At 41.7% G+C, this 461,373-nt stretch carries 366 protein-coding genes, 4 tRNA genes and 1 riboswitch (1 of these 371 only partly in view); of the genes, 183 read left to right on the plus strand and 187 right to left on the minus strand.

The window, feature by feature from the left end:
- Window positions 1-448 precede the first annotated feature (448 nt).
- From DQW11_RS08890 to DQW11_RS08955, 12 genes are all read left to right on the plus strand, one after another.
- Window positions 449-1,615, plus strand: coding sequence for a DUF4221 family protein (locus tag DQW11_RS08890; RefSeq protein WP_113924198.1), 1,167 nt, complete (start codon window positions 449-451; stop codon window positions 1,613-1,615).
- Window positions 1,616-2,000: 385 nt separating this feature from the next.
- Window positions 2,001-3,572: a cysteine peptidase family C39 domain-containing protein gene (locus DQW11_RS08895; RefSeq protein ID WP_113923732.1), complete on the plus strand. Its 1,572-nt coding sequence runs from the start codon at window positions 2,001-2,003 to the stop codon at window positions 3,570-3,572.
- 294 nt (window positions 3,573-3,866) lie between these two features.
- Entirely contained in the window at window positions 3,867-5,108 is a 1,242-nt protein-coding gene (locus tag DQW11_RS08905) for a DUF4221 family protein (protein WP_232826710.1), read from the plus strand.
- 54 nt (window positions 5,109-5,162) lie between these two features.
- On the plus strand, window positions 5,163-7,370 hold the full coding sequence (locus DQW11_RS08910; protein WP_113923734.1) for a peptidase domain-containing ABC transporter: 2,208 nt from the start codon (window positions 5,163-5,165) through the stop codon (window positions 7,368-7,370).
- A gap of 2 nt (window positions 7,371-7,372) precedes the next feature.
- On the plus strand, window positions 7,373-8,677 hold the full coding sequence (locus DQW11_RS08915) for an HlyD family secretion protein (protein WP_113923735.1): 1,305 nt from the start codon (window positions 7,373-7,375) through the stop codon (window positions 8,675-8,677).
- A gap of 1 nt (window position 8,678) precedes the next feature.
- Window positions 8,679-10,322 carry a DUF6734 family protein gene (locus tag DQW11_RS08920; RefSeq protein WP_113923736.1) on the plus strand — a complete coding sequence of 548 codons (1,644 nt, stop codon included), beginning with the start codon at window positions 8,679-8,681 and terminating at the stop codon, window positions 10,320-10,322.
- A gap of 92 nt (window positions 10,323-10,414) precedes the next feature.
- Window positions 10,415-10,693, plus strand: coding sequence for an HTH domain-containing protein (locus DQW11_RS08925; RefSeq protein ID WP_113923737.1), 279 nt, complete (start codon window positions 10,415-10,417; stop codon window positions 10,691-10,693).
- Between the two features lie 562 nt (window positions 10,694-11,255).
- Window positions 11,256-12,392 carry a DUF4221 family protein gene (locus DQW11_RS08935; protein WP_113923739.1) on the plus strand — a complete coding sequence of 379 codons (1,137 nt, stop codon included), beginning with the start codon at window positions 11,256-11,258 and terminating at the stop codon, window positions 12,390-12,392.
- A gap of 55 nt (window positions 12,393-12,447) precedes the next feature.
- Entirely contained in the window at window positions 12,448-12,648 is a 201-nt protein-coding gene (locus tag DQW11_RS08940) for a cysteine peptidase family C39 domain-containing protein (protein WP_113923740.1), read from the plus strand.
- Between the two features lie 267 nt (window positions 12,649-12,915).
- Complete coding sequence (locus DQW11_RS08945; RefSeq protein ID WP_113923741.1) at window positions 12,916-13,155, plus strand: TIGR04149 family rSAM-modified RiPP; 240 nt, start codon at window positions 12,916-12,918, stop codon at window positions 13,153-13,155.
- Between the two features lie 295 nt (window positions 13,156-13,450).
- A complete protein-coding gene (locus tag DQW11_RS08950) occupies window positions 13,451-14,062 on the plus strand; it encodes a DUF4221 family protein (protein WP_113923742.1) in 612 nt (203 codons plus the stop codon).
- Window positions 14,063-14,154: 92 nt separating this feature from the next.
- Window positions 14,155-14,964, plus strand: coding sequence for an ion transporter (locus tag DQW11_RS08955; protein WP_113923743.1), 810 nt, complete (start codon window positions 14,155-14,157; stop codon window positions 14,962-14,964).
- Between the two features lie 4 nt (window positions 14,965-14,968).
- Here the strand turns inward: DQW11_RS08955 and DQW11_RS08960 are convergent, their stop codons facing one another.
- From DQW11_RS08960 to ileS, 5 genes are all read right to left on the minus strand, one after another.
- The gene (locus DQW11_RS08960; RefSeq protein ID WP_113923744.1) at window positions 14,969-15,655 is read right to left on the minus strand and encodes a potassium channel family protein; all 687 of its coding nucleotides are present in this window, start codon (window positions 15,653-15,655) and stop codon (window positions 14,969-14,971) included.
- A gap of 14 nt (window positions 15,656-15,669) precedes the next feature.
- Window positions 15,670-17,478: a TrkH family potassium uptake protein gene (locus DQW11_RS08965; protein ID WP_113923745.1), complete on the minus strand. Its 1,809-nt coding sequence runs from the start codon at window positions 17,476-17,478 to the stop codon at window positions 15,670-15,672.
- A gap of 117 nt (window positions 17,479-17,595) precedes the next feature.
- Window positions 17,596-18,201, minus strand: coding sequence for a lipocalin/fatty acid-binding family protein (locus DQW11_RS08970; protein ID WP_113923746.1), 606 nt, complete (start codon window positions 18,199-18,201; stop codon window positions 17,596-17,598).
- Between the two features lie 108 nt (window positions 18,202-18,309).
- A complete protein-coding gene (locus tag DQW11_RS08975) occupies window positions 18,310-18,957 on the minus strand; it encodes a lipoprotein signal peptidase (RefSeq protein WP_113923747.1) in 648 nt (215 codons plus the stop codon).
- Window positions 18,958-19,031: 74 nt separating this feature from the next.
- Window positions 19,032-22,418, minus strand: a complete 3,387-nt coding sequence (ileS, locus tag DQW11_RS08980) for an isoleucine--tRNA ligase (protein ID WP_113924200.1) — start codon at window positions 22,416-22,418, stop codon at window positions 19,032-19,034.
- A gap of 247 nt (window positions 22,419-22,665) precedes the next feature.
- Between ileS and DQW11_RS08985 the strand changes: the two genes are divergently transcribed.
- Genes DQW11_RS08985 through DQW11_RS08995 form a run of 3 tightly spaced genes read left to right on the plus strand, consistent with a single transcriptional unit; the run spans window position 22,666 to window position 23,700 of the window.
- Window positions 22,666-22,947: a type II toxin-antitoxin system RelE/ParE family toxin gene (locus tag DQW11_RS08985; protein WP_113923748.1), complete on the plus strand. Its 282-nt coding sequence runs from the start codon at window positions 22,666-22,668 to the stop codon at window positions 22,945-22,947.
- A 13-nt stretch (window positions 22,948-22,960) separates the two neighbouring features.
- Window positions 22,961-23,251, plus strand: a complete 291-nt coding sequence (locus DQW11_RS08990; RefSeq protein WP_113923749.1) for a HigA family addiction module antitoxin — start codon at window positions 22,961-22,963, stop codon at window positions 23,249-23,251.
- Window positions 23,248-23,700 carry a DUF1569 domain-containing protein gene (locus DQW11_RS08995; protein ID WP_113923750.1) on the plus strand — a complete coding sequence of 151 codons (453 nt, stop codon included), beginning with the start codon at window positions 23,248-23,250 and terminating at the stop codon, window positions 23,698-23,700. The genes DQW11_RS08990 and DQW11_RS08995 overlap by 4 nt, the downstream gene beginning before the upstream one ends.
- Window positions 23,701-23,722: 22 nt before the next feature.
- Here DQW11_RS08995 and DQW11_RS09000 read toward each other — a convergent pair whose 3' ends face one another.
- Window positions 23,723-25,075, minus strand: coding sequence for a deoxyguanosinetriphosphate triphosphohydrolase (locus tag DQW11_RS09000; RefSeq protein ID WP_113923751.1), 1,353 nt, complete (start codon window positions 25,073-25,075; stop codon window positions 23,723-23,725).
- 24 nt (window positions 25,076-25,099) lie between these two features.
- Here DQW11_RS09000 and DQW11_RS09005 point away from each other — a divergent pair, with 24 nt between their 5' ends.
- The 3 genes from DQW11_RS09005 (at window position 25,100) to DQW11_RS09015 (ending at window position 27,538) form a co-directional block, all read left to right on the plus strand.
- A complete protein-coding gene (locus tag DQW11_RS09005; protein WP_113923752.1) occupies window positions 25,100-25,900 on the plus strand; it encodes a DUF4382 domain-containing protein in 801 nt (266 codons plus the stop codon).
- A 5-nt stretch (window positions 25,901-25,905) separates the two neighbouring features.
- On the plus strand, window positions 25,906-26,931 hold the full coding sequence (ribD, locus tag DQW11_RS09010; RefSeq protein ID WP_113923753.1) for a bifunctional diaminohydroxyphosphoribosylaminopyrimidine deaminase/5-amino-6-(5-phosphoribosylamino)uracil reductase RibD: 1,026 nt from the start codon (window positions 25,906-25,908) through the stop codon (window positions 26,929-26,931).
- A 124-nt stretch (window positions 26,932-27,055) separates the two neighbouring features.
- Window positions 27,056-27,538, plus strand: a complete 483-nt coding sequence (locus DQW11_RS09015; protein ID WP_113923754.1) for a GAF domain-containing protein — start codon at window positions 27,056-27,058, stop codon at window positions 27,536-27,538.
- 7 nt (window positions 27,539-27,545) lie between these two features.
- Here DQW11_RS09015 and DQW11_RS09020 read toward each other — a convergent pair whose 3' ends face one another.
- Complete coding sequence (locus tag DQW11_RS09020) at window positions 27,546-28,118, minus strand: LOG family protein (protein WP_113923755.1); 573 nt, start codon at window positions 28,116-28,118, stop codon at window positions 27,546-27,548.
- 495 nt (window positions 28,119-28,613) lie between these two features.
- Here DQW11_RS09020 and DQW11_RS09025 point away from each other — a divergent pair, with 495 nt between their 5' ends.
- From DQW11_RS09025 to DQW11_RS09070, 10 genes are all read left to right on the plus strand, one after another.
- Window positions 28,614-29,183, plus strand: a complete 570-nt coding sequence (locus tag DQW11_RS09025; protein ID WP_113923756.1) for a non-canonical purine NTP diphosphatase — start codon at window positions 28,614-28,616, stop codon at window positions 29,181-29,183.
- Between the two features lie 19 nt (window positions 29,184-29,202).
- Window positions 29,203-29,820: a uridine kinase gene (udk, locus tag DQW11_RS09030; RefSeq protein ID WP_113923757.1), complete on the plus strand. Its 618-nt coding sequence runs from the start codon at window positions 29,203-29,205 to the stop codon at window positions 29,818-29,820.
- Between the two features lie 75 nt (window positions 29,821-29,895).
- Complete coding sequence (locus tag DQW11_RS09035; RefSeq protein WP_198669875.1) at window positions 29,896-30,261, plus strand: hypothetical protein; 366 nt, start codon at window positions 29,896-29,898, stop codon at window positions 30,259-30,261.
- A gap of 80 nt (window positions 30,262-30,341) precedes the next feature.
- Window positions 30,342-33,311: a protein translocase subunit SecDF gene (secDF, locus tag DQW11_RS09040; RefSeq protein ID WP_113923758.1), complete on the plus strand. Its 2,970-nt coding sequence runs from the start codon at window positions 30,342-30,344 to the stop codon at window positions 33,309-33,311.
- A gap of 138 nt (window positions 33,312-33,449) precedes the next feature.
- Window positions 33,450-34,139: a hypothetical protein gene (locus DQW11_RS09045; protein WP_113923759.1), complete on the plus strand. Its 690-nt coding sequence runs from the start codon at window positions 33,450-33,452 to the stop codon at window positions 34,137-34,139.
- Window positions 34,140-34,190: 51 nt separating this feature from the next.
- Window positions 34,191-34,601, plus strand: a complete 411-nt coding sequence (locus tag DQW11_RS09050; protein WP_113923760.1) for a hypothetical protein — start codon at window positions 34,191-34,193, stop codon at window positions 34,599-34,601.
- Window positions 34,602-34,606: 5 nt separating this feature from the next.
- A complete protein-coding gene (locus DQW11_RS09055) occupies window positions 34,607-35,272 on the plus strand; it encodes a hypothetical protein (protein WP_157966078.1) in 666 nt (221 codons plus the stop codon).
- A gap of 81 nt (window positions 35,273-35,353) precedes the next feature.
- Window positions 35,354-36,118: a sensor histidine kinase gene (locus tag DQW11_RS09060; RefSeq protein ID WP_113923762.1), complete on the plus strand. Its 765-nt coding sequence runs from the start codon at window positions 35,354-35,356 to the stop codon at window positions 36,116-36,118.
- A 28-nt stretch (window positions 36,119-36,146) separates the two neighbouring features.
- A complete protein-coding gene (locus DQW11_RS09065; protein WP_113923763.1) occupies window positions 36,147-36,773 on the plus strand; it encodes a response regulator in 627 nt (208 codons plus the stop codon).
- On the plus strand, window positions 36,770-37,810 hold the full coding sequence (locus DQW11_RS09070) for a Gfo/Idh/MocA family oxidoreductase (RefSeq protein ID WP_113923764.1): 1,041 nt from the start codon (window positions 36,770-36,772) through the stop codon (window positions 37,808-37,810). Before DQW11_RS09065 ends, DQW11_RS09070 begins: the two co-directional genes overlap by 4 nt.
- Before the next feature lie 108 nt (window positions 37,811-37,918).
- On the opposite strand, the gene DQW11_RS09075 is transcribed toward DQW11_RS09070, so the two are convergent.
- Both DQW11_RS09075 and DQW11_RS09080 read right to left on the minus strand, forming a co-directional pair.
- On the minus strand, window positions 37,919-38,536 hold the full coding sequence (locus DQW11_RS09075) for a hypothetical protein (RefSeq protein WP_157966079.1): 618 nt from the start codon (window positions 38,534-38,536) through the stop codon (window positions 37,919-37,921).
- Between the two features lie 62 nt (window positions 38,537-38,598).
- Entirely contained in the window at window positions 38,599-39,264 is a 666-nt protein-coding gene (locus DQW11_RS09080) for an outer membrane beta-barrel protein (protein ID WP_113923766.1), read from the minus strand.
- A 207-nt stretch (window positions 39,265-39,471) separates the two neighbouring features.
- Between DQW11_RS09080 and DQW11_RS09085 the strand changes: the two genes are divergently transcribed.
- Together DQW11_RS09085 and crtD are read left to right on the plus strand one after the other, a co-directional pair.
- A complete protein-coding gene (locus DQW11_RS09085) occupies window positions 39,472-40,938 on the plus strand; it encodes a glycine--tRNA ligase (RefSeq protein WP_113924202.1) in 1,467 nt (488 codons plus the stop codon).
- 230 nt (window positions 40,939-41,168) lie between these two features.
- A complete protein-coding gene (gene crtD, locus DQW11_RS09090) occupies window positions 41,169-42,635 on the plus strand; it encodes a 1-hydroxycarotenoid 3,4-desaturase CrtD (RefSeq protein WP_113923767.1) in 1,467 nt (488 codons plus the stop codon).
- 211 nt (window positions 42,636-42,846) lie between these two features.
- On the opposite strand, the gene DQW11_RS09095 is transcribed toward crtD, so the two are convergent.
- The gene (locus tag DQW11_RS09095; RefSeq protein WP_113923768.1) at window positions 42,847-45,405 is read right to left on the minus strand and encodes a M14 family metallopeptidase; all 2,559 of its coding nucleotides are present in this window, start codon (window positions 45,403-45,405) and stop codon (window positions 42,847-42,849) included.
- Window positions 45,406-45,502: 97 nt separating this feature from the next.
- On the opposite strand from DQW11_RS09095, the gene DQW11_RS09100 reads away from it, so the two are divergent.
- Both DQW11_RS09100 and DQW11_RS09105 read left to right on the plus strand, forming a co-directional pair.
- On the plus strand, window positions 45,503-45,733 hold the full coding sequence (locus DQW11_RS09100; RefSeq protein WP_232826711.1) for a PLDc N-terminal domain-containing protein: 231 nt from the start codon (window positions 45,503-45,505) through the stop codon (window positions 45,731-45,733).
- A gap of 3 nt (window positions 45,734-45,736) precedes the next feature.
- The gene (locus tag DQW11_RS09105; RefSeq protein WP_113923770.1) at window positions 45,737-45,913 is read left to right on the plus strand and encodes a PLDc N-terminal domain-containing protein; all 177 of its coding nucleotides are present in this window, start codon (window positions 45,737-45,739) and stop codon (window positions 45,911-45,913) included.
- A gap of 14 nt (window positions 45,914-45,927) precedes the next feature.
- Here the strand turns inward: DQW11_RS09105 and DQW11_RS09110 are convergent, their stop codons facing one another.
- Window positions 45,928-46,824 carry a TIGR01777 family oxidoreductase gene (locus DQW11_RS09110; RefSeq protein WP_113923771.1) on the minus strand — a complete coding sequence of 299 codons (897 nt, stop codon included), beginning with the start codon at window positions 46,822-46,824 and terminating at the stop codon, window positions 45,928-45,930.
- Window positions 46,825-47,032: 208 nt separating this feature from the next.
- A complete protein-coding gene (gene crcB / locus DQW11_RS09115) occupies window positions 47,033-47,398 on the minus strand; it encodes a fluoride efflux transporter CrcB (RefSeq protein WP_113923772.1) in 366 nt (121 codons plus the stop codon).
- Between the two features lie 179 nt (window positions 47,399-47,577).
- Between crcB and DQW11_RS09120 the strand changes: the two genes are divergently transcribed.
- The 6 genes from DQW11_RS09120 (at window position 47,578) to DQW11_RS09145 (ending at window position 56,280) form a co-directional block, all read left to right on the plus strand.
- Window positions 47,578-50,385 (plus strand): M16 family metallopeptidase, encoded by a 2,808-nt coding sequence (locus DQW11_RS09120; RefSeq protein ID WP_113923773.1) that lies wholly within the window; start codon window positions 47,578-47,580, stop codon window positions 50,383-50,385.
- Between the two features lie 48 nt (window positions 50,386-50,433).
- Window positions 50,434-51,057 carry a nicotinamide riboside transporter PnuC gene (pnuC, locus tag DQW11_RS09125; protein ID WP_113923774.1) on the plus strand — a complete coding sequence of 208 codons (624 nt, stop codon included), beginning with the start codon at window positions 50,434-50,436 and terminating at the stop codon, window positions 51,055-51,057.
- The gene (locus tag DQW11_RS09130; RefSeq protein ID WP_113923775.1) at window positions 51,050-51,571 is read left to right on the plus strand and encodes an AAA family ATPase; all 522 of its coding nucleotides are present in this window, start codon (window positions 51,050-51,052) and stop codon (window positions 51,569-51,571) included. The genes pnuC and DQW11_RS09130 overlap by 8 nt, the downstream gene beginning before the upstream one ends.
- A gap of 164 nt (window positions 51,572-51,735) precedes the next feature.
- A complete protein-coding gene (locus DQW11_RS09135; protein ID WP_113923776.1) occupies window positions 51,736-52,254 on the plus strand; it encodes a hypothetical protein in 519 nt (172 codons plus the stop codon).
- 141 nt (window positions 52,255-52,395) lie between these two features.
- Window positions 52,396-53,460, plus strand: coding sequence for a fatty acid desaturase family protein (locus DQW11_RS09140; RefSeq protein WP_113923777.1), 1,065 nt, complete (start codon window positions 52,396-52,398; stop codon window positions 53,458-53,460).
- Between the two features lie 151 nt (window positions 53,461-53,611).
- Window positions 53,612-53,708, plus strand: a riboswitch (TPP riboswitch).
- Window positions 53,709-53,886: 178 nt separating this feature from the next.
- Window positions 53,887-56,280, plus strand: a complete 2,394-nt coding sequence (locus DQW11_RS09145) for a TonB-dependent receptor (RefSeq protein ID WP_113923778.1) — start codon at window positions 53,887-53,889, stop codon at window positions 56,278-56,280.
- Here the strand turns inward: DQW11_RS09145 and DQW11_RS09150 are convergent.
- The 6 genes from DQW11_RS09150 to DQW11_RS09175 all read right to left on the minus strand — a co-directional run bounded on the left by DQW11_RS09150 (window position 56,277) and on the right by DQW11_RS09175 (window position 60,325).
- Window positions 56,277-57,101 carry a hypothetical protein gene (locus DQW11_RS09150; protein ID WP_113923779.1) on the minus strand — a complete coding sequence of 275 codons (825 nt, stop codon included), beginning with the start codon at window positions 57,099-57,101 and terminating at the stop codon, window positions 56,277-56,279. The genes DQW11_RS09145 and DQW11_RS09150 overlap by 4 nt on opposite strands.
- 230 nt (window positions 57,102-57,331) lie before the next feature.
- Window positions 57,332-57,934 (minus strand): hypothetical protein, encoded by a 603-nt coding sequence (locus DQW11_RS09155; protein WP_113923780.1) that lies wholly within the window; start codon window positions 57,932-57,934, stop codon window positions 57,332-57,334.
- 129 nt (window positions 57,935-58,063) lie between these two features.
- Window positions 58,064-58,822 carry an SDR family NAD(P)-dependent oxidoreductase gene (locus tag DQW11_RS09160; RefSeq protein WP_113923781.1) on the minus strand — a complete coding sequence of 253 codons (759 nt, stop codon included), beginning with the start codon at window positions 58,820-58,822 and terminating at the stop codon, window positions 58,064-58,066.
- A gap of 12 nt (window positions 58,823-58,834) precedes the next feature.
- Window positions 58,835-59,293: an RES family NAD+ phosphorylase gene (locus DQW11_RS09165; protein ID WP_113923782.1), complete on the minus strand. Its 459-nt coding sequence runs from the start codon at window positions 59,291-59,293 to the stop codon at window positions 58,835-58,837.
- Between the two features lie 8 nt (window positions 59,294-59,301).
- Window positions 59,302-59,772 (minus strand): antitoxin Xre/MbcA/ParS toxin-binding domain-containing protein, encoded by a 471-nt coding sequence (locus DQW11_RS09170; RefSeq protein WP_113923783.1) that lies wholly within the window; start codon window positions 59,770-59,772, stop codon window positions 59,302-59,304.
- A gap of 79 nt (window positions 59,773-59,851) precedes the next feature.
- On the minus strand, window positions 59,852-60,325 hold the full coding sequence (locus DQW11_RS09175; protein WP_113923784.1) for a GNAT family N-acetyltransferase: 474 nt from the start codon (window positions 60,323-60,325) through the stop codon (window positions 59,852-59,854).
- 112 nt (window positions 60,326-60,437) lie between these two features.
- On the opposite strand from DQW11_RS09175, the gene DQW11_RS09180 reads away from it, so the two are divergent.
- A complete protein-coding gene (locus DQW11_RS09180; protein WP_113924203.1) occupies window positions 60,438-61,208 on the plus strand; it encodes a type III pantothenate kinase in 771 nt (256 codons plus the stop codon).
- Here DQW11_RS09180 and DQW11_RS09185 read toward each other — a convergent pair.
- Window positions 61,202-61,876: a peptidoglycan DD-metalloendopeptidase family protein gene (locus tag DQW11_RS09185; RefSeq protein WP_232826712.1), complete on the minus strand. Its 675-nt coding sequence runs from the start codon at window positions 61,874-61,876 to the stop codon at window positions 61,202-61,204. The two genes, DQW11_RS09180 and DQW11_RS09185, sit on opposite strands and share 7 nt — an antisense overlap.
- Window positions 61,877-61,941: 65 nt before the next feature.
- Between DQW11_RS09185 and DQW11_RS09190 the strand changes: the two genes are divergently transcribed.
- The gene (locus tag DQW11_RS09190; protein WP_113923785.1) at window positions 61,942-62,898 is read left to right on the plus strand and encodes a threonine ammonia-lyase; all 957 of its coding nucleotides are present in this window, start codon (window positions 61,942-61,944) and stop codon (window positions 62,896-62,898) included.
- Between the two features lie 75 nt (window positions 62,899-62,973).
- Here DQW11_RS09190 and DQW11_RS09195 read toward each other — a convergent pair whose 3' ends face one another.
- Window positions 62,974-63,486, minus strand: a complete 513-nt coding sequence (locus DQW11_RS09195) for an FKBP-type peptidyl-prolyl cis-trans isomerase (protein WP_113923786.1) — start codon at window positions 63,484-63,486, stop codon at window positions 62,974-62,976.
- Between the two features lie 119 nt (window positions 63,487-63,605).
- Between DQW11_RS09195 and DQW11_RS09200 the strand changes: the two genes are divergently transcribed.
- Both DQW11_RS09200 and uvrA read left to right on the plus strand, forming a co-directional pair.
- A complete protein-coding gene (locus DQW11_RS09200) occupies window positions 63,606-64,190 on the plus strand; it encodes a YqaA family protein (protein ID WP_113923787.1) in 585 nt (194 codons plus the stop codon).
- A gap of 50 nt (window positions 64,191-64,240) precedes the next feature.
- Window positions 64,241-67,057 carry an excinuclease ABC subunit UvrA gene (uvrA, locus tag DQW11_RS09205; RefSeq protein WP_113923788.1) on the plus strand — a complete coding sequence of 939 codons (2,817 nt, stop codon included), beginning with the start codon at window positions 64,241-64,243 and terminating at the stop codon, window positions 67,055-67,057.
- A gap of 191 nt (window positions 67,058-67,248) precedes the next feature.
- Here uvrA and DQW11_RS09210 read toward each other — a convergent pair whose 3' ends face one another.
- A complete protein-coding gene (locus DQW11_RS09210; protein ID WP_113923789.1) occupies window positions 67,249-67,671 on the minus strand; it encodes a VOC family protein in 423 nt (140 codons plus the stop codon).
- A gap of 64 nt (window positions 67,672-67,735) precedes the next feature.
- Between DQW11_RS09210 and DQW11_RS09215 the strand changes: the two genes are divergently transcribed.
- From DQW11_RS09215 to DQW11_RS09245, 7 genes are all read left to right on the plus strand, one after another.
- Window positions 67,736-68,644, plus strand: coding sequence for a patatin-like phospholipase family protein (locus DQW11_RS09215; protein ID WP_113923790.1), 909 nt, complete (start codon window positions 67,736-67,738; stop codon window positions 68,642-68,644).
- Window positions 68,634-69,251: a class I SAM-dependent methyltransferase gene (locus tag DQW11_RS09220; protein WP_113923791.1), complete on the plus strand. Its 618-nt coding sequence runs from the start codon at window positions 68,634-68,636 to the stop codon at window positions 69,249-69,251. The genes DQW11_RS09215 and DQW11_RS09220 overlap by 11 nt, the downstream gene beginning before the upstream one ends.
- A 125-nt stretch (window positions 69,252-69,376) precedes the next feature.
- Window positions 69,377-69,844: a hypothetical protein gene (locus DQW11_RS09225; protein ID WP_113923792.1), complete on the plus strand. Its 468-nt coding sequence runs from the start codon at window positions 69,377-69,379 to the stop codon at window positions 69,842-69,844.
- Between the two features lie 10 nt (window positions 69,845-69,854).
- Complete coding sequence (locus DQW11_RS09230; protein WP_113923793.1) at window positions 69,855-70,181, plus strand: hypothetical protein; 327 nt, start codon at window positions 69,855-69,857, stop codon at window positions 70,179-70,181.
- 196 nt (window positions 70,182-70,377) lie between these two features.
- A tRNA-Val gene (locus tag DQW11_RS09235) sits at window positions 70,378-70,452 on the plus strand.
- Window positions 70,453-70,659: 207 nt separating this feature from the next.
- Complete coding sequence (locus DQW11_RS09240; RefSeq protein ID WP_113923794.1) at window positions 70,660-73,185, plus strand: M14 family metallopeptidase; 2,526 nt, start codon at window positions 70,660-70,662, stop codon at window positions 73,183-73,185.
- Between the two features lie 276 nt (window positions 73,186-73,461).
- Window positions 73,462-74,736, plus strand: coding sequence for an MFS transporter (locus DQW11_RS09245; RefSeq protein ID WP_232826713.1), 1,275 nt, complete (start codon window positions 73,462-73,464; stop codon window positions 74,734-74,736).
- Between the two features lie 18 nt (window positions 74,737-74,754).
- Here the strand turns inward: DQW11_RS09245 and DQW11_RS09250 are convergent, their stop codons facing one another.
- Entirely contained in the window at window positions 74,755-75,810 is a 1,056-nt protein-coding gene (locus tag DQW11_RS09250) for a hypothetical protein (RefSeq protein WP_113923795.1), read from the minus strand.
- Between the two features lie 442 nt (window positions 75,811-76,252).
- Between DQW11_RS09250 and DQW11_RS09255 the strand changes: the two genes are divergently transcribed.
- From DQW11_RS09255 to DQW11_RS09265, 3 genes are all read left to right on the plus strand, one after another.
- Window positions 76,253-77,026: a sulfite exporter TauE/SafE family protein gene (locus tag DQW11_RS09255; RefSeq protein WP_113923796.1), complete on the plus strand. Its 774-nt coding sequence runs from the start codon at window positions 76,253-76,255 to the stop codon at window positions 77,024-77,026.
- Between the two features lie 40 nt (window positions 77,027-77,066).
- Window positions 77,067-77,663 carry a Crp/Fnr family transcriptional regulator gene (locus DQW11_RS09260; RefSeq protein ID WP_113923797.1) on the plus strand — a complete coding sequence of 199 codons (597 nt, stop codon included), beginning with the start codon at window positions 77,067-77,069 and terminating at the stop codon, window positions 77,661-77,663.
- Window positions 77,664-77,731: 68 nt separating this feature from the next.
- Complete coding sequence (locus tag DQW11_RS09265; RefSeq protein ID WP_113924206.1) at window positions 77,732-78,928, plus strand: MFS transporter; 1,197 nt, start codon at window positions 77,732-77,734, stop codon at window positions 78,926-78,928.
- A 48-nt stretch (window positions 78,929-78,976) separates the two neighbouring features.
- On the opposite strand, the gene DQW11_RS09270 is transcribed toward DQW11_RS09265, so the two are convergent.
- Genes DQW11_RS09270 through DQW11_RS09280 form a run of 3 tightly spaced genes read right to left on the minus strand, consistent with a single transcriptional unit; the run spans window position 78,977 to window position 83,277 of the window.
- Window positions 78,977-81,445, minus strand: coding sequence for a bifunctional UDP-N-acetylmuramoyl-tripeptide:D-alanyl-D-alanine ligase/alanine racemase (locus tag DQW11_RS09270; protein WP_113923798.1), 2,469 nt, complete (start codon window positions 81,443-81,445; stop codon window positions 78,977-78,979).
- Between the two features lie 23 nt (window positions 81,446-81,468).
- A complete protein-coding gene (locus DQW11_RS09275) occupies window positions 81,469-82,524 on the minus strand; it encodes a lysylphosphatidylglycerol synthase transmembrane domain-containing protein (protein ID WP_113923799.1) in 1,056 nt (351 codons plus the stop codon).
- A gap of 3 nt (window positions 82,525-82,527) precedes the next feature.
- Entirely contained in the window at window positions 82,528-83,277 is a 750-nt protein-coding gene (locus DQW11_RS09280) for a segregation and condensation protein A (RefSeq protein ID WP_113923800.1), read from the minus strand.
- A 184-nt stretch (window positions 83,278-83,461) separates the two neighbouring features.
- Here DQW11_RS09280 and dxs point away from each other — a divergent pair, with 184 nt between their 5' ends.
- Window positions 83,462-85,378, plus strand: a complete 1,917-nt coding sequence (dxs, locus tag DQW11_RS09285; RefSeq protein WP_113923801.1) for a 1-deoxy-D-xylulose-5-phosphate synthase — start codon at window positions 83,462-83,464, stop codon at window positions 85,376-85,378.
- Window positions 85,379-85,442: 64 nt separating this feature from the next.
- On the plus strand, window positions 85,443-86,204 hold the full coding sequence (locus DQW11_RS09290) for an alpha/beta fold hydrolase (protein WP_113923802.1): 762 nt from the start codon (window positions 85,443-85,445) through the stop codon (window positions 86,202-86,204).
- Between the two features lie 2 nt (window positions 86,205-86,206).
- Here the strand turns inward: DQW11_RS09290 and DQW11_RS09295 are convergent, their stop codons facing one another.
- Window positions 86,207-87,655 (minus strand): DASH family cryptochrome, encoded by a 1,449-nt coding sequence (locus tag DQW11_RS09295; protein WP_113923803.1) that lies wholly within the window; start codon window positions 87,653-87,655, stop codon window positions 86,207-86,209.
- Between the two features lie 103 nt (window positions 87,656-87,758).
- On the opposite strand from DQW11_RS09295, the gene DQW11_RS09300 reads away from it, so the two are divergent.
- The 6 genes from DQW11_RS09300 (at window position 87,759) to DQW11_RS09325 (ending at window position 94,467) form a co-directional block, all read left to right on the plus strand.
- On the plus strand, window positions 87,759-88,328 hold the full coding sequence (locus tag DQW11_RS09300) for a hypothetical protein (RefSeq protein WP_113923804.1): 570 nt from the start codon (window positions 87,759-87,761) through the stop codon (window positions 88,326-88,328).
- A gap of 143 nt (window positions 88,329-88,471) precedes the next feature.
- Window positions 88,472-89,542, plus strand: a complete 1,071-nt coding sequence (locus DQW11_RS09305; RefSeq protein WP_113923805.1) for a hypothetical protein — start codon at window positions 88,472-88,474, stop codon at window positions 89,540-89,542.
- Between the two features lie 13 nt (window positions 89,543-89,555).
- A complete protein-coding gene (locus DQW11_RS09310) occupies window positions 89,556-90,485 on the plus strand; it encodes a polysaccharide deacetylase family protein (protein ID WP_113924207.1) in 930 nt (309 codons plus the stop codon).
- Window positions 90,486-90,588: 103 nt separating this feature from the next.
- Window positions 90,589-91,152 carry a DUF5034 domain-containing protein gene (locus DQW11_RS09315; RefSeq protein WP_113923806.1) on the plus strand — a complete coding sequence of 188 codons (564 nt, stop codon included), beginning with the start codon at window positions 90,589-90,591 and terminating at the stop codon, window positions 91,150-91,152.
- Between the two features lie 230 nt (window positions 91,153-91,382).
- The gene (locus tag DQW11_RS09320) at window positions 91,383-93,794 is read left to right on the plus strand and encodes a glucosidase family protein (RefSeq protein ID WP_113924208.1); all 2,412 of its coding nucleotides are present in this window, start codon (window positions 91,383-91,385) and stop codon (window positions 93,792-93,794) included.
- A 163-nt stretch (window positions 93,795-93,957) separates the two neighbouring features.
- Window positions 93,958-94,467 carry a hypothetical protein gene (locus tag DQW11_RS09325; protein ID WP_113923807.1) on the plus strand — a complete coding sequence of 170 codons (510 nt, stop codon included), beginning with the start codon at window positions 93,958-93,960 and terminating at the stop codon, window positions 94,465-94,467.
- A 497-nt stretch (window positions 94,468-94,964) separates the two neighbouring features.
- On the opposite strand, the gene DQW11_RS09330 is transcribed toward DQW11_RS09325, so the two are convergent.
- From DQW11_RS09330 to DQW11_RS09340, 3 genes are all read right to left on the minus strand, one after another.
- The gene (locus tag DQW11_RS09330) at window positions 94,965-97,181 is read right to left on the minus strand and encodes a DUF5916 domain-containing protein (RefSeq protein ID WP_113923808.1); all 2,217 of its coding nucleotides are present in this window, start codon (window positions 97,179-97,181) and stop codon (window positions 94,965-94,967) included.
- 122 nt (window positions 97,182-97,303) lie between these two features.
- On the minus strand, window positions 97,304-97,723 hold the full coding sequence (locus DQW11_RS09335) for a secondary thiamine-phosphate synthase enzyme YjbQ (RefSeq protein ID WP_113923809.1): 420 nt from the start codon (window positions 97,721-97,723) through the stop codon (window positions 97,304-97,306).
- A gap of 45 nt (window positions 97,724-97,768) precedes the next feature.
- Window positions 97,769-98,542, minus strand: coding sequence for a transposase (locus DQW11_RS09340; protein WP_157966080.1), 774 nt, complete (start codon window positions 98,540-98,542; stop codon window positions 97,769-97,771).
- Window positions 98,543-98,788: 246 nt separating this feature from the next.
- On the opposite strand from DQW11_RS09340, the gene DQW11_RS09345 reads away from it, so the two are divergent.
- The 4 genes from DQW11_RS09345 (at window position 98,789) to tnpA (ending at window position 101,783) form a co-directional block, all read left to right on the plus strand.
- Complete coding sequence (locus DQW11_RS09345; RefSeq protein WP_157966081.1) at window positions 98,789-99,451, plus strand: peptidase associated/transthyretin-like domain-containing protein; 663 nt, start codon at window positions 98,789-98,791, stop codon at window positions 99,449-99,451.
- 270 nt (window positions 99,452-99,721) lie between these two features.
- Window positions 99,722-100,285: an energy transducer TonB gene (locus DQW11_RS09350; RefSeq protein WP_157966082.1), complete on the plus strand. Its 564-nt coding sequence runs from the start codon at window positions 99,722-99,724 to the stop codon at window positions 100,283-100,285.
- A gap of 132 nt (window positions 100,286-100,417) precedes the next feature.
- Window positions 100,418-100,990: a porin family protein gene (locus tag DQW11_RS09355; RefSeq protein ID WP_113923813.1), complete on the plus strand. Its 573-nt coding sequence runs from the start codon at window positions 100,418-100,420 to the stop codon at window positions 100,988-100,990.
- Between the two features lie 358 nt (window positions 100,991-101,348).
- Window positions 101,349-101,783 (plus strand): IS200/IS605 family transposase, encoded by a 435-nt coding sequence (gene tnpA, locus DQW11_RS09365; RefSeq protein WP_113923815.1) that lies wholly within the window; start codon window positions 101,349-101,351, stop codon window positions 101,781-101,783.
- 591 nt (window positions 101,784-102,374) lie between these two features.
- Here tnpA and DQW11_RS09370 read toward each other — a convergent pair.
- Window positions 102,375-103,082: a GIN domain-containing protein gene (locus DQW11_RS09370; RefSeq protein WP_113923816.1), complete on the minus strand. Its 708-nt coding sequence runs from the start codon at window positions 103,080-103,082 to the stop codon at window positions 102,375-102,377.
- Between the two features lie 317 nt (window positions 103,083-103,399).
- Here DQW11_RS09370 and DQW11_RS09375 point away from each other — a divergent pair, with 317 nt between their 5' ends.
- Window positions 103,400-104,743: an amidohydrolase gene (locus DQW11_RS09375; RefSeq protein WP_113923817.1), complete on the plus strand. Its 1,344-nt coding sequence runs from the start codon at window positions 103,400-103,402 to the stop codon at window positions 104,741-104,743.
- A gap of 151 nt (window positions 104,744-104,894) precedes the next feature.
- Window positions 104,895-105,353 (plus strand): very short patch repair endonuclease, encoded by a 459-nt coding sequence (locus tag DQW11_RS09380; RefSeq protein ID WP_113923818.1) that lies wholly within the window; start codon window positions 104,895-104,897, stop codon window positions 105,351-105,353.
- Between the two features lie 15 nt (window positions 105,354-105,368).
- Here the strand turns inward: DQW11_RS09380 and DQW11_RS09385 are convergent, their stop codons facing one another.
- Entirely contained in the window at window positions 105,369-106,478 is a 1,110-nt protein-coding gene (locus DQW11_RS09385; RefSeq protein ID WP_113923819.1) for a Fic family protein, read from the minus strand.
- A 256-nt stretch (window positions 106,479-106,734) separates the two neighbouring features.
- On the opposite strand from DQW11_RS09385, the gene DQW11_RS09390 reads away from it, so the two are divergent.
- The gene (locus tag DQW11_RS09390; RefSeq protein ID WP_394337143.1) at window positions 106,735-106,887 is read left to right on the plus strand and encodes a DUF559 domain-containing protein; all 153 of its coding nucleotides are present in this window, start codon (window positions 106,735-106,737) and stop codon (window positions 106,885-106,887) included.
- Here DQW11_RS09390 and DQW11_RS09395 read toward each other — a convergent pair.
- The 4 genes from DQW11_RS09395 to DQW11_RS09410 all read right to left on the minus strand — a co-directional run bounded on the left by DQW11_RS09395 (window position 106,884) and on the right by DQW11_RS09410 (window position 112,015).
- Window positions 106,884-109,256 carry a DUF2357 domain-containing protein gene (locus DQW11_RS09395; RefSeq protein ID WP_113923820.1) on the minus strand — a complete coding sequence of 791 codons (2,373 nt, stop codon included), beginning with the start codon at window positions 109,254-109,256 and terminating at the stop codon, window positions 106,884-106,886. The two genes, DQW11_RS09390 and DQW11_RS09395, sit on opposite strands and share 4 nt — an antisense overlap.
- Entirely contained in the window at window positions 109,256-110,884 is a 1,629-nt protein-coding gene (locus DQW11_RS09400; protein ID WP_113923821.1) for an MrcB family domain-containing protein, read from the minus strand. Before DQW11_RS09400 ends, DQW11_RS09395 begins: the two co-directional genes overlap by 1 nt.
- Before the next feature lie 40 nt (window positions 110,885-110,924).
- Window positions 110,925-111,191 carry a hypothetical protein gene (locus tag DQW11_RS09405; protein ID WP_113923822.1) on the minus strand — a complete coding sequence of 89 codons (267 nt, stop codon included), beginning with the start codon at window positions 111,189-111,191 and terminating at the stop codon, window positions 110,925-110,927.
- Between the two features lie 83 nt (window positions 111,192-111,274).
- Window positions 111,275-112,015 carry a hypothetical protein gene (locus tag DQW11_RS09410; protein WP_157966083.1) on the minus strand — a complete coding sequence of 247 codons (741 nt, stop codon included), beginning with the start codon at window positions 112,013-112,015 and terminating at the stop codon, window positions 111,275-111,277.
- A 767-nt stretch (window positions 112,016-112,782) separates the two neighbouring features.
- Here DQW11_RS09410 and DQW11_RS09415 point away from each other — a divergent pair.
- A complete protein-coding gene (locus DQW11_RS09415; protein WP_113923824.1) occupies window positions 112,783-113,190 on the plus strand; it encodes a hypothetical protein in 408 nt (135 codons plus the stop codon).
- Between the two features lie 22 nt (window positions 113,191-113,212).
- On the opposite strand, the gene DQW11_RS09420 is transcribed toward DQW11_RS09415, so the two are convergent.
- The 7 genes from DQW11_RS09420 to polA all read right to left on the minus strand — a co-directional run bounded on the left by DQW11_RS09420 (window position 113,213) and on the right by polA (window position 127,572).
- Window positions 113,213-113,863 (minus strand): HAD family hydrolase, encoded by a 651-nt coding sequence (locus DQW11_RS09420; protein WP_113923825.1) that lies wholly within the window; start codon window positions 113,861-113,863, stop codon window positions 113,213-113,215.
- 574 nt (window positions 113,864-114,437) lie between these two features.
- Window positions 114,438-115,850 carry an alanine/glycine:cation symporter family protein gene (locus tag DQW11_RS09425; RefSeq protein WP_113923826.1) on the minus strand — a complete coding sequence of 471 codons (1,413 nt, stop codon included), beginning with the start codon at window positions 115,848-115,850 and terminating at the stop codon, window positions 114,438-114,440.
- Window positions 115,851-116,788: 938 nt separating this feature from the next.
- Window positions 116,789-119,926 (minus strand): WD40/YVTN/BNR-like repeat-containing protein, encoded by a 3,138-nt coding sequence (locus DQW11_RS09435; RefSeq protein ID WP_113923828.1) that lies wholly within the window; start codon window positions 119,924-119,926, stop codon window positions 116,789-116,791.
- A gap of 665 nt (window positions 119,927-120,591) precedes the next feature.
- On the minus strand, window positions 120,592-120,825 hold the full coding sequence (locus DQW11_RS09440; RefSeq protein ID WP_113923829.1) for a hypothetical protein: 234 nt from the start codon (window positions 120,823-120,825) through the stop codon (window positions 120,592-120,594).
- Between the two features lie 22 nt (window positions 120,826-120,847).
- The gene (locus DQW11_RS09445) at window positions 120,848-122,167 is read right to left on the minus strand and encodes a S8 family serine peptidase (RefSeq protein WP_113923830.1); all 1,320 of its coding nucleotides are present in this window, start codon (window positions 122,165-122,167) and stop codon (window positions 120,848-120,850) included.
- 964 nt (window positions 122,168-123,131) lie between these two features.
- On the minus strand, window positions 123,132-124,508 hold the full coding sequence (radA, locus tag DQW11_RS09455; protein WP_113923832.1) for a DNA repair protein RadA: 1,377 nt from the start codon (window positions 124,506-124,508) through the stop codon (window positions 123,132-123,134).
- Window positions 124,509-124,734: 226 nt separating this feature from the next.
- The gene (gene polA / locus DQW11_RS09460) at window positions 124,735-127,572 is read right to left on the minus strand and encodes a DNA polymerase I (protein ID WP_113923833.1); all 2,838 of its coding nucleotides are present in this window, start codon (window positions 127,570-127,572) and stop codon (window positions 124,735-124,737) included.
- 219 nt (window positions 127,573-127,791) lie between these two features.
- On the opposite strand from polA, the gene DQW11_RS09465 reads away from it, so the two are divergent.
- A complete protein-coding gene (locus DQW11_RS09465) occupies window positions 127,792-128,103 on the plus strand; it encodes a hypothetical protein (RefSeq protein ID WP_113923834.1) in 312 nt (103 codons plus the stop codon).
- Window positions 128,104-128,169: 66 nt separating this feature from the next.
- On the opposite strand, the gene DQW11_RS09470 is transcribed toward DQW11_RS09465, so the two are convergent.
- Window positions 128,170-128,763 carry a hypothetical protein gene (locus DQW11_RS09470; protein ID WP_113924210.1) on the minus strand — a complete coding sequence of 198 codons (594 nt, stop codon included), beginning with the start codon at window positions 128,761-128,763 and terminating at the stop codon, window positions 128,170-128,172.
- A 391-nt stretch (window positions 128,764-129,154) separates the two neighbouring features.
- Here DQW11_RS09470 and DQW11_RS09475 point away from each other — a divergent pair, with 391 nt between their 5' ends.
- The 3 genes from DQW11_RS09475 to DQW11_RS09485 all read left to right on the plus strand — a co-directional run bounded on the left by DQW11_RS09475 (window position 129,155) and on the right by DQW11_RS09485 (window position 133,563).
- Complete coding sequence (locus tag DQW11_RS09475) at window positions 129,155-132,724, plus strand: hypothetical protein (protein WP_157966084.1); 3,570 nt, start codon at window positions 129,155-129,157, stop codon at window positions 132,722-132,724.
- A gap of 103 nt (window positions 132,725-132,827) precedes the next feature.
- Window positions 132,828-133,205: a DUF2784 domain-containing protein gene (locus tag DQW11_RS09480; protein ID WP_113923836.1), complete on the plus strand. Its 378-nt coding sequence runs from the start codon at window positions 132,828-132,830 to the stop codon at window positions 133,203-133,205.
- 166 nt (window positions 133,206-133,371) lie between these two features.
- A complete protein-coding gene (locus tag DQW11_RS09485) occupies window positions 133,372-133,563 on the plus strand; it encodes a tetratricopeptide repeat protein (RefSeq protein WP_113923837.1) in 192 nt (63 codons plus the stop codon).
- 103 nt (window positions 133,564-133,666) lie between these two features.
- On the opposite strand, the gene DQW11_RS09490 is transcribed toward DQW11_RS09485, so the two are convergent.
- From DQW11_RS09490 to DQW11_RS09545, 12 genes are all read right to left on the minus strand, one after another.
- The gene (locus DQW11_RS09490; RefSeq protein ID WP_113923838.1) at window positions 133,667-139,429 is read right to left on the minus strand and encodes a LamG-like jellyroll fold domain-containing protein; all 5,763 of its coding nucleotides are present in this window, start codon (window positions 139,427-139,429) and stop codon (window positions 133,667-133,669) included.
- Between the two features lie 328 nt (window positions 139,430-139,757).
- Entirely contained in the window at window positions 139,758-140,066 is a 309-nt protein-coding gene (trxA, locus tag DQW11_RS09495) for a thioredoxin (RefSeq protein WP_113923839.1), read from the minus strand.
- Between the two features lie 142 nt (window positions 140,067-140,208).
- Window positions 140,209-140,763, minus strand: a complete 555-nt coding sequence (locus DQW11_RS09500; protein ID WP_113923840.1) for an OmpH family outer membrane protein — start codon at window positions 140,761-140,763, stop codon at window positions 140,209-140,211.
- Between the two features lie 18 nt (window positions 140,764-140,781).
- Window positions 140,782-141,318, minus strand: coding sequence for an OmpH family outer membrane protein (locus DQW11_RS09505; protein ID WP_113923841.1), 537 nt, complete (start codon window positions 141,316-141,318; stop codon window positions 140,782-140,784).
- On the minus strand, window positions 141,318-144,011 hold the full coding sequence (locus DQW11_RS09510; RefSeq protein WP_113923842.1) for a BamA/OMP85 family outer membrane protein: 2,694 nt from the start codon (window positions 144,009-144,011) through the stop codon (window positions 141,318-141,320). Before DQW11_RS09510 ends, DQW11_RS09505 begins: the two co-directional genes overlap by 1 nt.
- A 4-nt stretch (window positions 144,012-144,015) precedes the next feature.
- Window positions 144,016-144,753, minus strand: coding sequence for an isoprenyl transferase (locus DQW11_RS09515; protein WP_113923843.1), 738 nt, complete (start codon window positions 144,751-144,753; stop codon window positions 144,016-144,018).
- A gap of 81 nt (window positions 144,754-144,834) precedes the next feature.
- The gene (gene porG / locus DQW11_RS09520) at window positions 144,835-145,629 is read right to left on the minus strand and encodes a type IX secretion system protein PorG (protein ID WP_113923844.1); all 795 of its coding nucleotides are present in this window, start codon (window positions 145,627-145,629) and stop codon (window positions 144,835-144,837) included.
- A 115-nt stretch (window positions 145,630-145,744) separates the two neighbouring features.
- The gene (locus DQW11_RS09525) at window positions 145,745-146,620 is read right to left on the minus strand and encodes an NAD kinase (RefSeq protein ID WP_113923845.1); all 876 of its coding nucleotides are present in this window, start codon (window positions 146,618-146,620) and stop codon (window positions 145,745-145,747) included.
- A 13-nt stretch (window positions 146,621-146,633) separates the two neighbouring features.
- A complete protein-coding gene (locus DQW11_RS09530) occupies window positions 146,634-147,299 on the minus strand; it encodes a CBS domain-containing protein (RefSeq protein WP_113923846.1) in 666 nt (221 codons plus the stop codon).
- Between the two features lie 97 nt (window positions 147,300-147,396).
- Window positions 147,397-147,966: an anthranilate synthase component II gene (locus tag DQW11_RS09535; RefSeq protein ID WP_113923847.1), complete on the minus strand. Its 570-nt coding sequence runs from the start codon at window positions 147,964-147,966 to the stop codon at window positions 147,397-147,399.
- The gene (locus tag DQW11_RS09540; protein ID WP_317047877.1) at window positions 147,950-148,489 is read right to left on the minus strand and encodes a CvpA family protein; all 540 of its coding nucleotides are present in this window, start codon (window positions 148,487-148,489) and stop codon (window positions 147,950-147,952) included. The genes DQW11_RS09535 and DQW11_RS09540 overlap by 17 nt, the downstream gene beginning before the upstream one ends.
- Before the next feature lie 12 nt (window positions 148,490-148,501).
- On the minus strand, window positions 148,502-148,951 hold the full coding sequence (locus tag DQW11_RS09545) for a GatB/YqeY domain-containing protein (protein ID WP_113923849.1): 450 nt from the start codon (window positions 148,949-148,951) through the stop codon (window positions 148,502-148,504).
- Between the two features lie 61 nt (window positions 148,952-149,012).
- Between DQW11_RS09545 and DQW11_RS09550 the strand changes: the two genes are divergently transcribed.
- Window positions 149,013-149,729: a pyridoxine 5'-phosphate synthase gene (locus tag DQW11_RS09550; protein ID WP_113923850.1), complete on the plus strand. Its 717-nt coding sequence runs from the start codon at window positions 149,013-149,015 to the stop codon at window positions 149,727-149,729.
- A 2-nt stretch (window positions 149,730-149,731) separates the two neighbouring features.
- Here the strand turns inward: DQW11_RS09550 and DQW11_RS09555 are convergent, their stop codons facing one another.
- The 6 genes from DQW11_RS09555 to gltX all read right to left on the minus strand — a co-directional run bounded on the left by DQW11_RS09555 (window position 149,732) and on the right by gltX (window position 156,836).
- A complete protein-coding gene (locus DQW11_RS09555) occupies window positions 149,732-150,808 on the minus strand; it encodes a DUF3810 domain-containing protein (RefSeq protein WP_113923851.1) in 1,077 nt (358 codons plus the stop codon).
- 9 nt (window positions 150,809-150,817) lie between these two features.
- A complete protein-coding gene (locus tag DQW11_RS09560) occupies window positions 150,818-151,402 on the minus strand; it encodes a NifU family protein (RefSeq protein ID WP_113923852.1) in 585 nt (194 codons plus the stop codon).
- 59 nt (window positions 151,403-151,461) lie between these two features.
- Window positions 151,462-152,124 carry a porin family protein gene (locus DQW11_RS09565; protein ID WP_113923853.1) on the minus strand — a complete coding sequence of 221 codons (663 nt, stop codon included), beginning with the start codon at window positions 152,122-152,124 and terminating at the stop codon, window positions 151,462-151,464.
- A gap of 40 nt (window positions 152,125-152,164) precedes the next feature.
- Window positions 152,165-154,930, minus strand: a complete 2,766-nt coding sequence (locus tag DQW11_RS09570; protein WP_113923854.1) for a TonB-dependent receptor — start codon at window positions 154,928-154,930, stop codon at window positions 152,165-152,167.
- Between the two features lie 132 nt (window positions 154,931-155,062).
- Complete coding sequence (locus DQW11_RS09575) at window positions 155,063-155,275, minus strand: hypothetical protein (protein ID WP_113924211.1); 213 nt, start codon at window positions 155,273-155,275, stop codon at window positions 155,063-155,065.
- 25 nt (window positions 155,276-155,300) lie between these two features.
- A complete protein-coding gene (gltX, locus tag DQW11_RS09580; protein ID WP_113923855.1) occupies window positions 155,301-156,836 on the minus strand; it encodes a glutamate--tRNA ligase in 1,536 nt (511 codons plus the stop codon).
- 496 nt (window positions 156,837-157,332) lie between these two features.
- On the opposite strand from gltX, the gene DQW11_RS09585 reads away from it, so the two are divergent.
- Entirely contained in the window at window positions 157,333-157,830 is a 498-nt protein-coding gene (locus DQW11_RS09585; RefSeq protein WP_113923856.1) for a hypothetical protein, read from the plus strand.
- 133 nt (window positions 157,831-157,963) lie between these two features.
- Here the strand turns inward: DQW11_RS09585 and rplS are convergent, their stop codons facing one another.
- From rplS to DQW11_RS09605, 4 genes are all read right to left on the minus strand, one after another.
- The gene (gene rplS, locus DQW11_RS09590; protein ID WP_113923857.1) at window positions 157,964-158,335 is read right to left on the minus strand and encodes a 50S ribosomal protein L19; all 372 of its coding nucleotides are present in this window, start codon (window positions 158,333-158,335) and stop codon (window positions 157,964-157,966) included.
- A gap of 88 nt (window positions 158,336-158,423) precedes the next feature.
- Window positions 158,424-159,110: a tRNA (guanosine(37)-N1)-methyltransferase TrmD gene (gene trmD / locus DQW11_RS09595; RefSeq protein WP_113923858.1), complete on the minus strand. Its 687-nt coding sequence runs from the start codon at window positions 159,108-159,110 to the stop codon at window positions 158,424-158,426.
- Entirely contained in the window at window positions 159,110-159,640 is a 531-nt protein-coding gene (rimM, locus tag DQW11_RS09600) for a ribosome maturation factor RimM (protein WP_113923859.1), read from the minus strand. Before rimM ends, trmD begins: the two co-directional genes overlap by 1 nt.
- A 14-nt stretch (window positions 159,641-159,654) precedes the next feature.
- Entirely contained in the window at window positions 159,655-160,209 is a 555-nt protein-coding gene (locus DQW11_RS09605; RefSeq protein ID WP_157966085.1) for a 30S ribosomal protein S16, read from the minus strand.
- 205 nt (window positions 160,210-160,414) lie between these two features.
- Here DQW11_RS09605 and DQW11_RS09610 point away from each other — a divergent pair.
- The 4 genes from DQW11_RS09610 (at window position 160,415) to DQW11_RS09625 (ending at window position 166,798) form a co-directional block, all read left to right on the plus strand.
- Window positions 160,415-160,489: transfer RNA gene (locus DQW11_RS09610), tRNA-Arg, on the plus strand.
- 236 nt (window positions 160,490-160,725) lie between these two features.
- Complete coding sequence (locus DQW11_RS09615) at window positions 160,726-163,935, plus strand: DUF1553 domain-containing protein (RefSeq protein WP_113923861.1); 3,210 nt, start codon at window positions 160,726-160,728, stop codon at window positions 163,933-163,935.
- A gap of 1 nt (window position 163,936) precedes the next feature.
- Window positions 163,937-165,445 (plus strand): DUF1501 domain-containing protein, encoded by a 1,509-nt coding sequence (locus DQW11_RS09620; RefSeq protein ID WP_113923862.1) that lies wholly within the window; start codon window positions 163,937-163,939, stop codon window positions 165,443-165,445.
- Between the two features lie 12 nt (window positions 165,446-165,457).
- Window positions 165,458-166,798 (plus strand): DUF2231 domain-containing protein, encoded by a 1,341-nt coding sequence (locus DQW11_RS09625; protein WP_113923863.1) that lies wholly within the window; start codon window positions 165,458-165,460, stop codon window positions 166,796-166,798.
- Window positions 166,799-166,930: 132 nt separating this feature from the next.
- On the opposite strand, the gene DQW11_RS09630 is transcribed toward DQW11_RS09625, so the two are convergent.
- The 4 genes from DQW11_RS09630 to DQW11_RS09645 all read right to left on the minus strand — a co-directional run bounded on the left by DQW11_RS09630 (window position 166,931) and on the right by DQW11_RS09645 (window position 175,703).
- Complete coding sequence (locus DQW11_RS09630) at window positions 166,931-170,251, minus strand: VCBS repeat-containing protein (protein WP_113923864.1); 3,321 nt, start codon at window positions 170,249-170,251, stop codon at window positions 166,931-166,933.
- A gap of 36 nt (window positions 170,252-170,287) precedes the next feature.
- Window positions 170,288-170,890 carry a hypothetical protein gene (locus DQW11_RS09635; RefSeq protein ID WP_113923865.1) on the minus strand — a complete coding sequence of 201 codons (603 nt, stop codon included), beginning with the start codon at window positions 170,888-170,890 and terminating at the stop codon, window positions 170,288-170,290.
- Window positions 170,891-171,083: 193 nt separating this feature from the next.
- The gene (locus DQW11_RS09640) at window positions 171,084-172,718 is read right to left on the minus strand and encodes a RagB/SusD family nutrient uptake outer membrane protein (RefSeq protein WP_113923866.1); all 1,635 of its coding nucleotides are present in this window, start codon (window positions 172,716-172,718) and stop codon (window positions 171,084-171,086) included.
- An 18-nt stretch (window positions 172,719-172,736) separates the two neighbouring features.
- The gene (locus DQW11_RS09645; RefSeq protein WP_113923867.1) at window positions 172,737-175,703 is read right to left on the minus strand and encodes a SusC/RagA family TonB-linked outer membrane protein; all 2,967 of its coding nucleotides are present in this window, start codon (window positions 175,701-175,703) and stop codon (window positions 172,737-172,739) included.
- A gap of 517 nt (window positions 175,704-176,220) precedes the next feature.
- Here DQW11_RS09645 and DQW11_RS09650 point away from each other — a divergent pair.
- Window positions 176,221-176,601 (plus strand): PH domain-containing protein, encoded by a 381-nt coding sequence (locus DQW11_RS09650; protein WP_113923868.1) that lies wholly within the window; start codon window positions 176,221-176,223, stop codon window positions 176,599-176,601.
- A gap of 48 nt (window positions 176,602-176,649) precedes the next feature.
- On the opposite strand, the gene DQW11_RS09655 is transcribed toward DQW11_RS09650, so the two are convergent.
- The 4 genes from DQW11_RS09655 to DQW11_RS09670 all read right to left on the minus strand — a co-directional run bounded on the left by DQW11_RS09655 (window position 176,650) and on the right by DQW11_RS09670 (window position 182,557).
- Entirely contained in the window at window positions 176,650-177,723 is a 1,074-nt protein-coding gene (locus DQW11_RS09655) for a dipeptidase (protein WP_113923869.1), read from the minus strand.
- 307 nt (window positions 177,724-178,030) lie between these two features.
- The gene (locus tag DQW11_RS09660) at window positions 178,031-178,495 is read right to left on the minus strand and encodes a RidA family protein (protein WP_113923870.1); all 465 of its coding nucleotides are present in this window, start codon (window positions 178,493-178,495) and stop codon (window positions 178,031-178,033) included.
- A 324-nt stretch (window positions 178,496-178,819) separates the two neighbouring features.
- Window positions 178,820-180,133, minus strand: coding sequence for a gluconate:H+ symporter (locus DQW11_RS09665; RefSeq protein ID WP_113923871.1), 1,314 nt, complete (start codon window positions 180,131-180,133; stop codon window positions 178,820-178,822).
- Window positions 180,134-180,229: 96 nt separating this feature from the next.
- Window positions 180,230-182,557 (minus strand): T9SS type A sorting domain-containing protein, encoded by a 2,328-nt coding sequence (locus DQW11_RS09670; protein ID WP_113923872.1) that lies wholly within the window; start codon window positions 182,555-182,557, stop codon window positions 180,230-180,232.
- A gap of 23 nt (window positions 182,558-182,580) precedes the next feature.
- On the opposite strand from DQW11_RS09670, the gene DQW11_RS09675 reads away from it, so the two are divergent.
- The 3 genes from DQW11_RS09675 (at window position 182,581) to DQW11_RS09685 (ending at window position 186,742) form a co-directional block, all read left to right on the plus strand.
- Window positions 182,581-183,786 (plus strand): lipoprotein N-acyltransferase Lnb domain-containing protein, encoded by a 1,206-nt coding sequence (locus tag DQW11_RS09675; protein WP_394337142.1) that lies wholly within the window; start codon window positions 182,581-182,583, stop codon window positions 183,784-183,786.
- A 62-nt stretch (window positions 183,787-183,848) separates the two neighbouring features.
- Window positions 183,849-185,885: an excinuclease ABC subunit UvrB gene (uvrB, locus tag DQW11_RS09680; RefSeq protein ID WP_113923874.1), complete on the plus strand. Its 2,037-nt coding sequence runs from the start codon at window positions 183,849-183,851 to the stop codon at window positions 185,883-185,885.
- A 218-nt stretch (window positions 185,886-186,103) separates the two neighbouring features.
- Window positions 186,104-186,742, plus strand: coding sequence for an AlbA family DNA-binding domain-containing protein (locus DQW11_RS09685; RefSeq protein ID WP_113923875.1), 639 nt, complete (start codon window positions 186,104-186,106; stop codon window positions 186,740-186,742).
- On the opposite strand, the gene DQW11_RS09690 is transcribed toward DQW11_RS09685, so the two are convergent.
- Window positions 186,737-187,777 carry a 1-aminocyclopropane-1-carboxylate deaminase/D-cysteine desulfhydrase gene (locus tag DQW11_RS09690; protein ID WP_317047878.1) on the minus strand — a complete coding sequence of 347 codons (1,041 nt, stop codon included), beginning with the start codon at window positions 187,775-187,777 and terminating at the stop codon, window positions 186,737-186,739. The two genes, DQW11_RS09685 and DQW11_RS09690, sit on opposite strands and share 6 nt — an antisense overlap.
- On the opposite strand from DQW11_RS09690, the gene DQW11_RS09695 reads away from it, so the two are divergent.
- Both DQW11_RS09695 and DQW11_RS09700 read left to right on the plus strand, forming a co-directional pair.
- Complete coding sequence (locus tag DQW11_RS09695; RefSeq protein WP_113923877.1) at window positions 187,712-188,758, plus strand: RluA family pseudouridine synthase; 1,047 nt, start codon at window positions 187,712-187,714, stop codon at window positions 188,756-188,758. The two genes, DQW11_RS09690 and DQW11_RS09695, sit on opposite strands and share 66 nt — an antisense overlap.
- A 1,390-nt stretch (window positions 188,759-190,148) precedes the next feature.
- Complete coding sequence (locus DQW11_RS09700) at window positions 190,149-194,492, plus strand: AsmA family protein (RefSeq protein WP_232826715.1); 4,344 nt, start codon at window positions 190,149-190,151, stop codon at window positions 194,490-194,492.
- Window positions 194,493-194,687: 195 nt separating this feature from the next.
- Here the strand turns inward: DQW11_RS09700 and mnmD are convergent, their stop codons facing one another.
- The 5 genes from mnmD to DQW11_RS09725 form a co-directional block, all read right to left on the minus strand.
- Entirely contained in the window at window positions 194,688-195,371 is a 684-nt protein-coding gene (mnmD, locus tag DQW11_RS09705) for a tRNA (5-methylaminomethyl-2-thiouridine)(34)-methyltransferase MnmD (protein WP_113923879.1), read from the minus strand.
- A 3-nt stretch (window positions 195,372-195,374) separates the two neighbouring features.
- Complete coding sequence (gene ispF, locus DQW11_RS09710; RefSeq protein WP_113923880.1) at window positions 195,375-195,857, minus strand: 2-C-methyl-D-erythritol 2,4-cyclodiphosphate synthase; 483 nt, start codon at window positions 195,855-195,857, stop codon at window positions 195,375-195,377.
- Between the two features lie 54 nt (window positions 195,858-195,911).
- A complete protein-coding gene (locus tag DQW11_RS09715) occupies window positions 195,912-197,150 on the minus strand; it encodes a M16 family metallopeptidase (RefSeq protein WP_113923881.1) in 1,239 nt (412 codons plus the stop codon).
- A 52-nt stretch (window positions 197,151-197,202) separates the two neighbouring features.
- Window positions 197,203-197,406 (minus strand): heavy-metal-associated domain-containing protein, encoded by a 204-nt coding sequence (locus tag DQW11_RS09720; RefSeq protein WP_113923882.1) that lies wholly within the window; start codon window positions 197,404-197,406, stop codon window positions 197,203-197,205.
- A 341-nt stretch (window positions 197,407-197,747) separates the two neighbouring features.
- On the minus strand, window positions 197,748-199,937 hold the full coding sequence (locus tag DQW11_RS09725) for a heavy metal translocating P-type ATPase (RefSeq protein WP_113923883.1): 2,190 nt from the start codon (window positions 199,935-199,937) through the stop codon (window positions 197,748-197,750).
- 312 nt (window positions 199,938-200,249) lie between these two features.
- On the opposite strand from DQW11_RS09725, the gene bshC reads away from it, so the two are divergent.
- The 13 genes from bshC to DQW11_RS09790 all read left to right on the plus strand — a co-directional run bounded on the left by bshC (window position 200,250) and on the right by DQW11_RS09790 (window position 220,666).
- Window positions 200,250-201,821: a bacillithiol biosynthesis cysteine-adding enzyme BshC gene (bshC, locus tag DQW11_RS09730; protein ID WP_113923884.1), complete on the plus strand. Its 1,572-nt coding sequence runs from the start codon at window positions 200,250-200,252 to the stop codon at window positions 201,819-201,821.
- Window positions 201,814-202,389, plus strand: coding sequence for a 5-formyltetrahydrofolate cyclo-ligase (locus tag DQW11_RS09735; protein ID WP_113923885.1), 576 nt, complete (start codon window positions 201,814-201,816; stop codon window positions 202,387-202,389). The genes bshC and DQW11_RS09735 overlap by 8 nt, the downstream gene beginning before the upstream one ends.
- A 69-nt stretch (window positions 202,390-202,458) precedes the next feature.
- The gene (locus DQW11_RS09740) at window positions 202,459-202,938 is read left to right on the plus strand and encodes a hypothetical protein (RefSeq protein WP_113923886.1); all 480 of its coding nucleotides are present in this window, start codon (window positions 202,459-202,461) and stop codon (window positions 202,936-202,938) included.
- 836 nt (window positions 202,939-203,774) lie between these two features.
- Window positions 203,775-207,005: a SusC/RagA family TonB-linked outer membrane protein gene (locus tag DQW11_RS09745; RefSeq protein ID WP_113923887.1), complete on the plus strand. Its 3,231-nt coding sequence runs from the start codon at window positions 203,775-203,777 to the stop codon at window positions 207,003-207,005.
- 20 nt (window positions 207,006-207,025) lie between these two features.
- Complete coding sequence (locus DQW11_RS09750) at window positions 207,026-208,684, plus strand: SusD/RagB family nutrient-binding outer membrane lipoprotein (protein ID WP_113923888.1); 1,659 nt, start codon at window positions 207,026-207,028, stop codon at window positions 208,682-208,684.
- A 19-nt stretch (window positions 208,685-208,703) separates the two neighbouring features.
- Window positions 208,704-209,663 (plus strand): hypothetical protein, encoded by a 960-nt coding sequence (locus DQW11_RS09755; RefSeq protein WP_113923889.1) that lies wholly within the window; start codon window positions 208,704-208,706, stop codon window positions 209,661-209,663.
- A 242-nt stretch (window positions 209,664-209,905) separates the two neighbouring features.
- Entirely contained in the window at window positions 209,906-212,704 is a 2,799-nt protein-coding gene (locus DQW11_RS09760; RefSeq protein WP_113924212.1) for a 2-oxoglutarate dehydrogenase E1 component, read from the plus strand.
- A gap of 92 nt (window positions 212,705-212,796) precedes the next feature.
- Window positions 212,797-214,335, plus strand: coding sequence for a 2-oxoglutarate dehydrogenase complex dihydrolipoyllysine-residue succinyltransferase (gene odhB / locus DQW11_RS09765; RefSeq protein ID WP_113924213.1), 1,539 nt, complete (start codon window positions 212,797-212,799; stop codon window positions 214,333-214,335).
- 142 nt (window positions 214,336-214,477) lie between these two features.
- Window positions 214,478-215,875, plus strand: coding sequence for a dihydrolipoyl dehydrogenase (gene lpdA / locus DQW11_RS09770; protein ID WP_113923890.1), 1,398 nt, complete (start codon window positions 214,478-214,480; stop codon window positions 215,873-215,875).
- Between the two features lie 225 nt (window positions 215,876-216,100).
- A complete protein-coding gene (locus DQW11_RS09775) occupies window positions 216,101-216,547 on the plus strand; it encodes a hypothetical protein (RefSeq protein WP_157966086.1) in 447 nt (148 codons plus the stop codon).
- Window positions 216,548-216,559: 12 nt separating this feature from the next.
- Window positions 216,560-217,045: a peptide deformylase gene (locus DQW11_RS09780; protein WP_113923892.1), complete on the plus strand. Its 486-nt coding sequence runs from the start codon at window positions 216,560-216,562 to the stop codon at window positions 217,043-217,045.
- A 466-nt stretch (window positions 217,046-217,511) separates the two neighbouring features.
- The gene (gene carB, locus DQW11_RS09785; protein WP_113923893.1) at window positions 217,512-220,331 is read left to right on the plus strand and encodes a carbamoyl-phosphate synthase large subunit; all 2,820 of its coding nucleotides are present in this window, start codon (window positions 217,512-217,514) and stop codon (window positions 220,329-220,331) included.
- A 77-nt stretch (window positions 220,332-220,408) separates the two neighbouring features.
- Window positions 220,409-220,666: a DUF4834 family protein gene (locus tag DQW11_RS09790; protein WP_113923894.1), complete on the plus strand. Its 258-nt coding sequence runs from the start codon at window positions 220,409-220,411 to the stop codon at window positions 220,664-220,666.
- 32 nt (window positions 220,667-220,698) lie between these two features.
- On the opposite strand, the gene DQW11_RS09795 is transcribed toward DQW11_RS09790, so the two are convergent.
- On the minus strand, window positions 220,699-223,872 hold the full coding sequence (locus DQW11_RS09795; protein WP_113923895.1) for a histidine kinase N-terminal 7TM domain-containing protein: 3,174 nt from the start codon (window positions 223,870-223,872) through the stop codon (window positions 220,699-220,701).
- A 465-nt stretch (window positions 223,873-224,337) separates the two neighbouring features.
- On the opposite strand from DQW11_RS09795, the gene clpB reads away from it, so the two are divergent.
- The 8 genes from clpB (at window position 224,338) to DQW11_RS09835 (ending at window position 242,071) form a co-directional block, all read left to right on the plus strand.
- Window positions 224,338-226,953 carry an ATP-dependent chaperone ClpB gene (clpB, locus tag DQW11_RS09800; RefSeq protein WP_113923896.1) on the plus strand — a complete coding sequence of 872 codons (2,616 nt, stop codon included), beginning with the start codon at window positions 224,338-224,340 and terminating at the stop codon, window positions 226,951-226,953.
- A gap of 135 nt (window positions 226,954-227,088) precedes the next feature.
- Window positions 227,089-227,661, plus strand: a complete 573-nt coding sequence (locus DQW11_RS09805) for a pyridoxamine 5'-phosphate oxidase family protein (RefSeq protein WP_113923897.1) — start codon at window positions 227,089-227,091, stop codon at window positions 227,659-227,661.
- A gap of 76 nt (window positions 227,662-227,737) precedes the next feature.
- The gene (locus DQW11_RS09810) at window positions 227,738-228,313 is read left to right on the plus strand and encodes a Pycsar system effector family protein (RefSeq protein ID WP_113923898.1); all 576 of its coding nucleotides are present in this window, start codon (window positions 227,738-227,740) and stop codon (window positions 228,311-228,313) included.
- Between the two features lie 61 nt (window positions 228,314-228,374).
- Window positions 228,375-229,502: a hypothetical protein gene (locus tag DQW11_RS09815; protein WP_113923899.1), complete on the plus strand. Its 1,128-nt coding sequence runs from the start codon at window positions 228,375-228,377 to the stop codon at window positions 229,500-229,502.
- A 687-nt stretch (window positions 229,503-230,189) separates the two neighbouring features.
- Window positions 230,190-236,798 carry a polyketide synthase gene (locus DQW11_RS09820; protein WP_113923900.1) on the plus strand — a complete coding sequence of 2,203 codons (6,609 nt, stop codon included), beginning with the start codon at window positions 230,190-230,192 and terminating at the stop codon, window positions 236,796-236,798.
- Between the two features lie 9 nt (window positions 236,799-236,807).
- Window positions 236,808-240,833: a non-ribosomal peptide synthetase gene (locus DQW11_RS09825; RefSeq protein ID WP_113923901.1), complete on the plus strand. Its 4,026-nt coding sequence runs from the start codon at window positions 236,808-236,810 to the stop codon at window positions 240,831-240,833.
- 21 nt (window positions 240,834-240,854) lie between these two features.
- Entirely contained in the window at window positions 240,855-241,136 is a 282-nt protein-coding gene (locus tag DQW11_RS09830) for a hypothetical protein (protein ID WP_113923902.1), read from the plus strand.
- Window positions 241,137-241,684: 548 nt separating this feature from the next.
- Window positions 241,685-242,071 carry a DUF805 domain-containing protein gene (locus tag DQW11_RS09835; protein ID WP_113923903.1) on the plus strand — a complete coding sequence of 129 codons (387 nt, stop codon included), beginning with the start codon at window positions 241,685-241,687 and terminating at the stop codon, window positions 242,069-242,071.
- 118 nt (window positions 242,072-242,189) lie between these two features.
- Here DQW11_RS09835 and DQW11_RS09840 read toward each other — a convergent pair.
- The 3 genes from DQW11_RS09840 to DQW11_RS09850 form a co-directional block, all read right to left on the minus strand.
- A tRNA-Ala gene (locus DQW11_RS09840) sits at window positions 242,190-242,266 on the minus strand.
- A gap of 55 nt (window positions 242,267-242,321) precedes the next feature.
- A complete protein-coding gene (gene recR / locus DQW11_RS09845) occupies window positions 242,322-242,942 on the minus strand; it encodes a recombination mediator RecR (protein ID WP_113923904.1) in 621 nt (206 codons plus the stop codon).
- Between the two features lie 13 nt (window positions 242,943-242,955).
- Complete coding sequence (locus DQW11_RS09850) at window positions 242,956-243,249, minus strand: ATP-dependent Clp protease adaptor ClpS (RefSeq protein WP_113923905.1); 294 nt, start codon at window positions 243,247-243,249, stop codon at window positions 242,956-242,958.
- Window positions 243,250-243,302: 53 nt separating this feature from the next.
- Here DQW11_RS09850 and DQW11_RS09855 point away from each other — a divergent pair, with 53 nt between their 5' ends.
- Complete coding sequence (locus DQW11_RS09855) at window positions 243,303-244,745, plus strand: sodium:solute symporter (protein ID WP_113923906.1); 1,443 nt, start codon at window positions 243,303-243,305, stop codon at window positions 244,743-244,745.
- Here the strand turns inward: DQW11_RS09855 and DQW11_RS09860 are convergent, their stop codons facing one another.
- From DQW11_RS09860 to DQW11_RS09870, 3 genes are all read right to left on the minus strand, one after another.
- The gene (locus DQW11_RS09860) at window positions 244,746-245,111 is read right to left on the minus strand and encodes a helix-turn-helix domain-containing protein (RefSeq protein ID WP_113923907.1); all 366 of its coding nucleotides are present in this window, start codon (window positions 245,109-245,111) and stop codon (window positions 244,746-244,748) included.
- 111 nt (window positions 245,112-245,222) lie between these two features.
- Window positions 245,223-245,564: an MGMT family protein gene (locus tag DQW11_RS09865; RefSeq protein WP_113923908.1), complete on the minus strand. Its 342-nt coding sequence runs from the start codon at window positions 245,562-245,564 to the stop codon at window positions 245,223-245,225.
- Window positions 245,554-246,429: a mechanosensitive ion channel family protein gene (locus DQW11_RS09870; protein WP_113923909.1), complete on the minus strand. Its 876-nt coding sequence runs from the start codon at window positions 246,427-246,429 to the stop codon at window positions 245,554-245,556. The genes DQW11_RS09865 and DQW11_RS09870 overlap by 11 nt, the downstream gene beginning before the upstream one ends.
- Window positions 246,430-246,490: 61 nt before the next feature.
- Between DQW11_RS09870 and DQW11_RS09875 the strand changes: the two genes are divergently transcribed.
- From DQW11_RS09875 to DQW11_RS09885, 3 genes are read left to right on the plus strand one after another with little or no spacing between them, the layout of a single operon-like run.
- Window positions 246,491-247,168, plus strand: a complete 678-nt coding sequence (locus tag DQW11_RS09875) for an SDR family NAD(P)-dependent oxidoreductase (RefSeq protein WP_113923910.1) — start codon at window positions 246,491-246,493, stop codon at window positions 247,166-247,168.
- A gap of 14 nt (window positions 247,169-247,182) precedes the next feature.
- Window positions 247,183-247,869, plus strand: a complete 687-nt coding sequence (locus tag DQW11_RS09880) for a head GIN domain-containing protein (RefSeq protein WP_113923911.1) — start codon at window positions 247,183-247,185, stop codon at window positions 247,867-247,869.
- Window positions 247,866-248,321, plus strand: coding sequence for a nuclear transport factor 2 family protein (locus DQW11_RS09885; RefSeq protein ID WP_113923912.1), 456 nt, complete (start codon window positions 247,866-247,868; stop codon window positions 248,319-248,321). The genes DQW11_RS09880 and DQW11_RS09885 overlap by 4 nt, the downstream gene beginning before the upstream one ends.
- Window positions 248,322-248,441: 120 nt before the next feature.
- Here the strand turns inward: DQW11_RS09885 and DQW11_RS09890 are convergent, their stop codons facing one another.
- The 4 genes from DQW11_RS09890 to DQW11_RS09905 form a co-directional block, all read right to left on the minus strand.
- Window positions 248,442-250,367: an OmpA family protein gene (locus DQW11_RS09890; protein WP_113923913.1), complete on the minus strand. Its 1,926-nt coding sequence runs from the start codon at window positions 250,365-250,367 to the stop codon at window positions 248,442-248,444.
- A gap of 52 nt (window positions 250,368-250,419) precedes the next feature.
- Window positions 250,420-250,911 carry a hypothetical protein gene (locus DQW11_RS09895; protein ID WP_113923914.1) on the minus strand — a complete coding sequence of 164 codons (492 nt, stop codon included), beginning with the start codon at window positions 250,909-250,911 and terminating at the stop codon, window positions 250,420-250,422.
- Window positions 250,912-251,070: 159 nt separating this feature from the next.
- On the minus strand, window positions 251,071-251,862 hold the full coding sequence (locus tag DQW11_RS09900) for a (Fe-S)-binding protein (RefSeq protein WP_113923915.1): 792 nt from the start codon (window positions 251,860-251,862) through the stop codon (window positions 251,071-251,073).
- 240 nt (window positions 251,863-252,102) lie between these two features.
- The gene (locus DQW11_RS09905; RefSeq protein ID WP_113923916.1) at window positions 252,103-253,443 is read right to left on the minus strand and encodes a 4Fe-4S dicluster domain-containing protein; all 1,341 of its coding nucleotides are present in this window, start codon (window positions 253,441-253,443) and stop codon (window positions 252,103-252,105) included.
- A 105-nt stretch (window positions 253,444-253,548) separates the two neighbouring features.
- Here DQW11_RS09905 and DQW11_RS09910 point away from each other — a divergent pair.
- From DQW11_RS09910 to DQW11_RS09935, 6 genes are all read left to right on the plus strand, one after another.
- Window positions 253,549-253,621: transfer RNA gene (locus tag DQW11_RS09910), tRNA-Phe, on the plus strand.
- Between the two features lie 207 nt (window positions 253,622-253,828).
- A complete protein-coding gene (locus DQW11_RS09915) occupies window positions 253,829-254,317 on the plus strand; it encodes an RNA polymerase sigma factor (protein WP_113923917.1) in 489 nt (162 codons plus the stop codon).
- The gene (locus DQW11_RS09920; protein ID WP_113923918.1) at window positions 254,307-254,738 is read left to right on the plus strand and encodes a hypothetical protein; all 432 of its coding nucleotides are present in this window, start codon (window positions 254,307-254,309) and stop codon (window positions 254,736-254,738) included. The genes DQW11_RS09915 and DQW11_RS09920 overlap by 11 nt, the downstream gene beginning before the upstream one ends.
- Window positions 254,739-254,755: 17 nt before the next feature.
- Window positions 254,756-255,271, plus strand: coding sequence for a DUF4252 domain-containing protein (locus DQW11_RS09925; protein ID WP_232826716.1), 516 nt, complete (start codon window positions 254,756-254,758; stop codon window positions 255,269-255,271).
- Between the two features lie 15 nt (window positions 255,272-255,286).
- Entirely contained in the window at window positions 255,287-255,766 is a 480-nt protein-coding gene (locus tag DQW11_RS09930; protein ID WP_113923920.1) for a DUF4252 domain-containing protein, read from the plus strand.
- A gap of 427 nt (window positions 255,767-256,193) precedes the next feature.
- Window positions 256,194-256,790 carry a hypothetical protein gene (locus tag DQW11_RS09935; protein WP_113923921.1) on the plus strand — a complete coding sequence of 199 codons (597 nt, stop codon included), beginning with the start codon at window positions 256,194-256,196 and terminating at the stop codon, window positions 256,788-256,790.
- A gap of 72 nt (window positions 256,791-256,862) precedes the next feature.
- Here DQW11_RS09935 and DQW11_RS22570 read toward each other — a convergent pair whose 3' ends face one another.
- The 7 genes from DQW11_RS22570 to accD form a co-directional block, all read right to left on the minus strand.
- Window positions 256,863-258,863, minus strand: coding sequence for a pseudouridine synthase (locus tag DQW11_RS22570; protein ID WP_113923922.1), 2,001 nt, complete (start codon window positions 258,861-258,863; stop codon window positions 256,863-256,865).
- A gap of 103 nt (window positions 258,864-258,966) precedes the next feature.
- Window positions 258,967-259,788: an N-acetylmuramic acid 6-phosphate etherase gene (gene murQ / locus DQW11_RS09945; protein ID WP_113923923.1), complete on the minus strand. Its 822-nt coding sequence runs from the start codon at window positions 259,786-259,788 to the stop codon at window positions 258,967-258,969.
- Complete coding sequence (locus DQW11_RS09950; protein WP_113923924.1) at window positions 259,785-260,627, minus strand: N-acetylglucosamine kinase; 843 nt, start codon at window positions 260,625-260,627, stop codon at window positions 259,785-259,787. Before DQW11_RS09950 ends, murQ begins: the two co-directional genes overlap by 4 nt.
- 1 nt (window position 260,628) lies before the next feature.
- A complete protein-coding gene (locus DQW11_RS09955; protein ID WP_113923925.1) occupies window positions 260,629-260,859 on the minus strand; it encodes a cytochrome b5 domain-containing protein in 231 nt (76 codons plus the stop codon).
- Window positions 260,859-262,010: a formimidoylglutamase gene (locus tag DQW11_RS09960; RefSeq protein ID WP_113924214.1), complete on the minus strand. Its 1,152-nt coding sequence runs from the start codon at window positions 262,008-262,010 to the stop codon at window positions 260,859-260,861. Before DQW11_RS09960 ends, DQW11_RS09955 begins: the two co-directional genes overlap by 1 nt.
- Window positions 262,011-262,099: 89 nt before the next feature.
- Entirely contained in the window at window positions 262,100-263,404 is a 1,305-nt protein-coding gene (nqrF, locus tag DQW11_RS09965) for an NADH:ubiquinone reductase (Na(+)-transporting) subunit F (RefSeq protein WP_113923926.1), read from the minus strand.
- Between the two features lie 137 nt (window positions 263,405-263,541).
- The gene (accD, locus tag DQW11_RS09970; protein WP_113923927.1) at window positions 263,542-264,384 is read right to left on the minus strand and encodes an acetyl-CoA carboxylase, carboxyltransferase subunit beta; all 843 of its coding nucleotides are present in this window, start codon (window positions 264,382-264,384) and stop codon (window positions 263,542-263,544) included.
- A gap of 228 nt (window positions 264,385-264,612) precedes the next feature.
- On the opposite strand from accD, the gene DQW11_RS09975 reads away from it, so the two are divergent.
- Window positions 264,613-266,247 (plus strand): carbon starvation CstA family protein, encoded by a 1,635-nt coding sequence (locus DQW11_RS09975; protein WP_113924215.1) that lies wholly within the window; start codon window positions 264,613-264,615, stop codon window positions 266,245-266,247.
- Between the two features lie 98 nt (window positions 266,248-266,345).
- Here DQW11_RS09975 and DQW11_RS09980 read toward each other — a convergent pair whose 3' ends face one another.
- The 7 genes from DQW11_RS09980 to DQW11_RS10015 form a co-directional block, all read right to left on the minus strand.
- Window positions 266,346-267,512, minus strand: a complete 1,167-nt coding sequence (locus DQW11_RS09980; RefSeq protein ID WP_113923928.1) for a DUF3179 domain-containing (seleno)protein — start codon at window positions 267,510-267,512, stop codon at window positions 266,346-266,348.
- On the minus strand, window positions 267,513-269,054 hold the full coding sequence (locus tag DQW11_RS09985; protein WP_113923929.1) for a phosphatase PAP2 family protein: 1,542 nt from the start codon (window positions 269,052-269,054) through the stop codon (window positions 267,513-267,515).
- A 12-nt stretch (window positions 269,055-269,066) separates the two neighbouring features.
- Window positions 269,067-269,987: a transporter gene (locus DQW11_RS09990; RefSeq protein WP_113923930.1), complete on the minus strand. Its 921-nt coding sequence runs from the start codon at window positions 269,985-269,987 to the stop codon at window positions 269,067-269,069.
- Between the two features lie 198 nt (window positions 269,988-270,185).
- Window positions 270,186-270,629: a hypothetical protein gene (locus tag DQW11_RS09995; protein ID WP_232826717.1), complete on the minus strand. Its 444-nt coding sequence runs from the start codon at window positions 270,627-270,629 to the stop codon at window positions 270,186-270,188.
- Window positions 270,630-271,087: 458 nt separating this feature from the next.
- On the minus strand, window positions 271,088-274,042 hold the full coding sequence (gene infB / locus DQW11_RS10005) for a translation initiation factor IF-2 (RefSeq protein WP_113923933.1): 2,955 nt from the start codon (window positions 274,040-274,042) through the stop codon (window positions 271,088-271,090).
- A 66-nt stretch (window positions 274,043-274,108) separates the two neighbouring features.
- Entirely contained in the window at window positions 274,109-275,353 is a 1,245-nt protein-coding gene (gene nusA, locus DQW11_RS10010) for a transcription termination factor NusA (protein WP_113923934.1), read from the minus strand.
- A gap of 5 nt (window positions 275,354-275,358) precedes the next feature.
- Window positions 275,359-275,829 carry a ribosome maturation factor RimP gene (locus DQW11_RS10015; RefSeq protein WP_113923935.1) on the minus strand — a complete coding sequence of 157 codons (471 nt, stop codon included), beginning with the start codon at window positions 275,827-275,829 and terminating at the stop codon, window positions 275,359-275,361.
- Window positions 275,830-276,041: 212 nt separating this feature from the next.
- Between DQW11_RS10015 and DQW11_RS10020 the strand changes: the two genes are divergently transcribed.
- From DQW11_RS10020 to rodA, 5 genes are read left to right on the plus strand one after another with little or no spacing between them, the layout of a single operon-like run.
- Window positions 276,042-277,070: a rod shape-determining protein gene (locus DQW11_RS10020; protein WP_084118681.1), complete on the plus strand. Its 1,029-nt coding sequence runs from the start codon at window positions 276,042-276,044 to the stop codon at window positions 277,068-277,070.
- A 7-nt stretch (window positions 277,071-277,077) separates the two neighbouring features.
- Window positions 277,078-277,911 (plus strand): rod shape-determining protein MreC, encoded by an 834-nt coding sequence (gene mreC / locus DQW11_RS10025; protein ID WP_113923936.1) that lies wholly within the window; start codon window positions 277,078-277,080, stop codon window positions 277,909-277,911.
- On the plus strand, window positions 277,904-278,425 hold the full coding sequence (locus DQW11_RS10030; protein WP_113923937.1) for a rod shape-determining protein MreD: 522 nt from the start codon (window positions 277,904-277,906) through the stop codon (window positions 278,423-278,425). The genes mreC and DQW11_RS10030 overlap by 8 nt, the downstream gene beginning before the upstream one ends.
- Window positions 278,425-280,224, plus strand: coding sequence for a penicillin-binding protein 2 (gene mrdA, locus DQW11_RS10035; RefSeq protein WP_113923938.1), 1,800 nt, complete (start codon window positions 278,425-278,427; stop codon window positions 280,222-280,224). The genes DQW11_RS10030 and mrdA overlap by 1 nt, the downstream gene beginning before the upstream one ends.
- A 1-nt stretch (window position 280,225) precedes the next feature.
- The gene (gene rodA / locus DQW11_RS10040; protein ID WP_113923939.1) at window positions 280,226-281,500 is read left to right on the plus strand and encodes a rod shape-determining protein RodA; all 1,275 of its coding nucleotides are present in this window, start codon (window positions 280,226-280,228) and stop codon (window positions 281,498-281,500) included.
- On the opposite strand, the gene DQW11_RS10045 is transcribed toward rodA, so the two are convergent.
- Window positions 281,497-282,081 carry an HD domain-containing protein gene (locus DQW11_RS10045; protein WP_113923940.1) on the minus strand — a complete coding sequence of 195 codons (585 nt, stop codon included), beginning with the start codon at window positions 282,079-282,081 and terminating at the stop codon, window positions 281,497-281,499. The genes rodA and DQW11_RS10045 overlap by 4 nt on opposite strands.
- A 232-nt stretch (window positions 282,082-282,313) precedes the next feature.
- The gene (locus DQW11_RS10050; RefSeq protein ID WP_113923941.1) at window positions 282,314-283,459 is read right to left on the minus strand and encodes a hypothetical protein; all 1,146 of its coding nucleotides are present in this window, start codon (window positions 283,457-283,459) and stop codon (window positions 282,314-282,316) included.
- 38 nt (window positions 283,460-283,497) lie between these two features.
- Here DQW11_RS10050 and DQW11_RS10055 point away from each other — a divergent pair, with 38 nt between their 5' ends.
- The 8 genes from DQW11_RS10055 to DQW11_RS10095 all read left to right on the plus strand — a co-directional run bounded on the left by DQW11_RS10055 (window position 283,498) and on the right by DQW11_RS10095 (window position 297,150).
- A complete protein-coding gene (locus tag DQW11_RS10055; protein WP_113923942.1) occupies window positions 283,498-283,824 on the plus strand; it encodes a 2Fe-2S iron-sulfur cluster-binding protein in 327 nt (108 codons plus the stop codon).
- Window positions 283,825-283,830: 6 nt separating this feature from the next.
- Window positions 283,831-284,412, plus strand: coding sequence for a thymidine kinase (locus DQW11_RS10060; protein WP_113923943.1), 582 nt, complete (start codon window positions 283,831-283,833; stop codon window positions 284,410-284,412).
- Window positions 284,413-284,518: 106 nt separating this feature from the next.
- Entirely contained in the window at window positions 284,519-285,211 is a 693-nt protein-coding gene (gene recO / locus DQW11_RS10065; RefSeq protein WP_113923944.1) for a DNA repair protein RecO, read from the plus strand.
- Window positions 285,212-285,404: 193 nt separating this feature from the next.
- Complete coding sequence (gene rho, locus DQW11_RS10070) at window positions 285,405-287,258, plus strand: transcription termination factor Rho (RefSeq protein ID WP_113923945.1); 1,854 nt, start codon at window positions 285,405-285,407, stop codon at window positions 287,256-287,258.
- 286 nt (window positions 287,259-287,544) lie between these two features.
- Window positions 287,545-289,587, plus strand: a complete 2,043-nt coding sequence (locus tag DQW11_RS10075) for a T9SS type A sorting domain-containing protein (RefSeq protein ID WP_157966087.1) — start codon at window positions 287,545-287,547, stop codon at window positions 289,585-289,587.
- A 96-nt stretch (window positions 289,588-289,683) separates the two neighbouring features.
- Window positions 289,684-291,315 carry an LVIVD repeat-containing protein gene (locus DQW11_RS10080; protein ID WP_113923947.1) on the plus strand — a complete coding sequence of 544 codons (1,632 nt, stop codon included), beginning with the start codon at window positions 289,684-289,686 and terminating at the stop codon, window positions 291,313-291,315.
- Between the two features lie 748 nt (window positions 291,316-292,063).
- Window positions 292,064-294,055 carry a glycine-rich domain-containing protein gene (locus DQW11_RS10090; protein WP_198669876.1) on the plus strand — a complete coding sequence of 664 codons (1,992 nt, stop codon included), beginning with the start codon at window positions 292,064-292,066 and terminating at the stop codon, window positions 294,053-294,055.
- A gap of 503 nt (window positions 294,056-294,558) precedes the next feature.
- A complete protein-coding gene (locus tag DQW11_RS10095; RefSeq protein ID WP_113923950.1) occupies window positions 294,559-297,150 on the plus strand; it encodes a glycine-rich domain-containing protein in 2,592 nt (863 codons plus the stop codon).
- A gap of 175 nt (window positions 297,151-297,325) precedes the next feature.
- On the opposite strand, the gene DQW11_RS10100 is transcribed toward DQW11_RS10095, so the two are convergent.
- From DQW11_RS10100 to DQW11_RS10110, 3 genes are all read right to left on the minus strand, one after another.
- The gene (locus DQW11_RS10100; protein WP_113923951.1) at window positions 297,326-297,748 is read right to left on the minus strand and encodes a nuclear transport factor 2 family protein; all 423 of its coding nucleotides are present in this window, start codon (window positions 297,746-297,748) and stop codon (window positions 297,326-297,328) included.
- 70 nt (window positions 297,749-297,818) lie between these two features.
- On the minus strand, window positions 297,819-299,096 hold the full coding sequence (serS, locus tag DQW11_RS10105) for a serine--tRNA ligase (protein ID WP_113923952.1): 1,278 nt from the start codon (window positions 299,094-299,096) through the stop codon (window positions 297,819-297,821).
- 88 nt (window positions 299,097-299,184) lie between these two features.
- Window positions 299,185-299,952 carry a hypothetical protein gene (locus DQW11_RS10110; protein WP_113923953.1) on the minus strand — a complete coding sequence of 256 codons (768 nt, stop codon included), beginning with the start codon at window positions 299,950-299,952 and terminating at the stop codon, window positions 299,185-299,187.
- Window positions 299,953-300,027: 75 nt separating this feature from the next.
- On the opposite strand from DQW11_RS10110, the gene DQW11_RS10115 reads away from it, so the two are divergent.
- Together DQW11_RS10115 and chrA are read left to right on the plus strand one after the other, a co-directional pair.
- Window positions 300,028-301,008 (plus strand): isopenicillin N synthase family dioxygenase, encoded by a 981-nt coding sequence (locus tag DQW11_RS10115; RefSeq protein ID WP_113923954.1) that lies wholly within the window; start codon window positions 300,028-300,030, stop codon window positions 301,006-301,008.
- 3 nt (window positions 301,009-301,011) lie between these two features.
- Window positions 301,012-302,211 carry a chromate efflux transporter gene (chrA, locus tag DQW11_RS10120; RefSeq protein ID WP_113923955.1) on the plus strand — a complete coding sequence of 400 codons (1,200 nt, stop codon included), beginning with the start codon at window positions 301,012-301,014 and terminating at the stop codon, window positions 302,209-302,211.
- 81 nt (window positions 302,212-302,292) lie between these two features.
- Here the strand turns inward: chrA and hpf are convergent, their stop codons facing one another.
- From hpf to DQW11_RS10150, 6 genes are all read right to left on the minus strand, one after another.
- Window positions 302,293-302,598 (minus strand): ribosome hibernation-promoting factor, HPF/YfiA family, encoded by a 306-nt coding sequence (gene hpf, locus DQW11_RS10125; RefSeq protein ID WP_113923956.1) that lies wholly within the window; start codon window positions 302,596-302,598, stop codon window positions 302,293-302,295.
- A 29-nt stretch (window positions 302,599-302,627) separates the two neighbouring features.
- Window positions 302,628-303,512: a tyrosine-type recombinase/integrase gene (locus DQW11_RS10130; RefSeq protein ID WP_113923957.1), complete on the minus strand. Its 885-nt coding sequence runs from the start codon at window positions 303,510-303,512 to the stop codon at window positions 302,628-302,630.
- 234 nt (window positions 303,513-303,746) lie between these two features.
- Window positions 303,747-303,941 carry a 30S ribosomal protein S21 gene (gene rpsU, locus DQW11_RS10135; protein WP_113923958.1) on the minus strand — a complete coding sequence of 65 codons (195 nt, stop codon included), beginning with the start codon at window positions 303,939-303,941 and terminating at the stop codon, window positions 303,747-303,749.
- Between the two features lie 165 nt (window positions 303,942-304,106).
- Entirely contained in the window at window positions 304,107-304,355 is a 249-nt protein-coding gene (locus DQW11_RS10140) for a FoF1 ATP synthase subunit delta/epsilon (protein ID WP_113923959.1), read from the minus strand.
- 43 nt (window positions 304,356-304,398) lie between these two features.
- Complete coding sequence (gene atpD, locus DQW11_RS10145) at window positions 304,399-305,901, minus strand: F0F1 ATP synthase subunit beta (RefSeq protein ID WP_113923960.1); 1,503 nt, start codon at window positions 305,899-305,901, stop codon at window positions 304,399-304,401.
- Window positions 305,902-306,297: 396 nt separating this feature from the next.
- Entirely contained in the window at window positions 306,298-306,792 is a 495-nt protein-coding gene (locus tag DQW11_RS10150; RefSeq protein ID WP_113923961.1) for a C40 family peptidase, read from the minus strand.
- Between the two features lie 83 nt (window positions 306,793-306,875).
- Here DQW11_RS10150 and DQW11_RS10155 point away from each other — a divergent pair, with 83 nt between their 5' ends.
- Window positions 306,876-307,853, plus strand: coding sequence for a tetratricopeptide repeat protein (locus DQW11_RS10155; RefSeq protein WP_113923962.1), 978 nt, complete (start codon window positions 306,876-306,878; stop codon window positions 307,851-307,853).
- On the plus strand, window positions 307,846-308,088 hold the full coding sequence (locus DQW11_RS10160) for a hypothetical protein (RefSeq protein ID WP_113923963.1): 243 nt from the start codon (window positions 307,846-307,848) through the stop codon (window positions 308,086-308,088). Before DQW11_RS10155 ends, DQW11_RS10160 begins: the two co-directional genes overlap by 8 nt.
- Before the next feature lie 13 nt (window positions 308,089-308,101).
- Here the strand turns inward: DQW11_RS10160 and coaE are convergent, their stop codons facing one another.
- From coaE to DQW11_RS10195, 7 genes are all read right to left on the minus strand, one after another.
- Complete coding sequence (gene coaE, locus DQW11_RS10165) at window positions 308,102-308,704, minus strand: dephospho-CoA kinase (RefSeq protein ID WP_113923964.1); 603 nt, start codon at window positions 308,702-308,704, stop codon at window positions 308,102-308,104.
- The gene (locus DQW11_RS10170) at window positions 308,691-309,662 is read right to left on the minus strand and encodes a YbbR-like domain-containing protein (protein ID WP_113923965.1); all 972 of its coding nucleotides are present in this window, start codon (window positions 309,660-309,662) and stop codon (window positions 308,691-308,693) included. Before DQW11_RS10170 ends, coaE begins: the two co-directional genes overlap by 14 nt.
- A gap of 7 nt (window positions 309,663-309,669) precedes the next feature.
- Window positions 309,670-309,984: a preprotein translocase subunit YajC gene (yajC, locus tag DQW11_RS10175; protein WP_113923966.1), complete on the minus strand. Its 315-nt coding sequence runs from the start codon at window positions 309,982-309,984 to the stop codon at window positions 309,670-309,672.
- A 3-nt stretch (window positions 309,985-309,987) separates the two neighbouring features.
- Window positions 309,988-310,533, minus strand: a complete 546-nt coding sequence (locus DQW11_RS10180) for a DUF1573 domain-containing protein (protein WP_113923967.1) — start codon at window positions 310,531-310,533, stop codon at window positions 309,988-309,990.
- 12 nt (window positions 310,534-310,545) lie between these two features.
- The gene (locus DQW11_RS10185) at window positions 310,546-310,848 is read right to left on the minus strand and encodes a YtxH domain-containing protein (protein WP_113923968.1); all 303 of its coding nucleotides are present in this window, start codon (window positions 310,846-310,848) and stop codon (window positions 310,546-310,548) included.
- A 13-nt stretch (window positions 310,849-310,861) separates the two neighbouring features.
- Entirely contained in the window at window positions 310,862-312,046 is a 1,185-nt protein-coding gene (gene nusB / locus DQW11_RS10190; protein ID WP_113923969.1) for a transcription antitermination factor NusB, read from the minus strand.
- A gap of 141 nt (window positions 312,047-312,187) precedes the next feature.
- Complete coding sequence (locus DQW11_RS10195) at window positions 312,188-313,288, minus strand: Glu/Leu/Phe/Val family dehydrogenase (protein WP_113923970.1); 1,101 nt, start codon at window positions 313,286-313,288, stop codon at window positions 312,188-312,190.
- Between the two features lie 144 nt (window positions 313,289-313,432).
- Between DQW11_RS10195 and DQW11_RS10200 the strand changes: the two genes are divergently transcribed.
- Window positions 313,433-315,220 carry an ABC transporter ATP-binding protein gene (locus tag DQW11_RS10200; RefSeq protein WP_113923971.1) on the plus strand — a complete coding sequence of 596 codons (1,788 nt, stop codon included), beginning with the start codon at window positions 313,433-313,435 and terminating at the stop codon, window positions 315,218-315,220.
- A gap of 3 nt (window positions 315,221-315,223) precedes the next feature.
- Here DQW11_RS10200 and DQW11_RS10205 read toward each other — a convergent pair whose 3' ends face one another.
- Window positions 315,224-315,829, minus strand: a complete 606-nt coding sequence (locus DQW11_RS10205; protein WP_232826718.1) for a hypothetical protein — start codon at window positions 315,827-315,829, stop codon at window positions 315,224-315,226.
- 96 nt (window positions 315,830-315,925) lie between these two features.
- On the opposite strand from DQW11_RS10205, the gene DQW11_RS10210 reads away from it, so the two are divergent.
- A complete protein-coding gene (locus tag DQW11_RS10210; RefSeq protein WP_113923973.1) occupies window positions 315,926-316,243 on the plus strand; it encodes a hypothetical protein in 318 nt (105 codons plus the stop codon).
- A 110-nt stretch (window positions 316,244-316,353) separates the two neighbouring features.
- Here DQW11_RS10210 and DQW11_RS10215 read toward each other — a convergent pair whose 3' ends face one another.
- Together DQW11_RS10215 and DQW11_RS10220 are read right to left on the minus strand one after the other, a co-directional pair.
- Window positions 316,354-318,483 (minus strand): outer membrane protein assembly factor BamB family protein, encoded by a 2,130-nt coding sequence (locus DQW11_RS10215; RefSeq protein WP_113923974.1) that lies wholly within the window; start codon window positions 318,481-318,483, stop codon window positions 316,354-316,356.
- Between the two features lie 324 nt (window positions 318,484-318,807).
- Entirely contained in the window at window positions 318,808-320,295 is a 1,488-nt protein-coding gene (locus tag DQW11_RS10220) for a M28 family peptidase (RefSeq protein WP_113923975.1), read from the minus strand.
- Between the two features lie 200 nt (window positions 320,296-320,495).
- On the opposite strand from DQW11_RS10220, the gene gcvP reads away from it, so the two are divergent.
- The 8 genes from gcvP to DQW11_RS10255 all read left to right on the plus strand — a co-directional run bounded on the left by gcvP (window position 320,496) and on the right by DQW11_RS10255 (window position 331,077).
- On the plus strand, window positions 320,496-323,387 hold the full coding sequence (gene gcvP, locus DQW11_RS10225; RefSeq protein WP_113923976.1) for an aminomethyl-transferring glycine dehydrogenase: 2,892 nt from the start codon (window positions 320,496-320,498) through the stop codon (window positions 323,385-323,387).
- A 187-nt stretch (window positions 323,388-323,574) separates the two neighbouring features.
- Window positions 323,575-323,985 (plus strand): hypothetical protein, encoded by a 411-nt coding sequence (locus DQW11_RS10230; protein ID WP_113923977.1) that lies wholly within the window; start codon window positions 323,575-323,577, stop codon window positions 323,983-323,985.
- A 137-nt stretch (window positions 323,986-324,122) separates the two neighbouring features.
- The gene (locus DQW11_RS22245) at window positions 324,123-324,290 is read left to right on the plus strand and encodes a hypothetical protein (protein ID WP_157966089.1); all 168 of its coding nucleotides are present in this window, start codon (window positions 324,123-324,125) and stop codon (window positions 324,288-324,290) included.
- A complete protein-coding gene (locus tag DQW11_RS10235; protein ID WP_113923978.1) occupies window positions 324,277-324,648 on the plus strand; it encodes a type II toxin-antitoxin system VapC family toxin in 372 nt (123 codons plus the stop codon). Before DQW11_RS22245 ends, DQW11_RS10235 begins: the two co-directional genes overlap by 14 nt.
- 221 nt (window positions 324,649-324,869) lie before the next feature.
- On the plus strand, window positions 324,870-326,453 hold the full coding sequence (locus DQW11_RS10240) for a M1 family metallopeptidase (protein ID WP_113924216.1): 1,584 nt from the start codon (window positions 324,870-324,872) through the stop codon (window positions 326,451-326,453).
- A gap of 496 nt (window positions 326,454-326,949) precedes the next feature.
- A complete protein-coding gene (locus DQW11_RS10245; protein ID WP_113923979.1) occupies window positions 326,950-328,188 on the plus strand; it encodes an MFS transporter in 1,239 nt (412 codons plus the stop codon).
- Window positions 328,185-329,708: an alpha,alpha-trehalase TreF gene (gene treF / locus DQW11_RS10250; RefSeq protein WP_113923980.1), complete on the plus strand. Its 1,524-nt coding sequence runs from the start codon at window positions 328,185-328,187 to the stop codon at window positions 329,706-329,708. Before DQW11_RS10245 ends, treF begins: the two co-directional genes overlap by 4 nt.
- Before the next feature lie 130 nt (window positions 329,709-329,838).
- Entirely contained in the window at window positions 329,839-331,077 is a 1,239-nt protein-coding gene (locus tag DQW11_RS10255) for a purple acid phosphatase family protein (RefSeq protein WP_113923981.1), read from the plus strand.
- Between the two features lie 11 nt (window positions 331,078-331,088).
- On the opposite strand, the gene DQW11_RS10260 is transcribed toward DQW11_RS10255, so the two are convergent.
- The 3 genes from DQW11_RS10260 to DQW11_RS10270 all read right to left on the minus strand — a co-directional run bounded on the left by DQW11_RS10260 (window position 331,089) and on the right by DQW11_RS10270 (window position 336,441).
- The gene (locus DQW11_RS10260) at window positions 331,089-332,570 is read right to left on the minus strand and encodes a sodium:solute symporter (protein ID WP_113923982.1); all 1,482 of its coding nucleotides are present in this window, start codon (window positions 332,568-332,570) and stop codon (window positions 331,089-331,091) included.
- 199 nt (window positions 332,571-332,769) lie between these two features.
- A complete protein-coding gene (locus tag DQW11_RS10265) occupies window positions 332,770-333,702 on the minus strand; it encodes a dihydrodipicolinate synthase family protein (protein ID WP_113923983.1) in 933 nt (310 codons plus the stop codon).
- A 384-nt stretch (window positions 333,703-334,086) separates the two neighbouring features.
- A complete protein-coding gene (locus DQW11_RS10270) occupies window positions 334,087-336,441 on the minus strand; it encodes an outer membrane beta-barrel family protein (protein ID WP_113923984.1) in 2,355 nt (784 codons plus the stop codon).
- A 335-nt stretch (window positions 336,442-336,776) separates the two neighbouring features.
- Here DQW11_RS10270 and DQW11_RS10280 point away from each other — a divergent pair, with 335 nt between their 5' ends.
- The 8 genes from DQW11_RS10280 (at window position 336,777) to DQW11_RS10320 (ending at window position 346,606) form a co-directional block, all read left to right on the plus strand.
- Complete coding sequence (locus DQW11_RS10280; protein ID WP_198669877.1) at window positions 336,777-337,643, plus strand: LytR/AlgR family response regulator transcription factor; 867 nt, start codon at window positions 336,777-336,779, stop codon at window positions 337,641-337,643.
- 90 nt (window positions 337,644-337,733) lie between these two features.
- The gene (locus DQW11_RS10285; RefSeq protein WP_113923986.1) at window positions 337,734-338,888 is read left to right on the plus strand and encodes an acyltransferase family protein; all 1,155 of its coding nucleotides are present in this window, start codon (window positions 337,734-337,736) and stop codon (window positions 338,886-338,888) included.
- Window positions 338,889-338,951: 63 nt separating this feature from the next.
- Complete coding sequence (locus tag DQW11_RS10290) at window positions 338,952-339,188, plus strand: hypothetical protein (protein ID WP_113923987.1); 237 nt, start codon at window positions 338,952-338,954, stop codon at window positions 339,186-339,188.
- Window positions 339,170-339,469 carry a type II toxin-antitoxin system RelE/ParE family toxin gene (locus DQW11_RS10295; protein ID WP_113923988.1) on the plus strand — a complete coding sequence of 100 codons (300 nt, stop codon included), beginning with the start codon at window positions 339,170-339,172 and terminating at the stop codon, window positions 339,467-339,469. The genes DQW11_RS10290 and DQW11_RS10295 overlap by 19 nt, the downstream gene beginning before the upstream one ends.
- A 113-nt stretch (window positions 339,470-339,582) precedes the next feature.
- Window positions 339,583-341,097 carry a Gfo/Idh/MocA family protein gene (locus DQW11_RS10300; RefSeq protein WP_113923989.1) on the plus strand — a complete coding sequence of 505 codons (1,515 nt, stop codon included), beginning with the start codon at window positions 339,583-339,585 and terminating at the stop codon, window positions 341,095-341,097.
- 164 nt (window positions 341,098-341,261) lie between these two features.
- Complete coding sequence (locus DQW11_RS10305) at window positions 341,262-342,203, plus strand: sugar phosphate isomerase/epimerase family protein (protein WP_113923990.1); 942 nt, start codon at window positions 341,262-341,264, stop codon at window positions 342,201-342,203.
- A gap of 444 nt (window positions 342,204-342,647) precedes the next feature.
- The gene (gene rlmN, locus DQW11_RS10315) at window positions 342,648-343,712 is read left to right on the plus strand and encodes a 23S rRNA (adenine(2503)-C(2))-methyltransferase RlmN (RefSeq protein WP_113923992.1); all 1,065 of its coding nucleotides are present in this window, start codon (window positions 342,648-342,650) and stop codon (window positions 343,710-343,712) included.
- Between the two features lie 194 nt (window positions 343,713-343,906).
- Complete coding sequence (locus DQW11_RS10320; RefSeq protein ID WP_113923993.1) at window positions 343,907-346,606, plus strand: TonB-dependent receptor plug domain-containing protein; 2,700 nt, start codon at window positions 343,907-343,909, stop codon at window positions 346,604-346,606.
- A gap of 99 nt (window positions 346,607-346,705) precedes the next feature.
- Here the strand turns inward: DQW11_RS10320 and DQW11_RS10325 are convergent, their stop codons facing one another.
- From DQW11_RS10325 to DQW11_RS10340, 4 genes are read right to left on the minus strand one after another with little or no spacing between them, the layout of a single operon-like run.
- On the minus strand, window positions 346,706-347,638 hold the full coding sequence (locus DQW11_RS10325; protein ID WP_113923994.1) for a rhomboid family intramembrane serine protease: 933 nt from the start codon (window positions 347,636-347,638) through the stop codon (window positions 346,706-346,708).
- A gap of 9 nt (window positions 347,639-347,647) precedes the next feature.
- Window positions 347,648-348,439: a rhomboid family intramembrane serine protease gene (locus DQW11_RS10330; RefSeq protein ID WP_113923995.1), complete on the minus strand. Its 792-nt coding sequence runs from the start codon at window positions 348,437-348,439 to the stop codon at window positions 347,648-347,650.
- Between the two features lie 3 nt (window positions 348,440-348,442).
- A complete protein-coding gene (gene mutL / locus DQW11_RS10335) occupies window positions 348,443-350,314 on the minus strand; it encodes a DNA mismatch repair endonuclease MutL (RefSeq protein ID WP_113923996.1) in 1,872 nt (623 codons plus the stop codon).
- Window positions 350,311-350,721 (minus strand): hypothetical protein, encoded by a 411-nt coding sequence (locus DQW11_RS10340; RefSeq protein ID WP_113923997.1) that lies wholly within the window; start codon window positions 350,719-350,721, stop codon window positions 350,311-350,313. Before DQW11_RS10340 ends, mutL begins: the two co-directional genes overlap by 4 nt.
- A gap of 164 nt (window positions 350,722-350,885) precedes the next feature.
- On the opposite strand from DQW11_RS10340, the gene DQW11_RS10345 reads away from it, so the two are divergent.
- From DQW11_RS10345 to DQW11_RS10355, 3 genes are all read left to right on the plus strand, one after another.
- Window positions 350,886-353,897, plus strand: coding sequence for a glycoside hydrolase family 3 N-terminal domain-containing protein (locus DQW11_RS10345; RefSeq protein ID WP_113923998.1), 3,012 nt, complete (start codon window positions 350,886-350,888; stop codon window positions 353,895-353,897).
- Between the two features lie 206 nt (window positions 353,898-354,103).
- Window positions 354,104-355,261 (plus strand): N-acetyl-alpha-D-glucosaminyl L-malate synthase BshA, encoded by a 1,158-nt coding sequence (gene bshA, locus DQW11_RS10350; protein ID WP_113923999.1) that lies wholly within the window; start codon window positions 354,104-354,106, stop codon window positions 355,259-355,261.
- 134 nt (window positions 355,262-355,395) lie between these two features.
- Window positions 355,396-356,046 (plus strand): sterol desaturase family protein, encoded by a 651-nt coding sequence (locus DQW11_RS10355; RefSeq protein WP_113924000.1) that lies wholly within the window; start codon window positions 355,396-355,398, stop codon window positions 356,044-356,046.
- A gap of 39 nt (window positions 356,047-356,085) precedes the next feature.
- On the opposite strand, the gene DQW11_RS10360 is transcribed toward DQW11_RS10355, so the two are convergent.
- On the minus strand, window positions 356,086-356,541 hold the full coding sequence (locus DQW11_RS10360) for a hypothetical protein (protein WP_198669878.1): 456 nt from the start codon (window positions 356,539-356,541) through the stop codon (window positions 356,086-356,088).
- Between the two features lie 80 nt (window positions 356,542-356,621).
- Here DQW11_RS10360 and DQW11_RS10365 point away from each other — a divergent pair, with 80 nt between their 5' ends.
- On the plus strand, window positions 356,622-357,440 hold the full coding sequence (locus tag DQW11_RS10365) for an NAD(P)-binding domain-containing protein (RefSeq protein ID WP_113924002.1): 819 nt from the start codon (window positions 356,622-356,624) through the stop codon (window positions 357,438-357,440).
- A 9-nt stretch (window positions 357,441-357,449) separates the two neighbouring features.
- On the opposite strand, the gene DQW11_RS10370 is transcribed toward DQW11_RS10365, so the two are convergent.
- The 4 genes from DQW11_RS10370 to DQW11_RS10385 all read right to left on the minus strand — a co-directional run bounded on the left by DQW11_RS10370 (window position 357,450) and on the right by DQW11_RS10385 (window position 362,635).
- Window positions 357,450-359,339: an ABC-F family ATP-binding cassette domain-containing protein gene (locus DQW11_RS10370; RefSeq protein WP_113924003.1), complete on the minus strand. Its 1,890-nt coding sequence runs from the start codon at window positions 359,337-359,339 to the stop codon at window positions 357,450-357,452.
- Window positions 359,340-359,624: 285 nt separating this feature from the next.
- Window positions 359,625-360,590, minus strand: a complete 966-nt coding sequence (locus DQW11_RS10375) for a YpdA family putative bacillithiol disulfide reductase (protein WP_113924004.1) — start codon at window positions 360,588-360,590, stop codon at window positions 359,625-359,627.
- 105 nt (window positions 360,591-360,695) lie between these two features.
- Entirely contained in the window at window positions 360,696-361,481 is a 786-nt protein-coding gene (locus DQW11_RS10380) for an NRDE family protein (protein WP_113924005.1), read from the minus strand.
- A 47-nt stretch (window positions 361,482-361,528) separates the two neighbouring features.
- Complete coding sequence (locus tag DQW11_RS10385; RefSeq protein ID WP_113924006.1) at window positions 361,529-362,635, minus strand: alkene reductase; 1,107 nt, start codon at window positions 362,633-362,635, stop codon at window positions 361,529-361,531.
- 260 nt (window positions 362,636-362,895) lie between these two features.
- Between DQW11_RS10385 and DQW11_RS10390 the strand changes: the two genes are divergently transcribed.
- Both DQW11_RS10390 and DQW11_RS10395 read left to right on the plus strand, forming a co-directional pair.
- A complete protein-coding gene (locus DQW11_RS10390; protein ID WP_113924007.1) occupies window positions 362,896-363,270 on the plus strand; it encodes a BlaI/MecI/CopY family transcriptional regulator in 375 nt (124 codons plus the stop codon).
- Window positions 363,270-365,318: a M56 family metallopeptidase gene (locus DQW11_RS10395; protein ID WP_113924008.1), complete on the plus strand. Its 2,049-nt coding sequence runs from the start codon at window positions 363,270-363,272 to the stop codon at window positions 365,316-365,318. The genes DQW11_RS10390 and DQW11_RS10395 overlap by 1 nt, the downstream gene beginning before the upstream one ends.
- A 101-nt stretch (window positions 365,319-365,419) precedes the next feature.
- Here the strand turns inward: DQW11_RS10395 and DQW11_RS10400 are convergent, their stop codons facing one another.
- The 6 genes from DQW11_RS10400 to DQW11_RS10430 form a co-directional block, all read right to left on the minus strand.
- Window positions 365,420-365,995 carry a DUF1349 domain-containing protein gene (locus DQW11_RS10400; RefSeq protein WP_198669879.1) on the minus strand — a complete coding sequence of 192 codons (576 nt, stop codon included), beginning with the start codon at window positions 365,993-365,995 and terminating at the stop codon, window positions 365,420-365,422.
- 154 nt (window positions 365,996-366,149) lie between these two features.
- On the minus strand, window positions 366,150-367,289 hold the full coding sequence (gene ppk2 / locus DQW11_RS10405) for a polyphosphate kinase 2 (RefSeq protein WP_113924010.1): 1,140 nt from the start codon (window positions 367,287-367,289) through the stop codon (window positions 366,150-366,152).
- 642 nt (window positions 367,290-367,931) lie between these two features.
- Window positions 367,932-368,420, minus strand: coding sequence for a YybH family protein (locus DQW11_RS10410; RefSeq protein ID WP_157966090.1), 489 nt, complete (start codon window positions 368,418-368,420; stop codon window positions 367,932-367,934).
- A gap of 79 nt (window positions 368,421-368,499) precedes the next feature.
- Window positions 368,500-369,222 (minus strand): L,D-transpeptidase family protein, encoded by a 723-nt coding sequence (locus tag DQW11_RS10415; protein WP_113924012.1) that lies wholly within the window; start codon window positions 369,220-369,222, stop codon window positions 368,500-368,502.
- A 388-nt stretch (window positions 369,223-369,610) separates the two neighbouring features.
- Window positions 369,611-371,728 (minus strand): DNA/RNA non-specific endonuclease, encoded by a 2,118-nt coding sequence (locus tag DQW11_RS10420; protein ID WP_113924013.1) that lies wholly within the window; start codon window positions 371,726-371,728, stop codon window positions 369,611-369,613.
- A 450-nt stretch (window positions 371,729-372,178) separates the two neighbouring features.
- Window positions 372,179-372,706: a hypothetical protein gene (locus DQW11_RS10430; protein WP_113924015.1), complete on the minus strand. Its 528-nt coding sequence runs from the start codon at window positions 372,704-372,706 to the stop codon at window positions 372,179-372,181.
- 887 nt (window positions 372,707-373,593) lie between these two features.
- Here DQW11_RS10430 and DQW11_RS10440 point away from each other — a divergent pair.
- Together DQW11_RS10440 and DQW11_RS10445 are read left to right on the plus strand one after the other, a co-directional pair.
- Window positions 373,594-374,469, plus strand: coding sequence for a sugar phosphate isomerase/epimerase family protein (locus tag DQW11_RS10440; protein WP_317047879.1), 876 nt, complete (start codon window positions 373,594-373,596; stop codon window positions 374,467-374,469).
- Window positions 374,466-377,291, plus strand: coding sequence for a PVC-type heme-binding CxxCH protein (locus tag DQW11_RS10445; RefSeq protein WP_113924016.1), 2,826 nt, complete (start codon window positions 374,466-374,468; stop codon window positions 377,289-377,291). Before DQW11_RS10440 ends, DQW11_RS10445 begins: the two co-directional genes overlap by 4 nt.
- Window positions 377,292-377,501: 210 nt before the next feature.
- Here the strand turns inward: DQW11_RS10445 and DQW11_RS10450 are convergent, their stop codons facing one another.
- The 7 genes from DQW11_RS10450 to DQW11_RS10475 all read right to left on the minus strand — a co-directional run bounded on the left by DQW11_RS10450 (window position 377,502) and on the right by DQW11_RS10475 (window position 383,865).
- The gene (locus DQW11_RS10450) at window positions 377,502-377,936 is read right to left on the minus strand and encodes a DUF3788 family protein (RefSeq protein WP_113924017.1); all 435 of its coding nucleotides are present in this window, start codon (window positions 377,934-377,936) and stop codon (window positions 377,502-377,504) included.
- A 59-nt stretch (window positions 377,937-377,995) separates the two neighbouring features.
- Window positions 377,996-379,117 carry a hypothetical protein gene (locus DQW11_RS10455; RefSeq protein WP_113924018.1) on the minus strand — a complete coding sequence of 374 codons (1,122 nt, stop codon included), beginning with the start codon at window positions 379,115-379,117 and terminating at the stop codon, window positions 377,996-377,998.
- Window positions 379,118-379,203: 86 nt separating this feature from the next.
- On the minus strand, window positions 379,204-379,356 hold the full coding sequence (locus DQW11_RS22250) for a hypothetical protein (protein ID WP_157966091.1): 153 nt from the start codon (window positions 379,354-379,356) through the stop codon (window positions 379,204-379,206).
- 125 nt (window positions 379,357-379,481) lie between these two features.
- The gene (locus DQW11_RS10460) at window positions 379,482-380,558 is read right to left on the minus strand and encodes a hypothetical protein (protein WP_157966092.1); all 1,077 of its coding nucleotides are present in this window, start codon (window positions 380,556-380,558) and stop codon (window positions 379,482-379,484) included.
- A gap of 135 nt (window positions 380,559-380,693) precedes the next feature.
- Window positions 380,694-381,092, minus strand: a complete 399-nt coding sequence (locus tag DQW11_RS10465; RefSeq protein ID WP_113924020.1) for a hypothetical protein — start codon at window positions 381,090-381,092, stop codon at window positions 380,694-380,696.
- Between the two features lie 189 nt (window positions 381,093-381,281).
- A complete protein-coding gene (locus tag DQW11_RS10470) occupies window positions 381,282-381,977 on the minus strand; it encodes a hypothetical protein (RefSeq protein WP_113924021.1) in 696 nt (231 codons plus the stop codon).
- 346 nt (window positions 381,978-382,323) lie between these two features.
- On the minus strand, window positions 382,324-383,865 hold the full coding sequence (locus DQW11_RS10475) for a serine hydrolase (protein ID WP_113924219.1): 1,542 nt from the start codon (window positions 383,863-383,865) through the stop codon (window positions 382,324-382,326).
- Between the two features lie 340 nt (window positions 383,866-384,205).
- Between DQW11_RS10475 and DQW11_RS10485 the strand changes: the two genes are divergently transcribed.
- Complete coding sequence (locus DQW11_RS10485; RefSeq protein ID WP_113924023.1) at window positions 384,206-384,952, plus strand: hypothetical protein; 747 nt, start codon at window positions 384,206-384,208, stop codon at window positions 384,950-384,952.
- 381 nt (window positions 384,953-385,333) lie between these two features.
- Here the strand turns inward: DQW11_RS10485 and DQW11_RS10495 are convergent, their stop codons facing one another.
- The 9 genes from DQW11_RS10495 to DQW11_RS10535 all read right to left on the minus strand — a co-directional run bounded on the left by DQW11_RS10495 (window position 385,334) and on the right by DQW11_RS10535 (window position 394,391).
- Window positions 385,334-386,659: an ATP-binding protein gene (locus DQW11_RS10495; RefSeq protein ID WP_113924025.1), complete on the minus strand. Its 1,326-nt coding sequence runs from the start codon at window positions 386,657-386,659 to the stop codon at window positions 385,334-385,336.
- A 63-nt stretch (window positions 386,660-386,722) separates the two neighbouring features.
- Window positions 386,723-387,316, minus strand: coding sequence for a precorrin-2 dehydrogenase/sirohydrochlorin ferrochelatase family protein (locus DQW11_RS10500; RefSeq protein WP_113924026.1), 594 nt, complete (start codon window positions 387,314-387,316; stop codon window positions 386,723-386,725).
- A 218-nt stretch (window positions 387,317-387,534) separates the two neighbouring features.
- Window positions 387,535-388,308 carry a uroporphyrinogen-III C-methyltransferase gene (gene cobA / locus DQW11_RS10505; RefSeq protein ID WP_113924027.1) on the minus strand — a complete coding sequence of 258 codons (774 nt, stop codon included), beginning with the start codon at window positions 388,306-388,308 and terminating at the stop codon, window positions 387,535-387,537.
- Window positions 388,305-390,407, minus strand: a complete 2,103-nt coding sequence (locus DQW11_RS10510) for a HEPN domain-containing protein (RefSeq protein WP_113924028.1) — start codon at window positions 390,405-390,407, stop codon at window positions 388,305-388,307. Before DQW11_RS10510 ends, cobA begins: the two co-directional genes overlap by 4 nt.
- Before the next feature lie 206 nt (window positions 390,408-390,613).
- A complete protein-coding gene (locus tag DQW11_RS10515; RefSeq protein ID WP_113924029.1) occupies window positions 390,614-391,867 on the minus strand; it encodes a sulfate adenylyltransferase subunit 1 in 1,254 nt (417 codons plus the stop codon).
- 128 nt (window positions 391,868-391,995) lie between these two features.
- A complete protein-coding gene (cysD, locus tag DQW11_RS10520) occupies window positions 391,996-392,895 on the minus strand; it encodes a sulfate adenylyltransferase subunit CysD (protein ID WP_113924030.1) in 900 nt (299 codons plus the stop codon).
- A 53-nt stretch (window positions 392,896-392,948) separates the two neighbouring features.
- Entirely contained in the window at window positions 392,949-393,653 is a 705-nt protein-coding gene (locus DQW11_RS10525; RefSeq protein ID WP_232826719.1) for a phosphoadenylyl-sulfate reductase, read from the minus strand.
- Window positions 393,628-393,900 carry a DUF2061 domain-containing protein gene (locus DQW11_RS10530; protein ID WP_113924032.1) on the minus strand — a complete coding sequence of 91 codons (273 nt, stop codon included), beginning with the start codon at window positions 393,898-393,900 and terminating at the stop codon, window positions 393,628-393,630. The genes DQW11_RS10525 and DQW11_RS10530 overlap by 26 nt, the downstream gene beginning before the upstream one ends.
- Window positions 393,901-393,974: 74 nt before the next feature.
- On the minus strand, window positions 393,975-394,391 hold the full coding sequence (locus tag DQW11_RS10535; RefSeq protein ID WP_113924033.1) for an RrF2 family transcriptional regulator: 417 nt from the start codon (window positions 394,389-394,391) through the stop codon (window positions 393,975-393,977).
- A gap of 231 nt (window positions 394,392-394,622) precedes the next feature.
- On the opposite strand from DQW11_RS10535, the gene DQW11_RS10540 reads away from it, so the two are divergent.
- The 3 genes from DQW11_RS10540 (at window position 394,623) to DQW11_RS10545 (ending at window position 404,197) form a co-directional block, all read left to right on the plus strand.
- Complete coding sequence (locus tag DQW11_RS10540) at window positions 394,623-396,245, plus strand: tetratricopeptide repeat protein (protein WP_113924034.1); 1,623 nt, start codon at window positions 394,623-394,625, stop codon at window positions 396,243-396,245.
- A gap of 230 nt (window positions 396,246-396,475) precedes the next feature.
- Window positions 396,476-396,643, plus strand: a complete 168-nt coding sequence (locus tag DQW11_RS22255) for a hypothetical protein (RefSeq protein ID WP_157966093.1) — start codon at window positions 396,476-396,478, stop codon at window positions 396,641-396,643.
- A 93-nt stretch (window positions 396,644-396,736) separates the two neighbouring features.
- Window positions 396,737-404,197 (plus strand): S8 family serine peptidase, encoded by a 7,461-nt coding sequence (locus tag DQW11_RS10545; protein ID WP_113924035.1) that lies wholly within the window; start codon window positions 396,737-396,739, stop codon window positions 404,195-404,197.
- A gap of 326 nt (window positions 404,198-404,523) precedes the next feature.
- On the opposite strand, the gene DQW11_RS10555 is transcribed toward DQW11_RS10545, so the two are convergent.
- Genes DQW11_RS10555 through DQW11_RS10565 form a run of 3 tightly spaced genes read right to left on the minus strand, consistent with a single transcriptional unit; the run spans window position 404,524 to window position 407,046 of the window.
- Window positions 404,524-405,600 carry a TolB-like translocation protein gene (locus DQW11_RS10555; protein WP_157966094.1) on the minus strand — a complete coding sequence of 359 codons (1,077 nt, stop codon included), beginning with the start codon at window positions 405,598-405,600 and terminating at the stop codon, window positions 404,524-404,526.
- The gene (locus DQW11_RS10560; protein ID WP_157966095.1) at window positions 405,587-405,976 is read right to left on the minus strand and encodes a hypothetical protein; all 390 of its coding nucleotides are present in this window, start codon (window positions 405,974-405,976) and stop codon (window positions 405,587-405,589) included. The genes DQW11_RS10555 and DQW11_RS10560 overlap by 14 nt, the downstream gene beginning before the upstream one ends.
- Window positions 405,973-407,046: a DUF4221 family protein gene (locus DQW11_RS10565; protein WP_232826720.1), complete on the minus strand. Its 1,074-nt coding sequence runs from the start codon at window positions 407,044-407,046 to the stop codon at window positions 405,973-405,975. Before DQW11_RS10565 ends, DQW11_RS10560 begins: the two co-directional genes overlap by 4 nt.
- A gap of 86 nt (window positions 407,047-407,132) precedes the next feature.
- Here DQW11_RS10565 and DQW11_RS10570 point away from each other — a divergent pair, with 86 nt between their 5' ends.
- A complete protein-coding gene (locus tag DQW11_RS10570) occupies window positions 407,133-407,399 on the plus strand; it encodes a hypothetical protein (RefSeq protein ID WP_113924040.1) in 267 nt (88 codons plus the stop codon).
- Between the two features lie 214 nt (window positions 407,400-407,613).
- Here the strand turns inward: DQW11_RS10570 and DQW11_RS10575 are convergent, their stop codons facing one another.
- The 5 genes from DQW11_RS10575 to htpG all read right to left on the minus strand — a co-directional run bounded on the left by DQW11_RS10575 (window position 407,614) and on the right by htpG (window position 414,542).
- Complete coding sequence (locus DQW11_RS10575) at window positions 407,614-407,976, minus strand: DUF1573 domain-containing protein (protein ID WP_113924041.1); 363 nt, start codon at window positions 407,974-407,976, stop codon at window positions 407,614-407,616.
- Entirely contained in the window at window positions 407,960-409,141 is a 1,182-nt protein-coding gene (locus tag DQW11_RS10580) for a hypothetical protein (protein ID WP_198669880.1), read from the minus strand. Before DQW11_RS10580 ends, DQW11_RS10575 begins: the two co-directional genes overlap by 17 nt.
- A gap of 71 nt (window positions 409,142-409,212) precedes the next feature.
- Window positions 409,213-410,337, minus strand: a complete 1,125-nt coding sequence (locus tag DQW11_RS10585; RefSeq protein ID WP_232826721.1) for a hypothetical protein — start codon at window positions 410,335-410,337, stop codon at window positions 409,213-409,215.
- Between the two features lie 480 nt (window positions 410,338-410,817).
- Window positions 410,818-411,972: a 6-bladed beta-propeller gene (locus tag DQW11_RS10590; RefSeq protein ID WP_113924043.1), complete on the minus strand. Its 1,155-nt coding sequence runs from the start codon at window positions 411,970-411,972 to the stop codon at window positions 410,818-410,820.
- A 686-nt stretch (window positions 411,973-412,658) separates the two neighbouring features.
- Window positions 412,659-414,542: a molecular chaperone HtpG gene (gene htpG, locus DQW11_RS10600; protein ID WP_113924045.1), complete on the minus strand. Its 1,884-nt coding sequence runs from the start codon at window positions 414,540-414,542 to the stop codon at window positions 412,659-412,661.
- A 206-nt stretch (window positions 414,543-414,748) separates the two neighbouring features.
- Between htpG and DQW11_RS10605 the strand changes: the two genes are divergently transcribed.
- The 8 genes from DQW11_RS10605 to DQW11_RS10640 all read left to right on the plus strand — a co-directional run bounded on the left by DQW11_RS10605 (window position 414,749) and on the right by DQW11_RS10640 (window position 423,199).
- A complete protein-coding gene (locus DQW11_RS10605) occupies window positions 414,749-415,582 on the plus strand; it encodes a formyltransferase family protein (RefSeq protein WP_113924046.1) in 834 nt (277 codons plus the stop codon).
- A 34-nt stretch (window positions 415,583-415,616) separates the two neighbouring features.
- Window positions 415,617-416,282 carry a heme exporter protein CcmB gene (locus tag DQW11_RS10610; protein ID WP_113924047.1) on the plus strand — a complete coding sequence of 222 codons (666 nt, stop codon included), beginning with the start codon at window positions 415,617-415,619 and terminating at the stop codon, window positions 416,280-416,282.
- Window positions 416,283-417,394: 1,112 nt separating this feature from the next.
- Window positions 417,395-418,183, plus strand: a complete 789-nt coding sequence (locus DQW11_RS10615) for a hypothetical protein (protein ID WP_113924048.1) — start codon at window positions 417,395-417,397, stop codon at window positions 418,181-418,183.
- 170 nt (window positions 418,184-418,353) lie between these two features.
- Window positions 418,354-419,034, plus strand: coding sequence for a cytochrome c biogenesis protein CcsA (gene ccsA, locus DQW11_RS10620; protein WP_113924049.1), 681 nt, complete (start codon window positions 418,354-418,356; stop codon window positions 419,032-419,034).
- A complete protein-coding gene (locus DQW11_RS10625) occupies window positions 419,031-419,276 on the plus strand; it encodes a CcmD family protein (RefSeq protein WP_198669881.1) in 246 nt (81 codons plus the stop codon). The genes ccsA (DQW11_RS10620) and DQW11_RS10625 overlap by 4 nt, the downstream gene beginning before the upstream one ends.
- A gap of 73 nt (window positions 419,277-419,349) precedes the next feature.
- Window positions 419,350-419,766 carry a cytochrome c maturation protein CcmE domain-containing protein gene (locus tag DQW11_RS10630; RefSeq protein WP_113924050.1) on the plus strand — a complete coding sequence of 139 codons (417 nt, stop codon included), beginning with the start codon at window positions 419,350-419,352 and terminating at the stop codon, window positions 419,764-419,766.
- 28 nt (window positions 419,767-419,794) lie between these two features.
- Window positions 419,795-422,326: a cytochrome c biogenesis protein CcsA gene (gene ccsA / locus DQW11_RS10635; RefSeq protein WP_113924051.1), complete on the plus strand. Its 2,532-nt coding sequence runs from the start codon at window positions 419,795-419,797 to the stop codon at window positions 422,324-422,326.
- A 96-nt stretch (window positions 422,327-422,422) separates the two neighbouring features.
- A complete protein-coding gene (locus DQW11_RS10640; RefSeq protein ID WP_113924052.1) occupies window positions 422,423-423,199 on the plus strand; it encodes a Rossmann-like and DUF2520 domain-containing protein in 777 nt (258 codons plus the stop codon).
- A 163-nt stretch (window positions 423,200-423,362) separates the two neighbouring features.
- Here DQW11_RS10640 and DQW11_RS10645 read toward each other — a convergent pair whose 3' ends face one another.
- The 3 genes from DQW11_RS10645 to DQW11_RS10655 form a co-directional block, all read right to left on the minus strand.
- A complete protein-coding gene (locus DQW11_RS10645; RefSeq protein WP_113924222.1) occupies window positions 423,363-424,217 on the minus strand; it encodes a pirin family protein in 855 nt (284 codons plus the stop codon).
- Between the two features lie 230 nt (window positions 424,218-424,447).
- Window positions 424,448-425,449 (minus strand): acyl-ACP desaturase, encoded by a 1,002-nt coding sequence (locus DQW11_RS10650; RefSeq protein WP_113924053.1) that lies wholly within the window; start codon window positions 425,447-425,449, stop codon window positions 424,448-424,450.
- A gap of 171 nt (window positions 425,450-425,620) precedes the next feature.
- A complete protein-coding gene (locus tag DQW11_RS10655) occupies window positions 425,621-427,336 on the minus strand; it encodes a hypothetical protein (RefSeq protein WP_113924054.1) in 1,716 nt (571 codons plus the stop codon).
- A 282-nt stretch (window positions 427,337-427,618) separates the two neighbouring features.
- Here DQW11_RS10655 and DQW11_RS10660 point away from each other — a divergent pair, with 282 nt between their 5' ends.
- A complete protein-coding gene (locus DQW11_RS10660; RefSeq protein ID WP_113924055.1) occupies window positions 427,619-428,860 on the plus strand; it encodes a dipeptidase in 1,242 nt (413 codons plus the stop codon).
- A gap of 51 nt (window positions 428,861-428,911) precedes the next feature.
- Window positions 428,912-429,349, plus strand: coding sequence for a hypothetical protein (locus DQW11_RS10665; protein ID WP_113924056.1), 438 nt, complete (start codon window positions 428,912-428,914; stop codon window positions 429,347-429,349).
- A gap of 196 nt (window positions 429,350-429,545) precedes the next feature.
- Here DQW11_RS10665 and DQW11_RS10670 read toward each other — a convergent pair whose 3' ends face one another.
- On the minus strand, window positions 429,546-430,670 hold the full coding sequence (locus DQW11_RS10670) for a sugar phosphate isomerase/epimerase family protein (protein ID WP_113924223.1): 1,125 nt from the start codon (window positions 430,668-430,670) through the stop codon (window positions 429,546-429,548).
- 139 nt (window positions 430,671-430,809) lie between these two features.
- Between DQW11_RS10670 and DQW11_RS10675 the strand changes: the two genes are divergently transcribed.
- A complete protein-coding gene (locus tag DQW11_RS10675) occupies window positions 430,810-431,967 on the plus strand; it encodes a PQQ-dependent sugar dehydrogenase (protein ID WP_113924057.1) in 1,158 nt (385 codons plus the stop codon).
- 540 nt (window positions 431,968-432,507) lie between these two features.
- On the opposite strand, the gene DQW11_RS10680 is transcribed toward DQW11_RS10675, so the two are convergent.
- A complete protein-coding gene (locus DQW11_RS10680) occupies window positions 432,508-433,116 on the minus strand; it encodes a hypothetical protein (protein ID WP_157966096.1) in 609 nt (202 codons plus the stop codon).
- 330 nt (window positions 433,117-433,446) lie between these two features.
- Here DQW11_RS10680 and DQW11_RS10685 point away from each other — a divergent pair, with 330 nt between their 5' ends.
- The 4 genes from DQW11_RS10685 (at window position 433,447) to DQW11_RS10700 (ending at window position 438,497) form a co-directional block, all read left to right on the plus strand.
- Window positions 433,447-434,238, plus strand: coding sequence for a PepSY-like domain-containing protein (locus DQW11_RS10685; protein WP_113924059.1), 792 nt, complete (start codon window positions 433,447-433,449; stop codon window positions 434,236-434,238).
- A gap of 66 nt (window positions 434,239-434,304) precedes the next feature.
- Window positions 434,305-434,841 carry an RNA polymerase sigma factor gene (locus DQW11_RS10690; RefSeq protein ID WP_113924060.1) on the plus strand — a complete coding sequence of 179 codons (537 nt, stop codon included), beginning with the start codon at window positions 434,305-434,307 and terminating at the stop codon, window positions 434,839-434,841.
- Between the two features lie 6 nt (window positions 434,842-434,847).
- Complete coding sequence (locus tag DQW11_RS10695) at window positions 434,848-435,711, plus strand: FecR family protein (RefSeq protein ID WP_113924061.1); 864 nt, start codon at window positions 434,848-434,850, stop codon at window positions 435,709-435,711.
- Window positions 435,712-435,815: 104 nt separating this feature from the next.
- On the plus strand, window positions 435,816-438,497 hold the full coding sequence (locus DQW11_RS10700) for a carboxypeptidase-like regulatory domain-containing protein (RefSeq protein WP_113924062.1): 2,682 nt from the start codon (window positions 435,816-435,818) through the stop codon (window positions 438,495-438,497).
- 564 nt (window positions 438,498-439,061) lie between these two features.
- Here DQW11_RS10700 and DQW11_RS10705 read toward each other — a convergent pair.
- Window positions 439,062-439,637 carry a tetratricopeptide repeat protein gene (locus tag DQW11_RS10705; RefSeq protein ID WP_113924063.1) on the minus strand — a complete coding sequence of 192 codons (576 nt, stop codon included), beginning with the start codon at window positions 439,635-439,637 and terminating at the stop codon, window positions 439,062-439,064.
- Window positions 439,638-439,990: 353 nt separating this feature from the next.
- On the opposite strand from DQW11_RS10705, the gene DQW11_RS10710 reads away from it, so the two are divergent.
- Window positions 439,991-440,515: an NADPH-dependent FMN reductase gene (locus DQW11_RS10710; RefSeq protein ID WP_113924064.1), complete on the plus strand. Its 525-nt coding sequence runs from the start codon at window positions 439,991-439,993 to the stop codon at window positions 440,513-440,515.
- A gap of 2 nt (window positions 440,516-440,517) precedes the next feature.
- Here the strand turns inward: DQW11_RS10710 and ftsZ are convergent, their stop codons facing one another.
- The 13 genes from ftsZ to mraZ all read right to left on the minus strand — a co-directional run bounded on the left by ftsZ (window position 440,518) and on the right by mraZ (window position 455,892).
- The gene (gene ftsZ, locus DQW11_RS10715) at window positions 440,518-442,149 is read right to left on the minus strand and encodes a cell division protein FtsZ (protein ID WP_113924065.1); all 1,632 of its coding nucleotides are present in this window, start codon (window positions 442,147-442,149) and stop codon (window positions 440,518-440,520) included.
- A 111-nt stretch (window positions 442,150-442,260) separates the two neighbouring features.
- Window positions 442,261-443,583 carry a cell division protein FtsA gene (gene ftsA, locus DQW11_RS10720; RefSeq protein WP_113924066.1) on the minus strand — a complete coding sequence of 441 codons (1,323 nt, stop codon included), beginning with the start codon at window positions 443,581-443,583 and terminating at the stop codon, window positions 442,261-442,263.
- A gap of 11 nt (window positions 443,584-443,594) precedes the next feature.
- Complete coding sequence (locus DQW11_RS10725; RefSeq protein WP_113924067.1) at window positions 443,595-444,350, minus strand: cell division protein FtsQ/DivIB; 756 nt, start codon at window positions 444,348-444,350, stop codon at window positions 443,595-443,597.
- Window positions 444,347-445,738, minus strand: a complete 1,392-nt coding sequence (gene murC / locus DQW11_RS10730; protein WP_113924068.1) for a UDP-N-acetylmuramate--L-alanine ligase — start codon at window positions 445,736-445,738, stop codon at window positions 444,347-444,349. Before murC ends, DQW11_RS10725 begins: the two co-directional genes overlap by 4 nt.
- Entirely contained in the window at window positions 445,735-446,844 is a 1,110-nt protein-coding gene (murG, locus tag DQW11_RS10735; RefSeq protein ID WP_262511052.1) for an undecaprenyldiphospho-muramoylpentapeptide beta-N-acetylglucosaminyltransferase, read from the minus strand. The genes murC and murG overlap by 4 nt, the downstream gene beginning before the upstream one ends.
- Window positions 446,845-446,850: 6 nt before the next feature.
- On the minus strand, window positions 446,851-448,023 hold the full coding sequence (locus DQW11_RS10740; RefSeq protein ID WP_113924224.1) for an FtsW/RodA/SpoVE family cell cycle protein: 1,173 nt from the start codon (window positions 448,021-448,023) through the stop codon (window positions 446,851-446,853).
- Window positions 448,023-449,375: a UDP-N-acetylmuramoyl-L-alanine--D-glutamate ligase gene (gene murD / locus DQW11_RS10745; protein WP_113924070.1), complete on the minus strand. Its 1,353-nt coding sequence runs from the start codon at window positions 449,373-449,375 to the stop codon at window positions 448,023-448,025. The genes DQW11_RS10740 and murD overlap by 1 nt, the downstream gene beginning before the upstream one ends.
- Complete coding sequence (mraY, locus tag DQW11_RS10750; protein WP_113924071.1) at window positions 449,376-450,587, minus strand: phospho-N-acetylmuramoyl-pentapeptide-transferase; 1,212 nt, start codon at window positions 450,585-450,587, stop codon at window positions 449,376-449,378. It abuts the gene before it with no gap.
- 1 nt (window position 450,588) lies between these two features.
- Window positions 450,589-452,052, minus strand: a complete 1,464-nt coding sequence (locus tag DQW11_RS10755; RefSeq protein WP_113924072.1) for a UDP-N-acetylmuramoyl-L-alanyl-D-glutamate--2,6-diaminopimelate ligase — start codon at window positions 452,050-452,052, stop codon at window positions 450,589-450,591.
- Window positions 452,053-454,164, minus strand: coding sequence for a penicillin-binding protein (locus tag DQW11_RS10760; RefSeq protein WP_113924073.1), 2,112 nt, complete (start codon window positions 454,162-454,164; stop codon window positions 452,053-452,055).
- Window positions 454,165-454,542 carry an FtsL-like putative cell division protein gene (locus DQW11_RS10765; protein WP_113924074.1) on the minus strand — a complete coding sequence of 126 codons (378 nt, stop codon included), beginning with the start codon at window positions 454,540-454,542 and terminating at the stop codon, window positions 454,165-454,167.
- A 1-nt stretch (window position 454,543) separates the two neighbouring features.
- Window positions 454,544-455,449 (minus strand): 16S rRNA (cytosine(1402)-N(4))-methyltransferase RsmH, encoded by a 906-nt coding sequence (rsmH, locus tag DQW11_RS10770; protein ID WP_113924075.1) that lies wholly within the window; start codon window positions 455,447-455,449, stop codon window positions 454,544-454,546.
- Window positions 455,450-455,451: 2 nt separating this feature from the next.
- On the minus strand, window positions 455,452-455,892 hold the full coding sequence (gene mraZ / locus DQW11_RS10775; RefSeq protein WP_113924076.1) for a division/cell wall cluster transcriptional repressor MraZ: 441 nt from the start codon (window positions 455,890-455,892) through the stop codon (window positions 455,452-455,454).
- Window positions 455,893-456,341: 449 nt separating this feature from the next.
- Here mraZ and DQW11_RS10780 point away from each other — a divergent pair, with 449 nt between their 5' ends.
- Window positions 456,342-457,571, plus strand: coding sequence for a peroxiredoxin family protein (locus DQW11_RS10780; protein WP_113924077.1), 1,230 nt, complete (start codon window positions 456,342-456,344; stop codon window positions 457,569-457,571).
- Window positions 457,572-457,684: 113 nt separating this feature from the next.
- On the opposite strand, the gene DQW11_RS10785 is transcribed toward DQW11_RS10780, so the two are convergent.
- The gene (locus tag DQW11_RS10785) at window positions 457,685-458,659 is read right to left on the minus strand and encodes a polyprenyl synthetase family protein (RefSeq protein ID WP_113924078.1); all 975 of its coding nucleotides are present in this window, start codon (window positions 458,657-458,659) and stop codon (window positions 457,685-457,687) included.
- 212 nt (window positions 458,660-458,871) lie between these two features.
- Between DQW11_RS10785 and DQW11_RS10790 the strand changes: the two genes are divergently transcribed.
- Window positions 458,872-460,569: a 1-acyl-sn-glycerol-3-phosphate acyltransferase gene (locus tag DQW11_RS10790; RefSeq protein WP_113924079.1), complete on the plus strand. Its 1,698-nt coding sequence runs from the start codon at window positions 458,872-458,874 to the stop codon at window positions 460,567-460,569.
- Window positions 460,547-461,373 carry the 5' portion of an NAD(P)H-dependent glycerol-3-phosphate dehydrogenase gene (locus tag DQW11_RS10795; protein ID WP_113924080.1) on the plus strand. It continues 232 nt past the right edge of the window, so 827 of the gene's 1,059 nt are visible here — the first part of the coding sequence; the start codon lies at window positions 460,547-460,549; its stop codon lies beyond the right edge, outside the window. Before DQW11_RS10790 ends, DQW11_RS10795 begins: the two co-directional genes overlap by 23 nt.

Here is a 461,373-nt window from a genome sequence, read left to right on the forward strand (position 1 = left end):
CTTTTTGAAGGATGAGGTTTTTGTTTTTCAAGACTTCTCCTTCGTCGAAGTGACAAGGCAAAGCTTTCATGATTCTTGACATTATACCGAATAGGTCGGTTGTTGGAACTTGGATAAAAAGTGAAATAAACTTCTCCTTGTCATATCGACCAGAGGGAGATATCTTTTGAATTCTTCGGACCCAGAACGAGTTAAACCTATATAAAAGAATATTGAACTAGGTAAATTATCCGATAATTTAACTAGTCGACTAGTAAAAATATCAGATAATTTACCTAGTCGACTAGTAAAAATATCGGATTTGACATTTGATGGAAGTTTGATTTTTTGCTTAACTCTCTTTTTTCAATCGAGAGAATTTTAATTTTTTGAGTACCCAACAACTTTTAACGTTTTGATTTTTGGATTTCATTACGAATCCATTATTTTTAGTTTTATTCCAAAATTTATGAAAAACTACCTGATACTAATTTCGATGCTTTTTCTCTTTTCCTGTGAGAACACAGTCAAAGAAGATGCCAATGATTATTCCAAAATCACCCTGACAATGGACACGGTGATGGTGGATTCAGGAGATGAAATCATCAATCTGAGAGGCGGCTTGTGGTCTAGTACAATCAATTCTGATCAATCCAAGCTTTATCAATGGGACTTTCAGGCTTTTACTTTGGACATTATCAGTCTTGATGAATTATTATTGGAGAGAAAAGTCCCATTCGAAAAAGAAGGGCCAAATGGAGTCGGAACCAATGTCAATTGGATGAGTTTGCCGGATGATAATCAAATTCTACTAGCCAACTTTGAGGGAATGGGCATCTTTGACCTTAATGGCAAAAAGTTATCGGACCTGAAGCTTGAGAAGGATAAATTTGAAGGGGACAGTCTATTAGAAGGAGAAATTTTTCAAAGCAAATCTTTTCTTATAGGAGGTGGAAGTGTGGTTTACGGATTGCTGGTAAACCCTTGGAGGAGTGCAAAATCATCCATGTCCAAAGTAGATTTTGAATCCAAAACCATCAAAAAAATGAAATTGCCAGGTGAAGAGGAATTGCCGGAATATATCGTGGAGTTAAATTCCGACCAAATGATGACGACTATTACTTCTGAAAAAACCATTCAAAAATTTGGCAACAAGCTGGTTTTATCCAGCACAGGCTATACAGATTTATATATTTTGGATTTGGAAAATGACAGTGTTTACCATGTGGATTATTCTCCTCAGCTATCGGCAAAAGCTAAGAAAGGTGGCTATCCATCAGAAGTCAAGTCAGTGGAGCATCTGAAGGAAGTCATTCAGGGCATACATGCAGAAATCAACTTTCAGCCACTGATTTGGGATGAAATAAAAAAAATATTTTATAGGTTTTCCTTCGAAACATCCCCTATGGAAAACACTGATTGGCCCTTATTCCTATCAGCCGAGGAAAAACCATTATCCAAATTGTATCTAAGTATTTTGGATGAAGATTTCAATCTTCTCGGTGAATCCGATCTAAGCCATTTAGGAAGTGTGCCTACTTATGCTTTCGTCAAAGACGGTCAAATCTGGTCTTATGTCAATGTGGAGGATGAATTGGGTTTTGTGAGGATGACCATCAATTATGAATTACCATAACCCTCCAAGGGTTCTGAACCCTTGAAGGGTTTCACCATAGGATATCTAATAGCTTATTTCCATTTATTTCGCGAAGCATATTTCCACCATCTTTCACCAGAGGTATGTTTCTATTTTTTATTTTAATCAACTGCAAAAAAAGTTTTTTATTCTGGAATCTCATATTTCACTTCCTGTTTAGTTGTTGGTGGGGGGGGGGGGTACAACGAGGAGTTTAGAAGATTGTTTGGTTTTTAGAAATCTGAACGTCCATTTTTGACTGGTAAAAAGAGTCTGGTTAGAGTTCATCTTTTGGATATATTATAAATTATATTTAGGTTTAGTTACTTGTGGTTTAAACAAGTTCTATTACAAAATCATCTTCTTTTAAAGGCAATGTTATAGTATGAAAAATTCCTACTTAGTCACAAGAAAGTTGCTTGAGCTGCTTGAAATCCCTTTTACAAGCCATTTTTTAAATGATCTTATTGATTCACACCCGGAGCAAGAGAGCCTTCTTTCCATTTCAGATACACTTACCAAATATAAAGTTGACAGCCTCGCTATTCAGATCGGGGAAGATAAGCTGGATCAGATTCCCCTGCCAAGTGTGGTCCAAATGAATGGAAACTCCTATCCTATTTTCAGTTGCGTATCTAAAGTCTCTGAAGATAAGGTGACCTGTTTGGATAGTAAGGGCAAAACTTCCGAAATTTCCCGAAAGGAATTTGTGACAAAGTGGACAGGTGTAACCCTTCTTGTAGAAAAGAAAGAAAATGCTTCCGAGCCAGGTTATGAAAAAACGAGAAAAGAACAACTGACATATCGTTCTTTAATCTTCCTACTGGGAACAGTAGGGATTTTATGGCTTATTGGCTTATTGGGAAGTGTGGAAGGAAATATAAGCCACTTGATCGGTGTGTGGTCTTTATTTTTCTTAAAATCCGCCGGCCTTCTGATCTCAGCAGTATTACTCTGGACCGAAATTGATAAGGAAAATGCTGCGATAAAAGAATTCTGCTCTGGGGGGAAAAGTGTGGACTGCAATACTGTTTTGGATTCTTTTTCACTAGGAGGATCAATCAGTCTCAGCAGTATAGCATTCGCTTATTTTTTCTCAGGGGTTTCCTTATTGATGATAAACTCATTTTCCGGATCAGCCTTGCAATTATTGAAAATCCTAAGTTTTGCAAGCTTGGTGATTGTACCCATTTCGCTATACTATCAGGGAGTGAAAATCAAAAAATGGTGTATCCTCTGTCTTTGGATTTCCGGGGTACTGATCTTGGAGTTTGTCGCAAATCAGATGCTGTTCACCAACCTTGATCCTCCGGGACTGATGGAGATGAGCGTATTTGGGTTTCTTTTCTTGGCAAGTATCCTGAGCTGGTTGAAGTTAAAGCCTTACCTACTCTCAAAAGGCGAGAAAAATAGGTATAAAAGTAAATTGGCTAAGTTTATGTCAAATAGTGAAGTTTTTGATTTTTTGGCTTCCGGTTCAAGAAAAATCACAACAAATCCTGAAGGTTTGGGAATCTTCCTGAAGGGTGAATCATCAAAGTACCATGTACTCAAAGTATGCAATCCTTATTGCGGACCCTGTGCAAAAACCCATCCCTTGTTAGAAGAACTGTATGAAGCAGGCAATGTCGACCTTCAAATTTTATTTCTTGCCGGCGGCAATGATGAAGTCAAACTGAATACTGTCAGGCACCTAATGGGAGTAGCATCCAAAGGGGATGCAACTTATACAAGGCGGGCCTTGGATGATTGGTATATCACAAAGGAAAAGAACTATTCTGTATTTGCCTCAAAGTACCCATTGAATGGGGAACTGAAAAGACAGGAAGAAATAATAAAAAAGATGGAAGTTTGGTGTGAAGCAGAGCAGATTACCCATACTCCAACGATTTTTATCAATGGTCATGAGCTTCCTGAAAGCTATGCCGTGGAGGATCTGAAATATGTCTTGGTATAAAAGTTTAAAATAATTGTATTAAAAATATTCTATCGCGATGAATGGTCACAGCTCAGGGTGACCTAAATAACCGGAGCAAGATTAGCGTTGATTACCGATAAATTTTCATTTAACAATTTAAAAAAAAATCTATGAAAAAGTTAAGTTTAGAAATGCTGAGGCTTACTTCTGATGAAGTGCTTCAAAGAAGTCAGATGAAGAAGATTACGGGAGGGTATGGGGGTTCTGGATCACCATGTAGTGTAACACGATGTTCATCTACGGTTCGATGCTGTCCTGGAGATACTTGTAGTGATGCTTCCGAAAATGGGTGGTGTAGGAAAGCCTAAACTTAATCCAATTCTTAAATTAGAAAAAGAAGCCAGGTTTTTTTGGCTTCTTTTTCTAGCTGAAACAATCTTTATGAAATATTTAAAAATTTTTGCAATACTATGGATTTCGATCTCTTGTACAAAAGGTAAACTTGAAAATGAGTATCAATCACTTAATTATTCACTTGATACTGTGAGAATTAATTCAAATGGTAAAAATCTGGATTTGACTAGGTTCCTTGCTATTTCGGATTTGGATAATGAAAGAAACTCAATTTTCTCCTATAATGAATTTGATCATTCCGTAGATGAATTGGATTTGAATACACTGTCATTTGCAAAGAAATATTCATTTGAAAAAGAAGGGCCTAATGGAACAGGTGAATACTTCTACACCTTCAATGTTATGAAAGATTGTCGATTTTTTATAATGTCTTATGAAAAGTCTTCGATCTTTGATTGCAACGGAAGCTTAAAGCAAGGTTTGGATTGGATCAATTCCAAAGATTTGGGTGGGGCCATTTATGGTGAGATTCCACGTAATCAAGTTTTTGTGGAATCAAACGAATTGAAGGTTTTTGGTCTTGGGTACGATAATATTGAAAAAGAAGTTTACCTGGATATGTTGTCAATTGAAGATGACACATTTAAAAGATTTAACCTTAATTCGAAAAAATCATATGCTGATTTAATTTTGGCGATTGAAAATACATCTATTTTTATTGACCCCGAGGTATATTTAAAATACGAAAACAACACCATAATTGTGAGTTATGAATTTTCTAATGAAATCGTATTGTTCGATCCTAAAGAGGATTTTCTGAAATTTATAGATTATAATCCAAAAAAGACTCCTAAAATCGTAAAAAGCATGAATGGGATTAACATCGCCTCTAGGGAGCAAATGCAAAAAGAATTTCAATCTTTTTTAGAGCAAGTAAAATATTACCCACCTGTATGGGATTCATTAAATAAACAATATTTGCGCCTGTCATCTACTAGAGTTTTTCATGAGATTGATAATGATCTGGCTTTAGTTCCAAAGACAAAAGAAATAAAGAATTATTTGTCTGTGTTTGATGCGGAATTTAATCTTATAAACGAATTAGAAATACCTGATTTATCTTATACCCAAGGTTTGTATTTTGCGAAAAATGGGAGCTTATGGGTATTTATAAATTTAGATGACGAAATGGGTTTTGTTAGAATTAACTTAAGTAAATAAAATGACAGGGTAAATAGTTTCGGTTTTTTCTTAAACTTACTTAGCAAACACATTTTGAAACCCACCTTCCCATTCTACAAACAACCCGATTCCAAAGACTGTGGTCCAACATGCCTGAGAATAATTGCCAAGCACTATGGCAAGCTGATTTCACTGCAAGAGATAAGGGATATTTCTGAGACGACAAGGGAAGGCAGCAGTTTGCTTAAGCTGAGTGAAGCGGCAGAAGCGATGGGATTCAGGACCATCGGTGCCAAGTTGAATTTTGAGAAGCTGAAAAATGCACCCTTGCCTTTGATCGTCCACTATGATAAAAACCACTTTGTGGTGGTCTATAGGATAAGGAAAGATGTTGTTTATATTTCCGATCCGGCATACGGCTTGATCAGCCTGTCCAAGGAAGAATTTATTGCAAGGTGGATAGGAAACAATGCTGATGAGAATTCCAAGGAAGGTATCACCCTACTGTTGGAAATCACCCCCGACTTCAAAAAACTAAAATGGGAGGACAGTAGAAAGCGGTCATTGGGTTTCCTGTTCAGGTATCTGACCAATTATAAGAACCTAATTATTCAGCTTTGCATAGGATTATTGGTAGGTAGTCTCCTGCAGTTGATTTTCCCGTTCCTGACCCAGAGTATTGTGGATGTTGGGATTCAAAATCAGGATATAGGTTTTATCTATCTGGTGCTTTTTGCACAGATTATGTTGTTTGTAGGGAGGACCAGTGTGGAAGTTCTGAGGAGCTGGATATTGCTCCACCTTACCACGAGGATCAATATTTTCCTTGTGTCAGACTTTTTTATCAAACTGATGAATCTGCCCATATCCTACTTTGATACCAGGATGACCGGTGATATCATGCAGCGCATCGGTGACCACCGGAGGATAGAAAACCTGCTTACAGGAACCACTCTGAATACCCTTTTTTCTTTTTTCAACCTTGTCGTATTTGGGGCTGTCCTTATTTACTATAGCCTGACTATCTTCCTGATATTTCTGGGAGGAAGTATAGTATATATTGTGTGGATCCTGTTTTTTATGAAGCGGCGCAGGGAATTGGATTATAAGCGTTTTGCCCAGTTGAGTCAGGAGCAAAGCACAGTGATAGAACTGATCAACGGCATGCAGGAAATCAAAATGCACAATGCCGAAAAGCAAAAACGATGGAGCTGGGAATTTGTACAGGCAAGGTTGTTCAGTGTCTCTATCCAATCCCTGACTCTGGAACAGACACAGGAGGTCGGTTCCTCTGTTATCAACGAACTGAAGAATATCCTGATCACATTCACCTCTGCTATCCTGGTTATAGAAGGAAACCTCACCCTGGGGATGATGTTGGCGCTCCAATATATCATCGGGCAACTGAACAGTCCCATAGCCGAATTGGTCGGATTTATCAGGGCTTATCAGGATGCAAGCATCAGTCTGGAGAGACTCAACGAAATCCATGATACGGAAGAAGAGGATGAGGATCAAAAGAATAACCGTTTTATCAGAAATATCAATCCTGATGAGGATCTGTCGATAAAGAACCTTTCTTTCCGGTATAAAGGCGCGGATGAAAATGTGCTCAATGGAATAAACCTTACGGTACTACCGAGAAAAATAACAGCAGTAGTCGGTGCGAGTGGAAGCGGAAAGACCACTTTGATGAAACTCTTGTTGAAATTTTATGATCCTACCACCGGCGACATCTTATATGGAAGCCATGACCTGAAATCCATTGCAGCCAAAAGCTGGCGAAACCACTGCGGGGTTGTGATGCAGGAGGGTTATGTTTTCAATGATACGATTGCTGCGAATATCGCTGTGGGGCAGGACCGCATAGACCAGGAAAGGTTACTAAAAGCTTCCCGAATAGCCAATATCCTTCACTACATCCAATCATTGCCACTTGGCTTCAACACAAAAATAGGCAATGAAGGTGTTGGCATGAGCACAGGGCAAAAACAACGTCTATTTATAGCGAGGGCGGTATATAAAGATCCTGAAATTCTCTTTTTTGATGAAGCAACATCTGCTTTGGATGCCAAAAATGAACGGCAGGTTATGGAAAACCTGAATCAATTCATGCAGGGTAAAACAGTATTCATCATTGCCCACAGACTGAGTACAGTAAAAAACGCTGATCAAATAGTGGTCATCGACCAAGGGAAAATATCAGAACAGGGGACCCACGAGCAATTGGTTTTATCAAAAGGTGTCTACTTCGATCTGGTTAAAAACCAACTGGAACTTGAAAATATTAATGTAAACTGACCATGCCGGATATATCCAACCCCACCGATAACCTGCATCTAAGGTCAGAGGAAGTCCAAGAGATCATTGCTACACCTCCTGCCTGGCTGGTCCGCTGGGGAATTACCATTGTATTTATCCTTATCTGTCTTGTTCTTTTTTTGTCATTCCTGATCAAGTATCCCGATTATGTACAGGCAAAGGTATTGGTGACAACAATGGAACCAATTGAGCGGGTTGAAGCACGGGTATCAGGTCAGATTGAAAAGTTATTTGTAGGGAATAGGCAACAAATCCAAACCGGTCAGCCATTGGCCGGATTGAAAAGCACCGCAAAATTGGATGATTTGTTGATTCTTAAGAGAACTATAGAATCCACTCCTTTTGGGAAAGACAATGATTATTTTTTTCCGATAGATTCTCTTTCAGACCTTGTTTTTGGGGAAGTTGAAATTGCCTATCTGGAATTTGAAAGGGCATACATGGAATATTGGTTGCTTCAGGAGTTGCAGCCACACAAAGGACAATTGGAAGGGAATCGGATATCACTTCTAGAAATCAATAACAGGATCAAAAGTCAGATTTCCCAAAAGGAGTTATTGGAACGAAGGCTCAGGCTTGTAGAGATTGACTATGAGCGTAACAAAGGACTACACAGAGATGGGATTATTGCTGACAAAGATTTTGAATCCAAGGAGATAGAATACCTTCAGATGCAGGAGCAGGTCAATAACATGGTCATTGCGATATCCCAAATGCAGGAAGCCCTCAGTATGGCAAACCAAACCCGGCGAACCACCGCAATTGACAAGCAAGAAGAGGAAACACGTACACTTAAAAATATGGTACAATCCTACCATAGCCTTAAACGCGCCGTGAGAGACTGGGAATATGCCTACCTGATGACATCCTCCATAGATGGCATTGTTAGCTTTCAGAGAATCTGGGGAACCAACCAACAGGTCAATTCGGGTGAACTCGTCTTTACTGTTCTTCCGGAAAACAAAACCGAATTTTTGGCTTCGATGAAAATACCTGCCCAAAATGCGGGTAAGGTTCAAGTAGGGCAGCGAGTCTTGATAAAGCTGGACAATTATCCATTTCAGCAATTCGGGGCTTTGACGGGAAAAATTACAAACATCTCTATTTCCCCTGATGATGAATTCAATTATTTGGTTTATGCAAACCTGCCACAGGGTACGATGACTTCCTACAAAAGAGAAATCCCATTTGACCAGGAGCTATTGGGAAATGCGGAAATCATCACAGATGAATTGAGTGTTGCTGAAAGGCTTTTTTTCAAGTTTAGGTCATTGATCGTGTATTGATATGAAAATTGTACAGACTTTCTGGATTGACAGTGGGAAGAATCCTTTGGAATCACCATTTGGTTGGTGCAGTGCAAAATACCATCTCATGAGCTGGGCACTGAGTAGTCTTCAGTTGACTAAATTTTATACCGAAGTAGAATTGATAACGGATTCGGAAGGAAAAGAACTTTTGGTAGACAAGCCCAAATTGCCCTATAAGAATGTCAGGGTAGAATTGGATGACTTGGATTTTGATTGCAGCCCACAACTGTGGGTAATGAAAAAAATATATTCTTATACCCTCCATGATGAACCGTTTCTAAATGTTGACGGTGATGTTTTTATTTTTAAACCTTTTCCTAAACATGTTTTATCAGGTGATTTAATTGCCCAAAATATTGAACAGGATTTTGATTATTACAAAGAGCTCGTCAAATTGGTCAATGATTCTTTTGACTTTGTCCCGATTCCCATAAAAAGAGAGATTGAAAGCCTAATACCCATTCAGGCAAGTAATGCCGGAATTTTGGGAGGAAATGATTACCGTTTTTTTTCAGCTTATTACAAGTTTGTTCTTGACTTTGTTAAAGAAAACAAGGAAAAAATCAACCAATTGACCCCTTCCCAAATGGTCAATTTTAATGCTGTTGTAGAGCAGTATATCTTTCATTGCCTAAGCAGTGATAGGAATGTGGAGGTAAATTACCTGCTAGATACTGTTTACGATCCTTCTTTTTTCGAAGCCTTTGCCAATTTTCACTATTTGCCCAATGACATTTCATTTATGCATGCTTTGGGGGACTATAAGAAAAACGGATGGGTTTGTGACCAACTGGCAAATAGGCTGAGGATCGAGTATCCTGAATATTATTATAGAATCCTCAGACTTTTTGAATCCCAAGGGAGCGATGTTGTTGAAAGCGACAATTCTGGTCTTTCAGAAAAACCTCATACAGAAGGTGCAAGTTTAAAAGAGAAATATTTGGCAAAATCTGAGGGTGAAAGGTTTTATAGAACTGAGCAAATCATAATGTCTATTTGTGAAAAGGCAGCAACCTCTGTGGATAGGAGTGTGTTCACAATTTTTCAGTATAAGGAATTTTTAGATAGGGAATTGACTAATTCAAACTTTGTTGCTTGTCTTGATGATGTTTTTGGGTTTGAAAAAGAAAAAGAAAGGTTAATCCAATCGTTGCCCTCAGATGAGATTATTTGGGATAATGAAGCTCAGTGCATTGACGGGGCAAATCTGGTATTCCAAGAAAACAATTTCCTAGAAAGTGCAGAATTAAGATTATCTCCCTTCTGTAAGACCATAGAATCAGAATGGGATTGGGCTCAGAACCATGTGTTGTATACCCGTGTCAAGGGGAATAGTTTTGAAAATAACCTCCTGCTCCAACCACATTACTACCAAACTTTATTGCTGTTTGATAAGCATCATGGAGAAATAATCGAATACCTGCTAGGACCTATCGAAGCCTATCTTTTGTCGATTCTTTCTAAAGAGGATTTCCTTCCTATTTCTCAGGTTTTAAAAGAAATGAATTCATTTTTTGAAAATACCGGGGAACATCAAATCTTGGTTTATCTGGAAGAAGCGATCAGATTTCTGGGATATAGCGGTGTATTGGTTTTACGGTTGCCTGAAAAGAATACTTGAAATAGGCTGGAGAAAACCGGTTGGAAATCAGGCTTTTTCTTTGACGATTATTCATTTCAGGAGTAATTCAATTTATGGTTTCTTAAATCAGTTTGAAAGATTATGTACTTGACATGAGTTTACTCAAATATATCGAGCGATTGGAGCAAATGGATCAGTTGATTAGGATGAAAGCAACTGGAACGTCTAAGGAATTTGCGGATAAACTTGGGATAAGCCGGAGTTTGATGATGCAGGAGTTACATGTATTAAAGGAATTGGGAGCTGAAATTGAATATGACAAAAAAAGGCAAACATATTTTTACAAGAAGAGAATGAAGCTCTTTTTTGGATTTTTGTCCAAGAGTGATGACACTCCAAAAGATTTTTAAAAAAAGAACTTAGAGTCCTGTATTTCTGGACTCTGCCAAAGTACCTTAGTTGAATTAATCCATACTGATACATCAGGTCAAGAAAGGGTTCTGGATTACATTAAAATCTAAAGAGAAACATGCCATGATTAATTATTGATTGAATTCAATTTCATGGTTATCAAACATATTCTATCGCGATGAATGGTCGGAAGCTCTAGCTGACCTTAATGTCTGGAGTTCCAAATAACTTATAAATTTTAAAGATATGAAAAAGTTAAGTTTAGAAATGCTGAGGCTCACTTCAGATGAAGTGCTTCAAAGAAGTCAGATGAAGAAGATTACGGGTGGGTATGGTAATCATAATTACAAGTGTCTCTGTACAGGAGGGAGCGTAGGACAGTGGTCTGGTGCTTATACAGGCTGGGGTCATTTAAATTCCATTCTTACCCATTGTTCAAGTGGAACAGGAAGTTGTTATTCATGTTCGGGTTCTGGTTGTTGGTGGTAAAGGAACTAAGATGTTCCTCTATTTAGGCCATATCTAGAAAAGATATGGCCTTAAAAAATAAAAAAATGAACTATGCGATATTTTACCTTTCTTATTCTAGTTTTAACAATTTCATGTTCTGACCAATTAGATGATAAAGGCTGGGGTTATTTCTCAGATTTTCATGTTACCATTGATACCTTGATTATTGAATCTGGAGATGAAATCCTTTATTTGAACGATGATATCATAGGTGCTGATCTGAGCATAGACCATAAATATCTTTATAATTTTAATCCATACGACCATACGCTTGAGAAAATTAACTTGGATGAATTGAAGTTAGAAGTGAAACTCCTTTTTGAAAAAGAAGGTCCCAATGGAACAGGGCAAATTACCGGAGGGATAGAAGTTCATGATGAAACCAAATTAGTAATTCAACGCCATTTGTTTTCTTTTGATGGCAAAAAGTTGCTTACTATTCATCCTGAAAATTTTTCATTAGGTTGGGAAAACGGTGAGATCCCAAATTCCAAACCTGTATTTGATATGGAAGTCAAAAGATTATTTCTTTTGATTCAAAAAATCGAAGACAAAAGTAATGTTTTTGGAATCCTTGATTTGAACAATTATGAGATATTTAAATTACCATTACAATCGTTTGATGAATTTAAGGATTATACCTTTACATTGTGGAGGGGGAAGAGTAGTGTAAGTATAGGGCCAAAAGGAACTTTGGATCGGTTTGGTACTAAAGTTATTATTTCCAATCAATTAACAAGTTTACTTACAGTTTATGATATAGAGTTGGACTCGCTTTATTTTAAAACCAATAACAGTCAACTAACAGCAAATAAAAAATCTAAAATCTACAAGACTGAACATGAGGCAGAGCAAAGTATTGAGGCTGAATACACAAGATTCCACCAAGAAATAAATTTTTTACCACCTTTTTGGGATAATAAAAACCAAGTCTTTTACAGGTTTTCCTATCAACAATTACCTTCTGAATCCAAAGAAGAGCAATATATAAAATCAAAAATTTATCTAGCGGTTTTGGATAAGAACTTAAAATTGATAGGGGAGGTATATTTACCTTATTTGAAAAAACCTGCGGAGACTCCATTTTCAAAACCATTCCCTAAGCATTTTGCCAAGGATGGTAAAATCTGGATTTATGAGAATATCAATGATGAGATGGGATTTGTGGTCTTATCGTTTAATAACTGAAGTTTATTGCAATTCAAGCATTTCGATTTTCTTTTTAGGTTAAAACTCAAGTGTTTTGAAAATTCTTTTCCCTTTTAAACAACCCTATTCCAAGGACTGTGGGCCAACATGCCTTCGAATCGTTGCGAAGCATTATGGAAAACTAATATCCCTGCAGGAGACCAGAGAAATTTCCGAGACGACTAGGGAAAGCAACTTGCTTAAGTTGAGCGAAGTGTCAGAAGCGATGGGATTCAGGACTATAAATACCAAGTGAAATTTTGACAAGCTATTTTAAAAAAAGATCTTAGAGTTCTGTATTTATGGACTCTGTAAAAATATCTTAGTTGAATTAAGCCATACCGATATATCAGGTCAGGAAAGGGTTCGGGATTACATTAAAATCTAAGGAGAAACACTCCATGATCCATTATTGATTGATTCAATTTCATGGTTTTCAAAATATTCTGTCGCGATGAATGGTCACATTCTCTTGGTGACCTAAATGTCAGGAGAATCAAATAACATATAAATTTTAAATTTTATGAAAAAGTTAAGTTTAGAAATGCTGAAGCTCACTTCAGAAGAAGTACTTGAAAGAAGTCAAATGAAGAAGATTACCGGGGGGTATGGGTTTAATGCTTTCCATTGTCAATGTCATGACCGCTATGGGAATACCAGTATGCCCAGTTCAGGTTATTTTCCGGATTTGAATTATGCAATTAATTATACTTTAGGAAGATGTGTAAATTCTGGTTTAGCTGCTAGTTGTTTTAGGCTATAACACTTATATTGAACATTTGGCCATATCTAAGTCTATTCTAGGTATGGCCATCATTAAATTAAAAAAAAATTAACTTTCATTTTTTAATCGTTTTTCTTTTCTGTTCCGAAAAATTTTAAACATTGGAAAAGGTAATTTTCCCATTTTTCAATTATACCTAGGTACAATAGGTATTGATCCTAGGTATGACATTTTATTCTTGAAATACTGCATTTTTTGTATGAACAGAAGCCAATAGGATTGGAAGCTATTAAATTTTTAAATGACGAAAATACTTTAAAGAAAATTTACTTTAATATGTTATTTCTTAAAGAAAAACCCACAAAACAAAACTCTGAAGAAACATGAACTTCCGGGTTTTGAAAAATTGGTGGACTATTCCGTCAAGTTCAATTCTAATGGTATGATCATGGTATCTCCTCCTGACCAAGGTATCACAGAAGTCGAGGGCAAGCTCATAATATCCAATTCGGTTTTCAATACCCTTATTGTCTATGATATCGCGAAAGATTCCCTGTACCAGGTAAACTATGAAAACAAGCTTACCAAAAGCGGCAAAACAGGCCAATATGTCACTGAAGTGGATTCCGAGAAGGATTTTTATAGAGCGATGAGCGAAATCGGTCAGGAGATCAATTTCAGGAACCCGATTTGGGACAGTAAAAACCAGAGATACTATCGGTTTTCCTACGAAACCCTTCCAAAGGCAAACATTCAGGATGAAGAGGAAAAAGAAAAAAGCAATGTCTACCTGACGATTTTGGACAAGGACTTCAAAGTCTTGGGGGAAACACTCGTCAAGGAGCTACAAAGCAGCCCCACCATACATTTTGTCAAAGACGGCAAAATCTGGATGTATGAAAATGTCGATGATGAACTTGGATTCGTGAGGATGGGGATTGATTAACCAGCAAACCTCCAAGGTTTCAAAACCCTTGGAGAGTAATTATTTATTGGAATTCTTCCTCTATCAGGCTAAATTCGGATAAACCGATCCTTATGGCAATTTTTCCTACCAAAGCCCGCTTGGCGCATATTGTTTTTGAACATGATGACAGGGCTTCCCGCAATTTTGACGTATTTATTTTGATCTTGATTTTGTCAAGTGTGACGGTGGTCATATTGGATTCGGAGCCATCGATCAACAAGAAATACCATGATATCCTACATGTGTTGGAATGGATTTTTACAGCCTTATTCACTGTAGAATATATTCTGAGGCTTTGGTTGAGCAGCAGAAAGTGGGGATACGTCACCAGTTTTTATGGAGTTGTTGACCTTTTGGCCATTATCCCCAGTTACTTGAGTTTGTTTTTGTTGAATACCCAATTTTTGGTCGTGATCCGCGGGTTGAGATTGTTGCGGGTTGTCCGGATCCTAAAACTTGGCCGCTATGTCAAGGAGGCAGAAACTTTGAAAAGTGCTTTGAGAAGCAGCAGGGCCAAAATCCAGCTTTTTGTTGGATCTGTTTTGACAATAGTATTGATAGCCGGTACAGTGATGTTTATCGTGGAAGGGCCGACAAGTGGATTTACCAGCATTCCAATGGCGATGTATTGGGCCATCGTGACTTTGACTACGGTCGGTTATGGAGATATCACACCGGTGACTGCTTTGGGCAAATTCATCTCCGCCGTCATCATGCTGTTGGGTTATGCGATAATCGCTGTGCCGACGGGGATTGTGAGCTCCGAACTGACCCAAGTCAAAAGGGACCAAGCAGATGGGAAAAAGAAAAAATGTGAGACCTGCAGTAACTGGAATGAAGTGGATGCAAACTACTGCAAAGTATGCGGGGAAAAGATGTAAATCGTCAATCCAAACTCAATACTGACCTGAGGTCTTTGATATGACCAAAAAGCAAAAGAATATCACCTTCTTCGATTTTGGTTTCACCCGATAAGACACCCTGTACTTTTTTGACTTTTGTTTTATTTCCAAAAATATTGGCTTTCTCTTCCAATTTGATGATGGTCAGGATATTGATATTGTAGTTTTGTCTGATCTGTGTTTCAGCAATGGTCGATCCCACGTATTTGGCAGGAGCAGTCACTTCAATGATATTGTAATCCTCTGAGACGTCCAAAGAGTCCAATACCCCTTTCATCTGCAGTTTTTTTGCCATCCGTTCTGCTGAATCTTCCTCCGGATGAATGATTTCATCCACCCCGATGGCACTGATGACTGTTTCGTGTACTTTGTTGATGGATCTTCCAATCAGCCTTTTCACGTTCAGTTGCTTGAACAAGGCCGTAACCATAATCGAAGCACCAAAATCTTCTCCGATGGCGACAATGACGACATCGACATCCTTGTAAGGCAGGGTTTTGAGAGCCTGCGCATCGGTAGCGTCCATCATGATGACATGGGTGATGCTGTCTTTCAATAAGTCAATCTTGGCTTCCCGGGTATCAATTCCAATCACCTCATGCCCCAGATTGGTTAGCCTGGTCGCGAGATATGCCCCAAAATTTCCTAAACCAACTACGATGTATTTCATAACAAACGGATTTATCAACTTATATAAACACTTTCCTCAGGATACTTATAATTCTGGCTTCTGGCTTTTTTGATAAATGCTACCAAAACTGTCAGCGTCCCAACCCTTCCCAAAAACATGATCAAAGTTACCACAAGTTTGCTTGCAGTGGTGAGTTTGGCAGTAATCCCCAAGCTCAAACCTACCGTTGAAAATGCCGAGAATATTTCAAATGCCACATCAAGGATGTGCAACTCCGGATTGAAAAGCATGACAAGAAAAACTCCCAATCCGATGACAAGGAAGGAAAGCTGGATCACTGCAAAGGCTTTTCTGATCGTCTCACCACTGATCTCACGGCTGAAAACTTCCACTTTGGTCTTTCCTTTTGCCACACTCAAGGTATTGAGGACTGCTACGGCAAAGGTACTTGTTTTGAGCCCGCCACCGGTCGAACCCGGAGATGCTCCGATCCACATCAATATCAGGTAAATCAAGACCGTCGGAACTGCCATAGCTGTCATGTCCACGGTATTGAATCCTGCGGTCCGGGGGGTGACTGATCCAAAAAATGCGGTTACAAATTTCCCATATCCCGACAAGCCTTTGAGGGTATATTCAGACTCGAAATGGTAGTAGGAAAAAAATCCAACGACCAACAAAATAAAGGTTGTATAGACGATGAGCTTGATATTTATATTGACCACACGTGGCACATGTTTGTATTCCGCACCTTTGAAAATCATTTTTTTCGTTCCTATAAATACATGCCTGAGGTAATTAAAATACCCTACGACTACAGGAAAGCCTATCCCTCCGATGATGATCGTCATGGCGATGATGAGGTGCACATTGTATTCGAGCCTGAATCCGGATTCATACAGTCCATTTTGGAGCGTAGAAAACCCGGCATTACAGAATCCCGATATGGAATGAAAAACTGAAAAGAACAACCTGTCCCCCACCCCTTGAAACAAGCCTTTTTCTATCAAGGAATATATCAACATCGCGGCTATTCCTTCTACCACTAGGGTAAATACGATGATTTTGACGAGGGTGGAATTGATCCTGCCGATGTTATCTTCATTGATGAAGTCTTTGAGAAAAAGCTGGTTCTGAAGAGAATAGCCTCCCTTGAAGAAAAACCCAAAAAAGCTCGTAAATGTCATCATTCCCAATCCGCCCACCTGGAAGAGAATCATGATGATAAATTGCCCCATAAAGGTGAAATCCTTGGAAGTATCCAAAACAATCAGGCCTGTCACACATACCGCCGAAGTGGAGGTGAAAAGCGCATCTACAAGTGAAATCCCGTTTGTCGTTGCATTTGGAAGCATCAACATCCCGGTGCCAATCACAATAACCAATAAGAAACTCAGGATAAATACAACTGCCGGATGGATTTTAAGCTTATTGATAGCCAGACTCCACCTGCTCAGCTCGATCAGAAAAAGGATGAATATCAGCAAATTGACCAAAAATGACTTAATCTGTAGATTGGCGATTCTATAGTTTTGGTCTATCTGAAAACCTATCAGGTTGAAAACCGCTGCGACGAGAAGAAAGAGAATAATCAAGATCTCAATGACCAACCTTGAAGTCCGGTATTTTTCAGATTTCGAAAAAAGCCTTATGGTATAGCCTACAGAAAGTGCAATCAACAAGATATTATAAAAAACCGCCAGTTTCCCGCTTTGGACGACTTTGCTAAAACCGATATCGTAGACCAAAATCCCAAAAGCCAAGAAACTCAAAATCTGTAATATCCGGTCATTCCAATAAAATCCCTTTTTGGTAAGGTTGATTTTTTGGTCAGGACTTTGAAAAAAAGGCAATTCAGGCATAGGTTTGATAAGTCACGAAATGTAGAAAAAATTTGGGGAACACGTAGAGAAATCGCGGGATTTATGCAATCTGAGGTATTCATTGCACCGGAGAAGTATTGAATTGCTTTTTTCCCATCAATCCTCCAATGCCAAAAAGATCATTTTCTTATGGGTCCTGTCTGTATAGATATAGAGCTTATTCTTGTCAATTTCGTACCGGATGGCATTTTGCAAACCGGCAAAATATTCTTCATCAGCAGCCTCTTCTTCCAACGTAGTGAAGTCTAATTTGTCTACGTAGATTTTCTCAGTAATGCTAAAGGAAATCAGAGGTTCGTTTGATACATTATAGCAACCTGATATTTTGGTTTTGAAACCTGTGGTCTCAAATGTCGGGAAGTCATTACAAGCTGGATTTTCCCCGGAAAATTTAGAGGGTTTTATCTCAAGAATGATTTTATAGACATTTTCCTTGTCCTCTCCGTCAAAGAAGAACTTAGCCCAACGTGCCGTGCAGGTCAATCCATCCAAAGAATTGTATCGTGTGTCAAAAAACCCGGCAAATTCCCATTTTCCTTCTATTTCAAAAGTTCCTTGTTTGTCGCTTAGATCAAATTCGCAGACATTGAATCTTTCAGGTTTTGGGATTTCGGTGATGATTTCTTCTGGAATAACTGGATCATTGTCCCTGATACAGGAAAAAAGCAAAAATGATAGCAATAAAAGTGATAACCGACCCATAGCTTTATTACCAAATATAGAAACTAACGTAATCCTAAGTCAATTTATTACATTTTCATGAAAGCTCAAAAAAAATCCCTTCAGGTCTTAATCTGAAGGGATTTTGAATCAGGCGTTTTCTTCGCCTTCTATAAACTGTTTCTGGATTTCATCTACTTCTTCTTCCTTTTTTTGGACGAGTTCTTCTTTGAAAAACCTCCCTTGGAATATCAGAATGATAGTAACCCCCACAAATATCGAAGCGTCTGCAATATTGAAAATCGGCCAAAGTGCGGTATAACTTCCTCCCCAGACTGGTACCCACTCCGGAATAAAACCTTCCCAGATATCAATATAAAACATGTCAATCACCTGACCATGAAGCCAAGGGGTAGGGGCATTGTAAGGTGCGTTGTTCAGCCAAACACCATAAAACACACTGTCCACCAGGTTTCCTATCGCTCCTCCCAAAATCATGGAAATACAGATGATATAGGCAGGATGTAGATTTTTCTTGATGATGTAATAGAGGTAGTATCCTATCCCAAACATGGCGATCAACCGAAAAGATGTCAACAGCAGTTTGCCGTATTCTGATCCTATCTGCATGCCAAAGGCCATCCCGGGATTGGTGGTATAATGTAGCTTAAACCATTCTCCAATGACTTTAATCTGACCGGGTGTCCCAAAATCCATCTCGTTATGGACAATCATTTTGACAGCTTGGTCAATGATAATCACCAATAGGGCGATTGCAAAATATTTCAAATACTTCATCGATAGCATTATAAAGCCACAGATTTAAGGATTTTTTGTAGAATCTCCCCTATCTGTGGCGTGTTAATTTGATTTTATACTTTCTCTACCTTGACTGTCAATTCAAAATCATCCATGTCAAGTTGGGTTCCGTCACTCACAGAACCGTTCACTTCCAACGAGAGCGCCTGTGTTTCGGTTTGGATGTAAGTGGCAAAATTTTCCAAAGCGCTATTGACCATGTCATCATGTTTGGCCACTTTGATGGTGATTTTGTCCTGAACTTCCAGACCCATGTCCTTGCGGAGATTTTGGATCCTGTTGACCAAGTCTCTTGCTATTCCTTCCTGCTTCAGTTCTTCTGTCAAAGTCACATCCAAGGCCACTGTTACCCCATTGTCAGAAGCAACTGACCATCCCGGGATATCCTGAGAAGAGATCAACACATCTTCCAAAGTCAAGTTCACCGTTTCCCCATCCAGGGTCATATCAAATGAACCATTTTTTTCAATGGATGAAATTTCTTCTTTCCCCCATGCATTGATCGCAGCAGACACCTGCTTCAATTTCGGGCCAAATCTTTTTCCTAAAAGCGCAAAATTTGGCTTAACGGATTTTACCAAAATACCGGAAGTGTCATCTATGTATTCGATATCCTTGATATTTACCTCAGATTTGATCAGGTCATCTACATGTTGGATCTGTGCTTTGGTTTTTTCATTCAAAACCGGGATCAAGACTTTTTGCAAAGGCTGTCTTACTTTGAGTTTTTCTTTTTTCCTCAGAGAGTGTACTAAAGAAGAAATATCCTGCGCCAACTGCATGCTTGCTTCCAGGTCTTCTTTGATCAGTTTTGGATCAGCAGCATTCCAATCTCCCAAGTGGACGGATTCAGGCAAAACCTGTCCCGCTTCCCTGCTGCTTTCCGTGAGGTTTTGGTACAACCAATCAGCATAGAACGGCGCAAAAGAAGACATCAACTGCGCAAGGCTTGACAGACATTCATACAAAGTCTCGTAGGCGGCCTGTTTGTCTTTGTTGATTTCTCCTCTCCAGAATCTTTTCCTTGCCAATCTTACATACCAGTTGGAAAGCTGATCGACGGTGAAGTTCATGATCGCACGGGTTGCCTTGGTCGCATCGTAATTGTCCATGGCGGCCTCTGTTTCGGAGATCAGGGACTGAAGCTTGGAGATGATCCATTGGTCCAGTTCCGCTCTTTCGAATACAGGTACTTTTTTGGCAGGATCATAGACAAAATGATCCAGGTTGGCATAGAGCGCAAAGAAATTATAGGTGTTTTGCAGCGTTCCAAAGAACCTTCTCTGTACTTCTGCCACGCCCTCAAGGTTGAATTTGAGGTTGTCCCAAGGATTGGCATTGCTTAGCATGTACCACCTGAGCGCATCAGGACCATATTCATCCAGTGTTTTGAATGGATCCACAGCATTGCCCAATCGCTTGGACATTTTGTTGCCGTTCTTGTCCAAGACCAAACCGTTGGCAATGACATTTTTGAAAGCCACGGAATCGAAAAGCATCCCGGCTATGGCATGCAGTGTAAAGAACCAACCCCTTGTCTGATCCACGCCTTCGGCAATGTAATCTGCAGGATAATTGGCTTTAAAGATCTCCTCATTTTCAAAAGGATAATGCCATTGTGCATAAGGCATTGCCCCGGAATCAAACCAAACATCTATCAAATCCGGTTCACGGAACATTTTTTCTCCTTTGGCAGAAACCAATACCACATCATCCACATATGGACGGTGGAGGTCAACTTCTTTTCCTTCGAATGGAGAAGCTGCCATAAATCCTTTAGCAATGGACTTCGCCATTTCTTCATTCAATTCGGCAATCGAGCCGATACATTTCTCTTCCGTTCCGTCTGCTGTTCTCCAGATCGGAAGTGGCGTACCCCAAAATCTGGAGCGGCTTAGGTTCCAATCCACCAGATTTTCCAGCCAGTTGCCAAATCGGCCTGTACCCGTTGCTTCAGGTTTCCAGTTGATGGTTTTGTTCAGTTCTACCAATCTGTCCTTATAAGCTGTGGTTTTGATAAACCAGCTTTCCAAAGGATAATAAAGGATCGGCTTGTCTGTTCTCCAGCAATGCGGATAGGTGTGTTCGTATTTTTCTACTTTGAAAGCCTTGTTTTCATTCTTCAGAATGATGGAGATGATTACATCGGTGTTTTTGTACTCCTTGTTGCTCTCATCGTCTTCGAGGTAATTTTTGACATAGAAATCATTCGCTCCCAATTCCTTGTGGGCGCTGATGCCGTGTTCTTTCATTTTTGCAGCAAGGTATTCACCGACAACAGGCAGGAATTTTCCTTGTCTGTCCACTACCGGAATGTCATTTCCCAAGTCGTCTTTGACAAATATTCCGGGTATATTTTGTTGTACCAAAGTCCTGAAATCGTCCGCACCGAAGGCTTTTGCCAAGTGCACGATGCCGGTACCGTCTTCAGTGGTCACATAATCGCCTGCCACTACCGTAAATGCCGGATGCGGCAAAGCCAAACCTGCAATCGGGAAAAGCTGCTCATATTCCCAACCCAAAAGGTCTTTGCCTTTGTATTCCTCTATGATCTCATAAGGGATCAATTTGTCTCCGGCTTTGAAATCCGCCATGGCGATTTCCTGTGCTTTTGGATTGAGGTAAGCGCCCATTCTGGCTTTTGCCAATATGACATTTACCGGTTCGAAGGTGTAGGGATTGAAAGTCCGGACTTTGACATAGTCGAGTTTTTCCCCTATGGCCAAAGCCGAGTTGGAAGGCAAGGTCCAAGGTGTGGTTGTCCAGGCAAGGATGTAGGTATTGTCCTGTCCTTTGACTTTGAACTGTGCCGTGATGGAAGTGTCTTTGACATCCTTGTAGGTACCGGGCTGATTGAGTTCGTGCGAACTCAGACCTGTACCTGCCGCAGGAGAAAATGGCTGAATCGTATATCCTTTATAAAGCAAGCCTTTGTCATACAGCTTCCTCAAAAGGCTCCAAAGACTTTCAATATATTTTGGCTCGAAAGTGATATAAGGATCATCCAAATCTACCCAATAGCCGATTTTCTCGGTCAGGTCATCCCATTCATGTTTGAAACGCATGACCGTCTCGCGGCATTTTTGGTTGTATTCTTCGACGGAGATTTTCTTTCCGATATCCTCTTTGGTGATGCCGAGTTCTTTTTCAACCTGCAATTCCACCGGAAGTCCGTGTGTATCCCAACCCCCTTTTCTTTTTACCTGAAATCCTTTGAGCGTTTTGTACCGGCAGAAAATATCTTTCAGGGTCCTTGCCATCACATGGTGGATACCCGGCGTACCGTTGGCAGACGGTGGTCCTTCAAAAAAAGTGAAGGTTTCGAAACCCTCTCTGTTGTCCACGGATTTTTTAAAAATGTCATTCTCTTTCCAGAATTGGAGGATATCTACTCCTATTTTGGGATAATCAACTTGTTTGAACTCCTGGTATTTTTTCACGGTATTCCTTGGGGTTTTATTTTTTCCCACCCAAAACTCCAGATTTCTGAATTGATCCTTGGGCGGATATGTCTATATGAAAAGGGTCAAATAACTAACCCTTTCAAAAGCAGGCACAAAGTTAAGAGATTTTGGGGTTAAGAAGGAATACTTTAGGAAAATGATCATCAGGACATATTTTATTAAATGAAGGTTTGTGAAAATTAAACCAATTACTTATGTTTGACGTAAGTAAACTTATTTTTGAATGATCAACTCATTTGGCAGCAGGGAAACAGAAAAAATTTGGCAGGGAGAAGTTTCCAAAAAGCTTCCATTTGAAATCCAAAATACGGCAAGGCGAAAGTTGAGAATGATCAATAACGCAGCAAACATCAATGATTTGAGAATTCCGCCGGCAAATCATTTGGAAAAATTGAGTGGCAACCTTGTTGGATTTTATAGCATCAGGATAAATGATCAATGGAGAATTATATTTCAATGGGATGGTAGCCACGCCAATGAAGTGGAAATCATAGATTACCATTAAGCAAAATTTGAGTATGGAAAAATTGAATAATATACATCCGGGAGAAGTTTTGAAAGTGGAATTTCTCGAGCCAATGGGACTGACAGCTTACAAGCTGGCCAAGGCGATATTCATTCCCCAAAATAGGTTGAGTGAAATCATCCATGGAAAAAGGAGTATTACAGTAGACACAGCCATAAGGTTTTCCAAATTTTTTGGAACAAGTCCTAAATTTTGGCTTGGTCTTCAGATGGATTATGATTTGGAGGAAAAGAAACTGGAGGAATCCCCGGATATTCAGGAAATTAAAGCATTTCAAGAATGAGCAAAACGATCCTTTCCTCCCAAGCAGTCAATGAACTTCTTGTCAGAACAGAAAAATTGAATCCCGATATCAAAGCCAATTGGGGTCTGATGACCGCTACCGAGATGCTTGTCCACTGTAATTTGGCCCATCAGGGAATTCTCAAAGCTCCCAAATCTGACAAAAGTGCGACATTCAGACAGCTGATGTTCAAGTTTGTCTTCTTCAATATCAGAAGTGAATTCCCAAAGCTGGCCAAAGGTCCAAAGAGATTTCAAACTGCAGGAAATGCTCCGGACGCTTCCTTTGAAGAAGAAAAATCAAAATTTATTCACATCCTGAGTAAATACCCTAAAATAGATTATGCTTTGGAAGCGTCACATCCCGTTTTTGGTCCACTGACCCATCAGCAATGGGGAATATTTGTGTGGAGGCATGTGGACCACCACCTCAGGCAATTCGGAGTTTAAAGCGGTAATTTTTTTGTCAGAATCAGGTTCCAGGAAGGGAAATACCTTTTACTCTCCGGTAAAGGGATAGCGCGTACCTGTCCGTCATTCCTGAAATAAAATCCACCAAAGCGCGAAGCAACGGATAGGGATTGACTTTGATTTCCCATCCATCTAAAGGAAAATCTTCTGGCAGCAACCTCAGGATACTTTTGTCTTTGCCTGAATACAGTTCGGTCTGGTAGAATTTATGGTTCAGCGCTTTTGAAAAAACTTCCAATAAACCCTCCAAAACCTGAAAACCTGCAGCTTCTTTTTCTAAAACAGGTTTGGACCTGTAGATTTTTTTCACAGAAAGGTGAGAGATTTTTTCAAGCGGTTTGGCGGATGGAATAATGTCAGTGAGTGCCTTGTCAAAGTCACCGCTAAGAATCGCCTCTTCATTGGCACAAAAAGCTTCCACCGCTTCGCTGATCAAACTTCCGATCGTCATGGCCCGCAGAATGGCCAATTTTTGGGAGTCTGTTTTGTATTTCTCTAATTTTTCAGGTTTGAATTTGTCCCCCAATATCTCGGCAAGCAATTCAATGGTCTGCTCAATGCTTACCAAACCCATGGTGCAACCGTCTTCGAGGTCAATGATGCTATAGCAGATATCATCGGCTGCTTCCACCAAAAAAGCAAGTGGATGCCTCAACCAACATTCTGCATTTATTTTGGTCAGTCCCAATTCTGAGGCGAGTTGGGCGTAGTCTTTTTGCTGGTCGGTAAAGAACCCAAATTTCTTCTGACTTCTGCGGTTGTGGTCTCTTTTGAAAATGTGGGATGGCCTTGGATATTTTGTAAATGCAGCCAAGGTTGCATAAGAAAGTTTCAATCCGTTATCCTTGGAAACCAACATCCTAAAGCCTTGGGCATTTCCCTCAAAGTTTGTCAAATCATCCCATTCATGGGGTTTGACATGGGTGCGCCAAATGTAGCCATATGGGTGGTGCTTGAAAAAATCAGAGATGGCCTCCTCACCGGCATGTCCAAAGGGCGGATTTCCGATATCATGTGCCAATGCCGCAGCTGCCACGATGGCACCAAAATCAGAGGAATGGATTCCTTTTTCGGCGAGATTGGGATATTTACTGATGAGGTATTCACCGGCGGACTTTCCCAAAGACCTGCCTACGCTGGATACTTCCAGGCTATGGGTAAGTCTGGTATGGACAAAATCATTTTCAGGGAGCGGAAAAACCTGGGTTTTGTCCTGAAGATTTCTAAACGGAGCAGAAAAAATGATCCGGTCGTAATCTATTTCAAACTCACTTCTAAAAGATTCAGGAGAGGAATTTTCTTTTTTCGAAGAATCAAACCTGTCCGAACTTAATAATTTTTCCCATTGCATCATGTCCAAAAATACTAATTTTACCCTGTGATAAAATATATACAAAATCTAATTCTTTTTTCGGTATTCTTATGCTCCTGCGTCTCAGATGGAGAGAGAAGCACTGCGCTCGTCAATGTCTTTGTGATTGATGCTCCCGGCAATTTTGAGGAAGTATGGGTGGAGATTTTGGGTGTGGAGGTAAAGACCACAGGTACAAGAGGTCAGGACAATGCAGCTCCTGTTTTTTTGGAAAATATCCAAGGCAACAAGCAGGTCAACCTTTCCAATCTTATTTTGGATAAACAGTTTTTGGTAGGCCGAGGGGAATTATTGGTTGGAGCACTTATTGAATTGACTTTAAAACTCGGAACAGACAATTATGTGGTAGTAGACGGGACGAGATTTCCATTGGTATTTGAAAGCAATGAATCGCAAAATCCTTCCCTAACAGTCAATTACCCTTTAGATCCCGGAATTTCGTACGATATCTTTATTGATTTTGAGGTTTTCAGGTCTATTAAATCCCAGCCCGATCCCACCAACGGTTTTGTGCTGAAGCCCAAACTCCGTTCCTTCACCAGGGCGGATACAGGCGAAATAGCCGGATCAATCCTTCCTCTTCAGGAAAATGCAGCCGTGTATGCCATTCGAGGACAAGACACCCTCTCTTCCACCGCGGTTGAACTTTCCACAGGTAAATTCAAATTACGTGGACTTTTGGGAAGCCATACCATTTCGATTATTCCATTCAATACGAATTACCTACCTGAGACTATTAAGAATGTCAATGTTGAAAGCAGAAAGATCACCCAAATAAATGCCATTACACTCCGTCCAAAACCTTAATTCACATGACTCAGGATGAATTGTACATGCGGAGGGCCATCGAATTGGCGGAATGGGGAAGTGGCAAAGTAAGTCCCAATCCTATGGTCGGCTGTGTCATAGTGCATGAAAACACAATCATTGGCGAAGGATATCATCAGGTTTATGGAGGACCACATGCCGAACCCAATGCCATCAATTCGGTTGCTGATCAAGATTTATTACCAGAATCTACTGTATACGTATCCCTTGAGCCCTGCGCCCATTGGGGCAAAACTCCTCCCTGTGCCCATCTTTTGGTAGAAAAAAAAGTGAAAAAAGTTGTGGTTGGGGCGATTGATTCTAATCCTTTGGTGGGAGGAAAAGGAATTCAGATTTTAAAGGAAGCAGGAATTGAAGTTGTCACAGGAATTTTAGAAAAAGATGTAAGGGAGCAGAACAAGCGCTTTTTTACTTTTATCGAAAAGAAAAGACCTTATGTCATCCTCAAATGGGCCCAAACCCGGGATGGATTTGTGGCAAGAGAAAATTTTGATTCCAAGTGGATTTCCAATGCCTATTCGAGACAGCTTGTCCATAAGTGGAGGTCTGTGGAAGATGCCATCTTGGTCGGAACTTCCACTGCCAAATACGACAATCCACAGTTGAATGTCAGGGATTGGGAAGGAAAAGATCCCGTCAGGATTGTATTGGATAGAAATTTGACTTTGGATAGGAGTTTGCATTTGTTTGACAACGCCCAACCTACCATCTGTTACAATCAAGTCAAATCAGAAAAATTTGAGAACTTAGATTTGGTACAATTGATGTCAGGTTTTGGAGTTAAGGAGGTTTTGGAAGACCTGTATCAAAGGAAAATTCAGAGTCTGATCGTAGAAGGTGGAGCACAGGTTTTGAAAAGTTTTATTGAAAATGAACTTTGGGATGAGGCTCGGGTTTTTACAGGTCAGGTCCAATTTGGAAAAGGCATTTCGGCACCCCTGATCAAAGGTAAATTGCTCTCCGAATCAGAAATCATGGGGGATAGGTTGGCTGTGTGGAAAAGAAATTGAAAGATTCCTTCAGATTGTCATTTAAGAAATTCAAATAGAAACAAGTCCAAAGATTTGAAAGTTGGCTACATCGGTCATCCGTCATCGGTCAACATAAATCCATAACCACAAATTGTTTTAAACCATGTCCGAATCCCTCTACTTACCCGAAGCTGCCACCAAAACAGAAAAGTACCAAGCCATCCTTCCCCAGATTGAGGCTTTGATATCCTCAGAGTCTGATAGCTATGCGAATCTTGCCAATGTTGCGGCAGTATTGAGGGAAGCTTTTGGTTTTTTTTGGGTCGGATTTTACATTGTCAAAGCGGAACAGTTGGTATTGGGACCATTTCAAGGACCTTTGGCCTGTACGAGGATAGCTTTTGGAAAAGGTGTTTGCGGGACTGCTTGGAAAGAGGCTAAAACGCAACTTGTTCCTGATGTGGATGCGTTTCCGGGACATATTGCCTGCAGTTCTGCTTCACGGTCTGAGATCGTAGTTCCGGGTTTTAAAGAAGGGAAAGTTTGGATAGTCCTTGATGTCGACAGTGATCAATTTGACGATTTTGACCAAAGCGATGCTTTTTACCTCGAAAAATTGATGGCCTTGGTGGACAAATACTGTTAAGTGAAGTCTACTTCACCTCCCATTTTTCAATATACTTCGGTTCGAAAGAACTCATCTTATCCAATAATTCTACAGGATCGCTGCTTACTATCAATAAGTCCAACTGCGCTTGGTGCAAAAATCCTTCTTTTGCCGAATGCTGCAGAAAAGTAATCAACCCATCATAATACCCATGTACATTGTACAGTGCCAAAGGCTTGCTGATATAAGCCAATTGGTTGAGGGTCATGATCTCAAAAAGTTCCTCAAAAGTCCCGATTCCCCCCGGCATGGCGATAAATCCGTCGCCTTTTTCTGCCATCAGCCACTTACGGTCGCGCATGGTTTCGACGACAGTCAGTTCGGTCAATCCTCGGTGCGCTACCTCGATGTCCACGAGTTTTTGGGGAATGATCCCATAGACATCCATCCCTGCTTCCAACATCGCATCGGCGATGACGCCCATCAACCCGACATTTCCGGCACCATAGACCAAAGCCATGTTTCTTTTGACCATTTCATTTGCCAAAGCTTTTGCTCCTTCTTCGTAGATAGGATTTTTGCCTTTGTTGGAACCGCAGTAGATGGTGATTTTTTTCATGAGTTGATTTTTGGACAAAAGTAAGTGTATTTACCCTATTCTGCGAAGGTCTGCGAAATCCGCGGGAGTAATTTTTTGAATTCTGAGTATTTAAAGTCCCGCAGACATCGCAGATTTTTGCAGAAAAAAATATAAGGTGTCCCGCGAAGGCGCGAAGATGCAAAGAAAAAAATTTACCTCAGAGGACGCGGAGGCCACGGAGAAAAAAAGAGCAAAGCCTCTAAGAAATGCACCTTGCGGTCAAAGCTAAACCACTGGGGTCATTGCGGTAAAATTTTTCAGAATTACCAATCATCAACTGTGAAAATCTGTGTTCATCAGTGGTAAATATTTTTTCCCGCAGACAACGCAAATTGGCGCAGAACCTTTTCTCCTAAAGCCATACATCTGGATATTTGATTTTTTCTCTGCGAAGGTCTGCGAAATCTGCTGGAGAAATTTTCAGGACCTGGCTCATTTTACCCTTTTCCAATTATTCTCCCTAATTTTGACCCTATGAAAATCTGTTTTGCCACCAACAACAAAAATAAAATAGAAGAGGTCAAATCTGCCCTTGGAGAGGACTTTATAATTGTATCCTTGGAAGAAATCGGCTGTCGGGAAGAACTTCCCGAAACAGGTGACACCTTGGAACACAATGCCTTCCAAAAAGCCAGGTATGTCAAAGACAACTATGGTGTGGATTGCTTTGCAGACGATACCGGATTGGAAGTGGCGGCATTGGATGGAGCTCCGGGAGTTTATTCAGGAAGATTTGCCGGCGAACCGAGAAGTGATGACAGGAATTTAGACTTGCTTTTGAGCAAAATGGCAGGAAAGGAAAATAGGAAAGCGAGGTTCAGGACCGTCATTGCGCTTATTCTGAATGGGGAAGAGCATGCCTTTGATGGAGTCGCAGAAGGTGACATAATTCATGAAAGAATCGGAACCGGTGGCTTTGGCTATGATCCTGTATTTGTTCCAAATGGATTCAAAAAAACTTTTGCTGAATTGACCTTGGAAGAAAAAAATAGCATCAGCCACCGTGGTAAGGCTGTAAAAGCTTTGGTCAACTTTCTCAAATAAAGTTTTAAATTTGTTACCCATGAACAAACCATTTATTGTAGGTATAACCGGGGGAAGTGCATCGGGCAAGACTTTATTTTTAGATAGACTTTTGAATTCATTTGATCCCGGGGAAGTTTGTCTGATTTCTCAGGACAATTATTACAAACCGAGACACCTGCAACCGGTGGATGAAAAAGGGATCCACAATTTTGATACGCCCAACTCCATTGATTTTGCGCAATACGCTGAAGATATCAAGAAGATCCAAAATGGAGAGACTGTCTACAGACAGGAATACACTTTCAACAATCCCAACAAAAAACCCAAAACCCTTGAATTTGCACCGGCGCCTGTGGTCGTGGTAGAAGGGATATTCGTACTTTATTATCCAGAGTTGGCGGACTTATTGGACCTGAAAGTATTTATCGATGCCAAAGAATACATCAAGCTTAAGCGTAGGATCGTCAGGGACAAAGTAGAGCGGGGTTATGACTTGGATGATGTTTTATATCGGTACGAGATGCACGTCATGCCGACTTATGAAAAATACATTGAGCCTTTCAAGAACGATGCAGACCTGATCATTCCAAACAACAGGAATTTTGACCATGCCTTGGATGTGATCCGATCCTACCTAAGGATAAAAACAAAGTAACCCGAATTGCTTCAGATTCAGTTTTTTTTAGGTTAGGCCTTTTGTATTTACAAAACTTTATATATTTGCTCCCCCGTGAGAAAACAAACCCGAAATATTGCCTTATTAAGACAGAGAGCGACCATTTTGTTGGTGCTGTTCTTTTGCTTGGTGGTGAGCGGCGCTGAATATTTTCCCAAAGGAGCCGATCAATCCAAGAAAAACAACAAGGAACAATCCCAAGATGCGGATTCTTCCTCCGAACACCAGACTTTTTTAAATGTTGCAGTTGATGCCGTGGTTCCTTTCGTAACCGTGCTCTCCCAACAGGTATTTTATTTGATTTACGAAAACTACACTGTCGAGCCGCCCGTCACAAACGGCGTCAGCATTTCATTGCCTTTGAATTTTCCGTATTGGGAAATCCTCTTGGAGAGGATTATTTCTCCCAATGCACCCTGATATTTTTTTCTTTCTCGAATACCTGAGCCTATAATGGCTTTCCCAAAAATCTTGTAATCAAACAATCAAAAATCAATCATATGCGTAACCAAGGAGTCATTGTGTTTTTGACCGTGGTAGTCACAGCTTTGTGTCTGTATTACCTGTCATTCACATTCGTTTCAAACAACATCCAACAAAAGGCTGTAGCATTCGCTACTGACGGAACGGGAAATCTGGATTTTGCCAAAAAGCAGTCCTACCTCGATTCAATCTACCGAGAGCCTGTGTATAATTTTCTAGGTGCCAAATTCACCTACAAAGAAATCAAAGAAACCGAATTGGGACTCGGCCTTGACTTACAGGGCGGTATGCACGTTACTTTGGAAGTTTCTCCCATCGAAATCCTAAAGGGTCTTTCAGGTAACAGCAAAGATGTGGCTTTCAATGCCGCATTGGACGAGGCAAGCCTAGCCGCCAAAACGAGCAACAGCAAGTTTGTGGACTTGTTTTACAGCTCATGGCAAAAACAAGCTCCCGGACAGAAACTGAGCGCCATATTTGCGACCGCAGCCAACAGAGGTAGAATTTCATTGGAATCTTCCGATTCTGATATTCTTCAGATCATTGACACTGAAGTTGAAAATGCGATTGAGCGTTCATTCAATATCCTAAGAACAAGGGTAGACAGGTTCGGAACTTCCCAACCAAATATCCAGAGAATCCAAGGTTCGGGCCGAATCCAGATCGAACTTCCAGGTGTAGACAATGCAACCAGGGTGAGAAATCTCCTTCAGGGTGTTGCTAAGCTCCAATTTTGGGAAGTGGCAGAAGTTAACGAATACCTGTCTCAGTTGGAAGCCGCTAACAGTCTTTTGGTAGCTGAAGCACAAGCAAAAAAAGCTGCGGTTCAGCCTGAAATTGCCGAAACTGATTCGGCAAAAGCCGCCGCTGCATTATCAGAATTAGAACAACAATTGGCCGGAACTGCAGATTCTACGGATGTTTCTACTTCTGTTTCTCCGATTTTTTCCTTGACCAAATCACAACAAGGATTGGTGTATGAGATCAGGGATACTGTGGCCATCAACAGGATTTTTGCCAGAGAGGATATAAAGTCAGTTTTGCCAAGAGATGTAAAATTCCTTTGGGCCGTAAAGCCTGAAGTGGCTGAAAACCTTGAGTTGTTGGAACTGTATGCCATCAAAAAGAGCAGAACAGGTGACCAAGCTCCTTTGGAAGGTGATGTCATCACGGATGCACGTCAGACTTTGGATCAGACTTCCCGTCCTGCGGTAAGCATGCAGATGAATGCCGATGGTGCCAGAAGATGGAGAAAACTGACCGGTGATAACATCGGTAGAAGAATCGCTGTGGTCCTTGATGATTTTGTCTATACTGCGCCGATGGTGCAAGGTGAAATCCCTTCCGGACAGTCAGAAATCACCGGTAACTTCACCATTGAAGAAGCCAAAGATTTGGCAAATATCCTGAAGTCAGGTTCACTTCCTGCACCGACCAAAATTGTGGAAGAAGCCATCATCGGCCCAACTTTAGGTAAGGAAGCACAAAGCCAGGGTATCATTTCCATGGTTGCGGGCTTGTTGTTGGTTGTGGTATTCATGGTGGCCTATTATGCCAAAGGCGGTTTCATAGCTGTTGCAGCTTTGATATTCAACATCTTCTTCATTTTGGGGATTTTGGCACAGCTCGGCGCCGCATTGACCTTGCCGGGTATCGCGGGTATCGTGTTGACGATCGGTATGTCTATTGATGCCAACGTGTTGATATTTGAAAGGATCAAAGAAGAAATGGCCAACGGTGTCGGCATCATCGCCGCAATAAATGAAGGGTATAAAAAAGCGTTCTCCTCCATTTTGGATTCCAACGTGACCACTTTCCTTGTGGGTGTGATCCTTTATGCACTCGGTCAGGGACCTGTCAAAGGTTTTGCCATCGTCTTGATGATCGGTATCGCCTGTTCATTCTTTACTGCGGTATTTGTGACAAGGTTGATTTTGGCTTTTGCTACCAAAAAAGGAGACAACAGCAAAGTATCTTTCGATACACCTTTGGCAAAAGGATTACTGAACAACCTCAATTTCGATTTCATGGGTTCAAGAAAAGTGTCTTACATGTTTTCTACCGGATTCATAGTAATAGGTTTAGCTATCGCTTTGTTCAATGGATTGAAATTCGGTGTGGATTTTACCGGTGGAAGGTCTTATATCGTGACATTCTCTCAACCTGTTGTAGCTTCTGATCTGAAAGTCGGTTTGGACAATGAATTTGATGGGTCTGTAGAGGTTAAATCCTATGGAGGAAGCAATATCATGAAAATCACCACTTCTTACCTGATCAATGAAGATGACGATGCTTCCAACGTTGAAGTAGAAACCAAAGTAAGAGAGGGAATAGAAACAGTATTGGGCTTAACCTATTCCACAGATGCATCCAATATCCAGGACGGTCAGTTTGCCATTACCGGATCATCCAAAGTAGGGGCTACAGTGGCAGATGACATCAAAAAGTCCTCAGCAGAAGCGATGTTCTTCGCATTGGTGGCTATCTTCCTCTATATCCTTTTGAGGTTCCGTAAGTGGCAGTTCTCTTTGGGTGCTATTATTGCCTTGATTCACGATGTGCTTTTTGTGATTGCAGCCTTTGCAATAGGAAATTTGCTGGGAGCCAATTTTGAGATTGACCAGGTATTTATTGCAGCTGTTTTGACAGTTGTCGGTTATTCTATCAATGACACGGTAATTATCTTTGACCGTATCAGGGAAAACATCGAAATGCGTGGTACTTCCAAATTGGTGAAGATGTTCAATGACGCCATCAACCAAACCCTATCAAGAACCTTGATCACTTCGTTTACGACTTTGATTGTGGTACTTGTGTTGTTGTTGTTCGGTGGTGAAGTATTGAGAGGATTCTCGTTTGCATTGTTTGTAGGTATCATCATCGGTACTTATTCTTCCATATTTATCGCTTCGCCGATTGTGGTGGATTTGATGAAAAAGGAAATCGAAGCCGAAAGCTTACAGGAAGTAGCAAAGAAGGCGGTATAATTTCTGAATTTTGACCAATGTCAAAGGGAGTCAGCGCAATCTGACTCCCTTTTTTTGTGTTTTCATCAAAAAATACCCTAATCACGGGATTTTTCGAGATTTTGATTCCTGTTATTTTTGGGGAATAAAATAGTTGATATGTCAAGCAGCGTTTATCTTTTTGTGATTGTGTTGAGTGTGGTTCTTTCACTCGTTAATTTCGGCTTGAAAAAGAATAACCGGTTCCAGGGCCACGGGATTATTTTGGGAATTTTGCTTTTGGTAATGGTATTTGAATCCATAGGAAGCTATACCGCGAGCATGAAAATCAACAATTCCCTGCTCTACAATATCTGTTGGGTGTATGTGGAATCTTTGCTCTTGGTGCTGTATTTCTACAAATTTGAAAAAAGTACCTCCGCCAAAAAGAATATTCTCTTGGTCTCTTTCCTTTTACTCCTTTGGGGCATTGTCAATTCTGTATTTTTTCAGCCCATTTCTACTGTTTTTCAATTCTATTCTTTTTTACCCAATAGCCTTTTTATTCTTGTTTTATGTGTCCGGTTTCTTTCCAATATACTGAATCTCCGGATTTTTAAAGATTGGAATCTGATCGCCCTTCCCCATTTTTGGATTAGCACTGCGATTCTGTTTTTTTATGTCGAAGCTGTATTGGTTTTTGGGATGTACCAATTTTCTCCCCAATTCGTGGTAGACAATGTATCTATAATTTTTGGGTTCAACAGGATGATGGCAGGTATGATGTACCTGATCTTTGGGTTGTCATTTTTTTTTCCGACGATGTTCAAGAGAAACTTTGCTGAAGGAAATACCATGGCCATGCTATAAAAATTGGTTATTTTTTTCTTTCTTGGATACTGAAACACAAATTCAGGGATCATGACCAAAGAACAATTGGAAGCCTTTAGATTGGCTTATGGAAAATCAGTCAAAAAATGTATCAAGGGAAAAGACAAAAATGGCAAAGACATCGAAGAACAATCCGATTGGGTGTTTTTTGACCGGAAGCTGATTCAGGATTTGCTTGACATGACCGACCCAAAAACCGGTGGCCTCAAATTGTATTTTGGACAGTACGACAAAGAAAATCTCGATATCCTACCGATAGACCGAAAAGATAGGGACGACTATATAGGAAGGATTTCCATCGCCGTCGCTGCAGCAAATAAGACGGAAAGTGGGATCATCGACCTAGGGACCGAATCAAAAAATTCAACTGATTTAACCCTTGAATCAGGTTCTTCCATTAGAAATGGAGGAGACCTTTGTCCTCCTGGCTGTAACCCATAATCCTGATGAACTTGATCTATTGGTATAACTTTATGATTCTAATGGGGATGCTTTTAAGCATTCCCTGTTTTTTTTTGGACCTGAAAGGTTTCAAAAAAGGGCACCGAATAGTTTTTTCGATTTTGGTGTTGGTATCGATAGTAGAGTTTTATGGAGGATATTTGGCGAGGCAAGGGATTAGAAACCATTGGGTATATAATATCGGATTTGTTTATGGTGAGACGATTTTAATATTGACTTACCTTTCGGTGGTTTTGAATAGCCCAAAGAACAAAGTGGTATTGAAGGTAACAGCCTTCTTATTTGGTGCTTTTGCGGTTTTGAATACTCTTTTTTTTGACCCGATTGACCAATTTCATAATTACAGCCTCACCATTGGTAGTATCCTGATCATCTTAGGTTGTTTTTATTTCTTTTATGTTGTCATGACGCAGGACACTTATTTGGATGCAAAATTATGGCAGGTTCCTGATTTTTGGGTGGTTTCCTTTTTCCTTCTCTTTTACAGTGCTTCAATGATGTATTTTTCATTTTTGTACAACATCATTGAATTAGAAGATGTCATGCGGAAGCAGTTGAATTTTGTATTAAAAGTAATAGGGGGCACCATGTATCTGGTTTTTGGATTGGTTTATTATATTCCCGTTTTTGCTAAAAAAGAAAACAGGTGATAATTCACCTGATTTCCCTCCTTTAATTTTCCAAACATTTTCGCTTATCTTGGAAAGGACTAACCAATTTTAAAATCACCGATGCAAAATGAGGGTTCCGATCTTTTTATAATCGTGCTGTTGGGGTTTTTCCTGATGGTGTTGATGGTTTCTTTTATCGTGATCATGGTGATATACCACCGTCAGCGTCAGATCAAAAACCAACAGAAGGTCAGGGAAATCCAAGCCGAATACGAAAAAACAGTCCTCAATGTAGAAAAGGAACTCCGTGAGGACATCCTCGCCCATGTCGGTAGAGAACTCCATGACAATGTGGGACAACTGCTTTCCCTTGCCAAAATGAACCTTTCTAGCTCCAAGCCGGAGAAAGTCTCAGAAGGGAAAGTCATGGTCAATGAAATTATCCATGAAGTGCGCGCACTTTCCAAAACCCTGAATTTAGATTGGGTAGAAGCGATTACTTTGGAGGAATTTATCCAAAGGGAACTTAAAAAACTAGAATCCGCCGATTTCTGTAAGGTCGCTTTCCACCAATCAGGGAATGCCCTGCAACTCGATAAAGATAAAAAACTGGTTTTGATCCGGATCATCCAAGAAAGTATCAACAACGCGATCAAACATGCACAGCCAAAGCGGATTGAGATTTCCGTCGATTCGGACCAATCCCAATCTCTCATCAGGGTAAAGGATGACGGTAAGGGTTTTGACTACACAGTCCAATCCTCCGGTTCGGGAATCTACAATCTTAAAAACCGGATGGCGACGATCGGAGGAGAGATGGTCCTGCATTCTGTTTTGGGCAAAGGGACCGAAATAAAACTAATTTTGCCAAATCAAAAAGCTTGATTTAACTTCCGTCCTAAATGGAAAAAATATGATCCGTATCGCATTGGCTGATGACCATAAGATGTTTGCCAAAGGTATAGCAAGTCTATTGGAAGATGATGATGACCTGAGGATGGAGGGTATTTTTTCGAATGGACTCGCGCTGATGGAGTTTTTGGAATCCCATGAAGTGGATGTTGTCCTGACCGACATGAATATGCCTTTGCTGGATGGGGCAGGTGTGATAGAAGCTGTAAAGCGGCTGAATCCCGATTTAAAAGTTATCGTCCTGTCTATGTACGATGATGAGGCAATTTTCATCAAATGTCAAAAATTGGGAGCCGATGCCTATATTCTGAAAAATGCCGACTCTGATGAACTGATCTATACCATCAAAGAAGTGCATGAAGGAAGTCACATCATGAATTTTCAGAAAGTCCTCAGTCAGAATTTAGACGATGGGTATACGGATTATTACAAGCAAAAATTCAAGCTATCCAAGCGCGAACTGCAACTCGTCAGAATGATCAAACGGGGCATGACCAACAGGGAAGTAGCGGAAGAACTGCATCTCAGTATCCATACCGTGGAGGCGCACCGCAAAAAAATCCACGCCAAGTTGGGTGTCAGTTCTATAGCCGAACTCGTAAAGAAAGCTTTTGATCTCGGAATATGAACAAAATCAAAACAGCATTGGTCGGATTTGGGTCTGTAGCGGAAAATGTTCACGCTCCCCTGATTTCAGTTTGTGAAGGTTTGGAATTGACCGCGGTGGTCGAGAGAAACCAGGAGAAGTCTAAAGTCAAATATCCCCATGTCCGGGTTTTCAAAAGTCTGGAGGAATTATTGACAACGGATGCGGCAGATTTGATCGTGATAGTCACGCCAAATGAATACCATTTTTCCCAGGCAAAATTGGCCTTAGAAGCAGGCAAGCATGTAGTCGTCGACAAGCCCGTCACCATCCATTCCAAAGAAGCCGAGGAGTTGAAAGAGTTGGCAGAATCCAAAAATTTAATCCTGTCAGTATTCCAAAACCGCAGGTTGGATGGAGACATTCAAACCATTAAAAAAATACTCAAAGAAGATATTTTGGGCAGGATCGTCCATTTCGAATCTCACTTCGACAGGTTCCGACCGCATTTGGTGGACAATTGGAGAGAGAAGGAAGTCCCGGGAAATGGGATTACCTATGACCTCGGGACACATTTGATAGATCAGGCAGTAATGCTTTTTGGTAGGCCTGCATGGATTTATGCAGAGATCTTGAAGCAAAGAACCGGTGCCGTGGCGGACGATTTTTTTGACATTACGATGATGTATGAGGGCCTCAAAGTGAGGTTGACAGCAAGTGTTTTGGCCAATTCTCCGATTCCGAGATTCATGATTTTGGGAGAAAAAGGATCTTATGCCAAATACGGGTTGGATGTGCAGGAAAAAGCATTCAAGGCAGGACAAATCCCTGAAGGAATCAATTGGGGATTGGAAGATGCAGCAGCGTGGGGCAAACTCCACCTCGAAAACGGAACCATTTCCTATCCAACAGAAAGAGGTGATTACAGGATTTTTTACCAAAATATCGCTGATGTCATCCATGGCAAATCCCTTCCGGAGGTGAAAATGCAAGAAGCGATTGATGTACTGAAAATCATCGAAGCGGCTTTTTTGAGTAATAAAGAAGGGAGGAGAATATATCGAGATGAGATTTTTTGATTGATCTCTAAAAAACCACAAAATTATCGTTGGGTGAATTGCTGCAAAATCCTTTAGAAAAATGAAAATCCTCCAAACCTATAGAAAAAGGTTTAGAGGATTTTAAAACTAAAAGAAGAAATTCATAGCTAAATTAAAAATTTCACCTGCATTAAAGGAAAAATCCCTTGAATCAGCATTTTGCATCATGACATTTGGATTTTCGACAAACTCTTCAATTTTGATGTTGCTGTATCCGAATATTCCACTTTTCCCTTCAAGGGAAATTCTTTTTGAGACCAAATACTGGATCCCCAAACCTGCCTGTATGGTAGTGTTTTTGGCTTTGCCATAACCTGGTCTGCTACCATCAGACAAGATGTATTCAGATTCATACCAATATCTTCCAAGCTGTAATTCTGTGAAAAAAGAGAATTGGTTATCTATGGGAATAAGTTTCCTTACGAAAATCCCCAACCCATAGGCAGTAGAGATTTGTTTTGTGGGTTCTCCAGGTGAATAATCAGTAACTGCAATGCTATTTATTCTTTGTCTATTGTAGGATCCTTCGATTCCTATGGCCAAATTATCCTGAACAAAGAACCCGATACCCGGCGAAAACATCATTTTTGGGATTTCTAAGTTGGTTTTGTAGAAACCCGTGTTATCAGGATATACCAAATTAAAATCTTGTTTTGAGAAATTGAAACCGAGATTGCCCCGCGCCATCCAACTACCTTTTTCCATTTGTGCATTGCTTATTGTAGGCAGTAACAAGAAGCAGAAGATCACCATCAAATAATAATTTCTCATTGTCTATTGATAAAAAAGTTGATGCCTAGGAAAATACTTGATGTATTGATGCCAAAATTGAAATCGTGGGTTTTGTAGTTGGTATCCACATTAACTTGGTTATCTGTCCGGTTTGAATAGCTGTAACTTAGAGGTGAAATGGAGGTTTCTATAGAAATCCATTTTTTTGGAAAAAATGCCACTCCTAAGGAAAATTGGGTAGAAAAATTATTGTAATTAAATATCTGACTTGAAGGGTTATTATCTGGATTTTGGACTATGTCTAGACTAATCCAATCGATTCCTGTTTCTAATTCACCAAAAAATGCAAGCTTCTCATTGACAGGAATAAATTTTCTGGCAAATATTCCTGTTCCCCAAGAGCTCGATTTTTCGGTGCTAATGGCAAATGAGGGATTCGAATTCTTGAATTTTCTTGCTTTTTTTGAAAGAGAAACACCTAAAACCCAGCTTTCACTCAAGAAGTACCCAAATTGGGGAGAAATTCCAAACCCACTTTCTTCAACTGTTTGAAAGGGTTCTTGACTTGAATCGAAATAGGTAGTCCTTTTATCATAAATATTCAAAGAGCCCCCAAGTTGGAAATTACCTTTTTGAAGCTGCGCATGAGCAACGTGGGTGACGAACAGGCTGACTAATAATAGAAAATAGAGTCTTTTCATATAGTTATAATTTTCAAGTGAAATTAAGAATTAAGTGGTAACAACGTCTATTATTTTAATTTATTTGCTACCTGATTGATTGTTTTTTCTTGCAAAAAATTTGAATGATCAGACGGTTTAATTTTTTATTGATTGAAGAATAATTTTTTGATTTCAACCTATTTAATTTTTCCTTGCTATTCAGCCAATTTCTTTAATTTTGCGCCCATGGCAAAAAATGATACCACTGCGGAAAACACGCAATTGAAAGATATAATCGCGCACGCCAAGGAATATGGCTTTGTGTATCCTTCCTCTGAAATATACGATGGCCTCCAGGCCGTCTATGATTATGGGGCCTATGGGGTTGAACTGAAGAATAACCTGAAGCGTCTTTGGTGGGAGACCATGACAAGACTCAATGACAATATCGTCGGAATAGATGCAGCGATTTTTATGCATCCTACCACTTGGAAGGCTTCCGGACACGTCGACAGCTTCAACGATCCGATGATCGACAACAAAGACAGCAAAAAGCGCTACCGTGCTGATGTACTTGTCGAAGAACATGCTGCGGTTTTTGAAAGAGCAGGAGACATCGAAAAGGCAAATGGCTTGACGGGTGCTTTGGCTAGGTTGCTTGAAGCGGAGGATTTGGAAGGTGTGAGAGATCTGATCACGAATGAGGGCATCAAATGTCCGATAAGTGGCACTTCCAACTGGACTGACGTTCGCCAGTTTAACCTGATGTTTTCCACGCAAGTGGGTTCGGTAGCGGAAGATTCCACTACGATTTATTTAAGACCGGAGACAGCACAAGGGATTTTTGTCAATTTCCTGAATGTCCAAAAAACCGCCAGGATGAAGGTTCCTTTCGGGATTGCCCAGATCGGAAAGGCTTTCAGAAATGAAATCGTCGCCCGTCAGTTTATTTTCCGAATGAGGGAATTTGAACAGATGGAAATGCAGTTTTTTGTCCGTCCTGGTTCGGAACTGGAGTGGTACAAAGTATGGGCAGACACGCGGATGAGATGGCACAAGGCTTTGGGAATTCCTGAAGAAAAGTTGAGAAGACATGACCATGAGAAGTTGGCGCATTATGCCAATGCTGCCATGGATATCGAATATGAATTTCCATTTGGATTTAAAGAAGTGGAAGGGATCCATTCCAGAACGGATTTTGACCTGAAAAGCCATCAGGAGTATTCCAAAAAGAAGCAGCAGTACTTTGATCCTGAGATCAACCAAAATTACATTCCTTATGTCATCGAGACTTCGATCGGTGCAGACAGGCTGTTTTTGATGATTTTATGCAATGCTTTCGTAGACGAACAGTCAGAAGAAAAACAAAGAACTTATCTCAAGTTGCACCCTGCCATCGCTCCTGTAAAAGCAGCCATTCTTCCTTTGATCAAAAAGGACGGTTTGCCAGAAAAAGCCAAGGAGATCGTAGAATTGCTGAAGTTTGATTTCAACATCATCTATGAAGAAGCTGCTTCCATCGGCAAGCGGTATACAAGACAGGATTTGATCGGTACGCCATTTTGTATTGCTGTAGACCATCAGACATTGGAAGACAATATGGTAACCATAAGACACCGGGATACTACTGAACAGGAAAGGGTGTTGATCTCAGACCTGCATGCGAGATTGAGCGAGGCCTGTAGCTTCAGAAGGATTTTTGAGAAAATTTAGGAAGTCCATAGTCCACGGTCGACAGTCCATAGCTACGACAATGGATTATCAACCCGGATTTTATATAGTTATTGGCTAGAAAGCATACAACAAATAGGAATTTAATGGATAAAAACCCTTCAAAATCAATTTTGGAGGGTTTTTTATTTTTCCAGATTTCTATTTAACAATTATAAATATCCTTTTCAGTTATTTTTTGTTCTTTTACTTTATACATATTTCATTACAAAATGAATAAAACAGCGGTTGTCATTGGATCGGGAATAGCGGGTTTGGCAGCTGCCATCCGCCTTAAAAACAAAGGATTTGAAGTCAATGTCTTCGAAGCCAATTCCTATCCCGGTGGCAAACTTTCAGAAATTATAATCCAAGGTTACCGATTTGATGCGGGGCCGTCGCTGTTTACACTTCCCGATCAAGTGGAAGAACTGTTTCAAATTTCAGGAAAAGATCCGAAAGCCCACTTTGACTACATCCGCCTGCCTGTTGCCTGTCACTATTTTTGGGAAGACGGGACACAGATCAAAGCATTTGGAGATATTAAAAAATTTGCTTCCGAGGTCGAGTCCAAATTGGGCGAACCTGCCTCGCATGTATTTGAATCGCTTCAAAAATCGGCTTTTATTTATGACCACCTTGCCCCATTGTTCATGCATCAGTCTTTGCACCGGTTTGGTACTTGGGCAAATAAAGATGCGATTAAATGCTACTTCAAATTGGGGAAGTTGGGGATTTTTTCGACCATGAATAAAGCCAATGAAAAGCAGTATTCGAACCCGAAAATGGTACAGCTATTCAACAGGTACGCCACTTACAACGGTTCTAATCCCTATGAAACTCCTGCTACGCTGAATATCATCCCCCACCTTGAATTCAATATCGGAGCCTTTTTCCCGACAAAAGGCATGCATGACATTACCCTGAGTTTATACAAACTTGCATTGGACTTGGGTGTCAAGTTCCATTTCGATTCCAAAGTAGAGGAAGTCCTTGTCAGGGACAAAAAAGCCATCGGAGTCATTGTTTCCAGTAATTCCCATTTTGCAGATATCATCGTCAACAACATGGACATGGTCAATGCCTACAAGACCATCCTCAAGAAAGAAAAGCAGCCAACCCGATTGCTTGACCAACCAAAATCAAGTTCTGCGCTGATATTTTATTGGGGAATTAAAAAAGTATTCCCGGAACTCGACTTGCACAACATCCTGTTTTCGGAAAATTACAAAGAGGAATTTGACCATATTTTCAATAAAAAGTCCATCTACCAAGACCCAACAGTCTATATCAACATCACCTCTGTCAACAAGCCGGACGATGCACCCGAAGGATGCATGAATTGGTTTACGATGATCAACGTCCCCAATAACCAAGGGCAGGATTGGGATAGACTCATCAGAGAGGCAAGGAAAAGCATCATCCAAAAAGTCAACAGGATCCTAAAAACCGACATTGAGAACCTGCTCGAAGTGGAGGAAATCATGGAACCAAGGACCATTGAATCCAAAACATCAAGTGCTAACGGGGCGCTTTACGGTAACAGCTCCAACAACAAATATGCAGCCTTCCTGCGCCACGCCAATTTCTCTTCGGAGATCAAAAACCTATATTTTTGCGGTGGCAGCGTTCATCCCGGAGGAGGGATTCCCCTTTGTCTGCTTTCTGCCAAGATCATGACTGATATGATTAAGGGATAAAAAAAAAAATCCTCCAAGGGTTTTGCGCCCTTGGAGGATTACCAACTCCAAAACATGATTAAACGAAATCATACCAGCTGGGAAATTCACAAGACATTTAGGATTGTATCCGAATAAATATCTATCAATATCCAATATCAAAAAATATCCTTCTTTAGAAATGCGTCTGCTCTTTGGTTTTTGGCAAACATCCGATTTACATAAGTTCAAATTATCTCGCTGTACCTGACTGAATCGTCTGTCCAAAGAAGATGGCATTCATAAACAACTTATTGGTGCCAAACCAAAATCCTCTGAAATTGGGATTGTCCACAAATCCGATTACCCTGCCTCTTCCAACTCCTGATACCCTGATCGCACCGGAATTTTTGATATGTTCCAAGTTGCTTGGATGGATGTAACCACTTGCCAACGGGTTGGCTGTATACACCATCGGATTGGCATAGGCGTTTTCAGCCGGAACCATAAAGAGGTTATCTCCCCGGAAAGTATATAACTCCGGTTTTTCATATCCATATCCGATAGGGTGGGTAATGTCCAGGTTGACATGGAATATGGCACCTCCTGTGACTTTTGCCCCGGTGGCATTTCCATAGTCTGCATAACTTCTCTGTACCAAAGTATCCTTGGTTTCGTCCTCTTTGAATTTGAATGTTGCAATTTCATTTTGACCAAACCAGTTCAGAGCTCTTCCTGTCGCAATCACAGTTCCTCCGTCTCTCACCCAATTTTTGGTTTTCTCCGCACCGGATTTTCCCAATTGGTTATAACTGCCATCAGAGAAAACAATGACATTGTACCTGCTCAAATCCGCAGCATTGAACCGGTCGACCGGTAAAAGCGTGACTGGCATTTGGAACCTTTGGTCCAACAAATGCCAGACTTCGCCAGCATCGCTGCTGTTGACACCTCCATCCACCAAGATGGCTATTTCTGGTTTTTGGAGCACATCAATACTTGGGGAACCGATATTGACACCACCTGAATAGCCGGTAGTGACGGCATGGATTTCAATTCCTGCTTCTTCGGCTGCTTTCACCAAGTCATTGTATAATTCTTGGTCTGTGGCCTGCGATTGTCCTTTGCTGACGATGATGCTTCCACGTTTCATTTTGACATTCTCAGGTAAAGTTATTTCTTGATGTATAACCCTGACCAAATACCCTTTGTCCATCAGCGCATAGGCTGCTTTGGGAGCATAATATTCGCTCCATCCAAACATATAGCTGTAAGCACCAGGCTGTCCGATAACTTTCCCCTTTGCTTTTGTGAAATTTTTTGGAACCTCTTCTACATTGGCAAGATTCAGGATCTTGCTGCTCAATTCCATATAGTCCAAGTTGAAAGCCATCGGCATGGTCCATGCCGAAACATCATAGAAAAGGCTGTCAGTGAATGTGGTTCTTGTCTCAAACAAAGATTTGATCAACCGGTATTGGGGCTGGTTGAGGGGTACGATGTATGCCTTTTCTTTTTCAAATTCAACGCCATTGACAGAAATGTCCTCTTTCAGACTGAACAGATCGATGTCATGCTGCAAGATCATATCCGCCAGATGGTAGGTCCTTCCCGCATCTTCTTTGGATCCGAAGATTAAGGCTTTGTTGGTATCGGCATCGTATTCGGTCTTTGCTTCTTTGTAAAAATCTCTGAGGTAGGTATTCAATTCCACCCGCATTTCCCTTGCCGCTTCGAATGAGGACAAAGTGGTGGTAAACTGGTTTTTGATCGTGAAAGCAAAAGTCAGAGGACCGTAGATGGTTTCCTGCAGATGCCCTCTTGAGCTTGCCTGCTCAAAAAGGATTCCGATCGAACCCTGCACATCCGGGTAAGTGGATCCTTTGCCGTAATAAAAATCATCGAAATCTTCTTGGCTGTAATACAGGGAACCGATTTTGTCGAGATGCTTTGCATGGTATTGACCGATTTTCTCTGCCAGTTCAAAACTCTTTTTTGGGGTCAAAGGATGGTTTCTCGCGGGTACACCTGGCTGAAAGAAGAAGGTGCTGTTGGATCCCATTTCGTGAAAATCAAGGTGGATATTTGGCAGCCATTCTTGGACTTTCGCTACGCGGTTTCTTGATTCGGGATGCTGTGCAGGCAACCAATCCCTGTTTAAGTCAAACCAATAGTGGTTGGTACGGCCTCTTGGCCAAGCTTCATTGAGCTCGCGGTTGACAGGATCGCCGTTCATGACGTAGCTTTTGTGGGAGTTGACCCAAGAGGCAAACCTGTTGACACCATCGGGATTAAGTGCCGGGTCCAAGAGAATGACAATATTGTCGAGATCGGCAGCTATTTCGTTTGCTGCTGCAAAATGGTACGCCGCCAAAAGTGAAGCATTTACAGCACTTGGTTCATTGCCATGGACAGAATATCCGGCCCACATGACCAAAGGCATGTTTTCAATAGCCACATTTGAAGAAGGGTCCCGGAGTTTTTTTCTTTCGGATTTGATCTGATCCAACTTGCCGTGATTGGCCGGAGAGGTAATGGTCAGGACGATTTGCGGACGCATTTCATAAGTTCGTCCGATGACCTCAATGCTCACCCGATCCGATGCCGCCGCGACAGCCTGCATGTACATGACTACCTGGTCATGGGTGGCATGCCAATCCCCGACTTCAAATCCAAGAACCTGTTTTGGAGTAGGGATGGCAGGATTATAAGTGTATCCTTCTGGGAGGTAATAACTCAAACTATTTTGGGCTTTTACAGGTAAAATCAGCCAGGACAATAAGGCGATCAGAAAAATTTTGGTGGTTTTCATGATACAATAGTTTTTGATTGGGGGTCAATTTTAAGGTAATGTTTTCAGAAAAATGAGTAATTTCGTTTAAGAGGTAAAAAAATGAGGTACTATGGTGATGTTTATTTTTAATTTTCCGGCAGGTCTGATGTTGTTTGGGCTTTTGTTCTTCGCATTTTGGCTATATGCTTTGGTGGATGTGGTCAAGTCAGATTTCAAGGATCCAAATATGAAATTGATCTGGATCATTGTATTGCTTTTTGCCAATCCGATCGGGCCATTTGTTTATTTTGGCTTGGCAAAAAACCAAAAAGGAGGACGTACTCGCAGCAATTACTTTAACAGATAAAATATGTTTGGAATAGGGTTACTCGGATTGGCGATCTACATCTTCACGATTTATGATGTAGTGAGCAGTAAGTTTGGAGGCAATAACGACAAGCTTGTTTGGGTTTTGATCGTGATTTTTCTTCCATTGATTGGAACGATACTTTGGTTTTTGATGGGGAGAAAGACAGCGAGTAGGTAAGGATTCTAATTCTACTATTTTCCATATACCCCCTTCATCGCCTCATCCAATTCGGGATATTTGAATTCAAACCCTGCGGATTGGATTTTTTTGGAAGAGACTTTGTTGCCTCCCAAGACCATCAAAGCCATTTCTCCCAAGATCAACTTCAAACCAAAACCGGGAACACCAAAACCGATAAAGGGTTTGCCTGCATTCTTCGCAGCAGTTTTGGTAAGTTCCGCGTTGGTAGCGGGATTGGGTCCAACAGCGTTGTAAGTTCCTGAGACTTTTTCATTTTTGACAGCAAAAGAAAACATCCTCGCCAAGTCTTCGATTACGATCCAACTCATCCATTGCTTGCCGCTTCCGAGTGGCACGGCAACAGGAGGTTTCATCATTTCTTTGAGAGCGCCGCCGTCTTTGTCCAAGACAATGCCGATCCGTAGCAAGACTGTCCTTAAACCCAAATTTGCCATTTTCTTCACTTCATTTTCCCAAGCTACCACAACCTTTGCAAGGAAGTCAGTTCCGGGTTTTTCATTTTCAGCCACAGTTTTGTCTCCGGTATCAAAACCGTAATACCCCACCGCCGACGCAGAGATAAATGCTTCAGGTTTATTTTTCGCGTTTTTTACCGCTTCATAAAGTAGGGCAGAGGATTGGGTCCTACTTTCCAAAATGGCTTTTTTTCTTTCATCCGTCCATCTTTTTTCGGCAACGCCTTCTCCCGCAAGGTGGATAATCCCATCCGCCCATTCGATGGCAGCCTTGTCGATGGTTTTTTTATCTATGTCCCAAGCAAAAGATTTTTGGGTGTATTTCTTGGGATCCCTACTTAGCCAGGCGACAGAGAGACCTTCCGATTCCAATTGTTGGGTGATTTTTTTCCCAACCAAACCCGAACCACCTGTGATCAATATATTTTTCATGTTTCTTTTTCTCTAGGTTATAAACCAATTGGGGGGCTTTTGTTTTAATGAATATTCTATTCATTTGGAAACTTGTTGATGAGAAACCAGATTTAGATTCCGAATTTTTGGGACTAAACCAAACATCTGTCATCCGTCATCGGTCAATATTTGCACCCAATTAGATATAGACTCAGTTTTTCCTTATGAATCTTCCATCAATAAATGCTCATCTTGAAATTGCATATCCCAAAAACACAGCCAATATTCCAATAACCACACTTCCAAGAATATAAGTCAAAGCAATGAAGTAATTTCCTGCCTGAAGCAAATTCAGGTTTTCAGAAGAGAAAGTTGAAAATGTCGTAAATCCACCACAAAAACCGGTGATCAACAGCAAAGACCAATCATTTGGAATATGCTCATTTTTGGTAAAATAACCCATCAAAAGACCGATCAGAAGGCAACCAATGATGTTTGCAGAAAAAGTAGCGAGGGGAATTTCTTCAGAAAATCTCGCGGTCCATATTTTGATCAGGTAACGGAATATACTCCCGACACCGCCGCCGATGCCTACCAAAATGATTTGTTTCATGAACTCAAATTTGTGTGAATGTTGATTTTTAAGAATGTAAAAACCTGTATGGAATTAAAATTAGAGAAATTAAATTGAACAAAACCTAAAAATGGCACTGTCCTTCCTAGGTTCATGAAACATTTTCCCGAAATTTTGACTTGATTTATAGTCCAATATCCAAAAATCCAACATCAAAGATGAAGTTCAAAAAAATATGTCAGGTACTCTTATTCATTTTTTTACCCTTTTTCTCGCTTTTTGCTCAGAGCAACTTTGACCAAAAAGTACCGCTCGATCCAAGGGTGAAGGTGGGAAAACTAGAAAACGGCCTGACTTACTACATCCAACAAAACCCAAAGCCTGAAAACAAAGTGGAGCTTCGGCTTGCAATCAATGCAGGCTCTATCCTGGAAGATGATGACCAATTAGGCTTGGCGCATTTTACGGAGCATATGGCCTTCAATGGAACCAAGAACTTTGAGAAAAATGAATTGATCTCCTATCTCCAATCTATCGGGATATCTTTTGGGGGAGACCTGAATGCCTACACAGGATTTGATGAGACGGTATATATCCTGCCTATTCCTTCTGATGATGAAGAAAAGCTGAGGAATGGGTTTTTGGTTTTGAGTGATTGGGCAGGGGGAATTCTGATGAATGAGGAGGATATCGACAGCGAACGAAGCATCATCGTCGAGGAGTGGCGCACGGGTCAGGGGTATACCCAAAGGATGCGCGACCAATATTTTCCGGTCATTTTCCACAACAGCCGCTATGCGGAAAGACTACCGATCGGGAAAATGGATATCATCGAAAACTTCGAATATGAAACCATCAGAAGGTTTTACAGAGATTGGTATCGGCCGGACAACATGGCGGTGGTGGCAGTCGGAGATGTGGCACCGGAAAAATTGGAAGCTTTGATTCTGGAATATTTTGGAAAACTTGAAAACCCTGCCGATCCTAAAGAAAGAAAGCTTTTTGAAGTTCCCGAGCACAAGGAGACCTTCGTCAGTATCGTCACAGACAAGGAAGCTCCGGGAATCCAAATCCAACTTTTTTATAAGCATAAAGCTCTTCCAACCCAAACCAGAGCAGATTACCGCAACTTTTTGTTACGTACATTTTATGGAGGAATGCTGACCCAAAGATTGGATGAAATCAGGCAAAAGCCGGATGCGCCTTTCATTTTTGCCGGAACAGGTTATGGAAATTTTGTCCGTGACCTTGACTATTTCTCTGCTTCGGGCGTGGTCGCCACGGGAAAAATCGAAGCAGGCATCCAATCCCTGATTGTGGAAAATGAGAAGGTGGCACAGTTTGGATTTACCCAAGCCGAACTCGATCGGGTGAAGCGCGCTGTGCTCAACAATGCCGAGAGGACTTTCAAAGAAATGGACAAAGCAGAATCCAGATCCATCGTCAACCGCTATGTCAACCATTTTCTTGAGGGAGGTTTTGCAGATGGGGAAGCTTGGAAATATGAGTTTTATAAAGAGATTATCCCAAATATCACGCTGGAAGAAATCAATGCCCTCGCCAAGCAATTGGTCAGAGACGAAAACCGTGTAATCGTCATCACTGCACCGGATACAGAAAAGGAAAACCTGCCGTCAGAGGAAGCTGTTTTGGCACTTTTCGATGCCGTGGACCAAATGAAGATTGAACCCTACCAAGAGAAATTATTGGCTGATAAGCTTATCCAAAACCTGCCTCAGCCAGGGAAAATCATAGAAAGCAAACATGTAGCCTCCATCGACATCCATGAAATCCTGCTTTCCAATGGCGTAAAGGTTTTTGTCAAATCCACCGACTTTAAGAATGACGAAATCCTGTTTTCAGCTACAGGAAAAGGGGGCGTTTCCTTGTATGGAGAAGAAGACCACTACACGGCCAACTATGCCGGAGTATTGATCAATGTGATGGGAATCGGTGATTTTTCACCTTCGGATCTTAGAAAAGTTTTGGCAGGAAAAACCGTTTCCGTGACCCCAAATATTGGTTTGTATTCTCAGAATATAGCCGGTTCATTTTCGCCCAAAGAATTGGAAACGACTATGCAGTTGATCCACTTGAATTTTACCGCACCTCGAAAAGACCAAGAACTCTTTGATGTCTATATCGCCAACCAAAAGACCCAATTGGCAAGTGCGCAGGCCAATCCGGATTACCAGTTTTCAAAGCAGGTAAGCAAAATTTTGGCAAACGGACATCCTCGGGCAGCCGGGATTTTTGATCCGGAGGATTTGGATAAAATTGACTTGGACAGGGGTTTGGAAATGTATGCCGAGAGGTTTTCAAATGCTGCAAATTTTGAGTTTTTCTTCACTGGCAATATTGCCTTGGAGACTTTCAAACCAATGTTGGAACAATATATCGGCAGCCTTCCTTCCGACCCTGATTCCCTTGATACATTTAGGGATTTGGGTATCCGCACCCCAAAAGGCAGGTCTGAAAGCATTCATGTCGGCACTGATGATAAGTCTCAGGTCATCATGCTTTTCACCGGAGAGACAGAATATGACCGAAAGAAAGCTGCAGATATGATTTACCTGGGAGAAATCCTGACCATCAAGCTGATCGAATCCCTTCGGGAACAAATCGGCGGAGTATATGGGGTAGGTGCCAATGGAAGCATGGGAATCTTTCCGGTGGGGAATTTCTCTTTTTCGATCGGTTTTCCCTGCAGTCCTGATATGGTAGACAACCTCATCGAAGCAGCTTGGTCAGAAGTCAGAAAGATCCAGGAAAACGGTCCGACAGACGAAGACCTGAACAAAGTCAAGGAGAAAAGAAGGATATCTTTGGAAGAAAACCTCAAGCGAAATAATTATTGGCTTGGACAGCTTTCTGCGGTGAGGACGTACAATTTATCTTGGGAAGCCCTGTTGGACGGCCAAAAAGCCATCGAATCCATGACCAAAGAAAGAATCCAAAAAGCAGCACAGGAGTTTTTGACAAAAGAAAACCTGTTGGAGATCAAGAAATTTCCTGCAGTGAAATAAACTACTTGGTCTCATGGCTGATTATCTTTTTATACCTTAATTCGCTTTATGGATTTACAATGGATTTGGGAAGGAATGAAGGCGGGAGTCGCGCAGATGACCTGGCTGGAGGCATTTGCAGTGTTTTTTGGGATTGCGAGTGTCTATTATTCCATCAAAAAAAACATCCTTGTTTTCCCCACTGGGATGGTCAGCACCATCATCTACGTCTATATCTGTCTGAAGTATAAGCTATATGCAGATATGGGCATTAATGCCTACTACTTTGCCATGTCGATTTACGGCTGGTATCTCTGGAGCAGACCAACCGACGGAAAAGAACAATTACCGGTCACATGGCTGGACAGAAATGGCATCATCCACTCCGTATCGCTATTTTTTGGATCTTTTGCGGTATTGTATCTGGTATTGGAAAATCTCACGGATAGCGATGTGCCGGCATGGGATTCTTTTACGACTGCTTCAGCCTTTGTCGGTATGTGGCTGATGGCCAAAAAGAAAGTGGAAAACTGGATTGCTTGGATCGTTACAGATATTGTTTCAGTGCCTTTGTATTTTTACAAAGGACTGATGTTGACTTCTTTTCAGTTTTTGTTTTTCACAGTTTTAGCTGTCCTCGGTTTGATTGCCTGGATCAAAACTGCCAAAGTAGAAAAGGAGGCATATGCTTAAAAAAGTGGTCATCATCGGCCCGGAATCCACAGGAAAAAGCACCTTGGCAGAAAATCTTTCAGGTTATTTTGGCTGCCTTTGGGTTCCCGAATTTGCGAGGGAATACCTTGACAACCTGGACCGACCCTATTCCTATGATGACCTGACAGAAATTGCAAAAGGACAGATTGGTCTCGAAGATGAATTTGGCTTGAAATCCAAAGATCTCTTGGTATGTGATACCGACCTAAATGTGATCAAAGTTTGGAGTAATCATAAATACGGAAGAGTTCATCCATGGATTGAGGATCAGATCAAATCCCGCAAATACGATTTATACCTATTGACGGACATCGATATTCCTTGGAAGGATGACCCGCAACGGGAGCATCCTGATCCTACTATGAGAAAATATTTCTTTGACCTTTACCAAAAAATCCTTCTTGAATCCGGGGTTCCTTTTGCTTTCGTATCCGGAAATCAGGAAGAAAGGAAGCAACTTTCTATAGATTTTATCCACGAAAAATTGATTTGAGTCAGAATCAAAAATTGGGGATTAGTCAAAATTTTTTCAAAGGATGATTTTTGTCAGGATAATATTGTAATTTATGGAATAGTTTTGAAGACTCTAAGCATGATAAAGCCTATTGGAACCGGCCGTAACCGGGTTTTTCATTAATACCTTTAAATAAACCCAAAATGAAAAAAACCATCATTCTGATCTTTGCCTTGGGATTGATTTTTTCTACCCAGGCTTTTTCCCAAGACAAACCCAATCCTACCGAGCCTTCAAGATTGGCAGGGTACTTTAGTGTACTTAATCCCTTGGTCAAATTCAGTGGAGGGGAGACCACCAATAATTTCAGTGATGGCTATGTGATAGGATTTCCGTCAGGATTTGTACTGATGGGAAAAAGCAATAAAGCGGGATTTATCTTTGAATTGGTTCCTTTGATCCAGTTCAGTGAAGGATCAAGTAGAATGGCAAATCTGGTTTTCAATCCCGGTGTTCAGTTTCATTATCCAAATGGATGGAACTTCAACGCCTTATTGTCGTTTGAATCTTCAGGAAGGTATGGCTTTACACCCGTAATCAGCAAAACCATCAAAACAGGCCAGTTTAGCAGTTGGTTTGTAACAGTTCCGATGCCGGTGAGATTTGGCAATGATGATCCCAGTTCACTCGAATTTGCCCTACAATTGGGAGTTGCATTTTAAAAAATGTTAAAATTGCATTTCAACCGACCATTCGTCACTCTAATTGAAAAAGCTACATTAAATTAACCTACCTTTGCAAATAACTTGCAGATATTCACCCAGTTCGTTCCAAGAATCAATACAATACATCAATAAAATAACATGCGTCCCCCTCGATTTAGCACAGCAACTTCCTTTCATGCCGATCTGAAGACCAGAATCAAAAATTACTTTACAGAAAAAAATTTAGAACCAACCGGCAACGGTTCACTCTACTTCAAGGCCATCTTATTTGTGGTGTTGTTCGTCGCTGTTTATGTCCATCTTGTTTTCTTTACCCCATTTTGGGCCATAGCACTTCTTGAAGCAATCTTGCTTGGCGGTTTGGCCTCCGCCATAGGATTCAACGTGATGCATGATGGCGCACATGGAAGCTTCAGCAAAAAAGAATGGGTTAATGAACTCGCAGGAGTCACCATCAATTTTCTCGGAGCAAATGTTTTCATGTGGAAGACAAAACACAACGTCGCCCACCACTCCTTCACCAATGTGGCAGACCACGATGATGACATGAATGCTAGACCTTTCCTGAGGCTAAACCCATCCCAAAAACACTTCAAAATTCACAAATACCAGCATCATTACTTCTTGTTTGTATATGCATTGCTATACCTGTATTGGGTATTTGTTACAGATTATAAAAAATATGTCCAGAAAAGAGTCGGTTCCGTTCCAATCCAAAAAATGGGATGGAAAGACCATCTTTCCTTTTGGGGATTCAAAGTCACCAACCTGATTCTGTTCGTTGCTTTGCCGATATATACAGTAGGTTTTATGCCTTGGTTGGTTGGTTTCCTTGTTTTTGGTGTTTCGACCGGCGTTTTCCTAAGCGTAGTATTCCAATTGGCGCATTCCTTGGAAGAGACAGAATTTCCCTTGCCGACAGAGGCGAATAAACTTGAAGATGAGTGGGCTGTCCATCAGTTGAGGACTACTGCCAACTTTGCTACAAATAATAAAATCCTTTCTTGGCTTGTCGGTGGTTTAAATTTCCAGGTAGAACACCATCTTTTCCCAAACATCTCCCACGTGCATTATCCTGCCATCAGCAAAATCATCAAGGAGACTTGCCAGGAATACAATATTCCTTACCTAGAGCATCCAAAGATGAGATTGGCTTTCTCCTCACACGTGAATCATTTGAAACACTTAGGAAATAGCTATTAAGAATATCAAGTTTTTCTTTTGAGAAGTATAAATCAAGCCATGGAGCAAATCCATGGCTTTTTTCATTTCATGAAATTGTAAGGAAGTAAAAACCCAAGAGGTTCCTTTCGGATTTTTTTTGCATCTGATGCATTTCCGATTACATTTGCGTAAAGATCATTAGGGGTGCCTTAACAAATCGGGCTGAGATCATACCCACAATACCTGATCCGGGTAGTGCCGGCGAAGGGAAATGAGTAACTCAAATTAAATTATTGACCATAGGGGACCAAAGTCCGGAAAAGGTTAATTCCTTTCCAAGAATGCATGCAATACACTATGTCAATTTTTTTGTTTGGGTAAAAGGGTAAACACAAAACAGAAAATCTCCCCTGGTTTTCTGATGTTTAACCAAATGTTGCTCAGGCAATATGTATTAAATTATCCATGAAAAAATCAGTTTTTATGCTGGCCATTTGGCTGGTATCATTGTCTGCCTTTGCGCAGTCTAGCCTCCGGGGAGTAGTCAAAAGCACTTCCGGAGAAGGATTATTGGGGGCCAATGTGGTCCTCTTGGGAACAGGAAGAGGATCCAATTCCGACCTCAACGGAAATTTTGAAATCAGAAATATTCCTGATGGAAAATATACGCTGAGAATTTCCTACCTAGGTTTTGAATCATTTTCACAGGAAATCCAACTTCCAAATCCTACAGAACTCCAGGTAGTCCTTTCACCAAGTAGCTTGCTCACCGAGGAATTTATCGTGTATGCAACCCGTGCCTCCGAGAGGACTCCCACTACCTTCAAGATGGTGGATAGAAGCGACATAGCCAAACTCAATTTGGGTCAGGACATCCCTGTTTTGCTAAACTTCACTCCTTCGGTAGTCAGCTTTTCGGATGCAGGAGCTGGAGTAGGCTATACCGGATTGAGGATCAGAGGCTCGGACCAGACCAGGATCAACGTTACCATCAACGGTATCCCTTTGAATGACGCCGAATCCCATGGTGTATTTTGGGTCAACAAACCGGATTTTGCTTCATCTGTAGAGAATATCCAGATCCAACGCGGTGTCGGAACATCCACCAACGGAGCGGCTACTTTTGGAGCAAGTATGAATATCCAAACAGACAGTCATGAGAAAGAAGCTTACGGGGAGGTGGACAATTCTTTTGGTTCATTCAATACCCGGAGGCATATGGTCAAAGTCGGTAGTGGTTTGATCAATAACAGATGGGGATTTGATGCGAGGTTGTCTCAGATAAGCTCTGACGGATTTATCGACAGGGCTTTTTCTGATTTGAAATCCTATTTTCTTACAGGTGGGTATTATGGAGAAAACCATGTTGTCAAGCTGAATATCATTTCGGGCAAAGAGCAAACCTATCAAGCTTGGGAGGGCGTCCCGGAATCACTGTTACAAACCAACCGGACTTTCAATCCATATACTTACGACAACCAGACCGACAATTACCAACAGGATCATTACCAGCTGATTTATACCGGTACTTTGGGGAGAAATTGGAAAGCAAATGCCGGACTGCATTACACTTACGGCCGCGGTTTTTATGAGCAGTTCAGGGAAAATGACAGACTATCCAATTATGGTTTGGATCCAATTGTTATTGGGGACGAAACTATTTCAAGAACAGATATCATCCGAAGAAGGTGGTTGGACAATGACTTTTTTGGTGGGGTCTTTTCTTTCAATTATGTCACCGATGATGATAAATGGAATGTAATTTTCGGAGGTGGTGCCAACCGGTATGACGGAGACCATTTCGGGGAAATCATCTGGATGGGAACTGCGGGACCCACGCAGATTCGAGACAGATACTATGACAATACCGCTGTCAAAGACGATGTCAACCTCTATGCAAAAGCTACCCTGGAAGCCTCAAAGGGCCTGTTTCTTTTTGCAGACATGCAATTCCGGGGAATAGATTACTCTTTTGTCGGCGTCAATGATGACAGGAGAGATATTGAGGGAGACTATCAGTTCAGGTTCTTCAATCCCAAATTGGGATTGTCCTATGAAACCGGAAACGGTGAAACCTGGTATGCATCCTATGCTGTTGCCAACCGTGAGCCTGTCAGAAATGACTTTACCGACAGTCAGGAAGGTCGGGCTCCCAAACCTGAAAACCTCCAAAACATAGAAGCAGGGATCCGCACCCAAAAGGGAAACCTGAGCTATAATGCCAACTTCTTTTACATGAGATACAAAGACCAACTGGTCTTGACCGGGCAACTCAATGATGTCGGTGCTTATATCCGTGAAAATGTGGCAAATTCTTTCCGCACAGGAATTGAGTTGGATGCTGCCTATAGGTTATCGCCAAAGTGGACCATAGCCGGCAACCTGACTTTGAGCAGAAACAAAATCGAGGAGTTTACAGAATACATAGACGATTATTCAGTGGAGGATTTCAGACAGGAAGTGATTGTCCACACCAATACTGATATTGCTTTTTCTCCCAATATCATCAGTGCAGCCATCATAGATTTCAGGCCTTTCAAAAACTTTGAGGTAAGCTTGCTTAGCAAGTATGTCGGAAATCAATTTCTCGATAATACCCAAAATGAAGACAGGATGCTGAATGCATTTATGACCAATGACCTCAGATTCAATTATGCATTGAGACCAAGGTTTGTCAAAAACCTTGAATTTACGCTTTTGGTGAACAATATTTTTAACCGGATGTATGAACCAAACGGCTATACATTCAGCTATTTCCTACCACTTGAAGGAACGACAGGAAGGGAATTGGTTACTGAAAATTTCTTCTATCCCCAAGCCGGCACCAATTTTCTTGCAGGGGTTAAAGTGAGATTTTAATCAACAGTTTCCCCGTGGATATTTAATTGATATTCGTGCATTAATGCCGCAAAACTTGACCCTATGACAAAATTCGTTGTAGGGTCATTTTTTTTGGAAAACCAAGCCACAAACTTAAAGGGGCCAACTTGGACTGCGCCGACAGGACTCCCGTTTTCAATGAATTCAAAACCTTTTAGCCATATTTGCGACCCCACCATCAAATCGATAGCACTCTTTTTTCCAGGATTCTGATAATGATAAACAGGATAGATATCAATTTTCCTTTGTCCATCCGTCAGCCAACCTACAAGTGCGGTTTGGCCTCCATGCCGGCTTCCAAATTTCTCACTCACCGCAAAATTCCATGTAGAATCTGCCAAGTTTGTTTCGATGATTCCAAACAAGTTGTCAGAGTTTTCTAGTATTTCTTGATATCCACCTAAGTTCAAGGTGGAATTTTCCCCATATATGGTTAAACCTTTTTTATTTATACCCTCATAATTCGTGTTTCTGTTTAGATAAACAATAGCAGTATCTCCCTTATCAGAAACAAATTCAAAGGATAATTTCTTTTCTGAAGAGGCGGTTTCGTAAGCGCTGAACAGACCCGAACTGGATTTACCTTTTATCCATCCTCCTTTGGCGCTTGTTACGCGATAAGAATTGAAATGATATTTTACTATTCTACCTCCTCCCTTGGTAACTACATCAAATTTTTCACCGTTTTGATGAAGTTCTTCCGACACTGCCATCAATTTTTGGCCAGATGCTAGCGAGGATTCAAAAAACAAAAGAACAATAGTAAAACATGTCAGGAATAATTTGAATGATAATTTCATGGCTTGTGGGATTTGAGGAAAAGAACGTTTTAACTTCTGGTGCATCGTTAAAATAAAAATTTATAGCCGTTTAATCAGTCAATAAATTTAGCCAAAAGAGACTTTTTATATTCTTGATTTGGACCAAAATATTGGCATCTATTAAGATGATTGAAAATTATTTTTGGCAAAAAATACTAATGACTGGTTTTTCCCTCTGCAAAAATGTCATTTCAATGTTTTTAAGGCCTTTAGTCCTTGCTAGAAAAATTGATAAGCTTTTGATAATCTTCGATAGTCACCATCACCGCGTTTCTCTCCTTTTCATCCTCCCATAAAGGAATCCAGCTCTCTTTTACCAAAATTTCAAAAATGGCATTTTCTAGAAGTAAAGGAGTAATTTTTTGGGCAAATTCAAAATGCGCAAATTTATCTCCTCCTTCGAATGTAATTTCCCCTTCCTGATTTTTTTCCGGAATAGACCATTTCACATTGAATGGAAGTTCTTCGAAGTTTGGCTCCAAAAAAATGTAAGCTTCGTCGCTGAGTTGATTGAGGATGATTGAAAATACTAGCGTTGGCCTATTGGTATCTTTGGACCGCTTACCATGTCGGTAGACAGTCATTTTTGCATCTCTCCGAATTTCGATATCGTAATAAGCCGACCGTACATTCTTGAAATATATCCTTTCTGGATCGGTCATTCTCATTGGACTGGGTTCTTTCCCTGAGTTGTTGGCTTTTTTCTCATTGAAAAATGACATCACCAAAACAAAAACCAATGACCCTATTCCGAAGATTTTCAATAATCGAATCAGTTCCGGTGATAGGGTGTCTTTGTTATTTTTTGCCATAGCAAAGTAATTGAGGACCTAAATTTTCAGAGAAATCCGAAAACCATTAAGCCAATAATAAAATCCTTAAAAGAATTGGTAAAGAAGATTATATCTACTTTATATCAATTTATATCTACCATATATCATTTAATGCACATAGGAACCGGCATTGATATCAATCGTACACCCTGTGGCATGGTCCGCAAGACCTGAACATAATAAAGTCACCATCGGGGCAATATCCTTTGGTTCGGTAAGTTGATTTAGTGCAATGTCGTTCAATGCAAAGCCCTCACCATATTGAGATAGGATTTCATTTGCCATATCTGTTCTGGTAAATCCCGGAGCGATGAGGAAGGCTTTGATTCCTTCTTTTCCATAATACCTGGCGATCGATCTGGTATAACTCACGATAGCGGCCTTGGATGCAGCATAAGCCAGATAATCAGGCGTATCTCCTCTAAATGCCGCACGGGAAGAAATGTTTACAATCCTCCCGTTTTTATTTTGACGGGCATGCTCGATAAATTCCTTGCTGATAATGGCCAGGGCATGGATATTGACATCCATGGTTTTATGCCAGACATCCATCCATTCTGCGGTGGGAGCATTGTCTGGAATTCCAATGGCGATACCGGCATTGTTCACCACAGCATCGATTTTTCCAAATGTTTTGATGAGTCCTGGGATCCACCCTTTGACAGATTCTAGGTCAGATAAGTCACAGGTTACAAGGTGGGAAGGGTTTGGTAAAGAATCCTGAAGTTTTTTTGCTTCAGTGATATTCTTGTTGAAATGAAGCAAAACCTCGGCCCCCGATTTTGAAAGTTGGGAGGCAATGGCTGCGCCTATTCCACGGGAAGCTCCTGTGACAAGGATTCGATGGTTACTTAGGTCTATGTTCATAAGGATTTAATTCTAATTATTGATTTCAAAATTTACGGTTTCCTGGGATACCAATTTGACGGTTTGAGTAAAATCAGGATGCAAAGGATTGATCAAGAGGTTATGTTCATTGGGGAAAGAACTTGCAGGTATCCTTCCGGAAGGGATCTGTAAGGCAACCGAAGCCATCTGCCTCGCCCAGTAATTTCCCAATTGCTGTGTGCTGACCGGATGTGGACGCCTTCTCCAATCTGAAGGCCAGTCAGAAGGTTCCAAATAAGGGATTTCCCCTGAGATATCCATGGTAACCATGGACCATGATGCTCGGCTTACAGTGGGACCTTTGATGCTGAGCAATTCCAAAAAGTTAAGGGAAATTTGATTGCAGGCATAAATCATAGGCGTGCCATAAGGATTCCATCTACCTGCCCCCAAGCCAAAACCCAAGGGACTTCTTCCGGGCAGATTTTCTATAAGTCGGTAATATTTCAAAATGGAGATTACATAAAATTACCCCAAGACATAGCCTCCAATGCCTCCTCTACCAGTTCCAAACCATAAGGATCCCGCATCATATCAGCAGGAATCCGGTCTCCCAATGAAACATTGGAAGTGTGGAGCCATTCAGAAAACAATGCCTCAGATCCAAAAATCCGGATTCCATTAAATACTATCTTATCCATATCCATGATACTTTTGGTCAGCAATCGGGTCAGTATTTTGTCTTCTTTTTTCCAACGGGACAGTGTGCTTGGATCCACTTCCATCAGCTCTGACACATCATGCTGACTGTAACCCAAATAGTCAAACAATGGCTTGGTATCTGCAAAAGACATCGAGACCTCCATATAAGCACTTGGCTCTGCAACCTTATCACTTGGCGCTTTGAAAAAGTATTGGGAAGCAAATAAATCCGGCACATCGGATGTATCCCGATAACCTGAGAGTGTATAAGTGTAACTGATGGTCATAGCTGATCCATTGATATCCTCTTCAAAGATAATAAGATTTTCTTATTTGCAATAATATTATATTGCATTTGCAATAAATTTACAAAATCTTCTTAATATCTTCTGATTGTAAGTTACAATTGATCCAACCGCTGTCGAGCTCAGCCCCGTATTTTTGGTAGAAGTTGATCGCAGGGGTATTCCAATCCAAAACCTGCCACATCATGCCTGTACAATTGGCTTCGATGCATTTTAGCATTGTACGGTCAAATAACAATTTGCCTGCACCATGACCTCTTTCGGTCTCTGTGACCACGATATCTTCCAAGTATAGCCGCTTTCCTTTCCAAGTACTGTAGCGGTAATAAAATATAGAAATGCCAATGATTTCACCTGTGGGATTCTTTTCTGCAACAAAAAGTCCATATATGGGATTTGGTCCAAATCCGTCTACTTGCATCATTTCCAATGTGTTGGTTACTTGCTCAGGTGCTTTTTCGTAAAGCGCAAGTTCTTTGACCAGTTCCAAAACCCTTGGCAGGTCTTCTATTTTTCCTTCTCTGATGGTATACATGATGGAAAATTACCAAAAAACACAAAGGCAAAAAATCAATTTATATATTTGGATATATGGCGCTTTGGTAAGGTGCCATATACGAACCAGAATACCTAACCTTGATAGAAGCATGTTTTTAGCGATTGACGCCGGCAATACCAACATTACCTTTGGGTTTTTTGATGAAGATTTAAAAAAATGGATCCATGAGTACCGGATCAATACCCTGAAAGAACTTACCGTACTTCATATTGAAAGAGAGATTCACCTGTTTTTTTTAGAAAACGGTATCAAAACTGATAAAATCACGGCTATTGGGATTTCATCTGTTGTGCCTGAGATCAATCCCATTTTACAGAAGTTTTGTAAAGAATACCTTGAAAAAAAATGTTACCTCATTCAAGGAAAAAGCTACCAAAAACTAGCGGTCAGCACCTCGCGTCCAAATGAAATCGGTACCGACCTGATGTGTAACGTGACTGCAGCATTCAATAGATTCAAATCTGCAACAATTATTCTGGACTTTGGAACCGCCCTGACCTTTACTGTGGTCGGAAAAGAAGGAAAAGTTTTGGGAGTCAACATTGTCCCTGGACTGAAAACGGCGATCAAATCCTTATTTGCCAATACTTCGAAATTGCCGGAAGTGGAGTTGAAATTGCCCGAATCCGCTTTGGGTAAAAATACCATCCATTCCATTCAGGCAGGAATTCTTTATGGTTATTCCGGTCTTGTGAAGGGAATGCTTGAAACCATTCAAAATGAATTGGGCTATTCCTGTAACATCATTGCCACAGGAGGACTCTCTTCCATCATCTCCACTTTGGAAGGATCATTTGAAGTTATCGACCGCAACCTTACCTTAGAAGGGATCCGCCTCATCACTTTGGCAAATCAATGACCAATCATGATCGCAGGATCAGGACAGATTTTTTTATATTTATCAATATCCCTATGCGAACATACTCCCGGAAAATCACCATGATTTCCCATCAAGTCCCACATTAATTGAAAATGCAAGTGCGGGGGCCAATCACCGTTTTCGGGATAAGGGCCCAGATGGCAAAATTCTTCTCCTTTGGAAATGGCTTGACCAATTTTTAGATGTACCAAATCGCTTTTGGCTAAGTGACCATACAAACTGAAAAATACTGTCCCTTTGATTTTATGCTGTAAAATGATGGTCGGGCCATAGTTACCAAAACCTGCATTGTCATGGAAACTGTGGACCATGGCATCCAGTGGCGCAAATACCGGGGTTCCTGCCTCCGCCCAGATATCCACGCCCATATGGATATCCCGGAAATCCGACTCTTGGGTTGCAAAAACTGCACTCCTGCTGTAAATGACACGGTGTTCAAAATATCCACCATGGCCAAACCTTTTTCTGGCCTTTTCCAGCAATCCAAAAACATAGCGGTTAAAAGTTTCTGTATTGGAAATATCAACAGCTGGCAATTCTTTATTTGTAGGAGAAAAGTCCATTTTGATGGAATTGGAAGCATCCAACCATTTTCCCATTACCGGAGAAATAGCAACATCCAAAAGTAAGTTTTCTAAAGAAGGCATGGCTTTCATTTTGCTGCAAGATAAAAATTTTGTCAGTTTTAAGACCTTCGCTTATCTTTATTTCCATGAATGACATTACTGTATTTCCCACTATTGATGATATCATGGCTGCGCATCAAAGAATCCAGCCATTTATCCACCGTACACCTATCCTGACATCTGAAGCCATCAACCAAATCGCAGGTTGTGAGATTTATTTCAAATGTGAGAACTTCCAAAAAGTAGGCGCTTTCAAAGCCCGTGGTGCGGCCAATGCAGTAATGAAACTGACTGAGGAGCAAAAGGTAAATGGCGTTGCCACCCACTCCAGCGGTAATCATGCCGCAGCTTTGGCAAGGGCTGCGTCTGTGGCAGGGATCAAGTCCTACATTGTCATGCCTTCCAATGCACCCGAAATCAAGAAAAAAGCTGTAGCAGGCTATGGGGGTGAAATCATAGAATGTGAACCTACATTGATTGCAAGAGAAACCACCCTGAAGGAAGTAGAGGCAAGAACAGGAGCGGTTTTTATACCTCCTTATGACTATTTGGATGTGATAGAAGGACAAGCGACATGTGCACTAGAAATGTGGGAAGAAGGGATTCCTTTTGATTCAGTGATGGCACCGGTAGGCGGCGGGGGATTGCTCAGCGGAACCGCGCTGACTTCAAAGTATATTTCCCCAAAAACAAACGTCATTGCCGGAGAACCTGAAGGCGCCGATGATGCTTCCCGCTCATTCAAAGCAAAAGAACTGATTCCGATGATTGGTCCCAAAACCATTGCCGATGGCTTACTCACTTCCCTTGGAAAGATCAATTTTGAGATCATCATGGAATATGTCGACGACATCATTACGGTCAGTGAAGCAGAAATCATCGAGGCGATGCGCCTTGTCTATGAAAGGATGAAAATCATCATTGAGCCAAGCTGTGCTGTTCCCTTGGCTGCATTACTGAAAAACAAAGAAAGGTTCAAGGGTCAAAAAGTAGGGATTATCCTTTCGGGAGGAAATGTGGATTTGGGAAAATTACCATTTTAGATAGCCTAAAAGGCATAATTTTCAAACGCCCATTTTTCAAAGAAAGATGGGCGTTTGGTTTTTTTCTTACGATAATCAATGTTGATGTCCACCCTCACCATGCACATGACCATGGTCGATCTCCTCAGGGGAAGCGTCCCTGACGGATACGATTTCTCCCTCAAAGTATAGATCCAACCCCGCCAATGGCGAATTGAAATCCATGTGGACTCCTCTATAATCAATCTTGGTGATTTCTCCCCTTAGCTGATTTCCCTGATCATCCTGCATCGGAACAACCTGACCAACCCGTAGGGAATTCTTGGCTTTTTTACCGTCCTCCTTGAAGTTGGCCTTCGGAACGATCACTTTTTTGCTTTCATCATAATCACCATAGCCATGTTCGAAATCTATAAAAACCTCAAACTTATCCCCCGCTTCTTTGCCTTCAAAAGCAGCTTCCAAAGCCGGGAGTACGTGACCTGTGCCAAAAAGAAAATGAAAAGCCTGCTCTTTTTTTACACTTTCAAAATGCTCCTTCCCGTTTTCCCCGTCGTCGACATGCAGCTCATAGCTGATGCTCACAACCTTGTTTTTCTCTATTTTCATGATATTGTTGGTTGACAATTTTTTTCAAATTAAGCCAAAATTGAAGAAACGAGTTCAGCAAAAAGGGGAAATCATTGGATTTCATTTCTACCTTTATTGGGTTGTGAAAACTAGAGAATATGAAGTGGATAAGATTTTCAAATGAAAAAACCGATTTTCTAGTAAAGAACATCCTTAAAGGCTTTTTCTTTTTGGCAATTTTTGTTCTGATTTTTTATCTCCTGAGAAAAGGGACTACTGAAGAGGACCGTTTGCTTTGGTTTGGATCAATCTACAATAATCCATATTTGGTTTTGGCAGTTTATGTCGGATCAGAGATAATATTCGGTATCATCCCTCCCGAGATTTTTATGCTATGGTCGATGGAAACAGGTTATTTAGGGCCTTATTTTCTAAGTATAGGCACGCTTTCACTGATCTCTTATGCGGCTGGATTTCTGAATTTTACGATTGGAAAGTTCCTCAAAGGAAAAGTCTCCTGGCTAAATGGAGATAACAAATACCTGAAGAAATACCACAAGATGTTTGACCAATATGGCGGTTATCTGGTGATCGTGGCTTCCGTCACGCCGATACCATTTTCCGCCGTAGCATTGCTTGCTGGTGCAGGTGGACTTGACAAAACAAAATACCTCCTCAACAGCCTTTTTAGAATCCTGAGGTATTTTGTCTATGCCTATATACTTTGGCAGATTGAGGTCTAAACTTTCCAACAAATTACCTTTTGAGCTGTTGTTTGGGTAACTTTGCATTTATGAGTGTAAGCACCGAATTTCAATCTCCTTCCATAGAAAACCTTGATCCCAAGGAATTCATCATCATCAAAAACGCCAAGGTCAACAACCTCAAAAGTCTGAGCGTCGCCATTCCGAGAAATAAACTTGTGGTAATCACCGGACTTTCCGGTTCGGGAAAATCCTCCCTGGCATTTGACACACTCTTTGCCGAAGGCCAAAGAATGTATGTCGAAAGTCTGAGCTCTTATGCCCGTCAGTTTCTAGGAAGAATGGAAAAACCGGATGTCGAATACATCAAAGGTGTCTCCCCGGCCATCGCCATCCAACAGAAAGCAAGTACCAAAAATCCCCGGTCTACTGTAGGGACGACCACCGAAATATACGATTACCTCAAGCTTCTTTTTAGCAGAATAGGCAAGACCATCTCACCTGTAAGCGGGGATGAAGTCCGGCACCATACCGTCAGCGATGTGGTGGACTTTATCCACACTTTCGAAGAAGGGGAGAAAGTGATGATCTCCTGTCCCCTGCAGCAGATGAATGGCAGGACGATGCTCAAAGAAATGGAACTGCTTCTTCAGAAAGGATTCACCCGTGTACTCGTAGATGGGGATGCCTATTTTGTGGAGGATTTGGTAGGAGCACCTACCCTTCCAAAAGGAAACTATCAGATTTTGATCGACCGTATCTCCATCCAAAAGGAAGACGAGGACAATCAGTTCAGGATCGCGGATTCAGTACAGACGGCTTTTTATGAAGGCCATGGGGAATGTACTGTAACCATACCCGGAAAGGAAAAGAAAACGTTCACCGATCGTTTTGAGCTGGATGGGATGAGTTTTGAGCTCCCTTCAGTCAACTTTTTCAGCTTCAACAATCCCTATGGTGCATGCAAAAGATGTGAAGGCTTTGGTTCTGTCCTCGGACTTGATCCGGATCTGATCATCCCTGACAAAAGTCTTTCTGTCTATGAAGGAGCAATCGCTCCATGGAGAGGCGAGAGTTCAGGCAAATGGTTGGAACCCTTGGTAAAAAAAGGAATCTATTTTGATTTTCCGATCCACCGAGCCTATGAAGATTTGGATGAAGCGCAAAGAGAACTCATTTGGACAGGGAATTCCTACTTCCAAGGTCTCAATGACTTTTTTGCAGACTTGGAAACCAAAACACATAAAATCCAGTACCGCGTCATGCTTTCCAGGTTCAGAGGCAAAACCACCTGTCCGGATTGTAGGGGGACAAGATTGAGAAAAGATGCTTCCTATGTCAAAATCAATGGAAAGTCTATCACCGATATGGTGTTGCTGCCGATCGAGAAGGCCTTTGATTTTTTCAAGAATATTGAGTTTACGGAGGCAGAACATAAAGTTGCCAACCGCCTGCTCAAAGAAATCATCAACAGGTTGGAATACATTGACAAAGTAGGGTTGGGGTATCTGACATTAAACCGTCTCACTTCCTCACTTTCAGGTGGGGAATACCAAAGAATCAAATTGGCGACATCATTGGGTTCGGCATTGGTTGGCTCGATGTATATCCTTGACGAACCAAGTATCGGCCTCCACCCAAGGGATACCGACAGGTTGATTGAGGTGTTGAAGGCCCTGAGGGATATGGGCAATACCGTGATCGTGGTGGAGCACGAGGAGAAAGTCATGAAAGCAGCGGATCAAATCATCGATATCGGACCGGATGCAGGTGTTTTGGGTGGGGAGTTGGTTTTTCAGGGAGACCTGACAGAGCTGATGATCAAAGGAAATACCTATACCGCCCGCTATTTAAAAGGCGAAGAAAAAATCCAAAATAAGGCCCAGAACCGAAAATTCAGGGATACGATTATCGTCAAAGGTGCAAGAGAAAACAACCTCAAAAACCTGACTGTCAAATTCCCATTGAACACCCTGACCTGCGTCACTGGTGTCAGCGGATCAGGTAAATCCACCTTGATCAAAAAGGTTTTATATCCTGCTCTCGGAAAAACACTAGGCACCGTCATCGATGAAACAGGCAAGTTTGACAAATTGGATGGCAGTTATAAAAAGATTACCCAGATTGAATTTGTCGACCAAAATCCCATCGGGAAATCCTCAAGGTCCAATCCAGTCACTTATGTTAAAGCCTACGATGCGATCAGAACTTTGTATTCCGACCAGACTTTGGCCAAGCAAAGAGGATACAAACCGGCATTCTTTTCTTTCAATGTGGATGGTGGACGATGCGAAGCGTGTCAGGGCGAAGGAACTGTGACTGTCGAGATGCAGTTTATGGCGGACATTCATCTGACATGCGAATCCTGCAAAGGAAAACGCTTTAAAAATGAAATCCTCGATATCAAATACCATGACAAAGACATCGCCGATGTTTTAGACATGACCATCGATGAGGCTATGGAATTTTTCAAAGGAAAATCCCAAATCATCAACAAACTCCAACCGCTGCAGGAAGTTGGGTTGGGATATATAGGAATGGGACAATCTTCCAATACACTTTCCGGAGGTGAAGCCCAAAGGGTCAAACTCGCTTCTTTCCTTGGAAAAGGAGCCACCAAACCCGGAGACCATGTCTTGTTTATTTTTGATGAACCGACGACGGGACTGCATTTTCACGACATCCGAAAGCTCCTCCATTCGATCAATGCCCTGATAGACCAAGGTCACTCGGTTATTATCATTGAGCACAATACCGAAGTGATCAAAGCAGCCGATTGGGTGATCGATTTGGGACCTGAGGGTGGAGAAAAAGGGGGTTATGTGACTTTTGAGGGAACCCCGGAAGCCTTGATGGAAACAGAGGGAAATTACACAGGCAAATACCTGAGGGAGTCATTTATGTAAATTCTCAGATTTAATATAACAGTAATTTCTCCGTCATTCTGAATTGTTAAAATTCGTGTTTACAGAAAATGTAATGATGATTGGTGTCGTGTCATCCTGAAGGAGGTACGACAGAAGGATCTCATTTAATTTTGGTGAGACCCTTCGCTTCACTCAGGGTGACGTACAATCATGCCAGAGTGACGGAAATGCTATTTAGCAAAGATCTGACTTTCGTCCTGAAAGGATTTGAACTCCAAAGCATTACCGCAGGGATCCAAGAAAAACATGGTGGCCTGCTCGCCGACCTCTCCTTTGAACCTGATATAAGGTTCAATCACAAATTCGATCCCGTAGTCACGAAGCTTATCTGCCAATGAATGCCATTCTTCCCAAGGTAGGATTACCCCAAAATGTCTGACAGGCACATTTTTCCCATCTACTTCATTGGCTTTGGCCATTGAAAGCTCCTCAGGCTTGATATGGGCAGAAAGCTGATGCCCGAAGAAATTGAAATCTATCCACTTGTCGGTACTTCTGCCGATGTCACAGCCCAATAGATCTCCATAAAACTGACGCGTTTCCCCGATGTCTCTGATAGGAAATGCAAGGTGAAAAGGCTTGAATTGACCCATAATTGCTTAATTTCGTTTTTCGAAATAGAAAAGTAGCATTCATTTTTCATAATTAATTTAAACCATGAGCAAAAAAACAGTTTCATTGGTACTTTCAAGTGGTGGAGCAAGGGGAATGGCACATATCGGTGTCATAGAGGCGCTTGAAGAATCAGGATATGAGATTGTATCAATTGCGGGCTGCTCTGCCGGGGCCCTGATCGGAGGCATGTATGCAAGTGGCAACTTGCCCAAATTCAAGGATTGGATCTGTAATCTGGACAGGATCGATGTTTTTTCCCTGATGGACTTTACTATTTCAAGCAAGGGATTTATCAAAGGGGTAAAGGTTTTCGGAGCTTTACAAAAAATCATTGAAGACTATCAAATTGAGGATTTGAATATACCCTTTGTCTGTAATGCCGTGGAGATTCCCGCTGGCAAAGAACACATTTTCAGAAAAGGAAGTCTTTATTCCGCTATCCGAGCCTCTGCCTCGATTCCGACGGTATTTACTCCTTCCAAAATCCATGGCAAAGAATTCATTGACGGCAGTATCCTGAATCCTATTCCCTTGAACCTTATTCCCAAAGATAAAATTGCTGATCTGGTTTTTGCGGTTGACCTGAACGGACCCAAAACTGCTTTTGTAGAAAACTTGAAGGAAAAGGAGAAAAAAGAAAGTGATTCTACTAAAGTTAAGCTGCCCAATTGGCTTACAGAATACAGGCAGAAGTTTTCTGCCTATTTTTCCTCTAATGAGAAAGAGGAAAAACTAAAGGGAATGAGTTCCTTGGACCTGCTCAATTATTCCTTTGACATGCTTCAGGACAGGCTTTCCGAGTTGGTTCTCGAAAAATATCAAGTTGATATCATTGTGGAGATTTCAAGAATCCAGGCAGGAACTTTGGAATTTCATAGAGCTGCCGAATTGATTGAAATCGGCAGGCAAAAAGCCCTGGCTGCCATAAATAAATACGAAAATGGACATTAAATCCCTCAATCAATTATTAGGCAATATTGATATCTACCTCCTGGACCAGATTCTCAAAGGGAGATTTACCAAGGAAATGAAAATCCTTGATGCCGGTTGCGGAGAGGGGAGAAACACGGTCTATTTTCTGCATGAAGGCTACCAAATATTCGGGGCCGACAGCAATCCCATCGCCATTCAGATGGCGAGGATTTATGCACAGACCATCCAAAAAGAGTATGACGTTTACCGCTTTCAGACTTCATTGATTGAAAAACTACCCTTTCATCAGGGAGCTTTCGATGCGGTTATCAGCTCAGCCGTTTTACACTTTGCCACAAGTGAAACCCACTTTTTGAAAATGATGGAGGAGATGATGCGGGTCCTGAAACCCGGAGGAATCTTTTTCTTAAGAATGACGACTAGCCAAGGAGAAATGCAGGAAAAATCTCCACATCTTGGTGATGGCGTTTATTTGTTGCCTGATGGATCAGAGCGGTTTCTGTTGACTGATTCATTGGAAAAAGAGATTGTTTCGAAATACAGATTCAAATACCTCGAGCCGGCAAAAAGCGTCCTTGTGCATGGACAAAGAGCAATGGGGGTTTTTGTCTGGGAAAAAGGGTGATCAGGTTTTGTTTTTTTAATCTGCTGATTTTCATATATTTATTTATTTATTATTCTTTTTGGCTTTAGCCGATCAAATTGAATAGAGTTTGTGTAATAACAAAAGTCCCGACATTTTATAATTCTATGAAAACAGTACTTCTACACAGATCTTTAGCCTTACTTTCCCTAGGGCTATTTTTTGGAATTTCAGGTTGCAAAATCACACTTGTGCCAAGTTATGATGCACAGCTCAAAGAACAGATTGAAAGTACTTCCAAAGAGATTGACAGATTTTATTTGACCATGATGGACCTTCATGACAACAAGGATGGTGGACGGGCATATGAAAAGTTCCGGGAGGGATATATCAATATCGAGGTGGAGCTGATTTCTCTACTTAATAAAAATAAAGTCAAACCCCTCAATACCCATTCCACACGCATCTGTGAAATCACTTTACAGATCTGGCGAAAATACAAACAGGAACACAAGGAAGACGATGCCATCCCCGATGGCCTGATCAAATTAAACATGCTGGCTATGAATGACCTCATGTATGCCATGCTGATTGCCGAAAAAGGAAAAGCAATAGCTGATAATCCACCAAATTAACCCTATCAATATGAACTTTGATATCAATGAAGTCCTTTTTCTGATGACAGATGCCATCAAACAGAATGTTGCTGAAAATTGGGAAGAAGTAAAACAGCCAACAAATGCTTTTCTAGCCCGCCGCAAGGAGCGACTTGAATTATTGGCAGATCTATTGATCAAAAAGGAGATTTCCCAAGCTAGGTTTGAATCCAGAATGGAAGATGAGAAACTAATTGCGGAGGCCCAATTGCATGCAATAGCAGTAATTTCAAAAGCCATCGCTCAAAAAGCGGCCAATGCTGCCATAGACATTTTTCAAAAGGCGGTGATGGCGGCAGTCAATGTGGCGATTTAATAACCACAGCCACACAGAAACTTTTTCGTGACTTAATAACTGGGCCATTTCAAGATTTTCTCCGAAATGCCGAGAGATATCAAAACAGAACTTTGAAATCCCAAAATCATTCCTGATTTTAGCAGCCTCAAATCGGGATCTTAGCTCATCCCGATAGCCATCGGGAGGTTTGAAGCGCTGATTATATTTATTTTATGGGATCTTAGCTCAGTTGGTTTAGAGCGCTGCTTTGACAGAGCAGAGGTCATGGGTTCGAATCCCTTAGGTCCCACAATCTTTTTCTGAGGTCGTGGGTTCGTCCCGATAGCTATCGCGGACCCTTGGGTCCTACTTTTTAAAATTTAGATATTAGAGCCTAGAGCCAAGCTCTCCTTCATTTTCACCGACAATCCCCAATCTTAAATCCTTCAGTCCATTTCCTTTGCAGGGTTTTGTAATTCCCCTTATCTTACCGCCCATTTCATTCAAATATTCCTTTATGAGAAAAATTTACGCTTTGGTTTTGGCGCTCCTACTAGCCAACACAACCTTTGCCCAAAAAAGCCCGGAGGATTTCTTGGGCTATAAGTTGGGTGACAGATTTACACCCCACCACCGTGTTGTGGCCTATTTTGAGCATTTGGCTGCCACACTTCCTAATGTAAAATTGGTATATTACGGAGAGACTTATGAACACCGCCCTCTTTTTGTTGCCATAGTTTCTACACCTGAGAACATGGGAAAATTAGAGGACATCCGATTGGATAACCTCCGCAGAACAGGAATGGTGGAAGGAACTCCTTCAACCAAAGTTGCTCTCAATTGGATGCAATACAATGTCCACGGCAATGAGGCAGTGGCCACCGAAGCTGCCATGATGACTTTTTGGCAAATAGCCGATCCAAACAATTCCCAATCTAAAGATTGGTTGAAAAATCAGGTGCTGATCCTCGATCCATGTGCCAATCCTGACGGAAAAGACAGATATACAGTTTGGTATAACCAAAAACAAAACAACAGATTACAGCCCGATCCACAGTCTATGGAGCATTCCGAACCTTGGCCGGGTGGCCGTCCAAACCATTACCTGATGGACCTCAACAGAGACTGGGCATGGCAGACACAGCAAGAAACCCAACAAAGACTGAAGCTTTACCACGACTGGATGCCGCATCTTTTTGTGGATTACCATGAGCAAGGCATCAACGAACCGTTTTACTTTGCCCCGGCAGCACAGCCAATCCATGAACAGGTGTCTGCTTTTCAAAATGAATTTCAGATCATTTACGGAAAGAATACAGCCAAGAAATTTGATGAGCAAGGCTGGATGTATTTTACCAAAGAGCGCTTTGACTTGCTTTATCCATCTTATGGGGACACCTATCCCATGTATAGCGGAGCAATTGGGATGACCATCGAAAAGGGCGGTTCAGGTCGTGCTGGTTTGGGAATGCTCAATGCCCTCGGGGATACAGTGACATTGAGAGAAAGAATCGAGCACCAACATACCGCAGGAATATCTGCAGTGGAGGTGACTGCTCAAAATTCAGCAAGGTTGACAGATGAGTTCGCCAATTACTTCAAGACAAGCAGCAGCAATCCAAAAACCAAGTATAAAAGTTTTGTCATCAAGGGAGACCAAAAGCCGGACCGCGTCAAGGCCCTTTTGGCATTACTTGACAAAAACAAGATCCAATATGGCTATGCCAAAGCAGCATCAGGACTCAAAGGTTTGGATTACAATACCGGAAAAGCAGGAACTTTTGCCGCTACCGAAAAGGACATCGTCATCAATGCCTATCAGCCAAAGTCGGTATTGACGCAGGTACTGTTTGAGCCTGAGGCAAAATTGCAGGACAGCATCACTTATGACATCACTAGCTGGGCTTTGCCTTATGCTTATGGCGTGCAGGCTTATGCCATGGAGACAAGGTTGGATGCCGGAAAGAAATTTGAAAAAACCGCTTTTGAAGCCAATAAGGTGGAAGGATCGCCATTGGCATACCTCGCTCCTTGGAATGCTACCCAACATGCCAAGTTTTTGGCGGCTTTGATCAATAACAAAATCAGAGTAAGGTTTGCAGAAAAGGCCTTTGACATCAACGGGAAGTCCTATCCGATAGGAACTTTGATCATCCACCGAAACGGTAACCAATATGTCGCTGATTTTGACAAGAAAGTAACCGACATTGCTAATAAATTTGAAATCACTTTGGAGAGCAGCAATTCTGCTTATGTCGACAAAGGCCGTGATTTTGGCTCCTCAGAAGTAAAAGTGATCGTCGCTCCAAAAATTGCCATCATGAGCGGTGCAGGTACTTCTTCTTTGAACTTCGGGGAACTTTGGTACTTCTTTGAACAGGAACTTGATTATCCGGTGAGTATTCTGGATGCTGAAGGCTTGGGAAGGTTTGACTTGAGCAAATACAATGTAATCATCCTTCCTTCGAGTTGGGGCAGTTACCTGTCTGAAAACAACATGAAAAAAATGATGGATTGGGTAAGGGCAGGAGGTAAGTTGATCGCCATTGAAAATGCACTAAATGCTTTTGCAGATAAAAACGGTTTTGACCTTAGCCAATATGATACTGAGGACGAGAAAAAAGCTGCAGAAAAAGAGCAAAAAGAAATCTTAAATGTGGAAAGACTTGAACCATATCAGGAAAGGGAAAGAATGGGGATTTCTACCACAGCTGCCGGAGCAATCTATCAGGTGAAAATTGACCCTACCCACCCACTTGGATTTGGTATGGATGGCAAATTCTTTACGCTGAAAAATAACGGTTCTCGCTATGCCTATCTTGACAACGGTGTCAACGTTGGGATAATCCCGGATGCCGAGGCCTATAGATTTGGCTATATCGGAAACAAAATCAAACCAAAAATGCCAAAATCCATGGTTTATGGTGTCGAAAATCAAGGCCGTGGACAGATAGTCTATATGTCAGACAATCCGATGTTCCGTTCTTTCTGGGAATCAGGGAAATTGCTGGTTGCCAATGCGGTATTCTTGGTTGGACAATAAAAACCATTGAGGTCTTTTTTGGACCTCGATGGTTTCTGTTTTTCGAAATAAAATCTTCGAGGTTTCTAAAACCTCAAAGATTCAAAAACCCTGCTTTGTGAAGACAAAGCAGGGTTTTCTTTTAATGTCAATTTCGCCTTCTGACCTTAAAATTTTGACATTTTAAGGTCAGATTTTGCATTCAAGGAAGTAATGTTAAATACATGTAACTTTGGAAACGGTATCGTTGCAATCCTTTCATCGCTAACATCCATCCCAAACCACCTTCTTTGTAACTTGAACTATCTTCAGTTTGTCCGTAAAAACCGCGTGATGGTGATTTTTGGGATCATCATGACTGCCTTATCGAGTTTTGGGCAGACGTTTTTGCTGGCACTGTATGTTCCCTTTTTGATGGAGGAATTTAAGCTGTCAAACGGCCTGCTGAGTACCTTTTATGGTCTTGCCACCATTGGGGCGGCGATGGCTTTGCCCAAATTGGGAAAATTGATAGACACGGTTCCACTCCAAAAATTCACTTTGGCAACAACTGCCACTTTTGTCATCTCCTTGCTTTTCTTCAGTATCTCCCAATCTTGGTGGTACATCCCCATTGCATTTTTTGGGTTGAGGTTGGCCGGGCAGGGACTTTACAACCACATTGCAATCACCTCGATGTCCCGTTACTTTGATGTAAACAGGGGAAAAGCCATTAGCCTTGCTTCCTTGGGCCATCCTTTGGGCCAGGCGATATTGCCGGCAATAATTTTGGTGGTGATTTCAAAAATCGGTTGGAGAGAATCTCTTTGGCTCAATGCCGCATTAGTCAGTATCGTAGTGACGGTTTTTACCTTATTGGTGTTGAAATCCGAACACCTAGTCAATGAATCAGGTGGAGAAACCGATGCAGGTCATACCGAGAAAAAAGTGGACCGTATCCGCCAAAGGGACATCATGAAATCCAAGGCTTTTTGGCTCTTGGCTCCAAACATTTTTTTTATTCCATTTGCTGTGACAGGGCTCTTTTTCTATCAATTTGCCATCATCGAATTCAAAGAATGGAATATTGGGTTGGCTGCTGCCGGACTTACTTCTTATGCGATTGCGAGTTCTTCAAGTATCCTCTTATCCGGTCCGCTGATTGACAAATACCAGGCAAAGACATTTTTTCCATTCTATCTCTTCCCCTTTTTGGTGGCTTTGTTGGTTATTTGGTTGGTGCCCAATGTTTGGGGGATTTTTTTATACAATATCCTGATGGGATTCTCGGTTGGATTTGGAAGCGCGACCGTCGCTGCACTTCAGGTGGAGTTTTTTGGCCAAACCTACATCGGCACGGTCCGCAGTCTGTTTACCTCGATCATGGTTTTGAGTTCAGCGATCGGACCGGCATTGTTTGGTATTTTCCTTGATTTGGGTTGGGGATTTCAAACCATTTTTCCGGTGACTCTGGTGATCCTGATTTTGATCATGATCCAGTCTTTTAGGGCTGTTCCAAAATATTCAAGGGCCAAATGGAAATACAAGTACAAAAAAGTGACAGGCAAAAAAAACAAAATCCCCAAACCTTAAGCTTGGGGATTTTTTTGATCAGAGACCTCTGTTGAACATCTGGATTACGCGAAGGATTTCGGCATCCATTTCTTTGTTTCTCATGACATATTTTTCTTTGGAAATAAATCCACCTTTGATACTGATGTAATAGACCATTTTGGTTTTGGAAGGAGCAAAGGTTACCGAAAGGTTATTGGCGGATTCGATTTTCAGAATATTCTCTGTACTTCCGGCGAATGAGTTCAGTTTGTCTGTAAGAATATTGAACTTCACTCCTTTCTTGTAATCCGTCACACTGTTCAGCGGGAAAGTGGACTCAAGCGACTTTGGATTTTTTCTGAGGTTATCCATGATCGAAAGCAAATGGGAACGCTGTGCGTCAGTATTCAAATCTACAGTAATGGTTTTTTCCTTGTAGAAGCCAAATTCATGGTAAATTCCCATGAGGTAGTCAAAGAATGTCTGTCCTGAAGCTTTCAATTCATTTTCTTTTTGGGCGATTTCCAAAATGATTCCTGAAAAATCAAGCACCGAATGACAGACCTGTTGGTCAATATTGAAAGCACAAACAGGACTGTTGGGATATGCCTTTTGTATTTCCGTCAGGCTGTTCCTCAACTCTCCCGGTTCAATTATTTCACTTTGAAATTTCAATCCGGATTTGATGGCCATATATTCTACCAAATCGGAAGTATGTATGGATTTTAAGCATACCAAATCCTCGTATTTTCCGGATTCTTTCCAGATATTCAGAAGTATGGCTGCGAGTTGGTGGCTGTTGAGGATCACAAATCCGCTTTTTTCATCCTTTTTTACTGCTAGCGTAATTCTTTCATTTTTTGAATCAGTCCCAATGATCAGGCTAAAATCCGAAGCTGTGGCGTAGTCAAGAGCCGGCTTGAGGGTCATGAAATTGAATACAGGATTTGCGTTGTCTTTTCCTCCGTCCAACAAAATTTGATCATAGGCAAGCCCTGAATTGTCCAAGATGGTTGTGTCAAGATCATTTTTTTCAAATGATGCAAACAAGATATTGGCTGTATCTACCTCGATAAGCTCTTCGATTGATTCTTCAACAGGTGCTAAGTTCATGATGACTCTTTTTGTAACGATGGAAATGCTATTTTCAATTATGTCAATTACTGGGCATTCAGCATAGTTTTTGCAATAAAATCAGCAAATCCAATGGTGGCAATATGTGTTGAAGGAGTACCGGTAAGCTAAAAAAAATGATGAGCGATCGACGTTCCTACAAAGTCAAATTTGATTTTCAAGTGCTTACATTATGTAAATGTACCAAATCAGGCTTGTAGAAAAAAGGAATTAATTGATTATGAATTTTAAAACCGTGGGACACATGTTTGGTAATGAACCATTTTACCCTTTATAATCAAGGTAAAATCACCATTTGGGTAGCATCCTTTTGGATTTGTGATCATCGGAATAAACCACCAAGCGGCTCCGAAAATATCGTCACCTGACTACCTTTTGTCATTTTGAAGCTTCTCTTTACCTTGGGTTTCGAAACTTAGCCATGGACATCTTCCTCATTTCTCTCACTGCTTTTCTGACTGCTATCCTGACTTTCTTTTCAGGGTTTGGATTGGGGACGATTTTGACACCGGTCTTTATGGTTTTCTTTCCGGTGGACCTTGCCATCGCATTGACCGGAGTGGTACACTTTTTCAATAATATATTTAAGTTGTTTTTGGTCGGGAAAAATGCAGACAAGGAAGTTTTGATCCGCTTTGGTATTCCTGCAGTCATTGCTGCTTTTTTGGGTTCTTGGTTGTTGCTTCAGATCACTGACCTCCAACCCTTATTTTCATATTATCTTTTTGGAAAAACTTTTTTGGTCTATCCCGTCAAATTTCTTATTTCATTGTTGCTGATCGTTTTTGCCTCCATGGATTTGATACCTTATTTTCAAAAACTTCAATTTGGAAAGGAAAAACTCCCTTTAGGTGGATTTCTGAGTGGGTTTTTTGGAGGATTATCAGGAAATCAGGGCGCACTTAGGGCTGCTTTCCTCATCAGGGCAGGATTGTCCAAAGAAGCGTTTATAGGAACGGCAGTTGTGGTTTCCACATTTGTGGACTTAACGCGACTCGGGGTCTATGCCACACGGTTTGTAAGTGCAGATTTGACAGATAACCTCACAGTTGTGCTATTTGCTACACTTTCAGCCATTGCAGGGGCTTATTTGGGAAATAAATTATTGAAAAAAGTCACTTTAAAATTCCTACAAGTGACAGTGGCAATACTGTTGATCATGGTTTCAGTGGCGCTTGGTGCCGGATGGATATAATGTGTGTTAAAAGTTCAATGGATGTAAATTTAATTTCCCAATGACAGATCAAAGCTCCCACTTCCCGATAGATTATTCCCCACTGTTTGATTATTTTGATACTTTTCACAGGATTTCGAAGGAGTCCAAAGAAGCAATAGCAGCCATTTGTAGCCTTTCCAAAATCCCCAAAAACAAAGACCTTCAATCCATCGGTCATACCTGTCGGACCATTTATTTTGTCAAAAAAGGAATCGCAAGAATCTACTACTACAAAGACGGAACAGACATCACCGAATCTTTTGCCTTCGAAAACTCCCTGATTGCGAGGGTAGAAAGCCTTTTTACAGGGAAGCCGAGTAGAAAAGGCATTCAGGTTTTGGAAGATTCGGATTTTATCGGAATCAGTTCCCCCTTACTGTTTGACCTTTATGATCAATTTCCTGACATAGAACGCCTTTTCCGCAAAATCTTTGAATCTGCCTATGTCGAAACCGTCAACAGGATTGAGAGCCTACAGTTTCACAGTGCGGAAGAAAGGTATCATGCCCTGACCCAAGAATCCCCCGATTTTTTGAAAAGAATTCCCTTAAAGTACATCGCTTCTTACCTAGGCATCACGCAAGTCAGCCTCAGCCGGATCCGCGCCCAGCGTTGATTTTTTAACATTTGTAAAAGGAATCGACCCGAGCCTCCCCGAATTTTGTGTGGTCAAATGGAGGGGAAGTGCAAAAAATAGAACTCGGTCTCAGAGAAAACTGGAAGCAATTTACACTTTTGGTCATCATCAACGCCTTTGTAGGCGGAATGGTGGGCCTGGAGCGGAGCATTCTGCCACAGATTGCCGAACAGGAATTTCACATTGCAGCCAAGACGGCCATACTATCCTTTATCATTGTTTTTGGAATTGTAAAGGCCATCACCAATTACTTTGCAGGAGTTTTTGCCAATAAAGTAGGGAGAAAAAATCTGCTTACCATCGGTTGGCTGTTTGCAGTTCCGGTTCCCTTTATCCTGATATTTGCTCCAAGTTGGAACTGGATAGTCGCCGCAAACATCCTGCTTGGGATCAATCAGGGATTGGCTTGGAGCAGTACCGTGGTCATGAAAATTGACCTTGTTGGGGAAAAACAGCGGGGTTTTGCCATGGGTTTGAATGAATTTGCCGGATACCTTGCTGTGGCTTTGGTTGCTTTTTTGACAGGATATATTGCGGCAGAATATGGTTTGAGGCCATATCCCTTTTACCTTGGAATTGGACTGTCTCTATTGGGTTTGGCTGTCTCCATTTTCCTTGTCAAAGACACACGGAAGCATGTAGAAGCTGAGAATTCATTTTCTAATGTTCCAAAATTGAAAAATCCTTTTTGGGAAACTACCTGGAAACACCCAAACCTGGGCGCTGTCACACAGGCCGGTTTGGTCAATAACCTCAATGACGGGATGGCTTGGGGGATTTTTCCAATATTACTTGCAACCAAAGGATTCGATCTGGAACAAATAGGTGTCGTCACTGCTGTCTATCCTGCAGTTTGGGGATTCGGACAACTCTTTACCGGGAGAATGGCAGATATTTTCAATAAAAAGCACCTGCTCTTTACCGGAATGCTACTGCAAGGCATTGCATTGGGTTTATTCCTTTTTGCCGGAAGCATGACGCATTATGTGCTGTTGTCTGCAGTATTGGGTTTGGGAACCGCCATGGTCTATCCTACATTTCTCGCCACCGTTGCCGAAAATACACATCCTCAGGACAGGGCCAAAAGTATAGGGATATTTCGGTTGTGGAGGGATTTGGGTTATGCCATCGGGGCGATCATCACAGGCCTGATCGCAGATTCATACGGCATTGATATTTCGATTTTGGCCATTGGAGGGCTGACCGTGCTTTCCGCTGTGGTGATTGCGGTAAGGATGGGATAGTCTATAATTGCCTTTTCATTTTAAGAGACCAACTTTCCTCTATTCCCCTCAATCCAGATAATACACCCGCTTTACCCTGCTGCTGATATTGGTGAGTAACTCATAGGGGATGGTTCCTATTCTTTCAGAAAGTTCTTTCAGGGAGATTCCCGGCCCATAGATAATCACCTCATCTCCTTCATTGGCCTCAATACCGCTGATATTGACCATGGTCATGTCCATGCAGACATTCCCGATGACAGGTGCTTTTTTTCCATGGACGAGGACAAAACCTTTGCCGTTGCTGAACCTACGGTCATAGCCGTCTGCATATCCCAAAGCTATGGTGGCGATTTTACCATCTTCTTCCATGATTCCCTTCCTGCTGTACCCGATGCTTTGCCCTTTGGGGACGGATTTGATTTGGGAAATGGTGGTTTTCAGCGTACTGATGGATTTGAGATGGGATTCAAATTTTCCTGAGACTTCGACGCCGTAGAGTCCGATTCCCAATCGGACCATGTCCATTTGGTATTCGGGAAATTGGATGATCCCTGCCGAATTAAGGGCATGACGAAGTGGTATATAATCCAAGTTGGAACTGATGGCCTCGCACATACTGAGGAAAGAGCGAAGCTGTTCCAATGAAAAATCCCTGTGAATACTTTCATCAGCTCCCACCAAATGCGTATACATGCTCCTAATCTCCAATTGTGGATAACTTTGGATCAAGGAAAGCAACCGTGGAATATGCTCGGCTTCAAAACCAAGCCTGTGCATGCCGGTATCCATGTCCAAATGGATCTTCATGTGGATAGCCCTGTTTTGGCAGAATTTTCCCAACTGCTGAAAAAAATCAGGACTGTAAACCACTGGTTCTAGATCAAATTTTTCCAAGTGGATAAATGATTCCTGAACAGGATTGAGTACCATGATCGGCAATCGGATTCCCTCTTCCCGTAAGGCGACGCCTTCGTCAGTATAGGCCACAGCGAGGTAATCTGCACGTAACTGTTGGAGGTGATTGGCGATTTCCGCTGCACCACCGCCATAAGCAAATGCCTTCACCATAACCATGACTTTGGTTGATGGAAGAAGCTGGGTTTTATAAAAATTGTAATTATGGGTCAGCGCATTCAGGTTGATTTCTAAGGTAGTCCCGTGAATCCTTTGCTGCAGCCTGTTGACAATGACCTCAAATCCGAATTTCCGCGCCCCGGTCACCAATACCAAGTCATTCTCAAAATCTTCTTGCGAGACATGGAGAAGCAGGGTTTCAGTATCAGCAAAAAAGACTGCTTTGCCATGAAAGCTTTCCTTTACCGAGGCTATTTTTTCTCCTACTCCTATCAGAAAATCAATCTGATGATGTGTAAGGAGGCTTCCGACTTCCTGGTATACTTCAGTTACATTCCCCACCTGAAGCATATCTGATAAAATGATGACTTTTCTTCTTTTTGGCCTTTGCGCTGCCATAAAATCCAGAGCCAGCCTCAAGCCTGCCAAGTCATTGTTGTAGGTATCATCGATAATCAGGCAATCATTGATCCCCGGCTTCAGGGTAAGCCGCATCTCAACAGCCTTCAGGTGGTTGAGGCCTTCCTGGATCAGGGATTCTTCAAGGCCCAATGAAAGTGATGCAACAATCACATGGCTGATATTCTCCAAAGAAGCCTGGTCCGCAAAGGGAACCGAAAAAGTAAAAACGCTCAAATCCGGTTTCATTAACAGGATTTTGGAGCGTTCTGATTCCTTTTTGACTGAAAGTGTATAGTCCGCTCCTGCAAAATCTGACCATGAGATGAGTTTCTTTTCGGCAAATCTGGAGGAAAGATGCGCATGGATTTTTTGATGGTCTTTCCGGTAAATGATGAATTCGCTTTGGTCAAACAGCTTTGCTTTTTCTGCCAGTTTTTGTTCCATCGATTCAAAACCTTCTTCATGTGCAGTTCCGATATTGGTAAAAATCCCCATCTGAGGCCGAAGGATTGCTGCCAGTTTTTCCATTTCTCCAGGTTTGGAGATACCGGCCTCCATGATGGCTACCTGATGGTTTTGCTCGATTCCAAAAACAGAAAGCGGTACACCTACTTGACTGTTGTAGCTTTTGGGGCTTTTTGCTACCGCATATTTCTGTCCCAAGACTTGCCCCAGCCATTCTTTGACGATGGTTTTTCCATTGCTCCCTGTAATGCTTACCAATGGTCCGGCAAACAAAGAACGCTCGTAAGCTGCCAATTGCTGCAGGGCTTGGTGTGGGTTATTAACAGCGATAAAGGTGCTGTCCTTGGTCAGGGATTCAGGGATAGGATTTCCTTTCTGTACCAAAAAATTCCTCACACCCTCCTGATACACCGGATTGATAAATTCATGACCGTCAAATTTTGCGCCTTTGAGGGCAATAAAAAGTGTTTTTGAAGGTTCCAGGATATTTCGGGAATCAATAGAAATCCATCCCACAAGCCCCGAACCTGTCTGGGAAATCACTTCCCCATCCACCAATTCACTTGTCTGATGTGCAGTGAGAGATTGGATCATAGGATAAAGTTAAGAATTTGGGATTACTCTTCTTTCTTTTTGAAAAACACCTGTTTGATCCACCGCGGAAGGAAAATGGCTCCCAATATCAAGTATGGATAGTAGGACAGCATCCTCCAAAGGATACTGGTCACGAAAGTGTAGCCATTCAAGAATTGGGCAAAGAATTGCCCGAAGAAGAATTCTGCAGTACCACTGCTTCCGGGAGTCGGTGAAATCATCATCACAATCCACATAATCACCTGCCTTGCAAAAATCACGATGTGGTCACTAAATGATAAAGACTCATATGCTCCGATCAAAGCATTGAGCATGAGGTATCTCGAACTCCAGACAAATATTGTCGCACCGATGATGGTCAGCCAATATTTATAATTTTTCCCAATCAGCTCTTTAGAGGCATCTATGATTTGGTTGCCAAACTCATTTGCAGAATATTTCCATTTTCTAAGCCATCTGATTGAAAAAATCTTTAATAAAACCCACTTGAATACCCGCGGTTTATAAAACAGGGCCAAAGCCATAACCAAAGAATAGGATGCGTAAAGGCCATAACTGACCCAAAACAATACTTCAAGGCTTCTTCCAAGTCTCATTTCCATCAACCTGCTCGCCGGAAATATATTCCCCTGTGCAAAATAAAGGATAATAGGTGCACCGATGACAAAGAATAAATTGTCCAAAATGGCAGTAACCATGACATAGGCGATGGCCTTTCCGAGTTTGATTCCCTCTTTGTTCAGTATAAAAATCGCAACAGCAGAACCACCCACCACCGAAGGAGTCACCGCCGAAGAAAATTCCCATAGCACAATAACGTAAAATGCCCTTGTCCATGTAAGGTGGTGATCGGTCACAATCCGTATCCGATACATATAACCAATATCACGGCCCAAAATGACGACAATAGCCAATAAAATCCACCAGATGGATCCGTCAAAAACACCCTTCAGGGTTTGTGCATTGATACTCGGATCAAGATAAAACATCAGGAAAATGATACCCAGACCAATAAAAATCGGAAACCAGACCTTATTCGGGTTGAGCGTTGCAAAAATCTGCTTATTATCTAGTTTCATAAATTACACCGAAGGAACCGTTTCCTGCTTTTCTACCCAAAAATTGTTAAAACCTTCTCCTATTGTAATGGTAACCATAGATAATTGTAATAATTCCAAAATCGCTAAAAAAGTATAAATAACAAAGATTTTTTCCGGCTTGTAGCTGATAAATTCAGTAAAAGGTACGCGGTTTTTAAGCAACATTTTTTCGAGAACAAAGTCTTTTTGCTGTTCAATGGTATAAGGATACTGAATTACTGTATGTTTTGTTTCGTCGGTCCTTGAACTGTATTTAGTCATCACCTTTTGAAAAACCTTCAACAGCTTGTAAAGGTCGAGGTCCTGCATTTCGGCATCTACATCGTCTGCTTTTGCGAGCTGTTTGATTTCTGCCAAAATATTGCCTCTCTCTTCTTTTGCCAGCCTGATTTCCTCCAGCTTGGAGAGTTCAGTGATGACGGATTTGTATTTTTTATATTCCAATAAATGCCGTATCAGTTCCACCCTTGGATCTATCTCCTCCCCATTTTCGTCCAATTCGGGACGGGGAATCAGCATTTTTGATTTTATTTTCATCAATGTGGCTGCAAAAAGGATAAAATCACTCGCCACCTCAATTTCCATTTTTTCCAGCTGGTGGATATAATCAAGAAAATCCTTCGTGATTTTTGAAATCGGAATATCATATATGTCAAGTTCATCCCTTTCGATGAAAAAGAGCATCAAATCGAATGGACCTTCGAAAAGTGGTAATTTGATTTCAAAACTCACTGTAAACTATTTTATTTTCTTAATTTTGCACATTAATCTTGTTCAAAGATATTCAAATAATGGTAATTTATTCATTTGGCCCGTAAAAAGACCCTTTTCTGAACCTGTTGAACTTCGAAGAAATTTTCGGAAAACAATTGGGTTTGACAAATGTTAATTACCTTTAGTAAGAACCGCTTCACTGATGATCATAAAACCTGGCAAATTACTCTCAAAGATCGATTCACCCGCCGATCTCAAAAAGCTTTCTAAGGATCAACTAGTACAAATCTGCGATGAACTGAGACAGTTTATAGTCGATAATGTATCCGTTTATGGAGGGCATTTTGGTGCGAGTCTCGGTGTTGTGGAACTGACAGTAGCCTTACATTATGTACTTAATACTCCGGAAGACCAACTTGTTTGGGATGTAGGTCACCAAGCCTATGGCCACAAAATTTTAACAGGACGAAAAGAGCAATTTCATACCAATAGACTATATGGAGGACTTTCAGGTTTTCCAAAAAGAAAAGAAAGTGACTATGATACCTTCGGCGTAGGTCATTCCAGTACCTCTATATCCGCAGCATTGGGTATGGCTGTTGCTTCCAAATACAAAGGAGATTTCAAAAAACAACATGTCGCAGTCATTGGTGACGGTTCTATGACTGGCGGAATGGCATTCGAAGCAATGAACCATGCCGGCGTTTCAGACACCAACATGCTGATCATCCTGAATGACAACTGCATGTCGATTGATCCCAATGTCGGAGCGCTAAAGGATTACCTGACTGACATTACCACATCCCATACTTACAATAAAGTCAAAGACGAGGTTTGGAACCTGCTCGGCAAAATTTCGATGTTCGGCTCTTCAGCCCAGGATATCGTATCCAAGGTGGAAGGTGCGATCAAATCCGCGGTCTTGAAACAAAGCAATCTTTTTGAATCTTTGAATCTTAGGTATTTTGGACCCGTAGACGGGCATGATGTCCATCATTTGGTGGAGATTTTGGCTGATTTGAGGGACATTCCGGGTCCAAAAATTCTCCACTGTATCACAGTAAAAGGAAAGGGATACGCCCCGGCGGAGACTGGCAATAAAACCACATGGCATGCTCCGGGACTTTTTGACAAGGTGACCGGTGAGATTTATAAAAAAATACCCACCACACCCCAAGCTCCAAAATACCAGGATGTTTTTGGCAATACGATTGTCGAATTGGCCAAAGAAAACGACAAGATCATGGGTGTAACGCCTGCAATGCCTTCCGGTTCTTCCATGAATATCATGATGAAAGAAATGCCTGACAGGGCATTTGACGTGGGAATAGCAGAGCAACATGCGGTTACATTCTCAGCGGGATTGGCTACTCAGGGTTTGATTCCCTTTTGCAATATCTACAGTTCATTCATGCAAAGGGCATATGACCAGGTAATCCACGATGTATGCTTACAAAATCTTCAGGTGGTGTTCTGCCTCGACAGGGCCGGCTTCGCAGGTGCTGACGGACCTACCCACCATGGGGCTTACGATATTTCATTTTTTAGGTGTATCCCAAATCTCGTGGTTTCTTCTCCTATGGATGAGGAGGAGTTGAGAAACCTGATGTACACTGCGACCAAATTTGAAGGACCATTTTCTATCAGATACCCAAGGGGACAGGGTGTGATGGTAGATTGGCAAACTCCAATGAGGGAAATTCCGATAGGACAGGGTAGAATAATTAAAGAAGGAGAGGACATCGCCATTTTGACGATTGGCCATATTGGGAATTATGCCGTTACTGCCTGCGAAATGCTTGGAAAAGAGGGTTTCAATCCTGCACATTATGACATGAGATTTGTCAAACCACTTGACGAGGCCATGTTGCACGAGGTTTTTGGTAAATTCAAAAAAGTAGTGACTGTGGAAGACGGCTGTCTGATGGGCGGATTTGGTTCCGCAGTGCTGGAGTGGATGGTAGACAACGGCTACCAAGCACAAGTCAAAAGACTTGGAATCCCGGACAGGATTGTAGAGCATGGAGAGCAGATCGAACTCCACAGAGAATGCGGCTTTGACCCTGAAGGCATCGCAAATGCGGTAAAGCAGATGGCTGAATCAGTGGTGGAAAAGTAACATTTGAAAAGTTTCGTAATATTTTAATCCCAGCCATAAGTTGGGATTTTGTATTTTTAGGCATATGATCAACTTTGTTTCAATCGGCCAAGGCAAGCCCCTCATTTTTATCCACGGATTCTGTGAATCCAAAGAAATGTGGATAACTTTTTCAGATGAATTGGCCAAAACGCATACTGTTTATTGTATTGACCTGCCCGGTTTTGGGGAAAGTCCTTTGCAACAGGATAGCATGACATTAGAGGAAGTTGCTGTGATGCTTCATGATTGGATGGAAGAGAACAGGATCACCCACCCAACTGTCATAGGACATTCCTTGGGGGGGTATGTTACCTTGGCTTTGGCTGAGTTGATGGGGAATGAGTTGACCGCCATAGGTCTTTTCCATTCCACGGCTTTCCCGGATGATCTCGAAAAAAAGAAAACCCGCAACAAAACCATCACTTTTATCAAAAAACATGGTGTGGATAAGTTTATAGATTCATTTGTTCCCCCGCTTTTTAGCGAACAGCACCGCATTACCCATAAAAGCAAAATTGAAGAATTGACCGCATTGGGAAAGAAAAGCTCCAAGAAAGGAGTGCTTGCTTATTTATCGGCGATGCGGGACAGAAAAGACCGCACGGAAGTTTGGAAGAACTTCAAGGGGAAAAAGCTGATGATCGCAGGTGTTTTGGATGGGGCGGTCAAGATTGAAGGAAGCCGCATGCACAAACCCTATACCGATGATTACTTTGAACTTCAAGAGGTCGGCCATATGGGGATGTTTGAAGCAGAAAAGGAGACCTTAAAGATTCTCAAGGATTTTTTAAAGAAATTAGGATAGCTTCAATTTTTGACCAATACCCCTTTTTCTTTAGCAGAGAAAGCCACAATAGGGTGTGGATAATTTGCACCTAAATGAACACTATAAGCCTTCAGTTCATTTTTGGTCAGGGTATTCGGCTGATGGATATCAAAACCGGGAATTTTAGCCAATTCAGGTATCCAATACCTGACGAAATCCCCCTTCTTGTCATAATTGCTGGCTTGTTTCAGGATATTGAAATACCTGTTTCCCCTTGGGTCGTTACCGACTCCGGCAACATACATCCAATTTCCCCAATTGGAACAGACGTCATAGTCTATCAGCTGACTTTCAAAATACATAGCGCCCCATCGCCAATCAATCCCCAAGTCATTGACGAGAAAAGAAGCGACATTTTGACGGCCACGGTTGGACATAAATCCGGTAGCATTGAGTTCCCTCATATTGGCGTCCACAAAAGGGATACCTGTCTTTCCTTCAGTCCATTCCGCGAATAGCTTTTCATCTTTTCGCCAGTTATCCACATTTTCTTTGATGCCCTGAAGCTGAAAAATTTTGCGGCCATGTTTTTTACTGATAAACCTGAAGTAATCTCTCCAGATCAATTCAAATACCAGCCAATAAGTGGAGTCATTCTTTTTCCTTTCCTTTTCGTAGCGCTGAACTTCCTCGTAAATATACCGGGGTGACAGGCAGCCCAAAGCCAGCCATGCAGAAAATTTACTGCTATAATCAGGCCCCAACAATCCATTTCTGGTTTCTTTATAGGTCTTCAGACAGTCATTTTCCCAAAAATAAGTTTGAAGCCTTTGCATGCCCGCTGACTCACCTCCTGAAAATGGCAAAACTCCCTTTTTGGAATTAACCGGTTCTTGTAATCCCAATGTGGATAACTCAGGAATGTTACCCAAATCAAGGTCTGTTTTAGGAAAATTGACCTTTTCTGGTATTTTAAAAGTCTTTCTTACTATACTGAACTTTTCGCATTCTTTTCTGAATTGGGTAAAAACCTCTGGCGTTTGATTTACAGGAAAAGGTAAGTCTTCCATGTGGAATAGTGTACTCTGCCAATACGTCCTTGTTTCAATGCCCTTTTTCCATATTGCATTCTCAAGATTTTTTTCTATTGCTTTTTCTTCATAGGTCGCTTCCTCTGAGAAAAAAACGGCTTCCGCCTGGAATTCTACTGAAAGTTCAGGAATCAGTTCTTCAGGTTTTCCTATCCTGATGACAAGATTCGCACCGATTCCTATTAGGTTTGACCTGAGGTTATCCACAGCTTCTATCAGGAATTTTGCCCTAAATGCCCCCGTTTTTTGAATTCCCAATTCCACTTCGCCAAATTGTCTCGGATCAAAGCAATACACAGGGATAATTTCAGAGGACTCTTTGCATGCCGAGAATAAGGCTGCATGGTCAAGCAACCTTAAGTCATTTTTAAACCAAACTATTACTCTCTTGTATTTCATCTGTCTTTCGAACGCCCTGTGGAATGAAAGTGTTTGGCCAAAACCTGTATATTGTAGGCTTTATCGGTATTAAATTTTCTGCTATCCTATATTAATTTCCTTTATGAAACGGTATTTCCTTCTTATCCTGATGGCTGTAGTCAGCTTTCCCGTTTTCGGACAAAATAAACCTGCGAACCAAATCTTTTGGGAATCTCTTGCAGGACATTGTGGTAAATCCTATCAAGGAGTAGTCACTACTCCCATTGCAGATAATGACCCCTTTGCCGGGAAAAAGCTTGTCATGCACGTCGTGGATTGCGGTGAGGGATTTATCCACATTCCGTTTTTTGTGGGAGATGATAAATCCAGAACATGGGTGTTGACCATGCAAGACGGCCTTATCAAACTGAAGCATGACCACAGACATGAAGATGGTTCACCTGACAAAGTCACCCAATACGGAGGAATTGCATCTAATACAGGCTTGGCGGGCATCCAGTTTTTCCCTGCAGACCAAGAAACTGCAGACCTTATTCCCGCATCGGCTACCAATGTGTGGTGGATATCTTTAGATGAGACCTCCTTTACCTACAATTTGAGAAGGATGGGAACTGACCGCTTCTTTTCTGTAAAATTTGACCTGACCAAAGTAGTTGAAAGCCCCGGTCCGGCTTGGGGTTGGGAAAAGTAGCCAGTTGAAATCAGGCCATCAGGCCACTCAACCCCAATTTCCCAAAAGGAGGAGTATGGAAATGACAAAGAATTTACTTACCTTAAAAGTAGAATACATTTCTATTTTCTAAAAATGGGATTTGATTTCAACACAGAGGACAAATGAAAATACAGGTGAAAGTTCGTAAAGTTATCAGTATCGGGGTAATTCTTCTCCTGTTTTCCTTTTATGCCACCGCCCAAAGAGATCCACTTTTTGAATCTGAAGAAATCCTTGAAATCTCCATGAAAGGAGACTTTGACAAGCTTTTTAAGGACACACAAGGAGAACCTCAGTATTTTGATTTTTCATTGTCCTATGTGGATAACTCGCAAAATACTCCTGGATTCCCCCTAAAAGTAAGAACAAGGGGCCATTTTAGAAGGGAAATGAATATCTGTACCTTTCCGCCGCTTTTATTGAATTTCTCAAAGGAGAATGTACTCAACACCATTTTTCAAAATCAAGACAAACTCAAACTTGTCATGCCATGCAAAGGGGAAAAGTTCTTGTTGCGGGAATTTTATGTATATAAGCTCTATAACCTGATCACCGACCAAAGCTTCAAAGTTCGTTTGGTAAAATTGACCATCGAGGACCTTTCTCCAAAGCCCAAAGAATATGAACCCATATTCGCTTTTTTAATTGAGGACGAAGACCGGATGGCTGAACGGAATCAGATGGCTTCGGTAGACCAGTCACTCATCCGACCCGAAAGTATTCCTATTCCTGACTTTCTTAGGATGGCTGTATTTCAATATTTGATTGGAAATACGGATTGGTCCATCCAATACCGCCAAAACATCAAATTGATAAATGTGGATAAAGCTTCTTTGCCGGTGGCTGTTCCTTATGATTTTGACCATGCCGGCATAGTGGAGGCACCCTATGCCAAGCCGGCACCCGAACTTCAAATGCTATCTGTGACGGAGAGAAGGTACAGGGGATATTGTATGGAAGACATGCAGGTCTTTGATGAAACGATTGCATTGTATAATTCAAAAAAGGAGGCGATCTACAACTTGTATTCCGATAGCAAGATCTTGGATGAAAAATCCATCAAATCAGCCACTAAATATCTGGATGGTTTTTATGAATTAGTGAACAATCCCAAAAAACTAAAATCCGAATTTCAATATCCTTGTCTTGAGGAAGGAACCGGTAATGTGGTTATCAAAGGCCTCAAAAAATAAACCCCAAAGTCAAATGAAAAAGTTATCCACAGTATTCTTTTTATTTATTGCAACCCTGTCTTTTGCGCAAGAAAGAACTTTGGCCGAAAAACTTGGCTACACCAAAACCGATAAATTACTCATCATCCATGCTGACGATATAGGTTTGTCCCATTCTGAAAACATCGCTACCATTTCTTCCATTACCGACGGTTTTGTGAATTCCACCAGTATCATGATGCCCTGCGCTTGGTCTTCTGAAGTGGGAGAACTGATCAAAGACCACCCAAATCTTGATATCGGAGTGCATATTACGCTGACCAATGAGTGGTTCAATTACAAATGGGGGCCTATTGCAGACAATGTGCCAGGATTGCAAGGACCGGATGGCTACATGTACCCCGACTGCGCCTCAGTAGCCAAAAATGCAAGTCCCGCGGAGGTGGAAAAAGAAATCCGTGCTCAAATCGAAGCTGCCCTAAGACTCGGAATCAAACCTACCCACCTTGATTCCCACATGGGCTGCATCTTCTATGGCAGGCCTGAGTTTCTTCACTCTTACCTCAAATTGGCTAAAGAATATGGTTTCCCTGCGATGGTTGTTCCTGAAATGGTGGAATCCATCATCAAAACAAACCCAGAATTGTTCAAAGACATCGATGTGGATAACTTGCTCGTCATTGATCAGGTGGCTATTGCTTCCCCAACAATCTATGATGAAAAAGGAATGGATGGATTTTATACGGATTTGTTCAACAACCTGGAATCTGGCATCACTGCACTTCTCATCCACGTCGCCTATGATGATGAAGAAATGAAGGCGGTCACCGTTCGTCACCCTTATTGGAACGCTCCATGGAGACAGGCAGATTACGATTTCTTCACCAGTGAAAAAGGCCGGCAATTGATCAAAGACAACAACATCAAACTCATTACCTGGAGAGAAATTGCATCATTAAACTAGTTTTTCTGGAAATATTTTATTTGATTGGTACCGGATTAAGTTATAAAATCACCCCAACTTCATCCTGTAATTTCAATTTACTATCTCGCAAAATATTACGGTTATGTTTAAAAAATCACTAATCAACACTTTGGGTGTTGGATTGTTGCTGCTTTTGGCCTCCTCCTGCAAAACGACCTGTAAAGACACACTCTACGAACTGAAAGAATTATCCATGGTGCCAAGGACTAGCCAAGGATCGGGAAACAGTATTTGGTACAATGATGACGCGCTACCCATTGACAGGCTGATCGTCAATATCAAAATGGTGAAACCTGTTCAGGTTCTTTTTAACCCAAGTCCTGACTGCCCGGTGGTTTACAAAAATACCAATCCAGTTACAAGCTTCGAACTGATAAGCAACGAGGATTTTAATGACAATTATCCCGCTGGTTCAGATCTCTTTGAACTGACCGCATTTACAGATTTGACACAGTCGTATACCAAAGAAGAGTTTGTGGATAACTTTGTAAATGAATCCAACTTCGGGACATTTTATTTCACATTTACTGAAGGCCCGGAGATTGCCGAAATGCATTCTTTGAAAATCAGAGCAAGGTTTCAGGATGGTTCGACAATCCAGTCATCGATAATTCCTGTTTTGCTGACGCCTTTATTGCCTCAGTAAATTGAGGGGCTGCGGCCTAGGTAGGATAAATGCCAATCAATTTCCCTTGAGAGGCTTAGGGGCTCAATTATTCTGGTTTTCCTAGTTATCCACATAGGCACTTTACTTGAATTAACCTGTATCATTACAAGGGACGTCGAAAGGATTTTTTCAGGCGAGGAGGACAACATTGTATTGAGGGTTGAATGAAAAGGCTTAACTTTATTCAATCGCCATCAATTCAAACCTATATGAATCTTCGACCTGCTATGTTTTTTTTGGGATTTGGACTCCCGCTCTTTTTTTCATGTAAAAATCCCGCTACCCAAAACCCCTTGACTTCCCATTTGGCGGATACTGAAGGATTGATCGGAAATGCAGAATACTTATCCTCACCCTATGTGACCGCAGGAGACCGGGTGTATATGGTAGGGCATCAGGATGGCACCTTTCCGGATTTGGGATGGCATGTCAAAGGTGAAATGGGAGGGATATGGAACCATCCCATCAAACTTATGGACGGTTTTACCGCAGCTATCGTTGAAACATACAATTCCTATTGCCTTGATGCGGCCCATCAATTTGTTAATTATCCTTTTGCCAATAAACACCTTTTCCAAACACACATTCCCGGATTGGAAGTGGATAGGTTCCAATTTGTACCTGATGGAGTTCAGGGAATGGTCATAGAGTTTACTTTTAAGAATGTGGATAAGTCCGAAAAATCCTTTGATTTTGAGTTTTCGGGACATACTGACCTGATGCCGGTTTGGTTGGGAAATATGGCGGGTATGGAAGATTTTGAGGACAAGCTCTCTTTTGATGAGAGCAGGCAAGCTTGGCTTGGCAAAGACGATGGGAATGAATGGTATGTGTTGTTTGGAGCCAACCAAAAAGCAAAAACCTCGGAAGGTGCTTCCGCCACCTGCAATTATACGCCGCAAGGAAAAGGAAAAGCTGCCAAGTTGGGGTATGAAATCAAATTGAAACCTGAATCCTCACAAAGTATCCGTTTCTTCATTTCAGGCTCCTATACCTCCAAGGCAGATGCCGAGGAATCTTTTGACAAACTCAACCTGAATGCGGATACCTACCTCAAGGATAAAAAGATACATTATGCCCAAATCGCTTCCAAAGCCAAAATCACCATACCTGACAAAGAACTTGAAAAGGCATTCGAATGGATCAAATACAATACTGAATGGCTGGTGAGAGAAGTGCCCGAGGTTGGAAGAGGTCTTGGGGCAGGAATGCCGGACTATCCTTGGTGGTTTGGGGTGGACAATGAATATACCCTGAAAGGTGCGATTGCTACCGGAAGAAAGGATTTGGTTTATAGCACCATCGAACTTATCCACAAACTCTCAGAAGCCAATGGAAATGGTAAAATTGTCCATGAAGTAAGCTCCAACGGCGTGATTTTCAATCCCGGCAATATCAATGAAACACCGCAGTTTGCCTCTTTGATTTGGTGGGTATACCAATGGACAGGAGACAGAGACTTTTTGGCCAAGTATTACCCGACAGTAAAAATGGGACTTCAGTGGCTGATGGAAGAAAATGACAAAGATGGAAATCTCTTTCCTGATGGCTATGGCATGATGGAAATCCATGGCCTCCAATCGGAGATGATCGACGTGGCTTCTTATACCCAAAAGGCATTTGCAGATGCTGCCCAAATGGCCTCCCTGATGGGGGAAGATTCCGTTTCAGTAAGTTATCAACATACCTCAGACCTGATCAAAGAGAAAATCAATAAGGAATTTTGGGTGGTGGAATTCAATGGGTATGCGGATTTTATCGGCACGCCAAAAGAAGCCATCCATCTCGTGGATGCCGCCATCATCAGGGCAGATACGCTCAACAAACCTTGGGCTGTGGAGGAATTGAAAGCCACCAAAAAGAAGTTATCCACCTATCCACCCAACAAAAAACAAGGTTTTGTGATTTTTCACAATTGGGTGGTCAATACCCCCATGGAGATGGGAATAGCAGATCCTGAAAAAGCCATTGCGGCATTGGATAAAGGAAAAAGATTCACCAATCCCTTTGGCGTATTTGTGACCGGAATTGACAGGGATGAATCCGCAGATATGGCCGATGGGACTTTTGTGGGAAGCAAAGCCTTTTCCTACACCGGGGCTGTCATGACTTTGCCTACAGGTGTGTCTGCCATCGGCGAAAATAACTATGGGCGTCCTGATGAAGCCTTGGATTACCTGAAGCGCATGACCCGTTCTTTTGGATTTGCACTTCCGGGTTCTATCTATGAAGTATCACCTGATTATGGAATGATGGCGCAGGCTTGGAATCTGTATAGTTTTGGGGTTCCGATAGTCACGCAGTTCTTTGGGATTCAACCGGACGCAGGCAATAAAGTTATCCACATATCTCCCTCGTTTCCAAGTTCCTGGAAAGAAGCCAAAATTGAGAATGTCGAAATCGGAGACAATATCCTTTCTTTGGAATACAAAATAAATGAGGAAGGGGTCGTGGATGCAGTCATCAACCAATCCAACGGAGATTGGCAAATCGTATATTCCTGGCCTGAAGGCAGACAAGCCAATGCAGCTATAAATGGAAATAAAGTGGAGATTGAAAACCAATTGGGTAAAAACAGGATTACATTTAAAGGGAGCAAAAATAAAGTAACCCTGAATTGATCCATTTGGACCTTACTGATTTTGTTTTCCCTGAAAAACACAGGTCAACCTGAAAAAAATTTCCATAACCTCAAATTTCATGTCTTATGGGAATTGTAACTTCGGGCAATTAATTTTGTATTAGAGAATAAATAGAAAGTCGCCTGTTTTCGTGTTTAAAAAAATGAAAATAACTTTAAAAACTTTTGGGAATACCAATGTTTCAAGATTGGATATCCTAGTAGAAATTCTTAGCCTTTTGGTGCTGATTACCTTGTGGGTGCTGACTTATTATTTTCAGCACCAAAGTTTGGAAATTGTGCCTGAGGGGTATGATTTTTTCCGAAATCCGAATGAATATTGGGCAAGCAGGATGACCTATTCAGTACCTTTTGTTGCGACCATTTTATATGTGGGATTGACGCTGTACAACAGAAGCGTGCAATACGGTGATTTTGCGGTGGAAATCAATAAAGAAAAGGGCCCTGCTTTGAGTCAGATCAATAAAAGACTTTGGAGATGGCTCAAACTCAACATTCTTGTGATGTTTATTGTCATCGAATACTTCTCCTTCCATACCGGTTCCAATGCAGGTTCAGGAATTTCGGGTTGGTTTGTTTTTGTTTTCCCCCTCTTACTCTTCGGTCCGGTGATTTTTTTCTTCATCGAATTTTCCAAGAATCAATTGGAGTAAATTTGATACTATTTTAACGATTATTGCCTCTTTATCTTTTTGTCCAAGCCTTTCTGTTGTCGATATTCATTGATTTTCGATACTTATGGATATTGTATCTATTTGCATGGCTGTTGTGGAATTTTAAGGGCTAGTTCAGGATTTTTGATAATTTGATTTCCCCTCAAATATCCCATAACATCCCTAATCTACCAGAATAATGTCCATCAATATCCAGTATCAATCAATATCAAATATCTACGAGTAAAATATCCATCAATATCCAACACCTCACCACCTACAGGGACCTAAATCAAAAATCAACCCTTCGACACCCAAATAACCATTAACCAAATAACCAATTAACCCTTACTATCCAATCCCCATTTCCCCAGAGCATCCCCTATCTCCGACTACAATATCCACCAATATCCAGTATCCATGAATATCTATCTTCTACACCCAAATAACCAATTAACCAAATAACCAATTAACCAAATAACCCAATATCCCCCTTCCTAAATGTTAAACCAATAATTCAGCTTCATGACCAAGGCCCGCTGCTTGGATACAAAAGTGGAAGGAAAGTAATTGTCCGTGTACACGATAAAAAGATCCGAAACAGGCGCATACCGCCACTGAATACGTGTATTGATATTGATATTGTCAATCTGATTGTTGTACTGAAGGAAAGTAGTCCAAAAGAGCGTTTTGGTAAAAGTCAGGTCAATCCTAGGTCCAATAAGGAAAAGGTCAGCATCATTTTGGGGCTCGGGAAGCCTGATGTTATTGTAACTGAAATTCATCGAAATATTGGCGATATAGCCCATTCTCCAACTCATCGTGCCTTGGACTGTTCTGATATTGCCGGTGAAATATTCTCCAAAATCACCTCTCAGGGACACATAAACTTTTTTTCTGGGATTGCTGATATACCTAAATCCTATCAAAGTATTATTATAATCTGTCCCTGCAAGCAAAGGTTCACCGCCTGTCCTGGTGGGATCAAAGTCCGAAAAAAGGTAAGTATAGCGGTTGCCTGCTGTAACTGTCAAAGTCGAAAGGGACTGAAAACGGATCCTGTAGAAAAGAGCATGCAAACCATCTGTGATCCCCAGCTCTTCATTCCATAAGGTTTCTGTTTCCACTCCGGGACCATGCCTGTTGATCAAATTGGATCTTGGAAAAAATTCATATTCAAATGAAGCAAAGCCCCTTTTGTAATCATTTCTTGGTGTGAATCCCACTGCCGGATTGTAATTTTCTCCCACTTGGGAGAAAGCCACCGAAGCAGAAATCGACTGAGTGGCATAATTCAATGCAGCATGGGCAGTAGCAGTATTGTCCAGGTCCTCTTGTTCAAATGATTTGTGGTAAAAAAACTTTCCTGTCCACTTGTTGTCCTTGGAGGCAAGGTTGTAATCAATGCCGAGCAACCTGTTTGATAGACTGTCATTGAATAGGGGAATGTTTAATTCCCCATTCAAAGTCTCCCTGTTGACAAAGATGACTCCGATATTTGACCTGGTAAATACTTTCCTCTGTATGGCTGCAACAGTGAAGTTTTTGCCTTCGATTCCTCGGGATTCATCATTGGCAGTCTGCATGTTCATGGCTCCGATTCGCCAGTTATCGTCGAGTTTCCCGCTGAGCCTGCCTCCAAACAGAATTTGGTTTTGCACATTTTGGCCTGTGTTTTCATCCCTGTCTACACCGATCCTTCTTGAAAAAAACGGTCTTAGGTTGGTCGATCCAAAATCCGCAAACAAGTCAGCATTTTCAAGGAAAAACTGCCTTCGCTCCGGGAAAAAGATTTCAAAGCGGTCCAGATTGGTCACCTGCTCATCTACTTCTACCTGTGAAAAATCCGGATTGACAGTCAGGTCCATATTCATTGCAGGGCCGACGCCTATTTTGGCATCTCCACCAAAGGTGGGTGTCAAAGGATTTGAAGTGCCTTTCAAAAAATTTCTATCTGCAGCCATAGCAGCATAAGGAATTAAGGAGAGGTTGGTACTTTCTTTTTTGAGCGGCTCAGAGAAAATCAGTTTTCGGTTAAATGCCAGATTGATTACGTTGAAGTTTCTCGGTATCGGTGACCAAGTACTCCTTTCATTTGATTTGCTGTCGATTCTGTAAAAATTGACGTTCCAATTGCTTGCCCCATCATTGTACCTTAAGGTAGAAAATGGAATAGCCGCCTCGATGATCCAATGGTCCTCGTAGATTTTTGCCTCTGAATACCATTTGTTGTCCCAAGCCAAATTGAGATCTGTGGATTGCATTCCACCATTGGCGATAAGAGATTCCCGCTGTACCCCAAATGGGTTGATGCCAAATTGGAACCCACTGCTGTAGTCATTAAAAGTGTCAAAGACAAAACTTACCCCATCGTTCTGTTCACCACGGTAATCCCTTCTCAGCGAAGTGCTGACATATTCATCAGGCCGCCTCGGACCGAGGTTGGACATGACGGCGGCTATGTATAGGAATTTGTCGTCAAAAGCGACTTTTACCCTTGTCTGTGCTTTTGCGAGGGAAGTATCCGAGGGAAAAAACTGCTGAAAATCCTCTGCCCAACCTTCTTGTTGCCAGATCGGCTCGTCCAAGACACCGTCCAGCTTGATTTCCATTTTGATCTTGTCTGCGATGATGCCCGGCAAGTCTTTTTTCAGAGATTGGCCAAAGCTAAATCCAACAGGTATGACAAATAGAAAGTAAAGTAATCTCTTCATTTTTCGGGCAAATCGCCTGAAATTAGACCAATTAACTAAGTAGGATTTGGTGATTTATACCAATGGCAAAAAAAGCTTTAAAGTCGGTAAATCGGAGGATTCCCAATCTTTTAAGCCAATCATTATTCTCCCATTGCCGTCAGAACCAGAGACCTTGAACCCCCTTGATTTCTGAATTCACACAGGTAAATCCCCTGCCACGTTCCCAGATTGAGCCTTCCATCTGTGATGGGAATTTGAAGGCTGTTGCCAAAAAAGCTGCTTTTGATATGGGCAGGCATATCGTCGTCCCCTTCATAATTGTGGATAAACTTCGGGTAGCGTTCGGGAATCAGGTCGCTGATAAAGGTCTCGAAGTCTTTTCTCACGGTCGGATCCGCATTTTCATTGACCGTCAAACCGGCCGAGGTATGTTGGATAAATACATGGAGAATCCCCGCCCTGATCTGCCGCATTTCGGGAAAATGCATTTCTATGATAGAAGTGATGAGGTGAAATCCCCTTGGAAAGGGCTTGAGGCTTATGGTTTTTTGGATGGTCATTAGAAGAATTAATCTAAGGTTTTTTTATATCAATGCTTCAGAAAATTAAAAAAATCCATCTTCTTTCCATTTTGAAGGATTGTTTTCAATGTATTGGGCAATCCTCTGGTAGGCTGCTTCATCTCTGATGATATGGTCATGGTATTTCGATTGCCATCCAAATTCAAATCCCAATCTGTTGGCATGTTTGGTTACAGCAGATTTATAAGATCTTAATATGGATGGGAGAGAATCTTTCTTTGGTGAAATAGCAGCCATGTGCTGGGAGAATTCTGTGGAGTCGTTGCATGCAACGACTGTACAGGAATCTCCCTCCTTATCTAGATTTCTGGAATCCCCTTCCTTATCTAGATTTCTGGAATCCCCTTCCTTATCCTTATTTCTGGAATCCCCATCTTCCTCCCGATATATAGAATCCCCATCTTCCTCCCGATATAAAGAATCTTCATTTTCCTCCTGATATCTGGAATAATTATTCCCATTTTCCTCCTTTCTCTGATCCTCCTTTCCAAAATCATTTTTCTCTTCCTCCCTTTTTTCATTCGGCTTATTGATGATCAATATTCCATGGATATGATTGGGCATCACCACAAAGGCATCCAATTCCACATACTTATGGTGATTTTTGATTTCATGCCAAAATACATCTGCAAGCACGCCTGCACCGGAAAGTATCATTTTCCCATTGCTCACTTTTCCAAAATAATGCTGCCTGTTCAAAGTGCAGATGGTGACAAAATAGGCTGCATTCCAGGTGTAATCCCACCACTTTGCCCGGAAAGATTCAGTTCTGTATTTGTTTTTATATTTTTCAGCCATAAAAAAGATCTTTTGCTGTGAGGTATCTACTTCTAAAAATACCCCATCCCCATTCCTTCCCCAAATCAAAAGCAGATCTTAAACGTTTAAATTCAGTGGCTTTCCAAATCACATTCTAATCAAATGTTAAATACTTTGCTGTGGGACTACCCATTTCCTATTTTTTGTTAATGCACCGAGTTAAGGCCTGTTAAAATCAGGATTGCCTCCTCCAAAACCCGCAAATTGTCCCAAAACCAAAAGGACATGCAGGTAACCCTACTTTTAATTATGCTCTTCATCCTCCTGGATCCGGAAGAAAAAACCCTGTGGAAAGCCCAGATATTGGATGCCGAATCTGGAAAACCGCTCACCTCCGTCCATGTCAGAAGCCCAAGGGCCCAGACAATTTCTGATCGCAACGGCTACTTTGAAATAGGAGTGGAAGAATTGGCCAAGGTGACTATCTCCCATGTCGGGTACGAAACACTCGTATTTTACGATACGCCGGATGCCTTGCCCAAAACCATTTTTCTCAAACCCCTCGTCATCCAATTGGATCAAATCGAAGTGCGGCCATATCCAAGTGAAGGGGAATTCAAGAAGGAAGTATTGGACAATCCCTACATCCCGCCACTCATGGAGCAAAACCTAACCTCCAACCTCACCTACATGAAGGCCATCTACAAGTTGGCTTATGCCTATGACATGACGAGCTACAATGTATTTTTGGAAAGGGCAAGACCAAACGGGGGAGTGACCATCTTGACAAGTTCGGGGGGTGGATTGATTCAGGCATTCAAAGCACTGAGAAGACCCTCCAACCCTTCTTTTCCAAGTACTGTCAAATCTTCCCTCCGCCTCAATTCCGATCTTATCAAAAAGCTCAGCCTACCCGATTCTCTGAAAATGATAGAAAGATACTTCTGAGATCGTAGCATCCAATTTCCAAAAAATTTATTTCTGCGGCTTTAGTTAGATTTTGGATAAATGTATATTTTAGGGCTGATTAAAAGCCCTGTTATGAAAGTTGTCGTTTTTATTGGTGGGATATTTTTGCTTCCTCTATTTGTATTTGGTCAAGAGGCAATATTTCTAAATGCCCGATTTCTAGACTTTGATGAAAAAAGAGATTCAGTTCCTGTTTATTTTAAAACTCAAAAAAAGAGTGGAAATAAAACCAAATATAAAACATACACCATGGACAGTGTAGTAGTAAGTGAGGTCACTTTAGTAGAGGATGAAAATTGTAATGAATTGTACAGAACCACTTTAGAATTTAATGCCAATGGAATTTTGGAATCAAAAACTGATTTAAATTCTCAAACTCAGATTTCCGAAACAAAGTATTTTTATGATACAGGTCAAATCCGTACTGACCAAAAAACAAAATCATTTGAAGTAATTGAAAGCACTTCATTTGATGAAAACGGAAATATAGTGCCGGCAACGTTGGACAATATAGCGGTTGCTAGAGGCGGTATAAAAGGATGGTATGAATACCTCAGTAAAGAATTGGTCTATCCAACATCAGCAAGAAAATCAGGGGAGGAGGGCACCGTTTATATCATGTTTATTGTAAATGAAATTGGAAAAATAATTGAAGTATATTCTTTAAATTCGGAACCCATTTCACCTGATTTGGTGGAAGAGGCCTTGAGGGTCATGAAAGCCTATCCTTATTATTTTACACCGGCCACATTCAATGGCAAGACTGTAGAAGATTATTTTAGAATCCCTATCAGGTTTACGCTATCAGATTAGGGAAAATCTCCACCAAGCATTTATACAAGTCTTATTTTTATTGTGTAAGGATAGCGGGTTTGTTTTGGGTCACCTTTGTATCAGGTTAGGGAACTCCTGACTCTATGATTACCCCAAACAAAACAAAAACTTATGAAATTTTATCTTATTGGATTCATGATGGCCTTCATCCTGACAGGAACTGCAACGGCCCAACACGTCAATATCGGTGTCAAAGGTGGACTGAATATCTACAGTCTCTCAGACGGAAGTCAATACAGCTCCAAGTTGGGCCTCAACCTCGGTCTTCTCGGCCACGTCCACCTTACTGACCAGTTTGCCCTGCAACCCGAAATCTATTATTCCGGACAGGGTGCAAAAATCGAAAGCTCCAGTACCAACCTCAATCTGGACTATATCAATGTCCCGGTATTGCTGCAATACATGTTTGACAACGGATTCAGGATACAGGCAGGCCCACAACTCGGATTTTTGGTGGGTGCCAAAAGAAAAGCAGGCGACACAACGGTGAATGTCAAGGATGAATATGAAAGCCTCGATGTAGGATTGGGAATCGGCGCAAGCTATATCAATCCTGCCACAGGATTTGGCGTAGATGCCCGTTACAACCACGGCCTAAGCAACGTCCGTTCTTCAGGTGACTCCAATGCCAAAAACAGAGGCTTCCAATTGGGCGTATTCTATCTTTTTAACCACAAGAATTAATCTATTTTGCAAGAATACACGGGACAGCGAAAGCTGTCCCTTTTTTTGTGTTTAAGATTTTCGAACTGAATAAGACCCCAATTGAATTAACTATTAGGGCTCGAAAAGTAAAAAGAAACGTCCCCTTTAAAACAGTCAAAAAACACTCCCAAACCCTCTGCATCCCCATTCGGCATTTCTTCCAATAAGTACATTCTGTAATTTCGGCTAAACCACTGAAAACTGACCACTCCTTCCCAACTTCCCAAACATCAGATCTCAATACGGTTGGGTTTTAAATTAGTCGAATATTTAATCGGATAATCTCCTATATATTTTTCATTTGCCTTAATTTCAAGTAAACCTAAATTGTTTGCTTATGCCATTTATCAAAATTTACATTCATTTCGTTTGGACTACTAAAAACTTTTCACCGCTGCTAAATGGAAAAACCTTAAGAGAAAAAGTTAAATCCCATATTCTTGAAAATTGTATAAACAAAGGAATACACGTAGATCAACTCGCGGTCCAAAAGGAGCATTGCCATTGTTTGATTTCTTTGGGCAAAGAACAAACAACCAGTAAATTGATGCAGTTGATTAAGGGAGAATCGGCCTTTTGGATCAATAAAGAAAATTTGATTCCGACTCGGTTTGAATGGCAGGATGAGTATTTTGGGGTATCTGTTTCTGAAAACCATATTCTAAAAGTGAGGGCGTATATCCAAAATCAGGATGAGCACCATGGGAAGAAAACTTTTGGGGAAGAATATGAAAATTTCATTTTGAAATGTGGCTTCTCAAAAATGAAATAATAAAAATGCTTGTCTCCTACCCCAATTTCCGACCCTGTGGCCATCGATTTCCACTATCTTCAGATAGTGGTTCAGGAAATCCTGACAAGCCTTCATCCGACTTTAGTCGGTTTGGGATATCAAATTCTTTGGCTAAAGCCTTAGAAAATCACGAAATCTGCTCCAACCACCAGCTAAAGCAGGTGGAAATTAATAACGTACCCGGATAATGGTTTACTGTTTGATTTTTGGGATTATTTGAATATTCAAAGTTCAATGCCTTTTAATTCTCTTTCCCATTATTCAGTACTTACCCTAGCCATTTCCACTATCTTTAGATAGTGGAAAAGCCAAATTAAAAAAGAGCCTATCGACTTTAGTCGGTTTGGGTTTTCAAATTCTTTGGCTAAAGCCTTAGAAATTCACGAAATCTGCCCAAACCACCAGCTAAAGCAGCCAGGTAGTGGAATGTTGTTTGATTATTCACGGTAGTATGAATGTTTGGTCTGCTATCTCGATTTCCGACCCTGTGGCCATCAATTTCCACTATCTTTAGATAGTGGTTCAGCAAATCCTGACAAGCCCTCATCCGACTTTAGTCGGTTTAAACAACTAATTCCTATTCACCTTCCCTATTCCGGAGACTTTCTCACTGATGACAGTTGGATTACCGGTGTAGTTAACCAAGCCTATACCGTCCACTTTCAGCGTCAACTCACCTTCGCAATGAACCGAAACAGCTCCGATCCCTGAACTCGTCAGGTCCATATTTTGAACTATCAATTCTGAGGCATCAATATTCCCAATGCCATCATTGACAAGTTTCATTTCCGTGGATTTCCCTTTTAATGACATATTGCCTACAAAATTCAGCTTCACATCCAATTTTTGGGCATCAAGTTCCAAAGAAATGTTGCCTACTCCTTTTCCTCCGATCAGCAATTCACCCACCTCCAAAGATCCGGTGCTTTTGATATTTCCCACACCATCAAAGGTAACCTCACTTAAGTCTGTGATATCCAGTTCAATCAGAAGTTCATCCCTGTCAAAAAAAGCATCTGACTCATCACCATCCAATGTCAATTCCAAAAGATCCCCTGTCTGTACGACCTGCAGTTTTTTGACCAATTCTTCATTGCCGGAGAGGACCATGGTTTCTTTGCCTCCCTGCGAAATGTTTACATTAATTACGCCCTTGAGCTTGAGCTTGGTCACTCCAGCGATGGATTTGTCTTCACTGTAACTGTTGTTTTTGCTTTCGCAGGAGACCAAAAACATCCCCGCAAGGATAGAGAAAATTAGAATTGCTGTGGCTTTCATAAAACTGTAAATTTTAAAGTGTAAATCGATGCACTGAAAATACGGAATATCTTTGAAAATCAGCGAGGTTAAGAGATTGAAATAGAAGGGGACCAAATCTGATCGGACCCAGTGAAAAGCTTGGCCTTTTTCTTAAATTTAAAAAAAAGTAAATATGTATCCTCAGTCTTGCATGTAACCAAGCAAAAACCGGCTGGAAGATCAATTAAAGGATTAGTTGACAGTGGTCTGTCGTCCGTGGACGATTATCCGCATCCGATCCAATCTTTTATGTTCCAACGTGTAACATTGCGGATACTCATATAAAACTATCCTTCATGTCCAATAAAGCACTCAACAGAAGAAATTTCCTTTCCCAAACCATGACCCTGACCGGTGCCGGTATTCTTGCGCCCTCATTTTCATTTGGAAGTACTCCCTCCAGCACAAAACAAAAAGGCGAAAGTTCCAGAAAAGTTTTCAAAAACGTCAGGATGGAAACAGGCTTTGTCCGGGACGAGGTTGAAGTCATTGCGACCAAAACAGCACTTTTTTCCATGGTAGTCGAAAATGGGAAAATCACCGAAATTCTACCAAACAGTTCAGACCCTTCAGCCATCGATGCAAAAGGTTTTCTGATGCTGCCTGCCATGAAGGACATGCACATCCACTTGGATAAAACCTACTACGGCGGACCATGGAAAGCCCGTGAAAGCAAGTTCAGAACTGTCAAGGAACTCATTGAACATGAAAAAGTGGTGATTCCAACACTCCTGCCACATTCTACAGAAAGGGCTGAAAAGCTTATCCAACTCCTCCAATCCAAAGGGACAGATTATGCCCGTAGCCATGTCAATATAGAACCCACATCCAAACTCGATTCCCTGAAAAACCTTCAAAAAGCCCTGGAAAACAAAAAAGATTCATTCGGCGCCGAATTGGTCGCTTTTCCCCAGCATGGCATTTACTATTCAGGTTCTCAGGACCTGATGCGGGAAGCTGCCCAGATGGACATTGACTATATAGGTGGTGTGGATCCGTTTTCTCTGGATGGTCAGATCGAAAAAACCATGGATTTCACCGTCCAACTTGCTTTGGACTACAACAAAGGCTTGGACATTCACTTACACGAATCAGGAGAATCAGGTCTCAAAACCGTTCAGTACCTGATCGCCAAAGTAAACGAAAACCCTGTCCTTAAAGGCAAAACCTACCTGAGTCATTGCTTTGTGATGGGAAAATTGGATGAGACAACACTGAAAGCGACCTGTGAAGCCCTGGCCCAAGCGGATATCGGAATCACTACCACGGTGCCTATTGGTTACAATGTGATGCCCATTCCTACCATGTTGGACCATGGCATCCGGGTCATGTCAGGAACAGACTGTGTGACCGACCATTGGCAACCCTTTGGCACCGGAAGTATGCTGGACAAAGCCAAAAACATGGCGGAACTCTATCGCTACAACCACGAGTATGGATTGTCCAGAAGTCTCGGTATCGGTACCAAAGGCCTGACACCATTGGACAATCAAGGCAATCAGGTTTGGCCCAAAGTCGGTGATGAAGCAAGTTTCAACCTGGTAGATGCCTCTTGTTCCGCTGAGACGGTGGCTAGATTATCACCCGTCATGCAACTGTATCACTATGGAAAACTGGTTTTTGAAAATGAGACCTGTTAAAATGGATTTACGATTTGCGAACGAAGATTTACGAGGGACGATTTTCGACAAGGTCGTAATTCGTAAATCATTCTTCATAGCTCGTCCTTCGTAACTCATAACTCCTACCTCATAACTCGTAAATCATAAATCGTCCTTCGTAATTCCCCAGATGCCCTATCCCTTACCCAAAATCACCGTACCCAAATTCTGTGAGGAAAACGGCTTCTATACCACCAAGCAGCGGTCGTACAACATGTCCCAAATCAAGGGCAAGGATACCAAACCCGAAAAACTCCTCAAAAAAGCACTTTGGCATACAGGACTCAGGTACCGCAGCAACAAAATAAACCTACCCGGCAAGCCCGACATCTCCTTTATCAAGTACAGGTTGGTGATTTTTATTGACGGTTCTTTTTGGCATGGCCATGATTGGGAAAACAGAAAAGAAAGCATCAAATCCAACCGTGACTTTTGGATTCCCAAGATCGAAAGAAACATGCAGCGGGATGCCGAAATCAACGACTTCTACCGATCCGGCGGTTGGACCGTCCTCAGATTCTGGGATTTTGAGGTGGAAAAGGAATTGGGAGCTTGTGTGAAGAGGGTGGTGGATGTACTCAGCAGATGAGGCTTGGGATATGCATTATCCTTCCAAGATTTTAACAAGGTCCCTATTGATGTAATACACCTCTCTACCATCCTTTATCTGAACCAATATTCCGGCCTCTACCAGTTCAGTAAAGTATTTGTTCAATGTTGTTCTGGATGTTATTTGCAGGAGTTCGCCGACCAACCTTGGTTTTATATAAGGTTGGCTGAACAGCAATTCATTGACTTCCTTATTATACCATTTGATGGTTCCCTTTCCATGTTCAAGGGTTGATTCCATCTGGTTCAATATGCTTATTATCAATTGATTTGTGAGTTGGGCTGTTTGTTCCACTGCATCCAACATATAAAGAACCCATGGTTTCCATTTACCGGCCTGTGTAACCCCTGCTAGGTGCTGGTAATATTCGTCTTTATGGACAATGATGTATTTGGAAAGATAAAGAATCGGTTGATTGAGCAGCCCTTTTTTGACCAGATACAGTAAGTTCAGAATTCTCCCAGTACGCCCATTCCCGTCAGGAAAAGGGTGTATAGCTTCAAATTGGTAATGTGATATACACATTTTTAAGAGTGGGTCTGTATCCGGATCTAGAGTGTCATTTATATAATCCAAAAGATTAGACATCAAATTTTCAACAATACCAAGTCCTCTTGGTGGGGAATAAATTATTTCCCCGGACCTAAATTCACTTTGGCCTCTTCTGATTACTGTCAATGAATGAGGAGGGCGTATTCCTCCAGTGGTATTTTTGATTTGTCTAAAAATTGCAATTATTCCATCCAAATCAATAACTCCTTTTTCTTGCATTCGTCGATATCCTTCCCAGAGAGATTCCCTGTACCGCAATACCTCCTTGGTAGAAGGACTGGCTTGTCCTTCTTGTATCGTATCCGATACAGCTTTATAGAGTTCATCTTCTGTAGTAAAGATATTCTCTATCTCGGAGGATGACCTTGCTTCTTGGAGGGATATGGTGTTGATCAGCATATGTGGGTTTGGTAACCTTTGGACGTTGCCATCAACAGAAGCCAAAGCTCTTGAGGAACTGATTAGTTTTTTTAGGATATCCACATCTTCTCCTATACCTAATGGAGGTAAAAGCGGTAAGCTGTTAAAAGGTTGTGTCCTGTCGTAAACCATAGCTTGATATGTTCAGAAAAGATACTGTTTTTGAACATGTCTGCAATATAGGCTGATTTGGTGGACATATTTTGATCATATGTCCAATTTTTTTAATAAAATGGACATATCAGATTTTTATGTCCAATAAAATGAAAGGATGACATAGCAATAGACCGGTTGAATTTTTCGAAAGTGCATTCTGGCCGATTGGGAAAACAGAAAGCAAACCATCCATTCCAACCGGGACTTTTGGATTCCCAAGATCGAAAGAAACATTCAGCGGGATGTCGAGATCAACCATTTCTACCGCGCCGGCGGTTGGACCGTCCTTAGATTCTGGGATTTTGAGGTAAAAAAGGAATTGGGTACTTGTGTGAAGAGGGTGGTGGATGAGATATTTAGAAAAAGAAATTTTGTCGATTTTTAACCCTCTTTTTCCACCACCTGCATCAATTCTGATAAAGTCACGGTAAATGGTATTCCAACACGCTTCCTAATATTGCCAGCAGTCTCAATTACTTTTTGGTAAGCCTCTAGATCTTTAACCCTCCATTTGACTGCACCAAAATCCGCAGGCTCAACTCTTTCAATTTCGATAACAAGGTAATACTCCTTAAGTGATCCCATTGGGGGATAGTCCAATTTCTCAAGTTTCTCCTTTGAATAGACCTTTGGACCTTTACTCGTTATTTTAAAAAATTTGTCAGCTTTATCCGTTCCGTTTTCCCGTAAAAGCAAATATTTGGCATCTGCCACTTCTTTGCTCAAAACCAAAGAACCCGCATCATCATCCATTCTGAAATTATACAGGCCCTTGTTTTCATACCACTCCATCCTTTCTTTTGAGCGGCTATAGCCTACCAATACAAAGGTCTCGTCAGGAATGATTCTCTGAGATCCAGCACCGGTATGGTATTCCGGAAAAGGCTCATGCAAAATATTGTCGTCAGTCTTTGAGTTTTTATGAATCTCATAGACTTTGGATGAAAGTCTGTCCCTTTGTGAAATACGATCCAAAAGATGTTTCATCACTTGGTCGATGAAGTCAGATAGCTTGTCAATTCCGGATTTGTCTTCGGAAGGATTAATGGCAAATGCACCAAGCCCAGGGATGATTTCATGAAACCCACGAAATGCTTTTTGTTCTGTTCCCGGATAAAGGATATAGGCACCTCCTGTTCTTCTGATGGCATCTTTGTAAGCATGCATTTTCAACAGATCTGCATTCTTATAATTCCCTTTTCTTTCTTCTTCTTTTTCAAAGTCCAAATCTTTGGTTTCAACTCCGGTATTTACTAAAAATTGATTCACCTTGTATTTCGCATCAAAGTGGATATGGACTATTTGCTCAAGCTTTTCTGCATCCTTTTCCTTCATATGAGCAGGCCAAAAAGTCAAAGTATAATCAGGCCTAAGGGTGGAAGTCCAGCTACCACTATTGCCATCGGTATATATGTTTCCTCCTTGAAATGAGCGGTTAAATGAAAATTTGATTATGAATACTCTGGTCCCGAAATCACATTTTCCTTTTAAGGCTACATGTTTTCCGCGTTTTACGATGACCTGGATTTTATCCTTATCAAATTCAAACAGATGGTCATAGCCTTTGCCATCAACGCTATGTTGGTCAAGGTTGAATTTTCCTTTGAACAAATCATAAAGGGTAAAAAACAACCAGTATTCATAAAGAGCGGCAATATCCCGTTTTCCTGCCTGGTACACATCATCCCCGCCTTTCCAGATCAGTTTGGCGGCAAGGTCAAATTTTAACCATGAACTTAAAATTTCCCGGTAACCACTCTTCCTTTGGAGAACAGGACTATTGAGCTTTAATGAGGTTGGTCTTGATATTTCTTTGAAAAAATTATGGCTTAATATGTTTTCTAGGGTTTTTACTAAAATATCAGCTTCTTTTCTTTCCCGCGTAGTAGGCGAGAATTTATCCAGGCAATTTTCACAAAAAGAAAGGTAAACTTCCAAAGCGTGTTTGATAAACCGGTTCTCCGGATTATCCAAAACCTCCACTTTTTTGAGGCCTTCGATTTTGGAAGGGATAGAATTTAATCCATATCTCCTCAGCAAATGGCTTTCATCCAAAGCAGTTCGGTTGCTTCCCGAAACCAACTGCCTGATGGCAGACTGATTGAATCGCCTGATATTTCGGGTATCTTTAACTTCCAGGTTTTCTGACCAATTGGTTTTAGGATTACTGATGATTTTCTGGATAGCTTCTTCAAATTCCGGAGAATTGATGATCGACCTCACAAAGCAAAAGCGTTGGTAAATGGTTTTGGGATCCTGATCAAAATCCACCTCGTAGTTTTGGTGAACAGGTGAATTGATTTGCATCAAAAGCTCAGTGCACTTGTCAGTAATGCTTTCCAACATATACCTGTAATGTTCCCGGTAACTTTTATTGGGTTCATTGTCAAACTTTGAAGCCAACACCTCAAAAGAAACCACAATCTCTTTTTCTGGATTGTCTATGTGGTAAGCGTATGCGGTCAGAGTTCCTACATAAATATTGGGTACAATCCTTCCCCCTGCTAGATTTGTGGATCGGGATTGGGTAATGATGCCAATGTAATTTGTTCTCAGCCTATAATTCGGATCGGAAAAAAGGTACTCATAAGATTTGCCTTCCAAAAGCTGAACAGCTGCCTCACCCATTTCTTCCGCTTCCAGCAAAGGCAATTCCCTCAAAAAATTATCTCCTTCAGGAAAAATATCAAGAAACAACTCAAAGCCTGGCTTAAAATTGTCTAATGAAAGCCTTATTTTTTTTAGGGCATCCATCAGGCTTCAGCATAACTGGTAAATCCGTTGGCGATGACATTCTTGTGCATGCGGCAGATTTTTTCCAAAGATACTTTATACTTGACGGTCAATCCTAAGGCAAATCCATCCGTATCATAAACCTCAAAAAGCTTCTTTTTTACTTCATCTTCAGAAACAGTACCATCGATGCAAAGCTTTGCCAAGGATGTCAGTACAGAGACTAACTTACTTCTCGAACCATGCAATTTTGGAAGTAATTTCTGCATAATGGCTGCGTCAATGATTTCGTCAAGATCCCAATCCGGATCCAATTTCTTGGCAATACCAACAAACCGCTTGATCTCGGAAGCGGTACGATAGCCAAATTCAGCACCGGTTTTTTTCAGTTCTTTGAAAAAAAACAAAAGTGCTTTGTTAAGTTGGTCGGCATTTTCCAAAGGATAATTCCTTTCCAAAGCCAACCTTACGAAGTCCGATCCCATTCCCGATCCCTTACCCTCAAGCCCATCAAGGTTGAGCTCTCCTGCAGAAGCAAGGTAATCACTTAATTCGTCTTGAGTAATCCTGAACTCAATCACATTTGCCCTGTCAAGGACTTTGGGACTGAACATATACGTCGTCTCATCGATATTGACTGTCCCGATGATAAAGAGGTTTTTGGGCCAGGAGATTTCCTGAGGGATAGCTTTATCGTCAGAACTCTTTCGTGATGTTCCTGAGTAAAGCTTGATGGCATCACCGGATTCCATAACTGAGAGAAAATCCGCAAAATACCGCTCCACATGGCTGAGGTTCATCTCGTCCAAAATCAAAAAATGGGGTTTATTTTGGTTCTCTTTTTGGGAAGCCTCTAACAACAAATCCAATACCCCATTATCAGGCTTAACATAATTACTGGATTCCAAGGAATTGGGATAACCCAAAAGTGGTTCGCGATTAGTCCAATCTGCACCCACAGGCACAATCTTAAATTGCCTGTCCGATTGACAAATCCACAAGGCAAAGGCTTGTGCCAATTTTGTTTTTCCTGAACCGGAAAGACCTGTTAGGATGACAAAGGGTTTGGTAAGAAGTGCTGCGGTAAATCTCAAGGCCAATGATATACTTATATTCAATCTTGCCTTGGATAGTCCTAATGGAAAATCATTGAAATTAAATTCCAAATTTAATTCTTTAGATTCAGTATGCTTCTCAAATAATAATGATTTATATTCTTTTATGATATCATCAAGATCATTCTGAATATTTCCCCAATTCAATTCTAGATTAAGGTCGTAAATTTTAAATATGAATGAATCTCCATATCGATCTGGAGTTATTCCTAATTTTTGGAAATGATCTTCTATTCTCACCGGATGGGAATCAAAAACCCATTTGATCTTTGGGGGATTGGTTTCGCTTACTCCATATGCAAGGATTAATAATTTTTCTTTCTTAAATAGTAAGTAAACAGGGTAAATTCCATCAGCTGTTGTTTGTCCTTCAGCCAAAAAAGTAATCCATGGAATTCTTGCAATATTTCCTTGCCCAAAACTAACCTTCACCTTTAAATCTGAATACCTATTAATGTAATGCGCAGTTGTCAGATTTGATGTTTTAGATTGCTCCAAAAATTTTGTCAATAACGGTTTAATGTTTTCAGCCATTCTATAAAGGTTAATCTTTAATTGTAAACTTAATTATAATTTAACCCATCTCCACGTAATCAGATATCAAATCTGACAATTGATCGAACTCCTCATCATATTTCAAAACTATTCTGGAAGTCAATTTATCTACCCATTTTTTGATATCCTCTTCATTGGCTAGAGTTTTCAAAAAAGCCAAGTTAGAGTTCTCGGGTGTCAATTCACCAAGCCATATCATGATATCATATTTGTAACTATCTGCAAAAGTCTTCTCTATAAGAAGGTATTTGTGCAGTAGGTGGATTTTCTCATCAAATGATAGCATTGAGATTTATAGAAGTGTTAGAAGAATAAGCAGCTGTATCAAAAAAGAGAATATTTCTTCTTTTTCCCAAATTGGATCAGTTTTTACTTGAAACACCCCACCACCCCAATGGCCCCACCTTCCTTCAGGGTATAAGTTTGGCCATTGACCACATCTAAAAACTTGATGCCTACAATTCCCAAAATTACTTTTTGGATTTGGGGAGTAGCAAAGGACAATTCCATTTCACCCAAATCCGAAAGCGGTTGTCCGGCTTCCATCATGCCGCTTTCCTGCCACTCGACAGTGGCCTCGGAATCTTCTGACAAGGCCACCAAGCCGAGGATGACCTGATACGGTCGGGAACGCGCAGCTTCAGAGAATGGGGGAGTAAGCATCCCTCCAAAATCGAAGTGGAATGATTTGCCTTTCTCTTTTTCTGACAAGTGCGGCAATCGGCCAAGTGTAGAACGCAGGTTGGCTTTGGTAAAGTCGATTCCTACAAGTTTGCTGACATCACCGTAAAAGATTTTCCGTTCACCCCGGGGATGGATAGGGTCTTTCGCCAAGGCGGAGGTAAAAATACCGGTCAACTTGGAGTTTATGTGAGGGTTCAAAGCCGGGCCATACATATATATGATCGCATGTTTCATTTTTCCCGCCAGGCTACCCGCCATTCCAAAATCATTGGAGGCTTGCCTCGAACGTTCAAAAGCCTTGCTGTTTTTAAATTGTTTGGTGGTCGGCCCGGTTTTGTTCCTAACCATATCCACCCCCTCGCTTTGGTAAAAATCGAGGCCGCCTATCCGGCCATTTAAGCGAATGATTCCTGTCTGTCTAGCCATAGTTCCGTATACTTTCCGTTATAGTTCCCCTATAGTCCCGTTATAGTTCCCTTACCCATACTCCGTGTCTGAGTAGACGATACTCCGTGTCTGAGTGCAGGATACTCCGTGTCTGCGTTACCTCAGCCTTACCTTTGATACGATGTGGAACTGACCCAGAGTGCTTGTAGGGGTGATCAAGAATGCTCTGAATACTATAAACCTAGTAAAAAATATTGCTAAAACAAATTTGTTTACAATCTTTGTATTTGTCCACTTATCCTTATTTTCCCTATTCCCGATTATTTTGACTAATCTTATTTAGTAACGTAGGGGAGGAATGATCCCGAGCCGTCGGGAGGCCGGCGCTGGCCTTGTGGGTTGATAGGTTTCCGCCGTCTTGTCCCGTAAGCTTTCGGGATGAGCTACTTTTTTTGTCATAGCCTGCCCCGTATTTATCGGGGAAAAAGTAAAATCCCAGGTTTACTTCTAAAACTGAACCTCATATGTTAGAGGTGGGGAGGAATGACGGCGAACCGGGCCGGCCCAGGCCATGTGGGTTGATAGGATTTTGCCGTCTTGTCCCGATAGCTATCGGGATGGGCTACTTTTTTTGTCAAGCAAAAAAGTAGCTGTAGAAATGAGGTGGGTTAACCGAAAGCTAAAAGAACATTTTGAACCTGATGTTTAATACTAGTACACTTTAAGCCGCACTTTTTTATTTTTTAAAGAATTATACCTCAACATTTCTACTCCCATCCCCGTCATGGTTTCAAAATCGTGAACCTATGAAAAAATCCTTTCCTTTGCTCGCCATTTGCTTCCTGCTTTTTTCATGCCTAGAACAGGAAACCCTCAATTTAGAATCAGGGGAATTTCCCCTCGGTACCTGGACCAATATCCAATACGAAGAAACCGGTTTTACCATGGACCGCAGCAACAGACTTGAAGAAAATAGGTATGGATTTGTTTTTTCTGAAAACGGCAAACTCATCCAACGTGCCAATTCAAGTTTTTGTGGAACTCCGCCTATCCTCACGGCAGATTTTGCAGGAAAGTGGAATGTGAGAGGTGATGTTTTCGAAGTGGAGGTTAATTTTTGGGGCGGAAAATACAGGCAGGAATGGAAAGTAACCCAGCTTTCAGGCAAAACAGTAAAGGTCGAGCTGCTCAAGCAGGAATATTTTAACGATTAAATCCTGTCAGGTTCCATAGGAATCATCCAAACATCCCCCTCCCCAACTCCTCAAAATCCACAATCACCTGATCGCAGCCATAGGAAAGGAGTTCGTCGGGACTTTGGCTGGTACTGATCCCGATGACATGGAGTCCGGCACGCTTTGCCGCCAAGATCCCTCCCTGCGAATCTTCGATGACGAGGCATTCTTCCGGCTTCAAACCCGCCTTTTGCATACTGAGCAGGAAAATCTCCGGATCGGGTTTGCCCTTAGTGACTTCATGCCCGCCTGTGGTAAAGGAAAAATAAGAACGGATTCCGAGGCTATCCAAAGTAAAATCAATGTTGGGAGGATCACCCATCGTCGCCAAGAGGGCTTGGATGCCATTGGACTGTAGAGATTGGAGGAAAGGAGTCAGGCCATGGACTTCCCGGATATGGGGTCGATACCGTTCTCGGTAAGTGCTTTCTTTCTCTTGCCCGAGTTCATAGAGCAATTGGTTGTCCTGGATTTGGGGAAAAAACCGCCGAATCATCTCATCGATTGTCCCATGGTTTTGTGCATGGAATTCGGATTCGTTGAGGTGGATACCCTGCTTTTTCAAAAAAGCCAACCATGCATCCCGGTGGTAAGGGATATTATCCACCAAGGTTCCATCCATGTCAAAAATAATTGCTTTGGGTAGTTTCATGCTTGAGACAGGAGATATGAGACGTGAGACAAGAGACTGAATTCTGGTAAGGTTAAGAGAAATTGTAAAATAAAGGGTTTTAAGGTTAAAAAGTTGAAAGGTTCTAAAGCTGAGTCCAAAGGTCGTGTTTGTCGGGGCCGTCACTCTGATCCGCTGCGGTGGAGAGGAGTCTCACTTAAAGTATATGAGATCTTTCAGTTCCCGATGAAAACGGGACAAGCAGTACCTCCTTACCAATGACGTAAGTCTAAATTACCCCTCGGCAGGCTCGGGGAACGAGATATTGGGTTTTTGAGGGTGGGGAGGAAAAAGCGGCACAGCCGCTTTTTCCTCCCCACCCCTTAACCTAAAAAACCACGATGGCCGAGCTTGCCGAGGCCAAATTAGAAAACCCTCAACGTCATTTCATTTACTGAACATTTCTAAAAATGTTGAAGACTCAGGATGACGGGTAATTCTCTCCCACTCGGATACTTCGTACTTCGTACTTTTCCCACCTCTCACCACTTACCTTTCACTTCTTACCTCCTCATACTTCATACTTCCTACTTCATACTTCATACTTCATACTCCCTTACTTACTCCACTTCTTCTTCTCTCCCTCGAAATCATAAGTAGGATCCACGCCTGCGTCTTTTTGTTTTTTGAAATCCTTCAGTGCTGCCAAAGCAGGTTTGCGGAGCAGCAGAATAGCGATGACGTTGAGCCAAGCCATCAGGCCTACGCCGATGTCACCAAAGGTCCAGGCCAATTCGGCGGTACGGACAGAACCGTAAAAGGTAGCCACCAAGATCAATATCCTCAGGACATAAGTCGGCCATTTTTGCTTGCCGTCTTTTTGAAGGTAACTCAGGTTCGTCTCCGCGATGTAGTAATACGCCATGATGGTCGTAAAAGCAAAGAACATCAAGGCAACTGCCACAAATCCCGCTCCGATGGAAGGAAAATGGTGGCTGATGGCTTTTTGGGTATATTCTGCTCCGATGGATACGCCAGGGATATTCTCGACGATAAAGCCTCCCTCGGGATTGATGACGTTAAACTGACCCGTAAAAAGGATCATAAATGCGGTAGCGGTACATACAAAAAGCGTGTCGATATACACCGAAAATGCCTGCACTAAGCCTTGTTGGGCAGGGTGGGCAACCTCGGCGGCAGCGGCGGCGTGCGGTGCTGTACCTTGACCTGCTTCATTGGAATAAATTCCTCTTTTGATTCCCCAGGCGATGGCCATCCCAAACACACCGGAGTAAGTGGCTTCGAGGTTGAATGCAGAACCGACGATGAGTCGGATGACATTGGGTATTTCAGAGAAATTGAGAAAGATGATTATCTGTGCCATCAGGATATAGCCCAATGCCATAAAGGGGACGACGATCTCAGCTACTTTGCCGATCCTTTTGACCCCGCCAAAAATGATCAGGCCGAGCAGCAGACAGATGATTCCCCCTGTAACTTCCACAGGAATGGAGAAGGCTGTTTTGACACTCAGCGCAATGCTGTTGCTCTGTACTCCGGGAAGCAGGAGAGACATGCTCAAGATGGTCACAAAGGCAAACAGGACGGCATACCATTTGATCCCGAGACCTCTTTCGATGTAAAAGGCCGGACCGCCACGGTACTGCCCGTCTTTGACTTCTTTGAATATCTGTCCCAAGGTAGCTTCAATATACGCTGAGGCTGCGCCCAAAAACGCAATGGCCCACATCCAAAAAACGGCACCCGGGCCACCCATGGCAATGGCCGTGGCCACACCGGCGATGTTTCCGGTTCCGATCCTTCCGGACATGGCTATCGCAAAAGCCTGAAAAGAAGAGACGCCCTTGTCAGAAGATTTGCCTACAAAAAGCAGGCGGACCATTTCCTTTAAATACCGCACCTGCAAAAATCGGGTGGTGATGGAAAAGTAGATGCCTGCGCCCATGCAAAGAAGGATGAGGGCATTACTCCAAATGATGTCATTGATAAAGTATACTATTTGCTCCATAAAATGTATGCTGATTGGATTAGTAAATGGTTTTTTGGGGGTGGCAGGGACAGAGAATCATAAAAACCCTTTTGAGTTGCGGCCAAATATATAACCTTCTTTAAATTAATTTCCTCAAATTATTTCGAAAGGCCCAAATCGGTAATGTTTGTTCCTTGATCGGGGTTTAAAAAGCAAAGAAAAAGCGATTCCCCAACTTACTTAAATATACTTCAAAAGATATCTCCCTCTGGTCGATATGACAAGGAGAGGTTTATTCCACTTTCTATCCAAAATCCAAAAACCGTCCTATTTGGTTTAAGATTATTGCCTTTAGAGAGCTTTGCCTTGTCACTTCGACGAAGGAGAAGTCTTGAACAACAAAAACCCCCACCTTCAAAAGATATCTCCCTCTGGTCGATATGACAAGGAAAAGTCTCTTTCTCCTTTTACCTTTTACCTTTCAGATACCTTGTACCAAGTACATTCTCGCCTCTTACCTTCTACCTCTTACCCCTTTCAGAATACTTTGTACTTGGGACATTTTCACCTCCCACCTTTCACCCTACCAAACATCGTACTTCCCACTTCTCACTTCCCACTTCAAAAGATATCTCCCTCTGGTCGATATGACAAGGAGAGGTCTCTTTCACCATTTTCCTTTTTCCTTTCATATACTTGGTACTTGGTTCATCGTACTTCGTACTTTTCTCACCTCTTACCCCTTTCAGAATACTATGTACTTGGTACATTTTCACCTCCCACCTTTCACCCTACCAAACTTCGTACTTCCAACTTCTCACTTCATACTTCGAAAGATATCTCCCTCTGGTCGATATGACAAGGATAAGTCTCTTTCACCTTTTACCTTTTACTTTCCCACTTCGTACTTCCAACTTCCCACTTCGTACTTTTCCCACCTCTCACTTCCCAACTTCCCACTTCGGACTACCAATCTTTCAATTCCCATACAAAACCCCAATCCCCGCTTCCTGCAAGGATTTGTTATAGGCCGGTATTGACGTTTGCAAAAGTTTTTCTCCCCTGGCTTTCAGGATTTCCCATTCTTTGGAAAGTTCTTCAAGGCGGTCTTTGGATCCTTTGGTGACTCGAGGGATCGAGCTTTCGGTCTGATTGATCAGGTACAGGTAGTTGGCAGTGAATTTATTGGGGAAGTTTTCGACATCGTCATAGGCCGTGGACTTGCGCTGTATCATGTCTTCATCCCAAGCCTGCATTTCCTTCAGCAGGTTTGCTCCGGCTATATGCAGTTCTTTTTTGGAAGCATCGCTTTTGATTTTGGCCAAAAGTGGCTTCAGTTGCTGTTGGTAAGCCATGGCTTCATTGATCATGGTATGCATGGAAGTCAGTTCGGCTTCCATCCTGGACATAAAGGCGTGGTATTCCTGATAGTCAGCAAGGCTCAGTCCAAAATCCGGATTGTCCACAATCTTGGCCGTGTTGGTGCTTTCTCCCAAAGGTGATTTCAAAAGCAAAGTATAAATCCCGGGAATGGCCTTATGACCTGAGAAACTTGCCTCCAGGTAAGCAGAGGGCACACCCGGCATGGTTGGGTGCCGCATGTTCCAGACAAATCTGTTTACCCCTTTTTTGATAGTCAATAAAGGTTCTGCTGAAGGACCGCCATCGTATTTGATAAATGATGGGTCTTTTTTGCTTGAAAATGTCCTTACCAATTCTCCTTTCTCGTTCTTGATCTCCAAGGTCAGTGCTGTCGAGTCATTCACAGATTCCGGCAAATGGTAATAAATCACCACGCCATTGGCAGGATTCACTCCCTCAAAAGGATGAGTTCCCTTGAATTCTTCACTGTTGCCATTTAAGGGAGAATACCAATTCCCCAACATCGCGTCGTCAGGTTGGTAGAGGAGAGGTTTGTCCACAGAGGGTTGAATTCCACGGACAACGTTTAGATCATCCAAGATCCAATAAGAGCGGCCCGAAGTGGCGACAATCAGGTCGTTGTGGGCTACTTTCAGGTCAGTGATCGGCGTGACCGGCATGTTCAACTGGAAAGGTCCCCAGCTTGTGCCTCCATTTCGGGAGAGGTAGATGCCCGTTTCTGTACCTGCATAGAGCAGTCCTTTTACCATGTTGTCTTCCCGCACTACTCTGGTAAACGCACCGTAAGGGATTCCCTTACTGATATTCGTCCAGGTTTTTCCGTAGTCGGTGGTTTTGTACATAGCCGGAGTATAGTCATTGAACTTGTAGCGGGTGGTAGCAATGTAGGCTGTGGCCGGATCGTGAGGGGAAACTTCGATGGCGTTGATGAGACATTCCGTCAAGCCTTTTGGAGTCACGTTGGTCCATGTCTTTCCATTGTCGCGGGTCAGGTGAACAAGTCCGTCGTCGCTGCCTGTCCAGATATGTCCTTTTTCGTGGGGAGATTCCATGATGTAGCTGATGGTGCCATAATTTTCGGCGCCCACGGCCTCATTGGTATATGGACCACCGCCTTTTCCCTGTTTTTCCTTTTCATTTTTGGTCAGATCGGGAGATATTACTTCCCAACTTTGGCCCAAGTCTTTTGTCCTCAGGACATATTGCGATCCATGGTAATAGGTGTCGGGTTCATGCTGTGACCAAATGATCGGGGCGTTCCAGTTGAACCTGTACTTCATGTCACTCGCATCCCTGCCAAGGTAAAAGATCGGAGCGATCATGATATTGGTACTTCCTAGGGATTTGTGGTCGAGAACTTCGATGGTCCCGAGGTAGCTGCCTCCCAAAACGTACCTAGGATCATCAGGATTGAATGCCAAAAAGGCACTTTCACCCCCTGCGGAGTAATTCCAATGCTCCTGAGAAATGCCGCCCCGCCCCAAAGCCATGCTGTTGATGACCAAAGACGTATTGTCCTGCTGTCCGCCGTAGATGCGGTAGGGGATTTGGTTGTCGGTATTGATCCTGTACATTTGGGCAGTTGGCATGTTGGCTTGCGTGGACCAGGTTTTGGCCCCATTGAATGAAATAGCCGCACCACCATCGTCTGCCATGACCATGTTTTTGGAGTTTTTGGGATTGATCCAAAGGTCATGGTAATCACCATGCGCCCCGGGAAGTACTTCCCAGTTTTTGCCACCATCGATGGAGCGGAGTGAGGGCGCACTGAGGACATACACCGTATGCTCATCCTGAGGATCAGCAAAAACTTCTATATAATACCAAGCTCTTTGAACCAGTCTGTTATCTCCGCTGACCATAGACCAATCAATGCCTCCGTTTTCAGATACAAAAAGGCCGCCTTGGTCTTTGTCTGAATCACTTTCTATCAAGGCATACACCTTATTTGAATTGGCACGGGAAACAGCAATCGCCATTTTCCCTTTTTCTTTGGGAAGTCCGTTAGTGAGGGGCTTCCAGGTTTTGCCGGAGTCGGTAGACTTGTAAAGGCCGCTACCGGGACCCCCGCTGATGACTTTCCAGGGAAGACGTTGATGCTCCCACATGGCAGCATAAAGTACTTCGGGATAATTCATGTCCATGGACAGTTCCACGGCACCCGATTTATTATCAACAAAAAGTACCTTCTCCCAAGTCTCTCCGCCATTGGTGGACTTGTAGATGCCCCGGTCTTCGTTGGGTGCATGGAGTGCACCTTGTGCAGCTACATAGACTATATCGGGATTGGTAGGATGGATGACGATCCTCGAAATGTGTTGGGTTTTTTCCAAACCTATTTTCTTCCAGGTTTTGCCAGCATCGGTAGATTTGTAGACACCATCGCCATAGGAGGTCATCACACCGCGGGGTGCATGCTCGCCCATGCCGACATAGACGATGTTGGGGTTGGATTCGGAGACGGATACCGCACCGACCGAACCGGTAGTAAAAAATCCATCAGAAATGTTATTCCAATGCTGTCCTGCATCCTCTGTTTTCCAGACACCGCCGCCCGTGGTTCCCATATAGTAGGTAAGCGGATCGCTGACCACACCGGAAGAAGTCACTGACCTCCCTCCACGGAAGGGGCCTATGTTTCTATATTTGAGGGTGTTGTTGATTTCTTTGAAATCCTGTGCCGAGAGTTGGAAGGCGCCAAGAAAGAGGATGGCAAGAATGAGTTTTTTCATCAGAAGATAGGTGGGTATTGAAGGCAATCAAGATATATAAAAATGTCGGTTTTAGGATATGCTATTTGATGGATGACTTTTGGAGTAAAAAAAATACCTTCGCTTTCAGTCGTACTTCCAACCTCCAACTTCGTACTTCAAAAGATATCTCCCTCTGGTCGATATGACAAGGTGAAGTCTCTTCCACCTATCACGTCTTACTTGTCACCAAACTTTTTCCTAAAAGCATCCTGACTTCCCAACCTCCCAACCTCCCGACTTCCCAACCTCTAACCTCTTACCTTTCACCTCTCCCCACCTCATCCTTCCTCCTTCGAATCTCATCCTTTAAACCTCCTCTTTCAAAAAGATATCTCCCTCTGGTCGATATGACAAGGTGAAGTCTCTTCCACCTATCACCTCTTACTTGTCACCAAATTCTTTCCTAAAAACATCCTGACTTCCCAACCTCCCAACCTCCCAACCTCCCGACTTCCCAACCTCTAACCTCTTACCTTTCACCTCTCCCCACCTCATCCTTCCTCCTTCGAATCTCATCCTTTAAACCTCCTCTTTCAAAAAGATATCTCCCTCTGGTCGATATGACAAGGTGAAGTCTTTTCCACCTATCACCACTTACCTCTCCCCACCTCATCCTTCCTCCTTCGAATCTCATCCTTCAAACCTCATCCCCCAAAAGCCTCAACTTCACCGTCTTCCTCGATGTGTTTGATTCCTTTGACTTTCAATTCCTGAAGGCTGGATTCATCTCCGTCAGTTTCGCCGCAGATTACCCCGGTAAAAGAGAGGATATTGGTGATTTTGCAACCTTTTCCTTCAAGGGCTTGGGCGATATTCTGGATATTACCGATTTCATTTTCCTCTATAGAGGCAATGAATTTTGTGGGATGCTTTGCCATTTTTTTTGGTATCTAAATAATATTACTGTGGACTCTGTACGAGTCCTGCACCTACGTCACTTGCCGGCAAGCCGATTGGCCGGGCCGTATTGACCAACTTTTCCCAAATCTGGGAAGGAGTGGCATTTGGATTTTGTTCCCACAACTGGGCTGCCACACCTGACACAAAGGGTGTTGCCATGCTCGTGCCGTTGATCGAAATATAGTTTTGGGGAGATTTATAAGCGCTCATGACTGCTACCCCCGGACCGGCAATATTGACTTCGCCACCCTCGCCGTTGATGGTACCGCAGGAAAAATCCGCAACCTTCAGAAACCTGTCCACCGCAGCTACCGCCATGATGGAAGGGCAGTTGGCAGGATGGCCGACAGGCTTGATAACGTTAGAAGAACGGTTACTTTCATTCCCTGCAGCCGCGATGATCAAAGTGCCTTTTTCCCTTCCCTGCTTGGCGATGTCCTCATAAATCCTGGAATAGCTTTGGCCGGGTCTTGTCGCCGCCCCGAGAGACATGGAGATTACTTTGCAGCCATTGCTCATCGCCCAATCCATGCCTGCGATGATGCCGCTGTCCGAGCCTGAACCGGCGTTGGAAAGCACTTTTCCGATAAAAATGTTGGCATTTGATGACAGGCCATACCTGGTTTGGTTAGAACCCCGCAATCCTCCTCCTGCTACTCCGGTGCAGTGCGTGCCGTGTCCGTTGAGGTCATTGACATCTTCTCCCGGGATAAAGGATTTGCTTTGGATCACCCTTGTCTGAAAATCCGGATGTCCAAGCAAAAAACCTGTGTCCAAAATGGCAATAGGGATATTTTTACCGGTGTATTTGCTGGTCAATGCACGGACTGCCTGAACACCCCAATAGGCCATAGCATTGTCTGAATAGGAATTAGGTAGGGCTGGGTCCGGTTTGGGATTGCTTGGTGGGGAGGTGACTGGGGGTTTTGGACCGATACCCAAAAGTCTCATAAGCCATTGCCAAAAACCTCCGCCCCCCGAAGCACGCACCTCAGCCAAGGCATAGACAAATCTCTCCGGTTCATCATAAAGGAAAATGCTGCTGGTACGGGCCGAACTTGTAAGCACATTGATTTCAGATTCATGGTTTTCATTGATCACGGCAACGCCAAAATTTTCAAATACGATGCCGTCAGCCTGGTCAAAGGCTTTCATGTAATCTTCCTCATGGGATTTAAACTCGCTCGAGGGGGCAAGCCTCAGGGATGCTCCTCCTGCTTCTCCTTCTATATCTTTGAATTTGGCTTTTGGATCAAGCATGACTAGGCGTCTGCCGGTGAATTCTGGTTTTGAGTCGAGTTTTTCTGGTTGATCTGACATGGCTATTGGATTGAAAAGTGGACAGAATTAAAAACAAACCTAATTTACAAAAAAATATTATATTATTGATAATCAGAGGTATAATTGAATTATAAGGTGCTGGATTTGATTTTCGGCAAAGGAACCAAATATATCACAATGGGTGGCAAAGGGTGAATCGGTAAGAATAATTTACCACGGAGCTCACGGAGGGCACGGAGAAAAAATTACAATAATATAACACGCAGGAGACGCAAGGACGCAAAAAAAGAAGAAGAGAAGATGTCCCGCGAATGCGCAAAAACGCAAAGAAAAAGCCTCTAAGAAATTCACCTTGCGTTCTTAGCGAAACCATTGCGCACATTGCGGTTAAACATGTCCCGCGAAGGCGCTAAGGCGCAAAGAAAAAAACGAAAAAGCCTAAAGGTCTTAAGATGGCCACCTTGTGTTCCTACCGAAACCGTTGCGATCATTGCGGTAAAATTTTTTCAGAATCATCTCAAATCATCTGTGAAAATCTATGTTCATCTGTGGCTAAATCTGTTTTTTTCTACCACAAAGGACACGGGCACAGAGATCACAGCGTTTTTGTTTTTTCTTGGTTCAAGCCCTGAAAGGGCGAGATACCAAAGGGATGGGTGCAGCCCATCCTTAAATTCAGGTTAGATCCACATGAGCCCTGAAGGGGCGGAATAATCTCTCAGTCTTAGTCAAGTTTCGCCCTTTCAGGGCTAATTAGACCTTACCTACGCAAAGAAAAATCGGTGAAAATATTTACCACAGGGGTCATAAAGGGCTCAGAGAAAAACTACTTCCTTCCTAAATTATACTGCCTCGTTCCTTCTGCATGCAACATTTTTCATTCTAAATCCATCATCCTTCATCCCTTTTCCTTCATCCTTCAATCTAAATTCATCATTTGTTTTCTTTGCGGCTCCGCGTGAGATAATTTATTCTTTTATCGCAAAGGACCTGGATAATCAAATTACCCCACCAGCCTCTGATACATTTCTTCCAGTTTGCTGACTGCGATAACCTGGATTTTATACTTGTCTACATCCAATCCCTTGATGGCATATTTGGAAACCATGATTCTTTTGAATCCCAACTTTTCTGCCTCCGCAATCCTGTTTTCAATCCTGTTCACCGCCCTGATTTCTCCTCCCAATCCTACTTCTCCTGCAAAACAGATGTCCTCCGGAACGGGACTGTCTTCATAAGAAGATACCAAAGAGGCACAGACCGCAAGGTCCAATGCCGGGTCGTCCACACGCATCCCACCGGCAACATTGAGGAAAACATCCTGCTGACCCAAGCGCATTCCCCCTCTTTTTTCTAGGACTGCCAAAAGCATATTCAACCGCTTTGCATCAAAACCTGTACTGCTCCGCTGTGGCGTACCATAGGTGGCAGGGCTGACCAAAGATTGGATTTCTATCAAAAGGGGGCGGTTCCCTTCGAGCATGGCACCGATGGCGACACCGTTGAGGACTTCCTCCCTTTGCGTCAGCAAAATCTCTGAGGGATTGGCCACCTGTCGCAAGCCTTCGGCACGCATTTCATAGATGCCGAGCTCATTGGTAGAACCAAACCTGTTTTTGGAAGTCCGGAGAATCCGGTAGGAGAGGTGTCTGTCTCCTTCAAATTGGAGAACCGTATCCACCATATGTTCGAGGACCTTGGGGCCTGCGATGGAACCGTCTTTGGTGATGTGGCCGATCAGAAAGACTGGCACGCCTGTCTCCTTGGCAAATTTCATCAACTCAGCTGTGCATTCCCGGACTTGGGAAACTGAACCTGCAGCCGATTCCACATATTGGCTATGCAATGTCTGGATCGAATCGATGATCAATAAATCAGGCTGAAGGATTTCTATCTGTTGAAAAATCTGTTGGGTATTCGTCTCGGACAGCACGTAGCAATTGTCGGATTTGAAAGCCATTCGCTCTGCACGCATCTTGATCTGGGCCTCGCTTTCCTCTCCCGAGACGTAAAGTACTTTTACTTTTGGCAATGAAAGTGCAATCTGCAACATCAGCGTGGACTTCCCGATACCCGGTTCACCCCCGATCAACACCAACGAACCCGGCACGATTCCTCCGCCCAAGACCCTGTCCAATTCGGCATCATGGGTCACCGTCCTCGGCATCTCTTCAAAGTTGATTTCAGACAGGCGCTTGGGTGTGGAGGCCCTTTTTTCTCTTGTTCCTATAGCCTTCCAATTTCCCTTGCCTGCTTCTTCCTTTTGGATGACTTCCTCTACATAGGTATTCCATTCCCCACAAGCGGGACATTTCCCGATCCATTTGGGGCTTTGTGCGCCACAGTTTTGACAGAAGAAGGTGGTTTTTGTTTTAGCCATTTTTTAGAAGACGTGAGATATAAGACTCAAGACTTGAGACTCGAGACGTGAGACAAGAGACAGATTTCTTGTGAATTAATTATTAGTTTGTAAGAATTTAAAATGTTTGGTTTTGGTTTTTTTGTGAATTAAAGACATTGATCATCGATAAAGTTTTATTGGAAAAAGGATTTCAAACTTTTCGTAGAAACTATCTCAAATCTCACGTCTCACATCTTATGTCTTATTAATGTGCTTGCAGCCAATCTTTCCCCACGCCGGTTTCGACTTCGAGGGGGACATCGATTTTGACAGCGTTGCACATCAGTTTGGGGATTTCTCTTTGGAGCAATTCCACCTCGTCCTTGTGTGCGTCAAAGACCAATTCGTCATGAACCTGAAGGATCATCTTGGATTTGAGTTTTTCCTTTTTCATCCATCGGTACACATTGATCATGGCGACTTTGATCAGGTCGGCGGCTGAACCCTGCAGCGGGGCATTGATGGCATTCCGCTCTGCAAAGTTACGCATGGTCATGTTCCGTGAATTGATATCACGCAGGTAGCGGCGGCGGCCAAGAATAGTTTCTACGTACTCGTTTTTTCTGGCTTTTTCGATGGCACCGTCCATGTATTCCTTTACTGCCGGAAATTCTGCAAAATAGGCATCAATGATTTCCTTGGCTTCTGACCTTGGGATTGCCAAGCGCTGGGAGAGGCCAAACACCGATATTCCATAAATGATCCCGAAGTTGGCCGTCTTGGCCTTTCTTCTCATGTCTGAAGTCACCTCTTCCAAGGGCAACTTAAAAATCTTGGCCGCTGTCGTGGCGTGGATATCCCTGCCCTGTTTGAAGGCTTCGATCATTGAAGCATCTTGAGAAAAAGCCGCCATGATGCGCAGTTCGATCTGCGAGTAATCGGCGGAAAGGATTACATGGTTTTCATCTCTCGGCACAAAAGCCTTCCTGATTTCCCGGCCCCTTGCAGTCCGGATAGGGATATTTTGCAGGTTGGGATTGATGGAGGAAAGTCTGCCTGTGGCGGCCACAAACTGGTTGTAAGTCGTATGGACCCTTCCTGTTTTTGGATTGATCATGGTAGGCAAAGCATCCACATAGGTGGACTTCAGCTTCACCATCTGACGGTACTCGAGGATGGCTTCAGCGATTTCATGTTCGTTGGCAAGCTTGCTCAGAATCTCCTCTCCCGTGGCATATTGCCCGGTTTTGGTTTTTTTGGCTTTGGGATCAAGCTTAAGTTTTTCAAAAAGCACCTCCCCCAACTGTTTTGGAGAAGCAAGGTTGAACCGAACCCCGGCCAATTCATAGACCCTTTTTTCGATGACTTTACTCTCTTCATCCAAAAGAACCGAGAGTTCAGCCAAACTTGCAGTATCTATTTTTACTCCCTCAAATTCCATGTCAGTCAGGACTTCAATTAAGGGGTTTTCAACTTCATGGAGCAGCTTTTCAAGGCCATTCTCTTTGATGATAGGGTCAAATTTTTGCTTCAGCTTTAGCGTAATGTCAGCATCTTCTGCTGCATAAGCGACCACTTCGTCCACTTCCACATCCCTCATGTTTCCCTGGTTTTTCCCTTTTTTGCCAATAAGGGATTCGATGGATACCGGCTTGTAGCTCAGGTATTGCTGCGCCAGCCAATCCATGGAATGCTTTCCTTCAGGTTCGATCAGGTAATGGGCAAGCATCGTATCGTAGAGTTTGCCTTTGACTTCCATGCCGTAGTTTTTCAACACAAGCATGTCGTATTTGATGTTCTGACCTATTTTGGTAATGTTTTCATTTTCAAAAATGCCTCTGAAAAGCTCTAGTTGTTTCCTTGCTTTTTCCTGATCAGAGGGGAAAGGAATATAAAATGCCTCACCGGGAACATAGGCAAAGGAAAGTCCAACCAATTCGGCCTCATTGGGGTTGAGTGAAGTGGTTTCGCTGTCAAAACAAAATTCATCCTGAATCTCCAGATAAGAAAGCAATTCCTTGATGGCTGTTTCTCCTTCCACTTTATGGTAGTCATTTGCCGTAGTGAGGATGCTGTCATAGACTTGGGGGGCTTCCGCTGTAGGAATTTCTTCTTCCGTCAATTCCTCTTCTTCTATGGCTGGGGAAACAGTTTTTCCTGAATCCATAGGTCCGAATAATCCCAACTGCTCACTGGCTTTGGACGGAGCTTTTTTCATCTTTTCCCCAAAAACCCTCTGGGTCAATGTCCTGAATTCAAGTTCAGAAAAGATGGCTTTTAACTTTTCTTCATTTGGTCCATCATAGTGAAGGGCGACTTCGTCGAAAGCCACAGGAACATCGATTTTGATGGTGGCGAGTTCCTTGGAAAGCAATCCCTGTTGGGCAAAGTTCTCCACATTTTCCTTTTGCTTCCCTTTGAGTTTGTCCGTATTCTGAAGCAATCCCTCAACGGATCCAAATTCCTTTAAAAATTTTACCGCAGTCTTCTCCCCTATTCCGGGGATTCCCGGGATATTGTCTACGGCATCACCCATTAGCCCCAAAATATCCCTGACCTGATCCACATGCTCGATATCCCATTTGGCACAGACTTCTTTCGGCCCCATGATATCCACACCGTTGCCCATAAAGGCCGGTTTGTAAAGGAAAATATGGTCATCCACAATCTGCCCATAATCTTTGTCAGGGGTCATCATGTAAACGACAAAACTTGTTCTCTCTGCTTTTTTGGCAATGGTACCGATAATGTCGTCGGCTTCAAAACCATCCATTTCCAAAATGGGGATATTGAATCCTTCCACTATTTTTTTGACCCATGGAATACCCACTTCAATATCCTCAGGTTGCTCGAGCCGGTTGGCCTTGTAAGCCTCAAACTGTACATGCCTGAATGTAGGGGCTTTGGTGTCAAAGGCTACTGCGATGTGGGAAGGTTTCTCCTTTTCCAAAACTTCAAGGAGGGTATTGGTAAAGCCAAGCATAATGCCCGTATTGAGGCCTTTGGAATTGATTCGGGGATTTTTGCTGAATGCAAAATGGGCTCTGTAAATCAAGGCCATTGCATCTAGCAAGAAAAGTTTTTTATCTCCTTTTGGGGACATGAGGCAATTGGGTTGAGGTATGAAGAAGTTGCTCCCGAAAGTGGGATTTTCAAAGAATGGCTAAATTACAAATAATAATTTTACGGCCCGTGCAGATAACAAATCCATTTAGAAATTTCAAAGTTTCAAAATTTTTGATTTGGGTTTGATTATTGAAAAACCGAAAAAACAGGTTATCTTCATTAGTATATTAATCATCTCTTTTAAACTAATATCACTATGAAAAAAATAATTTATGCACTCTCTTTCTGCGCCTTATTTTTGACGATTTCGCCGGCTGCAGATGCCAAAGGCAATAAAGAGGGAAAAGAAGAATTGACTGCCGAACAAAAAGTTCGTCTTGCCGAAATCGAATCAAGAGTATCGGAAATCAAGGGTATGGACCTGGCTGATTTGAGTAATGAGGAAAGAAAAGAAGTCAAAAATGAATTGAAGGAAATGAAGGCCGAGGCCAGACAATTGGGTGGCGGTGTTTATCTATCGATCGGCGCAATCATCATCATTATCCTATTGTTGATTCTTTTGACTTAAGATTTTCCAGACACAAAAAATCCCGCAGAAATTACTTTCTGCGGGATTTTTTTTGGACTATCAGTATCAGTTGATTTTTCCGTTCATGGCATCCACCAATTCTCTCTTGAGCTTGCGTTCCCTTTCGAGGGTATTTTTACGGTGTTGGTCAAACTCTTCGATTGTATCAGAAAGGTCTTTTTGGGCCTTGGAAATGAGCTTATGACTTTGGCTAAATTTGAACAAGAAAAATAAGAATGCGGCCACCAAAACAGAAACGATGGTCCACATAAGGTTGTTATAGGCTGATTTGGAGATCGGCATACCAAAGAATTCGAAGTTATCCCGTGCAGCTTCTGCTGTGGCGAGAAGTGCTTTTGTATCGGCGATTTCTTTATCAAATCCGGCTATCTTGGCTTGCTGTTCGGCTAGGCTTTGGTTGACGGTTTGAAGTTGGTTTTTGAAGAGGTTCAAAGAATCCAAAACATTGGCTTTGAATTTTTCAAGGCTTGTTTTTTTGATGACTTTGTAGTCCTGGTAATTGTTGGATGATTTGATAAGAAAGTCAAATTGACTGCTTATCGTGCCTTTGTTGAGTGATCCCAAGGAATCTGCTTCCTGTCCAAATGCAGGAAATGACAAAAAAATAATGAGGATAAGATAGATTTGGTGTTTTTTCATTGAATTGGCCGTTATAACTTTCTTTATTCGATTTTTAACTTTTCCCAGTACAAAGATAAGCAATAAATATGCCTGTATATTTATAAAAATCCAAAAAACGGAGAATCGAAACTGATTTTTTGAAACTTGATGATTCTTATATTTCACCATTTCTAAGGAAAATGGAGTAAAAAATTCGTTTCTGAGGTTGCGAATGCAGGGGAATTAACCGGCAAATATTCTTTGAATGAAAACAATTTCCTTTTATTAACAGATTTGTAATTCAAAGAAATAATAAAATCAGCTGCCAAAATTTGTAGGTTTTATATTCTTTTTCGAAGAAAACATGTTCATATCTTTTTGATTATCAACAGTCTTTGTATATTCAATTTCATTTTTAAGCATAATTTTTATGGGGCTGAAGAACTTCAAGATATGGGGAGTCTTTTTGGTGGCAATTGTTGTCATCGCGTTCATGCTTTTTCAGCAATCCAGAAGAAACAGGCTAGAACTTGAAAACCAATCTATCCGAAACATGGCATTGGTTAAGGGGAATTTTGAGGTAGCCTATCAATCTCTCACAAACCAAATCCTTCTCAACGAAAGAAAAGGAATACTTGAGCAGAATCTGAAAGATATGGAGGCAGGGAGAAATGTAAAAAAAAAGTATACCAAGTTCTCTGATTTTGACTTTGTCAAGATTGAATCAACAAAATTAAATCTCAAAAATATCAAAGAGCCTTATTTTGAAGTAAGAGTAGCCGACTCTCTAATGCCCATTTCGCTTGAAAAACTTTTTGGCAAAATCAACCAGCAGGATTTTTTTGAAACCATATTTCTTACAGATACCGCTGGATCGATCCTTTATCCTTATTCTGAAATTGGAAAGAAATTCAGGTTTATTAAAACCCAGGAAAGTGAGATTAATGAATTGCCTATCAGTAAAGACCAGGCTGTCTACAACGATGAAAACTATCTGGTTTATTCTACTCCGGTCGTCATTGGCAACCTTGAATTTTTCCTTACAGCCGTAATCAAAAGCTCTTATTTTGAATCCATAGGGCGTCGGGTCGATTTTACCAATCTTACAATTTTGGTTTTTTTACTGGGATTGATGTTTTTTTCAACTCCCATTATTTCGTTTTTTGGTTTGACCAAGGGGGATAAACTGACAAGGTTTGGGGTTTTTTCGATTGGCCTTTCACTTGTTGGGATTATGGTGATGATCGGTTTTGGTTTTTCATTTTTTAAGAACCATCATCCTATCAGTGATTCAAATCATGAAAATGCGCTTGATTGGATTCGGGCTGACCTTAGCCAAAACATCAATAAAAAGGTAGAAATTCTTAAAAAATGGGATGTTGAATGGAATAATGGCAAGTATAATGAATTGATAAGCATTGACTCAATAGGGGCTGTAAAAGAAATAATCATCAATGGGAAGGAGGACAATAGTTTACCACAGCATTTTAGGTCTTTGAGCCATCGGGAATATTATCATTATTTTTTAGCTGAGCCAAAAGAAAACTCAACTTTTAATACTAAAAAAATTGATACACTTTATATAGGATCTCATTATTCAACCGCAAGTGCAATATTGGAATCAGTAATCAGTAGTTATCAACTGAACAACGATTGGGTAAGAGCGATTACATTTAATTGGAATGGGGCTAAAATCAATTACGGTGATACGAGAAAATTCTTTTTGGTCAAAGAAAATGGATTGGTCCTCCACAAAAGCCAAAGAATTAAGGTAGTCGCAGATAGCCTATCGCAATTGTTGTCCACTGAAAAATGGCATGAAGTAAAAGGGATCATTTCCAAAAACCGAAGTGCCCCCTTGGATTTTAAGTGGGAAATTCCTTTGTACCTGGACGGGCATGCTTTTTTGGCAACACTTTGTAGGGTCCAATCAAATCATGAATTTGATCAGACTCTTTGGTTATTGTATTTGAAAGATGAGCATCTGGAACATGTTTATTCTTCATTGATTACGTTTGAGACTACTGTATTTATTTTTTTCTATCTCTTTTTGCTTGGAATTATTTCAATCAGTAACAAAGTGAATAAATCAAAGTCAGCCAACCAACAATTAGAAAAATTTGCCTACAACTACATTTTTCCAAAACAATCCAAGCTAGAGAATTTCAAAATCCTGATTTCGTTGTCTGTGGCTTGCCTTTTCGTCATTCTTTATTATTACCATTTGACCTATGTGAGTTTTTTTGGGATGTTTTTGGTCTTGATCATCAATACATTTCATTACAGGATTCTCATGTTCATCTTGTTAGGACCTTTATGGATAAATTCTCCAAAAGCTTCCGAAAAAAATCAAAATGATGTTGGCTCTGTTTTTTTTAGAAATAAGCAGCTATTTGTATTTTTCTTGAGTATTGGCTTCATCCTTTTATTGGCATTTTTGAAGCTGTATTCTTTTGTCAGTTTATGGCATTTTGCCCTTCTCTTGGTTTGGGTAGTTACTTCTTCAATTATTTCATTCATCAAAAGACAAGAATTAGAACTTAGGCAAATTGAAAAAGCTAGACTCGGTCAATCAGATGGTGCCTCCTATAAAATTTGGTCTTCCAAGTTTCAAAAAAAGCTGACTATTGATTTCCATTTCTTATTTACTAACTTCTTTATCATGTGGATTTTCATGGTTGGCTTTGTTCCCGGATATGTACTTTATTCAAAAGTCCAGTGGTATGAATCCAATTTTTGGGAAGCTAAATTAGATAAAGAGCAGTTTTCGGAACCTGATGAATTCTGGCAAACCTATGATGAAATGCGAAGGCAGATTTTTGGCAGTCTCACCAGCCAAACTGACCCATTGGTAACTGAATTTATTTATCAAGACAGGTCCCATATTTCCCCAAAACTCAGCAACAAGGTTTATGACTTCAAATTTTGGGAAGATTACAATGAAAGAATACCAAATAATCCATGGTGGATCGGAAGTGTAACCTTGCTGTTTTTGATGATTGTAGGTGGATTGGTTTGGCTCGTTGTATCCTTAATATATAAGATCTATTTACTTGAATTTACTTTTTTCCAAGATGAGGATCCTAAAGTTGATCCCAAATTAAAAGAATCTAAACAAAGCTTATTTCTCGTGGGTATAGATTCAGACTTGATTGATAAATGGATGGAGAATAATTTTCCTGATTCTTTTGGGTCAATACTGAAGACCGACTGTTCATCCAATCCGGATTTGACTTGGGGGAAAAGACATTCTCCAAATCTCACAGATAAAAAATATTGGTTGATCAAAAATATCCATTTTTTGCCTGATCAGGGTTTGCTAGTTCAAAAATTGTCTTCAATTATCAATTTCGCTAATGAAAACGAAGTCAGATTGATCCTTTCTTCCGGAGTTTCTTGGAAAGAATTATACATGGCATTCAAGCAATCCCATGATCAAATCAATTATTCTCAATTGTTTTCTTCATTTCATTTCCAATATATCCCCATCAAATTACCGGATGACCTTGTAGCATACTCATTTGGTGAAGAGGAAACAAGTATCCTCATCCGCTCAAGAAAGGCATTTTTCTATAACATTTGGACCGAGTTGAGCTTTGACGAAAAAAAGGTCTGCTATTATTTCAGTCAAGAGGGATTTTTCAATTACTCCAATAAATCCACAATTTTAGAATTAATGCAAAAAGGTGTTTTAGTCAGGAGGAAAGATGAACTTCCCAAGTTCTTTGATAGAAATTTTAAACATTTCATTCTAAGCAATGTCACTGACGAAGAAAAATCAGCGTTTAAAACAGATGAGAAAAAGCATGGTAATGTCAGCTCTATTCAGGTGGCTGTATTTAGTTTTATTTTGTTGTCAGTGGCAATGATCAGCTATTTTGACAAAAACTTCTTGGATCAAGCTACCACTTTTGTAACAGGAATAGTAGGTGCTTTGGGCAGTATCTATTCCTTGTTCAGCAAAGGTTTATCAGGACTTAGAGGAAAGAGTGAATCTTGAAAGAATTTTATATGTTGGATTTGTCAATAATTTATATTCTTCATCTTGGGTAATTTTGAATTCCTTACTTATTTCATAAAAGTTAATCAATTCGAAACTTTCTATGTCAGATACCCTTTTGAGGATTTTAGATTATTTCTTTTTGGTATTCCATACCTTATTGATTTGCTTCAACCTTTTTGCATGGATTTGGAAGCCTCTTCGCAAATGGCATTTGGCGACCATTACTATGACATTGGCGTCTTGGGTGATTTTGGGTTTTTGGTATGGCTGGGGATACTGTCCTTTGACAGATTGGCATTGGCAAGTCCTTAGGAATTTGGGGGAAAATGAGCTGCCTAACTCCTACATCGGTTATATTTTTGAAAGGTTGGTGGGACTTCAATTCCGAGCAGGAACTGTGGATCTCTTCACTTTGGTTTTTGCTTTATTGGCTTTTTTTATTTCTATCAAAGTAAATTTCTTTGCGGAGCGGAATTGAATTTTCCTTTTCTGATCCTCGTTTTTAGATTCGGATTGGGTCATTTCTTTCAAATGAAATAATTGTAAAAAGATAAATTGGAAAAATATTCTTCATACTGCTTTCATTACTTCCTTTCCGGGCAATGGCCCAATAGGAGGATTTAGACATCAAAATAGAGGAAGCCATGAACCTCTCCGAATCCGGAGAACATCTCGATGCTTATGCCATTCTGTCTGATATCATCCAAAGGAAAACCCATTTTGCTGAAGCGTATTATTTCAGGGGAATTGTCAGTGATAGGGCAGGGGACAAAAGAGGAGCTTTGACGGATTATAACATCCTGCTAGAATTGAATCAGGGGTTAGCATCTAATTAAAAGCCAAAAAGTCAGAAGGGAAACCTTATGACTTTTTTGCTTTTAATTCCATTTTATGGTTGGATTTTCTTTGACGGATCCACCAAGCTAAATTCAGTTAAACCTATTTTTTAATGAATTTAAAAACTCTTTGGTATCCATCAGAATTTACAAAGAGAACATAACTTGCCTGTTTCAGCCCAATTCTTGAAATGTCTATTGTAAATTTCCCTTCATTGGTTTGAATTTCTTGGTCAAATAGCTTTAAACCCTTCATATCGAAGATATTTACCTGAATCAAATCATATTTGAAATCCGATAATTCTATATGTATGACATCGTCGACAGGATTGGGGTAAAGTTTGGTTCCCAGTGGAGAGTCACTTGTTGGTTCAACCGCATTGTCCAAAATAGCCGAAATTTCTACCTCGACCGTGTCTTGCGACACATCGCCTTCGTCCAACATCCTAAAGGCAATGGTTTGATTTGGTAATTTGGACACCTCAGTTGCGGTTAAAGCCCTGTTGTACAATCGGATTTCATCCAATGCACCGCTCCATGGATTAGCACCTTTTCTTGCTCCGATTTGTAGTTCGGAGGTATTTGTTTTGATGGTGGTGGCAGAATAGGTCTTTGAAATATCCTGAACTCCGTTAAAATATATGGTGGACTTGGTACCGTCAAATGTAGCGGTTACATGAAGCCAGGTTTTTCCATCACCCGGGTAACTTTTATTGGAGATCAGACTATAAGTCGAACCATTGCTTTCTCTATTGAACCTGAATTCAACTTTTCCTGATTTTAAGGTCAACAATTCATAACCGTCAGTTCCTCCCTTGGCAATAATCTGCCTTCCCAATTTGTCAGCTGGCCTAATCCAAGCACTGATTGTAACTTGTTTTGAAATATTGATGGTTGAGTTATGTAGAACTCCACCATATTGGACTATGGATTTGTTAAGTAATAGTGCTAAGCTGCTTTTCCCTGTAATCCAAGTCCAGTTTGAAGTAGAGGATTTCTGTGCATTATTTCCATTTCCGGAGTGGTCAATTAGTGTGCTTCCACTGCCCTCATCCATTTTCCAATAGCCTACCAAGCTGTTTGTTGTAAAGGACCTTACTTGAGACCAATCTGAAGTGCCTTTTTGGTTAACTGCGGCAACTCTCCAATAATATATGACGTTGTTCAATAGCTTTGGAGTTTTGAAGGATGTCGCAGTAATTCCTGATACATTTGACACAAAAGAAGAAAAAGCAGAGCTAGTAGATACTTGTATTTTGTAGGAACTGGCATGTTGTGTAATCTCCCAAGTTAAAGTCGGAGAAATGCTGATTTCCTTCGCTGAGTTTGCCGGAGCTGTAAGTATTGGCGCAGCCGGGATAGGGACTCCCCCCGTCACCAAAGTATTAATCTCTACATCTGAAAGCACTCTATTATAGAGTTTTACTTCATCCAAATCTCCTACCCATCTGTTTATAGATGACCTTGCCCCGATTTGCAGTTCTGTTGTATTTGTTTTTATCGTTGTTGGAGCATAGGTTGCGGAATTATCGAGAACACCATTAATGAAGATTTGGGATTTTGTGCCATTAAATGTAGCGGCCACATGCATCCACGTAGTCCCATCGGTAGGGTAGTTTTGAATGGAATATAATCGGTATGCACTACCGGAACTTTCTCTGTTGAGCCTAAACTCTATTTTTCCCGTATCCCAAACACCAAGCTCATACCCATCAGGTCCACCTTTGCAAAGGATTCTTTTACTTGATAATCCCGAGGTCCTTATCCATGCCGTAATGGTTATGGCATTTGTCATGTTCAGACTAGAGTTACTTGGAACGGTGGCAAACCTGTTAGAATATCCATTTAAGTTGAGCGCCAGACCATCTTTTCCCTGAACCCAGACTACACCTGAACTTGTATTCATAATAGTTGCATTGTTTCCGTTCCCAGAACTGTCAACCAGTTTTGATCCGCTCCCTTCATTCATTTTCCAATGTCCAACCAAGCCGTTTTCTGTAACATTTCCGGAAACTGTCCAATAGAACGTTCTAGACTCTTGATTGGGAACAGGGCTATTGGAGTCTTTTACAGTGACGGTAACCAGATATGGACTATTTGCCTGTGCCGCGGATTCAATTGTTCCATAAATCCTTCCGTTTACATCCTCAATTGTTACACCTAGGGGAAGATTAACGGCACTATAGAATAATTGTCCTACGCCTCCTGTTGCGGTAAAAAATAAATTTCCGTCGAGGACATCACCTGCTTTATTTAATTGATTTTGAATTGTACTAGTAACGACAATGGGAGCAGATATCTTGGTATCAATGATTTCAATGGCATTTACCAGAGGATTTTCTGTTTTTTTGACAAATTCAATATTCAAAATTCCATCCGAAACCTTAACCTGCATTTTTTCCATCCCTCCTTTTTGATGTCCAAATTTTGCTGCCAAATCGACATTGGTAAGTACAGTAGTTCCTTCCGCTTTTACATCAAACACCCTTGTTCCTGGGGTACTGGTTCCGGTGAATGAATTTCCCATATACAGATTGACCTGGTAGTCACCGTTTGCTATCGGGATAGAATAGGTCATAACAGAGGCTCCGTTATTATATCTTTCGTTTTTGAATATGGATTCAAATGTAGTTTTGTCGATGTAATCAGGAATAGAGGAATGCTTGTTGGCATACAATAAATTCCCACTATAGTTTGCTCCATTTGTAATGGTATACCCATCTCCTGTGTATGAGCCGTTGAGTTCATTAGATTTCCAATTTGGAGCTCCGTTCAATCCCGCCACCGCAATCCCACCTGCATTAATTCTGAAAAGTATTTGTTGGGCGGCTATAACATCTACTTTAAAAGTTTGCTCAACAAACAAGGAATATAAATCCGTTGCTCTGATTGTAATCGATCCGAAATTTGGCTGTGCGGGAAATGTTAAAGTCAAGATTTTCCCTACTATGGATGCTCCTATATTGGAGTTTGTATTGCTTGAGACTGTAAAATTCAGATTTTCAATGCCATCACCATCATTGAAATATTCTCCAAGATCAATTTGAATGGATTGTGATCCCACTTGTTTGGAAATATCAGGTAATGTTTTGACAACATATGGTTGACCTCCTACTACTCTAAAGAAATCATAAGTAGCCAAATATTCCACCCCCTGCGCACCAGAAGTCCCAATGATTCCAATAGCTAAAGGCTTGGTAATTTGCTGGACAGATTCCAAGACTTTACCTGTCAGGTTTTTTATGCCTAGGCTGATGATGTTCCGATTCCCAATTTTTACCATCGGTTCTACAGTTCCTTGAACAGGCCTGACTTTAAGAATGAAATCTATACTCTCTGAGCCTATTGGTCTATTGGCTGTGGATATAGCAAATGTCAAAGGAGCAGGATCGGGGACATTATTGATCTCTAAACCTGCCAAAATCTGTGTTTTTGTAAACACAAGTTTAAAAAAGTTACTTTGGGTACCTTCACCCATCTGAATCCCGATTTCCCCATTATGGGTGACATCGTAGAACAATTGAGGCCCCGCCAGACTTAAAAGCCTTCCTGTAATCAAAAACTCGCCGGTTTCATTGCCCACATTTACCCCAAACTGAAATCCTTTATCCTGGTTATTTGCCGTTCCGTTTGCAGTTCCGCCGGTGATTGCCAGTTGAACTGCGCCTGCTGCACCGCCAAGTATGTCATTTGGCAGAGGACCACCACCGGGTATATCTATCCAGTTCAGCCAATTTGGTTTGCCTGCACTGTTATTCATTAGTCCTGTAAACCCTAATCCCGAATATCCAAAAGGACGGTTTAATTCATCTGTCTTATCAGAAAACAATTCATTATCAATGGGAAGGTTGGTTGGGTTTCCCAATTGAAATGGATCTAATGCGTCCGATAGTCCATCGCCATCATCATCCAAATCGTTCGAGTCAGAGACAAAATCTCCGTCAAAGTCATTAGGTTTTGAAGCAGCGGAACAATAATCTGTTCCATTGTCAAATTCATCCTGATTTGAAAAACCATCACTATCATAATCTGCAATGGGGTCAAAATCCGGATTGGACTGAAGAATGCAATTTGTTGAACTCAAGGGTGTTAAAATATGAATCCTATTATCAAAAGTGGTGACCCAGATTGTGCCGGGGAAAATTTCAGTATCTCCATTTGAGGTAATTCCTAATGCATTTCCGGAATTTAGATTCCATTTATTTGACTCTAACTGCTTCAATGTGCCATCAGCATTTAAAGAAATCAGGTGAATTGTACCATTACTCTTTCCTGCGATTAATGCTCCTTTGAGTACCCCGTTAAAATTGGATGCTTTATATTCTGCAATTCCGTTTGTGTTTATTGGGAAAATTGTGACCAGCTGTTTTTGTGGCCCATTAGGATTTACAAGATCTGGAGACCGAAAATCAGATTCGTTAGGATTCGCCATTGATTTGGGTACCGGAGGCCAGTTAACGGGAAGGGAATTTGCTGCATAGGCATCAAAACCGGTTTGTCCGGGAGCCACCGGTGTGAGAATTGAATTACGAAAAACTTCGTTTGGCGTGTACAATGGTGTTAGACTCGTCCAATTGGCATCATCACCCAATGATCTTGTAAAAAGCCCTGACCCTCCGGGATTAAATGGAAATGTAGTGCCTGGAATATAGGGATTCCCAGGATTTGCCCTTAATGGATTGGGATGGCCTCCATAAAAAGAACCAAATGTATAATTACTGATGTCAGAAGTAATCATCATTAAATGGTCTTTGTTGGATACATACTCTCCACTAGCCGAAGGGTTTGTTGAGTTGTTTCCAGGTTCTGTGCTTAGATATTTATTAGTAACTGTAACTGCATTTCCTTCATTTTCAGGTAAACCACCCCAGTTGGTGTTGGGGCCATTTTCTGTTACATATACTTTTCCGCTTTGCGTAACGACAAGATCATAGGTGTTCCGATATCCACCCGAAAAAATCTGTACCGGACCACCGGACACGATCATTCCCATATTTAGGCCATCATTTCCCCCAAATGGATCTCCGACATCAATTCCATTATACCCTGATTGGTTTGGATTGTAGATTCCATTGGCATTTGGTCTTGAAGGATCATCTAAAGTTGGGATATCATATTTAAATTTCCTGCCAGACAGGGGATCATTTTTGAGAGTTAACGCTTCAATCGCATTAAGGTCTATACTCAATACCGCTGCGGATAGCGCGTATTCTCCCAAGTAAGCAAAATTCAGACTAGGAGATCCGGCATTGGTGTGTCCACCGCTTGTGACCAAAAGATATGGTTTCCCATTAATGACCGTATACTCAAGACCATTTGGAGAATGGTTTTCCTCTGATCGAGGTAATCCTCTGACAAGATCCACTATATCCCAAGTGCTTCCCGTCCATGTCAGCCTTGAAATTATTCCCGAATTGGTATCTAGTGCCTTATCCCCTGATGGTCCGCCCCATTTTGGATCACTTGAAGAAATGTATATAATCGGATTGCTCGTTGTACCTACTACAGTAATACCTGTTGATTGGCGATTGCTTCTACCATCTTTTGCCCTAGCACCAATGTCATCATGGTTAGGAATGTTTTGGATGTCTAGAAGGGTTTCGGCAGCAGTGACCTTATATTCGTTGGCAATGGTTTTTTGTATCGTATAGATTTTAATCTGGCCATTCAATTGAGCGAGATATAGCCTTCCGTCGGGGCCAAATTTCAGTGAGGTTCCTTTGGCAGGTTGTGTAAAGCCATTCAGCTGTAAGGTATCTAAACCAAAACTGATTGCTTGGCAGAAAATTTCTTGGCTGAATGCCATGAAAATGATAAGCGCGACAAAACTTTTCATTCTGAATAAGGAGAATCTAGAGGTACTCATATTTGGCCTGGTTTTTAAAGAATTAAAATAAAAAATTAAAAAAACTGTAGAGTTAAGTTGAGGCGCTTAGTTAGGTTTAATGAAGAGTCTGAATTTTTATAATTATACTAATGAATATATAAATAAATGCTTTGAATACAAAAAAAATGATCCTGTATAGAATAAAAATTATTTCAAACCAAAAAATTCATGATAGATGTCAGGAAAAAGTACGGGATAAAAAATAAGTTTCCAAAGAAATCTAAATTTTCAAAAATCGTGGACTGTAAATGGTTTTAAATGGGTATTTATTTTCTCTTTTGTTTAATGGGAAAGGTATTTAAAAACATCACCCTGTAAACCCCTTCATCGCCTGCAGCAATTCCCGTTTGGTCATGATTCCTCCCTTTCTCCAAAGTATTTTCCCACGCTTGAAAAGGATGTAATGGGGGATGGACCTTACTCCAAACTGTAAACTTGCCTGGGGGTTATTTTCTACATTCAGTTTATACAGTTTGATTTTTCCCGCAAGTTCCTGGATCACTTCCTCCAAAACAGGATTCATTGTCTGGCAGGGGCCACACCAATCAGCATAAAAATCAACCAATACGGCTTCTTCCGATTGTTGGATTACCTCCTTAAACTTCTTTTTTGCCATGACTCAGGTTGTTTTGGTGCAAATTTAGAGGGTTAATGGATGAACTTTTGTTACCAAAATCACCAAGCCCACCAATGAGATATCAAAGCAAAAAGCCTGTCTCTTTGGAAACAGGCCTTTGATTTTTAAATTTTTGGCGATATTATTTTATTGCCGGAGCGGCGGGTGTCTTAGGCAATTCAATTCCTAATTTGGCCAAAACCAATTCGGTGAATTTGTCTTCGTCTCTGGTGTAAAGCAAGATCGGTGACTGACCTGCAGACTCAGAGAATACGTGAGAATAGTTGTTCTCTGCTGCTACTGCATTGATCGCATTGAAGACTTTTTGCTGAACGGGCGCAAGAAGTTCCTGAAGTTTGTTTTGGTAGGAAACCTGTGCGTCTTGCTCATACTTCTGAACATCTTGTTGCAGTTTTTGCAATTCCTGCTCTTTTGCTGATCTGGCATCCTCAGTCATAGTGGGGGCTGCCTGTTGGTAAGCCTGCACTTTTTTCTGAAAATCCTGGGCTTTTGTCTGGATATTGGTTTGAAGCTGGGCCTGATAGTCTTGGACATCAGCAGCTATTTGTTCCATCTCCGGCATAAGGTCCATCAGTAATTCAACATTGGTATAGCCGATCTTTAATTCCTGGGCCTGGGCTACGAATCCTACGCAAAAGAGTGCTATTGCGGAAAGGACGACTTTAATTTTCATCATTTTCGTTATTGATTTAATTTATTTGTTTTCTATTCCTAATTCTTCTAATACAAATTCTGAGTAATCGTGCCTGGGATCTGTGTAAATCATCAGAGGACCTGCCGCTTTGTCAAACAGAATAACCAAACTGTTTCTCTTGCAAACCCTGTCTATGGCATCATAGATTTTAGATTGCAGAGGCTGTAGCAATTCAGACTGTTTTTGGTAGTACTGTCCGTTGATCCCAAAAACCCTGTTGTTGAAAGCTACCGCTTCCTTTTCTTTTTCTTTGATCGATACCAAACGTTCTTGGTACATTTCTTCTGTTAGTAGGACTTCCTCTGCTTTCAGGTTTGCATACATGGTTTTAATTCCCTGTTCCAAATCCTGTGCCTCTTTTTTCCACTGATTGCTAATAGATGTTAATTCATCCTGGACAAGTTTGTAATCTGGATGTTTGTTCAGGATATATTCTGAATCGATATATCCGAATTTTTGGGCATTCGCAGACGAGACAAATAGGGTCAGTCCAAATAGCGTGCACAAAATTAATAATATAATCGGTCTTTTCACCATTATCTAAATTGTTGTCCGATGGTAAAGTGGAATTGGGCGCCGCTAGGCCTGGTAGTACCCGGAGCCGGGTCAAATCCATATCCCCAATCCAAACCAAGTAATCCAAATGCAGGCATGAAAATCCTTGCACCGACACCCGCAGATTTTTTCAGGTTAAATGGATTGTACTCCGCATAAGATCCCCAGTTGTTTCCTGCTTCGGCAAATCCCAAAAGGAAGATGGTGGCGGATGGATTTGGAGAAACCAAGAATCTAAGTTCCATGACGTGCTTGTTGTACACAATACCCCCATATCCCTCTGTGGAGTTGGGATCATTTCTTGTCAAAGCTCCCGGGGTGATGACTTGGTTTTCATATCCTCTCAAACCGATGATCTCTTGTCCTAAGGCAAAATTGTTCATGTTCATTCCATCTCCGCCCATCACAAATCTTTCCAAAGGAATGATGCCGATCCTGTCGCCATAAGAGCCTAAGAAGCCCATGTGTGTCCTTGCACTGATGACCCATTTTTTAGTTCCAAAAAGAGGTGTGAAAAAGGAAGCATCAAACATCCATTTGTGGTATTCCAGCCATTTGTATTTTTCTTCGTCTGGAGATTCTCTGTCAATGTTTGGGTTGAGGGATGCGTAAGGAGGCGTCAGAGAAGTGACCAAAGATACATTGGTACCCATTCTCGGATAAATCGGGTTGTCTATGTTATTTCTGGCCACAGTGGTGACAAGCGCGATGCTATTCAAAGTGCCGGTAGGGAAAGACAAACCAAAACGAGTACCAAACTCAAAGAAATCGTAATTTTGATAAGAAATAGCTGTACTCAACATAAAGTAATCATCCGGCCAAGTTACTCTCTTGGAGAGGCCAAGGGTGACTCCAGTAATTTTGAAGGAACCAAGTTCTTGACCATTCGGATTTTGAAAATCAACCTGTCTTTGAACAGACCTGTTTAAGCTGAAGCTCAAGGCATTTGGCTTTTTGCCTCCAAACCAAGGTTCAGTCAAAGAAATGCTGTAGTTTTGGAATGAACGCCCATTGGCCTGCACCCTAAGCGAAAGCCGCTGTCCATCACCGACAGGAAGTGGTCGCCATTTTTCAAAGTTGCCAATGTTTTTTAGGGAGAAGTTATTGAAAACAAGACCCACAGTACCTACAAAACCGAAAGCACCACCCCAACCTCCGGATAATTCTATCTGGTCATTTGGTCTTTCCTCCAGTTTGAAAGTGATGTCAACTGTCGCATTTTCGTAGTTAGGACGCATGTCCGGTTCAATCTTCTCTGGGTCAAAATATCCCAACTGGGACAATTCCCTGATAGTCCTTACGAGCAAACTCCTGTTGAATTTTTGTCCTGGGAGAATCCTGATTTCCCTCATCACCACGTGGTCTGAGGTTCTCTCGTTACCTTGTACGGTGACAGAGTTTACTGTCACCTGTGGCCCCTCAAAGATTCTCATTTCAATGTCTATTGAATCTTCTTTGATTTTGACCTCGACGGGTTCGATAGAGAAGAACAGGTATCCGTTATCCTGGTACAATGAACTGACATCATCGCCTTTTTGAGGGTCATAGTTCAGCCTTTTGTCCAGTTTTTCTTTGTCATATACATCACCTTTGGCTATTCCAAGGCGGTTTTGCAGCACGACATTGGGGTGAAGATAATTCCCTACAAAAGTGATATTGCGGTAGTAGTATTTTTTCCCTTCTTCCAAGGAGATGTCCACATTGACTGTATTATCTGAAAATCTATAGACAGAGTCAATCACAATTTCCGCATCCCGATATCCTTTGGAATTATAATAGGCGATGACTTTGTCTTTGTCTTCCTTAAATTCTTTGGAGACGAATTTGGAAGCATTCAAGAAGTTGAGTTTAAAATTCTTATTGATGTATTCTTTCACCTTATCGTCCTCAACAGGACTCATGTGGAAAATCGCATCTGCAGCGGATTTTGGGGTAGTATTGGAAATTCTTGAAGCAATATCCCTACCCAGATACATACGGGGATGCTCTTTGGTTTTCTTTAATTTGGATTTGACTTTTTTCTCTTCAATCCCTTCAGCACCATAGATATTCACTTCGTTGATTTTCACCTTGGTTTTGGTATCAACTTCAAACCTTAGCTTTACACTATTGGGTAGGGTGGTGTCTCTTTCCTGAATTACTTTTACATCGGTATTGAGATAACCCTTGTCTACGAAGTATTGGCGGATATTTCTTTGGGAAGTATTCAACACATCGTCCCTGACAACCCGGCCCCTGATTTTAATTTTTTCCTTAAGTTCGCTTTCCTGGGTTTTATTTACCCCTACAAAATCAACCCTACTGAATCTTGGCCTTTCTGACAGTTCCATCAGAAGATAAATGTCATCCCCTTCAATTTTGGTAACAAGAATTTTGACATCACCGATGATTCCCTGTCCCCAGATCCTCTTGAGCGCAGTGGAAATGGCATCTCCCGGTACTGAAATGACGTCATCCACCCTGAGTCCGGACAAAGAAATAATGGCCACCTCATCCAGGGTGGTCAACCCGACGGCTTTGATTTCAGCAATCCTGTATTTTTCTGGTTTGGAATAATTCAATTCTAATATATCCACAGGCCTTGCTGGGGTATAGCGGCTTTGACCCAGACGTATCTGGGCCTGGGCGCTGAGGACCCACATGAAAAGGCAAAGGATAATAAAACTCTTTTTCATCAAGTTAAGGTTTAATCTGAGCCCCTGTTTTACCAAATCTTCTTTCTCTTTTCTGATAATCGAGAATGGCTTCCACAAGGTGCTCTTTTCTAAAATCCGGCCACAACACCTCTGTAAAATACAGCTCTGTATAGGCCAATTGCCAAAGGAGAAAATTACTGATCCTAATTTCTCCGCTTGTCCTGATCAGAAGTTCCGGATCAGGAATGTTTTTGGTATTCAAATGTGCAGCAATTGCTTCCTGCGTGATGTCTTCAATCTGAAGTTGATGATCTACTACTTTTTTGACAATGGATTTGATCGCATGCTGGATTTCCCATCTTCCGCTATAGCTAAGTGCCAATACCACAGTCAGTCCTGTATTCGCAGCCGTCATTGTAATGGCTTCATGTAGCTTTTCCCTGGCTTTTTTTGGAAGACTTTCAATATCTCCTATGGAAAGAAGTCTGATGCTGTTTTTCATCATGTTGGGAACTTCTCCCGAGATGGTATCCACCAATAGTTCCATCAATGCGGTGACCTCATCTTCCGGCCTTGACCAGTTTTCTGTGGAAAATGCATACAAGGTCAGGTACTTTACCCCAAGTTCAGCAGCGCCTTCGATGGATTCTCTGACGGCAGTAATGGCGTTTTTATGGCCAAATACTCGCATGGCCCCTTTTTGTTGGGCCCATCGTCCATTCCCATCCATGATAATAGCGATGTGCTGGGGGATTTTTTCTTTGTTCAATGATTCTTTCATTTCGTAGGATTACGAAAAGCCTTCGTTTTTTGGAGGTACAAAAATGCTATTTCTTTTTCAATATTCTATTTTTGGCAGAAATTAATAAGAATAACATTTTACCGTGCTGAAAGTGTAGCTGATGGTAACGCCTAAAAAGTAATACCAGTCCTTGTCACTGTAATTGCCATAGTTATATCCTTTCAAGGCATTAGGATTGTTTGGGTCCGGAAAGCGTGGGATGAAAAGCTCTTCTCCATAGAGTTTATCTATAGCATCGGTAAATGTAGCTCTTGCCCCAAACTCAGCTGCCAAGATCCATTTTTCTGATAGCTTGTATTTGATACCTATTCCAAAAGGAATCACAGGTGTTCCTACAGTATATCCAGTAGGATTTGGGTCATCTTCAAATTTCCTTCCATCTCCTATAAAACCGGAAAAACCCAATCCCAAAAATCCGTACGGGGAAAACCTATATTCGGCAAACCTGTTTGTGAAATCCAGGAAATGATATTCCATTACAACTGAAGCCTCAAATAAAGAACCGTTGAAGCCCGCGTTCCTGAAGGCCATCACCGGATCGATGGGATTGATGCTATCTGCTGCGTTGAGCCTTGCAAAAGACAATCCTCCACGGAGTGACCATACATTGTCAAAATTTCGTCTGCCAAACAACGTCCCCTGAAGTCCGATCTGATTTGGATCGAGTCGCCTGATGATATCACCCGAATAGGTGGCTATCCCGAGTCCTCCGCCTGCATCATATTTTTGTGCCATTGAGTTTTCAGGTTTTAACAAAACCAGAGAAGCCAAAAGAAATGATAAAGACAAAATCCAAAACTTATTCTTTTTCAAGACGATGCAATTTATGAACTGGACAACGATATAAAAACCCATATAAGTATTTACGGGGTTAATTTTTGTTAATGGTAGGGATGGCTTTTGACAAAGGAAAATGCTATAAATCCCTGTAAATTTGTGAGTTACTAAATTGAAGAGGGTAATCAATTCATTAATTTCTCATATCAAAGCCCCAATTGAGTTTTTGACGGAGTGTATCGAAATAACTGTAAGATGCGAATTTGACCAATTTTGCTGAAAATCCAGCCTTTTTCACTTTCAATTTTACTGAAGCATCAATAGGCGTTGATCTGGAATCCAACGATATGAGGAACTTCTCACTCCGTCCTTCTATCTTGAAGCTGATTTCATTGTCATCCGATACCACTATCGGGCGTACGTTCAGGTTGTGTGGGCTGACAGGCGTGATGACAAAATTCCTTGCACCCGGAGTGATCAAAGGACCGCCACAACTTAGTGAATATCCAGTCGAACCTGTCGGTGTGGCTATAATAAGTCCATCTGCCCAATAGCTGTTGAGGTACAGGTCATTGATATAGGTATGGACAGTGATCATGGAAGAAGTGTCCCTTTTGTGGATCGTGAACTCATTCAATCCAAAATTAAGCCCATTGAAAAGGGGAATATCGGATTCCAGCTGGAGCAGAGACCTTGATTCTATAGCGAAAGAACCTGAAATCAGCTCTTCGATACTGCTTTCAATATTTTCTTTTGCGACAGTCGCCAAAAATCCCAATCTGCCTGTGTTGACGCCAAGGATAGGGATTTCATTTTTTCCTACGAGGCAAACAGTGTCCAGCAAAGTGCCGTCACCGCCGATAGAAATGACAAAATCAGATTCTTTGATGGTATCTTTTTGAGTGATGGGTTTTAATCCTTTGGTGGGAAAAGCGTTTTTTTTGAGCGATTTCAGGAGAGAATCCGTGAGGTTGATGTCAATTTTCTTATTCTTCAGAATTTCGAAAAGAAGACCGATCTGAGGTAGAAACTCTTTTTGAACACCTATCCCGTGTAAAGTGATTTTCATTGGTGGATAGGGATTAAATCTGTAAAAATCTAAATAAGTTGTCTATTCGTTCCTGTTCTCCGTTGATACCTTCTTCTTCCTGAAAATGGTCAAGAATCCTGTAGCCAAACCGCTCTATGGTCGCTTTGACATGTCTCAGTTCTGTTTTGTCAAGCTTCAGTGTTAATTTGATTTTGGAATCATCCAATGGGTCACTGGACAAAAAACTGCTCAGAATTTTGGTGTTTTCTGATTCGATGATCCTGGCGATTTCGGACAGGCTATAATCCGTCATATTCATAGAAAGTACCAAAACTGCCCCGGCCGATTGGATGGAAAGCGAATCCGCAAATGCGCTGATGGCGTCTTCCATGGTCACCACACCCAGGTAATGGTTTTCCCTATCCACTACGGCGATCATATTTGAATGATACTCTGAGGCTACTTTGATGACGTCGTAGATGTGCTTGTCTTGGTATACAAAACAGGAAATGTTTTCCAGTTGAATCTTGGCAAAGGTAATCTCCGGATCGTTGAGCGAAAAAACCAGCTCCTCGGTTACAAAACCCATAAACCTGCTTTCGTCCACCACAGGCAGGATATCAGTCCTGATTTCCTCCATCCAGTTCAATGCCAATTTTACCTTGTCATTGAGTTTCAAGGGAGGTATAAGGTTATTGATAAATTCGTAGGCCTGCATGCACTAAATATATTAAAAGGATTCGAAATATAAAACGAAGCCTATATCTGACAAGTTCGAAAGTAACAGAGATAGATAAAGTTTGTTTGCTTTATAATTAAGCGATTTTGGAAAAACGAAGCCAATTCATGATTATTTCCTTACCGTATTGTGTCAGGAAAGCTTCAGGGTGGTATTGAATCCCGAGAATGGGCAATGTTTTGTGTGCCAATGCCATGATTTCACCGTTTTCGGTTTCCAAAATGACCTGAAGGCAATCCGTCGGATTTTTGATTTCGAGTGAATGGTATCTTGTCACCAAAAAGGTTTTCGGTAGGTCTTTTAATATATCATGGTCAATGGTCTGATAGACTGCGTGGACTTTGCCATGGACAGGTTTTCCCCCTTTTTCCAATTGCCCGCCAAAATATTCGCCTATTGCTTGATGACCCAGGCAAATTCCCAAAACAGGAAGTTTTCCTGCATACCAATCGAGGATTTTCATCAGGTTGCCTGCCTTCGCCGGTGATTCCGGACCTGGGGAAAGAATCAAAGCTTCCCAGTTTTTTTTGGTGATTTGGCTGAGGGGAATATCATTTCGGACAATTTCAAGGTCAATGCCTGTTTGCCTCAAATAATCTGCTAAGATGTGTGAAAAAGAATCAAAGTTATCAATCAATAAGATCATCGGCTGTTTTTTTCACTAATTCTTGGAAAGCGACAACCGTTTTTTTGATGATGGGTGTGTATCCGTCCAAAGCATCGATCGTCACAGGGGCAACCGGTTCGACGTAAGCATATATTTTGGAATTCCTGATCCAGTCTTTTGGGACAGAATATTCAAAAGAGCCTGCTATCCAGATAAAAAGACTGAGTAAAAAAAAGCTTTTGAAAAATCCCAGGATGCCTCCTGCAATATTGTCCATAGACCCAAGAATGGTAAAATCCAACGACTGTTTGACCAAGAAAGCCAATCCACGGATGATCAGGATTACTCCTAAGAATATCAGCATAAAAGCCACAAAGGGCAACATGAAGGTCATTTCATCCACCCTTTTGGAAAGAAATTCAGCACCCCAGTTCATCAGATGGAAGGCTAGTATCAAAGCAAAAACAAAAGCAACTATAGAAAGAAGACCTATGAAGAGCCCTTCTTTGTAGCCCTCATAGACTCCGATTGCCAAAATCACCACAATGATCAGGTCAAGCATAACAATATATGTTTAAGAAAGAAGTTCTTTGACTTTCATTGAGATTGCTTTGCCGTCTGCTTTTCCTGCAAGGGCTTTGGAAGCAAGTCCCATCACTTTTCCCATGTCTTTGGCGCCGGATGCACCTGATTCAGAAATGATGGCTTTCAATTCTGCAACAAGTTCCTCTTCGGTCAATTGTTTTGGCAAAAACTCTCCGATAATCTCCAATTCGGCCATTTCCACAGCATATAGGTCTTCTCGGTTTTGTTGTTTGTAGATGTCTGCCGAATCCTTCCTTTGCTTCGCTGCTTTGGTCAAAAGCTTCATTTCATCTTCTTTGGAAAGCTCAGCGCCTGCTCCTTCTTTGGTTTCTTCCAAGAGAATCAGCGATTTGATTGCTCTCAATGCCCTCAGCCGGTCTTTGTCTCTGGCGAGCATGGCATTTTTTATTTCACTTTCTACACTTGCCTTTAAACCCATTGTCTTGTTCTTTGTATTATAGGTGTAAATTTGTCACAAAAATATCTTTTAATCTAGGAAAATGACCAAACTGAGCGTAAATATTAACAAAATCGCCACCCTCAGGAATGCCCGTGGCGGTAATAATCCAAATGTAGTTCAAGTGGCGTTGGATGCGGAGAGATTTGGAGCTCAAGGGATTACCGTCCACCCGAGACCTGACGAAAGACACATCCGATACCAAGATGTCATTGACCTTGCCAAGGTAGTCACCACAGAATTTAACATTGAAGGTTATCCAGACCAAAGGTTTATGGACCTGATCCGGTCTGTGAAACCTGCACAGGCGACTTTGGTTCCGGATCCGCCACATGCCATCACTTCAAATAGCGGGTGGGACACGATTACCAACCAACTTTTTCTGAGAGACATAGTCGAAGAGCTTCATGAATATGGGACAAGGGTTTCCATTTTTATCAATCCCGAATCAAAATTCTTTGAACCTGCTAAAAATACAGGAACAGACCGGGTGGAATTATACACTGAACCCTATGCGACGTATTTCCCCACTGACAGGCATGCTGCAGTGAAACCTTACATAGAAGTCGCTTTGTTGGCAAAAGAGTTGGGGCTTGGATTGAATGCGGGTCACGATCTGGACCTGCATAACCTTAGGTTTTTAAAAGAAAGCATTCCCTTTTTGGACGAAGTTTCCATCGGGCATGCCCTGATATGCGATGCTTTGTATTATGGATTGGAAAATACCATTCAAATGTATAGAAGGCAGTTGGAGATCTGAGGTTAAAACCCATCCTTCAGACTGTTTCTCCAGGCATAAGCCAACATAGGTAATTGTTGGTAGCTGTTGATGCCGGCTTTTATCCCTTGGGTTTTCAAAAAAAGGTCATTGGATTTTCGGCTGATCTCCAAGTTCAATGGCTTTATTTTTTCATTTTCTGTCTGGATGGATACCAGATCATTTCGAATGCCGGTGGGAATGGTTTCATAAAACTCTTTAAACAAATCCTTTGACATCCTGTACATGTCATTCATCTGGTATTTCAATAATCTCAGTTGTCCTGAATACTGCAATAATGGATCATCGGAATTGGTACAAATCACCCAAGCAATAAAATTGGCCTCACCCTCGTCCGTCACGCCATAGCTGTGTGCCATTTCATGGGCGATGGTAAAGGGTTTTTCAAGATGATGCAAAGTCGGATCTATGTAACTTTCTCCTGTAAATGGAAAATATATTCCCAAAATCCCCATTCTTCTCATAAAGCCTGCAGGATAGAATTGCTTTGTCCTCGGATGCCCGGTAAAATTGAGTCCGAGTAAATACAGGTTTTCACGCATGTTTGCCCTGACCAATTTTTCCAGATCGGGGTACTCTATGGTTTTTTCTATGGCAATGGTATCCTCTTCGATATTGTATCGGAGTTGGCTGAGGATGTTTCTCGTCAGTTCGGTTTCTTTGATAAGCTGTTCTTCACTGAGGGGAATCGGATTGAGACCAACTTGTTGGAAAATCGGAATCCTTTGGTAATTGTAACCCCAAAGTATGAGGAAGAAGAAAACAATGGCACCCAAATAATTGAACAAAGACCTGATGGAATAACCGATTTTATTTTTCCATCCCTCGGTTTGGTTGAGCCTAAAAAAATAAAATCCTATGAAGAAAATTAGAGAAGCTAAAAAGACATAAACGGTAGCAAAGGGAAGCAGCGACAAGGAAAGGTCAATGACATTTCTGATTCCGGGGAAAAAGGCCCGGGAATATATCGATTCGGTTTTCTCAGGATATTTTATAGCAAAATGCCTGACCACCAAGCTGATCAGGCCCAATAACGTCCAGGTCCAATTTCCTCTCAGCATCAGAAATAATTAAATTCCCTCGGCCTGAACTTCTTTGACCTCAGGAAGCATCCTTGTCAATAAATTTTGAATTCCAGCTTTGAGGGTGATGGTACTTGAAGGACATCCTGAGCAGCTTCCCTGAAGCAATACTTTGACAATACCTTCATTGAAACTATGAAAAACGATAGCGCCACCGTCTTGCTCTACTGCCGGACGGATGTATTCATCTAAAATCCCTTTGATTTTTTTTACTGTTTCCGAATCATTTTCATCAAAAAGTGGATCCTTTTCAAATGATGTGATGATTATTGCTGATTTTCCTGCTTCCAAATATTTTTTGATATGGTCACGGACAATGTCCTGGATTTCTACCCAATCGATATCACCTTTTTTGGTAACTGTCACAAAATTGGAAGTGATAAAAACCCTGTCCACAGCGGCAAAATTAAACAATTCATTGGCCAAAGGAGAGGTGTCTGTGCTTGACTGATCAGGATAATCAAAGCTGACGCCTTCATCTGTCAACATAAAGTTGACTACAAATTTCAAAGAATTGGGATTTGGATTTGCCTCCATATAGATATGGACAGGTCTTTTTTGAGTTTGTAGCATATCTGTCTGATTTAATTATCTAACATACCATCAAAACCTAGAATAAGTTCCTTTGGTTTTCAATTTTGGGATTTAGATTTTAAAGCCTGGAATAAATAGGTCAAAGTAAGCTCAATATTGGTGGAAGTCATATCAAAAATCCGGTCTTGGGTTTCAGGTCTTCCAAATTCGTAGGAAAACCTTAAATCTCCTTCGAGGGTACTTTTTCCAAATAATGTCGAAAGGCCTGCACCACCGGTAAGACCGTACATAAATCTCCGGGGATCGTCCCCCGGTTGTCCATAGGTAGGAAGGAATAAGGGCCCTTCAAAATCCCTGCTCACATCTGTGGCTTTCAATAAATATCCAAAATGAGGTCCGATTTTGATATGAAACCTGCCTCCTTTACCGACATAAAAGTTGGAGAGGACGGGCATTTTCAGATAGTTTAACTCAGTCCTGTTGGTTCCTTCAAGTAAGGTGTCTGTTTGGGAAAAACCCAAGGTGAGGTACTGGACCTCAATCTGAATTCCTGCATTCTTGCTTGAAAAATGCTCCATGACAAAGGCGAAAGTAGGCGCACTGATTCCGCTTGTACTGATCTTAGGTCTTCCTGCACTTGTCTGGTAGCTCATAGAAGAAACAGAATATCCTCCCCTGATTCCAAAACTTGTCTGCCCATGGACCAAAACAGGTAAAACCAAGAGGGACAATACAGTGATGTAGAATATAGCTTTTCCCATGCTCAAAAATAGGCATTTGATTTTCAATTCATGCACAAAATCATTTTCCTGCCGGAATTACAAATGTAGCTCTCACCGGTGTTCCATCGATGGCAATACCTTCGACTATCACCAATTTAGGACTTGGGCTGTCATTCATAAAGAATTCTATGCTGAAAGAACCATTTTCACTGTCAGTGATGATGTAAGGATTCCAATATAAGGTTGCCCTTTGGTCTGATTCAATAGGGAATTCACTCCCACTTTCATGGCTCACCTGATAGAAATTGTTTGGGACCGAAAATCCTTCGACCACTATGGTGTTCATGTTTGCCGTGGCGGCATTCAATATCGGAGATGGCTGTCCCCCCTTTTTTAAAAATATGGCAATCACCCCGTTTCTACCCATATCACCCATGATGGAAGCCATTCTTGTCACGACTTCTATCCTTTCCACATCATTGGGATTGATGGAATTGATGTTGGAGGCGGCACTGTTGCCCGGAAGAATGGCACCATCCACCATCACCATAGGTTCGAGTGAATTAGTCCCTGATGTGGCTCCACCCCTTAACGTCACCTGCCCAAAAGTATTGACTGCCATACCCGGAACATAGGGCTTGAGGCTGAGCAGGAGATCAGTCGAGTTTCCCCCACGCATCAAAATGTCACCCTGTATGACATGGTCGGCTCTCCCATAGATGGCCATGGTTTTCGAACTGCCCTTTTCCTCATCTACTGTGACTTGTTCCAGATCAACTGTTTTGTTTTCTTCTTGGATCAAAGGAAATATAGGATTTTGGACTGTGGTTATGTTGGGCATTTTGACATAGCCAGGCACAAAAAACGGAGGATTCAAACGTGGCGTGATCTGGAATTTACCGAATGAATTTCCCTTTTTGTCCAGTGCCATAAAAGTAAAATCAAGAGGTCCATAGAAATCCATTTCTTCCAGATTGAATTTTCCCTCTTCATCCGACTCAAGGTCGAGAGAGGCCGCGAAATTATTGAAATAGGCCGTGAAGGGGATTGCCTCAGGCTTTCCTTTTTCGTTGAGAAATTGTCCCGATATCCGCATATCCTTTTCGATGGGATAAGTGAATTTGTCCGTAGTGATATGTCTGGGGATTTCTTTGATGGTCAATCCATTCAGAATCGTAGGAGTTAAGGTAATTGGAGTTACATAATGATTATCCGTCACCGTGACAGACAGATTGGCGGAAATGGGATTTCCGTTTTTATCCTTCAAAAAAACTTCGAGAAGTACTTTTTCTCTGGTTTTGTATTCGTTTTTGTCAGGCCGGAATGTACCCACAACATTTGAAATTGGCTCTTCTTCTGTTTTGGAATCTGCTATCCTATCATAAGGACTCAGGACTGCTACAGCTTTGACAAAGTAGGTGTCAGGACCATAATTCCTGTTCCAGGTGGTATATGACCTCAAATAATATTTTTTCAGGTTGAGGGTATCGGGTAAAAACATATCACCTACTGCCTGCCCATTTTCGATCTTGAATTTTTTCTGAATAAGTACGTCCCTGTTTTCAGAAATCAATTCCACATACAACACCTTGCTCAGTTCTTTCTTGAGGGTTGGATTGGCGTAATTGAGGTAGGCTTTAAAAAACAGCTGATCTCCCTGATAGTAAAATGGCCTATCAAGGTGGAGGTAAACCTTCTCTTGAAGCCCATTCGCATCTTTTGCCATTTGGGTATTGGATTCCAAAGAAAAGGGCGGATTATAGTCCATGGGAAGGAGAGTGGCGACTTTTCTCTTGTCCATGTCTCCTGAGAATGTCACATCCTTTTGGTTTAGAACGATACCGTTTGAGTTGATATTGACGTAATTGCCATTGACCTCAATCCAAGAAATGGGATAAGGAGCGTCCTTATAGGTGTTAACAGTGCTGTACCCTTTTTCGTAATGGATTTCGATTCTTCCTTTCAGATAAATTCTGTAATCCCCAGGCCTTTTCCCCGGAGTCACGAGGGTTTCAGGTTTGTATTCTATGACTGATTTTCCCAGTTCATTTGCGAAGATGTCCGAGCGCATGTTCAAGGTTTCTGCGCCTCCGGGCTTGTTGGCATAGAGCATGAATCCTTCTTGGTTGTGCTGGTTTTGAATCATGGCTCTGAACATGTTGGCAGGGGACTTCTTGTAAGTTTCCTCTCGGTTTTTCTGCCAGGATTGTTTTAGGATTTGGTCCGTGGTGTCCATTTCGACAAATCTCGTCGCACCGGCGATGATGTAATATTGGGGAGTAAAATAGAATTCCTTAAGGTCAAAAGTGAGGTTGTAGCCTAGTCCGTTGTTTTTTATTTCTATAGGTTGGATAGCGGTGGCCCGGAAGCTGTTTGTAGTATTGTCTTCGGGAAATTCAATGACCCATGGATTGAGGATTTCGCATTGTGAAGCGAGGTTGTCATTTCCCAAAAAAAGATTTTTGAACCTTCTCAACTCCCTTTCCCAAGCCTTGTCTCTTGTCGCTTTGATTTCGACATCGGAGAGTTCCTGTTCAAAAGAAACCATACTGACATTGAGTATAAATTGTCCTCCAGGTTTGATTGAAGCAGGTTTTTGGATTGCTTGGTATCCAATAAATGAAAAGGCAACTTCAATCTCTCCTTCGGGAACATTTGCCAGGGTAAAATTTCCATCCATGTCAGTGACAGTCGAAAGAGTGGTGTTATTGATAAAAACATTACAAAAAGGGAGGGCTTCACCGGTTTTACTATCAGTGACTTTTCCTGTAATTATACCTGTTGTTTGGGCAAATCCTGTAAATGAAATCAGAAACAATAAAAATGAAAATGTGAATGGTTTCATATCGAATTCTACTAATATTTAAGGCGAAATATAAAGGTTAATACGGTCAACGAAAAAGAATGGATCAAAAAAAAGCACAAAATCGTGAAGATTTTGTGCTTGTATATTTTCCTGAAAAGGAAGAGAAGTAATTTATTTTTTCTTTTTCCCTTTACCTTCCTTGATTTCTTCAATGTCTTCCCTGTCTTTGAGCTTTTTGTCATCGACATTCTTGTTTAGAAATTCATTGAGCTTATCGATGGAGAAAGTACTTGAAATTTCTCCAAAAGTATCGATGTTCATCTTGAAACCTTCCAAGTCTTTGTGGACTTTCGCGATTTCTTCTTTTTTAGGTTTCTTAGCCATAGGAGTTTTTTCTTTTTTGTATAAATCAGGATACTTGCAAAGTGCCCAAGGCAAACTTGATCCTCTTGGACAATTCCTCTTTTCCAATTATGCTGAATACTGCCATCAAATCCGGTCCTGCACCCACTCCGGTCACTGCCAAGCGTACTGCCTGCATGACTTTACCCAATTTGATGCCATTGGCTTCTGCGGATTCCTCAAGAACAGCTTTTGCATTGTCAGGAGTGAATTCGCCGGTATGGGAAGCTAGTTTTTCTATATAGGTTCCCAAAACGGTGACGACTTCGGCATTCCATTTTTTGCTTGCAATATCCTTATCAAAAGAAGTTGGTGCTATAAGCATAAACTTTCCTTCTTTCCAAAGGTCCGCGGGGAAAGTCGCCCTTTCCTTCATGACATGGGCTATTTTTGCTGCTTTTTCCTTGTCTATTGAAAGCCCCTCTTTTTCTATGTCAGCGATCAGGTAGGCCGACAATTCTTCATCGGATTTGGCCCTGAGGTATTGTTCATTGAACCATTTTGCCTTGTTGATGTCAAATTTGGTACCTGATTTACCGATTCTTTCAATCGAAAATGCGTCTACCAATTCTTCCAAACTGAAAATCTCCTTATGGTCACCCGGATTCCATCCCAGGAAAGCCAGGAAATTCAACATCGCTTCAGGGAGGTAGCCGGCTTCACGGAATCCCATGGCCGTTTCCCCAGAATTTGGATCTTTCCAATCCATCGGGAATACCGGAAAACCATGCTTGTCGGCATCTCTTTTCGATAGCTTTCCATTTCCGTCAGGCTTTAGCAACAGGGGCAAATGTGCAAATTCGGGCATGGTAGCTTCCCACCCAAAGTATTTGTATAGCAATACGTGTAAGGGTGCGGAAGGAAGCCATTCCTCACCGCGGATGACATGGGTGATTTTCATCAAATGATCATCTACAATATTGGCCAAATGGTAAGTAGGCATACCATCCGATTTCATCAGTACCTTGTCATCCAAGGTACTTGAATGAACCATCACCCAACCACGGATCAGGTCATGCAATCTCACTTCTTCTTTTCTTGGGATTTTCACACGGATGACATAGGCTTCACCGGAAGCCAATCTCGCCTTGACCTCATCTTCAGGAAGGGTAAGGGAGTTTTTCATCTGGGTTCTGGTGATAGAATTATACTGCGGGGATACAACCCTTGCGGCAGTCAGCCTTTCACGCATGGCTTCCAATTCTTCAGAAGTATCAAATGCATAATAGGCATGGCCTTTTTCGATCAGGTCAAGGGCATACTGCATGTACATCGGTTTCCTCTCGGACTGTCGGTAGGGAGAACTGTTGCCTGGATTCCAAGGGCTCTCATCCGGGGAAATTCCAAGCCAATCCAATGCGTCCTTGATATAGTCTTCTGCTCCGGGTACAAACCTGTTTTGGTCGGTATCCTCGATGCGCAGAAGGAATTTTCCTCCGGTTTTTCTTGCGTATAGGTAATTGTATAAAGCGGTTCTGACGCCACCGATATGTAAAGCTCCTGTTGGAGAAGGTGCAAATCTTACACGTACTTCTTTGTTCATGGTATTGGTTTATACTTTGTACAACCAGTCTGAATCCTTTTGGTTGTATTGTTCAGTCTTATTTGAGGCTGCAAAGATAGGAAAAGATAAGGATTGGTCTAAACAAAAAAGGGAACCCGTTTGGATTCCCTTTTTTTTGTGAAAAAGACAATTAAGCGTCTTTTCTGCGTCTGATTTTTTCTTTGATTTTGGCAGACTTTCCTTAACGAATACTCAGGTAAAAAGATTTTGCTCTTATTACTTGTATTTTCTTTTCAATTGGATTTTGGTGATTGTTGGCAATGATGGAAAATAGGAATTATACACTTACAACGTTTGGTCTTTTATTTTGAGATTGGAATATTTATGCTTTGACTATTATTTTACGAAAAATTAAACGGTTCGTTGTCGCGATTTTTCTTAAGTTTACGTCTTAAGAATACTCATTAAGTTTCGAAAAATTTTAATTCAAACTTTTAAATTCAGTTCTATTTTTTTCACACCTAAACAGATTTCTATGAAAACCAGAATACTTGTCAGCCTAGCCTTCCTCACTTTGATCTTTTCATGTCAGGAAAATGAAGAAATCAATCCTTACGCAAAAATGGAGGGAAGATGGGAACATAATTTTGATGTGAGGGGATTATATGAAAGTTACAATGTTTTAGAGTTTGATAAAAACGGTACCTATATAGGGGAATTTGCCGCCAGAAATCTTATAACAAAAGAGCTTATCGGATTCAGGGGGATTGAGGAAGGGAATTATTCCATTGAAGGAGGTAAACTTACCATGACCAAAACAAAGGGCTTCTCACGCGATGCCAATGATCCGTCTTTTGTAAATGACAACTCCCCTTTTCCAACTTTTGTACAAAAGGATGCTCTTATTCCTGACAATACTCCTCAGGAAATCTATTATTGGATATCAGATGATTTTTCGGAATTGCGATTTGTTTGTCCTGAAAATTCCCTAGGGTCATGCGTAGAGTTTACCACCTATGTCAAGGTCCCCTGAATATCATAAGTCTAAATGCAACAAGTCTATAACAACCTGTATTTTCTGTATTTCTGAAAATAAATTCTTTTAAAGTTTAAGAACAAAAAAAGGGAACCCGTCTGGATTCCCTTTTTTTTTGTGAAAAAGACAATTAAGCGTCTTTTCTGTGTCTGATTTTCTCCTTGATTTTGGCAGACTTTCCTTGACGGCCTCTTAGGTAGTACAATCTAGCTCTTCTCACTTTACCTTCTCTCATCAATTCGATTTTGTCGATTGCTGGGGAGATGATAGGGAAAATTCTTTCCACACCCACACCGTTTGATACTTTTCTTACAGTGAAAGTTTCTCCGTTTGTGTTTGGATTTTTTCTCTGGATGACGGTGCCTTGGAATTGCTGGATACGCTCTTTGTTACCTTCAGTGATTTTCACGTGTACGTTGATGGTATCTCCGGCTTTGAAAGAAGGGAATTTGGCTCTCGCCTCGCTGTATTCCGCTTCTACAATTTTAAGTAGTTCGCTCATAGCTATATATTTTATGTGCTTATAGCGACTGCGCCTCGGCGCAATCTTTTGTTAGACTCAATGATATTACTTTCTTACATATATCGCCTCAGATTTCTTTTCCTTCGAGAAGGTCCGGTCTTCTTTCTTTGGTTCGGCGAACCGATGCTTCAAATCTCCAGGTATCTATTTTGGCCTGATGTCCTGACATTAATATTTCCGGTACTTTCATTCCCTCATAGTCTGCGGGTCTGGTATATACCGGCGGGGCCAAAAGCCCGTCCTGGAAGGAATCTGTCAATGCCGAGCTTTCGTCATTGAGAACTCCGGGAATCAACCTGATAATGGCATCCGTCACCACCGCTGCGGCCAATTCGCCTCCTGAGAGGACATAATCACCGATGCTGATTTCTTTGGTTATCCATTTCATTCTGACCCTTTCGTCGACACCTTTATAGTGTCCGCACAGGATGATGAAGTTTTCCTCGAGAGAAAGTTCATTGGCCATTTGCTGGTCAAATTTCTTTCCGTCAGGTGTCATGTAAATGACTTCATCATACTCCCTTTCGCTTTTGAGTGCTTCGATGCACTTAGCGATGGGTTCTATCATCATGACCATCCCGGCACCGCCTCCAAATGCATAGTCATCGACCTGCTTCTGTTTGCCGCCGGCATAATCTCTCAGGTTGTGGACCCTAACTGTGGCCAAACCTTTTTCTTCCGCTCTTTTGAGAATCGAATGTGAAAAAGGTCCTTCCAACAATCCGGGAACAACTGAAATGATGTCAATGCGCATCAGTCTTCCAAATATATGTCAATCAATCCTGTGGGCAGGGAGCAGTAAACTTTCTTTTCTGCCTTGTCGACTTTCTGGATGATCTGGTCTTGAATGGGTATCAAAACCTCTTTTCCTTTATGTTCGACGCCCAATAAATCCTGGGTTTCCATGTCATAAATGACCTTAACCTCTCCGATAAGTCCGAGGGAATCATCGATTACCTCAAATCCTACCAATTCATGGTAATAGTATTGGTCTTCTCCAAGTTCGGGCAATTCGCTCATTGGAAGGAACAAAGCCGATCCTACGAGTTTACTTGCATCGTCTACCGTGTTGAAATCCTCAAATTTTGCAAGCATTTTGTTGTTCGGTTGGGAGACAAAATGCTCAATAAAGAATGGAACTAACCTGGTTTTTTGCTCGATGAAGACATGCTTCAGTTCTTCGTAATCTTCTGGATAATCAACATCCAAGACCACCAAAACTTCACCATGAAGCCCATGAACTTTGGACACGTAGCCCAATTGGAAACAATTGTCTTTGTTCATGGTGTAAAGGGGTATTAAGCTTGGGTTTCTTCTCCTTCAGCAGATGCCTCAGGTGCTTCAACCTCAGCCGCCGGAGCTTCTTCTACTTTTGGAGTAGCAGCAGCGATAGCGTCATCTTCTCTTTTCTTGATTGCGTCAAGACGGGCTTGGTTTTTAGCTGTTTCAGCCTCAAAAGCCTTGGTTTTTGCGTCTTCTTTTTCTTTGGTCAATCTGTCCACTTTACCGCCGATAGTAGCTTCTTTGGAAGATTTCCAGGTTTCGAATTTAGCATCCGCCTGATCTTGTGTGATCGCGCCTTTCAATACACCGATTTGAAGGTGTTTTTGCAACAATATACCTCTGTAAGAAAGCATAGCCTTTACTGTATCAGTCGGCTGCGCACCGTTCAACAACCATTTAAGAGCACGCTCATTGTTGATGTTGATGGATGCAGGGTCAGTGTTGGGGTTATAAGTCCCGATTTTCTCGATAAAGCGTCCATCACGTGGAGCTCTAGCATCAGCTACTACAACGTCATAGATGGCCATTTTTTTTCTGCCTCTACGCGATAATCTGATTTTTACTGCCATATTAATTTGATATTTAGTGAATTGATGGATCCCGTCCATCTTAAATTTTGGACTGCAAAGATAGCGTATTAAAAATGAAATGAACAAATGACCCTAATATTATTTGCGGAAATGGAGGGAATTGATTTAACTTGCGACCTGATTTAGAAGCAAGATTTGGATCTTCCCTTCGTACTTCCCACTTCTGACTTCGTACTTTCAGAATGGCCTCGTAGTTCAATGGATAGAATAGTTGTTTCCTAAACAATAGATATGGGTTCGATTCCCGTCGAGGCTACCAAGAAAAGTCCCTTCAAAAATGGAGGGACTTTTTGTTTCTTTTGATTTTTTAAAGAAGGAATTCCGACTATTAAACTGAAAACCTGCATTTGATAATTGGATTTGATTTTCCAATAGCCAATAAACGAATAACCATTAATTCATTTCATTAAAAGTACCACTGCCCCACAATACAGGATATAGCAGGTGGGATATTGTTTGAAATTCCGTTAATTTAATCCGGTGATTTGATTTCAAATGGTCTTAAGAATCCTGAGTTTCTTCTGCTTTATTTTCTCTTTAATTTCTTGTAGCCCCGAACTCCCGGAAGATGTTCAGGTAGCTTATAAGGAATTGCCTGAAGCATTGGATTTCAATATTCATGTCAAGCCGATTTTGTCGGATAAATGCTTCGCCTGTCATGGGCCTGATCTGGCAGCACAAAAAGCAGGGTTAAGCTTGCACGATCCCGAAATGGCTTTCGCATCTCTAAAAGACTCTCCCGGCAAGGTAGCAATCCACCCCGGAAGCCTCAGCAAAAGCGAACTTTATCACCGGATCATTTCAGAAGATCTGGAGTACCGGATGCCTTCCCAAGAATCAAACTTGACCTTGACTTCTAAAGAAAAGGCCATCTTGATCAAATGGATAGAAGATGGGGCTGAATACAAAAAGCATTGGGCTTTTATCCCTCCTCAAAAACATGACATTCCGAAAGTAAAGGATAAAACATGGGCCAAAAATCCAATTGACCAGTTTGTACTTAGCAAATTGGAACAGGAAGGAATCAAACCATCTCAGGAGGCCGATAAGGAAACGCTCTTGAGAAGATTGAGTCTGGATTTGATCGGCTTGCCACCGAGCTTGGCTGAAATAGATGCATTTCTTGCTGACCCTTCCGCCAATGCTTATGAAAAGCAGGTCAACAGATTGCTCAATTCTGCCCATTATGGGGAGAAAATGGCCATGCATTGGATGGATATTGCGAGGTTTGCCGATACACATGGCTACACTGTGGACCGGTATCGGGATGCATCTCCCTATCGGGATTGGGTAATCCAGGCTTTCAACCAAAACCTACCTTACGACCAGTTTATCACCCATCAGTTGGCGGGAGACCTTCTTCCCAATCCGACCAAAGAACAGCTGATAGCGACGGCATTCAATCGAATTCATCCCCAAAATATGGAAGGAGGCATTGTGGAGGAAGAGTTTCGGGTGGAATATGTGGTGGACCGGACGAGTACCATGGGTCAGGCTTTTATGGCTTTGACGCTGGGTTGTGCGCGATGTCATGACCACAAGTACGACCCCATTTCCCAGAAGAATTTCTTTGAGCTTAGCAGTTTTTTCAATCAGGTGGATGAGGCCGGTCAGATTTCGTGGGATGACGCCACGCCTGTTCCGACGATGCTTTTGACGGATTCAGAGAAAGACAACATGCTTTCTTATCTGCTTTCCCAAAAAAACAGGGAAGAAGAGGAACTGAAAATAGTAGCTGAGAATGAAGAAGAGGCATTTCAGGCTTGGCTGACATCCAAAGCCTTTCAAAATACTGCCAAACTGGATTTTCCGGCAAGTCGGGTCGGGTTTTATTCTTTTGACCAAAACTCCATACATAACAATCTCAATCCTTCCCAAAAAGGAACAATGGAAAGCAGCGAGGTGAAAAACCAGAAACCCGCCTATGTAGATGGTTTTAAAGGAAAAGCTGTCAAACTCAACGGAGATGCTTGGCTGGATTTGGGCGGTTCGGGTATTTTTTCACGCAGCGAACCTTTTTCTGTGAGTATCTGGATTTCTGTCCCCAAGTCTTTGACTGACGGTGCGATTTTTCACAAAGGTTCAGGCGCAGTGCTTTATAACTGGCGCGGGTATCACCTCAGTCTGAAAAACAACCGCCTGGAATTGCTGATGGCGCACACCGCTCCATACAATGCCATCACCAAAGTCACCGAACAGGATATTCCCCGGGACCAATGGATCAATCTAGTCATGTCTTATGACGGTTCTTCCAAAGCGAATGGACTCAGGGTATTCCTGAACGGACTTGAAATGGCTACCCAAACTACCCATGACAACCTGTACAAAGACATCCTTTTTCAGGGGGGACAGCCGGGATTGCAGGTAGGGGCGGTTTGGAGAGGCAAAGGACTCAAAGATGCTTTGGTGGATGAAGTAAGTGTATACGACAAAGAACTTTCAACCCTCGAAGTATTGCAGATTGCGAGTTTAGAAGAGTATAAATCAATCTTTGCCCAATCTGGGAACGAGTTTAATACCCAAGATAGAAAAGCCCTGAAAAAACTTTACCTCAATAACCATTCTTTGGCTTATCGAGAAAAGCTGCGAGCGGTGGTGGCTAAGAGAAAGGCCTATGCGGATTCTGTGGAAAGGATACCGGAGATGATGGTCATGCAGGACAAAACCAATAAGCGACCCACCTACATTTTGACCCGTGGGGAATATAATTCGCGCGGAGAAGAGGTTTTCCCCAATGCCCCAGAAAGTGTCTTGCCAATGAAGGAGGGCGTTCCAAAAAACCGTCTTGGACTGGCTCAATGGCTGACGGATTCCGAAAATCCCCTCACCGCTAGGGTGGCAGTCAACCGTTTTTGGCAAAATTTCTTTGGAAATGGGTTGGTCGCAACTTCCGAGGATTTTGGAAATCAGGGACAATTGCCTTCCCATCCGGAATTGCTGGATTGGCTGGCTTTGGAATTCCAAAATTTGGGTTGGGATGTCAAAGCCATGCAGCGTTTGATTGTCACCTCTGCCACTTACCGGCAAGGCTCGAAAAACAGACCTGAATTAGCCGAGAAAGATCCTGACAATTACCTCCTTGCCCGAGGGCCGTCGGTTCGTTTACCTGCGGAATTGATCCGGGATAATGCGCTTTTTGCAGCGGGATTGTTAAATCCTGCAATCGGCGGAAAAAGTGTGTTTCCTTATCAGCCTGAGGGTCTTTGGAAAGTCAACGGGGCTAACTATGTGCAGGATTCCGGTCAAAATCTCTATCGGAGAAGTATGTACACCATTTGGAAACGCTCGGTCCACCATCCGACATTGTCCATCTTCGATGCACCTGACCACAGTGTTTCAGTAAGCAAAAGGCAGGAAACCAATACTCCGCTTCAAGCTTTGGTCCTGATGAATGATCCGACATTTGTGGAGGCTTCCAAGGTTTTGGGAGAAAAGATGTTGGATAATCCAGAAATCTCCAAGTCCATAGAGGATACATTCCGCAGACTGACAGGAAGAAAACCCAATCCTAAGGAGCTTCAAATTCTTCTAGAATTGAGGGAAAATGAATACCGTAAATTCAAATCGGATCAAAATAAAACCAAAGGCTGGTTGGCTTCCGGGGAATACCAGATTCCTCCGGACTTAGATCCTTTCCATCTTGCGGCCAATGCGGTCACCGCCAGTGCAATTATCAATTCAGATGCTTTTCTAACCAAAAGATAACATGAGTCACCATCACGATGCCCCTCTAAGGTCTTCCAATAGAGATCTTCAGGAGATTGAAAAGAATATGGACAGAAGGAGGTTTTTGACAAAAACTTCTTTGGGGATTGGTTCCCTGGCTTTGGGCTCCTTGATGGGAATGGAGAAGATTTTTGCAGAAAATCCACAGACACAGCCTTTGCTTTCCGAGTCAGCCAACGGATTGGCAGGCTTGCCGAATTTTATGCCCAAGGCAAAGCGGGTGATTTACCTTTTTCAAAGTGGTGGGCCTTCCCAATTGGAATTATATGATTACAAACCAAAGCTCATGGACCTTCACGGGCAGGAGCTGCCTGATTCGGTGAGAGACGGACAGCGTCTTACCGGAATGAGTGCAGATCAAAGTTCATTTCCTATGACTGCTTCAGCTTTTAAATTCAGCCAATATGGCCAAAGCAGGGCTTGGGTAAGTGAACTGATGCCCGATACCGCTGAGATCGTGGACGAACTTTGTTTTATCAAAAGCATGCAGACCGGACAGATCAATCATGACCCTGCCATTACTTTTTTCCAGACAGGTCATCAGCTTCCGGGCCGTCCCTCGATGGGCGCTTGGTTGAGTTATGGATTGGGTTCGGACAACCAAAACCTGCCATCTTTTATCGTCTTGGTTTCCAAAAATGCCGTGCAGGACCAACCGCTTTATGCCAGACTTTGGGGAAATGGATTTCTTCCTTCCCAATACCAGGGCATCCAATTCCGGTCTGGGCAAGACCCTGTACTTTATCTTGGCAATCCTGAAAATTACGACGGAAAGGACAGGCGCGAAATGCTCGATTACCTCAAATCATTGAATGAGGTCCAATTTGATACTTATGGCGATCCTGAGATCAGCGCCCGCATCGCCCAATATGAGATGGCCTTCCGGATGCAGACCTCGGTGCCGGAAATTACCGACATGTCCAATGAGCCTGATTCGGTGTATGAAATGTATGGTGAAGAAAGCCGGGATCCCGGTACTTATGCCGCCAATTGCCTTTTGGCGAGAAAGCTCATCGAAAAAGATGTCAAATTTGTCCAGCTCTACCATCAGGGATGGGATCAGCACGGGAATTTGCCCGGCGGGATAAAAAACCAATGTCAAAAAACGGACCGGGCTACGGCTGCACTGATCAAAGACCTCAAGCAAAGAGGCTTGTTGGAAGATACGCTTGTCGTTTGGGGAGGTGAATTTGGAAGGACGGTGTACAGTCAAGGCACGCTTTCAACGGATAATTATGGCCGGGACCACCATCCACGCTGCTTTACCAAATGGATGTGTGGGGCAGGGGTAAAGCCGGGTTTTACTTATGGAGAAACAGACGATTTTGGATACAATGTGGTCAAAGATCCTGTTCAGGTTCATGACCTGCAGGCTACGATTCTTCATCTTTTTGGGATAGATCACGAAAAACTGACTTACAAGCATCAGGGCCGTAGGTTTAGGCTGACCGATGTAGAGGGCCATGTGGTAAAAGGAATTTTAACTTAGGGAATTCCTAATATGACGCAAGATCTGATCACTTTCTTCGGAAGATTTCATCCACTTTGGGTTCACTTACCTATCGGGTTTTTGATTATTGCAGTTTTTTTTAAAGCCTATGTCGCGTACTGGAAAAAGCCTGCGATGCAGGAAGCAGTGAATTTTTCTTTGCTTTTAGGTACCATCAGTGCCTTGGTCGCGGCGGTGTTGGGTTTTATGCTTTCGCAATCCGGGGGCTATGACGGGGACCTTTTGGATATTCATTTGGTGGCAGGATGGACGACGGTTATTATTTCCGCCATTGCATGGTGGGTGAATAAAAACGAACTCAGATTTAGCAAAAAGTTGAATTATACTGTATTGGGATTTATGATCCTGGCGCTTTCGGTCACCGGACATTTTGGAGGAAGCCTGACTCATGGGGAAGATTATCTGACTGCTTTTGCACCTTTTGGAGAAAAGCAGGAAGAGACCAAAGGTCGGCTATTGGCCAAGGTGGAGGATGCGGAGGTTTTTACAGATGTGATTCAGCCAATTCTTCGAAGCAAATGTCAAAGCTGTCACCGATCGGGAAAATCCAAAGGTGAATTGAATTTGGCTTCCTATGAGACAATGCTCCAAGGAGGAGAAAACGGCCCGGTATTTATTGCGGCAGATGCTGAAAAAAGTGAGCTGATCCGAAGAGTAACGCTTCCTTCTGATCATGATGATTTTATGCCTGCCGAAGGGAAAAAGCCCCTGACGGATGAGGAAATCCAAATTCTCATTTGGTGGATAACAAAAGGGAAAGCTGATCCCAAAGTATCCTTGATGGATGCGGATGAGGAAATTATCGCATGGGCAAAGCCCAGACTAAATATTCTTGGAGGAGAGAAAATGATGGCGGTGAGCATCGATACGGCTTATTTTAAAACCTTGGAGAAAATGGGTTTTCGGGTAAGAGTTCTCTCCCATGAAACAGGTGCGCTAGATGTCGTCTTGCCATCTGATGTGGCAAAGGAAAAAGCCACGGAACTATTGAAGGCGCTTTTATCCATCAAAGAACAGATTTATTGGCTCAGTTTGGCGGGCACCGGAATTCAGGATTCGGACCTGAATCAGGTCGCTCAGTTTTCCAATTTGCAAAGACTGAGGATCGAAAATAATCCCATCTCAGATTCGGGAATTTCATCTTTGAGGAGTCTTTCCAAACTCGAAAGTCTGAACCTGAACGGGACCAAGATCAGCGAATCAGGTTTGGAGACACTTTCTGAAATCCATTCTCTCAAATCACTTTACCTTTGGAATACTGCAATTGATCCTCAACATGTAAAGGTGGAAAAAATAAGCGCTGCCGGAGTGAGGGTTATTTTTGGAAGTTGAAATTGACTTGAACATCCACCAAAGGGACTTAGAAAATCGGTCTTCCGACTTCGTCCCGATAGCGGGATCCGTCCCGTTTCTGATGGAACCTTGGGTTACTGACAAAGAAGCGGATACCGTTAAAAAAAGGAATCACTTCAGTTTAAAAACTTCTAACTCCCCATCGTTTTTGACAAAGAGAATCCATGTTTCATTTTTGACTTTAATGGACCGGATATGTTTAATATCTCCTTGAATACCGAGTTTCCCATTTTCCATAATTGAAAATCCACCCTTTCCGTTTCCTTTTAAAGCCAATCCATGACTCCCCTGATAAGCACCAAAATAGGGCGAAACGGCTGTCATATTTCCCCCCAACAGCAAATCCAATATTCCATCACTATCCAGGTCTTCCATCAAAATTGCCTGTATCGGCGCAAATTGGGCTTCAATTGGAAGGGGTTGGGTAGTAAATCCTTTTGCACCATTGTTGAATAAAATCACGGATTCGAATTTTTTTGCTTCAAAAAGTTTGGCTTCCTCTAACTTGAAGTTCTTGAAAATCTCAGCCACTGTTTTTCCGGCAAAGTCTGAATGCCTGACAAAGTCTTTTTTGAGCAAAGGGATCTGCTTCACCAATTCATCCCGTGTGGCGATGGTATATTCTTTGCCGTCTTTATGGTAAGTCAGAATTTGCTCCAAACTGCCGTTTCCGTCAAAATCCTTGACATACATCCTGACGGGAGTTTCTTCGGAGCTTTTTAGCCGGCTGTTCAACCCAAGATTTCCCAGAACCAAGTCCGGGAAACCATCACCGTTCAAATCCCCAATTTCAACCGTATTCCACCAGGCTGAAGTATTGGCTAACCCGAATTTTTCAGTTTCGTTGACCAATTTCCCATTACGGTGCATCAAAATGCTGACCGGCATCCATTCACCCACGACGACCAAATCCATTTTTCCATCCTGATCCAAGTCTACCCACGATGCTGATTTGACCATTCTGATAGAGGTTAAGTCGGGCGCAATTTGGGGAGTGATATCTGCATACGTTCCATTTCCGCTGTTCTTAAGGATATAACTTCTAGGAAGCTGTCCATATTTCCCAATGACATTTCTTCCTCCTACAAACAAATCCTCCAAACCGTCGCCATCAAGATCATGTGGAAGCGCCACCGAATATTGGCTTTCAGGATCAATGGGAAGATCAAGGGATTCGGAATATGAACTTTGATTTTGGGGTAAGAGAATTTTATTTGAATGAGGACTTGAAGGGTTATTTCCTCCATTCAGCAGAAGTAAATCTGCGTTATCCTTTGATTCACTTTGCAAAAAGGCAGCATAGGTATGTTCCGATTCCAGGTCTTTTTCTAGAATCTTTTGTTCTGATTGGAGGAATTTTCCGTTTTTGGTTTGGATAAACAATCGGGAATCCTGACCCTTTGCTCCCCCAATAAAAATGTCTTCCAATCCATCCCCATTGGAATCGCCGATGGCAAATGCAGGCCCTTCTTGGGAAAGTTTGTGCGGCAGCAGCGGCTCTTTATTGAAATCATTGTAATCATCTTCTATGTGCAAAAATTCTAAGCCCGTTTCCTTGGAACTAAGTTTTTGAAGTAATGGAAGCGGTTGTTTTGGGTCAGGAATGGGGGCAAGCAAAGCATTTTCCTCTTTTAAAGTAATCAGTTTGTTTACTTCCAAATTCAGCAAAGTTTCTCTTTTTCCCGAAGGCCAAATAACTTTTAGCGAATCGATGCCAGTGGCTTTTCCCAATCCCAAATTGATCTCCGGTGCAACGGAGGATTGAAAACCCCTAGCAGTGAAGTTTTCCTGAATGATTTTTGATCCATTAATGTAGGCCTCCACCCGTGCCCCGATTCCAAATTTATTGTTTCCTGATCCCTCAAACCTGATTTTAAGAAAAGATGGTTTTTCACTGTTGGGAATCTGATATAACCTGTTTTCAAATATTTCAGAGGGTTGATTGATATGGTTCACGATCAGATCAAGATCTCCATCATTGTCCAAGTCAGCATAGACCGCACCATTGGAAATCGTAGCATCGGATATTCCCCATTTCTCACTCACATTTTCAAATCTCAGGTTGCCGGAATTTTTGAAAAAATAATTTGGGACTTCACCGGGAGGCATCTGACCGGAAATTTTCAAATCGCTGATATTCGGTCTTTGAACCAATCCATCTTTGATTTCCGGATTGGTGATGAAGTTGATATAATCCATGTCATTGGGCCGCCGTGCAATGCCATTGGAGATAAACAAATCCTTCCAACCGTCATTGTCAAAATCCGCAAACAAGGGAGACCAACTCCAATCTGTAGCATTGACTCCTGCAAGTTGGCCAATTTCGGAAAAAGTGCCGTTAGCATTATTGAGCTGCAGGCTGTTTCTAGTGGTCTGTCTGCCGTATCCGAAATTGAGTTTGAGTTGGTATATTTCATAACTGTCTTCACCGGCTGACATTTTTTGGACGATTTCATCCTCCGGCAACATATCAAGACTCATAATATCAATCCATCCATCATTGTTAAAATCCGCCAAATCGTTGCCCATCGAAAACCTGCTCATATACGTCAGGGCATCTTTGCTTGATTCTTTGAAGGTTCCATTTCCTTGGTTGATATAGAGGTAGTCATTTTCATTGAAATCATTGGATACATAGATGTCCGGCCATCCATCATTGTTGACATCTGCTATTCCGATTCCTAACCCGTATCCTATCTGGCTGGAAAAAATCCCTGCCTCATTGGTCACGGGAGTAAACCTCTGTTCTCCTTTTTCGGCGTTGTTTCTGAAGAGTCTGTCTCCTTCAGGGCCGCTATCCATAAATCGAAGAGTAGCCCTGCCATAACTATTCTCGGTATGTACAGCATGGTTGAGAAGGTACATATCCAAATCACCGTCCCTGTCATAATCAAAAAATGCGGCTTGTGTACTGAATCCCTGAAAATCCAATCCATATTGATTTGCACTTTCGGTGAAGGTCAGGTCTCCATTGTTGATATACAGCTCGTTTTCCCCTTTGACTCCTTTCCAATCCCCAAGTCTGCTGACATAAATATCCAAAAGCCCGTCACCATTGATGTCTACCATGCTGATGCCGGTTTTCCATGGACCAGAAGACCCAACTCCGGCTTGTACCGTGATGTCTTCAAAGCCCATATTTCCTTTGTTCAGGAAAAGTTTATTTGGAAGTTGGTTGGATGAGAAATAGATGTCCAACAGCCCATCGTTGTTGATATCACCGACAGCTACTCCGCCACCATTATAGAAATAGAGGTATTCAATGATATTAAATCCCTCTGTTTCGGTAAGTGTATTGGTAAAATCTATTCCTGTTTTTTGGGGACTTAAGCTTTCAAAAAGCGATTCTGTTTGGTTTACCTCAGTTTTTTGGGAACATGAAATCAGGATGAACAGCGGAAAAATCAAAAACGGCAAATGGGCATATTTCATCTGATGTGTTTTTCACAAATTCAATCCTTTTTCTGTTCAATTCGTAGGTGCTTGCTCTTGGGATTGGCTTTTTTCAAATTCTTCTTTGAGTCTCTTTTCTACTTTCAAATCAGAGAAAACAGCCTGAACATGCTGTTCGTCTTTGATAAATAAGTTGATCCTTCTTTTGCCGTCGATTTTATAGTAGACCTTTCCTTGGGTAGGATGGTTGATCAGTTTAAAATCATCGCCATAGACTTCTTTGTATTTCTCCAGTACTTTGGGTAGGAGGTTTTCTGCCCAATATTGTCTGTTCCAGGGAGCCCAGGCTATATAAGAATAAGTAACGGGCATCTCGAATATTTTTTCTTCAATAAAAGTCGGAAAAAACCGCATGCTGATTTCGCCGTCATACTCATCTACGATTCTATATTCCACATTGGTCGATCCCCCCGGTCCTTGGGTGATTATTTGTTGTTTGTTCAGTTCAGTACAAAGATCAAAAAAATCTTTTTGGGCCATTCCCAAATGAAATCCTAGGAACAAGCTGTCGGATTTGGATAAATCATCCTTGGAAGAGGAAAGGATAGACGAGTCACAACTCTGAAAGATGAGGATAAGAATGAATAAAGGGAACAATATTTTTATATAACTGCGCATAGTTTAACTGGGTATCAAGCAATGTTGAAAATTTTCTCCTTTGGTATTATTTGAAGGTGATGAGGGGTTAAATTAAATGAATTTGTATCTATACTTCAATCCTTTTAGATAAAAAATGGTTGAGAAAGAATTAAAAAAAAAGCAAGCTGAATTTATTCTTCAGCCTGCTTTTTAAATGTGTATCAAACCCTAATTAATTGTAACCCGGATTTTGCTTTAATCTTGGATTGGCAAGAAGCTGAGGTGCTGGAATAGGGAACAATTCCAAGAAGCTACCTGGGCTGTGTACCAGCTTAGGTCTGTTCATACCTGCAAATGGCCACCATGCATCTCCATACTTTTTGAATCGGATAAGATCCTGTCTTCTGGTCATCTCTACATACATTTCTCTTCCTCTTTCGGCCAAAAGGTTTTCTGCAGTCAAAGTTGTAAACGGATCAAGATTTCCTGCTCTTGATCGGATCTGATTGACCAAAGCCAAAGCCTCTGTAGTCTGACCCAACCTGAATCTGGCTTCTGCCAAAGAAAGGATGACGTCAGAAAGTCTGAATATCACAAAGTCATTGCTCATGTTATTCGTTCCACCTCTTTCAAATTCATATTTGGCAATTCTCGCACCAGCCTGACGAAGACCTCCCGGAGAAATTTCATTGAGGTAAGGCATGAAAGTAAGCGGAGGTCCATTTGGATCACCATTTCTTCCTGTCGGATCGGTAGGTTCCACCCCCGGATCAATCAAAGTAGTTCCATCAGCCCTAACCTGCGGTCCAACCAAGAAATTGCTTAACCTTCCATCAACAGTACCTGTAGATGGACTTAACGCTAAACCTCTCCAAACCGGTCCCTGAACACCTGGATTTTTGACAGGATCTATGTATGAATTGTAGAATTCTTCTACTGTCTGGTATCCATTCCATGGCTGTTGGGTAAGGTTGAAAGTTGATTGGCTGACAATGTGAAGTGTCATCATCACCCAGTTAAATCCTCCTGCAAAAACTTTGTCATAAGGATAGACAAAAATGTTTTCAGTAGATCTACTATTGTTGATAGCAAAATTGTCCTTGTAAGAAGGCATCAAACTGTAAGGACCTGTATTGATGATTTCAGAGGCATCAGCCGCAGCCAAAGCCCACTGGGCAGTACCTGTATACACTTCTGCATTCAGGTAAAGCTTCATCCTGATCATCAATGCACTCCATTTGGTCATCCTTCCATAAGTAGTACCATCTTTTGCAACCGGTAGCAATGGAATGATTTCATTGAGTTCCTTCAAAATGAAATCATAAACTTCTTTCCTTGATTTGGTAGCAGGCGCCTCTACGTCCGTAAAATCTGTTACAATAGGAACATTTCCAAAAGCATCCATTGCCCAATAATAATACAAGGCTCTCAATGCCCTTAACTCTGCGATAAATGCAGGAGAGTTGGGGTTGTCCAATGCCTCAAATGAATAGATCAATCTGTTGCAGGTATTTATTCCTCCAAACAGGAAGTTCCATGAATTTTGTAAGAACGGATTATCAGTTTTGAATTCATGCTGATGCAATTGCAAGAGAACCCCTCCATCAAACCAGTCACCACCTTTATGTGAGACTGTGATTTCATCTGAAGAAATTTCATTGATGGACCAAAGACCTGAGTGGTTACCCAATCCTCCTAAAGAAGTGTACGCTTGACCAAGTGCTGAAATAAATTCTTCATCCGTTTTGAAGAAGTTATCGGCTGTAACTTCGCTGAAAACCTCTTCCTCTAAATCCACGCATGATGAAGCGAAATAACTCATTCCAAGGCCAATCAAGAAGTATCTTATATTGATTAATTTTTTCATGATATCTTTTGTTTTAGCTTAGAAACTTAAATTAAGGCCTAGGGTAGTGATCGTAGTAGTGAAATAAGTAGCTCTACGCTCGATACCCGGAGCAAGTGGATCATTGCCCGACTCCGAATCGCCATACCTTACCTCAGGATCTACCCCGGTGTAGTTGGTAAACATAAATGGATTTTGTACAGAGATGAAAGTTCTGATTCTTCCGATTGCTTTGCCTGGTCCTACATTGAAATTGTAACCAAGGGTCGCATTATCCAAAACTACAAAATCAGCTTTTTCAACGTGTGTGCTGTTGTATTCTGCTTTAGTGATTTTAGGATCGAAATACTTGGTATTTACGATATTCCAGTTTTGAACAGTAGTACTTTCGGTGTTTTCATAGAAACCTCTGTAACTGTTGATCAGATAATGGCCGAATGATCCTCTAAAGAAGAAATTCAAATCCCAGTTCTTGTAATTGAAAGTGTTGTTGAAACCAAAATTCAAAGTAGGATAAGCTGTTCCCAATTGGGTTCTGTCATCATTACAGTTACAATATACAGGGTTTCCGTTTGCGTCTTTGGCAGTACCATTGATTACCTGCATTATTGGAGCACCGGTTTCACTTACACCTTGTTGAATTGGTCCCCAAATCTGTCCAAGTGGTCCGTTTTCCTGGATTCGGATCAATTGTGTCAGGTTTTGACCGGGAGATCCAAAGTTGGATCGGTAATTCACTTCTCCAAAGCTCAGGTTTCCTGCAGACAAGCTCCTTAGATTTGTTCTAAGGGTGGAGAAGTTAACTCCGGTAGTCCATCTGAAATCAGATTTTTGGATAGCCTTGTAATTCAACATTAATTCAAAACCTGAATTGGACATTTCGCCAATGTTCAATTGTGTGGTTGAGAAGAGGTTTGGCGGCACAGGAACGTTGATCGGTAGGATCATGCCTGTAGTAACCCTTGTGTAGTAATCTATGGTACCATCCAGTTTGTTGTTTAGAATTACAAAGTCCAAACCAACGTTGTATTCGTCTTTGGTTTCCCATGCTAGATCAGGGTTTGCATTGGATACAGGTCCATACGACGGAACGAATTGGTTGTTATAAAAGAAGTTGCCTTGACGGCCAAATCTCAACAATGACAAATAAGATTCACCCGGCTGTGTACCTGTTCTACCGTAACTAGCTCTGAATTTCATAGCACTTACGCCTGTCATGTCAATCAAATTGGCAATGTTAACACCGGCACTGATTGCAGGGAACAAACCCCACTTGTTGTTTTCTCCGAATCTTGAGGAACCTTCATATCTGGCACTTACTGACAAAAGGTAAGTATCTTCAAAATTGAAGTTCGCACGGCCAAAGAATGCGACCAGTCTGTTTGAGTTGGCATAACTTGAAACTGTTGCCAAACCGTTGGCGAAGTCAAGTGCTGCACCTATGTTGTTGTATGTAAATGCATCTGTCAGGAAATTTCCTGCTTGCGTATAGTTTCCCTGATTGAAAAATTCCTGGAAAGAATAACCTGCCAAGAAAGCCATTCCGACTCTTCCTGCAGTGGCATCATAATTCAAAGTAGTTTCAAAAAGGTCATTTAGCCTTACATCATTTTGGATTGTGGCCAAGCCGTTTCTTCCAAAACCTCCACCGAATTTAGCAGTCTTTGGTGAATAAGAACCTCTCCAATCTGTTTCTCTTTGACTGGCATAGAAAACCGCACCTCTAAACTTGCTGGTGAAATTGTATTCTCCACGGATACTGGCAAGAAGCCTGCTATCACGACCGTCTGCGATGTTTTGTTCCGCAATGGACACCGGGTTGAACCAATCAAAAATGTCCCTCTCATAATAGCCACCAAAGTTTGGACTCTGTGGGTTTGGATCGCGAACCGGAACGGTTGGGTTACTTATGATCGCATATCTGAAAGAGTTTTCGTTACCAAGCTGTCTATCAATAGACGTATTGGACACGTTCACTGTAAAGATTGCTTTGTCTTTCAGCGCTCTTTGAGTCAGGTTGATTCTGGCATTCAATTGGTCAAAACCTGAATTGATACCCACACCATTTACATTTCGTGAGTTGATTGATACCCTATAGCTTGTGCTTGCAGTACCGCCACCAAGTGAAAGGTTATTGATAAAGCTTAATCCTGTGTTGGTAACCTCATCCATCCAGTCGGTGTTTCCTCCAAGGTCTCTCGAATTGGCAACTTCCCTGTACTCATCAGCATTCATGACACTGATAGTTCTTGCAACATTTTCTACGGCTGCACTACTGTTGAATTCTACAACAGTTCTACCGGTTTTACCTGTTTTGGTGGTCACCAAGATTACCCCGGCAGAACCTCTGGTACCATAGATTGCAGCTGCAGATCCGTCCTTAAGTACATCCATAGACTCAATGTCGTTTGGATCTACTGTAGCTAAAGAACCTCCGATCACACCATCAATTACCACGAGTGGTTCAGCGTTTTCTCCGATTGATGAAATACCTCTGAGACGCATACTGAAATCTCCGTTAGGGTTACCTCCCGGTCTGGCGATGTTCAGACCTGCCACTTTACCCTGAAGCAATTGACGTGGGTCATTGACAGTTCCCTGGTTGAAATTCTCGGCCTTGACGCTTGTCACGGCACTTGTGATTTCTTTCCTTTCCTGGGTACCGTAGCCGACGACGATCACCTCATTGAGGGCTTGCACCGATACGGCCATTTCCACATTGATGGCAGACCTGTTTGCCACAGGTTGCTCAATGGTAACGTATCCGATAAATGAAAAGACCAAGATTTCAGCACCCGTTGCCGAAATACTGAAATTTCCATCCAAATCTGAAATGGCACCTCTTGTGGTGCCCTTTACCAAAACACTGACTCCCGGGATTCCTTCTTTGGAATCAGCGTCCGTTACTTTTCCTGTAATTTGGCTTTGCTGTGCAAAACTGAGATTGGGAATACTCAGGCACAAAAGGCAAAAAAACAGGAAATTTAAATTCCATTGTTTTTTCATGGGTTAAAAGGGTTTTGATTGAAAACTTTGACTTTTTTTGATCCTATCCACATCACCTAATTCTTTTAGAAATAGGGACAGGGTACAAAACGTTATTAATTTGATGTTAAAAAATATTAAAAACAACCATTTGCAATAATAGATTGCCTGATGGCAAAATTAATATCAGATAAATTTTCAAAATCGTGAACTGACAAAATTTAATTCTGTGTATAAATATAAAAATAATAGGATATACATATAATTAACTTAATTTAAAAAATATGTAATTGGTAAAAATATAAATAAATATAAAATAAATATGGTTATTATTATTTAATTGTCTAAATGACAATTTAATATATTTTCCCACCTTGATTTTTCCTTCATAGACGGGTTCAAAATCAACAATACATCCTCAGAGTTACTGTCTCTTTTTTTTAGCTGAAACCAATATTATGTCCCAAATTGAAATGATGAAGCGAAGATTTTTTCTTTTCTTGTAGGTGCATTGATTTAGAAAAAAAAAGAAAAAAACATGGGATTATTTTCCGCTATTTTAGGCAACGCAGGCCATGCCGACAAAGAAAATCTGATCAAAGATTATGGAAGACTCCTGATCGATGGGGAGGATATCGAAATGGGCTTCAAACTGATCAGGGATGTCTTTATTTTTACCAATAAGCGTCTGATCTTGGTAGAAAAACAGGGGGTGACCGGCAGCAAGGTAGAATACAAGTCTATTTCTTATAAAAGTATCTCCAGATTCAGTGTCGAAACGACAGGGACTTTTGATCTGGATGCAGAACTGAAAATATGGGTGTCAAGTGAACAGGATCCAAGTATCAAAAAACAATTTTCCAAATCAGTAAATGTTTATGAGGTCCAAAAGGTTTTGGCCACTTATGTGTTGAAATAAAGCGGGCTTTTATATTGGACCGAGGCGGACCCTCATAAATTAAGACTTTTATTTTGCCCAGGCGCTTTTCAAAAAACGGAGCCAATTTCCGAACATCACTTTTTCGGTGTCCTGAGCAGAATATCCTCTTTTTGAAAGTAAGCTAGGTAAGTTTTGTAAGTCAGCAATAGTTTCTAAGTCATAGGGACATTGTTCTTTGCCAAATGCCCCATCCAAATCAGATCCGATACCGATATGATTTGCATTTCCGGCAAGTTGACAGATATGGTCCATGTGGTCAATCATTTTTTCCAGATTGCAGCCCATTTCTTTTGGATTGGATTTTCCCCTTACCCAATTTGGTACCATCATCCAGGCATCTAAGGCACCGCCGATGACTGCACCTCTTTCAATAAGTGCTTTGATCTGTTCATCGGAAAATTGTCTGTTATGATTGACTAATGCGCGGCAATTGTTATGACTTGCCCAAACGTGTCCATTGAAATGGTCCAATGCCTCCCAAAAACTGTCATCACAAAGGTGTGTGGCATCAAGAATAATATTCAACCGCTCCATTTCTTTGAGCAGTTCCCTGCCGTTTTTTGCCAATCCACCGGTTGCATCCGTGCCATTTGCATATCTTCCCGGCCCATAATGTGCCGGACCCAAAGCCCGAAGGCCCGATTCATATGCTTTTTCTAGATAATTGACTTTTACGATGGAATCAGCACCTTCCAAAGAAAGAATGTAACCGATTGGTTTGGTATTCCAGGGAAGCTCGTGTAGCCATAACTGCATGTGTTTCTCGAGACTTTCAAGGTCTGTGATTTGGGTCATTTCTCCCGCGTCCTCCATGGCTTTGTACCATGCCAACTGCCCTTGGGTCTGTGCCCAAGCTTGTTCGGGAGAATGCCAACCAGGCAATGGATTGTCTTTTGCCACATACCTTGCAATCTGGGTAGCCACGACCAATCCGATATTTCCCTTTCGGAGTTCAGGAAGTGAAACCACTGCGTTTCCCCGATCGGGCTTATCTTTCAAACCTTTCTCCCGAGAATTGATCTCCGATAAAGATTTTGTCAGGTCCCTGTTCCATTCAAGGGCATTCATGCTGAGATCGAGGTGGGCGTCTATGGTGAACATTTTTTTTTTAAATAATAGAAATACTATGGAAATACAGTAGAAATAAGGTAGAAATTTTATTGAAATCAATGGAAATAAGGTAGAAATATGATGGAAATAAATTGAAATAGGTTTGTGTCTTGAGGTTTGATTACTACAAAATCATTTTTTCGAATCTAAAATAGTATTGAATTTCAATGAGCCAAAAACTTCAAATAGCAGTTGAATATGGACCTATATCCATTTATATCAACCTTATATCGCAAAGCCTATATCAACTTTTTATCAATTTATTTCGCGAAGCATATATCAATTTATATCCTTAAAATTACTCCAATTCAAAAAGTGCCTCAATTTCTACAGGAATATTATCCGGCAAAGAACCAAATCCTACAGCACTTCTTACGCCGATGCCATTCTCAGTTCCCCAGACAGACGCAAACAATTCGCTGCAGCCGTTGATGACATAGGGATGTCTTTCAAATTCAGGGGTACAGTTGACCATTCCCAATACTTTGATGACGCGTTTGACTTTATTGAGAGTACCAATGTTGGCTTTGATGGTGGCCAACATGGCAAGTCCGACTTGTCTTGCTGCCAATTTCCCTGCATCCATGTCCATGTCTTTTCCCACACGCCCGATGATAAGGGTTCCGTCCTCTTGGACTGTTCCGTGTCCGGAGAGATAGAGGTATTTTCCATCAACCAAGCAGGGTTTATAAACGCCAAGAGGTTTTGGTGGTGGAGGTAAAGTAAGTCCAAGTGAGGCAAAATTTTCTTCAGCAGTTTCCATGAATTAAGATTTGAGATTTGAGACAGGAGATTTGAGATTCGATTGAAGTATGATAGAAATAAGGTGGAAATATTATTGAAATAAAGTTGAAATAAGGTAGAAATAAATTGAAATAGGGTCCAGAATTGAGGTTTGATTACGAACAATCTTTTTTTCGAATCTAAAGTTTTATGAACTGAAATTTCCATAGCCAGAATCTTCAAATAGCATTTGATTCAGGACCTATATCAACTTTATTTCGCGAAGCATGTTTCCACCATATATCAATTAAATATCGCGCAGCCAATATCCATAAACATCATTTTTATATCCATTTATATCATTTCAAATAATAACATCCAAGATCAAAACACCTCCCAAACCCACTACTGCCACGATGGTTTCCATCAGTGACCAGGATTTGATGGTGTCTTTGACGCTGACATTAAAATATTCTTTGTACAGCCAAAATCCTGCATCATTAAAATGAGAGAACATCAAACTCCCTGCGCCAATTGCCAATACCAATAAATTTGGGTCAACATTTCCGCCACTGACCATGGGCGCGATGATACCTGCGGTAGTCAGTCCTGCGACTGTCGCCGAACCTACGCAAACCCGGATGATGGCAGTGATCGACCATGCCAAAATCAGCGGATGAACATCCCATCCCTGAAGTGAATCCGCAATAGTCTGACTGACCCCAGAGTCCATCAATACCTGCTTCAATGCCCCTGCCCCTGCAATGATCAACAATATCATGGCGACGTCTTTGGCAGCCACGACATAGAGGTCCATCAGCTGAGGGATTTTAAATTTCATTTTTACACCCAAAGTGAATGTTGCAATCAACAAGGAGAGTAACATGACCATTCCAGGATCGCCCACAAATTTGAAATAGGGAAACAGGACGTGGTCAGGTGACATCTGTAGGCTGACTACCGTAGTGCCTACCAATAAGAAAACAGGGAAAAGCGCCGAAAAGAAACTGTTGAAGGTGCCAGGCAAATCCGCTTCTTCTCTTTGTTTGGCTTGAAAGGTTTGTAAAGGTTTTGAATCAATTCCCTTCAAAAACTTAGCGAAGAGTGGGCCGGCGATGATGATCGTTGGAATAACCACGATCAATCCATAAGCCAAGGTGAGTCCCATATTGGCCCCAAACTGAGCAACCAATGCCGCAGGCGATGGATGTGGAGGCAAAAATCCGTGGGTAACTGAAAGCGCTGCCAGCATCGGAATGCCAACATAGACCGCGGGAAGTTTGTACCTGTAGGAAACTGAAAAGACCAAAGGAACGAGCAAAACAAAACCTACATTGTAGAATAAAGGAATTCCAACCACCAAGCCTGTGACCATCATGGCCCAAGTCACGTTTTTTACCCCAAAAATGGACATCAGCGTATCAGCGATTCTTTGGGCCGCACCACTTTCAGCTACCAATTTGCCCAACATGGCGCCCATCACGATGACGATGACCAAGTCTCCGAGCAATCCCCCAATTCCTTTTTGAATTGATCCTGCGATTTGCTCTGGGGGAATTCCCAATAAGAAACCTGCCAGAATAGAGGAAATCAAAAAAGCCAAAAACGGATTAAGCTTCAGCCAAGTGATCAATAAGATCAGAACCAAGATGCTGACGAAAACAAATAAAATGGTCATAGGTTGCGGTTGGGTTTGACCAACAAGTTAAAAAATTAATCGAAATAGGCGCTTTTGAAGCACTTCATAATTTTACAGAAGGCAAATAATCAGGATTTATTTCTTCAGGAGCTTCAATACATATTTCTTATCGTTAGTCATCAGCTCGATGAGGTACACTCCGGGACTGAGTTTTTCAAGCAATTCTTCCATCATGCCTTCGGAAAAATTACCAAGATAGAGTGATTGCCCTTTTAAATCAGAGATTCTAATTTGCACTTGATCTTGGTTGGTTCCTTTGGGAAATCCGAAATGGATTTGACCATTTTCATAAGGATTTGGCCAGACTCTTACCTTTTGGGTGTTGGCCTCTGGATTTCCCTCAGTTTTAAATACTTTGCTGAATGACTTCTTTCCATCAAAATCCCTCTGTTCGATTTGAAAGTAAGTTTGGGCATTGCTCATTTTTTCGAAATATGAAAACCGGTATTCCTGGATTTGATCACTATCTCCTTTAGAGTCAACCTCTCCTATGATTTCAAAATTGTCAATACCATCCATTGAGCGATGGACGATAAACCGTTCGTTATTTGACTCCTTGGAGGTGGTCCAATAAACCTCAATGTTATGTCTGTTCCATTTTGCCGATACCTCAAGCCAGGTTACAGGCAAAACTGAAAGTACCCGAAAACTACCGACAGTAAATGGATTTCCGTTGATTTGGCCATATTCCAATTCCCTTCTTGCCCAAAGCAATGTCGGATCCAATCCGGGCAAATGATTCCCACTAGATGCGTTTCCATTTCCTGTTATTCTCAGGTCGTCCACATCGTCTACTACGAGGCTTTCCGCAGAAATTCGCATTTCTATAGGACTTGTGCTTGGACTCATTCCGGAAAACTCAAAATAGCTGTTGAGCTGATAGAGAATCGGGGTTCCATCCAAATCATCATACATCGGGTCATCATTGCTTCCGGGAATTTCTATGAACCGGACGGAAATATTTCCACCCGGAGAATTGCCCAATAGCTGGATTTTTCTGATTCCGCCTTGGTACAAGTCTTCAAATGGAAAAGTGGCATTGCCTGCCGTCAGCATTGCCGGGATCTGGTTATAAAATAATTGATTCAGATTGAGCCATTTTCCACCTTGATAAGTTAAAGTTCCGCCTCCCACAGTATTCACATACAGGTCAAAGCCAGTGAAATCCACTTGCCCGTTTTTCATAATAAAGTTGGTTTTTGTCCTCACATCTGAAGAAAAAACCAAACTGCCGGAGGGTTTATTGACTTCCAATTGCTGTAAATCCAAATCAAAACCGATTACCTGTTGTATTCCTGTTCCTTGAAACCTCAGGAAAGTGGGTGCTTCTACTATATTTCCGCCTGTCAGCCTTGCAAAGTCCCCGTTCAAAAAGAGAGAATCAGTCAATAGCTTGTTGGAGGCATTCTCAAAAAGAATGTTGTTGTAGGTTTTGGGATTTCCTGAAGTTGCAAAAGTAGTCCTCACCAAACGTTGATTCCCGGAATTGGAGCGGTAATAGACATTTCCCTCAAACCTGAATACAGTCGCGTCCATGGTAGGATCGTTTCCAAAAAGCACCAAGTTTGATCCGGGTTTAAGATGGAAAAGTGCAGCGGTTATGGATGCAGATCTTCGGATGATTTGATCCAATGGAGCAGAACAGTTGGAAATGAAGGTTGCACCGGGTTCGATTACAAAGTCACCAAAAGGTCCTGCCCCATTAAATGCCATTTGGTTATTAAATGAAAAAGTCGAACAGGCAGGAACTCCCATCGTATTGACTGTCTGGACTACAGTCCCGCTTTGGACTATAAATGCATTGGCCTTGAAACCGGAATTCACAGTCAAAGTTTCTCCAGGATTTGGATTGAAAACCACCACATACCTGCTGTTTGAATTTTGGGCACTCCAAGATGCCCGATCCACAACTGTTCTGGAGGTACCTTTGAAGACTATTTTACCTGTTTCCGGATAAATCCAATCTGTCAATAAACTTGACCCATTATTTAATATAAAATCAGACCCTGATTTTTCCATCGCCCTCAATGCGCCATACACCTGCAATTCAAAAGTCTGAAGATTCAGTTTTCGCCCGGGCGAAGCTGCACTGAATAAATAAACATTTTTAGCTTCTTCATTGCCTGTCAGCCTGATTTCATGACCTTGCTCGATGAATATGTTGTTGTTGAGGTTGGGTTTTGAAGACGAAGCAATCCATGTTCCCCCATTCCAAATCTGCCAAACTGCAGGATTGTTGTAATTTCCGGAAGCTATACTTTTGTAATCATTGATTTCGTGGATGATTTGCCCCTGTGCGAGGATAGGATTTACAAATATGAAAAAACAGATTACAAGATTATTCCCATAAATTCGTGGTGAATTTAATAAGGCAAAGACGGAAAAACGTTTGCAAAAAGCCATATTGAAAAAATTTTGACTTATCCATGAAATTTAGTTTTATGCCTCCTCAATTGAAAAAATTCTTGCTCACTTATTCGTTTATTTATTCGACTATTTTTTTTGCCTCGGCACAGGATTACCAAATCAGCTTGTTGACCTGTGATCCGGGAGACCAGCTTTATTCGGCTTTTGGCCATAGTGCCATCCGGGTTTTGGAGAGACAAACCGGTCAGGATCTGGTATTCAACTATGGGACTTTTGATTTTAATACACCTTATTTTTATGTCAAATTCACCCAAAGGACGTTGGATTATATGCTGAGCGTGTCGACTTATGAGCGGTTTATTGCAGAATATAATTACCACCAAAGAGATGTCAGGGAGCAGGTTTTGGACCTCAGCCCCGAACAGATCGAAAGACTCGTCGATTTTCTCCAGATCAATTATCGGCCGCAAAACAGGTTTTATCGCTACGATTTTTTCTATGACAATTGTGCCACGAGGATTAGAGATGTAATGGACAGGGTTTTGGGAAAACAACTCGACTGGAATGAGGAACAAAACCCCGAACGCAAAACCTTCCGAAACCTGATCGATGAATATGTGTATCCTTTGCCTTGGGCGGATTTTGGAATTGACCTGGCCTTGGGGTCGGTGATCGATGTCAATGCTTCTGAAAGGGAAAAACAGTTCCTGCCGGATTATATGGAAGCGGCTTTTGGGAAAGCCTTGATTGTCGGTGACGGTCCAACAAGGTCTTTGGTCAAAGAAAACAAAGTGATCTTAGAGTTTCCCGAAAGGCAATCCCAAATGGACTTGTTCAACCCATACATTCTTTGGTGGGTTTTTGCAATTCTCGTGATGGCCTTGACCTATTTTGGCTTCAAAAAGAAGAGGCTTTTCATCGGATTTGATATCGGCTTCTTTACGGTTTTGGGTTTATTGGGATTCCTGATAACCATGCTTTGGTTCTTCACTTTCCATTCCCAGACCAAATACAACTGGAATATCCTTTGGGCTTTTCCGGGACATTTGATTTTGGCCATCATGCTTTTGAGAAAATCCATTCCGGCATGGGTGAAGAAATACCTGCTTTTTGCACTGATTTCAGCAAATATCGGGTTGGTGTTTTGGGTCTTTGGATGGCAGTCTTTTCATCCGAGCATTGTGCCTTTGCTGTTGGTTCTGATTCTCCGGACCAATTTCTTATATTATAATCTGGAAAAATTCAGACTGAATCCGAAAGGATAAAATTTCAGTAATCAAAACTATTTGCCACCTGAAACTTGTTATCCCCTTTCAATTGAGATCAAATGGAATTCAAATTAGTTTCGGAGTACAAACCAACCGGCGACCAGCCACAGGCGATCAAGTTGCTGACCGAAGGCGTCAATGCCGGTGAACAATCTCAGGTTTTGCTTGGGGTGACCGGTTCTGGGAAAACTTTTACCGTAGCCAATGTCATTCAACATGTTCAGAAACCAACTTTGGTCCTGAGTCATAATAAGACTTTGGCAGCCCAGCTTTATGGGGAATTCAAACAGTTTTTTCCTGAGAATGCAGTGGAATATTTCATTTCCTACTATGATTACTACCAGCCTGAGGCTTTTATTCCAACTAGTGGGACCTACATTGAAAAGGACCTTTCGATCAATGAAGAGATTGAAAAACTGAGGCTGAGTTCTACCTCGGCATTGTTGTCAGGTAGAAGAGATGTCATTGTAGTGGCGTCGGTTTCCTGTATCTACGGTATCGGAAACCCTGAAGAGTTTGGCAAAAACGTCATCCGACTGCAGGAAGGTGACAGGATTCCTAGGAATCAGTTGCTTTTCAAATTGGTCGATATCCTTTACAGCCGAGTCAATCAGGATCTCAGCCATGGTAACTTCAGGGTAAAAGGTGACACAGTGGATATTTTTGTAGCCTATGCGGATTTTGCTTACAGGATTTTCTTTTGGGGGGATGAGATCGAAGCCATCCAAAGAATTGATCCTGCCACCGGAAAGAAATTATCCGATGAAAAAATCATTTCCATATTTCCGGCCAATCTTTTTGTTACAGGAAGAGATGTGATCGACACTGCCATCCACGAAATTCAGGACGACATGATGGCCCAAGTGGCGTTTTTTGAGCGTGATATGAAGCTCATTGAAGCCAAGAGGCTCAAAGAAAGGACAGAATTTGATCTGGAAATGATCCGTGAATTGGGTTATTGCTCAGGAGTGGAGAATTACTCCAGGTACTTTGACCGGAGAAAACCGGGGACAAGGCCTTTCTGCCTCCTTGATTATTTCCCTGATGATTTCTTGTTGGTAGTGGATGAAAGCCACGTCACTTTGCCTCAGGTCAGGGGAATGTGGGGAGGAGACCGTTCCAGGAAAGTCAACCTCGTGGAGTATGGATTCAGATTGCCTTCAGCTTTGGACAACAGGCCTTTGAATTTCGATGAATTTGAAAGCCTCATCAACCAAGCGATATATGTCAGTGCCACGCCGGCGGATTATGAGTTGAACAAAACAGAAGGTATCGTGGTCGAGCAGATCATCCGTCCCACAGGTTTGTTGGATCCGATCATTGAAGTGAAGCCGAGTGCGAATCAGATCGATGATTTGTTGGAAGAAATAGATGAACGGATCAAAGCCGGCGACCGGGTTTTGGTTACGACCTTGACCAAACGAATGGCTGAAGAACTACAAAAATTCCTGGAAAGAGCTGGTGTAAACAGCCGCTATATCCACTCCGAAGTAAAACCTTTGGACCGGGTGGAAATATTGAGGGAACTCAGGCTTGGTGTTTTTGATGTGTTGGTCGGGGTGAACTTGCTGAGAGAAGGGTTGGATTTGCCTGAGGTGTCTTTGGTTGCGATTTTGGATGCGGACAAAGAGGGTTTTCTAAGGAATGAAAGGAGTTTGGTCCAGACTATCGGTAGGGCGGCAAGGAATGAAAACGGGAAAGTGATCATGTATGCGGACAAGGTGACTGCCTCCATGCAGCTTGCCATCGATGAGACCAAAAGAAGAAGAAACCTTCAGATCGCGTATAACCTTGAACATGGAATTATCCCAACGACGATCAAGAAGTCCAAAGAAAAAATCATGGGTCAAACCACAGTTGCGGACAACAAGCGAAACGCCAAACTGTACGAGGATTCCATCGATTCGCCATCATTGATTGCAGCCGATCCGCTAGTGCAATATCTCAGTAAGGACAAACTGGAAAAACTCATCATCCAAACCCAAAAGCAAATGGAAAAGGCTGCCAAAGAACTCAACTTTATGGAAGCTGCCCGGTTGAGAGACGAATGGCAGGGAATGAAAAACAGGCTGGAAGACCTGAAAAGAGGGGTTTGAGGGGAGGCCCGAGCCCTTCGACCAAGCTCAGGGAACGAGATGCGAGAATATTTCAGCCAAGTACCAAGATCGGAGTATCCCTATAACCTGACAACCCGACAACGCGAAGCTGACAACCTGACAACCCTGTAACACGAAGCCGACAACAATTTCAACCAATACAACAATTACAACTTATTCTCCTTCGTACTTCCAACCTCAAACCTCGTACTTCCAAAATGACTCTTCAAGAAATCCATAGAATCGCCCAACAAGGGGAAGGCTTGAAGGTTGAATTCAAGAAAAAAGCTTCTTTTCCTGATAAAATCGTCAGGGAGATCATCGCTTTGGCCAATACCGAAGGGGGATTTTTATTGATTGGCGTGGATGATGACGGGACAGTGAGTGGACAGCGGTTTATCGAGGAGGAGGTTTTTGTGATGCAAAAGGCCATCGGGCAACATATTCAACCCAAGTTGGAGTATCAAGTGGAAATCATCAAGCTCACCCCAAAAAAGGGAATAGCTGTTTTTTCAATTCCAAAATCGCCTGAGCGCCCCCATTTTTTGATGGAGGAAAATAGGAGAAAGGCCTTTGTCAGGGTCAAAGACCGCAGTATCCAGGCAAGCAAGGAAATGTGGGAGATACTTAAAAGAGGGAAAAACCCAAAAGATATGGTTTTCACTTATGGTGAAAAAGAGAATATTCTGATGAAATCCCTAGGGGAAAACGGGAAAATCACCCTCAAAGAATTTCAGTTTTTAGCCAAATTGCCAAAGTTTTTAGCCTCAAAAACGCTGATCAGACTTGTTTTGGCCAATGTCATCAAAATCGTCCCTCAAGAGAAAGAAGACATTTTTATACTCAAGGAATCATAGGGGCAAAGAAGTGCCCAGCCGTTGGTTAAATCCTGGGATCCCTTGCAAGCCACCTGAATGGATAGCCAAAATATGGGATCCTTTCTCAAAAAAATCCTTTCTGATCAGGTCAATAATCCCAAACATCATCTTTCCGGTATAGATCGGGTCCAAAGGAATTCGGGTTTGTGCATAAAACCATTGTATAAATTCAAGCAGTTCAGGTCCTGACTTTCCATATCCCCCAAAGTGGTATCTGTCAAAAATGCTGTATTTTCCTAAAGGATTGATGTGGTTTTTCTCTAATAAGTGATTTATTTCCGAATGGATAAAATCGCCCTTCAAAGAAGAAAATCCCAACAAATTTTGGTGGGGTTTAATACTTTCTGCCAAACCTGCAAAAGTTCCCCCCGTTCCGATAGAACAACCAATGTGGGTAAATTCTGCATCTTCCTTTCCCAGGATTTCCTTTGTTCCTTTTACCGCAAAGGCATTTGTTCCTCCCTCGGGGATTAAATAGAAGTCTCCAAATTTTTCTTTGAGCTTTCCAATAAATGAAGCGTCAGTCTTTTTTCTATAATCCTCCCGGCTTATAAAATCGAGTTGCATGCCCTGTGCCTTTGCAAATGAAAGCGTTGGATTGAGGGGAAAAGTTTCTTCGCCTCTAATGATTCCAATTGGCTTGAATCCTTCAATTCTTGCTGCTGCGGCTGTTGCATGGATGTGGTTGGAAAATGCCCCTCCAAAAGTCAACACGGTGGAAAATCCCGACTTTTGGGCTTCTTCAAGGTTGTATTTCAGTTTATAAAATTTATTTCCGGATACAAGGTCATGGACCTGATCCAATCTCTTGATTGAAAGCCTGATTCCATTTTCCTCAATGAGAGGTAGATGGATTTCTTGGGTTGATATGGGATTTGGGAGAAGCAATGTTTTTCCAATATTCCTGCAAATAACCAAATCTTTGGCAAATGCCCTTATTTTTGCAGAATGGCAGACATGATGGATCAGGATAATTTTGATGAGGAAGAGTTGGATGTAGAACTCTTTGAGCACTTTAGTTTTACGATTGACAAAGGACAAACCCCGACCAGGGTCGATAAATTTTTAACTGACAGGTTGCCAAATGCCACCCGAAACAGGGTTCAGAATGCGATAGACGCAGGTTTTGTTCAGATTAATGGCAAGCCTACCAAAGCAAATTATAAGGTCAAGCCTCTGGATGAAATCAAGGTTTTTCTCGAAAAACCGCCAAGGGACACTGAGGTCATTCCGGAGGATATTCCTTTGGACATTGTATTCGAAGATGAGTACCTGATGATTGTCAACAAACCTCCGGGGATGGTTGTCCATCCTGCCCATGGCAATTGGACAGGTACATTGGTCAATGCTTTGGTTTACCATTTCAACCAACTTCCTACCATGCCCGGAAATTCTGGTAGGCCAGGATTGGTCCATCGGATTGATAAAGACACTTCGGGATTGCTTGTTATTGCAAAATCTGAAACTACCATGACGGATCTTGCCAAGCAGTTTTTTAACCATGATATAGACAGGACCTACCTGGCTTTGGTATGGGGAGAACCTGAGGAAGACCAAGGGACGATCATCGCCAATGTAGGTAGGAGTGCCAAAGATCGAAAAGTAATGGATACTTTTCCTGACGGTTCTCAGGGCAAGCATGCCGTAACCCATTGGAAAGTGATCAAAAGGCTACGGTATGTAACCCTGGTACAATGTAACCTGGAAACAGGCCGTACCCATCAAATCCGTGCCCATATGAAGTACCTAGGCCATCCTTTGTTCAACGATGCCATGTATGGGGGGGATAAAATCCGAAAGGGGACCCAGTTTTCAAAATACAAAATGTTTATCCAAAATTGCTTCGATCTGATGCCAAGGCAGGCTTTGCATGCGATGTCCTTGGGATTTATCCACCCGATAACAAAAAACAGGATTTATTTCGAAACCCCTCTTCCTGGTGATTTTGCCGCTGTTCTTGAAAAATGGGAGAACTATGTCAAATATGAAGAATAATCAGAAGCCTGAAATTCCTTTTTTCGGTTAAGTGCTTGTAAATGATGGGGTTTTAAAGTGGTTCTTTTTGAAAAATCAACCCTATTTAGGCTGGAAAAGATCAAAACTCATTCTTTTTATTGAAATCTGTGAATACAATTTGCCTATTGATGCACAAAAAATTCACAGAAGTAGCCGTCATTTACTCGAAAAATTTGTAATTCTTATATTGGAAACCCAAAACCCATTGTCAAGTATTCAAAAAACTGGCTTTCGCAATCGATGTAGATTAATGAATGGATAAAAATTCTTTCTAAAAATAAATATACTGTAAATTTTTAGCTAAATATTTATATAATTATTAAAGAATCAGATAAGGTGTTAATTTTGTCGTGTAATCAACTGGTAAAAAGTCCGGTTGAATGGTAGGATTAAAAGTATGGTGGGGGTTTCCCCGGAGGTTCGAATCCTTCTCCTACATCTGGTTATTTTGGGTTTATTGTTAATTGACTAAAGCTGTGAGATCTTGTTTCACAGCTTTTTTGATTTTATCCCTATTGGTCTTCTCCGTTATTTCAGCAGTGACTTTGTAAGAAAATAAGGTGAGTATGAGTGGGAATTCTCTTTGCTTTCATCGTCTTTTTTATGCGGTTCGGTATTTTTTGGTTCTTTACCGCTTTCATTTGGCCAACCTACATAAAAAACAAATTATGATATATCCATTTTAAACATCCCCAAACAAAGTAATTTTTATGCATGGGCGTAAAATCAGCACGTTTGCCCATTTTCTTCATTAAAGATTTGTTAATAAAAGTGCACTATTTGTTATTCTATTTCTTTTTTTATAGAAAAAAGTCAATTATTTTAAATAAAATGTAAAAAAATATACTTTTCATTAAATTAATTTTAATAAATGGTACGGTTTATTAATTTTGACCCGCTACAAAGCAGAAGGCTTTGAAAAAACACACCTTGTAGGATGTTGAAACTGGCAGACATGCCCTCCTGTCTCGGGGGTGGAGTACCTGGTTCTTATCAGGAATGGACAAAGCACACAAAGAGCTCTTTTGTTGCCTAACTTCTCCGTGGAGGTTCGAATCCTTCTCCTACAGCTTTATTTATATTTGGGTTATTTTACTATTGAGACAATCGGAATTGGTCAGCCAAGATCGGATTGTCTCTTTTTTTTGAGAATAATGGATGTTTACTGATATTTTGATTGGTTGGAAAAAAGGTTTTTCTTCTTTTTGTGTACTCCCAAATTTATTTTTCGTCAAACATGCGATGTCAATTTGATTTCTTCTCCTTCAAAATCCTGAAATCAAAATTGGTGTCAGTTAATATTCCGATCCTTTTATATTACTTTTAGTATCGGATTAGGTCTATGCAAGAAAATCAACCACAAGAAGCTTTGCCAACCAAAAGAAGGAAAAAATACCTGCGCTTGGCAGGTATTACTCTTTTGGTTTTGTTTTCGCTTCAACTTGTTTTTTATTTTGGATCTGACCTTCTACTCCGGAATTTCCTGAAAGAGAAGGTAAACATAGCTTCCGGAAATAAGTATGAAATAGATTTTGAAGAGTTTCACATACTCTTTTTGCAAAGGGGGATATCCTTCAAAGGATTGAAGCTGAATCCTGTGGAAGGTCAGTTTAAGGATCTTGGAAACACCCCGTATTTCCGGATTTCAATTCCTGAAATTATCATCAAAGGCCTCAATTACCGTTTTTTTAGAAAAGAATTTGTCATTGGGACTATTGAACTTGTCAATCCTGAGGTGGATTTTAAGCTGGCCCCTAAAGATACCATGGAGGTATCCAAGCAGTCCACTTCTCCAATTTTAATTCTACAGGAAGAAATCAAAAAGTCGTTTTTGGGTTCTCAGATAAAAGAAATAAGGATAAAAGAACTCAAAATCGATGATGCCGATTTATTGATGAAAAATTTTATCTCCCAAAAAGCCATCAAAGCCGAAAACACAAGACTTCTTTTGGAAGATATTCAGCTTTTGCAGCTAAGAAATCCCGAGACGCCTTTCAATGCCAAGGGATTTTCGTTTGGGTTCGATAATTTCGAAGTTTTGTTGGCTGACAGTATCCATACCATCCAAGCCCAAACAGTCAATGTATCGTCGCTCGAGCAATTCATTGATGCAAAAGAGGTCAAAATAATCCCTGATTTCAGCAAATCTGCAAGCACCTATTTCCAACTTGATCTGGACGAACTCTTATTAAAAGATGCAGATATCAATAGGGTTTTCTATACCTCTGAAGTCGCTGTAGGTCAATTGAAAATCGAAAACCCTGAGTTTTACCTCTACACCAGAGAGATATTGAAAAAAGACCGGGGGTCTGAACCGTTTGATTTGTATGCTTTGGTGGAAGGCATTTTGAATTCCATCCAGATTCAGGATTTTGAAATATTGGAAGGGAAATTTGGAAAACGTCTTGCCGATTCCAGAGATACCTACATGATCAAAACAGACCGCATTGATTTCAGAATGGAAGACTTTTACATAGGTCCTGATGAATCCAAAAAGAAAGACCAGTTTTTCTATGCCGATAATGCCTCTGTGGAAATTCACATGGTTGAGTTTGCTTTAAATGACAGCATCCACAGAATGAAAGGAGATTTTGTCAGGCTTTCATCCTTTGACGACAAGATTGAGATTGACGGATTTAAGCTGTTTCCTGCGGAGGGACTTGAACTTGATGGCAAAAAAGCCCATCTCGATATTGATGTTTCCGGATTGGTCATCACAGAAGCCAACCTCAAAAAAGTCTATAATCTCGGGATTATAGACCTGAAGGAGGTAATTTTGGACGAACCCGAAATTCTCCTAAAGAATATACAGGGTGGGGAAAAAAAGGAATCCAAACTGAACTTAACCGACATTTACAGTGAGTATTTGAATGGGATATATGTCGAAAGATTTGAAATCCGAGAAGGCTCACTCACATTGGACAACAGGCTTAGAATCCGACAGGACAGTCTTTCCTTTGGGAAAATCAATCTGGTCCTTGAAAATTTCGAATTGGACGAGAAGACTGAAATTGGAGATAACAAAGGTGATTTTTTCGCAGAGAATCTTCAGCTTGAGTTGGAGGATTACGCACTCAAGCTTGCAGACAACCTCCATATCTTCAAAGCCGACAGGATTTTGCTTGACACCAAGGGACAGCTGATCAAAATTGACGGCTTTGCGATCCGACCTTTGTACCAGACCCAGATTCAGCAGATTCTGGACAGGTATGGTAAAAGTACGACTTTGGATATTTATGTACCCCAATTTATGGCCAAAGGGGTGGACATTCCCAAAGCATATTTTGAGGGAATTCTGAGGATCAATGAGATATTGGTACCTTCTCCCAACATCAGCCTTTATCGCTACAAACAAAAAATCCAGGACGGATCAGTAAATGAATTGAAAAGGGGAGAAATTTTGGAGTTGTTGACTAATTATTTTTCTGAAATCCAAGTGGATTCCATCAATGTGAAGAGTGCAAAACTGAATTACCAGAATTTTATAGCAAACAAAACCAGGAGCTTTAAAGAGGATAATGTAACTATCTCGGTCAAAAAATTCTTCATCGACGAAGCTACTGTTTCCAATAAGATCAATACATTTTTTTCAGAGGAACTTGACTTAAACCTGAGTAATTACATTTTCAATATCGGAAACGGGAAATATACCATACAGGCAGACGGCATCAATTTCAATACTTCAAGGGAGGAAATCATTACCCGAAATGTCAGACTCAGTCCCAGCAGTAGCTTTTCTGACAAAACAAAAGTCACAGCCAAAATTCCAACTCTTTCTTTCCGGGGGGTTGACTTGGAGGCTTTCCTTTTTGACAACACCCTAAGGCTGCAAAAAGTCGGACTTGCAGGCTCTTCGGTCGAATTGCTCATTGACAATGATTGGGAAGGGCAGGCCAAACAAACCGCGGACAAAAAAGTAAAGAGGGAAAGAAACCTTCCAAAAAGTATCAGCAAGGTTTCTATTGATACCATTGAGACGGTCGATGCCAAATTCAGTTTGGGATTCAAAGAACTGGGAACCCAAAGGGAATTGATCAATACAGAGATTAATTTCAGTGTTTTTGATTTCCTACTAGATTCGGCAAGTATCCATAAAGGAGAAATTGCAGGCTTTTTTGATGCGATTACTTTGGAATTGGATGAATTTTGGCTGACGCTCAATGACAGTGTGCATCAGGTGACTTTTTCCAAAGTGGAACTCGATACCAAATATGATGGTGTCCTCGTAAATAACTTTAGAGTGATTCCAAGAGATTTGGGTGGCAAACCCGGCTTTCCGGTATTATCGGGACATATTCCCACCATCCTGGTCAAAGTAAATTCCCTGTCTGAGATACAGGCAAGTAAAGATCTTTGGCTAAAGCAATTGAGATTGTACAGGCCTGATTTGGAGGTGTTTTTAGATGAAGTGAAGGCCCCAAAGAAAGATAAACTACAAAAAGAAGCAGGGAATGAACTCTTTGAATTTTTTCAAGTCGATGACTTTGAAATCGTGGAAGGGAATTTTTCAATTTTTGACAAAAATGGATCCAAGAAGCCCCAACATTTCAACGGTGTAAATTTTGGGCTTTTAGGGACTAAGATTGATTTGAAAAACCTTGACAAGCTGGATAGAAAAGCGCTGCTGAACCAGGAGTTTAAATTTTCTATCCCCAATTACGAAATCCTCATGAAGGACAGCCTGAACAAAGTAACCATAGGCTTGATCACTGTAGATAAAAATGAAGTGAGGGTCAGCGACTTGATTTTTTCACCCCGGGTAGGTAGGTACCAATATGGAAGGACCGTAGGAAATCAGACCGATGTGATGAATATCCATGTCCCTTTGTTGGTTTTGGATACACCTGATTACGATAGGTTCCTTGAACATGAAGTTTTGGCTGCCAAATCACTCAAAGTTTCTGACGTGAATGCCATGATGTTCAGGGACAAAAGATTTCCCCGCGTGACTGGTGTTTTCCGTCCGATGCCTCAAGAATTGATGAGAAATGCAGGAATCGAATTGAGGTTGGATACTTTCGTCATAGAAAATGCAACCATCCGATATGCGGAGTTTTTTGAAAAGGGAATGGTTCCTGGAGAATTGTTATTTACGGACATCAACGCCGGATTGTATCCATTCCATTTGTCTAAAGATGAAAATCCCTATCCTTTGGTTGAGTCTTTCTTGCTCGCCACCACCAAGTTGAACGGAGTTGCTGACTTGAATTTGCAGGGTCATTTATTCTTTCAGGAACCTTATCCCATGAGGATCAATGCCCAACTGGGAGAATTTGACATGAGGACTCTGAATTCTATTTTGGAGACCAATGCATTTGTCAATATCAAAAGGGGAACAGTCAAAGGTGCAGACTGGTCCTTTGTGGCAGATAACGATAAAGCAGTGGGACAAATGGCATTTCTATACTCAGATTTGCACGTGATTTTGTTAAATCACCGGACTCTCGAACATGCAAAAGGAAGGGATGCAATCCTGACTTTTGTTTTGAATTCCTTTGCGCTCAGGTCTAACAATCCAAGGCGGTACCTGAGAAATCCGATTGAAGGAAAGATTTACCAAGAAAGGGATAAAGAGAAATTTGTATTCAATTATTGGTGGAAAACAACGTTCAGCGGCTTGAAAGGAAGCCTGGGCCTTGGTCAGGCAAAACCTGAAAATCCAAAAAAAGCAGCAAAAAGCAAGAAGAAGGAAGGAATAAAGGAGGAGGAATGATCAGTTTGCAGTAGCAGTAGGCAGTCGCAGCGGTCAGTTTAAACAGTGGGCAGTGTTCAGGAACAGGAGGCAGTTTTCAAAATCAAGAGACAGTGGCAGTGAAGGACCTAACTTTTTAACTTTAAAACCTTTTAACCTTCTAACTTTCCAATCTCCCCGACCTCCTTACTTCCAACCCTCCCAACTTCTCACCTCCTAAACCTTAGTCGCTCTGACCATTTCATTTTTGCCCGGAGGGCCGGGAAGTGTTTCTACTGTCAAACCCAATTCCTGAAGGGTTCTTTTGAGTTTTCCTGTTGCACTGTAGGTAACAAATATTCCTCCCGGATTCATGGTGTCCGTAACTTTTTCCAGAATTTCCTTTGTCCACAGTTCAGGCTGTTTTTTGGGTGCAAAAGCATCATAGAAAACAATATCCGAAGGGTACAGGACGGCTTCTTCCAATGTGGTCTGATCCTTTTTCATATTGAAATACTCAGAATAGACCAGCCCCTGATCCCATGGAGATTGGTGGAGTTTCTTAAAAAAATGGGCATAGTGGTAGATTGAGGTATCTACCTCCGTATAGTTCAACTGATCATAGATTTCCTTTTCCAAAGGAAAAGGCTCAATGGTATGGTAAAGGACAGGGACTTTGTATTGCTCCGCCCAGACAAGCGTCAGCCAGGCATTCAGACCGGTACCGAATCCGACTTCAAAAATCCTGATTGGAAATCTGTTTGGATTGCGCATGAACCATGCCTCCAGCCCATAGAGCATAAAAACATGGATAGATTCCCGATATGCGCCGTGGAAAGAATGGTAGGATTCCTTCAGTTCGGGAAGATAAAGGGAATGTGACCCATCGTCAGTAGTGATGATTTTGACTTCTCTTCCCATACTTTAGACTTTATGGATCAACACTACACAATAGGCCGAGATGCCCTCCTGTCTTCCTACAAAACCCAGCTGTTCGGTGGTGGTGGCTTTGATAGAAATATTAGAAATTTCTGTTCCCATCACCTCAGCAAGGCAGGTTTTCATAGATGGAATATGTGGATTCAGCTTTGGAATCTGAAGACAAACTGTCGAATCGATATTGCCAACTTCATATCCTTCTTGTCTAACCAGCTGCATTACTTCCCGGAGGAGGATTTTGCTGTCGATCCCTTTGTATTTTGGGTCTTTGTCTGAAAAATGATAGCCGATATCCCGCAAATTGGCAGCACCCAAAAGCGCATCGCAGATCACATGGATCAATACATCTGCATCTGAATGTCCGACAGCACCCTTTTCATGTTCCAATTTGATGCCTCCGAGCCAAAATTCATAGCCTTCCTGGAGTTGGTGCACGTCATAGCCGAAGCCGATTCTGAAATTTGTCATATTTAACTAGATATGAGACGGGAGATATGAGACTTGAGACAAAGGAAAGGTCTGTCAATTTTTAGCTTTGTAATAGACGACGGAAGAGTTTTCTTCTACAAGGATTTTATTCGCCTGCTTTATTATTTCCTCCGAAGGGATTTTGATTTTCTTTTCGTATTCCAATTGTTGGTAATCAGGGTTGCCGAGGTGGGCATAATAAGCCAGACTCATGGCCCTGTTCAGCAGTTGGACGGATTCGTAGATTTTCATTGCCTCTGCCTGATTTTTGATTTTGGTCAGGGTGTTTTCAGAAACTGTCGAACTGAGAAAGGTCGCCACGACTTCATCCAAAGCCTTTTCGGCAAGTTCCGCAGGTTGGCCTTTTTCCATTTTGCCTGAAAAAACCAACAATCCCGGGTCCACTGTGCCGAAGATATAAGCACCGATGGAAGCAAACAAGTTACCGTTCTTGACCAATTGCTGCTCCAGAATTGAAGAGCGTCCAAACCCAAGGATGTCTGTAATCAAATCAGATTCAAGATAACCATCCTGCAATTTTCCAGGCATATGGTAGACCTTGTACAAGGCATCTGTCGGGACATCTGCCTCTACGACTTTTGTTTTCTTTTTACCTTGAGGCAATTCCTGTAAAACAGGATTTTTTGAAATTTTTCCTAACGGAATACTGCCAAACCATTTTTCGGACAAAATTTTCACCTGCTCCAAAGTCACATCACCTGCTACTACCATGACCGCGTTGTCAGGGCGGTAATGGGTAAAATAGAATTCTTCCACATCCGCTTTTTGGTAGTTGACGATGTCTTCCAGGTTTTTGCCGATGGTGGGCCATTGGTAAGGATGTCTTTCGTATGCCAATCCCCGGATATGATGGTGTACATCTCCATAAGGTTGATTGATGTACCGCTGCTTAAACTCCTCGATCACCACCTTGCGTTGGGCTTCTATGGTTTTTTCTGAGAGGTTGAGTTGGAGCATCCTGTCTGATTCGAGCCAAAAAGCCGTCTCAATATTGGTGGCAGGAAGGGTAATATAGAAATTGGTGATGTCCGTATTGGTAAAGGCATTGCATGAGCCCCCGACTTTTTCCAACTCGGTGTCAAAGACAGGTACATTTTTGGAGCTGCCAAACATCAGGTGCTCAAAATAATGAGCAAGGCCTGTTTTGCCGGTTACTTCATTCCTTGAACCTACTTTGTAAAGGATATTTAGCACAGCGATTTTTGTACTCCTGTCCTCATGGACGAGCACCTGAAGGCCATTATCCAGTACAAATTGTTGGTAATTGATCATTGGAAATTTTCGGCAAAGCTAAGAAATAAAAGCAATTTGGAAGGCAATTGTTTTAGGAGAGCAGTTCTCCTTTGTATCCTGCGCTTTCAAGAGCCTGGATGATTTCATTGGCATTTTTGTCGCTTTCCACAGTGAGAATCCTGTCAGGACTTGTCAGGTCCACCAGCCATGAACCGGCAGCGATTTTTTCCATTTCGGGAGTGATGGTGGCCACACAGGCGCCACATTTGACATTGGTTTTGAATTGCTTTTTCATATAAATAGATGTAAGATTTGAGACGTGAGACATGAGATTAAAATCAGGGAGCAAGGGTTAAATTTTTGAATTAATAATGAAGAATGAATAACGACGAAGAAGCAGAAGACGCAAGCTTGTGAAAAGACTTCACCCTTTCATTTCGAGTAAACATTAAATAAAATGTACCGACATGAAAAGGACACCGTTTTCTCCGTCATCCTGAAGGAGGTACGACTGAAGGATCTCATTTACTTTAGGAGAGACCCTTCGCTTCACTCAGGGTGACGCCTCCCAAAACAACAGCTGGTAATCAATGTGGTTAGCCTGTTCATTGGGTTATACTTCTTGAAATGAAATTTTTATTTTCTAAGCCGAAGGCTATTGGTGACTACCGAGACCGAACTTAGTGCCATGGCTGCCCCGGCGATCATAGGATTGAGAAGGAATCCAAACGTAGGGTATAAGATCCCTGCTGCAACCGGGATTCCGATGATGTTATAAATAAAGGCCCAAAATAGATTCTGACGAATAATTGATACGGTTTTTTTGGTCAGATGAAGGGTTTTTGGAATTTGGGATAAGTCCGAATGGACCAGGGTCACTTCGGCGACTTCCATCGCTATATCCGTTCCCTTCCCCATGGCAATACTCAAATCGGCCAAGCTAAGTGCCTCGCTGTCATTGATACCATCTCCGGCCATAGCCACATGTTTTCCTTGAGCTTGTAGATTCTTGAGGTAAGCTGCTTTGTCCTGAGGCAACATTTCGGCCTTGAAATGGTCGATGCCTGTTTCTTTGGCTACCCAAGCGGCGGTTTTGTTTTGGTCACCTGTCAGCATATGGATGGCAATGCCCATTTGCTTCAATTCGGTAATTGCTTTTATAGAAGTGGTTTTGATAGGATCCGCGATTTTGAAGATTGCAACCAATTCCGTGTTTTTGGCTACAAATACAACGATCGCTCCCTCCTCGAGGGCTTTGTTGGATTGTACCTGAAGCGGTCCAGTCAATTCTACTTTGAAGGAGGAGAGCCACTTCATGGTACCGATGCGGTAGAGGTCATTGCCTGATTTTGCACTCACCCCTTTTCCTGTTTCACTTTGGAAATCTGTGATATTGATTTTTGGATCCGATTTTTCAAAATATCCTGAAATGGCTTTTGCCAAAGGATGTTCACTTTTGGATTCGATGGCTTTGACTACAGAAGCGTCTGTTTCATTCCACGATTCACCAAAAATGGCGTCAATTACTTTAGGATTTCCCTCCGTAATCGTTCCTGTTTTGTCCAAAATCAAAGTGTCAATGGTTTTTCCTTTTTCCAGGCTTTCGGCATCTTTGATCAAAATCCCCATTTCTGCGCCTTTGCCCATGGCAGCCATGATTGCTGTTGGCGTAGCCAATCCCAATGCGCAGGGACAGGCAATTACCCACACGGTAATCAGCGCCAACATTCCTCTCAACCAAGAATCTTCGATTCCGCTAAATCCCCAAATAAAGAAAGTGATTATCCCGATAGCCAACACCACAGGCACAAAAATCCCGGCCACTTTATCCACCATTTTTTGGATGGGAGCCTTGGAACCTTGAGCTGCCTTGACCCTTTGGATGATCTGGGCTAGGAAAGTATCACTTCCAATCTGCTCCGCAATGAAGGTAAAACTTCCTGAACTGTTGATAGTACCAGCAAAAACCTGCGTGTCTTTTTCCTTTAATGCAGGAAGCGGTTCACCGGTCAGCATGCTTTCATTGACATAGGAAGAGCCTTCCAGGACTTTTCCATCCAAAGGGATTTTTTGGCCGGGTTTGATCAATATAACCTCGCCTTTTTTAACTTCGCTGGTCTTCATGGAGATTTCCTTTCCATCTTTCAGGACAATAAGGTCAGTCGGCTGAAGGTCCATTAATTTTTTGAGTGCTGCGCCGGTACCCGCTTTGGCGCCCGATTCAAGGGTTTTTCCCAATAGAATAAAGAATATGATCACCGAGGCTGCTTCGAAATACACATGGACTTCAAGGCCTTTTGAGGCAAGGTATTCGGGGAAAAAGGTATTGAAGGAGCTATATATATATGCAATACCTGTACTCAGAGCGACAAGCGTGTCCATATTTGCCTGTCGGTTTCCTGCTAATTTCCATGCCTGGATAAAAAATTGTCTTCCCAAAACAAGCAATACAGGTGTGGACAGGGCCCACATGATGTAATTGCCAAAGGGCATGTGCATCCAAAACATGCCGATCAGGAAAACCGGCAAGGCAAGAATTCCTGCATAGATTGTTTTTTTCTTGAGTTTTTGATACGCCTCAAGCTGCATTTTTTCAAGATCCTCTTGCAGGATATCTTCTATCATCAGGTCATAGCCCGTGGATTGGACATCTTCCTGGAGCTTTTCCAAGGACACGACATCTTCTTCCCATTCGAGTAGTGCAACATGGTTTGCATAATTAACTGATGCCGATTTGACTCCCGGACTGTTAGAAAGGGTTTTTTCCACAGAAAGGGCACATGCCGCACAACTCATTCCCGTCACAGGTATTTCTTTCTTTTTCATTTTCTTTAAATTTTACAAACAGTCCCAAACCCTCAACTTCCCACTTCGTAACTCGTACTTCCCACTTCATTACCTCGTACTTCGTACTTCGTAACTCTTACTTCATAATTCACTTCCTCCTTCACCCTTCATCCTTCATCCTTTATTCTCACAAATCTACACTATCACCTTCCGTCGCCTGTTATACAATTTTTGATAAAATTAAACTGTCCAATCGCCATTCTTGTAATAAGGAAAAAAATGCGAACTTTATCATTTGTTGCGAAGTTAGAATGACTTGTATCGCCTAAGTGAACGTTGAACACCAAATCCATGATAAAAAGCACAGTTGATCCGGATTGTACCGGACAATTTTCGGCCTTATTTTTAGACTATATCCACCAAAAGCCTGAGATTTTTCCTTTCTATAACCAATTTCCAAAAATTGAAAATTTCAAAAAACTGATTGAAGGGAAGAAATTCAAGGATGCCCACAGGAAAGTTTTGGTGGAAACACTTTCAAATCAATACCAAGGCCTCAAGGACAACGAAATCGCCACTCAGCAGATCCAGTCTTTGGCCGATTCCAACACTTTTACAGTGACCACCGGTCATCAGCTGAACCTGTTTACAGGACCACTTTATTTTATATATAAAATCGTTTCGACTGTCAACCTTGCGGACAGATTGAAAAAAGCTTATCCTGACAAGCATTTTGTACCCGTTTATTGGATGGCGACAGAAGACCATGATTTCGATGAAATCAGCTATTTCAAACTTGACGGCAAAAAGTACCAATGGAAAACGGATCAGGCAGGAGCTGTGGGAGATTTTGAATTGGATGAAAGTTTCAAATCATATTTTAAAGAAGTCTCCGGTTTTGTTCCCGATTTCTTTAAAGAAGCGTATCACAATTCCGGCAAATTATCGGAAGCAGTCAGAAAATATGTCCATCATTTGTTTGGAGAAAAGGGTCTTTTGATTGTGGATGCCAATGAGGCAGCCTTAAAAAGGATTTTCATCCCTGTTGTCCAAGAAGATTTGTTCCAGCATATTCCAAAGGTTCTTGCGGATTCCCAAACCAAAAAGCTGGAAGACCTTGGGTACAAAAGCCAGATATTCCCTCGAGAGATCAATCTTTTCTACATGGAAAAGGGGATAAGGGAAAGAATCGAAAAATCAGGAGATGTTTTTAAGGTATTGAATACAGAAATTTCATTTACAGAAAAGGAAATGATGGAGCTTATATCGGCTCATCCTGAGCGGTTCAGTCCTAATGTCGTGCTCCGTCCGCTGTATCAGGAAATGGTCCTTCCCAACCTTGCCTATTTGGGTGGTCCTGCGGAAGTGGTTTATTGGCTCCAGATGAAAGGGATTTTCGATCATTTTGAAGTGCCCTTTCCTGCTTTGATGCCGAGGAATTTTGCTGTGGTTTTGGATCAGGCAATTGACAGGAAAATCGAAAAACTCGGGCTTTCAGATGAATTGCTTTTCCAGTCTGTAAAGGAGTGGAAGAAAGATTTTATTTCCAAAAATGCCTCCATGGACATCAAATTGATCAAGGAGAAAGAAGCTTTGGGGTTGATATTTGAAAAGTCAGGAAAAACCGCCGAGGATCTTGAGAAAAGTCTCGGCAGTGCATTTGAAGCGGGAAAGGTACGGGCATTGAAGATTTTGGACCAGCTGGGTCAAAAGGTGAAGAAAGCTGAAGAGCGCAAATGGGATATCCAAATCAAACAACGAGAAGCAATCTTCCAATATATGAATCCGGGAGGAAGTCCTCAGGAAAGAGTAGAAAATTTTATGAGGTTTTACCTCCAAGACCATAATTTCGTTGCCCAAATCCAGGAAATTTTCGATCCTTTTGATTATTCATACATGATTTTGAGACTTGGTCATGGATAAGTCAGCTATCAGGAAGGAACACTTTGAGTTGAGAAAGGCTGTTTCCAATGAGTTGAGAGAGGAGTACTCTGAAAAGATTTCCAACCGCGTGATTGATTTTTTGAATTCGAATCCGGCTATCCGGCATGTGCATCTGTTTTTATCCATCAATAAGCTGAATGAGGTGAATACTTTTCCCTTATTGAAAAAATTACAAGACTTGGGATACATTATATATACCTCTCATCTGAATCCAAACACAAAGGTCTTGGATACTTTGGAAATCACCGATGCCAAAGAATTTGAAACAGGTGATTTTGGGATTCCAATTCCAAAGTATCCAAAAATAGTAGACAGCAATCAGATTCAGTTGGTATTGGTTCCTCTTTTGGCTTATGACAGGAAAGGAAACCGATTGGGCTATGGGAAAGGATATTATGACAAATTTTTTGCTTTTTTAAACCATAAAATAATGAAGGTGGGTTTATCGTTTTTTCTACCTACACAGGATATTCCTGCCGAACCGCACGATATTGGGCTTGATATTTGTATCACACCTGATGAGATGTATCATTTTAACCATCCTTGATGGGATTTATTCAAAGAATTAATTTATTTCGCCCATTATTTATTTAAACTTAAATCCATTTGAAATTTTATGAAAAAAACAATTCTAATTCTCGCAGTCCTGTTTTCATTTTTGTTTGTCAATGACTCTATGGCTCAGTACAACACCGGAATAGGGCTTAGGCTCGGTTCAGGAAACGGTATAACCGTCAAGCACTTTATCCAGAACGGTGCAGCTATTGAAGGTATCCTGTACACTAGATGGCAGGGTTTTATCATTGTAGGTCTATATGAAGTCCATAAAGACATCGATGGTGCCAAAGGCCTGCAGTGGTTCTATGGTGGTGGTGCCCACATCGGATCGTGGAATGCCGACAAAAGAAATACACCTTGGGGCGATAACGGCAGCAGTTCAACAGTAGTCGGATTAGATGGTATTATCGGTTTGGACTACAAATTCGACAATGCCCCCATTAACTTATCCCTCGATTGGAAGCCCTCTGTCAATATCAGTGATAATGGAGGCCTATGGTGGGATGAGGTAGCCTTATCGATAAGGTTTGCTTTCTGATCAGTGTACAGAACAAGGCCATTTTGAAATTCAAGGAATTTCAATCAAATCTTAAAGCAATCATGGATGCAGTATGGGCAATAATGCCTTTCTGCATCCTCTTTTTTTGTAAAGGGTGTTGACCGGGCTGGAAATCGGGGCTTTTTTTCAATCCAAATTAAATTCTGCGACAGTGAAGGCCTTTGGAAAGCCGATCCTTAAAATCCAGACCCAAAACAAAACCCAGATTTCAATGATTTTTGGAAAAAATCCTTTTTAGGTAAAAATATTGACCTGAAATTCATTTTTGTGCACCCAAATTCAAAATATGTCATTGAAAAGACCGTAAATCAGTAAAGGATGAAAAATTTTTTTCAATTAGAAATTTAAAGAATCATTCTTTTTCTTTCTGATACACTCTAATTTATCAATATTGGTATATATGGGCAATTAATTATCAATTAATTAAATAATTGCCATTTTTGATATCATTTATGCATTTAAAGTAATTTTTTTTTAAAAAAATCAAAAATTTTAATTTAGATCAAAACAGAATAATATTCCGCTTAATCTGGTTGAATCTATTTTTAAAAAACTGATTGTTCGAAATAAAAATGATTTCCAAATAATTCACTTTTTTTGACTCCTCCCTAAGTATTTTCACTTAGTTCCCAATTAATTCAAGTTTTTTTAACTTTAACAATAATTAACACGGATGATAATTACTTAAAATATGTTAAAATATGAAAAAACATATAAATAAATATATTAAAACGATATTTAATTCCCAAATTACCTTATTTTGAAATGTGACGGAAATAAATTTTATTTACAAATCAACTAAACTAAAATACCTTATGAGAAAAGCTTTACTCTTTGTTATTGCGCTTTTCACCATGACACTCAGTATCGAGGTGTCGGCGCAACAACGGGTAATTACCGGAAAGGTAATTTCCGATGAAGATGGGCAGGGCCTCCCAGGCGCTACCGTCCTCGTGAAGGGTACAACAGTAGGTACTACCACCGATTTGGATGGTAATTACTCTATTAATGTACCAGCCGGATCGAATGTACTGATCTATTCATTCGTGGGTTTGAAAACCCTTGAAGAAGCAATCGGTAACAGATCCGTCATCAATGTAACGCTCACTACTGATGCGTCACAACTATCCGAAGTGGTAGTAACGGCAATCGGTATTGAGAAAGAAAAGAAAGCCTTGGGCTACGCAGTAACCTCTGTTGGGGATGAACAAATCCAAAACAGACCGGAAGCTGACGTTGCGAGGGTTCTTCAAGGTAAAGTGGCAGGTGTAAACATCACCGCTACTAACGGTAACTCAGGTGCTGGTACAAACATCATCATCAGGGGTTATTCTTCAGCCACAGGGTCTAACCAGCCTTTGTTCGTTGTGGATGGTGTTCCTTTCAACACCAATACAAATGCTGTAACAGGATTTGGTTCAGGTGGTGCTACCACTTCTAGCCGTTTCTTGGATATTGATCCAAACAATATTGAGAACATCTCTGTGTTGAAGGGTCTTTCGGCTACTGTATTGTATGGTGATCAGGGTAGAAACGGTGTAATCTTGGTTACAACCAAATCAGGTTCTAGAAAAAGAAAGCAAGCAGAAGTGACTGTTAACCAGTCTATCTTCTCAAACAATGCAGCTTCGCTTCCAACTTTCGGACAGGTTTATGGTAACGGATTCCAGCAGCAGCCAGGATTATTCTTCTCTAACTTCGGTCCAAGAATGGACCTGGGTTTGCAGATCAATCACCCAATAGCGTCCTCATCCTTGGCAAGTATCAGAAACGCTTTCCCTGAATATTTTGAGAAAGATGCGAATGGAAATCCAACTACTACGCCTATAAAGTATGACTACAAGGCGTATGCTGATCCAAGCGAGACTTTCTTCCAGACAGGATTGGTAAGCAATACTTCAGTTCAGATCCAAGGTGGTGGAGAAAGCACAGGTTATAGTGCTTCATTCGGCTATACTTCTGACGAAGGTTTCCTACCGGGAAACAAATTGACCAAGTATAACTTCGGTTTGGGTATCAACTCAGCAGTAAGTGAAAAATTCACCATCAATTCTTCCTTTACTTTTGCTAGAACAGGTGTGGATTCTCCTCCTGTCAATGCTGCTTTCGGTTCAGGTCCTAACGGTGGTATTCCTTCAGCTTATGCCAATGTCTTGTATTCTCCGCGAACAATAGATTTGGGCGGGCTTCCTTTCGAAAATCCCGTCGATAAAAGTTCAGTGTATTTCAGATCAGGAAATGACCAGGTTAATCCACTATGGCTAGTGAAAAATTACAAAAATACTTCTGTTGTAAACCGTTTCTTCAACTCAACATCTTTGAACTATGACTTCACTGATAACTTCTCTGTAACCTACCGATTAGGTTTGGATACTTACACAGAAGTGCAGGAAGCTATGTATAACAAAGGTGGAGGTGCCGGAGTGACATTAGATGCAAGACAGGGGTATTACAGAACAATCAACATCAACAATACCATTTGGAACCAGGATTTGATTTTGAACTATAGAAAAACACTTTCTGAGAAGGTGGGGATTAGTGCACTTTTGGGTTTCAACTCAAGATATGACAAATACCAGCAAAACGGTATCGCTTCCACTGGTCAGTTGGCTTTTGACCTTTTCAGACACTCTAACTTCCTTGTTTCTGCACCCATTGACCCACTTGGCGCAGGCCGTATGGATTATATGGTTGAAGAAAGAAGAATGGGTATCTATGCACAGGCAACTGTTGATTATAACAACTATTTGTTCTTGAACGTAGTCGCAAGAAATGACTGGACTTCTACAGTAGAACCTGAAAACAGAAGGATCCTTTATCCGGGCGCTTCAGTTTCCTTTATCCCTTCAGATGCATTCGATTGGAATTCATCCACTGTCAATGACCTTAAATTGAGATTGGGTTATGGTACCTCTGCAGGTTTCCCTTCTCCTTACCAAACAAGAAACATCTTGGGACAGTCCTCAAGGGCATTCCAAAATGCAGGTGGAACTTTATTCCAATCACAATCTTTGAGCAATACTTTAGGTAATCCAAACTTGAAGCCTGAGTTGCATGAAGAACTTGAATTTGGTATTGAAACTGGCATGTTCAACAACAAAGTAAGATTTGACATCTCTTTGTATGAGAAAAACACCAACAATTTGATTACCTCTTCACCAATTGACCCTGCTACAGGTTTCACCAATACAACGATCAACATCGGTAAAATCAGAAACAGAGGTATTGAATTCCAAGGTACTGCCACTCCAATTACTACTGCAAGTGGATTCAGTTGGGAGACCATTGTAAACTGGACTGCCTACAGGACAGTTACCATGGAATTGGGTGAAGGTTTGGAAGAAGTCGTTTATGCAGGTTTTACTACCTTGGGTAACTTTGCCATTCCAGGTCAACCTTTCGGTATCATCAAAGGAACTGTTTTTGCCCGTGATGAGCAGACAGGTCAGCCAATAGTAGATACTAACGGAACTTACCTGGAAGACACTGAAATTGGAGTTTTAGGCGATCCAAATCCAAAGTGGACAGGTTCTTGGATCAACACCTTGAGATACAAAGGTTTCTTCATGAACTTCATGTTGGAATACAGAAGAGGTGGTATCATCTTCTCTAATACTGTGACTGCTACCCTTGCTAGAGGTGTGACCAAAGATCCGGTTGTTGACAGAGAGATGAGTTTCATTCTTCCAGGTGTAAAGAGAGACGGTACTCCTAACGATATCCAGATCACTGCTGCCAACTACTTCTTTGATGGCTATCACGTAGGTGCTGATGAATCAAACGTATTTGATGGCTCTGCTGTAAAATTGAGAGAATTGTCATTTGGTTATGACCTTCCTTCTTCTCTTCTTTCTAAGACTCCTTTCAAGCGTGCTTCTGTGGCACTTAGCGGAACAAACCTTTGGTTCAGAGCGCTTAACTTCCCTCCAAACATGAACTACGATGTGGACGTGTTGGGTGTAGGTGTTGGTAACGGTTTGGGCTTTGACTTTGTAACTGGTCCTAGCTCAAGAAGATTCGGTGGTACATTAACCTTAGCATTCTAAACCACTAAATTTTAACTAAAATGAAAAGAAAAATATATAGTCTGATAGTTGCTTTTGCCATGGTATTTGCAACATCATGTGGTGATCTTGATCTCCTTGATTCTCCAAATGAGGTTACAGCTTCAACAGCTGATCCAAGTTGGGTACTGAATAACGTTCAGTTGGCTTATGCTGGTATGTTTGAAGGTATCAGTAATACAGGTGCACAATTAACCAGGATATTGTCACAGCCTAACGTCAACTACCAAAATGCTTACAATGCGACTGCATTGAACGGTGTTTGGAGTACTTCCTATGCTACAATATTAAGCGATATTAAGTTTATAGAAACTGAGCTTAATACTCCGGAAAGACCTATCCCAAGACACGTTGCCATTGCCAAAGTAATCAAAGCCATGGTTTTGATGCACTTGGTAGATCACCTTGGGGATGTCCCTTATTCTAAAGCCCTCAATCCGGCCGACTTTTTTCCAACTGTAGACAGTGCAGCAGATGTGTATAAAGTTGCCTTGGACGAATTGGTCGCAGCAAGAGCAGCGTTTGCAATTCCAACAGCCGCACTTCCTACTGACTTGTATTTCAATAACAACCTAACAAGATGGCAGAGATTGGTGAATACTTTAGAATTGAAGTATTACCTCAATACCAAATTGGTCAACAGCGGTTCGGCAGCAAGAATTGCAGCCTTGGTTGCTGAAGATAATTTATTGAAAGAAGGCGATGATTTTGTGTTCAGATATGGAACAAGTCAGACCAATCCTGATTCAAGAGCTCCAAAATTCGGTCAGTATGGTGGTGGTGGTGGTGCTTACCAAAGCACATTCTATATGTTCCACTTAACGGAAGCAAAAGGTTTTGATGACCCAAGGGTAAGGTACTACTTGTATCGTCAAGTCACCAAAAACCCTACTGATCCTGATAAATTGAGATGCTTAGGCGAAATTGCTCCGGGGCATTATTTGGCAGGTGGATTCCCTTTCTGTTTGCCTGACTTCAGCCCTACAGGTAGAGGATATTGGGGAAGAGACCACTTGAACAACGAAGGTATTCCACCAGATGGTTTTGAAAGAACCATGTACGGTCTTTATCCTGCAGGTGGTAGATTTGATGACAACTCTGCTTCTCCTGTAAACTCCCCACTTTTGGGTGCAGGTGGTGCAGGTCTTCAGCCAATCATGCTTTCTGCATATGTTGACTTCATGGTAGCTGAAGCAATTCAGACCCTCGGCGTGCCTGGTGATGCAAAAGCAAGAGTTGCTAGCGGTATCCGTAAGCACATGAACTTCGTAAGAGCATTTTCTACTGCATCTTCTCAAGGCGCTATTGTAACTGCTTTCCAACCAAACAATATCTTTAATTCTCTGGTCGACTCTTACATCGCAGCAGTGAATACTGAATGGGATGCAGCTCCGGCAAATAGAAAAATGAACTTGATTGCAAGGGAATATTGGTTGTCTCTTTTCGGTAACGGAGTTGAGTCTTACAATCTTCACAGAAGAACTGGTCAGCCTGATAAAATGCAGCCTGGTTTGGCAGTTGATCCGGGATTATTCCCAAGATCTTTCTTGTATCCGACTGATTTTGTTGTCACCAATAAAAATGCTCCTCCACAGAAGGCAAATCTTGGTCAGAGAGTGTTCTGGGATACCAATCCTGAAGGTAACGGCTGGATAAACTAACCTCTAAAATTGCTAAAATATGAAATTGATAAAATATAGTTTTGGAATGTTGGTATCCATGTTGGTTTTTATAACCTCATGTACTGACTTCGTAGAGCCAAGGATTCCTTACGCAACCTTTGATACAGGTGCCTATCTTAGAACTGTTGCCCGTACAAGCGATACATTTAACTTCTTTGACTTGGCAAATGCCAAATTTGATATTACTATCGAAGGAGTAGATGCTGAGAATGGTGCTACTGTCGAATCAGTAGAAGTAAGGGTAAGACGTAGGAGATTGATTCCGGGTGTAGGATTGCAATATGTCCCTGTTGGTACAAGTACTACAGTGAATGATGTTCTTGTAAAAACACTTTCATCAGCTGATTTTGCTCCAAATGACCAAAGTAAATTCCTTAGGGCTAAAATTTTGGTGACTTCAGCAGAAACATTTGCTGCACTTGGACTTACGGCTTCTCAGGTCAATGGTGGAGACGTGTTTGAATTCCGTCTGAAAATGACTGACAAATCTGGACGTGTGTTCAACGATGTAAATGCAAGTGCAGATATCAAAGGTGGTGCATTCTATGCTTCTCCTTTCCTGTACAACGTTTCTGTGATTTGTCCTTCAAACTTAGCAGGAACCTATGAATTCACTTCTTCTGAAATGAGTTCACCATTCGGTTCATGTCCAGGGTCTATTACAGGTACAGTAACCTTTACTGCTGTAGCAGGTACCACTGCATATGGAGTTTCTGATGCTACTTTCGGCTTCTGGAATTGTTATGGAGATACCTTTGGTGGCAATGTGAGGTTGAATGATGCCTGTGGTTCCCTGTCTTTCTCCGGTTCGGATAAATATGGTGACACTTACACCTTTAACTTCATCAGTGTTTCACCTGCTGAGTTGGTATTCACTTGGGTCAATACTTCTGCTGAAACCGGTAGGGTAGTGTTGAAATCCAATGCGGGTAAACCATGGCCTCCAGGATTGAGATAAAAAAATGATTTAATTTTAACAGTGTTAAAAGCAGCATCTTCGGATGCTGCTTTTTTTTATGGTCTTTAATTCAGGCAATATTTAACTTAATTATACTGAGCAAAGTCTTATTTCTTTGTTTGGCTGATTGGCTTGTTTGGTCTTTCTTTTTTTGAAACCGATATTTCCATTTGTATAACCGTGTTAACGGTTTTTAATTGTCTTTTTTTGAATTTACATTTGTCTTGTTGACAATAAAACCGATGGATAAATTCTCCTATATCTCCAATGCGCATGTAGCCTATATCGATGAGCTATATGCTGATTATAAGAACAACCCCGAATCAATTGATCCGAGTTGGAAAGTTTTTTTTGATGGCTTTGATTTCGCTGTAACCAAATTCGGTGAGGAACCTGCTTCTGTATCTTCTCCAAAAACTCCTGAGCCTTCTAAAGAGCCTGTCAATGGCTCTTTATTGACGCCCGGGACAATCATGGATATGGAACAGTTGCCTAAAGAAATCAAGGTTAGGGCACTGATCCATGCTTACAGGTCCCGCGCCCACCTTAAATCAAAAACCAACCCTGTAAGAGAAAGAAGGGATAGGAAACCTTTATTGGAAATTGAGGACTTTGGTTTGGATCAAAATGACCTGAACACCGAATTCCAAGCCGGAAAGGAAATAGGCATCGGAACAGTGAAGCTCTCCAAATTGATTGAGTCTTTGAAAATCATATATGAAGGGGCAATCGGTTTTGAATATACCTATATCCGAGATCCTGAAATGCTGGATTGGTTGAAGACCAAATTCGAAAGAGAGGCCCTGTCTTTCAATCCAACTGTGGAGGCCAAAAAGAGGATCCTTTTTAAATTGAACCAGGCAGTTGTCTTTGAGAATTTTCTTCATACCAAATACCTGGGACAAAAAAGATTTTCCTTGGAAGGTGGGGAAAGCACCATACCATTTTTGGATGCAGTCATCAATACAGCTGCTAACTATGGCGTAGAGGAAGTCATGATCGGTATGGCGCACAGGGGCAGACTCAATGTGCTTTCCAATATCATGGGAAAAACCTACGAACAGATTTTTTCTGAGTTTGAGGGTACTGCAAAACCTGACCTTACGATGGGTGATGGCGATGTCAAATACCATATGGGTTATTCCAGTGACATCATTACCACAGGAGACAAAAAAGTCAACCTTAAGTTGGCACCTAACCCTTCTCACTTGGAGGCTGTCAACCCGGTGGTTGTTGGTTTTATGAGAGCAAAAATTGATTCCCAACATAAAAACGATTCAAATAAGGCACTTCCGATTCTCATCCATGGCGACGCAGCAGTTGCCGGTCAGGGGATCGTTTATGAAGTGACCCAAATGGCAGGACTGAAGGGATACAATACCGGAGGTACAATCCATTTTGTCATCAACAACCAGGTCGGTTTCACGACTGATTTTGATGATGCCAGGACCTCAATTTATTGTACAGATGTAGCCAAAATCATAGATGCGCCTGTCATCCACGTCAATGGTGACAATGCAGAAGCAGTTGTTTTTGCAGCCAATATTGCTGCGGAATTCAGACAAAAATTTAAGAAAGACATTTTTGTCGATATGGTTTGCTACAGAAGGCATGGTCATAATGAGTCAGATGAACCGAAATTTACCCAGCCTGAACTTTATAATATTATCTCCAAGCATCCTAACCCAAGAGAAATCTATGTCAAGAGATTGACAGAACGAGGGGATATAGACGCAGAGATAGCAAGGGTAATGGATGAAGAGTTCAGGCAGTTGCTTCAGGACAGACTGAATCTGGTCAAAGAAAAACCTTTGCCCTACCAATTCACCAAATTTGAAAGGGAATGGCAGTCTTTGAGAAGATCAACTCCTGAGGATTTTGACAAGTCTCCTGATACTTCAGTGTCCCTTGAAAGCATAGAAAAAGTAGCAGAGGCATTGACCACTATTCCAAAGGGATTCAAGCCTATCAAGCAAATTGAAGTACAGTTGAAGCAAAGGAAGGACATGTTCTTTACGGCCAAATCCCTCAATTGGGCAGCTGCCGAATTGTTGGCATATGGCACCTTGCTTTTGGAAGGGAAGACGGTCAGGATTACAGGCCAGGATTGTCAGAGAGGGACTTTTTCCCACAGGCATGCAGTCGTACATGACGCCAATACGAATATTCCTTATAACTTCCTGAAAGAACTCAAAGACAGCAATGGCCTCTTCAGCATTTACAATTCTTTGCTTTCCGAGTATGCTGTTTTAGGATTCGAATACGGGTATGGCATGGCCAGTCCACATTCACTTACGATTTGGGAAGCCCAATTTGGGGATTTTGCCAATGGTGCCCAGACAATGATAGACCAGTTTATTTCTTCAGGGGAATCCAAATGGGGAAAGATGAACGGTATCGTCATGCTATTGCCTCACGGATATGAAGGTCAGGGTCCTGAGCATTCCAATGCCAGACCTGAAAGATTCCTACAGCTTTCTGCAGAATATAACATGGTGGTAGCCAATATCACTGAGCCATCCAATTTCTTCCACCTTTTAAGAAGACAACAGGCTTGGGATTTTAGAAAGCCTTGCGTGGTCATGTCTCCAAAATCGTTGTTGAGACATCCAAAGGTGGTTTCTCCTTTAGAAGAATTTACCAAAGGTGGATTTAGGGAGATTTTGACTGACAATGTGGTAGATCCTAAAAATGTAAAAAGGGTATTGCTTTGCTCAGGAAAGATATTTTATGACCTTGATGAAGCGAGAGAGAAGGAAAAGGTATCCGACGTAGCTATTGTTAGAATAGAACAACTTCATCCTTTTCCTAAAAAACAGATAATGGAAGCCCTTCAGGCTTACAAAGGTGCCGAAATCGTTTGGGTTCAGGAAGAACCTGAAAATATGGGCTATTGGAATTATATTTTGAGAATGTTGTACAGGGAACTTCCTATGGACATTATTTCAAGAAAGCCTTCCGCTTCCCCTGCTACAGGTTACAATAAAGTCCATGTGGAAGAACAGGGCAAAATTGTCAGAAAGGCTTTGAAGCTTTCCTGATTATCCCGTGACATTGAGTAATCCCCTTGAGCAAGAGATTGATTGAGGATACCAAATACATTTGGCCGATTTTGGCCTTAAATAAAAGAACAATGAACCTAGAAATGAAAGTCCCGACTGTCGGGGAATCTATCACAGAAGTCACCATTGGTCAGTGGTTTAAAAAGGACGGTGACCAAGTCCAGATGGATGAGGTGATCTGTGAATTGGAATCCGACAAGGCCACTTTTGAACTGACGGCAGAAGCTGCCGGTACATTGAAAATCAAAGCCCAAGAAGGGGACACTTTAGAAATCGGGGCAGTTATTTGTGTGATTGATTCAGCATCAAATTCAGAAAGCAAAGAAGAAAAAACAATTGTTATGGAAGCAGCAAAATCAAGCCAAGGAGGCAAAACAGGAGAAATCAAAGATATGATTGTACCTACCGTCGGAGAATCAATCACTGAGGTGACATTGGCATCATGGTTGAAAGCGGATGGTGATTATGTGACTTTGGATGAAATCATCGCTGAAGTCGATTCCGATAAGGCTACTTTTGAATTGCCTGCCGAAGCCAATGGAATCCTTCGCCACGTTGCCAAAGAAGGAGACATTTTGGAAATTGGCGGCTTGATCTGCAAAATCGAAGTGGTCGAAGGTGGTGCTCCGGCCACTGCTACTTCTGCCCCGGCTGAAGCAGAACAGGTTAAAGCAGCAACTTCAGGAAACGAAACCTATGCCACCGGACATGCTTCTCCGGCTGCCGCCAAGATAATCGCCGAAAAAGGAATCAGTTCCGATGATGTCAAAGGAACAGGAAAGGATGGACGCATCACCAAAGAGGATGCCATCATTGCTGAAGCCAAACCAAAAGAAGCTCCAAAAGCTGCTGATGTAAAACCTGCCGCTCCGAAAGCGGAAGCACCTTCTGCTCCGAGAATAGCAGGTAGCAGAGAAAGTAGGAGAGAAAAAATGACTTCCCTGAGAAGGACCGTTTCCAGGAGATTGGTAGCGGTGAAGAATGAGACTGCCATGCTGACCACCTTCAATGAAGTCAACATGGGACCTATCATGGATATCCGTAAGAAATACAAAGACCAGTTCAAAGAAAAGCATGGTGTCAACCTTGGCTTCATGTCTTTCTTTACCAAAGCGGTTTGCGTGGCGCTTCAGGAATGGCCTGCTGTCAATGCCATGATCGATGGCAACGAAATCATCTACAATGACTTCTGCGACATTTCCATTGCTGTTTCCGCACCAAAAGGATTGGTGGTACCTGTAATCCGAAATGCAGAAGCCATGAGCTTCGACCAAATCGAAAAAGAAGTAGTAAGATTAGCTGGCAAGGCTAGAGACAACAAATTGTCGATAGAAGAGATGACCGGAGGGACCTTTACCATCACCAATGGCGGAGTTTTTGGTTCCATGATGTCCACCCCGATCATAAATGCGCCCCAGTCTGCAATCCTCGGCATGCACAATATTGTAGAGAGACCAATGGCTGTAAACGGGGAGGTCAAAATCTTACCAATGATGTATCTTGCCCTTTCTTATGACCACAGAATCATCGACGGCAGAGAGTCAGTCAGTTTCTTGGTACGTGTCAAGCAATTGCTCGAAGATCCGACAAGACTGCTTTTTGGAGTTTAAGGTAAGGAAGAAGTAGGAAGTAAGAGGTGGTTGAGTTCAAAGGTTAATTCATAATTTACTACCGCTTTTGCAAAACAGAATATTTAAAATTTGGGGTAAACAAGTCTCTTGTCTTGTGTCTCCCATCTAAAATCTAAAATAAATGTACGACGTCATAGTAATCGGTTCAGGCCCGGGAGGATATGTAGCAGCCATCAGGGCAGCACAATTGGGTATGAAAACCGCCATCATTGAGAAATACCCCACGCTCGGAGGAACATGCCTCAATGTAGGCTGTATTCCTTCCAAAGCACTTTTGGACTCTTCCGAGCATTACCACAATGCCGCCCATACTTTTAAAACCCACGGTATCAACCTTGACAACTTGGAGGTTAACCTGGAACAGATGATTGCCCGCAAAGCCGAGGTGGTCAAGCAAAATGTGGATGGCATCCAGTTTCTGATGAAGAAAAACAAAATCGACGTGCACCACGGTTTGGGTTCTTTTGTAGATGCCACAACCGTCAAAGTGACGAAGGACGATGGTTCATCTGAAGAGATCAAAGGAAAAAACATCATCATAGCCACTGGATCCAAGCCGGCTTCTTTGCCTTTTATCAAAATCGACAAGGACAGGGTTATCACCTCTACCGAAGCTTTGAAGCTGAAAGAAATTCCCAAGCACATGATCGTCATCGGCGGCGGAGTGATCGGTATGGAATTGGGTTCTGTCTATGGCAGGCTCGGAGCAAAAGTATCTGTGGTAGAATACCTCGATGCCATCATTCCTTCCATGGACCGCACCATGAGTAAGGAACTTCAGAAGTCATTGAAGAAATTGAATTTTGACTTTTACCTGAAACACAAAGTGACGGCTGTGGAAAACACCGGTAAAGAGGTCATCGTCAAAGCAGAAAACAGCAAAGGAGAAACCATCGAAATCGTAGGAGATTATGTCTTGGTTTCCATTGGCAGAAAAGCTTATACAGAAGGACTGAATGCCGAAGCGGCAGGAGTGAAGATCACCGAAAGGGGATTGGTTGAGGTGGATGCACATCTGAGAACAAATGTGCCAAATATCTACGCGATAGGTGACGTTGTCAAAGGCGCGATGTTGGCACATAAGGCAGAGGAAGAAGGTGTTTTCGTAGCAGAAACCATCGCCGGACAAAAGCCGCATATCAATTACCTGTTGATTCCCGGAGTAGTCTACACTTGGCCGGAAGTGGCTTCAGTGGGATATACTGAGGAGCAGCTCAAAGAGCAGGGAGTCAAATACAAAACCGGGAAATTCCCTTTCATGGCCTCAGGCCGCGCAAGGGCTTCCATGGATACGGATGGCGTAGTTAAAGTTTTGGCTGATGCCAATACAGATGAGATCCTTGGTGTACACATGATCGGACCAAGGACTGCCGACATGATTGCTGAAGCGGTCGTTGCGATGGAATTCCGTGCCTCTGCTGAGGACATTGCAAGAATGTCGCATGCTCACCCCACTTATACAGAAGCTTTCAAAGAAGCCTGCCTGGCCGCAACAGACAACAGGGCTTTGCATATTTAGAACCTGAACCTTTGAGGTCTTTTTTGACCTCGAAGGTTTTAAAAAGACAAAAGACCTCGGTCTAACTTAATTGAACCAAACCTGTCAGCATTAAATTCTGATAGGTTTTTTTGGATAAAGAATTTCTAATTCTTAAGTTTAATGATGCTTAAACAGATCTGTATCATTTTCTTTTTTTTCATTTATGTTCTTTGTATTGCCCAAGAGAATCTGAAAAATGATTTTTTGAATCAAATATTAAACACCATTTCACAGGAACCAATAAAGTGTTCCTCAGAAATTCCTGATTGGGCTTATCTGAAGTTAAAAGAAGTGTTGGAGATAGAGGGTTCTGGTTTTTCTCCTAAAGGCAAAATCGAAAAATGTGAAATCTCAGTAGATGAGCGAAAATTCCTTTTTGACTTAATTGAAAACAAAAAAATCAAGACTATATATGATTTTGGAACAAGATTGAGTTTGGCTTCCAACGAGGATAAAGAGAAGTTGGCTAATTGGGAGGGAAGTCAGATTTTCACTTTTTCCGAACCCATTTTTTTCAGGGACAATTCGATGCTTCTCTTTTTCCAATACCGATATTGCGGTTCCAGATGCGCTGAGGGTAAATGGTCTATCTTTCGAAAAGATTCAGGGGAATGGGTTGAGTGCTTGGTTCTTTTAAGTATGGTATCTTAATTTATTCTTTTGATGAAAAAAGTCGAAGACATCCTCAAACTCGGGGATCCACGTCTCTATGAAAATTGTGCGCCACTAACCCGTGACGAACTTCCTTTGGTAGAAAATTGGGTAAAAGACCTTCACGAAGCCATGGAAGATATCAGGAGGAGATATGGATTTGGGAGAGGTATTGCTGCGCCTCAGTTGGGGATTATGAAGCGCTTATTTTACCTCCATCTCGACAGACCCTACATCATTATCAATCCCGAAATCACCGATCAAAGCAAGGGCATGTTTGAGCTTTGGGATGATTGCATGAGTTTTCCCAATCTCCTTGTCAAAGTCAAAAGACACCAATCCTTGACCTTGGAATACTTGGATGAAAACTGGGAAAAGCAATCATGGAAAGTGGAGGGTGCCATCTCAGAACTTATCCAACATGAGTACGATCACCTAAACGGCGTTCTTTGCACCATGCGTGCCATTGATGATAAGTCGTTTAAATGGAAAGGATGAAGAAATCTCCAGATTTTGGCTCCTTTGACTTACAGCCCCGAAGCGGGCTGAATAATATTAACCCCGTGCAAGGTGCTTCCCCGGTTTTTATACTTCAACAAATCTCCCTGCACCGCCATTCGGGGTATTGAAAATGCGATTTCTGTTGTTTTTGGGAGAAAAAAGTTACATTGAGCAATTGGGTTTACACCAAAAACAGGAAAGGCTGATTGATCAATTCATTTTCAATTTCTCCCATTTATGCTTTCCAATTTGTAATTCGAATTAAATCGCATATCCCAACCAAAAGGTAACCTCCCCCCTCTTCCAACAAAAGATAGTTCCAAATAATCCGATTAACAAATCGTTCCCATTCACATAATCTTTCTTCCCTTTTTTTGGATATGGTCGGGCTACTTTAAATTATTTCCCTAATTTTGGACCAATTTAGCCGTAAGTATTTAAACCTCTTAAAACCTCTTTTGGAATGCCTAAGGAAACTAGCATCAAGCACACACTCATCATCGGTTCAGGACCCATTGTCATCGGTCAGGCTTGCGAATTTGATTATGCCGGTTCACAGGCTTCCAGGTCACTCAGGGAGGAAGGTATCAAAGTCACTTTGATCAATTCCAATCCTGCGACGATCATGACGGATCCCGTAACTGCCGACAATGTGTATTTGCTGCCCCTCGACAAAAAATCCATCATCAAAATCCTCCAAGAGCATCCGGATATCGATTCGGTTTTACCGACGATGGGCGGACAGACTGCGCTTAACCTAGCCATTGATTGCGATAAATCCGGCATTTGGAAAAAATACGGTGTCAGGATGATCGGCGTGGATATCGATGCCATCGATACTGCCGAGAACAGAGAAAAATTCAAAGCACTGATGGAAAAAATCGGTGTGGGTGTCTGTAAAGGAGATACTGCTACTTCTTTCCTTCAGGGAAAAGAAATCGCACAGGAGATTGGATTTCCCCTCATCATCAGAGCATCCTACACCCTAGGAGGTGCAGGAGGGGCTTTTGTAGAAAAAGAAGAGGATTTCGAAAAAGCCCTTGTTGCCGGACTTCAGGCTTCTCCTGTCCATGAGGTGCTGATTGAGCAAAGTATTACGGGTTGGAAAGAGTATGAACTCGAGGTCATGCGGGACAATATCGGCAACATGATTGTCATCTGTTCCATCGAAAACTTTGATCCGATGGGGGTACATACCGGTGATTCCATCACGGTGGCACCTGCGATGACTTTGCCGGATACGGTTTATCAAAGGATGCGGAATTACGCCATCACCATGATGAACAGCATCGGGAATTTTGCAGGTGGATGTAACGTACAGTTCTCAGTCAGTCCTGACAATACCCAGATTATCGGAATTGAAATCAACCCAAGAGTTTCGCGATCATCCGCTTTGGCTTCCAAAGCTACAGGTTATCCAATTGCGAAAGTTGCGGCTAAGTTGGCCGTCGGCTATAACCTCGATGAGCTGACCAATTCGATTACAGGAAATACCTCCGCGTTTTTTGAGCCTGCCATAGATTATGTGATTGTCAAAATCCCGAGATGGAACTTTGACAAATTCAAAGGTGCCGACAGAAGATTGGGATTGTCCATGAAAGCTGTGGGAGAGGTGATGGGTATCGGGCGCAATTTTCAGGAAGCGTTGCAAAAAGCCTGTCAATCACTCGAGATCAAAAGAAATGGATTAGGTGCCGATGGCAAAGAACTCCGTGACCAACAGAAGATTTTATACAGCCTTGCCAACCCAAGTTGGGACAGGCTTTTCCATATTTACGATGCCTTCAAATTGGGCATTTCCTTCAGGACCATCCATGATCTGACCAAAATTGACAAGTGGTTCCTCAGACAGATTGAAGAACTGATCCACGTCGAAGACCAGATCAGCAAATTCAACCTCAATACCATTCCAAGAGAATTGATGGATATGGCCAAGAAAAAAGGTTATGCAGACCGTCAGTTGGCTCATCTGTTGGGTTGTCTGGAGAGTGAAGTCTTCACAAAACGCTACGACGAAATGGGCATCAAGCGGGTTTTCAAACTCGTAGATACCTGCGCTGCGGAATTTGATGCCCAGACCCCATATTATTATTCTACTTTTGGTGATGAGAATGAAGCTCCGGTTTCCAACAGGAAAAAAGTGGTGGTGTTGGGTTCAGGTCCCAATAGGGTAGGACAGGGGATTGAGTTTGATTACTCCTGTGTCCATGGGGTTTTGGCCGCCAAAGAATGCGGCTACGAGACCATCATGATCAACTGTAACCCTGAAACAGTCTCTACGGATTTTGATATTTCAGACAAGCTTTATTTTGAGCCGGTCTTTTGGGAACATATCTATGAAATCATCCTGCACGAAAAACCCTTGGGTGTAATCGTTCAGTTGGGAGGGCAGACTGCTTTGAAGCTTGCCGAGAAGTTGGATAAATACGGTATCAAGATCATCGGGACAAGCTACGAGGCCTTGGATTTGGCAGAGGACAGGGGAAGGTTTTCGAATTTGCTAAAAGAAAATGATGTGCCTTATCCTGAATTTGGTACCATCCACAATACCGACGAGGCCTTGGAGTTGTGCAAGACGATTGGATTTCCGCTTTTGGTGAGACCATCCTATGTTTTGGGTGGTCAAGGGATGAAGATTGTCATCAATGAAAAAGAACTCGAAGAGCATGTGGTCAATGTGCTCCGGGATATTCCAAACAATGAAATCCTTTTGGACCATTTCTTGGAAAGGGCTATTGAAGCTGAGGCTGACGCCATCTGTGATGGAGAAAACGTCTACATCATCGGTATCATGCAGCATATCGAGCCGGCAGGGATCCATTCCGGAGATTCTTATGCGGTATTGCCTCCATACAATCTTGGAGATTATGTGATGCGTCAGATTGAAACCTATACCAAGAGAATTGCTTTGGCACTCAGAACAGTCGGTTTGATCAATATCCAATTTGCGATCAAAAATGACAAGGTCTACGTCATCGAAGCCAATCCAAGGGCGTCAAGGACGGTTCCTTTTATTTGTAAAGCCTATCAGGAACCTTATGTCAATTATGCCGTAAAGGTGATGTTGGGTGAGAAAAAAGTAACTGACTTTGAATTCAATCCTGTCAAAAAGGGTTATGCCATCAAGGAACCGATTTTCTCTTTCCACAAATTCCCCAATGTCAACAAAGAACTAGGCCCTGAAATGAAGTCAACAGGAGAAGCCATATACTTCATTGAGGATCTGATGGACGATTATTTCTTGAAGATTTATTCCGAGAGAAACCTTTACCTGAGTAGATAATAAACTTTAGACATGAGATGGAAGACCTGAGACACTAGATTGTCTCACGTCTTTTGTCTCACATCTCACATCTTAAAATGGGATTTATTTTCAAATTTCTTCTAATTGCAATTGTCCTTTCTTGGATATTCTCCAAGTTGCTTCAGTTTTTTGTAAAAAGTAAACTCAAGCAGTTTGTGGACCATGCCAATGACCTGAAACGGGAAGATGACAGGAGAAGAAAACCGCCGGGAGCAAATGTTAATGTTGACCACATTCCAAAAGAATACGAACAAAAGAGGTCAAAAGAAATCAAAGGCGGTGACTATATCGATTATGAAGAAGTGAAGGAATAATCCTTCACTTTTTTTTTGCTTTTGCTTTTTCTTTAACCTTTGATGGAATCCCACTCGGCTTTTAGACCGCTAAGGATTTTTGAAACCTCTTGGATAGTCTCATTGACCACAGATTTATTTAACTCATCCAGATCAGTCAACAATTCTGTCTTAGAAGAAGTAGATACAAGGTCTTTGAAATCAAGATTAAGGCCGACACCTTTGAGGGCATGACCGGTTTGCTTGACACCATGGAGGTTTCCCCCCTGCGTGTGGCTGATCAATGTCGACTGTAACTTTTCAATATTGGAGATACTCACTTCCAGCAATTCCTTGTAAAACTCAGGGTCTGACAGCCTGTATTCTTCAAATTTGGAAGAGGCAATGACTTGAGCAGTATTTGGAGAGGAATCGAGGTATTTTTCGATCATTCCTGAGATATCCGACACCAATACGGGTTTACTCAGGTAATCATCCATTCCGGCCTCCAGGCATCTTTGATACTCTCCTTTTACGGTACCGGCAGTCAGTGCAACTATAGGTGTATGGACATCCGTTTCTATTTTCCTAATTTCTTTTGTAGCCTCATAGCCGCTCATCTCGGGCATTTGGATATCCATAAAAATCAAGTCGGGTCTTTCCTTTTTGTATTCCTCCAATGCTTCAAGTCCATTGAATGCCTCAAAAACAACTGAGTTTGGCAAGAGTTTTTTCACAATAGCCTTGGCAAGAAGCATGTTGACGGGGTTGTCATCCACAAGCAAAATCTTAAAAACCGTGTTGGAACCTTTCTCCTTATTGGAATTGGAAGGAAGATTATTTCCATTCATTTTTTGTTCGGTTTTTGGGATAACCATCTCTTCAGATACAGGCAGGTCTAGTTTAAAGTAGAATTTGCTTCCTTTTCCCAAAGTTGTCTGAAGCTCCAGCCTGCTTTCCATCAGCTCCAATAATTTGCTGCATATAGTCAGACCAAGACCTGTTCCGCCATATTTCCTGGTAGTGGAATTGTCCTCCTGGGCAAAAGCCTCGAAAATGGTTCGTTCTTTTTCTTTTGAAATCCCTATACCGGTATCTTCAACCGAAAATACCAAAGGCATCAATCCATTTAGAGATACCGGCCCATCCACCGTGACAGCCAAGTCAATATGGCCCTGATGGGTAAACTTCCCGGCATTACTCAGGAGATTAATCAATATTTGCTTGATCCTGGTGGAGTCCACATAAACTGATTTCGGGAGTTTATCATCCAGTTTGAGATTGAGCTTCAGGTTTTTTTCGTTGGTGGTAGGCTGTATGATCTTTAATGTATCAGTCAGGAGGTCATTGATATTGACCCACTCAGGACTCATTTCAAGTTTGCCCGCCTCAATTTTTGAAAAATCCAGAATGTCATTGATCAAATCGAGGAGAAGGGTTCCTGACTGTAGGATGGATTGCAAAAATCCTTTTTGGTTTTCATCCAGGTTGGTTTTCATCAATAAATCCGAAAATCCTATGACACCATTTAATGGCGTTCTGATTTCATGGCTCATATTTGCCAGGAATTCAGATTTGGCGACGCTCGCTTCATTGGCAGCTTCCATGGATTTGACAAGGTTTTTCTCCATGTTTTTCCTTTCAATGGCATTGGAGATACTGTCTGCAAAGCTTATCAGCAGGGCTGTTTCGGCCTCACTCCATTTTCTTTCGTTGGTACAGTCATCAAATCCCACAAATCCCCAAAAATAATCTTCCACATATATAGGAATGAGAAGGACGGATTTGATGTCCTGACTCTGCAAAAGTTCTTTCAATTCGGGGTCATCTTCCATTTGATCCACGATGGCCTGATAAAGGTTGTTTTGGGCCATTACCCTCGATCCTTCTCCAAAAAGCCCAATAGGCAAACCCTGAAGATTTGGGTTGTCTATTTCGGCTGGTACACCCAATGCGCTCCACTCAAATCTCTGAGAACTTAGAATATTCCCGTTTTCATCCAGACTGTTTTCAAAAAGGTAAGCCCTATCCACGCCTGCACCATCTCCGAGAAGTGTAACGGCTTTTTGGGTGGCAGTAGCAAAATCGTGGTTGGAAAGTAATTCTTTGGTTGCAAAAGCAATTGAAGTCAGCATTTTTTCATTCCTGATCAGATTGCTGTTGACATTTTGCAGTTTCAGTTCATTTGACTTGATAAACTCCTCCGTGGATTTCTGTTCGGAGATATCCCTGAAAAATAAATATTGAAAATTTGGAGTTTCAAGGTCAAGAGAATCTTTGTCAATATTCTTAAGATAAATTTCAAAGATTCTTTTGTCTGAGGGGTTAACCAATTCAATTCTGGTATTTGGTGAATTGGATAGGAATAGGGTTTCAAATTCTTTTGAAATCCCTATCAACTGGTCTTTTTTATAGATTCTTTGAGGATTTAATTTTGAGAAAAATTTCCTAGCGGCATAATTCATTGCCACCACATCCCCCATCCTGTCCATGATTAGGATTCCATCAGATATGTTTTCAAAAATTGTTTTGAAGGCAATCGGATTGGCCCTGAACAATTGGTACTGGAAAAGTGCCCAAAATAAGGTAACACCACTTATAGCGAGGCAAAAGGGAACAGGGTCCAGGCCAAATGGATAGAAACCAAAAACCACAAACAAATAGGCAATCCAAGGGATCAAAGTCCCAAAAAGCATAATCAGAACTTGCCCACGGTAAATTTCGGGAATTGAAAAAAGCATTCTGAAAAGTAACAGATTGGAGAATATGATCAATATCGAATTGTAACTCGCATACATCCAATGCAGAATGCCCCTCTCGAGAGCGACAGACAAAAAATAGGAATTATTGGCTGCCGATATTTCTTTGTAAAAAAGATGGTGGAAATCATTGGTAAATACCATCAAGAGAAAAAATGCCGCAATCCCAAAGATCAACACCAGCCAGTTTTTGTTGATGAATTTGGCGCGGTCGGTGTATTTTAAGACGAACAGGAACAAAAAGGGTGTGACAAATGCACCTCCTATAAATTCCAGAATGTAAAACAGCTTTATCCCCTCAGCTGTGACCGCTAGCAGTTCAATGCCGTAGAAAAAAGAGTAAAAAAAACAACTCAAAAGAAAATACGAAAAATACCGTTCTCCGTGTTGGTTGTTTTTGTTAAATGAAAAAAATGCCAAAACAATAAACAACAAACTTGTCAGAAATATGGGAGTGGCAAATGGATTGAATGAAAATTGAAGGTTCATAAAATGCTTATTTTCAAAAGAGGGAGTGAATTAACTATTGGGTTTCAATCGATTAAACATAGTAAAAATAATTCTTTTACCATCTTAAAAAAACGATATACGGCGAAATTAAAATTTATAAAATTTTTGTGCCGTATAACTTAATTTTTGATAATAAAATTAAAGTAAAACGGGAAATTTAATGCGCTTAATTTTGATTGCCTTTTTTATTGTTTTAGTAAATCAGCAAGCAGCTTCGAGCCCGTAATCTTCCTTTCAAACACTTTTTATTTCATTCCTGCATAGAAGAATTTTTTGAGCAAGAATCAAAAATCCATGTCAAAAAGTCCATGATCCGGTTAATTTACAAAAAAATTAAGACATAATTTCCGATTTTCTGCTTTGGTTAAAGATTTGAGCAATCACCATTAAACCCAAATATCAGGGAAATAAAATAGAATTGAAACCAACCTAACCAACTATAAAATGGACTTTAAACAATTTACCATTAAATCTCAGGAAGCCATCCAAAAAGCGGCTGAGCTTGCTATGGCCGAACAGCAGCAAGCCATCGAGCCTGCCCATATCCTGAAAGGGATATTTTCGGAAGATGAGAACGTCACAGATTTTTTGTTCAAGAAGTTAAATGTCAACAAAGGACTTGTTGCACAAAAAACCGATGATATTATCAGGTCCTTTCCCAAGGTAAGCGGGCAACAGCCTTATCTTTCCAATTCCTCCAACCAGGTATTGGCCAAGGCGAAGGATTTTTTAAAGTCTTTTGGGGATGAGTTTGTTGCCATCGAGCACCTGCTTTTGGCAATTTTGGCCGGATCGGATAAAACTTCCCAGCTATTGAAGGACAACGGCCTATCAGAAAAACCGCTCATTGAATCAATCAAGGAACTAAGAAAAGGAAATAAAGTGACCGACCAAAACGCAGAATCCAAATACAGGGCTTTGGAGAAATACTCCAAAAACCTAAATGAACTTGCCAAGAAGGGGAAAATAGATCCCGTTATTGGCCGGGATGAAGAGATCAGGAGAGTCTTGCAGATTTTGGCAAGAAGAACTAAAAACAATCCTATTCTCCTCGGTGAACCTGGTGTGGGAAAGACCGCTATTGTGGAGGGCTTAGCCCAACGAATCGTCAGCGGCGACGTTCCCGAAAACCTCAAATCAAAAACTTTGATCTCCCTGGACATGGGCTTGCTTGTCGCAGGAGCCAAATACAAAGGGGAATTTGAGGAAAGACTGAAGGCAGTCATCAAAGAGGTTACTGATTCCGAGGGTGAAATTCTTCTTTTTATCGATGAGATTCATACCCTGATCGGAGCAGGTGGAGGCGGAGAAGGGGCGATGGATGCTGCCAATTTGTTGAAACCTGCCTTGGCGAGAGGAGAATTGCATGCCATCGGGGCCACCACTTTGAAGGAATATCAAAAATACATAGAGAAAGACAAGGCCCTGGAAAGAAGGTTTCAGGCAGTAATGGTGGACGAACCTGATGCTGCTGATGCAATCTCCATCCTGAGGGGTATCAAAGATAAGTATGAACTTCACCATGGTGTCAGGATCAAAGATGACGCGGTAATCGCTGCGGTAGAACTTTCCCAAAGGTATATCTCAGACAGGTTTCTTCCTGACAAAGCCATTGACTTGATGGATGAGGCTGCAGCAAAACTGAGAATGGAAATAGATTCCCTTCCACAGGAGCTCGACGAACTCAACCGGAGAATCATGCAGCTTGAAATCGAAAGAGAAGCTATCCGCAGGGAAAACAACAAAGACAAGGAAACGGTATTGAGCAAGGAAATCGCCGAACTGTCTGAAAAAAGACAAAATGTCAAAGCCAAATGGGAAAGTGAAAAGGCAGTAATCGTCGGTATCAGAAACGAAAAGGAAAATATTGACAAACTGAAACTCGAAGCCGAACAGGCGGAAAGAGCAGGGGATTTCGGGAAAGTTGCCGAAATCAGGTATGGCAAAATTGTAGAGGCAGAAAAGAAACTTGAAGGCTTCAAATTCCAGCTAGAGGAAATGCAGCAAGGTTCTCCTCTTTTGAAAGAAGAAGTTGACAATGAGGATATTGCTTCAGTGGTTTCCAAATGGACCGGGATTCCTTTGTCCAAAATGATCCAAAGTGAAAGAGAAAAACTGCTTCACCTAGAAGATGAGCTTGGGAAAAGAGTTGCAGGACAACATGAAGCCATCGTCGCTTTGTCTGACGCGGTCAGAAGAAGCAGGGCGGGTTTGCAGGATCCGAGAAGGCCGATAGGTTCCTTTATCTTTATGGGTACCACAGGTGTCGGAAAAACAGAATTGGCGAAGGCCTTGGCTGAGTACCTCTTCAATGATGACAATGCCATGGTGAGGATAGACATGTCTGAATACCAGGAAAGGCACTCCGTCAGCCGTTTGGTGGGAGCGCCTCCGGGATATGTGGGCTATGATGAAGGCGGTCAGTTGACCGAAGCAGTGAGAAGAAAGCCCTATTCTGTGGTGCTTTTGGATGAAATCGAAAAGGCGCATCCGGATGTTTTCAACATTCTCCTTCAGGTATTGGATGATGGGCGATTGACTGACAACAAAGGAAGGATTGCCAACTTTAAGAATACAATTATCATCCTGACTACCAATATCGGTTCACACCTGATTCAGGAGCGTTTTGCCGAAATGGAGGAATGGAACAAGGAAGAGATCATGGAAAAAACCAAATCAGAAGTGTATGATTTGCTCAAAAAATCCGTGAGACCCGAATTCCTCAACAGGATCGATGAGACGATCATGTTTGAACCACTCAATAAAAAGGTGATCCGAAAAATCGTCGATATCCAATGGAGAGAGATACAAAAGCGATTGGCCGAGTCCAACATTGAGATTGATGCCACCCAAGAGGTTTTGGATTATTTGGGAGAAGTTGGTTTTGATCCGAATTTTGGAGCAAGGCCTTTGAAGAGAACAATTCAAAAACTGATTCTGAATGAACTCTCCAAGCAGATTCTCTCCGGATATATCAAAAACGATTCCGCAGTATTGGTGGATTTGGATGCTGAAAACCAGGTCTATTTTAAAAATGTAGAGCATGCAGAAATGATCTAACAAACCGGATCATAAAAGATAAACAATCAAAAAACCTGTACGGAATCAGATTCTGTGCAGGTTTTTTGTTTGGTTACCAAACCAATACCTTTGACAGGAGTTAACCTGACTGAAGTACACCTATTTTAAAAACCTATGCTTTTTACCAAAGAGAATTCATTGGAAGAAATTTTTCAATCAGTCAAACATGAACTGCATAGGGGAGCGTTGGACGCCAAGCATCCTTTTCGGTTTGTCAACCTTGCGACCAAATCTGAAAAAGGTGTGGATGCCCGGTATGTTGTCCTAAGGTCAGTCGACGATGCTTTGAATTTCTATCTGTTTACTGACGCCCGAACTTCTAAGGTAAGTCAATTGAATTCCTTTCCGGACGTAGTGCTATTGTTTTACCATCCTGACAAAAGGATTCAGGTAAAGGTTATAGGCAAGGCTGAAATCAAAAGAAACGATGAGATGACAGCAACATTTTGGTCCAAAATCCAGGGAGATGCACAAAAAGCATATAATCAGGTCCTTGCCCCGGGTGCTGCCATTCAGGATCCCGGAGATGCTTTTTTGTGGAATGAACCCCTGACTGATTCCAATTTTGCCCTTATCCAAATCAGGCCTATAGAAATAGAAGCACTGCAGCTGAATGGGTTGGAGCATCTCCGTGTAGCTATGAAATCAAAAGATTTGAGTTGGGATGTTTCTTGGATTGCTCCCTGAAAAAAGGAAATTGAAGCAATTGCTGGATTTGTTGAAAAATAATTTTGTAAATTCAGGATTGACAAAACATTAAGTGATGGAAGACATAATACCTGCAAAGAAAGAGAAAGATAAAACCGAAAGAGAAAGACAGACTTTCTATAGAGTAACTTTCAAAAACAACTGTAACCTACTTCAAATCGCCGATAACAAGGCAAACATGATCATCAGCATCAACGCCCTCGTGATCTCCTCCATTATTGCCATCACAGGATATGGTACCATTTCCCATCAGTTGGACATACAGGGGCCGATGACACTCATCCCTATATTGTTGTTGCTTTCTACCTGCCTTTTATCCACCATACTCGCTGTACGTGCGGCAAAGCCAAAAATCATAGGCAAAAATCAAAAAACACAGGAAAAAGGAAAATCCAGCATGCTGTTTTTCGGAGAAAGCGCCACCTATAACCTTGAAGAATACCTTGTAGAAATCGACCGGATACTTCCTTCCAAAGAGGAAATAGACAAACAAATGTCCATAGCCCTTTTTTACCAGGGCAAGGTATTGAATAGAAAATATAACCTCCTTGGACATGCCTATAATGTTTTCATTATGGGATTGGGAATAGGTGTCCTGACGTTTTTGATTCATTTGATAGTGTCCGCCTGATTTGATTACGAGTTGAAAGTGCTTTCTGATTTTCACCCTATTTTATAAAAATTAAACACTTATGGAAAAATCATTTTCAGTACCTGCATTGTCTCTTGCCATTCAACCTACCTGCATTTCGGGCAAGAAGCCTTCAAAAAGTCAGGCCAATAGAATTTGGTTTTTCTTCACTTTTTTGATTTTCTTATTTCATGTTCCAATTTTTGATTCCTTTTCACAAGAGGAGAAGAAAGAAGATGTTTCCAAGCTTTTTAGAGAAGATGCCCCCTTGGATATCAAATTGGGTTTTTCATTCAAGGACGTTAAAAAATCCGACAAAGAAACGGCTGTGTCCCAGGAGTGGTTACATTTTAAAGACAAAACCGGCGAATGGGATTCCTTGAAAGTTGACTTATTTGCCAGGGGAAACTTCCGGAAAGACCATTGCTTCTTCACCCCACTCAAAATCAAGATTGACAAAAAAGAAAGGGAAGGGACGATTTTTAAGGGAAACAAAACCCTGAAACTGGTCATGCCTTGCCAAAACAACAAAACGGCGGATGACCTGACCATCAAAGAATACATGATTTACAAAATGTACGAAGAGGTCTCCCCCTATCATTTCCATACCAGATTGGTAAACCTCACTATTACTGACATAAGCGGAAAGCAGGAAAAGTCATTTGAAATCAAAGCCTTTCTCATCGAAGATGATTCCGAAATCGCCGATAGGTTTGCAGGGGAGATGAAAAAAGACATTCAGCTGAATCCCTACAGATTCAAGGATACGGTATCTATCAGGCAGGATTTTTTCCAGTTTATGATCGCAAATACGGATTGGTCCACTGTCGTCCAACATAACATCGCCGTCATGCAGCTAGCCAACAAAGATTACATTCCTTTATGCTACGACTTTGACATGTCGGGATTGGTAAATGCCCCCTATTCAGTGGTCAATCCCCTGATTCCGATCAATTCCGTCACCGAACGCTACTATTGGGGAGTATGCAGGGACGAAAGCTTGTTTCAAAATACAAGGGAATATTACCTGTCGATCGAAAACAATATTTGGGAGGCCTATGGCAAATTATCCCCAAGCCTGAGTCCCAATGAACAGGAAAACACCAAGAAATTCCTGACCGCCTACTTTGACATCCTCAAAGACGACAGGAAATTCAGGGACAATATTTTCTCTAATTGTAGGAAGTAGCTTTCGTAATATTGGTTTTTATGATTATCCGCAATCATGCCAGTAAGGATAATCCTAAAATCAAATTTCCGTTCATTACAATTTACGGATTTCTTGTTTTTTCATTAAGTGAAAATTTTGACAATTTTGCCAGATTTTAGATTGTAAAAAAGATAGATATTGAAAAAAAATTAATTCAAGCAATTTTATGCGATAATTTGATAAGCAAAATTATACTTTTGACAAATATTAATTTGTTTTATAGGATTTTTGGAAAAATATATTGCATGAAATTTAGTATGGTATTGTACTAATCTTTAACTTTCTCCCCAACTAAGGATAAAATACATACTTTCTTTTTCAAATACCCACGAAGAAGTCTGGGAAAAATGCCGATGGTTTTACTCAGGATTAGATCTCCTGAGAAAGCCCCGGAAAAAAGATGAAAAGTAAAATGAAGGGGAAGGAAACCTGCCGAAAGATTCAAGAAACTGCACCCCTAAGAATTGAAAAAGTTTTGATCTTTAAAGAGAATAAAATCAACGCAATGGAATATTTCCGGATTGGTTTTCTTCTTGATTAAGAAGGAATTAAAGCCATGAAGACTTTAAGCCCAAAAATAAGTGTTTTATTTTTAGTTGAAAGAGTTTCGCCCTAGCAATAGTTCACCACCCCATTTTCTTCAATTAATTGAATTATTCCTGTTTTATGGAAAAAAACCTTATTCATTCTGGAATCGAAAAGAGTGCGTATTCTTTTCCAAATAAGACTGCTGTAGTTTTTAGAAACCAACGAATCACTTATCAAGAATTAAATAAAAAGGCATCTGTCCTGGCAAATGCCTTATGGCTAAAGGCACCCGGGGAACAGATAATCGGTCTCAGTACCACAAGGTCAATAGAGATGGTAATTGGGATGTTGGCCATCTTAAAATCAGGAAAAGCCTATCTTCCCATTGACCCCGGTTATCCCGATGAAAGAAAAACACAGATCATCAATATCTCCAAAATCCAATTTATTTTGGCAGACCAAAGTGAAGAAAGAACCTGGAAAAGCCAAGGCCTGAAAAGAATGGATTTTGGGCAGGAGAACTCGGAAGTTTCGAATATTATGCAGACCAGTGATATGGCTGCGATTTTGTTTACCTCAGGTTCCACAGGTCAGCCAAAAGGGGTAGTTCTCGGGCACCGGGGCATCTGCGATTACTTGGATTTTCAGATGACCTATCCTCAGGTAAACCCCAGCTCTAAAACCCTCCAATTCGCGCATTTAGGATTCGATGCCGCCATATTCGAAATTTTTGGAACTTTATTTTCCGGAGGAGAACTCCATTTAATTGAGGAAATCCAAAGGTTAGATGCCTTCAAAACTTTGGAATACATCAATGATAACAAGATCAACCGACTTTTTCTACCCTATGTAGCCCTCCAATACCTGACTGAGGAGGCGGTTGCTTGTGACAGATTCCCGGTGTCACTTACTGAGATTACTACAGGAGGGGAATTATTGAAAATTACCGAAAACATCCGGAAATTCTTCAGCAATATACCAAATGCCATCCTCAAAAACATTTATGGCCCTACCGAATGTACTGTGGATGTGACGGAATTGGTCTTGAAAGGAGATCCCTACCAATGGGAGGATATCCCTTCTATTGGTAAAGAAATCGATGCCTGCAAACTCTGGATTTTAGACAAGGAATCACAACCGGTAGTTGAAGGGGATGTAGGAGAATTGCATGTTGAAGGAAGCTGTCTTGCCCATGGCTACCTGAACAGACCGGAATTGACAGCAGAAAAATTTATTGCCTGGACCTCCCCAGAAGGTAGGCAAACAAGAATCTACAAAACCGGTGACTTGGTAATGAAGGATAAGGATGGGTTTTATCGGTACAAAGGAAGGGAAGATGACCAGGTAAAAATCAGGGGAAATAGGGTTGAAATCGGAGAAATTGAAATCACATTATCAAAAATACCTTGGGTAAGACAGGCAGTGGTCAAAGTAGATATAGATGCCGCTGGGCAGAAATTCCTTTGTGCCTATTTACAATTAACACCTGAATCAGAATGGAATCTGACAGCAATTAAAAATATCCTCAAAAATTCCCTTCCCGATTTCATGATTCCTGATTTTTTTGTTTCGGTGGAGGAGTTTCCAAAAACGTCCACAGGCAAAGTGGACAAAAAATATTTGCCAAAGCCCATCAACCTAAGACCGGAATGGATGGGGCTTGTTTCTTCTCCCTCCAACCGTTCCGAAACAAATATCCACGCCGCGTTTTTGGAAGTTTTGAACTACAATGAAATAGGATTGGAAGACAATTTTTTTGAATTGGGAGGGAATTCCCTAAAAGCCCAATGGCTGATTTCAAGAATAAGACAACAGCATGGGTATGAAGTGCCGATTACAAAATTTTACCAGTTCCCTACTGTAAATGGCTTGGCCAAGTATTTATCCGGGGGAGAAAAATCTATAGCTTCACCAAAAAGGGAATTGAAAGTTTCCGACAGGAAAGCAGGTATTGCGGTAATCGGACATGATCTCCTCTTTCCCGGTGCTTCCAATCCGGATGAATTTCTGGAGGTGCTGCGGTCCGGGACGGAAACGATCCGTTTTTTTGACAGGGAGGAATTGGATCCTTCCATTTCTTCCTCTTTAAGAAATAATCCCAACTATGTGGCAGCAAGGGGGATAATAGAGGATTATGATAAATTTGATGCCGGTTTTTTTGGTTTCAATCCCAAATTGGCTTCCATTACTGATCCCCAACTCAGAAAATTTCTGGAGGTTTGCTATGGTGCTTTGGAACAGGCTGGATACATCAAAGGCAAAATATCGGACAGCATTGGAGTTTTTGCAGGATGCAGCAACAATACCTATTTCAAAAATAACTTACAATCCCATTTGGACTTTGTAGAATCCTTTGGGGATTTTCAGGTATCCTCCCTCAATGAAAAGGATTACATTGCTACTAGGATTGCCTATCACCTGGATCTGAAAGGTCCTGCGGTGAGTGTCCATGCTGCTTGTTCTACTTCCCTTTTGGCAGTGGCACAGGCAGTGGAAGCCATCAGATCAGGAAAATGTGAGCTGGCTTTGGCAGGAGGCTCGAGTATCAAATCCCCGGTTTTTAGCGGACATTTATTCGAAGAGGGAAGCATAAACAGCAAGGACGGCCATGTCAATTCCTTTGACATCAATGCCAACGGAACCGTTTTCAGTGACGGGGTAGGGGTGGTTTTACTTAAACGCCTTGATTTGGCCATCGAGGATGGAGATGAAATCTATGCAGTCATAAAAGGAACCGGAGTCAACAATGATGGGGCAGGCAAAGGCAGTTTTTCTGCACCAAGTGCTTCCGGTCAATCTGATGCCATCAAACAGGCCATCGGGGAAGCAGGGGTAAATCCAAAAGACATTACATTTCTCGAAGCTCATGCGACCGCTACGCCAATCGGTGATCCAATAGAAATTGAAGGACTTGTATCTGCTTTTGGGCCTATGGATGAAAAGCAGTACTGTGCCATCGGAACAGTCAAAGCAAACCTTGGACATCTTAATGCCGCTTCCGGAATTGCAGGATTAATCAAGGTCCTACTTTCAATAAAGCACAAGGAACTTTTTCCCCAAATCAATTACAACAAATCGAACCCATCCATAGATTTTAAAAACAGCCCATTTTATGTCAATACCGAATTGACCCCATGGGAGCAAAACAAAAAAAGGATTGCCGGAGTCAGTTCATTTGGAGTAGGCGGAACCAATGTGCACCTTATTTTGGAGGAACATATTAAAAATGTGGAAGCACCACAGAATTCTTTTGGATTAGAAAATCCTGAATATCTTCTTTGTTGGTCTGCCAAATCAGAGGAAAGCCTTGACCTTTATGCTCAGAAACTCAAAGGGTTTCTTTTCAAAAACAATAGCATTGAATTAAAGGATTTGGCCTATACCCTAAACAGGTATCGACCTGATTATCCATTCAGAAGATTTTTGGTGGCCAAAGACAGGTCGAATTTAATTTCCATACTGGATCAAAAGAAAACTGTTTCCAAAAAGTCAAAATCACTTCCTGACCTTGCATTCCTCTTTCCGGGCCAGGGTTCTCAATACCTTCAGATGGGAAGAGAGCTTTACAACTATAACGAGGTTTTCAAAAACTCTCTTGACAGCTGCGCCAATATATTAAATGAATATCTGGACAGGCCATTGTTGGAAATTCTATATCCCAAAGGAAATTCAGAGGATTCCATGGAGATTTTAATGAACACCATGTATACCCAGCCCTGTATTTTCGCTGTTTCTTACTCCCTATCCCAGGTTTGGATGGACATGGGTATCAAACCCATGTTGCTTTGTGGCCATAGCATAGGAGAATTTGTAGCAGCGCATCTAGCCGGGGTTTTCAGCTTGGAAGACGCACTTAAAACAGTAGCAAAAAGAGGTGCTTTGGTAGCCAACCTGCCACGCGGAAGTATGCTGTCCGTGAGGTGCAGCGAGGAGGAAATCCTAAAATGGATACCTGATTCCCTATCCTTGGCCGGAATAAATGGGCCAAATCAAATTGTGGTAGCAGGAGAAAACGAGCAAGTCGACTTGTTTTCCCAAAAACTCCAGTCTATGGAAATTCCCAACAGGCTGTTAAAAACAAGCCATGCCTTCCATTCCCATATGATGGACTCTGCGATTCATGAGTTTACCAAATTCATGGAAGGAATCCGATTGGAAAAGCCCAAAATCCCAATTGTATCTACTGTCACCGGTAACTTCCTTTCAGATAGCCAGGCCACTGATATTTCCTATTGGACAGGACATATGAGGAATCCTGTCCGGTTTTCTGCTGCTGTTGATACGCTTTTTGAAGAAGGAAAAATCTTTCTCGAAGTGGGTCCCGGCAATGTCCTGTCCTCGCTATGCAGACAAAACCCAAAATCAACCGGTAAGGTTTTTTTAAACGGACTTATCCATACCGAACCTCTTTCTGACTTTAACCAATTCCTGAATACAGTTGGATCTCTTTGGACAGAGGGAGCGAATTTGGATTGGAGAAAAATAAACAGTCCTCAAGGAAAAAAAATAAACTTACCTACCTACGCCTTCAAAAAGGAATTGACATGGCTTAATCCTATCCAAACAAAAATAGCCTTTTCTGGACCTCAAAACGGCATAGTCCAAGAACAGGCTCAAAATTTAGCAACACAAAATAGAATAGAAAACATGAACAGAATTGAAAAAATCAAAAATGAAGTCATTCAAGTCATCGAAGAAACCACAGGCATGGGGGTTCAGAATGATACTTCTTCATTTTTGGAGATGGGGTTTGATTCTCTTTTATTGACCCAATTGGCGACTAGCTTAAAAAAACAATTCAAAACATCCATTACTTTCAGACAGTTGAATGAATCCCTATCGGACCTCAATTCTCTAGCCGGATTTTTAGACAGTGAACTTCCCCCAAATGTCTACAGGGAGGAAATTGCAGTTCCCGATTCAGTTTCGCAAATCATTCCAAAAACTGAGGTTTTTTTTCCAAATCCGAATAATGTACAAAATCAGGTTAATCCGAGTTCCAATCACCTCGACTTGATTTCCTTGCAGTTGGACCTTCTTTCACAACAAATCAGGCTTCTCAATTCAGGTTATTCATTGCCATCCAACGGAAAATCCAACCAAATCCCCGAACTGGTCAAGCCTACGGAAATTAAGTTCAGCGATACAGAATCAAAGCCTGCCGAAGTCTCAAAAACCATTCCTGAGATCCCTAAAACTTTTGGGGCAATGGCCAAAATAGACAAAGTGAGTACTGAATTGACTCCTGCACAGAACAAATTCATCAAGGAATTTGTAATGAGGTTCAATGAAAAAACCAAAGGCAGTAAAAACTATACGCAACTCCATCGTTCCCATATGGCTGACCCAAGGGTTGTCTCAGGATTCAAACCCGCTACGAAGGAAATGACCTACTCTTTGGTCGTCAACAAATCAGAAGGCAACCTTCTATGGGACATTGATGGCAATGAATACCTCGACGTACTCAATGGATTTGGCTCAATATTACTTGGCCATAGACCTGACTTCATTCAGGAAGCCATTTCAAAACAAATGGAAAAAGGTTACGAGATCGGCCCACAACATGAATTATCAGGTGAGGTCAGTAAGTTGGTCAGTGACATTACGGGACATCAGCGTGTAGCCTTGTGTAATACAGGATCAGAAGCCGTCATGGGTGCGGTAAGAATGGCAAGAACAATCACCGGAAGATCCCTGATTGTATCATTTACAGGTTCTTATCACGGCATCTTTGACGAGGTTATTGTAAGAGGCATGCCAAACGGCAAAAGCTATCCGGCTGCAGCCGGTATTATGGCAGGGGCGGTACAAAATATCCTGGTGTTGGATTATGGAACTCCCGAATCAATGGAAATAATCAAATCCAAAAAGAATGAAATTGCGGCAGTCTTGGTCGAACCTGTTCAAAGCCGGAGACCTGAATTTCAACCTTTAGAATTTTTAAAGGAATTAAGAAATGTCTGTACAGAAAGCGGTGCAGCCCTGATTTTTGATGAGATCATTACTGGATTTAGAATGCACCTTAAAGGAGCCCAAGGCATATTCAACATCAAAGCGGACATCGCAACCTATGGTAAGGTCGCCGGAGGCGGACTGTCAATTGGCATTATTGCGGGAGAATCAAAGTTTATGGATGCCTTGGACGGAGGATACTGGAACTACGGAGATGAGTCCATTCCGGAAGTTGGGGTTACCTATTTTGCCGGGACTTTTGTTAGGCATCCGCTTGCCCTTGCTAGCACCAAAGCTTCTTTGGAGTTTCTAAAAAAAGACAATGGCAAACTTCAGGTGGCCTTGGCTGCCATGACCCAGAAAATTGCAGATGCACTTGATGGCCTTTTTGCAGCACATGGACTACCTTTTTACGTTGCCCATTTCGGTTCATTATGGAAAGTGAAATACCATCAGGAACTGCCTTATACGGAATTGATTTTTGCGATTTTGAGGGAAAAAGGGATCCATATCTATGATGGTTTTCCATGTTTTCTCACCACTTCCTATACCGAAAAGGATATCGACAGGATCGTCAATTCTTTCAAAGAAGCCATTGAAGAGCTCTTATCCTATGGTTTTTTCAAAAATGAATTTCAAAAAAAACCGGTTGCTGCTCTGACTTCATCATGGTCCAGCAAGAATCCCCCGGTCCCCGGCGCAAGATTGGGAAAGGATCTTAATGGAAATCCTGCCTGGTTTGTAAAGGATGCCAATGATCCCGAAAAATTCCAAAAACTGAGTATTGAAGCCTAATTGCAGCATATGTCTGATCAGATCAAATTTGAAAGTGTTGATTATAATCCCTTCAGGGAAGCCGAAATTCTTAAAGTATCCGGATTGGTGGATGCCCAAAAAGAAATTTGGCTGGCCTGTAAGATTGGGGGAAAGGAAGCCAATTTATCTTACAATGAGTCTATTTCGCTGATCCTGGAAGGTATTCTGAATGAAGAACACCTGAGTCAGGCCTGTCAAATCCTTTCTGAAAGGCACGAGGCTTTGAAGATGGTTTTTGCTCCAAACGGCAGACAGTATATGGTCACCGACCAAGCAAATGTTCCCTTTCTTTTTTTGGATTGGACAGAAGCAGACAGAATAGAAAGGGATTTCCGGCTGGCACATTTTCTCGAAAAGGAAGTTGACACTGAATTTGACCTTCAAAACGGCCCCTTGGCCCGGTTTACCCTTATCAAGCTGGAAGATAATATACACCATTTCACCATCACGGCCCACCATTTGGTATGTGATGGTTGGTCATTTGGCATCCTGTTTGAAGAATTGGCAAGTATTTACAATTCACTTTTCGAAGGAATACCGTTCAACTTACCGGAAGCAGTTCCATTTTCCAAATATGCTTTGGAAATGGAAAAGTTTTCCCTTTCGGCAGATTATACCAAAGTAGAAAATTATTGGAAAAAGAGGTTCTCACCTTTGCCAAATCCCATGGACCTCCCCACAGAGGTGCCTAGGCCAAAAGAAAGAACCTTTAAGTGCCGTCGTGATGATTTTAGCCTTCAAAAAAGTCAGGTGGTACAACTGCGGGATTTGGCCAAAAGAAACAACACCAGTTTAGTCAATACTCTGATGGCTGCTTTCGAAGTCTTCCTTCTTAAAATGACCGGACAGGAAGATATCGTATTGGGTCTGCCTGCAGCCGGACAAGCAGCAACTGATAACTTGGTGTTGGTGGGTCATTGCGTCAACCTCCTTCCGATCAGGGCCACCATCGATCCCGAAATTTCATTTGGGCAGTACCTTTCAATAAGAAAAGCCCAATTGCTAGATGATTATGAGCACCAATGCTATACCTTCGGCAATCTTCTCAAAGCCCTTCAGGTGAAAAGGGACAGTTCCAGGATTCCATTGGTGCCCGTGGTTTTCAACATTGATATGGGTATGGACAGTCAGGTCAGATTCAAAGACCTGCAGCATACCCTTATTTCCAATCCAAGAAAATACGAAAATTTTGAAATTTTCCTTAACCTGACTTCCAAATCGGACGAACTCATTTTTGAATGGTCCTGCAATGAAAATCTCTTTTCGGGAAAGACAATAGCAGATTGGATGGAGGGTTTCAATAGCCTCATCCAACAGGTGACAGCGGATGCTTCCCAGCCTATAAAAAAGTTGACGTTACATTCTGAAAATAACCTAAGTAAGCTTCAGGTGTGGAACAATACCCAAGTAAAGTTGCCGGTAGAAAATTCATTTTTGGAGATTTTTTGGCAACAGGCTGAGTTGTATCCTAAGGAAATTGCCTATACGGCCAATGGAAGGGATTTTAGCTATAGACAATTAAGAAAACTTGCCAATGGTTATGCCTATGACCTTCAAAAACTGCAAATAAGGGCGGGAGACGTCGTGGGAGTCATGTTGGACAGAAATGAAAAGTTACTTCCAATGCTCCTGGGGATTTTGGAACTTGGTGCCACCTACCTTCCCTTAGACCCCAATTTTCCTGAGGAGCGTATTTCTTACATGCTCCGTGATGCAAACACCGGATTATTGGTCACAGAACCCCATTACAAAACCAGATTTGAATACTTACTTCCTCAATGGATTTTGGAGGACCGGCAAGAGGACAGTCAGCAAGGGATATATAAAGGAGAGGTGCCTATGAGGGACCATTTGGCCTACATTCTTTACACCTCCGGTTCCACAGGCCAACCAAAAGGCGTAAAAATTTCACACCTTAACCTCCTCAACTTCCTGGTTTCTATGCAGAATTGCCCTGGTATCAAAAAAGGAGACAGGCTTTTGGCGATCACAACAGTTTCTTTTGACATAGTAGGTTTGGAATTGTTTTTACCTTTGATCTCAGGTGCTACTGTGGTGCTTGCTTCTCATGAGGAAAGCAAAGACGGGAGATTATTGCTCCAAGTCATGCACCGTGAAAACATTACAATGATGCAGGCTACTCCCGCAACCTGGAGAATGTTGCTGATTTCGGGTTGGAGCGATCCCAAGCACATGACCTTGATTTGTGGTGGAGAAGCACTCACACAAGACCTCAGCCAAAAACTTCTTCATTTGGTTGGACCTTTTTGGAATGTGTATGGGCCGACAGAGACAACTGTTTGGTCAACTTTGAAGTATATCCATGATCCCGATGACCTCAGTATCGGTAGACCCATCGCCAACACACAGGTGTATATCCTCGACCAAAACCAACAGCCATGTCTCCCCGGAGTAATCGGGGAAATCTGTATCGGTGGACTGGGAGTTGCCAAAGGTTATCATCATAGACCGGAATTGACAGAGGAAAAATTTATCCCCGATACCTTTTCCGAAGTGCATGATGCCAAAATCTACCGGACCGGAGATCTTGGAAAATTCCTTCCCAACGGAGAAATAGCCTGTTTGGGAAGAATGGATTTCCAGGTCAAAATCAGGGGATACCGAATAGAATTGGGTGAAATAGAGGCCCAACTTAATTTATTGGAGAAAATCCAACAAGCAGCAGTCCAAGCCATTGAAATACCGAAAGGCAATAAGATAATGGTTGCTTATTTGGTTCCCAAGGTACCCCAAAATACCTATGAGACTGAGTCTTTGATTCATGAAATCCGTGCTCAACTAAAAAAAAGCCTGCCCGATTACATGATTCCTACGGAATGGATGCTTTTGGAAAAATTGCCTTTGACCAATAATAACAAAGTCGATAGAATAAAGCTTCCTATTCCAGAACCTAAGGAAGTTTCACTTCCTGGTTTGGCAAAACCTCCCCAAAGTACTCATGAAGTTTTGGTTGCAGGTCTTTGGGAAAAAGTGCTTCAAAGGAAGATTGTTTCCGTTGAGGCTGACTTCTTTGAATTGGGAGGACATTCCTTAGCTGCATTGGAAGTGGTGGTATTGTTAGAAAGCGAAACAGGGATCAAACTTCCTGTCAACAGCATTTTTAAATATCCCGATCTCCAATCATTTGCCAGACTTTTGGATCCCATCCAAAATGACAATATCTCATGGAAGTCATTGGTCCACATCAAACCATCAGGCAAAAAAATACCATTGTTTCTGATTCATGGTGCAGGGGCTAACATCACCTCCTTCTATGGCTTGGCAACACACTTTTCTATTGACCAACCGGTATACGGAATCCAGTCAAAAGGTTTAGACGGCTTGGAAGAACCATTGACAACCATTGAAGAAATGGCAGCTTATTACCTAGAGGAAATCCGAAAAGTCTTTCCTTCAGGGCCTTTCCATGTGGGAGGCCAATCTTTTGGAGCCTATGTTGCCTTTGAAATGGCCAAACAGCTGAAGTCTAGGGGAGAAGGAGTTGGAAAAGTTTTTCTTTTTGATGTATCCGCCTATCAATCTGACGCGGTAATGACAAGTTGGGATAAGATGAAGTTTAAATTCAACAAGCAAATAGAAAAGAGGGTTATAGATGTCAAGCTTGCTGTATACCACCCGGATTCATTCAAAAGAATGAAGTCCAGATCCTATCTCAGGAAAAAAGTAATAATGCAAAAATGGTTGGGTCTGGATAAAGACAAGGCAGCATCAGGCTTGTTTGAGACCATTGAAAAGATCAGGAGTATCAACCATGAAGCCATGGACAACTACCTTCTTTCTCCCTATGAAGGAGAAATTGTTTTGGTTAAAGCACGAATAATGACATTCTTGGTGGAGGAAGTTCAGTTTTATGGATGGAAGCCATATGCTGATAAAGTTATTCCTTTGGAGGTGGAGGGTGACCATAATTCCATGATCGATGACCCCAAATTGGCGGTGGATTTTGCTCTCAAGATTCAGGCAATCATGGATGACTGGTCCAAGACTGTTTAAAATGATTGCTATGATTTTGACATGTCCGGTCTGGTCAATGCCCACGTCAATCCCCTGATTCCGATCAATTCCGTCACCGAACGCTACTATTGGGGAGTATGCAGGGACGAAAGCTTGTTTCAAAATACAAGGGAATATTACCTGTCGATCGAAAACAATATTTGGGAGGCCTATGGCAAATTATCCCCAAGCCTGAGTCCCAATGAACAGGAAAACACCAAGAAATTCCTGACCGCCTATTTTGATATCCTCAAGGACGACAGGAAATTCAGGGACAATATTTTCTCTAATTGTAGGAAGTAGCTCTGATAATTTTGGATCTTAATGAAAAACCATGTCAATGCTTGTTTAAATAGCATTTGCATGATTTTGTTATTTTGAAAGAATATTTTTTATGGTTACCCGCTTTTATACCATTGGCCAAATATCATTTTTCTTTCCTTTGGCAAGCTCTGTGAACAGATAACTTTAGGCTTGAGGGGGAGGGAGAAATGAGGCAAAGCCTCATTTCTCCCTCCCCCTTTTTACATCTATAAATCCTGATGGTCGAGCCTGCCGAGACTATTCTGTAAGAAATCACATCCTGTTAAGAAGGCGGATATACATATTACTTCTTTATTAATGAATGTATGTTCGAAAAATAGTTTTTATTTAAGTTTAATTAACTATTGTTTGATTAATGAATACTTCCTATTTTAGGAATAAGAAATCTGTTTTTTTAGATTTCCTGACGCCAACATTACCCGCTGCCCCTTTTAACATATCAACAATGGAGTCCAGAGACCATAACAAACGGGGCGAAACCGAAAAGCCAGACGAGTAGGAAAAAAATATTTCCCCAAACTAGTGTTATGGATTATTTCATCAGTGCATTGAAGAATTATGCGACTTTTTCCGGAAGAGCAAGGAGAAGTGAATATTGGTTTTTTAGCTTGTTTTACATGATTTTTGCTGTGGTGGCTATCACGCTTGATAATTTGTTTGGAATCACAATTGAGGGTCTTTTTTATGGCCCACTTTATTTTATTTTAATATTTGCCATGATTGTTCCAAGTTTGGCTGTAGCTGTGAGAAGACTGCATGATGTGGGAAAAAGCGGTTGGTTTTATTTCATAATTTTGATCCCATTTATTGGGGCTGTTTGGTTTTTGGTTTTGGCTTCAACTGACAGTCAGCCTGGCAGAAATAAATACGGACAAAACCCTAAAGGAATTGGCAATGAAGTGATCCTTTCCTAAAATTTCCACAAAAAATCAAGGAAGTCTGATACCTGATAGGTGTCAGACTTTTTTTAGCATTTCAAGTTGTGCTTTTCTGAAGCGGTAGAAAAAAAAGACCCACTTTTCAGTGAGTCTTTGGTGGAGGATAACGGATTCGAACCGATGACCCCTACACTGCCAGCGTAGTGCTCTAGCCAGCTGAGCTAATCCCCCTTTTTTATTGGTCTGCAAATATAGAAATGCTTTTGGATCAGACAAAAGAAAATCGCTATTCGGCAGAATAATTTACACGTGTCAGGATACTCCTTCCCAAGGTCACTTCATCGGTATATTCCAATTCTCCGCCGATGGGAATGCCACGGGCGATGGTACTGACTTTGATGCCAAATTCCTTGAGCCTTCTGGTAATGAAAAATGAGGTGGTATCGCCTTCCATAGTTGCAGGCAAGGCAAGGATAACTTCCTTTACTTTTTCAGTTTCAGGAGTATGGGCAATCCTTTGGATCAGGGATTCGATATTCAGGTCATCAGGACCGATGCCCTGAATAGGAGAAATTACTCCTCCCAAGACATGGTAAAGACCGTTATATTGTGAGGTGTTTTCGATGGCAAGGACGTCAGGAATGTCTTCTACCACACAGATGATACTCCTTTCCCTTCTTCTTCCCGCACAGATGCTGCATACTTCTGCATCGGATATGTTGTGACAAAGGCTGCAATACTTGATGTCTTTTCTGAGGGAAAGCAAAGACCGCGTCAGCTCTTCGGTGACGTTTTCTTTTTGCTTGAGGAGGTGGAGGGCAAGTCTGAGCGCCGTCTTTTTGCCGATTCCCGGCAGGCGGCTGATTTCATTGACTGCTTCTTCAATCAGTTTGGAGGGGAAATTCACTTTTCCGGATGGGTTAGACGATGGCAGCTTGGATACCTGCGTCCAAAATCGCCTCGCACATGGGTTTCAATTTGGTACGGCTGCCTTTTTTGACAGAACATTTTCCTTTGTAGTGAATGATCAGCGTGCACTGTTCAGCTTGTTCAGGGGTATGCTGACATACTTTGATGAGGATCTTGGCTACGTGTTCAAAAGTATTGATATCATCATTAAACACCACCAATTCGCATTCGTCTATGTCGATCAGTTCCTCCAAAAGGACTTCGACCTCTTCCAACATGGGATATGCCTGTGTATGGTAATTCATTTTGCAAATTTAATAATTATGGGCAATTTAGCGAATTCTACCCTTAAGCCACTATGGACCCAAAGTTAGTATTAATTGTCTTAACAATATATTTTGCGCTCTTGTTCTTGATATCTTGGTTTACTTCAAGAAATGTATCCAAAGACACTTTTTTTACAGGAGACAGACAATCGCCGTGGTTTTTGGTAGCTTTTGGGATGATCGGGGCCTCTCTATCGGGAGTGACTTTTATTTCTGTTCCGGGGGAAGTGGGCAATACAAGCTTTCACTATTTTCAGGTTGTCTTGGGGTATACTTTGGGATATTTTGTCATTGCCAAAGTCTTGCTTCCGCTCTATTACAGGCTAAACCTTGTCTCCATATATGCCTATCTGGAAACACGGTTTGGCTTTTGGTCTTATAAAACAGGAGCTTTTTTCTTCATCCTGTCACGGACTTTAGGTTCCTCCATCCGGGTTTTCCTTGTCGCAGGGGTACTGCAATTGGCCCTGTTTGACAGTTTGGGAATTCCGTTTTGGGTTTCGGTATTGATTACAGTTTCATTGATATGGCTGTATACTTTCCAAGGTGGGATCAAAACTGTTGTTTGGACAGATACCCTCCAGACATTTTTTTTGCTGGCGGCTGTAGTATTGAGCATATATCTGATCGGTAAAGACTTGGGAATTTTGAGTATCAAGCAATTTGTCGGTACTATTGCCGATGACCCCAGGTCTGAGATATTCAATTGGGATTGGAAATCGGGCACTAATTTTTTCAAGCAATTTGCATCCGGTGCGTTTATCACCATCGTGATGACGGGATTGGACCAGGACATGATGCAGAAAAACCTGACTTGCCGTAACCTCAAGGATGCACAGAAAAACATGTTTTGGTTTACCATCACATTGGTTGTTGTCAACCTGCTCTTTTTGTGTTTGGGCGTACTTCTTTATATCTATGCCGAGACCAACGGAATTCCTATCCCGACCAAATCAGATGATTTATATCCTTTGCTCGCCACTTCCTATTTCAGCGAGTTTGTTGGGATAATTTTTATTCTGGGAATAATTGCGGCAGCATATTCTAGTGCCGATTCTACATTGACAGCATTGACTACCTCTTTTTGTTATGATTTTCTCGAAATAGAAAAAAGATACGAAAAGGAAAAGCAAGTCTCCGTGCGTAAAAAAGTCCATATCGGATTTACAGCTTTGATGTTTTTGGCCATATTGATGTTCAAGTGGATCAACGACCAAAGCGTCATCAACTCAGTCTTCATCATAGCCGGATATACCTATGGGCCACTGCTCGGGTTATATGCATTTGGATTGTTTACCAAATGGGAAGTCCGGGACAGGTTTGTGCCCTATCTTGCTGTGGCAGCGCCTTTGTTGGCATTTGCCATCAGCCAAAATTCACAGCAATTATTGTGGGGCTACAAGTTTGGCTTTGAGGTTTTGATCCTCAATGGCCTCCTCATGTTTACAGGATTATATTTTGTGAGAAAAAAATAATCAAAGCTCCTGTTTTGCGATCAGGTCGTTGATTTTCTTTAATCTTTGGATGTTGCTTTCCAATTTTCCGGAGCTTCCGTCCAGATCAACCAAAATGGAAACCAGACCGCTTTGTTTTTTTTGAGAATCTTGAATGTGGTTGACAGAAGGGATTTTTGAAATCAATTCCTGCACATCTACTTCATATAAGTCTGCAAGCCTGATGGCATCTTCCATTTTGAGGTTAGACCTGCCCTGTTCGTACCTTGAATAAGCAGTATAGTCCTTTTTGCCTAAGTACTCGGCGATATATTCCTGGGTATAGCCTCTCAAGACCCTGTGTTTTCGGAGGTTTTCTGCGATGTGACTTTTCAATGCTGTTTCCATATTCTATTGCTTTTGAATAGATATTGCAAAAAGCATACACTTTTGTGCCAACTGGGTAAAAAATCTGTGAAAAAAACGAATAATACGCTCAAATGCCTTAAAAAAGAGCATTTAATCTTCTAATTTTATTTCATTGGGACTCCAAAAATGTTTTTCGAAATCCTGTATTTTATCATTCACAATCCTGATTCCTTCGGATTCCAAAAGCTGTTGCATTCTTTCGGGCGGAGAGAAATGGTGCTTTCCTGTCAGCAATCCATTTCTGTTGACTACGCGATGTGCGGGTACATCAGGTTGGGCATGACAGGCGTTCATGGCATAGCCGACCATCCTCGCCCCGCTTTTCAGTCCCAGGTAATTTGCAATGACCCCATACGAAGTTACTTTTCCCTTTGGGATCAGTCGGACAACCTGGTAAACAAGGTCAAAATAATTTTCCTTCTCAGTTTTCATTCAAAAGATTTAAAAGTGACTGATGCAATTCGGATTTAATTTGATTCTCTTTGGTCAATGAGGATTCGAGCGAAACTTTGATGGTAAACACTTCCTTCTGAATGGCGATCAATTCCACTTTAATATTGGCCACCTCTTTTTTCTTGATCCTTTTTTCAAATCCTGCAACCAGATTTGATTCAATTTCGGCAAGGCTGAATTTTAGATGATAAGGTAATTCCATTTGAAAATCGACTTTTCTATGGTCCAGCCTGCTTAAATTGGTCACCTGAACGCCAAGAACAAGGTTGTTTGGGATAATGGTTTTGTATCCGTCGTCTTTTTTGATCACTACATTCAGAAGGGTGATGTCCTCGATGACACCTGTGTTTTCGCCGATTTTGATGGTATCGCCGAGAGAAAACTGATCGGTGAACATGATGATCAAACCATTGATGATGTTGTTGACATAATCTTTGGTAAGAATGGCAATCGCCGCTGCCACTATGGTCAAGCTTGTCAAAAATTCCAAGGGCTGGATATCAAAAGCTAGCATCAAAGCAATGACAAAAACCACTGAATTGAGTATATTCGAAATCCAGGTTATGCCAATCAGGAAATTTCCGTGAACCTTTTCATCCATGGTTTTCCTTAAGTAAATGCGGGCCGTGAATATTCTTCCAAGTGAAATTAGGATATTGCCGCCCAATAAAAACAGGATTGCCCTGTGGATACTGTTCAGGCCGGAAAATTTGGAAAGGTAAAATTGGACTTCAGGAATGAATTTTGCCCCTAGAAGGAATATCAGATAGATGACCAGCTTCAGGATAAAGACCCTTTTCTTTTTGGACTCAATGGTTTGGATCAGGGATTTTTGTATTTCCATAGAAAAGAAAAATATAGGCTAATTTTGGTAAAAGTAATAGAAACAAAAAAAAGTTTGATTCATGGAAAGGAATTTAATTATAACGGGCGCAGCAGGAAACTTAGGCAAGGCAGTCGTTGAAAAATTTAAGCGGGAAGGATATAAGGTGATTGCTACAGTTTTGCCCGGTACAGGAGAGACGGTAGAGGAAGCCGACGATGTCTATGAAGTAGATGTCACAGATGAACATGCGGTCAAAGACTTTGCAAATGATTATATCATGCAATATGGAGAGGTGGATGCGATCTGCTTATTGGTTGGAGGTTTTGCCATGGGAGACATTGAGCATACAGGTCTTGAGGATTTGGATAAAATGATCAAACTCAATTTTTATTCTGCTTTTACTATGGTAAAAAGTTTTTTGCCTTTGATGAAAAAAGCTGACTTTGGCGATTTTTTATTTGTAGGAGCGAGGCCTGCCCTGCAACCTGAAGATGCAAAAAACGTTGTGGCTTATGCTTTGAGTAAGAGACTTGTGGTAGAACTTGCCAATTATGTGGCAGAGGATGTCAAAAATACTAAGATCAGGGCGCATGTTTTTGTACCGAGTACGATTGATACGCCGGCAAATAGAGAATCAATGCCTGATGCGGACTTTACGAAGTGGGTGGGGACAGCCGAAATAGCCGAGGCAATGCACTATGCAGTCAATAACCCATCGCTTCGAAACATGACTTTCAAATTATATGGAGGAATCTAAACCTAACACTAAATATGAAAAAGAAGATTAAACTCATTCTAATTGCCTTGATTGCTTTTGTAGGATTTACAAATGCACAAACTCAAAGTGATTCCAGACCTTTGAGGGAATTCAATGTGGTAAAAGTTTCCAATTCTATCAAAGCAGAATTGGTCAAAGGAGATGAGAACAAAGTAGATATTACTGCAAGCGGGATAGACGTGGGAAAAGTGGAGACTTCAGTGGTGGGTGATGCACTGGAAGTGAGGCTTGCCAGGGGAAATTATAGAAACCATTCTGTAAAAGTGGTAGTGACTTATGTGGATATTCAGGGAATTGAAGCCACTTCAAGTGCACAGGTAGTTGCCAAAAGTAAAATTGAAGCCCAAGAGGCTTATTTGGCTTCTTCCAATAATGCTTATTTGGAAGCAATGGTAGATGCTGAAAAGCTAAACCTGGAAGCTGCCACAAATTCCCGGATCTTTATCAAAGGGAAAGTCGGCCAATTGGAAGCAAATGCCTATACCAATGCGCAGATCGATGGGATGAACCTTGTTGCAGAAAATGTAAACGTGCTCGGCAATACCACAGCAAGCATCAGCTTTACGGCGACATCTTCCATCAACGGTTCTTTGGCAACAGCCGCCAAAATTGTGTACGACGGCAATCCAACGGAGGTTAATGTCAAAACAGGTACAGGAGGTAGCATCAAGAAAAAATGAAAAGGATATTTATTGCCTCGCTGATTATATTTTCACTTTCAGCAACTTCCCTTTTTGCGCAGCAAAATGAGGAAGTCAGACAAGTGATTGCCTCGATGTTTGAGGGAATGAAGTCAAAAAATACCGACTTGATAAAAGCAGCTTTCCATCCCGATGCGACTATGCAGACTGTGAAAAGTGGAGAAAACGGATCTGAATTGGGATCTAACTCGGTAGCGGATTTTGTAACCAGGATTGCCTCCTCTCCAGCCACTACGATCTTGGACGAACGGATTATGGACTATCAGATTAAAGTCGACGGGGACATGGCAGCGGCTTGGACACCTTATGAATTTTATGTCAATGACAATTTCAGCCACTGCGGAGTCAATTCATTCCAATTGATCAAAATAACAGAAGGTTGGAAAATCACTTATATCATCGATACCCGAAGGAAAGAAGGTTGCAAATAAATTCAAATTTTGATTACCTATCCATCTGATTGGAATGATAATTAATCCGACATAAACGAAAAAAGGAGAGGTCAACCCTCTCCTTTTTTTATGTCAATGGAATTCTTGTTGCAAAATGTTTTATTCCTTGATTTCAATTACTTTGAATTCTGTTCTTCTATTGGTCTGATGTTCTTCTTCAGTTTGGGCATCTGCGATAATCAACTGTCGCTTGCCATAACCTTTGGCTACTAACCTGCTCGCATCTATTCCCTGTGAAACAAGGTAAGCCACTGCTGATTCAGCCCTTCTTTGTGTCAGCGCATCGTTATACTCATCTGTTGCACGTGCATCAGCATGCGAACTCAATTCGATCCTGATGCTTGGATTGTCTTTCAGGATCTTGACCAATTTATCCAACTCCAATGCTGCATCGGCACGGATATCCGCTTTGTCAAGGTCATAATAAATATTTTCGAGCACTATTGACCTTTCCAAAATCAAAGCATCCAATACTACCGTGGTGTCAAGGGTGATATTGGTGACTTCTTGAATCAGATCTTGTGGTTTTGGTGTCTTGCCAATGGTAGTGTAAGTTATGCTTTTGCTGAAATAGCCGCTTTTGGAGGCGATGATGGAGAAATTGGCTTCAGGTGCCAATGTAAATCTCAGTCTTCCGTTTTGGTTTGAGAAATCCCCCCCAACGTTTTTATTTGCGCCGTCATACAATACAACCCTTGTCTGTGGCAAAATAACTTCGGTTCCGTCATCCTTTTTCTCTTTTGTGGTCACGTTAAGAAAAACATTGACGATTTTTGGTTTCGGTGTTTTGTCTTCAAAGAAATAAATGTCGTCATCTCCCAAACCTCCTTCCCTATTGGAAGATAGGAATCCTTCTGTCGGATATTTGGAAAAAAAGATTCCAAAATCATCTGCCACTGAATTGATGTTTGAGCCTAGATTTTTCACTTCCCAACCCTTATCCGTCCTTTCTGCTACAAAGAGATCCATTTTCCCAAAACCGGCGTGGCCATCTGAGGCAAAAAAGATCTTGCCGTCTGAAGCGATATAAGGAAACATTTCATTGCCGGGAGTATTGATTTGGTTTCCCATATTCACTGCATTTCCAAAATCTCCGTTGGCAAGTTTAGTCGCTTTGTAGAGGTCTTGGCCACCTTTGCCGTCCGGTCTATTGGAAGCAAAATAAAGCTCATTACCATCAGGACTGAATGCTGGTGTGGTATTATAATAAAACTCATCTTCATTGACAGGCATCCAAATCGGTTGGGTATATCCTCCGCCACGGAAATAGGAAACAAACAAATGAACATCGGGAAGGTCTTTTGTGGAGGTTGAATTCGCCCTAGCATAGATCAAGGTATTTCCATCAGGACTGACGGCCATGGAACCTTGGTTTAGGTTCTCCTCATTCCGGAATTCGGGAAGCTGTTGCACACTTTGCACATCGACTTTGATTCCTTCCGCTCTGGTACGGAACATTTTTAAATATGGTGTTCCGGTGGAAGCATATATGCCACTGCTTTGTCTGTTGCTGGTAAAATATAGGAAACCATCGTTCACAACCGGAGAATATTCAGCAAGCGGTGTATTCAATAACTTGTAATTTTCCACCTGCATGAATTCCCAATAATTCTGGATTTCACTGATTTTTTTGAGATTGGAAATTTCAAGTTCTACAAGTTGAAGGTTTTTATCATCAAGAGTCAGTCCCTTGGCTTTCTCAAATGCGGATATTGCCTGTTCATATTCACCTTGGCTTTTTAGACTTTGTCCTAGCCTGAAAAATGTCTCGTAAGTTTCCTCTTCTGAAGCCAGTTTTTCATAATAAGCTTTGGATTCTTCTATCCTGTTGGATAGCCGGTAGCTTTCTGCTACATAAAAATTAGCCTGCTTGTTTTCCGGTTCTTTTTCAAGAATCTTCGAAAAAGTGTTGATAGCAACTTGATATTCACCTGACTGAAACTGGTTTTGGCCTTTTTGGTACATGCTAGTGCAAGCGCCTAGCAATATGGGTATCAAAACAAGAAATAAAGCAATTCGCTTCATAGTTATTTTGGAATGTTTTCTTAATGTTTTAAATATAGGATTTTTATCAAAATTAATTCTCAAAGAATTTGTTCAGCCAGGATTCTTTTGCCTTGATTTTCCAATTATTCTCCAAATCGGCCTTGTTTTTCACTACAGGATTCAATACGATTGTTTCGGCCTGAAGGATTCCTTCTGTTACTTTTGATTTGATACCGAGGATAGGATTTACTTCCAAGTCTCCTTCACTTTTGATAAATGAAACTTTCCCCTGATTGAGCAGGTCGATGTCCAATTCATTTTCAATGTCCCTCAAAACTCTGACTGAAGAGTCTATCGAGCAGCCACTTGCTCCTAACTGACTTTCATCCACTGCCAAAATGATGACTTGATCAAACCGGATTTCAAAGGAAGTGGGCATCAATGCACCATGCGTATTCCATTGCTCGCAAAAAGCAGACAATCTCGAAGATAGAATCTCCAATTCGCTTTTGTCCAATCTTCTGTTTGAGGTATATGTCCAGATTCTGGCATTGGAAGGCATCTGATCAAATGGCTTGTACATGATTATTGTCGGTTAGCATTTACAGTAAAGTATTTCGGACTGCTTTTATTTCTTTAACCTAACGGTAATTTTTGAGAAATTGGTTCTTTTAATCAAACAAAAGTCAAAAATAAACCCCAAATTTTAAACTTGGGGTTTTGATTCGGAATTTTCATGTTTTCAGATGCCCATGTCCTTGGCCAGCATTTCTGCCAGGTCATAGACTTTTACTTCATTTTCTTTCTCTTTATTCTTGACACCGTCGGACATCATCGTCAGGCAAAAAGGACAGCCAACGGCTATGGTGGTAGCTCCTGTTGCCAAGGCTTCTTCTGCTCTTTCCACATTGATATCTTTCCTTCCGGGCTCAGGCTCTTTAAACATTTGTGCACCTCCGGCTCCACAGCACAGCCCTTTGGTCTTGCAGCGCTTCATTTCTACAAGTTCTACATCCAATGCCCTGATGACATCACGGGGTGCTTCATAGACATCATTTGCTCTCCCAAGATAACAGGAATCGTGAAAAGTGATTTTCTTGCCTTTGAACTCCCCGCCACCTTGAAGGACGATTTTCCCTTCATTGATCAGTTGTTGGAGAAATTGGGAATGGTGGATGACTTCATAGTTTCCGCCAAGGGCAGGATATTCATTTTTGATAGTATTGAAGCAATGGGGACAAGCCGTCACCACCTTTTTGACTTCATAGGCATTCATCACCTGAATATTGGAAACTGCCTGCATCTGGAACAGGAACTCATTTCCTGCCCTTCTAGCAGGGTCACCGGTGCACGCTTCTTCGGGTCCGAGTACTGCAAAACTTACCCCCACTTTATTCAAAATTTTGACAAAAGCTTGGGTTACGGCTTTGTATCGTTCGTCGAACGAACCTGCGCAACCTACCCAAAAAAGTATTTCTGGGGTTTCCCCGGTAGAGGCCATTTCGGCCATGGTTGGTACTTTATATGTTGACATTAATTAGATGTTAGTCCCGATAGCTATCGGGATGAGATGTGAGATATGAGACCTTAGAAACAAGAAACGAGATCAGAGAAACAATACATTGAAATCAAGAATGAATTATTAGAACGTATTTCAATTAGAATTTTTGATTGATAAGTGGTGAAATTGCGCAATGGAAATTTGAACAAGTTGTTTGGGATTCAAGAATTTAAAAACCTAAGGGGCAAAATCTCAAATCTCTAGTCTCAAGTCTCAATTCTCCTTAATTTCTTCATTTTTTACTTTTTCTGCCCAATTAAACCTGTCAGAAGGAGGGAATTTCCATGGAGAAAAGGCCGTTTCCATATTCTGAAACATGGAATTCCATTGTGCAGGCGCTGCGGATTCTTCCATGGATACATACCTTCTCATCTGAAGAATGATAGACAGCGGATCTATATTGATCGGACAAGCTTCAACACACGCATTGCAGGAAGTACAGGCATTTATTTCTTCTTTGCTGATATAATCCCCAAGCAGTGATTTGCCGTCAGCCAATCCAGGGCCACCTGAGTCCATGCTTTTCCCCACTTCTTCTGCCCGGTCCCGCACATCCATCATGATTTTCCTAGGAGAAAGCTTTTTGCCGGTGATATTGGCAGGACACTCTGCTGTACAGCGACCGCACTCAGTGCAGCTGTAGGCATTCATGACATTGACCCAACTGAGGTCATTGATGTCTTTGGCTCCAAATCTTCCGATCTCAGCAGGAGGTTCTGCGCTTGTATCAGTAGCTATTCCGAGCATCATGTTGACTTCATTGGTCACCTCAGGCATATTTTTCATTTCACCTTTGGGCTTGAGGTTGGAATACCAAGTGTTGGGGAATGCCAGGAAAATATGCAAATGCTTGGAATAGGTCACATAAACTGCGAAAGCCAGAATACCTACTATATGAAACCACCATGCAAACCGCTCAATAAATACCAAAGTGCTGTCAGACATTCCTTGAAAAATTGACTGAAGGAAACTGCTGAAAAACAATCCATTCAAAAGCGTATAATGCGGAACTCCGCGGGAAGCCAGGATTTGATCTGTAGCATTCATGGTGAGAATGGCAAACATCAAAATGATTTCGATGACCAGAATGAGATTGGCATCCATGGCAGGCCAACCGTTCAATTCAGGTTTGGTGAAGCGCTCGACCTTCATGACATTTCTCCTGATCAAAAAGGCAACACAAGAAACCAACACGGCTATGGCCAGAAACTCAAAAATATTCATTGCCACTCCATAGGCTGATCCTAGGAAAGGAGCAAAAACCCTGTGCGTTCCGAATATCCCGTCAATTACAAATTCCAACACTTCTAGATTAATGATGACAAAAGCCACATATATCATCAAGTGCAAAATAGCCGGAGTAAACTTTTTGAACATTTTCTGTTGTCCAAATGCTACCAATAGCATGGTCTTCCATCGTTGATCCGGGAGGTCATTTCTAGTCTCTCTTTTTCCTAGGAAAATGTTTCTTCGGAGGAAGCTAATTCTTTTGAAAAGAATGTAGCCTGCTACCGCAAAAACAAGGAGAAAAATTACTTGGGGTAAAATGCTCATATTGTTTGTATTAGCGTTTTTGGGTTGGGTTTAGTCTAAATTTTTTAATCAAATGGTTTGGATCAATGTTTCAATTACCTACATTTGCATCACTTTAACGGAATCGGTGATATAGCTCAGTTGGTAGAGCATCGGACTGAAAATCCGTGAGTCGGTGGTTCGAGTCCACTTATCACCACAAGCCCTGAATATTTCAGGGCTTTTTTTATGCCCAATTGATGTTTTTTAAGGTTATGATTGGTTTTCATTTATTGAAACTTTGCATTGCAAAATAATAAATAGTAGGCATGCATACTATTTATTGTCTAATTTAAATTTAATCTAAAGTTCAGTTTTTTTTCCAAATTGCTGTAACATTCCAATTTCCCGATCATCATCTACCTGAATGAAGACTTTTTTTGAAGCACACATCTGGTCGCTAAAAAACAAACTGTATCGTATGGCTTTTCTCTGGGTCAAAGACAGAGAAGTAGCTCAGGATGTATTACAGGCAGTTTTTGAAAAAGCATGGTTGAGAAAAGATGAGCTTCAAAAAATGGAAAATCCTACCGGATGGATGGTGAGAAGTCTGAAAAATGAAAGCCTTCAGCACTTTCGGGTTTCAAAAAAGTTTGATTCCATAGGAGATTTTGATATTGAATCAAATGAAGAAGAAAATCACGATAGAAGTAAGGAAGTGAAGATGGTTTTTAGGTTTTTGGAATCACTTCCTGAAAAGCAACGGGAAATATTTCAGTTGAGAGAGGTAGAAGGATTGACGTATGAGGAAATCGGGGAGTACCTCGAGATTTCATTGGATCAGGTGAAGGTCAATTTGCACAGGGCAAGAAAGACATTGAAGGATTATTTGATGCAGCAGAAAAATGGAAAATAGGTTAAGCTCATTATTGGAAAAATATTGGGAAGGCGAAACTACCCTTGAAGAAGAAAGAGAAATCAAAAACCTTCTACAAAATGAGGAAGGCTTTGAAGAGGAAAAGAAGTTCTTTTTGGGAATTGACATAGTTTCCGCAATACAGCCCAATGAATTTGAATTAAAAAACAAGATTAGAAAGCCAACATTTCATTGGCTTAAAATAGCAGCTTTGTTTATCATCTTTCTCGCAGTGGGATCTGCAATATATAGGTACCAAGTGAAGAAAGCCGAAAGAGAGGCCTTTGAGCAAGTAATGCAGGCTTTTAACCTGATTCAAACCAATATGCAAAAAGGTACTGAAAGCCTCGGTGCCATGGAGGAAATGAGGCATTTGAATACCACCCAAGAGATTTTCAATATTAAAGAAGAAAGGCAATGATAAAAAGAATAATTCCAATGATCATAATGACCCTCTTGGTAACAGGAGTTCAGGCTCAGGATGATGCGATCACTAAATTCTTTTCCAAATATATGGAGGATGAGAATTTTTCCAGGGTGTATATCAGCCCAAAAATGATGCAGATGGCCGGTGGATTTCTGAAATCCGCCAGCGAGGATTCAGATCAGGAGGCGGAGGATTTAGGGGAGTTGATATCCAAAGTCAGAGGAATCAGGATCTTATCTACAGATACTCCTAACGGCAAAAACCTCTATCAGGAAGCCATGGCGACGCTTAATAAAAACAAATATGAGGATTTGATGGATGTGGCTGACAAAGGGTCCAATGTCAAGTTTATGGTGAGGGAAGAAAATGGTTTGGTCAAGGAATTATTGATGATATCCGGTTCAGGCGAAAGTTTCACCTTGCTGAGTATGTTGGGAAATTTTACTTACCAAGACCTTAACATTCTCGCTGAAAAGACCAACATGCCCGGAATGAAGGAATACCAAAACGGAAATAAAAAGAAATAGATAAACCATAAACCAATGAAAAAACTACCCTTGATTATCTTCCTTGCCATGTTCGCACATATGGCCTATTCCCAAAGCAAAAGTGTGGATGCACTTTACCAAAAGTACAAAGCCAATGAGGATTTCTTTCATATGGACATAGGAGGCAACTTTATGAACTTCGCCGAAGGATTCAATGTGAAATTGGATGAAGCCAAAGTAGAAGGTATCGTCAAATCCCTGGAAAGGGTCAAACTTTTCAAACTCCCTGAAAACAGCCCCACAGGTCAGGCAGAGTTCAAAACACTTCATAAAGCTTTGGAAAAAGAAAAGTATGAATTGATGATGGAAACATCAGATAAAGGAAACGGAGTTTTGATTTTTACCAAAGGAGATAGGATGATCAGCGATGTCGTAGTCCTCTTAAATGACAAAGAAGGTGACCTTATGGTCGTTGAATTGCTTGGAAATTTTGACTCCAAGTCTTTGGCAGAAGCAGGAAAAGGGATAAAATAAAGCAAAAAAGATTTCAAATTTATTGACTTTCAAAGAGCAAAGTAGACTTACTTTGCTCTTTTTTTAATTTTGGAGGTATTTGAAAGTTATTCTTTTTGATTTTTATATGTCTATACATAAAAAAATTTTATTTGGTTTTTTTGAGAAATGCAACTCTTCAGCACCAAATGACATCGATTCCGAAGAAATAAAACCTAATTATTGAATCATTAAAAATTATTTTATTTCATTGCCAAAATCGCAATAAAATTATTTTTTGTTAAATTATTTGCAATGAATCAGCATTCTATCTATGTTTGTATCGAAGTCAAATACAAAACGGCTTCAACTCACCCCCGAGTAACCGACCTCAGATTGTTTAATAAAGGAGAAATCCAGCAGAGGTAACCTTATAAAAAATTTCTTAAACCAACTAAATTTTATTACTATGAAAGCATTCATTGCAACAATGATTCTTGCTGCAAGCGTTTCAGTAAGCGCTATGGCAAACGAGGCAGGTTCTGAGAAAACTGCAAAATCCCCGGTAACACTTAGAAAAGTGGACGAAAGCAAAGTTAAGCTCATGTATGGCCTGAACCAAGCTAAAACAGTAACGGTGAAGATTTTTGACGAAAACAATTTCCTTGTCCAAAAGGACAAAATTGTTTCTGAAAACGCCTTTGCGAAGTATTATGATTTTTCAAAACTTAAAGCAGGAGTGTACTCCATGGAAGTTTATGAAAATAATGTGGTTGTGGACCAACTCCAAATGGATCTTAATGAGACCGTAGCATCATCTCCTTTGGTCTATACCAAACTTGAAAAAATCGAAGGAAACAGCTACAAGTTGCTGGTAAATGCACTTCTTCCTTCTGATCTATCTGTTTTGATATTTGAAAATGACAAATTGGTCCACGAGGAGAAAGTTGACAATTCAATTGGATTTCAAAAACTCTACAAATTCCAGTATCTAAATGCAGGTGCAAGGGTGGAATTCTATGTGAGAAGCAGTGACGGTTTTGCGGAATTGTTAGCCGTAAAGTAAATTTGATAGCTAAACCAACAAAAAGAAAGGCCTTGGATATCTCCAAGGCCTTATTTTTTTGCTTTCTATTGATTAAAGAAAGTATTTCAACTGAATGACTTCTTTTTCGGAAAGAAATCTGTATTTGCCTCTTGGAAGATCTTTTTTATCCAACCCGGCAAAAATAACCCTGTCCAAAGCCTCTACTTCATATCCAAAGTGTGCAAATATCCTTCTCACAATCCTGTTTCTACCAAGGTGAATTTCCAATCCTAAGATGGTTCGGTCTTTGGAAAGCACCTGCATGTCATCAACTTTAGCAGGTCCGTCTTCTAAGGTTATCCCTTCAAGGATTTCCTTTTCGTCATTGGCGGTTAGAGGCCTGTTTAATGTGACCTGGTAGATTTTCTTGACATTATTGGAAGGATGGGAAAGCTTCGCTGAAAGTTCACCGTCGTTGGTAAACAGTAACAGCCCGGTCGTATTCCTATCCAATCTTCCAACTGGAAAAACCCTTTCTTCACAGGCATTGGAAATGAGGTGCATGACCGTTTTCCTATCCATCGGATCTTCCGTAGTGGTGATAAAATCCTTTGGCTTGTTCAAAAGCAAATAGACAGGCTTCTCCGGATTGATGTTTTTTCCTTTATAGATTACCTTGTCGGTCCTGTTTACCTTGTAGCCCAATTCTTTGATTACCTCGCCATTGACCTGGATTTCTCCGTGTTGGATCAAAACATCCGCTTCTCTTCTTGAACATATTCCTGAGTTGGCGATGAATTTATTCAACCTGAGTGAATCTGACTGTACTTTAGGATTATGGTTCTTCTCTAATTTTTCAAAATTGTAGTTGGGTCTTTCTCCTGAGATGTCGTCAGTAAATGGTTTTCTAATCTTCTTTTGAAATCCAGTTTCTTTTGGGAGATCGGATTTAAGGATTTTTTCATAAATAGGTTTTTCATCCTTTCCTCTTCCACGATACACGCTTTTAAAATCTTCTTCTGCAGCAGGTTTTTTATTTAATCCTCCTTCAGCATTTCTTTTTCCAAATGCAGGTTTGTCGTCTTTTGAAAATCTGTCTGATTTTTTGTAATCCTGATTTTCAGGTGATGTTTCAGTCGGGATTTCTTTTTTCCTTTCAGGAAATTGCCCATCATATCTTGACTTTTTTGGTCCTTTCTTTTCAGAAAGATCCCTGACACCCTCAAATTCTTCTTCGTCTTTGTTAGGAATAGTACGGCGTTCTAACCTTGGAAAATCATTTCTGTTTTCTGCCCTTCTTGCTGATCTCTCCTCATCCAATCTTGGTTTTCTTGGACCTTTATTTTTGGATGTTTCATTGAAGTCCTCAAATTCATCAAATTCCTCAGTTCTTTTGCCGCCTATTGGTGAATCACTTCTGCTTCCAAACCTTCTCTCAGGTCTTTCACTTTGGGATTTGGAAAAAGGCTTTTTGTCGGAATAGTCTTTATTTCCTTCGAATCTTCCTTTGTCTCCGTAAGGTCGGGGCGAACCTTCACCTTTAGAATAACCCGGCTTTTTGTCGAATTTTCTTTCTCTGTCAGGCTTGGAACCTCTGAATTCCTTTTTATCAGAATAGTCTTTTTTCCCTTCAAATTTACCTTTGTCTCCATAAGGACGGGATGAACCTTCGCCTTTGGAATATCCTGGCTTCTTGTCAAAATTTCTTTCTCCGTCAGGCTTGTAGCTTTTGAAATCTTTTTTGTCGGAATAGTCTTTTTTCCCTTCAAATTTACCTTTGTCTCCATAAGGTCGGGATGAACCTTCGCCTTTGGAATAACCAGGTTTCTTGTCAAAGTTTCTTTCTCCGTCTGGTTTTGGTCCTCTGAATTCCTTTTTGTCGGAATAATCTTTTTTCCCTTCAAATTTACCTTTGTCTCCGTAAGGGCGGGGTGAACCTTCGCCTTTGGAATAACCAGGTTTTTTGTCAAATTTTCTTTCTCCGGTTGGCTTAGAACCACCGAAATCTTTTTTGTCAGAATAGCTCTTTTTTCCTCCGAAGTTTCCTCCCTTGTAGGGCTTTGGGCTGTCATCGTTTCTTGAGCCCGAACTTCTGTTATTGTCTTTTTTCATTGTGTTGCAGCATCTCTGCTGTATTAAGATGTAATCTTTTTGATTCAGGTACTAAGTCGCTGAATTTAAAAGGGATGCAAAGATAAGAAAAGTTAGATTATAATCAGAGTCCGGTTCCACTCTTTTGGAAAAAGGCCTCTACTGCGGAACGTACGGATCCATATTTCAAAAGCATTTCCTTGGCTTCATCCTCAGGGCTGCCTGTTGATTCCATTATCATGCGGATTCCTCTGTTGACTAGCTTTTTGTTGGAAAGTTGCATATCCACCATTTTGTTGCCTTTCACCCTTCCCAGTTTGATCATTGTCGTTGTGGAAATCATATTCAGCACCAGTTTTTGGGCTGTACCTGCTTTCATCCGTGTGCTTCCTGTGACAAATTCCGGACCGGCAACGACCTGGATGGGGAATTGGACCTCTTTGGAAAGAGGGGAATCACTGTTGCAAGTAATACATCCTGTGAGCAATCCTGCTTTTCTTGCGGCCTTGACACCTCCGATTACGTAAGGTGTCGACCCTGATGCGGCAATTCCTACGACTGTATCCTCTTTGTTGAACCCGAACTTTTGGATGTCAATCCATGCTTGGTCGGGATCATCCTCCGCATTTTCAACTGCTTTTCTGATGGCAGAATCCCCGCCCGCAATGATACCTACCACCCAATCATGGGGTACGCCATAAGTTGGAGGGCATTCTGAAGCATCCAGGATTCCAAGTCTTCCACTTGTACCTGCCCCGATATAAAAAAGTCTACCGCCTTTTTTCATTCTTGGAACGATCTGTTCTACTAGGGCTTCTATTTCTTTGATTTGTTTTTCGACAGCAAATGCGACTTTTTTATCTTCCTCATTGATTTTTTCTAATAAAGAAAGGATATCCATCTGCTCCAGATTGTCATGGAGCGAGTTGCTTTCGGTAGTATTCATAGTAATTCTTTGTGATAAAGGGTTAATCCTGCAATTGGTCCTTCCAAAATAAGGTTGACCTGAATTTCAGTGTCATAAGCGGCATTTCTCAGGATGTCACTGTTATAGAAAGCAATAGAGCCGACGAAACTCACAGGTTTTTTTTTGTAATCATCATATTTCATGACGGTTTTTTTGAAAAAATCCTGAAATGAATTGTAATAAAGCAGGTAGCAATAGGGATCGGCGGTATGTTCAGATATAAACCTGCAAAAACTCGCCATATACCTTCCGGGAAAAGGTCTTTGATAGACATTTTCGATGATGGTCTGGGTATCAAGTTGGAATTTGTCAATTACCTTTTCCCTCAGTTTATTGGGCATTTCTTCATGAATAAAATCCTGTAGAAATTTCCTTCCTATATATGCGCCTCCACCCTCATCACCGAGGATATATCCCGGGGCTGGTCTTTTGTTGATGATAATTTCACCATCATAATCACAACTGTTAGATCCTGTTCCCAAAATGCAGGCAATGCCGGGTTGGTTACCGCAGGTAGCCCTAGCTGCTGCCATGAGGTCATGGTCAACATTGATGTCGGCATTTTTGAAAACACCCCGAAGCGCATTTGTTACTTGAAGTCTGTTTTTTTGTGAAGAGCATCCGGCGCCATAGAAATAGATGGTGTCGATATGGTCCCTCAGGTTTAATAAATAATTGTCCTGAAGTTCATTGGCCATTTCTTCGGTTGTTTGGTAATTGGGATTAAAACCAATACCTCTATGTTGACTGATTTCGCCATTTTGGTTAATTACTCTCCAGTCAGTCTTGCTTGCACCACTATCAGCGATCAATATCATATCATTCTGTCAAAAGACCTATTGTTTTAAATTTTCTGAATACTTCTGCGGTATGTGGGGCATCCGGTAGTTCGTCGGTAAGATCCTGTCCTGCCCAATGCTCATAATGCTTTCCGTTTTTCCAAAGTCTAGATTCTGAAACATCATAAATCTCCCCTTTGTAAGCTACCCATATTTCCGGTTTGTCCTGCCCGTTTCTGAGGGCCAATTGTTGCTTGGTATAAGTTTTCATCAAAGAAGCTTCAACTGGGCATTGATCCACCTTTCGGGTATTTCCCCTGACTGGGCCATTTGATAGTCTTGGTAGCTACAGGGAATGATGGTGTTTCGATCATATTTGAACTGATCTTGATGTGGGATTTCCATCCACCATTTTTCACTCCTCTTGCTTTTATAGAATATCAGTGTGGAAGGTTTTAGGTCCAAAGATACGGTATATTTGATATAGTCATTTCCCTTGAAAGACAGGGTATCTTTTCTGTCATAAAATCCCTCTATGAAATACCAAATCATCGTTGCAATGACAGAAGCGGTCTTGTTTTTGTTGTCGTCATAGTAAGGCTGGTATCCAAAAATCCCAAATGAGGAAAGTTTTTCATTCATCCCAGCAAACTTACTGATCTGACAAGCCTCTTCTCCCGAAAGCCCAAATGGCTGTGCATCGGCGGCCCCGGGGGCATCTGAAGATTGGATCGCACAGATGTCAAAGCTCAGCAAATCTGCATTCCGGATAATTGGCTCAATTTCTTTAAAATTACTTCTTACATGCCCGAGTCGGACATGGTCAAAATAGAGTTTTTCCATCACCCCTGTTAGGTCCTTATCTACCAGAAAACTCTGGTAGCCGACATGGCTGTAATTGAATAAAAAGTTTGGTTGGTGTAATATGATTTCCTGGGAATGGTTATCAGAAGGCATCCCTTCCTCTTCCATGTCTACCTTAGCATCCACTGTGACCATGGAAACAAGTTTTTCCAGGTTTTGGTAAGAAAGGTATTGCCCCAAGTCTAAGTCGTGGGTCCCGCCAATAAAGACCGGTAGTATCTGTTTTTTGATCAAGTACTCACCAACTGTGGCCATTGCCTGAAGGGATTCTTCTCTCGTACTTCCTCTCTTCAAATCACCCAAGTCAGCTATTTTGTAAAGTCCATGGCCTTTTTTTAAGTGGAAAAGTTTATCACGGATTTCGGAAGCACTTCTTTCTATACTTTCACTTTTTGCCATTCCGCGGTTTTCGCTGAGTCCAATAATGGCTATTTGTAATCCTTTCAAATCAGGAAAGGTTTCTCCATGAAAATGTATGAAATTGAAAAATGAATTGGAGCTATAAGTTTGGGTGGTGATGAATTCAGGAATCGGATCAAAGTATTGTCGAATATTCATGGACATGTTTTAAAGGCTATCCAAAAATAATTAAAAAATCCAGAGGGAAATAAAAAAGTCCCGCTATTGCGGGACTCTAAATTTTAGGATTAACCTCCAAAGTCATCAAATCTGATATTCTCTTTTGGAATTCCCATATCATCGAGCAGTTTCAGAACCGCAGCGTTCATCAATGGTGGGCCGCAGAGATAATACTCAATCTCGTCTGGTTCTGAGTGGTTTTTAAGATAGTTATCGTAAAGTACTTTGTGAATAAATCCTACATATCCATCCGCTTCACTGTCATCAATGTCAGTTTTGATCTTCCAGTTATCCTCAGGAAGTGGTTCGGACAACCCTATGAAAAACTTGAAGTTTGGAAAATCTTTTTCAATGGCACGGAATTGAGGTGTATAGAATAATTCCTTTTTGGACCTTCCTCCATACCAATAAGATACTTTTCTGTCTGTCTTTTCTGTGTGGAAAAGGTGGAAGATATGTGATCTCAGCGGTGCCATTCCGGCGCCACCACCTATGTAGATCATTTCTCTTTGAGTAGGATTGATGTGGAACTCACCATAAGGACCTGAAATGGTTACCTTATCGCCTGGTTTCCTTGCGAATACATAGGAAGAACAAACTCCCGGATTTACATCCATCCATTTGTTATTTGCTCTATCCCAAGGTGGTGTTGCTATACGGATAGTCAGCATGACAATGTTTCCTTCAGCAGGGTGATTGGCCATAGAGTATGCCCTGAAGAGCTCTTCATCATTTTTCATCACCAAATCCCACAAACCGAATTTGTCCCAATCACTCTTATAAACATCGGCAGGGTGACCCAAGTCCGGATGTGGAGTGATATCCATATCCTTGAATTTGACTGTTGTCACAGGAACATCGATCTGGATATATCCACCGGATTCGAAGTGAAGGATTTCGCCTTCAGGCAATTTCACCTTGAATTCCTTGATGAATGTAGATACGTTGTAGTTAGAAATAACTTCACATTCCCATTTTTTGATTCCGAAGATTTCTTCAGGAATCCTGATTTTCATGTCTTGCTTCACCTTGACTTGGCAAGAGAGCCTCACGTTGCCTTGCCTTTCAGCTCGGCTTAGATGACCTTCTTCAGTGGGAAGGACTTCTCCTCCGCCTTCTTCGATGACGCATTTACACATGGCGCAGGTACCACCACCCCCACAGGCTGATGGCAAGAAGATTTTTTTGCCGCCAAGAGTGCTTAACAGGGTGGATCCGGCTGATGCTACAATTGGGTTGCTTTCGTCCCCGTTCACAATGATTTTGACATCACCTGAGGCAACCAACTTAGATTGTGCAAACAACAGGATAAAAACGAGCAGCAAAATGATAAGTGTAAATGCTACTATTGAGGTAATAATTACTGAACCCATTTAATGATTATTTTACTTTTTAATTTCAGTATTAAGCCCGATTTGGGAACACAAATATATTTATTAATCAATATAATCGACCAAAAAGACCCTGATTTTTGAGATTTGTCTTTTTTTCAATTTGAATAGATAACTTCCTAATTCCTGAGAAGGTTTAGAAGAGTCGTCAATCTGTTTTTCAACTGCCTCCTGTCGATGATGAAATCCAAGAAGCCGTGTTCCAACACAAATTCAGAGCTCTGAAATCCTTTTGGCAAATCTTTCCCGATGGTCTCCCTGATGACCCTAGGCCCTGCAAATCCGATAAGAGCTTCAGGTTCGGCGATATTAAAATCACCCAACATCGCATAAGATGCTGTAACACCTCCTGTGGTTGGGTCGGTCAAAAGTGATATATAGGGGATAGCAGCTTTTTCCAATAAGGCCAATTTTGCGGATGTTTTAGCCATCTGCATCAAGCTGAATCCCGCTTCCATCATCCTTGCCCCGCCTGATTTGGAAATCATCAAAAATGGAATTTTGTTTTTTAGGGAATAATCGATCGCTCTTGCGATTTTTTCGCCGACTACTGAGCCCATGGAACCTCCGATAAAATTGAAATCCATACAGGCTACCACAAGGTCCAAGTCATTCATTTTACCAACAGCTGTCCTGACGGCATCATTCAACTCTGTTTTTTGGATAGTTGCAGCGATTCTTCCTTTATATGGTTTGGTATCCACAAAATTTAACGGATCGCCAGACTTCATTTCGGTGTCAAGTTCTTTAAACTTGTTTCCATCAAAAAGAATTTCAAAGTATTCTTTGGATCCGATTTTGACATGGAAGTCATCGTCAGGACATACATATGAATTGTTTTTGAGTTCTCTGGTATGGATGATATTGCCTTGGGGTGTTTTGAACCACAAACCGTCTGGGGTATCTTTTTTTTCCTCGGTGGAGGTTTTTATTCCTTTATCTGTCCTTTTGAACCAAGCCATATTATATTTTCATTTAGACCAAAAGCTGCGTTTCGGGGAGTACAAATTTATAGCTATTATCCATTAAATAAAATTTGGGAAGGAACTTCATTTTTTACATCAGGTCTATGCACATGGTTTAAAGTAAGAAATTCAGTACTTATTATACTTCCGGGCTTAAAACCTGAGAATTATATTTGTTATTTGATTGAATTGAAAGAAATTCAAGGTTTATTAACCCAATTAAAAATGACCTTACCAGTTTTATTGATCATATCGGGAGTTATCCTTGTTGTAGCTTATTTTACTTACGGGAAATTTGCTTATAAAAAATTCGGTCTAGATGACAAAAGGAAAGCGCCTTCCCACCTGTATGAAGACGGGATTGATTATGTACCGAGCAAGCCTTTGGTAGTGTTGGGTCATCACTTTGCCTCGATAGCGGGGGCGGGCCCGATCGTTGGTCCAATCATTGCTGTTACTTTTGGGTGGATCCCTGCGGTAATTTGGATTTTGGCAGGAGGTATTTTTTTTGGTGCAGTCCATGATTTGGGCAGCATGGCGGCATCTTTGAGAAATCAGGGTAAATCAATCGGTGTTATTATTCAGAATAATATAGGAAGGAAAGGCAAGCAGCTCTTTATCATTTTCAGCTTTTCTACTTTGATTCTTGTGATTGGAGTTTTCTCCGATATCATAGCCAAGACCTTTGTCAGCAATCCTGGAGTGGCGTCTGCTTCTATTTTATTCATGTTTTTGGCCGTCGCCTTCGGATATGTCAACAAATTTTTTGGAAGCAACAACACAGCATTTGTCATCAATACCACGATCGGCGTGATTTTGATGTATTATTTTGTGTATCTAGGAATGCAGCTTCCATTTGACTTAGACTATCAGCTTTGGATTTATTTTCTGCTGGGATATGCTTTTTTAGCTTCAGTTACCCCAGTTACATTATTGCTGCAGCCAAGGGATTATCTGAATAGTTTTTTGTTGTATGGCTTGATGATTTCCGCGGTAATCGGCGTTTTTATTTCTAATCCTGAAATCAAAATGGATACTCAAATCCATATCAATGCAGACAATCTGGGATACTTGTTTCCGGTTTTGTTTGTGACCATTGCTTGCGGTGCCATTTCAGGATTTCATTCCTTGGTTGCTTCAGGTACTACCTCCAAGCAGTTGGATAAAGAAAGTGATGCCAAAATAGTGGGCTATGGTGGGATGTTGATAGAATCCTTTTTAGCAATTATATCTGTCGGGGCAGTGGTAGTCCTGAGTAGGGGAGAGTATTTGGACCGTTTGAGCTCAGAAGGGCCGGTAAGCTTATTTTCGACAGGATTGGGGAGTATGATTTCTACCCTTGGAATTTCTGAGCAGTTTGCTGTCGGTTTTGTGGCTTTGACGGTTTCTGCCTTTGCTTTGACCACCTTGGACACCTGTACTAGGTTGGCAAGATTTACCTTACAGGAATATTTTGAAGATGTAAAACATCCTGTTGGGGCAAAGATTTCCCAAAACAGGTACGTTTCCACTACCGTGGTAGTCATTTTGTCCATTTTATTGTTGGCTTCCGGGAGTTTTACTACCCTTTGGCCGATTTTTGGTTCCGCCAATCAATTGCTAGCTGCTTTGGCGCTGTTGACCATTGCGGTATGGCTGATCAGGCAAAAGGTCAATGCCACTTTTGTGACCATCCCTATGTTTTTTATGTTTACGGTGACGTTGACTTCTTTGGGATTATTTGCTTGGAACAACTTCCAAAACAATGTGTATATCTTGGCCATCATTGCTTCTTTGTTATTTGTCCTCTCTATAGCCTTGATCATATTGGCCTCAAAGAGTCTAAAGAAAGAAATGGCTCAACCTGTCAATGTAAATTAAAAAAACAGCCCCGGCTCATTATTTAAGCCGGGGATGTATATCAATCAAACCCTTTTTTTGGTAATTTTTTTAGTCGTTATTTTAAGTCATTTGGATAGCTAGGAATTTTTTTCTTTTTCCATTTTGTAAATCTCAGTTCGGGGATGAAATGTCCTCCAGCTGTGCCAGAACTCTTGGTAAGCATTGATTTTCTCCAAGTTTGGTGTGCCTGAATTCATGGATTTTCCGGCGAGATTGTATTTTGATTCTCCCAAATACAGGGTATCTTCCTTTATTTGGAAGTAATGAAAAGGTTCTCTTTTGAATGCAGCGTAGCTTTGCTTGTCTTCGGCCAATACCAATACAATGGGTTGGTTTCCTACAGAATCATGGATGATAATTTCTTTTTGGAGTCCGTTCCAATCATAAGCTTTGGAGACGCCATCTAAAGAAATTCCTACAACCCATGATTTTTCATTCCAGGAAATTGAATCTGTCTTGGTCAGATTGCTGGTGCTTTTTCCTTTTTCAAATTTCCCCAAGGAATCATATTTTGAAAGGAAACTTGGATCCGCTTTCATGATCAAACCTTCAGGATACAGTGAAAAGAAAGTGGCAGCTGTCATTTGTTCAGACTCAAGTTCGTCCAATGATTTTCCAGTTGATGGACCAACAATGGCTTCTCCTGTAGCTTGCTGCCACCAGCTTCCTGTCGTTTTGTCTTCAAACATGGCATTGAAATGGTCCATCCCAACAAGTCTGAATTCTTCGCTTTTGCTATCAATGATGGGAGAAAAGATCCGTCCTGTCCTACAGACATTACAATAGGTCACCATAATTGGCGTGCTACCAATGGAATCCCTTACCTGATGGTGGTAAGAAATATACCGGATCGGATAGGCTTTGGCTTTTCCTTCCTGCACAATCGCAACCACCAGACTGCTGTCATTTTCATCATAACTCTCTTTGTCATAAAAAGAGAGGTTTCCCGGTTGTTGAAACATCCTTTCTGCCAGCAACTCGAAATTGAATGTGTAAATGATGATGATCAATGGAACCATGAAAAGAAGGGGGATCCATTTTTTGGAAATAGAAAAGGCATTTCTTGCTCCAACCAAAATCATTATACCAAACAAGGCACGCAAAATCCAGCGGTTCTGATGTATTAAATAAGCAAACTCCACACTATCCCATTGCTGACTACCGGGCATGGGCATGATGAAATATACTTTCAGGATTTCCAGAAGACCCCAGGCTAAGATTCCTAAATAGAAGAAGGCTTTCATTTATTGGGCCCCATCATTTTTGGCCCTGTTGACTGCGTAGGTTCCGACATTTTTACCTTGGGCCACACCTACCTCAGCGTCAAAACGATAATGGATTCCTCCATAAAGCCTGGAAACTGCAGCTTCTTCGGCCCAAGCTCTGAATTGTGCGGCATCAGCCGGAAAGAAATGAGCGAGAACTTCTGCCCCTGCCGCAGAGAAAGTGCTATGCCCTGAAGTATAGGCAGGAAAGTTCGGAGTGCCCAGAATGGTTTTGAATCCTGCAATCGTCTCTATAGGTCTCGGGTAATGATAATAATATTTTGTATCCCAACATGCCACGCCTGCGTCCATAATGGCGGTGTTCATGTATGCAAAAATCCTTGCTGATCTGAGGGGATTTAATTTTGCTTTTACAATGGCTTCTTTGGCAAACTTGTTCCAGTGGCCGGGAGGAGTATATGAACCAAGGCCATCTTCCCACCAATTGGCGATTCTGCGTTGACTGATAGTCATATGTGAAGCAAACTTCCTCAGTTCTGCAACATCTTTTTCAAATTCCACTGAACCAGGAGCGGGTGGAGGTCCAGGTCTTACCTCTTCTACGGTGGGAACATTCCACATTTTAACTTTTCCAAAAAGAGGAGTCAATCCAACAGGTCTCTGTGGCGTTTCCATATTCTGCCATTTCCAACCGAACCTTTCAAAAGCGGCATTTGCAATCGAATCTGAAACTGGCTTTGAAGTTTGGGCTTTGGACATACCATCAGTGGAAGCCCGTTGTTTGGCTAATTTGACTACTTCTGTTCCAATGATATTACCGGCGGTGATGTCACTTGGGACGTTGATCCCGGCATGGACCAGACTGGCAAGATGCTCTTGGTACTTTTTTTCCAGATAAATGGCCTCAAGCGGAAACATGACAGTTAAAATTTCCTTCGACACAGTTGCAATGGTGGCCCCATCGGAGGGGTAGGAAGGAAGTTGGCTTGGAGAATAGGCCGGTTTTATGGAATTGTCCACCTGGTAAGGGGAGGGGCGGTTAAACTCGTATTTGTAGTGCCAAGCGACCACCAAAGCATCAAATTGAGCTACACTCAAATAGGCCAACATCCTGCTGGTGTAGGGGGGATGGGCAAATGGAAATGACGGCGGACCTACAGGATTGGCAGGATTTGGTAGTGTGTAAGTTCCGTCTGCATTTGGACCCGGGATTAGGTTGTATTTAGCAGCAAGTTCCAAGGCGATTTCATTCCATCTTAAAACTGGATTGTTGGTCCAATAATTTACGGCCTCGGTTTGGGAGGGTGTCAATCCTGACATTTGTTGCTTCACTGCATTCAGTTCTCCTTGGTAGGCTGCTGAACTTGTTGCCTCTGGCTGTGGGATATTAATTTGGGTAGGAGTGCTGACCAAGATTGTTTTCCATGTCCCACCGTTTTCATCTAATGTTTCGAATCCATAATCCTCGAATTCATAATAATTAGGTGTCTCTTCAATACAAGAACTGACTGTGAAGGTGAGTAAAAACAGATATGTATAGAATATTTTGAGCTTTTTCATAAAATGCTTTGATTAATAGACTTTTAACTGATAAGTAAGACCCAAACCAATGGTGGTGGCTTTTCCCATATTTCTGCCATTTATGGTTTGGTTGAAATAGGCCAAAGCACCTAAACCTTGATCAGATTTGATAAAGTATTGGACCCAGGCTCCTACCTGGCTGACTTCCATTTTATTGGTCGGTTGAGGCCTGTTATAGGAGCGGATGTCATCACCGGTCAGGCAGTTTAGGCTCATAAAAGTCGCCTCCATTCTAAGCCTGTTGTCAAATGCCCAATATCCTATGGCCCCATGAAAATTCAGGGCGTTAGGAACATTCATAAAAGAAGAATAGACACTTCCGTTCTCGTAATAGTAATCCCTCTCCACTTCGGTTTGTCCTCGCCACAGATAAGCAAGTGAAGCGCGAAAGACGAGCCCATTGTCCATTTTGTAGCCCCCAATTCCTCTAAGTCCAAGTTCAGGAGCTCCTGTTCCAAGACTAAATGGCATATAATCTGAGAGGTAATTGCCAACGGGTGTGCTGAAATGAGCATTGGTGAGGAATAACAATTTTCCATTTCCCAATTGTTTTTGAAGCCAATCTACTTTTACAGAAAGACTAAGGTCCTGAAAACCTGATTGACCGGACTGTGTACCGCCAGAAGCTTTTGTGTTGATATAAGGAACACTTGCAATGAGGTTTATTTTTTTGGTTAAACCCATGGCGATCATCGGCATTGCAGTTTGGCGTGTAAATGTGCCGATGTTGGCGTTTTCACGGAGATACGTGCCTTCCCAATATTGGTCCCAAGATGAATGCTCGTATATCAATGCAGCACAGATTTCGCCTCTGCCCATCATGACCTCATCCCAAGGAGTTTGTGCATAGGATGTGAAGGATAAGCCAAAGCATACTGCCAGAATAGCAGTAAAGCGTATAATTTTTTTCATTTCATTGTGTTAGGTTGAATGATACATTTTTTAATCCCGATTGTGAAAAAGGGGGATCTTGGACCATTTTAACTCAAGCCAAATTGGAAGCATCTTAATCATACATATTGCCAAACTCTCCTAAAAAGGAGTGCAAAGCGGCATAGCAATTAAGAATGTCCTTTTGGAATAAGAAAAGAGGTCCGAAAAAGAATGAATTCAGGCTAACTCTGGAGGTGGGGAATTGAGATGGTAATAATTGTTTTGGTAGGATGAAAAAATGAAACCCATGAAATTTTTTTCCAATTCGGTAGCAACCGCAGAATAATCAAAATCATTCAACGGCTGGGTGTAATCTTTAATAAATAACTTGACCAATAAAGAATTGCTCCCTGAATCAGGCAATTCATCCTGGACCAGAGAACTTACCCACTGCTTGATGGTATTGTCCAATATACGTTTGGCAGTATCAGGGACATAAACAATCTGAAGGGTGTCGTTTACGTATCTTTGTTTGATCGCTCTGAAAGTTTGCCCATCTTTTTCAAAGGAAGTATTTGTCGCCCTAAATTCTTCCTCTTCGGCCATATAGGGAACAGATAAAGGGATTTCCAATAACTTTTCTTCTAAGCCTTCCTGATTGTCGCTGTATATTTTTTCCATCCAATCGCTTTCGATTTGAAACTGAAAGGAAAAATACGCCACATAGTATCCGAAATGATACAATGCGAAGCAGCACAAAAGGAATATGGAAATCGTTTTTCTCAAGTGAATTTAATATGGGAATCTAAATTTAGAATTTTTTTCTAAAAAACATGAGGCTTGTCAGGTTTTTGTGATTTGGCGGGGAATTTTATCTGAGACCTATAAAAAATTCCATGACTACCCAAAGAACCAAAAGGCCAAATGTACATGATCCATAAATCTTAATGACAAGAAGCCTGTTGAATCTATCCAAAAACCATAAAACCAAAACAGGTCGAATCAGTCCTACAATTAGGCAAAAAAAGGAAAGGAAAACCAAGATTTGGATAAATAAGAGTAGGGCATTTAGCATATCATCAAAATAAAAAAAAGGAACAGTTTGTGCCGTTCCTTTTTTCTTGAAATATTTCAAAACTTTATTTTTTCTTTTTGATTTCCTGCATCATGTAGCCTTCCATGGTATCATCGATTTCGATGTCATTGAAGTTTTTGATGGAAATACCACATTCATATCCCGCTTTCACTTCAGAAACGTCATCTTTGAATCTCTTCAATTGGTCGATCTCTCCTTCATGGATGACAATACCCTGTCTAATGATTCTGATTTTGTTTTTCCTGGTGATGAATCCATCCGTCACATAAGAACCTGCGATGGTTCCGATTTTAGAAATTTTGAAGACTTCCCTTACAAGGACATTGCCTGTAATGATTTCCTCAAATTCAGGTTCAAGCATCCCTTCGATGGCATCTTTGATTTGGTTGATCGCATCGTAGATGATGGAGTAATGTCTGATTTCGATTTCTTCCTGCTCTGCAAGTTTTTTGGCATTGGTGGAAGGTCTGACATTGAATCCCAATATGATGGCATCTGAAGCAGAGGCCAAGAGTACATCAGATTCAGAAATCTGACCCACACCTTTATGGATGATGCTCACAGATACTTCCTCTTTGGAAAGCTTCAACAATGAATCGGAAAGTGCTTCTACGGAACCGTCCACATCGCCTTTGATAATAATGTTGAGTTCTTTGAAACTTCCGATAGCGAGTCGTCTTCCGATTTCATCCAAGGTAATGTGTTTCTTGGTTCGCATACTTTGCTCCCGCATAATCTGCTCTCTGGAATTGGCGATTTCTCTAGCTTCTCTTTCGGATTCGTACACTTTGAAGGTGTCCCCCGCCTGAGGTGCGCCTGCCAATCCCAAAACCTGTACCGGTGTGGATGGTCCTGCCTTGGTTAGCTTCTTTCCTTTGTGATCGGTCATTGCTTTGACACGGCCGTAGTGAGGGCCTGCAAGTATGATATCACCGATATTCAATGTGCCAGCCTGTACCATAACTGTAGTCACGTAACCTCGGCCCTTGTCCAAAGATGCTTCAATGACAGTTCCTACAGCTTTTTTATTGTAATTGGCTTTTAATTCCAGAATCTCTGCTTCCAACAATACCTTTTCAAGAAGGTCGTCTACGCCCAATCCTGTCTTGGCAGAAATATCCTGGGACTGGTATTTACCACCCCATTCTTCTACCAAGAGATTCATATTTGCCAATTCTTCCTTGATTTTATTAGGGTTGGCATTTGGTTTATCAATTTTGTTGATGGCAAAAATCATTGGAACACCTGCCACTTGGGCATGGTTGATGGCTTCTTTGGTTTGAGGCATGATGCTGTCATCAGCCGCAATTACAATGATGGCAACGTCTGTGATTTTTGCACCCCTGGCTCTCATAGCAGTAAATGCTTCGTGACCCGGAGTATCCAAAAATGCAATTTTGTGTCCATCGGTAGTCGTCACATCATATGCACCGATATGCTGGGTAATTCCCCCGGCCTCGTCAGCGGTTACTTTTGACCTTCTGATAAAATCAAGCAACGAGGTCTTTCCATGATCCACGTGGCCCATGATGGTCACAATCGGTGCTCTTTCTTGTAAGTCTTCGGCAGTATCTGCGATTTCCTCGACCTCAAATTCTTCATCAGGCTTGGTAAATTCCACCTCAAATCCAAACTCATCAGCGATGATGGTGATGGCTTCAGCATCTAATCTTTGGTTGATCGAAACGAACATTCCCAATGAAAGACATGCTGAGATGACCTCATTAACCGACACATCCATCAGTGAAGCCAAGTCGTTGGCAGAAATGAATTCAGTTACGCGTAGGATTTTAGAATCTTCGATTCCCTCTTGTTCTTCTCTATATCGGTCAGCCTTTTTGTCCCTTCTTTTCGATTTTCCACTACCAGCCTTTCCACCTCCCTGCAATCTTGCAAGTGTTTGTTTGATCTGATCCTGGATTTCTTTCTGGGTTGGTTCGGCCTTTTGTATCCGGTTAACATTTTGCTGCGGTTGACCGGGTCTTTGAGGACGCTGATGCTGTTGTTGTGCCGGTTTCCTATCCCTTTGTCCTTGTGGAGGATTTTGTCCGCCCTGAGCCGGAGCTTGACCTGCAGGTCTCGGTTTGGAAGCATCTGGACCTGGACCTTTGGTTGCAGGACCGTCTTTTTTATCTATTCTCTTACGAATTCTTTTTTTCTTGTCTTTTCCTTTTTCATCAGAAGAAGCTACTGGTTTCCCTTTTTTCTTCGATTTATCATCAGGAAGTTCAATTTTACCCAATACAGTAAGTCCTTTCAAAGCATCTGCTTTTGCCGCAATTACTTTTTCTTCCTGCTTTGGCTCAATCCTTTCAACAGGCGGCTGAATTTTTTCGACCCTTTCAGGTACCGGCTTTGGTTGGGGTGCTGTTTTTGGTCTTTCTTGGAATGGTGCTTTTTCAGGTCTCACTGATTCCTGAATTTTCTTAGTGTTGTCTTCAGTCTGAGGCTTCACAGCCTGAGGTTTAGGTTCCACTTTTTCTTGGACAGGAGTTTCCTGCTTTACTACTGGTGGAGTCGGAGGAGTAACAGGAACTGGTTGAGGTTTAACCTCTTCTTTTTTTGGAGCTTGCTTTTGAGCATCCAAATCAATTTTCCCTAAAACTGTTATCCCTTGTAATTTTGGAGCATCAATAGCCACTTTCTCTTGCGGCGGTTCTTCGGCTTTAGGAGTTTCAATTATGGGCTTTGCCGGTTCAGGTTTTTTGACTTCTGCAACTGGTTCTGCTTTCTTTTCCTCCTTTACTTCAGATTCTGCTTCGATGGTAAAGGTTTCATGATGCCTTTTGCCTATCGAAAGGTGGGAGGCCTCTTCCTTTTCCTGCGCAGAGGATTTAAACTCCTTGGCCAGCATATCAAATTGCTCCTGGCTGATTTTGGAGTTGGGATTGTTTTCGACATCGAAGCCTTTTTTAGCCATTGATTCTACAATCGTAGAAATACCTACGTTGAGTTTTCTGGCTATCTGGCCTAGTCGCATCGTTTTTTCTTCTGACATACACTAAAGCACTTTCTTAATTTGATGGCAAATATAGGCCAAATTATTGGGTAAATCTGACCTAAATTACTGTTCAAATTCTTGTTTTAATATTCTGAATATTTCATCAATTGTTTCTTCTTCAAGTTCTGTTCTTCTCAAAAGATCCTCTTTTGTAAGCGAAAGAACACTCTTGGCGGTATCCAATCCGGTTTTTTTCAATTCGTCAATCACCCAATTGTCGATTTCATCACCGAATTCCTCTAGATCCACATCCTCCTCTTCGTAATCGTTGAGTTCTCTGAAGACGTCGATTTCATACCCGACCAACCTCGATGCAAGCCTGATGTTAAACCCACCTTTTCCGATAGCCATTGAGACTTGGTCAGGCTTCAAATACACTGATATTCTTTTGTTTTCTTTGTCAACAGTAAGTGAAGATACCTTAGCAGGGCTCAAAGCTCTGGAGACATAAAGATCAAGGTTGTCTGTATAGTTGATAACATCTATATTTTCATTCTGAAGTTCTCTGACGATGGCATGGATACGGCTTCCTTTCATTCCGACACATGCCCCCACAGGATCAATCCTGTCATCGTAAGATTCTACAGCTACTTTTGCTCTTTCACCCGGTTCTCTTACGATTTTTCTGATGGTAATCAGACCGTCAAATACTTCAGGAACTTCATTTTCAAATAATCTTTCCAAGAAAATCGGAGATGTTCTGGAAAGTATGATTCGTGGGTTGCCATTCACCATTTCCACTTTATGGACAATAGCTCTGACGCTGTCCCCTTTTCTAAATCGGTCTTTTGGAATTTGCTCTCCTTTTGGAAGGATCAATTCATTGCCTTCTCCATCGATAAGCAGGGTTTCTCTTCCCAGGATCTGGTATACCTCTGCTGAGATTATTTCCCCTACCAATTCTTCATATTGGTTAAAGAGAAGGTCTTTTTCAAGGTCTTTGATTTTTTGGATCAAAGTCTGCCTTGCCATCATCACTGCCCTTCTTCCGAATTCCTCTAGCTCAATTTTTTCGTAGACATCTTCTCCAACTTCAAAATCAGGTTCGATTTTTCTGGCGTCGGTCAGACTGATTTTGTCAAAATCCCAAATATCTTCTGAATCGTCATCAACAATTTCTCTGATCCTTAAGATTTCAAGGTCACCTTTGTCAGCATTGATGGTTACATCAAAGTTTTCATCAGTTTCGAATTTTTTGCGAATCATCGCTCTAAACACGTCCTCCAATATGCGGATCATGGTGGGACGGTCCACATTTTTAGACTTTGCAAATTCTGCAAATGATTCTATGAGTACTTTAGCATCCATTTTGTTTATTTAAAAGAGACTAACACAATTGATTTTTTTATCTCGTCGAGCGGGATGGTGATTTCCCTGTCCTCAGCTTTTTTTCCTTTTTCTTTGATTTTGCAAAGTATTTTTACCTCTGCATTTCCAACTTCCATCAGTTGACCTTCCAACTCTTTTCCATCATTTAGGGTCAATTTCAATTTTCTTCCGACATTTTTGGTATATTGTCTTTTGGAAGAAAGAGGAAAATCCAGCCCGGGTGAGGAAACTTCCAAAATGTAGGCATCTGACAATAATTCCTTTGCTTCAATTTCCTCAGCGATCTGTCTGCTTACCTTGGCACAAGCCTCGATGCTGACACCATGGTCGCCATCGATAAGGATTGTCAACTGGGATTTGGGACCCTTTTCTACCAGCTGTATGTCTACCAAGTAGTAGGATTCGTCAGGCAGATGTTTGGAAACAATTTCCTCAAGTGTACTTTTTAAGCTCATTTGTTCAGGTATAGGAAACAAAAGAGGGGACTTGTGTCCCCCCTCGATTCTGGTAATACAGTGCAAAGGTAATAAATTTATTCCCACAAAAAAAAATTGGATTCTTGTAATAAATTGGGAATTAGATAATAATTTTGCCGACCCACGTTAGAAGTTACACGCTTCCTTGCTAAATTTAAAAGATTATCTATCATCAACTCAATCAAAAAATAATGGGATTATTCGATTTTTTTTCAAGTGATATTGCGATTGACTTAGGTACTGCAAATACCTTAATTATACACAAGGATAAAATAGTGGTTGATGAACCTTCCATTATTGCGATTGACAGGACCAATAACAGGGTCCTTGCCGTGGGAAAGGATGCGATGAACATGCACGAAAAGACGCATGAAAACATCAGGACAATCAGGCCACTTAAAGATGGTGTGATTGCGGATTTTTATGCTGCAGAGCAAATGATCCGTGGATTGATCAAAATGATCCCCGGCCACAAAAAGGGAATGTTCCCAAAATCACATAGAATGGTGATTTGTATTCCATCGGGAATCACGGAAGTTGAGAAAAGGGCCGTCAGGGATTCCGCAGAACATGCAGGTGCAAAAGAGGTGTATATGATTTATGAACCGATTGCAGCTGCGATCGGGATCGGGATAGACATAGAGAAGCCGATGGGTTCAATGATAGTCGACATCGGAGGAGGTACCACCGAAATCGCACTTATAGCCCTTTCAGGAATTGTGGCAGACCAGTCCATCAGGGTAGCCGGAGATACTTTCACCAAAGATATCCTCGATTACATGAGGAGGCAACATAACCTTTTGATAGGTGAGCGATCTGCAGAAAAAGTAAAAATAGCCATCGGATCTGCTTTGACAGAGCTTGACGATGCTCCGGAGGATTATGAAATCAGAGGACGTGACCTCATGACAGGAATTCCAAAGGTTATCAAAGTTTCTTATTCTGAAATCGCCTTTGCTTTGGATAAATCAGTTTCCAAAATCGAGGAAGCGGTTTTGAAGGCTTTGGAAATAGCACCTCCGGAACTTTCCGCTGACATTTATGACAATGGTATCCATCTTACAGGTGGTGGCGCATTACTGAAGGGTCTTGACAAAAGACTACACCAAAAAACCAAATTACCTATCCATATTGCCGAAGATCCACTGAGGGCAGTAGTGAGGGGAACTGGCACAGCACTGAAGAACATCAATAATTTCAGGACAGTTTTGATGACTTAATGGTTGGATGCAGCGGATATTCCTCTTTTTATACCGAATAAGGGCGTTTTTGTTGTTTGTATTATTGGAGGCAGTGGCGATTTCGTTGATTGTTTCTAATAATTCTCAGCAAGGCTCTGCGTTTTTTAATAGTTCAAATGAATTGAGTGGTTCTGTTTTCCAGACCCAAAGCAATGTTGTGGATTACTTTTCGCTTTCATCGGTCAACAAAAGCCTGGTGGAAAAAAACGCCCAACTTCTCACTGAATTAGAAGCACTTCGGAAACCGGCAGATTCTGTTTTTATTCCTCTTGACAGTGCAATGCTGGCTACCATGCAATTTAAAGGAGCAAAGGTCATCAACAATTCCCTTAGGCTTGCACAAAATCACCTGACTATCAACAAAGGGTCTAACCATGGTGTAAAATCAGGAATGGGAGTGATCAACGAACAGGGTGTCGTGGGAAGGGTTAAAAGCGTCAGCCGTAATTTCTCGACGATCATTTCCTTGCTTCACACAGATCTATTGGTATCCTCTAAGATCAAGTCTAATGATGTTTTTGGTTCTACCAAATGGGATGGGATAAATCCTGAGCAGGCAAAACTGATGTATGTACCCAGGCATGTGGTGGTCGCTTTAGGCGATCAGGTGGTTACCTCGGGATATAATTCCATCTTTCCGGAAGGTATTTCAATAGGAACTGTTATAGAAGTAAAGCCTGGTACTGACACCAATTACCTTGACATTACATTAAAATTGGATACCGATTTTTCAAGAATATCATACGTCTATTTGGTAGAAAGTTTCCAACAGCCGGAACTTGATTCCTTGTACCAATCAACCGGAATAAGCAATGAATAGTATAAGGGTAATCTCCATTTTGCTTACCGGGTTCCTTTATCTGGTGTTTCAGGTTTTGGTGCTCAAAAATCTTGTGCTTTTCGGTTCAGCTTTTTGTTTTTTGTATGTTACTTACATTATTCTTCTTCCAATTGATCTAAAGACAATTCCGACTTTGCTGATTAGTTTTTTTATAGGAATGGGTGTGGATTTGTTTTATGATACGCTGGGAATCCACACTGCTGCCCTACTTATTATTGGTTTTGTCAGACACCGTTGGCTTTTAGTATTGGTGCCTCCGGGAGGCTATGATGATGACCTTCAGCCAAGCTTGTTGAATATGGGCTTTGGGTGGTTTCTTTCCTATAGCATCCCACTTGTTTTGATTCATCATACTTTGTTTTTCTACATTGAAAGTTTAGGAACAGATTTATTCTTCACATCCCTTCAAAAAATAATTGCTAGTGTTATTTTTGTAACAGTAATGAGTATTATTGTTCAACTGTTATTTTACAGAAGAAGGAGAGGGATTTAATGAACGAGCAAAGGCCGATTACAATTATTATAGCCATTATCATTATCGGAGCAGTGCTCCTGACCAAATTATTTTTGATCCAGGTTGTTGATGACAGTTTTTTAAAAAAAGCGGAAAGTAATGCCATTCAAAGAGTAGTCGACCACCCCTATCGCGGTCTTGTATATGACAGGACAGGAAAGATTCTGGTATACAATTACCCCATATTTGATCTAATGGTCATACCAAGAGAATTTCAGGTGGGCGATACCACAAGATTTTGTGAGATTTTCAAAATCAGTAAAGAATATCTGGTTGAGACTTATACTGCCGCAAAAAAATATTCTTCAGTCAAACCATCTCCTTTGATCAAACAGATTTCGACCACGGATTTTGCTCGGATACAGGATTTTTTGATTGATTATCCGGGATTGTTTGTCATGACAAGGTCGGTTCGGTCCTACCCACAGCCAAGTGCGGCCAATGCGCTAGGATATATTGGGGAGATAAGTTCAAATCAGCTTGAGAGAGATTCCTCTAAATATTACAGGCAGGGGGACTATGTAGGACTAAGTGGCATTGAAGGATTCTATGAAAATGACCTTCGTGGCGTAAAAGGGGTGAAATACAAACTTGTCAATGTAAGGGGTGTTGACAAAGGATCTTTTAAAGACGGTGAATTTGATACCGCCTCGGTGGCAGGCAAAAATCTGGTTTCAACCATAGACCTCGTGCTTCAGGAATATGGAGAAAAATTGATGGCAGGCAAAAGAGGTTCAGTAGTAGCCATTGAGCCCAAAACAGGTGAGGTCCTTGCCATGATTTCCGCCCCGACTTATGATCCGAATTTATTGACAGGGGCTCTCTTTGGGAACAATTACATGGACCTGAACAGGGACGAAAGCAAGCCGTTGTTTAACAGGCCAATCATGGCCATGTATCCTCCGGGGTCTATATTTAAGATTGTCCAATCTTTGGTTGGCCTTCAAATGGGTGTTTTGACACCAAATACTACTTACAGTTGTAACCGATCTTTGGTAGCATGTCATAATCACCCAAGTCCTGTCAACCTATTTGGGGCAATAAGGAATTCCTGCAACCCCTATTACCATCAGGCTTATAGGGCCATGATCAACAGAGAAGTTTCAACCAACACCTTCAAAGACACTGAATTGGGATTGAATGCCTGGAGAGAATCTGTTTTGAAATTTGGCTTAGGATCATCTTTGGGTATTGATTTGAAAAATGAAAAAGGCGGTTCCATTCCGTCTTCTGTATTATATGACAGGATTTATGGAGAGGGGAGATGGAAGTATTCTACCATTTATTCCCTTTCTATCGGACAGGGAGAGATGCTCGTCACCCCTCTTCAGATGGCAAACCTTGCTGCCATATTTGCCAATAAGGGATATTATTATCCCCCACATATGATCAAGGCAATCGATGGTGACCCAAATAAAATCCCGGAGGAATTCAGGACTAGGAAAGAGGTTGGTGTGGATGCCCATCATTTTGATTTGATCCAAGATGCCATGGCAGAGGCAATCTACGGGACCGCGGCTAGAGCGGCTATTCCGGACATCACCATTGCAGGAAAAACAGGAACTGCCCAAAACCCCCAAGGTGAAGACCATTCTGTATTTATAGCTTTTGCGCCAAAAGAAAATCCTCAGATAGCCATTGCAGTATATGTGGAAAATGCAGGATGGGGTGGTAGGGCAGCAGCAAGTACCGCCAGTCTGATGATTGAAATGTATATCAGACGGGAAGTCAAAAGGCTCGATTTGGAGGAATATGTCTTGGTAGGGAAATTTATGTAATGTGAGACAAGACGACCTATACATCAACAAAATAGACTGGATTTCCATAGCTATTTATTCCGTTTTGGTAATAATAGGATGGATCAATATCTATGCGGCGGTCTATGACGAACAATCCATAAAAAGCATCTTTGACTTTTCCATTAATTCAGGAAAACAACTTGTTTGGATAGGTACCGCAGTTCTGCTGATCACTGTCATCATGGTGGCAGATTACAGGCTTTTCGAGAACCTCTCCTTAATATTGTATGGTTTTTTTATTATTCTGCTCATTATCACACCATTTATAGGAAAGGAAGTAAATGGACAGATACTTTCAGTTGGTTTTGGTGCATTCAGAATTCAACCGGCGGAATTCACAAAATTTGCCACAGCGCTTGCATTGGCCAAATTGATGGAGCGATCTACTTTTGATCTAAACCAATTCAAATATCAGCTTCAAGCGATAGGTGTGATCATGGTCCCGGTGATATTGATCATGCTACAGCCGGATACTGGAACAGCAATGGTTTATTTCGCTTTTTTCATAATGTTATACAGAGAGGGGATGCCACAATGGTATTATGCTTTTGGTTTGTCGTTTATAGCAATCACACTTTTATCTTTGGGAATTGAAAACAACTTATTCCTTGCCATCGGAGTAGGGGTAATCATTTTAATACTTATTTTATTAGGCAAAAAGAAGATTCCAAGAATCATCAGCTTACTCGGGATTGGGGTTTTGATTGTGGGGTATTCCTACAGCATTGATTATGTGGTCTCCAAACTTCCGGAGCATCAGCAAAACAGGATAATGGTTTTGTTCAATCCCAATATTGACCCCCTTGGTGTGGGATGGAATGTCACCCAATCAAAAATTGCAATCGGGTCAGGAGGATTTTTTGGCAAAGGTTATTTGGAAGGGACCCAGACTAAGTTTGATTTTGTACCGGAGCAACATACAGATTTTATTTTCTGTACACTTGGTGAAGAATTCGGGTGGGTAGGAAGTCTGGTGGTGATCGTGCTTTTTTGTGCTTTACTTATTAGATTGGTAATGTTGGCAGAACGGCAAAAAAATAGGTTCTCGAGGATATATGGCTACTGTGTGATTTCAATCCTTCTTTTCCACTTCATGATCAACATTGCCATGACTATCGGTTTGTTTCCTGTTGTCGGGATCCCGCTGCCTTTCTTTAGCTATGGTGGTTCATCGCTTTGGTCATTCACGATTCTGCTTTTTATTTTTATCAAGCTTGATTCCCATAGGATTCAGCTACTGAGCAGAATAGGTTAATAATTCTCGTTTTTGATAATGCTCTGAAGCCAAAACTGTTTTTTGGGTTCCCTGTTTTTTCTGGCAAAATCAGTATGGAAGGAATGGCTTTTCAAAAATTTGATCTGTAATTCTACCCAATCTTCGCGTGTTTTGATCACATTGGTGGATTTCAACTCCTGATAGAGTTTGCCGCTGATTTCGACATAATCTTTTCTGCCCAGATAATCCAGGTCTGAGTCGCATATGATCTTCTGAAGTTCAGTTTGCGGATTTTGGGGGATTTTGGTGGCCATTATCAAGCCCCGGACAATTTCGATATGCTTCGGATCCATTTTTAAGGATTCCATTATTTTTTTGGCCATATCCGCACCCACCTCTTCGTGGTTTTGGGTAGTGGTTATAAATCCCATATCATGAACCAAAGCCCCTATTCTGAGAAGGTAGGCATCAGTTCCCTTGATTTTTTTTCTTTTGATATATTGATTACACACACCCAATACGTCCAACACATGGCCGATGTCGTGATAGGTTAAGTTTTTTGGGAGTCCATTTTTCAATTCCTCCAATACTATGCGCCTTAGTTTAAAATAACCAGTCATTTTAATATTTGAATTGCTCTTAAAAAGTCAATTTTTTGTCCATTTAAATTGAATATTAATAAATATAAATATCAAAACTACATTTAGAGATTAAAATTTTATGAACCGGTAGATAATGATGTAAAAAGAAATCAATTTAACCATAGCAAGCCCGAGTCCAAAGAATGAATTTATGGGTATGATTGACAGTTATTTTTATGGATTCAGAATTTTATGACTGCAAAAAAATTTTTCATCCACGGACATCAAACTTCCTAAAAACCAGCTGTAGAAATTCATCGACTGCTTCGGAATCTTTGTTCCAGCCTAATTCTCCCACATACCTTTCATTTAACAGGTGGATAGCCTCCACAAAACTGTTGCATTCATCTATTGATTTTAATGCATGTTTCAAAAGATCAGGATTGCCGTCAAAAAGATCTTTTGTAAACATAAACCGTTGGTTAAGGCCGACACTTTCTGAAAGTTCCTTGATACTTCCTTTCATGATCGAATATTCCTCGGTCTCAAACCTCGCCCAGACTTTGGCAGGATCTATTCCCTGATCAGGCCGGATGGTTTTGAACAGTTTTTGCGAGGGAATATTTTCAAGTACGTGTTCCTCCTCCTGCCAGTTGTGATCCTCAATTTCAGTGTTGGATTTGCTTTCAAATTCTGATTCTTTGACATCCTCCAGCGTATCAAAGAAAGAACTGTCATTTATTTTTTCTAAGGGAATGGGATCAGATTTGGGGGTCTCCTTGACCGGAACATAGTTTCCATCAAAAATCTGGTCAAAATCCAGAAAGACTACCTGTCCCATGCTGTTCAGGAGTATTTTGTAGGATTCTAATTTTTCTTTTTGGTTCTGTAAATTTGTTTTTAATGCTTCTTGGTAGGCCTCATGGGTATAAGATAATCCTGCCTTATCGATCAGGTTGGTGATCAGATTGGTGTGCCACTTGATATATTTTTTATTTTCTTTGAGATATTGGTTGATTTCATTTCCTTTGATTTTGGCGAATTCTGCTTTGTAAAAATCCAACGGGCTTACCGCTAAAGAAATCGAATCCTTTACTGACTGGACAAGAATCGGCTCAAAATGGGCACGTTCAATCTTGATGGTGCGGGAAAGGACATTCATAAATTCCCTTAGCGCCTCATACACTGCCTTATCCCTGTAATCAAAAAAAGGATTGCTTTTGAGTTTTTCCAATTCCTCTTGCCAAGCTTCAAAGAGAGTTTTGATAATAAAAAAATTGACTTGAACGCTTGGTGTTAGTGTGATGATTTCCTGCCCCGTCATGTATTTTTTGGTGGGAAAGTATCCGTCACAAACTTTTTTACTGAATTCCTTGGCGTAGTTTTCTACGTAATTGCTGTTTAACTTAGCAGACATATAGATTTATCGGATTTTTTATGAATTAAGCACAAACCATGCTGAAAATTATAATTCAAAATTTATTCCATAAAGAGATCAATTCCCCTTATGGTGACCGTAAAGTTATTGATTTAATCCATGAAAACCGCATTGATTGGATGCATGCATGTGGAAAAAAAGGAAGATGTACCACCTGCAAAATCATAGTTTTGGGAGGAATGGGCAATCTCTCTCCACTCACTGACAAGGAAGAATTTTTCAAAGGAATTGGCAGGTTGGCAAGTCACGAAAGGTTATCTTGCCAAGCCAAATTGATGGAGGGAGAAATCCTCGTCCGCGTAGCAGAAGAAAACAAGTTTCCCCATATGGTCTACAGTGAATAGCACCCCATGTTTATAGAAAGTACGATTGGCAAATCCAGAAACCCCGAAAGAAAAGGACACATTGAGGTCATTTGTGGTTCTATGTTTTCCGGAAAAACCGAAGAACTGATCAGAAGGCTGAACAGGGCATACATCGCAAAACAAAAAGTAGAGATATTCAAACCTTCCATTGACAAGCGGTACCATGAAACAGACGTGGTGTCACATAATGACAATGCCATCAGGTCTACGCCGGTTAATTTTGCCGATGATATCATTCTCCTTGCAGGGGATTGCGATGTGGTGGGGATTGATGAGGTGCAGTTTTTTGACGACAGGATAATCCATGTTGCCAATGTCCTTGCAAACTCCGGCAAGCGGGTAATTCTTGCGGGACTCGATATGGATTTTGAAGGCAGCCCCTTTGAACCCATGCCGCAACTATTGGCAATCGCTGAGTACGTGACCAAGGTCCATGCCATCTGTATGAAATGCGGGGATTTGGCATCTTATTCATACAGACTTGTAGGAACCAAAGAGAAGGTTGTCCTTGGTGAAAAAGAGTCTTATGAGGCTAGATGCAGAAAATGTTTTCTCGAGAAACCATGATGCTGACAATAGTTGGGACAGCAATTAGATTCAACTTGAGGTTCTTTTTTGGGTCTTTTTCAGTAAATATTGAAAGAGCGTATCCATTCAGAAAACTTTTTGTCAAGTGAGACTAAAAAAAACAAAAGGCATCGTTTTATCCTATATCAAGTATAGTGAAACATCAATTATTGTCCGTATTTTCACCAGGGAGTTTGGGTTGAAAGCCTATATAATCAATGGAGCCAGGTCAAAATCTGCCAAAAGCAAAATGGCCTTTTATCAGCCTTTGACTTTGTTGGACCTGGTGATTTACGATAAAGAAGGCGGTAGCCTCAGCAGGATTTCGGAAGCAAAATTGATTTTGCCTTTCCAACTTATCCCTTTTGATTTTCTGAGGTCAGGCATTGCGATGTTTATGGCAGAAGTTATGGGCAGATCTGTTTTTGAAGGATACCAAAATGAGGAGTTTTTTGATTTTCTGGAATCATCCATCAGGCTTTTGGATGAAAAAGAAACTGTTTTGGTGCATTTTCCTTTGGTTTTTTTGTGGGAAAGTTCAAAATATCTTGGCTTTGCACCAGAGGATTCTGAATCGTTCTTTATAGAACTGAAGCAATATCCCCAAGGTCCTGATGTGATGGAAGAGGAAAAAGACTATCTCAAATCTATAATTGCCCAATCTTTTCTTTGTAATGATTCCGCCCCTTCCAAAATCAGAAGGAATATGTTGGACCATTTCCTTCTATTCTACGGGAATCACCTTGATTTGGCCTACGATTGGAAATCAGTAAAGGTGCTTCGGCAAATGATGTCTTAAAATAAATTGCCATCTCTTATGAAATATTTGTTATTTAATTATTGAAACCTTAATATTGCAACATCATAGTATCGCAAAGTCCTCCCCCCCTTGGATTTTACCTATTCTGAATCCCTTTTTCATTCAGTTCAGAAATACTCAAATTACATCATCACACATTCACACATCTTATTTATAATTCCATAAGCTTTTTATGTATAACATAGAAGAATTAAAAATCAGGCTACTTTCTGAATTGAAGGAAATTGCTGAAGAATTGGGCGTAAAAAACTTCAAAACGCTTAAAAAGGATGAACTTGTCTACGCCATCCTGGACCAGCAAGCCATCACTGACGAAAAAGCATTACCTAAAAAAAGGCCTACAGTCGTTGAACTGGAAGTCAGCGAGGTAAAGCCCAAACCTGAATCCAAAGAATTTTCTGAATCACCCCAACCGATCGCCCAGGAAAACAAGTCCAAATTCAGAAGAGAAAATGTCACCGCAATACCAAAGGAAGAAATTCAGGTAGAAGTAGAGGCAAAACCTATCAAAAAAATCGAGCAGAAGCCTATACCTAGAAATGAGGATAGACCTGCAAAAAGAACTGAAGAAAGACCCATCAAGAGATCAGAAGAGAAGCCCTTTAAAAAACCCGAGCATGTAAAGCACGAAAAAGCCGTAGTCATCGAGCCGGAAAAACCAAAGGAAAAATTGCCGCTTCCTCTTTTCACTCCTGATGATGAGAAGCCTAAGTTTATCAGACCAAGAAGAAAAGTAGTGGACGATCCGGAGCCGGTGACATTTAATTCTGCTTCTGAGAAACCTTCAGCCGCTTTCGATACAGAAGCGGAAATTCCGAAACGAAAAAATTTCAGGGATATTGAAGAAGTTCATATCCCTTCTGCAGAGGTTTTCCAAACTAAGAGAAAACCTTACGTAAGTGTCAAGGAATTTGAAGGAATAATTGAAAATGAAGGAGTTTTGGAAATCATGCCTGAAAGCTACGGCTTCCTTCGTTCCTTGGATTACAACTACCTCGCATCACCGGATGATATTTATGTATCTCCTTCCCAAATAAAGCTTTTTGGCCTCAAAACCGGCGATCATATCAAAGGATCTATCAGGCCTCCAAAAGAAGGAGAGAAATATTTTGCGCTGCTTAAAGTCATTACCGTCAACGGGAAAACCTCCGAAGAGATCCGGGACAGGGTTCCTTTTGAATACCTCACACCGCTTTTTCCGGAAGAAAGACTGAAGCTTGCCACCAAGCATGACAATTATTCCACAAGAATATTGGACCTATTTGCTCCTATAGGAAAAGGACAGAGAGGCATGATCGTAGCCCAGCCAAAAACCGGTAAGACCATGCTTTTGCAACAAATAGCAAATGCGATTTCAGAAAATCATCCTGAAGTCCATTTGATGATTCTTTTGATTGACGAAAGACCAGAAGAAGTTACCGACATGGCCAGGTCTGTAAAGGCAGAAGTCATTTCTTCAACTTTCGATGAACAGGCTGAAAGACACGTTAAAGTGGCTTCCATCGTTTTGGAAAAAGCAAAAAGAATGGTAGAATGCGGGCATGATGTGGTCATCCTTTTGGATTCCATTACCAGACTTGCGAGGGCATACAATACTGTCGTACCAAGTTCAGGCAAGATCCTTTCAGGAGGTGTGGACGCCAATGCACTACACAAGCCAAAGAGATTCTTTGGTGCTGCGAGAAATGTTGAAAACGGTGGTTCCTTGACCATTATCGCTACCGCCTTGGTAGAGACAGGTTCAAAAATGGACGAGGTGATTTTTGAGGAATTCAAAGGAACAGGCAACATGGAATTGGCTTTGGACAGGAAACTTTCAAATAGAAGGATTTACCCTGCCATCGACGTGACAGGTTCAGGTACGAGAAGAGAAGAACTCCTGATGGACAAAGAAGAAATGCAGCGTGTCTGGATTTTGAGAAAATTGATGTCTGATATGACTTCACAAGAAGCCATGGAATTCCTTCTTCAAAGAATGAAAGGAACTAGAGATAATATTGAGTTTCTGATCAGTATGAACGGATAACGTTGAAATACAACATATTTGTAAATGCCCTTATCCATGATGGATAAGGGCATTTTTTTTTGATTAAAAAATGGATTTCATATTGGAATTTTTGTTTTGTAAACTAACAATTTTTTTAATTAATCAGGTTTGATTTATTTCATTACGTTTTTTAGAGGGCATTGCTATAAGTTTTGCCTTTCTGCCACCCAACTACTTAGAATAACTCAGAATGAAATTGATTTTTATTGATAATTGGACTTATTGTTTTTTGAAATCCATTGGTTTCAATACGATATGGATTGTTATGGCTTTTCTCTTCATCACCAACTTATCCTTCGGGGAAGGATCCGGGAATTGGGGAACAGAAAGCAACCGGCAAAGCTTTTTATGGTATCCGGGTAATTCTGGTTCAGGCGGATTCAGCAACAGAGGGTATATGCTATTGCCTTCAAATGTGTCCGGGTACAATGGCGGACATAGATTATATGTCTATGCCAAGGCTGGAGAAACAGTTTTTTGGGGATTTAGAAGGGTGGGAACCACCGGAACCATAAGGGTAAGGTGGTTTTATGACGCCAATTCCACAGGGTTTTTTCCGACAGGAACCTCAGGTTCGTCTAGGACCCAAATTGCAATTCAAGACTATAATCCGAGCAGTAGCGGGGATATACAAGGAAGACCCGGTTCAGCTTCGAGTGCATTGAATGGGCCTTCCCAAATTACCGGTTCAGGATACTCGGCATTTTCATTTGTAAACAATACCGGTGCCGCAAGGGCTTTTTGGGTGGAAATTACCAATACTTCTAACAACCATATTACCGATGGGTTCAATATCAATTTTTGGGACATAACAGTGGCATCTGGTTCTTCGGGTGGCTTTAATGAGCACAGAGGTCGGGTTTATTCAAGGTTTTGGAGTATCGCCAATTCACGTCAGGATCCAAGTTCGACCACTCTTACTCTTACCAAATCTTCCGCCGATAATTATTCATTTCACAATAATTTCGGGTTTTTTGTCCCAGTTGACAATACTTTTACCTCCTCAGGGGATGATTATTTTGTCAAATACATCAATTTTGCAGGATCCAGTGGGGGATGGACAAACTTTTTTGCCAACAAGGATGGCCCTCGGAATGACCTCACTTTTGAGGAAAATAGGAAATCCAGGTCAGGGACTTCCAACAACTTTCAATATCCGCTATTCGTCAGTGAGCCTGATATTTCAATCTGGAAATCCACAGCGCCGCCTTCAGCAAGTCTTGTCATTGACTATGAACCAAAATTGCCTCCGGACATAGGAGGAGAGGCAACGGTCAACCTGACAATCAGCCTTCCTGCTGTGGTTGACGTGCTGATAGATCTTAATGGTAACCTGACCTACGACGCAGGGACGGACCTGATTATTTCTGAGAAATATGATGCGCCGGGGACATATCAGATTTATTGGAACGGAGAAGATGCAGATGGAAATGTGGTCCCTGCCGACAGTGATGTGGAGGTGGTAGGAACTGTTGTCTTTTTCCCTGTCCATTTCCCGATTTTTGACTTGGAGCAAAGCCTCGGCATGAGGGTTACCAATATCAGACCAGGTGCACCCGGAAATAACAGCCTCTTTTGGGATGATTCTTTGATCCCTAGGACGGGATTGACGCCCAGCGATAGCCCACAATCATTGATGGTCAATACAACGGGAGTTTTGGGCCCGGACCATATATGGTGGGCTTCAGGTGATAATGGATTTGGAAACAACATCACAATCAACAGTTGGGCAGGATCTTACAACACCGAGGTCCAAGGGTCCTTTAGGATTCTGCCTGTTCAATGGCTCTATTTCAGGGGAAAATCAATAGAAAACAGAGTTAGACTGGAATGGGGAACTGCCCAGGAAAAGAACAATGAAAAGTTTATCCTACAGCGCTCCAAGGATGGCAAATCGTGGTCTGAGATATCAGAAGTGAAGGGTGAAGGAAACAGCGAAAAGCCGGTTTATTATCTTGGATGGGATCCAAGTCCAATGGTCGGTCCAAATTACTATAGGGTGAGACAGCTTGATTTTGATGGGAAAGATGAATTTACAAGTGTCATTAGAGTGGATTTTATCCCTGATTGGGAAATTCACTTGTATCCCAATCCTGTCGCTGATCAATTGTTTATCCAAACCAAAAAAGTGGACAAATTGGAAGTTGTCCTGGTCGACAGCCAAGGGAATAGGATACCTCTCCAAGCAAAATTGATCAATGAGGATAAATTGGAATTTGATGTAAAGGACTTAAGCGCCGGTTTGTACCTCGTCTATATTTATAATGAAGAAAAAATCCTGGTCAAAAAACTTATTAAAAGGGAATAATTATCCATGTTTCTCTTTGTCCTCCCTACCGGTTGGTCAAAATCACATTAACTGAATGCTATAATTTAATTCAACAATTTTCTCACTCATCTAAGTATGCGTAAATTACTGTTACTTTCATTTTTAATTGTTGGCGTCCTTTCCTGCCGACCGGATGGAGATGAACCTATTTCAGATCCAACAGTATTGGTTAATAAAGATTCCGAATCTTTAAATACGAGACTTTCTCTTGAAGGTGCCGGGGTCGTAGGCATCATTTCCTTAGATGTCATCAATGGCAGGCTGAAGGAAGATGAAGAACTTGCCGGAAAAGTCCCTCTGATCATGGTGTCCCAAGTAGATCCACCTTTATATGAGGGCAAAATACTCAAAGCAACCCATGTGGATATAGCTGATGGCTTTGCTTACGTCAGTTACAACACAGAAGGTGCGGAGTTTTTGGGTGCGATCGAAATTTTTGATATCGCCGATCCCCTGTTTCCAAAAATCAAGAGTCAGGCTATCTTCAAAAATGGCGACATCAACTCCCTTACTTACAAAGAAGGAAAAATATATGCTGCTGCCGCATTTGATATAGACAAAGAAGAGGGAATCAAAACCCCTGCACAGCTAGTTATAGTCAGTGTGGTTGATGGTGTTTTTACGTCAGATTTTACCAAATTTGACATTGAGGGATGGGCCGCTGTGGATGTGTCAGCCACTGACAATGATATAGCAGTGGCAAGTGGCAGCAATGGCTTGGTGGGGTTATTTGATTCCAAAGGGGTGATGAAAGCTGAATTCCCAATGGCTGACCTGAGATCTGTAAAATATGGAAACGGCGTTTTGGGTGCATTGAGTGGAACAGAAGGCATCTCAGTCTTGGACCCGGCTAGTCTAAAGGTACTGTCTACCATCAATCTTGAAAGGGACATTGCCGAATCCAAAAGGACTTTGGATATGGGTCCGGGATTTTTGTTGGCTTCGGAAGGGAGAAAAGGTGTGGGCGTTTATTCCATCGAAACAGGTACCTTGATGCAAAGGTTGGATATTCCATTGAATCCGGAAGGAGTAGCCGAGGGGGACATTGTAACCAACGCGGTCTCTTTTGATGACGGCAAAGTGTATATGGCCAATGGAGGAGCAGGTATTTCTGTGGCTCAATTGATGGAAAACGATATTTTGGAGGAAATCGGGATTTTGGGAATCAATGGATCCTCCAATTTTATCAAGGCCCATAATGGGTACATTTTTGTGGCTTCAGGTAGTCAGGGACTTCAAATCTTGACTTTGACCGACAAAGATGAACTTGCTTTGGACCCAGGGATTGTTTGTGGCGGTTTTCCGGCATATGAAGGAAATGCAAATCTGAATGTCAATACAAATGAAGTGATGGAATTCTCAGGCGCAGCTTCCCTTAAAAATGTAAATGTCGGGGGCCAACTGACTTTCTGCGGTTCATTGGCAATTGAAAACAGCCTGAATTTGAATAGCGGGGGAACATTTATGATGAACGGTTCTTTTGTTTTTGGCCAATACAACAGAAACAATACCCTTTCCATCAATAGCGGAGCGGTATTGAAAGTTTCTGGTTCGGTGGTAATGTACGGCGATTTGAATCTAAATTCCGGTGCTACCATCGAGTTTGTCGGTGAAGCTAACAGCGTGACTATTTTTGGTAGGGTTAGAAAAGGAAATGGAGTAACCATAAAAGGTGATTTCATCGACACCGAAAACAAACTGAAATAGAAAATATAAAAATGGAATACATGATAATTACCCGGTGGGATTTCGAAGGAAATGCCTCCGGTTTTTTTGTTTTTATTGGGTTTGGGACAATTTTTTCTAAAACTAATTTTTAACCGTTTATATTCTAAAGATTCTTAAAACCTTTGTGGATATTGTTTCCCTCTTTTTTTCAGGTTGTGAAAATCATCATTTTTTAGAATTCCATAAATAAATTAAGATACCGATGGGTTGGTTTTTTGAGTTTCACATAGATGCGAGCTTAATTTTTTGAAACACTTTAAAATCGGTCTGATTTCAGTTTAGAGGGAATTGATTTTATGAATTTGATGCCAACTAGCATGATTTTTTTATTTCCATGTTCTGAAAACAATCTTTTGGTAACCTGACACACCCTTTTCTATCAAGGCAAAAAAATCCTGCATTTTTTTGTAAATAATTTGTATATTTGAAATACAAAAAAGTATATTTGTAATACATTTTAATTTATAAAAAAATGTTTTATAAGTATTTTATCATCTCGCTCTTTATCCTTGCATTTTTTCACTTTCAGAAAGTGAATGCCCATTGTTCCAGTTGTACTGTTTCGATAAACGGAAATGGAAACCCATCTTCCACTATTGGAAATAATTCTGTTGTATGTTTATCCGGGGTAAGAACTTTACCAATCAATTTCAATAATAGTTCAGGGGTTACTATTTGTATAGACCCAAGCGGAAGAATAAATGCACCATTTAACAGTTTGACATCCTTGAGTCTCATCAATAATTTCGGGACTTTGACTATGGGCAACGATTTTAATGGTAATTGGACAATCAATAATTTTTCTACCTTAAACTTCAATACTGACATAAATTCCAACAAGACTGTAAATAATTATGCTGCAATGAATGTACAGAGTAATTTGACTGTCAATGGAGTATTGAATAGTATAGGCCAGCTTACAATAGGAGGCAGTGCTGTATTTAATAGCGCTTCAAATGTCAAACTTCAAGGTAATACAAGTATTGGAGGGTCTTCCACTATAAGCTCCAATATTGGTTTGGCAGGATCTCTTACCATAGCCGGTTCAGCCCAAATCAATTCAAATGCAGGATTTACATCATTGAATGCTAACCAATGTAACAGTATTACTGTAACAGGAGCTTTTTCAAGTAGTGGCTCAATTTCAGGAAATAACCTGAATTATATCGGAACCGGATTTTCGCTTTTTGTTAACAAGGCTCCAACCGGTAACTCTACTCTATTGGCCGGTGCTGTGGTAGGTACCTGTAGTGGTGTGGACTGTTTGGAATTCATCCAACTGGTCAATTCAAATAATGAGCGGGACGAAGTTTACATCTACAGGTGTTCGGGTGAGTTTAAATTGCCCGATGTAATTGATGGGGAGGAATTAATTGATGCCATGGCTTTGGTTATAGGCGGTGGAGGCGGTGGTGGAATGGGGGAAAGCGCAGGAGGTGGCGGTGCCGGTTCAGTATTATTTGTAGATGGGTTGACTTTATCTGTTGGCAATACTTATCCAGTCAATATAGGAGCAGGGGGAAGGGGTTCCTATACAGTTAGAGTGCAAGGGAGCAATGGAAGTCCTTCCAGTTTTTTCGGAATAAATGCAATTGGTGGCGGTGGCGGCGGTTCTTCCTCAACGCATGGTGGGGCAGGACTTTCAGGTGGGTCTGGAGGTGGTGGAGCTTTTAACAGCACATTATTGGGTGGCTCGAGTATCCCTCCAATAGGTATCTTGGGTATCACTGGGTCTTCTGGAGGTAACGGTAGTCAAAGTGGTAGTTCTAGTAACAGGTCCGGTGGTGGAGGCGGTGGTGCCAATGGGACAGGTGGCGGAGGCAGTGGTCAAAATCCAGGTTCCGGTGGAAATGGGATATCTTCAATGATTTTGGACGGAATAGACGGAGCAAGAATTTTCAATGGTTTTGGAGGTGGAGGCGGAGCTACAGGACGTAACTCAGGAGGACAACAAAGTAGTTCTTTCGGTGGTGCTTTCGCTGCTAATCGACTAGGAGGAAACGGCAACGCTCTAAATGGAGGTGTTGGTGGAGTGGGCTTAATAAATACCGGTTCTGGAGGTGGTGCAGGCCGTGGTGGAGGTGGAGATGGTGGAAGTGGAATTGTAATTATCAGGGTCTCTTATAAAGTTCTTCCTGTTGATTTTGTTAATTTCTTTGCCAAACACATTACTGAGAACAATAGTGTTGAGTTGAAATGGGCCACTGCCAAAGAATGGGGAAACAGTCATTTCGACATTGAAAGGTCAGTAGATGGGATTAATGATTTTAAGAAAGTAGGGGAAGTTCAGGGAATGGGTTGGAAAGATACAGTCTCAGAATATCAATATACTGACCTTAGCTTGCCTCTGACGGGAGGAAATATCTACTACAGATTAAAGCAAGTAGATTTTAATGGAAATTTTTCCATTAGCAAAGTGATTTCAGTTAAGGTAAACGGAGTTCAATTTACTCATGGAGTTTGGAGGGCTTACCCAAATCCAATAAAAGGTGAACAGCTACGCATTAGTTTACTTGACGGCTCACAATACAACATGGAGAAAATCAAATTCAGAATTATCCATCCAACATCCGTCTCTAGGGAGATTTCTGTAAATTCAGAAAATGAAATGAACGATGCAATTGCACAGATGATAGGTAGCATTCCAAATGGTGTATTCGTAGTGGAAGTTAGTTGGGGGAAAAAAGTGGAGCATATCAAGGTATTGAAAAAAAGATAGCATTGGTTTTTTAACCTTCATACATACCAAAAACCCAGAATTGGGTATTTGTTGGTATTTCTTATCTCAGATCCATTTTCATTATGAAGACAAACTAGCAAGAAAAATTGAATGGCTCAGGCTGATCTCAATATGAATTGCTATGTGCTAAGGTGTAGGATTAACCACAAGCAAAACGAAATTAGGCAACACTTTGGACCACCTTGTAGGTAATCAAAAGTTTTTCTGGATTTTAATTTTTTTAAAAATAGTATGCTAAATATTTTTTTATTGTTTCTTTATAAATTTTAAAATAATATAAAAAGAATATAAAATAAGAATAAAATTATTTAAATACTTTTTTATTTATCCATAACGAGATAAAATAAAATATTTAGTATAAAAAGTGAATATAAAACATTGATTTAGAATTTTTTTTATTGCAAACAAATGCATTAATTTGTATTTGAAATACATTAATATTTTAATGTAATTTTAATATCGGTTTTTTATCGCACCAAAAAATGAAAAAATCTTACATTTTATCCATACTTGCAGGTCTGCTATTGATCATTTTTAATGCCTTATTTTTTGGGGGTGAAGCTTATGGGCAAATAGCTCAAAGAGGGACCTCAACATTTGCCGAAACGCCTAATGTGCCAAATAACTCTAGCCTTACAATTCCAAAACCAACAGGAGTTGTTGCCGGCGATGTCCTAATTGCAAATATTGTACAAAATGAAACTGATAACGACAATGGTGGTCTTTCAGCAGCAACTGCTTCAGGATGGTTATTAATTGATGGAAGAATTTTTTATTCTGAGGGAACAAGTAATGGTAATAATGCTTGGTACGGGACTGTTCTTTACCGAGTAGCAGATGGCTTAGAAGGTGCTGCCTTTACATTTAATCTACCTAATTCAAGAGCGGATATGGCTGTTGGGTCAATAATGGCTTTTTCAGGGGTTGATGTTACTGGAGGAGTCCATGCCAATGGTACTGCTGGTGGTCCATTTGACGTGGATCCCGGAATTTTAAATATTCAAACCAACCCTGACGACGATATCTCAACAGGTTCCGGGATAACCACGGTAACAAATAATGCTGCGGTCATTATGCTTGCCCAGACAACCGACAACATAACTTTCAACAATACAGGAGGAAACCAATGGAGAACTGGAAATGACGGGAATCTTACAGAAATCCTAGATAGAAATACGGATAGAGCAGATGATGGTTCGATAGGTGCCGCTTGGATTACTAAGGCTATTGCAGGTAATACAGGAATAGGTGAAGTTCGAATTTCAGAAAATGAAAGGAGAGCCTCTATACTACTTGCTCTCAGATCTCCAAGAATTTGTGCTCCACTTAGTATTACTTCCCAAAGTACGGCAACACAAACGACATGCATTGGGGAAGCATTTAATTCGATATCGGTAACGGCATCAGGAACCGAACTTACTTACCAATGGTACAGTAACTCCTCTGCATCAACTAGTAACGGGACAATAATTTCCGGAGCTACTTCAGCATTTTATACTCCGCCTTCAACTTCAATAGGAACAACTTACTACTATGTCGTCGTGGGAGATTCTTGCGGGGCATCTCGGACCAGCGCTATTTCAGGAGCATTTATAGTTTCTGCCTGCCCCTGCTTCACAATTTTGGATAATGGGTCTTTATCAGGCGTTACAATTATTCAATTCAACAGGAATTGTACTTGGGAAGCTCCTGAGGGACTTCTTGATTTTGAGGTTTTGGTCGTCGGCGGTGGCGGTGGCGGTGGATATGGGAATGGTGGCGGTGGAGGAGGTGGCGGTATTGTACATGCACGAGTTGATGTAGAAGCAAGGCTGGTAAGTGGTCTTCCTGCAGGGAGTATCTTTCAGATTCAGGTTGGAATTGGTGGATCCGGAGCTACAGTTGACAATGTGAAAGGCCTTCAAGGTTCTAATTCTATTTTTGATCAAGGAGGACTATATCAAATATTTGCAGGTGGCGGAGGAGGCGGTGGTTCCGAAAATAATCAAGAGGGAGGAATTGGTCTAATCTCATCGCGAAATTTAACGACTCTTGGTTTTAGCACTTTTCTTCTGAGGGGTGGGTCCGGTGGTGGCGGGGCTGATGGTGAAGACGGTGGAAATGGTCAAAACGGTGCAGGAAACGGTGGGGATTCTGATGACGAAGAATCAGGTGGCGGTGGCGGTGGTGTTTCTGGCAACGGTTTAGATTCGGATGGGGATGAAGGGGGTGATGGTGGTTTAGGTTTACAGTTTTCAAGTTTTGATATTGTATCCAACAGGTTTTTTGGTGCAGGTGGAGGCGGTGGAGGCCAGGGGGATGCGGGAAATGGAGGAAGTGGAGGAAGTGGCGGTGCAGGTGGAGAAGGGGAAGATGGTGATCCATTACCAGGAAGACTTGGCAGAAATGGGGTCGCACCCGGTTCAGGAGGCGGAGGCGGTGCCGAAGAGGCTGCAGGCGGCAATGGGGCTAGAGGTATGGTTTTTATAGGCTATGCCAATTCAAGGATTTTACCGGTAGAATATGTTTCTCTTGAGGCAGAATTTAATGTAGAAGAAAGACAAACCGAATTGACATGGACTACTTCCATGGAAAGGGAAAATTCCCATTTTGAAGTTCAAAGGTCAACAGATGGATTGAAAAGTTGGGATGTGATAGGAAATGTAGAGGGGATGGGTTGGTCGGATGCCCCTGTAGATTATAGGTTTGAGGATGTGAACCCGAGCATTGCAGGAGGAACGGTTTATTACCGTTTGAATCAGGTTGATTTTGATGGCACATCAAGTCTCAGTAAAGTCTTGTCAGTTAAAGTTCCCGGTGTTCAATTTACCCAAGGAGTATGGAGGGCATATCCAAACCCGACAAGCGGAGAACAACTACGTGTCAGCTTGCTTGATAAGTCCCAATATTCCGGAGAAGATATTGCCTTCAAAATCATACATCCAACCTCAATCTCCAAGGCTGTGTCCGTGACCTCTGAAAATGAAATGAATGAGGCTATTTCGCAGATGATCAGAAGCGTTCCAAAGGGTGTTTTCGTAATCGAACTCACTTGGGGACAAAAAATCGAACATATAAAAGTCCTTAAAAAGTAACCAAACATTGATTTTAACAAAGCCTCTAAAAGTGTCCACTCTTAGAGGCTTTGTTGTTTGGTACATCCATGAATAAAGGGAGAAAGGCCGCTACATCCGGCTTCGGTCTTCGGTCTTCCGTCCCGTATGAAGCAGAAAATTGGGTTATTGGCAAAGAAGCTGATATCCACAAAATTCACCTCTTCTCTTCATACCAGGTCTTGTGGACGATTTTCCATTGGCCATCTTTTTTGATCAATGTCAGGAAATCGTAATAGTAGATCCCCGGCCAGAAAAGTTCGGTTTTGGCCAAAGCAGTATTTCCTTTCAATTCAATTTCCAAAAGGATGTTTTTGTACTTCGAAGGATCTCTTTTTTCTCCCTTTGCCGTTCCGTTTGCCCAATCCTCAAAAGTTGTTACCGTAAAATTCTCCCCCCGATACCCTATCAACCTCGCTTCAGGGATGAAAGCTTTTTCAAGTTTCCCCTTGTCCCTTTGGATCATGCCATCAAAATACAATTGCACAGTGGCGGCAATAGCCTCCTTTTCTTCTTTTTCAGATTGTGAAAAAGCAAAAAATGGAATCAGGAAAAACCATGGAAGCAATAGGAATTTCATTTTTTTGGGAATTTGGAATTTAAAAAAAGAACTTTGCCAAAGTTTTAAACTTTGGCAAAGATTGGATAAATCAAAATCCTATGGTATCAAAACCGAGATAAGGCACCAAGACTTTTGGCATTTTGATACCGGTTTCGGTTTGATTGTTTTCCAAAATGGAGGCTACGATCCTCGGCAATGCCAATGCGCTGCCGTTGAGTGTGTGTGCCAAAGTGGTTTTTTTATCCTCGCTTTTAAAGCGGAGCTTAAGTCTGTTGGCCTGAAATGATTCAAAATTACTAACAGAACTTACTTCAAGCCACCTCTCCTGCGCAGCGGAGAATACTTCCATATCATAGGTGAGCGCAGAAGTAAATCCCATATCACCCCCGCAAAGTCTCAAAACCCGATAAGGCAACTCCAGCTTTTGTAACAATCCCTGAACATAGAGGCTCATTTCCTCCAAAGCTTGGTAAGAATGCTCAGGATGGGAAAGGTGGACTATCTCCACTTTGTCAAATTGATGCAGTCTGTTCAAACCCCTCACATGGGCTCCCCAACTTCCCGCTTCTCTTCTGAAACAAGGTGTGTAGCCCACATTTTTGATAGGGAAATCAGATTCATTCAATATCACATCTCTGTAAATGTTTGTAATCGGAACTTCTGCCGTTGGGATCAGAAAAAGCTTGTCTACCGTGGCCTCATACATTTGGCCTTCCTTGTCGGGCAATTGTCCTGTGCCGTAACCGGAATCTTCATTTACCAAAATCGGTGGCTGAATCTCCAGATAACCTGCTTTCAGGGCTTCATCCAAAAAGAAATTGATGAGCGCACGCTGCAGTCTCGCTCCTTTTCCTTTGTAGACAGGAAATCCCGCACCGGCGATTTTGGTTCCAAGTTCAAAATCGATAATGTCGTATTTTTTGATCAGCTCCCAATGCGGTTGTTTGTTGTCAGGCAAAGCCGGAATTTCCCCATGGGTCAGGACGATTTCATTGTCTTCTGCAGACTTTCCCTTTGGTACTGAAAAGTGGGGGATATTTGGGATGGTATATAAAAGCTGTTTGAGTTCTTCCTCCGTCTGACTGAAGATATCCTCTAAGGATTTTACCTTATCCTTGATCTCGGAAGTAAATGTTTTTATCTTCTCGGCTTCCTCCTTTTTACCCTCCCGCATCAAAATCCCGATTTCTTTGGAATAATTATTGGATTCTGACTGAAGGGAGTCCCTTTGGGATTGGGTTTCTTTTCTCTTGTTATCCAGGTCCAGAACCTGAATTAGAACATCCTGTGCATTGGGGAAATTACGTTTTTGTAATCCTGCCAAGGTATTCTCAAAATTATCCCTGATTGTATTTACGAGTAGCATAGTATATGGTAGAGTGTTCTGTTGCTTATACAAAGATAAGGATGTTCCCCAAAACCAAGGGGGAATGCAGGACATATCTCCTGCCTGATTATTGGATTACAATGGTTTTTTGGGCGCTTGAAAACGGACCCTCCATGCTCTTTCCATTTTGGTTGGAAAGATTCAGTTGGATAAGATGTTCGCCTTTTGGGAGATTTAAAATACGGACCGGGTTGATTTCGGTGATCTCATAATGAAAATCACCCACTTTAATTTCAACCTGCAAGTTGTCCAGAAGCATATCCCCTCCTATGACCAAAAAATCTATGGTTACCTCTTCCCCTTCTAAGTAAGTTTGTCCGTTGACAGGCAAGTTGAGGGCAAGATAAGGTTCGGAGGAATAGGGGAAAGGCCTTGTATTTCCCACCATAAACTCCCTGTCGACATAATTTCCAAATTCTTTGAGTGCCAAACCCTGACTGTCTACCAGATAAGCTACAATCCTATAAGTACCTTCCTTTAATTCCTGTTGGAAAATCGGGGAATTGTGGCCTACAGGATCGCCGGAATTCAGAATGGTATTCAGCTTAAAACCGTCCAAATCTTCACCGAAAGGGTAATTTTTGATGTTGAATTCGAATGGGATTCTTCCCGGACTGAATTTTTGGTTGCTGAGCGGTGCGTACATCTCGATGATGGCGTCCGGATATTCTTTTTCCTCCTCATAAAAATAAAAGCTGACCTCTTTTTTCTCAATTTCCAAACTGTCAGAACCGGTCATTTCAAAGACTTTCTCTTCTTTTTTTTCTTTTAAACTACAGGAATGAAAAAGAAAAACCAGTACAGGCAACCAAAAATAGAGAGTCGTTTTTTTCATAGTGATGAAAGTCTAACAGCTAAATTATCTAAATTTGGGATATATTGCTGAATAATAAAAAACAAAATTTCGTAGATGAAAGATATTTTATACAATGAAATCCCTTCTTTGGATCTTGCGGATTTCACTTCAGGCAACCCGGATCAAAAGAAGGCTTTTGTCCAAAAGCTGGGAGAAGCATATAACAACATTGGATTTGTGGCCATCAAAAACCACGGATTGGGCAAAGAACTACAGGATAAGCTGTATGCGGTGATCAGGAAATTTTTTTCTTTGCCGGATGATGTCAAAGCCAAATATGAAAAGCCTGAAATCGGATTTCAAAGAGGATATACCGGCAAAGGAAAAGAACATGCGAAAGGAAGGAATACCGGTGATCTTAAGGAATTTTACCATGTAGGACAGGAGTTGGATACCATCCCGGACAGTGATGAGACCAAGAAAGAATATCCTGATAATATTTGGCCTTCCGAAGTTCCCGAGTTTAAGGATATCGCAAACGAAGCTTACCGAACACTAGAGGCTGCGGGCAAAAATATGCTCAAAGCAATTGCCCTTTACCTAGAGTTGGATGAAAATTACTTTGAAGATAAAGTGGCCTACGGCAATTCAATTTTGAGGCAAATCCATTATTTCCCTATCGAAAATCCTGACGCTGTCCCGGCAGATGCAGTACGCGCCGCTGAGCATGGGGATATCAACCTGATCACTTTACTCATGGGTGCAAGTGCGGATGGTCTTCAGGTATTGAGAAAAGACGGGAAATGGATTCCGATCACTGCACTTCCAGACCAATTGGTCGTGAATGTGGGTGACATGCTGGAGAGACTTACCAACAAAAAATTGAAATCCACGATCCACCGTGTTGTGAATCCGCCTCGGGAAATGATGCACACAAGCAGGTATTCCATACCTTTCTTTATGCATCCAAGGTCTGAGATGGACCTGACATGTCTTGAAAGCTGCGTTGATGCCGCTCATCCCAAGCAATTTGAAGATGCTACAGCCGGGGAGTTTTTGGAAGAGAGACTCCGTGAATTGGGTTTAAAGAAATAAGCCGTGTCAGTCAGGAAGGTCAGGTATTATCTCTATCTCAAAGATGTATTATTGCTCTCCCTGACCGCATTTGGTGGCCCGCAGGTTTTTCTTGCCATGGTCTTGGATACCATGGTGACAAAGCGGGGATACATCAAAGAGCAGGAATTGTGGGAGTTGAATGCACTCTGTCAGATCCTGCCCGGTCCCACCTCGACACAGACGATTTCTGCTATTGGATATAGGGTAGGCGGGCCAAATCTCGCCTACCTTTCGCTTTTTGTATGGATTTTGCCAGCCACGCTTTTGATGATCGCGGCTGCTTTTTTGATAGACTTTCTGCAGGAAAATACACCCGGTGCCTTGAGTTTTGCAAAATTCATTCAGCCTATGGCCATCGGATTTATAATCTATGCTGCCCAAAAGACGATTTTCAAAATGGTCAAAACCACCGAGGCATCTGTCCTGATGATGTTTTCGACTTTCATTTCCTTTTTCTATAATTCCCCTTTCCTTTTTCCATTGTTGCTTCTAGTAGGGGGAGTGACCACTTCCTTGAAGTACAGAAATGAACCCAAGGAAGAAGGTGACAAAAAGCTTGTCATTGCATGGGCCAATTTCTACTTATGGGGAGGAATCCTGGTTTTTGCAGCTATTCTGGGTGCTTTGACAAAAAATCAGGCGGTGCTTCTGTTTGAGAATTTTTACCGAAACGGTAGTCTGATTTTTGGGGGTGGGCAGGTATTGGTTCCTTATCTATTTACGGAGTTTGTGGAATTCAAAAAATTTCTGACTTCACAGGAATTCTTGACTGGATATGCCATATCACAGGGGATTCCGGGCCCGACATTCAGCATCAGTGCCTATGTAGGTGCGCTTTCTATGCGAGACCAAGGAATTATAGGTTTGTTGACAGGAGGATTTATTGCATCTGCAGGGATTTTCTTACCCGGTACATTCCTGATTTTCTTTGTTGTCAAATTTTGGGACAAATTGAAAAAATTCCGTCCCGTCCGGGCAGCTTTGGAAGGCATCAATGCAGTAAGTTGTGGGATGTTGATTGCAGCAGCCTATTTGCTTTTTGAACCATTGGAACCTGATTTTTTCAATATTGCGGCCATTATGGGGACTTATCTCTTATTGAACTTTACCAAGCTTTCTTCCCCACTCATCATAGCCGTGGGGATCTTGGCGGGTATTGGGTTCCACTGGTTTTTTGGATGATTTGCGAAGCGTAAATTATTGTCTTGAATTATAAGGAAATCTTAAAAAAGATAAACCCCGCTTTCGGCGGGGTTTTGTAAGCTATTGGTTGACCAAGACCATTTTTTCCTTGAATTTTTTGAGCTGTCTCCGAAGCCCCTCTATGGCTTCATCGGCAGCGGCTTCAAATGAATCGCTTTGGTTTTTGGCAAAAAGTGTCTTGCCGGGCACATTCAGTTTGATTTCAACAATTTTATTTTCATTTTTTTCATGCTTGTCGAGTCTCATAAAAACTTCACCGTCGATTATTCGATCAAAATAGGTGTCAAGTTTATCGGCTTTTTTCTGGATAAAATCGATAAGCTTTTGATCAGCATCGAAATGGATGGAATGCATTTGAAGTTTCATAACGTAAATGGTTTATAGTGAAAATTATATTAAGCTTTTGGATGTGCCTGTTCAAACACAGCCTTGAGTTTTTCCATGGAATTGTGGGTGTAAACCTGCGTTGCGGCAAGGTTGGCATGCCCAAGAAGGTCTTTGACAGCATTGAGGTCAGCGCCTTTGTTGAGTAAATGTGTAGCAAAAGTGTGCCGTAAGAGATGGGGACTTCTTTTGGTAGTCTGAGCAAAAAGGTCTAAATGTTCTCTTACAATGCGGTAAATCTTCATCGGGTAAGCCTGTTCCTTGTGGTTTATAACGATAAAATAGTCACTATCTTGTAGATTTGAAAACGTTTCCTGAAATACTTTTCTGTACGAAACAATATTCTTTTTGAGGCCTTTTGTGATTGGAATTATTCTTTCTTTCTTCCGCTTTCCGAGTACTTTCACTCCTTCCCCCGCCAAATCAATGTCTTTCCACCTGAGTTCCAATAATTCGGATAGACGGACGCCTGTCAGGTAGAGAAATTCCATGACCATTTTGTCACGCTGTCCATCAAAATCAGGCTCAAACTGCAATTCATCCAAGACTTTGTCGATAGCATCTTCCTGCACAAATTCTGGCAATCGCTTTGGCGTCTTCAGTGCACGAAGTTTGTAAGTTGGGTCTTTGGTGATTTCTCCCGAGCGCATCAGAAATTTATAAAAAGAACGGAGTGTAGCGATTTTTCTATTAACTGATGTTGAACTCAGTCCCTGATCGACGAGGTCGATGATCCATGCACGTATTTCAGGATGATCTGCGGTGCTGATGTCTTCTTTTTCGAAGGAGATTGAACAAAACTTACTGAATTGCTCTAGATCCTTTCTATAAGCCAAGACAGTATGTCGGCTTGCCCTTTTTTCGAATTCTAGGTAATTGATAAAGGAATCGGTCATTGGAGCGAGAAAGATGATGAAATGAAGTTAGTATAAAATCGCCAAGAAATGAATCTATTTTGAATCATTGGGTCAGAAATTTTGATCAAGATGTGATGTGCCGGGTTTTCAAAAAATAGAGAGATTTGAGTTGACTCATCTTGAGCTTAAAAATATATCCGAAGCTTGGTAATAAAAAAGCGCATCCACTTTCGTAGATGCGCTTTTTGATTTTATTTCAAAAGTCAAAATGAATTACTTCATTTCTGCCTCTTGCATTTTTTGCTTGTATGCTGCTTTGATAACTTGTTCTCTGTTCCTTACAGATGGCTTTACAAAGTGCTGTCTCGCTCTGAGCTCTCTTACGGCACCTGTTTTATCAAATTTCTTTTTGAAACGCTTTAGCGCCTTCTCGATTGATTCGTTCTCTTTTACGTTGACAATGATCATATGTATACACCTCCTTTCAGGGTTGCAAAAGTAGGATAATAATTTACCAATACCAAAATATTTCCGTTCATCTTCTGACTTCTATTCTCAAATGATTTTCAAGATGGCTAAAAAAACAAAACCCGGCTTTTCAGTCGGGTTTTGGATTTGAATGATTATGAATTATCAATCAATTACTTTCTCAGCAAGAAGGACAATTTTGTTGTCTTTTACTTCCACCACACCACCGTCGATGATATGGCTTTTTTTCCCTGCTTTGGTGGTATAGGATACCGTTCCTTTTCCCAAGGCGGAAACAATCGCCGCGTGGTTGTTCAATACCTGAAAAGAACCGTTAGCTCCCGGAAAAGTAGCCTCCGAAACTTCACCTTCAAATACTTTTAGGTCCGGTGTGATGATTGTCAATTGTATCATGATGCGTTTAAAACCTTATTTGTCCGATGGATCGGAATGAAAATTACATTACTTCAGCCAGCATTTTCTCCCCTTTGGCAATCGCATCTTCAATAGATCCTACCAAGTTGAAGGAAGCTTCCGGCAAATGATCCAATTCTCCATCGATGATCATATTGAAGCCTCTGATGGTGTCTTTGATGTCAACAAGCACACCTTTCAAACCGGTGAATGCTTCTGCAACAAAGAATGGCTGGGAAAGGAAACGTTGAACCCTTCTCGCTCTGTGAACGACCAATTTGTCTTCGTCAGAAAGTTCTTCCATACCCAAGATGGCAATGATATCCTGAAGTTCTTTGTATCTCTGAAGGATCTCTTTTACTCTTTGGGCACAACCATAATGCTCATCTCCCAATACCAAAGGATTCAAAATCCTTGAAGTCGAATCCAAAGGGTCTACCGCAGGGTAGATACCCAATTCGGCGATTTTACGGGAAAGTACTGTAGTAGCATCCAAGTGGGCGAAAGTAGTCGCCGGTGCCGGGTCAGTCAAGTCATCGGCAGGTACGTAAACGGCCTGTACTGAAGTGATGGAACCGTTTTTGGTAGAGGTGATTCTTTCCTGCATCTGACCCATTTCTGTGGCCAAGGTAGGTTGGTAACCTACCGCGGATGGCATCCTTCCCAATAGGGCGGATACTTCAGAACCTGCTTGTGTAAATCTGAAAATGTTGTCAATGAAGAATAGGATATCTCTTCCCGTTCCTTCACCATCACCATCTCTATAATATTCTGCCAATGTCAAACCTGTCAAGGCAACCCTTGCACGGGCTCCGGGAGGCTCGTTCATCTGACCAAACACGAAAGTAGCTTTGGATTCTTCCAATTTTTTCATGTCCACTTTGGAAAGATCCCATCCTCCTTCTGTCTCTAACGAATGAAGGAAATCATCACCGTAAGTCACGATACCTGATTCGATCATTTCTCTCAAAAGGTCATTTCCTTCACGGGTTCTTTCACCGACACCCGCAAATACTGAAAGACCTGAATATGCTTTTGCAATGTTGTTGATCAATTCTTGGATCAATACGGTTTTGCCTACACCGGCACCACCAAAGAGACCGATTTTACCACCTTTTGCATAAGGGCAAACCAAATCCAAGACTTTAATGCCTGTATAAAGGATTTCAGTAGCTGTGGAAAGGTCTTCAAACCTTGGCGCTGATCTGTGGATTGACATTCTTTTGGTTGACTTCACTTCAGGAAGACCGTCGATCGCCTGTCCGATCACATTGAATAGTCGTCCTTTGATTTCCTCACCGGTAGGAACTGAAATCTGACTTTCCAAATCTGTAACATCCTGACCCCTAACCATTCCCTCAGTTGCGTCCATCGCAATGGTCCTGACTCTGTCCTCACCTAAGTGCTGTTGAACTTCCAAAACCACTACCAAACCGTCTTCTTTGGTAACTGTCAAGGCATTCAGAATCTTTGGTAATTTTCCTCCTGCGAAGGAGACGTCCACCACCGGACCGATTACCTGAGTTATCTTACCAATATTTGCCATTTTTTATTTTGATGTAAAAAGGATTGATGCTTTAAAATTCGAATGCAAAATTAATTATAAAAGCTTAATACCAAAGGATGTTTGGAAATATAATCCACATAGTTTTTGGACTATTGAGCTATGAAATCAATTTTAACTCCCGGTATTTTTTATTTTATGCAGCCAAAATGCAAGAAAATAGAGCTGAGAGTCGAGAAACGAGAATCAAGACAAAAGATTGAAATAAAGTGGAAATACGGTTGAAATAAATTGAAATAAAAAGGGAGACTTGGTCACTGTCTGGTTATGAAATGTTAACGCGAAGCAGACAACCACGATAACAAATACAACCACTACAACAATTACAACTCAACAACCATTAACCTAATAACCATTAACCAAATAACCGTTAACCAACTAGAAAATCCTCCGCCCAAACAAAAACGCTTTGGTCCAATAAGTTTGGCTGAGATTGTCCTCCGTGACACCCAAGGAAGTGGAGGAATGGATAAAAATGATGTTTCCCTTTGACGTGTCCGTGACTATACCTGCATGGGTCACCTGGTTTTTTTTCTTGCCTGTGGCAAAAAAGAGGACATCGCCTTTTTCGAAATTTTTCCCTGAAACTTTTTTCCCCTCCTTGCTTTGAGCTGCCGAATTTCGCGGCATGGTGATCCCGACACTGTAAAATGCATGATAAACCAAAGCCGAGCAATCCATCCCCGATCTGGTAGTGCCGCCATAGCGGTAAGGAGTACCACGGTAGCTTCTTGCCGTTTCGACGACCTTGTTCACATTCTGTTTCCTGAGATTTTTACTGGATGAGCAAGCTCCAAGAAGTAACAGACAAAAAAGTAACGGCAATATTTGGTGTGAAAAGAACCTTAATTTTTCTCTTGGATTTGTACTCATTTGTAATCGAAATATTTTAAATTCAATAATACATTCCTATTTCCTGCTTTCAAAGGTTTTTCAAGCTTAAAATTTTGATTCATATGTTAAAAAAAATCGTTTTTTACGGAATATTGCCACTTTTTTTCATTTCCTGTAGCCAAAAGGAAAAGGAGAATAAAGTCATTTACTTAGAAGAAATTTCACCAGAAACAAAAGTGTTTCAGGCTATTGGCCTGCTGGGGGACTCGCTTTTCACAGACATCGATTCCTCTTTGCAGCAAACCCAAATCGATAAACTTGAAGAAGCGGAAAACCTGTATGGCGAAGATCCAAGTCTTGAAAATCTGATTTGGATCGGTAGGCGAGAAGCGTACCTCGGAAGGTATGACTTAGCCATCCGGACTTTCAGCAAGGCAGCCAAACAATATCCCGATTCCTTCGAGGCACTGCGGCACCGGGGACACAGATTTATTTCAATCCGGGAATTTGACCGAGCGATTCTTGATTTTTTGAAAGCAGCGGAACTGATGGAAAACCTTCCCCTACAGATCGAACCTGATGGGATGCCCAATAAGCAGAACATCCCGCTTTCCAATGGACAATTTAATGTTTGGTACCATTTGGGGTTGGCGTACTATCTGAAAAATGATTGGGAGAAAGCTTTGGAGGCTTACCAAAAGTGCCTTGAAGTATCGGACAACGATGACCTGATAGTGGCGACATTGGATTGGTACTATATGACTCTGGTCAAAATGGGAAAAACCAAAGAGGCCCAAAGCCTAATCAGGGCTGTAAACACCAAGATGACTATCATTGAAAATGATGCGTATTTCAAAAGAATATTGATGTATAAAGGAGAACTGAAACCGGAAGCGCTGATGGATACGGAGGATTCAAAATCGGAAGATCAAAAGCTTCAATATGTGACCCAAGGATATGGATTGGGCAATTATTACTTGTCCAAAGGGGATACCGCCAAAGCAAAATCCATTTTTGAAAATGTCCTTGCAACTGGATATTGGTCGGCTTTTGGCTATATTGCTTCAGAAATGGAATTGGCTGGATTAAAAAATGAGTAAAGAGGATTTCAAAATATTGCCGCTTCACAAAAAGATACACATGCTTTATACAGAAGGGACTTTTGTAGTGGGGATTCGGTATTATACGCACAAAGTGAATCTCTATCTACTTGAAGATGAATACATAGAGGTTTTTTATAATCATAAATTAGATAAGATTGACAAAATAGATTTTTTGGATCACCAGCATACCCGCATGAAATTCTATCTCGATCAGATTCAGTTATCTGTCTGAATCTGTAAAAAAATCAAAGATTCAAAAGTTGACGGTGGATTTCCAAAACTTGGGGAATCAGCAGCCTGTTGTCAGTATTTTTGATGACGAAATCTGCCAATTTGTTTTTTTCTTCATCAGGAAGCTGCTTGTCTATGATATCGTTTACCTGTTTTTCGTTCCTCTGCGGGTCCCGCATCAATACTCTGGAAATGCGGATCCGGATCGGAGAGGATACATTGATGACCTTGTCAAGGTCTTTGTATGACCCGGTTTCAAAAAGCAAAGCTGCCTCCTTGAGTACATAGGGAGCAGTTTGGGCATTTGCCCAATTTTCAAAGTCAGCTTTGACGGCAGGATGGACGAGCCCATTGATGGTTTTTACTTTTTCTTCATCCGAAAAAACCTGTGATGCCAAAAATACCCTGTTGAGCACTCCTGTTTCTGAATAACTTTCTTGTCCAAAGTTAGCTTTTATCTGTTCTTTCAAAGCCTCATCATTGGCCATGAGCCACTTTGCCCTGTCATCTGCATAATAAACGGGGATTCCCAAAATTGAAAAAATCCTGGCAACTGTGGATTTTCCTGAGCCGATTCCTCCTGTGATCCCTACCAACAAAGGTTTATGGTTTGTCATACTTCAGTTTCAAAACCTCAGGTTCAAACTTGATTTTTTCTAAAAATACCGGTTTCGGCTTAACTTCCACAAAAATGGTACTGTCTTCCCTGTCGCGGTTATTGTAATTTAGAATTGCTTCAAATTCATACTCACTGAGCTCTGCCACTTTTCTTTCATCAATGAAATATGACATGATGATATTGGCAGGCTCTTGGGCAAGGCTGACATTTTTTGGGAAATTGAGCATTTTGATTTTCAATCTCTTATTACCTTCCAACATTTGGAAAACCTCAAATTTTACCTGGACACTTTCATCCTCTAAAGTTAAAAAATCAGTATACGCCGAAGGCAAAGTCAGGGGGATGAGTTTGTTGAATTCCTTATTGATTTTATCTTCACCTAAATTCACTTTCAAGACCCCTTCCAATTCCTGAAGGACAGAAGTAGGGCCTTTGATATCTACAAAAGGCGGATCTATATTAATGGAGCTTCCGAGTCTGAAATTTTGCGCAAGGGTAGTCGAAGTGGTGTCAATTTCAATTTTGACTTTCCTTGTGACGATTTTATCAATATTGAATTTGATGGTGTCAGTAACCATCGAAACCAAAACCGAAGGAGTAAGGTTTTCGGCAAGTGTTCTCCTCAGTTCGGATGTCAGGATATAATTCTTTGTGGAGGGGTTGTTGATTTCGATCAAAAACGGACTTTCATTGATTTTGAAGTACTTTCTCAATAAATCCCAACCATTTCCATTGATCTCGATTTTGATTCGACTTGGCAATTCTTCGACAGGCATAAACTCCGTATCATCGAAAACAATTTCGATGGGATAATCCACGACAGTATTGTAATTGTCTTTGTTGAGTGCATTTAAAACCCAAAAAGTGGCGGCTGCGAGAAAACACAGGGCCGCCACTTTCATGTTTGCAATCTTTTGCGGATTAAGGTTGGTAAGGAGTTTCTTAAGCTTGGCCAAGATAATTTTATTTGGTTCCGGTTGCTTTTTTGGTGAAATCAGCTGAGATCGCAGATTTTTCAACCTTCAATTTCAATCCTTTATCCAATTCCAATGTAACCGTATCACCTTCAATGGAATATATTTTTCCATGGATTCCTCCGATTGTGACTGCGGTATCTCCCTTCTTGATGGATTCAAGAAAGTTTTTGGTTTCTTTTTGTTTTTTCTGCTGAGGTCTGATCATGAAGAAATACATGATAAGGATGATGGATCCGAATAGAAATACCTGACCCATTATTTCAGAACTCAAAAACGACTGCAATAAAATCTGATTGTTCATAAATTATTTTTTTACGGGACCCAATTGGGCAGGACCGGCACTAGCCAGTTTTGGTGTTACATTTCCTTTTAATCTCAATCTTGTCACATTAGGGTTGGTATTGGCCTGAATGGTAACAGTAGGGGCCTGAGTACCGGTCTTAGCAGTGGAGTTAAATACCACTTTGACAAAACCTTCTTCACCCGGTTTTACAGGAGTTTTGGTCCAGTCAGGGCTCGTACAGCCACATGAAGCAGTGATATTGGATATCACCAAAGGTGCTTGGCCTTCATTTGTGAATTTGAAAATATGTTCCACAACTTTTCCTTCACTGATGGTACCAAAATCAAATTCCATTTCAGAAAAACCAAACTGTCCCAAAGAACTAGGGTCGGCATCGACAACATTGGTGACATTGGCAGGAACAGCTGCAGGCTGTGCTGCTTCAAGTTTTGCCAGTTTCTCTTCCAATGCAGCGATTTTGTCTGATTGGTCATCTTTTTTTGTTTCGCAACTTGCAGCCATTAAAGCTACTGCAAGAGTCAGGGCTGATAATCTGAAATATTTCATAATAAATAGGGGTTAATTAGCTTCTCTGTTGATTTGTTCGATAAGTTTATTGACGTCGCTGAGCAAATTCTCTGCTTTGTTTTTTGCGTCCGAAATTACTTTGTTTCCCTCTGATTTCGCTTCATTGAGGGGAAGATTTTTTCCTTCTATCAGATCATTGATAAGTTTTTCAAGTTCTGTTTTGTATTTAAAAAGCTGATAGGAAAGTTTGTCCCTTGTGTTTTTACCTGTATCGGGAGCAAACAAAATCCCTAAAGCTGCACCAATGCCTGTCCCGACAAGTAGTGCTATCCATGCATTTGAATTTTTGCTCATTGTTTTGATATTTTTATTTATTGTCCAATAGTCCTCTTCCACTTTTACGGATATCTCCGTTTTCTGTTAATTCCTTTGACAAAACATCCAAAAGTCCGTTTACAAATTGCTTGCTTTTGGGGGTGCTGTAGGTTTTTGAAATGTCAATATATTCGTTGATACTTACTTTGATGGGGATACTTGGGAAATTCTTCATTTCCGTCAGGGCCATTGAGATAATGATTTTATCTGTTTGGGCTACCCTTTCGATGTCCCAGTTTTGTGTTTTTTTGGATATTAATTCCTTATTGATCTCGTCATTTGCGACGGTCAAGTTAAAGATATTTTGGAAAAATTCCTTATCGTCCTCCCAGTTGATGGCGATTTCGGGAAGGACTTCTTCCGAGGAATCGTAGTGATCCTTTACATTTTTAAGCACTTTTGATGCCAAGCTGCGTACTATCGCCTTGTTTTCAGTCCAGTTAAAATCTTTTTCTGAAAAGAAATTCATGATGGCTTCTGTCTTGAAGATTACTTTCTTCAAAATCTCATCTGTGATTTCAAAGTCATCCTCCAAGGTTGGTTCGGCGATTTTGATATAGTTTTGATATTCCTCAAAAGGTTTTACATAATCCCTAAACCATTCCCTGATCTCCAGTTCAAGTTCCCCGATGTGGACGTGTTGTCTGGTTACGGCAGATTTATATTCGTTGGAATTCCTGATTTTAAGTAAAATCTTGTTTTTGGAAAAATTCACTTCCCCTTCATTGAAAGTGACTTTTTCAGTCGCATATTTCTTTTTCTTTTCAGCCTCTGCGGAAACATGGTCTGCAAAAGCAAGGAGTAATTCTATGGAATAGAGATACAACTGCGGAAGTCTTTCGGCCGAAGCCACCATGTTTTTAGCCAAAAAATCAAAATCCTTTTTGTTGGAGGAATGGTAAAAATTGATGGCACGTCTCGCCTCTTTGAGGATCCGTTCGTTGGTGTCGCTTTTTGAGGTCAGGGTATCGGTATTCAGGTTGTTGACAAAAATCTCGGTTGTGATACCGGACTCTTTTCTCAACAGATTTTTGTCTTGCACCTCCATACTGTTCAGATCAGGCAGGAAAGCCTCTTTTATTTGATCTTTGGCAAGATTGAAGTTGGAAGCCCTGCACTGTTCGTAGGCATAAAGGTTTTGAAAAGCCTTAACCCTAAGTATTCGTCTGTTTAACATACCTGAAATAAAAGAACGTAAATATAAATCAATTTGGGGAAGGTTAAGAAGTGAATGGTGTTTTAACCTTCTCAGAATACAAAAAACCACCTGATTCAGTTCAAATTCTGAAAAATCAGGTGGTTTTTTATTGGAAGTTTATCAGTATGGCAATTTTACTTTGCCCATCGCTTCGATCCTGTTCCAAGCCATCTCGGTTGCGGCTTGCTGGGAAGGAATATTTTCTCTTTCAGATTTATCCAGTATGGATGTGCAGATATCGTAAATTTTTTCTGCATGCTTGTAAGTGAGGTCCCTGTTATACCCACCCACAAATTCCGCATAGACATTGATCAATCCGCCGGCGTTGATCAAGAAATCCGGAGCATAGGTAATTCCTTTTTCTAAAAGGATTTTGCCGTGCTTTTCTTCATCCTGAAGTTGGTTGTTGGCTGCTCCCGCGATCACTTGGCATTTAAGTCTGTCAATTGTCTGATCATTGACGGTCGCTCCCAATGCACATGGTGCATAGATGTCCATGTCTATATCAAAGATGACACTTGGGTCCACTACGGTAGCTCCTGTTTCTTTGGACACCTGCTTCAATCTATCTTCGAAAATATCTGTGATAAATACCTGTGCCTTTTCCTTCACAAGATATTCTACCAGATATTTTCCAACTTGTCCGATTCCTTGGACAGCGATTTTTTTCCCTTCTAGGTTGTCCGAACCATAAGCTTTTTTTGCTGCAGCCTTCATACCCAAATAAGTGCCATATGCCGTGACAGGCGATGGATCGCCTCCTCCGCCTCTGACCTCAGGCAAACCGGTGACATATTTCGTCTCCATGGCGATATATTCCATATCGCTGGTTTTCATATTGACATCTTCTGCGGTGATGTATCTTCCTCCCAGACTATTGATAAACCTACCGAATCTTCGGAGATAGGCTTCATTTTTCAATTTTGGATCTCCGATCAAAACTGCCTTGCCTCCTCCGATATTGAGTCCTGAAATGGCAGCTTTGAAGGTCATCCCTCTTGAAAGTCTCAACACATCTGTAATGGCTTCTGCTTCGGAAGCATAATTCCACATCCTCGTGCCGCCAAGGGCGGGTCCCAATACTGTATTGTGGATGGCAATGATTGCTTTTAAGCCTGTAGGCTCGTCATAGCATACGACCAGCTGCTCGTGGCCGAGAGAAGTAATCTGTCCATAGATGGAACCTTCTCTCACTTTTTCCTCAGTTTTAATCTCTAGCATTTGAACTTGGAATTTTTTAATGTGTTATATTTGGGATTGGCTTTTAAAAACCGCAGGACAAAATTATATATTTTGAATGAGGTTTTATAGCGCAATTAAAAGAGTATTATAAAACAAATCAAGAGTTTTAAAAATTTTTATTTCGTGAAATCACTTTGGCGCCTCAATAAATATTTTGTAAAATATAAGGGATATCTTCTGATGGGTATCTTATTTACCATCATTTCCAATGTTTTTGTAATTATTCCTGCCCAGTTGGTAAGAATTGCCATAGATTATGTGGTGGAGAGTTTTGCCTTTTATCAGGTTTTTGCTGATGGTGAATTGGCCACTGTGGCCCGTAGCCAATTCATGAAATTCGTATTTATTTTTGGGGTTCTGATTTTGGTGATGGCGCTTTTGAGGGGATTTTTTCTTTTTCTGATCCGTCAGACGATCATCATCATGTCGAGGCTAGTCGAGTACGACATGAAAAATGAAATATTCGAACACTACCAAACCCTACCTTTGAGTTTTTACCGCAAAAACAGCACAGGAGACCTCATGGCAAGGATAACGGAAGATGTCAGTAGGGTAAGGATGTATCTCGGCCCGGCAATCATGTACGGAATGACACTTTTGTTTTTGTTCCCGATGGTGATCGGATACATGTTGACAGTCAATGTAGAATTGACAATATATTCCCTTTTGCCGTTGCCGATTCTTTCTATTAGTATCTATTATGTCAACAACCTGATCAACGAACGCTCCGAAAAAATACAAAGGAGCCTTTCCGGACTGAGTACGTTTGTTCAGGAAGCTTTTTCCGGAATCAGAGTCATCAAGGCTTTTGTGAGGGAAGAGGACAGTACTTCCCAATTTAACAAAGCAAGCGAGGATTATAAAGAAAAGTCAATCGATTTGGCCATGGTCAATTCCCTGTTTTTTCCGTTGATCATGGGTTTGATCGGAATCAGCACCCTGATTACCGTCTATGTAGGAGGCATGCAGGTGATAGAAGGAACGATCGGTTATGGTGTCATCGCGGAGTTTATCCTGTATGTCAATATCCTCACTTGGCCTGTGACATCTTTGGGATGGGTCACAAGTATCATCCAGCGTGCGGCGGCTTCACAGACCAGGATCAATGAATTTATGGATGAAAAAAATGACATCCTCAGTACCGAATACCTTATCGATGAAATCAGGGGCGATATTGAAGTCAAAAATTTAAGTTTTGTGTATCCGGATTCCGGAATCAGAGCGCTTGACAAATTAAGTTTTTCTATTGACTCAGGGGAGTCTTTGGCAATTATCGGTACTACCGGTTCAGGGAAGTCCACGATTGCTAACCTCCTCATGAGGATGTATGACGCAACGGATGGCAAAATATTGATCGACAAAAAAGACATCAAGGCATATGACGTCGCTTCCCTCAGAAGGCAGATTGGATATGTTCCGCAGGATGTATTTCTATTCAGTGACAGCATTGCCAACAATATCGGGTTTGGATTGGATACCATAGCCGAAGGCAAAGTAGAAAAAGCTGCCCAAGATGCCGATGTCTATGACAATATCATCGATTTTCCACAGGGATTCGAAACCAAACTTGGAGAAAGAGGCATCACACTTTCCGGAGGTCAGAAGCAAAGAGTATCTATCGCGAGGGCGATAGCCAAGGAACCGAGCATATTGTTGCTCGACGACTGCCTGTCAGCTGTGGATACCAAAACAGAAAATGCGATTTTGAATTCCCTCAAGAAGATCATGGAAAACAGAACCTCCATCATCATTTCCCATAGGGTATCTTCCGCCAAACTTGCCGACAAAATCATTGTGCTCGATGATGGAAAAATGGTCGAGCAGGGCTCTCATGATTACCTGCTAAACCTCAAAGGAGTATATGCTGATCTTTATGAAAAGCAGACCCATTCGGTAGATACTGTCGAGTAGTAATCACCCTTTGTCTTTGTTTTTGGCAAAAAAATCAAAACCTATTTTTTGTGGATTTCCCAAGCCTGAAATATGTTCTATCTTTTGCTGATAGGTAATCACCATGATGTCAGTGAAGGCAGGCGCCAACAGGTCATTGTCCAAAGCAGAAACGACCAACTGTTCTACGAAATCCCTCATTTTTTCAGGATTTACATGGTTTACTTCGAGTTCGGGAAAATTGAACACGATTTTTCTATCCCCTTCGAGGAAGAATTTATTTTCTCTGTTGATGAGTACCCTTCCTATAAGGTATCCCGGATCATCCAATCTGCCAAATTCTATGGTATCGCTGAGGAAATTATAGATGAGAATCTGCCCAAAATACCGTAGGGTGACATCGTCCTTTAAATACTTCGATTTACTGAGGTAATTTTCATCAGGTAGCCTGACGATATTGCTCTGTAGGATGAAAATCAGTGCATCTCCACCGATTCTGAAGATAAACTCAAATGCATTGGTCCTTTCGACTTTGATTGGAATGGGTGTATCCTCTTTGTTGCTCTCATAGATTTCCTTTGCCAGTTGCCCGCATATTTTTTCCAGATCAAGGAAAAGAGTCTCCGTCATTTCAAACAAATTATATTTGAGTTTGCTGGTAGTTTGTAGCTTAGTTAGTATATTCGAGACCATTGTATTTTTTATATTTAATCAAACAAGACCATTATGGAAGCCAAAAAAACAGGATTTGAAGAAGTGGAATCTATTCTCCAAGACATAGGTACTAAAATAGAGGAATTAATTGAAAAAGGTACCCAAGCAGGAGGGGAAGCGAAAGTCGAGATCGAAAAAAAGATTGATGACCTGAAGGAAAAAAGAACGACCCTTGAGGCCGAATTCAAAAAAGGGAAAGAAAAAGTCGAGCAGCTTTACCACGAAAAGAAGGAGGAACTAGAGCCTAACCTTGCTGAATCCAAAGAACATTTCAAGGAAGGTTTCAAGCAATTGTTGGAAGGTGTCAAAACACTTTTGGGCAAAAAATAGACTTCAGCAAAATTGCATTTTGTCAAAAGATTCAATTTAATATCTTAAAAAATAAAGGTCTGACCGGTTTTGAATTTCAAACCGGTCAGACCTTTTTATTTGATATTCTTTTAATCCGGCAAAGCAAAAGCAACATAAGCATCGCCTGACTTTGTTCCTTTGCCACCCCCACAGGCGATGACGAGGTATTGTTTGCCGTTTTTCTCATAGACAGCAGGAGTCGCATGTCCCGCGGCAGGAAGTTTGGCTTCCCAAAGGACTTTCCCCGTATCCTTATCAAATGCCCTGATTTTCTCATCTTTGGTCGCAGCGATGAACACCAATCCACCGGCGGACGTGACTGGTCCGCCATAATTTTCTGTACCGGTCGGAGGGATTCCTTTTGCAGTCAGTTCGTCAAATTCTCCCAAAACAGATTGCCATTTGATCCTTCCGGTATTCATGTCAATGGCGGTCAACGTGCCCCAAGGTGGATTGATGCCCGGATAGCCATCCTGGGTCAATAGCCTTGCATAGCCATTCATATAGTATTGGGGATTGAGTCTTTCTTTTCCGCCTTCGAGTTCTTTCTTTTCTGCATCAGCGTTTTCTTCGATCTCCATCAGGTAATCTACCAACAACTTTCTGTCTGACTCCGGAATATGCGCAAATGCCGGCATGGCTCCTTTTCCACTTTTCAAAAGATCCGAAAGTGATGCATTGTTATATTTTGCCTTCAGGTTTTCAATAGCCGGCATGGTAGGAGGATTCCCTTTTCTTGACATGCCGTGGCAATTGGCACAATAATTTACATAAATGCCCTGACCTACATTTTCAAATTTTGGGTTGGCTGTCATCCGGATCACCCATGGAATCTGATTGGCATTGACATACATGGTCTGTGTATGTGGGTCAAATGAGGAACCTCCCCATTCTGCACCACCGTCCATTCCGGGGAAGAGAACAATGCCATGTTGATCGCTGGGAGGTAGCCACATATGGCCGTATTTGACATTCTCCAATTTCTTTCTGATATCTTTTTCCCACTCGGGAGTAAGGTTCAGGATGTCTTTATCCTCATATACCATTCTCATATATGGTTCAGGGAAAGTCGGATGTGGCTGAGTAGGCCAACTTTGGTCGCCGGGAATGTCGGATTGGGGAACTTCCCTTTCTTCGATGGGCCAAACCGGTTCGCCGGTAACCCTATCAAACACGTATATATAACCCTGTTTGGATGCCTGAGCGACAGCATCTATCCAATTCCCGTCTTTTTTGATCCTGATTAAGTTTGGATTGGCAGGGAAATCCCTGTCCCAGATATCATGGTGAACAGCCTGAAAATGCCATATCCGCTGACCTGTATTGGCATCTAATGCAATTAGAGAATTGGCAAAGAGGTTTTGGCCATGTCTGTAACCTCCCCAAAAATCATATGTTGCTGAACCTGTTGGGACATAGACGATTCCTCTTTCTTCATCCAGACTCATTCCCGCCCAGTTATTGGCCCCACCGATCAACTCCCGGTATTCTTCCTGCCAGGTATCATTGCCAAATTCTCCTGGATGGGGAATGGTATGGAAAATCCAATCTCTTTTGCCTGTTTTGATGTTGTATGCACGAACGTGCCCTGGTGCGGCATCCAATCCTTCCGAAAGCCGCATGCCCAAGATCAGTTTGTCTTTATATACTATTCCAGGTGTATTGGAGGTGATCAAGAATTCTTCCAGATCCGTGTCAAGGTCTTTTTGCAGATCCACTTTTCCGCCGTCTCCAAAATCCATAATTGGCCTTCCATCTACTGCATTCAATGCCATGAGCCAATTTCCCGCCGCAAAAAGGATCCGCTTGTCTTCTCCCTCTTCCCAATAAGTTACGCCGCGGTTGGTTCCGGCCCAGGAGTTTTGTCCACCGAGCATCTGAAAAGGATTGAATCTCCAAAGCAACTTCCCTGAAGCCGCATCCAGCGCAAAAACATTCACTTGCGGACTAGTCGCATAAAGGATGCCGTTGACCACGATGGGCTGACATTGGATCTGTGACCGGGCGGTAGAATCCGAAGTGTTATAGGTCCATGCAACTTCCAGATTTTTGACATTCTCTTTATTGATCTGATCGAGCGAAGAGTAACGTGCAGCGTCTTTGGTTCCCCCAAAAGTCTCCCAACCCGAATAATCGGGGTATTTGTAAGAATCGGATTCCGAACAAGAAAAGAGAAAAATACATAGAAGTAGGGATAATGGTATTTTGGGGAGTTTCATATTCAAAATCAGTTTTGAATTAATTGGAGGCTATCAGAGATCCAATTTAAAAATATTTTTGGGTAGAAATAATTCATTTCAGTTTGGAGGTGATCTAGGTAGGTTTTTGTTTCCATTCGCTTTCTCCAATACCCCCCTTTCATGATATTTATGGAGACAAGGAAAGAAGAGGAAGGTTTTTATTAATAATTAAGCCATTCACCCCTCTAACCCTTTTGAGTCAAAGAAACGAATGGCTTTTAGAATTTTTGTAGCAATGACTTCAATCATCAAATTGAAGCATGAATCACGGTCAAACCCCAATCAATATCCAATTACAAATCCCTACCTATCATTAGTCCCATTCACAGGTGTTCTTTCAGCCCTGTTAGCAAGATCCCAAGCGGTATGGAAAATCAACTTGGCCCTTTTGGTCATCAAAGGAAATTCGATTTTCTCCACAGTATCTGTAGGCTGATGATAGTCATCGTGAACGCCATTGAAGAAGAAAATCACAGGAATATTATGTTTTGCAAAATTGTAGTGATCTGATCTGTAATAAAATCTGTTTGGATCATCCGCCGCATCGTACCTGTAATCCAGGATCAAATTGGTGTAGGTTATGTTGTTGTATTCATTGATTACTTTCAGGTGGGAAGAAAGCATCTCTGAACCGATGACATAGACATAATCCTTATTTTCGGCATTCTGATATTCATAATCAATCCTGCCTACCATGTCAATGTTGATGTTGTTGACAGTATTTGCCAGTGGGAAAACCGGATTGTTGGAATAGTATTCTGAACCCAAAAGTCCTTTTTCTTCTCCCGTTACATTGAGGAACAAAACACTTCTTCGTGGCTTTTTACCTTCTTTGGCAGCCACGACAAATGCTTCCGCAATTTCCATGACAGATACAGTTCCCGAACCGTCATCGTCAGCACCGTTGTTGATTTCACCTTTGCTGTTGATGCCGACGTGGTCATAGTGTGAAGAAATCACCAATACTTCCTCTTTTTTGTCTGTTCCTTCCAGGTAGGCCATGACATTTTCTGTAGGCACGACTTTGTTTTGTTTTTTGACAAGGTAACCCGCTTTCTGTGCCTTGATGGATTCAGGATTGTTTTTAGCAGCTTCTTTCAATGTTTCCACCGGTGTGTCAAACAATGCTGCCATTTTATCACTGCTTACCAAAAATACCGGTTCTTGCTTGGTAGGTTCTTCAAAACCCAACCTGCCTGAACCGCTCAAGGACTTATATCTGTTTGCAATCCTGTCAAAGTTTGCCTGACCTTCCATAGTAACAATGACAATACCGGCGGCACCGGCTTTCATGATGTCTTCGATGACTGTCTGTGACCTTGCACCAATGGCCCAAAGTCCAACCAATTTTCCTTTCACATCTACTTTCTTCATGTTTTCCTCTGATGCAAGACCAAGAAAAACCAATTCTGCTTTGGTAGCTTTTTTCAGATCGCCATCACCGAGAAACACGAAATCCTCATTGTTGACCAATTTCTGCTTTCCGACTGTCAAGCTGACTACCGGATAGGAAACAGATACTAGGTTAAATTTCTGTAAATAAGAACCGTCAACAGGACCTGCTAAACCCAATCCTTTATAAAATTCAACAAGGTATTCTGCTGCCATTTTTTGGCCTTTATCTCCTGTATTTCTTCCTTCCAATTCGTCAGAAGCCAAATAAGTCAGGTGTTTTTCGAGATCAGAAGCAGTGATGGTGGAAGCGTATTTTACAACACCTGCGTCTTGCGCAGACAAGTGAAGGGAAAGCAAAAATCCAAATGCTCCCGAGATCCAAATTCTTTTTTTCATAAGTTATTTTTGAGGTAATTCAAATAAAGGCTTTAAACATAGAAATAATTTGAATTACAATAAAACCGTTTGTCAATTCGGATGTTTATAGGGTGTATTTCTTTGATTTTGAAATCCATAATCATCCAATAATTCTTACCTTTGCACAACCAAAAATTGAGGCGAATATAACCCAAGTAAATCCCCCCTTATTTATCGATATGAAGATTAATCTCAATCCCTCCACTAAGTTTGAAAATAGGCATAACGGTCCTTCAGCTCATGAAATCACTTTGATGTTGAATAAAATCGGAGCAGCTTCCCTGACCGAACTTATTGATCAAACTATACCTAAATCCATCCAACTGGAGAAGCCTTTGGACCTTCCCGAGGCCAAATCTGAAGCTGGATTTTTGAAGGAATTCAAAAAAATGGCTTCCAAAAACCGGATTTTCAAATCTTACATCGGGTTGGGATACTATGATACCATCGTGCCAGGAGTGATTTTGAGAAATATTATGGAAAATCCGGGATGGTATACCGCCTATACGCCTTACCAGGCAGAAATAGCACAGGGCCGTTTGGAAGCGCTGATCAACTACCAGACCATGGTTATGGATCTGACCGGGATGGAGATGGCAAATGCATCCCTTCTTGATGAGGCCACAGCAGCTGCCGAAGCCATGACTATGTTATATGCTTCCAAGCCGAAGGAAAAGAAAAACGCACACACCTACTTTGTAGATGAAAAAATATTCCCACAAACAAGGGATTTGCTGATCACCCGCTCGGCGCCGATTGGTATCGAATTGGTGATTGGACCGCTATCCACTTTGGACTTGACTGATCCTAATCTTTTTGGGGTGATGGTCCAATATCCAAACATGGATGGTGAAGTAATCAACCATGCTGATTTGGTTGCAGCTGCTAAAGAAAACAATGTCTTGACGGCTTTTGCCTCTGATTTGCTCAGCTTGACTTTATTGACTCCTCCGGGAGAAATGGGTGCTGATGTAGTCGTCGGCACAAGTCAAAGATTGGGTGTCCCAATGGGTTATGGCGGTCCTCATGCTGCCTTTTTTGCTACCAAAGAAGCTTATAAAAGACAGGTTCCGGGTAGAATCATCGGAGTTTCTGTAGATAAGGACGGAAACAAAGCCTACAGAATGGCGCTTCAGACACGGGAGCAACATATCAAAAGAGAAAAAGCAACTTCCAATATTTGTACTGCTCAGGTACTCCTTTCGGTGATGGCAGGGATGTATTCCGTGTATCATGGTCCAAAGGGTTTGAAAGAAATCGCTTTGAGAACTCATGGTTTGGCACAATTGACAGCCAAAGCCCTTGCGGAAATTGGTTTTGAGCAGACGAACAAAAACTATTTTGACACCATCAAAATAAAAACCGATTCAGTGCAGCAGTCCAAAATCAAAGCATTTGCTGTTTCTTCGGAATTGAATTTCAGATACGAAGAAGGCGCCATTTTACTTTCTTTTGATGAGGTCAAAACGGTGAAGGATGTAAAAACCCTTGTGGAGGTTTTTGCAAAATCCACCAACCAAAAGATAAAATCAACTTGGGAGGAGCTGGTCGAAGGATTAGAAATCAACCTTCCTGAGGGTATCAATAGGAAGTCAGATTATTTGACGCACCCGGTTTTCAACCAATACCACTCAGAGCATGAGATGCTCAGGTATATCAAAAGGCTGGAAAACAAGGACCTTTCCTTGGTTCATTCGATGATTTCTTTGGGTTCATGTACCATGAAACTCAACGCCACTACCGAAATGATTCCAGTGACTTGGCCGGAATTCGGTCAACTACACCCATTCTGCCCACAAGATCAGGCAGCGGGGTATTATGAAATGTTCCAAAATCTCAGAAATTGGTTGAGTGAGATCACCGGTTTTGCAGATACTTCTTTGCAGCCAAACTCCGGTGCCCAAGGCGAATATGCAGGTCTGATGGTCATCAGGGCCTATCATATGAGCCGTGGCGATCACCACAGGAACATCGCCTTGATCCCGACTTCTGCCCATGGTACCAATCCTGCTTCTGCAGTGATGGCAGGAATGAAGGTTGTTTTGGTGAAATGTGACGAAAGAGGAAACATCGATGTCGCTGACCTGAAAGCCAAAGCTGAAGAGCATTCCAAAGATTTATCAGCCTTGATGGTGACTTATCCTTCTACCCACGGGGTATTTGAAGAGGCTATCCAGGAAATCTGCCAGATCATCCATGACAACGGCGGTCAGGTCTATATGGACGGAGCGAATATGAATGCGCAGGTTGGTCTGACCAGCCCGGGCAGAATCGGTGCGGACGTCTGTCACCTCAATCTCCACAAAACATTCTGTATCCCTCACGGTGGTGGCGGACCGGGTATGGGCCCTATCAGTGTTGCAAAGCAATTGGTGCCATTCCTTCCCGGAAATCCGGTAGTGCAGACAGGCGGAACACAAGCGATCCACGCGATATCTGCAGCCCCTTTTGGCAGCGCAAGTATCCTTCCGATTTCCTATGCCTACATCGCAATGATGGGAGGAGAAGGACTGACCAATGCCACTAAAATCGCTATCCTGAATGCCAACTATATCAAAGCAAGACTTGAAGCGCATTATCCTATCCTATACACAGGGATCCATGGAAGAGCTGCACACGAAATGATTTTGGATTGCAGGGCATTCAAAGATTTTGGTGTGGAGGTAGAAGACATTGCAAAGAGGTTGATGGATTATGGTTTCCATGCGCCGACAGTTTCCTTCCCTGTTGCTGGCACGCTGATGATCGAGCCGACTGAGTCTGAGACCATGGCTGAACTTGACAGGTTCTGTGATGCGATGATCGCCATCAGACATGAAATCCAGGAAGTTGCTGACGGCAATTCAGACAAAGAAAACAACGTCTTGAAGAATGCACCGCACACTGCGGCACTGGCTTTGGCAGATAATTGGGATTTCCCATACTCAAGAGAAAAAGCAGTGTATCCGTTACCATATGTGAAAGGGAATAAATTCTGGCCAACCGTCAGAAGAATAGATTCAGCCTACGGTGACAGAAATTTGGTTTGCAGCTGTATTCCTGTTGAGGAATATGTCGAGGCAGAAGCCTAACATCTGATTAAAATACTATTTATAAAGAAAGGAGCTGAGAGGCTCCTTTTTTGGTTTAGATTTTTTGGAATTATCAGTTTTGTTTATAAGTTTAGTTTTAATTTAAATAAATAGGTCGTTCACATTTATCAAAATAAATTGAATATCTATTTGATGAGGATTAGAATCGGATTTTAAGCAAGAAGTAATGAAAAAAGTCATAGCGAATCTAGTGGTATTTTTGATTTTCGGAGGTATGGTCTACTTAAAATACAGGTATGATTTAAAGGAAAACAGGAAATTAATACAAAAGATTAATGAAGAGTATTTATCTATAAGTTTTAGCGACAGTTTAAATTCAAATGTTCTTGTTTTAAGGGATCCATTTTTTGGATCAAGTTTTAGGAAAAGCAGTAGTACTGTTTTTTTTCAACTTTGGTATGGTTCAAAAAGAGGTGTATCAACTTCCTCTGAAATCAAATCAAATGGGTTAATTTCAATTCGGAATATCTTGGAACCGGGAGACCTAATCTTGAAAAGTTCAAATTCAAATTTTATTTCAATAGTAAAGGAAGATAGTTTTGATACATTAATATTTAGGATTTCAAAACAACATTAAATTAACTGATCTTTTACGTTTCGGATTCAATGGGTTTATATCGAGTCCCAAAGAAACTCTAATTATAAATTAAAGAGGGGGCGACCAAAACCGCTTTTTTATAAATTTGGATTATATTCACATAAAATCTATACAATATGTTAAGAGTTATCAAAAAAGGCTCTACAAAAGAAGAAATTCAAAAAACCTTAGCTGGTTTCACAAAAAAGAAAAAAGGATTTCAGGCTTCTAATTTTTCGGGCATTATTGATCTTGATGAAAGCCCAATGGAAATCCAAAAAAAGCTTCGTGATGAATGGAAATAAGTTGATGGTAGATACAAATGTCTTACTTTATCTCATGCAGGGAGATTCCACATTGGTAAGCATATTAGAAGGAAAGAATATATATGTTTCCTTCGTTACTGAACTTGAGCTTTACAGTTTCAGGCCTCTTTCCCAAGAGGAAAAAAGTAAAATAAATATATTGTTGTCGCAATGCACGATCATCGATATCACAGCAGGTATCAAACAATTCACCATAGACCTTCGACAAAATTATCCTATCAAATTGCCGGATAGCATAATAGCCGGAACGTCATTGTATCTTGATATACCACTGTTTTCAGCAGATAAAGGGTTCAAGAATATCGAGCCGCTGGATTTTATTTTTTATGAAAAGTAAAGTAAGGCTAGGTCTTTCTTCCTCTCTTTTTCCAATGAATATTTCTCTATTGTAAAGGGTAAATTATCCTTTATTTCATGCTCTTTTTTTACGAAATTTTAAAAATTATAATTTGAGAGATTCCCTGTCTGGTCCATAATGAATAATTCCCTTTCTTTTTTACCTGTCTTTTCACCAAATTGAAACTTGAGATTCCCTTACCTACTACCAATTCCAAAACCATGAAGCGCACTTTATTTCTATTTATAATTCTCCTTTCTTCAAACTTAGCTTTCTCCCAAATCCAAAAGAATTGGGCTTGGGGTGGGCCAATTGATCCTTTGCAGGCCAAGTTTCAGGTGGTGCACTACCATCTTGAATTGGAGATTTTTCCCGAAAAACAGGAAATCCGAGGCTTTAACAGGGTTACTTTTTCTTCAAAAGAGAAGTTGGATACCTTAAGACTGAACCTCATCGAGGAATATACAGTCAGCAAAATCATTATGGATGGAAAGGAAATCACTTTCCGTCATTTTGGGGATACCTTGGATATTTTCCCTATTGATTGCACATGTCAGGATGTGGAAATCCACTATGGCGGGAAGACGCCGATTGCAGTTCGCCCTCCCTGGACCGGTGGTTTTACTTGGGAAATTGACCAATTGGGTAACCATTGGATGGGCTTGTCTTCCCAAAACGAAGGCGCCAAAATCTTCATGCCCAGTCTTGACCATCCTTCGAGCGAACCGCTGAATGGCGTGGACCTGATTTATACAGCGCCTGAACCTTATTATGTAGCCTCTAATGGCCGACTTGTAGAAACCGAAAAATCCGATGGAAAAATCACCTATCATTGGACTACTGAATATCCCATCAACAATTACAATATCAATTTCACTTTAGGGGTATTCCATCAGGAATCGAGGACATTCACAAGTTCCGACGGTACTGAAATCCCCATGTTTGTCTACGTCCTGCAAGAAAACAGGGATAAAGCCAAAGCACTTTTGGATGTATTGGACAACTCTGCAAAGACTTTGGAGAAATACTTTGGACCTTATCCTTTTCCCAATGACAAAATCGCGGTAGTTGAAACGCCGTATCTCGGCATGGAGCATCAAACCATCAATGCTTATGGAAACAATTTCCAGTTTGTACCCATGGGGAAGGTTCAATATGATTGGTTGCTGCACCACGAACTCGGTCACGAATGGTTTGGAAATAAGGTTTCTGTGAAGGATTGGGCAGATTTTTGGTTGCACGAAGGGCTGACGGCTTATGGGGATTGGCTGTTTTACCTCGAACATGGCGGGGAAGATGCCTATCTGGAAAAAGTCGCTTCGGTCCGCAAAGGAATCGCCAATGCGAGGCCGGTAGTTTCACCGAGAAATTCGACTTCTGACTATGCTTACCATCCTGAGATTTATACCAAAGGAGCTTTTATCATCCATTCATTGCGGTATTATCTGGGAGATGAGGCATTTTTCCCGATGCTCAAAGCTTTTGCTTCGGATGAAAGATTCATCTACGAAAACCTTGTGGAGACATCGGATTTCACTGGATTTGTGCAGCATTATACAGGAAAGGATCTGGAAGGATTTTTTGACATGTACCTGAAAAGTATCCGCATCCCAAAGGTCAAAGTGTCCAAAAAAGGAAAGAAAGGCTATGCGGTGAGTCTTCCGAATATCACATTTTCCATGCATGTCGAGATCCGGACTTCCAATGGATTGGAAAGACATGTCCTTTCTTCCAAGCCGGTGATGGTCAAAAGTGCAGGTCCGATTGAGGTTGATCCGCGTGGGTGGTACTTGCTGGAAAAGTAATTTGAGGTAAAAAAGCCCACAAAGACACAAAGAGAATATTTGCAAGCTCGATTTTTTTTGCTCTCGCCAAGGCGCTAAGACGCAAAAAAAAAGTCGGATGGGATTTAGGCCTCAGATTTTCGCAACAATATCAGTTACCCTGCTTCTCCAGAAGCTGGATGGGTTTTATTTTTCTCGCAAAGACGCAAGGTCGCTAAGATTTGCAGTCGGAAGGCTTAATGCCGTGAAATTATTTTTGGATCATTTTCCTCGGTTATTCTGCTTCTCAAGAAACTGGATGTGTCATCTTTTTTTTATCTCGCAAAACCGCAAGGGCGCAAAGATTTGTAGTTGGTTGGCTTAAAGCCTTTAGACTTTATAACTCGCAATCAATAATCGAACATTATCTAATTTTATTCGGATTCTTACTTTGGAATGAACCTGCTTTTTGGATAAAAATAATTACTTTCATTCCCAAACCATTTGCGACTTTGTGCCTTTGCGTGAATCATCATCTATGAACTCAAAACTACTCGTCCGGCTCTCCCTGATATTCAACTACATGGTATTCGCTGTGTTGCTGAATTCGGTAGGGGCAGTCATCCTGCAGGTACAGCGGACTTTTGATGTCAGCAAAGCGGAAGCTTCGGTTTTGGAGGGTTTCAAGGATTTGCCTATCGCCATTTTCTCATTTATCGTAGCCTCATTTCTTCCAAAACTTGGGATCCGAAAAGGCATGTTGATCGCTTTGTTTGCAGTGGCGGCCATGTGCTTTCTGATGCCGGTGATTGCCGATGAGTTCTGGTATTTCAAGGTATTGTTTGCAGTGGTCGGGGTCTCCTTTGCAATCATCAAAGTCAGTGTCTTTGCGACGATCGGCTTGGTGACTGACTCGCCAAAAGAACACAGCAGCCTGATGAGCACCATAGAGGGATTCTTTATGGTTGGGGTATTGCTTGGCAATGTATTCTTCAGCCTGTTTGTCAACGACAGCGACCCTACTTCCCAATCTTGGTTGAACATTTATTGGTACCTCGGGGCGATGAGTTTGGTGGCTGCGTTGTTGCTCTTTTTTGCCCAGATCAATGAAACTGAATCCAAAAGGGAAAATACCAAGGCCTCGGATGAATTCTTCGATATGCTAAAACTCGTTGCCAAACCGCTTGTCTTGGTATTTGCTGCCTCGGCTTTTCTGTTTGTACTTATTGAGCAAAGTTTCATGACCTGGACGCCGACTTTCTATCAGGATGTATTGAAAGTCCCGGCAAGTATGGGGATTCAAGCCGGTGCAGTTTTGGCAGGAGCTTTGGCCATAGGACGCTTGCTTGCAGGATTTGTATTGAAAAAAATCCATTGGCTCACCTTCACACTTACCTGTACCATCTTTGTGGGAGCCTGTGTTTTGTTGACTTTGCCGCTTACTTCCGATCAGCCTGTCATGAATGAAACCATCACCTGGTTCAATGCTCCTTTTGTCGTTTACCTATTTCCCATTTTGGGAATTTTTTTGGCACCGATTTATCCCACGATCAATTCAGTGGTGCTGAGTGCACTGCCGAGGTATATGCAAAGTTCCATGTCTGGCCTGATTGTGGTATTTTCTGCCTTGGGCGGGACAACAGGATCGATCATCACCGGAAATATATTTGAAGCATATGGTGGTACCACCGCATTTTATTTTTCGCTGATTCCTATTGTAGGACTTTGCCTCATATTAATTTTGTTGAACATTCAAGTCAGGAAACAAGCAGCATGAAATTTTACGAGCAACCGGAAGACATATACCTGGAACTTTTTGAAGTGATCCAGATGAGCGGGGTTTTTCCTGATTCCAAGACTTTCGTGGACAGCATTCCCAAGCGGGATGTCCATGACATTTTGAAGGATTTTTACGAGGAAATAAAAACCCCGGGATTTGACCTGAAATCATTTCTTGACAAAAACTTTGACTATCCCGAAGAACCGGAATACAAAAAACTCAACCTTCCCAAAGCCATCAACCTGGAGGACAGGCTCAAGTTGCAATGGGATCTCCTTACCAGAGAAGCGGATGAGGAAGTTGAAAATTCCAGTCTGATACCTTTGCCACATCCTTACATTGTGCCGGGTGGAAGGTTTCGGGAGATCTATTATTGGGACAGTTATTTTACCATGTTGGGGTTGAAAGTCTCGGGAAGAACTGACCTGATCGAAAACATGGTGGATAATTTTGCCCATCTGATCCGAACCGTCGGCCATGTTCCCAATGGAAACAGGACTTACTTCCTGTCCAGATCGCAGCCTCCTTTCTTTGCCAGAATGGTAGAATTGTTGGCTGAAGCAAAGGGAGACGAAGAAACCATCAAGAAGTACCAACCCGAAATCTGGATGGAATACCTATTTTGGATCGAAGGTGAAACAGAGATTCCTTTGCCCGGAAAATACTATAACCGTGTCGTCAGGATGGATGACGACACCGCGCTAAACAGGTATTGGGATGATGAAAATACCCCAAGGGCAGAATCCTTTGCAGAGGATGTGGAGCTTTCTGACCAATCGACAAGGTTTCCTGAAAAGCTTTTCCGCAACCTGAGGGCTGCCTGCGAATCAGGTTGGGATTTCAGTTCAAGGTGGCTTTATGATCCCAATGACCTGAGAAGTGTGCAGACAATTGCCTTGATTCCCATTGACCTCAATGTGCTGCTTGCCGAAACGGAGCGCATCATTATCAGAGGCATGAAGCTCGAGAACGAAGATTCCAAAGAAATCACCAGGATGGAACTGTTTCATAAAAACAGGATGGAGGGAATTGAGCGCTATTGTTGGGAAGAAGAACGGGGAATCTACCTCGATTACCATATCAAATTCAAAGAAAAGGTGGAAAGGCCTTCGCTTGCAATGCTGTATCCGCTGTATTCCGGAATGGCCACTCCAGAACAAGGAGCTCGGGTATTGGAATATGTTGAAAAGAATTTTCTGAAGCCGGGAGGATTGGTGACAACCAATTTCAACACCGGACAGCAGTGGGATGCTCCCAACGGTTGGGCGCCGCTTCAGTGGATAGGATTTCAGGCCATGCTCAACTATGGCAGAAAAGACCTAGCCAAAACTTTGGCAGAAAGATGGACTTACCTCAACGAATCGGTTTTTGACCGTACCGGAAAAATGATGGAAAAGTATAACGTGGAGGACCTCAGCCTAGAGGCCGGAGGCGGAGAATATCCTGTTCAGGATGGATTCGGTTGGACCAATGGTGTGTACCTGGCGATGAAAGAATGGCTAAGAGAAAATCCATAAATAATAAACAAACCCTCCAATGGTTTTGAACCCTTGGAGGGTTATTACCTCAAAGTTATATTTTCAACCATTTTTTGAAACCCTAATTTTTGCCGTTAGCTTTAAATTCCAATACCAACCATTTCCTCCCATGACAAACTTCAAAAGAATCCTTTTCCTCCTCAGCTTTGTCCTGATAGCCCAGTTAGGCTTTGCCCAAACTGAACCTCATGCTTTTTACCTCACTTGGACCTCGGATCCGACTACGACTATGGATGTGGATTGGCACATGGATGAGATCAATCCGACGACATTGTATTTCAGAAGAAAAGGAACGGAGAAGTGGCATTCATTTGAAAGTGATGTGCTGCCTTATCCTTTTTCCCCAAGGTATATCCATCGGGTTGGGATTCAGGGTTTGAGGCCCAATACCGAATATGAACTCAAGTTTGCTTCATCGGAATCCGTTTATTATTTTCGAACCCTTCCAAAAAACCTCAACAACCAATCCCTCAAAATCGCCATCGGCGGGGATTCCATGCATCAAAAAGAGTGGTTGGAAAAAATGAACCGCCAAGTTGCTGCCCAAGATCCGGATTTTGTAATCATCGGAGGAGACATGGCTTACGAAAATGGCCTTGCTGAAAATATCCAAAGAATTTACGATTGGTTTGATGCCTATAAAAACACTTTGGTGACGGCCGACAAAAGAATTCTGCCCTGCATTGTTGCCGCCGGGAACCATGAAGTGGTGGGTGGGTATTACACAAGCCACGAAGGCTATGTCCAAAACAATGAATTCAGGGCACGTATTGCTCCGTATTTTTACAGTCTGTTTTCATTCCCCGGCCAACCCGGATACAATGTCCTCGACTTTGGCGATTACCTGAGTTTGATCATTTTGGACACAGAGCATTCCAACCCTATTCCTGGAGCACAAACAGATTGGTTGACAAAAACATTGGAAAAAAGGAAGAAGGTCACACACAAGGTTCCCATTTACCATGTTCCTGGTTACCCCTCCGTGAGGGAATATGGCGACAGGGTGCAGACTTTGGTCAGGGAAACATGGACACCGATCTTTGAAGCAAATGGCGTGGAGATCGCCTTTGAAAATCATGACCATGCATACAAAAGGACCTTTCCGATCAAGAATATGGAAGTCCACGAATCCGGAATCATCTATGTCGGTGACGGTTCGTATGGAGTCATGCCAAGAAAAATCCATCCGGTCGACAGTACTTGGTACCTGAACAAAGCCCAATCTATCAGGGCCTTTACTTTACTCACTGTGGAAGAAAACCGTTGGAGCTTCGTCTCGATAGACGAAGACGGGAATGTGATTGATAGCTTTCCCGAAAGTCCTTTGGCTGTAAAAAAGGAGGATTAAACCAATTTCTTTCAAATTTTGCGGGAGCTGAAAATCCAACTTAATAAAAATCCCACCAAGAAAATAGCCATTGTCCCAAAGACGATGGCTAAATTTTTATGCAGCATAAAGGAAGGCCTGATGGCATCGGGAAGGAATTCTCCAAGGCTGATCCACGCAATCACAGCCAATCCCGAAAGGACTGCGGTAATGGCCGGGAATTTGGTTTTGGTTTTTCCCAAAAGTGCCAAAAAGAACAAACCCAAAATCCCGCCGCTAAAAATCGATGCCAATGCCCACCAAGCATCCAAAGCACTTTCCACGCCGTTGAAGGCGAGCCCCACAAGGATACCCAAAATTCCCATTCCCAAAGAACCGACATGCAAAACTTTGATTTGGGCATTTTGAGAAGAATTAGGTTGGACGTATTTTTTGAAATGATCTTCGAGAATGACCGTTGCCGAACTGTTGATACTCGTAGAAACCGTACTCATCCCTGCGGCAAAAATGGCGGCAATCACCAATCCCGAAATTCCCGGTGGCAAAACCGTTGCAATAAAATGAGGAAAAACTTTATCGGCTTGCTCAATACTTTGGAGTTCAAGGGGCAAGGATTCAGAGAATATTTGGTAATAAGCATACAGACTCGTCCCAATCACGAAGAACAGCAAGGAGACGGGAATGTAAAGCAAGCTTCCGAGCCAAGTGGATTTTTTGGCTTCCTGTTCTGTTTTGGCACTTTTGTACCGTTGGATATAACTTTGGTCAATACCAAAATTCTGAAGGTTGATGAATAAGCCATAGACCAAAACCACCCAAAAGGTACTTCGCCCGAGGTCTGAGGAAAGACTTCCCAAAGAGAGTTTGCTGTCTCTTTGGGCGATATCCCAAATCTGCGTGATTCCTTCCGGCATATTGATGACAATCAAAACAAAACAGCCCAAAGCACCTGCAATCAGGACAATTCCCTGGACCGCATCGGTCCAAACTACCGCCGAAATCCCGCCCATAGTCGAATAGACCACCACACCTATTCCGGTAATAAGAATTATCAAAGGAATACTCCAACCAAACATAACATGCATCGGCAAAGCCAAAAGATACAAGATGGCGCCCATCCTCGCGAGTTGGGTCAGGAGGTAGCAACTTGATGCATAGATCCTTGCCCATGGCCCGAACCTTTCCTCCAAAAAAGCATAAGCCGAAGGACTTTGGAGTTTTCGGTAGAGGGGGACAAAATACCTGACAGCGATGAAGGCAGCGACAGGAATCGATAAACTAAAAACAAAACCATTCCAATTGCCTTGAAAGGCGCTTCCCGGCAATGCCAAAAAACTGATGCTGCTCACATAGGTGGCGAAAATCGACATCCCCAAAGCCCAAGCCGGTAATTTTCCGCCGCCGGTGACAAAGTCATCTGCCGAATTTTTTCTGAAGTAAAAGGAAACCCCAAAACCAACGATTCCAACCATATAAATCAGGAATACAATCAGGTCGAGGCTGTTGATTTTCATGGTCTGGAAAAAAGAATTCAGGGATTAAGCATTATGGTTACCAGCTTCTCTGCCAGGAAACCCATATTTTTCTTCAAACGGGACGAAAGACATAATCCCGATAGACATCGGGAGGAAGACCGATGTACCGGGCTTTTAAGTCCGCATACCAGAATTAGAATAGATATCTTATTTACTGGCATCATTGCGAACATACATATTAAACATTTCTGATATTCAGGAGAATTCTTTCTAAGTTTTGAATGATGTCTTCTTTGTGTTTTCTGTCCACGGGAAGAAGCGGAGGTGCAAGATGGGGTTCACAAATCCCCAAAAAATAAAGGCTTTCCTTGACGCCGCAAAGGTAGCTCGAGCTCTTTGGACTGGAATTGTACAGGCCGTTTGAAATCTCCAAAATCAGCGATTGGATCTGATCGACTTTTTCAAAATCCCGCCCTTTCGCTGCCTCAAACATCTTTACATACAGCGAAGGGAAAATATTGGCACCGCCATTGACTCCACCGTCTGCACCTGAAAGGATGGCCTGCGCCAACATTTCTTCAGGGCCGACAAGCAGTGAAAATTCAGGATATGCCTGTTTGATGGGGATTAATTTCTGGAAGTAAACGCCATTTCCCGAGCTGTCCTTCAATCCGATGATATTGGCATGTTTTGCCAGCTTCAGCACCGTTTCGGGAGCAATGGTAGACTTGGTCATCACCGGATAATTGTACAAGAATAAGGGCAGGGGACTATGGTCGGCTAGCTTCACATAGTAATGGAAGATATCGTCCTGATCCAAGGCAAAATAATAAGGCAATGCTGCTACCACTGCTAAAGCGCCGTTTTCCTTGGCAGACCTTGCCAGTTTGAGACTGACTTCCAAAGCTGTATGGGTAATCCCCACAAAAACAGGTGTTTTTCCATTGGCTTCTTTGCAGGAGATTTCGATCAGGTCTTTTTTTATCGCCGGCTTTAGGCTTGCGGCTTCACCGGTAGTCCCAAGAATGAAAATACCCTGAACGCCTCCGTTGACCAAGTGTTTGACGACCCTTTCGACGCCTTTTTTGTCCAATTCCCCATTGGAAAGTAAAGGTGTCACCATCGGAACCATGATGCCTTCAAAGGCCGGGACATTGCTGCTTTCAGTCATTATCTAAAGTTTAAAGAAGAATATCAAAGATTAGCCCATTATAATTTGGAAAGGGTCACAATTTATAAAATTAAATATGATTTTCTGCTACTTTGCTAAAGCCTATAATCAAAGATTAACCGAGCAGATAATTCAGTCCACAGGCGACAGTCCATGGCCCCAGTCATTACAATCAATCCGGGTTTTATATGATTAAAGGCAAGAAAGCGTACATACCCACAAAGTTTGATGCTTCTACTTTCTCCTTTAAAAAAATCCAAAAAAGTTTACACCACAAAAGTAAATGAGTTTACCTTGCGTAGGTAAACTAGTTTACATCCCCAATGTAAACTTCAACCAATCACTTTTTGAGCTTTGTGATTTGCATAAAACCTACGATTCTAATCAAAAATTAAACTTGGCGCTCAACAAGAATATCCTTGTTTCCATCTTGGAATAAAAATCCTGTGAAAATGCAGCAGTTCTGTTTTCTCCTGCAAATCTGAGGGTATCGAAAATATCACGCACACTCAAGGCAAGGCTTCCGCGGTTCTTGAAGAAATTTTTCATCACGTTGGCATCCACAAAATATTGGGAAAGATCCCTGCCTTGGGCTTCGATTTCTGGAGAATCGTAATTGGCCACGATCTGAAAATTGATTCCCAAAGGAAGTTTGAAATCACTCGTGAGTTTGGTGTTCCAGGCAAAACCTTTGTTGATCGCTCCATTTTCGACATTGGAACCATCGACGATGATCCTAAACATGGTCAGACCACCGCTGATATTCCACCAAGGCGTGACTTCTCCCAAGCCGATAAATTCCAAACCATAAGACACCGAGGTGTTCAAATTCTCAGGCTGAATGTAGGAAATACCATCCTGAATGATGGTAATCATGTCTACCTGCCCATCCACATGTCTAAAAAATGCATTGGTAGTAAAGCTTGATTTTGCCCTGTTGAGCATGTGTCCAAACTCAAGTGAATGGATTTTTTCCGGTTGAAGGTTTGGATTGCCTCTTCTGATACTGAGTGAATCGGTGATATCCGGAAATGGATTAAGTCTCCAAGGTCTTGGCCGGTCGATCCTCCTGCTGTAAGTAAATTTCAGGGAATTCTCCTCGTTCAGCTTGTACAGCACCTGTGCACTTGGAAACAGATTGAGGTAATTCTGCTTGTTGACCTCATTGGTGTTGATCAGTTCGGTATTGAGGTTGGTATATTCTCCCCTCAGTCCAAAAGAATAATCAACCTTACCGGAAGATGCCGCATAGATAAAATACCCTGCATAAACCTGGTCTTTGTAGATAAACCTGTTGCTGACGTTGGGGTCTGTTACAAAATCCTGGTTTCCTTCCTGAAATCTCTGGAAAACAAAATCATTGTCAAAGTCCCTCAAAATGGATTTCAGACCTGTTTCTATTTTCTTTTGCTCAGAAATGGGGTGGATATAATCTGCCTGAAAAACGTAGATGTTTCTGGTTTCGTCAGTAAATCCACGCTCCTGACCGGTGCGGTTTTCTTCATTTGAGTCAGTCGAATTATTGAAAATATCAATATTCTGAACCTTGTATTGGTTTCTGTAAGAACTGCTCGCCAAAAACCGGAATGACTGATCGGGGTTGTCAAATGTCCTTTCGTAGATTATGGCATTGTCCACACCGTCATCGTCTTCGGTCTCATTATTTCTCCTGACGAAATCCAAAATAGGTTCTCTGGTGGAATTCCTGCTGAGTTGGGAATACAAAGTGTTTATCTGACTGTCGACATTGGTAGTGAAAACTCCTTCGTAGCTGATGATATTCTTGCCAAAATAATAATCTCCTCCATAGTTGAAGGTATGTCCGATATTTTGGGATTCCATGGCGGTTTCCTGAAGGAGGCGTTCATCTTCTTCGAAAAGTATCCTGTCGGAGGTTCTTGTGCCCACATTTCTCCAATCTCTGAAATTGTATCCCCCATAGAGATTGTACTTGAAGGTCCTGTGGTTCAACCTTGCTCCGGTATTCATCCTTCCCCGTGTTCCATAGGTCAGTTCTGCACTTCCGTTTGTGCCGAGGTCTTCTCCTTTTTTGAGGATGATGTCGATCACGCCACCTTCAGCATCCGCGTCAAATCTTGCATTTGGGTTGTTGATGATTTTGATTTGCTCCACAGCACTTGCCGGGAGTTGGTCGAGGTTTTGGGTCAGGGAGGAGTTCCGTCCATTGATGAGGATATTTGTTCCGGTACTTCCCCTCAACGCGACCGTCCCATCGTCCCCAACACTGATCGAAGGCGTGTTTCTCAGGATGTCAAGCAAGGTACCTCCAAGGTTAGACATGTTGGCTTCCGGGTTGATGGTGATGCCTTCCACATCAGCACGAAAAGGGAATTTGGTAGATTGTACGATTACTTCTTCCAGATTTTGGTTTTCACTTTTGACCTCGATTTTTCCAAGATCGGTATTGCCATTCAGGCGAATGTCGGGAATGGTTTTCTTGTCATACCCGATCAGGTAGAAATTCAATTCATAATTGCCATTTGGGGCAGAAAGGGAAAACTCCCCATTGTCCTTGGTATCTGAAAAGGTTACCGGAGTATCCTCACCAGGCTTGAATAGAGCAACCTGCATAAAAAGCACCGGTTGTTTGGAGTCGGCATCGATGACATTTCCTTTGATGGTGAAGGAATTATCCTGAGCATTGGAAATTAAGGGAACTAGGATAAAAAAAGCCAAGGATACATATCTGAAAAAAACTGAACAGGTGAAAACTTTCATGAGAATTGCTATCAAAATAGTGTTTGTGCAGTTTTGTAAACTTGGTTTTACGCATTGTGGTTTTGAAAATCTTGTAATTTTTATACAAAGGGAGAAATACACTCCATCAGCGGAAAGATAAGTTTTCTGTCATTTCGGAAAATAATAAAGATTGGGACCCAGATTTTGGAATTCTGAAATGCCCCCATTTAAGGCGCAGTAAAATCTGGAAACACCTTTGATTGAAAATTGCGAGGCTTTGATAAGAATTGAGGGCTTTGCATAAAGTGGTTGGAGAATTCTGTTAATTTTATCCAACCAAGACTCCAACCCACAATTATCCGTAAAAGGAAACCATGATTTCAAATCTTAAAGACTTTTTAAACCAACCCTATCCTTTTTACTACAAAGGCAAACAGCTTTTTTACTTTGCTTTGCTGATTTTTATGATGAGTGTGTTCTTCAATTATTTTTTTGAACCATTCGACAATTATGTTCCCGAACACAAAATGGATTTCTTTTGGATCAGTGTGATCCATTCCGCTAACGCTGCTTTGGTGGTTTTGCTACTCTTTGGACCAATCGGCATGAAGATAAATGAGGACAAATGGACAGTCAAAAAAGAAATGGTCCTGGCCACTGCTTTGTTTGTATCAATCGGGATTTTCCAGTTTTTGGTCAGGGATTTGATCTATGACAATCCCTATAATTGGTCGTGGAGATACCTCTTGGAAGAGATCCGAAATACCTGCCTCGTGGGTTTTTTATTCTTTGCGATCATCGTCCCGATAAATTACATCCGACTGAAAAGTCAACATGTCGACCTCGCTTCCCAATTCAAGGCCAAGCCACATTCTGAAATATTGGTTGACAAACAGGAATCTGTTGCCATTCAGACCCAACAAAAAAGTGATGACTTTTTACTTGATCCCAAAACGTTTCTCTTTGCCAAAGCTGACGGCAACTACCTCGAAATCATGGTCAGCCAAAATGGAGAAATCCAAAAACTGCTGAAAAGGATGACGCTGAAAGAATTTGAAACCCAACTCAAAGCGCCAGAATTTATCATCCGAACCCACCGGTCTTACCTTGTCAACCTCCATCATGTAAGCGATATCAGGGGAAATGCACAGGGCTACCAACTTCATTTGACTCCTCATCCTGAGACCATCCCGGTTTCGAGAGGGATGATTCCTCTGTTTGAAAGCCGCATCAATGCCTAGACTTTGTCATTCATCACAAAACCTTGACAGCCATCCCAAGGCCGTTTTTTTCTCTTTTTTGATTTCTACATTTGACTAAAATAAAAGAAAATGCGCAGGTACGATTTGGATTGGCTACGGGTCATCGTTTTTGGATTGTTGATATTTTACCATGTGGGGATGTTTTTCGTTCCTTGGGGTTGGCATATCAAAAATGACATCATCTATCCCAACCTTCGTTGGCCGATGCTTTTTGTGAACCAATGGCGTCTGCCCATCCTGTTTGTGATTTCGGGAATGGGCACATATTACGCGCTGTCAAAGAGAAGCGGCGGAGCTTTTGCCAAAGAAAGAATTGTAAGGCTGCTGATTCCACTGATTGCCGGCATTATCCTGATCGTACCGCCACAGGTATACTTTGAGCGCTTGGACAAGGGACAGTTCAGTGGAGGGTATTTCGACTTTTGGCCTTCGGAAGCATTTATCGGAATCTATCCGGAAGGAAATTTCTCCTGGCACCACCTTTGGTTTTTGCCTTATCTCTTGTTGTTTTCTTTGGTATTGATTCCGGTCTTTTTGTACCTCAGAGACCATCCACAGGCGGGGATTCTGAGAGGAATGCGGAAGTTGGCGGCAACACCATTCGGGTTGTTTTGGCTGGTCATACCGCTTTATATCTGGGAATCTTTGGTCGAACCATTCTTTGAATCCACCCATGCCTTGGTCGGGGATTGGTTCAATATCATCAATTTCATCACTTTCTTTTTCTATGGTTTTCTGTTGATATCCGTCAGGGAGATTTTTTGGAAAACAGTGCAGGAAAATCGTCGCAAGTACCTGTATCTGGGATTGGTCGGATTTACGATGATGCTAGGTTTGAGGCAGCTTTATGAAGATTCGACTTTGGTGCATTTTGTCGAGGCGGGATTCAAAGTCGTTAATCTTTGGGCTTGGATCTTGGTACTGTTTGGTTATGCCGCAGCTTACCTCAACAAGCCGAGTGCACACCTTGCCTATGCCAATGAGGCGGTTTATCCGTTTTACATCCTCCATCAGACCATCACGGTCGCTTTGGGATATTACCTCATGCATGCAGACTTGGGACTATTTGTCAAATTTTCCCTGATGTCCATCGGAACTTTTGGAATAGCCTGGCTGATCTACGAATTCGGCATCAGGAGATGGAATTGGGTCAGGCCCTTGTTTGGCTTGAAGGGGAAATTTAAAAAACCACTGTCAAATCCATTGCCGAATGCCATATTATGAAAAGGATATCAGCGTTGAAATTTCCATTGGAAATCCTATCTTTAAAGTATTAAACTCACCGATATGTCAAGTGTGGAATTGAAGAAAATATTGATTCAAAGAATTGCAGAGATCAATGATGAACAATTTTTGAAGGCAATTAGAACCATCTTAGACACCAAAATAGAATCTGAGTTAATGCTATTGTCTGAGGGGCAAAAATTGGAAATTCAAGAATCCAGGAAAGAAATTGTAGATGGTAAATTTGTTGATCAAAGTGAACTTGAAGCTGAATTTGGCAAATGGCTAAAAGAAAAATAATCTGGTCCCATAGAGCCAAAATCAAACTTTTTGAGATTCTTGATTTTTTTGCAGAAAGGAATGGGAATACTTTTTACTCGAAAAAATTATTTTCGAGATTTTCCAAAGAACTTAACCTTCTAAAAAAACAACCTGAAATTGGTGTAATTACTGATCTTGAAGGTGTGAGAGGTATCATTGTCGGAGATTACATTTTATACTATGAAATAACTCCCGAATCAATTGTGATTCATACAGTTTGGGATGTTAGGCAAAATCCTGAAGACTTGAAGATTAAATGAGTTTTTTCTTCTAAATCCTTTTTGATTTCGGATTTCAAAGTTCATCAAAAAAAGGAAGATTGTAATTTCGGTTCTTTTTGGGTAAATTATTGACCTTCAATAACGTAAGCCCAATGGATCAATCGAATAAGATCAACCGGAGAGAATTTATCGGTTCGGCAGCTGCCGTAGCAGCGACCATCTCCATCGTCCCGTCCAATGTCATCGCCGGAAGCGGCAAAATTCCTCCCTCTGATCAAATTACCGTGGCCAACATTGGCTGCGGCACCCAAGGCCTGCGTGAAATGGGTGACCTGCTCCAAAACCCAAAAGTCAGGGTGGTTGCAGTCTGTGATTCCAACAAATACAGCACCGACTATATCGATTGGTCCGCTAATGGCATCCGCAATGACATCCGCAAAGTCTTGGAAGATGACACTTGGTGGGACAATGTTCCAGGAATCCCCGGAGGCCGGGATGTCGGACAGGCTTATGTGGAGCAATATTATGGAAAGTACAAACCTGCCAAAAAATACAAAGGCTGTGCCTCCTATGAAGATTTCAGGGAAATGTTTGCCAAAGAAAAAGGGGTCGATGCCGTCAAAATCATGACACCTGACCATACCCATGCGCCGATTGCTTTGGCGGCCATGGCTCATGGAATCCATGTGGTGACCCACAAACCGATTTCTAACCGGCTATTGGAAGGAAGAAAAGTCATCGAAAAAGCAAAGGAAACGGGGGTGATTACCCATTTGTTGGCTTGGTCAGACCGACCTGAATACCGGCAGATGAAAGCTTGGATGGATGAAGGTCTGATCGGCGACCTGACCGAAATCCACAATTGGTCATACCGTCCGGTGTGGCAACAGTGGACCAAAAGACCGACCGAACCGAAGACAATTCCCGCAGGATTCAATTGGGACCTGTGGCTCGGGCCTGTACCCGACATGCCCTATCATCCCAACTATACCCACAATGTCTTCCGTGGATGGTATGAGTTTGGCGGAGGTTCAGTGGCGGACATGGGACATTACAGTTTGTTTCCCCTTTTTGAGACTTTGGGAATCACCAAATCCCCTTTGAGTGCAAGGGCTTTTGGTACCACTTCCCGCGAGGAAATCAACCAAGTCTATCAATGGATCAAAAACGATGTCGCATTTCCCGCGAGCAGTATGATCAAATGGAAGTTTCCCCAACAGGCATCACTTCCGGCATTTGACTTGTTTTGGTACGATGGCGGGATGAAGCCATTTGCATGCGAGGAACTAGAAATGGATGGAAGGGATACTCCTGAAGAAGGTTTGATGCTTGTGGGGACAAAAGGTAAAATCCTCGGAGGTTTTAGGGGTGAAAATCCTGTGCTGCTTCCTGAAGGCAAAATGAGCCAAAGACCTGCTTCGGAGCGGATAGATTCGAGGGCGGTTGTGCGGAATACTGATGCTTGGGTCGAGGCCATCCTGTCGGGCCAACAAACTCCCGGAAGTTTTATCCGTGCCCAAACCATCACCGATACCATCAATCTCGGGGCAGTAGCCTTGCGGGCAAATAAAAAAGTGGACTTTGACGCCGATGCCCTGAAAATAACCAATGATGAAAATGCCAATAAATTCCTGACCCGTGACTACAGACCCGGTTGGGAAATCTGATTTTAAATAATAAAAAGTAAATGAAAAAAGATGCATGTTTCAATGCTAAAGAGTCGGGGACACCGGTCTTCCGTCTTCCAACTGTTTTGGATCAGAATTTTCCGCTTATAGGCTCGATTTGAGTTCCTAATAAATTAGCTTTTAACCAACCCTAACCAAAAAAAATGAAAGACAGACGAGAATTTATCAAACAAGCCGGAGTCGCTGCTGCAGCACTGACTTTTGGCCTTCCCCAATTTGCATTTTCTATGAAAAACGAAGATCCTTTATTTAAAATTTCACTTGCCGAGTGGTCGGTAAACAGGTTGCTTTTCGCAGGAAAGATGGACCACCTTGATTTTGCCATGCTTTCCAAGAAGCACGGCATAGACGCGGTGGAATATGTCAATCAATTTTTTATGGACAAAGCCAAAGACATGAACTACCTCACGGAGATGAAAACCCGTGCAGAAGGCGAGGGAGTCACTTCGGTTTTGATCATGTGTGACAGAGAAGGCATGCTGGGTGCAGCCACATCCGAAGAGCGCAAGCAGACAGTCGAGAACCACAAAAAATGGGTGGAGGCCGCCAAGTTTTTGGGATGCCATTCGATACGTGTCAATGCCTACACTGCCGTGCCTTGGAGTGAGGATCCAAAAGCTGAAAAGCAGGCGATTGATGTTTGCAGTTCAGGATTGAGGCAATTGTGTGAGTTTGCCGATGATTTTGACATCAATGTAGTGATCGAAAACCATGGAGGATTCTCCAGCAATGCCAAGTGGCTTGCCGAAATGATCAAACAGACTGGGCACAAAAGGGCCGGTACTTTGCCTGATTTTGGCAATTTCAGAATCCATTCAGACGACAAAAGGATTGTTTCCTATGACTCCTATCGCGGAGTCGACGAACTGATGCCCAAGGCAAAGGGGGTAAGTCTGAAGCCAACGGTTTGGGATGACCGAGGCAAAGAACATGCCTTGGACTATGACAGGATGATGAAAATAGTGCTTTCCCATGGCTACCATGGCTATGTAGGGATCGAGCATGGTGAAAAAGACCGTGAGTGGGAAAGCATCGTCGATATCCGAAATACCATGACGGATTTGAGGGATTTGATGAAGGGGTGATTCTTTTTTGTGGTTTCCCGCTTCTTTGCCAGTAACCTATATAATTCTTCAAACGGGACCGAAGACCGAAGTCGGAAGACCGATGTACCGGACAATTAATCCGCAGACCTGAATTAGTATGGATATCTTAACTACTGGCATCATTGCGTACATTCAAATTCTTTTTGTATGGCTTAGGTGAAATTAGGATTGGATATTGATTGATATTCCAGTCCTAATTTGTCATTTTTTCTAAATCTCTGGATAAATAGAGTTAGTAAAGGAAGAATCAACAATTTGGAATGAAATTTTCTGAATGAAGGTGTCATATTTTCAACCTTCCCAACCTTCCCAACCTCCCAACCTCCCAACTTCCTAACCTTATAACTTTCCAACCTTAAACTCTAATCTTCCAATCTTCCAATTTTTGAATTTTCCAATCTTTTTATCCCTTACCTTTGCAGCATGGACAGCACGGCAAAGAAAGACATCAGAAAATTCACCTTGGAGCAGTTGGAGGAATTTTTTATTGAAAAAGGTGAAAAGAAGTTTCGGGCCAAGCAGGTGTATGAATGGCTTTGGAACAAGTCTCTCAAAAACTTTGATGACATGAGCAATATCTCCAAGGAAACCAGGGAAATGCTTAAAGCCAACTTTATCATCAACCATATCCACGTTGACCTGATGCAGCACTCAGCTGACGGCACGATCAAAAATGCCGTCAAGCTCTTTGACAGCAAAATCGTTGAATCTGTCCTGATTCCCACTTCCAAGCGGATTACAGCCTGTGTTTCCTCGCAGGTAGGTTGCAGCCTCGACTGTAACTTCTGCGCAACCGCACGGCTGAAGCGCATGCGCAACCTCAACCCGGACGAAATCTACGATCAGGTTGTCGCTATCAAGGAAGAAGCAGAAACCTACTTCAACCGCCCCCTGACCAATATCGTCTTTATGGGCATGGGCGAACCGCTTCTCAATTATGCCAATGTCATCGAAGCCATCGACAAAATCACCTCCCCCGAGGGACTCGGGATGGCGGCAAGAAGGATTACACTTTCGACAGTCGGCATTCCCAAAATGATCAAGAAAATGGCCGATGATGAAGTCAAATTCAACCTTGCCATTTCGCTGCATTCGGCCATCAACGAAACACGAAGCCGTCTGATGCCGATCAATGATGTCAATCCATTGGAAGATTTGGCGGAAGCTTTGAAATATTGGTACCAAAAAACCAAGCGGAAAGTCACGTATGAATATGTGATTTGGGATGGCATCAATGACAACGAGGAACATGCCCGGGCCTTGGCCAAATTCTGCAAAATCATTCCTTCCAAAGTCAACATCATCCAATACAATCCGATCGATGAAGGGGAATTTCGTCAGGCTTCCCGTGAAGCTGTTGAAATGTATGTCAGGATCTTGGAAAACAATGGTATCATAGCCAAAGTCCGCAAATCCCGTGGTCAGGACATCGATGCAGCTTGCGGTCAGTTGGCCAATAAAAACGAAGTTGCTCAGTTGGAATCTTAAATTTATCCTCAAAACCTTTCCCTTCTGAAGGTGATAAAATATCACTTACAGTTTATTTTATTGAAAATAAGAAAGAAGGAAAATATTTTTCTATCATTGAAACTAAATTCCGTTTTAAAATAAACTTTGTCATCGTCCCGACGTATTGGGTAATGACATTAGTTTTTTAAACCCAACCAAAAACCCACATTATAATGAGTCGAGTCAAGTACATCCTTCCCTTTTTGATCCTCCCTTTTTTATATTTCCTTTCTTCTTTCCAAAACCAATCAAGCATCAAGGAACTCTCTGAAAAAATCATCAGGATGACTGAGAGTTATGTCAATGATTTCCCGGAAGAAAAAGTTTTTGTTCACTTGGACAAAAACATCTATGCAGCAGGTGACATAATCTGGTTTTCAGCCTATGTCACTGCAGGAAGTCCGGACCTTCCGTCGCCATTGAGCAAGACGGTCTATGTGGATTTGTTGGATAATGAAGGGAATCTCCTCCAACAAAGGACTGTCAAAATCGAAGATGGTCAGGGAAGCGGGGATTTTAAACTTGACAACTTTACCAAAGAAGGTATTTACCACATCAAGGCATATTCACATTGGTCCAAAGGTTTTGGTGCTGAATCAGTATTTCAAACAAAAATTGAAATTTTTGAACCTTACAACCTCCGCTTTCAGCCATCAGTCGTTTTTGAAAAAAAGGAAACCGGAAACGACATCCAATATCAGGCAAAAATCAATGCTGTTGACCGCAACTTAGCACCTCTGAAAGGAGAAAAACTTACCTACGCAATTGTGGGCGCAGGGAAAACAATCAAAGAAGGTTCTGTTTTGCTGGATTCTAATGGAGCAAGTTCGCTGGAAATAGCGCTACCTGCTTCAGAATTGAAAAAAGTCACCGAGTTGATTTTGACCTGGAATGAAAATGAAGAATATGGCATCACCAGAAACTTCATTTTACCTTTTCCTTCGGGAAGTATAGACATTCAGTTCTTGCCGGAAGGTGGCGACCTGATTTCCGGATTCAACAATAAAGTGGCTGTCAGGGCGGTTTATCCTGATGGTTCACCGGCAAAACTTTCCGGTAAAATCAACCTTGGAGAAGAAGAAGTGAATTTTTCTACCAATGAGTGGGGCTTGGGAGCTTTCAGTTTTACTCCCAAAGAGGGTCAAAATTATGTCTCCAAGATCACTGCAGATGAGGCTGTTTTTGAGAGAAATCTTCCTGCGGTAAAGGTTAAGGGGATCAATCTGGCGGTTGACAATTCGAAGGAAGGCCTATTGAACGTGTTGGTACAGGCCAATGATTTCAAATCGATTTCCCCTACTGCGGAAGGTTTGCTTGTGGTCCATGCACGCGGCAGAATCGGCCACATGCAGTTAATCAACCTATCCAACGGTGTCACAGGTGCCCGTATCAACAAAGCCAATCTTGCTCCGGGTATCAATCAGGTGACAATTTTCGAGCCTAGTGGCACTGCTTTGGCAGAGCGTTTGGTTTATATTCCTACACCGGAAAGAAAAATCAATCTTGATGTATCGAAAGTTGAATTAAAACCAAGAGGAAAAAACTCGTGGCAACTTACCCTCGAAGGGGAAGGATTTGAGAAGGGTTCCTATTCTGTATCCATCACTGATGCGGATGAGTTTTCAAATAATTTTTCTTCCAATATTATTTCTTGCCTCAAAATGGAATCCGAACTCCGGGGCAATATCCATTCAGCAAAGCATTTTTTTGGAGACCAAAAAGATGTGGAGGGCCTAGACCTGATCATGCTGACCCATGGATGGAGGAGGTTTGATTGGGAAGCGGTTTTGGCAGGGAAATTTGAAAATCCGAATTTCATCGAGCAGGGAATCAATATCACCGGAACCATCAAACCAAAATCCAACAACAAAAAAGGGGTAACCGGCGGGATGATCAATGTATTCAGCAAAGGAAAAGAGGAAGATTTTCTCGCAATCCAGTACAATGAAACAGGAAAATTTATCATTGATGACATGATTTTTTCTGACACCACGCTGTTGACCATTTCCATCAATGACAAAAAAATGAAGGAATTTGTGGAGTTGGATTTGGATGCACCGATAGCAAAATACGAAAAATGGACAGGTTTCAAGCCTTTGGCCAAGGGCTTTGAAGTCAATCCTGTATTGCGGGATTACTTGGTAAATGCAGAAAAAAGAAGACAGGCTTCTGCGGCGTTTGATGAGATGGACCTGGTGGAGATTGACGAGTTTGTGGTTCAATCCCAAAAATATGAGGTCGCAAATGAGGAAGTTACCCGTGTGTATGGAAAAGGAGACATGACCCTTGTTCCTGCCGAAATCGGTGGTTTTGAAGGGTATTTTGATATATGGCAATTGCTGCAGGGCAGATTTCCGGGAGTGCAGATCAAACCCAATCCAATGGGTTCACCGACTGTCACCATCCGGGGAGCGGGGTCATTGAATGCCCTTTCACCTATATTTTTGTTGGATAACGTTCCCGTAGATGCACAGTTTCTGAGTGCGATTTCGCCAAGAGACATGGCCGCAATTGATGTTTTCAAAGACGGGGCTAGCTTGGCCATGTTTGGTTCGGCAGGTGCCGGAGGCGTGATAGCGGTTTACACCAAGCGGGGCAACGGAATCGTCGATACAGGAGAAGGGATCTTCAATATCAGGTTTCCGGGGTATTCGACTCCCAAGGAATTTTATATGCCAAAATACGATACAGAGACCATCGCAAAACCTGATTTTCGCTCCACACTCTATTGGAATCCCAAGATAAAGTTGCAGGGAAATACTGCCAATATTGAGTTTTTCAACTCTGACATAGTCCAAAGGTACAAAGTCGTCATCCAAGGCATGGACCAGGTTGGAAGGCTTTCCTATTTGGAAATGGAGATTGGGTCGTAGGAGTTTAATTATTTCCCGCAAAGCCGCAAAATAGCAAAGGAAAAGACCAATTACCGGAGCAGTGGACAATCGACTGTGGACTGTGGACTTAAAAAAAACTTACTTCTTACTGAATTCAAAAAGCTTTCTTTTCTCTTCTTTGCTCAGACCGTCATACCCTTTTGAGGCGATTTTATCTAAAATTAGATCGATCTCTTCCTGAGAGACTACCTCCGGTTTTGAAGCAGTGGTTGTTTTGCCTGATTTTGACTGGGAATACTCACCAGCGGAAGAATAGGTTTTTGTTTTGCGGTAGGATACTTTCACAGGAGATTTTCTGGTAAATATCCTGGTAAAGAAATTCCCAATTGCCTGGATCCATGATCCCATGTCCCTTCCCTTTTGGAGTTGGTTGACATAGAGGAAACCCAATGCTGCACCTCCCAAATGTGCCAATTCCCCGCCTGCATTGTTCCCCGTCGAATTGACAAATGCGATCAGGACATAAAATATGGCGATATATTTGATTTTGACCGGGCCTAGCAGCAAGAGGAAGAAAGTGGTATTTGGTGCCAAAGTAGCCGCCGCAACCACCACAGCATATACACCGGCACTCGCCCCCAACATCCGCGCTGTAGCTAAAGAATCTGCAAAATAGGGGGAGATATTGTACATCACAAGGTAAAGCACCCCACCGGCCAGGCCACCCAGGACATAGATATTGGCCAATCTTTTACTTCCCAGGTATTCGTTGAGCAGGAGACCAAACCAATACAAAAACAGCATATTGAAAAGGATGTGGAAAATCCCTTCGTGAAAAAACATATATGTCAATGCAGACCATGGCTGAATGATCAACTGTGGCAAATCTGCCGGCATCATCAAGTATGACCGGAAACCCTCATATATGCTTCCTGCTCCGGAGAAGGTAAAGATCACCCGGACAAAAACCATCGCAAAAAACACCAATATGTTGATCGCCATGATCTTATACAAACTGTTGTTTTGGAGTTTGAAAGCGTTTTTGAGGTTATACCAGAATCCGTCGTACATAATTGATTTTTAATAAAAGTCTTTCCTGCTTTTTTTCCAATAATACACCAATCCGGCTCCTACAATCAAACCGCTGAGATGGGCAAAGTGCGCCACATTGTCCAATGGGTTGTTATTTACAACGTTGTAAATGGTGTAAAGGCCATAAAACAGCACCAGATATTTGGCTTTGACCGGCATAGGAGGAAACAACAAAAAGAGCTGGGTGTTTGGAAACAGCATAGCAAAAGCGATCAATACCCCAAACAGGGCACCGGAGGCACCTACCATCGGGACGTTGGCCTGAAGATCCCGGACTGCTGACAGGTTCTCTTTTGCTCTTTGGATATGAGCCGGATCTTCGGGATTGCGGCTATAGGAATCTACAAAGTCAAAAACGTTTGCTTTGAACAAATGTCTGTTTTGAATTACAAACTGATTGAACTGGTCCGGACTTGGTTCATCGTAAAATGCGCTGATTTGATTGTCCAATTTGTTCATCTGATAGGCTGTATAACCCGAATACAACAACCCTGAGCCTACACCGCAAACCATCCAAAGTGTCAGTATCTTTTTTGGACCGAGAAATTCCTCCAATAAAGGACCGAAGATGAACAACCCAAACATGTTGCTGAAAAGGTGCCATCCATCGGCATGCATAAACATGTATGTCAAAAATTGGGTAGGGATGAAGCGGTTGCTATTGACATAATACAGGGCAAGCATCCCCTTCAGTTGTGGCATCAAAAACGCAGTTACCACATACACGGCAACGGTAATGATCAGGATATTTTTTACTACAGGGGTAATATTTCTAAACATACACTATCTGGTAAAGAAGCCATGAATTTGTTGTAAATCAATTTTGACAAAAGTTTTGTTCCCCGAAAGCCCATAATTTGGATTTTGACAGGCAAATAGCTGACCAACGATAATTTCCATCTCGGACATATCCAGTTTGCTGCCCCGCTTGATGGCGGATCTCCGGGCAAGTGACCTCGCCAGATTTTCTCTTTTGTCCAATGAAAGCTCGGACTTGAAGTGTTTGAACTGCTCCAGCAATCCTTCGAAAAGGGCCTTTTCATTGTTGACCTGAATATCAGCAGGTACTCCCTGAATCAAAATCGTGTCTTTGCCGAATTCCACGATCACAAAACCAAGACTGTACAGTTCCTCTTTGATATCCATCACCAAAGCAAAGTCCGCCTGGCTCAATTGGATATGGGGGGGGAACAGACATTGCTGCGAAGCCCCGGCAGCATGTTGGAGCTGCTTGCGATACCTTTCGTATAAGATCCGCTCATGTGCCGACTGTTGGTCTATGATCAGCAAGCCGGTGGACATTTGAGCCACAATATAATTGTTTTCAACTTGAAATGTCGCTCCCGTGGCATTTCCCTCGGGAAAATGGAGGACATCTTCGTTGGCTTTGGAGGAGATGGTCAGGATTTCCTCTTCGCCCATATTCCTTATTTCCTTTCCTCTGGAAACCTCAATCGTATTTCCTCCGCCTTCAAATAGCTTTTCCCAACCTGAAACAGATTGCTTCTGATAGGCAGGACTTTGGAATGTTTTGTATTTATTCTCCATCCCTTGGTTGTCAGGTTGGAGGGTATTTTCGGTGTGGACAGCTTCTGTTTGTTCCCGGTTTGATTTCCAGTTTTCGGTAAAATTCACATCGAAGCTGAAGTCCAAAGCAGGCACCACATTGTGGGCGCCAAGAGATTGCTTGACTGCCGACCTTACCACCGCATAAACGGTCCTTTCATCGTCAAACTTTATCTCGGTTTTGGTAGGATGGACATTGATATCAATATGACTTGGATCAATCTCCAAAAACAGCACGTAAAACGGTTGCATGTCGCCGGACATCAATCCTTCATAGGCATTACTGACTGCGTGGTTGAGGTAGTTGTTTTTGATATACCTATTGTTGACAAAAAAATACTGCTCACCGCGGGTTTTTTTGGCAGATTCCGGTTTGCCGATATATCCACGGACATTCAGGTGCGGGGTTTCTTCCAGACAGGCCACCAACTGTCCCTGATAGGATTTTCCAAAAATCCCCAATATCCTATGGCTGAGTTTCCCCGGCAATAGTCTGAAAAGTTCAAGGTCGTTTTGGATGAAAGTAAATCCTATTTCAGGATAAGAGAGGGCAACTCTTTGGAACTCTTCCACCATATGGCGCATTTCCACAGGATTGGATTTCAGGAAATTCCTTCGGGCAGGAACATTGAAAAACAGGTTTTTGACGGATATTGAAGTTCCTTCGGGACAGGAAGCAGGTTCCTGCTTTTTTACCTCAGAACCTTCCATCACAATTATGGTCCCCAATTCAGCTCCGCTTTGACGGGTTTTCATCTCCACTTGGGCTACGGCGCCGATAGAGGCTAATGCTTCTCCGCGGAAACCGAATGTGCGGATCGAAAACAAATCTTCTGTATTTCTGATTTTGGAAGTCGCATGCCGCTCAAAACTCATTCTCGCATCCGTCATAGACATGCCTTTGCCGTTGTCAATGACCTGAATGAGGGTTTTTCCGGCGTCCTTGACGATAACCTGAATATGGCTTGCTTTGGCATCGACTGCATTTTCCAGCAATTCCTTTAGGGCAGATGCCGGACGCTGTACTACTTCGCCTGCTGCAATTTGATTGGCTATCGCATCAGGGAGTAAATGGATGATGTCACTCATTTTTTAAGTTTTCCCATTAACTTAAATAACAAAAATGTTATCAACAGTCCACCTGAAATATAAATAAGATAGTATATCGCTTGGGGACCATAGAATACGTAACCAAAAATCAAACCCATCAATACAAGGAATATCAATAACCGGAAAATACCTGTATTGGTAAGAGGAGATGTCATTTTACCTTTGATCTGACTCCCCTGTGAAAAAGCTCCCCTGATTGCAGATCCTCTGTAAGAATCATTTGCTTCGTCATATCCTTCCTCATAGGGAAGCTTCCCTTCAGCTTGCAATTCTTTTTTAATTCTAGCAGTCCTTTGTTCGATTTCCTCCTTAATGGGATCATAAAACCGAGGCTTGATTTCAAATCGGGCATGATTGGCGGTTTTGAACAGGGAAGGTAATTTCATAGTGCGGTTAAATTCAATTTGGTAATCATTCAATTATAAAACATCTGTCCCAATCATCACAAATTGATACTTTGGGCTTCTTTTTTTCGTATATGTTTGTACAAATTGATGTATATTCATACAAAGTTATTTTAAAATTCAAGCAATAAAAATTAAACAAGAGCATGCGTATAAAAGTTTGGGGTATCCTGTTGGGGTTGGTCGCGATATTTCAGTCAGACGTGTTGATGGGATGGGAAAAATCCAACCTTGATTCAAAATTGGATGGAAAGGATCCACTCAGTACCGAGAATTTCGGAAGGCAAATGGAGTGGGTGGACAGTGTTTTTGAGAATAATAGTTTTGAAGAGCGTTTGGGGCAGCTGTTTATGGTGGCCGCTTATTCCAATAAGGATGAAAAGCACGTCGAAGAAATTGCCAAACTGATTGCCGAGCAAAACATTGGTGGACTTATATTTTTTCAGGGTGGACCGGTCAGACAGGCCAATTTGACCAATTATTACCAATCTATTTCCAAAATGCCCCTTTTCATTGCCATGGATGCAGAATGGGGCGTCAATATGCGGCTGGATTCCGTCATTGGATTTCCCAAAGCCATGACCTTGGGCGCGCTTCCCGATGAGGATCTGATCTATGAAATGGGAAAAGAAATCGCGTTTCAGTTCAAATCTTTGGGGATGCACATCAATTTTGCCCCGGTAGTAGATGTCAATTCCAATCCTGAAAATCCGGTCATTGGATACAGGGCTTTTGGGGAAGAAAAACATTTGGTCACCAGAAAATCATTGGCCTACATGAAAGGTTTGCAGGATAATGGAGTCATGGCCAATGCCAAACATTTTCCGGGACATGGTGATACCGAGACAGATTCCCACTATACGCTGCCTGTTATCAAGCATTCCGAGACGAGGATCAAGGATATCGACCTTTATCCCTATCGGGAATTGATCGAAAATGACCTGATGAGTGTCATGGTCGCCCACCTGCATGTACCGAGCATGGACAGCGAAACCAACAAAGCCACCACCCTTTCGAAATATGTCGTTACTGATTTGTTGAAAAAGCAGATGAATTTCAATGGCTTGGTTTTTACTGACGCTTTGAATATGAGGGGAGTTTCCAAATATTTGAAACCGGGTGAAATAGATTTACATGCCTTGCTTGCCGGGAATGATGTTTTACTTTACTCCCAGGATGTCCCAAAAGCCAAAGCACTTATCCTGCAAGCCATCGATGAAGGTAAGATCAGCCAAGAGGAAGTGGATGAAAAAATCAGACGAATCCTCAAAGCTAAATTTTGGGCAGGATTGGACCAAAACCGCCCCATAGATACCTATAAACTTGCGGAAAAAATCAATAGACCCGAGGCAGCTATATTGGTAGAAAAACTTTACGAAAGATCCATTACGGTTACTTCCAACAAAGACAACCTGCTGCCGCTTCGCCATTTGGACATGCAAAATTTTGCTTCCCTCACCATTGGTGGCAACGGAACCGAGTTTCAGAAGAAATTAGATAAATATGCAAGGTTTGACCATTTCCGCATCGAAAATGGGGCCGTCGAAGATAGCCTGAATGGTCTTGCAGAGAAGCTTCAGCCTTACCAGACCATCATAGTCGGATTGACTGGAATCACCAATACTCCAAAAAGAAATTTTGGACTCAGCCAAACAGATTTTGACTTTATTCAAAAGTTGGAACAAGAAAAAAACTTGATTTTGGTAGTTTTTGGTAGCGCCTACTCGGTAAAGACGCTTCCTGAAATGTCACATAACATTGTGGCTTTTGAAAATAATTTAATCACCCAAAGGCTTGTACCTGAAATCATATTTGGTGCAAGGGATGCACATGGTCTTTTGCCTGTTTCAGCAAATCCTTATTTGAGGATGGGAACTGGAGGATATTTGGAAGGTTTGGGAAGACTTTCCTACAGTATTCCTGAGAATCAAGGTCTCGACAGCAGGAGATTGGCCAGGATTGACACGATCATGGCCAACAGTATTGCAAAGCAGGCAATACCAGGTGGCGTGGTTTTGGTCGCAAAAAACGGGCAGGTGGTATTTGAAAAATCCTACGGCTATTATGATTATAAAAAAACCAGGCCTGTCAATACTGAGACCGTATATGACCTTGCCTCCATTACCAAAATTTTGGCGACGACACAGGCAGTGATGTTCCTCGAAAGCAGGGGTTTGATCGACATGGATAAGCCTATAGGGAGATATATCCCTGAGTTGAGGAATACCAATAAAGAGCACCTGATTTTGAAAGACATTCTCGCCCATGAGGCCGGCCTGGTGGCATTTATACCTCATTATACCAAAACAGTGGAAGGAGGACAGTGGAAACCGGAATATTACCGCGCTGCGGCCGAACAGGGGTATACACTTCCGGTATCCAATGAGATGTTTGCGATGAATTCTCTCCGTGACAGTATATGGACATGGACTGTAAAATCTGAACTTAGAAAACCTGAATCCAATAAAAAGAAATACAGTTATGTATACTCTGACCTTACCATGTACCTGATGCAGGCCTTGGTGGAGGAATTGACCAACCAGCCTTTAGATGAGTTTTTGGAGCAAAATCTCTATAACCCCTTGGGGCTTTATTCGATGACATTCAATCCGGTCAATAAATACCCGATTGATTTTGTCGCACCGACCGAAGAGGATGTGGCATTCAGAAAGCGGCAGATTCAAGGGTATGTGCACGATCCTGGTGCGGCCATGTATGGTGGTGTGGCAGGACATGCAGGCCTTTTTGGCAAAGCCAATGACTTGGCTGTCCTGATGCAGATGATGCTGAATGGGGGTAAATATGCGGACGTGGAATTTATTGACAAAGAGACGGTCATGGAATTTACCGATAGACAATCCACACAAAGCAGGCGCGGTTGGGGATGGGATAAGCCCGAACCCGAGAAAGGAAAAGGAGGCAGCGCGGGGAATATGGCTCCAAAGAGTACTTTTGGGCACACCGGATTCACAGGTACCTGTGTATGGGCCGATCCTGAAAATGATCTGATTTATGTTTTTCTCTCCAACAGGGTCCATCCATATGCAGAAAACAACCTGCTGCTCAAAGACGGCGTAAGACAAGAAATCCATGATGTCATTTACCAAGCCATGACAGTCAAAACCAAATCAGATAATTTGGTGATGGTAAAGGAATAGGAGATAGAAAATTTCTTATAATTCCATGGAAGTTATGAAATATGAAGTTTCCTTTTTCTGAATTGAACTGAAGATTATCTGTATCAAAATATACTTCTGTAGTGCTGCCACCTACATTTCCATAAAAATATTAAATCCAAAGAATTGAACATTTTTATATAAAAAGCGTGTTTAATTTTTTGTTATAAACATTCATCTCAGCCAACATGAAAATTGGAATCGTTTGTTATCCTACTTTTGGAGGTAGTGGAGTGGTAGCCACGGAGTTAGGAAAAGCCCTAGCCAAGGAAGGTCACCAAATCCACTTCATCACATACCGACAGCCTACGAGGCTCGATTTTTTTAATCAGAATCTCTTCTATCATGAAGTGGATATCAAAAGCTATCCTTTATTCGAGCATGCACCGTATGAACTTGCCCTTGCGAGTAAGATGGTGAATGTGGTGAGTTTTGAAAAGCTTGACCTTCTCCATGTCCATTATGCGATTCCGCACGCATCGGCGGCTTACATGGCAAAACAGATACTCAAAGAACAGGGCATTTACATTCCCGTGGTCACCACCCTTCATGGAACTGACATCACTTTGGTAGGTAAAGATCCAAGCTACGAGCCGGTGGTCACCTTCAGTATCAACCAGTCTGATGCAGTTACGGCAGTTTCAGAAGATTTGAGAAAAGCCACCTATGAGCATTTTGCCATAAATAAAAATATTGTGGTTATCCCCAATTTCATCGACCTGGAGCGCTTCAAAAGACAGAAAAAAGAGCATTTTAAACTGGCAATTTGTCCAAATGGAGAGAAACTTCTGGTGCACACCTCCAACTTCAGGAAAGTCAAAAGGGTAGAGGATGTGATCCATGTCTTCTATGAATTGAGAAAAAAAATTCCGGCAAAACTATTGTTGGTAGGAGATGGGCCTGAAAGAGATAAGATGGAAAGACTCTGCAGAGAATTGGGAACCTGTGATGACATCAGATTCCTCGGAAAAATGGAGGCTGTGGAGGAAGTACTTTCTGTAGCAGATCTTTTTGTCATGCCTTCTGAAAAGGAAAGTTTTGGATTGGCGGCTTTGGAGGCGATGGCATGTGAAGTCCCGGTTCTAAGTTCTGATGCAGGGGGTATTCCTGAATTGAACATCGACGGAGTCACCGGATTTACCTGTAAAATCGGAGATGTAAAAACCATGACTGAAAAAGCCCTTGAAATCCTTGACGATAAAAATCTCCCGGGATTCAAAGAACGGGCACTTGCCCGGGCCAAAGAATTTGACGTAACCAAAATATTACCACTTTATGAGCAGGTATATGTTCAGACTTTGGAGGAAACAAAATCATTGAGCTTAAAATATGATTTAAATCATTAGGGAATTTTTATTGCTGAAATCAATAAATTTGTGTTTTAAATGTAAATTTGTGAATCAAAACAGATGATATGTATAACTATTTACCTTTTTTATTAGTTTTATTTGTATTATTCGGAATCTCAAAAAAGTAAACTATGCCAACTAGTACGAGTACATTGAAAAAAATCGGACGGTTGGACAGGCCTGATAATTCGGGGTCTGCCCATATGTTTGAAAATCCGCTTCTGGAAAAATTATCAAGAACCCATATCCTGGTTCCCATCACCCTGTTCTTTTTGGTTTCGTCGGTCTGTCTTTATTATGCGGTAACCACGACCAATATCAATCTTTGGAGTGGGACTTTGGTACTGCTATTGGGGATTTTCGCTTTTACATTTGTGGAATATATGATGCACAAGCATTTTTTCCATATGGAGCCCGATACGCCTATCAAAGATAAACTTCAGTACAGTGTGCATGGCGTTCACCATGACTATCCCAAAGACAAGGACAGACTCGCTATGCCTCCATTTGTGAGCGCTGCGTACGTCTTAATTTTCTATGCTGTTTTCAATTTGATCATGGGTGATTTTACCCTTTATTTCTTGCCCGGGTTTTTATTTGGCTATTCTGCTTACTTGGGAGTGCATTATGTTGTGCATGCTTTCCAGCCACCAAAGAATTTTCTAAAAGTTCTTTGGGTAAACCACGCCGTCCACCATTACAAAGATCCCGATGTGGCTTTCGGAGTAAGTTCACCGCTTTGGGATTATATCCTAGGGACAATGCCTAAAAAAGAAAAATAAAATGACATCCCTCTTTCATTAATTCCGAAAGGGGGATTTTTATTTGGCTTTGTTTTTCCTGGAATATCGGTTCAGAAACTCTTTTTTAAATTCACGGTAGGACAAAGAATCCTTTATGCTTAGAAAAAAATCCTTTGGCAGTTCCAACTTGCTGTACCGGATAGATTCAAGGCTGTCAGTAAGCGTGAAAGTATCATTAAGCTCTTCTGATACCTGCCATATTCTTTCCATTCCGGCATCGTTGCTCACTACGAGTAAGTTTCCGTCTATCGCATAATCATATCCGATCGGTCCTATTTGGTGGTGGTGGAGTACGATCAAGGTGTCGTTGACATAGAGTTCGTAATAGGTCGAATCCTCCTCAAAGCCATACCAGTTTCCGAGCATGGGGTTCTTGGTTTGGGTGAAGTTGCAGGAAGAAATCAGGAAGAAAGAAACGGTACCAAACACCCAACAGGTGGGCATTAACCTCAAAGCATTAAAAAGAAGCTTCAACCTGAATATCATTTTGGATTACCTTTATCTTTGTCTGCCACTCAAATTACCAAATATTTGAAAATTTTCCACTGTTTTTTATGACTTCAGTAACTATCATCGGTTTGGGCTGGTTGGGAGAGCCCTTGGCATTATACCTTTTGGAGAAAGGATATCATGTCAAAGGAAGCACGACAACACCTGAGAAATTATCCTTACTGCAATCCAAAGGAATTGAAACAGCTTTGTTAAAATTCAATCCCCACCCTGAGGGATCAGGATTCATATCACTTTTTGAGACAGATGTTCTTTTTATCAATATTCCTCCTAGGTCAAAGTCCGTACCTGAAGGGTTCTATGTTGAGCAGGTCAAGTTTGTCAGGGAATTGGCAATACAGTCCAAATTAAAAAAAATCATTTTCGTCAGCTCTACTTCAGTGTATCCGGATTGGAATCAAAAAGTGGATGAATCATTCCGTCTGACGATGGAGAATACAGGAAGTCCGGGTATTTTGAGGGCCGAACGAATTCTCCAATCCGAAAAAAGCTATGACCTGACTATCATCAGGTTTGGCGGATTGTTGGGAGTGGACAGGATTCCGGGCAGGTATTTTTCAGGAAAGGCAAACGTGACAGGAGACAGCCCTGTCAATTATATCCATCAGGTAGATGCGGTCAGGCTGTCTTCTTGGATTATTGAAAAAAACCTTTGGAATGAAACTTTCAATGGTGTGGCACCTGTGCATCCCTTGAGAAGGGATGTTTATGAAAAGAATGCAGTAGAATTGGGTTTTTCACCGCCTGTAAGCTACGCGAAAGAAGGAGAGTCAATGTGGAAAGAAATCTATTCGGACAAAATCCTCGCAACCGGTTTTCAGTTTCAGATTCCAGATCCGTTGGATTTTTGGTATCGGCCATAAAAAAAGGTATCAATCGATCCCTTCCAATTCACTCAGTTCAAGCCACCTCATCTCGAGATCTTCTAAGTCTTTTTCGATTTTTTGGATTTGTTTTGCCCAATCGACCATCAGCTGATGGTCTTCTGAACCGGTATTGATTTTGGAAACCAAGCCATCTTTCTCTTTGGTGAGGGATTGGATTTTGGCATTGATTTCTTCGTATTCCTTTTTCTCCTTGAAGCTTGCTTTGGGTTTGCCCGGATCGGAGTTGGTCTTTTCAGCTTTTGGAACTGAAATTGTTTTCTCTTCCTTTTTGGTAGATTTCTCCTCTTTTTCCCACTCTCTGAATTCAGAATAGTTGCCCGGGAAGTCTTTGATGATTCCTTCACCTTCGAAAACAAACAAGTGCTCCACCAGCCTGTCCATAAAATACCTGTCGTGGGATACGATGATCAGACAGCCAGGAAAATTATCCAAAAATTCTTCCAAAGTATTCAGGGTGACAATGTCCAGGTCATTGGTCGGTTCATCGAGAATCAGGAAGTTGGGACTTTTGATCAATATCATCAACAGTTGCAGTCTCCTTCGCTCCCCACCGCTCAACTTGGCGATAGGCGTATGCTGTTGTTTTGGAGGGAAACCGAATTTGGTCAAAAACTGCGAAACAGAAATCGTTGCTCCACCGGCTACAGTCACTACTTCTGCGACTTCTTTCACGATATCCAATAATCTCTTCTCTTCGTCAAAACTGTCTTCCTCCTGCCTGTAATAACCGATGGCTGTAGTCTGACCGATGCTGATTTTCCCATTGTCGGGGGCCATAGCACCGGTGATCATATTCAAAAATGTAGTCTTTCCCGCGCCGTTTGGTCCGACGATACCGATTTTATCGCCTTTTTTGAAAGTATAGCTGAAGTCTTGCAGGATTTTTTTGTCTTCAAAAGATTTGTTCAGCTTTTCTATTTCGATGATTTTGTTGCCTAGTCTCTGTGAGGTGACTTTGAGTTCGATCTCGCGTTCCTCTTTTTTCATAAAAGCCTTCTCCTTTGTTTCCTCAAAGGCATCCACCCTGTATTTGGCTTTGGTACTTCGGGCCTTAGGCTGTCTTCTGATCCAATCCAGTTCTTTCTTGTAAAGACTCTTTGCCTTCTCCTGTTCGGTGGCTTCTATCTCTCTTCTCTCTTCTTTCTTTTCGAGAAAATAACCATAATTCCCCATGTACCTGTGGATGCTGCCATTGTCAAGTTCAAGGATCTGATTGGTAACTTTTTCGAGAAAATACCTGTCGTGCGTCACCATAAACAGCGCAAGGTTGGCTTTGGAAAGGTAGTCTTCCAGCCACTCAATCGTCTCCAAATCAAGGTGGTTGGTGGGTTCATCCAGCAGTAAGAGGTCCGGTTTTTCCAAAATAGCTTTTGCCAAGGCAACACGCTTCCGCTGACCTCCACTCAGGTTGCTGACCGCCATTTCTGTGTCGTGGAGACCAAGTTTGCCAAGGACTTCATTGATTTGGTATTCAAAATCCCAAGCCTGAAGGGTATCCATTTTTTCAAAAATCTTCTGCATTTCATCGCCGTTGTCTTTGCCGTGCTCGGCGTCCAACATGGCTTTGTGGTAATGCTCAATCACCTGGAGTGTTTCGTTTGTGCTTCCATCAAAAATGGTTTGAAAGACACTCAGATTTCCCGAAAAGACAGGATTCTGATGCACATAGGCCACTTTGACTTGTTGGTTGATGGCTACATTGCCGGTGTCGGCAACTTCCTGACCCATAATGATTTTCATCAAAGTGGACTTTCCTGCCCCGTTGATGCCGACTAGGGCGATCTTTTGGCCTTGGTCAATGCCGAAGGAAATGTTCTGAAAAAGTTTGCGCTCGCCAAATGACTTGCTAAGATTTTCTACTGATAGGTAATTCATGCCGCAAAGATAGGAGGAAAAGGTTTTTAAAGTAGGTAGGTTAAAAAGATTTAAGGATGTTAAGATTTGAAGATAGAAAAATTGAAAAATTCCAAAATTTTCAGGAAGGTCGTTAGGAATAAACTTAGATTACTGAATCTTGGCTGAATTTACATTCCATAGGATCAGAATTTCCCCCCATTTACCTCTTACCGTTTTCTTCCCAATTCCTACCTTCCAACCTCTTTCCTCTCACCTCTTCCTTCAACCTTCCAATCTCTCACTTTCGTCCCTCTTCCTTCATCCTTACTTTTTCCCCACAATATCCTTCACGATATGCTCGGCATGGACGATGGAGTTTTCGATAAAAAATTCTCTTGTATTGAGTCCTCCGCAAACCACACCTGCAAGGTAAACCCCATGTACATTTGATTCCTGATTGGTTTGGTCGTAGCAGGGTTGACGCTTTTCATCCAAGCTGAGCTCCACGCCCAATTGGTCCAACAAAGCGAAATTTGGCCTGTAGCCAGTCATCGCCAAGACAAAGTCGTTTTCTACAATTACTTCCCCATCAGGGGTGTTGAGCACTACGTCCCTCTCCCGGATTTCTTTGACTGTCGAGTGGGTAAAAGCCTTGATCGAACCTTCTTTGATGCGGTTTTCGATATCCGGCTTGACCCAATATTTTACATTGGAATCTATGCCTTCGTCCTTCAGTACCATAGTGACCTCAGCGCCTTTTCTCCATGTTTCGAGGGCGACATCTACGGCAGAATTTGCTCCGCCGACTACGACAATTTTCTGGCCGATATATGGCCAAGGTTCTTTGTAATAGTGCGTCACTTTTGGCAGGTCTTCACCCGGTACTTTCATCAGGTTTGGGAGGTCATAAAAACCCGTAGACAAGATGATGTTTTTGGTATGGTACTTTATCTTGGAGGTAGTGATTTCAAAAACACCCTCTGCTTTGGATACGGTTTTGACTTCCTCGTACAGGTTGATTTTCAGTTTCCAGGTTTTGGCTACCCTGCGGTAATACTCCAACGCTTCTGTCCTTGTAGGTTTGTGCGCGATGGACATAAAAGGAATACCGCCCATTTCAAGTTTTTCGGAAGTCGAAAAAAATGTCATGTTGAGCGGGTAGTTGAAGAGGGAGTTGGTCAAAACCCCTTTTTCGACGATGATATAGTTGAGACCGGCTTTTTCACATTCTATCCCACAGGCCAATCCTATCGGCCCGCCACCGACAATAAACACATCCAATATTTCCATCACTAAGAGAGTTAATTAATCCGATAATGGGGCTTTTAATCCCGCAAGTCGGATGATTGTAAAATACAAAATTTTGGGGGATACCCACCCAATTGAAAAACGAACTTATCCTATTTTCTGTTTGGCTGATTCTGCCATCTGAAACTGAACTCGGGTTTCTTCGCTGCGGTTTTCTGCCTGAAAATAACGGACTTCCTTCATTTCTACTTCGCCGGAATGCTTCCAAAGCAAGACCGTGGTATTGATCGTCCCGTAGTAATTGCCCACGTTGATAAATTGCGAAGAAAGCAAGCGCTCCTGCTCCAAAGTCGCACCTGTGGCAGGCAAAAACCTGTCCGGTTCTATTTCCCTTGACAGCAAAACATCCCTCAGACCATCCAAGTCTATTTCATTGTGGTTAATTTTGGCGTGCAATTTTTCTTTGGCTTTCACGAGTTTTGCCCAAGGTGTTTCCAAAAGTGCATTGCTCAGGCCATAAAGACCATATTCCAGCTTATAGATCCCTTCTTTTTTATTGGACAGATAAAACAAATCATCTCCTTCTCCGACCAAAAGGTTGAAACCTTCATATTGGGCTTTTTCCTTTTCTATTTCAAGCAGGTATTCCAAAGGACTTGAATTTCCTTCCAAAAAGTTCTTTACCAGATCACCCCGGGATTTGGCGTTTTGTTTGACATTTTTGAGATCACGATAATTGGTCAAAGTAGCAAAACGGCCGTTTGGATGTAATCCCAACCATGTCCCGCCGGCTTTGAGGTCTTTGCCGGCGTAGAATCCCTGCTCCCAAAGATGGATAGAGGCTGTCGGCCGCTCAAAAAACTCATCCCTGTTGGCTACCAGGATAAATTTATATTCGGGGTGGTTGTTCCAGTTGAAAGCTAATAAACACATGCGCGCAAAGTAATAAAAAGGCCGAAATATATCGGCCTTTTTTGGAATTAAACAAGCTCCTGTTCCTGATAAGAAGGATAATCTGTATACCCTTTTTCTCCCGGAGTATAGAAAGTGGCAGTGTCATATTCAGCCAAAGGGTCATGATTTTCGAACCTTTCCACCAGATCGGGATTTGAAATAAATGGCTTGCCAAAAGCTACTGCATCCGCAAAGCCATCCTTTATCACCTGATTGCCTTTTTCTTGGTCAAAAGCAGAATTGATAATGATCGTTCCTTTGTAGATCGGTCTGTATCGTTTTGCAATTTCTTTTTCGGCAAAAGGAATCTTTGAGACATCCGTAAATGGCTCTGATAAATGCAGGTAAGCCAAATCGTACTGATTGAGTTTGTTGATGATGTAATCAAAAGTAGGAATTGTCTCCTCATCCATCGTCATTCCAAAAACGCCATTCAGGGAAGGATTCAACCTGAGTCCGATTCTGTTTTCAGGCATCACTTCTTTGATCGCATCGATCACTTCAAAAAGGATTCTTGCTTTGTTTTCGATGGTCCCACCGTATTGGTCGGTTCTCACATTGGAAGTACCATTGAAGAATTGGTGAAAAAGATAGCCGTTAGAAGAGTGGATTTCGACTCCATCAAAACCAGCTTCCATGGCATTTTTTGCAGCATTTTTGAAATCAAGAACGGTTTGCTTGATTTCTTCCAAAGTCATTTCTTTAGGAGTGACAGTTTCTTTGAATCCTTCGAATGTGTAAGATTTTTCATGGGGATTGAGTGCTGAAGCCGAAAGTGGAAGTTTGCCGTGATGAAAATCAGGATGTGACATCCTTCCTACATGCCACAATTGGATAAAAATTACTCCACCATTTTCGTGGACAGCAGCCGTGGTTTTTTTCCATCCTTCCACTTGTTCTTGTGAATAAATCCCCGGGGTATTGATATAACCGACTGCGATTTTGGATACCTGCGAACCTTCAGTAATCAATAATCCTGCGGAGGCTCTTTGTGAATAGTATGTGGCCTGAAGTTCTGTTGGGATATTTCCCGGGTTGTCAGCCCTGCTTCTGGTCATCGGCGCCATGACGATCCTGTTTTTCAACTCCAGATCCCCCAATTGTAATTTTTCTAAAAGTGGTTGTGTACTCATCGTGTTTTAATTTTGTTGGTTTAATTCAGTGTATATACAACTAACCGTATTCAGGGATGGTTCAGCCATTCAGGGAATATAAAATAGAACAGCCTTCAGTCAGTCTGAGGATGTGTTTGGAAAGAAAATTCGATTGGATGCAAAACCGGAACTTGATTTTTAACATCCTTTAAGACTGATCTACGGAAAAAATCGTATAAAATATTTGCATTACGATTCTCTTCGTATAACTTTGTACGAAAGCAATCGTATTAACTGTTATGCAAGCAAAACCAACTGAATCCGAACTTGAAATTTTGTCCCTGCTCTGGCCCATGGAGCAGGCGACCGTGAGGGAAATCCACGAGAAACTGGCCGAAACCAAGGACACCGGCTACACCACTACCCTCAAGACCATGCAGATCATGCATGCCAAAGGACTCCTCCGCAGGGATGAGCAGAACCGTACCCACATTTACTTTCCGGCGGTAGACGAGACCGTCACCCAAAAAAACCTGGTGACCAATTTTATGGCCACAGCATTTGGCGGCTCTGCCAAGAACCTGGTGATGCAGGCTCTCGGACAGGGCAATCCCTCCAAGGAGGAATTAGATGAAATCCGCGCATTTTTGGACCAATTGGAAAATGAACAATAATGGAAACTTTATCCACTTTTATCGCTGAACCCTATTTGCTCGCACTCGGTTGGATGATCGTCCATGCCCTGTGGCAGATCGCCGGTGTGGGTCTGATGCTTTGGTTGACCCTTCAGATTTTTGGCAAAAAGTCCGCAGCTTTCAAATACAGGCTGAGTATTTCAGCACTTGTGTTGATTACAGTGTTGGCTTTGGGAACGTTTATTTTTGCTATTCCTGAGTCCGGCACGATTCCATCTCATGCATTTGCAAATCCTGAAGATGCAGCTCAATGGCAACAGGCCAACTCCAACCACTTGATAGAAGCACCTTCAGATTGGATGATTGTTTCCAAAAGGATAGAAAATTGGATCCCGACTTTGGTTCAGGTTTGGTTTTTGGGAGCCATGCTGTTTTTGGTAAGGTTGGCGACCTCACTTGCCGACATCCGCAACCTCCGGCAAAAGCAACATGACCCAGTAGCATCTGTTTGGCAGCAGGTATTGGATAAGCAGCTCACATCGCTCCAAATGTCCAAACCTGTGCAGCTGCTGAAAAGCATTCACGTAGACGTCCCGATGACTTATGGAGTCTGGAAACCTGTCATCCTTATTCCTGCGGGCCTTTTCTTTCAGCTTTCCCCCTTGCAGCTCGAGGCGATCCTCGCGCACGAACTCGCCCATATCAAACGCCACGACTACTTGGTCAATTTGATACAATCTGTTTTGGAAGTAGTTTTCTTTTTCCATCCCATATTCTGGTGGATCAATAAAACAGCCAAAGAACAGCGTGAAAATGCCTGCGATGACCTGGCGATCAGTATGGGGATTTCTCCAAAAGACCTGGCATTTGGCCTCGCCAATGTGCTGGACCATGCCAAAAACCCGACACCGGATATCGCAATGGCTGCCGCCAAACCCAACAACCCCACCCTAGACCGCATCAAAAGAATTATGGGAGTCAAAACTTCCTCTACACAACCAACTACTATAACCAGCATGACCATGATGATCACACTATTGCTTGGCGCCACCTTGATGGTCGGTGCAAGCGACAAGCCGTCCAAGGAGTCCTTCGAAGACCTGATGGCTACCGAATTGAATACTTCTACGATCGAAGGAAATTGGTCGGGACCTTTTCTGTCCTACAGCCAGGATACTGTTCCCACAAAAGCCCCTAATTTCATAAAGAAAGAAGATTGGGAAAAACTGACCCCGGAACAAAAGGAAAAATTTGAAAAAGAGATGGAGACTATCTTCAAAAATCCACCTCCGGTTTTTGATGCCTTTCCAATGCCGCCAATGGCTTTTGAGGGAATGGCCGATATGCCTGTGATGGATTTTGTAATGGCTCCCTTGCCTCCAATGACTTTTGACATGTCCACCATGCCACAGCTTGCCATCAGTCCGGTACCGCCGATGAATTTTGGACCTGCACCGTTCATGGCATTTCCTGATAGCATGCAGTTCATGGCCTTTCCGGTGGATGTATATTTTCAGGGGGATTCTGCCCGAGGCTTCCAATATCAATACAGATATGATTTTGATACTACCAAAATGTCAAAGGCAGAAATCGAAAAGAAGAAAGCCGAAATGAACGCCAAATGGGCAGAAGCAGATAAAAAAAGGGCCGAAGCTATGGAAAAATGGCAGGAAAAGGTAGAAGCTTGGCAAAAGGAATTTGAACCAAAAGCTGAGGAATTTGAAAAAATGATGGCGGAATGGGAGAAAGCCAACAAGCCCATGATGGAGGAATTTGAGCGGAAAATGGAGGCTTGGCAAAAAGCCAACGAACCAAAGATGGCCGAATACCAAAAGAAGATAGTGGAATGGGAGAAAGCCAATCAGCCGATAATGGAGGAATTTGAGCGAAAAATGGAAGAATGGGAAAAAGCCTATCAACCCAAAATGGAGGAATTCGAAAGAAAAATGGAAGAATGGCAAAAGGCCAATCAGCCCAAAATGGAGGAGTTTCAGCGAAAGATGGAAATCTGGCAAAAAGAACAGCAGGAGCAAATACAGAAACTTCAAAAAGCCATTCAGGAATCAACAAAAAAAGGGGACAATTAGTCCCCTTTTTTTTGTCAAACCATTCGCTTTTAACCCATATTCCGTTTTCCAAATAACCATTTTCTGTTGTTGTTTTTTTATGTTCGCTCTCCCACTTTAAATCATTTATTACTTTCCAACCACTTTGTTCTTCTTGTGTCCGGAATAGGTTTTATTTCAAATTCTTCAAATAGAGCAGTGAAGCCATTTCCATCAGGTGATGCTGCCGTCATACCAACCATTACAGGTTTGTTTTCCGGAAAATATGCTAATCGCATCATGGTATAAGTAATATCATCATAAGAGTAGAAAATTTCCACTGAGTCCAATTTTCTGATTGCTTTCAGCCATAGCGACTTGGGGTTTGTGGAAATCTCAATAACACTCCAATCGCTTTTATCATGAGTTACTACAGCACTGATAAGGAGTTTTTCATTTACGAACTCAATCCCGGTTTTTATCCAATTTTTTTCATCAATTCGGATCATTAGGCCCATTTGGTCATATCGGCTTTTGTAATCGCCGGTTATTTTCACCTTCACTTCAAATTCCCCACCTAAAGTTTCGTAGTAAAATGGTCCGTCATCAACGATGAATCCGTAATGGGTAATCCTCCAAAAGTCAGTTTTTGGGGTTACAAACAGAGAGAGCCTATTTTCTTCAAAGCTCCAGATTTTGGGCTGGTTAAACCACTGCATAATTCTAGAATTTTTAGCCATTAAGAGTCTTATTAGATTACCACCAAACAGTTTTGCAGATTTTGGAAGGCGAAGCGGGACAGGTTGTGGGCTTAAAGCTCACGGCCGTTTACGCGATTAGTGGCAACATGATTTATTTTTGAGTAGCTGACAATCAAGTTATTTCATTCGACCGCTTTTCACCTTTTTCATAAATCACATTTGAACGTCCAACAATTAATGAATCCAATTTTCCAATGTTGTTCACGTCTCTATCACTATAGGTAAACCTATTTAAAACATACCTCATGGTGTTGAGTCTGGCTCGTTTTTTACAGTTTGATTTGATCACAATCCATGGAGCATCTGAAGTGTCTGAATAGAAAAACATTTTTTCTTTAGCATCAGTATAATCATCCCATTTGTTCAATGAAGCTTTATCAATTGGTGACAATTTCCATTGTTTCAGGGGATGATTTTCCCTGTCTTTAAATCTCCTCTTTTGTTCATCTCTACTCACAGAAAACCAAAATTTAAACAGATATATTCCACTCCGTATTAAGTTGCGTTCCAATTCCGGAACTTCACGCATAAACTCCAGATATTCTTCATCATTACAAAATCCCATTACTTTTTCTACCCCTGCTCTGTTGTACCAAGAGCGGTCGAATAATACAATTTCTCCTTTAGAAGGAAAATGTTTGATATATCTCTGAAAATACCATTGCCCTTTTTCCTCGTCCGTTGGTTTCTCTAAAGCCACAACTCTTGCACCCCTAGGATTAAGATGTTCCATCAGGCGCTTTATTGTTCCTCCCTTTCCGGCAGCATCCCTTCCTTCAAATAAAATCACAACTCTGGAACCGGTTTCTTTGACCCATGATTGAAGTTTTAATAATTCTACCTGCAGTTTATACTTTTGCTTTTCGTAGTTTTTTCTGGACATCAGATATTCATAGGGATATCCGCCTTGATGCCAAAGTTTTGACAAAACCTCATCAGGATGTTTCTGAACCTGATTATTTTCCAATTCGTCTCTTAGTAGTCTTAAGACCTCTTTTTTATCTTCCTCAGAGAATTTTTCCAGATAGTCTTTTAAAGACCTTTTCTTATTGTTAGACTTCCCGAAAATATCTTCAATAGCAGCCACTTCCTTTTCAAGCTTGGCTTGATGTACTACTTCAATCGTGTTGTCTTGAATCTGTTTAGGGGTTTTCCCTTTGATAACGTCTCCGGTTGAAACTTTTTTTGGCTTTGCTAAAGTGGACTTGGTTTTTGGAGGACGGGTCTCTTTTATGGCTACTTTCTTTTCCATTTCTTCTTAAAATTTTATTTCATTGATCCTTAATAAATTTTCAAAATATACAACCCGTCCCAATTAATAAAAATGATATTAGTCATCTTTAACAGGGTATCGCGCAAGGAGAATAAGGATTTTGCCGGTTTATATTTTTTTGTAAAGTTTGTCTAAAGCTGATTGCCACCAACGCTCGGGAAACGTCATGCCGGAGCTAAAATCTCATTCAGAAGATGAGTATGTGATAGTATAAGACTTTACTGCTTAATAGAAGCTGGTTTGTGTGTGCCTTGAATGGTGGATATAGGGTAAAAAGATGAACGTTCCAACGGGTGAAATGCGATAAATAAAAAGGAAAAAATGTATTTCAATTTCAAGTGATTCAACACAATCCAGACCACTGCTATCACGCTGTCATGCCTGAGAAAAAAAAGATAAGAATCGATGCTTTTCTACTACCTCAAAGCGCAACCTACAATCCTGCGAACCGCTCCTGAAGTTTCGGGAAGATCTTTATGCACTCAACGCCAAAGGGGATATCGGCATTGGTGTGAGACTTGTGCGCCATGGCGTAGGCGCACTCACCCAAGAGCGGGATTGGCTGTGGGCTTATAGCTCACGGCCGTCTACTCGATTGTTTGAAGTGGCTTTTCCAATTCTTCAATTTTTGTCGTCACTTACCGATGAAGCGTGGAGATGGGCGATTTTCCAAATACCCTTTTCCTTGACCATTACTAAAGTCCGCCTTGAAAGTGATTTTAATCCGTCCCCGAGATGAAATGAAACAATTGCAGTCTTACCATAGAGTTGGATATTAATGTCCTTCGGATTTATTTGTAATTTCCTGGTGTTTGTCGGATCTGTAAATTCAGGAAAAATTGTCAACCAGGCTGATTCAATTTCTTGTCTTCCTCTTACTCTTTTTGCTTGATTCCAATATGGATAAAAAATAGTCGCCTCATCTGAGAATGATTCGCGAAAAGTAGTCCACTGAAAATTATTAAATGCTGACACAAAATTGGTTGCAGATTTCATCACGGCTATGGAATCTCTGCTCTGCGCCTGTAAAGAAAAAGTTAGCAAGCAAAGGATTGCTAACAGAAGTAAATTTTTAGAGCTCATAATTTTAAAACTTAAATTTCTTGCCATCAGACACGGCATTTTGCATGTATGATCAGTGGTGGATTAAAAAGCATTTAGCTTTAACATACAGCACATCCCCCAAATTTTAATACACGCTGATAGGTAGCGTTTTTAATTCATCTTTTATTTTGTCGTATAGTTCGTTTTCCCAATCTATTTCTTCAATTATTGGATAGCTTGAATTTATCCTAAAATCCCTCGGGCTAATTATTACTTTCACATTATTATTAATAGCTTTTTGTGTTAATAAAAACACTTCTTCAATTGCTTCGTCACCTATCGGAATACAGCCAATTGTTGCTGCCTTTCCGTGTATAAAAATATCTCCGCCCAAATCGGACATATTTGTCAATTCAGTTTTTGATTTATCAAATTCATTTGGATAACTGACTTTTATTGACAAATAAAAGGAACTGTTGGGGTTTAAATATTCAACTTTGTAAACGCCCTCAGGTATTTGTTTATCTCCTTCTTTCAATTTAGGCCCTAGTTTACCGCTATATGCTGTAAACGGATATTCCTTGATCATTTTGATTCCGTTGTAGTCTTTCGCGTAAACTTGAAGAATCTGCTCCTCTTTAAAAGCAGCAAGAATTATTTCTTTCGGATATTCCATTTTATATCCTGCCAAGTTCAAATTATTTTCAAGTCTACTCCATACATTTTTGTGGATTTGTTCAATTCTTGATTCAGTAGTTTCTTTTCCCTTCATCTTATTAAAAATAGGTTTATAAATTGACCTTCCATAGGTTAGAAAGACAATTACTATTACTAAAATTCCGAATATTAAAATCAGTTTTTTCGTCATTGTTTTTTAAAAATTTATTTAACGGTTTCGGGATTGGCGAAGATGGCAGGATTCACCATAAATGTTAAAGTGGAAAATTTTTGGTAATGACAAAATTATCTACCAAACACGATACCCGCCTTCTGCAAATCTGCTGTGTGTGCCTTGAATAGTGAATATAGACTAAAAAGATAAACGTTCCAACGGGTGAAATGCGATAAATAAAAAGGAAAAAATGTATTTCAATTTCAAGTGATTCAACACAATTCTAACGGTCTACGGCTTGGCGATGTGGCGGATTTTTAGCACTGAAGTTCATTAAAGTTCCAAATGTTTTTTGTACCACAAATGTTCATTAGGATTCCTTCAGCCGCCATATTGCCAAACCGATGTTAGCGGCAGTTCTTTTCTATTTTAGTAGGTCGTCCCAATCTGAAATTATTGTTTTTGCAAATGCTTCTTCGCCTACGTTTGGTTGGTCAACTGAAGAAATCGTGTCTGCCGAAATAATATCATCTCCAAACTTTAGGTTCGTTAATTTTTCAATCTCTTTTATTGAAACTCGCCATTCGTTTACATTAATATTATTTGCAGGCTTTGGTTTCCCCAAATTTTTGCGTTCTTCTGATAACAAACTACTTTGGTCAACAATAAGTCCGACTGCTTTTGGCTCTTTTTGTTTGTTTCTCCAAATAGCGATTTTGAAATATTTTGATGGAATTTGAAAATCATCTGCCCACAAGTCAATTTTATCATCATAAATTGGACCTTGAAAAACTGAAATTTTATTATTTACTCCATCATTTATTACACCTTTTTCAAGAATATATCTTTCTACTCCCTGCCAGTACTTTACGGTTTGGTTAAATCTGAAATGCTGAATTGAACAATTTGAAAAATGAAAAGTATCAGCATCAGCTCTTAATGCTTCTTCATCAGTTCCCCAAGATGGGTCAGTTCTACGGGTTAAGTGTCCTCGGTCGAAAAAATGCGACCAACCAGAGAAAAAAAGCTGGTTTAAATGAAAGTCCGGATTTATTCTGTCATCCTCATACCAAGTTTCCCCTTCGTCTTGGTTCAAATTTGTTCTATCTGTAATTTCTCCAGTTTTTCTATTAATTGATTTGTATGTTGCTCCATCAATATTGGTTGCAGAATAAAACGCACAACGTTTTTCTTTATTTATTACAAGAGAAAAATGCTCATACTTTAAAATACCATCTTTATAGTTTGTTTGTTCTGAATATAATGGGGCAATTTTGCTTTTGTCTGATATTTCGGGTAATGGTATTTTAAAGGATGGTATAAAATTTTCAACATAACCATTTCTATTAGAGTAGTTCTTGTCAATTTTATTTGCTTCTGATTTTTTTAATAAGGGAGTAGTTGCAACTTCGATCTGCTGTGCGATATTATTAACGGTTACCTTACCAACACTAATTGTTACCTCTAAAGGAATTTGTATTTTGATTTCTGTATTTGTCGAACTCATATATGTTGAATTTAGTTGTTGGTTATTTTCACTTTTAGTTGTTTCGTTACTGGCTTCAGTTGTCGTTTTTTTAGGCATTGGAACTTTATGAGAAGTAAGTGGATTTATCTTTGCGTAAGACAGAGCTTCCAATAATATGTTCTTCTGTAAATTTTGTAAGCTGGGTAACTGATTGTTGAGAAACTTATAAATTGAACTTATTCTAATTCCCTCGTTAACATAGTTTGGCAAAGTGCTATTGGGATTATCTATTTTTGCTTTATACGGCTCTCCCCAATGGTGGATGGCGACTAAATCCCAATCGTCATTTAATACAGGTGAGCCTGATGAGCCATTTTCTGTGTCGGTTTCATATAACAATGATGTATCTGTTCTTTCAACCAAAGTATTGTTTCTGAAAACAACTTTCTTAGGTAAATCTAATGGATGTTGGATGATATTTACATTCATACCAAGAATGTGCTTATCAGGCGAATCTGAAATAATGAAGTGACCAATTTCTTCAATAGTTAAATTTCCAGATTGTTTTTCGCCAATATGGATTATAGAAAAATCAAGTTCATTTTCAGGACTAGTAATAAAAAATGCTGTTGGATTTAATTTATAAACGCTTGCTTGTTGAGGGTAGCCGTTTTCGTCATTCTCTTTATTAAATGTGACGAAAGAGTTTTCAGCATCGTTGCCGCTTGATATGACGTGGTTATTTGTCATAAAAAGTTTATCACTTATCATAAACCCTGAACCAGTGGTCACTTTTCCATTTACTCTTACGGTTATATAGCCTACAGCTTGTTTGACTTGGCTGCCTTCTGTTAAAAACGAAATGTCAATCCAATCTAATGTATCACCAACTTGTGATTCTCGTCCTCTAATTCTATTTTTTAGTTTGTTTTTAAGAACAAACCTATCTTTTCTTGTTTGGTCGGTTTCCGCTTCCGTCCATTTCCCAATTTCAACTAAGCGTCTTACTTTGTCTCTGGTTTCTTTGGTGCTATTTACAAGCTGCTCAAATTTTGAAATCGAATCTTGTTTCATATAGATAAGTTTTAGTTCGTTATAAATTTACAAAGTCATTTTTAAAGTTCAGATTATTTGATTGTTATTAATTTCTTGATGTTATGGCGTGGGTCGCTGGTAGAATTGCCGCTAACGTGAGTATTTGCGTTCGAGCGGGGCTTTCGAAGCCGCGTCCTGTCCCCGACACCGAACGGAATAAAGATACGAAAACGTTGGATTGCGGGTCAACCCCGCTTGACGCAAATACATTGTTGTGGCCAGTTGGGTTTCGTCCGTTAATTTTTAGCGAGTCTCAAAAATTGTCAGCCCTAAACTTAAAGTCTGAGTTTATGTCGCTGGTCAAGAAATATAACTCCTTTTTTTAGTTCCCCGTCCAAATTGTCAGCGGACGAAAATCGCGTCCACTGTGTAAATACTGTCTGATTTTTTTGCTTGAGGTTGTCTCTTGTCAATTAGCGTCTAGAAAAATTATTTTATTTCGGTTTTAAGCGATAGAAATAATAAGTAAAACATCATTCCGATTGATATCAGAGCAAGAATCATACTTAAAACTAAAAAAATAGGAAAGCAGCTAAGGTTGTCAGCTTGATTATCCACGAATACGATACCAATTAGTGAACTAATTATTGTCGCTATCGAAAATATTGTTGGCCAAATAAAGTACTTTCTAATAGCATTTTTTTCTTCCCTTAAACTCCTACAATTAGAAATGAGCGCACGTGTTTCTTGAATAGCATTTACTTTGGTTGGATTCGATTCATTCTTTTTTAGAATAGTTTCGACTTTATCGTAAAGGTCGATCTCACCGATAAAATTCTCGTTAAAATTGTGAGTTGTATTATTGTCGAGTCCGCGATCTAAATTGGAGACTAAATTGTCCAAGTATTGCATTCGAAACACAATGAATACTCCAAGGAATGCAATCAAAGCTGCGACTGATTGCGCTAATGTGCTATAAAAATAGAATAGGTTATTTGGGCTTAAGTGTATTTCCATACTCAACTTTTTATAGATGTCAAAATATGTTAGTCGTTATAACTGTCGACTTGGTGTCGTTTTTTCGCATTACTGAAATGTCCGTGATCAAATCTATTCCCCTTGTTTATTTTCTGTCGACCGAAATTTTGTTGGCTGACACGTCACTGTCCACGAAGCCAACCCAATTGGCCACAACGATTCTCTCCACGGCACAGTGGCGTGGAGCATTCCAAATTAGAGTGATAGACGCCACTGTGGCGTCTATTTTCTCATTATCTAAACATATAACTAATATCCTACATATCCAATCCGTCCAATGGACTTTTTATTTGGTCAAATCCATCCGCGTGAAACCTGTTCATCTTCCAAACTTCCCCTCCCCTCCAGTACACCTTCCCCCCATATTCCCCCCACCTTCCCCTATAGATACTCCGTGTCCCTCCTATAGATACTCCGTGTCCTACTTAGGGATACTCCGTGTCAGGGGTATGTCCTAGGGATCCCATCGAGGTGTATCCCTTGCAGATAATCTCTATATCTGTTTTGGGAATAGCTCTATATGGAGGGGCTCTTCCTTTTGTCTAAAGGGGATAGGGAGAAATCAGGAAGTGCACAAGGGATGAAAGATTACTTTGTAGAGGTGGAAAGGTACAATTTCGGACCCATTGAAAGCGTAAAACAGAGTTTTGATTATCTCAATAAGGCCAAATACGTAAAATGGGCCATGTAGAACCTTACTGAAAAGGGAATAAACTTCACAATGAGTAGGTACTAAAAAATTTATTAATAGCCTTTTCAGTCCTCGCATTAATGAAAAAGAAGGATACCATTTCTTTGGGAGCCACATGGGTTTATCTGCTTGACCTATTGGGATATTTTTCTATCTTGGTGTAAAGAAATTTTCAATGATTATGACCCACACCACTCCACGAAGAACCTTTATCCGACAATCTTTGGGCATTGGTTTGGGTGTTCTCTTCCTGCCTTCGGCCCTTAAAGCAAAACCCTTATTCCCTTTTTCTTTTGGCGCCTGTGATTGGTCCATAGGTCAAATGGCTTCCCTAAACGCATTCGAAACTGCCAAGGGAATAGGGCTGGATGGAATACAGGTAAGTTTGGGAACTGCCAAAGACAATATGCACCTAAGACAGTCAGACATGCAAGAAAAATACCTGAAGGCATCCCGATCAACAGGAGTAAAAATTGCCAGTTTGGCAATAGGAGAGCTAAATGAGATTCCCTATAAATCAGAAGGGCATACCCAAGAATGGGTTCATGACAGTATAGATGTGGCCAAAGTCTTGGGATGTAAAGTGGTACTTCTTGCTTTTTTTGGTAAAGGAGATTTACGTAATGATCCGGAAGGCAAAAAAGAAGTGATACGGAAACTAAAGGAGGTAGCCCCAAAAGCCGAAAGGCAAGATGTTTATTTGGCGGTAGAATCCTGGCTTTCTGCTGAGGAGCATTTGGATATCATAGAAAAAGTGGGTTCTTCCCATGTAAGAGTCTATTATGACGTGGCCAATGCCACCAGCATGGGATACGATATTTTTAAGGAGATGCGGTTGTTAGGAACCGACTACATATGTGAAGTCCATGCCAAGGAAAACGGGCAACTGCTGGGTAAGGGCGAAGTGGATTTTGTGAAGGTGAGAAATGTATTGGACGAAATAGGTTACCGCAACTGGATTATCTTGGAGGGGGCTATTCCTGATGGAATGGAAATGATAGAGGCGTACAGAAAAAATCTGAAATTCTTGCATCAAACTTTCAATCCATGAGACAACTATTCAAAGTAATAGTACCTGTAATGCTAATCTTAGGTTGCACAGCGCCCGAAGAAGACGCTCCACTGTTATTTGTTCCTGATGATTTGGATGTGGTACTTTGGTCAGAATCCCCGGATTTTTATAATCCCACCAATATAGATGTAGATGCAAAAGGAAGGGTTTGGGTGACAGAGGCAGTGAATTACAGGGACTTCAGAAATGCAGAAGGTCACATGGTGCAGAAAGAGGGAGACAGGGTGGTGATTTTGGAAGACAGCAATGGCCAGGGCAAGGCTAACAGCTCCAAAGTGTTTGTGCAGGATCCTGATTTACGGTCCCCCCTTGGATTAGCAGTGGTGGGAAATCGTGTAATCGTTTCCTGTGCCCCTCATATCATCATCTATACTGATGAAAATGGGGACGATAAACCCGACAAAAAAGAGATATTTCTTACTGGCTTTGGGGGTAGGGATCACGATCATGGTCTTCATGCCGGGGTTTTAGGGCCCGACGGAAAGTGGTATTTTATTGTCGGCAACGCTGGACCTCATCAGGTGACGGATAAGAATGGATGGACCCTTAGATCCGGTAGTGTGTACAACGAATACACCCCATATGCCCAAGAGAACTTACCCAATCAGGTAAGTGATGATGGAAATGTGTACACCGGGGGTTTGATCATCAGGGTGAATCAAGATGGTACAGGCATGCAAGTGATGTCCCACAACTTTAGAAATGCCTATGAAGTGGCTGTGGATTCTTTTGGCAATATGTGGCAAAGTGACAATGATGATCAGACCGGCTCTTGCAGGACCACATGGCTGATGGAAGGCAGTAACGCAGGTTTTTTTAGTGCCGATGGCAATCGAACCTGGCAGGCAGACCGTAGACCGGGACAGACCGTGCCTATGGCGCATTGGCACCAATATGACCCTGGAGTATTGCCGGCAGGGGATATCTATGGTGCGGGCTCTCCAACAGGCATATTGAGATTAGAGGGAAATGAATTGGGAGAAGCCTACCAAGGCATGCTACTTAGTGCTGATGCAGGTAGAAATATTATTTTTGGATACCAACCTACACTGCGAGGGGCGGGTTATCCTCTTGAGGAGAGAACGGTCTTTATTTCTTCCGTTAAGGTAGATAAAGCCAATTACATTTGGCATGAGGTGGAAGACGATCAGAGCAAGTGGTTTAGGCCAAGTGATATTGCTGTGGGCACGGAGGGTGCTTTATACGTAGCAGATTGGTTTGACCCTATAGTGGGGGGCCATCGTATGATAGACAAAAAGGGGCATGGCAAAATATATAAAATACAGCCCAAGAATAAATCACTTGAAAAACCCAACTTGGATTTTTCCAGCGTTGAGGGTCTAGTTCAGGCTTTTCAAAACCCTGCCATCCATGTAAGGGGATACGCAAGGGCGGGTTTATTAGAGAAGGGACAAGCTTCCATACCGAGCCTTGTGCAGTTGCTGGAATCGGACAATACCTTTATACAGGCGAGAGCGATTTGGCTGTTGGCCGAGCTGGGAGAGCAGGAAAAGATCCGTAGTTTTTTAGCTCATCATGATGCAGAAATAGTACTTGCCGCATTCAGGGCATTGAGGCAATTTGATAAGGACAATTTATTGAACAATGCCGCTATTGCCCTAGAGGCAAATCATCCTGTGGTTATGGCAGAAGTGGCCATAGCCTTACAGGCGTTGCCTTTGGACCAAAGTCGGGATTTACTGTTCTCTATAGTAGGGGCCTACGATGGGCATGACCCCTGGTTGCTCCATGCTTTGGGAAAAGGTTTTGCGGCGCACAGAGAAAAGATTTATCCTGAGTTACTCAGGTATTTTGATGCGAAAGATCCCGAGGCGTGGCCGCAACCCTTAGCCAAATTGGTATGGGAACTCCACCCAGCCGATGCAGTGGATGACTTGGCTATTCGATTGGCCAAGCTATCAGGGAAAGAAAAGGAAGAAACTATGACAGCTTTGGCATTTATCGATACACCTAAGGCTGCTACTGTTATTCGTAATTATTACGCCAATGCCTCAGGTAAGGAAAAATCTCAGGCCCAATGGTGGCTTCAGTTTAGAAAAACCAATGAATGGAAAACCTATTTGGCAGACTGGGAGTCCCCACAAGATAACTTACCTCAAGTGGAACCTGAGGTATTGGTTTTTAAAGCAACTTTGTTGGACACATTGGCAGTAAAGGAAGATAGGGAAACGGCTATCAAAGCCTTGGCTTCCGAAAGTCAGGGAAGGCTACACCTCATTCAGCTTGCCATCATGGACAGGCTCTCCAAGCTTGAAAAAGAAATGGCTGGAAAAATGATGAATGCTGAGATCAATTTGGCGAAAAAGAGTTTGTTGGCGCATTATTTTCCCATGGAAACTCCCGGGATACTGGAAAGGGGGGAAGTGGAAAGGGCAAAGACTTCCCCGGGCCAAGGGGAGATGCTGGCCATTCGACATTGTGCGGTTTGTCATTCCATTGGGAAGACGGAAAACGATATAGGCCCGGATCTACGGCAGGTAAACCAAAAATTCAGCAAAACTGGTTTGATAGAGGCAATTTTGGAGCCTGATGCTTCTGTAGGTTTTGGCTCTGAGACTTTCTTGATTGAATTGAACTCCGGAGCTATCCTTTACGGTATGCTTCAATCCAATGGCCCTGTGGTTACGGTAATGGAAAGTTCAGGTAGGAAACACCTTATCCCGTCTGAAATGATCAAAGATAGGCGACAACTTCCCCACAGCTTAATGCCCAGCCCGGTTTGGATGGATATTTCTGAAAATGAGATTGGGCAGATTGCGGCGTATTTGATGGGGGGATGAATTTATGATTAAAACGGTTTTTCACTTTACCTAAAAAAGGCACCTTAACTCAAAAGTGTTGAGAAAACATACAAGTTATCCACCTTGTTATTACTTACCGTCACCTTGTTTTGGGGATGTGGACAAAATGGAAACAAAGAAGTAAATGGGAACAGTTCAAATCCTATTTTAGACTCCTTTTCCATCAAAGTCCGATAATTTCCAAAAAATCTACTTCAACCCTTTTTTGTATTTGATAATTTCCCACACATCCATTAACTGTTCCTTTTGGTCAATCTCAAAAGTCAGTGGGATCAATTTGCCAACCGGTTTGGCATTTCTAAAATTCTCTTTGGTTGCATAGCTTATTGGCAAATCGAAGATCCCTGAGTGGGAATTATGGGTGAAATAAAAACTCATCTTAAGGAGATTTTCCCAAGCAGAAAGCCAAAAAATTGTCTTCTTTTTTTGAGTGGCTTTAAACAGCCATGCTTTTCCGTCTTTGTAATATCTCCATTCGTGGTCAAGTCCAAAATCAACGGAAATTTTTTCTCGCAATTCGCTGTAAATCTTAAAAATATCTTCCCCAAGTTCTTTTTCCAACACTTTGTCTGTTGGTACGATTAATTCATCCCGAAGTAACAATTGCTGATTTTCTGCTTTCATTCTTGTGAACAGTTTACAGTAAGGAAATTACCCATTTGTGGCGGTCAAAAATAGGTCATCTACTCTCCTTTGCCATCGGTAAAAAAAAGCCAGGAATCAGTTCTAAAGGTATTGTTTATGGTTCTTGTGCCCACAAAAATAACCTCATCTTGCACCCGGCTGCCGACAGCATTGTGTCGGTAACTTTCAGTTCCATTGTAAATCTTTTCGATACCTCCGCCACCTGCTAAATCGGTAGAGAAAATTAAAGCTGTTTCCTTTTGGTTTGGGGTGGCATTAGAAAATCCGCAAAAATGAATCGAGTTCCCAATATAGATGGCATCCATAAACCAATTTCTGTTGATACCATCACCATGGTCAAAATTCCAAAGGGTGTTGCCGCTGTCATTCAGCAAAAATGCCCATGCAGAAGTTTGCTTGGATCCTACAAAAAGGAAATCCCCAGTGGGACTCTTGATGACGCTTGTCACTGTCGAAAACCCGAGGCCTCCTTTTTCAGTTTCCCAATATACTCTGCCGTCCTTAAACCTATAAATCAGGATTCCCTGTTCATCTAAAATCGGATCTGCTATTTTTCTCTGACCTTGGACAAGAAAATTTGATTTGCTTTCAATCACGATGTGATAGGTAAAGAAATCCGCTTTTGGCTTAAATCTGAAATCTGAGGATCCTAATACGTCCCCATTTTTGGAAAATGCTTCAAGATAAATTGTTTTTTGGAGTGATGTGGGATCTTCATTTGTGGTCGATGTAAAGGCAAGAATCAGTTCATTTCCCAGCATCTTGAGGGTGGGCGCTTCCACCATTTCCGGACCACGGGTTACAAATTTTTCCCATAAAAAATCCCCGTTTAGATTGTAGGCAGATACCCCAAGTCTGTTGGGATCTTCTGTTTTTCCCGTTGCAAAGATTTGGTTTCCTTCTGTAATCATGTAGTCAAAAACATGGCTACGTATCGAGAATCGATGCTGAAATTTTCCGTTTCGATCCAGAACAGCACCCCGGGCCATATTGTAGATTACAATTGTATTGTCATTGGGGAAAAGGATCCCGTTACTTCCTCCTTCATCCTCTATAAATATTTCCTTTGGAGCAGTGTCTGAAGGAGATTCATCCGGTTCACAACCTGTCCATAATCCTAGGTAGAAGAAGAAAATCAAAAATCTATATAAGTATTTCATTCTAAGGGTTTTGAGTAAATCTATTAAAAAGATGCTAGTTAAAAAAATTTGGAAGGGCGTATTTTAAAGGTTTGGAAATAAAACTTTCAAGAGGGCAGACCATGCTTTTTGGAAGGCTCCAAAACTGAACTTAATTCTGTGGCACCTGTGGTCTTATAAAAAGTTAACTGCAGGTAAGTCAGCTGCCTCAGCCTGTTCAAGAACCTCCTCAAAACAGTATGCAGTAAAGACCGATCCATCACAAATCATTCCATTCATTTTTAAGTCCAGTCCCTGAGTAAAACAATTATGGATGTAACATTCAGAAAGGAAACAGGATGATTTGATCTAGTATTTTCCGGTCAGGCAGGTTTTGATCTTAGTGTTAAAGGACAAAGGATGCGAAAGTTTTCATCAATTCTGCAATGGGAATTTCCAGGAGAATCACAGGGAAATAAGGCAGGGATGCTGCTACCCAAATCGGGAGGATGTCATACAGTGAAAAGGTCAGAGACCTCATTTTTAGGGTATTAGTCATAAGGCTGTTGAAGTCATTGACAGTGCCAAATTCAGCCGATTTCAGGTCCTCTTCTTGTACTTTTTCGTAGTTTTTGGAAATCCGGGGTTTCAATTCCCTGTAAATTCCATTGGCAAAATCATAGTTATTAAATATGGCCTCTTCCCTGGCTGAGGTGAGTTGTTTGGTAAAGCTGAGGAGTGGAATAACAAACAGGAGGGTGATAAAGACCATGTAGGAAATAAAGGGGATCCTGAAATCGGACAAGTGGGAATCTTCGATCAGCATAAAATCCGCCATTTTGCCGGCGATAAGTGCTGAAATCCCAAAGGCTACCGGTGAAAAATACCGGATCGAATAACCGAGAAATCCAAGGCCGCCGACTAGGTCGGGATGTATGGTGTAGAGTTTCAGTGGTATTTTGGCAATTTTGCGGAGTAGGTTGCCCCAAACAAAAATGCGGAAGAGCCATTTGTAGAGCAGGAAGATGACTAGGGGACGGCTGAATAATAGATTCCATTTGCCCGCAAAATTCAGAAAAGGTTCACCGTTGATTACATTGACCTGCCAAGAGAGGATTTCGGGAGTAAGCTGCTCGAAGTAAAGTACGACCGACACCTGAATGTAACAGATCACGAGAATGATCAAATCCGGCCAACCTGAAATGAGTAGTTTGTTGCTTTTTACAATCAAAGCCTCATAATGGGGCATTTGATCTTTAGGCAGCATGCCCGCTTCGGTAAACTGTTTGAGAATTTTCTCTAGTCGCTTGCCAATCACGCGGACTGACAAAATAAAGATCGGAAGTGCCACCAAAAATCTAACTTGGGTATCCTGATGGGTGATAAACGAATTAGTAACGCTGCCCGTCCAGAAACTGTTGTTGATCAGGGAATAAATGGCCAGCGGAACCCAGCAGATGCCAACGACCAGCAGGGCTTTCATGCTTAGGTTCACCGGGGAGGTTTTACTTATTTGTATACCGTTTATCAATCTGCTAAACCGATCTTTCTCAAAAGAAAATTCCATAGGAACAAGTTTCTGACACCGTTTTCAATTTATTCAAAAAAATTGACAGTCTCAGCGACCCTCTTTTACTCCCAGGATGGTGACGGTGGCATTCCCGTTTAATCCCTTGGTATCGTACCAAAAGGTAATTTTTCTAATTTTTTTATTTCCGATGCCCCGGATATCCACAGTGCGGCTCTCTCCTCCATCTGCGATTTTTCCCCGCATTTCGATCTGGTCGGGCGTGCCGACATCATATGTCACTTCTATGCGCATCATGTCGACTGGAGAGTCTTTCACCTGGAATTTTATCTTGCTGATTTTGTCATTTCCGGCGGTGAGGACGATGACGTCATAATCAGCCTTAAGACCAATTTCTTTGGTTCCCAGCACTTCCCATTTCTCCTCTTTTTGGGCCTGTACGGCTTGGTGAAAGAGGAGGGCGATAAAAATTACGAATAGTTTTTTCATTTGGATATGGTTTTTAAAAATCTATCTAGTCGCTTTCCTGCAACATTCCGAACGATGATAATTCTCAAGAATCAATTGCGTTGAAGTGGTGAGGAGGAGAGGGTTCAAGCTTCCCTCTCATCACCAAATTTCGATAAATTGACCTTTTCTAGAGATTACGGGGGGATCAATTTCGGAGTGTAGGGCTTATTACATTCCTACTTTTTGATGCTTGTCGTTTTTGATACTAATATTGATGCCCTCACCGGGAAGGTTTAGCCTGGTTTCGCTGGGATACTCGGTACCATCTGCAAGCACTGAGTAGATAAGGTTAAACACAATTTTGTCTTGCGGATTATCCACGGTGGTCAGGACTTCAATTCCATCGAACAATCCCTTTTGAAGCTCGAGGGTGATGGAAACTTTATCTCCGGGCTGGAGGTATTCCGGGAATTCTAAGGTGTATTTTTTATTCGCTTCCAGCACTTTGATGCTGGTTTGGCCTTTGGCATAGATGGCCTGCAGTTTTTCGGGATTTGGGGGCAGGTATTCCTGCACTTTGGCTACGGATCGCTTGATGTGGTCACCGAGTTCTTCCTTTTTTTTTTCCACGATTTTACCCCTTACTCCACGGGGGGACTCTTGTGGTGCTGGTGCTGTGAGGGGTACTTTTTTTACTTTGCCGTCGGGTCCTACGCTGCATTGGTTTTGGGTTTGGGATTTGATTTCATCCCCTTTCATCACGGTGGTGGTTTCTACCCAAGTGTAGGTGGCGAGGTTTTTGGCACTGGTTTCCAGGTTGGTTTTAATCTGTGCCATGGCCTGCTTGGGATCTGCGGTCTGGGCACTTACGGAATAAGCTAGGCAAAAAGCCAAAAGAAGGGTTCCAATCGTTTGATTTTTCATAAGAATAGCTTTGTTTGATTGTCGTTATTTATGTAAAGTGACTTTCTTCAATATAATATATAAAATTATGCTATACACAATGGTTTGATCAACAATGATTTTCATCCAATATTTCTCAGGGCTTTAAGTTTCTGCCAAATGTTTTTTGACACTTCATCTGCAATTTTTTTCAACTTCGTCTTGACTTATTTTGAACCTGAGGTCTGTTAGATCGTCAAGCAATTTTTAAGTTCTGGCAAATCAAAATTAGAAGGAAGCCTTACCAATATTTTGTCCGTAGGCCTTTCCAGAATCATAAGTTTGATTATAATCAAATATAGAAAATTGATCCTGATTTTTTTGATTACTAATCCATGACTTTCCTGGGTTTTAATTCCTCAAAGAATATGTCATCATTGGGAACCTGGAATTCCAGTCCGGTTACTTTCATGTCGTTGTCGGTCTGGAATTTAACTGTACCAAAACTGAACCACGCATGTTTTTCGTCCCATACAATTTCCCATACATCATAATGCCAGTGGCGAAGCTTTGCAGAAAGGCGTGGTGAGTTTTCGAATAGAATTACAAGTTCTCCACCCTCAAGCAGTACTTTAATATTGCCGTATACGTCCGCATGGTAAGTGCCGGTGTAGGCAGAAAGCTCAAGGGAGGGTTTGGTATCCATCACCCTTTTGGCTTTCATGTATGCAATGCGGGTGTCATTTTTTTGGTTTTCATTGGTCCTGACGAGCAAGTCTGCCGACCAATCCTTCGTGCCTGTCCCTAAGAATTGATCAAAAGCATAATACGTAGCGGCCATAATGGGGCTTTTGTGGCCATTGGTCAGGACGACAATGCCCAGGTTTTCTTCCGGAATCATCGTCACGGCCGTGATCATCCCGTCAAATCCACCTGTATGGCCCACCATAAATTTCCCATGGAAATCACCCAGATTCCAGCCTAGTCCATAGGCAGCAAAGTGCCTTCCCAAGTCGTTTTTTGTGGTATGGTCTACCATAAAATTGTTGTGCGGTGTCCAGACCATATTTCGGGTGGCCTTGGTCAAAATCGTGTCTTTGCCGTGGATACCATGGTTGAGGTTGAAGATCATCCATTTTGCCACATCGTTGACCGAAGAGATGATGCCGCCGGTAGCTCCGATTTCATTCCAATCCTCAAATTCGATAGGGAAGTTTTTGTCATTTTCCCGTCCATGGGGAGTGGTCACGTTATTGGTATTTGCCAAATCCTGTGCAGTGGTCAGGGTCCTGTCCATACCCAAAGGAACCAGGATTCTTTCTTTGACATTTTCTCCCCAGGTTTTGCCGGTGATTTTCTTGATGAGTTCGCCCGCTGTGATGTACATCAGGTTGGAGTAGCCATACCCGGCACGAAAGTCATAAGCTTGTGGAAGTTTTCCTGCGAGCTTGATCATGTTTTCGGAGCTCATCTCAGATTTGTACCATATCACATCTCCGCTGAATGTGCCCAAACCCACCCTGTGGCTGAGGATATCCCGAACGGTCACCTGACTGCTGATCCAGGGATCATTGTAAAGTGAAAAATAGGGGAGATGGTGTTTGACCTTGTCGTTCCATTTAAGTTTCCCTTCCTGCACGAGCATCCCGATGATCGCAGAAGTGAAAGCTTTGGAATTCGAGGCAATGGCATAGAGGGTGTTTTCATCAGGCTTGGCGGGTTTACCGGTTTCGATGAGGCCATAGTTTCCGGTAAAGACAAGTTTTCCGTCTTTGACGATACCGATGCTTGCGCCCGGGACATCCCAATCGGCTACCATTTTGGCAAAATAGGCATCGAGTTTTTTGAGGTCCGGACCCTTTTGGGTTTGGGCTGACAGATCGATCGTAAAAAACAATAAAAGGGCGAAAAACAGGAAGAGTTTGTTCATGATAAAGGATTTGTAAAAGGCTTTATAACTTGATTCTAACCAATACAATATAGGCTTTCTTGGGAAAAAAAATAGGGATTGACAGGTCATCCTTCTAAAAAAATCTATTTTTAACCGATGAGTTTGCAAGAAATTGACATTTAAAAATATAATTGAAAAACAAATGATTTAACTCTTTGATTGATGAAATAAGTAGCCAAAAAAAATTAAATTTGAGTAACGATTGGAAAAAAAGAGGAAATTTTGATTTTGTAAATTTCCTTTTTTCATCATGAACTCCTTCGGGAGACATTAAAGCAACAGATTTGAATTCTTATTTAAAGGTTTAAATGACCGTATTATGAAAAAGCTTGGTAGTTTACCCCTAATAGTTGTTTTGGTTTTGCTTTCTTTTTCTGCTTTTTCCCAAAAAGCAGATTCGGTGGAAAGAAAAAATGTCATCAAATACAACCTGAGTACAGCAGCATTTTATAACCGGGCATTTTTGTTTCAATACGAAAGGGTACTTAACCCCAATCGAACAATATCTGTCCAATTAGGTCATGTAACTTTGCCTGAGCTCCTCACCAGATTTGAAAATATTCAGAAGATATCCGATGCGGAGCAATTCGGATACAATGTAACGGTTGATTATAGGTTTTACCTTGCCAAAGAAAACAAATACAATGCCCCTCGGGGTGTTTATATCGCCCCGTTTGTTTCTATTCACCATTTTAAAAACGTCAAGGATTTTGAATTGAAAAGTTCAGAAACAAATGAATTTGAAACTGTTACCCTCAATTCCAAAGCGAATATCCTCAGTGCAGGAGTGGCTTTGGGATATCAATTTGTGTTATGGGAAAGGATGACACTGGATTTTTTGGTCTTGGGGCCTTCTATCTCCAATTACAATGCAGAAATGACCTTGGATGGAGATATTCCTCAGGTGGAACTAGATGAAAACCTCCAACTTATCCTTGAGCACATTGTGAATAGACTTCCTTTTATCGACGGGTTATTGGAGGACAAAGTCGCGGATTTTAATGGCAGGACAAACATATCTACTATGGGATTCAGGTACTCGGTCGGGATTGGTTTCCGGTTTTGAAAAATTGATTAGAAATACCAAAATCACACAATTGGTTAGTAAAACGTGAAAAAAATCACATAATCGGAACCAATTGTCCTAGAAGGGAAAGTTATTTTTTCGAGTTTGAAAAATTCATCAGACCATTTATGATTAAGGCAATTGATAGGGAAAATAGAATAAAAAAGTAGATAAGCAACCGATACTCATTAAATCCTGCGCTCCAGACATTCAATCCTTTAAAATGATAAAGATAAAAACAAGTAAAACAAAAAACTATAAGTCCAATTGAGATACTTGTCCATGCAAATTTCCGTAGATTTAATCTCTTTTTTTCCTCATTTTTTTGAAGCCATTCTTTGTCTTTGAGGGACTTAACTTTCCTATTCATGTTATTTGATCTCATTTTCCCAGAATATTTGTTAAAAAATCTGCTGTCCTATCCACCAAAAAGAGAGGAATGTTCAACAATCCATCCCTGAATTCCATGTTCTTCAGTGAGTAGCGGATTTTAAGTTTAGGAGAATGAACTTGGGAGTAATAAGCCAAACTTTTACTTCTAACATTTTCATCGGATTTTACTTCTATTGGGATAATCTCATTCCGGAATTGAATCAAAAAATCCACTTCTGCCTTTCCTTCAGAGGTCCAATATCTTGGAAAGACATCTAGTTGAGGCATCAGACTCTGCAAGATGAAATTTTCAGTCAATGCACCTTTGAATTCTACAAAAAGTCTATTCCCTTCTTTGAATGCCATGGGATCAAGTTGAGATTTTCTTCTTAATAAACCGGTATCAAAAAGATAAATCTTGAACGCAGACAAATCGTCGTAAGCCGCCAATGGCAAATGGATCTGGTTACAGCGGTGAATTTTGTAGACCAATCCTGCTTGGACCAACCAAAGCAAAGCGTCTTCATATTCTCTTGCACGCGCACCTGTTTTGACAGCTTGGTATAAGAATTTTTTATTTTCCTTTGCCAATTGTGAAGGAATGGAATCCCATATGTAAGAAATTTTGGGTATGTCTTTCGTCTCAGTGTGTTTCGAAAAATCAAGTTCATATGCTTTCTGAATGTCCTGAAGAATTTGTTGAGTCCTATCAATGTCCATTTCATCCAATAAGATTTTGGCTGCTTCCGGTAATCCGCCAGAAATGAAATAAAGCTTGAATTTTTCCAATAGGGAGTTGAAAAAGAAATCAGGTATTGGCTCTCCCAATGCTGCGGATTTCACAAATGCAGCCAAATTTGGATCTGCCTGATGCAAAAACTCCAAAAATGTAAGTGGGAACGCTTCCATGAATTCAACTTTGCCAACTGGAAAAGAGGCTTCATTGCCCAAAGTAATTCCTAAAAGAGATCCTGCACCTATGATAACATATTCAGGCGCATTTTCATTGAAATATTTGAGTGAGTTTAGGGCAGGTTTGCATTCCTGAATCTCATCAAAAAAAATGAGTGTCTTTTCAGGTTGGATGTTTTTACCATGTACCAAAGAAAGATTTTGAAGCAATCGTGTAACATCTTTGGTTGATTCAAAAAATTGTTTGATATCCGGCTGTTCATCAAAATTGAAATAGGCGACATCTTCAAATTCTCTCTTTCCGAAAGTTTTTATCAATGACGTTTTACCCACCTGCCTGGCACCTTTGAGTAACAGTGGCTTGCGGTTTTTTCTGTTTTTCCACAGAAGCAAATCCTTTTCTAAATCCCTTTGAAAATACATAAATCACACAATTGGTTACAAAAGTGTGAAAAAAATCACATAATCGGAACCAATTGTGTGATTTTACTCAAATTGTCCCGATTTCTCCTTGCTGACCAATCCCTCGGTCAGCTTGTTCAAGGCTTCGACTTTGTACTCGAAGTCCCCCTTTAAAGTCTCCCTGTATTTGTTGATATTTTCTACCAATTCATTGATGTCCTCGGGGATGACTTCTTCGAGTAGCTGACGCAATCGCTTGGCTGTAGTAGGAGATTTGCCGTTGGTGCTGATTGCTATCTTGACATTGCCTTTGCTGACAATTCCTCCCAAGTAAAAATCACAGAGGTCCGGTGTATCCGCCACATTGACCAACAGAAACCTTTCTTTGGCATCGTCATGGATTCGCCTATTGACGGCTTTGTCGTCTGTGGCGGCGATGACGATATGCTTTCCCCCAAGATATTTCTCGTGGTAGACATCCTGGATCAAAGTGACATAAGGATTGTCTTTTGCCAGAGCCAAAAAATCTTCATTGAATTCTCTTGAAACAGCCGTCACCTGCGCCTTTGGACTGCTTTTGAGCAGGAAAGCCAACTTCTCCGTGCCCACAAATCCCCCACCAACCAAGAGCGTATTCAATTGGTGGACTTTAAGGAAAATGGGGTAGAGGTGGTTCATATTCAAGGTTGATATTAGTTGATAATAATTGATATTATTTGATACTTGTTTCCGCCTAATTGAGAAGATATGAAGTACTGTTTCCGGTAAAATATCTATCAATATCCAATATCAATTAATATCGAACTTAGGATTGCACAAAGTATTTGGTTTTGGGTATATAAGAGGGTATAGATTGGACTCAATATCGCGAAGCAAATATCCAATATCCATAAATATCAATTTTTTAAAACAGCTACTGTTGATTGATATATCTCTGCCAATTGGTAACTTTCCTTCACCACTTCCCCAATTACAATCACAGCAGGACCACCGATACGGCTGTTGGATACTTTACTTTCGATGTCGTTGATCGTTCCTGCTACTATTTCTTGCTCGATGGTAGTTCCGCTTTGGATCATGGCGATAGGAAGATTTCCCTTTCCTGCTTTTTGATAGACTTTGACGATTTCGGAGAGCTTTTTGGAGCCCATCAAAACCACAACCGTAGCAGTAGATTGGGTAGCCAAATGTAGGTCGCGTGACAATTCCCCGGAACTTGTGGTTCCTGTGATTACCCAAAAACTCTCAGCCACTCCGCGCTTGGTGACGGGAATTCCCGCTGCTGCCGGAACAGCCACCGAAGAGGTAATGCCCGGAACCATTTCCGTTGGAATCCCGAAGGCTGAGATGAAATCTATTTCCTCAGCCCCTCGGCCAAAAACAAAAGGATCACCGCCTTTCAATCTGACCACATGGCCATATTTCAGGGCATATTCCACGCATAGCCTATTGGTATCATCCTGTGGATTTACTTGACTGCCTTCCCGCTTTCCGACAAATACTTTAATGGCATTGTCAGGAGCATGGTTCAGGAGACCTTTGTCAATCAAGGCATCATAAAGAACGACATCGGCTTTGTTTAGCGCCAATACCCCCTTCAAAGTGATCAGTTCAGGGTCTCCCGGACCCGCACCGACCAAGGTTACTTTTGGTTTAATGGCTTGAATCATGCTGTTACCTCCTGTTCTCTATAAGCGCTGATCGCGTCAAATACTTTGATGGCCTCTTTGAAATAAGCTTCTGCAAATTCTTGGGAAGGCTCATTTTTGTTGATTTCATATACGAATGAAGCCAAGTCTTTTTCCAAGCTAATTTTACCTGTTTGGGTAAATGTCTCGTCAAACAAAGCCACGATGTTTGCATAGGAGTTGGTGCTTTTGCTTTCGCTCAGCAAGATTGCTTTTGCGGCATTTACGATCGCAGCATAGGTATGGTAGATGCTGTCAGACCATCTTTTTTCTACCAATCCTTCTTTGGAAAGCTCGAGTTTTTCCCTCGCTTCCAACAAAAGGGTAGCTACCAAGTCAATCACCACCCCGGCACATTCGCCCACTCCTACGGCTACCTTGTATGCTTCCTCGTGTCCCCAATCAACCTGATCAGCTTCGGTAATGGTGGAGGTTTCTGTCAATACTTTCAGAATGTCGTAGAAATAGATATGTCCAAGTCGGTCATAGTAATCCAAAAAGGATTCAGTATCGTTGGAATTTTGTTCAAAATCCGCAATCAGGATCCGTAAAGCATCCGGTCCGCGGCGGCTTGGAACTTTGATGACTTTATCGGCAAATCTTCCCTGTCCATTGCCCAGTGTTCCGCCTCCAAGCAATACCTGAAGTGCCGGAACTACCACTTTACCCACTTTCATAGACATGCCCTGAAAGCCGATATGCGCCATATTGTGTTGTCCGCAGGCGTTCATGCAGCCTGAGATTTTGATGGTCAGGTCTTTGTTTTTGAGGTATTGGGGATATTCTGCCAAGATTACTTTCTCCAATTCTTTGGCGATTCCGGTACTGCTCGCAATGCCAAGGTTACAGGTATCTGTTCCCGGGCAAGCGGTGATGTCTCCAAAAGTATTGTATCCGGCATCCGCCAGACCGATTTTTTTCAATTCCTGATAAAAGAAAGGAATGGCTTTTTCCTGGACATCCCGGATAAGGATATTTTGTCTGAGGGTGAATCTCAGCTCATTGTTTGCATATTTTTTGACAAGGTCCGCTATCTGCCTTGCTTGGGGGGTGTAGAAGTCTCCCAAAAGGACTTTCACACCGATCGATACAAGTCCTTTTTGCTTTTGGGGAAGGACATTGGTGAGTTTCCATTGCTCATAAGCGAGTTCCAAAGGCTCTTCCAACTCGGGAACTTCCGGTTGGAAAAGCTGTTTGGAATCCTCATAGTCGTTGTGGTTTATGGGATATTTTTTGAATGGAAGTGCTTTTTGTTCTTCTTTGACCAAATCCAGAAAAGCCTCCAATCCGATATCTGAAATCAAAAATTTCATCCGTGCTTTCAGCCTTCTTGCCCTTTCTCCATGTCTGTCAAAAACCCGCAAAACACCTTCGATAAATGGAATCAATTCGTCTGTTGGTAGGAATTCCGTAATCAAATCGGCGTGTCTCGGCTGGGAACCCAATCCGCCCCCAAGCATCACTTTGAAGCCACGGATTTCTTGGCCGTTTTCAGTTTTTACTTTTGGGATAAAACCCAAATCGTGGAGGTAAGCCAATGCTGTATCTTCATCAGAAGCTGAAAATGCCATTTTGAATTTCCTGCCCATTTCCTGGCAAACTGGATTTCTCAAAAAATATTTGAAAACCTCATCGGCATATAATGTCACATCAAAAGGTTCATTGGGATCGACACCTGCAGTCTCTGAGGCGGTAACATTCCGTACGGTATTGCCGCAGGCTTCGCGCAAAGTCACATCGTCTTTTTCGAGTTCGGCCCACAAAGCAGGAGTTTCATCCAAACTCACATAGTGGATCTGAATATCCTGACGGGTGGTAATGTGCAATCGACCTGTGGAATATTTGTCAGAAACATCTGCTATCCGCTTCAGCTGCTCGCTTGTGGCTTTGCCATAAGGAAGTTTGATCCGGATCATCTGCACGCCCGGCTGCCGCTGTCCATAGACGCCACGGGCAAGGCGGAGGCTTCTGAATTTTTCCTCGTCAATCTTGCCTTCTCTAAAAAGTCGTATCTTTTTTTCCAGTTCGAGAATATCTTTCTCAACAATGGGATTTTCTATTTCTGTCCTGAAACTTTGCATCTTTTTAATCTTTGTCCCTAATGAGGGAATGTGGTGTTATGGTTGTTAATCGGTCGACATTTAATTGTCAGCAGTGAAATAAGGTTGAAATATGCTTTGCGAATATGCCTTCGGCGAAATAATTTGGCACCTTTTGAGCTTGTTTGGCGGTCAGGTGCTTTTTTTATATTTCAATTTATTTCCACTTATTTCTATTTATTTCAGTTTTAATCAATAAACCCAACTCCCACCGTATCATAACTTCCTTCGTCAATCAGGATAAACCTGCCGTTGGATTTGTTGTCATGGTAAGTGTCAAAGTGGATAGGCTTGCTCAACCTGAAATTCACCTTTCCGATATCATTCAGTTTGAGTTGAGAGGCAGAAACTTCCCCTGTGAAGTCCGTGTGGATCACAGAATCAATGCTTTCTACCTTTGCCAAAACCCTGTTGATTCCATGCTGAAGCGTGTATTTATCTCCGACTTTCAGTGGCTTGGAATTGACCTGGCAAATGGTGGCAGAGATTTGTTTTTCTGATTTTGGCAGTTCTGAGGACTTCACCAACATGTCACCGCGGCTGATGTTGACTTCATTTTCCAAGGTGATTGTGATGGAAGCGCCGGGCAATGCCTCAGAATATTCCTGGTCAAAGAAATGGATGGTTTTGATTTTGGATTCGGTGAAGGAAGGCAAAACCGTCACTTCGTCGCCCACCTTTAGGCTGCCGCCATAAAGTTTGCCGGAAAACCCCCTGAAATCATGGAAGGCTTCCGTCCTAGGTCTCGTTACATATTGGATCGGAAATCTTGCCACCGTGCTTTCATGTAAATCCGATGGTTCCAAAACTTCAAGATGGTCTAAAAGTGTATTTCCGACATACCAAGGCATGAGTTCAGAATGCTTCGCAATATTTTCGCCTTTCAATGCTGAAATTGGAATGAAGGTGATCTGATCTGTTTTGAAGTCGCTTTTTTCTACCAAAACTTCGAAGTCAGCCTTGATTTTTAAGAAGACATCTTCGTCGTAATTGACAAGATCCATTTTGTTGACAGCGACGACCACATGGCCGAGACGGAGGAGGTTACTGATAAAGAAATGCCTGTTGGTCTGCTCGATCACACCTTTTCTAGCGTCAATCAAAATGATTGCGACCTGCGAAGTGGAGGCTCCTGTCACCATATTTCTGGTATACTCCACGTGTCCGGGAGTATCTGCAATGACAAAATTGGTCTTGGCAGTATTGAAATAGATATGCGCCACATCGATGGTAATGCCTTGCTCGCGCTCTGCAATCAAGCCATCGGTGGCCAAAGAAAAATCAAGGTAATCAAAGCCACGCTGACGGCTGGTTTTTTCGATTGCTTCCAGTTTATCCGTAGTCAGGGATTTGGTGTCATACAAAAGCCTTCCGATCAAGGTACTTTTGCCATCATCCACAGATCCTGCAGTAGCGATTTTTATAAGTTTTCTATTTTCCATTTTCGAGATATGAGATGTGAGATTTGAGACATGAGATTGGGGCTCCTAACTCTCATAATTGTCTTTTCTAATTACCATGCATCTAATTTTTCAGTCTTGATACTTGGTACTTGATACTTGATACTCCTTTAAAAATACCCGACTTTTTTCCTGCTTTCCATGGCTGCTTCTGAGCGTTTGTCGTCGATCCTTGCGCCTCGCTCGGAGATAGTTGAATCCCTGATTTCTGCTACCACAGCATCCAAAGTGTCAGCTTCGGAGAGAACTGCCGCGGTACAGGTCATGTCGCCGACAGTTCTGAACCTGACCATTTTCTCAAATACTTCCTCGTATGATTCCCTGTACACATGCTCGTTTGCTGTCCAAACCATGCCGTCACGGAAGAAAACTTCTCTTTTGTGGGCGAAATAGATGGAAGGAATCGCAATGTTTTCAGTTTTGATATATTCCCATACATCAAGTTCAGTCCAGTTGGAAATCGGGAAAACCCGGACGTTTTGGCCTTGATGGATCCGACCGTTGAGCATGTCGAATAACTCAGGGCGTTGGTTTTTTTCATCCCACTGACCAAAATCATCTCTGACAGAAAATACCCTTTCTTTGGCCCTTGCTTTTTCCTCATCCCTTCTTGCACCACCTATACAGGCGTCAAATTTGAATTCTTCGATGGCATCCAAAAGGGTAGTGGTCTGCAAGGTATTCCTGCTGGCATATCTTCCTCTTTCCTCGGTGACTTTCCCTTGGTTGATGCTGTCCTGAACATTGCGGACGATCAGTTCAAGGCCCAATTCGGCGACCAATTGGTCACGGAACTCGATGGTCTCCGGGAAATTATGTCCTGTGTCAATGTGCAGCAAAGGGAAAGGAATCCTTGCCGGATAAAATGCCTTTTGGGCCAATCTGACTAAGGTAATCGAATCCTTTCCTCCCGAAAAAAGCAGCACCGGTCTTTCAAACTGTGCCGCCACTTCCCTCAGGATATGGATCGATTCTGCTTCTTTGGGATTAGGTATAAATAGGTTAGACATGTCTTTTTACTTTTGTTTCTTAAATCTCAATCTTACTTCTCGCCTCTCGCTTCTCACCTTGCGTGTAGCCCACATTCCTTTTTGGAATCTTCCCACCACCACCTGCCTGCACGGGCGTCTTCTCCCGGCATGATCGCACGTGTACAGGGTGCACAGCCGATGCTGACAAAGCCTTTGTCATGGAGCGGGTTGTAGGGGATTTTGTTTTTTGTGATGTAGGTTATCATCTCCTCGTAGGTCCAATCCAGGAGCGGGTTGAACTTGATGATCTGATTGGCTTCGTCCCATTCGATCTTTTGCATGCCGCTTCTGTTCGCACTTTGTTCGGCACGAAGTCCGGTGACCCATATACTGTTTCCGAGAAGGGCCCTTTTGAGGGGTTCGACTTTGCGGGCATAGCAGCAGGATTTGCGGTTATCAACCGAATCATAAAAACCATTGATTCCTTGTTTCAGGACCAGGTTCTCCACTGATTCTCTTTCCGGGTAGAGAACTTTGATTTTTGTATGGTATTTGGTTTCGGTGCGGGCTATCAGGTCCAATGTCTCAGAAAAAAGCCTCCCGGTATCCAGGGAAAATATTTGGATCGGAAGGAAGTTTTCGGCGATCATTTGGGTGATGACCTGATCTTCTTGGCCCAATGAGGTAGAAAAGACAACTTTCCCCCTGAAAAGATCAGAAAGAAATGCCAGACCTTCTGCCGCTGAAAGGTTGTCGATCTTTTCGCTGAGGTTATGCAAATTCTTTTTCAGGCTCATCTTTTTCAATTTTTGTTGCGCTTTCCCACGCCCTTTCATGGAAGTAGTAAAGAATGATTTTGGTGACCACCTCGATGGATCCGATGGATATCGCCATCACCAGCTGCCCGGTGACAAAAAAAGAGATCACCATAGTATCCAAAGTCCCGACGATTCTCCAGGAAATGGATTTCATAAAGCTCTTTAAATTGGAATCTTTGCCCTGTTTGGCCACAAACCACTTTTTGATCGGCTGGTCTAAAATCATATAGTTAACATTATAACACTTTTACAAAAGTATATAAAGTCTATAAATATTATAGGGTAATAGGAGAAAAAATTTTATTCTTTATCTAAAATGTCTGCTAAAGACTTGTTTTCCAACACATTGAGCATCTCGTCCCGCACCTGGATCATGACTTTGTTGAGACCACAAAGCGCCTCGCTTTTGCATTCGACGCAGGGTTCGTAGTAATTAAGGCTGACGCAGGGAAGCAGGGCGATAGGTCCATCAAGCAGGCGGATGACTTTGGAAAGGGCGATGTCTTTGGGATCTTTTATCAAATAATATCCTCCGCCTTTGCCTTTTTTGCTTCCAAGGATGCCCGCTTTTCTGAGTTCGAGGAGGATGTTTTCCAAAAATTTATGTGAAATCCCGTATTCCTCAGAAATGTCATGGATAAGTACGGTCTTTTGGTCCCGGTGCTTGCCGAGATAGGTCAGGGCATGAAAAGCGTATTTGGTTTTTTTGGAGAGCATGGATACAAAAATAGGGGAAAAAACGAAATTGGCTATATGACCAATGCCTTATCGAAAAGGAGATTCTGATTGCTAAGAATTCAATTGATTTTTCACAACCAAATATTAAAAACCTCCGTACCTGCTTCTTGGTCTTGCAAATGGACATTGACCCCCACCCGTTGCTACTTTCTTTGATTTGCATTAAGTTGCAATCTTGAATGCACGGGTGCCAAACCTGAATGGGTTATTATGAAGAAGCTAGCATATTCATTTTTATTTTTCCTGGTCATCTTCCTCCAAGGGGGCAAGTCTTTTTCACAAAATATCATCAGGCTTGATAGCCTGCAGTTGGCCCTGAAGCAGGCCGGGACGGATACTGCAAGATTCAATACCTTGATGCAGCTTTCTAATCTTTACAATGCCACCGATTACCTCAAGGCCCTGGAATATGCGCGGCAGGCCAAAGAATTGGCCATTGACAAAAAACTGAAGAAAAAGGAACTGCTCGCAGAAACCACCATGGGAAATGTTGCCATCAGCCAAGGACACTATAAAATGGCTGCCACGCACTATTTTACCGTCCTCAAGGCGTATGAGGAAATGCAGGACACCTCCGGTATCATTTCGCTCAACAATAACCTCGGTGCAGCTTATGACCGTATGGGGGAATATGACAAAGCACTCGCCAGTTTCTTCAAAGCACAGGAATACCTGAATGCTTCGAATAAGAATGACAACAAAAACCTGGTCTTGCCCTCCATTTACAACAACATCGCCAACATATACCAAACCAAAGGCGACGCCAATTCTGCCCTGACTTATTACGAAAAAGCCCTTGACCTTGCCCTTCAGGTCCCCAATCACAAAGCACAGGGCATTGCTTACAACAATATAGGCAAACTCTACTTTAACGAACTGAATCAGCCTGAAAAGGCTTTGGAATATTTGACCAAAGGACTTGAAGTTAGGGAACGAAACGGCGATCTGGGAGAAGTGGCAAGGTCTCTTGTCATTCTGAGTAATTTTCATTTTCAGCAAAAAGAATATTCCAAAGGGAAAGAATATGCAGAGAGGGCCCTGGAAATCGGTGAAAAAATAGGCTCCCTTGACATCCAAAGTTCAGCTTATAGCCGCCTGTCGGAAACTGCGGAAGCCAATGGGGACTTTCAGGCTGCGCTTGCAGCCTTCCGTAAATCCAAGGAATTTGGCGACAGCATTCTCAACCAGCAGGCTAGTAGGGAGATCACCCGTCTTCAACTGCAATATGATTTCGAAAAAGAAGAAAAAATCCGGTCTGAAGAAGCCAGTCAGACCCGCTTCAAATACCTCCTCACCATTGCAGCACTGTCAGTTGGGTTGATTTTGGCTGTATTGATCACTTTTATTATTCGCTCCAAAGCCCGTCAGACAGAAATGAAGCAAAAGAACCTGGCCTTGGACGTGGAGATCAAAAATAAGGAACTCACGACCAATGTGATGTACCTCATCCGCAAAAATGAACTGATCAACAACGTGGCTGAGCGGTTATTGAAACTTCAGCGGAGGGAGCTTCCTGAAAACCAAAAAATCTTCCAAGAAATTATTTTGGACTTACAGCGTGAAGCTGACAACGATACCTGGAAAGAATTTGAGCTTCGTTTCAATCAGGTGCATAGTGAGTTTTATACCACGCTGCGCAAACTTTACCCTGACCTTTCGCCGGCAGATGAAAAACTCTGTGCTTTCCTGAGGCTGAATATGAGTTCCAAAGAAATAGCTGCAGTCAGCCAACAAAGCATCAAAAGTGTGGAGGTGGCCCGGGCAAGACTGCGCAAAAAGCTTAACCTGACCAATACCAATTCCAATTTGGTGTCGCATTTGGCCAATTTATAGGGGTTAAGGGAGATTCTTTTTATTTTTTACTCATTTGTTTCCCTATTTATAAGTCATTGAAATACAATCTGTTATTTTTTTTGCTAAGGTGATGTTAAGGCGATTTTTTCCTTTTTCAGTATAAATTCTAAGGTGTCATTTTCTTAAGTAGTAGTTATTCAAAGGTCGAATAATTTTTTACTGCACTTATCCGGACTTTCTTTATCCACCCAAATTAAAGGAAGACCCTTATGGAAGAAAAGAGCCCAAATGAAGAATTGATAAATAAGCTAATCAAAAAACGGAAGCTTGAGAATGATGCCTTTGCGAAGCTCCTCAATGCCATGAAAGTAAAAAACGGCAATCAGTCGGATTCAGGTCAAAGTGCCGATACTCAAAAAAATAATCCAAGAAAATAAAATTATATGTGTCGCATTTGTGACACACTTAACCGTCTACAAAAATGATTACCCTCCCAAAGTCCAAGTTTAAATCATCCCAAACCAAGCACTATGAATAATTCTCTACTAAAGAGCACTGGAAAAGTGTTGTTTGCTTTATTTATGTTGGTGTGTACAGTCAATGTGACTGCTCAAACCCAATATGACAAAGGCATCAAAAAAGGAATGGTAAAGGTGAAATTCACCCCTACCATTACTGCAATACTTCCCCAGAGCAAAGTAAATGCAAGGAATAACCGATTGACAACCGGAATGGCAACATTTGATGCTGCCGCCAATGCTGTCCAGGCGCACACCATGTACCGCCTGTTTCCTTATGATGCCAAAAATGAGCAGAAATTAAGAAAACATGGACTGCACCTTTGGTATGTTATAGAAATTGATGAAAGCGTTGATCCCAATTCAGCTGCCGTTCAGTTCAAAAAATTGGGTGAAGTGGCACTCGCAGAAGTGGAGCATGAAAAGATTTTGGCTCCCTATGCGGTAAAACCCCATACTCCCGGAGCAAGTGCCTTTTCGGCTTTACCATTCAATGACCCTCTTTTAGTTGATCAGTGGCATTACAACAATGTGAAGCAAACAGGCCATGGTGATGCTGATGTCAATCTTTTTGAAGCTTGGGGAAAAACCACAGGATCAAATAATATCATTGTTGCTGTGCATGATGAAGGTGTCGATGTAAACCATTCAGATTTAAAGCAAAACATTTGGGTAAATCAGGCCGAGTTAAACGGCCAAGCCGGAGTCGATGATGACAACAACGGCTATATCGATGACCTCAATGGCTACAACTTTGCTAAAAACACAGCAACCATAGACGCCCAATACCATGGTACCCACGTGGCGGGAACAATCGCTGCTGTCAATAACAATGGCATCGGTGTGGCCGGTGTGGCCGGAGGAAACGGAACCGGAAACGGTGTGAAAATCATGTCGCTTCAAATTCTTGGAGGTTCAGGTTCTATTGAGCGGTCCTACATCTATGCTGCTGACAATGGCGCTGTGATTTCCCAGAATAGCTGGGGATATACCAATCCGGGAGGGTTTGACCAATCTGTATTGGATGCCATCGATTACTTTGTAGCTGAGGCGGGAGATTTCCCTGGTAGCCCTATGAAAGGTGGGGTAGTTATTTTTGCAGCAGGTAATTACAACTGGGATGGGCAATGGTATCCGGGATATTTTTCCAGCACCATTGCAGTTACGGCATTGGGACCTGAATGGAAAAAAACGTCCTACTCTAATTTTGGTACCTGGACGGACATTGCCGCCCCGGGTGGAGATTCAGATTACGGTGTCAAAAACGGTGTCCTCAGCACCATTCCCGGAAATAAATATGCTTACCTCGATGGTACTTCCATGGCATGTCCACATGTGTCAGGGATTGCCGCCCTTGCACTTGCCAACAGGACAAAACAGCTGACCAATGACGAACTCAAGTTAAAAATATTAACTGGAGTGGTGAATATAGATGACCAAAATCCTGATTATATCGGAAAATTGGGTTCCGGAGCCATTGATGCAGAGATAGCGATTAGAAATGATTTAGGGATTGCTCCGGGACAAGTCAAAGACCTGAAGGTAAATGGAATGGCCCAGGAATTCGCCAATATTTCTTGGACAGTTCCTACGGATATCGATGATGATGCCCCTTTTTCCTTCCAATTTTATTACCATACAGACAGTATTGTAGCTGCAAATTTGATCAATGCCAAAAAAGTTTCGATTAAAAACAAACATGCGGCAGACAGTACAGTGAATTTGGAGGTGACAGGACTTTTGGGACTTACCAAGTATTTCTTTGCAATTACTGCAACTGATAGATGGGGAAATATATCCGCCTTGTCCACAGTGGTAAGTGCCACTACCAATGAAGGACCCAAAATCACACTGGATGCAGAAAGCCAGGAGATAAGCCTGTCGATTGATGCAGCGAGCAGTTCTACAGCAAGCAAAGACATTACGATTTCCAATGAAGCAGCTGGTATTTTGAGATGGAATCACCTCATGCGTCATCGAAATACAGCACTTTCATATAGCAGCGGAAGACTCAACTACCCTGCAAGCCCCCGAACCAAAACCGCAAGTGAAGGAAATCTCGGAAAGCTAAATGTATCAGGTAACGATCTTCATCTGAGAAGCAACGAAATTGCCACATTTGCCTTTACTCCTGTTTCTATAGATTATTCTTATTGGCCGACCAATATCATAGGGGATACGGATATCAATTTACCAAACTCTGCAGCAGCAAAGTTTATAGTAGAAGATGCGGATGGTTTCAACCTCACAGATGTGCGCATGTACCTTAAGCATGACCCCGTCAAAGGACCGGTCATCATGGAGATATACCAAGGAGAAAGCCCGGAAAAGGAAAACCTTGTTTATTCCCAAGAGTACAGCAATTATGACAACAGAGAGGCATTCGCTTATATCAAGCTCAGCGAACAGATTTATTTTGAGTCTGGAATTACTTTCTGGATAGTATTCCACGTGCCTTCAGGAAATAGATTTCCGTTGGGAATTGGCTTTGAGTCAAAGCCAACCTTCTCTGAAAACTGCTTCATGTCATTTGATTTTGGAGCTTCTTGGGCGCCATTAAATGATTTGCTGGATGCGACTGAGTTTGCTTGGTCAGTAACCGCGAGCAGCTATAATGAGCATTTGGGTACATATTTGAACCTTGAACCAGGATCAGGCGACATCAATGGGTTTGAAAAAAGTACCGTCAGTCTGACTGCTGATGCAGCTACACTCATCAACGGGGATTACATCGCCAATCTGATTATCAAATCAAACGATGCCGTCAACCAGGAAGTCAGGGTTCCGGTCAATGTCACCGTGACTGGCCACCAACCAAAATTGAAGCATATCAAAATCGCTGAATATGGAAGCGTCTTTATTGGAGATGAAAAAAGCTATGAATTGGTGTTGGAAAACATCGGATATGGCAATTTCAACGATCCGGTTATTACTACAAATTCTCCGGCTTTTGTATTGGACGCCAACATGCCTTGGCAGATAAAGGCCCGCGAAGAGGCAATAGTCAAAGTGACCTTTAAGCCAACGGCAGCAGGAAACACCAACGGTATCCTGACAATCACAAATGGGTCTCAGACTTATGAGATCGCTTTGTTTGGAGTCGGTGCCGAGACGGCAAAAATCGCCGTCACCCCGGAGACCCAACAGGTGGAAAATCTGACCATTGGTGATGAATTCACCGCCAAAGTAACCATCGAAAACAAAGGGGTATTCCCGCTCAAATACTTTATTCCGGGATACGACAAGGATGGCATCAGCGAAAACTGGCCATCGGATTACCATAATTATGGCTACACACTGAGGACAAGTTACTCTACTGAAGCCAATCCTATCAATTATGAGTTTGAAGATATTTCTGAAACAGGAACAAATATCACCAAGACCTTCTTTGATGATGCCAGTTATGTACCGGTGGATATGGGATTCCAGTTCCCTTACTATGGTGAAAATAAGCAGATCCTATACGTTTCCAAAAAAGGATTTACTGTATTCGACAACACCGTCCGTGCAGTCAATGTCCCCATTCTTAATAATTCCTGGAGTCCTAAAGGATACATTTCCATTCTTGGAAGCCAGCTTAACTACCTGACACAGGGCGAGGTTTTCTATAAAGTGGAGGCCGACAGGGTGATCGTCCAATATGACAATGTATGGGATGGCTGGAGTGTAGGTGAAACCATCACTGCACAGATGGTGCTTTATGCCAATGGGGACATCAGGTTCTTTTATGAGGAAATGAATTTCTCAGAGACTAACCAACAGTACCTGACCATTCTCATTGAAGATATGGGTCAAAGTGATGGGATTATGGTCAGCAACTTTACAAAACCTTTGGCGCTGTATAGCGGACTTGCCTTGGGATTGGATTATCCCGGCCCTGCCATTATCTCTGAAATCAGCAATGGTTCGGGCCTGCTGATGCCTGGCACAAGTAGGGAAGTGGAAATCAAAATGAATACTGGTACCCTTTCTGAAGGTACTGTCAACAGGTATGTCAGCATCATCAACAATGACCCTGACCAAAGGCAAAAAAATGTGCTGGTCCAACTTGACATAACCGGTGGTGGCGTGGCCAAGGCTGAAGTTTCCGCCGATACGGTAAAGTTTGGGAATGTATTCCAAGGTGCCATCAGAAGTTTCCCTTTCACCATCAAAAATCCCGGAACAGCCAGATTGGATATCACAGGTATGCAATTCCAGGATTCGGAGTTTAGCCTGACAGGAGATCAACCTACCGAGATCAAACCGGGATTGTTTAAGAAATACAGCATCGAGCTACCTACCACCACTTTGGCGGATTTGGAAGATTGGTTACTGATTTCGTATGCCGATGGTTCGCGGGATACAATTTATGTCACGGGAACAGTTGTCGATGCACCCGCGATCAATGTGGACTTGAGTCCAATCACACATACCTTGGCTTTTGGGGAAAAAGCAGAACTTCCGATTACGATCGAAAATACAGGATTGGCACCGTTGCAGGTCGCACCTGTGGGTGGAGGCAAGTGGCTAAGTTTTACTTCACCTACTGCCCCAAGCAATTCACTGCCTGACTATACCTACACGTACGAGAAATACAACAACGGGGAAGTCTACCAATGGATCGAAATCCGAAAGACCGGGACTCAAATGAGTTTTGTGGATTATGAGGACTTTGAAAAAACGTTTTGGAGAGAATTGAAGCTTCCATTCCCTGTGGAGTTTTATGGTCAAAAGTATGATTCCTTCAAGGTCGGGGACAATGGCGTTATTTCCTTTGGGGAAAATCCTATGGCTGATTTCTTCACGGATTATATTCCTTCCAATAACCATTCTGATCCACGGATCATGCCATATTGGACCTTCAGTAGCTTTACGGATTTTGAACATCCCAAAGAAGATATCGGTATTTTCTACCAGTTTGTCGATGACAAAATCATCATCACCTGGAGCACTTTCGTGAATAATTTTGGTGGAATGGGTGATCCTGTTTCTGCGCAAATCATCTTCTACAAAGACGGAACGATGAAGTTTCAATACAAGAGGGAAGACGGCGGCGCAGATTTTACTTCACAAGCCTCTACGATCGGTCTCCAAAGAAACGGTACAGACGGGATTGCAATTTCCCAATACCAACCTTTGGACCACGGTTCGGGATTGGCTTATATCATAGTCCCTACTAGGCGATATACCATCGCTCCGGGCTCAACCATTTCAGGAAACATTTCCTTAGACGCCACCAATGTCTACGGAGGAGTTTATTCCCAAGCCTTGAAGTTCCATTCCAATGCACCCAATAATGAGTTGTTGGAAAAGCCTGTGGAATTGACAGTAACAGGAGAGGCCAGCATTTTGATGGCAGACACTGTTGAGTTTGGCAGCAAGTTGGTTGCGTTCGAATCCATTTATCCTGTCAGCAACACGATGGATGTGTTGATTGAAAATGACGGTGCGGCTCCTTTTGACATCAGTTATGCTTCTTTAGCAGATGGTACAGGACCGTTAAACCTCATGGTCATGGTAAATGGATTTTGGGGACCTGAATGGACCAAAATCAATGAAATCTGGTCTTGGCCGACATTTACCATCAAACCGGGTGATAAAATGCTTACCCGTGCGGTATTTGCCCCAACCCAAGAAGGCACGTATTCCGAAGAAGTTATCCTCACGACAAGCATTGGAGAGAAGCGGATTTTACTCAAAGGAGATGCCTTCGAGCCTGCCAAAATCAAAGTAGTAGCCGATTCCATATTCGTATCCATGAATACCGTACAAACCGAAGTCAGGAGCATTTCTTTTGACAACATAGAAGGGAAGTCAAATCTTAACTATCAGGTAAGCATTGATTACCAAAGAGAGGCGGAAGTAGCTGGAGCAAGTGTTGATAAATTGGCTGATAAGTCTTCGACTCCAAGTATCACCCTTGCCTCCTCACCGGCGGCAGAGACCAATGCGGTGGTAGGACAAGCTTCCAATTACAACAGGACACTTTCGTATACGGATAAGAAAACCCCGGATACCTTTATCGGTACTGGAGGTGCGGCACCGTTCACCCTCAGTACCAAATTCAATGCTGGACCTCAAGGCTTCAACTTATCACATGTTGAAACCTTCCTTAGAATGGAAACCCTTCCAACGGCAGGAATCGAGCTCGAAATCCGGGCAGGTGGTAGTTCCATCGCCGATGCCAAAATCCTGACTAAAGGAAGCTTGACCATCACTGGAAATGGTTCTGATGAAACTGGTGCTTGGTATCAGATCGCTCTTGAAGAAGAAACCGGAATCTATCCAAATGAGGACTTCTATGTCATCGTGACTCATCCTTTTGGCAATCAATTTCCTCAAGGTACCATCACCGACGCAGCCAATGTGCCCGGCAGGTATGCTTACCTCAACGAGGGAGAGTGGTTTGAGGTACAAGAAGGAAACATGTCCAATGTCGGTTGGCTGATGCTCGCCGGTGAAATGAAAGCCGGGAATTTCTCATGGCTAGGAATCAAATCCGGTCAGGAGGGAGTTTTGACAAAAGGTGAATCCGGTAAAGTCGAGGTAAATATCGATGGTACTTTTGCCAAAGAAGGCGATCAGCTGGCACATATCGTCATTGCTTCCAATGACCCTGCCAAACCTGTGGTACGTGTACCGATTACATTGCATATGAACGAAGCACCATATTTTATGAATGCGCCTTCTTCTATTGTCATTGCAGAAAATGAAACCGCCACAGTCATGCTGAAAGTGAAGGATCCCGAAAATAACTCCATCACACTCAATGCTGTCATTGGCCATCAGTTTGCAAGTTCAACCTTTAAGGCTGATTCATTGAAACTTGTCTTTATGCCGAAGTTTGGTGATGATGGCATGTACCAATACAAACTGACTGCAACGGATGAACACGGTGCCAAGCGTGAATTGACTATTCCGGTGGAGGTACTTCACACCAATCAAGCGCCGGCTTATATCGGAGCAAGCGATGCGTTTGCCATCCTCAAGCCGGGAATTCTAGAGGAACATACTCTCTCTGCCTATTTTACTGATCCTGATGGGGATGAATTCACATACACTGTTAGCAGCAGCAACGAAGCTGTACTGTCGGTTTTTGCTTCTTCCTCCAAGTTCATCATCAAAACTTTAGAAAAGGGTGAGGTGATCATCACCTTTACCGTAAAGGATAAGTTTGGGGCTATAAGGAAAGTAGAACTCCCTGTAAAGGTAGACCTTGTCAGTGGTCTTGAGGATCTTGATATTCTCTTCAGTGTCACAGCCTACCCTAACCCGACCTCAGGAATAATCCGGGTCAAAGTAAAAGGAGAGGTCAGTAACACTTATTCCCTTAGGTTGATCAATAACTTGGGTGTCCCATTGGTCAGCAAAGAAGACTGTGACCCGACTGAGGAGACGGTCGTTGACCTGAGTACTTTGCCTACCGGAGTATACCTCTTGGAAGTAACCGACAGGAGAGGAAAGAGCATGAGAAGAATTGTAAAAGAATAAAAAAATAGACTCTAAAAAACCTTAGTCAGCTATCAGAACAGTTGTTTGATTCACCCAAAAGGTCTGCGGACCTAGCTGATTTCATTGATAAATGTTAAGTTCAATTTTGCAAAAAGGCCTCCGAATTATCGGAGGTTTTTTTTTGGCTTTTAGACAAAATAGCGGAAGGAAAAGAACCATCTATTTCCAATTTCATTCCAAAACAAAAACCCTTGAAAACCGGAATTTTCAAAGGATGAGGGTTTTTTGTTTTTTTAGAGGTGTAGTTGCCTAAATCGGCAACAAATATTTAGACTAATTTTAGAAAAAGTCTAATTCCAAAGGATTCAATTTTTTGAATAATCTAATCTTGATATAAAATGATCAAATTCCATAATTTCAAAAACAACTTTTTTGTTCTTCAAATTCGTAATTAAAACAAGACCCTCGTCATTGATATCGATTTGGTCTATTCCTTTTATTTTGAAAAAATCCCATTCAGATTTATTCTTCTTTAAAATAAAAAATGAATCAGTAGGACCGTTTGCTTTGCCGCTCGGATTTAAATTAACCAAAACCCATAAATCTTCAGGCTCACCTACAACATTGATAATTCTTGCTCCCAATTCTTCAAAACCTAACCGAAACCATTTTTCAAAATCCTCCTTCCCGCTTTGGTGCAATTCTGCAGAATTTTGAGGCATTTTGAAATCAAAGATTTTTACACCCGAAGGATCAAAAATCATGATTCCATTCCAGCCCAGATCGAATAATATATAGTTTCCAGAGGGTGATTTGGTAACCTCAAAGCTTCGGACGTCAGGCACAAACTTTCCTTTAAATAAGGGTTTGGTTTCATGTGTCTTAAAGTTCAAGTCATATGAATCGAAATCGCCCGAAACTCCCGAAAGTACAAATAAGGTTTTGCTGTTCTGGCTTATGGATGGTGCAATAGCTCTATAGTTCAAAAAAAACAAGTCCTCTTTGGAGGGAAGGTTTATGGCTACACTTTGCTTTTTTCCTGAACCCAATTTTTTTAATTGATCACTGGCTAGATACAAAGCATAAATTTCAGAATCACCAAGAAAAAAATCGGTAATCATCCCACTTTTGTATTCAACCGGCATTCCAGAAGGGTCTATTTCTACCTTTCCCAAATTTATTCTTTCATGGATTTTTCCTGTTGTATCCACTGAGACCACTTCTGAAAAATTGGTACTAAACCATAGCTTATTTTCAAACCAAATGTGATTTCCGATATAAAGATGTGGTGAATGAATACTCGGATCATCTATTTCAATAAACAAAGATCTACCTTTCAAAAGATTATCTTTTTGATCTTGAAATGAACAGGAAATTAAGGGAATTAAGAAGATTAAGGCACTTACCCATTTACACATAAATTTTGTTTTAAAAACCGACAATCAGAGAATCAATAGAATTGTCAGGATTAATTTGATATTCTGTTGGTAAATCGTTAGCTAACTTAAGTTCAGAAGATATATTCTTCCTGTCATAAAATACATTTGGATGGGATAAATCTAAAAAAGCATTTGCTTTTTTTGAATTTTTTGAAACCAAAACCACCACACCTGAATCTAGAAAATGTTTTGCAAAATCTTGAAATACAACATAACAAGAAGGACATCCATCCAAATTTATCAATAGAAGTTTGGTTTCCTTGGTATTAATTCTTTTTTGTAATTCGCGGAACCTCCATTCAATTTTTTCATTGTCGCGCCTACAGGAGAAAGTAAACATTAGAAATACAAAAACTAGATGTAAACAGTAATTTTTCATTTTTCAAGGTTAAAAATATGAAGCACCAATTCATCTTCATTGACATTTTCATCAAAATAGTTATTTTTCATCAGGATGATACCTTTCTTTCCAATGAAAATATTGAAGGGAGAATACATATTTGGAGGGAAAATTGTTTCTTTAAGAAACTTAAAATTTTCATCTAAGACCAATATTGAAAACTTTTGCTCCTCAATATTTGGGATGAATGTTTTGTTCTGTGTTTGTGTGAGAGGATGCATAACCAGGCGATAGTAAAGTTTCCGGTATGGATCAAATAAGATTTGTCTATACCGATATTGTCCCAAAACCATTTCATTTTCTTCTTCCTGACTAGGTGCAGAGATCAGGGGAGCTTGTTTTGCTGAGAAAAAGCTACTTTTTGCGTGTATTTTTTTTATTTGTTGGTTTTTCTTGTCAACCCAAATCAAAGAATCCAATAGTGGCCACGAAATTAGATATACGGAATCCGAGATAAATTCACGTGAAAACACAAGGTCATATACGGGCCAGATTTTATCACGATAAGATTCAGGATAGGTGATTAATGAATCGTAGGATACTTCATCTTTTACCAGATCATATTCTAATGATAAAGGGTAATTTTCATTGATATTGGAAGGATTGTACACATCAAAAAGTGGATATTGCATAAAATGAATCAGGTTTTTAAATAATCTGGTTGGATTTCCGGATGTAGATACATGATTAATCAGCCCAAAATGTGCGGATTTATCGATCGATGGAGTCAATCTTTTTACAAAGTTGCCATCTTCATCAAATGCAATGCTTCCTCTTATGCTTCCTTTTATAAAAACAAAAATGGAATCCTGTGAAGCATAGGTAAAACCCTGCATCACCGAACTTATACCTTCAGGTCCACCGATTGGAAACCTGATTCTTTTCGAAAGACTTCCATCCTTGAGGGAATATTTATCCACCGATTTTGTAATGGTATTAAGTGAAACCAAGTATTCATCTTCACCTTCCCAGTAATATTGGGAATAAATAAATTCGTTGGAAGTGGAATCATCTAAAACAAGTCTGATTTCCTCAACGAAATGCGACATGTATCCATCATTACTTTCTTGTTTGGGTTGAGAACAAGATTGAAAAATAACAAAGAATAAAACTAAATTTCTTATTAACATATGGTATGGAAGTTAGCCCTTGGATTTCTCCAAGGGCATTAAATTATGGCATAGGAAGAGGAATAATACAGCCCCCACATCCCATACATGCACCCCCGCCAACATTTGCAGATAACACTGCCAAGCCTGGACCATTTGGATTAGGGATAACATATTCACCTCCTGTCCTTGGATTAATACACGCAGAGTGGGAGGTGAAAGAAATAGATGCTACAAGCAGTATAGCACCTATAATCAGGAAAACATGCTTTTTCATTTTTCTAAAATTTTAAGGTTGAAAATAATAAGACTACAGATAAGAATTAAAAATTGTCGACAAAACTAATTCCTAATCTAATGTAAAAAAAAAATAGAAAAAGCAATGGGTTAGTTGCATTAATATTAGTAAAAATATATAAATCATTGATTTTCAAATAGAAAAAAATATTAAAATCTTAATGATAAATCTAAAAGCCCTTGAAAACCGGAATTTTCAAGGGCCAAGGTCTAAGTGGCTTTCCCGTATTTTATTGAAACCTTTAGAAATTTTTGCTGTGAATCAGTTTTTATAACTGCATGGACCTCTCTTAGTGATTTTAACTGGTCTATTGGTACGGTCAAAATTAGGTTGGTTTTTTTTCCTGGGTCTATCTTCCATTTTTCTAGCTTAAACTCAGTACAGGCACAATGTGGTGAAATAGAAATTATATTAACGGGTTGGTTTGAATTATTGGCTATTAGAAATACAGTTTCAACTATGCCGTTTTTATCAGCACTTGATTCATCTTTATAAATCACCCTGTTTTCAATTGAAATATTCAACAATGAAACCATCAAAAGCAAAACGATCATTTTACCAACCCAAATCATTATTCTGAAAGGTTAGATTCAAGGAATTGACAAATTCGGATACCTTTTTCATGTATGCTGTACTTGATTGGTCGCCTTGGTCCATTTTTTCAAAATAGAAATAGGATTTATCATAGGCTTGTTTGAGGAGGTTAAGATTGGTTGATGATCTTGAATTTAAGTCGATCATTTTCACGTATTCCAAAATTTCATTATTGCTGAAAAATGATTCCTGAAAGGAATAATCAGGAGAGGAGGAGTGCGCTAAGGCCGCAGTGAAAAAGGCCATCTTTTCTTTCTCTTCTGCTAATTTATCTGGTAACTGAATGTCATAAGGAAAACCATGAGTTAGATAGTTGAGTTTAACTTCCCGGTTTTTGACATCCATAAGCATATTAATTTTGGCGATAAAAGACCTTCCCCGGCTTTCAAAAAAATGAACTTCTGCCTTTTTTATTTCTATGGGATTCCCATTTACATTTATAAATGTGGTATTGCTTACAGAAATTTTTCGGATAACTCCATATTCCGAAACAGTGGTCTGAATGGTGCGGGATTTATTAGCATAGGTGATTAAGTTGATGTTTGAGACGACTTTGGATTCGATGGGTTGGTATTCATTCTTATGTGATTGGATTATTCCAAAAAACAAATCATTTAAAAATTGACTGATGATTGCAAAAGAGGTTTGGTAAGGTATTTCATTGGGATCGACATTGGCCAAAAGCTGCTTTTGATGGAAAAAAGCAATGTTTCCTGCCAAAAATTTATTGGCTTTTTGGTTTCTATCGATCAATCCTGAATAAGCGAGAATACCAAATGAATGAAATTCAGTTTTGCCAATGAGTTCCAGGTATTGTCCTTTCAGCATGGTGAAATTATTCAGGTCATTTTTTAACAGAAATCTGAAATTTTCAAAAACCCTTTTCTCATCAGCTGTCTTCACATCCACAGGGCTTAATTCCAGGAAGCTTTCCTTGAGTTTTATCAGTGTCACTTCACCATCGACAAGGATTGAATCACAAAAAGCAAAGGGTTCAAATCCTAGGTACCTGATTTCTATTCCGCAAAGTGGCATTTCGATTCCGGACAAATCCATTTCCCCGCTTTCATTTCCGACTTTCACCAGATTTGAATCTGGTGACCTCAAAGAAAAGAACGGTAGTCTTTCACCTTTCGAATCCATAACCCTTATCTTTTGAGAAAACGATTGGTCTGTCAAAAAGACCATGAAAAGAAATAGAACCAAGAATGTTTTCATTTTAACGAAAATTTAAAAATACCAAGCTTGTCTTTTTCTTCATCCAAAATACCATCCGCAATGAAGGTACTTCCTTCACTTCCCAAAACCCTAAACCTTTCTGGAACCTCAAAATCCCCAACCAAAATGTGGTTTTTGAATACCTGCAACCTTGACTTTCCCTTTTCTAAGCCATTAGGAAAATAGGTTCTAAACAGCAACTGACTTGCATTGTCAAAATAGATGTGGTGGTAAAATCCGGCCTTTTCCAAATCGGTTTTATAATTGTCAATAGCTTCTTCGATGGTTTGTGTTCTTGGATAATTGACGTTCATTTCTTCTCCGGACCATCCAAATTTTCCAATCAGCTTAAAATCCTGATTATAGACATGGATCAAAGGATCGATGCCAAAGGACACCAAAATGGAATCTCCTTTTGTGGTAAAATGAAAGAAGTCAAAGTTTGGGATGAAGCCGTGACGGAGATATTCCTCACTTCGGTTTCCAAATCCCATTTCGATTTTTTGGGACTTTAAGTCATATTTCCCAAATGTATACACGGTTTTATAATATCCTTCAGAAATGTAGGCATTGAGTATGGGATGACTCATGGAAATTGGCAATAGGATTGATCTTTGAGGATCTTTACCAACTGAAAGAAAAGCGGAATTTTCTCCTTTCATCTTCCAAGCGATTTCATAAAGTCCTAACATCTCAGCTTTTGGATTGTCGAGCATTTCCTGATAGGAGTCGCTGTGGTTCCATGCAATCGGCAGTCTTTTTTGTCTGACAAAGTTGCTGTCGAAGATTACCAATTCAAAGTTGTCCAATACCACATGTCCCTCTTCCAAGGCATTTGGTACAAAGCCATGGATATTGTTTTGTTCACTTGGACCATCTCCTTTTCCCAAAAATGTACCTATCAGTTCTCCTGAGGCATTGTACTTTGAAACTGTGCTGAAAATTTGGTCTACAAAATATAGCTCGCCTTGGGAAAACTGGAAAAAGCCATTTCCGGAAAAAAAGTCCTTTTCCAATACTATGGTATCTACTTCAATCAATGAATACAATACTTCCTTATCCTGAATGGTGGTGTTGGTTTTGGGATTCTCGCATGAAAACAAAAAACAGGGTAGAAGCATGAAAGTGAACCATGTATTTTTTGAATACAAAACATAAACGTTTTTTTCAAAAATGATTTTGAAACAGCTATTCAACTTCATATCGACTTTTCAATAATGGTGGTGGGCAATAATTTGGTTTTGGTACGAATGAATTCAATCACTGGCCAAGGGAAATATTGAGACCATTCAAAGTGGATATTTAGCGCTGTGATTTGGGACTTAATAGAGTTTGAAATTGATTGACCGCCATTAGAGTAAAAGAATTTAAATAAAACTAATTCTACTCCAATGAAAAAAGAATTGTGGCCAAAAGCAAGAATTTGGTTTGTGGGCGAATTGTGAAATCTTCTAAAGCCTTGATTTTCAGATCAAAAAATTACTAACGTTCTAAGTTTAAAATAAAAGCCCTTGAAAACCGGAATTTCCAAGGGCTGGATTGTTCTTTGAGGTTTTGAAAACCTCGAAGAACTGAATTTATCAAAAGTTGAAAATCAAAATTTAAAACGCTTTCACTTTTCCAATCAGCAAAATCGGATTGTCATCTAGGTAATCGGCCGGGATATATTCCGATATCGAAGCTTTTTGTTCCTCTGTTAGATTTTTGATGTACTCAATATTCAGGCTAAAAATGAATCGGTCATCATTTAATTTGCCAATTAATGTGGAAGGTATGTCTATTTTGGACAGTCTGATACTATCGAAGGTATACGAATTTTTACTGTCCTTACCGATGATTGTTTTAAGAAATTTTCCACCTCCAAATGACCCTAAAAAATATTGAACAAGATAAAAATTCTCTGTTTCTTCAAGAATGAATGAATGGACTTTGGGGTTCATATCATTGTTGATCAAATCAAACAATTGGTTTGGATCATTTTTTATTCCTTTTAATTCTTCTTCAGAAATAGAATTTACTCCAAAGTTCAAAGCTATAGAGTTTTGATTTTCCAACTTTTCATTAAAGCTTAAAATTTTATATTCAAATGGATGAATTGTTGAAAAATTGTTTGAGCCAATTGTTAACCCCTTATCGCTTCCAAAATCAAAACCATGATATATAGAGTCAATTAAAGAATTTTCATAGAAACTGTTATTGGCCAAATCGTAAATAAAGAACCTGTTTGGAGACCCTGAAATTAAATTGAATAATAATTTTCCATCCTTCATGACTTGGAAAGCACCTAATGTTTTTTCATTCACTCCTTCAAGGCTTTGGTTTGAAATTAGATTATTTGATGGGGCAAATTTCATCATGTTTTTTTTTGACCCATCATAAATCAAAATTTCTTCATTCTCATTTAAAACTTGAAAGTCACTAATTAAATTATATTCATTAGGGCCATCTCCTTTAGATGATAAAATTAGATTTAATTCTCCCTCATTTCCCATTTTGTATAGTTTTGCTCTACCTCCATCCAAAACATAAATAGTTTTATCATAAGATTTTGCCCTATATAAATTTGGGATAAGATCGATATTTTTTAAATGAACAATTTTGAATTCATCAAAAGAATCCTCGATCTCAAAGGAATTTGGCACAGTGGAAATAGTTATTTCAGAGACAAGCTCTTTTTCCTTTTTTTGTGAGCAAAAAACTAATAGTAAACAAAATAAAATTATTTTAAACCTTGAATGGACCATTTTGAAAATCATTTAAATTTAAGATTGAAGTAAAAAAAAGGAGTCAATTCTGACTCCTTTTTTGGTTTTATGGAACAGCAGGAGTACAAGATCTTGTACAGCCGGGACCAATTATACAAGTGTTTGTACAATGTGATTGAGTCCCGTAGCAGTGATTATCTCTTGTCCATGTACCAGCTCCATTTGACCAGGTTTCAGTACAAAACCATCTTTCGGCTTTCACTGTACTTGAAATTTGAACCAGTATAAGGATAAGCATGAACATCAAATATGGTTTCTTCATTTTTCTTTAAAATTTTAAAATTTAGACTTGAGTCACCAACCTTTGGTAACTAGAATCAAAAATTGTCGACAAAACTAATTCTTGGTCTAATGTAAAAAAAAAAAAAATGATAAAATCAAGGAGTTAGGTGAATAAATAACTAGAAAAATAAATAATAATATTAATAATTATCATTTACATTATTAATGTCTAAATTATAAATCAAAAAAAAGCCCTTGAAAACCGGAATTTCCAAGGGCTTAATTGTTCTTTGAAGTTTCTGAAAACCGTGAAGAATTGATTTTATCAGAAAACTTTGAGATCTCCAAGACCTCGAAGGTTTAATGATCAAATATGCTATTAGTGGATTGGATTGTTAATTGTCAGAAAACAGAAAACCCTCGAGGTTTAGAAAAAAACCTCAAGGGTTCTGAGATTAAATCAATTCCACACTTCGCTTCACAAAGGCAGTCAGGTCTTTGCCGGTAAGCATGCCTTGGGAAAGCAAAGCTAAATCAAAGGCCTGCTTGGCAAGTTTGGTCTGCGCCTCTTCATCCTCGGTTTTGAGGAGTTTGTCGATCACAGGATGGTTGCCGTTGATGGCTACTTTGTAGTTGTCAGGAAGTGAACCGTAGAAGCTCATCCCGCCGCCCATCTGCGCCATGTCCTTCATCCTGCGCATAAACTCATCCATGGTCACGGTCACAGGCATTTCCTCAGGGCTGAGTCCTGCCACGTCCACGCTGTAAGTGGCGTTTGAGATCGCTTTTTCGAAGATTTCCTTCACCTTCTTGGATTGGTCTTCGGTAAGGAGGTTGGCATAGGAATCGTCCTTTTCGATCAACTTCTCCGCTACGTCCGCATCTACACGCTTCAGTTGGGTTTTTTCCTCCTTCATCTCGAGGTGTTGGATGAAGTGGCTGTCGATCGGAGAGTCCATCACGAGGACATCATAATCCTTTTTGTTGGCAGATTGGATAAATCCGTCCTGCTTGTTGACATCAGTGGCGTAGAGATAGACGGTTTGGTCATTTTTGTCTGTCTGAATCGCCTTGACTTTTTCTTTGTATTCAGGCAAAGTGAAATATTCGCCTTTGGTGTTTTTGAGCAAAGCGAAATCTTTTCCTTTTTCCGCAAATTTGTCTTCGCTGATCATGCCATACTTGACAAAAAGGCCGATGTCATTCCACTTTTCTTCGTAGACTTTTCGGTCTTTTTTGTAAAGTTCGCCCAGCTTGTCTGCTACTTTTTTGGTGATGTAGCTGTTGATTTTCTTCACATTGCTATCCGCCTGTAGGAAGCTTCTAGATACGTTAAGCGGAATATCCGGCGAGTCGATCACCCCGTGAAGCAACATCAAAAACTCAGGGACAATGTCCTTGACCTCATCGGTGATGAATACCTGACGGCTGAAGAGTTTGATTTTGTTTTTCTGCATTTCGAAGTCGTTTTTGACTTTCGGGAAATACAGCACCCCTGTCAGGTTGAACGGATAATCCACATTCAGGTGAATCCAGAAAAGAGGATCCTCGCCCATTGGATAGAGTTCTTTGTAGAATTTCAGGTAATCCTCGTCCTTTAGGTCGTTGGGTGACTTGGTCCAGATCGGGGAAGTGGTGTTGATGATGTTGTCTTTCTCGACAGACTTCCATTTCTTTTTGCCATCGGCCTCTTCACCGTCTTCTACAGAATCGGTTTTTGTACCAAATTTGATCGGAACGGGAAGGAATTTGCAGTATTTGTCCAGGATGCCCTGAAGCTTCCATTTGTCCAAAAACTCCTCAGAATCGGCGTTGATAAACAAAGTGACTTCTGTTCCCCTTTCGGTTCTGTCACCGGCGCTGATTTCAAATTCGGTGCTGCCGTCACAGGTCCATCGTGCCGCTGCTGCGCCTTCCTGATAGGAAAGGGTGTTGATTTCCACCTTGTCAGCTACCATAAATGCGGAGTAGAAACCCAAACCAAACTTGCCGATGATTTCATTGGCGTCTTTGGCATCTTTGAATTTCTCCACAAATTCAGCCGCACCGGAGAAAGCAATCTGATTGATGTACTTTTTGATTTCCTCGGCAGTCATGCCAAGGCCACGGTCGGAGATGGTGATGGTTTTTTTGTCTTTGTCAAAAGCCACTTCGACAGTGATGTCGCCAAGTTCGCCGTTGTATTGGCCCAAAGTTGCCAACCTTTTGATTTTCTGTGTGGCATCTACCGCATTGGAAACCAATTCACGGAGGAAGATTTCATTGTCAGAGTATAAAAACTTCTTGATGATCGGGAAGATATTCTCGGTATGTATCGAGATGGTACCTTTTTCCTGCATAGCTATTTTCGTTTTAGTGAATTACAATATTGATACAAGACCCTTATCAAGGCTTGTTCCAATTCGCTGAAAATGTCATTTTGGCAGAAAATCAAAAAATATTCAAATTTTTTTTTAATATTGTAGTCTGTTTCGGAGGGTAAGTGGGGTCTTTAAGATCAAACTTTTATCCTTCATAATGAAGTCACCCATAGTATCTCGCAAGAATGAAAATTGTAATCATCAGTCAGTGTACCCCTAGAGAACAAATAGTGGTTCACGAAATTGTCAAAAACTTCGATCATGTGACCTTGGTACATTCAGGCCAAAGGCAGGGCTTGGTTATAAAACCCAAAAATCAAGCGAAATCAGGAAAAAAAATCAGGTCGCAATCTTTTTTGGATAGGAATGGATTGAGGTTTTTCCATAAGTTCCATAAGATATCCATACATAACAAAACAAAACATCTTAAAACCGGAAACCATGATTTCGAAAAGGTTACCATTCCATTTTCCGAAATCAATACAGAAAGAGGACTTGAATTTTTGAAGTCCCTCCAGCCTGACATTTTGTTTACCTGTAATGCGCCAATTTTGAAGGGAGAAATTCTCAATATCCCTAAGATTGCGGCCATCAATGTGCATTATGGTATGCCGCCGCACTATCGTGGCAATGACACGCTGTTTTGGGCCTATATCAAAAAAGATTTCGACAACCTTGGCGGATGCCTGCATTATACCACCAAAGGCGTGGATAGGGGAAATATTTTGGCGGAAGTATTTCCTTCCTTGGATCCAAAGGACAGCCTTGTCCACGTGGACATCAAGACCTCCGAATTGCTTGCTAAGGCAGCAGTCAAAATTCTGAAAGACATCGAAAACTGTGATGAAATTCCTTCCGGAAAAGTGCAGGTAGAAAAAGGGAGAAACTACAAACTTTATGAAAGGACGCTTTTTCACCATTTGGGATACCTCGCCCAACAGAGTTTAGGCCTTCTCAGACCAAAGGCTCGGAAAGAAAAAATAGTATTTTATCATGGCCAAAAGGTAGGATCGGTTTGACCGATGAATACACCAAACTTTTTATCTTTGCCCCATGCTCAAAGAAATTGCTGTTCTGATCCAAAAAGAAATCACCCTCGAATGGAGACAGAAGTACGCGCTCAATGGCATTCTTTTGTATGTCGTATCGGCAGTTTTTATCACGTATCTCAGCGTGGGAGCGAAGCAAGGCAATATCGGAGTTCCGACGTGGAATGCACTGTATTGGATCATTATCCTGTTTTCTGCCGTCAATGCCGTGGCCAAAAGCTTTGTGCAGGAACATCAGGGCCGACAGCTGTATTATTACATGATTGCTTCTCCGGAGGCCATTATCATTTCCAAAATCATCTACAATACACTCCTCACACTTGTTTTGGCATTGTTGGGATATCTGGTTTTCAGCGTGATTTTGGGCAATCCCGTTCAGGATCAGGGGATGTTTTTGTTGAACCTCATATTGGGAGCGGTTGGTTTTTCGGCCTGTCTGACGATGGTATCGGGGATAGCGTCCAAGGCGAGCAACAATGCGACTTTGATGGCGATATTGAGTTTTCCGGTCATCATCCCGATTTTGCTGATGGCCATCCGGGTGTCAAAGAATGCCATTGATGGATTGGATTGGTCAGTGAGCTTGGATAAGATTGTAACGCTTATGGCAATCAATGTTATCGTGGCTGTGACGGCGTATATCCTGTTTCCATATCTGTGGAGGAGTTAGGAACTGTCCCGCGAAGGCGCAAAATCGCAAAGAAAAAATAAGTCAGAAGGTTATAGGCCCGCGGACTTTGGCAAAGAAACTTTTCCCGCAAAGTCACAAAGACGCAAAGAAAAAAAGCAAGTCGGAGGACTACAGGCCGGTAGACTTTGGCAAAGAAACTTTTTCCCGTGAAGCCGCAGAGGAAAAGGAGAGTAAGAGGAGAATGAATTATTCAGAATAAGAATGTTTGTGGAGACACAAACATTGGCGGCGTCGACCGACCACGTAGTGGTCAAATATTGGTAGCCCCGAGTGAGGAACGCAACTCGGGGTTAAAAACGAAAACCGTGATTCCGGTTTTTGGCCGAAGAAATGCAAATAGGGAATTGAGGTTTCCGCCAAAAACAAGTACGTTCAAAATCCTTTGAGACCATAGCGAAACCATTGAGTCCTTTGCCGAAAAAGAAGGATATTTTTTAAATCAATTTCTTTCGCCCTTTCAGGGCTTTGATGAAACCATTCCTCATGATAGCGATGGGCTTCACCCATCGCTAGGATCTTTCGCACTTTCAGTGCTGATATTTCCAAACCGCATCAAACCAACGGCGTACAACGGCGTCGAATGATCCCATAGGGATCAAATATTGGTAGCCCCGAGTGAGGAACGCAACTCGGGGTTAAAAACGAAAACCGTGATTCCGGTTTTTGGCCGAAGAAATGCAAATAGGGAATTGAGGTTTCCGCCAAAAACAAGGACGTTCAAAATCCTTTGAGACCATAGCGAAACCTTCTATTCTTTTGCAGTAAAAAATATACCTCACTCAGACGCAAAGAAAAAAAAGCAAGTCGGAGGATTACAGGCTGGTAGACTTTGGCAAAGAAACTTTTTCCCATGAAGCCGCAAAATCGCAAAGGGATTTTAATTAAAAATGATAGGTTAACATCAGTTTATTTACTTATAATTATTTCTTAGCGTCTTCGCGGGGAACAAATCAAACATTCTCAATTAGCGTCTCTGCGCCTTTGCGCGAAATCTTCCTTTTTCTGTTGGCGCGCTTGGTTTTTTCATGTTCCAAAACTACTTTTAGTTTCTGTGGTTTATCCTGAACCAACACAACCAAACCAAATTTCCCATGAAAGCATCAAAGCCCCTTATCTTGATTTTTGCATGTATAGCGGTTTATTTTTTCCAGATTTCTTTTGGCCTTGCCCAGACTATACAGGGAGTATATTCCGGTAATATTGTTGGCCAACTTTCAGTCATTACTTTGGAACAAAAAGGGGAAATGGTCTATGGTCAGCTTTACGACAAGCAAATGAACAAAAGTGAATTTTTTGGGGCAAAAGAAAAGACAGGTTTTAGAGGTGTGATGGAAATATCGGGTGTAGAGGAAGAAATATATGCAAGAATTGAAAAATCAGCATTATTGTTAACTGTCAAAAGCAGTGGAGAGGTTTTTACGATGGACTTGGTTTCCAAAAATTTGGCCTATGATTTTTCAAAGCTTTTTCCGGAACAGTTTGATGACATTAAAAACAAGCTGACCGGAGTTTGGATTCTGAAGGAACTGTATAAAATCGATGAAAATGGAGAAAAAGTAATGGGTGAGATGACAGGTAAGGATTACATGTTTGCCTATATGCCTGATGGAAAATACGTCGCGGATATCAGGGGATTTAGGGATGCCCAAAGAGAGATTCCGGCAGAATACAGAATGAGCGGTTCCGAAATGTTTGAAGCCGCCAATATGCTGTCATGGCGGATTATAAACGATAAGATTAACTTTTATCCTACCAAGCCGATTCCTGGTTTTTCGGGCAATGATGGGTTTTCAAGTTATTTTGAGTTTAAGGGCAATGAATTAATTTTAAAAAGTGATATGCCAAATGGTTGGACGGAACATTATGTGAAGAAGGATTGAGGAGCCTGATTTATTTTTTTGCTTTCATTTTCAGTAATCAGTCTCTGATTTCGTGGTTTGATTATTGGCATAAAATCATTTTATGGACCATCCGCAACATATCTCATGAAAAGCACAGGAATGAGGAACTTATGCCTTATTTTTGCGCTTGAAAAATCAAACCCATTATAATGAGAGCATATTGGTGGAAAATCCTGACTGTAGCCCTGTTGGCATTTACCCTTACAGCCGGACTTCTCCTTGACGTACCTAGGTTACCCATCCTGAATGAGACGATCAGGGCCCTGCATTTCCATGTCACGATGTGGTTTGGAATGATATTGATGCTAATGGTTGCGGTGGTTTACAGCATCAAATTTCTCCGAAGCAACGACCTCAGGCATGATGACATGGCGCTTGAGTTCACCAATGCGGCGATCCTTTTTGGCGTATTGGGAATTGTCACAGGCATGCTTTGGGCCAAATTCACTTGGGGGGATTATTGGAGCGGTGATCCAAAACAGAATGCTTCCGCCATCGGGCTTTTGATGTATTTCGCCTATCTTATTTTGAGAAATTCACTCACTGATGTCCATCAAAGGGCCCGAATCGGTGCCGTCTATAACATATTCGCATTTGCGGCTTTTATACCATTGATATTTGTTTTGCCAAGACTGACAGACAGTCTCCATCCCGGCAACGGTGGCAATCCCGGATTCAATGCCTATGACCTGGACAGCAAACTCAGGATGGTGTTCTATCCCGCGATCATCGCGTGGACACTGTTGGGAACTTGGATCAGTACCATAAGGGTCAGGCTGAGACGAATTGAAAGAAAGTTTGAAGATAAATTGATCAATCAGGTATCATGAAAAAGTGGTTAATAATATGGTTCATGGCATTCAGTCTGAGTGCTTTCGGACAGGAGAAAATTGAAATTTCTGAAAACGATTACCAAAACTCCACCGTTGAAATGGCGGATGTGATGCGGTCCGAGGGAAAAATCTACGTTTTGGTAGGTATCATCGGGATCGTTTTTGCGGGATTATTGGTTTATGTGATCAATACGGATAGGAAAGTGACCCGTCTTGAAAAACAATTGAAAGAAGAATAACATTAATAAGGAGAAAGGAAGTAAAATCTAAAAGAATTTGCTCCTGAACCCATCAAAAATATAATCTACCAAAATGAAAAAGGGACATATAATTGGTTTGGGAATCATAGCTGTCGCGATCATCATCATCATGTCAATGATCGGGGATGCAAGTACTTACGAAAGTTTTTCCAACGCCAAAGCCATGAAAACCAAAGGCGATGACAAGGCCATCCACGTGGTGGGCCAACTGAAAAAAGCCCAAACCGGTGATGTTGTCGGGATCGAAGTCAATGAGGATAAGACTTCATTCTATTTCCTGATGGTGGACAATGAAGGCACAGAACAAAAGGTCTTTTATAATGAACCGGTGCCACCGGATTTTTCAAGGGCTGAACAAGTGGTGGTCATCGGTGCTTATAAAGACCAAGACCTGTTTGTAGCAGACAAAATCCTGATGAAGTGCCCTTCCAAATATCAGGAAACCGAGCTCAAGACAGCCGGAATGTAAATTAGTTTTCCCTCTGATTCCATTTAACATGATCAATACCTTTATAGGTAATTTAGGCCACTTTGCATTGATTCTTGCTTTTGTCAGTGCCTTGGTTACTGCCTACTCTTATTATCAATACACGATTGCACAGGAATTGGACAAAGCCAATTGGAGGCGGTTCAGTAGAGTCACATTTTATGTCCATTCTTTGGCAAGCGTGACGGTGGCATTTGCACTTTTTGAGATTATTTACAACCACCGGTTTGAATACTTCTACTCTTATTCCCATTCTTCCAAAGCGCTTCCGGTCCATTATATGATCTCCAGTTTTTGGGAAGGTCAAGAAGGGGCATTTATCCTTTGGATAGTTTGGAATGTGGTTTTGGGATTGGTTTTGATCCATACCAACAAATTCTGGGAAGGTCCTGTGATGATCGTTTTTGCTTTGGTGCAGGCATTTCTTGTATCCATGATTTTGGGTGTGGTGATCGGAGATTTGAAGATCGGTAGTTCGCCTTTTATTCTTTTGAGGGATGCGGTCTCCGCACCGGTTTTCCAGATCAATCCTGACTTTAAGCCAGAAGATGGAACCGGTCTGAATCCTTTGCTTCAAAATATCTGGATGGTGATCCACCCCCCGACTTTGTTTCTCGGATATGCTTCCACCTTGGTTCCGTTTGCCTTTTTGATGGGTGGATTGGCTACCAAAAGATATTCTGAGTGGGTTCGTCCTGCATTGCCTTGGGCACAGTTCTCCGCCATGATCCTCGGAATGGGGATCATCATGGGTGCTTATTGGGCATATGTTACTTTAAATTTTGGTGGCTATTGGAATTGGGATCCTGTCGAAAATGCCGTTTATGTACCATGGCTGATTATGGTAGCGGCAATCCATACAATGATCACTTTCAAGAAAAGCAGTACTGCATTGAAGTCTTCCATCGTCTTGGTCATTGCTTCCTTCATTTTGGTACTGTATGCCACCTTCTTGGTGAGGAGTGGGGTATTGGGTGATTCTTCGGTTCACTCTTTTACAGACTTGGGTTTGTCAGGTCAGCTGTTGATTTACATGCTGTTCTTTCTTGTCATTGCAGTTTTTCTGGCAGCAAAAAACTGGAAACATATCCCGACTTCTGACAAAGAAGCTTCTGTTTATTCCCGAGAATTCTGGATTTTTATTGGTGCAACGACGTTGGCATTGATGGCTTTCCAGGTAATCCTTCCTACTTCCATTCCTGTTTGGAATGCTTTGGTAGAAAGTTTCGGAGGCATCTCCAACATGGCGCCTCCTGCGGATCAGATTGGTTTTTATACCAAATTTCAGCTTTGGTTTGCTGTGGCTGTGGCTTTGCTGACAGCGGTAGGACAGTTTTTTTGGTGGAACAAAATGGATCCGAAAGCCTTGAGGGAGTCGTTGGTGATGCCATACATCATATCTGTCGTCATATCAGCGCTGATCATTGTCTTTGGGAAGGTTTATGATATTCCTTACATCATTGTGGTTTTGGCCTCAGTATTCACCATCGTCGCCAATTCATCCATTTTGATCAAACTGATAAAAAAATCCACTTTCAAATTGGCAGGTGGTTCTTTGGCGCATATCGGACTTGGGATGATGCTAATCGGGATTATGTTTTCCTCAGGATATTCTGAAATCATTTCTTACAACCTTTCAGGATTGACTTACAGCAATTCGTGGGAAGAAGAAATGAACAAAGAGCACGTCCTGCTTTGGATCAATAAGCCAACCCAAATCAAAGATTATACAGCCGTCTATCGTGGCAGACAGAAAAAAGTGGTTGGTGTACCCGGATTTGTGAACGTCAAGCAACTCAAATCCACTGGGGAAATCAATGAGGCCATTGCTTTGGAAGATATTGTCGCCAGAGGAAGGACTTACTTTGCCAAAGGGGATAAAGTAAAGATTGTATTGGAGGAAAATGACTATTTCCAGGTTGATTACTACAAGGATTCTGTTTTTCAGTTTTCATTGAACCCGATGTCACAATTCAATTCCTCCATGGGATTGATATCCTCTCCGGATTCCAAAAGGTTTGTAAATAGGGATCTGTACACCTATGTCTCCGCCATCAATGATTATGAAGACCCGGAATGGAGGGAAGATGAATTCTATGAAGTAGCTCCGGGGGAGACCTTCTATATCTCTGACTTTGTGACCACATTTGAAGGAGGCGAAGTTCTCAGTCAGGTCGACGGTTTGGATTTAAGAGAGGGAGATGTAGCAGTAAAAGCCAAGTTGGTGGTCATGGATTATGATGTCGAGAAGCGTTTGGAGCCTGTTTTCATCATCCGTGACAATCAGGTAGGAAAGATTGCCGCTATAGACAACGAACTCGGTGTCAAGGTTGAATTGGAAAATATCAAACCGGAAACAAATACATTTTCTTTCAAAGTCAACAGGTACCAAAAAGACTATGTGGTATTGAAGGCCATATTGATGCCTCAAATCAATATCCTTTGGGCAGGAACGATCCTGATGCTGATAGGTTTTTGTGTAGCCATCTACCGAAGGTATGATGAGTTCAAAAAAATGAGGGATAAAGGAATGGAAGCCTAAATTCCTGACTAAGTTCAAAACCATAAAGCCCTAAGGATACCTTCTTTAGGGCTTTTTGTTTTTTTAGAATCACGGTAAAAGGTATATATTTCAATTATGAAATTTAAGATTGCAATATTGGGAACCGGCAACGTCGCCTGGCATTTGGCACCGGCCTTGGAAGAGGCAGGTCATACCATCACAGAAATTTATGCACGGAATCTTACGGACGCCGAAAAACTAACTGCAAGGTTATATACTGCAGATGCAAAAGATGACCTCGATTTTTCAGATTCCGAGGCGGAGATTTTTATTTTAGCAGTAAGTGATCAGGCGATTTCAGAGCTGGCTGATGAAATCATTTTGCCCGAAGAAAGTATCCTGGTGCATACTTCAGGAGCAGTGCCATTAGATGTGTTGGGCTATAGTTCAGCGACTTTTACAGGAATCTTTTACCCTTTACAGACATTCAGCAAAGAAAGAAAAATTGACTTTGGCGATGTCCCGTTTCTCTTGGAATCTGAGGACCAAGCCGCGCTCCAAAAATTAAAAAAACTTGCAAAATCATTGTCCCCTAACCAATACCTGATCAAGTCCAAAGACAGAATGGCTTTGCATGTAGCGGCGGTTTTTGCCAGTAATTTTTCCAACCACATGTTGAGGATATCAGAAGAAGTCATGGCGCGTCAGGGTTTGGATTTCGAAATGCTCAAACCACTTATTATAGAAACCATCAGTAAAAGTCTGGAATTGGGTGCCAAGCGCGCGCAGACAGGACCGGCAAGACGGGTGGACTTTAATACCTTGGATGCCCACTACCAATTTTTGAACTACAATGAACAGATAGCTGAGTTATATAAGCTTATTTCCCAGGATATTATCGATTCTTATTAAAAAATACCCCCTTTAGGGTATTTTTTAAAGGTTGCGGATCCAGTATATTTGATACGGGTGATTAAGCAACTTTTTCAGCTTTACTGTTTTTATAAATGATTTTAGTTTAGTATTTTTTAGTATATCGGGTGGCTGCCTGTCAAAGGGCAGCCACACATTTTTTTTAATGTTTCCAAGTTCCAAATTTCCCTTGCTGATAATCGCGGTAGGCCTCCATGATTTCTTGTTGGGTGTTCATGACAAATGGCCCTTGGGCTACCATCGGTTCGTTGAAAGGTTTCGCATGGCCAAGAATCAGGACCGAATCTTCAAAAGCTTCTACAGATAAATTTCCGCCATCGTTGGTAAATTCCACAAGGTTTCTAAAAGGGATTTTTTCACCCAAAATCTTGACCTCTCCACGGACTACATAGAAAAATACGTTTTCTCCAACAGGAATTGATTTATTGAATTTACCTCCTTTAGCCATGGTGATGGTGCTCAGGAACATCGGACTCAATGTTTCAAATGAACCTTGATTTCCATCCCAATCACCGGCAATCATTTGAACAGATACTTTTCCTTCGGATAGTTCGAAATGATTGATTTCCTCTTTTTGCAGACCTACATATCTTGGTTCGGTCATTTTTAGCTTGGCAGGAAGGTTGATCCAAAGCTGCAGTATTTCCAGATCACCGCCTTCCTTTTTGAATGCAGAAGAAGAGACTTCTGAATGAATCAGTCCCCTTCCTGCAGTCATCCATTGAATCCCACCCGATTCGATCACTGATTCATGTCCTCCCGAATCCTGATGCATAATATCACCGGCAAGGATAAAAGTGACCGTTTCCATCCCTCTGTGGGGATGTGGGCCAAAAGGAAGTCCGCGGTTGTTTTTTGGGTAGGTTTGAAAGCCGTGGTGGTTCAAAAATATAAATGGATCAATTTGTCTCAGCTTCGCAGAGGGAAGCGGGTTGTAAGTAATGAGATCTGCAATGGGATGGTAGCTGGCAGGATGTATTTCTTTGATGGTCATGATTTTAATTGTATGTATAAACATTCAATATGTTTTCCTTCATAAATGTTCCCCTCATGGCAAAAAAAAACCTGAATTTCTTCAGGTTCTTTATTTAAAATTATATGCATCCTTGCCCATATCCATATATACTAGGTTCGAAGTTCAATTTAAGTTGCTATGGACTGTGGTCGATTATATGCAACTCTGAGCGCCTTATTAATTATGCAGGAGGATAGCAGATAATCATATTTTTATTTCAACCAAGCCAGGGAGATTTCGTCAGGTGCCTTCATTCTGTCGGCCAGTCTCATATACCTGTCCGAAAGATGGGCAAGGTAATCCTGCGCTTTAGAGGCCACATCGTTCAAGCCGGTGAGGTTTTGAATATCCCAAAGTTTGACCAGGTGTTCGATGATTCGGGCATAGTCCCAACCAGTGTAAACACCGATTTTTTGGGTAATCGCAGAGAATTGATCAAAAAGAGTAGGGTTGCTGCTTCCTTTTCCCATCAAAACTGCAGGCATGACTATCTGTTTCCGCATCATTTTCTCAAATGCAAGAATAGCTCCGTTCGGGTCAATTTCAAAAATTTGACTCATGAAGCTTTTGTAGGCTTTTTCATGTCTTGCTTCATCTCCTGCAATGGTTTTGCAGATTCGTGAAAGCACATCATCTCCGGCCTTGTCCGCCAATTTACCGGTATTGACATGGGAGATTTTGGTGGCTCTCTCCTGAAATGAGGTATAAATCATGGCTTGGTAAGGATCCTTTTCTGATTTTGGATCAAAACCGTTGTAGATCAGCCTGTGGATAGTCTGCTCTACTTTTTTCATATCGGCACGTCCTGAGAGGTAGAGGTATTTGTTGAGCAGGTCACCATGACGGTTTTCCTCTGCAGTCCATGCTTTTGACCATCTTACCCAACCAGAGTTGCTCAGAAGACTTCCTTCTACATTGATTCCTTCCAATAAGTTGAAATAGGTCTGATAGCTTGGAAGCGCCTCTTCGGTAATCATGTTGCCGATGAGAGAAGTGATGATGGTATCCGGGATTCCGGCTGCTCTTTCCTGTAGTTTTTTGACCTCGTCAAAGGCATCAGGTTGACCCATGTCGGGTAAAAAATCAGAGGGTTGCCAGCATTCATCCGGGTCTACCAATATTGTTTCAACAGCATTGTTGACGAAGCCATCCAGCTGGGAAATGACCTCCATGTTTTTTTCTAGTTCGTAATTGATATTTTCTGAATTATTCATGACTTTTTATTTTTTGCCTTTAAAACCCTCCTTGCCAAGTTGGGATGGGGTATTCACAAAAGGCTACAATCGTATAATTTATATAAATTCTAAGTAAAGGTAATCACATTTAGTGTCATTAGGTACTAAGAAACCCAATTTCTGAAACGGGTTTCTCAATTTTACAATTGATTATTTTGTCAGTGTCCAAGTTTTTTGGTTGAAATTAGAAGGTGCCGTCTCTTCGAGTCTTTTGCCGATTTTGTCTAAATACATGATATTGTACCTGAGGCGGGTGATATAATTTGGTTGTGTAGGGTCACCGTTCCAACAGTGTTCGGCGCGGTCCCCGTATTTAACCTCACCACCATAATAAGGTTCAGAAGTTTTTTCGAGAAACTCCTCAGTAAGATAAACGGCATTATTCAGGTAGTAATTATCCATATCCCCGCAGTAGATGTGGATTTTCCCTTCCAAATCTTTCCCCAACTTAGACCAATCTCTTTCCATGATATGGCGGAGGTCAAAATTTTCTTTCCAGTGGTTGGCCACTTCTTTGTCGATTTCTCCGGAATACCTGTCCCAAATCGGTTTTGGATAGCCATCCTCCCCGACAGGTGAATAAACCGCCTGCCAAACATCCCATTGGTCACCGGACCGGGTTTTGGTCCCGCCGAGAGCAAGTTCCTTGTGGTTCATGTCTTTGACCATAGCCGAAACATGCCCTAGGTAATTTCTTTTTCCAACCCGGTCGGTAGTCCTGAAAGGTCCGTTGAGGTAATAGGCATTTTGATCTTCGTAAATATTCACAGTCGTAAAGGCACGGAAATCTATCGGGTCAGGACAAGCAGCAAAGCAGCCATTGTATTCTTTGGGATACATCACCTGCACAGCCAAAGCTTCCCATCCTCCGGTCGAACCGCCATAGGTGAACCTTGACCAACCTTCTCCGATTCCGCGGAATTGCTCTTCAATATGGGGAATCAATTCATAGGTAATCGCATCGCCATAGGGCCCGATATTTTCCGAATTGACGGCATAGCTGTCGTCATAGAATGGATTGGCATGTTGGATTTCGATGATGATGAATTTTTGAAAATCAGGAGAAATCCATTTCTGATAAAAATCATAAGCCTCCTGTTGTTCGATTTTTTCATAGCCATAGATATTGAAGCGGGCATTGAAGGTTTCTTCGATGTTTTCGTCAGGTGGCGTGGTCCTGAATCCCCCAAAATCAGAGGGAAAATGCCCATGATAAATCATCAAAGGATAATATTCATTTGGATTCTTATCAAAATCCCTGGGCAATAAAACGTGTGCTCCTAGGTAAATATCCCTTCCCCAAAAGTCAGAAAGCAACTTACTTTTGAATTTGATATGCTTTATAAATTCTGTGTCCTCAGGTTCTGAGACAGGTGGGATGATTTGATCAATGTTAATCTCAATACCTGATTCCCCGTCCCAAGAGATCTTTTGTGGAGTGCTGTAGACATTTCCTGGAGTTCTTGCCCACTGTCTACCTTCCCATTGGTCAACAGGCATCTTGATGACATGCCCATCTGCCCGGTTGAATGTCTCATGTTTTACAATAAAAGCCTGCACCCAATAGTCACCTGCAGGGATTTCCTGCCAGTTTTCGATGGGATATCCAAATGTCCCAAAATCAAAAGATAATGAGTTCCCAGCCTGATAATCTTCAAAATCCATCCCCATCACTTGGGCAGAAGTGACATCATCTGACACCGCAAACCTCGGCTCTGTTTTTTCATCATGGTGAAAAAGCAGCAACAGCCTACCGTCTTTTATGCCTTCGCCTAATTCCGGCTCGATAGTAATCTTGGCAGATGGGGTAGTCGGGGCATTGCACGAAACAATCAGCAATAACATCAGGAAAGACAGCAGCCTCATAGGAATCTTCTTTGGTTTCTTTCAATTTAGCCAAATTTCCATTTATAGGATTCAAGTAGAAAAATCTATTACATAAGCGGATATAAAATCCTTTTTTTATCAAATTCTGACCGTCTGTCAATAAGAAAGACGGAAGACGGAAGACGGAAGTCGGAAGACCCCGGGTTGCTGGAGGGCAGGGATGTACCAGGCATTTCAGTCAGCATTTAGAATAAAATGAATTGCGTAAATCCATATAAATTATCCTGAAATTTTTACTTTAATCTTTTATATTGAACTGCTATGAGAAAACCCCTGCTTTTGTTGATTGCCTCGGCTTTCGTTTTTGGCTGTGCCCAAAAAACCGAAACCATAGATTATACCCTGCTGTCAGATGAGGAAAGACTTGCTGCCGCTATAGAAATGGCCCAAAATACCATCATGGTAGATGGACACGTGGACCTTCCTTACAGGATGAAAGTCGGTGGTTTTACCCTTCAGCGGGAGATCTTGGATGTATCAGTCCGGACTGATGGCGGAAATTTTGATTTTCCAAGATCAAAAGAAGGGGGCTTGGACGCGCCGTTTATGTCTATCTATATTCCTTCAGGCTACCAAGACAGGGGAGGGGCAAAGGTTTTGGCGGATTCATTGATTTTGATGACAGAAAGGTTGGTGAATACATGGCCTGACAAATTTGCGATGGCTTATTCCCCTTCTGATATTGAGAAAAACACCAAAGAGGGTAAGGTTTCATTTCCGATGGGAATGGAAAATGGGGCTGCGCTCGAAGATGACATCAACAATGTCCGATATTTTTATGACCGTGGCATCCGGTATATCACACTCACCCATGGCACGGACAACCTGATCGGGGATTCATCTTACGATACCACGCGTACGCACAATGGCTTGAGTGACTATGGCGTAGCCGTTGTCAAAGAAATGAATAAGGTAGGGATCATGGTGGACATTTCACACGTGTCGGACAGCACATTTTACGATGTGGTGAAAGTGACTGATGTTCCTGTCATCGCGTCCCACTCGTCAGCAAGGAAATTTACTCCTGGATTTGAAAGGAATATGGACGACGATATGATCAAAGCCCTTGGTAAAAACGGTGGTGTCATCATGATCAACTTTGGGGGAAGTTTTGTCGATGGAGAATATAATGAAAAGTCCGGAGCAGTTCGGGAGCATATTGTTAATTGGCTTGCAGAAAACGGTTTGAGCAGCACCGATTCGGCAGCTGTGGCTTATATCGAGAAATATTCCGCTGAGAATAATCCATTCCCCAATGTGGAAAAAGTGGCTGACCATTTTGACCATGTAGTGGCTTTGGTTGGAATCGACCATGTGGGTTTGGGTTCTGATTTTGACGGGGTGGGGGATAGCCTGCCAACCGGCCTCAAGGATGTATCCATGTATCCCAACCTTATAGCTGAACTTCTCAAGCGTGGATATTCCAAAGAAGACATCGAAAAGATCTGTTACAAGAATATTTTCAGGGTTTGGGATGCGGTGATTGCGGCTTCAGGGAAATGAGATTTTAAGTCTATTGATTTAATTATTGGCTGAAAAAGATCAATTCTAGTCATGTTAAGAAAACCAAATATGATTGAGCCAACCAACTACAAAGATTGGGCGAGCCCAAACACTAAGTGGGCTATTGGATTGCTTTTCTTATTTGTATTTGCCGTTTTTGGATATAATTTATATAAATCATATGTGGAATCGACATCAGATATTAGGTATACAATAATTAATTTTAATGAAAGATATACTGATAGTAAGAGGGTCGGAATGAAAGTTTCTTACTTAGCTGAAGGTAAAAATCAATACGACAATTGTTTTTCAAATAAGTGCAAGAGAATAAAAACTGGGGAAAGGCGATTGGGTTATTACTTTGTAAATGACCCTAGACTTTATCAGATTATTTATGACACCATCGTTCCAGATTCTGTGGTTGTTCCTAATGGTGGTTGGGAAGAAATTCCGGATTTCTTGAAGCCACAACCAAACCGGATTGACTGAAAAAAAACCTCCTCGTCACTATTTGTATCATATTCTGCCCCGTATTTATCGGGGACAAAAAGTGACTCATGAAAATCACGTGACATGTATGATCTATGGATTTTTTTGTAGGGTAAAAATTGGATTGATTTTTAATCTATAACAAGTTTTGAAGTTCAATTGATGCGTCTGTGGACTGTGGACTATCGACTATGGACTACTTTAACTTATCCACCGTCACCACCGGAATATCCTTATTCCCGATTTGCTTCAATGGCTTGATCTCAGACTTTGGGTATTCAAATCCATTGTCCGACAATTCCCATAGCAAAGGCGCCAGATTTTGAACCGCAGCTTTGCAACCTTGGACAATAGCACCCATTTTTCCTGTTTGTTTGGACAATTTGGCTTCATTCTCGATTTCAAATGGTCCGGTAAATCCCTTTTCCTTCAGGATATTGACAAAGGCTCTCCAATCCATGCTATCCCCCAACCCAAATCCCGGTAAAGTCGCCTCGTAATGGTGTCTGTCCCATTCATTTTGACTAGATGGGATTCCTGCTTTTGCAGCCCATTCGGGTTTGACTCGTTGCATAGGGTACATATTTCCCCAAAATGGATCAGGATTATTTCTCGTCGACTTGACATGGATGCGTTTTAACCTTGATATATCCGTATGTCTGATTACCTCCACAGGATCGGTATGCTGCCAGACATCATGCGAAGGGTCATAGATTTCCCCGTGGTTTTTGCTCGGGATCAGGTCGTACATGATTTTCCTTGCGGCCAAGACTCCGGTCAGGTTGTTGTATGTCGTAGAGTATCCTGAAGAGCGCCAACCTTCCATGGGACAGTTTTCATATAAAACGGTGACGCCAAGGTCTTCTGCATATTTTATGATGGGTGTGAAAACCCTTTGATATTCTTCCAGATTTTTTTCAAAACCATTTTCCTGAATGCCCAATTCATGGTTGTAACCCACAAAAGTTCCCACTTTCACATCATTTTCATCTCCGCCCATCAGGTAAGCCATCCGGATCAGTTTCAGCAGGTGGTTTTGGTTTTTTAGCTTGTGAAAAGGATCGCCGCCAATCAGGTTTTCAAAAGCACCGATAGAAAGCCGAAGTCCGGCGGCATTGAACTTGTCGATCATCTTATTGGCAGCCTCGGGATCGAAGTTTTCATAATCCATATGGGTCGCCACAAAGTCATCCCTAGTGCCGTCTTTTCTGAAAACACAGACATCCAATCCCTGAACTCCGATTTCGGTGGCTTTGGTGATGGTTTGATCCAAATCCAATTGGTCAAAAGCGGATGTCATGATCCAAATCTGATTGCTCATAGTAGTAGTTTTTTTTAAAGATAAATACCCTGTTTTGGTTTTAAAAGCCAAATCCCGCCAATGCCGTCCGCTTATCAAATCGAAAAAACATTTTCAGGGATAATTGCTTAATTTTGAGGATAATCTACTCACCAAAAAAATGAAAACACTTAAGAACTTATCTTTTATTTTGGGAGGAAGCCTTATTTTGGGTTTTTCTTCCTGTTCCAATCCACCCCAAACTGAGGAAAAAGTTGAGCCTAGTCCCTTTGCTGTGGTATCGCAAAAGCTGACTTTTCAGGTTGATACTTTGACCACCACTCTGATCAGTCCTTGGGGAATGACTTGGCTGCCGGATGGAAGATTGCTTGTCACTGAAAGAAAAGGGGAGATACTCGTATTCAAGGATGACAAATCCACAGGAGAAAAATTAACAGGTGTACCAGCTGTAAGCGAGGTCAATCAAGCAGGACTTTTGGATATCGCCGTTCACCCAAAGTATGAGGAAAACGGATGGATTTACATGTCCTACGCCAAAAAGCAAGGAAAAGGAGAGGTCTTGGTTATCGCAAGGGCAAAGCTCAACGGCAATGCTTTGGAAGGATTGGAAGAGGTATTTGTGTGCGGACCTGAGTGGGAAGGCGGCAGACACTTTGGGTCAAGGATCGTGTTTGACAATGACGGCTACCTGTATTTCTCCAACGGAGACAAAGGTTCTAGACCTGCCAACGCACAGGAACTCGACAATGACCATGGCAAAATCCACAGAATCTATGATGACGGTAGGATACCTGAAGACAATCCTTTTGTCAATACTCCCGGAGCTTCACCATCAATTTGGACTTATGGAAACAGAAATCCACAAGGCATGGTATATGACAAGGCAAACAACCGAATCTGGGCTGTCGAGCATGGACCAAAAGGCGGTGATGAACTGAATCTGATCGAAAAAGGCAAAAACTACGGTTGGCCTGTGATCTCTTATGGAATCAATTATGACGGAACAATCCTGACCGAATTGAAAGAAAAAGAGGGCATGGAACAGCCGGTTACCTATTGGGTGCCTTCTATTGCAACATGTGGTGTGGCCATTGTTACCTCAGACAGATATCCTGAGTGGAAAGGAAATATTTTGGTAGGTGGATTGGCCGGAATGCAGATCGCAAGGGTAGAATTGGATGGAACCAAATATGTCGGTCAAGAGACGCTATTGAAAGATATTGGAAGGGTAAGACAGGTTTCTGAAAGCCCCGATGGCTATATTTATGCCATTACTGAGGGTACCGGACTTTTGGTGAAGCTGATCCCACAGAGGTAATTGCACATCATTCGATTTTAAAAATAAAGCCCTGTCAGATTTTTCTGACAGGGCTTTATTTTTTCCCTTTCAATCAATAGACCACATTTTGGCGATCTTTTCTCGTGTCACTTTTTGTCTTGAAACAAAAAGTAACCAATCCCGATAATTATCGGGACAAGAAATTTTAATCCTCCCCCGCACAGTGCCACCGCCGGCCCGGTCCGCCGCGGATCTTCCTGCCCGCCGGTGTTCCAAAGTAGGTTTACTTATAGGTAGGGAATTCTTGTTTCCTCCACCATACCTGAATTCAAATACTCAAACAGCTTGGCAAACAGCCCCGAAGTGGGCTGAATATTATTAACCCCGTGCAAGGTGCTTTGCTGAATCTCATACTCCCACCAATCTCCCTGCACCGCCGCTCGGGGTTTTGAAAATGCGATGTCCTTGGTTTTTGGGAGGAAAAAGGTAAAGGGTAATATTGGGTTTACACCAAAAACAGGGAAGTTAGATCGATCAATTCATTTTGATTTTCACGCCATCGGGGATTTCTCTTTGTTTTCAAAATACCGCTATGGATACGATTTTACAGTTTTGGTTAAATTCTTTGGGATCCAACTCCACCATGTCGCTGGCATTTAATCCATCCTTAGATCCTGAGTAACATTCCTTATCAAGGTGGAATTGTACTCCAGTTAGTGACTTAGTACTCGCCCAAAACGAATCCGATACGTAAGAATAAAAAATTTCAAAATCAGGGTAAGTTTTGGTAAAATCTGAGAGAGAAGAATTCACAGAAATCCCGTCTTTCGTTTTGCATCGGCGTGACCCGACCCATATCTTTTGGATGGTCATTTCTTCCAATACAATGTCAAAGAGTTTACCCGACTTGTCGCTAACCGATACCATGTTTAAGGTATCAATCCCTTCATCCGTGTAAGAAGGGCTCAACTTTTTTTCATAATTCAGTTCAGGGGATTTCTCGGAATAGGTATCACCGATTTTAAATCCTTCAATGGAATTCCCTTCTATGATATATTCAGTGTCAATAGAGGCCGTTTCAATTGTATTAGAATTGGTCAATTTCTCTTTGGATTCTTTGGTCTGAGAACAGCCAAATAGAAGCATTCCGGTTGCCATCAATAAAAAAATGTGTTTTCGGTCTTTCATCTGATTTGATTTATTCGTGGTTTGTGGAGGTTGGATATTGAGGTATCCCAATCAACCTGACGCAATTTCTTGCTACTTGTATCCTCATTTAGACATTTTTAACAGACTAAAATTAAGATCAAAAAGGTATATCCCAATGGAAACAGGGGGGAATAAGGAAATAAAATAGGAACCCAAAATAGTCTGACGACTCAAAGCCTTCCTTTTGGATTCAAAATAATTCTAAAAAAACCTGCACTTTTTTTTTACCCATCGACCAACCATATCTACAGCAGCCTCCGTAATGGTTCAAATTCAAAAATTTTATGTTCCACAAAAACTGAAAACAACATGTTAAAGAAAATTTTAATGGCTTCCATTTTTATGGGAATTATCAGTGGATGCCAACAGGAAGAAGGATTGCCGGGAGAGGATATATCTGTCACAGAAATAACCGAAGTTGATCTTCCCCAATCGGCGGTAACATTTATTTCTGACAATTTTGAAGGAGAGGTGGTTACTTCGGCTTTTCGGATTACCGACGGAAAGGAAGTTTCATTTGAAGCAAATCTCACCAATCAGATGAATTTGGTGTTTTCCGAAAATGGTAGGATCCGGGCTTTCGGCGAAGATGGTGCGGAAGTGGATTGTGAAGGAAGACACAGAAAAAGAGGTGGCTTTGGACGTCCTCCGAGAAGGCCGGGAGAAGATGGACCCAAGCCAAATGTGATCGACCCTGCTGATTTGCCGGATGCTGCAAAACAATACCTGAGGGAGAACTATTCTGAAAATGAACTAATTAAAGTCATTTTCATTGAACGGGAAGAGTTGAACCAATACCATGTCCTTGTCAAGGAAATAGGAATCGTGATTTTCGATGCAGATGGAGCGTTTTTGAAATTGAGGGAAAAACCGGTAAGGATCTGCCCAAATTTCCAAAAAATTGAAATTGAAGACCTTCCGGAAAGCATTACTTCCTACATCGCAGAGAATTATCCCGACAATGAAATTTTAAGAGCCCGCAAGGGTACCAGAAAAGAAGAAGTGGAAATACATGTCTTGGTGGCCGGCGTAGGCGCTTTGATTTTTGATGAAAGCGGCGAGTTTATTGAATTGAAAACCTGTGGTATGAATAAAGGATAAGTATATATTTGGTTTGGCTTTGACTCCGGGGATCGAAATATTCCCGGAGTCATTTCAACATTTCGAATGACAGAAGAGGAAAAGCACTTGATTTTGGGATGCAAGTCCAACCAGAGAAATGCACAGGCAGCGTTTTATAGGAAATATTATGGCTTTGCCATGAGTATTTGTCTGAGGTATTCCCACTCCAGGGCCGAAGCCGAAGAAATGATCAATGATGGTTTTTTGAAGGTATTTACCAACATAGAAGCCTACAATCCTGAACTGGAAATCAAAGCATGGATGAACAGGATTTTTGTCAATACGGCCATAGATCATTTCAGAAAGAATAAAAAACATTACTTCCAGGATGATATCGATCAGGCATACGATGTGTCAAGCGGATCTGAAGATGCATTGGAAGCACTTTCGGCAGAGGAAATTATGGTGCTGGTTCAAGGTCTTTCACCTTCTTATAAAATCACCTTCAACCTCTATGTCATGGAAGGGTACAAGCATCACGAAATCGCCGAGAAACTCGGGATTTCAGAAGGGACATCTAAATCCAACCTGTCTATTGCAAGAGCAAAATTAAAGCGGGCACTTTTGGAAAAATCCAATTAAAGAAAAATGGAAAAGTTTGATAAAAAAATTAAAGACAAGCTATTATCCTTTCCTACTGAGGAAAAGCCAAATGATGATGCCGTATCAAACATGATGGATTTGCTTGATCAGGCGCTTCCTTTGGAGTCCAAAACCCGGGTCCTAAATCCTATTGCTGACACCAAAAAACCAATTCACATTGTCTATAAAATCGCAGCCTCATTGACCTTTGTGATCATTTCCCTTTATGCCCTGATCGCATTCAATGAAGTAACTGTCGAAGTGGGCAAAACCGCATTTGAAAAAGTGGAATTGCCTGACCGATCGGTCGTCCATATGAATGCTGATTCCAGAATCGTGTACAATAAATTTTTATGGAATTTCAGCAGAAAAGTAACCTTTGAGGGAGAAGGATTCTTTGAAATCCAAAAAGGTGAAAAATTCGAAATCTATTCCACTTTAGGAATGACTCAAATCCTGGGCACGAGTTTTAACATTTATTCCCGTCCCGGAAAATATGAAGTGGAATGCCTCAGCGGAAAAGTAGCTGTCACTTCCAATGCCACACAGAAAAAAGTGGTACTCTTACCGGGTGATGGGGTGGTTTTAAACCAATCTGATACGCAGTCTTATTCCCTTTCCACTCCAACCAGCCCCACATGGCTGAATGGTGAATTTTATTTTGAGGAGGAGAATGTTGAAGATGTCATCTCAGAATTAGAAAGACAATTTGACCTTGAAATCTCGTTTCCTGAGGAATTAAGAAATCAAAAATATACAGGCTACTTCGACAATAAGGACCTGGAAAAAGCACTCAAATTGGTTTGTGAACCCTTGGGTTTACAATACGTCCGCAACGGCAATTCATTGGAATTTACATTTACCAAATAAACCTATAGATCAAAATATCATCTAAATCCAAAATACTGATGTCCGCTTCCCCTTAGGGCTTGTTGTTTCAACAACAAAATGAGTTTCAATCATCGAAAACCCGCATGCTGAGAACCCTCTTTCCTGTCCTTTTTTTTATTCTAATTGCCAATGTCACGTTGGCAAATCGGGCAACTGTGGTCAATGAGGAATTTAGAAATGTTCCTCTCAAAGAAGTCATTCAGGTTTTGAAAAGAAACTACCGACTCAAGGTCGCTTTCAGTGACAAAAATGTCCGGGATGTTTTGGTCAATGTAAGCATCCAGAATCTTTCGATTGAGGAAGCTTTTGTGAAGATTTTGGAAAATACAAACCTCAGCTTTGAACTGATAGATGAGAATACCATCATCATCAAAAAGCAGAAGCAAAAGCAAAATGAACCGCCTGCACTCTCTGAATTTTCAGGAGTCATCAGTGATGCCATGACAGGTGAAAACTTACCTTATGCGGCGGTTTGGAATGAGGAAAACCAAACAAACTTTCTGTCAAATGAGGAAGGCTATTTTTTCATTTCTGATACCAGAAAAATCAACAAAATCCGTGTTTCCTATCTTGGATATCAGGATACTGTTCTCGTACTCAGTGAACAAAACCAACATAAAAGATTACAGATTGGGCTGAAAGCCAAGGTGACCGAACTAGAAGAATATATTCTCGCAGATCAGGAAATTGATAATTTCAGTACGGCAGGTCAAGCAGGCAAAATCACTTACAACCCCATCAATGCGAGGCAGACTCCTTCCGTGGGAGAGGTGGATGTATTGAGATCTCTTCAGTTATTGCCCGGGGTAAATGCGACCAATGAAATTTCTTCCGGACTCAATATCAATGGCGGGACCAACAACCAGAATCTGTTTTTATTCGATGGATTCACCGTCTATCACGTTGACCATTTTTTTGGGTACTTCAGTGCTTTTAATCCTTATGCTATCAAGTCTTTGAGACTTTACAAAGGCGGTTTTGAAGCAAAGTATGGTGGCAGGGCGTCAAGTGTGGTCGATATTTCGGGAAAGGATGGCAACCGAAATGAGACAAAAGGTTCCTTGGGATTTAATTTGCTGAGCGTCAATACGTCCCTGGAAGTCCCCTTGTCTGACAAAGGCGCCACTTTATTCTTTTCGGGTAGAAGGTCTTACACTGATGTGTGGTCTTCTTCGCTGTTTGAGGATATTTTTTCCATTTTCGAGAGCAGCATAACTGAAGGTCCTCGAGGTCCTTTATTCCCGAGGACGATCCAATCCGAGGTAAAACCCGATTTTTACTATTCAGATATCAACTTCAAAATATCTTCCAAAGTAGGCGCTAAAAATCAAATTTCATTTAGCTTTTATGACAGCAATGATCTGCTGAACTATACGGAAAAGTCACAGGTAAATTTTAGAGACACCCTTTCAGTGTCAACAAAAAAGCTGGGGGTAATAAACTGGGGAAACGTGGGAACCTCCCTGAATTTTTCCAGGCAATGGAATAGCAACAATCATACAAGCGCCCTTATTTCTTATTCATTTTATGAAAGCACTTTCCAGGAAATCGCAACTTCTGAAGTCAAATCAAGCGGTCAGGGTAATTTCCAAACTGTAGCATCACAGGATCAGCTCAATAATATCGAGGATTTTACCATCAAACTCGATCATGAATGGACCCTTGGAAATTCGAGTACCATCGAAACAGGAATATCAGGTTCTCTGTATAACAATCAGCTGAAATATGTGGCAAATGATTCCTTGCTGGTAGATAAATCCGAGCTAAACGAATACCTTTTGGCACATTATTTACAAGGGACTTTTATCCTCAGCCCAAGCTTCTCCATCTCTCCGGGACTTCGCAGCAGCTATTTTTCTTCCACGGGGAAAATTTATTTTGAGCCCAGATTTTCATTTATCCATAAGCTTAATGAGTCACTTCAATTAAAGGGAGCGACAGGGATTTATAATCAGTTTATCAACCAATCCAATACCAAGAATGTCCTGCAGGGAAGCCGCGATTTCTGGATTTTGGCCAATGGCAAGAATGTTCCGGTCCAGCTAGCTTGGCATGGCTTGTTGGGGATTGAATATGCGGTAAACAAAAACCTTTTCACTTTGAGCTTATTCCAAAAAAACTTTAAAGGATTGATGGAATACGCGTTTAGAAATGGGAGTCTGATTACCCAATTTGAAGACCAAAACAGGATTTTCACTTCAGGAGACGGGGTAGCTAAAGGAGTGGAAATGATGGTCAAAAGAGATTTGGGAAATTTTTCAAGTTGGGTGACCTATACCCTGTCTCAGGTAAAATATACATTTCCAAGGATAAATCAGGGCAGGGCCTTTTTTGCAGACCACGATCAGCGTCACGAGATCAATTGGTTTGGGGTATATGCATTCAAGAATTTTGAGTTTTCGGCTACCTGGATTTATGGATCAGGAAAGCCGTTTTCCTCCTTTGAGGAGGTTGTCACCAGGCCATCAAATTCCCAAAATGGTCCTCAGATAATCCAGTTACAGATTCCTGAACGGAATGGCGAAAGATTGCCAGCATACCATAGGTTGGATGTAAGTGCAAGGTATTTTCTAAACCTTGGCAAGTCCAGGGCCAATGTTTCATTGGGTATTTTTAACCTCTACAACAGAGAAAATATTCTCGACACCAAAGTTTCAGTGGTCGCTCCCCGTGACAGGAGGAACAACAGGGATCAAATTCTTGCGACTACTTATGTGCCCCTGATGGGAATTACGCCAAATGTTTCTTTTGAGATCAATTTCTAGGTAAACCAAATTCCCTTTGCCGGCGGTAAGGAGTAGTTCTGAAATGGGAGGGGTTACTTTGTAGAATATTGAACTTTTCTACAGGAAAAGAATTATTGGTAATGATAGAAATCCCCCAAATACAATAACCCAGGAAATAATACTAATTATCCCTATATCTTGAGGTGAATTTCTATATTTTTTATAAATTTTTAAGTACCTATCACTGCCTTTAAACCAAAAAATGTTAGCAAAAAGAAAAATAAAGCCTGATCAAATAAATATATGCCTATTCTCTGTTTGGAATCCATCAAGATTAAATAAACTAGTTATAATAATCGTACTGCTAAACAAATAAACCCAAAATGAAGTCGAAATTAAACTGGTAGCAGTAAACCACGGTACATCATTTTTATAATTTCCGTCCTTATAATAGAATTTAAATGCATGAAAGAAAATCAAATTATACCATTCCATAAGTTTAAGTTATTTTTCCACCCCTCCCTTGATCTGTATTCCCAATCTTAGATGCTTCGACTTGGTAGGATAAATTATCCCACTCTTTTAATCCCTCAGCTGGTTTTTTTAAATTTCATTGCCGTTTCTTTTTTCATTTTGTTCCCTTGAATATTGATATACCAGATTATCCTTGAATTTAAACAAATCAGAATTTTTGGGTTTCACAATCAAACCGCTGTTGATACAGTCAAGTGCATCAATTGTCATTTCTAAATCTTGGTAAATTTGTGCCTTCAAAATATGTCCTTCAATGGAATGAGGAAATAATTTAATAGCTGAATCAATTAATCCTAGAGCAAGATCATAATTCCTTTGAACCCTGTAAACCATGGCGATTCGAAGATTACAATCAAAAATAGATTCGCGCATTACTCCGGGAAACTTGTTCTTTTCGGCATTGGCAATGGCCCGTTTAAAATCTTCAATTGCTTCTTCGAAAAATTTAAGCTGAAAATTGCATAACCCGCGATAATAAAACCCATAAAAATCATCTTCCATAGAAATGACCATTTCATTGGCCAAGGAGATAGATTCTAACCATTTTTTTTCCGAATAAAGCGATTGCATAGCTTGAAGTTTCTTCCATTGTTTGTTAGCCTTCTTTAAAAATGATGGAATCGAAAGAACCTTCTTTACATTCATGCTTTGGGAGACTTTTTCAGAAATGCTCGATTAATAAAACTTCTAAAACTAAAAGTAATATCATAAAAGTGATTGGGATTTCAAAATAATAGAATCTTTCTCGGATTTATTAATTTTACGATAGATCCTTGTTCCAAAAAAGTCTGTCAGCTCTCAGCCTTCATCCTTTTCTTTGCGTCTTCCCGTCTTTGCGAGAGATATCTTTTATCGGTCTTTGCTGGCTATGCGGGAATATCTGTATTTGTCGTCTTTGTGCCTTTGTGTGAAATACCGCCTTTGATTTTTAAACATTCCTGAAACTTATTGACTTTCTAGATTGTATTTACCTCAAATCAACAGAAAGCAACTTTTGCATGATCAAGATCATCGTCGGTACCAACCGCAGAAATTCCGTCTCAGAAAAAATAGCATTGATATATCAGGATCTTTTGGCCAAAATGGACACGCCATCGGAGATTTTATTATTGGAAGATTTGCCTCATGATTTTATTTTTTCGGCCCTTTACCATAATAACGGTAAAAATGAGGGCTACAATAGCTTTCACCAAAAAGTCAAAGAAGGGACGAAGTTTGTCTTCGTCGTACCGGAGTACAACGGTTCTTTCCCCGGCATTTTGAAAGGATTTATAGACGGGATGACTTATCCCAACTCTTTCCGCAATAAAAAATGTGCCTTGGTCGGCATTTCATCAGGAATAGGCGGGGGTGGCATCGCTTTGAGCCACCTCACCGACATCTTCCACTACGTGGGTATGCATGTACTTGCCCTCAAGCCCAAACTAGCCAAGATCGAGGACAATATGTCAGATAACCTGCTCACCAACAGGCTGTACATGGAATTACTCCATACCCAGGCAGAAATGTTGATTAACTTTTAGAGTTAATCAACATTGTCATGCAAAAACCTGTTGTTCTTCAGAAACTCATTTTCGTCAGTCAGGTTGTACCTTGAAATGTTCCTTTCGGAGCTGTGCTGTACATCTGATAACTTCACTTCTTTTCTGAGATAAGCAGGGGTCTCTAATTTATCTTTGAATTCCTCAGGATTCTGGTTGTAAGTTTTGATGCTTTTCAGCTTTTCAAAACGCTCGTGTGCCCTTTGGATTGCTTTCAATTTTAATTGCTCATAATAATCATTGCTATGAGAAGGTTTTGGTTCTTCTGGAACTGTTACGGTTGCTTTTGGAGCTTCTTCGGTGATTTCTTCCTCAGTATCTAGGGTAAAAAACACCTTGTTGCTTTCTGGCTTGGCTGGAACAAATTCAAACTGAGGCTCCATTTCTTCTTCCTTGTTTTCAATTGCAGGAGCAGGAACTTCCACTTTTGGCTTTATTTCTTCAGGCTTACTTTCATTGGCCGGAGTAAACAAAGGCTTGTTGAAAGTAAAGGTGAAAGTCTGACCCGGTGCCGGAGTGGCATCTTCCTCTACTTTGGAAGTTTTGCCTGATTCGAGGTCGATTACTTTTTTGCTGGTATCTTCTTCCATGACAGCGGCAATAACCACTTCTTCTTTCTTACCTGAAGGAGAAGCTGTAGTCAATCTGTCCATTTCAAAACCTGTGGCAATTACGGTAACACGGATACCTTTGCTCAGTTCAGAGTCAATACCCTGACCGAAGATCACCTCGGCATCGTCACCGGCTCTTTCCTGGATGTATTCGGTGATTTCGCTCAACTCGTCCATGGAGAGTTCGTCGTCCTCACCGGACATGATAGAAAGCAATATTTTCTGTGCGCCTTTGATGTCTACGTTGTTCAACAACGGAGAAGCAATGGCTTTCTCAGCTGCACGGATGGCACGTCCTTCACCTTCTTCGGTAGCAGAACCCATTACTGCAGCGCCGGCATTTTTCATTACTGTTTTCACATCTTCGAAATCCACGTTGACATCCTGATGGATGGTGATGATTTCGGCGATAGACTTGGCTGCAGTTGTCAAAACGTTATCGGCTTTGGCAAAGGCCGAACGGATGGCAAGGTTGCCATAGATTTCTCTCAGTTTGTCATTGAGGATGACCAAAACAGTATCGCAGCTTTCTTTCAGAGCTTCGATACCCTGCTGTGCGGCGATCATTTTCTTTCTTCCTTCAAATACAAAAGGGGCGGTAACGATACCCACGGTAAGGATGTCCATGTCCTTGGCGATTTTGGCGATCACCGGTGCGGCACCTGTACCTGTACCACCACCCATGCCGGCAGTGATAAATACCATCTTGGTATTGTCTGAAAGCAATTCTCTGATGTCTTCTTTGCTTTCCAATGCCGCACTTCTTCCTTTTTCAGGATTGGCACCGGCACCTAGTCCTTCGGTCAGGTTTACACCTAATTGAAGCCTCAAAGGAACCGGACTGCTTTTCAAAGCCTGGGCGTCGGTGTTGACCACGACGAACTCCACGTCCTTGATTCCTTGGTTGTACATATGGTTCACTGCATTGGAACCACCTCCTCCAACACCAATCACCTTGATGATTGATTTATGGTTTTTTGGAAGATCAAATTTGTAATCTTTCATGTTATCTGACATTTTTTATCTATTGGTGAACTTGTTTTTCTTTTTAGTATGGTTTTTGTATTGAAAGGGAAGTAGAAGACAAGGTCTTCTACCTCCCTAGTATGATAAGCCCTAGTAATTATTGTCATCATGAATATCATTGGTGATGATATCCTTCAGTTTCTTACCTATGCTAGAGAATATGTTCGGGCCAAATTCTGTTTTTACAGGTTTGGCCTGTACTTTTTGTGTGTTATTGTTTACGCTTTCTTTTCTGAGTCTATAGATGTTTTCCCTTTCGTCAAGAGACTTGAATCCTGCCAAAACCAATCCTACTGAAGTGGCGTACATGGGACTTTTCACTTCTTCGATTTTGGACTTGCCTAAGTGCTCATTTGGATAGCCGATCCTGGTGTCGAGCCCGGTCATGTATTCAAAGAGTTGGGAAACTCCCTGCAACTGTGAACCGCCTCCTGTGAGGACAATTCCTCCTGTGAGTTTTTTGTAATGACCGCTTGCTACCAATTCATTCTGCACGTATTCAATGATTTCTTCCATCCTTGCCTGAATGATGGCTGCGAGGTTTTTGATAGAAATCTCCTTGGGTTGTCTGTTGCGAAGTCCCGGTATGGACACGATTTCATTTGGATTGGCTTCTTCGGCGATGGCTTTACCAAATTTGGTCTTGAGCAATTCGGCCTGATGGTGAAGAACCATGCAGCCTTCTTTGATATCGGCTGTGATGATATTTCCTCCCAAAGGAATGACCGCGGTATGGCGGATGATATTGTCGTAGAAAATCGCAATGTCTGTGGTGCCGCCTCCGATGTCTACCAAGCAAACTCCGGCTTCTTTGTCCTGCTCGCTAAGTACAGACAGAGAACTCGCCAAAGGTTCCAAGATCAGGTCTTGGGATACGAGGTTGGCACGCTTTACACAGCGGTTGATGTTGTTGATGGCTGTTGTTTGTGCGGTGATGATGTGAAAATCAGCTTCCAATCTGGATCCGGACATCCCGACAGGATCTTTGATCCCATCTTCATAGTCCACAATGTAATCTTGTGGCATGACATGTATGATGGTATTTCCGGGAGGCACGACGATGTTTTCCATGTCGTTGGAAAGTCTCCTGACATCCTCTACAGTGATTTCATCCTGATTGGGCTGACGGATAATGACACCGTGATGGATGGTGCTGCGGATGTGCTGTCCGGCAATCCCGACGATCACTTCCACAATATCCACGTCAGCCATGTCTGACGCATCCTGCATCGCCTTTTGGATGGCGTTGACAGTTTTGTCAATATTGGTGACGATACCACGGATGACCCCGTCGGATACGGCCTTGCCCATGCCGAGAACTTCCAACTTTCCAAATTCATTTTTGCGACCGATGATCGCGCAGATTTTGGTGGTTCCGATGTCAAGTCCTACAATCAATTTGTTATTTTCCATAGCGATTTCAATTATTCACAAACAATCTGGCCCTTATATTTTACATTCACTCTGCTGTATGCATTCCATCCTTTAGCAGGGATGATTTCTTCATAAAACAGGTTTATCTTTTCAAATTTTTCTTCTAAATCCTTGGCTTCCCCAAACTCGATTACCTGCTTGCCTACCTGCTGGTAGAGTTTGATGTCCGTCTTTCGGGAAATATCCATCCCGGAGATCTGCGCTTTCCAAAACTCATCGGCATTAATAAAATTGATCATTGCCATGAGGTCGCTGTGGCTTTCGGAAATATCCTCGAGCTTCAAAAGACTTTCGGCGTAAGCACCCTCAAGCGTCATCACCCTAGTGGTGTATGAATTGGATGTCGGTAATATTTTTCCTTCCGAAGAAATGTAGCCGTCTGCTGCACTTGGTCTCACAATCCTTGCAATCGGAATATGCTGGGTAATCTCCACCATCACATGTCCTTTGGGGTCTGCGAATACTTCTGCATTGCGGACAAAAGCATAAGTCTCCACCTTCTTTTCAATTTTATTCAAATCCACTTCCTGCATGGATACACCATTTTGCAGGATTGGAAATTCAGTCTGTATGTTTTTCAATATGTCTTTTTCATTTACGAAATAGACATCTGCAATTCCTTTGACCCTGACTTCAATCCCGGTGAAGACTTTCTCAGAATCTTTTTTCTCCACAAATCCTATAAAGCCGATCAGAACCAATGTCAAAGCGGCGAAAATCAATGATTTTTTGATCCTAATTTTCATAGTCCTTTCATCCAGTTTGCGATAGGTAATACCAGTCTGTCAATGTCTCCTGCACCGATGGTAACCAAAACCTCAGGCTTAGCCGCTTTGAGGTAATCCAACAATCCTTCTTTGGATTGGAGGGATTTTTTGGCGGAAGTGATTCCTTCCAACAGCATCGTCGCATTTACTCCCTCGATTGGGAGTTCCCTTGCCGGATAAATCTCCAGCAAGACCACTTCGTCAGCTAATGAAAGACTCTCTGAAAATCCTGCTGCAAAATCTCTGGTCCTGGTGAAAAGGTGCGGCTGGAAAATTGCCGTCAACTTTTTATCAGGATACATGGCTTTGACAGATGAAAGAAAAGCGCGGATCTCCTCAGGATGGTGGGCGTAATCATCGATAAATACCCTGTCCTTTTCCTGAACCCAGATTTCAAATCTTCTTTTTACTCCTTTATAACTTGCCAAACCTTCACGGACGGCTTGTTCTTCGACGCCATAATCCAAAGCGACCGTAATGGCAGGCAGGGCATTTTCCACATTGTGAAATCCCGGCATGTACATTTTCAATCCCTTGATTTCTTTGTCTCCACTCACATAATCGAAGGTGAAAGCCGCAGGTCCTGCTACGATATTTTTGGCCTGGATCTCTCCGGTGTTGATTCCGTATTGCTTTACAGTAACCGATTTGGATTTCGGAGCTCCGAGTTTTTGGAATGCCTTTGCATGGATATACAATGACCCGTCGGCAGCAATCAGGTCAATAAATGCCCTGAAGCCATCCATCATCTGTGCGTCATCCCCATAGATGTCCAAGTGGTCGGGATCGGCGCTGGTGACGACAGCCACATTTGGATGAAGGTGCAGGAAAGAGCGGTCAAACTCATCTGCCTCCACGACTACTGTGGCGTCTCCACTTTCCTCGTCATGGAGGATGAGGTTGGAATTGTAATTTTGTGTCAAGCCACCCAAAAAGGCAGCAATATTTTTTCCTCCCGATTTCAAAAGGTGAGCGACCATGGAAGAAGTTGTCGTCTTGCCATGTGTTCCCGCTACGGCTATCGTCGGAAGGTCAGCAGTGATCATCCCGAGAACTGCAGCTCTTTTTTTGATGCTGTAGCCGTTGTTTTGGAAGAAGTTCAGTTGGATAGAATCCTTTGGCATCGCCGGAGTCCAAATGACCAAAGTATGGACTTTGTCATAGCGGATCCTGGAAGGGATATTTTCCAAAGTATCTTCAAACACAATTTCCATTCCCTCTGCCACCAATGCATCTGTCAATGGAGAAGGGGTACGGTCATAGCCGGAGACTTTGATGCCGACATGGTTAAACCACCTCGCCAAAGCACTCATGCCGATGCCACCTATTCCAAGGAAATGGACGCTATGTAGGTTTTTCAGATTCATTTGATAATGCTTTCCAATACTTTTACAATTTCTTCGGCTGCTTTTGGCTTGGCCAGTTTCTTTATATTTTCACCCAATGACCGGACTTTGATATCGTCCGCCATGAGTTGGTTTACTGTTGATTTCAATTTCCCGACTGCCTCACTATCCTTCAAAAGAACCGCTGCATCTGCCTGCACAAAGGCCATGGCATTTTTGGTCTGATGGTCTTCGGCCACATTGGGAGAAGGGATAAATACTACCGGCTTGCCAATAAGGCTGAGTTCAGATACAGAAAGCGCACCGGCCCTCGATACCACGACATCTGCCGCGGCATAAGCCAAATCCATTTCCCTGATAAATTCAAGAACATGGATGTGTTTCAGTCCAGAAGCCTTTACTTTTTCTGACATTTCGGAGAAGTAGAACTTCCCGCTTTGCCAAAGAACTTGGTAGCCTTCTTTTTCGAGACCTTCCATATCAGCCAATACCGCCTGATTGATGGTGCGCGCGCCAAGACTTCCTCCCAATACCAACAGGACTTTCTTGCCTTCTTCCAATCCAAAGTGTCGGAATGCCTTTTCCTTTTTTCCATCCAACTGAAGGATGTCCTTGCGGACAGGATTACCGGTGTATTGGATCTTATCGGCGGGGAAAAACTTTTCCATCCCCGGATAAGCCACACAGATCTTTTTTGCTTTTTTTGCCAAAATCTTGTTGGTCAATCCGGCATAGGAATTTTGCTCCTGAATCATTGTCGGGATTCCTTTTCCTTGGGCAGAATACAAGAGTGGACCGCTTGCATAGCCACCGACTCCGACCACGGCATTGGGTTTGAATGTCTTGAGAAGTTCTTTGGACTTGTTCAGACTTGCCAATAATTTGAAAGGAAAACTGAGGTTGGAAAGGCTGAGACTTCGCTGCAATCCTGCTACTTTGAGTCCTTCGATCCGGTATCCTGCCTCAGGCACTTTTTGCATTTCCATTTTTCCTTCTGCACCGACAAATAGAATCTCTGTGTCAGGATGCTTCTCCATCCAGGCATTTGCGATCGCAAGTGCCGGATAGATATGGCCTCCTGTGCCTCCTCCGCTGATCATGATTCTATATGGTGTGCTATTTCCCAATTTCTCTTATGCTGTTTGAAATGTCTTCCTCACTTTATTGCTTCCCTCAGCGGGACTGTCCAACTGTTCTTGGTGGTCGCCCCTGCTTACACTCAATATAATTCCCAATGAAAATCCAGTAAATACCAATGATGTCCCCCCCATACTCAGCAAGGGCAATGGCAGACCGGTAATCGGGCCTAATCCCACCGCAACTGCCATGTTGACCATGGCCTGCAGCACAAGCGCGAAACTCAGTCCCGCCGAAAGCAATCCTCCAAACGGCTTGGTCGAAGAAGCGACAATCCGCATTCCCCGGAACAACAGTGCCAGATAAAGGAACAAAACCGTCGCACCGCCAACCATCCCGTATTCCTCGATGATGATCGCATAGATAAAGTCAGAATAGGGATGCGGAAGTGTATTTCTCTGTTCGGATTTTCCCGGACCTTTGCCTGTGATTCCTCCTGTGGAAATGGCGATAAATGATTGCTCTGCCTGAAAAGGAATTTCATCCCCTGACATAAATTTTTCTATCCTGGAAAAGAAAGTTCCGCCCCTTTGTCCCAAGAAAACCGAAGTAGTCAGAAACAATCCACCAACCAAAACCACCATCAGGATATATTTCATCGGCACTCGGCCAATGAAAAGCAGCAACAAACAAGTCGACAGCAACAAGACTGCGGTGGACATATTGGCCAATCCGATCAAGCCGGAAACCAAGCCAATGACCAAAATCATCGGAAGGAAAGCGTTTCTGAAGTCGTCAATATTTTTTTGCTTTCTGGCGAGCAATGAGGCCAAGGTTGCTATCAATGCCAATTTTGCGATATCCGAAGGTTGGAATGCCTTGTTGATGACAGGAATGGTGATCCACCTGTTGGCTTCATTGACAGTCGAGCCAAACAAGAATGTGAACAACAGCAGCGGAATGGAAACCACCAACAAAAACCTTCCGATAAGACCATAAGTCTTATAAGGGATTTTGTGGGCGACCCACATCACCAAAAGGCCTGCAAGCACCATCATTGAATGGTCGATCAGGTATTTTTCCGTATTGCCGCCGGTGTATTTGTATGCCAAAGAACCCGTGGCAGAATAAACCACCACGATGCTGATGACAGAAAGAATGATCACGATGCCCCAAATAATCGGGTCACCCTTCAAATTTCTGTCAAACCATATTTTTATGTTCTCCATCATTTTGCGGTCGCGGTTAATGCTGCCACTGCGGCTTTAAACTGATTTCCTCTGTCTTCATAATTCTTGAACAAGTCGAAACTTGCGCAAGCCGGGGAAAGCAAAACCACATCGCCTTCCTTCCCAAATTCCAATCCCAAGGCCACTGCCTCAGCGATGCTCTGTGTTTCTTTAATTTCAGGAATCCTTCCTGAAAATGCTTTTTTCAACTTCTCATTGTTCACGCCGAGGCAGATCAGCATTTTTACTTTTCCGTCAGTCAAAGGGTACAGGGCTGCATAATCATTCCCTTTGTCCACCCCACCGGCAATCCAAATCAAGGGTTGTTTGAAGCTGTCAAGCGCATAGGCTGTGGCATCGACATTTGTTCCCTTGCTGTCATTGATAAAAGCAATTCCATTGATTGTAGCCACCGGTTCCATCCTGTGTGCCGCATTTTGGAAATCCTTCAATCCTTCCCTGATGGCTTCCTCCGACACGCCTGCCAATGTTGCTGCCAAAGAGGCGCACATGGTGTTGAGCATGTTGTGGGTTCCTTTCAGGATAATATCTTTTGGGTCTATTGTTAATTTTTTTCCGACGGCTTGAACAGTGATGGCATTTCCATCAAAATACCCGCCTTTGTTTTGCGGTTCTTTGAGTGAAAATGGTAACCGATCCGCTTTCAGATTCACTTTTTTAAAACCTGATTGGATCAGTTGATCGTCAAGCCAATAAATCGCTGCATCTTTTTCATCCATGTTTTTGAAAAGGGAAACTTTGGAAGCGATATAATTTTCAATTTTATAGTTGTACCTGTCCAAATGGTCAGGAGTGATATTGGTCAATACTGCCACGGAAGGTTTCAGAGATTTGAAGCCGTCAATCTGGAAACTGCTGACTTCCAATACCCACCAATCTTTGTCTCCGTCCACCAATTGCGCGGCCCAACTTTCGCCGACATTTCCTCCCAATCCGACATTCAACCCTCCTTTTTGGAGCAGGTGATAAGTCAGGAGTGTAGTTGTGGTCTTGCCGTTTGTACCCGTGATCGCGATTACTTTTCCTTTGGAATACCTGAAAGCAAATTCCAATTCATCGATTACCGGTATTCCTTTTTCCAAAGCCTTTTGGACAATGGCTAATTTCTCCGGAATCCCGGGACTCTTAATGATTTCGCCGGCAGAAAGGATTTTCTCCTCCGAATGCATTCCTTCTTCAAAGCCAATCCCGTTTTCGGTCAAGGTTTGTTTTCTGGATGCGCTGATGGTCCCGGCATCAGATACCCATACTGCATAGCCATGCTTCTTGGCGAGCAATGCTGCTCCCAATCCGCTTTCGCCTGCACCCAATATGGCTATCTGTTTTTTCATTTATCTCAGTTTCAATGTTGCCAAAGTGATGATGGCCAGAAGTATTCCCGTGATCCAAAAGCGGGATACGATTTTGGCTTCATGGATATTTTTCTTCTGGTAATGATGGTGCAAAGGAGACATCAGAAATATCCTGCGACCTTCTCCATATTTTCTTTTGGTGTATTTGAAATAGCTTACCTGCATGATCACAGAGAGGTTTTCGACCAAGAAAATCCCACAAAGGATTGGAATCAACAGTTCTTTTCTCAATGTAAATGAAAGTACAGCTATCACTCCACCCAACATCAAGCTTCCTGTATCTCCCATAAAAACCTGAGCAGGAAAGGCATTGTACCAAAGGAAGCCAACGCAGGCGCCCACAAATGCAGCACAGAAAATCACCAACTCGCCTGAGTTGGGAATAAACATCACATTGAGGTATTGGGAGAAAATGGCGTTGCCGGAAACGTAGGCGAATATCGCAATCGTCAGTCCGATGATCGCGGAAGTCCCCGCTGCCAATCCATCAATCCCATCTGTGATATTGGCTCCGTTGGAAACTGCCGTGATGATGAAAATCACCAAAAGGATATAAAGCACAGGAGTGATGCTTTCCCCCATGAAACCTAAGAAAGTCTCGTAGTTCAGCTCATTGTTTTTGACAAAAGGGATAGTAGTCTTTGCCACTTTCACATCTTTGAAAGCAGGGGTTTCGACTACGCCTTCCTCGATGGAAACCGGATTGGTAAATTCACGAATCACGACATCTTCATGGAAGTAAAGGGTGGCACCCACGATAATCCCGATGGTAACCTGACCTACGATTTTGAACCTTCCGGCAAGACCGTCTTTGTTCTTTTTGAATACTTTGATATAATCATCCACAAATCCTATGGTCCCCAACCAAACCGTAGTGATAAGCAGAAGGATGATGTAGACGTTGTTGATATTGGCAAAAAGCAAAGTCGGAATAATGATACCGGCCATGATCATCAGCCCACCCATGGTAGGTGTTCCTTTTTTGGCGGTCTGTCCTTCGAGACCCAAGTCGCGGACCGTTTCCCCGATTTGTTTGTTTCTGATCCAATTGATAATCCTATGCCCAAAGGTGATGGTGATGATCAATGAAAAAAGTGCCGCCATCCCTGCCCTGAAGGAGATATAGCGGAAGACCCCCGTTCCCGGGATGTCCCATACTGAGTCCAAATAATCAAAAATAGGATATAGCATATCAGTCTTTATTCAACAGATTAAGTAATTCGGCCACAACCTGACGGTCATCAAAAGGATATTTCACCCCCTTGATTTCCTGATAGGTTTCATGTCCTTTACCGGCAACGAGGATGATATCACCCTTTTTTGCCATGAGAGCAGCCGTCTTGATGGCTTCTCTTCTATCTTCTATCACCAGTGTTTTTTTGAAATCCACCGGATTGATTCCTGCTTCCATCTCTCTCAGGATGGCCATAGGTTCTTCATCACGCGGGTTATCGGAAGTCAGGATCACTTTGTCCGAAAATTGGGTTGCGATCTTTGCCATTACAGGTCTTTTGGTTTTGTCCCTGTTGCCGCCACATCCGACGACGGTGATCACTTGTTCGCCCCCGGTCCTTACACCTTGTATGGTTTTGAGGACATTTTCGAGTGCGTCAGGCGTATGGGCATAATCGACGATGGCAGTGATGCCATACATGGCGATTTTGTCGAAACGACCCTGCGCTCCGGGAACTTTGGAAAGCTGCATCAGCACTTCTTCCTCGTCTTCACCCAAGAGAACTGCGATGGCAAATACACCAAGTAGGTTATAAGCATTGAACTGACCGATCATCCTAAACCAAACCTGTCTGTTGTCAATCTCCAGCTCAAGTCCTTCGAGGGTATTGGAAATGATTTTGGCTTTGAAGTCAGCAGGAAATTTCAACCCGAAAGTATGGCCTGAGCCTTTGAAGTTTTGTAGCATGACCATGCCCCGCTTGTCATCGGCATTGACTAGCGCAAAAGCATCTTTTGGAAGTTCATCAAACAGCTTTTTCTTGGCTTTGATGTATTCGTCAAAAGAACCATGGTAATCAAGGTGGTCATGGGTGATGTTGGTAAACAAGGCTCCGGCAAATGCCAGACCTGCTGTCCTTTCTTGGACGATAGCGTGGGAACTTGCCTCCATGAAGCAATGGGTGCAACCGGCATCCACCATTTGACGGAGGAGTTTCTGAATGCTCAGCGCATCAGGTGTTGTATGTGTGGAAGGGATGGTCAGTTCGTTGATTTTGTTTTCCACGGTGGAAAGCAAACCTGTCTGATACCCCATTTCCATAAATAACTGATAGAGAAGCGTGACGGTAGTGGTTTTCCCATTGGTACCTGTTACCGCCACGAGCTTCAACTTTTCAGATGGATTTTCGAAATAATTGGATGCCATGATTCCCAATGCTTTGGAGGAATTGACTACCTGAACATAGGTGACATTTCCTTGGAGCTTTTCAGGCATCGTTTCGCAAACTATGGCTACAGCTCCTTTTTCTATGGCTGTTTCAATGAAAGCATGGCCGTCAACCTGAGTCCCGGTAATGGCAACGAAGCACGTTCCCGGCAGGACTTTGCGGCTGTCAAAGACAATATCGCCAACCTCCACTTCCATGTTTCCAATGGTGGAAGTCAGGGAGACTTTATACAATATGTCTTTCAGTACTTTCATTTATCCCAATACTAAATTGATTACATAAGCATTATTTACTGGTGAACCAGGATTGATGGATTGGCCTCTGACCCTTCCCTTCCCTTGGTAGACCACACGTATTCCTTTGTTTTCCAATACATACAAAGCATCCCTTAAGGACATGCCCGTCACATCAGGCACAGTCGGCGAATCCACTTTGTTGGCTTTCCAGATGACAGCGTTGTTGACCGGGGTAGATTTTACCCATTCTTCTTCAGTCTCACCCGATACATGGTTGGAGATTCCAAACTTGTTGCAGATCATCTGAAGTTCGTCCATTTTGCCTGCCTGTATCATTGGAAAAGTCCCTGAATTGGAAGTCAAATATGTTTTGTCATTTTCCTTTTCATTCAATTCAAGATCCTGCGCAAAAATCTTGTCCGCAATTTCTTTGAATACAGGAGCTGAAACATCACCTCCATATGCAGCAAAACCTTTTGGACTGTCAATCACCACAATGGCCGAATATTTTGGATTGTCTGCAGGAAAGTATCCGGCAAATGAAGTGTAATACCGCTGTGTATACCGGCCACCGATCAGCTTTTGTGCAGTACCTGTTTTTCCGGCGATCTTGTATTCTTCGGTATAGACATTCTTGGCGGTGCCGTTTTCTACCACACCTTCCAACAATTCCTTCAATTGGTCAATGGTCTTGGAGGAAGCAATGCTCCTACGTACCACTTCTGTTTCGTATTTTTCTTCGATCTGATTGCCTCTGGCTACAGCCTGCACGATCATGGGTTTGACCATTTTACCGTCATTGGCCACAGCATTATACAGCATGAGCGTATGCAAAGGAGTCAACTTGGCCTCATAGCCGATAGACATCCAAGGAAGCGTGGTTCCATACCAATTTTTCTCTCCCGGCTTTTTGAAGTAGGGTACTCCCTCGCCTTTCAATTGGAAATCAATCGGCTTGTCGAGTCCTGCTTTTTCAATGTAGGCGACAAACTTGCTTGGATTGTGTCCAAAATTGTCTTCCACAAGTCTGGAAATAGCCACATTGGAAGATTTTTCAAATGCTTCTTTGATCGTGATTTTGCCATATCCACCTTCTTTGGAATCATTCATATTCCTGTCATAGAATTTGAAAGTCCCTTTGCCTGTATCGATAGAATCTTTGAGGTTGATTTTGCCTTCTTCAAGCAAGGCAAGCATGGAAAGCAACTTGAAGGTCGAACCTGGTTCTGTCAAGCCTTGATCACCGATGGCAAAATTGTAGTTCTCTCCATATCCCAATCCGTCCTTATTTTTTTGGAGATTGATCAATGCTTTGATTTGGCCGGTAGCCACTTCCATCACGATGACACACCCAAATTCGGCATCTTTATTTGTCAGATGTCTCAAAAGTGCAGATTCTGCCACGTCCTGGATATTGACATCCAAAGTGGTGAGGATATCATATCCGTCGTCCGGTTTGATATCTTCCGCATCAAAAACAGGCTTCCAAGAACCGCCGGCAATTCTTTGAAAAAGGGCTTTGCCATTTTTTCCTTCCAAAAAGTTATTGAAGCTGTATTCTATTCCTGCTCCGTTTTTGTCTTCATTGACAAATCCTACTGTCCTGCTAGCAAGGTTATTGAAGGGTCTGTATCTCTTTTCTACTTTCTCGAAGATCACACCGCCACCTGAGCGGCCGTTTCTGAAAATCGGCCATTTGGCCATTTTCTGCATGTCCTGATAACCTATTTGGGTACGGTTGAGAATGACATATCTTTTCTTATCCGAGCGTGCATCCCTGATCATTCTTTTGTAAGAATTGGCGGATTTGTCCTTGAAGTGGGAAGACAGAAAGTAGGACAAAGAGTCAATGCCTTTTGAAAACACATCTTCTTTAGCCATCATTGGATCAATGACCACCCTGTAAAACGGTAGGCTTGTAGCCAAAAGACTTCCGTCAGCAGCATAGATATTTCCCCTTGTAGCGGTAACCTGCTTGTATTGGAAATTGAGCGTCTCAGACTTTGCCTGCCATTTTTCACCCTCCATAAACTGCAAATGGACAATCCTGTAGAAGATTGCCCCTGCAAACAAAGCCACCAAAATGAAGGCTATCCTTACACGCAGTACTATGGAACGTTTTATATTCACTTAGTCAACAATGATTTTAATCGGTGGTTCATCTATTTCTACGATACCCAAAGGCGCAATTTTCTTTGCAACTTCAGACTGCTTGCTGCTCAGCATAAACTCCGCTTCGAGCGTGGTGACATCTGCCCTGACGTCTTCGACTTCCTGTTGCAGTTTTTCGATCTTTCGGATCATGTTGTCTGCACGGTGGTTGCTCCATATATAAATGAGCGCCAAGAAAGCCGCAAAGAAGAAAGGCGGTGCAAAATGAACCGGAACACCTTCTCCAAGAATACCGGTCACGTTGAGCTTCTCTTCGATCATGGTAAAGATGTTTTTACCATTCCCCTTTGGAGAAGAACCTTGTTGGATTTTCTTCTTGAAAGTATTTTGGCTCATCTTATTTCTTTTCAGCTATTCTCAGTTTGGCACTGCGTGCCCTGTTGTTTCTCTGTATTTCTTCCTCATCAGCGATGAGTGCCTTTCTATGGATCGGTTCCAAAGGTCTGAGTAGGTTGCCGTAGAAATCTTTTTCCACCTCACCCTGGAATTTTCCTTTGTTGATGAAGTTCTTGACCAACCTGTCCTCCAATGAATGGTAGCTCATCACGACCAACCTTCCACCGGGTTTCAATGCCTCCACTGTTTGTTTCAGCATGTCTTCCAAAGCCCCCATCTCATCGTTGACTTCAATCCTCAATGCCTGAAACACCTGGGCGAAGTATTTGAACTCTTTGCCTCGTGGCGCATATTTCTGGAGCAAAGCCTTGAAATCTGCTGTTGTTTCAAATTGCGCTGCCGCTCTTTGGGAGACGACCGCCTGTGCAAGAGTCTTGGCATTTTTGATTTCACCGTAAATGCCAAAAATCTTGTGAAGCTTTCCTTCTTCGTAAGTATTCAGGACATCTTTGGCTGAAATATCCATGCCGCTGCTCATTCTCATGTCAAGTTTCCCTTCGAAACGCGTCGAAAAACCCCTTTTGGGTTCGTCTATCTGATGGGAAGAAATCCCCAAGTCAGCGAGAATTCCGTCCACTTGGCTTACCCCATAGAGGCGGAGGTATTTTCTAAAATCCCTGAAATTGGCCTGAATGAAGGTGAAGCGCGCATCCTCAGGAATATTGGCTTCAGCATCTACATCTTGGTCAAATCCATACAAATGCCCTTTATCCAGGTGTTTGAGGATTTCTCTCGAATGCCCGCCGCCACCGAAAGTCAGGTCTATGTAAATCCCATTGGGATCAATAGCCAAGCCTTCAATGCAAGGGCCAAGCATCACGGGGATATGATAAGGAAGTGCTGTCATGGTCAGGAAAGATATTTATCCATCAAGTTTGACAGCTCATCCTGATCGGTAATGGTATTTTGATCGTATTTTTCAGGACTCCAGATTTCCACGAATGAACCCACTCCCAAAAGGATGGCATCTTTGTCGATACCGGCTTTTTGGAGAAAAGTCTTGGGGATCAAAAAACGTCCGGCGTTATCCAGCTCCACTTCAGTCATGCTTTCAAAAAAACCTCTCTTGATCCTCCTTTGGATTGGATCACGGTCTGAGAGCGCATTGATCTGGTGTAAAAGTTTTTTAAACTCTACTTGGGTGTACAACGCAAGACATCCATCGTCTCCATGCCGCAAAATGAGGGTATCACCGTTGGATTCCGGTATTGCTGCCTTCATCTTGGCAGGCAATGCCAGACGTCCTTTCGGATCCACCTTGCATTCGTATCGGCTGTTGAACATTCCCATGGGCTTATCTTGGATTTACTACAATGACAAAAGTAAGAAAAGCAACAACACCATCCACCACTTTTCCCCACTTTTCTCCACTTTTTCTTAAAACTATTTAAAAGTTTGATTTATTACAATAATTTTTGAAAAAAATAGCCCTTTTTTTATTTGGTGCTCAGCCACTTGGGAAGAATCTCTCCCGAGAAAAAAACGTCAAAAACAATTCAAAAACAGCGTTTTTCTGTTAAATGAAATGAAAAATATTCGGGATCAAATCCATTATTTCCATTTTGGGAGAAAAGTGGGGCAATTTCCCAAAGAGTTTAGCCTTTTTGGAGGATTTTGAGAATTCTTTTTATTTTTTGGAAGACTTTTGAACCTTTTGACCAAAAAAATTCTTTACCACACAAAACCAGTAGGTTTATAGATTTTAATTTTCTTTACAAGAAAATCCACCACAACACCTTATGAAATCATTAATAGTATTGGCTTTTACTCTCCCGGTTCTTTTCCTTTTTTCCTGCGGAAATAAAAAAACAGAAAAACCGGATATTCAAGGAAGATGGCATGCCGAACTGAACCTCACCGGGGACCTTCTCCCATTTGAAATCGGGTTTGTAAAAAAGGGCGAAAACTGGATCATGGAAGCTTATCATGCAGAAGAGGTTTTGAGCTTTGATGAGGTGGTGGTCACAGGTGATTCTATCAAGGTTACTATGGGAACTTTTGACTCTGAAATCCGGGCAAAATTCATTGGTAACAACCTGATAGAGGGAGTGTTCACAAAAAATTATGCAAAAGATTACTTCGTGCCATTCAAAGCTGAAAAGGGTGAAAGAAGCAGGTTTGAAGTGACTGAAAAACCATCGACAGATTTCTCAGGAAAGTGGAAAACAGAGTTTCTCGAGGAAGATGGAGATACCTATCCTGCTGTTGGGATTTTCACCCAAAACGGTGATAAAATCACCGGGACATTTCTTACCAAACTTGGAGATTATCGTTACCTCGAAGGCAACGTATCGGGTAATACTTTTTACCTGAGCACCTTTGATGGCAACCATTTATTCCTGTTTTCGGGAGAACTTCAGGCTGATGGTTCGGTAACCGGACGCTTCCGCAGCGGCCCCAAATCGAAGGAAACTTTTCAGGCTATTCGGGATGAAAATTTTGAACTTCCTGATGCTTTTTCCCTCAATTACCTCAAAGAAGGTTATGATACTTTTTCATTCACATTTCCTGATGTAAATGGAAAAATGGTTTCTCTCGAAGACGAAAAATTCAAAGACAAAGTGGTATTGGTGCAGATTTTTGGGACCTGGTGTCCAAACTGTGTCGATGAAACCAAGTTTTTGGCTCCATGGTATGAGAAGAACAAAAGCAGAGGGGTGGAAATCATAGGCTTGGCATTCGAAAGCAAGCCCGAATTTGACTATGCAAGTGCCAGGGTAAAAAAGACAATCGACAGGCTGAATGCCAATTACACTTTTCTGATCGCAGGGGTCAGTGATAAGGAAAAGGCTTCAGAGGCCTTGCCTGCTTTGAATGAGGTTTTGGCATTTCCGACTTTGATTTATATTGACAAAAAAGGAAAAGTAAGAAAGATCCACACGGGATTTACCGGTCCCGGCACCGGAGATTATTATGACCGATGGGTGGCCGAACATGAAGCTTTGGTGAGTGAGTTGGTGGAGGAGTAAATCAGTAGGCGGAACGCAGTCGCAGCGAGAAGGTGACAGTCGCAGAAGGCAGTTTGCAGTACCGGTTAATCAGATTGTACTGTAAGAAAATACTTCTCTACTTAGAAATAACTTTATTTCTTCCGCTCGATGGTGTACCTGACGAGGCCTTCTAAGGAGTGTTTGTATTCAGAATCAGGGAATTCGGTCAAAAGCACCATTGCTTCCTCAAAATACCTGTTCATGGCTTCATTTGCATAAGCCAAGCCGCCTGACTTCTTTACAAAAGAAATGACTTCATTGACGGATTTCTTATCCTCGTTTTTGTTGCGGACGAGATAGATTATTTTTCTTTTGTCCAGCCAAGAGGCATTATTGAGGGCATAGATTAGGGGAAGTGTCATCTTCTTTTCTTTGATGTCAATGCCCAAAGGTTTTCCGATCTCATCTTCACCATAATCAAAAAGGTCATCTTTAATCTGAAAAGCCATTCCTATTTTTTCCCCGAAAGTCCGCATCTTATCAATGATCTCTCCCGTAGCCCCGGAAGTCGATGCCCCGACAGCACAACAGGAAGCAATCAAGCTTGCGGTTTTTTGGCGGATGATGGTATAATAGACATCTTCTGTAATGTCAAGCTTCCGTGATTTTGCCATTTGAAGCAATTCTCCTTCTGACATTTCGCGTACGGCATTGGAGACGATTTTGAGCAGGTCAAAATCCCCGTTGTCTACGCTGAGCAATAGACCTCTTGAGAGCAAATAGTCACCTACCAAAACTGCGATTTTGTTCTTCCAAAGGGCATTTATTGAAAAAAATCCGCGGCGGTAATTCGAGTCGTCCACCACATCGTCATGTACAAGTGTCGCAGTGTGCAACAATTCAATCAAAGCAGCTCCTCTATATGTTGATTCTGAAATCCCCCCACACATACCGGCAGTCAAAAACACAAACATAGGCCGCATCTGCTTGCCTTTGCGTCGGACAATATAATTAGTGATATGGTCGAGAAGTTTGACCTTACTTTTCATAAAGTCACGGAATTTGGTTTCAAATTCCTCCATCTCTGTGGCGATAGGTGCTTGAATCTGTTTGAGGTCAGGCTTCATAAAACAATAATGCTGCAATAATACAATGGATTCCTAGCAGCACAAAACCCAAGGTAAAATATTACCAAACAAACACCCCAGAGTTAAAAACGTTTTAGGCAACAAGTTCTTTTTCTTTCTACATCCTAAAACGGATTGTAAACACACAATTGTGCGTGTACCAACGTGGTGATTTTTGTTATCTTTGTTGTCCATCAAAATAAGGAAATCCCTTGGCTGATACTTATATCAAACACCAATACGAACCTATTCTTCCCAAAAAGGACGAGTGGCCGGTCGTCAAACTCAGCAAAAACAGGAAAGATTTTATCAGAAAAGTGGCGGATGCCAGTAAAAAATCAGTCCTGGAAATCACCGCAGAGAATATTGACCTACTCAAGGAGGAGCTTGAAACAACGCTTTACCGCGAAAAACTCAGGATGAAGCAAAATCCCTGGGCAGTGGATCCGGATGATGAGAAAGAATTTTGGGGAAAAGTAAAATCAACCATGGTCCAACTCAGCGCAGATGGCAGTTTGACCAAAACCCAAAAGAAGAAGAAATACCTTGAAATTCTCGATGACATTACCATGCGGTATTCGGAAGAAATCGCCAGTAATTTTATCCATTCCCACTATAAAGTTACCCGTAGGATCGTCACTTTTGGTTTTTCCAGGTTGCTGAATGCTGCCCGGGTAAAAGGATTCAAATCAATATTTAGCAATCAATTTAGCCTTCAGGATAAAATCCAGATTGTAGGAGAAACAGACCAAATACGTGAGCTTGCCTCCAAGGGAACGATCGTAATGGTTCCTACCCATTTTTCTAATCTTGACAGCATTTTGATCGGCTGGATTATTTCCGTTTTGGGCTTGCCGCCCTTCATCTATGGGGCCGGATTGAACCTGTTCAACATCAGCATTTTTGCTTATTTCATGAATGCCCTAGGCGCCTACAAGGTTGACAGGAGAAAGAAAAACCTCATTTATCTTGAGACATTAAAAACCTATTCTTCAGAAGCTTTGCAGTTTGGCGTTCATAGTCTTTTCTTTCCTGGTGGCACCCGGTCCCGAAGCGGGATGATAGAGAAAAAACTCAAACTCGGACTCCTGAGTACGGCTGTAGAAGCTCAAAGAGCAAATTTTGAAAGAGGTGAAGATGATGTCAGCGGAAAGATTTTCATTGTCCCTGTTACGATCAACTACCACTTCGTCCTCGAGGCACCAAGCCTTATACAGGAACACCTGGCTTTGACAGGTCAGGAGCGCTATTATAAAGAGTCGGATGAGTTTTCTACCTCCTACAAAATCTCGAAATTTTTGGTCAAGTTCTTTACCAAAGGTTCCGATATCTCGGTGTCTGTAGGAAAGGCACTTGATGTCTTGGGCAACTATGTCGACAATGACGGCAACAGCATAGACCGAAATGGGAGAAAAATTGATACCAAAGATTACTTTCTCTACAATGGGAAAGTTACCGTGGATGCCCAGAGGGAAGAAGAATATACCTATCATTTGGGCAAAAGGATTGTGGAGGAATTCCATAAAATCAACAGGGTTTTCAGCTCCCATTTGGTGGCATTCACTGCCTTTCAGATGATCAAAAGGGATAATAAAAAAATGGACCTCTATAACCTCCTCAGGTTGCCGGAAGAGGATGTGGTGCTCATTTATAATGAATTCAAAGAAGAGTGTCTAAAAGTACTGGGCAAAATCAAGGAACTGGAAGCAGAATCAAAAGTGCAGATTGCGCCGCACATGAAAATGGATATAGACAGCATCATTGATCATGGGTTGGCCAACGTCGGGATGTATCATGCAAAGCGTCCTTTGGTCAAAAACAGCATGGGCAACATAGAAACCCAGGACTTGAATCTCCTGTATTATTACCACAACAGACTTCACGGATATGACCTCGAAAAACTCTTCTAAAGAAAAATCAGTCGGAGTCGTAGGCATGGGAAGTTTTGGGACTGCCATAGCCAATATCCTAGCTGAGAAAAGTAAGGTAATCGCTTATGTCAGACGGGCCGAAGTGGTCGATGAAATCAACCAGAAGCATACCGTCGATGGGGAAGCGATCAATCCGGAAATCCTTGGCACCCAAGATCCGGAGTATTTGTGCCAATCCTGCAATACCATATTCTTTATGGTTCCTTCCTCGGCTTTTCAGGAAGTGATCCGCTCATTTTCTCCTTTTTTATACCCATACCACCTGATCATCCATGGAACCAAAGGCCTTTGCCTGAACCTACCTCCGGGGAAAACCTTGGAGGATATGGGGAAGATCAGCAGGGAAAATATCCTGACCATGAGTGAGGTCATCATGAAAGAAACTGTTGTCGTGAGGGTGGGATGCCTTGCAGGCCCCAATTTGGCAAGGGAACTATACCTAGGTCAGCCTGCCGCTACAGTGGTCGCGAGCAAATACAATGAAGTGATCCTGGAAGGACAACGACTACTCCGGACTGACAAATTCCAGGTGTATGGCAATTCTGACATCGTCGGAGTCGAGCTGAGCGGGGTTCTCAAAAACATCATCGCCATAGCAGCCGGCGCATTAGCAGGATTGGGTTTGGGAGAAAATGCCAAGGGACTCCTGATTTCAAGGGGAATGGTGGAGCTTGTGTACTTGGGAAATGCCTTGGGGGGAAGTCTTAAATCCTTTATCGGCCTGGCAGGGATCGGAGATCTTGTGGCTACCTGCAATTCGACCTTGTCAAGAAATTATACAGT

Origin of the sequence: Cognataquiflexum aquatile (assembly GCF_003316845.1) — a bacterium.
Taxonomy (GTDB): domain Bacteria; phylum Bacteroidota; class Bacteroidia; order Cytophagales; family Cyclobacteriaceae; genus Cognataquiflexum; species Cognataquiflexum aquatile.

Coding starts and splice junctions, on each gene's coding strand:
- DQW11_RS08890 (WP_113924198.1), top strand. CDS start 449: ATGAAAAACTACCTGATACTAATTTCGATGCTTTTTCTCTTTTCCTGT.
- DQW11_RS08895 (WP_113923732.1), top strand. CDS start 2,001: ATGAAAAATTCCTACTTAGTCACAAGAAAGTTGCTTGAGCTGCTTGAA.
- DQW11_RS08905 (WP_232826710.1), top strand. CDS start 3,867: ATGCTTCCGAAAATGGGTGGTGTAGGAAAGCCTAAACTTAATCCAATT.
- DQW11_RS08915 (WP_113923735.1), top strand. CDS start 7,373: ATGCCGGATATATCCAACCCCACCGATAACCTGCATCTAAGGTCAGAG.
- DQW11_RS08920 (WP_113923736.1), top strand. CDS start 8,679: ATGAAAATTGTACAGACTTTCTGGATTGACAGTGGGAAGAATCCTTTG.
- DQW11_RS08935 (WP_113923739.1), top strand. CDS start 11,256: ATGCGATATTTTACCTTTCTTATTCTAGTTTTAACAATTTCATGTTCT.
- DQW11_RS08945 (WP_113923741.1), top strand. CDS start 12,916: ATGAAAAAGTTAAGTTTAGAAATGCTGAAGCTCACTTCAGAAGAAGTA.
- DQW11_RS08955 (WP_113923743.1), top strand. CDS start 14,155: ATGGCAATTTTTCCTACCAAAGCCCGCTTGGCGCATATTGTTTTTGAA.
- DQW11_RS08960 (WP_113923744.1), bottom strand. CDS start 15,655: ATGAAATACATCGTAGTTGGTTTAGGAAATTTTGGGGCATATCTCGCG.
- DQW11_RS08965 (WP_113923745.1), bottom strand. CDS start 17,478: ATGCCTGAATTGCCTTTTTTTCAAAGTCCTGACCAAAAAATCAACCTT.
- DQW11_RS08970 (WP_113923746.1), bottom strand. CDS start 18,201: ATGGGTCGGTTATCACTTTTATTGCTATCATTTTTGCTTTTTTCCTGT.
- DQW11_RS08975 (WP_113923747.1), bottom strand. CDS start 18,957: ATGAAGTATTTGAAATATTTTGCAATCGCCCTATTGGTGATTATCATT.
- DQW11_RS08985 (WP_113923748.1), top strand. CDS start 22,666: ATGATCAACTCATTTGGCAGCAGGGAAACAGAAAAAATTTGGCAGGGA.
- DQW11_RS08990 (WP_113923749.1), top strand. CDS start 22,961: ATGGAAAAATTGAATAATATACATCCGGGAGAAGTTTTGAAAGTGGAA.
- DQW11_RS08995 (WP_113923750.1), top strand. CDS start 23,248: ATGAGCAAAACGATCCTTTCCTCCCAAGCAGTCAATGAACTTCTTGTC.
- DQW11_RS09000 (WP_113923751.1), bottom strand. CDS start 25,075: ATGATGCAATGGGAAAAATTATTAAGTTCGGACAGGTTTGATTCTTCG.
- ribD (WP_113923753.1), top strand. CDS start 25,906: ATGACTCAGGATGAATTGTACATGCGGAGGGCCATCGAATTGGCGGAA.
- DQW11_RS09015 (WP_113923754.1), top strand. CDS start 27,056: ATGTCCGAATCCCTCTACTTACCCGAAGCTGCCACCAAAACAGAAAAG.
- DQW11_RS09020 (WP_113923755.1), bottom strand. CDS start 28,118: ATGAAAAAAATCACCATCTACTGCGGTTCCAACAAAGGCAAAAATCCT.
- DQW11_RS09025 (WP_113923756.1), top strand. CDS start 28,614: ATGAAAATCTGTTTTGCCACCAACAACAAAAATAAAATAGAAGAGGTC.
- udk (WP_113923757.1), top strand. CDS start 29,203: ATGAACAAACCATTTATTGTAGGTATAACCGGGGGAAGTGCATCGGGC.
- secDF (WP_113923758.1), top strand. CDS start 30,342: ATGCGTAACCAAGGAGTCATTGTGTTTTTGACCGTGGTAGTCACAGCT.
- DQW11_RS09045 (WP_113923759.1), top strand. CDS start 33,450: ATGTCAAGCAGCGTTTATCTTTTTGTGATTGTGTTGAGTGTGGTTCTT.
- DQW11_RS09050 (WP_113923760.1), top strand. CDS start 34,191: ATGACCAAAGAACAATTGGAAGCCTTTAGATTGGCTTATGGAAAATCA.
- DQW11_RS09055 (WP_157966078.1), top strand. CDS start 34,607: ATGAACTTGATCTATTGGTATAACTTTATGATTCTAATGGGGATGCTT.
- DQW11_RS09060 (WP_113923762.1), top strand. CDS start 35,354: ATGCAAAATGAGGGTTCCGATCTTTTTATAATCGTGCTGTTGGGGTTT.
- DQW11_RS09065 (WP_113923763.1), top strand. CDS start 36,147: ATGATCCGTATCGCATTGGCTGATGACCATAAGATGTTTGCCAAAGGT.
- DQW11_RS09070 (WP_113923764.1), top strand. CDS start 36,770: ATGAACAAAATCAAAACAGCATTGGTCGGATTTGGGTCTGTAGCGGAA.
- DQW11_RS09075 (WP_157966079.1), bottom strand. CDS start 38,536: ATGGAAAAAGGTAGTTGGATGGCGCGGGGCAATCTCGGTTTCAATTTC.
- DQW11_RS09080 (WP_113923766.1), bottom strand. CDS start 39,264: ATGAAAAGACTCTATTTTCTATTATTAGTCAGCCTGTTCGTCACCCAC.
- DQW11_RS09085 (WP_113924202.1), top strand. CDS start 39,472: ATGGCAAAAAATGATACCACTGCGGAAAACACGCAATTGAAAGATATA.
- crtD (WP_113923767.1), top strand. CDS start 41,169: ATGAATAAAACAGCGGTTGTCATTGGATCGGGAATAGCGGGTTTGGCA.
- DQW11_RS09095 (WP_113923768.1), bottom strand. CDS start 45,405: ATGAAAACCACCAAAATTTTTCTGATCGCCTTATTGTCCTGGCTGATT.
- DQW11_RS09100 (WP_232826711.1), top strand. CDS start 45,503: ATGTTTATTTTTAATTTTCCGGCAGGTCTGATGTTGTTTGGGCTTTTG.
- DQW11_RS09105 (WP_113923770.1), top strand. CDS start 45,737: ATGTTTGGAATAGGGTTACTCGGATTGGCGATCTACATCTTCACGATT.
- DQW11_RS09110 (WP_113923771.1), bottom strand. CDS start 46,824: ATGAAAAATATATTGATCACAGGTGGTTCGGGTTTGGTTGGGAAAAAA.
- crcB (WP_113923772.1), bottom strand. CDS start 47,398: ATGAAACAAATCATTTTGGTAGGCATCGGCGGCGGTGTCGGGAGTATA.
- DQW11_RS09120 (WP_113923773.1), top strand. CDS start 47,578: ATGAAGTTCAAAAAAATATGTCAGGTACTCTTATTCATTTTTTTACCC.
- pnuC (WP_113923774.1), top strand. CDS start 50,434: ATGGATTTACAATGGATTTGGGAAGGAATGAAGGCGGGAGTCGCGCAG.
- DQW11_RS09130 (WP_113923775.1), top strand. CDS start 51,050: ATGCTTAAAAAAGTGGTCATCATCGGCCCGGAATCCACAGGAAAAAGC.
- DQW11_RS09135 (WP_113923776.1), top strand. CDS start 51,736: ATGAAAAAAACCATCATTCTGATCTTTGCCTTGGGATTGATTTTTTCT.
- DQW11_RS09140 (WP_113923777.1), top strand. CDS start 52,396: ATGCGTCCCCCTCGATTTAGCACAGCAACTTCCTTTCATGCCGATCTG.
- DQW11_RS09145 (WP_113923778.1), top strand. CDS start 53,887: ATGAAAAAATCAGTTTTTATGCTGGCCATTTGGCTGGTATCATTGTCT.
- DQW11_RS09150 (WP_113923779.1), bottom strand. CDS start 57,101: ATGAAATTATCATTCAAATTATTCCTGACATGTTTTACTATTGTTCTT.
- DQW11_RS09155 (WP_113923780.1), bottom strand. CDS start 57,934: ATGGCAAAAAATAACAAAGACACCCTATCACCGGAACTGATTCGATTA.
- DQW11_RS09160 (WP_113923781.1), bottom strand. CDS start 58,822: ATGAACATAGACCTAAGTAACCATCGAATCCTTGTCACAGGAGCTTCC.
- DQW11_RS09170 (WP_113923783.1), bottom strand. CDS start 59,772: ATGACCATCAGTTACACTTATACACTCTCAGGTTATCGGGATACATCC.
- DQW11_RS09175 (WP_113923784.1), bottom strand. CDS start 60,325: ATGTATACCATCAGAGAAGGAAAAATAGAAGACCTGCCAAGGGTTTTG.
- DQW11_RS09180 (WP_113924203.1), top strand. CDS start 60,438: ATGTTTTTAGCGATTGACGCCGGCAATACCAACATTACCTTTGGGTTT.
- DQW11_RS09185 (WP_232826712.1), bottom strand. CDS start 61,876: ATGCCTTCTTTAGAAAACTTACTTTTGGATGTTGCTATTTCTCCGGTA.
- DQW11_RS09190 (WP_113923785.1), top strand. CDS start 61,942: ATGAATGACATTACTGTATTTCCCACTATTGATGATATCATGGCTGCG.
- DQW11_RS09195 (WP_113923786.1), bottom strand. CDS start 63,486: ATGAAAATAGAGAAAAACAAGGTTGTGAGCATCAGCTATGAGCTGCAT.
- DQW11_RS09200 (WP_113923787.1), top strand. CDS start 63,606: ATGAAGTGGATAAGATTTTCAAATGAAAAAACCGATTTTCTAGTAAAG.
- uvrA (WP_113923788.1), top strand. CDS start 64,241: ATGAGTGTAAGCACCGAATTTCAATCTCCTTCCATAGAAAACCTTGAT.
- DQW11_RS09210 (WP_113923789.1), bottom strand. CDS start 67,671: ATGGGTCAATTCAAGCCTTTTCACCTTGCATTTCCTATCAGAGACATC.
- DQW11_RS09215 (WP_113923790.1), top strand. CDS start 67,736: ATGAGCAAAAAAACAGTTTCATTGGTACTTTCAAGTGGTGGAGCAAGG.
- DQW11_RS09220 (WP_113923791.1), top strand. CDS start 68,634: ATGGACATTAAATCCCTCAATCAATTATTAGGCAATATTGATATCTAC.
- DQW11_RS09225 (WP_113923792.1), top strand. CDS start 69,377: ATGAAAACAGTACTTCTACACAGATCTTTAGCCTTACTTTCCCTAGGG.
- DQW11_RS09230 (WP_113923793.1), top strand. CDS start 69,855: ATGAACTTTGATATCAATGAAGTCCTTTTTCTGATGACAGATGCCATC.
- DQW11_RS09240 (WP_113923794.1), top strand. CDS start 70,660: ATGAGAAAAATTTACGCTTTGGTTTTGGCGCTCCTACTAGCCAACACA.
- DQW11_RS09250 (WP_113923795.1), bottom strand. CDS start 75,810: ATGAACTTAGCACCTGTTGAAGAATCAATCGAAGAGCTTATCGAGGTA.
- DQW11_RS09255 (WP_113923796.1), top strand. CDS start 76,253: ATGGACATCTTCCTCATTTCTCTCACTGCTTTTCTGACTGCTATCCTG.
- DQW11_RS09260 (WP_113923797.1), top strand. CDS start 77,067: ATGACAGATCAAAGCTCCCACTTCCCGATAGATTATTCCCCACTGTTT.
- DQW11_RS09270 (WP_113923798.1), bottom strand. CDS start 81,445: ATGATCCAATCTCTCACTGCACATCAGACAAGTGAATTGGTGGATGGG.
- DQW11_RS09275 (WP_113923799.1), bottom strand. CDS start 82,524: ATGAAACTAGATAATAAGCAGATTTTTGCAACGCTCAACCCGAATAAG.
- dxs (WP_113923801.1), top strand. CDS start 83,462: ATGATCATAAAACCTGGCAAATTACTCTCAAAGATCGATTCACCCGCC.
- DQW11_RS09290 (WP_113923802.1), top strand. CDS start 85,443: ATGATCAACTTTGTTTCAATCGGCCAAGGCAAGCCCCTCATTTTTATC.
- DQW11_RS09295 (WP_113923803.1), bottom strand. CDS start 87,655: ATGAAATACAAGAGAGTAATAGTTTGGTTTAAAAATGACTTAAGGTTG.
- DQW11_RS09300 (WP_113923804.1), top strand. CDS start 87,759: ATGAAACGGTATTTCCTTCTTATCCTGATGGCTGTAGTCAGCTTTCCC.
- DQW11_RS09305 (WP_113923805.1), top strand. CDS start 88,472: ATGAAAATACAGGTGAAAGTTCGTAAAGTTATCAGTATCGGGGTAATT.
- DQW11_RS09310 (WP_113924207.1), top strand. CDS start 89,556: ATGAAAAAGTTATCCACAGTATTCTTTTTATTTATTGCAACCCTGTCT.
- DQW11_RS09315 (WP_113923806.1), top strand. CDS start 90,589: ATGTTTAAAAAATCACTAATCAACACTTTGGGTGTTGGATTGTTGCTG.
- DQW11_RS09320 (WP_113924208.1), top strand. CDS start 91,383: ATGAATCTTCGACCTGCTATGTTTTTTTTGGGATTTGGACTCCCGCTC.
- DQW11_RS09325 (WP_113923807.1), top strand. CDS start 93,958: ATGAAAATAACTTTAAAAACTTTTGGGAATACCAATGTTTCAAGATTG.
- DQW11_RS09330 (WP_113923808.1), bottom strand. CDS start 97,181: ATGAAGAGATTACTTTACTTTCTATTTGTCATACCTGTTGGATTTAGC.
- DQW11_RS09335 (WP_113923809.1), bottom strand. CDS start 97,723: ATGACCATCCAAAAAACCATAAGCCTCAAGCCCTTTCCAAGGGGATTT.
- DQW11_RS09340 (WP_157966080.1), bottom strand. CDS start 98,542: ATGGCTGAAAAATATAAAAACAAATACAGAACTGAATCTTTCCGGGCA.
- DQW11_RS09345 (WP_157966081.1), top strand. CDS start 98,789: ATGCAGGTAACCCTACTTTTAATTATGCTCTTCATCCTCCTGGATCCG.
- DQW11_RS09350 (WP_157966082.1), top strand. CDS start 99,722: ATGGACAGTGTAGTAGTAAGTGAGGTCACTTTAGTAGAGGATGAAAAT.
- DQW11_RS09355 (WP_113923813.1), top strand. CDS start 100,418: ATGAAATTTTATCTTATTGGATTCATGATGGCCTTCATCCTGACAGGA.
- tnpA (WP_113923815.1), top strand. CDS start 101,349: ATGCCATTTATCAAAATTTACATTCATTTCGTTTGGACTACTAAAAAC.
- DQW11_RS09370 (WP_113923816.1), bottom strand. CDS start 103,082: ATGAAAGCCACAGCAATTCTAATTTTCTCTATCCTTGCGGGGATGTTT.
- DQW11_RS09375 (WP_113923817.1), top strand. CDS start 103,400: ATGTCCAATAAAGCACTCAACAGAAGAAATTTCCTTTCCCAAACCATG.
- DQW11_RS09380 (WP_113923818.1), top strand. CDS start 104,895: ATGCCCTATCCCTTACCCAAAATCACCGTACCCAAATTCTGTGAGGAA.
- DQW11_RS09385 (WP_113923819.1), bottom strand. CDS start 106,478: ATGGTTTACGACAGGACACAACCTTTTAACAGCTTACCGCTTTTACCT.
- DQW11_RS09395 (WP_113923820.1), bottom strand. CDS start 109,256: ATGGATGCCCTAAAAAAAATAAGGCTTTCATTAGACAATTTTAAGCCA.
- DQW11_RS09400 (WP_113923821.1), bottom strand. CDS start 110,884: ATGGCTGAAAACATTAAACCGTTATTGACAAAATTTTTGGAGCAATCT.
- DQW11_RS09405 (WP_113923822.1), bottom strand. CDS start 111,191: ATGCTATCATTTGATGAGAAAATCCACCTACTGCACAAATACCTTCTT.
- DQW11_RS09410 (WP_157966083.1), bottom strand. CDS start 112,015: ATGGCTAGACAGACAGGAATCATTCGCTTAAATGGCCGGATAGGCGGC.
- DQW11_RS09415 (WP_113923824.1), top strand. CDS start 112,783: ATGAAAAAATCCTTTCCTTTGCTCGCCATTTGCTTCCTGCTTTTTTCA.
- DQW11_RS09420 (WP_113923825.1), bottom strand. CDS start 113,863: ATGAAACTACCCAAAGCAATTATTTTTGACATGGATGGAACCTTGGTG.
- DQW11_RS09425 (WP_113923826.1), bottom strand. CDS start 115,850: ATGGAGCAAATAGTATACTTTATCAATGACATCATTTGGAGTAATGCC.
- DQW11_RS09435 (WP_113923828.1), bottom strand. CDS start 119,926: ATGAAAAAACTCATTCTTGCCATCCTCTTTCTTGGCGCCTTCCAACTC.
- DQW11_RS09440 (WP_113923829.1), bottom strand. CDS start 120,825: ATGGCAAAGCATCCCACAAAATTCATTGCCTCTATAGAGGAAAATGAA.
- DQW11_RS09445 (WP_113923830.1), bottom strand. CDS start 122,167: ATGTCAGATCAACCAGAAAAACTCGACTCAAAACCAGAATTCACCGGC.
- radA (WP_113923832.1), bottom strand. CDS start 124,508: ATGGCTAAAACAAAAACCACCTTCTTCTGTCAAAACTGTGGCGCACAA.
- polA (WP_113923833.1), bottom strand. CDS start 127,572: ATGTCCCCAAAAGGAGATAAAAAACTTTTCTTGCTAGATGCAATGGCC.
- DQW11_RS09465 (WP_113923834.1), top strand. CDS start 127,792: ATGAAAAAAATAATTTATGCACTCTCTTTCTGCGCCTTATTTTTGACG.
- DQW11_RS09470 (WP_113924210.1), bottom strand. CDS start 128,763: ATGAAAAAACACCAAATCTATCTTATCCTCATTATTTTTTTGTCATTT.
- DQW11_RS09475 (WP_157966084.1), top strand. CDS start 129,155: ATGGGGCTGAAGAACTTCAAGATATGGGGAGTCTTTTTGGTGGCAATT.
- DQW11_RS09480 (WP_113923836.1), top strand. CDS start 132,828: ATGTCAGATACCCTTTTGAGGATTTTAGATTATTTCTTTTTGGTATTC.
- DQW11_RS09485 (WP_113923837.1), top strand. CDS start 133,372: ATGAACCTCTCCGAATCCGGAGAACATCTCGATGCTTATGCCATTCTG.
- DQW11_RS09490 (WP_113923838.1), bottom strand. CDS start 139,429: ATGAGTACCTCTAGATTCTCCTTATTCAGAATGAAAAGTTTTGTCGCG.
- trxA (WP_113923839.1), bottom strand. CDS start 140,066: ATGGCAAAAAAGAAGTTTAAGGAGGTAATCCAACAATCGGAAGAAGCC.
- DQW11_RS09500 (WP_113923840.1), bottom strand. CDS start 140,763: ATGATGAAAATTAAAGTCGTCCTTTCCGCAATAGCACTCTTTTGCGTA.
- DQW11_RS09505 (WP_113923841.1), bottom strand. CDS start 141,318: ATGGTGAAAAGACCGATTATATTATTAATTTTGTGCACGCTATTTGGA.
- DQW11_RS09510 (WP_113923842.1), bottom strand. CDS start 144,011: ATGAAAAAGAGTTTTATTATCCTTTGCCTTTTCATGTGGGTCCTCAGC.
- DQW11_RS09515 (WP_113923843.1), bottom strand. CDS start 144,753: ATGAAAGAATCATTGAACAAAGAAAAAATCCCCCAGCACATCGCTATT.
- porG (WP_113923844.1), bottom strand. CDS start 145,629: ATGGGTTTTTATATCGTTGTCCAGTTCATAAATTGCATCGTCTTGAAA.
- DQW11_RS09525 (WP_113923845.1), bottom strand. CDS start 146,620: ATGAAAATCACTTTACACGGGATAGGTGTTCAAAAAGAGTTTCTACCT.
- DQW11_RS09530 (WP_113923846.1), bottom strand. CDS start 147,299: ATGCAGGCCTACGAATTTATCAATAACCTTATACCTCCCTTGAAACTC.
- DQW11_RS09535 (WP_113923847.1), bottom strand. CDS start 147,966: ATGATCTTATTGATTGATAACTTTGATTCTTTTTCACACATCTTAGCA.
- DQW11_RS09540 (WP_317047877.1), bottom strand. CDS start 148,489: ATGCTTGACCTGATCATTGTGGTGATTTTGGCAATCGGAGTCTATGAG.
- DQW11_RS09545 (WP_113923849.1), bottom strand. CDS start 148,951: ATGGGTTTAAAGGCAAGTGTAGAAAGTGAAATAAAAAATGCCATGCTC.
- DQW11_RS09550 (WP_113923850.1), top strand. CDS start 149,013: ATGACCAAACTGAGCGTAAATATTAACAAAATCGCCACCCTCAGGAAT.
- DQW11_RS09555 (WP_113923851.1), bottom strand. CDS start 150,808: ATGCTGAGAGGAAATTGGACCTGGACGTTATTGGGCCTGATCAGCTTG.
- DQW11_RS09560 (WP_113923852.1), bottom strand. CDS start 151,402: ATGCTACAAACTCAAAAAAGACCTGTCCATATCTATATGGAGGCAAAT.
- DQW11_RS09565 (WP_113923853.1), bottom strand. CDS start 152,124: ATGGGAAAAGCTATATTCTACATCACTGTATTGTCCCTCTTGGTTTTA.
- DQW11_RS09570 (WP_113923854.1), bottom strand. CDS start 154,930: ATGAAACCATTCACATTTTCATTTTTATTGTTTCTGATTTCATTTACA.
- DQW11_RS09575 (WP_113924211.1), bottom strand. CDS start 155,275: ATGGCTAAGAAACCTAAAAAAGAAGAAATCGCGAAAGTCCACAAAGAC.
- gltX (WP_113923855.1), bottom strand. CDS start 156,836: ATGAACAAAGAAGTACGTGTAAGATTTGCACCTTCTCCAACAGGAGCT.
- DQW11_RS09585 (WP_113923856.1), top strand. CDS start 157,333: ATGAAAACCAGAATACTTGTCAGCCTAGCCTTCCTCACTTTGATCTTT.
- rplS (WP_113923857.1), bottom strand. CDS start 158,335: ATGAGCGAACTACTTAAAATTGTAGAAGCGGAATACAGCGAGGCGAGA.
- trmD (WP_113923858.1), bottom strand. CDS start 159,110: ATGCGCATTGACATCATTTCAGTTGTTCCCGGATTGTTGGAAGGACCT.
- rimM (WP_113923859.1), bottom strand. CDS start 159,640: ATGAACAAAGACAATTGTTTCCAATTGGGCTACGTGTCCAAAGTTCAT.
- DQW11_RS09605 (WP_157966085.1), bottom strand. CDS start 160,209: ATGGCAGTAAAAATCAGATTATCGCGTAGAGGCAGAAAAAAAATGGCC.
- DQW11_RS09615 (WP_113923861.1), top strand. CDS start 160,726: ATGGTCTTAAGAATCCTGAGTTTCTTCTGCTTTATTTTCTCTTTAATT.
- DQW11_RS09620 (WP_113923862.1), top strand. CDS start 163,937: ATGAGTCACCATCACGATGCCCCTCTAAGGTCTTCCAATAGAGATCTT.
- DQW11_RS09625 (WP_113923863.1), top strand. CDS start 165,458: ATGACGCAAGATCTGATCACTTTCTTCGGAAGATTTCATCCACTTTGG.
- DQW11_RS09630 (WP_113923864.1), bottom strand. CDS start 170,251: ATGAAATATGCCCATTTGCCGTTTTTGATTTTTCCGCTGTTCATCCTG.
- DQW11_RS09635 (WP_113923865.1), bottom strand. CDS start 170,890: ATGCGCAGTTATATAAAAATATTGTTCCCTTTATTCATTCTTATCCTC.
- DQW11_RS09640 (WP_113923866.1), bottom strand. CDS start 172,718: ATGAAAAAATTAATCAATATAAGATACTTCTTGATTGGCCTTGGAATG.
- DQW11_RS09645 (WP_113923867.1), bottom strand. CDS start 175,703: ATGAAAAAACAATGGAATTTAAATTTCCTGTTTTTTTGCCTTTTGTGC.
- DQW11_RS09650 (WP_113923868.1), top strand. CDS start 176,221: ATGGGATTATTTTCCGCTATTTTAGGCAACGCAGGCCATGCCGACAAA.
- DQW11_RS09655 (WP_113923869.1), bottom strand. CDS start 177,723: ATGTTCACCATAGACGCCCACCTCGATCTCAGCATGAATGCCCTTGAA.
- DQW11_RS09660 (WP_113923870.1), bottom strand. CDS start 178,495: ATGGAAACTGCTGAAGAAAATTTTGCCTCACTTGGACTTACTTTACCT.
- DQW11_RS09665 (WP_113923871.1), bottom strand. CDS start 180,133: ATGACCATTTTATTTGTTTTCGTCAGCATCTTGGTTCTGATCTTATTG.
- DQW11_RS09670 (WP_113923872.1), bottom strand. CDS start 182,557: ATGGCTTTTTGCAAACGTTTTTCCGTCTTTGCCTTATTAAATTCACCA.
- DQW11_RS09675 (WP_394337142.1), top strand. CDS start 182,581: ATGAAATTTAGTTTTATGCCTCCTCAATTGAAAAAATTCTTGCTCACT.
- uvrB (WP_113923874.1), top strand. CDS start 183,849: ATGGAATTCAAATTAGTTTCGGAGTACAAACCAACCGGCGACCAGCCA.
- DQW11_RS09685 (WP_113923875.1), top strand. CDS start 186,104: ATGACTCTTCAAGAAATCCATAGAATCGCCCAACAAGGGGAAGGCTTG.
- DQW11_RS09695 (WP_113923877.1), top strand. CDS start 187,712: ATGGCAGACATGATGGATCAGGATAATTTTGATGAGGAAGAGTTGGAT.
- mnmD (WP_113923879.1), bottom strand. CDS start 195,371: ATGGGAAGAGAAGTCAAAATCATCACTACTGACGATGGGTCACATTCC.
- ispF (WP_113923880.1), bottom strand. CDS start 195,857: ATGACAAATTTCAGAATCGGCTTCGGCTATGACGTGCACCAACTCCAG.
- DQW11_RS09715 (WP_113923881.1), bottom strand. CDS start 197,150: ATGATCAATTACCAACAATTTGTACTGGATAATGGCCTTCAGGTGCTC.
- DQW11_RS09720 (WP_113923882.1), bottom strand. CDS start 197,406: ATGAAAAAGCAATTCAAAACCAATGTCAAATGTGGCGCCTGTGTGGCC.
- DQW11_RS09725 (WP_113923883.1), bottom strand. CDS start 199,937: ATGAAAAAGAAAGAAATACCTGTGACGGGAATGAGTTGTGCGGCATGT.
- bshC (WP_113923884.1), top strand. CDS start 200,250: ATGATAAAAAGCACAGTTGATCCGGATTGTACCGGACAATTTTCGGCC.
- DQW11_RS09735 (WP_113923885.1), top strand. CDS start 201,814: ATGGATAAGTCAGCTATCAGGAAGGAACACTTTGAGTTGAGAAAGGCT.
- DQW11_RS09740 (WP_113923886.1), top strand. CDS start 202,459: ATGAAAAAAACAATTCTAATTCTCGCAGTCCTGTTTTCATTTTTGTTT.
- DQW11_RS09745 (WP_113923887.1), top strand. CDS start 203,775: ATGAGAAAAGCTTTACTCTTTGTTATTGCGCTTTTCACCATGACACTC.
- DQW11_RS09750 (WP_113923888.1), top strand. CDS start 207,026: ATGAAAAGAAAAATATATAGTCTGATAGTTGCTTTTGCCATGGTATTT.
- DQW11_RS09755 (WP_113923889.1), top strand. CDS start 208,704: ATGAAATTGATAAAATATAGTTTTGGAATGTTGGTATCCATGTTGGTT.
- DQW11_RS09760 (WP_113924212.1), top strand. CDS start 209,906: ATGGATAAATTCTCCTATATCTCCAATGCGCATGTAGCCTATATCGAT.
- odhB (WP_113924213.1), top strand. CDS start 212,797: ATGAACCTAGAAATGAAAGTCCCGACTGTCGGGGAATCTATCACAGAA.
- lpdA (WP_113923890.1), top strand. CDS start 214,478: ATGTACGACGTCATAGTAATCGGTTCAGGCCCGGGAGGATATGTAGCA.
- DQW11_RS09780 (WP_113923892.1), top strand. CDS start 216,560: ATGAAAAAAGTCGAAGACATCCTCAAACTCGGGGATCCACGTCTCTAT.
- carB (WP_113923893.1), top strand. CDS start 217,512: ATGCCTAAGGAAACTAGCATCAAGCACACACTCATCATCGGTTCAGGA.
- DQW11_RS09790 (WP_113923894.1), top strand. CDS start 220,409: ATGGGATTTATTTTCAAATTTCTTCTAATTGCAATTGTCCTTTCTTGG.
- DQW11_RS09795 (WP_113923895.1), bottom strand. CDS start 223,872: ATGAACCTTCAATTTTCATTCAATCCATTTGCCACTCCCATATTTCTG.
- clpB (WP_113923896.1), top strand. CDS start 224,338: ATGGACTTTAAACAATTTACCATTAAATCTCAGGAAGCCATCCAAAAA.
- DQW11_RS09805 (WP_113923897.1), top strand. CDS start 227,089: ATGCTTTTTACCAAAGAGAATTCATTGGAAGAAATTTTTCAATCAGTC.
- DQW11_RS09810 (WP_113923898.1), top strand. CDS start 227,738: ATGGAAGACATAATACCTGCAAAGAAAGAGAAAGATAAAACCGAAAGA.
- DQW11_RS09815 (WP_113923899.1), top strand. CDS start 228,375: ATGGAAAAATCATTTTCAGTACCTGCATTGTCTCTTGCCATTCAACCT.
- DQW11_RS09820 (WP_113923900.1), top strand. CDS start 230,190: ATGGAAAAAAACCTTATTCATTCTGGAATCGAAAAGAGTGCGTATTCT.
- DQW11_RS09825 (WP_113923901.1), top strand. CDS start 236,808: ATGTCTGATCAGATCAAATTTGAAAGTGTTGATTATAATCCCTTCAGG.
- DQW11_RS09830 (WP_113923902.1), top strand. CDS start 240,855: ATGTCCGGTCTGGTCAATGCCCACGTCAATCCCCTGATTCCGATCAAT.
- DQW11_RS09835 (WP_113923903.1), top strand. CDS start 241,685: ATGGATTATTTCATCAGTGCATTGAAGAATTATGCGACTTTTTCCGGA.
- DQW11_RS09850 (WP_113923905.1), bottom strand. CDS start 243,249: ATGAATTACCATACACAGGCATATCCCATGTTGGAAGAGGTCGAAGTC.
- DQW11_RS09855 (WP_113923906.1), top strand. CDS start 243,303: ATGGACCCAAAGTTAGTATTAATTGTCTTAACAATATATTTTGCGCTC.
- DQW11_RS09860 (WP_113923907.1), bottom strand. CDS start 245,111: ATGGAAACAGCATTGAAAAGTCACATCGCAGAAAACCTCCGAAAACAC.
- DQW11_RS09865 (WP_113923908.1), bottom strand. CDS start 245,564: ATGAAAACTGAGAAGGAAAATTATTTTGACCTTGTTTACCAGGTTGTC.
- DQW11_RS09870 (WP_113923909.1), bottom strand. CDS start 246,429: ATGGAAATACAAAAATCCCTGATCCAAACCATTGAGTCCAAAAAGAAA.
- DQW11_RS09875 (WP_113923910.1), top strand. CDS start 246,491: ATGGAAAGGAATTTAATTATAACGGGCGCAGCAGGAAACTTAGGCAAG.
- DQW11_RS09880 (WP_113923911.1), top strand. CDS start 247,183: ATGAAAAAGAAGATTAAACTCATTCTAATTGCCTTGATTGCTTTTGTA.
- DQW11_RS09885 (WP_113923912.1), top strand. CDS start 247,866: ATGAAAAGGATATTTATTGCCTCGCTGATTATATTTTCACTTTCAGCA.
- DQW11_RS09890 (WP_113923913.1), bottom strand. CDS start 250,367: ATGAAGCGAATTGCTTTATTTCTTGTTTTGATACCCATATTGCTAGGC.
- DQW11_RS09895 (WP_113923914.1), bottom strand. CDS start 250,911: ATGTACAAGCCATTTGATCAGATGCCTTCCAATGCCAGAATCTGGACA.
- DQW11_RS09900 (WP_113923915.1), bottom strand. CDS start 251,862: ATGTCAACATATAAAGTACCAACCATGGCCGAAATGGCCTCTACCGGG.
- DQW11_RS09905 (WP_113923916.1), bottom strand. CDS start 253,443: ATGAGCATTTTACCCCAAGTAATTTTTCTCCTTGTTTTTGCGGTAGCA.
- DQW11_RS09915 (WP_113923917.1), top strand. CDS start 253,829: ATGAAGACTTTTTTTGAAGCACACATCTGGTCGCTAAAAAACAAACTG.
- DQW11_RS09920 (WP_113923918.1), top strand. CDS start 254,307: ATGGAAAATAGGTTAAGCTCATTATTGGAAAAATATTGGGAAGGCGAA.
- DQW11_RS09925 (WP_232826716.1), top strand. CDS start 254,756: ATGATCATAATGACCCTCTTGGTAACAGGAGTTCAGGCTCAGGATGAT.
- DQW11_RS09930 (WP_113923920.1), top strand. CDS start 255,287: ATGAAAAAACTACCCTTGATTATCTTCCTTGCCATGTTCGCACATATG.
- DQW11_RS09935 (WP_113923921.1), top strand. CDS start 256,194: ATGAAAGCATTCATTGCAACAATGATTCTTGCTGCAAGCGTTTCAGTA.
- DQW11_RS22570 (WP_113923922.1), bottom strand. CDS start 258,863: ATGAAAAAAGACAATAACAGAAGTTCGGGCTCAAGAAACGATGACAGC.
- murQ (WP_113923923.1), bottom strand. CDS start 259,788: ATGAATACTACCGAAAGCAACTCGCTCCATGACAATCTGGAGCAGATG.
- DQW11_RS09950 (WP_113923924.1), bottom strand. CDS start 260,627: ATGATATTGATCGCTGATAGTGGTGCAAGCAAGACTGACTGGAGAGTA.
- DQW11_RS09955 (WP_113923925.1), bottom strand. CDS start 260,859: ATGAAAACTTATACCAAGCAACAATTGGCCCTCAGAAACGGGCAGGAC.
- DQW11_RS09960 (WP_113924214.1), bottom strand. CDS start 262,010: ATGAATATTCGACAATACTTTGATCCGATTCCTGAATTCATCACCACC.
- nqrF (WP_113923926.1), bottom strand. CDS start 263,404: ATGGGTTCAGTAATTATTACCTCAATAGTAGCATTTACACTTATCATT.
- accD (WP_113923927.1), bottom strand. CDS start 264,384: ATGGCTTGGTTCAAAAGGACAGATAAAGGAATAAAAACCTCCACCGAG.
- DQW11_RS09975 (WP_113924215.1), top strand. CDS start 264,613: ATGACCTTACCAGTTTTATTGATCATATCGGGAGTTATCCTTGTTGTA.
- DQW11_RS09980 (WP_113923928.1), bottom strand. CDS start 267,512: ATGAAAGCCTTCTTCTATTTAGGAATCTTAGCCTGGGGTCTTCTGGAA.
- DQW11_RS09985 (WP_113923929.1), bottom strand. CDS start 269,054: ATGAAAAAGCTCAAAATATTCTATACATATCTGTTTTTACTCACCTTC.
- DQW11_RS09990 (WP_113923930.1), bottom strand. CDS start 269,987: ATGAAAAAAATTATACGCTTTACTGCTATTCTGGCAGTATGCTTTGGC.
- DQW11_RS09995 (WP_232826717.1), bottom strand. CDS start 270,629: ATGGAAAAAATATACAGCGACAATCAGGAAGGCTTAGAAGAAAAGTTA.
- infB (WP_113923933.1), bottom strand. CDS start 274,042: ATGTCAGAAGAAAAAACGATGCGACTAGGCCAGATAGCCAGAAAACTC.
- nusA (WP_113923934.1), bottom strand. CDS start 275,353: ATGGATGCTAAAGTACTCATAGAATCATTTGCAGAATTTGCAAAGTCT.
- DQW11_RS10015 (WP_113923935.1), bottom strand. CDS start 275,829: ATGAGCTTAAAAAGTACACTTGAGGAAATTGTTTCCAAACATCTGCCT.
- DQW11_RS10020 (WP_084118681.1), top strand. CDS start 276,042: ATGGGATTATTCGATTTTTTTTCAAGTGATATTGCGATTGACTTAGGT.
- mreC (WP_113923936.1), top strand. CDS start 277,078: ATGCAGCGGATATTCCTCTTTTTATACCGAATAAGGGCGTTTTTGTTG.
- DQW11_RS10030 (WP_113923937.1), top strand. CDS start 277,904: ATGAATAGTATAAGGGTAATCTCCATTTTGCTTACCGGGTTCCTTTAT.
- mrdA (WP_113923938.1), top strand. CDS start 278,425: ATGAACGAGCAAAGGCCGATTACAATTATTATAGCCATTATCATTATC.
- DQW11_RS10045 (WP_113923940.1), bottom strand. CDS start 282,081: ATGACTGGTTATTTTAAACTAAGGCGCATAGTATTGGAGGAATTGAAA.
- DQW11_RS10050 (WP_113923941.1), bottom strand. CDS start 283,459: ATGTCTGCTAAGTTAAACAGCAATTACGTAGAAAACTACGCCAAGGAA.
- DQW11_RS10055 (WP_113923942.1), top strand. CDS start 283,498: ATGCTGAAAATTATAATTCAAAATTTATTCCATAAAGAGATCAATTCC.
- DQW11_RS10060 (WP_113923943.1), top strand. CDS start 283,831: ATGTTTATAGAAAGTACGATTGGCAAATCCAGAAACCCCGAAAGAAAA.
- rho (WP_113923945.1), top strand. CDS start 285,405: ATGTATAACATAGAAGAATTAAAAATCAGGCTACTTTCTGAATTGAAG.
- DQW11_RS10075 (WP_157966087.1), top strand. CDS start 287,545: ATGGCTTTTCTCTTCATCACCAACTTATCCTTCGGGGAAGGATCCGGG.
- DQW11_RS10080 (WP_113923947.1), top strand. CDS start 289,684: ATGCGTAAATTACTGTTACTTTCATTTTTAATTGTTGGCGTCCTTTCC.
- DQW11_RS10095 (WP_113923950.1), top strand. CDS start 294,559: ATGAAAAAATCTTACATTTTATCCATACTTGCAGGTCTGCTATTGATC.
- DQW11_RS10100 (WP_113923951.1), bottom strand. CDS start 297,748: ATGAAATTCCTATTGCTTCCATGGTTTTTCCTGATTCCATTTTTTGCT.
- serS (WP_113923952.1), bottom strand. CDS start 299,096: ATGCTACTCGTAAATACAATCAGGGATAATTTTGAGAATACCTTGGCA.
- DQW11_RS10110 (WP_113923953.1), bottom strand. CDS start 299,952: ATGAAAAAAACGACTCTCTATTTTTGGTTGCCTGTACTGGTTTTTCTT.
- DQW11_RS10115 (WP_113923954.1), top strand. CDS start 300,028: ATGAAAGATATTTTATACAATGAAATCCCTTCTTTGGATCTTGCGGAT.
- hpf (WP_113923956.1), bottom strand. CDS start 302,598: ATGAAACTTCAAATGCATTCCATCCATTTCGATGCTGATCAAAAGCTT.
- DQW11_RS10130 (WP_113923957.1), bottom strand. CDS start 303,512: ATGACCGATTCCTTTATCAATTACCTAGAATTCGAAAAAAGGGCAAGC.
- rpsU (WP_113923958.1), bottom strand. CDS start 303,941: ATGATCATTGTCAACGTAAAAGAGAACGAATCAATCGAGAAGGCGCTA.
- DQW11_RS10140 (WP_113923959.1), bottom strand. CDS start 304,355: ATGATACAATTGACAATCATCACACCGGACCTAAAAGTATTTGAAGGT.
- atpD (WP_113923960.1), bottom strand. CDS start 305,901: ATGGCAAATATTGGTAAGATAACTCAGGTAATCGGTCCGGTGGTGGAC.
- DQW11_RS10150 (WP_113923961.1), bottom strand. CDS start 306,792: ATGAGTACAAATCCAAGAGAAAAATTAAGGTTCTTTTCACACCAAATA.
- DQW11_RS10155 (WP_113923962.1), top strand. CDS start 306,876: ATGTTAAAAAAAATCGTTTTTTACGGAATATTGCCACTTTTTTTCATT.
- DQW11_RS10160 (WP_113923963.1), top strand. CDS start 307,846: ATGAGTAAAGAGGATTTCAAAATATTGCCGCTTCACAAAAAGATACAC.
- coaE (WP_113923964.1), bottom strand. CDS start 308,704: ATGACAAACCATAAACCTTTGTTGGTAGGGATCACAGGAGGAATCGGC.
- yajC (WP_113923966.1), bottom strand. CDS start 309,984: ATGAACAATCAGATTTTATTGCAGTCGTTTTTGAGTTCTGAAATAATG.
- DQW11_RS10180 (WP_113923967.1), bottom strand. CDS start 310,533: ATGAAATATTTCAGATTATCAGCCCTGACTCTTGCAGTAGCTTTAATG.
- DQW11_RS10185 (WP_113923968.1), bottom strand. CDS start 310,848: ATGAGCAAAAATTCAAATGCATGGATAGCACTACTTGTCGGGACAGGC.
- nusB (WP_113923969.1), bottom strand. CDS start 312,046: ATGTTAAACAGACGAATACTTAGGGTTAAGGCTTTTCAAAACCTTTAT.
- DQW11_RS10195 (WP_113923970.1), bottom strand. CDS start 313,288: ATGCTAGAGATTAAAACTGAGGAAAAAGTGAGAGAAGGTTCCATCTAT.
- DQW11_RS10205 (WP_232826718.1), bottom strand. CDS start 315,829: ATGACGGAGACTCTTTTCCTTGATCTGGAAAAAATATGCGGGCAACTG.
- DQW11_RS10210 (WP_113923973.1), top strand. CDS start 315,926: ATGGAAGCCAAAAAAACAGGATTTGAAGAAGTGGAATCTATTCTCCAA.
- DQW11_RS10215 (WP_113923974.1), bottom strand. CDS start 318,483: ATGAAACTCCCCAAAATACCATTATCCCTACTTCTATGTATTTTTCTC.
- DQW11_RS10220 (WP_113923975.1), bottom strand. CDS start 320,295: ATGAAAAAAAGAATTTGGATCTCGGGAGCATTTGGATTTTTGCTTTCC.
- gcvP (WP_113923976.1), top strand. CDS start 320,496: ATGAAGATTAATCTCAATCCCTCCACTAAGTTTGAAAATAGGCATAAC.
- DQW11_RS10230 (WP_113923977.1), top strand. CDS start 323,575: ATGAAAAAAGTCATAGCGAATCTAGTGGTATTTTTGATTTTCGGAGGT.
- DQW11_RS22245 (WP_157966089.1), top strand. CDS start 324,123: ATGTTAAGAGTTATCAAAAAAGGCTCTACAAAAGAAGAAATTCAAAAA.
- DQW11_RS10235 (WP_113923978.1), top strand. CDS start 324,277: ATGAATGGAAATAAGTTGATGGTAGATACAAATGTCTTACTTTATCTC.
- DQW11_RS10240 (WP_113924216.1), top strand. CDS start 324,870: ATGAAGCGCACTTTATTTCTATTTATAATTCTCCTTTCTTCAAACTTA.
- DQW11_RS10245 (WP_113923979.1), top strand. CDS start 326,950: ATGAACTCAAAACTACTCGTCCGGCTCTCCCTGATATTCAACTACATG.
- treF (WP_113923980.1), top strand. CDS start 328,185: ATGAAATTTTACGAGCAACCGGAAGACATATACCTGGAACTTTTTGAA.
- DQW11_RS10255 (WP_113923981.1), top strand. CDS start 329,839: ATGACAAACTTCAAAAGAATCCTTTTCCTCCTCAGCTTTGTCCTGATA.
- DQW11_RS10260 (WP_113923982.1), bottom strand. CDS start 332,570: ATGAAAATCAACAGCCTCGACCTGATTGTATTCCTGATTTATATGGTT.
- DQW11_RS10265 (WP_113923983.1), bottom strand. CDS start 333,702: ATGACTGAAAGCAGCAATGTCCCGGCCTTTGAAGGCATCATGGTTCCG.
- DQW11_RS10270 (WP_113923984.1), bottom strand. CDS start 336,441: ATGAAAGTTTTCACCTGTTCAGTTTTTTTCAGATATGTATCCTTGGCT.
- DQW11_RS10280 (WP_198669877.1), top strand. CDS start 336,777: ATGATTTCAAATCTTAAAGACTTTTTAAACCAACCCTATCCTTTTTAC.
- DQW11_RS10285 (WP_113923986.1), top strand. CDS start 337,734: ATGCGCAGGTACGATTTGGATTGGCTACGGGTCATCGTTTTTGGATTG.
- DQW11_RS10290 (WP_113923987.1), top strand. CDS start 338,952: ATGTCAAGTGTGGAATTGAAGAAAATATTGATTCAAAGAATTGCAGAG.
- DQW11_RS10295 (WP_113923988.1), top strand. CDS start 339,170: ATGGCTAAAAGAAAAATAATCTGGTCCCATAGAGCCAAAATCAAACTT.
- DQW11_RS10300 (WP_113923989.1), top strand. CDS start 339,583: ATGGATCAATCGAATAAGATCAACCGGAGAGAATTTATCGGTTCGGCA.
- DQW11_RS10305 (WP_113923990.1), top strand. CDS start 341,262: ATGAAAGACAGACGAGAATTTATCAAACAAGCCGGAGTCGCTGCTGCA.
- rlmN (WP_113923992.1), top strand. CDS start 342,648: ATGGACAGCACGGCAAAGAAAGACATCAGAAAATTCACCTTGGAGCAG.
- DQW11_RS10320 (WP_113923993.1), top strand. CDS start 343,907: ATGAGTCGAGTCAAGTACATCCTTCCCTTTTTGATCCTCCCTTTTTTA.
- DQW11_RS10325 (WP_113923994.1), bottom strand. CDS start 347,638: ATGTACGACGGATTCTGGTATAACCTCAAAAACGCTTTCAAACTCCAA.
- DQW11_RS10330 (WP_113923995.1), bottom strand. CDS start 348,439: ATGTTTAGAAATATTACCCCTGTAGTAAAAAATATCCTGATCATTACC.
- mutL (WP_113923996.1), bottom strand. CDS start 350,314: ATGAGTGACATCATCCATTTACTCCCTGATGCGATAGCCAATCAAATT.
- DQW11_RS10340 (WP_113923997.1), bottom strand. CDS start 350,721: ATGAAATTACCTTCCCTGTTCAAAACCGCCAATCATGCCCGATTTGAA.
- DQW11_RS10345 (WP_113923998.1), top strand. CDS start 350,886: ATGCGTATAAAAGTTTGGGGTATCCTGTTGGGGTTGGTCGCGATATTT.
- bshA (WP_113923999.1), top strand. CDS start 354,104: ATGAAAATTGGAATCGTTTGTTATCCTACTTTTGGAGGTAGTGGAGTG.
- DQW11_RS10355 (WP_113924000.1), top strand. CDS start 355,396: ATGCCAACTAGTACGAGTACATTGAAAAAAATCGGACGGTTGGACAGG.
- DQW11_RS10365 (WP_113924002.1), top strand. CDS start 356,622: ATGACTTCAGTAACTATCATCGGTTTGGGCTGGTTGGGAGAGCCCTTG.
- DQW11_RS10370 (WP_113924003.1), bottom strand. CDS start 359,339: ATGAATTACCTATCAGTAGAAAATCTTAGCAAGTCATTTGGCGAGCGC.
- DQW11_RS10375 (WP_113924004.1), bottom strand. CDS start 360,590: ATGGAAATATTGGATGTGTTTATTGTCGGTGGCGGGCCGATAGGATTG.
- DQW11_RS10380 (WP_113924005.1), bottom strand. CDS start 361,481: ATGTGTTTATTAGCTTTCAACTGGAACAACCACCCCGAATATAAATTT.
- DQW11_RS10385 (WP_113924006.1), bottom strand. CDS start 362,635: ATGAGTACACAACCACTTTTAGAAAAATTACAATTGGGGGATCTGGAG.
- DQW11_RS10390 (WP_113924007.1), top strand. CDS start 362,896: ATGCAAGCAAAACCAACTGAATCCGAACTTGAAATTTTGTCCCTGCTC.
- DQW11_RS10395 (WP_113924008.1), top strand. CDS start 363,270: ATGGAAACTTTATCCACTTTTATCGCTGAACCCTATTTGCTCGCACTC.
- DQW11_RS10400 (WP_198669879.1), bottom strand. CDS start 365,995: ATGCAGTGGTTTAACCAGCCCAAAATCTGGAGCTTTGAAGAAAATAGG.
- ppk2 (WP_113924010.1), bottom strand. CDS start 367,289: ATGGAAAAGAAAGTAGCCATAAAAGAGACCCGTCCTCCAAAAACCAAG.
- DQW11_RS10410 (WP_157966090.1), bottom strand. CDS start 368,420: ATGGCAAGAAATTTAAGTTTTAAAATTATGAGCTCTAAAAATTTACTT.
- DQW11_RS10415 (WP_113924012.1), bottom strand. CDS start 369,222: ATGACGAAAAAACTGATTTTAATATTCGGAATTTTAGTAATAGTAATT.
- DQW11_RS10420 (WP_113924013.1), bottom strand. CDS start 371,728: ATGAAACAAGATTCGATTTCAAAATTTGAGCAGCTTGTAAATAGCACC.
- DQW11_RS10430 (WP_113924015.1), bottom strand. CDS start 372,706: ATGGAAATACACTTAAGCCCAAATAACCTATTCTATTTTTATAGCACA.
- DQW11_RS10440 (WP_317047879.1), top strand. CDS start 373,594: ATGATTATGACCCACACCACTCCACGAAGAACCTTTATCCGACAATCT.
- DQW11_RS10445 (WP_113924016.1), top strand. CDS start 374,466: ATGAGACAACTATTCAAAGTAATAGTACCTGTAATGCTAATCTTAGGT.
- DQW11_RS10450 (WP_113924017.1), bottom strand. CDS start 377,936: ATGAAAGCAGAAAATCAGCAATTGTTACTTCGGGATGAATTAATCGTA.
- DQW11_RS10455 (WP_113924018.1), bottom strand. CDS start 379,117: ATGAAATACTTATATAGATTTTTGATTTTCTTCTTCTACCTAGGATTA.
- DQW11_RS22250 (WP_157966091.1), bottom strand. CDS start 379,356: ATGGATCGGTCTTTACTGCATACTGTTTTGAGGAGGTTCTTGAACAGG.
- DQW11_RS10460 (WP_157966092.1), bottom strand. CDS start 380,558: ATGAAAGCCCTGCTGGTCGTTGGCATCTGCTGGGTTCCGCTGGCCATT.
- DQW11_RS10465 (WP_113924020.1), bottom strand. CDS start 381,092: ATGAAAAAACTATTCGTAATTTTTATCGCCCTCCTCTTTCACCAAGCC.
- DQW11_RS10470 (WP_113924021.1), bottom strand. CDS start 381,977: ATGAAAAATCAAACGATTGGAACCCTTCTTTTGGCTTTTTGCCTAGCT.
- DQW11_RS10475 (WP_113924219.1), bottom strand. CDS start 383,865: ATGAACAAACTCTTCCTGTTTTTCGCCCTTTTATTGTTTTTTACGATC.
- DQW11_RS10485 (WP_113924023.1), top strand. CDS start 384,206: ATGAAAAAGCTTGGTAGTTTACCCCTAATAGTTGTTTTGGTTTTGCTT.
- DQW11_RS10495 (WP_113924025.1), bottom strand. CDS start 386,659: ATGTATTTTCAAAGGGATTTAGAAAAGGATTTGCTTCTGTGGAAAAAC.
- DQW11_RS10500 (WP_113924026.1), bottom strand. CDS start 387,316: ATGAACCACCTCTACCCCATTTTCCTTAAAGTCCACCAATTGAATACG.
- cobA (WP_113924027.1), bottom strand. CDS start 388,308: ATGATTCAAGCCATTAAACCAAAAGTAACCTTGGTCGGTGCGGGTCCG.
- DQW11_RS10510 (WP_113924028.1), bottom strand. CDS start 390,407: ATGCAAAGTTTCAGGACAGAAATAGAAAATCCCATTGTTGAGAAAGAT.
- DQW11_RS10515 (WP_113924029.1), bottom strand. CDS start 391,867: ATGGAAAATAGAAAACTTATAAAAATCGCTACTGCAGGATCTGTGGAT.
- cysD (WP_113924030.1), bottom strand. CDS start 392,895: ATGTCTAACCTATTTATACCTAATCCCAAAGAAGCAGAATCGATCCAT.
- DQW11_RS10525 (WP_232826719.1), bottom strand. CDS start 393,653: ATGAGCCTGAAAAAGAATTTGCATAACCTCAGCGAAAAGATCGACAAC.
- DQW11_RS10530 (WP_113924032.1), bottom strand. CDS start 393,900: ATGATTTTAGACCAGCCGATCAAAAAGTGGTTTGTGGCCAAACAGGGC.
- DQW11_RS10535 (WP_113924033.1), bottom strand. CDS start 394,391: ATGCTCTCCAAAAAAACCAAATACGCTTTTCATGCCCTGACCTATCTC.
- DQW11_RS10540 (WP_113924034.1), top strand. CDS start 394,623: ATGAAGAAGCTAGCATATTCATTTTTATTTTTCCTGGTCATCTTCCTC.
- DQW11_RS22255 (WP_157966093.1), top strand. CDS start 396,476: ATGGAAGAAAAGAGCCCAAATGAAGAATTGATAAATAAGCTAATCAAA.
- DQW11_RS10545 (WP_113924035.1), top strand. CDS start 396,737: ATGAATAATTCTCTACTAAAGAGCACTGGAAAAGTGTTGTTTGCTTTA.
- DQW11_RS10560 (WP_157966095.1), bottom strand. CDS start 405,976: ATGAAAAATTACTGTTTACATCTAGTTTTTGTATTTCTAATGTTTACT.
- DQW11_RS10565 (WP_232826720.1), bottom strand. CDS start 407,046: ATGTCGCATTTCGTTGAGGAAATCAGACTTGTTTTAGATGATTCCACT.
- DQW11_RS10570 (WP_113924040.1), top strand. CDS start 407,133: ATGGAAGTTAGCCCTTGGATTTCTCCAAGGGCATTAAATTATGGCATA.
- DQW11_RS10575 (WP_113924041.1), bottom strand. CDS start 407,976: ATGATTTGGGTTGGTAAAATGATCGTTTTGCTTTTGATGGTTTCATTG.
- DQW11_RS10580 (WP_198669880.1), bottom strand. CDS start 409,141: ATGGATTCGAAAGGTGAAAGACTACCGTTCTTTTCTTTGAGGTCACCA.
- DQW11_RS10585 (WP_232826721.1), bottom strand. CDS start 410,337: ATGCTTCTACCCTGTTTTTTGTTTTCATGCGAGAATCCCAAAACCAAC.
- DQW11_RS10590 (WP_113924043.1), bottom strand. CDS start 411,972: ATGATTTTCAAAATGGTCCATTCAAGGTTTAAAATAATTTTATTTTGT.
- htpG (WP_113924045.1), bottom strand. CDS start 414,542: ATGCAGGAAAAAGGTACCATCTCGATACATACCGAGAATATCTTCCCG.
- DQW11_RS10605 (WP_113924046.1), top strand. CDS start 414,749: ATGAAAATTGTAATCATCAGTCAGTGTACCCCTAGAGAACAAATAGTG.
- DQW11_RS10610 (WP_113924047.1), top strand. CDS start 415,617: ATGCTCAAAGAAATTGCTGTTCTGATCCAAAAAGAAATCACCCTCGAA.
- DQW11_RS10615 (WP_113924048.1), top strand. CDS start 417,395: ATGAAAGCATCAAAGCCCCTTATCTTGATTTTTGCATGTATAGCGGTT.
- ccsA (WP_113924049.1), top strand. CDS start 418,354: ATGAGAGCATATTGGTGGAAAATCCTGACTGTAGCCCTGTTGGCATTT.
- DQW11_RS10625 (WP_198669881.1), top strand. CDS start 419,031: ATGAAAAAGTGGTTAATAATATGGTTCATGGCATTCAGTCTGAGTGCT.
- DQW11_RS10630 (WP_113924050.1), top strand. CDS start 419,350: ATGAAAAAGGGACATATAATTGGTTTGGGAATCATAGCTGTCGCGATC.
- ccsA (WP_113924051.1), top strand. CDS start 419,795: ATGATCAATACCTTTATAGGTAATTTAGGCCACTTTGCATTGATTCTT.
- DQW11_RS10640 (WP_113924052.1), top strand. CDS start 422,423: ATGAAATTTAAGATTGCAATATTGGGAACCGGCAACGTCGCCTGGCAT.
- DQW11_RS10650 (WP_113924053.1), bottom strand. CDS start 425,449: ATGAATAATTCAGAAAATATCAATTACGAACTAGAAAAAAACATGGAG.
- DQW11_RS10655 (WP_113924054.1), bottom strand. CDS start 427,336: ATGAGGCTGCTGTCTTTCCTGATGTTATTGCTGATTGTTTCGTGCAAT.
- DQW11_RS10660 (WP_113924055.1), top strand. CDS start 427,619: ATGAGAAAACCCCTGCTTTTGTTGATTGCCTCGGCTTTCGTTTTTGGC.
- DQW11_RS10665 (WP_113924056.1), top strand. CDS start 428,912: ATGTTAAGAAAACCAAATATGATTGAGCCAACCAACTACAAAGATTGG.
- DQW11_RS10670 (WP_113924223.1), bottom strand. CDS start 430,670: ATGAGCAATCAGATTTGGATCATGACATCCGCTTTTGACCAATTGGAT.
- DQW11_RS10675 (WP_113924057.1), top strand. CDS start 430,810: ATGAAAACACTTAAGAACTTATCTTTTATTTTGGGAGGAAGCCTTATT.
- DQW11_RS10680 (WP_157966096.1), bottom strand. CDS start 433,116: ATGAAAGACCGAAAACACATTTTTTTATTGATGGCAACCGGAATGCTT.
- DQW11_RS10685 (WP_113924059.1), top strand. CDS start 433,447: ATGTTAAAGAAAATTTTAATGGCTTCCATTTTTATGGGAATTATCAGT.
- DQW11_RS10690 (WP_113924060.1), top strand. CDS start 434,305: ATGACAGAAGAGGAAAAGCACTTGATTTTGGGATGCAAGTCCAACCAG.
- DQW11_RS10695 (WP_113924061.1), top strand. CDS start 434,848: ATGGAAAAGTTTGATAAAAAAATTAAAGACAAGCTATTATCCTTTCCT.
- DQW11_RS10700 (WP_113924062.1), top strand. CDS start 435,816: ATGCTGAGAACCCTCTTTCCTGTCCTTTTTTTTATTCTAATTGCCAAT.
- DQW11_RS10705 (WP_113924063.1), bottom strand. CDS start 439,637: ATGAATGTAAAGAAGGTTCTTTCGATTCCATCATTTTTAAAGAAGGCT.
- DQW11_RS10710 (WP_113924064.1), top strand. CDS start 439,991: ATGATCAAGATCATCGTCGGTACCAACCGCAGAAATTCCGTCTCAGAA.
- ftsZ (WP_113924065.1), bottom strand. CDS start 442,149: ATGAAAGATTACAAATTTGATCTTCCAAAAAACCATAAATCAATCATC.
- ftsA (WP_113924066.1), bottom strand. CDS start 443,583: ATGGAAAATAACAAATTGATTGTAGGACTTGACATCGGAACCACCAAA.
- DQW11_RS10725 (WP_113924067.1), bottom strand. CDS start 444,350: ATGAAAATTAGGATCAAAAAATCATTGATTTTCGCCGCTTTGACATTG.
- murC (WP_113924068.1), bottom strand. CDS start 445,738: ATGAATCTGAAAAACCTACATAGCGTCCATTTCCTTGGAATAGGTGGC.
- DQW11_RS10740 (WP_113924224.1), bottom strand. CDS start 448,023: ATGGAGAACATAAAAATATGGTTTGACAGAAATTTGAAGGGTGACCCG.
- murD (WP_113924070.1), bottom strand. CDS start 449,375: ATGAAAAAACAGATAGCCATATTGGGTGCAGGCGAAAGCGGATTGGGA.
- mraY (WP_113924071.1), bottom strand. CDS start 450,587: ATGCTATATCCTATTTTTGATTATTTGGACTCAGTATGGGACATCCCG.
- DQW11_RS10755 (WP_113924072.1), bottom strand. CDS start 452,052: ATGAAAGTACTGAAAGACATATTGTATAAAGTCTCCCTGACTTCCACC.
- DQW11_RS10765 (WP_113924074.1), bottom strand. CDS start 454,542: ATGAGCCAAAATACTTTCAAGAAGAAAATCCAACAAGGTTCTTCTCCA.
- rsmH (WP_113924075.1), bottom strand. CDS start 455,449: ATGACAGCACTTCCTTATCATATCCCCGTGATGCTTGGCCCTTGCATT.
- mraZ (WP_113924076.1), bottom strand. CDS start 455,892: ATGGGAATGTTCAACAGCCGATACGAATGCAAGGTGGATCCGAAAGGA.
- DQW11_RS10780 (WP_113924077.1), top strand. CDS start 456,342: ATGAAATCATTAATAGTATTGGCTTTTACTCTCCCGGTTCTTTTCCTT.
- DQW11_RS10785 (WP_113924078.1), bottom strand. CDS start 458,659: ATGAAGCCTGACCTCAAACAGATTCAAGCACCTATCGCCACAGAGATG.